We start from the raw sequence: 452203 nt of genomic DNA on the forward strand, positions 1-452203 counted from the left end.
CCAGCGCGCCTGGATCGATCACCAGGAAGGCCTGGCCGATGCGTGGCCGGTTGCCCTCATCGGTGAAGAACGAATCCGCTTCGAAGCCGAACTGCGCGCCGGTCAGCGCGCACACCAGCAGCTCGACCACCAGGGCCAGCATGGCGCCCTTGACGCCGCCCGCGGGCAGCATGCTGCCCGCCAGGCCGGCCTTGGGATCCGTGGTGGGGTGGCCCTGATCGTCCAACGCCCAGCCTTCCGGAATGGCCTTGCCGTCGCGCGCGGCCACCATCAGCTTGCCGCGCGCCACGGCCGACAGCGACAGGTCGATCAGCAAGGCAGGGCCATCGCGCCGGGGGAAGGCGGCGGCGATCGGGTTGGTGCCGAACAACGCGCGCTTGCCGCCCCAGGCCGGCATGGCCGAGGGCGAGTTGCTGAAGGCCAGGCCCACCATGCCGGCGTCGGCCACGGCTTCGAGATGCAGCCCGGCCGCGCCGAAATGATGGCTGTTGGTGACGCCGGCGAAAGCCACCCCCAGCTTGCGCGCACGCTCGATGGTTTCGTGGACGGCCAGGGCGCAGGCCGGGAACGCCAGCCCGTCGGCGGCGTCGACCAGCAGGGCCGCGCCGCGCTCGTGCGCGACGACGGGTTGCGCCGCGCCGTCGGCGCGGCCATTGCGCAGATGCGCGGCATAGGAAGGCACGCGCGAAACGCCGTGCGAGGCCAGGCCCTGCGCGTCGGCGCGCACCAAGGCGCGCGCCGTGCTGGCGGCCATGCCGGCTTGCGCCCCGCTGGCGGCCAGCGCCTGCGTGGCCAGTTGCTGCAATTCATCGATGGCGATACGTGCCATGGAACACTCCGTCTGCTGTCAGTCTGTGGCGGTCGGGCGGCAGAGCGGTCTCATGGACTCCGGCACTGATTGCCATGTTCATGGTGCCTCGCACACGCCGCGCGCCGTGGAATCAAAGGGTCAGGCCGAGCGCATCCGCCACGCGTTGCGCCACCAGCGTGGACACGCGCACGTTGGCTTCCTGCGTCAGGCCGGCGATGTGCGGGGTGAGCACGGCGTTGGGCGCATCGGCCAGCGGGCTGCCGGCGGGCAGGGGCTCCTGGTCGAACACGTCGATGGCCGCGCCCCGCAACGCGCCGCTGCGCAGCGCGGCGGCCAGGGCAGCCTCGTCCACCACGCCGCCGCGCGCGGTGTTGATGAGAATGGCGCCGGGCTTCATGGTGCCCAGGCGCGCCGCGTCGAACAGGCCTGCCGTCTGCGGCGTCAGCGGCAGGTGCAACGTGACGGCGTCGCTGTGGGCCAGCAGCGCGTCCAGCGGCATGGGACGCACACCGGTTTCCTGCCAGACCGGCGCGTCGTCGGCCAGCATGGGATCGTGCGCCACGACCGTCATGTCCAGTCCCCGCGCCAGGCGTGCCGTCAGCCGGCCGATGCCGCCGAAACCGACGATGCCCAGTGTGCGATGTTCGGCCTCCAGGCCATTGGACAGCGCGTTGCGCGGCCACTTGCCGCCGGCCACGTCGGCGCTTTGCACATACGCGCCGCGCAGCAGCAGCAACAGTGTGCCGACGACGTATTCGGCGACGGCGCGGGCGTTGGCGCCGGTGGCGGGCAGCACCTGGACGTCGCGCGCGGCGCAGCCAGGCAGGTCGATGTTGTCCAGCCCCACGCCCAGCCGGCCCACCGCGCGCAATCGCGGCGCGGCCGCCAGCACCGCCGCGTCGACCTGCGTGCGGTTGCGTACGATCAGCGCGTCCGCGTCGGCACAGGCGGCGAGCAGATCGTCGCGCCGGTCGACCAGGTCGGGTTCGTAGCGGACGGTGCAGCGGGCGGACAGCGCGCGGACGGCGGCTTCATCCATGAATTCCGAGATGACGATGAGCATGTGAAAGATTCCTGGGATAGGCGGGGCGGTGCATTCAAGCGGTCTGAATGCCGGCTTCCTTGATGATTTTGCCCCAACGCTGCACTTCCGCGCTGAGGTACGTGCCGAATTCGGCGGGACCGCGCGGCTGCGGGATGAAGCCGAGCTTGATCATGCCCTGCTGCATGGCGGGCTTGCGCATCTCGGCCGCGATGGCTTCGCCGGCCTGCTGGACGACCTCGGGTGGCAGGCCCCTGGGCGCCATCACGCCGGTGAAGTTCTCGACGATCAGCTCGGGCATGCCGGCCTCGCTCACCGTGGGTACGTCGGGCAGGTCGGGGCTGCGCTGCCGGGTGGTCACCGCCAACGCCCGCAGCGAGCCGGCCTGCACGTGGGCCAGCGATTCGGGATAGTTGGAGAAGATCACGTCGACGTGGCCGCCCATCAGGTCCGTCAGCGACGGGGCGCCGCCCTTGTAGGGCACGTGCATGAGCTTGGCGCCGGTCAGCTTCTGGTACAGCGCCAGCGTCAGGTGCGGCGGCGTGCCGTTGCCGCTGGAGGCCGCCGTGAGCTTGCCGGACTCTGCCGCTTTGCGCAGGTCGGCCATGGTCTTGATCGGGCTCTTGGCGCTGACCACCACCATCATGCTCGACGAGGCCAGGCCGGCCAGGGGCGTCAGGTCCTTCAGCAGGTCATAGCCGGCCTTGCCCGCGAACAGCGTGGCATTGGCGGCGTGCGACAGCGTGATGGCCAGCCAGGTGTAGCCATCGGCCTGCGCGCGCGACACGAAGGCCGCGCCGATGTTGGCGTTGCCGCCGGGCTTGTTCTCGATGATGACATTCCAGCCGCGGGCGTCGTTCAGCGCCTTGGCCACCGTGCGCGCGGCCACGTCGGTCAGGCCGCCGGGCGGAAACGGCACGACGTAGTTGATGGGTTGCGCGGGCCACTTGCCCTGCGCCAGCGCGTTGCCCGTGGGCAGGATGCCCATCAGGCCTGCCGTGGCGCCTGCGCACAGCACCTGGCGCCGCCTGTTGTCGACGGGCGTATCGTTGTTGCGTTGCATGCCTTCCTCCTCCGTGTGTGGGAATGCCCGGACGGTGGCCGGCCTGCTCCGCTGTGCTGCCGCGGGGCGATACCGCGCCCGGGTCTGCTGCCGTGGGCCGCGCGGGGGCGGACGAACGGATCCTGCGGCGCGCGCGGCCGCCGTCCGAAGTCTGCCGCTTCGGTCCGGCGCCGCGCGCGGTGATGCCAGGAGCGCCGGTCAGGCGCTTTCGAACAGGCGTGTCAGCACGAACTCGCGGTGGCCCAGCGCCTCGGCCGAGGTCCAGCGGCCATTGGCCGTGGCCAGCATGCATTCCAGCAGCTTGTCGCCGGCCTGGTCCAGGTCGATCTCGCGCTGCAAGAGTCCCGAGGTGTCCACGTCGATGTGTTCGGACATGGTGCGCACAGTGCGCGGATTGGCGCAGATCTTGATGACCGGCAGGATCGGGTTGCCGATGACGTTGCCCTGCCCGGTGGGAAAGAAGTGCACCGCGTAGCCCGAGGCCGCGCACAACGTGACCATCTCGGCCGCGGCCGACGACGAGTCCATGAACCACAGGCCCTTGTGCGTCGGGATCTCGGCCTTGTCGATGACCCCGTCGACACGGCATTTCTTGCCGATCTTCTGGATGTTGCCCATGGCCTTTTCCTCGATGGTGGTCAGGCCGCCGGCTATGTTCCCCTTGGTGGGCTGGGACTCGGACAGGTCACTGGTCTTCCAGCGGTCGATCATGTGCTGGTAGCGGTCGAACATGAACATGAAGCGCTCGCGCACCGCATCGTTGGCACAGCGCGCGGCCACGATGTGCTCGCCGCCGGTCAGTTCCGAGGTCTCGCCGAAAACCAGCGTGGTGTCCAGGTCGTACAGCTTGTCGAAGGCGTTGCCCACGGTGGGGTTGGCGCCGCAGCCCGACGTGGTGTCGGACTCGCCGCACTTGGTCGATACCCACAGGTCGGAGATGGGGCACTCCACGCGGCGCAGCGCGGTGGCGTAGTGCACGAATTCCTTGGCCTGGCGCGAGGCGCGCATGATGGTGTCGTGGTCGCCGTGCAGCTCGATGCTGAAGCCGGCCACGGGCTTGCCGGTGGCGGCGATGCCGTCGACCACGCGCTTGGTCCAGCCTTCCTCGATGCCGATCACGATGACCGCGGCCACGTTGGGATTGCAGCCCGTGCCGATCAGCGTGCGGAAGTGCAGCTCCAGGTCTTCGCCGAACTGCAGGCGGCCATAAGGATGGGGTAGGGCCAGGGTGCCCTTGATGTTGTTCGCGACGGCCTCGGCCGCGGCGTTGGAGATGTCGTCCACGGGCAGCACGATGACGTGGTTGCGCACGCCGGCGCGGCCGTTGTCGCGGCGGTAGCCGTGGAAGGTGGTGGAGCGGGAGACGATAGCCATGGCGGGAATCCTGTAGTGGGTGGACGAGCGCGCTTCACCAGCGCTTGGTCTTGATGTTGTGCACGTGGGCGTGCTGGCCCGCCTGGATGGGCGCCACCACCTTGCCGATGTCTTCCCCGTACTTGTAGATCGTGTCGCCCACGGCCATGTCGGCCAGCGCCACCTTGTGGCCGATCGGGATGTCCTGGCGGGCGCGGACCTGGATGACGCGGTCCTCGTCCATGATCCAGGCGTTGAGTTCCGTCCCCGCGGTCAGGCCTTCGACCACGACGACGGCCACGGTGTCCTTGGCGTCGTGCAATACGGCGTGAATCATTGTTTCCTCCTGAGGTGTCGCGCGGCCGTCCCGCGGCCGGGCTGGAGCATGCATGTTATGGGCGTGCTTTTTCAAAGTCAACTAGATCATATATATGAATTAGATGACTTGAGGCGTTGTAGGTGCAACCGGTAGAATCATGAGAATCGCAGTCATTCCGTTCACGATGAACCAGATTCTTCTTCCCGAGGCGCCTCCCGGCAGTCCCCTCTACGAGCAGGTCAAGCAGGCCGTGCTGGCCGCCTTGGCGCAGGGCGAGTGGAAGCAGGGCGACGCCATCCCGCCCGAGAAACAGCTGGCCGAACGCTTCGGCGTGTCCATCGGCACGCTGCGCAAGGCCATCGACGACCTTGCCGCCGAGAACATCCTGGTGCGCCAGCAGGGCCGCGGCACCTACGTGGCCGTGCACAGCCGCAACTCGCATTTCTTCAAGTTCTTCCGCATCGTCCGCCAGGACGGCCACAAGTCGTATCCGGTCACGGCGTTGCAGCGTTTCCGGCGCGTGCGCGCCAGCGCCCTGGCGCGCGAGAAGCTGGGGCTGGCCACCGGCGCCAGCGTGTTCGAGTTCTCGAACGTGCTGTCCCTGAACGGGGAGGTGGTGCAGACCGACACCATCTGCCTGCCCGATGCGCGCTTCTCCGGCCTGACCGAACGCATGCTGCACGAGCGCACCGGCACGCTCTACAGCTTCTACCAGGACATGTTCGGCGTGAACGTCATCGCCACCGACGAGCGCCTGCGCACCTGCCTGGCCGACCCGCAGCACGCCGCCTGGCTGGGCGTGGCCGAGGGCGCGCCGCTGCTGGAAGTGCGGCGCGTGGCCTATTCCTACAGCCGCCAGCCGGTGGAGTGGCGCGTGTCGCGGGTCAACACCGAGCACTACGAGTACCTGGGCCAGGACGTCGCGCTGGTCTGAACAGCCACACGGCCAGGTCGGACCCGCCTTGCTGGCGCCGCCAGACCCGGCGGTCCGCGCCAGTGCTAGAATTCACGCTTCGAACGGCGCCGATTTGCCTGATCCGCTTGCGGGCGCCTCTATAAATCCTGCTAAAGAGGTCCGTATGACCCTTCCTGCTCTCGAATCGAGCGAGGCGGTTGCCGCCTCCGCGTCCCAGGCCGATGATCACGGCTCGGTGGGCGTCGTTTCCCCCACTTTCCTGCGCTTCGACGATCCGCTGCCCCTGGCCAGCGGGCAATCGCTGTCGTCCTATGAACTGGCCATCGAGACGTACGGCACGTTGAACGCCGAGCGCAGCAATGCGGTGCTGGTGTGCCACGCGCTGAACGCCTCGCACCACGTGGCCGGCATCGCCGCCGACAACCCCAAGGACATCGGCTGGTGGGACAACATGGTCGGCCCCGGTAAGCCCGTGGACACCAACCGCTTCTTCGTCATCGGCGTCAACAACCTGGGCTCGTGCTTCGGCTCCACCGGGCCCGCCAGCACCGATCCGGTCTCCGGCCAGCCGTGGGGCGCCGCTTTTCCGGTGCTGACGGTCGAGGACTGGGTGCACGCCCAGGCGCGCGTGGCCGACCACTTCGGCATCGAGCGTTTCGCCGCCGTGATGGGCGGTTCGCTGGGCGGCATGCAGGCCCTGAGCTGGGCCATCACCTGCCCCGAACGCGTGGCCCACTGCGTGGTCATCGCCAGCACGCCGCGCCTGTCCGCGCAGAACATCGGCTTCAATGAAGTGGCGCGCCGCGCCATCATCACCGATCCCGATTTCCACGGCGGCGACTACTACGCGCACGACACCGTGCCGCGCCGCGGCCTGTCGGTGGCGCGCATGATCGGCCACATCACGTACCTGTCCGATGACGACATGGCCGAGAAGTTCGGCCGCACGCAACGCGAGCCCGCCGAGAACGGCGCCTACCGCTACGGCTACGACGTCGAGTTCGAGGTCGAGTCGTACCTGCGCTACCAGGGCGAGAAGTTCTCGCGCTATTTCGACGCCAACACCTATCTGCTGATCACGCGCGCGCTGGATTATTTCGATCCGGCCCGCGACACCGGCGGCGACCTGGCGCGCGCGCTGGCGCCGGCCACGTCCGACTTCCTGCTGGTGTCGTTCTCCACCGACTGGCGCTTTCCGCCCGAACGCTCGCGCGAGATCGTGCGTGCGCTGCTCAAGAACGGCAGTCCCGTCACGTACGCCGAGATCGACGCGCCGCACGGCCACGATGCCTTCCTGCTGGAAGACAGCCGCTATCACGCGGTGGTGCGCGGCTACTACGAACGCATCGCGCGCGAGCTCGGCCTGACGGAGCCGGTTGCCGCCCAAGGATGACGCGCCCCATGAATTCTGTATCCACCCGTTCCGATGCCCCCGCGCTGCGCCCCGACCTGGCGCGCATCGCCAGCTGGATCGATCCCGGCAGCCGCGTGCTCGACCTGGGTTGCGGCGACGGCGAACTGCTGGCCTGGCTGCGCGACCACCGCCAGGTGCGCGGCGCTGGCGTCGAGATCGACGACAGCCACGTCATCACCTGCGTGCAGCAGGGCGTGAACGTCATCCAGCAGAACCTGGAAGACGGCCTGGCGCTGTTCGACGACAAGCAGTTCGAAACCGTGGTGCTGTCGCAGACGCTGCAGTCGATGCACCGAACCGAGCACATCCTGCGCGAGATGGCGCGCGTGGCGCGCCACGGCGTGGTGTCGTTTCCCAACTTCGGCTACTGGCCGCATGGCTGGGCGCTGCTGCGCGGCCGCATGCCGGTGACCGGACAGATGCCGTACCAGTGGTACGACACGCCCAACATCCACCTGTGCACGCTGCGCGATTTCGAGGACCTGGCCGCGCGCCTGAAGCTGCGCATCCTGGAACGCGCCACCTTCAACAATGACCGCGAAGTGCGCGTGCTGCCGGGATGGCGCAGCACGCTGGCGGTCTATCGGTTCGCGGCGCCGTAGGTTTCTGCCCAGCGCCCATGCAAAAGCCCGCGCCTGGCGTGCTGGCCTGAAAAGGTGGCCAGTCCGCCGGGCGCGGGCTTCTTGTCGTCCAGGCTGCTCGTTTACAGCTGGATATCCGACACCTTGGGCACCGGCGCGGGGTTTTGGGGCGCGGCGGCGCCGGCCTGCACGCCCGACAGGCTGGGCGACGGGATCGCCAGTTGCAGCGCCTGCGCGGTGTCGCGCCACACGGTGGCCAGCAGTTCGGGATCCTCGTTCAGCTTCTTGCCGTAGCTGGGAATGATCTGGTGCAGCTTGTCCTGCCACGCGGCCGACTTCACCTGCTCCGGGAAGGCGCGCTGCAGCAGCGACAGCATGATCGCCGGCGAGGTCGAGCCGCCGGGCGAGGCGCCCAGCAGGGCCGCGATGGAACGATCCTCGGCCATGACGATCTCGGTGCCCAGCTTCAACTGGCCGCCCTTTTCCGGGTCGTTCTTGATGATCTGCACGCGCTGGCCAGCCTGCCACAGGCGCCAGTCCTCGTCCTTGGCATCGGGCATGTAGCGGCGCAGTTCGTTCATCTGCTCTTCCTTGGACAGGGAGAGCTGCTCGGCCAGGTACTTCACCAGCCCGAACTCGTGCACGCCGACCTGCATCGACGGGATGAGGTTGCTCATCGTCAGCGACGCGGGCAGGTCGAAGTACGAACCTTCCTTCAGGAACTTGCTCGACCAGGTGGCGAACGGGCCGAACAGCAGCACGCGCTTGCCGTCCAGCACCCGCGTATCCAGGTGGGGCACCGACATCGGGGGCGAGCCCGTTTCGGCCATGCCGTACACCTTGGCCAGGTGGCGCTGCGCGATCTCGGGATTTTCGGTGACCAGGAACGCGCCGCCCACGGGGAAGCCGCCGTACTGCTTGCCCTCGGGAATACCGGACTTCTGCAGCAGCGGCAGCGCCGCGCCGCCCGCGCCGATGAACACGAAGCGCGCGTCGACCGTCTGGATCTTCGAGCTGTCCTTCATGTCGAACGCCGAGACGCGCCAGGTGCCGTCCGGGTTGCGCGTGATCGAGCGCACTTCATAGCCGGTCGACAGCTTCAATTTCGACGTGCCGGTCAGGTGGCTGTAGAACTGGCGGGTGATCTCGCCCAGGTTGACGTCGGTGCCCAGCGGCGAGCGCGTGGCGGCCAGCATCTGGCCGCTCTGGCGGCCTTCCATCATGATCGGCACCCACTCGGCGATCCTGGCCGGATCGGTGGTCAGCTCCATGCCGGTGAACAGCGGGCTGGCCTGCAGCGCGGCGACGCGCTTCTTCATGAAGTCGACGTTCTCCTGGCCCCAGACCAGGTTCATGTGCGGCGTCGAGTTGATGAACTCGCGCGGCTTGCCCAGCACGCCGCGGCGCACCTGATGCGACCAGAATTGGCGCGAGATCTGGAACTGCTCGTTGATCTCGATGGCCTTGGCGATCTGGACATTGCCGTTGACGTCCATCGGCGTGTAGTTCAGCTCGCACAGGGCCGAGTGGCCGGTGCCGGCATTGTTCCAGCCGTTCGAGCTTTCCTGCGCCACGCCGTCCAGGCGTTCGAAGATTTCGAGCGACCAGCCGGGTTCGAGTTCGGTCAGGTAGGTGCCCAGCGTCGCGCTCATGATGCCGCCGCCGATCAGCAGCACGTCTACGTTGCGGTCGGCCTTTTCGGCGCGGTACTGGTCGTCGGAGAGGGCGTGATAGCCGATCGCCACGGCGCCAGCGCCCAGCGCGGCGGTGCCCAGGAAATGACGGCGGGTGAAGGAATGCTTGCTGGTGTCGCGGGTCTTCGCGTCAGCGTTGGGTTTCGAGGCCAATTTTATTGGTGCTCCGGGGAGATCACCCTGATGAGGGCGGGGTCTTGAATCCAGCCGGACCACCGGCTGACTGACTTATCTCCCCCAGCGCAACTGCCTTTGCCCATCGTGCGGACTACGTTCAAGGGCGTGCGAGCTGCGGATGCCGGCTTGCTCTGGTGCATGACACCAAAAAATGCGCGATTCTTTTTGTTCAGCAATTAGGGATTCTACCAAAGCCGACGCCATGCTGCCGCCTTTCGGTAATATGCCGGAACCGGGCCAGCCGGGATGCTGGCCCCGATATCGATGGAGAGTGGTCATCGCAGACGCAGAAGCGCCCGCCGCGGGTGCGCCCGCCGCGGGCAAGGTGTATCTCAGCCGCCGGGTGGCGCCCTTGCTGGCGCTGGGTTTCGCCAGCGGACTGCCGCTGGCGCTGACCAGCGGCACGTTGCAGGCATGGGCCACCGTCGAGAACATTTCCCTGCAGCAGATCGGCTTTCTCACCCTGGTGGGCAGCGCCTACACGCTGAAATTCCTGTGGGCGCCGCTGATCGACCGCTATGCCCCGCCGTTCCTGGGCCGCCGCCGTGGCTGGATACTGGTGACGCAGTTGCTGCTGGCCGTCAGCATCATGGGCATGGGCCTCATGTCCCCGTCTTCCGCCCTGATGCCGCTGGCGCTGCTGGCCGTGTTCGTGGCCCTGCTGTCGGCCACGCAGGACATCGCCTTCGACGCCTATTGCACCGACGTGCTGCGCAAGGAAGAGCGTGGCGCGGGAGCGGCGGTCAAGGTGCTGGGCTACCGCGTCGCCATGCTGGTGTCGGCCGGGCTGGCCTTGATCCTGGCCGACAGCTGGCTGGGATGGGGCAATACCTATCTGTTGATGGGTGGGTTGATGCTGGCCTGCGTGCTGGCCACGCTGTGGGCGCCCGAGCCCGAGGCGCCGGTATCGGCGCCCCGCAGCCTGGCCGTCGCGGTGGTCGAGCCGCTGCGGGATTTCTTCGGCCGGCGCGGCGCGATGGGCATGTTGCTGCTGATCGTGCTCTACAAGCTGGGCGATGCCTTCGCGGGCGCCCTGTCCACCACGTTCCTCATTCGCGGCGCCGGGTTCTCGCCGACCGAGGTGGGTGAAATCAACAAGGTCATGGGCCTGGCCGCCACCATCATCGGCGCGCTGGCCGGCGGCAGCCTGATGTCGCGCTGGGGGCTGTACCGCTCGCTGTTGGCCTTCGGGCTGCTGCAGGCCGTGTCCAACCTGGGGTATTGGCTGATCGCGGTCAGTCCGCGCAGCCTGTGGCTGATGGGCGCGGCGGTCGGGGTCGAGAATCTGTGCGGCGGCCTGGGCACCGCGGCGTTCGTCGGTCTGCTGATGGCGATGTGCAAGCAGCAGTTTTCCGCCACGCAGTTCGCGCTGCTGTCGGCGCTGTCCGCGGTGGGACGTACTTACCTGGCCGGTCCGCTGACGCCCTGGCTGGTCAAGAGCATGGGCTGGCCGGGCTTCTTCCTGGTCACCGTGGCGATCGCGCTGCCTGGTCTTGTGCTGTTGCATTTACGCCGCAACGAGATCGCTACTTTAGAGCGAGAAGGGGTGAATTAATCCTCTATTCACGTTTCCGTGAGCCACATCCCGTAACCCGATGGTACTGTTAGCGCCTGCAATACCTTTGCAGCGCTCGTCCCATCCGGGCGGCACACCGAGAAAATGGCGGGCCCAACAGGCTCGAAAAAAGAGGAGAAGGACCCATGAAGCGTTTTGTACCGGCTCTGGTTCTGGCTGGCGTTTGCGCCGGCACGGCCCACGCCGAAACCAGCGTGACCCTCTACGGCATCGCAGACATCAGCATCCGTTACCTCAATCATGGCGAGAACGGCAACAGCCGCATCGGCATGAACAACGGCGCCATCTCGGGCAGCCGTTGGGGCCTGCGCGGCACCGAAGACCTCGGTGGCGGCAATTCGGCCTTCTTCCGCCTGGAAAACGGCTTCAACGTCCAGACCGGCCAACGTTCCGACTCCAACCGCCTGTTCAGCCGCCAAGCCTACGTGGGCCTGGACGGCGGCAGCGCCGGCGCCATCTCGTTCGGCCGCCAGGACACCGCGCTGTTCACGCTGCTGGCCGACACGTTCGATCCCCTGACCGTCGGCAACTACGACCAGAACTCGTGGCTGCCCGTGGCCCTGTCGCGCGCCCGCAGCGACAACGCCATCCGCTACCGCAACAACAAGCTGGGCGGCCTGGACCTGGTGCTGCAGCATTCGTTCAATTCCGACGTCACCGGCGGCGAGAGCTTCAGCAACCGCAAGCTGGGCCAGCAATACGGCGGTACGCTGACCTACACGGCCGGTCCCTTCCAGATCGGCGGCGGCTATCAGCTGTCGCGTTCCTCGGCCAACTCGGACTTCGACCAGCGCGTCTGGAACGTCAACGCCTCGTTCAAGGTCATCGAAGAGGTCAAGCTGTTCGCCGGCTACCTGAATGGCCGTGACGAAACCGGCTGGGTCAACGCCGTCATGGGCAACACCGACGGCGGCGCCGGCCTGCAGCGCAAGGACAGCGGCTACTTCCTGGGCGCCACCTACTCGCCGGGCGTGTGGTCGTTCACCGCCGCCGGTTACTACGACCGCAGCAAGAACGTGGTCGAGGAAGGCGACAAGGGCCGCCGCTGGGCCGTGGTCGGCGTGGCCGAATACGCCCTGTCCAAGCGCACCCAGCTGTACGGCACCGTCGACTTCAACAAGGTCAGCGACGCCGCCAGCAGCGAAATCCCCGGTGGCTCGACCCAACTGGGCGCCGCCGTGGGCATGCGTCACATCTTCTGATCACGCGCCTGGCGCCAGCCAGGCATCGTGTGAACAAAACGGGCGGTATGCCGATGACGGCATACCGCCCGTTTTGCGTGGCGCAAGGCGATTGTCGCAGCCAGGAAAAAGGCGGCCTGTCATCAGGGCCGCCTTTGTCGTGACCGGCCAAGTCGCCCGATCAATCCTCCAGCTTCGACGGATCCAGGTGCGCGTGGTTGCGGTGCACCAGCATGGTGATGCCCCACATCACCACGCCCAGCAGCAGCAGCCAGCCGGCCACCTGATACTGGATGACATCGCGGCCGGTCACGGGCGTCACCAGGAATATGCAGGCGATCGCGCCCAGCCAGGGAAAGAACGTCTGGATGCGGAAATGCTCGTGCTCCACCTTGTCGCGGCGCAGCACCAGCACGGCCACGTTCACGAAGGCGAATACGCCCAGCAGCAGCAGCGCGGTCGTGCCGCCCAGCGAGCGGATGGCCTCGGAGTCCGAGTTCGACACCAGGATGATCAGGCCCAGCCCCAGCGCCGTGGTGAACAGGATGGCGGCCCACGGCGTACGGGTGCGTTCATGCACGCTGGCCAGGAACTTGGGCAACACCCCCTGGCGCGACATGCCGTACAGCAGGCGGCTGGCCATCATCATGTTGATCAGCGCCGAATTGGCCACCGCGAACATCGAGATGATGGGCATGATGGTGCCCATGGGCAGGCCGGGTGCCGCGCGCTGCACCACCAGCACCAGCGGCGTCTTGCTGGCCGCCAGTTCGCCCACCGGAATCAGCGCCACGGCGCAGATCGACACCAGTACGTAGATGACGACCGTGATGCCCAGTCCGGTCAGCATCACCTTGGGGAAGATCTTGTTGGGATTGTGCGTTTCCTCGGCCATGTTCACCGAGTCCTCGAAGCCCACCATGGCGAAGAAGGCCAGCGCGGTGGCCGAGGTGACCGCCAGGAACACGCTCTTGTCCTCGGGCGTATCGAAGGCCACCACCCGCGAGAAATCCGCCTGGCCGCCCGCAATGGCGTAGAAACCCAGGCCGATCACCAGCAGCAGGCCGCCCAGCTCGATCAGCGTCAGCACGACGTTGGCCTTCACGCTTTCGGACACGCCGCGGAAGTTGACGATCATCACCAGCAGCATGAAACCCGCCGCGCCCAGGGTGACCATGCCGGCGTCGGCCTTCATGCCCATCGCCGCGAACAGATTGGCCGCGAAGGCGTTGGAGGCGGTGGCCGCCGAGGTCAGCCCCGAGCACATCACGGCAAAACAGATGATGAAGGTGAGGAAGTGCACGCCGAACGCCTTGTGCACATACAACGCCGCGCCGGCGGCTTTCGGGTACTTGGTGACCAGTTCGAGGTACGAAAAGGCGGTGAGCAACGCCACCGCGAAGGCGACCAGGAAGGGCGCCCAGGCCGCTCCACCCACTTCGGCCGCTACCTGCCCGGTCAGGGCATAGACCCCGGTGCCCAGAATGTCGCCGACGATGAACAGCAACAGCAGCTTCGGACCCATCACTCGTTTCAGTTGGGTGTCCTGACCTGTCGTGGTGGCTTCTGCAGTGGCCATCGTGCTTCTCCGGGAATGTTATTGGGGGATACGGCGTGGTGTGTCCCGATAAATTCTACGCAGGGATGGGGGATGTCACCGTAATTGCGGTGAAACGAAATGTCTAAGTTGTCGGGGAACGTGAGGTCTGCCACAGCGTGGTGGAGGCCCCTTTCCGGGCACATGCCGTGATGCGGCGGCGTCGATAAATCGCTCATTTGCAGGCGGTTTGGCGTAGCATCCCGCCATGTCACGCTCCGCCCGCCTGTTCGATCTGCTGCAAGTGCTGCGCCGCCACCGATTGCCGGTCAGCGGCCGTGCGCTGGCGGCCGAGCTGGGCGTGAGCCTGCGCACGCTGTACCGGGACATCGCCACCCTGCAGGCGCAGGGCGCGCACATCGAGGGCGAGCCGGGCGTGGGCTACGTGCTGCGGCCCGGCTTCATGCTGCCGCCCCTGATGTTCACCGAGGACGAGATCGAGGCGCTGGTGCTGGGGTCGTTGTGGGTGGCCGAGCGCACCGATCACCGCCTGCGCGATGCCGCGCGCAATGCCTTGGCGCGCATCGCCGCGGTGTTGCCCGACGATCTGCGCGCGGGGCTGGACGCCTCGACGCTGATGGTGGCGCCGCCGGCCGAAGCCATTCCACCCGATGGGGTCGAGCTGGCCGTCATCCGCCAGGCCATCCGCGCCGAGCAGAAGCTGGAGATCGGCTATCGGGACGAGGCCGGCGCGGAATCGCGCCGGCTGATCTGGCCGTTCGGCCTGGCCTTTTTCGACCGCGTGCGCATCGTGCTGGGCTGGTGCGAGTTGCGGCAGGGTTACCGCCATTTTCGCGTCGATCGCATCGCCAACGCCGTGCCGCAGGAGATACGCTACCCGCGCCGCCGCCATGCCTTGCTGAAGGAGTGGAAGGTGCGCGAACAGCAGGCGCGATCCCTCGATTGATGCTGCCATAAACTGGCAGCATGGGTGCCTATCATTCCCTCCGGTCATTCAACCCCAGGGAGTCACCCATCATGCAACACCCCAATCAACTCATTCTGTACGTCGACAATCCCGAAGCCAGTGGCCGCTTCTACGCGGGCTTGCTGGATGCCCAGCCGATCGAGGCCAGCCCGGGCTTCGTGCTGTTCGTGCTGAATTCGGGCCTGAAGCTGGGGTTGTGGGCCAGGCCTGCGGTCAAGCCCCGTCCGGTGGCGTCGGCCGGCTGCACGGAACTGGGCTTTCCGATGAAGTACGTGGACCAGGTGGATGCCGTTCACGCCGACTGGACGGCGCGCGGCGTCAGTATCGCGCAACCGCCCACGGATATGGATTTCGGCCGCACGTTCCTGGCATTGGACCCGGACGGGCACCGGCTGCGGGTGTATGCCCTGTTGGCGTAGTGGCGGCTACAACTCCCCGGCGGATAGGCTCAGGCTTTGATGATCGGTTGAATCAAACTGGCGGCAGGGATGCCTAGCCCTTTATGCAAGCTCCAGATCATCTTCAACGTCAGTCCGCGTTTACGATTCAAGACTTCGTAGACGCGGTTCGAGCGCCCGATCATCGGCTCGAGATCCTTCGCGCTGAGGCCTGCCTGTTCCATGCGGAACTTGATGGCTTCGATGGGATCGGGGAGGTCGATCGGATAATGCCTGGCTTCGTAGGCTTGCACCAACGTGGTCAGGACGTCCAACCGATCCCCTTCTGGCGTGCCGCTATCGGGATCACTTTCCATGAGGGACGAGATCGTCTTCAGTGCGGCTTTATAGTCGGCCTCGGTGTGAAGCGGGCGAATTTCCATGGTCACTCCATTTCCACTGTCTCGGCATCTATACGGTCGTATTCAGCGTGCGTGCCGATGAATTTCACGTAGACGATACTTAGACGGTAGGCAACGGCCACTATCAGCCGATAGTCGTTACCTTTGATGTTGAACACGACCCGGCGATTCTTCAGAATGCTGGCGCTGCGATACTGGGCCTTGATAGCCGCCGGTTGCGTCCATTTCGCCTGTACGGCCTCATCCACCCACGATTTGATGGACTGTTCTGCACCTGGGTGCTTTTCCCAGAATTGCCGTAGTGTGCTGACAGCGATGACGCGCATGTCGCCATGTTAGTCCCAAATTGGGACTTTTTCAACGCTGTCAATCTTGCGTGCTTGTCCACCGCTGGATCCTGGGGACACAGGCCGCTGTCTACGCGCTGTTGGCGTAATGACGGCTACAGCGCCGCGCCATCCACCCGCTTGACCGGGATGGCCGCCAGGTCGATGCCTTCCAGGCAGCGCACGTTGATGGCCCAGCCTTCGAAAGGCGTCATGCCCGCCGCGCGTTCGGCCGGCGTGGGCGCGCTGGGCTTGCGAAAGGGCAGGATGCCGCAGACGCCGCAGAAATAGTCACGGCCGGTGCGGCTGCCCCATTCATATACCTGAAGATCCGCCAGCGGCGTCAGCAGGCGCAGCGCCGACGGCGGCACGCGGTGGTTCAGCGCGCCGCGCCGCCGGCAGACCGAGCAATTGCAGCTGCGCACGTGATCCGGTTCGAGTTCGACCTCGAACCGGCAGGCGCCGCAGTGGCATGACCCCTGATAGACCGGCATGGCCTTACAGCGTCCAGTCGTAATCCACCGTCAGCGGCGCGTGGTCGCTGAAGCGTTCGTCCTTGTAGATGGACGTGGCGCGGGCTGTCTTGGCGATGCCAGGGGTGCAGATCTGGTAATCGATACGCCACCCCACGTTCTTGGCCCAGGCCTGGCCGCGGTTGCTCCACCAGGTGTATTGGTCGGCCCGGTCGTCCAGTTGGCGGAACACGTCCACGAAGCCGCGCTTGTCGAACACGTCGGTCAGCCAGGCGCGTTCCTCGGGCAGGAAGCCCGAGTTCTTCAGGTTGCCCTTCCAGTTCTTCAGGTCGATCTCTTTGTGGGCGATGTTCCAGTCGCCGCAGATGACGAACTCGCGGCCCGTGCTGCGATGTTCTTCCATCATGGCGTCCAGCCACGGGCCGAAGCGGTCCAGGAAGCGGTACTTGGCCTGCTGGCGCTCGTCGCCGCTGGAGCCCGAGGGCAGGTAGGCGCTGACGACCGACAATGTCTTCCAGTCGGCGCGGATGATGCGGCCTTCGGGGTCGAACTCTTCGCAGTTCAGGCCCGTGGCGACGTTCTCGGCGGGCTGCTTCAGGTAGATGCCCACGCCGCTGTAGCCCTTTTTCGTGGCATGGCAGAAGTGGCCGTTGTAGCCGGGCGGGTGGCGCAGGTCGTCGGTCAGGTCCTCGTGGGACACCTTGATTTCCTGCAGGCACAGCACGTCGGCGTCGTGGGTGGCCATCCAGGGCTGCAGGCCCTTGCGGAAGGCCGAGCGGATGCCGTTGAGATTGATCGAGGTGATGCGCAGCACGGGAAACTCCTGTCGTTCTGGGCCGGCTTGGTCTGCGCCCGGCGGGGGCGGCAAGCGGGCAGGGCTAACCCACGACTTTAACCGAGCCGGATCGGGCGCTGCCCATGCGATTCGCAGGATCGCCGATAATGGCGGTATTCCCCGAACCGCCCGCAAGCACTTTTTCCGGATCTCCGCATGGCCGCTACTTCCTCCTCCACTTCCGCCGACTTCGTTCGTTTCGCCCTGGACGAGGGCGTGCTGCGTTTCGGCAGCTTCAAGGTCAAGTCGGGCCGCATCAGCCCCTACTTCTTCAACGCCGGCCTGTTCGACAGCGGCCGCTCGGTGGGCAGGCTGGCGCAGTTCTACGCGCAGTCGCTGGTGGAGTCGGGCATTTCGTTCGACATGCTGTTCGGCCCGGCCTACAAGGGCATTCCGCTGGCCACGGCCACCGCGGTGGCGCTGGCCGGCCATCCCGGCATGCAGGGGCGCGACGTGCCTTTCGCCTACAACCGCAAGGAAGCGAAAGACCACGGCGAAGGCGGCACCCTGGTGGGCGCGCCCCTGCAAGGCCGCGTCGTCATCATCGATGACGTCATCACCGCGGGCACCTCGGTGCGCGAGTCGGTGGAAATCATCCGCGCCGCGGGCGCCGAGCCCGCCGCCGTGCTGATCGCGATGGACCGCATGGAACGCGCTGGCGCCGACGACGCGCTGTCGCCGCACTCGGCCGTGCAGGAAGTGGCCCGCGCCTACGGCATGCCGGTGGTCAGCATCGCCAACCTGGGCGACATCCTGGGCCTGCTGCAGCAGGATGCACAGTTCGCCGAGAACCGCGACGCGGTGCTGGCGTACCGGGCGAAGTACGGGGTGGTGTAAGGCGAGCAGGCAACGCCTGCATTGCCCAGGCAAGAAAAAGGCGACCCCGCGGGTCGCCTTTTTGCCGTGCAGAGAAAGCCGCCCCGATCAGGCGTCCAGCTTCTGCTTCAGCAGATCGTTCACCTGCTGCGGATTGGCCTTGCCGCGGGCGGCCTTCATGATCTGGCCGACCAGCGAGTTGAAGGCCTTCTGCTTGCCGGCGCGGTACTCGGCCACGATGGCCGGGTTGGCGGCGAGGACTTCGTCGATCATGGCGCCGATGGCGCCCGTGTCGCTGATCTGCTTCAGTCCGCGCGCTTCGATGATGGCGTCGGGCTGGCCGCCGTGCTCGCCGGCCCACATGTCCGCGAAGACCGTGCGGGCGGCGTTGTTCGAGATGGTGCCGTCCAGGACGCGGCCCAGCAGCGCGGCCAGCGCGGCGGCTTGCACCGGCGCGTCGGCCAGTTCCTTCTCTTCGCGGTTCAGCGTGGCGGCGACTGAGCCCATCACCCAGTTCGCGGCCACCTTGGCCTGGCCCGCGGGCAGGGCGCCGGCCACGGCTTCGAAGTAGGCGGCCATGTCGCGGCTGGCGGTCAGCTGCGCGGCGTCGTACGCGGACAGGCCGTAGTCGGCCTCGAAACGCTGGCGTAGCGCGGCGGGCAGTTCCGGCATGCCGGCGCGCACTTCCTCGACCCATTCACGGGAGATGACCAGCGGGGGCAGGTCGGGATCGGGGAAGTAGCGGTAGTCGTGCGCGTCTTCCTTGCTGCGCATGCTGCGCGTCTCGTCGCGGTCGGCGTCGTACAGGCGGGTTTCCTGCACGACCGTGCCGCCGTCTTCGATCAGTTCGATCTGGCGGCGCGCCTCGAACAGGATGGCGCGTTCGAGGAAGCGGAACGAGTTGACGTTCTTGATCTCGGTGCGCGTGCCGAATTCCTTCTGGCCGCGCGGGCGCACGGACACGTTGGCGTCGCAGCGGAACGAGCCTTCCTGCATGTTGCCGTCGCAGATGCCCAGCCACACCACCAGGCCGTGCAGCGCGCGCGCATAGGCCACGGCTTCGGCGGCGCTGCGCATCTCGGGTTCGGTGACGATTTCCAGCAGCGGCGTGCCGGCGCGGTTCAGGTCGATGCCGCTGGCTGGCCGGCCGTCGGCCAGCGAGTAGGCGTCATGCAGCGACTTGCCGGCGTCTTCTTCCAGGTGGGCGCGCGTCAGGTTGACGGTTTTTTCTTCCTCGCCCACGAAGAACGAGATCGAGCCGCCGATGACCACCGGCAGCTCGTACTGGCTGATCTGGTAGCCCTTGGGCAGGTCGGGGTAGAAGTAGTTCTTGCGCGCGAACACCGAGCGCGGCGCCACGGTGGCGCCCACGGCCAGGCCGAAGCGGATGGCGCGCTCGGCCGCGCCGTGGTTCATCACGGGCAGGCTGCCCGGCAGCGCCAGGTCGACCACGTTGGCCTGCGTGTTGGGCGCGGCGCCGAAGCGGGTGCTGCTGCCCGAGAAGATCTTGGAGTCGGTGGAAAGCTGGGTGTGCGTTTCCAGGCCGATGACGATTTCCCAATCCATTGCTTATGCGTCCTGTGCAGAGGGCGTGCCAGCGGCGCCGGGCCGCCCCAAGGCGCTGGCAGCCCCCTCGGGGGGCAGCGAGTGCAGCGAGCGTGGGGGCACCTGCTTGTGCCAATCGGTGGCTTGTTGATAGCGGTCGGCCAGGGCCAGCAGACGGCCTTCGTCGAAGTAGTTGCCGACAAGTTGCAAGCCGACGGGGCGACGGCCATCGGCGCCGAAACCGCAAGGGATCGACATGGCGGGCAGGCCGGCCAGGCTGACGCCCAGCGTGTAGACGTCGGCCAGCCAGTCGGCGGTGGGATCGTCGCGGTTGTCGCCGATGTTCTTGGCCACCGTGGGCGTGACCGGGCCCATGATGACGTCGCACTGGTCCGCGAAGGCGCGCTGGAAGTCCTGCGCGATCATGCGGCGCAGGCGCTGCGCCTGCAGGTAGTAGGCATCGTAGTAGCCGTGCGACAGCACGTAGGCGCCGATCAGGATGCGGCGTTTGACCTCGTCGCCGAAGCCCTCGGCGCGCGAGCGGCTGATCATCTCGGTCAGGTCGCCGTATTGCGCGGCGCGGTGGCCGTAGCGCACGCCGTCGTAGCGCGACAGGTTGCTGGAGGCTTCGGCCGGCGCGATGACGTAGTAGGCGGGGATGGACAGCTCGGTGCGCGGCAGCGAGATGGCCACGCGCTGCGCGCCCAGGGCCTCGAACTGCTTGAGCGCGGCCTCGATGGCGGCGGCCACGTCGGGCGCCAGGCCGGCGCCGAAGAACTCTTGCGGCACGCCGATGCGCAGGCCCTTCAGGGGCTGGCTGCCGGCGGCGTCGTAGCCCTGCTGCGCGGCGTCGAAGGCATCGCGCACGCGGCCGGGCCGGTTGGCCACGCCGTCGCAGGTTTCGACGCTGGTGGCGTCCTGGGGATCGAAACCGCCCATCACGTCGAGCAGTTCGAGCAGGTCGCGGCTGGATTGCGCCAGCGGACCGGCCTGGTCGAGGCTGGAGCCGAAGGCCACCATGCCGAAGCGCGACACGGTGCCGTAGGTGGGCTTGATACCGCTGACGCCGCACAGCGCGGCGGGCTGGCGCACCGAGCCGCCGGTGTCGGTGCCGGTGGCCGCGGCCACCAGGCGCGCGGCCACGGCCACGGCCGAGCCGCCCGACGAGCCGCCGGGCACGGCGTTGGTGTCCCACGGGTTGCGGACCGCGCCGAAAGCCGAGTTCTCGTTGCCCGAACCCATGGCGAATTCGTCGCAGTTCAGCTTGCCCAGCGAGACGGCGCCGGCCTGGGCCAGGCGCTGCACGACGGTGGCGTCGAAGGGGCTGACGTAGTCGGCCAGCATCTTGCTGGCGGCGGTGGTGCGCCAGCCGCGCGTGACGAACACGTCCTTGTGGGCGATGGGAATGCCGGCCAGCGGGCCGGCGGTGCCGGCGGCCAGGGCCGCGTCGGCCGCGGCGGCCTCGGCCAGCGTGAGTTGGGCATCGATGTGCAGGAACGCGTTGAGGCCGCTGGCGGCATCGGCCGCGGCCAGGGCGCTGCTGGCCAGCTCGACCGCGCTGACGCGGCGCTGCGCCAGCGCGTCGCGCAGGCCGGCGATGCCGTCGAATTCGTTGTGCAATGCAGAGGAGGACATGGCTTACTCGATGACCTTGGGAACCAGGAACAGGCCGGCCTGCGCATCGGGGGCGTTGGCCAGCAGTTCGGCGCGGCGGGCTTCGGACGAGGGCTCGGTGGCGACGTCGTCGCGCAGGCGCAGCACCACGTCTTCGCGGGCCGACAGCGGGTGGGCCAGCGGCTCGACGCCTTGCGTGTCCACCGATTGCAGGCGCTCGATCAGGTGCAGGATGCCATTGAGTTCCTGCTGCGCGCGGCCGCGCTGCTCGGGGGTCAATTCGATTCTGGCCAGCCGGGCGATGCGGGCGACGTCTTGTTCGTTGAGATCCATGGGGCGCGATGGGGGAGAATGTGGGGCGGGGCGGAGGCGCCGCGCGGGCATCAGTATGTACAGGCCGGACCCGTTACAAAGCTTGAATAGCCGGCATTTTGACGCTATTTCCGGCGAAATTATAAGTTATGATTCACGGTTTAATCGCCGAGGCCATTGTACGTCCGGCAAACACGGCGACCGGGCCGGGCGCGCAGCCACACGCGAAGCCCGAGCACGCGACATGACCCTAATTCCTGAATCTCGCTGAGCTCTATGTTCGGATTCCTCCGCAGTTATTTCTCCAGCGACATGGCGATCGACCTCGGTACCGCCAACACGCTGATCTACGTCCGTGGCAAGGGCATCGTTCTGGACGAACCGTCCGTCGTCGCCATCCGCCATGAAGGCGGCCCCAACGGCAAGAAAATCATCCAGGCCGTCGGCAGGGAGGCCAAGCAGATGCTCGGCCGAGTGCCGGGCAACATCGAAGCCATCCGCCCGATGAAGGACGGCGTCATCGCCGACTTCACCGTCACCGAGCAGATGCTCAAGCAGTTCATCCGCATGGTGCACCCCCGCAACATGCTGGCCCCCAGCCCGCGCATCATCGTGTGCGTGCCGTGCGGTTCCACCCAGGTCGAGCGCCGCGCCATCCGCGAATCCGCGCTGGGCGCGGGCGCCTCGCACGTGTACCTCATCGAAGAGCCCATGGCCGCGGCCATCGGTGCCGGCCTGGCGGTTTCCGACGCCAGCGGCTCGATGGTGGTGGACATCGGCGGCGGCACCACCGAGGTGGCGGTCATCTCGCTGGGCGGCATGGTCTACAAGGGTTCGGTGCGCGTGGGCGGCGACAAGTTCGACGAGGCCATCGTCAACTACATCCGCCGCAACTACGGCATGCTGATCGGCGAGCCCACCGCCGAACTCATCAAGAAGGAAATCGGTTCCGCGTTCCCGGGTTCCGAAGTCCGCGAGATCGAGGTCAAGGGCCGCAACCTGGCCGAAGGCGTGCCGCGCAGCTTCACGGTGTCGTCCAACGAGATCCTCGAATCCCTGACCGATCCGCTGAACCAGATCGTGTCGGCCGTGAAGATCGCGCTGGAACAGACCCCGCCCGAACTCGGCGCCGACATCACCGACAAGGGCATTGCCCTGACCGGCGGTGGCGCGCTGCTGCGCGACCTCGACCGTCTGCTGCAGGAAGAGACCGGCCTGCCGGTCGTGGTGGCCGACGATCCGCTCACTTGCGTGGTCCGTGGCTGCGGCGAGGCGCTGGAACACCTTGAAAAACTCGGCGCCATCTTCATCAACGACTGAGTCTGTTCCGCCAGCCGGCGCGCGCCTCGCTCGCGCCGGTAGGCGCAGCGGTTGCGGGCGCCAGGGGCCGGGCTGAATTCCATGCAACGACAAGGGACCACTCCCCCGCTATTCCGGCGCGGCCCGCCGGCCGAGGTTCGCCTGGCCGTGTTGGTGGTGCTGGCGCTGACGCTGCTGATCGTCGACTCGCGCCTGCGCGTGCTGGAACCGGTCCGCAGCGCGGTGGCGATCGCGCTCTATCCGTTCCAGCGCGCCGTCATGGCGCCGCGCGACCTGGTCAGCCAGGTCGACGAGTGGGTCAACGCCGCCAACCTGATCCGTACCGAGAACGAAGCCTTGCAGCGCCAGCGCATCGAGTTGGCGCAGGTCAGTTCGCATGCCGCGCAATTGGGCGCCGAGAACGCGCAACTGCGCCGTCTGCTGGGTGTCACCGACGCATCGCCCGCGCCCGCGGTGGTGGTCGAGGTGCTGTACGAGCCGCCAGACGCCTTCCAGCAGCGTCTGGTGTTCAACAAGGGCAGCCGCGCGGGCCTGGCCGCGGGCATGCCGGTCATCGATGAAGGCGGCGTGGTCGGCCAGATCGTGCGCACCACGCCCATGACGGCGGAAGCGGCCCTGGTCACCGATGAACGTGTCTCCATTCCCGTGCAGGTGCTGCGCAACGGCCTGCGCCTGATCGCCTTCGGCGCCAATACGCCGGGAACGATCGAGGTGCGTTACCTGGCGGCCAACGCCGACATCCGCGAGGGCGACACCATGGTCACCAGCGGCGTGGGCGGCCTGTTTCCGGCCGGCCTGCCGGTGGGGCGCGTCACGGCCGTCCAGCGCGATACGGCGTCGGGATTCGCTCGCGCGTTGGCCGAACCGCTGGCGCATCCCGAACGTTATCGGCACTTCCTGGTCCTACAGGCCGACGTGGCGCAAGCCAGATCCAACCAGCAGGAGGCCGACGGCGATGGACCGCAGTAAACCGCCCGCGCGGCGCCTGGGCACGCCCAGCAACGTGCAGCCCGAACGACTGGTGCATCCGGCGCACGGCGCATTCGTCTGGGGGTCGTTGCTGCTGGTGTGGCTGGTGTCGCTGCTGCCCTGGCGGCAATGGACGGCGGCGCCCGACATCCTGGCGCTGGTCATCGCCTTCTGGTGCGCGCACGAGCCGCGCCGCGTGGGCCTGGTCACCGCTTTCGTTTTCGGCCTGCTGCTGGACGTGCACGACGCGGGCCTGCTGGGCGGGCATGCTCTGGCCTATACTCTGGTGGCATACGGGTCGGTGGCGCTGTATCGCCGCCTGCAGCGCTTCGAGCTCTGGAGCCAGGCGATGCACATGCTTCCCGTGTTCCTGCTGTCCCAGTTCGCCACGCAGATCGTGCTGGCCTGGCTGGCGGGTCGCTGGCCTGGCTGGAACTGGGCCCTGGGTGCGCTGCTGACGGCGGCGATCTGGCCCATGGTGGGTTGGGTGCTGCTGTTGCCCCAGCGCCGCCTCGACGATGTGGAATCTTCCGCTGGCTAGGCGCCAGGCGGCGGGTATAAATGTTCGAATTCAAGAAGACTGGTCAGCAGCAGAAGCAGCGCTTCCGGCTGCGCGCCTGGGTAGGCGCGGCGGTGGCGTTGCTGTGCTTCGGCGTCTTGATCGGACGCTTCTGGTATCTGCAGGTCGACCGCTACGAAGGCCTGTCGCAGCGCGCCGACCGCAACCGCATCGCGGTCGTGCCCATTCCGCCGCGGCGCGGCGAGATCCTCGACCGCAACGGCGAGGTTCTGGCGCGCAACTATCGCACCTATACGCTGGACGTCGTGCCCGCCCGCGCCGGCGACCTGGGCAATCTGTTCGAGCGCCTGTCGCAGGTGGTCTATCTCAGTCCCAACGACCAGCGCAAGTTTCGCCGCCTGGTCGGCGAGTCGGGCCGCTATGCCACGCTGACGCTGCGCAACAACCTGAACGACACCGAGGCGGCCTGGTTCGCCGCGCACGCCTTCGAGTTTCCCGGCGTCGAACTGCGCGCGCGCTGGGTGCGCGAGTATCCGCAGGGCGCCGCCGCCGGCCACGTGGTGGGCTACATCGGCCGCATTGCCGAGAGCGACCTCGACGAACTGGACCGCGCGGGCGAGTCCGGCAACTACCGCGGCACCGACGTCATCGGCAAGAAGGGCATCGAGAAATCCTGGGAAAGCCAACTGCATGGCCGCACCGGGGTGGAGGAAGTCGAAGTCACCGCGGGCGGCCGGCCGGTGCGCACGTTGCGCCGCACGGATCCGGTGCCGGGCTCGGACATCATGCTGTCCATCGACATGGGCCTGCAGCGCGTCGCCGAAGAGGCCTTCGAGGGCCGCCGGGGCGCGTTGGTCGCGATCGATCCGGACACCGGCGAAGTGCTGGCCTTCGTGTCGCAGCCTTCGTTCGATCCGAACCTGTTCGTCGACGGCATCGACGTCGAGAACTGGAAGCTGCTGAACGAGTCCCCCGATCATCCGCTGATCAACCGGCCGCTGTACGGCACCTATCCCATCGGTTCCACCTACAAGCCTTTCGTGGGCCTGGCAGCCCTGGAGTTGGGCAAGCGCAGCGCCACCGAGCGCATTCCGGATCCCGGCTACTACGAATTCGGTGGCCAGCGGTTCCGCAACGCCGGGGGCGCCGCCTACGGCATGACGGACATGCACAAGGCCATCGTGGTGTCGTCCGATACCTATTTCTACTCGCTGGGGCCCGAGATCGGCGTCAACGCATTGCACGATTTCACCAAGCAGTTCGGCTTCGGCCAGATCACCGGCATCGACCTGGACGGCGAGAAGGCCGGCGTGCTGCCGTCCACCGAATGGAAGCGCAAGGCTTACAAGGACCGCGAGCGGCAACGCTGGTATGCCGGCGAGACCATCTCCGTGGCGGTGGGGCAGGGCTACAACGCCTTCACGCTGCTGCAACTGGCGCAGGGCACGTCCACCATGGCCAACAGCGGCCTGTATCGCAAGCCGCATCTGGTGCATGCCGTGCGCGATCCGCGCACGGGCGTGGCCGAGAAGACCAAGTCCGCGCCCGATTACCAGATTCCCCTGAAGCAGCAGAACGTCGACATCATCAAGTCCGCCATGGCCGACGTGGTCAAGTCGGGGACGGCGCGGCGCGCCTTCGCCAATACGGCTTACCAGGCGGCCGGCAAGACGGGCACGGCGCAGGTGTTCAGCCTGCGTGGCTCGCACTACCGTGCCTCGGAAGTGTCCGAACGGCTGCGCGACCATGCCCTGTTCATGGGCTTCGCGCCGGTCGACCATCCGCGCATCGCGGTGGCGCTGATCGTCGAGAACGCGGGGTGGGGCGCCAGCGTCGCCGCGCCGGTGGCGCGCAAGGTGTTCGATTACTGGCTGGTCGAGCGAGGCCGCCAGCCCACGCGCAGCGCCGACGGCAAGGATGGCCAGGCCGGCGCCACGGCCGGCGCGGAGCCGGCCTCTCCGGGGGCCGTGTCGTCCCAGGTGTTCAGCGACGTCGAGGCCCTGCGTCCCGCGCGCCAGGCCGCTGCCGAATCCGCCAGGCCCCGCATGCCCGTCACGCCTGCCTCGCCCGGCCCGCAGCCCACCAGACCCGCCACGCCGCCGCCCGAGGCCGCGTTGCCGGCCCGGCCGAATCCCGGCGCCGTGGTCGCTGCCACCCGATCCGGAGCCGGTGAATGAAGCGTCTGGGTCTGGTGCTGCTGCGCGTGGTGATGGCGTTCGACTGGCCGCTGCTGCTGATCCTGCTGTTGTTCGCGGGCCTGGGGCTGACGGTGATGCATTCGGCCGTGGGCAGTACCGACTGGCGCTTCGCCGACCAGTCGCGCAACTTCCTGGCAGCCTTCGTCGCCATGTGGATCGTGGCCCTGGTGCCGCCCAATATGCTGATGAGGATGGCCCTGCCGTTCTACATCATCGGCGTGGTGCTGCTGCTGGGCGTGGAGTTCTTCGGCGAGACCAGCAAGGGCGCCACGCGCTGGCTGAACCTGGGCATCACGCGCATCCAGCCGTCCGAGATGATGAAGATCGCCGTGCCGATGATGCTGGCCTGGTATTTCCAGCGGCACGAAGGGGCGGTGCGGATCATCGACTTCTTCGTGGCGGCGGCCATGCTGGCCGCGCCGTTCGCCCTGATCGTGCTGCAGCCCGACCTCGGCACGGCCCTGCTGGTGTTCGGCGCCGGCTTCTTCGTCATCTATTTCGCCGGCCTGTCGTTCAAGCTGCTGATCCCGGTGGTGCTGGCCGGCGTGGTAGGGCTGGGCACGCTGGTCTACAACGAAGAATACCTGTGCACGCCCGAAGTCGACTGGGTGGTTCTGCACGACTACCAGAAGCATCGCGTCTGCACGCTGCTCAACCCCAGCTCCGATCCGCTGGGCAAGGGCTTTCATACCATCCAGTCGATGATCGCGGTGGGCTCGGGCGGTCTGTACGGCAAGGGCTACATGCAGGGCACGCAGACCCACCTGGATTTCATCCCGGAACGCACCACCGATTTCGTGTTCGCCGTGTTCGCCGAAGAATTCGGCATGTACGGCGGCGTGGCGCTGCTGGTGCTGTATGCCCTGCTGATCGCCCGGGGCCTGGCCATCGCGCAGAACGGCAGCACGCAGTTCGGCCGCCTGCTGGCGGGCGCGCTGACGATGATGATGTTCATGTACGTGTTCGTGAACGTCGGCATGGTCACGGGCATCCTGCCCGTGGTGGGTGTCCCGCTACCCTTCATGAGCTACGGCGGCACCGCGCTGCTGACCATGGGCATCGCCTGCGGGATCATGATGAGCGTCAGCAGGCACCACAAGCCGCTGAAGAAGTAGGGCAGTCCGTCCGGAACGGGACTGCCCGTCCGGATCACTCCTCCAGCGCGCCGGCGGCCACGCCCAGGTCGGCCGCCAGGGTGCGCAGCGACTGCCGTGTCGCCTCGTCCATCGGAATCGTTTCCGCGTTGCGCCGCCGGTTGTCCGCCTCGAATTCTCCCGGGTACTGCACCCGGTCCGCGCCGGGCTGTGGCGGGCAGGCCAGCAGGTAGTCGATGAAGGCGCTTGCTTCGTGAGTGCGCCACTGGCTGTCGCCCGAGGCGGTCGGATCCAGCACCAGGGCGAACATATTGTTCACCGCCACGCCGTCGGGGTTGCCCCGGCCCTGGATGGTGCCGCCTTCCGACAGCACGCCCGCCAGCAGCTCGGCCACCACGCCCAGGGCGTAGCCCTTGTGCGCGCCGAAGGGGAGCAACGCGCCTGGAGGATCCTGGAACAGTACGCCGGGGTCGTCGGTGGCCTGCCCTTGCGCGTCGATCAATGCCCCGGCCGGCGCCGGTTCGCCGCGCGCTGCCAGCACCCGCGCCTTGTTCGCGGCGATGGCGCTGGTGGCCATGTCCACCAGCAGCGGCGGCCTGCCGGGCAGCGGCACCGCGAAGCACAGGGGATTGGTGGTCAGGCGCGCCTGGGCGCCGCCATATGGCGCCACGACGGGCGGCCGGTTGATGACGTTGACGCAGGCCAGCATCACCAGGCCGGCGCTGGTGGCCATCTCGCCGTAGTAGCCGAGACGGCCCAGGTGATGGCTGTCGCGCAGGGTCACGAGGCAATGCCCTGCCTCTTGCGCGCGCGTGATCGCCTGCCCGAACACGGTCTTGCCCACGTGCTGTCCGAAGCCCCGATGGCCGTCGAAGGCCAGCCGCGTGCCCTCGTCGCGCGCGCATTCGGCGCGGCCGCCGGCATGCAGGTGGCCGCCCAGCAGGGAGCGGCGGTAGGACGGCAGGATAGAGATGCCGTGGCTCGCGTAGCCGACGCGGTCCGACTCAATCAGGTGTTCGGCGACGTCGCGGGCAATGTCCCCGGGGACGCCTTGGGCGAGCAGCAGGTCTTGAGAGAAGGCGAGGAGGCGCGAGGTGTCCAGGGTCGGCATGAAGGCTTCCGGTGATGGTGCGGGACTGTGCGCCGCGGCGGACAGTCCGACTGGTGGCGGTCGGCAGTCTGGCATGGTTGGCACGCGTCCGGTTTGACCAGGATCAAGGCGGAGAGCGGGACATCCACGTAACATTTTTACGTGACTGGACGTTCTTTTGCCAAGGCCGTCTTGCGCCGCGTCGGACATGTGCCAGATAATGCATCTCGACTGTACGACGAACTTCACCGAGGCGGGTGTATTCCCGCTCGAGCCAGGTGTCCAGGCGGCGCTGACACCCGGCACTCCGCACCCTGTCTTCGCAAGGAATTCGTTATGTCCGATCGGCTGAAGGCCATGCTTGCCTATTTCCAGCAAAGCGTGCCGTTTCGTCTGGTTCCCGCGGCCATCACCACGGTCTTCCTGATTGTCATGCTGCTGTTGCCCGTGCCCGACGGGCTGGCGCCCAAGGCCTGGGCTCTGGTGGCCATCTTCCTCACCACCATCCTGGCGATCATCCTGAAGGTGATGCCCATCGGCGTCATGGCGATGATGGCCATGACCATCGTGGCGCTGTCGCAGGTCACGTCCACGTCCTCCAAGGGCGCCATCGCCGACGCGCTGTCCAGCCTGGCCAATCCCCTGATCTGGCTGATCGTCGTGGCGATCATGGTGTCGCGCGGCCTGAAGAAGACCGGCCTGGGCCAGCGCATCGGCCTGATGTTCATTTCGCGCCTGGGGCGCAAGACCGTGGGCATCGGCTACGGCCTGGCGGTGTGCGAACTGGTGCTGGCGCCGTTCACGCCCAGCAACACCGCGCGCGGGGGCGGCATCGTCCACCCCATCATGAGGTCGATCGCCAGCGCCTTCGGCTCCGATCCGGCCCAAGGCACCGAGCGCAAGATGGGCACCTATCTGGCGCTGGTGAACATGCATGCCAACACCATCACCTCGGGCATGTTCATCACCGCCACGGCGCCCAACCCGCTGGTGGTCGATTACGTCGCGCGGATCACCAATCAAAGCCTGCACCTGTCCTGGACCACCTGGGCGCTGTGCATGCTGCTGCCCGGCCTGGTCTGCCTGCTGCTGATGCCGCTGCTGCTGTCGATGCTGGCGCCGCCCGAGGTGAAGGCCACGCCGGACGCGGTGGAGTACGCCCGCAACGAGTTGCAGCGCATGGGGTCGTTGTCGGGCGGCGAGCGGGTGATGATCGGCACCTTCGGCATCCTGCTGGTGCTGTGGGCCAACCTGCCCGCCATGGTGTTCGGCCCGGCCTTCACGCTGGATCCCACGGTGGTCGCCTTCGTCGGCCTGTTCATCCTCATCATCACGGGCACGATCGACTGGGACGACGTACTGTCCGAGAAAAGCGCCTGGGACACGCTGATCTGGTTCGGGGCGCTGGTCATGATGGCCGAGCAACTGAACAAGACAGGCGTGATCGCCTGGTTCTCGAACATGCTCAAGGATGGCATCGTGGCGGCCGGCATGGGCTGGGAGGCGGCGGCCGCACTGCTGGTGCTGCTGTTCGTCTTCTCCCACTATTTCTTCGCCAGCACGACCGCGCACATCAGCGCCATGATGCTGGCCTTCCTGACCGTGGGCGCGGCCCTGGTGCCGCCGGAGTACCTGACGCCGTTCCTGTTGATGATGGTGGCGGGCTCCACCATCATGATGACGCTGACCCACTACGCCACGGGTACCTCGCCCGTCATCTTCGGCAGCGGCTATGTCTCGCTGGGCACATGGTGGCGCGTGGGCTTCATCATGTGCGTGGTCGAACTCGTCATCTATGCCGTACTGGGCGTGATGTGGTGGAAGCTGCTGGGCATGTGGTGACGCGCCGCGAAGGTCGTCCCGCCTGAAAGCCGCAATGGCGCCGCGAGGCGCCATTGCGTATTCCGGGCGCACGGTTCCGTCAGGCGTGGCCCAGTACGATGCGCAACTGCTCGTCCAGGTGCGCCGTCGGCGTGATCCGCCAGCCGCTTTGCGCGTAGCGCAGCCAGCGGCCCATCACGAAGTGCGTCAGCAGGCTGGCGTGCGCCGCGACGTTGGTGTCGGCGGACAGGGCAGACTCGCTGACCGCGGTGCGCAGGCACTGCTTCAGCGTGGCCTCGATGCGGTCGTTGATGTGATTGATGCGCTCCTGCAGCCGGTTGTCCTCGGTGACCAGGGCATCGCCCGTCAGCACGCGCGTCATGCCGCGGTTGCGTTCGGCGAAGGCCAGCAGCATGCCGATGGTCTTGCGCGCCTGCGACAGACCGTCGGGCTCGGTGGCGCCGATCTGGTTGACCAGCGTGAAGATGCTGGTTTCGATGAATTCGATCAGGCCCTCGAACATCTGGGCCTTGCTGGCGAAATGCCGGTACAGCGCGGCTTCGGACACCTGCAGGCGGGCCGCCAGGGCCGCCGTGGTGATGCGCGAAGCGTGCGGCTGTTCCAGCATTTCCGCCAACATCTGCAGGATCTGGTGCTTTCTTTCGCCGGGTTTGCTGGCCATGGGTGGGGCCTGTAATTAGAGTCGGGCGGTGGATGGAAAGCCGGCCGCGCCTATCCGCGCAGGGGACGGCGGCGCAGCAGCAGGTCGCGAATCGAGTTTACTCGTAAGTCGACATAACTTGGACGGCTGCGCGCGGCTTTCGCAAACGGGGTGCCCGGATGGTAAACGTGCACCGTGCGCACGCCGGCCTGCCGCGCGCCGCGCAGGTTGGCCAGGGTGTCTTCCACCAGCACGGTCCGTGACGCCGGCACGCCTTCGCGCGCCACGACGTAGCGCATCAGGGCGACGGACGGTTTGGGCCGGAACTCGCCTTGCAGGCGCATGTGTTCGATGGCCCACAGGCTGTCGAACTGCTGCAGGATGCCCAGGTGGCGCAAGACCGCCCGGGCATAGTGGAAGGGCGCGTTGGTCAGCAGCACCTTGCGGCCGGGCAGGCTGCGCAGGCGCTGCGCCAGGCCGCGCTCGGCGCGGATCAGCGGCGCGACGTCGAAGCTGTGGCTGCGCAGCAGGAATTCGTGGGGGTCGACGCCGTGGTGGCGCACCAGGCCGATGACCGTGGCGCCATAGCGCTTCCAGTATTTCTGGCGCAGCAGGTTGGCTTCGTCGATGTCGACGCCCAGCGCTTCGGACACCGCCTCGGTCATGCCCCGGTCGATGCGCGGGAAGATGGCGTGGGAGGTGTCGTGCAGCGTGTTGTCCAGGTCGAACAGCCACAGGCGCTGCGGGGCGCCCGTGGCCACGCGGCGGCTGCGGCGCTGACGCGCCGCGGGCCGCAGCAAATGCCTGCGTGCCAGCATCAAACGGCGCTGATCATCGTGCCGACGCCCTGGTCGGTCAGGATCTCGAGCAGCAGGCAGTGGGGAACGCGGCCATCGACGATGTGCACGGCGTTCACGCCGTTCTTGGCGGCGTCCAGCGAGGACGAGATCTTGGGCAGCATGCCGCCCGAGATGGTGCCGTCGGCGAACAGTTCGTCGATGGTCTGGGCGGACAGCTTGCGCAGCAGGTTGCCGCTCTTGTCCAGCACGCCCGGGGTGTTGGTCATCATCAGCAGCTTCTCGGCGCCCAGCACCTCGGCCATCTTGCCGGCGACCACGTCGGCGTTGATGTTGTAGGCGGTGCCGTCTTCACCGTAGCCGATGGGCGAGATGACCGGAATGAACTGGTCGTCCTGCAGGGCCTTCACCACGGCCGGCTCGACGCGGGAGATGTCGCCCACGAAGCCGATGTCGATCGGTTCGGCGGGGTTGTCCTTGTTGGCCATCAGCTTCTTCTGGGCCTGGATCAGACCGCCGTCCTTGCCGGTGAGGCCCACGGCCTTGCCGCCGACCTCGTTGATCATCATGACGATGTCCTGCTGGACCTGGCCGCCCAGCACCCACTCGACCACTTCCATAGTCTCGGCGTCGGTGACGCGCATGCCCTGGATGAAGGTGCCCTGCTTGCCGATGCGGCGCAGGGCGTCGTCGATCTGCGGGCCGCCGCCGTGGACCACCACGGGGTTCAGCCCGACCAGCTTGAGCAGCACCACGTCGTGGGCGAAGCTGCGCTGCAGGCGCTCTTCGGTCATGGCGTTGCCGCCGTACTTCACCACGATGGTCTTGCCGTGGAATCGTCGGATATAGGGCAATGCCTCGGAGAGCACGGCAGCCTTGAGGGCAGGTGACGAAGCAGCGGCAGGATCGGGGGTGTCGGTCATGGCACGTAGTACGGAAGAAAGTGAAAGATGGAAAAAATGCCTGCCCCTTGCGGATGGGCACGGGGTCAAGCATAAGGCAGATTGTAGACTTGCCGAAGGGCTTATGCCGCAAATCGATGTCCTTATGCCCGACAATCGGCCGCGGTTCCGGTAAATTTGGCACCCCTGCGCGCCTGCGAGGCGGACATCATCCGGTTACGCAAACGCGCGTCACAATTCGTTCATACCCATAACGAGAGAGGCTACCCATCATGCGTTTCAATTTTCTGCGCGCCCTGGTGCTCGCGTCGTCCGTCGGCCTGGCCTTCGGTGTTTCCGCAACGGCGCAGGCCCAGAAGCTGGTCGTGGGCGCCACCCAGGTGCCGCACGCCGAGATCCTGGAAGTGGTCAAGCCCGTGCTGGTCAAGGAAGGCGTGAACCTGGACATCAAGGTGTTCAGCGACTACGTGCAGCCCAACCTGCAACTGGCCGACAAGGAGCTGGACGCCAACTTCTTCCAGCACAAGCCCTATCTGGACACCTTCAACAAAGACCGCGGCGCCAAGCTGGTGCCGGTGGCGCTGGTTCACGTCGAACCCTTCGGCGCCTACTCCAAGCGCATCAAGGCCGTGTCCGAACTGAAGGAAGGCGCCACCGTGGCCATTCCGAACGATCCGTCCAACAGCGGCCGCGCGCTGCTGCTGCTGCAGAAGCAGGGCCTGATCAAGCTGAAGGATCCGTCGAACATCACGGCCACGTCGCTGGACGTCGCCGAGAATCCGCGCAAGCTGAAGTTCCGCGAACTCGAGGCCGCCATCCTGCCGCGCGCCCTGGGCGACGTCGACCTGGCCCTGATCAACACCAACTACGCCCTGGAGGCCGGCCTGGTGCCCACGCGCGACGCGTTGTTCATCGAGGGGTCGGATTCGCCGTACGCCAACATCGTGGTCACCCGCGAAGACAACAAGGACGCCCCGGCCATCAAGAAACTGGTGCAGGCCCTGCACTCCGAGGCCGTCAAGAAGTTCATCGTCGAGAAGTACAAGGGCGCCGTCGTTCCGGCGTTCTGATTCCCGAGGCGGCCTGGATCAGGCCTCGGACAGGGTGGGCGACAGGTCGCGTCCGCCCTGCAACGAACTGCCGCCATCCACCGGGATGATGGCGCCGGTGACGAAGCCCGCCAGGGCCGAGCCCAGCACCAGGGCCATGTTGGCCACATCGGCCAGCTCGCCGAAGCGCGCGAGGGGGATGCTGGCCAGCATCCTGGCGCGCGCGCCCTCGTCGGGCGCCAGCCGCCGCACCCCTTCCGTATCGCCGATGGGGCCGGGCGCGATGCCGTTGACGCGGATCCCGTCGGCGGCCCATTCCATGGCAAGTACCCGCGTCAGCATGTCCACGCCCGCCTTGGCCGCGCAGGCGTGCGCCTGCAGGGCGGTCGGGTTGCGTGCCTGCGGCGCCGAGATGTTGATCAGGCTGGCCCCCGGGCGGCGCAGGTGGGCATGGCTGGCGCGCAACACGTTGAAGGTGCCGACCAGATCGATGTCCACCACGGTGCGAAAGCCGTTGCTGGACATGCCCAGCGCCGGCGCGATGAAGTTGCCCGCCGCGCCGGACACCAGCACGTCGATCGGCCCGAATGCCTGCGCCGCCGCGGCCAGCGCGGCTTCGGTGGCGGCATAGTCGCGCACGTCGGCGGCATGGCTGCCCACGCGGTGGCCGTGGACACGGACCTGCCCAGCGGCCACGGCCAGCTTGTCCGGCGAACGGCTGAGCAGCGACACGTCGGCGCCATGCGCGGCGTAGGCCCGCGCGATGGCCAGGTTGATGCCGCTGCTGCCCCCCGCCACGAAGACGTGGCGGCCGGTGAAGTCGAACGGCGCAGGGTCGGGGGTATGCATGCGGCGGCCTCCTGTCATTCGGTCTTGATGCCGGCGGCGGTGATGACCTTGGTCCAGATCTCGCGGTCGTTGCGCACTTCGCGGGTGAAGTCGCCCATGCTGTTGCCGCCCGGCAGCAGGCCCATGTCGTTCAGGCGGTTCTGCACGTCTGGCTGCTTGATGATGGCCACGAAGGCCTGCGACAGCTTCTCGGTGATGGCTGGCGGCGTGCGGCCCGGGGCGAACAGGCCGAACCAGCCATAGGGCTCGAAGGAATGGAAACCCTGGCTGGCCAGCGTGGGCGCCTGGGGTGCGAGCGGGGATTTGCGTTCGCCGGTCACCGCCAGCACCTTCAGCTTGCCCGAGCCCAGGTGCGCGACGATGGAGCTGGAGTCGACGAAGGCCGAATCCAGCTGTCCGCCCAGCAGGTCGGTCACCAGCGGGCTGGCGCCGCGGTAGGGCACGTGGTTGAGGTCCAGTCCCGCCTGCGCATTCAGCATCGCGGCATGGATGTGGGAGCTGGTGCCCGCGCCATAGTTGCCGATGCTGTAGGTGCGCGGCTTGGCCTTCACCTGGGCGACGAACTCGGCCAGCGTGTTGGCGGAAGAATTGGCCGGCACCAGCAGCAGATCGGCCGAGCGCGCCACGGCCGTCAACGGGGCGAAGTCCTTGATTGGGTCATAGGGCATCGACGCGACCATGGCCGGGCGCTGGATCAGCGCGGTGATGCCCATCAGCAGGGTGTGGCCGTCGGGTTCGGCCTTGGCCACGAAGTCGTTGCCGATGGTGCCGCTGGCGCCGCTCTTGTTCTCGACGATGACGGTCCGCTTCCAGGCTTCGCCCAGCTTGCCGGCCACCAGGCGCGCCAGGATGTCGGTGCCGCCGCCGGGCGGATACGGCACGATCAGGCGGATGGGTTGGCTGGGATAGGCGGATGCCGCGGCGCGGGCGGCGGGGTGCAGCGCGCCCAGCAGGGTGCCGGCGGCCAGTTTCAGCAGGTCGCGGCGCGACAACGAATGGTGTTGCGGTTGCTTCGGGTGATGCATGCTTGTCTCCTGTCGCACAGGTCTTTGCCCGCGCTCTTTGTGGGTCGCAATGCTTCGGGAACCGTCCGGCGCGTTCGTGCACCGGCAATCGCTATTGTTGCTGGGCCTGTATTTCCCTCCAGAGAATCTTGCCGGTGCTGGACTTGGGCAGGTGGTCGCGGAACTCGACGTGGCGCGGCACCTTGTAGGCCGCCATGCGTTCGCGGCACCACGCCACCAGGCCGTCGGCATCCAGCTCGCTGTCGGGCTTGAGCACCAGCACGGCCTTGATCGATTCGCCCTGCCGGTCGTCGGGCACCGAGACGATGCAGGCTTCGGCGATGGCGGGGTGTTCGTAGATCAGGCTTTCCAGCTCGGCCGGCCAGACCTTGTAGCCGCTGACGTTCACCATGCGCTTGATGCGGTCGCGCATGAAGAAGTAGCCCTCTTCGTCCATGCAGGCCAGGTCGCCCGTGCGGAAGAAACGCTTGCCGTCGTGCTCGAAGAACGACAGCGCGTTGGCCGCGTCGTCCCGCCAATAGCCCAGCATCAGCTGGGGCGCGGCGGTGACCAGTTCGCCGGTCTCGCCCACGGGCAGCTCTTGCAGCGTGCCCGGATCGACGATGCGCGAATCCACGCCGAAGGCGGGAATGCCCAGGCATAGCCGCTTGCCGCGCGCAGGCGGATTGCAGTGCAGGAACGAGGCTGTCTCGGTCATGCCATAGCCTTCGATGTAGTCCTGGTCGTGGCGCTCTTTCAGCGTGCGCGCCACGGCCGGCGGCATGGCCGCGCCGCCGCCGTTCAGCACGGCCAGGCTGGACAGGTCGCGGGTGTGCGCGTCGGGCTGCAGGAAGAAGTCGTTCAGCATGGCCGGCGGCGCGGCCCAGACGCTGACGCGGTAGCGTTCGATCAGGCGAGCGGCGTTGGCGGCATCCCAGCGTGGCTGCACCACGGTGGTCGCGCCCACGGCGATGGGCATCAGCATGGCGTTCTGCATGCCCAGCAGATGGAACATCGGCGCCACGCCCATGATGACGGACTCGGCATGCACGTTGCGCCACAGGCAGGCGCCCACCGTCGCCGCCAGCAGCGTGCGGTGGGTGTGCATGCAGCCCTTGGGGCGGCCGGTGGTGCCCGACGTGTAGGGCAGCAGGCACAGGTCGTCGGGGCCGAAGTCGTGCGGCGGGGGCGGCAGGCCCGCACCGATGGCGTCCGACCAATGCGTCAGGCGGGGATGGTCGAGCGCGGCGCGCGGCGCGGCCACCCAGGCCGGCAGGGCGAGATCGCTGCCGGCATCGATGGCGTCGGAGTAAGTCAGCGCCACGGCATGCGACAGCCGCTCGCGGTCCAGCTCCTGCTGGATCGCGGGAAGCAGGTCCTGCGCGATCAGCGCGACGCGCGCGCCGCTGTCCTGCACGTAGTGCGCCAGCTCCGGCGGCTTGCTCATGACGTTGACGGGCACGACCACCGCGCCGCAGCGCACGATGGCATGGAAGGCCACGATCCATTGTGGACAGTTCTGCGCCATCAGCAGCACGCGGTCGCCGCGCAATACCCCCGCCCGCTCGCGCAGGTATCCGGCCAGCGCATCGGACTGGGCCTGCATCTGTGCGTAGGTCTGCACGCGGTCGAAGAAGACCGTGGCGGCCTTGCCGGGATAGCGTTCGGCCGCCTGGGCCAGGTTGCGGTCCAGGGTGGTTTCCAGCGCGTGCATCCGGCGCGGCAGGCCACGGGGCCAGGCGCGAACCCACGGGGGATCGGGACGATCGGTGGACATCTTGTCTTGTCTCCTGCTCGGGGCCCGCGTCTGCGCGCGTGTCGGCCTGTGTTCGGCGGCGGCCCGCAGGCCTGCCAGGTCTCGTCAAGCCGGCGTCAGGCCGCGCGCGATGATCTCCTTCATCACTTCGTTGGCGCCGCCGTAGATGCGCCCGACACGGGCATCGGCAAACATGCGCGCGATGGGATAGTCATTGATGTAGCCGTAGCCGCCGTGCAGCTGCAGGCATTCGTCGACCACGCGGCACAGCATGTCGGTGGTCCACCATTTGGCCATCGCGGCGGTGGGCACGTCCAGTTCGTTGCGCAACAGGCGGCCGATGCAGTCGTCGACGAAGCTGCGGGCCAATGTGGCATGCGTCTGGCATTCGGCCAGCTTGAAGCGCGTATTCTGCATCGCCATCAGCGGCGCGCCGAATACCTGGCGTTCGTTCACGTAGGCCAGCGTGTCGTCGACGGCGCGCTGCATCGTGGCCGCGGCGCCCACCGCGATCAGCAGGCGCTCGCGCGGCAGTTGTTGCATCAGCTGCGAGAAGCCGCGGCCTTCCTGCGCGCCCAGCAGGTTCTCCACGGGCACGCGCACGTCGTCGAAGAACAGCTCGACGGTGTCCTGGCCATGCTGCCCGATCTTGTCCAGCGGCTTGCCACGCGTGAAGCCGGGCAGGTCGCGCACGTCGATGGCCAGCAGCGACACGCCGCGAGCGGTGGCCTGCGGATCGGTCTTCACCGCCGTCAGCACCAGGTCGGCATTCAGGCCGTTGGTGATGAAGGTCTTGGCGCCACGGACGATGTAGTGATCGCCCTCTCGCAGGGCCGTGGTCTTGATGCGCTGCAGGTCGGTGCCGGCGCCGGGCTCGGTCATGGCGATGGCGGCCACGATGTCGCCCGAGGCCAGGCCAGGCAGCCAGCGATCTTTCTGCGAGGCCGAGGCATAGTCCAGCAGATAGTGCGCCACGATGCCGCTATGCACGTTCAGGCTGAAGCTGTTGACCAGGGCGCGCTGCTGTTCTTCGCAGATCACGGCCTGGTGCAGGAAGTGTCCGCCGCTGCCGCCGTATTCCTCGGGAATGCCCGCGCCCAGCAGGCCGATGGCGCCCGCGCGCCGCCAGATGTCGCGGTCGGCGTGGCGCTGCGCCATCCAGGCCTGCTGGCGCGGCACGCATTCGGTCTCGAAAAAGCGCCGGGCCGTGTCGCGCAGCAGGCTCAGTTCTTCGTTCATCCAGGGGCGGGGCGGCGTGTGGATCGGCATGTCGCGCTCCTCGGGCTCTAGGGCCGGCCGCCGCCGCACACCAGCACCTGGCCGCTGATGTAGTCGGATTCGGGAATGCAGAAGAGGTAGACCGCGCCGGCGGCTTCTTCCGGCGTGCCGCCGCGGCCCAGCGGAATCATCGTCTCGGCGTTCTTCAGGATCTGCGGGCTCACCCCGACCTTGATCTGCCTGCCTTCGATGTCGATGCTGGCGTCGGCCGAGGCATCGGCTTCCGTCAGGCGGGTCTTTATCAGGCCGAAGGCCACGCTGTTCACGTTGACGTTGTAGCGGCCCCATTCCTTGGCCATGGCCTTGGTCAGGCCGTTGATGCCCGCCTTGGCGGCGGCGTAGTTGGCCTGGCCCGCGTTGCCGTACACGCCCGAGGTCGACGAGATGTTCACCACCTTGCGATGCACGGGCCTGCCCGCCTGGATCTCCTGCTTGGCCGACTCGCGGATGAACTCGGCCGCGGCGCGCAGGATGCGGAAAGGGGCCGTCAGGTGTACGGCCAGCATCTCTTCCCACTGCTCGTCGCTCATTTTCTGGATGACGTTGTCCCAGGTGTAGCCTGCGTTGTTCACGATGATGTCCAGGCCGCCGAACCCGGATATGGCGGTGTCGACGAAGCGCGCCGCGAAGTCGGCCTGGGTGACGCTGCCCGTGCAGTGCGTGGCTTGTCCGCCGGCGGCCAGGATGGCTTCGACGGTCTGCCTGGCAGGGGCCTCGTCCAGGTCGTTGACGACCACGCGCGCGCCCGCGCCGGCCAGTTTCAGCGCGATGGCGCGCCCGATGCCACGGCCCGAGCCGGAGACCAGCGCCACTTTGTCTTGCAGGGATTTCATCGTCTTCCTCCTTGATGCGTCAGGGCAGGGCAACCACGGCCTCGCCTTGCAGCGTGGTCTGGCCGTTCTGGTCGGCCACGGACAGCGCGAGCCGCACGCGCCGTTCTCCCTCTGCCTCGAATTTTTCGGTGATGGTGCCGCGGCAGGCCAGCCGCGCGCCGATCGGGGTCAGCGCCACGAAGCGCACGCGCAAGGTGCGCAGGGCTTCCTGCGGCACCCAGCCGGTCAGCAGCCGGCCCAGGTACGCCATGCTCAGCATGCCGTGCGCGAACACGTCGGGCTGGCCGGCCGCGCGCGCGAAATCACTGTCCACGTGGATGGGGTTGTGGTCCCCGGACGCGCCGCAGTACAGGGCCAGCGTCAGGCGCGAGAGGGGAGGCGGATCGATGCCGGGCAGGGCGTCGCCGGGTTGCACGCTGTCGAAACGGATCGGGGTCATGGCATGCGCCTGCTGCAGGAATGTCGCGGTGGGAGCCCGGTGCGGTCCGTCATGGCTTTGCCGCGGCATGCTGCACGACCGTCGTGGTGCCCAGCTCGGCGATGGCCGTTCCCGTCTGGTTGCTGACCCGTGTGCGGCGCACCACGAATTCCAGCGCGCCGTTCTTCCTGTCGTAGATGTCTTCGATGCGTTGCTCGAAGCGCAGGGTGTCGCCCGCGAAGGCCGGCGCCTGATACCTGAAGCGTTGCTCGCCGTGCAGCAGGCTGCGGTAGTCCAGGCCCAGCAGGTTGCGGATGGCGGCGGGGTCGGGCGCTTCCATCTCCAGGCAGAACAGGAACGTCGGCGGCACCAGCAGTCCGGGATAGCCGTGTGCGCGGGCCACGGCGGCATCCGTATAGACGGGATCGGTCTGCCCCGTCGCCTTGGCGAAGAAGCGCAGGCGGCCCGCCTCGATGTCTACGGCAAAGGGTGCGAACACATGGCCGATGTGGCGGCGGTCGATCATCGCCCGCTGCCTCAGGCCGCCTGGTACAGCGTGACCACGCAGGCGCCGCCCAGCCCCAGGTTGTGCTGCAGCGCCAGCCGGGCATCCGGCACCTGCCGCTGGTCGGCCTGGCCGCGCAATTGCCACGTCAGTTCCGCGCATTGCGCCAGCCCGGTGGCGCCCAGCGGATGACCCTTCGACAGCAGCCCGCCCGAGGGATTGGTCACCACGCGGCCGCCATGGGTGTTGTCGCCGTCCAGAATGAACTTCTCGGCCGTGCCTTCAGGCGTCAGGCCCAGGCCTTCGTAGGTGATCAGCTCGTTGGCGGTGAAGCAGTCGTGCAGTTCGACCACGTCGATGTCCTCGGGACCGATGCCCGCCGCCTCGTAGACCTGCTGCGCGGCGGCACGGGTCATGTCGTAGCCCACCAGCTTGCGCATGTCGTGTTCGTCGAAAGTACTGCCGGTGTCGGTCGTCATGGCCTGCGCGGCGATCCGCACCTTGGGGGCGAGTCCGTGGCGGCGGGCGAAGTCTTCCGAGCACAGGATGGCCGCCGCCGCGCCGCAGGTGGGCGGGCAGCATTGCAGCCGGGTCAGTGGCGCGAAGACGGTGGGCGCGGCCATCACTTCCTCCAGCGTCACCGTGTCGCGGAACACCGCCATGGGATTGCGCGCCGCATGCTGGCGCGCCTTCACCGAGATGCGCGCGAAGGTCTCGGGCGCGATGCCGTACTCGTTCATGTACGCGCGGCCCGCGCCGCCGAAGAACTGCGCCGCGCGCGGGGCCGCCTCGTCGTAGCCCTGCACGGCGGTCATGGTTTCGGCAAAGCGCGTCATGGGGGAGGGGCGGTCGTCGTACGCGCCTTTCAGCGCGCCCGGCACCATCTGTTCGAAGCCCAGTGCGATGGCGCACTCCACCGCGCCGCTTTCGATCGCCTGGCGGGCCAGGAACAGTGCGCTCGATCCGCTGGAGCAATTGTTGTTCAGGTTGAAGACCGGGATGCCCGTCAGGCCGACCCGGTAGATCGCCGCCTGCCCCGCGGTGGAGTCGCCGTAGACATAACTGACGTATGCCTGCTGCACCGCGTCGTACGGCACGCCGGCATCTTCGAGCGCCAGTTTGGCCGCGCGTTCGCCCATCAGCATGTAGGGATCGCTCTTGCCGGGCTTGGTGAAGGGAATCATGCCGACGCCGGCAACGAAGACTGTGCGGTGCATCCGGGCCTCCTGGATGGACGGTAGGGGAGTGCCATCCAGTGTGCGGCCGCGTTGCCGCCGCGCCAATGGCCGAACCGGCGCGAGTCATTGGCAGAAAGTGACACCCAGGCCCTATTCCCGAGGACGATGCAGCCGTGTCTGCCGATACTCGCCGGGCGCAATACCCGTCCAGTGCTTGAAGGCGCGATGAAACGTACTGGCCTCGGAAAAGCCCAGCAACGCGGCGATCTCGGGCAACGACAGCTCGGGCCGCGCCAGGTACTCCACCGCCACGTCGCGGCGCAGGTCGTCCTTGATGGCGCGAAAACCCTGGCCTTCCAGCCGCAGGCGGCGCCGCAGCGTCTGCGGCGTCATGGCCAGTTGCCGGCCGATATCGGTAAGCGAGGGGGGCGTGGTGTCCAGGTGGCGGCGCAGGATGCGGCGGATGCGTTCGGTCACGCTGGTCTGGTCGCGGTGCTTCACCAGCAGATTGGCCGGCGCCTGGCGCAGGAACTGTTCCAGGCTCTGTTCGTTCTGCACCACCGGCAGTTCCAGCCAACGCGCCTCGAAGCGCCAGCCGCAGAGAGTGCCGTAGTGCAGCGGCGCCTGGAACAGTACCCCCGCATCGGTGCTGCGGCCTATGGCCGATTGCGGATAATCGACGGCCAGCAGTGGCAGCCGGCGTGCGACCAGCCAGCAGGCCAGGCCATACGCCAGGAAGCTGAACGAGCGTTCGGCATAGGCCAGGCTGGCATCGCGGCTGGCGTGCGGCGCCAGGCAGAAGCGGGCCTCGCCTTGCGTCACGCGCAGATGCGGCGAGAAGTCGCGCAGCAGCAGCCGGTAATAGCGCAGCCCGGCGCGCAGCGCCTCTCCCAGCGTGCGGCAGCCGATCACGATACGGCAGCCCATCTCGAAGCTGCCCAGAGGAAGGGGATGTGGACACAGGCCCCACAGCTCGTCGCGCAGCCGGTAGCGCAGCAACGAGATCAGGGCGGCGCATTGCGCCTGGGTCACGCGGGATTTGGGTGAGGCCAGCAGAGACGGCGGGATGCCCGCCCGCCGCAGCAGGTCGTTGATGTCGAGCTCGCGCCGGCGCGCGCCCAGCAGCATCTGCTCGATCTGTTCGATGGCGACGGTATGGTGGGTCACGCTCGTCATCATGCACGCTTGGGCTGGGCGGTGCCCGACAGGAGGGCTCACGGGCAAGTGCTGGGCATTGTATGACGCATGCCTCAGAGCCGATCGTGCCGGACAGCAGCCTTGCCCGGCGGCCCGGATGCCGTGATCGGCAACGCATGCTGGCCGGTGCCGCGCAGGTGGCCGGCCCGGGCCGCGCGCGGGCGCATGGCGTCGACGAGGATCACCCTATGGCCCCGCTGCGGCGTAGCGCCGCCCGGGCCGCCTCGCCATAGCCCGCCTGGGCCAGTATCTCGTCGCAATGCTGGCCGGGCGAGGGGGCGTCGCGATGGATGGCGAACGCATGCCCCGACATGCGCACCGGACTGCCCAGCTGTACCGGTCCGCCGGGCGTGGCCGGCGGGATCACCATGCCGCGCGCCCGGAAGTGGGGATCCTCCAGCGCCTCGTCCAATCGCACGACCGGCGTGACGCAGCACTGCGTGCCCGCGAAATGCCGCCGCCAGTGGTCGAGCGGCCGGGCGCCGATGAGGCGTTCCACCTCGCCGCGCACCCGGGCGGATTCGGCGGCATCCCGAGGGCGGTGCAGCGGCTTGAGATCGGGCCGGTCCAGCACCTCGCAGAACCGGTCCCAGAACTTGCGTTCCAGCGCACCCACCGCCAGGTGCCGTCCGTCCTGCGTGCGGTACACGGCGTAGCAGGGCAACGCGCCCGTCAGCGTGTCCTGGCCGGCAGGCAGCGTGCGGCCATGCGTGGCCAGCGACACCATCGGCACGATGGCATGGGCCAGCATCGCGTCGGCCATGGCGATGTCCACGTGCCGGCCCTGGCCTGTGCGCTGGGCGTCGAACAGCGCGGCCAGGATGCCCATGGCCGAAGTCACGGCGCCGCCCAGCAGGTCGGCCACGGGTACGTTCGACAGGGACGGCGGCTGGCCGTCGCGGCCGATCTGGTCGGTCACGCCCGTCAGGGCGCAGTAGTTCAGGTCGTGGCCGGGCTCGTCCCGATACGGGCCATCCTGCCCATAACCCGTGATGCTGCAATACACCAGGCGCGGATTGATGGCGGACAGCGCCGCGTAGCCGACCCCCAGCCGTGCGGTGACGCCGGGCCGGAAGCTTTCGACCAGCACGTCCGCCTCGCGCGCCAGGGCATGCAGCACGGCAACCCCCTCGGGCTGCTTCAGATCGATGCGCAGCGCCCGTTTGTTGCGATGCAGCATCTGCCGGCTGGCGGGATTGGCGTAGTCGCCCGCACCGGTATCCTCGATCTTGATGACATCCGCGCCCAGGTCCGCCAGGTGCAGCGTGCACATCGGGCCCGGCAGCAGGCGGGTCAGGTCGAGTACGCGTACGCCCTGCAGGGGCGCGCGAGGGGCGGTCGAGGCATTCTGGACGACGGACATGGGGCGCGAAGGGGGACGAATGAGGCTGCCCCAGTCTAGGTCGGCGCGCGGGCTGTCAGGAATGGCGGTTTGCGTGAAACTGATTGGCAGAAACGTTCATGGCGGCGTCGATCCGGCCAAAAGCAAAAAAGCCTCCACGTCGCGCCTTCGGCTTGCTGCCCCCTGTTTCTTGCCTTGGGACGGCCCGGCGGAAAAAAAGACCCCACAGGGTCTTTTCGCTTCGTGCAACGCCGTTTGAAGCCCGGCAGCTTCAGCCCGCCAGCGCCTTCTCGACGGTGGAATGGAATTCCGCCACGTCGTACTCGCCCAGGTAGCGCTTGATGATGCGCCCCTGCTTGTCGATCAGGAAGGCGGTGGGCGTGAGGCGCACGTCGCCGAAGGCGCGGGCCACGTCGCCCTTGCTGTCCAGCGCCACCGGGAAGGGCAGCTTGCGGCTTTCGGCGAAGTTCAGCACGTAGTTGGCCGGATCGTAGGACATGGCCACCGCCACGGCCTCGTAACCCTTGGGGGCGTACTCGTTGTAGGCCTTGATGGTTTCCGGCATCTGCTTCACGCAGGTGACGCAGCTGGTGGCCCAGAACTTGACCAGCACGACCTTGCCGCGCAGGTCCTGCATGCTGACCTGCTTGCCGTCGATCATGGTGAACGTGACGTCGGGGGCGGTGGGGGCGGGGCGCATGACGAACCAGCCGCCGATACCGGCGGCCACCACCACGGCCAGGGCGAGGATGATCTTTTTCATTTGATGGGCATGGTTTGCATCGAACCGCCAGTATCGACGCTGGTGGCTGACGTGCCGCTGTCTTCGATGGGGGCGACGGGGGCGGAGGGTTCGGCCGAGCCGGATTTGTTCGGTTCGACCTGGTCATTGGCGCCGCCGGACAGGCGCACGGCCTCTTCGCGGCTGATGATGTTGAACAGCTTGACCACCTTGGCCACGCCGCCGACGCCGGACACCGTGGCGGCGGCATAGTCGCCCTCGATCTTGGTGACCTTGCCCATCAGGTAGACCACGCCGCGGTCGGTGGTGACGGTGATGGTGCTGGAAGGCACGTAGCGCGCGTTCAGCAGCGAGGCATGGACCTTGGAGCTGAGCCAGGAGTCGTTGCTGCGCGTACCCAGCGAGGCGGCAGGGCCGACCGTCAATTGGTTGTAGACCGTCTTGACGTGCTCGACGCGCTGCGCAATGGACGTGGCTTCGGCCTTGGCGGCTTCGGAGGGCACGTCGCCGGTCAGCAGGACGCGGCCTTCGTACGAGGTGGCGTTGATGCGGGCCGCGTCGCCCAGCTTCTGCCCGATCTGGTTCTGGGCCTTCAGGGCGATGTTCTGGTCTTCGAGCTGGATGCCCGTGGTGCGCCGGTCGGTGGCGACCACGGCGGTGGTGGCGGCGGCGCCGCCCAGGACCAGCGGCACGCAGCCGGGCAGGGCCACGGCGCAGGCCAGCACGGTGGCCAGCAGGCAAGCACGGGAAGCGGCGGTGGCGTTCGTCATTATTCGGTGTCTCCAAGCAAGAGGGCATCGATGCCGTCGCACAGCGCATGCAGCAACAGTCCGTGGACTTCCTGGATGCGCATGGTGCGGTCATGTGGCACACAGAGATGGACGTCCTGCGGTGTCATCAGTTCCCCGATCACGCCGCCGCCCTTGCCGGTCAGGGCGATGACGTGCATCTCGCGGTCGCGGGCGGCTTCGATGGCGCGCACCACGTTGGGCGAGTTGCCGCTGGTGGACAGGGCCACCAGGATGTCGCCGTGCTGGCCCAGCGCGCTGACCTGGCGCTCGAAGACTTCGTCGAAACCGTAATCGTTGCCTACCGCCGTCAGGATGGAGGTATCGGCGCTGAGCGTGATGCCGGCCAGCGGCAGTCGTTCGCGCTCGAAGCGGCCGACCAGTTCGGCGATGAAATGCTGCGCGTCGGCGGCGGAGCCGCCATTGCCGCAGGCCAAAATCCGGCCATTGTTGGCCAGGGCCGAGAACATGAGGTCGACACCGGCGGAAAGCGGTTCCGCCAGGGTGTGCATGCTTTGTTCGAACAGGCCGATCGCGTCGCGGAAGTGCGACGTCATCCGGGAGGTCATATCCATGGCGCGCATTATCTCACCATCCCGTCGTCGACGCTGAAGGCCGCGCGCACCCATTGGGGTCGCGCGTCGCCATCGAACAGCACGGCATCGAAACGCACGGGCGGGATGCGGCCGTTCCAGTGCCGCTCGGCCAGCCTGGGCAGCAGCAAGGCCGCGGCCCGGGCCAGGCGGCGCTGCTTGGCGCGGTCGATGCTGGCCCCCGCGCCGCCGTAGCGGCCATTGCCGCGCGCCCGCACCTCGACCAGCACCAGCGTGTCGCCGTCGCGCAGCGCCAGGTCGATCTCGCCGGGCGAGGCGCGCAGGTTGCGGGCCAGCGGCTGCAGGCCGTGTCCGGCAAGCAGTTCCAGGGCGTCGTCCTCGAAGGCCAGGCCGCGCCGCTGCGAGGGCGACAGGCGCGGTTCGTTCCCGGCCGCGGCGCGAGGCTTGCGCGAGCCGCTGGGCCGGCGCCGCCGTTTGCCGCGCCGGGCAGCCGCCAGGGTGTAGGCCAGCGTGTCGGGATCGGAGGAGAGCGGGATCTTATCGTCGGCCATGTCCAGGTGCATGCAAGGGAAACAGGACGCCCGCCGCGCGTGCCGGCCAGGCATGAAGGGCTACACTGGCACACTTCCGACTGCCGCGAAGCTTTGCGATGAATCAAGATGTCTCACCCGTGGCGGGCGATGCCTGGCGCCGGGTGGCCGAGCGCGTCGCCGCCCAGCACTGGCCCGAGGCCACGTTGTACGTGGTGGCCACGCCCATCGGCAATCTGGGCGACCTGGGCCTGCGGGCCTGGCAGGCCCTGGCCCGCGCCGACGTGATCGCGGCCGAGGACACCCGCGCCAGCCGCACCCTGCTGGACGCCTGGGGCATTTCCACGCCGCTGATGGCCGCCCACCGCCACAACGAGGCCGCCGCCGCGCAAGCCATCTGCGAGCGCCTGGCGCAAGGCCAGCGCGTGGCGCTGGTGTCCGATGCGGGTGCGCCCGCCGTCAGCGATCCCGGCGCGCGGGTGGTGCGCGCCGCGCGCGAGGCTGGCTACAACGTGGTGCCGATTCCGGGTCCCAGCGCGGTCATCGCCGCCCTGATGGGCAGCGGCGCCACCTCCGACGAAAACCCTGCCTATGCCTTCGCCGGTTTCGCGCCGCCCAAGGCCACGGCGCGGCAACGCTGGCTGCGCAGCTGGTGCGCGTTGCCCGCGCCGGTGCTGATGTTCGAGTCGCCGCACCGGCTGGCCGCCACCCTGGCCGATCTGCTGGAAGTCTGCGGGCCGTCGCGCCGCCTGACCGTGGCGCGCGAACTGACCAAGCGCTTCGAAGAGATCGCGACCGTGCCGCTGGGCGAGGCCGCCGAATGGCTGGCCGCCGATTCCCATCGCGGCCAGGGCGAATTCGTGCTGATCGTCCACGAGGCCGTCGTGACGGCGGTCGATGACGAAGAAGCCGCCGACATGGACCCGCAGACCGACACGCTGCTGGACGCCTTGCTGGAAAGCCTGTCGGTGCGCGATGCCGCCCGCGTGGCCGCGCGCGTCACCGGCCTGCCGCGCGACAAGCTGTACAACCGTGCCCTGGCGCGCAAGGAGCAGCAGGCATGAGGCAGAAGCAGGCCGCCGGCGACGTGCAGGGCCGCTACCGCTACCAGGACATTGCCACGCCGCTGGGCACGCTGCGCCTGGTCAGCAAAGAGGATGCCCTGTGCGAAGCCAGTTTCCTGGCCCGCGACGACGAGCCCGCGCCCGCGCACTGGCAGTGCGAAACTGCGCCGGTGCTGCGCCAGGCCGAAGAGGAACTGGCGCAATGGTTCGCGGGCCAGCGGCAGCGTTTCGACGTGCCCATGCGCCCGATCGGCACCGATTTCCAGCGTCAGGTGTGGCGTGCGCTCATCGAGCTCGAATTCGGCGAGCTGGTCAGCTACGGCGACCTGGCGCGCCGCATCGGCAGGCCCAAGGCCGTGCGGCCGATGGGAGGCGCCGTGGGCCGCAATCCGCTGGTGATCTTCATTCCGTGCCATCGCGTGATCGGCCACGACACGTCGCTCACTGGCTTCAGCAGCGGCCTGGCGCGCAAGCGTGAACTGCTGGCGCACGAGGGGCACCGCTATGCCGGGCCCGATGCCCGCACGCGCCGCACATCGAACGCGCAGGCCGAACTGCCCTGGTAGGTTCTTGCCTGGCGGATCCGAGCGGCCGGCGCACCGCGAGCTGGACCGCCAGCCGAAGGCTCGGTTGGGGGCGTCGTTATTGCGCAGCCAGCGTGGGCAGGATGCCGGTGCGCGAAGATACCTGCTGTACCGCGCCCAGCGCGGCTTCGCGGTTGGGATAAGGGCCGATCTTCACGCGGTACAGCTGGTTGGTCTGCACGATGACGGCGGGCGGCGTACCCGCGTCGAGCTGCGTGTTGATGCGGTTGACCAACGATTGCGCATTGGCCTGCTGGCCAAAGGCGCCCAACTGCAGATAGAACCCACCCGCCGCGGCCGTTACCGCGGGCGCCGCCTGCGGTAACGGCCGCGCAGGCGCAGTGACCGGCAGGCTTGCCGCCACGGGCAGCACCGCCGCCTGCGAGCTGCTGGCTTCGGCGATGGGCGTGGCGACGGGTTCGTTGCCGGCGCCGCCCGAGCCGTTGCGGGCGATCATGGAATTGATCTCTTCGGGCAGGATGCGTTCGACCGTGACCGGACCGCTGCCCGGCCCGATCAGGCCCAGCTTGTAGGCGGCCACATAGGACAGATCCATGATGCGGTCGCTGTGGAAAGGCCCGCGGTCGTTGACGCGCACGATGACGGTGCGGCCATTGACCTTGCTGGTGACGCGCGCGTAGCTGGGGATGGGAAAGGTGGGATGCGCGGCCGTCATCGCGTACATGTCGTACTTTTCGCCGTTGGACGTCGAGTTGCCGTGGAATTTCTTGCCGTACCAGGAGGCGATGCCTTCCTGGTGGTGCACGTCGTCGTCCAGGTCCGGCACGTAGCGTTTGCCGAACACCACGTAGGGGCGGTTGGCGCCGCTGGCCAGCGGTTCGATGCGCGGCACGGCGTCGGGAATGGCGTCGAGGTTGGACGGCGGGTTGCTGCCGGGGCCGTCGTCCTTGTAGTAGCCGCCGCCCCCCGCGCTGCGCCGTTCGCCGGTGGACGAACATCCCGCCATGACAATGGCGAGCATCAGGGTCGCCAGCAGCGCGAAGGAACGGGGCAGCAGGATCATGTGCGGTGGATCATTCGTCCGGCAGTTGGGTGCGATGGCGCACCAGCAGCGGTTCGTGGTCGGCGAAGATGCGGGCCAGTTGCTCGACCACGTAGACCGACCGGTGCTGTCCGCCGGTGCAGCCCACCGCCACCGTCAGGTAGTTGCGGGTGTCCTTCGTGTATTCGGGCAGCCAGCGCCGGATGAAGCCGGCGATGTCGTCGATCATGTTGCCCACCACGTCGAAGCCCGCCAGCCAGTTGGCCACGGGTTCGTCGCGGCCGGTCAGCGGACGCAGCGTGCTGTCGTAGTGCGGGTTCGGCAGGCAGCGTACGTCGAACAGCAGGTCGGCGCTGTTAGGTACGCCGCGCTTGTAGGCAAAGGATTCGAACGTGAGCACCAGCGGCGCGCGGTCGGCCTGGATCAGGTCGCGCATCCAGGCGCGCAGCTGGCCGGGCGTGAGCGCCGTGGTGTCGATGACGTGCGCCTGCTCGCGCAGCGGCGCCAGCATGTCGCGTTCGAGATCGATGCAGCCTTGCAGCGAGGGATTGCGGCCCAGGCGCGCGGCGCGGTCGGTCAGGGGGTGGCGGCGCCGCGATTCGGAATAACGATGCACCAGCGTGTCGGTGTCCGCGTCCAGGAACACCACGCGCAGACTGGTGCCCAGCGACCGCAACGCGGTGATGGCATCGGGAAGTTCTGCCAGCTCGCCCGGCGAACGCACGTCGATGGCGATGGCCACGCGCTGCGTGGTGTCGTTGGCCGACGAGGTGGCGATGAACTCGCTGAGGAACCGCACCGGCAGATTGTCGATGCACGTATAGCCGGTGTCTTCCAGCATGCGCAGGGCGACGGATTTGCCGGAGCCAGAGATGCCGGTGATTAGGACGACGCTCAACATGGCTGTGATTGTGGCATGGTTTGCGGCGGGGAGAACGGTAAAAGGCCTTGGACGCCGTACTTTTCGGCTCATTGCCCCTGCGAGGGGGCAACCACGGCGCACGACGCGGGGGCGCGGCCTGCGCGGCCAGCCGAGGAGGCCGAGGGCCGGAAATCCGATGGGCGACGATGCCGCCGACCTCAGGATGTTACCGCCCTGTCATCGCGTAAATATTTCAACACAAGTCGAAATCGGGCCGAGGGGCGGTGGCCGTCCCCACGGCGTGTCACCGTCTGGTCACTTGCTGTTCTGCAGGATCGCCATGGCCTGGCGCTCCATGAACTCGCCCAGCGTGTCGATGCCACGCAGTTTCAGGATGGTGTTGCGTACGGCGGCCTCGACCAGCACGGCCAGGTTGCGGCCGGCGGCCACCTGCAGCATGACCTTGCGCACCGGCAGGCCCAGCATGTCCTGCGTGATGTCCTGCAGGGGCAGGCGTTCGAACTTGTCCTGTGCGGTGGCGCGCACCAGGTGCACGATCAGTTTCAGGCGCATCTTGCGGCGCACCGAGGTCTCGCCGAAGATGGTGCGGATGTCCAGCAGGCCCAGGCCGCGCACTTCCAGCAGGTTCTGCAGCAACTGCGGGCAATGGCCCTCGATGACGTTGGGGGCGGTGCGCGAGAACTCGACCGCGTCGTCGGCCACCAGACCGTGGCCGCGCGAGATCAGTTCCAGCGCCAGTTCGCTCTTGCCCAGGCCCGATTCGCCGGTGATCAGCACGCCCAGGCCCAGCACGTCCATGAAGACGCCGTGCACCGTGGTGGTGGGCGCCAGCTTCTTGCCCAGGTAGATGCGCAGCAGGTCGATCAACTGCGCGGCGGCCACCGGGGTGGACAGCAGCGGCACCTGATGCTGCTCGCATTGGTCGACGAGGTCTTGCGGCGGCGTCAGGCCGTCGGCCAGCAGGATCGCCGGCACGCCGCCGATCAGCAACTCGTCCATGTGGTGCATGCGGCGGCGCAGGTCGAAGCGCGTGTAGTACGCAAGCTCTTCCTGGCCGAATACCTGCACCCGCGATGGGTGGATCAGGTTGAGGTGGCCCACCAGGTCGGCGGCAGCCATGCCGTCGTCGGGGATGGCGCGGTCTGCGGCGTTCTGACCGGCAATCCAGTGGAACGAGATCGTGTCGGCGTTGTCGTCGACCAGTTCCTGGACGGTAAGCATGGCGGTGTCAGAGTTGTCCGGTAGTGAGCATGCGATGCACCACGGCCGGATCGGCTTCGGTGGCCAGTGCATCGCGCAGGGGCTTGTTCGACATCAATTGGGCCAACTCGGCCAGGATGTCCAGGTGCTGTTGCGTGGCGGTTTCGGGGACCAGCAGGCACAGCAGCATCGATACCGGCTGGCCATCGGGGGCGTCGAACGGAATGGGCTGCGCCAGGCGCAGGAACGCGGCCTGGGCTTGCTGCAGGCCCTTGACGCGGCCATGCGGCACGGCGACGCCCTGGCCCAGCGCCGTGGATCCCAGGCGCTCGCGGGCGAACAGGCTGTCGAACACGACGGAGCGTGCCAGGCCATGAAGGTTCTCGAATAGCAGGCCTGCCTGTTCGAACGCCCGTTTCTTGCTGGTGGCCTGCATGTCGAGCACGACATTGCCGGCGGATAGGATGCGCGACAGATGATTCATGCGAAGCATTATAGGTTTTTATGTCGCAGTGCAAAAAACGATGGGCCGGCCCCGCGCGGCGGGTGGATTGCCCCTGTCTCGGAGGGCGTTTTGGCCTTTGCGCGGGCCGGCGGCGAAATATGCACGGCGAGTCGATGGATAAGCATAGCCGCATGCGGCCGGCGCTGTGAAGAGCGGGCGGGCATGGATGCAACGCTCGGAGGGAAGGTACTTGATGCCGATGTCCCGGCACACGGAAGTCGGGACATCGGTTCGTGGGCGCTATCGGCCCGGTGTGCAGAGCATGCGGCGCGCGTGCGCCGTGGCGCTCATCACAACTGCTGCGTCAGTTCGACAGGTTGCCGCTTGACGGAGTCGGTGGCGTGGCTCTGGACCTTGTCCTTGTACTTGAGGACCTGGCGGTCGATCTTGTCGGCCAGCAGATCGATGGCGGCGTAGAGGTTCTCATCCACGGCTTCGCAATGGATGTCCTTGCCGCGCAAGCGCATGGTGATTTCGGCTCTGTGGCGCAATGGCTCCACTGAGAGCATGACCTGGGTATCGATGACGTGATCGAAATGCCGCAGCACTCGCGCCAGTTTGTTCATGACATATTCCCGGATGGCCGGGGTGACGTCGAGATGACGACCGCTGATGCTCAGGTTCATAAGCTGCTCTCCTAGAAAAAAGAGAAAAAACAGATGCGCGGGATGCGCGTGTGAATCGCTAGGCAGATCCTCCTGTAGTCGTGTAATCAAACTGTCTTTGATTCCTAGTGTATAGACTCTGCCGCCCAAAACAAGCGGCGCGGACCACCAAAATTGTGACCGCGCCGCAGGCAGGATTGGGATTTTCCCGGGGGTGACTGGCGGGGAATGCGCCGACGTCCGGCGTTACATCCGGAAGTGCTCACCGAGATAGACACGGCGCACGGCAGGATCGCCGACGATCTCGTCGGGATGGCCGTCGGTCAGCACCTTGCCTTCGCTGATGATGTAGGCGCGATCGCAGATGCCCAGGGTTTCGCGCACGTTGTGGTCGGTGATCAGCACGCCGATGCCGCGGCCTTTCAGGAAGCGCACGATGCGCTGGATCTCGATCACGGCGATCGGGTCCACCCCGGCGAAGGGTTCATCCAGCAGGATGAAGCGGGGGCGCGTGGCCAGGGCGCGTGCGATTTCGACGCGGCGGCGTTCGCCGCCGGACAGGGAGATGGCCGCATTGGCGCGGATATGGCCGATCTGCAGCTCGTCCAGCAGGGACTCGAGCTCTTCCTTGATCCTGGCGGTCGACAGCGTCTTGCCCTGGGCATCGACCTGCAGTTCCAGCACCGCGCGGATGTTCTGCTCGACGGTCAGGCGGCGGAACACCGAGGCGTCCTGGGGCAGGTACGACAGGCCCATGCGCGCGCGCTTGTGGATCGGCATCGCGGTGATGGGCGAGCCGTCGATCTCGATGCGGCCGGCATCGGCCGGCACCAGCCCGACGATCATGTAGAAGCTGGTGGTCTTGCCCGCGCCGTTGGGCCCGAGCAGTCCCACGACCTCGCCGCCCGCGACGGACAGCGAGACGTCCTGCACCACGGTGCGGCCGTTGTAGGTCTTGCGCAGCCCGGTAGCCTGCAAAGTGCCCTGGCGGGAGCCCGAAGTGGCGGCGGACAGGGCGGGCGAAGTGGGTTCGGTCATCGTGAATGCAAATGCGGTGTGGAGGCGCCTGGCGAAGGACGGAGGATTACTTGGCCTTCTGGGCGTCGGCCGCCGGCTTCTTGCCTTGCTGGGCGCGGCATTGCGCGATGGCCGCCTCGGTCTTGGCGCGGGGTTCGGCCAGCGAGCGCACGCGGCCGCCCGGCGCCGACGAGTTCGGGCCACCTTCGGCTTCGTAGGTGCCCGTCTTGTCGTTGTAGCGCACGCGCTGTCCGCGGATGACGTCGAAGGGCTTGCCACAGATGAAGCGCGTGACCACGGCCTGGCCGATCAGGTCGAACTGGCTGCTGCCGCCGTCATATTCGGCGCGCAGGCCCACGCCCTCGATGGTCTCGAAGGTCTCGGGGCGTTCCTGGCGCAGCGTCACCATCTTGCCCTTGTTGGCCGTGGCCACGCCGTGCTGGTTGCCCTTGGCGTCCTCGTTGACTTCGAGCTTGTCGGCGTTCAGTTTCATCAGGCCGCGCGTCAGCACGACGTTGCCCGTGAAGACGCTCTGGCGCTTGATGTCGTCGTAGTGCAGCGTGTCGGACAGGATCAGCGTGCTGGGATCTTCCTGCTGCGCGGGTTGCGCCGCCTGGGCCTGCGCGCAGGCGGCGGCCAGCAGCAGGGCGCCCAGCAGGCGGGTCGTGGCGGAAGCGATCGGAAGGGTCATGGTTGTTTCTGGTTGGAGTTGTCCGGCGCGCTGTCGCCTTGCTGGCGTTTGCGCGACTCGGACCCGGCGATCTCGACGTCGGAGGACGACGATACCCGCAGTTGCCGGGTCTTGTTGTCATAGTGCATGCCCGTGCCGTTCATGCGTGAATTGCCTTTTAACACTTGGGCAGGCAGATCGGTGAGTACGACGTCCTCATCGGGCAGGATGATCAGTTGCTGGCTGCGCACGTCCAGCGGATCGTTGCGGGCATCGGGCTGGCGGTGTATGTGGGCGTCGCCGTTCATGACGATGCGCTTGCCGCCCGCTTCGATGATCGCGGTCTTCGAGACGCCCACCGTGATGGGATTGCCTTCCTGCTGGCCGATCGCGCGCGGCGAGGTGACGTGGTACGAGTCGTCGTCGGGAAAGTGCTCGGCGTACTCGCCTTCGATGCGGTTGATGGGCTTGCCGTCGGGATCGGTGCGCAGCATGACGAAGCCGCGCGCCCAGCTGTCCATTTCATGCGTGACGCGGCGCGGCGGATCGACTTGCACGGCGCGTTGGGCGTAGTCGGCCGCCCACCATGTGCCAAGGACCAGCGCGGTCAGCAGGAACAGGGCGATGAGGGCGGGAAAGCGTTCTTTCATTGGCAGCCGTTACTGTATGACGTCGCGGTCGAGCAGCGCGGGACCGGCAAGGAAGCCGGCCAACCGGCCGCGGGCGGCCAGCAGCAGGTCGCAGCATTCGCGTACGGCGCCGCTGCCGCCTGGCAAAGTTGCAATCCAGTGGGCGGATTGCGACACGTAGCCGGGGGCGTTGGGCACGCTGGCCGAGAAGCCGGCGCGTTGCATGGCGGGCAGGTCGATGATGTCGTCGCCCATATAGCCCGTCTCGTTCAGTTGGACCGAGTGGCGCTGGGCAAGTTCAGCCAGCGCCGTGCCCTTGTCGCGCACGCCTTGCTGCACGTCGGCGATGCCCAGTTCGGCCGCGCGGCGGGCGACGATGGGACCGGAGCGGCCGGTGATCAGCGCGACCTTCACGCCGCCCTCCATCAGCAATCGCAGGCCGTGGCCGTCCAGCGCATGGAAGCGCTTCATCTGCTCGCCGTTCTCGCCGTAGTAGAGGCTGCCGTCGGTCAGCACGCCGTCGACGTCGAACACCATCAGGCGGACGGCGGCGGCGCGTTCGCGCGCGTTGGGGGCCACGCGGGCCAATACGAGGGCCTCGCCGGGATGGGTGGCGAAAGTCGGGTTCGTCATTTTTTACACTACCTTGGCGGCCATCAGATCGTGAGTATGCACAGCGCCGATCAGCTTGCCTTCGCCGTCGACCACCAGTACCTGATTCAACCGCAATTCGTCCATCTGCTGGGCGGCCTCGGCCGCCAGCGCGTCGGGAGAGATCGTGCGCGGCGCGCGCGTCATGCCTTCGTTGACCGCCAGTCCGCGCACGTCGCCGCACCGTTCGATCAGGCGGCGCAGATCGCCGTCGGTGAAGATGCCGACAGGATAACCGTCGCCATCCACCACCGCCGTCATGCCCATGCCCTTGGCGGAGATTTCCTCCAGGGCGCGGAACAGGGGGGCGTCGACCGGCACGGTGGGCAGGCCGGCGCCGTGGCGCATCACGTCGCGCACGTGGGTCAGCAGGCGGCGGCCCAGCGCGCCACCGGGGTGCGAGCGGGCGAAATCCTCGGTGCCGAAGCCGCGCGCCTCGAGGCAGGCGACCGCCAGCGCATCGCCCAGCGCCAGCGCGGTGGTGGTGCTGGCGGTGGGGGCCAGGTTCAGCGGGCAGGCTTCCTGGGCCACGCTGGCGTCCAGGTGCACGTCGGCCTGCAGGGCCAGTTCGGAGGTGGGGTTGCCGGTGATGGCCACCAGCCCGGCGCCCATGCGGCGCACCACGGGCAGGATGGTCAGCAGTTCCTGGCCGGCTCCCGAATACGAGATGGCGATCAGTACGTCGTCCGCGGTGATCATGCCCAGGTCACCATGCACGGCTTCGCCGGCATGGACAAAAAAGGCAGGGGTTCCCGTGGAGGCGAAGGTGGCGGCGATCTTGCGGGCGATGTGGCCGGTCTTGCCCAGGCCGCTGACGACAACGCGTCCGCGGCATTCCAGCAGCATGTGCACGACGCGGCTGAAACTGTCGTCCAGGCGCGAAGAGAGATCCTGGATGGCCTGGGCTTCGACTTGCAGCGTGCGGCGGGCCGATGCGATGGCGTCGTCCGGCGAGGGGGTGGGATGATCGATCATTCGCGGGATTTTAATCGTACCGGGCGGCGGTTGCCCGCCCTGGTGGCGTGTGGCATGCTGGCGACGCTATCCGGCGCCCGCTATCGAGGCGCTTTTTTCCGCTTTTTCCGTCCCTGATAAACCTGCCATGTCCTCTTTTCCCGCTCCCGTCCTCGGTACTCCGCTGTCGCCGTCCGCCACCCGCGTCATGCTCCTGGGGTCCGGAGAGCTGGGCAAGGAAGTGATCATCGCCTTGCAGCGCCTGGGCGTCGAGGTCATCGCCGTCGACCGCTATGCCGACGCGCCGGGCCACCAGGTGGCGCACCGCGCCCACGTGGTGTCCATGACCGACGCGCAGGCCCTGCGCCAGGTCATCGAGGCCGAAAAGCCGCACGTCATCGTGCCCGAGATCGAGGCCATCGCCACCGACCTGCTGGTCGAGCTCGAGGCCGCCGGCCAGGTGCGCGTCACACCCACCGCCCGCGCCGCCCAGCTCACCATGAACCGCGAGGGCATCCGCCGGCTGGCGGCCGAAACGCTGGGCCTGCCCACCTCGCCGTACCGTTTCGTCGACAGCGAAGCCGAACTGCGCCAGGCCATCGACGGCGGCATCGGCTATCCCTGCGTCATCAAGCCGGTGATGTCCTCGTCCGGCAAGGGCCAGTCGGTCATCCGCGGCGCCGACGACGTGGCCCAGGCCTGGCGTTACGCCCAGGAGGGCGGCCGGGTGGGCGGCGGGCGCGCCATTGTCGAGGGTTTCATCAATTTCGAATACGAGATCACGCTGCTGACGGTGCGCGCCCGTGGCGCCGGCGGCGAGATCGAAACCCGCTTCTGCGAACCCATCGGCCACAAGCAGGTCGACGGCGACTACGTGGAAAGCTGGCAGCCGCATCCCATGTCGCCGACCGCGCTGGCGCGCTCGCGCGACGTGGCGCTGGCGGTCACGTCCGAACTGGGCGGCCTGGGCATCTTCGGTGTCGAGCTGTTCGTGGCGGGCGATCAGGTCTGGTTCTCCGAGGTCAGCCCGCGTCCGCACGACACCGGCATGGTCACCATGATTACGCAGGTGCAGAACGAATTCGAACTGCATGCGCGTGCGCTGCTGGGCCTGCCGGTGGACACCGCGCTCACGCAGCCGGGCGCCAGCAGCGTCATCTACGGCGGGGTCGATGCCAAGGACGTCACGTTCCATGGCGTGGCCCAGGCGCTGGCCGAACCCGGCACCGACGTGCGCCTGTTCGGCAAGCCAGAGTCGTTCGCCAAGCGCCGCATGGGTGTGGGCCTGGCCACCGCGCTGGACGTCACGCAGGCGCGCGCCAAGGCGCGCCGCGTATCGTCGGCCGTGACGGTGCGGAAGGACTGATCGCGATAGCAGCCGCCGGATCGAGCCTTCGTCATCGGCCCCCGTGAGGGGGCTTTTCTTTTTCTGGGCGGTGACGGCGGGCGACGATTCTGGCATCACCGCTCCGTACACGCCGCCTGCGCGTTCGACCGCATGGGCTTGAGCCCGCACCGCGGCCTTCTACCTGCCAGAAATTTGTCCTAGCGCAACAAAACGCGGGGTCGCCCAGTGCTTTGGCAGGGCCGGGGTGGCAAGATGACATCACTGGGAGTAAGGTTTTTGGCGAGTCGGTTGCTTTTGATTTCGCAAAGTTCGATAATTTCAGGAATTACTGAAATCAACGTAACGAAAAATAAACGCCATGCCGCTTTCCCCTCAGACCGAGCGCTTCGTCCTGCATTTCGGCGAAATGGGCAGCCGTTGGGGCGTCAATCGCACTGTCGGCCAGATCTACGCGCTGCTGTTCCTGGCCGAGGATGCCCTGCACGCGGACGACATCGCCGAGAAGCTGGGCTTCTCGCGCTCCAACGTCAGCATGGGCCTGAAAGAACTGCAGTCCTGGCGCCTGGTCAAGCTGGTGCACCAGGTGGGCGACCGCCGCGATTACTTCGAAACGCCCAAGGATGTCTGGGAGATCTTCCGCATCCTGATGGAAGAGAAGCGCAAGCGCGAGATCGATCCCACATTGACCCTGTTGCGCGACACGCTGCTGGATGCCCCCAAGGACTCGTCCGAGGCCCACGCCCAGAAGCGCATGCACGAAATGCTCGAACTCATCGAACTTTCCACCGGCTGGTTCGATGAGATACAGCGCCTTCCCCCCGACACCCTGCAAAGCCTGATGAAGATGGGGTCCCGGGTTCAGAAGGTGCTTGGGTTCGCCGGTAAGTTGCGCGGTCGGGATTGAAGCCAGCCGCGCCCGTTGGAAACACTAAGATGAAGATGCGCATCCGTTCCGTATCGTGGCCCGGCTGTCTGCCACGCCAACCTGCCGCGGGACTTTTCTCCGCTGCCCGGGAGCATGGCCATGATTGATATCGACGTCGTCAACCTGTCGCGCTTCCAGTTCGCCGCGACCGCGCTCTACCACTTCCTGTTCGTGCCGCTCACCCTGGGCCTGTCGTTCATCCTGGCCATCATGGAAAGCGTGTACGTGATGACGGGACGCCAGATCTGGAAGCGCATGACCATGTTCTGGGGCACGCTGTTCGGCATCAACTTCGCCATCGGCGTGGCCACCGGCGTGGTGATGGAGTTCCAGTTCGGCATGAACTGGTCGTACTACAGCCACTACGTGGGCGACATCTTCGGCGCGCCGCTGGCCCTCGAAGGGCTGATGGCCTTCTTCCTGGAAGCCACCTTCGTCGGCTTGTTCTTCTTCGGCTGGAACCGCCTGTCCAAGGTCGGCCACCTGATCGTGACTTGGCTGGTCGCCTTCGGCACCAACTTCTCGGCGCTGTGGATCCTGATCGCCAACGGCTGGATGCAGAACCCGGTGGGCGCGATCTTCAATCCCGACACCATGCGCATGGAAATGACCGACTTCGCCGCGGTGGTGTTCAACCCCGTGGCGCAGGCCAAGTTCGTGCACACGGTCAGCGCGGGCTACGTGGCCGGCGCGATGTTCGTGATGTCGATCAGCGCCTGGTACCTGCTGCGCCGCCGTCACGTCGACCTGGCCAAGCGCTCGATGGCGGTGGCGGCCAGTTTCGGCCTGGCGGCCTCGCTGTCGGTGGTGGTGCTGGGTGACGAAAGCGGCTACCTGACCACCGAACACCAGAAGATGAAGATCGCGGCCATGGAAGCCATGTGGCACACCGAGCCCGCGCCCGCCAGCTTCAACCTGTTCGCCATCCCGAACCAGGAAGAGCGCCGCAACGACTATGCCATCGAGATCCCGTACGTCATGGGCATCATCGGCACGCGCTCGCTGACCACGCCGCTGCTGGGCATCGACGATCTGGTGCTGCGCGCCGAGACGCGCATCCGCGAGGGCATCGTCGCGTACCAGGCCCTGCAGCGCATCCGCGCCAATCCCAAGGACGTCGACGCGCGCATGACCTTCGACAAGACCTGGCCCGACCTGGGCTATGGCCTGCTGGTCAAGCGTTACGAAGAAGACCTGAGCAAGGTGACCGACGCGCAGATCAAGCAGGCCGCGCTGGACACCGTACCCAACGTGGCGCCGCTGTTCATCACGTTCCGCGTCATGGTCGCGGTCGGCATGTACCTCATCCTGTTCTTCGCCGTGGCCTTCTGGCTGGCCTCGCGCGGCAGGCTGGACGCGCGCCCGTGGCTGCTGAAGGTGGCGCTGTGGAGCCTGCCGTTGCCGTGGGTGGCGATCGAGTGCGGCTGGTTCGTGGCCGAGTACGGCCGCCAGCCCTGGGTGATCGAAGGCGTGCTGCCCACGTACTACGCGGCATCCGGCCTCACCTTCGTGGACCTGGCCATCAGCCTGGGCATCTTCCTGGTGCTGTACACGGTGCTGCTGGTCATTGCCGTGAAGGTGATGCTGCATGCCATCAAGGCGGGTCCCAAGTCCGACAAGCCGGCGCCGCGCCGGTCCGCCGATCCCATCCAAGCGGCGATTGAAGCCTGAACGGAGAGCCGACATGGACAGTTTGATTCCTCTTGATTACGGCACCCTGCGTGTCGTGTGGTGGGCGTTGCTGGGCGCGCTCTTGATCGGCTTCGCCGTCATGGATGGCTTCGACCTGGGCGCGGCGGCGATGTTGCCCATCGTCGCCAGGACCGACGCCGAACGGCGCATCGTCATCAACGTGGTCGGCCCGGTCTGGGAAGGCAACCAGGTGTGGTTGATCACGGCCGGCGGCGCCATCTTCGCCGCCTGGCCCCTGCTGTACGCGGCCTCGTTCTCCGGGTTCTACCTGGCGATGATGCTGGTGCTGCTGGCGCTGATCCTGCGTCCGGTGGCCTTCAAGTACCGCAGCAAGTTCGAGAGCCCCGTGTGGCGCAGCCGCTGGGACGCCGTGCTGTGCTTCTGCGGCGTGGTGGCTTCGCTGGTGTTCGGCGTGGCCATGGGCAACGTCATCCTGGGCGTGCCCTCGGGCTTCGAGCCGGCGTCGATGCGGCCCGTGTACGAAGGGCATTTCTTCCAGTTGTTCACGCCGTTCGCGCTGCTGGCCGGCGTGCTCAGCGTGGTGATGCTGGCCATGCACGGTTCCGTGCTGCTGGCCTGGCGCACCGAGGAAGTGGTGGCCGAGCGCGCCCGCAAGTGGGGCTGCATCGCCGCCGCGCTGACCGTGGTGCTGTTCACCGCGGGCGGCTTCTGGGTGTCCAACGGCGTCGACGGCCACGTCATCACCAGCGCCATCGACACGGCCGGCCCGTCCAATCCGCTGGCCAAGACGGTAGACCTGGTGCCGGGCGGCTGGATGGCCAACTACTACAAGTGGCCGTTCATGTGGGTGGCGCCCATCATGGGCGTGGCGGGCGCGCTGGGCGCGGCGCTGCTGATGATCCTGCGCGCGGGTCCGGGCAGCTTCATCGCCTCGTCGGTGTCCATCGCCGGCGTCATCCTCACCGTCGGCTTCTCGCTGTTCCCCTTCATCATGCCCTCGTCCAGCCAGCCCAACGCCGGCCTGACGGTATGGGACAGCTCGTCCAGCCCGATGACGCTGTGGATCATGGTGCTGGCCACCGCGTTCTTCCTGCCCATCATCACCGTGTACACCGCCTGGGTGTACCGCGTGATGCGCGGCAAGGTCACGCACGAAACCGTGGGCGATACGCCCAATTCCTACTGATTGAGGAGCTTCGACCATGTGGTACTTCTCCTGGATCCTGGGCCTGAGCCTGGCTTGCATCTTCGGCATCGTCAACGCGATGTGGTTCGAGCTGCGCGAAGGCCATGCGCATGATCCCCTGAACCTGCCGCCCGAAGAGTAAGACCGTGAGCAGCCCGTCCGGCATCGAGCACGATCCCTCGGCCGCATTGGGCCGGCCCACGCGGGCGCAAACGCGCTGGCTGGGCGGCCTGGCCCGCACCGCACGCGTGCCGTTGGCATTGGCCGCCGGCGCGCCGCTGCTGGGCGGCGTGCTGCTGGTGGCGCAGGCCTGGCTGCTGGCGCGCGTGCTGGACGCGGCCATCGCGCGGGGCGCGCCGCGCGCCGAGCTCATCGGTTCGCTGGCCGCCATTGCCGCGCTGATCCTGGCGCGGGCGGGCCTGGCCTGGCTGGCCGAGCGCGCCGGGGCGCAGGCCGCCGAGCGCATCAAGCGCCAGGTACGCCAGGCCCTGTTCGCCCGCCTGCTGAACGCCGGCCCGCAATGGACGCGCCAGCGCGCGTCCGGCGAGCTGTCCAGCGCGGTGGTCGACCAGGTCGAGGCGCTGGACGGTTTCTTCGCGCGCTATCTGCCTTCGATGGGAGCGGCCGCCGTACTGCCCGTGGCGTTCTCGGTCGTGCTGCTGCCGGTGGACGTGGTGTCCGGCCTGCTGCTGCTGGTCACGGCGCCGCTGATCCCCCTGTTCATGGCGCTGGTGGGGTGGGGCGCGGAAGCCGCCAGCCGCCGCCACATGCGCGCCTTTGCCCGCCTGTCGGGCTTCTTCGCCGACCGTTTGCGCGGCCTGTCCACATTGAAGCTGCACGGCCGTGCCGAGGCGGAAGCCCAGGCCGTGGCCGAAGCCAGCTCGGCGTTGCGCGAACGGACCATGGCGGTGCTGCGCATCGCCTTTCTTTCCTCCGCCGTGCTGGAATTCTTTGCCGCCTTGGGCGTGGCCGGCGTGGCGGTGTATATCGGCCTGACGTATCTGGGGTATCTGGACGTGCGCAGCCAGGCGCTGACGCTGCAGGCCGGTTTCTTCTGTCTGTTGATGGCGCCCGAGGTGTATGCCCCGCTGCGCCTGTTCGCCGCCCACTATCACGACCGCGCCGCCGCGCGCGCTGCCGTCACGCAGATCGAGCAGGCGTTCGACGGCTTGCCGGGCAGCGAGCCCGTGGCTGCCGGTGCGGCCGATGCCCAGGCCGCCACCGAAGCGGCCGGCGCGGTGCAGGCCGTGGCTGCGCGCGCCGGCCCGTCTTGCGCCATGCCGCCGCGCGCGGCCCGCTGTGCCTCGCGGCTGCAGGTGCACGGGCTGACGGTCTCCGTGCCCGGCCGTGGCCAACCCATCTTGAACGAACTGGATCTGGCGCTGGCCCCCGGCGAGCACGTGGCCTTGATGGGCGCCAGCGGCGTGGGCAAGACCACGCTGCTCGAAGCCCTGTGCCGCCTGCGTGAAACCTCCGGCGCCATCGCGCTCGACGGCCTGGCGCTGTCCGAGTGGGACGAGGCCGGGCTGCGCAGCCGCGTGGCGCTGATCGGCCAGAAGCCGTATCTGTTCGAAGGCACCATCGCCGACAACATCCGCCTGGCACGGCCCGATGCCAGCGCGCAGGACGTGGCCGATGCCGCGCACCGTGCCTGCGTGATGGAGTTCGCCCAGGCCATGCCGCGAGGCCTGGACACGCGCCTGGCCAGCCGCGGACGCGGCCTGTCGGGCGGGCAGGCGCAGCGCGTGGCGCTGGCGCGCCTGTTCCTGCGCGATCCGGGCCTGATCCTGCTGGACGAGCCCACGGCGCACCTGGATGCCGGCACGCAGACACGTGTGCTCGATGAACTGCTGGCGTTCGCGCAGGGCCGCACCGTGCTGATGGCCACGCACGCCGAAGCGGTCGCCAGCCGCCTGCCGCGCCGCCTGGTGCTGCGGTCGGGCAAGTGGGTGGAGGTGGCATGAGCCCATCCCCATCGCAACCCGTCACCCGGCGCGGCCGCCTGCGCGCCCTGTACCTGCGCCGCTGGCGCAGCCTGTCCGCCGCCTTGCTGCTGGCCCTGGTCACCGTGGCGGCGGGCACGGGCCTGCTGGGCGTGTCGGGCTGGTTTCTGACCGGCGCGGCGCTGGCCGGTGCAGGTTCCGCGTTCAATCTCTTCGTGCCGTCCGCGATGGTGCGCGGGCTGTCCTTCCTGCGCATCGGCGCGCGCTATGCCGAACGCCTGGTGGGCCATGCGGCCACGCTGCATCTGCTGGCCGACCTGCGCGGCTCGGTGTTCCGTGCGCTGATCCGCCTGTCGCCGCGCCAACTGGCGCGCTACCGCGGCGGCGACCTGATCGCGCGCCTGACGGGCGACGTGGATGCGCTGGACACCATCTTCCTGTTCGTCGCGGCGCCCGTGGCAACCGCCCTGCTGGGCGGCACGGTGCTGTCGCTGGTGGTGGGCTGGTGGTTGCCGGCTGCCGGCCTGGCCGTGGCCCTGGCGCTGTTCACGGCCTGCGTGCTGGTGCCGCTGCTGCTGGTGAGAGCCTCGAAGCGCCCCGGCGCCGCCTTGCAGGAAAGCGCCGCGGGCCTGCGCTCGGCGGTGCTGGATGCGGTCGAAGGCCATGCCGACATCACCGCCATGCACGCCGCGGCGCCCGCGCAGCAGCGTTTCGAGGCCCTGTGCCTGGAAGCCGGGCGGGCGCGCCAACGGCAGGCGCGCATTGCGGCCGCCGGCCAATGGATGCTGCAGGCCGCCGCGGGCGCCGCCATGCTGTCGGTGCTGTGGGTGGGCCTGGGCGGCCTGTCCGACGGGACGATTTCCGGGCCTTTGATGGCCGGCCTGCTGCTGGCCACCATCGGTATCTTCGAGGTGGCGGGCCCGGTGATGCGCGGTGTGTCGCGCCTGGGCGCGGCACGCGCCGCCGCCGCGCGTATCCGCGACATCGTTGCCGCCGAGCCCGATCTGCAGGACGTCGCCTTGCCGCAGCCGCTGCCCGTGACGGGCGACCTGCAGGCGCATGGCCTGCGCTACGCCTATCCCGATGCGGCCCCCGGCGCATGGGTGCTGGATGGCGCCGACCTGCGCGTGGCGCCGGGCGAACGGGTCGCCATCGAGGGCGCCAGCGGATCGGGCAAGTCCACGCTGCTGCATCTGCTGCTGCGCCTGGACGATCCGTTGGATGGACGCATCACCTACGGGGGCTGCGACGTGCGGCAATGCGCCCAGCAGGCGCTGCACCAGCGCATCGCGCTGCTCTCGCAGGATTCCCCCGTTTTCCTGGGCACCATCCGCACCAATCTGCTGGTCGGCGATGCGCAGGCCGGCGATGCCGCGCTGTGGGCGGCGCTGGCCGCCGCGCGGCTGGACGACTTCGTGCGTGGCCTGCCGCAGGGCCTGGACACCTGGGTGGGCGAGACCGGCGCCGGCCTGTCGGCGGGCCAGGCCCGCCGCCTGTGCCTGGCGCGCGTCGTGCTGTCGCCGGCCGCGGTGCTGTTGCTGGACGAGCCCACCGCGGGCCTGGATGCCGCGACCGAGGCCGCCTTCCTGCGCGACCTGGGCCAGGCGGTGCGGGGCCGCACCGTCGTGCTGGCCACCCATGCCGCGTTGCCGGAGGGCGCCGTGCACCGGCGTTTGCGGTTGCATGCGGGACGGCTGGCCGAAGGCCAGCCGGCGTCATTGGCTTGAGCGATCCGCGCGGGTATAGTGCGGGCTGCTTTGCCATTCCGGGGACGTCCACCATGCAGACCGATTACGCCGAAGTTGTACGGCGCACCATACGCAGCGTCCCCGACTGGCCCTCGCCAGGCGTGATGTTCCGCGACATCACGCCCGTGCTGCAGGATCCGCGCACCTTCCGTGCCCTGATCGATCTCTTCGTCTATCGCTACATGCGCCAGCGGCTCGACCTGGTCGCGGGCGTCGATGCGCGCGGCTTCATCCTGGGCAGCGTGCTGGCCTATGAACTGAACCTGGGGTTCGTGCCCGTGCGCAAGAAGGGCAAGCTGCCGTTCCGCACCGTGGCCGAATCCTATTCGCTGGAATACGGCAATGCCACCGTCGAGATGCATACGGATGCGGTGCGCACCGGCCAGCGCGTGCTGCTGGTCGACGACCTGATCGCCACCGGCGGCACCATGTTGGCGGCCATCAAGCTGTTGCAGCGCCTGGGCGCCAATGTGGTCGAGGCGGCTGCCGTCATCGACCTGCCCGAGCTGGGCGGCTCCAGGCAGATCGCCGCCACGGGAACGCCGCTGTACACGGTCTGTCAGTTCGGCGCCGAAGACCCGGTCTGATTGCCGGGCACAGGATGCGCGCGGTTGCCGCGCGCTTTGCCTCTCATGCCTCGTTCAGCCTGGGCTGGATGAAATCCAGGAACGCGCGCGTCTTGGCGGGGATCATGCGGGAAGGCAGCAGCGCGAACAGCGGCAGCGGCGTCAGCGCCCAGTCGGGCAGCACGCGCACCAGGCCGCTCTGCGTGATGGCGCGTTCCATGGCCTCGAACACCAGCAGCGGGGTGATACCCAGCCCCTGGCTGGCCAGGCGTCCCAGCATGCCGACGTTGTTGGCCGCCAGGCGGCCCGAGACCTGCACGCGTTCGACCTTTTCGCCCGAGTGCAGCACCCAGTAGGACATCACGTCCGTCATCGCCGGCCGCAGGCATTCGTGGTGGCTCAGGTCGGACGGCGTGCGCGGCTCGCCGTAGCGTTCCAGGTAGGCGGGCGAGGCGTACAGGTGTTGCGTCATCAGTACGATCTGCCGTGCGATCAGGCTGGAGTCCGGCTGCTGGCCGAAGCGCAGCACCAGATCGTACGGATTGCTGATCGGATCGATGGGCCGCATGCTCAGGTCGAAATCGCACTCGATGTCGGGGTACTGGGCGCGGAATTCGCGGATCACCACCGGCAGGAACAACTGTGCCAGGCTGGTGGGCATCGAGATACGCAGGCGGCCCTTGGGCTGCGCGGCCATGTCCAGCAATTGCTCGTGCGCGACGCGAGCCTCTTCCACGATGTGGCGGCAGCGCTCGAAATACACGGCGCCGGCTTCGGTCAGGTCGATGCGGCGGGTGCTACGGTTCAGCAGGCGCATGCCGATGCCGCGCTCGAGCTCGGTGACGCGGCGCGACAGCGTGGACGTCGGAATGCCCAACGCCTCGGCGGCATGGCTGAAGTTCTTGCGTTTGGCGACTTCGACAAACAGGGCGATGTCGTTTAGCTGGATATCCATCTGGCGACCTTCTTGGTGCAGCGGGCATTGGCGCCTCTTTTGTATGTAATGGATGATATCCCGGCAAATATTTCCACAGATGGAATAAAGTTTGCAAAAGCGAGGGTTTTTACTGGGGCGTCCCGGGCGGTATTCAATCTGTTGTCAATCGGCAACCCTGCTCGGCAGGCGTGCGCCGGTGCGATCGAACGCCGGCCGACCCGCGATACGGGCAAAAGAAAACGGGGCCTTGCGGCCCCGTCGTCGTGTGCTTGCCTTACAGGAACAGCTTGTAGGCAGGGTTGTCGGTCTCGTTCCAGTGCGGATAGCCCAGTTCCGTCACGAAGGTCTTGAACTGCTTCTTGTCGGACGGCGGCACCTGGATGCCGATCAGGATGCGGCCGTAGTCGGCACCCTGGTTGCGGTAGTGGAACAGGCTGATGTTCCAGTCGGGGTTCATCGCGTTGAGGAAACGCATCAACGCGCCAGGGCGCTCGGGGAATTCGAAGCGGTACAGCAGCTCGTTCTCCGCCAGGCGCGAGCGCCCGCCGACCATGTGGCGCAAGTGCGTCTTGGCCATTTCGTCGTGCGTCAGGTCCAGCGTGTCGAAGCCGCTTTTCCGGAAGTGCGTGGCGATCTTGGCGGGCTCGTTGGGCGAGGACACCTGCAGGCCCACGAACACGTGCGCGCGATCGGCATCCGAGATGCGGTAGTTGAATTCGGTGACGCTGCGGTTGCCCACCAGCTCGCAGAAGCGGCGGAAGCTGCCGCGTTGCTCGGGCATGGTCACGGCGAACACGGCCTCGCGCATTTCACCGACCTCGGCGCGTTCGGACACGAAGCGCAGACGGTCGAAGTTCATGTTGGCGCCGCACGCGACGGCGACCAGCGTCTTGCCCTTGAGCTTGTGCTGCGCGGCGTACTGCTTGGCCCCGGCCAGGGCCATGGCGCCCGAGGGTTCCAGCACGCTGCGCGTATCCTGGAAGACGTCCTTGATGGCCGCGCAGATGGCGTCGGTGTTGACCACCACGAAGTCGTCGACGTACTTGCGCGTCAGGCGGAACGTTTCGGCGCCCACCAGCTTGACCGCGGTGCCGTCCGAGAACAGGCCCACGTCGTTCAGTTGCACGCGGCGGCCGGCGCGCACGCTGCGCACCATGGCGTCGGAATCCTCGGTCTGCACGCCGATGATCTTGATCTCGGGACGCAGTTGCTTCACGTAGGCGGCCACGCCGGAGATCAGGCCGCCGCCGCCGATGGCCACGAAGATCGCCTCGATGTCGCCGGGATGCTGGCGCAGGATTTCCATGCCCACCGTACCCTGTCCGGCGATCACGTCGGGATCGTCGAAGGGGTGCACGAAGGTCAGCTTCTCGGTCTTTTCCAGCTGTTTCGCGTGTTCGTAGGCGTCGGTGAAGCTTTCACCGGCCAGCACCGTTTCACCGCCCAGGCGGCGCACCGCCTCGACCTTGACTTCGGGCGTGGTGGTCGGCATGACGATCACCGCACGGCAGCCCAGGCGGCTGGCGGCCAGCGCCACGCCCTGGGCGTGATTGCCCGCCGAGGCGGCGATGACGCCGCGGCCCAGTGCCGCCGGCGTCAGGTGGGCCATCTTGTTGTACGCCCCGCGCAGCTTGAAGCTGAACACCGCCTGCGTATCCTCGCGCTTGAGCATCACCGTGTTCGAAATTCGCTGCGACAACAGCGTGGCGGTTTCGAGGGGGGATTCGATGGCGACGTCGTAGACCTTGGAGGTCAGGATGCGTTTGAGGTAGTCGGTGGACATGGAAGCGCGTTGTGCGGAATAGGCATGAGCCGGCGCCCCGCGCCGACCGGCTCGCCAGAGTAGCACAGCCCGTGACAGGGTCTTTCCGGCAGGCCCGCCCGGCTTGTCGGTGGCCTGCACCCCTGCGGCTACACTGGTCGGCACCATGGAACAGACCCTGCTCGCCGCGATCCACACGGTGCTGGGATGGCTGGCGTTGCCCGAGATCGGGCTGTCCGCCATCTTCTTCGTCAGCTTCGTCTCGGCCACCCTGCTGCCGCTGGGTTCCGAGCCTGCCGTCTATGCCTATGTGAAGGTCTCGCCGGACATGTTCTGGCCGGCCATCCTGATCGCCACCGTCGGCAATACGCTGGGCGGGCTGGTCAACTATGCGATGGGGTGGGGCGCGCATCGCGGCGTGGAACGTTGGCGAGAGCGGCATGGACACGATCCAGCCGAAGGCGTGCCCGAAGACGGCGAACCCAAGGACATGATGAAGGGCCGCTGGCACGCCAAGGCCCGCGCCTGGCTGACGCGCCTGGGTCCCCCCGCGCTGCTGCTGGCCTGGCTGCCCGTGGTGGGCGATCCGATGTGCGCGGTGGCCGGCTGGCTGCGCCTGGCGTTCTGGCCGTGCGTCGTCTACATGGCCATCGGCAAGTTCCTGCGCTACCTCACCATGACGGCCGGCCTGTTGTGGGCCACGTCGGGCGTGCACTTCTAGCCGTGTTGCGGGATGAATGCCGGGAAATCCGTCATCATCCGGAAAAATCCGGCAACGTCAGGCTACGAGCGCTTTCATGGCGCTTAAAGCCCGGTCGTAACAGTTCTCGCCGCGTCTGTTTCCGGTAATGACATAAAATGGGTTTTTAAGGGCCCTCCCCGCTGCTTCCATGAACGCCCCTCTTGCCAGCCAAGTCCTTGCGGCAACCCCCGTGGCCGCCGGCGCGCGCCTGCGCGAAATCCCCTACAACTACACCTCGTTCTCCGATCGCGAAGTGGTCTCGCGGCTACTGGGCGAAGATGCCTGGCAACTGCTGTCAGACCTGCGCGGCGAGCGCCGCACCGGCCGGTCCGCGCGCATGCTCTACGAGGTGTTGGGCGACATCTGGGTCGTGCGCCGCAATCCCTACCTGCAGGACGACCTGCTGGACAACCCCAAGCGCCGCAAGCTGCTGATCGAGGCCCTGCATCATCGCCTGCGCGAGATCGACAAGCGCCGCGCGCCGGGGTCCGGCGAGGCCGGCCACGATGCCAAGGTCGTCGAACTGCTGTCGCGCGGCCGCACCGCGGTGGCCGAGTTCGAACAGCAGTTCGAGCAGACCGAGCACCTGCGCCGCGAAGCGCTGCGCGTGCTGGGCCGCCTCACCGCGCGCGGCAACATCAAGTTCGATGGCCTGTCGCGCGTCTCGCACGTCACCGACGCCACCGACTGGCGCGTGGAATATCCCTTCGTCGTGCTCACGCCCGACCACGAGGAAGAGATCGCGCCGCTGGTGCGCGCCTGTATCGAGCTGAACCTCACCATCGTGCCGCGTGGCGGCGGCACCGGCTACACCGGCGGCGCCATTCCGCTGACGTGGAAATCGGCCGTCATCAACACCGAGAAATTCGATGCGCTGGGCGCGGTCGAGTCCTGTATGCTGCCCGGCCTGACCGAGCCCGTGGGCGTCATCGCCACTGGCGCGGGCGTGGTCACCAAGCGCGTGGCCGAAGCGGCCGAGCAGGCGGGCTACGTGTTCGCCGTCGATCCCACCTCCGCCGAGGCGTCCTGTATCGGCGGCAACATCGCCATGAACGCCGGCGGCAAGAAAGCCCTGCTGTGGGGCACCGCGCTGGACAACCTGGCCTGGTGGCGCATGGTCGATCCCGACGGCAACTGGCTCGAAGTCACGCGCCTGGACCACAACATGGGCAAGATCCATGACGTGGACGTGGCCCGCTTCGAGGTCAAGTGGTTCGACGGCGCCGGCAAGCCCGGCGAGCGCCTGCTGCGCAGCGAAACCCTCGAAATCGAAGGCAGGCGTTTCCGCAAGGTCGGCCTGGGCAAGGACGTCACCGACAAGTTCCTGGCGGGCCTGCCGGGCGTGCAGAAGGAAGGCTGCGACGGCCTCATCACGTCCGCGCGCTGGGTGCTGCACCGCATGCCCAAGTTCACGCGCACCGTCTGTCTGGAGTTCTTCGGCCAGGCACGCGACGCCGTGCCGTCCATCCTGGAAGTGAAGGGCTATCTGGACGGCGAGGGCAAGGCCCGTGGCGCCATCCTGGCCGGCCTGGAGCACCTGGACGAACGCTATCTGCGCGCCGTGGGCTACGCCACCAAGAGCAAGCGTGGCACGCTGCCCAAGATGCTGCTCTTGGGCGACATCGTCGGCGACGACGAGAACGCCGTGGCCGCGGCCGCCAGCGAAGTGGTGCGCCTGGCCAATACGCGTCATGGCGAAGGCTTCATCGCCGTCAGCGCCGAGGCCCGCAAGAAATTCTGGGCCGATCGCGCCCGCACCGCCGCCATCTCGCGCCACACCAACGCCTTCAAGATCAACGAAGACGTGGTGATCCCGCTGGGCCGCATGGGCGAGTACACGGACCATATCGAACGCATCAACATCGAGCTGTCCACCGGTAACAAGCTGCGGCTGCTGGATGCCCTCGAAGCCTATCTGTCCGACCCGCTGCCGCTGGGCAAGCCCGAGGACGACGAGGACGCCGGCATCACCAGCAGCGACGTGCTGGCCGAGCGCACGCGCCAGGCCATCGAGATGCTGCATGCCGCGCGCCAGCGTTGGCAGTGGCTGCTGGACAACCTGGATCTGCCCCTGGCGCAGATGCTGCCCGAACTGCCCCGCTTGGGGCTGGCGCATCTGCAGGGCACGCTGTCCGAGCGCCTGGCGCGCCAGGCGCAGGCCCGCGTGTTCGACGTGGTGCAGGACCGCACCGTGCGCGTCTCGTGGCGCGCCGAAGTGCTGTCCAGCCTGCAGGGCCTGTTCCCCGGCAACGCGGGCAAGCCCATCCTGGATGGCCTGCGCGCCATCCACGCGCGCGTGCTGAAAAGCCGTGTGTTCGTGGCGCTGCACATGCACGCCGGCGACGGCAACGTGCACACCAACATCCCGGTCAACTCCGACGACTACGACATGCTGCAAGAGGCCCACCAGGCCGTCGAGCGCATCATGCAGATCGCGCGCGACCTGGATGGCGTCATCTCGGGCGAACACGGCATCGGGCTGACCAAGTACGAATTCCTGACCGAGGAAGAGCTGGCGCCGTTCCAGGCGTACAAGCGCCGCATCGATCCCAACGGCCACTTCAACGCCGGCAAGCTGATGCCGGGCGCCGACCTGCGCCACGCCTGGACGCCCAGCTTCAACCTGATGGGCCACGAGTCGCTGATCATGCAGCAGAGCGAGATCGGCGCCATCTCGGCCTCGGTGAAAGACTGCCTGCGCTGCGGCAAGTGCAAGCCGGTGTGCGCCACGCACGTGCCGCGCGCCAACCTGCTGTACTCGCCGCGCAACAAGATCCTGGCCACCTCGCTGCTGGTCGAGGCCTTCCTGTACGAAGAGCAGACCCGCCGCGGCGTCAGCCTGAAGCACTGGGAAGAGTTCGAGGACGTGGCCGACCACTGCACGGTCTGCCACAAGTGCTACAACCCGTGCCCGGTCGACATCGACTTCGGCGACGTGTCGATGAACATGCGCGCGCTGCTGCGCCGCATGGGCCGCAAGTCGTTCAATCCCGGCACGTCGGCCGCCATGTTCTTCCTGAACGCGAAAGATCCGGCCACCATCAACGTCACCCGCCAGGCCATGGTGGGCGTGGGCTACAAGGTGCAGCGCGCCGCGCACGACCTGCTGGGCGGCCTGGTGCGCAAGCAGACGGCCAACCCGCCCGCCACGGTGGGCCGCGCGCCGCTGCGCGAGCAGGTGGTGCACTTCGTGAACAAGAAGATGCCCGGCGGCCTGCCCAAGCAGACCGCGCGCAAGCTGTTGGACATCGAAGACGCCAACTACGTGCCGATCATCCGCAACCCCCAGGCCACCACGGCCGAGACGGAAGCGGTGTTCTATTTCCCGGGTTGCGGCTCCGAGCGCCTGTTCTCGCAAGTCGGCCTGGCCACGCAGGCCATGCTGTGGCATGCCGGCGTGCAGACCGTGCTGCCGCCCGGTTACCTGTGCTGCGGCTATCCGCAGCGCGGCAACGGCATGAGCGACAAGGCCGAGCAGATCATCACCGACAACCGCGTGCTGTTCCATCGCATGGCCAACACGCTGAACTACCTCGACATCAAGACGGTGGTGGTCAGCTGCGGCACCTGCTACGACCAGCTGGCGGGGTATGAGTTCGAGAAGATCTTCCCCGGTTGCCGCCTGATCGACATCCACGAATACCTGATGGAGAAGGGCCTGAAGCTCGACGGCGTGCAGGGCGTGCGCTACATGTACCACGACCCCTGCCATACCCCGATGAAGCTGCAGGACCCGATGAAGACCGTGCGTTCGCTGGTGGGCGATGCCACCGTCAAGAGCGATCGCTGCTGCGGCGAGTCGGGCACCCTGGCGGTGACGCGTCCGGATATTTCCACGCAGATCCGTTTCCGCAAGGAAGAGGAACTGCAGAAGAACACTAAAGGGCTGCGTGCGGATGGGTTCAACGGCGACGTGAAAGTGCTGACGTCGTGCCCGTCGTGTTTGCAAGGGCTGTCGCGGTATGAGGGTGATACCGGCGTGGATGCGGATTACATCGTGGTCGAGATGGCGCGTCACGTGCTGGGCGCGACGTGGATGGAAGACTACGTGAAGCGCGCGAACGAAGGCGGGATCGAGCGGGTGCTGGTGTAGGTTGCCGCCTCCGGTTTGATTGCGTGAAAAATACGGCGAGTTTTACTCGCCGTATTTTTTGGGGCTTCGGTTGTGGGGTGTGGTGAGCGAGAGGGGCGTTTTTCGGCGTGGCGGCTGGGAATTTTGTGTTTCGGATTTGTGGCTGAAGTATCGGTAGAAAATTTGGCTCTGGAATTGTTATTTAAAAATAGAGGGTTATGCTAAGAGTGTTCCCCGCGTGTGCGGGGATGAACCGTTCTCCGGCGCGCTCCAGAACACGCCTTACGCGTGTTCCCCGCGTGTGCGGGGATGAACCGTGGGACTGTCCCCTGCTGGCCAGTCTTCGGATGTGTTCCCCGCGTGTGCGGGGATGAACCGACCTGCGCGCCGTAATGCACCACCGACACGCCGTGTTCCCCGCGTGTGCGGGGATGAACCGGAGAAGGCGATCCGCTTGGAAGAGCAGATCAAGTGTTCCCCGCGTGTGCGGGGATGAACCGACGGCAAACTGTACTCGTATGGCCGCCATTTCGTGTTCCCCGCGTGTGCGGGGATGAACCGACGGCCAGTTCACGGACCTGCAATATCACCATGTGTTCCCCGCGTGTGCGGGGATGAACCGCCCCGTTTCCAGTTGGCGCAGGCTTGATCGGTGTGTTCCCCGCGTGTGCGGGGATGAACCGTACTCGCCGATCTGGGTGGTGAACCCGGCCTGCGTGTTCCCCGCGTGTGCGGGGATGAACCGGCAACCAGCGAGGCCGTGACAGACCGGTCACGGTGTTCCCCGCGTGTGCGGGGATGAACCGTCAGTGAAATAGCGGGTTTGCGTGCGCATGATGTGTTCCCCGCGTGTGCGGGGATGAACCGCGGTGGCGTTTCGCCTCATTTATTGCGCGGACGTGTTCCCCGCGTGTGCGGGGATGAACCGTCAGTGAAATAGCGGGTTTGCGTGCGCATGATGTGTTCCCCGCGTGTGCGGGGATGAACCGACACGGTTTAGCAGTGTCAACATAGGTACAAAGTGTTCCCCGCGTGTGCGGGGATGAACCGATACGCTGTCTTCAATGCTTGCTCCCATGGCGGTGTTCCCCGCGTGTGCGGGGATGAACCGCGCATGCAGGCCGACGATTTGACGACCCAAATGTGTTCCCCGCGTGTGCGGGGATGAACCATGGAGCGCGGCATTCAGCGTGCCATGTCCGTCGTGTTCCCCGCGTGTGCGGGGATGAACCGGCCCGCGGCATCTCTGCTCGCGGGCCAGCATTGTGTTCCCCGCGTGTGCGGGGATGAACCGACAAGGCGCCAATTATCAGGGCCATGCGAGAGGTGTTCCCCGCGTGTGCGGGGATGAACCGCCATCGACCAAGAAGCCTTCTATGGCGGCAACGTGTTCCCCGCGTGTGCGGGGATGAACCGCCTGGCGCATTGATCTCCATGCAGCCTGCCGAGTGTTCCCCGCGTGTGCGGGGATGAACCGCACTCCATCATCCACGGCTGAACGCGGGCCTGGGTGTTCCCCGCGTGTGCGGGGATGAACCGTCCATCGGATTTTGCGCCTGCTTTCCATAGCTGTGTTCCCCGCGTGTGCGGGGATGAACCGTAGAAATTCACCGTACCGCTGGCACCGCCCGCGTGTTCCCCGCGTGTGCGGGGATGAACCGCGAGGCCTCGATGGACCATCCTCTGACTGCTGGTGTTCCCCGCGTATGCGGGGATGAACCGGGCGGGCAGCCGCGCAGCCGTGCCACTCGTGCGTGTTCCCCGCGTATGCGGGGATGAACCGGTCGAGATCCTGCGCGGGCTGGAACGACGCTCGTGTTCCCCGCGTATGCGGGGATGAACCGCCGGAGCCAATCTCGCCCTTGCCAGTGGCGATGTGTTCTCCGCGCATGCGGGAATGAACCGATGTACAAGGTGTCGGCCGACTGCGTGACGTGATGTTCCCCGCGCATGCAGGGATGATTCCAGGCGAGTAACAGACCTCTTAGGTTGGGCTCTCCATCACTTGGGTCTGACGCACCACATCCTGAAGCACCTCATCAAGTCCCGTGTAGAGCGCGTTCATCACTTCGTGTGCGTGAAACACACGATGCCGTCGTTGAGCGTTTGCCGGTCGCAGAATATCCAAGTCGACCAAGATTCCCACGGCTGTGTTCGCAGAGGGAAAGCTGACCTGTAGGCGTTGGGCGACCATGCTGACTGTCACGATGGGCTGGCCCAGTAGCAGCTTGAGTAATTCCCACACGGCGGCATCACGTCTTTTAGTTTTGCTGCCCACTGCTTGCTGCCAGTTGCCTTGAATGATGCGCAGCCGTTGGAGCAGTTGTATGGTGTGCCGGCAGGAGGCCACCACACATTCCAGGAATAGCTTTAACCATGGCTCCCAATTCAGGCGCTTCTGGGCTTCGCTCAGCGCGCGATAGTATTCGCGTTGCCGCACCTTCAGGAAGGTTGCAAGATGGATGGGTGGCTCTCCTTCTGCCTTGAACATCAAGGGCAGGAGCAATCGACCTGTGCGACCGTTGCCATCCCTGAACGGATGGATCGCCTCGAACTGTGCATGAACGATTGCTGCACGCATCAGCACAGATACGATGGCGTTGCTCTCAGGCTCGTATTGCAGAAGTTTCTGGAGGTCATCCATCAACCTTGAGAGTTCTTCGGGGGGCGGGGGGACGAAGCTTGCCGTTTCAATAGCAAAACCGCCGATCCAGTTTTGTATGCGGCGCCAGTTGCCGGGATCCGCGCGTTCGTCGCCATCCATCAATTGGGCATGGAGTGCGCGAATCAAATCCTGGTTCAATGCGGACTGGCCTTTCTGGGCAACTGCGTGTGCACCATAGGTGAAGGCACGCACATAGTTCAATGTCGTGTCCGCGTCTCGATCCTGTTTGGCGTCTTCGGTGCCGACATCCAGCTCGTGCATGAGTAGGCCGTCGAAGCTGGTATGCGTGCCTTCAATCTGGCTGCTATCAACGGCCTCTCGGCGGTTCAGCATATGCAGCAGAAGATCAGCATGGTCCTGGTTCTGAGCGATGGATTCACTCAACAGATCCAGGTCTCGCCTTGCCAATACCAACAGGGCATGGCAAGCCGGCAGATCTACAAAGATCGGGACAGGCTTGGGGACGACCGCGAAGCATCCCGATTTGCCGGGAACCGGAAGGCATGTGGCCTGTAGGTGAGGGTGCAGGTCGGATTTCCGCATTGAAAGCTTTGATATAGAGTCTTTATTAAAGTTTATTTATTCTATTCCTTAATTGCGGCGTTGTTGTTCAAACTTCGACTGTGCGGCGGTACAAGCTTGATGCTATTGAGCGTGCTAGCCGTCCCATAGCCTTGAGCCTGGCTCTTTCTTCCTACCTCAAAAACACCCAGCCTGGCCGATCACCACATTCCTATATAATCCGTATACGAATCGTATACGGATTGCATCATGGGCATCGTGAACATCGACGACGACCTGCACGACCAGTTGCGCAAGGCCAGCACCGTCTCCTGCCGTTCCATCAACGCGCAGGCCGCCTTCTGGATGAAGATCGGCATGCTTTGCGAGATGAACCCCACGCAAAGCTTCAACGACATCGTCGGCCGTGAATTGCGGGCGGCCGGGGTGGCCGCGGGATCTCTGGAGCCCGCCACGACATGACCAAGCGGCCCGAAGAAGTCGAACTGATGGCCGTGTCCGGCAAGCTGTTGGCGCAGGTCTTCACCCATCTCGACCGCCTGAACCTGATCGGCATGTCGACCATGCAGGTCAACGATCTGGTCGACCGCTTCATCACCGACGAACTGCAGGCACGGCCCGCCAGCAAGGGGCAGTACGGGTTCAAGTATTCGCTGAATTCGTCGCGCAACAGCGTGGTGTGCCACGGCGTGCCGTCCACCTCCGAGATCCTGCTTTCCGGAGACATCGTCAACCTGGACATCACGCTGGAGAAGAACGGCTACATCGCCGACTCCAGCAAGACGTATCTGGTGGGAGAGGTCGCGCCGGCAGCCAAGCGGCTGGTGAAGGCCACCTACGAGGCCATGTGGAAAGGCATCAAGGCCGTGCGTCCCGGGGCTCGCCTGGGCGACGTCGGCCACGCCATCGAATCGCACGCGCGCAAGAACGGCTACACCGTCGTGCGTGAATACTGTGGACACGGCATCGGTCGTGAAATGCACGAGGCGCCCGAGGTGCTGCATTGGGGCCGGCCAAACACGGGCCTGACGCTGCGCGAAGGCATGGTGTTCACCATCGAGCCGATGATCAACCAGGGCCTGAACGCGGTCGAAACCCGGGACGACGGCTGGACCGTCGTGACGCGCGACGGCAAATTGTCGGCGCAATTCGAGCACACCGTTGCCGTCACCAGGCAGGGCGTTCGGGTGCTGACCTTGCGGCCTGACGAGAAGATGCCCGCTTAAGAGACGCCATAGCGGGGCGTCTGGGCATGGCGTTTGCTCATGCCTCGTTTTCCATCTCCGGAAAACGGCCATGAACAGGAAATCGGGCACCTCTCGCTCCCAGGAAGACAACGGTCACGTGCGCGACGCTCCCCAACATCCCGTCCATCACGCCTTCGACAAATTCGCCAGCGCGGTCTCGCGCTGGACCGGTTCTCCGGCCAGCTTCTGCCTGGCCCTCGTGGTCGTCATCGCCTGGGCCGTCAGTGGCCCGATCTTCGGTTTTACCGACACCTGGCAACTGGTGATCAACACCGGCACCACCATCGTCACCTTCCTGATGGTGTTCCTGATCCAGCAAAGCCAGAACAAGGACAGCAAGGCCTTGCAGATGAAGCTGGACGAACTGCTGTTCGCCATGAAGGGCGCGGACGACGACGTGATCGACGCCGAGGACCTGGACGAAGACAGTCTGGACAAGCTGGCCAGCCGCTATGCCGAGCTGGCGAAACAGGCGCGGTCGAAGCAGGAAGGCACCTCAACCGCCTAGAGTCCTATAGTCGCAAAAGCGAACACATTATCGAAATAATTCCATCGACAGCGTCTCGGGGCGACTCCTACACTCGCCACGAGCCCCAGGGCGTAACGGCGGTCCTCTCCGCCATGCCGCGCGGCCCCGCCGCATCCCGCCCGCGCCCTGGCTGCATTCCCAGGAGACGTGTATGACCACCCCCCGTTACGACAACCTCATCGATGGACAATGGGTCGCTGGCAACAGCTATTCCCAGAACCTGAATCCCTCCAACCTGGCCGACGTGATCGGCGAGTACGCCCAGGGCGATGCCGCGCAGGTCGAGGCCGCCGTGCAGGCCGCCCGCGCCGCTTTCCCCGCCTGGTCCACCGGCAGCGTGCAGGCGCGCGCCGATGCGCTGGAAAAGATCGCCGCCGAAATCCTGGCGCGCCGCGAAGAGCTGGGCGAACTGCTGGCCCGCGAAGAAGGCAAGACGCGCCCCGAAGCCATCGGCGAAGTGGTGCGTGCCGGCCAGATCTTCCGTTTCTTCGCCGGTGAAGTGGTGCGCCAGGCGGGCGAGGTGCTGCCCTCGGTGCGTCCCAACGTCGGTGTCGAGATCACGCGCGAACCCGTGGGTGTGGTCGGCCTGATCACGCCGTGGAACTTCCCCATTGCCATCCCGGCCTGGAAGATCGCGCCCGCGCTGGCCTACGGTAACTGCGTGGTGATCAAGCCGGCTGACCTGGTGCCGGGCTGCGCCTGGGCGCTGGCCGACATCATCAGCCGCAGCGGCATTCCCGCCGGCGTGTTCAACCTGGTGATGGGCCGCGGCAGCGTCATCGGCAACGCGCTGGTCGACCATGCCGAGGTCGACGCGATCAGCTTCACCGGTTCGGAGGGCGTGGGCCGCGGCATCGCCGAGCGCGCTTCGCGCACGCTGAAGAAAGTGCAGCTGGAAATGGGCGGCAAGAATCCGCAGGTGGTGCTGGACGATGCCGACCTGAACGTTGCCGTCGAACTCAGCGCGCAGAGCGCGTTCTACTCGACGGGCCAGCGTTGCACGGCATCGAGCCGCCTGATCGTCACCGACGCCATCCACGACCGGTTCGTGCAGGCGCTGCAGGAACGCATGGCGCGCATCAAGGTGGGCGACGCATTGGCCCAAGGCATCGACATGGGCCCGGTGGCGTCGCGTCCGCAACTGGAGCAGAACCTGAGCTACCTGGCCATCGGCCGCGACGAAGGCGCGCGCCTGGCCGCGGGCGGCGAAGCCGTGAAGGCCGCCACCGAAGGCTATTTCATGTCGCCGGCGCTGTTCGTGGAAAGCACGGCGGGCATGCGCATCAACCGCGAAGAGATCTTCGGGCCGGTGGCCAGCGTGATCCGCGTGAAGGACTACGACGAGGCGCTGGCCGTGGCCAACGATACGATGTTCGGCCTGTCCGCCGGCATCGCCACCACGTCTCTGAAGTACGCCACGCACTTCAAGCGTCATGCGCAGGCCGGCATGGTGATGGTGAACCTGCCGACCGCGGGCGTGGATTATCACGTGCCGTTCGGGGGCCGCAAGGGCAGCAGCCACGGCCCGCGCGAGCAGGGCGCCTATGCGCGTGAGTTCTATACGACGGTGAAGACGGCCTATACGCTGGCCTGATGCCGGGATAGGCTGATGACTGCGGCGGGCCCTACTGCTGGCCCGCCGCCGCACCAGGGAACTGCGCACCATTCGCCGTGCTTGCAGTTCCTTCCCCCGCCGGGTTCGCGGCTTTATTCGGCCTTGATACCGGCTTCGTTGACCACTTGCTTCCACAGCACGGCTTCGTCCTTGATGAGGGACTGGGCCGCGGCGGGTGTCATGCCGGTTTGATTGATGCCAAGGCTATCGAGTTTGGCCTTTACTTCCGGCGAGTTCAGCGCCACGTCGACTTCCTTGCGCCAGCGCGCCTGGATGTCGGCGGGGGTGTCGGCAGGCAACAGCACCGCGAACCAATACGCCACGTCCAGGTTCTTGATGCCGGAATCCTTGAAATTCGGCACGTTGGCAAAACGCGGGTCGCGTTTTTCGCCCGTCTGGCCCAGTACGGTCAGGCGGCCGCCTTCCAGGTACTGCGCCGCCGAGGCAGGGTTCGTGAAGACCATGTCGATATGGCCCGCCAGCAGATCGTTCAACGCCGCCGACGCGCCCTTGTAAGGCACCACCTGCAACTGCACGCCCGACTTGATCTGGAACAGTTCGCTGATCAGGTGGCTGGGCGATCCGTTGCCCGTGCCGATGGTCAGCGACTTCGGTTTTTCCTTGGACCGGTCCAGCACGTCCTGCACGCTGGTCAGCCCGGAATTCTTGCTGGCGAACAACAGGGCCGAGGCCTGGCCGACGAAACCGGCCACGCTGAAATCCTTTACGGCATCGTAAGACAGCTTGCTGTACATGGCCGGCGCGGTGGTTTGCGCGTTATCGGCCAACAAGGCGACATAACCGCCGTGGCCGGGTTGCGCGACATAGGCCGTGCCGATGGTGGCGCCGGCGCCGGGTTTATTTTCGACCACGACCGATTGGCCGAATTGTTCGCTGAGTTTCTGCGCCAGCAGGCGAGCCACCACATCGGAACTGCCGCCGGGCGCATAAGGCACGACCAGGTTTATGGCGTGGTTGGGAAAGGTCTGGGCCACGGCGAAAGGCGTCGCCGTCGCCAATGCAAAAACCAGCGCGGTACGCTGGATAATCGACCGCCTGATTCTGCAAACACCCATTGCCAAGGATTCCTGGTTGTTATGAAGTGAAAACAGCAGCATTAAAAGCCGTATTAGAATACGGGCGCTACCTGCTTTCCGCTATTGAGGATTTGGCGCTGCGCTATGAGGCTATCGAATACCGGCCTGTTGGCGCGCCTGCCTTCGCTCAGATCATTGCTGGTATTCAATGTCGCCGGCAAACATCTGAACCTGGTGCGCGCCTCGGAAGAACTGTTTCAAACCCAGGGCGCCCTCAGCAGGCAGCTCAAGGCGTTGGAAGATCACGTTGGCGTCGCGCTGTTCGAGCGAGGCCCGCGCGGCCTGCGCTTCACGCAGGAAGGTGAGCTGCTCTACGACTTCACCTGCCGCGCCTTCGATCTGCTGGGTACTGGCCTGAACCGGCTGGTGCTGGACGTCGAGCGGCAGACGCTGGTGGTGTCGGCGGCGCGCAGCTTCTCGCTGCGCAACCTGGCGGCCCGCTTGCCCGAGTTCGTCGCCGCGCATCCGTGGATCGACCTGCGCATCGACGTGCATCGTTTCTATGCCGATCTCGAATCGTCCGGGGTGGATATCTCCATCCGCCTGGGCACGGGCGATTGGCCGCACTACCGCGTGCTGCGCCTGACCGACGACGTCATCATTCCGGTATGCACGCCCGCGGTGGCGAGCAGCCTGCAGGCGACGGCAAGCAGCGATGGCATCGACGGCCCGCTGGCGCAGCCGGCTTTCCTGCGCAATACCGAGCGCGATTACCTGGACCTCTGGAACCAGGACGACCGCCACAGGTTGCAGCCCGAGGATGGCCCCTCGCTGAACTTCAACGACTCGGCCACGTTGCTGGGCGTGCTGGAGGCCGGCATGGGGGTGACCCTGATCCGCTCATCGCTGGTGGATGCGGCCTTGCAACGCGGCACGCTGGTGCAGCCCTATCCGGGCGAGGTGCGCGACGGCTTGAATTATCACGCCGTGTGCGCGCCGCGCTCGTCCGACAAGCCTGCCGTGATGCTGTTCCTGCAGTGGCTGCGCCACGTCTACCCGGCGCACGCAATCGTCGGTTGAATCAGCGCGATTGTTGCATCCACTGGGCCGTGGCGCGCACGGCCTGGTCGATGTCGTCCGCGTTGTTGTAGGCGTGAATGGAGAAGCGCAGGGTGCTGCCGCGCACGGCGGCAAACACCTGCCGCGCAACCAGCCATGCCTGCAGTCCCTTTGCCGATTCGGGATGGTCCGGGAACGACACCGAGACGATGTTCGAGCCCAGTGCGCCGGCGGCCCGCACTACGGGCGCGCCGCAATCGGCCAGTCCCGCCGTCAGGCGTTCGCCCAGGTCCAGCGTGTACGCCTGGATGGCCTGCGTGCCGCCGCAGCGCTCCAGCAGCGCCATCGCGTCGTCCACCAGGGCGGCGGCCAGGAAGTTGTAATTGCCCAGGTCGAAGCGCAAGGCGCCGCGGCGGTATTCGATGGGACCCGGATCGTAATCGGCTTCGTGCGTGGCAGAGATCTGCACGCCGAAGCGCGCCAGGGCGCGTGGCGTCAGGCGCTCGGCCAGCTCGCGGCGCACATACAGAAAGCCCATGCCGTACAGCGCGCACAGTCCCTTCTGCGTGCTGACCGCCAGCGCCGCGATGGGCGTTGCCCGCACGTCCAGGTGCATCACGCCGGCCGATTGCGCGCCGTCCACGATCAGCAGCGCGCCAGCCTGTTCGCAGGCGGCGGACAGCGCGTCGAGATCGGTGCGAAAACCCGGGCGGAACGACGTGCTCGGCACCGACACCACGCGGGCGCCGCGCCGGGCCAGGATCTCCAGCGCCTGCGCCATCGGGAACCGGCCGTCGCTGCTGGGCAGGTCATGCACGCGCACGCCCTGGTTCTCCAGGTTGCGCCACGGATAGACGTTGTTGGGGTGTTCGATGGCCGAGCACAGCAGCACCACGTCGCCCGGCTGCCAGTCGATGGCGCCGGCCATGATGTTCAGGCCTTCCGACACGTTCTTGGTGACGGCGATCTCGTCAGGGTGCGCGCCGATCATGCGCGCGAAGCGCTGGCGGGCGGATTCCACGACCTCGAAATACTGCTTCTTGTCGACGCGGCCTTCCATGCGTTCGGCGATGTGCTCGGTGGCGATGGCCATGGCGCTGGCGGGCACCAGGCTGCGGCTGGCGACGTCCAGATAGGCGCGCGTGGCGGTGCCGGGAAAGTGGGAGCGGAAGGCTTGGAAGACGTCGGTGGGACGCAGGGCGGTGGCGGAAGAGGTCGGCAAGAGAGGCACCGTATCGGACGGGAGATGAACCCCGATGGTATCGGCTGTGCCGCCCCAGCCAGCAACGACTTTTTCCGCCGCCCGCTATGCCGTGAACGCATAGCGCGGCATGCTGCGCCGCATTATGCGGACGCGGCCGGCAAGGGATATTGCCGTAGCAGGATATCGATGAAACGCTGGGCGATGGGCGAAGGCTGCGCGCCCACGCGGGTGATTAATCCGAAAGGCTGGCCGCGCGATACCAATGCAATCGGCAATACGCGCAGCATGCCGTATTCACGGAAAAATTCGCATACTTCATCGGGCAATAGCGCGACCAGATCGGAAGCGCGGCGCAATAGTGTCACGGTCGAGAATACCGATGAAGTCTCGATCAAATTCGAGGGCAGCGCCATGCCCGCGTCGGCGAATTCGCGTTCGAGCAGCGCGCGCAGCGGCATGCGGCTGGGATAGACCACCCAGCTATAGTTTTGCAGGTCCTGCAGGCGCACTTTGCGTGCGCGGGCCAGTGGATGGTCGGCGCCCACCGCGATGTTCAGCGGCTCTTCCGACAGATGCCGGTAGTGGTATTGGCCCGGATTGGGGCTGACCGTGGTGCGGCCCAGCATCACGTCGATCTGCCCCTGGTCCAGCATGGCCAGCAGGTGCGCGCTGGTGTCCTCGTGGATCTGGATCGATACGTCGGGTTCGGCTTCGCGCAACGCCGTCACGCCACGGGCCATCACGTTCGGCACCGAGCCCATGATGACGCCCAGCGACAGGCGGCCGCCGTGCCCCAGCTGGATGCGCGCCACTTCCTGGCACATGGCTTCCACGTCGGCGCGCAGCAGCCAGGCGTAGCGGATGACGACACGGCCCAGGTCGGTGGGCATGATGCCGGTGCGGCTGCGCGTGAACAGCGCGCCGCCCATTACGCTTTCGATCTCGGCCAGGGCCTTGCTGGCGGCCGATTGCGTCATCGACAGGTCGGTGGCGGCGCGGCGCAGCGAGCGGTGATGGTCCAGGGCGATCATCAGGCCCAGCTGCTTCAGGCGCAGGCGGGAGAGAACGCTGTCGGTGGAGATGGCCATGGGATCGGAGTGGGGCGTGGCGGGTGCTCGGGACTATACCGCCGGCGCGGCGCGGATTCCGTTGATGCATCGACGACACACGCGCGAGGGGCTTTCTCAAGTAAAGTGCCGCCTCGTTCCCGTTCTCCGCATTCGCGGGGCGGGAAACCTCCCCACAGCGCGCAGAACGCGCCAAGATAAAAGGACGATTTCTGTCATGGGACTGCTGGACTCCTTGATGACCTCCCTGGCCTCCGGTTCGTCCGGTGAAGGCGGCAACGGCCTGTTGCCCGCCGTGCTGAAGCAACTGGGCAAGTATCCGGGCGGCATCGCCGGGCTGATCGACGCTTTTCAGCGCGGCGGCCTGGGTGAAGTGGTGCAGTCGTGGATCGGCAACGGTGCAAACCTGCCGATATCGGCGCAGCAACTGGATTCGGTGTTCGAGCCGGGCGTGATCGACACCATCGCCGCCGATACCGGCCGCGCGCGGCCGGACGTGCTGGAATCGCTGGCCGCCATGTTGCCCGGCCTGGTCGACAAGGCCACGCCCAACGGCACCATCGACGACGTCAAGGACCTGAGCCCGATGGGGATGCTGGGCCTGTTGTCGCGCTTGATGAAGTAAAGGCCTTCGCAGCGGCGCGCCGCGCCGGCTGTTGCGACGCGCCGCCGTCATGCCGCGATCGACCTCGACCGATCACAGCCGCACCACCATCTTGCCCCGGTTATGGCCTTCCTCCAGCCGGTGCAGGGCCTGCTCCATCGCATCGAACGGATACACCTCGGACACGTGCACGCGGATGCGGCCCGAGTCGATCAGCCTGCCGATCAGCGCCAGTTCCGCGCCATCGGGCTGGGCGGTGTAGCGTATCGCGCGTATCCGGCGCGCGGCGGCCTTGTCGGCCGAGGGTTCGGCCACCGTGGACACGAATGCGCCGCCATCCTTGAGCACGGCCCAGGAACGCTCCTGCGTCTCGCCGCCCACCAGGTCGAATACCAGGTCCACGGGCGGCGTCTGCCGCTCGAAGGCTTCCTTGCGGTAGTCGATGACCATGTCCGCGCCCAGCGACCGCACGAATTCACCGGCCTCGCCCGATGCCGTGGCGATCACCTGCGCGCCGCGCGCCTTGGCGAACTGCACGGCGAAATGCCCCACGCCGCCCGAGGCCGCGTGGATCAGCACCGTCTGTCCCGGTTCCAGCCGCCCGTGTTCGAACAGCCCCTGCCAGGCCGTCAGCGCGGCCAGCGGCACGGCCGCCGCCTCGACCAGATCCAGCGACTGCGGCTTGGGCGCCAGCGCCTCGCGCGGCACCAGCGCGAACTCTGCGTAGGCGCCCTGGCCGTGGCCGACGAAGGCGAACACCTCCTGTCCGGGGCGGAAGGGCCCGTGCGTATCTTCCGACTCCTGCACGACGCCCGCGCAGTCCCGGCCCAGCGTGAAAGGCAATTGTGTTTCCTTCACCAGGGGGAATCGGCCGGATCGCGTCTTGACGTCGACGGGGTTCAGGCTGGCGGCCGCGACCTTGACCAATATGTGTTCGGATCGCGGGGACGGAATGGGAACGCGCTCACGATGCAGAACTTCCGGTCCGCCGAAGCTGTCGATGCGAAAAGCGTGCATACGGTTCATGCTTACCTCCTGGGTGCGCGTTGAAAACCCTGGAAAATCAGCAAATCCCATGCCGCAACATGGATTCTCGCGGGCACACCGACCGTGACAATTCATCCACTTTCGCCTCGGCGCGCGCGATGGAATCGGCCAGGCGCTGATCGCCGAACTCGTCGTATTCGATGGCCGCGCCATGCACGTCGGTGATGCCCATGTAGGCGAACGCGGTGCGGACCGAGGTTTCCACATGGTTGAGATGCGCGATGCGTTCGCCGGGGCCATAGCCATGGTCGCCGCGCGAGGACAGCACCACCAGTTGCTTGCCCTGGCCGGCCAGCAGCGGCCAGTAGGGGTCGCCCGCGCGCTGGCGGTCGAAGCCGAAGGTGCGGCCCACGCGCACGATGTTGTCGATGTAGGCCTTGAACTGCGCGGGCGGACCGAAGTTGTACATGGGCACGCCAGCCACGATGACGTCGGCGGCCAGCAGTTCGTCGACCAGTTCGTCGCTCTGCGCCAGCGTCTCGTGCATCCACGCTTCGCGCCGGGCCTCGGGGGTGAACGCCGCGTGGATCCAGTCGCCTGTCACCGGCGCGGGTGGATGGGCGCCGACGTCGCGGCGGATGAGGGTGGCGCCGGGGTGCAACGCAAGCCATTGTTCGACGAAACGCTGCGTCAGGCGACGCGTGTGCGAGCCGTGCGGCTGGGCGCCGGATGCGCCGCTGCGGGCGCTGGCGTCGATGTGCAGGAGGGTGGTCATGGCAAAGGGCTCCGATGGGTCATGAAAATTCATCCGTACCGCCAGTGTCCGCTCCGTCCAGCTACCAGGACAAACGATGCTTTCTCAACCAACGAATGAGATAAATTCATGTATATCGTCTTTGGAAAGCGGGTGCGCCATGTCTTCCCGATTGCCTTCCCTGGTTGCGCTGCATGCCTTCGAGGCGGCCGCGCGTCTGCGCAGCTTCAAGCACGCCGCCGATGAACTGGCGGTGACGGCCACCGCGATCAGCCATCGCATCCGTGTGCTGGAAACCAGCCTGGACTGCCGACTGTTCGTCCGCAAGACCCGAGCCATCGAGCTGACGCCTGCGGGTCAGACGCTGTATGCCTCGGTGCATGAAGGATTCGCCGCGATCGAGGCCGGCGTGCAGCGGTTGCGGCCACGCGAGCGCCCCTCGGCCACGCTGTCGGCCACGCCCGCGTTCGCGGCGCGCTGGCTGGTGCCGCGCCTGGCTGCGTTCCAGGCGGACCATCCCGGCATGGATCTGCGGGTGCATGCCTCGAACGATCCTGTCGATCTGCACGGCGGCACGGCCGACCTGGCGATCCGCTATGGCACGGGCGCATATCCCGGGCTGCGCGCCACGCTGCTGATGCGCGACCGCTACGCGCCGGTCGCCAGTCCGCATCTGAAGATCCGGCAGGCCGCCGACGTGCGGCGGCACGCGTTGATCCATTTCGATTGGCACCGCAAGCTGCCCGTCGATCTGACGTGGGCCGAATGGGCGCGTGTCGCGCGTCAGCCCAGGCTCGATGTGTCGGCGGGTATCCGCTATTCCGATGAAAGCCATGCGATCCAGGGAGCGGTGGCGGGGCAGGGCGTGGCCCTGCTCAGCCTGGCGCTGGTGCAGGAGGAACTGAAGCTGGGCCTGCTGCAGGCGCCGATCGGGCCGGCGCTGGAAGGCATGGCGTATTACGTGGTGCGGCCCGGGCAGGGCCCGAGATCCGAGGCCGCGGGAGCGGTGGAGCGCTGGCTGCTGAAAGAGGCGGCCCCCGTGTAGCGTCTCGTAATGGGGTGGGTGGCGCCTGTCGCCGCCGGGGATTTATCATCGGGCAGGGCCGGATCCGGCGCATCCGCATGCGCGGCCCCGTCCGGCCACCGCCTTGCATCCTTTCGAACAGGAGATTTGTTAGTGGTTCGACTCGCAGCGACAGCATCGACCGTCATCCTTCTTTGGAATCACGCCGCCGGCCTGTGGCGGCACATGCGGGCGCGGCCCTGGTGGGCCGCGGCGATGCTGATGGCGCTGTTGAGTTGCATGTCGGCGCGGGCAATGGCGGCGGAGGTTGCGAATCCTCCGGCGGCGCAGCAACAGGCGCCGGCTGCCGCGTCGGGCCTGACACCGGCGGCGCTGGCCGATCTGCTCGAGAATCCCGACACCAGAAAGACCCTGATCGACCAATTGCGCGCGCAGGTGCCGGGTGGCGGCGCATCGACCGCAACGGGCAACGCGCCTGCGGCCTCCAATGCCGCGACCGGCAACGCCCCATCGGCGGCCAATGCCACTCCCGCCACGCCCGGCGGCACGCCCGTCGCCGGCCAGCCCGCCACCCCAGGCCTGCAAGACCGCATCACCGACGGCGCCCAGCGCTTCCTGTCCGGCGTGGCTGCCGACATGGGCCAGGGCGTGGACGACATGCGCGCGCTGGCCTCGGGCCAAAGCCTGCGCCTGGAAGCCGGCACGGCCAGCCAGGCGCTGCTGCCGCTGGCCCTGGCCATCCTGGTCACCCTGATCGCCTTCGCCATCCTGCGCATGATCGCCATGCGCATCTATGGCCGCATCGACCGCTGGGTCGGCGAACTGGGCCATGAAGGCGTCGCGGTGGCCGAGCCTGGCCATCACGCCAGCCTCAGGGTGCTCTACCGCCGCGCGGGCGCCATCATCGGCGCCTTGGCCATCGACGTGGCCGTGGTGCTGCTGGCTGCCATGGCCGGCAGCAGCGCGGCATTGTGGACCACGCCGGGCCGTGGCACGCTCGACGCCCTGGCGCTGGTCTTCCTGAAGGCCTTCGTGGCCGTGGAAATCGTCAAGGTGCTGATCCGCACCGTGTTCGCCGTGCGCCATCCGCACCTGCGCCTGGTGTCGCTGGCCGATGGCCCCGCCAAATACTGGAACGGCTGGCTGGTGCTGATCGCCGCGGGCGCGGGCTACGGCACCATGCTGGTCGATCCCGTGCTGGCCGCCACGCTGTCGCCCGCGCTGGGCCGCCTGGCCGGCATGATCATCATGCTGATCGTGTACGTGTACGCCGTGCGCGGCATCTGGCAGAACCGCCAGATCGTGCGCGAGCGCCTCGAAAACCGCGCGACCAGCGCCACCACTTTCATGGGATCGCGGCTGCGTTTCCTGTCGCGCATCTGGCACCTGCTGGGCATCGCCTACTTCACGGTACTGCTGGTGGTCAGCCAGATCGATCCGGTCAACGCGCTGCCCTTCATGGCGCACGCAACGGTGCAGACGCTGCTGGCCATCGGGGGCGGCAGCCTGCTGATCCTGCTGATGAACACCTTCCTGGGCAGGCCCATCCAGCTGTCCGACGACCTGCGCCGCCGCCTGCCCATGCTGGAGGCACGCGTCAACTCCTACGTGCCGGCCGGCCTGAAGATCATCGGCTGGATCATCCGTATCGTCGTGCTGCTGCTGATCCTGGACGCCTGGCGCGCCTTCGACCTGTCGTACTGGTTGGCCTCCGACGCGGGCGCCACGGCGATCCGCATGGTGGTGAACGTGGTCATCGTGCTGCTGATCGCGGCACTGGCCTGGACCGTGATCGCCAGCTTCATCGAGCATCGCCTGACGCAGGTCGATGGCCGTCCCATGCCCAGCGCGCGCGAGCGCACGCTGCTGTCGCTGTTCCGCAATGCCGCGCTGATCGTCATCGTCACCATGACGGCGTTGATCATCCTGTCGCAGATCGGCATCAACATCGGCCCGCTGATCGCCGGCGCCGGTGTCGTCGGCCTGGCCATTGGTTTCGGCGCGCAGAAGCTGGTGCAGGACATCATCACCGGTGTCTTCATCCAGCTGGAAAACGGCATGAACGAGAACGACGTCGTGCAGGTCGCGGGCGTGTTCGGTACGGTCGAGAAGATGACCATCCGTTCCGTGGGCATCCGCACGCTGGACGGCGGCTATCACCTGGTGCCGTTCTCGTCGGTGGATGTCGTTGCCAACCACATGCGTGATTTTTCATATCACCTTGGTGAGTACACCATCGCCCACCGCGAAAGCGTGGACGATGCGGTGGAACATCTGCGCAATGCGTTTGCAGAGCTGATGACCGATCCGGTGCTGTCGCCCGAAGTGATCGAGGACATCACCATCCCGGGCGTCACCGCAGTCAACGAGAAGGGGGTCACCATCCGCGTGCTGATCAAGACCACGCCGGGCATGCAGTGGGCCGTGCAGCGCGGCTACAACCGCCTGGTCAAGAAGCACTTCGAGGCCGCCGGCATCGAGCTGCCGTATCCGCACATGGTCGTCTACTTCGGTCAGGACAAGCAGGGCTACGCGCCGCCGGCCAACGTGGCCATGCAGTCGCAGCAGCCTGAAGTGGTGGTGGGCGAGACGGCCCGCGCGGCCGGCCATACGCGGCGTGCGCTGACACGGGATGAGGGCGAGGAAAACCCGGCAGATGTGCTGGGCAACGAGCTGGAGGCGCGCAACGACGCGGAATCCTCCGACGCGAAGGAGACGCGCAGCCCTTGATCGACGGCCCGCCAGCGTCATGCCAATTGAAACCTAATGTGTTTGTCGCCGGGTTTGCGGTGGCGGGCCGCTATGCTAGGGCGCGCTGCTCAGCGCTGAATCCCGAAAGCGCAGCGGCGCAAACGATGTCCAGACCCAGCGGCCAAGTGCCGCCCAACGGAGATATCCATGAGCATCTTCGCTACTATTCTCAACAAGATCTTCCCCTCCGATCATCCCGCCAACAAGGATGCCGCACCGACGGCGCCGGACGCCACCGCCGCTGCCCCCTCTGCCGCGCAGACGCCCGCCGCCGCACCGGTGGACGTCGATGCCGTGCTTCTGGGCATGCAGGCGCAGCATGCCGAGAAGCTGAACTGGAAGACGTCCATCGTCGACCTGCTGAAGCTGCTTGGCCTGGATAGCAGCCTGACCGCGCGCAAGGAACTGGCCTATGAGCTGGGCTATACCGGAAGCACCGACGACTCGGCCGCGATGAACATCTGGCTGCACAAGCAGGTCATGGCCAAGCTGGCCGCCAACGGTGGCAAGCTGCCTGCCGACCTGCAGGCCTGACAAGGCTGGAAACGAGCGCCTGCCACACATCGTGGCCGGCGCGTCCTCTTCTTCCGCATGAAAGGTTCAGCCATGGGACTTCTTGATAGTTTGACGGGCTCGCTCGGCGCGGGTGACGAAAACGGCCTGCTGCCGATCGTTCTGAAGCAACTGGCCCGGTACCCGGGCGGCATCTCGGGGTTGATCGCCGATTTCGAGAAAGGCGGCCTGGGCGGGATCGTCCAGTCCTGGACGGGTGCCGGCGACAATGCGTCCGTCAGCGCGCAGCAGCTCGACGGCGTGCTGGACCGGGGGGTTGTCGACGCCATCGCCCAGGAAAGCGGCCAGCCGCGCGACAGCGTCCTGCAGTCGCTGACAGGCCTGTTGCCGAATCTGGTCGATCAGGCAACCCCCAGCGGAACCGCCGAAGACGCAAAGGGTTTCGACGTCGGGTCGCTGATCGGCGCGCTGTCGCAGTTGCGCCGAGGCTGAGTGTCCGGGCGGCCAGGGGGCCGTCCAACCAATATCGACAGGCCCTAGACGGCGGCCCGGTAGTCGGCCGTTGCCGCAGCGCCGAGGTGGCGTGTCGCCGTCGTATCGCGCTTGGGCGGCACGCCGAACATGCGCGTGTATTCGCGGCTGAACTGCGACGGGCTTTCGTAGCCTACCCGATAGGCCGCGCGCATCACGTTGGCGTCTTCCACCAGCATCAGCCGGCGGGCTTCCAGCAGCCGCAATTGCTTCTGGTATTGCAGCGGCGTCATCGACGTCAACTGCTTGAAGTGCTGGTGGAACGACGACGTGCTCATGTTGGCCGCGGCCGCCAGTTCCTCGATGCGCAGGGCGCGCGTGAACTCGGTGCGCAGCAGGCGGATGGCCTCGCCCACGCGCTGCGCATGGCCGGCGGGCAGCGCCAGCGTACAGAGCCGGCCGCCATTGGGACCGGTGAGCAATCGCGCGCAGATCTCGCGCATCAGCAGCGGGGCCAGCACCGCCAGCATGGCCGGCGTCTCCAGCACGTTCACCAGGCGCAGCATGCAGTCGGCCAGCGCGGCGTCGGTGTCTTCCACGTACAGGCCCAGCCCGGGTTCGGCCGGGGCGGGTTGCGACGGCAACTGCGCCAGCACCTCGCGCAGGATCAGCGGGTCGAACTCCAGCGCGATCGCCAGGTAGGGCCGGTCCGGCGAAGCCTGGGTGATGCGGCCCACGCCGGGCAACTCGACGCTGATCACCAGCGATTGCATCTCGGCGTAATGCAGCACTTGGTCATTGAGCATCACGCACTTGGCGCCCTGCGCCACCAGACACATCGCCGGGCGGTAGATCATGTGATTGAGCATGTCCGTGCGGGTGTTGCGCATCAGCACCAGGCCGTCGATGGCGGTGGCGAAGGCGCCGTCCTCGCCCGGATGGCGGGCATCGAGATAGCGGGCGATGGCGTTTTTCAGCGCGGATTGCGGCATGAGAGAGGGCTCCGGCGGATGGCACGGGAATGTATGCGCCTGGGTAAGGATTCTAGTTCAGGCCCCGCGCGAGCGTATCGCGGTTTGTAGGATCAGGCATGAAATTCGAGAGATCCGATATTTCTGGCGGGCGAGCCCAGGCATAGACTTTCCCCCATGCTCTTCCCATTCATCGCCCTCTGATTTCTGGAAACGCCATGGAAAAGATTGCCATCATCACCGGCGGCAGCCGCGGCCTGGGCCGTAACACCGCTGTCAGCCTGGCCCGCCGCGGCACGGGTTCCATCATCACTTATCGCTCGAATCGCGCCGAGGCCGACGCCGCTGTGGCCGAGATCCAGGCCCTGGGCGCGCGCGCCGTGGCCCTGCAATTGGATACCGGCGACAGCGCCGGCTTTCCCGCCTTCGCCGCCGAGGTCGCCCGCGTGCTGCAGGCCACCTGGGGCCGTGACCGCTTCGATTACCTGGTCAACAACGCCGGCCATGGCGCGGGCGGCCTGATCGCCGAGATGTCCGAAGAGATTTTCGACAGCCTGTACCGGGTGCACTTCAAGGGCGTGTTCTTCCTGACGCAGAAGCTGCTGCCGCTGATCGCCGATGGCGGCCGCATCGTCAATCTTTCCAGCGGGTTGGCGCGCTTCGCCATGCCCGGCTACGCGGCCTATGCGTCGATGAAGGGCGCCATCGAGGTGTTCTCGCGCTACCTGGCCAAGGAGGCGGGCGCGCGCGGCATCGCCGTCAACGCGGTGGCGCCGGGCGCCATCGAGACCGACTTCGGCGGCGGACACGTGCGCGACGATGCCGGCCTGAACAAGCTGGTGGCCAGCAATACCGCCATGGGCCGCGCTGGCGTGCCGGACGACATCGGACCCATGATCGCCGCGCTGCTGGGCGACGAGAACCGCTGGCTGACCGCGCAGCGCATCGAGGTGTCGGGCGGCATGTTCGTGTGATGCGGCGCTTGCCCCGGTGCGCGGGCATCGGGGCAACGCAAGCGGGGGAAACCGCAGGCGCGTGCGCGGTGGCGGTATGGCACACTGCGCGCTGCGTTCAAGCGATTTTCAGGCGTCGGCTTTCCGGTCCGGCGCTTTCCATTTCCCGCATGTACTTTTCGCCCATGACCAGGCTTTTCTCCTTGAAGCGGCTGGCCGCCTTTGCGGCTGCCGCGCTGCTGGCCGCCTGCGCCCAACAACCCACCCAGCCGCTGTCCGGCCCCGACACCGCGCCCACGCGGCAGGCCGCGCAAGCCCGCGAAAGCTATATCGACGGCCTGATGCAGCGCATGACGCTGCAGGAGAAGATCGGCCAGCTGCGCCTGCGCAGCGTGGATGCGGGCCCCGACGCGCACAAGGAAGTGCTGCTGGACGAGATCCGCACGGGCCAGGTCGGGGCCATCTTCAACACCGTCACCCGGCCCGACATCCGCGTGCTGCAGGACGCGGCCATGCAAAGCCGCCTGAAGATCCCGCTGTTCTTCGCGTACGACGTGATCCACGGCCACCGCACCGTGTTTCCCATCGGGCTGGGCCTGGCGTCGTCGTGGGACATGGACGCCATCGCGCGCAGCGGCCGCGTGTCGGCCATCGAGGCCAACGCGGACGGCCTGAACCTGACCTTCTCGCCCATGGTGGACATCTCGCGCGATCCGCGCTGGGGCCGCAACTCCGAGGGGTATGGCGAGGACACGTACCTGACCTCGCGGATCGGCGCCACGCTGGTCAAGGCCTACCAGGGCGACGATCCGTCCGCGCCCGGCACCATCATGGCCTCGGTGAAGCACTTCGCCCTGTACGGCGCCATCGAGGGCGCGCGCGACTACAACACCGTGGACATGAGCCCGCAGCGCATGTACCAGGACTACCTGCCGCCCTACAAGGCCGCCATCGACGCGGGCGCGGCCGGCGTGATGATCGCGCTGAACGCCGTCAACGGCGTGCCCGCCACCGCCGACAAGTGGCTGCTGCAGGACCTGCTGCGCAAGCAGTGGGGCTTCAAGGGCATCACCATCAGCGACCACGGCGCCATTCTCGAGCTGCTGCGCCACGGCGTGGCCGCCGACGGCCGCGATGCCGCACGTCTGGCCATCCAGGCCGGCGCCGATCTCAGCATGAACGACAAGGTCTACGGCCAGGACCTGGAGCCGCTGGTCAAAAGTGGCGAGGTCGCCATTGCCGATATCGATCGCGCGGTGCGCGACGTGCTGCGCGTGAAGTACGACCTGGGTCTGTTCCGCGATGCCTATCGCCACGTGGGCCAGGCGGCGGACGATCCCGCCGACACCGATGCCGAGAGCCGCCTGCACCGCGCCGATGCGCGCGACGTGGCGCGCCGCAGCCTGGTGCTGCTGAAGAACAGCGCCAACACGCTGCCGTTGCGCAAGCAGGGCACGATCGCCGTGATCGGCCCGCTGGCCAGGAGCCAGCGCGACGTCATGGGCAACTGGTCGGCGGCGGGCAAGGCGCGCCAGGCCGTGTCGGTCTATCAAGGCCTGGCCGAAGCCACCGCCGGCCGCGCCACGCTGCGCTATGCCAAGGGCGCCAACGTCATCGACGATGCCCGCATCGTGACGTACCTGAACGAGTTCGAGCAGGACGTCGACGTCGATCCTCGCACGCCGCAGGCCATGATCGACGAGGCCGTGCAGACCGCTCGCGCGTCCGACGTGGTGGTGGCCGTGGTGGGCGAGTCGCAGGGCATGGCGCACGAGGCGTCCAGCCGCACCGACATCGTCATTCCCGACAGCCAGCGCGCCTTGCTGCGTGCGTTGAAAGCCACAGGCAAGCCCCTGGTGATCGTGCTGATGAATGGCCGGCCGCTGGCCCTGGAATGGGAAGACGCCAATGCCGACGCCATGCTGGAAACCTGGTACGCGGGCACCGAGGGCGGCCATGCCATCGCCGACGTGCTGTTCGGCGACTACAACCCGTCGGGCAAGCTGCCGATGACCTTCCCGCGCGTGGTGGGACAGGTGCCGCTGTACTACAACCATCTGAACACTGGCCGGCCCTTCGATCCGGCCAGGCCCAACAAGTACACCTCGCGCTATTTCGATCACGAGAACGGGCCGCTGTATCCGTTCGGCTATGGCTTGAGCTACACGACGTTCGATCTTTCCGGCGTGACGCTGTCCACGGCGCAACTGGCGCGCGGCGGCAAGCTCACGGCCAGCGTCACGGTGCGTAACAGCGGACAGCGCGATGGCGAAACCGTGGTGCAACTGTACGTGCAGGATCCCGTGGCCTCGATCAGCCGTCCGGTGAAAGAGCTGAAGGGTTTTTCGAAGCTGTTCCTGAAGGCGGGCGAATCGCGCGTGGTCAGCTTCGAGATCGGGGATGCGCAACTGGGCTTTTACGATGGGCAGGGGCGTTTCAACGTCGAACCGGGACAGTTCAACGTGTACCTGGGACTGGATTCGCGCGATGCGAACGCCGCCAGTTTCGTGCTGCGATAACGTCACGCCACAGGCTGGAGGTTTCATGGAAGGCATCAAAACGTTGGGTATACGCAAGCTGGAAGCGGATGCCTTTGCCCCGTACGGCTGGATGCTGGGCAAACCCGTGCCCGCCGCGGATGCGGGAACGCCCGTGTTCAGCAATTCCGCCACCGATTTCTGGCAGGAGCACGTGTTCGACACGGGTGCCGGCGGCGAGCCCGAGGTGCTGTGGGTGAATTACCGCAACGCGGACCGCGCCGTCGGCAATCTCGAGGTGCATCTGCTGACGCAGCAGGCGATCGTGCCGTTGACGGGGCCGGTCATCCAGGTGGTGGCGGCCAGCGGGGCCGATGGCTTGCCCGATGCGGCCACCCTGGCGGCGTTCGAGGTGCCGGTGGGCCAGGGCATCTGCATGAAGCCGGGGTGCTGGCATGCGACCCGTATCGCCGCGCCTGGCGAAGTCGCGTGCCTCATGCTGACCCGGCGGTCCACCACCGCCGATCTGATCGCGCATCTGAACGGCCAGCAGGCCGCGGCGGAAAGCGCCATCGTGCCGTTCGAGGGATACACGCTGGCCCCGGCCTGACCCGGCCACGCGATCAGCGGCGTGCGTGAGGCGCAAGGCCTGGCGCAGAAAAGGGCGCTGGCTCAGGTTCGCCTTGAGCCAGGGTCCTGAAATTCCGAATCACGCTCGCATCGGCATTCTTGCCAGAATGCCTGCACCGGACATATCCCGTGTGCGGGCAACCGGAGCCGAACGCTCCGGTTCTTCGAGGAGCCATGCCATGAAGACGCTGTTTCCAACAATGCGGGTTCGTATGAAGCACGCCGCGTTCGGGCTTGCGATGCTCGCGGCGTGTCTTGCCGCGGCGCTTCCCCTGTCCGCGCAGGCGCGTCCCGATGCCAGCGTGACGCTGTCGCCCGCACAGCAGTACGGCATGGCGCTCGAGGCGCAGACCGAAGAGGACTATCCCGCCTTGCTGCGCTGGCTGCGTGCGTCGGCCGGGGCGGGGCATCTGCCCGCGCAGGAAATGCTGGGCGTCGTGCTGCTCGGCGGCCCCTCGCTGTATGGGCAGAAGATCGCCACGGACCCTTGCGAGGCGCGGTACTGGTTGCGCCAGGCGGCCGCCAACGGTGGCTCCGCCAGCTTGCCTCGCGCGTTGGCGGGCCGGCCGCATGGGCAAGGCGGCGTGGTATGCCCGTAGATGAATCCTCTGAGCCTCAAGTCCAGCCTGAACCACGCTCAAGCAAATACCGATACGCCTGCCGGCCCCGGGGCAAGCAGAATAGCCGGCTGTATCGGCATGCCACATAGGAATGGGTAATCGGATGGATCTTGCAGCAATGGCTTCCGGCTTGCCGGCCGGGACATGGGGTTTCGTAGCGGCCGTGTTCATATTGGCGGGCATGGTCAAGGGCGTGGTGGGCCTGGGCCTGCCGACGATTTCCATGGCGTTGCTGGCGCTGTTCATGCCGCCCGCGCAGGCCGCGGCCCTGCTCATCGTGCCGTCGTTCTTCACCAACGTCTGGCAGGCCCGCCCGCTCAATACCCTGGGTCCGCTCTTGCGCCGCATCGGTGGCATGCAGATCGGCGTGTGTGTGGGCACGCTGGGCGGCGCCTGGCTGCTGGGGGCGCCTTCGGGCCATCTGGCCTCGGCCGCGCTCGGCGTGGCGCTGGTGGCCTATGCGCTGTGGGGATTGTTCGGCAAGCCGCCCGCCATCGACCCGGCATCCGAAGGGTGGGCCGGCTTGCTGGTGGGCGCCGTCACCGGCGTGGTCACCGCGGCCACAGGCGTTTTCGTCGTGCCGGCCGTGCCTTATCTGCAGGCATTGGGGCTGGGCAGGGACGGGCTGATCCAGGCAATGGGCGTGTCGTTCACGGTTTCCACCGTGGCGCTGGCGGGTGGCTTGTGGCTGAACGGCGGCTACGCGCCGGGCGCCGCGGGGGCGTCGCTGCTGATGCTGTTGCCCGCGCTGGCCGGCATGTGGGCGGGCACGCGATTGCGCCGCGGCCTGTCGCCGCAGACGTTCCGCGTGTGGTTCATGAACAGCCTGATCCTGCTGGGGCTGTATCAGATCGTCGAGGCGATCCTGTCGTCGATGTAGCCATCGCGGATAACGCGGTGGATGGCTGCAGGGCAATGACGATATTGATCTGAATCAATTGCCGATGGCATTCAGGGCATTCGCCGCGAATGGCCATCGGCTTCAGCCTTACTTGCGCTTCTTGCTGGTGGTGGTGCTGGGATGGCATTCGCCATCATTGAACGTCGGTTTGTCGAAGGGCGTCAGGCCCGGAATCATGAATGCCGTGCAAGAGAAATTGCGACCGCGTGCCGTCGTGGCGTCGTAGCTGACCTTCTGGCCACCCAGCGAATTCTTCTCGCCATATTGCACGTTCGAGATCGTGATTTCATCCGACGAAGCCAGGCCCAGCGTTTTTGCCGTGGCGGTCTGCACTTCGATCATATTCATTTGGGTGGTGCCGCACGCCGTCAATGTCAAACCCGTTGCGACGGTGATAAGGACGTTGCGGAGATGGCGATTCAATTTTCCAGACATGGTCACTTTCCGTTTTGTGTAGTTCTCGACAGGAGCGCATGGCCCGTCATCCCAGATGACGGGCGCAAGTGTATACACGGTGCAGGTTGATGACGTCTGATACGGTCTGAAAATGAGTGAGTAATTGTTGCGTTAATGGGCAATATGTTGCTCGGGAAGTGGATGCGTTCGAAAAAATCCCCGTTTCCGATGCCAATCCGATGAGGCAGTTCCGGCGTGTTTCACGCTTCCGCAGCAACGCGCCGCGCTTTCCATGCCTGCCGCCATGCGGGTACCTGCGCGCCCGGCATCGGACGGCCATACAGATAACCCTGCAATTCATCGCAGCCGATATTGCGCAGCGCCTGCGCTTCCTCCTCGCGTTCCACGCCTTCGGCCACCACCCGCAATCCCAGCTCGTGGCCCAGTTCGATAATGGCCTTCACCACGGCCAGGTCTGCGGGGCCGTGCAGCATGTCGCGCACGAAAGTCTGGTCGACTTTCAGGCGATCCAGCGGAAAACGGTTCAGATAACTCAGGCTCGAATAACCCGTTCCGAAGTCATCCAGCGACAGCGTCACGCCCAATGCGCGAATGCCGCGTATGGCTTCCAGATAACTCTCGGCGTGGCTCATCAATACCGTTTCGGTAATCTCCAGCTCCAGCCACTGCGCGCCGATGCCATGCGCCTGCAGGCTGTGCCGCAGCGTGTCCAGCAGGCCGGGTTCGCGCAACTGGATGGCCGACAGGTTTATGGACGTGCGCACTTCGGGATGTCCCTGCGCACGCCAGGCCGCCATCTGCCGGCAGGCTTCCTCGATCACCCAGGCGCCGATCGGGATGATCAGGCGGGTTTCTTCCGCGATGGGGATGAAGTGCGAGGGCGCGATCGCGCCCAGCGTGGGCGAGGTCCAGCGCAACAGGCCTTCCACGCCCACCAGTTCGCCGGTGTCCGCATCGATGCAGGGCTGGAAGACCAGCGCCAGTTCCTGCTGGGCCACGGCGGTGCGCAGGCCGGCCTCGATGGCCAGCCGCTGGCGCGAACGCTCGGCCATTTCGGGCGAGAACGACTTCACCGTGTTGCGGCCCGCCGCCTTGGCCTGGTACATGGCCGCATCCGCGTTCTGCATCAGCGTATCGATGTCCAGGCCATCGTCCGGATACAGCGCCACGCCCACGCTGCAGGACACCTGCAAGGTCACGCCCGCGATCTCGTGCGGCTGCCGCACCAGCGGAATCAGGCGGTCGGCGATCAACGCCTCCACGTCGGCGCGGTCTGTCACGCCATTCAGGATGACCGTGAACTCGTCGCCGCCCAGCCGGCTGACGGTATCGCCGCTGCGCACCGCCTGCAGCAGGCGGCGCGAGATCGACTTCAACAGGCCGTCGCCGATGTGATGGCCCAGCGAATCGTTGATGTCCTTGAAGCGGTCCAGGTCGATGAACAGCACCGCGCAGCGCCGCGACGCCTGTTCGCCGGCATCCAGGGACGCGGCCAGCCGCTTGGTGAACAGCGCACGGTTGGGCAACTGCGTCAGCACGTCGTGCTCGGCCAGGAAGCGGATGCGCGCCTCACTCTTCTTGCGGTCTGTGATGTCGATCAGCGTGCAGATGTAGTGCGACACGCTGGCGTGCTTGTCGCGCACCGCGCTGATCATCAGCCAGGCCGGATACTCGCGGCCATGCCGGCGCCGGATCTGCGCCTCGCCGCTCCAGGTGCTGGAGCGCTCCACGTAGCCCGCCAGGTTCTTCATCACCGCGCCGTTGCCGGATTCGGCCTGGATGAAGGCGGGCGCCTTGCCCAGCACGTCCGCCGTGCTGAAGCCGGTGGAACGGTAGAAGGCCGCGTTCGCGCTCAGCAGCTTGCATTCTTCGTCCAGGATGAGGATGGATTCCGAAGACGCTTCGAAGACCTTCGCCCACAGCTCCAGCCGCTGCTCCATCAGCTTGATCTGGTTGATCGGCGTGAAGGCGGTCAGGATGGCGTCGCGGCCCTGGAAATCCAGGCGGCGCGCCGACAGCATGGCCCAGGTGGGCTCGTCGCCGGCCTTCCACAATACCTCGAACTCATCGACGGCATCGTGGTCGGACAACTGCTGGAAGAAGCGCGCCCGCACCGACGAGTCCATGCCATGCATCCACGGGTCCGTCGTGCGGCCGCCCAGCCACGACAGCGCGGGCTGGTTGGCGTGCAGCACTTCGTGGCCGGGCACCGAGGTCACCATCATCGGCACCGGCGTGGCCTCGACCAGCGAGTGCTGCGCGGCCGAGGCGCGCGCCGTGGCGGCCAGTTCCTTCTGCAGGTCGCGTTCGCGGTCCAGCTGCTCCAGCATCTCGTTGAAGCCGCGCACCAGCTGGCCGATCTCGTCCTGGCTGCTCCAGGAGGCGCGCTGCGAGTGGTCGCCCGTGCGGCGCACCTTGTCCATCACGCGCGCCAGGTGCCGCAACGGGCTGGAGATCTGCTGCGCCACGAAATACACCATGCACAGGATGCTGAACAGCAGGAAGAGTGCCGTGCCCAGGTGCAGCCACATGCGTGAATACAGCCCGCCGACGCGCTCGTGCAGCAGGGCATCGAGCTGCGTGCCGGTCACGATCCAGGCATCGTTCACGGCCCGCACGACCACGCGTTGCGTCGTGTCCGACCCGGCCAGCGCCTGCGCATCGCGCGTCGAGCCGTCGCCGTCGAGCACCACGTGCACGGAGTCGCGATAGGCGTCGATGGCCGCCAGCAGGTGTTGCATGGAAGACGCCAGCGCCTCGCCCAATTGGCGGTTGGCCGCGCGGGCTTCCGAGAAATCCGAGCGCAGGCCCTGCAACACGGCATCCAGCTGGCCTTCCAGCAGCAGATAGCGCGCGCGCATGGCCTCATGCGATTGCAGGGCGGGGTCCGCGCTGTGCAGCAGATGCCCGATGCTGTTCACCGAATCCAGCAGGGCCGGATACCGCAGGATGGACAGCGACATCGCGTAGTAGCTGTCCAGGTCCGGATCCAGGATCAGGTTGGACTGGTTGCCCACGCGGGTGATCAGCGCGCGGCAGGCATCCAGCGCCTGCGCCAGCGCATCGTGATCGGGATGAGGCAGTTGGGACAGTTGATCCAGCTGGGCGCGCAGGCGCTCGTTCAACTGCGCGCTTTCCATGCGGTCGCCGTAGTGTTCCTCGGCCTGTTTCAACGCGGACTGGGCCTGCGCCAGGGCGTCGGGTGACGGGGGTTGCCCCGTGCTGGCCAACGCGACGTCCACCAGCGTGTCGCGCACGGTGGCGATGTAGGCGCTGCCCAGGATCTCCTTGTCGGAGAAATCGATGGAGATGTACTTCTCGTGGATCAGGATGCCGCTGATGTACACGACCGCGGTCAGGTCCAGCAGATAGATCAACAGCAGCTTGCGGCCGACTCTGAGCCGCGCCAACAGCCGGAAAAAGAAATTGCGCTTCATGCTTCAGACAGACTGAGCCACGGATAATCCTTTACGGACCTCTGCGTCTCTCCCCTTTGGTTATCCGGTCATGGTTATTTTTTGCGCAGTTTGGGTGCGTTTGCGACCGGTTTATACATTTTGTAATCTTCAGGTCTTATAGCGCACTCTGGCGCATGCAGATAGGGGGCGTTTTCCTCTGTGTGGTGGCCGGGCGACGGCCTCGCCTGTCAGGCAGAGGCCCCGGCCACGACGAACCCCTGAATCGGAACGCAATGAAGACCATCGGAATCCTGGGCGGCATGTCCGCGGCCTCGACGCAGACCTACTACCGTACGATGTGCGACATCACCCGCCAGCGGCTGGGCGGGCTGCATTCACCTGAGCTGCTGATTCGCTCACTGGATTTCGCGGGCATCGAAGCCTTGCAGGCCCGCGGCCAGTGGGACGAAGCGGGCCGTATCCTGAACGCAGAGGCCTGCGCGCTGGCGCGCGGCGGGGCCGACGCCATCGTGCTGGCCACCAACACGATGCACAAGCTGGCCGAACAGATGATGGACGACGTGGGCATCCCACTGTTGCACATTGCCGATGCCACCGCGCAGCGGATCACGGCAGCGGGCCTGCGCACGCCCGGCCTGATGGCCACCGCATTCACCATGGAGCAGGCCTTCTACGTCGACCGCCTGAAGGCCGCGGGGTTGCGGCCCGTCATTCCCGGCCAAGCGGATAGGGCGGAGGTGCATCGCATCATCTACGACGAGCTGTGCAAGGACATCGTCAAGGACGACAGCCGTTCGATCTACGAGGCCATCGCTGGCCGGCTGATCGAACAGGGTGCGGATGGCGTGATCCTGGGTTGCACCGAAGTGGGCATGCTGCTCGATACGGGCAATGTCGGCGTTCCCGTCTTCGACACGACCCTGATCCACTGCGAGGTGGCCATCGACTGGGCCCTGCAATAGCAGGCTGTTCTCAGGACGGTAGGTTTTCGGCGTGATGCGTCACCATGGCGATGAAGGCGCGCAATCGCTGAAGCTGCCGCATGTCGCGGTGATAGCCCATCCAGATGTCGCGCGGGGGCGGCTGCGCGGGCAGGTTCAGCCGGCGCAGGCCCGGCATCTGGTTGCCCACGACTTGTGGCAGCACGGCGATGCCGATGCCCATGCCGCACATGCGTCCCTGCACGTTGCGGTTGTTCGACCGCATGACTGTCCTGGCGTTGGGAAACTTCTCCTTCAGCCAATCGATGTCCGGGAACTTGCCCGTCGACGTGTCGTGCGTGATGAGCCGAAAGCCCGCGCCATCGCCATAGATGGGCTCGGGTGAGCCCGCCGCCACGTAGACGCCATAGGGCAACTTGACCAGTCGCCGCTGCACCACGTCTGGCGTGTCGAACGGCACGATCCGGAACGCGATGTCGGCCTCGCGCTGGGCCAGGCTGAACAGGCGCGTGCCCGTCAGCACCTCGACGTCGACGTGGGGATACGCGCGGGTGTAGTCCGCGACCACCGGCGGCAGCACATAGGCGCCGAACCAGTCGGCCGACGAGACGCGCAGGCTGCCTTGCAACTGCTGCTCCTGTCCGGCCAGCCTGCGCTCCAGCGCCAGCGCGCCCTCTTCCATCTGCTGCGCCAGCGCGACGATGCCGGCGCCTTCCTCGGTCGGTACGAAGCCGTCGGCGGTGCGCTGGAACAGCGTGTGGCCGGTGGCGGCTTCCAGCGCCCGCAGGCGGCGCCCGACAGTCGGATGGCTCAGGTGCAGGGCGCGCGCGGCGCCGCCCAGCGTGCCCGACCGGGCGATGGCCAGGAAGATTCTGACGTCGCTCCACTCCATGTTGCTACCCAAAACAAAAATGAACGGCTGAAGTGCAATATTGTCAGTTTTCGAACAAAAGGTGTAGTCCTAAGCTTTCTCGGACTGGCGTCGCCCAGGCGGCGCGGTGCGTTGGACAAGTGTCTGTTTTCTGGCAGATCGGCGCCCGGCGCGCATGTCTATCGCGGCCAAACCCGAATCCCGAGGGGTTCCCATGACCACCATGTACGTGACCTACACCGGCAATGCCGACACACCCTTCAACCGCAAGCATTGGATCGACGTGCATTTCCCGTTGGTGCGCGAGTGCTGGGGGCCTTATGGGCTCAAGCGAGCCCACGGGTTCTTCCCGCCGGACGACGGCGGAGGCGTGCTCGCCGTCGGCATCTGCGTCTTCCGCGACGAGGCAGCCATGCAGGCAGCGCTGGCCTCGCCGGAAACGGCGCGGGTGATGGCCGACGTCGATCTCGTTACCGAACTCAAGCCGCAGCGCAGCCTGGCGGTGCCGCTTTGAACGGTGGCTTTTCGCCAACGCCATCTTTTGCACAGGAGGCCACGATCATGGATATCGGGTTGGGCGCGATGGGTTCGGTCATGGCAAGAAACCTCGCGGCCGCTCATGAGGCCGCGGGCATTGGCTTCGTGCCGGCCATCGGCGCGCGCATCTGGCCCATGCTGGATGCCGCCCATGCCCGCATGGGTGAGGCGGTCGACGCCGGATGGGGCGACCGGGACGGGTCCGCCATGGCGAAGTTCACTAGTGAACGGGGAGGGCGGCCATGAGTACCGCGATCTGTTCCGCGGCGGCGTTGCGGGCCGCCGCGTGCCGCAATGCGGGCTCCACGCCCGAGCCGCGCCGCTGGGCGATGTTCGTCATCCTGCTGGTCGGCGCCTTCCTGCCCCCCTTGGATTTCTTTATCGTCAACGTCGCGCTGCCGTCCATCCAGGGAGACCTGGGCGCCTCGTCCTCGGCCGAGCAGCTCGTCATCTCCTCGTATGCGGCGCTGTATGCCGTGACGCTGGCTACCGGTGGCCGGCTGGGTGACCTGTATGGGCGCGGCCGCATGTTCTTCATCGGCCTGCTCGGCTTTGCCGCGGCCTCGGCCCTGTGCGGTTTCGCGTCGTCTGCGTGGATGCTTGTCGCCGGCCGCGCCTTGCAGGGCGTGACGGCGGCCGTGATGGCGCCGCAAGCGCTGGCCTCGGTGCAGGCCATCTTTCCCGAATCGGAGAAGCCGCTGGCGTTCAGCATCTATGGCGCGGTCTTCGGGCTGGCATCCGTCATTGGGCAGGCCTTGGGCGGTATCTTCATCTCGCTCGACCTGCTGGGCCTGGGATGGCGCGCGATCTTCCTCGTTAATCTGCCGGTGGTGGTGTTGGTCGTGCTGTTCGGCATTTTCCTGCTGAAGGACACTCGCGCGCCCAAGGCTCAGCGGCCAGACCTGGGCGGCATGGTCTTGTCGATGGTGACGCTGGCCGCGCTGATCGTGCCGCTGATCGAGGGACGCGGGGCGGGTTGGCCGTGGTGGTCGTGGGTGTCGCTGGCCGTGGTGCCGGTATTGGCGCGGTTGTTCTGGCGCTACCAGATCCGGTTGTCCAGGGCGGGCGGCGCGCCGTTGCTCGATCCCGTCGCCTTGCGCGCGCCGGGTCTGGGCCGCGCGTTGCTGATCGCACTGCTGTTCTATGCCACGGGCGCTTTCTTCCTGCTGCTCTCGGTCTATCTGCAGGGTGCGCTGCATGCGACCGCGCTGAGCGCCGGTCTCGTGTTCCTTCCGTTCGGGCTGGGATATCTGGTGGGGCCACTGACGGCGCCTTTCTTCAGGCGGATGGTCGGCGCTTACGTCAATCCGGTTGCGCTGGGTTTGGAGGCTGCGGGGATGATTGCGCTGATAGGGCTCATCAGGGCGACGCCGGTGGGTACGGTCCCGGCGACCGCACCGCTTGCCGTCATCCTGTTCGTTGCCGGTTTTGGACAAGGCCTGGGGATGCCGAGCTTGATGCGGATGGTGACGGGGCGGGTTGCCCCTGCGTATTCGGGGATGATCGCCGGGGTGGTGACTTCGACGTTGCAGCTCGGGACCGCGCTGAGCGTCGCGGTGATCGGGGGGATTTTCTATGACCTGATGGGCGGGGTGACGGGGCCTGAAGGGATTACGCATGCGTTTGCCGTAGCTGTGGCTTGCATTGCCGGGTGCTTGGCTGTTGGTGCGGGACTGGGCGTTACGCTGGCGCGGAGGGAGCCATCTTCAGCATGAGGCATATGCCGGGCCTATGTTGCGGTGTGGGTACAGCGACACGCGAGATGGCAGGCGAAGATACGGAGCGTCGTACGGTACGAATGCGGAACGCCTTCCCATGCAGGAAGGCGTTTTCGTTGTAGGTGCTTGATTTATCTATGGTGCCCGAGGCCGGAATCGAACCGGCACGCCTTGCGGCGGGGGATTTTGAGTCGGTAATTTACAGTGTTTCTACAGGGAAATGGGGCGAATTCTAGCGTAGATTGAAATAGGTGAAACTAGTTTCAAATCAGTAGGTTAGCGTATTTTACCTGAATTAATGAAAACTGGTCACTGTACCTGTACTGTACCTAAATTTCGGTACAGCGTTATCCCAATGCACACGAGAACGCATACGCTCATCAGAGCTGCAGGCAGATATCGCGTCTTAAGTCTGCGAATACTGAGGTACTCGATTCGCAGCTATTTATTGTGTCTGTCGTTCCGGTTCTTTTGCACTTCAAGTGCGCTACGGCCGGCCTCTTGCAATGATCGAAAATACGGTGTTCTGTTCTCATTTTCGTCGTAAGGCAACCAATCTGGAATTCCATATGACAGAGCAAGTGGCATAAACATGCGAAGTGCCTGAAGTAGCATCTTTGCTTCGTGATTTTCGACATCATCATGTCGGAGGACTTCAATATACTTGTCGGGGCCTGTTTGCCGTGGAACGGAAATAATGGAATCAAGACACATCGGAGGGCCATGTTTGTCAAATCTATCCAGTACCTCTGGAATGTCAACGAACGGTATTGTTCTCCAGGAGTTCAGAAGTTTCACTTTTATAAAGTAGTTTTCTCGCCAATCGGCGAGCTTGCAAAGTCGCTCTTGAATTTCAGCCACCCCGATAAGGATGTTGAAGAGGTAGTTAATATCGACTACCCGAGTCGCGCCACTTTGATATTTTTTGAGTAGGCAAACTAAGCGTTGCACGTTCGCATAGCCATAAAAGTCTAGCTTGAGTATGTCCACATTATCTGGTTCGGACAGAGGTAGCGGAATTATCACGTCGCTGATCAGGTTCCTTCGGAGGCGCCATGTCAGTGTGAGGTTCTGAGGATCATTTCCATTGAGTTGCCTTCCAATGAGCTCATCACCTAAGGTGTAGAAATTATCAAACGGAATTGCGCTTATTCCTGCTTCCTGGTTGAGCGCTGCACGCACCTCATCATTATCGGAGTCGATCCAAACATCCCGTTCTGCCCATGGATCTGCGACTAGCATTAGACGGACGTAAGGTCTATCCTCTTCTCCCTTCGAGAACTCGGGATCTCGTTCATACCACTCTCTGTGATACTGTTTGATTTCATCTGCGCGACGCCATAGTTGGTCCAAGACGAAGCGATCGTTTTCTGGCTTAGGTTCCGAGGCATCCGAAACGCGACGATAGATCTGTCCAGTTTTGTGAATATGTGGTGCGGAGATACTTTGCGGAACCCATACGCAAATGACTGCATGATCATCGACGAGTCCAGTATCCGAGTCTGGCCCCCATAGCACCTTTGTTTCAAAGTGAGGCGTTGGGTTTAAATGGTCAGTCGCTGACTTTCGCAATCGTTGTAGTGACGAATCAACATCGCGTCGCGGAACCCCGGGAAATTTGCCAGCCACCGGGTTTTCCTTCGATTCCTCTTCTACTCCAATGAAAAGCCAGCCTCCGTATGTATTGGAAAATGCCGAAATAGATTTCGCGATGGCTCCTGCGTTTGGTGGTTCTCTTTTGTATTCGATGTACCAACCTTCACTCGCTTGCTTCAATTCCTTCAGGTCTGCAATCTCAATGTCCCGAATATTTTTATTAAAAGGGGAATAGGGGGACATAAACCGACGCTCCGTATTTTTTAGAAAGAGGTACTGTACCGAGCGATGCACGCGCAAAAAATGGCTGATGTCGCTCCAAAGCTAGAACTGGTTGCCGATCAAAGGGCTTCTGCCACTTTGACGCCTTCAGAGGTTGGGACGAGGAACCACAGACGTGCTGGTATACCGTCATTCTTTAGCTTGCGCATGAAGTAACGGGCTTGAAGGGCGTCATGAGTCGCAATTACGACTTGAAAACCGTGATCGGCAATGTAATCACGAAGCACGTCGAATACAGACGCTGCATGTACCAAATCGTGGTGCTGAGTGGGGTCGTCTAGAAGTAGACCGCGCCACGAGGACCATTCGTGATCCAGAGCCATTGATAGCAGGAAAGTTAGCTGCACATCGGTCAGTTGGGCCTCGCTGGCTATCACTGGAATCGGAACTAACTCTCCGTGCAGCGGAACCGAAACTTCAGCACGCTCCTTTCTATAGGAGCTGAAAAAATCCAGGCTCGTCCCGGTAAAACGCTGTTCTCTGACCACTCGTTTCAAGAGAGCCTGCCACCGCGGCACTACGGCGAGCACGTGCTTTTGAACATTTGCAATTTCAGAGGCAAGGTGCTGATTGAGCGTATCCATTGCGCCGGATAATAGCTGCAGACGTTGTGTATGCGATTGCTCTTTCGCTATCCGCTGGCGAAGATTGGCAATGAATTCGTCCTCCGAGAGCTCGCCTCGACGACGATCCAGGAGACTCTGAGCGACACGCGTATGATCCAAATTTCGCCAAGCACCAATTTCGATTTTAAGAGTCTGTAGCGTTTCTGAATGTCGAGACAACTCGCTGATGGTGGACTGCAATTGAGCCTCACGACTGCTCGCAACCTCCGCAGTTGGATCGCCGGGTAACGACAGCTGGCGCCAAGAGGCTCGGCCCGTAGCAAGCCGAGCCTGTGTATCGGCGAGCTGCACTTCTAGGCTAGCTACCCTTGTAGCGACGTCGTTCAATTGAAGCTGATGCCTATCCAATGCGGCCTGCTCAGCTTTCACCTTAGCGTTCAGATCTGTAATCCGGTTGGCAATTTGGTTTTGTGCCAAAGACAATTCGTCGAGCGTTTGTGCAGGCGGAGCGTCGGCAGTAATTGCAGCCAGTGCGGCAGTCGCTTGCTCGAGCCTGCTGCCGGCTTCTGATCGGGCCTGCCGTGCAGAATCTAACGCACGAACAGCCGAGTCGTTGGCGCTTTTCGTCTGTTCAAAGGCTTCGCGGGCTGGTGGGGCCGCGAGATTCTGCTGTTTCTCGTCGAGCTGGAGCTTAGCGGAGGAATTGGCCTCTTTGCGGCGTCGGAGCGACTCTTTCGCGAGGGATACGGTATCGCCCTCGAGCAGGGTATTCATCCTGATATCGTTGATTTCCGCATCTAGGTCGGCCCTTTGGCGCTCTAGTTCAACAACCCTACCCTTGCATGCCTTTAATTCTGCTTCGGCGTGTGTCACCGCTTCTGTGCATTCACGCAAAGCATCCGTTGCTTTTTTGACGTGTCTTTCAGCGTCGACAATTCTAGGATTGATAGCATCCAAAGCCTTAGCTATACGCTCATGAAGGCCTACTGTTCCGTGCTCTTCACCACATAAGGGGCAGTCACCACGATCGCTTGGCAGGTGGGCCGCGATTGATGCCACGGCTTGCCTTATCAAATCGTCGGTCGACGTCAAGGATTCATGTTGGCTCTTCGCGGCCAGTTCTTGGGCCTCAGCTGACACCCTTGAGGAAATCGCGTTCTGAAGTCGTTCCTGAAGAGAATTCTCTTTTGTCTTTTCTTCCTTGACGGAGTTCGCGTTAGCCGTAACTTGCTGAAGTATCTGTTCCCAGCGTTCTACAAGTTGATGAGCGCTGAGAAGGTCAGCGTCTATTGACAGCAACGCTTTGCGTTGAGTGTCGATAAGTTCGTGTTGGGCGATGAGCTGCTTGTTACCTTCATGTTTGCTACGTAGAGTGGAGGCTAAAGACTCGGCGTCGGTCAGAGCCTTGTCAGCGATCTCCAATATCTGTTTGCGCTGTTCGACCAATTCTTTGGCCTGGGCCTCATTCATAAGTCGATTGAGCTGCTGAACAGTTGCATCACGTTCAGCTTCAGCCTTCACTAACTCTTGTTGGAGTCGCTCATGATTGACGGTGACTAGGGCACGATTCTCTTTTTTTTGTGTAAGGTCCTCCGCAGCGGTGATTAGTTCCTTACCTAACTGTTCTGAACGTTCTTGCTCAGAAATGAATCGGCTTATGAGTCCGTCAACGTCAACCAGCGCCGTGAGTTGAGCACGAAGTTGGTCCAGCTTGGTTTGTACCAATTGCTCCAACGCATCGCGCACTGTTTCCAAGCCATCCTGGCCCAGCGGCGGCACGAGTAGGCCTGTGGGCAATTGATCGAAGCTTTGCGTCTGTCGCGCGACGTCGGAAATGGATTTAGCGATGTCTTCTTTGCTACGAAGGGCGCCCTGAAACTGGGAGGCAGCCAGATCCCGGTCAAGGGTCAAGGTTTGCCACTCACCAAGTTCGGCTTCGAGTGCTTCGAACGTGCTCGTGACCTGCTTCAGTTGCTCCGTGAGTGTGCGGCGAATACTGCCAAGGGCGGAACTGACCTGTGCGCCATCCTTGCCAATTGGCAGCCGTGCCAATTGGGAGCCCGCAATTTTTGCATCTGCCTTTACCAGCCATTCTCCCTCTCGCTGATCGAGTAGATGGGTAAGCCTCAGTAGAAACGGAATATCCTCAGGGTTTATATCTGGAAAAAGCGGGCTGAGGTCGCCTCTTCTTTCAACGTTCCCAACCTTGTTCACCTGAGTTGAGGCCTGCACATCACCGAAATCCAGCCTTACGCCGGCCGTGGTCTGAGTGTCGCGAATGATTGGCGATAGATTCTTGCCCAGTCGGGAAATCTTGCCAGTGAGACCGAACTCGATCGCTTCGAAAATTGCCGTCTTCCCGGTACCATTGGGAGCCAAGAGGATAGTCGCACCTTGGCTAAACTCAATCTTGGTGTCGCTGCCAAATCTTCGGATGTTGGATAACGTAAGGGACTTGAGCTGCTTCATTGGGTTTCCTCATCGCCAAACGCCGCAACCTTCAAGGCTTCAGCAATATCGCCGCCCGATCTTCCAGACAACAGCAATTCTCGCCACGTCTCAACGTGGGGCACGACCCAGGAGTGTGACAGGCTCAGCGAAGCCAGAGCCCCTAGCAGCGGGTCGCTGAGATTATTTGAGCCCCCGGCGGGGGAAAGGCTCGCCAAGAAACTACGGTCTAGAAAGGAGGCGACATCTTCGTGGCCTCTGACCACGATCTTTCTGCAGAAGCGGTCGTCCGCCTCAAGGCGAGCTGCGTCTTCTGACGCAATGCCTTCGATGAGCATGAACATATATAGGTCAGCTGTCTGCGGTTCAGCGAGCATGTCACGGACATCTGCTGCCCACCGAAACGCGCCTTGAATTTTCGTTGAATCGAAGGGAAAAGCTGCGATCAGCACAGTCCGCCACCCTGCACCTTCGTGATTGATCCGTTTGAGTTGCACCGTAGTTGAGTCGATCGCAATTGACGGCGCTGCTAATTCACGCGTATCAGGGAACGAAATTTCGTAGCGACCTTCAGCACGCTTTGAGATGGCTGCAACCATGTCCGGGATTGTTAGCATTTCAGAGTCCTTGCGCGTTCTTCGCGATGGCCGACTCGCGGGCGCGCAGTCGATCTTGCCACTGTTTGGTGAAGTGTTGACGCACAGAGGCTAGACTTCCCCTACGCAGATGGTTAAACACCCCGGATCGGGTGACGAGTAGATGTGGCTGGCGTTCCGCCGCCATACTGGTGGTTGCCTCGGCGTCGTCTGCCATTCCGAAGTTCAATAGATCTGACGGTGAGTTGCTCACGCCGGACAAGATTACGACTGGGGCAGGGGAAGGGCCGATAACCGCCATTAACGGATCGTCAGACAGTTCCCGGACATCTGGAGTGCAGCCAGCAGGGCCAGACCAATACTTAAGCGCGATGCTCTGCACTTGCCCGCAATCCGGGAAGGATGTCCAGTCGTTGCCGCTGCCGCCTACGCCCACTGCGACCAGCAACAGGGTTTCAACCGCGGTGACTAGCAGATCCAAAGTACGAGGGCCAAGGCGAAGCGCATGCTTTGCATTCTTCCCTTCAGTCTCCGGGTACAGAAGCTGTTCGAGAAATTTTCGGCGGCTCTCGGGATGCTCGGCGAATCGTGCCGACCATCCGAGCCAAACCGTCTCCATCGCGTCTGCTAGGGCAGAATCTACAATGGCACCAAGCTTTTCAGAGACACCTTGGACGAGGTGCTGCCACACTACTTCGTCCATGGCGCTTGTAAGTGCATCAGCTTCCGCTCGGGCTGCGCCTTGTGTCTCCAACGCACGATCCGCCGCACACGCAAGACGTTCAGGATTTTCAAACCACGGGAGGTTGTTCAGGTCGCTTCCCGTGCAACCGAGCGTTTGACCGACTTCATGGCCGACGCTACTGCGCCACGTCGGCTCGTCTAGCATCAGACCCTGACTGCCATTGGGCAAATGCAGAGCCATTCGCAGTAATGCTGATGGAAGAGTGAGGTTTGCGCCCACAGGGGGGGTGTATGGGGCGTATATCCTCAGCTTTCGACTCCCAGGTTCAACGCTCCACATGTGAGTGACCACCCCTTGCGCGGGGCGGGAACTCGGCCCTCCTAGATCATGTGTCCCAGCGAACGACCATGGTCTGCCGGCAGGTAGTACTTCGTCACCTAACTGGTACTGAGCCCAGGTTTGGACATCTTTGCGAAGTTCGTCCTTGAGCGCTCGGACCACCGCATGACAGCCAAGAGCGGATACGTCGGATGTCTCGCCTGTGATGTACGTGATCAGCCGTTCGAGCGTCCGTTTTGGATCGGTAAAGTGCCTGCCGAGAGATTCTGCGGAGCGTTGCTCCAACGTCGCATCGTTGCCTACGCATACTATGGTGACCCGACGCAGGGTGTCCCTGATCTGCGCCCAATCTTTGAACCCGCACCAGGTCGTGAGCCATAGATAGGTTCGTTCAGTAGGGCCGTCCTTGCGATTGGCAAGTGCGTCCAAATCAAGCCCCTCCTGGCGACACAACTTGCACAACGCATCCAAATGGTCGACGGTGAGGTCTTTCTTGATCTGCAGGTGTGCGCCTATGAGGGTTAGCTGAAACTGACGATCAGGAAGAGTGTCGAAAGTGCCCAGTCCAGCGTGCTTGGCGAGGCTGGCGAATGCCTTATCAATGACTGAATCGGTGGGCTCAGTGGCGAAAGATCCGTCTTTGGGCGCTTTAGTCTGGTGTTTGGTCTTATCTGGATTCTTCGTGCAGAAATCACTGGCCTGACGTTTGACTTGCAGATGTTCATAGGAGACTGGCGAGTGGAGGATCACCACGTCATCCCACTCTTCGATACCGCCCTGTTCGGCACCGATTGCGATTGGAGCGCGCCGTCCGTCAAGAAACTTATCAAGCATGTCCGACAGGCGCTGAGCAATCACTAGCCTCTCGTAGTGAGACTTCTGCTCCAGCCGGAATCTCCTGATCATTTAAAGCGCTCCTGCTCCATTATTAGTCTTACAACAAATGAGTCACATAGGTAAAACAAAAACCGGCGACAGCCTATCCTGCACTAGCTTCAACCACCTATATTTTCTTCGTCATGACTAAGCTTTTGGGCTTGCCAAGGCACTACGCGGTTGCACAAATTCTTCGAGGTCAATGTCCCCGTCGATGAACCGTTGAGCATGTTCTTCATCTGCTGCACTGAGCGAGAATCCCTCCAAACCGACAGATGCGCGTGCGTAATTGACGGCCGCTACACGTCTGTCGCGCTCGGCACCGGATATCGTTTTACTTAGTTCCGTTTCGTGCGAACCCATCTCAGCCATGGTTGTCCCCCGTGCTTTAGGTAACGCTATTTTACAAGGTGTGGGATTTTTTTGGTGCTTGGTAGAGCAAACAGGCAAAAAGGTTTTACGCAGAAATTGTCTTGTTTTTGTGGTTATCAATAGGTTTTCCCGATTGACGGCGGTATTGGCTGCCATCCGTGATGGACACTTCCCAAAGAGGCTTTGCCTCTCTGGACTCTCCACCCTCGCCGGCGGGACCTCGGGGGCAGGGGTTACGGGCCTATGGCCCTGAACACCTCCCCCGGGCGCAGCGTGTGGGCACTCCTGCCGCGTCAAGGGGCCGTGTCCTCGCCCGTAGGGCTGCGGGCCGCACCAACCCCTTGACCCGTCATCCGCGCTGTCTATGGCGTAATTCGGGATGCGTGTAGTGATTCTGGCCGGAAGAGGTGTCAAGGGCGGGACCGGAGGCCGCAGCCCGGAGCAAAGCGTAGGGAACGGGTGAGGATGCCGGGCGCAGCCTTCACCCTTGACGCATCGGGAGGCCATGGAGCCTGTCGGCAAGGGGTAGGGACAAGGCAAAGCCGCTGGGCCTGCCCCCGCAGCCAGTCCGGCAAGAACGGACGCGGGATGCAACCGAAGAGGTTGCCCAAGCGAAGCGCGGAGAGATGTGCTGCGGCAAATGAAGAGGCCCCGCCGATGGCGAGGCCGATGCAGATGTCAGCGTGGAAGTCATTTGCCGTCGACTGAACCGCCGGATGCCGGTCCCCAGTTCTTACCTATATTCTGCAAGACGTGCTGTCGATAGGCTGGGTTCCACATGGTGTTACCAGCAATCATGTGATTCGTTCGGCCCGCAGTCACCATCATGCCCGACTGCATATCGCGACGTGTTGTCTTTGGGTTCACCACATTGCCGATACCCTGCGCCAGGCTCTTGAATGTCACGGCATCAAACGCAATACCCCCGGCTGCCGCAGGTCGTGAAAGCGGAAGTCCTCAAAGCCCGCTGCACGCTTGGCATCGGTCCACGCTTTATCAAAAAGGTAGGGGCGGCGTATGCCATCACGGCCGGGTTCGCCGAAGAACACCAATTCGGTTTCGGCGGGTCGCACGGGGTTGGCAAGTGCCTCGGTGAACACGCGCGTTGCCTCGGCCGTCAGCGGGACGGTACGGGGCGACGAATTCTTGGTGTGCTCCAGCCGAACGACGCGCCGTTCGATGTCCACTTGCCGTATCCGCAGCGTGGCAATCTCAGACAGCCGCATGCCGGTCTGAACGGCAATACGGACAATCCAGCCGAACATCGGGTTCGAGTGCTTATCCACGGCTTGCAGCAGGCGGTTCTGTTCTTCCGGGGTTAATCGCCGGTTGCGGCCAGAGCCGGGAGCCGGGCGGCGAATGTTGGAAACCGGATTGAAGGGCAGGCCAATGCCCCATTCCTTGATGGCGACGGTAAACAGGTGGCCCAGCAGCGCCAGTTCCAAGCGTACCGTGTTGTTACTTCGGGGTCGTAGCTTGCCGTTTTTGTCCGGGTCGCCTGCCAGTCGCGTGTCGCGGAACTGCGCCACAATCTCGGCGTTCAGGGCGGCCAGCGAATACTTGCCAAGATGCCGGATGATGACCTGTGCTTTCTTGTGCTCGCCTGCTTGGGTCGAGGCCCGCTTGGTTGGCGTGACTTCCTTGAGGTAGCGGGCCAGCGCCGCTTCGACGGTCATGCGCTCGGCGGGCGCCCGCTGGATGTATACGCCGCGTACCATTTCGTCTTCGGTACGGCGCGCCCAGTCTTCGGCGTCCCGCTTGGTGCGGAACGACTTGGCCGTTGACGGCCAGCCTGTCTTGCGGATGAGGGCTTTCCAAGTGCCCGAGGATGTCTTAACAATCGTAGCCATGAGTGCTCCGGTGTGGGGCTAGCGCCGCATCACTGTACCGAAACTGTACCTGACCACTTTCTCAAGAAATCCCCTGGTACGGGGCTTGTGCTGCGAACACTTCCAAGTTGTTGATTTCTTAGAAGTTTTTGAATGGTGCCCGAGGCCGGAATCGAACCGGCACGCCTTGCGGCGGGGGATTTTGAGTCCCCTGCGTCTACCAATTTCACCACTCGGGCAGCGTCGGCAAGGGGATTGCCGAGGCGGGCATCGCTGGGCCCGGAGGGGCGCGGCAGGCAATGCGAAGCCGTAGATTATAAGCAGACTTTTCCCCGGCGTCCCGCTCGGCCGGTACTTTTCTGCCGTTTCGCCCAGGAACCCACCGTCCAGCCCTTGAAAACCCCACCCCCGTCCCCACATCCTCCCCTGCGTCGCCCAGGGCTCGTACCCGTCGGCGACCTTGCATCGCAACACATTCCCAACCCTCCATCGAGACTTTTCCCGGACCGCCATGAGCCAATCCGCCGCCTCTTCCGCATCCGAAACCCTGGGTTTCCAGGCCGAAGTGAAGCAGTTGCTGCACTTGATGATCCACTCGCTGTACAGCAACAAGGAAATCTTCCTGCGCGAGCTGGTCTCCAACGCCTCCGACGCCTGCGACAAGCTGCGCTTCGAGGCCATCGACCATCCCGAACTGTTCGAAGGCGACAGCGAGCTGGCCATCCGTGTCGACTACGACAAGGATGCCCGCACCATCACCATCTCCGACAACGGCATCGGCCTGTCGCGTGAAGAAGCCATCGCCAACCTGGGCACCATCGCCCGCTCGGGCACGCGCGAGTTCTTCAGCCAGCTCACCGGCGACAAGAAGAAAGACGCGCAACTGATCGGCCAGTTCGGCGTGGGCTTCTACTCGTCGTTCATCGTGGCGGACAAGGTCACGGTGGTCAGCCGCCGCGCGGGCGCCGCCAGCGCCATCCGCTGGGAATCCGATGGCCAGGGCGAGTTCACCATCGCCGACGCCGAGCGCGCCAGCCGCGGCACCGACGTCACGCTGCACCTGCGCGAGGACGAAGACGAACTGCTCAACGGCTGGAAGCTGCGCGAGATCCTGCGCCGCTATTCCGACCACATCTCTTTGCCCATCCGCATGGCCAAGGAAGAATGGAACGAAGAGAAGGGCGAACAGGCCAAGACCGAGGAACTCGAGTCCGTCAACAAGGCCAATGCCCTGTGGACGCGCAGCAAGGGCGAGATCGAGGACGAGCAGTACCGCGAGTTCTACAAGACCGTCTCGCACGATTTCGACGACCCGCTGGCCTGGACGCACAACCGCGTCGAAGGCCGCAGCGAGTACACCCAACTGCTGTACGTGCCCAAGCACGCCCCGTTCGACCTGTGGGACCGCGACGCGCGCCGTGGCGTGAAGCTGTACGTCAAGCGCGTCTTCATCATGGACGATGCCGAACAGTTGCTGCCCTCGTACCTGCGCTTCGTGCGCGGGGTGATCGATTCGGCCGACCTGCCGCTGAACGTCTCGCGCGAGATCCTGCAGGAAAGCCGTGACGTGCGTGCCATCCGCGAAGGGTCGGCCAAGCGCATCCTGTCGCTGCTGGAGGACATCGCCGAGAACAAGCCGGAAGACTACGCCGCGTTCTGGGCCGAGTTCGGCCAGGTGCTGAAGGAGGGCGCGGGCGAGGACACCGCCAACCAGGAACGCATCGCCAAGCTGATGCGCTTCTCGTCCACGCACACCGGCGAGGCCACGCAGACCGTGTCGTTTACCGACTACGTGTCGCGCATGAAGGAAGGCCAGGACAAGATCTACTACGTCACGGCCGACGCGTTCTCGGCCGCCGCCAGCAGCCCGCACCTGGAAATCTTCCGCAAGAAGGGCATCGAAGTGCTGCTGATGGCCGACCGCGTGGACGAATGGATGCTGTCCTATCTGCGCGAGTTCGACGGCAAGTCGCTGGTGTCCGTGGCCAAGGGCGGCCTGGACCTGGCCGAGCTGGCCGACGAGGAAGAAAAGAAGCGCCAGTCCGAAGTGGCCGAAGACTTCAAGCCGCTGGTCGAGCGCCTGCAGACGACCCTGGCCGATCAGGTCAAGGAAGTGCGCGTCACGCTGCGCCTGGTGGATTCGCCGGCGTGCGTGGTGGTCGGCCAGAACGAGCTCAGCCCGCACCTGCTGCGCATGCTCAAGGCGGCCGGCCAGGAAGCCCCCGACGTCAAGCCCGTGCTGGAGATCAATCCCGAGCACGCGCTGGTCGCCCGCATCCGCAACGCGTCGGATGACGAGTTCGGCGACTGGGCGCGCCTGTTGCTGGATCAGGCCATGCTGGCCGAAGGCGCGCAGATCGCCGATCCGGCGGCTTTCGTCAAGCGCATGAACGCGCTGCTGCTGAAGGCGTAAGCCTTCTCCAGTGCGGTGACACTTGCGGGCGCCTCGGGGCGCCCGCAAGTCATTGCGTCATGCCATACTGCTGGGCGTTCTCCCCCGGAGGTACGTTCCCATGGTTTTCCCCAGCCTTGCGCGCCGCTGGGCCGCGGCGCTGATGGCCGCGCTGGCTTGCCTGCTCGCCGCCGCCCCGGCCGCCGCGCTGCAGGTTCTGCACACAGAACTATCCGACTACGCGCCCGTGGTGGTCTACGAGACCGACGACGGCCAACGCTGCCTCTCGTTCGGCCAGGCCGACGCAGACGCCCGCCAGACCTGCATCTACACCGATGGCTCGGCGCGCATGCCCTTCGCCTACACGCGCATGATGATGGCGACGCTGCTGGCGCAGCCGGATCCCTCCCGCATCCTGATCATCGGCCTGGGCGGCGGCACGCTGCCCAAGGCCTTGTCCGAGGTGCTGCCGAAGGCCCGGATCGACGTGGTCGAGATCGATCCCGCCGTCGACCGCGTGGCGCAGGACTGGTTCGGCTTTCACCCCTCCGGCCGACTGCGCGTGTACCACCAGGATGGCCGCGCCTACGTCGAGAGTGCGGTGCGTGACGGCAAGCAGTACGACCTGATCCTGATCGACGCCTTCGATGCCGACTACATTCCCCGCCACATGACCACGCTGGAGTTCCTGCAGCAGGTGCGCGCGCTGCTGTCGCCCGACGGCGTGGCGGCGGCCAATACGTTCTCCAACAGCGAGTTCTACGACCGCGAATCGGCCACGTATGCCAGCGCGTTCCCATCGATCTTCAACCTGAAGGCCAACAATCGCGTGATCATCGCCATCAACGGCACGCTGCCCGATGACGCGGCGTTGAAGCGCAACGCCGCGCGCTGGGCCAAACCCCTGGCGCCGTATGGGGTGGATGTGGCCCATGAACTCGAGCGCTTCGACCGCGGCCTGACGTTTCCGGACGGCACACGGCTGCTGCGGGACGGCAGCTAAAAGCTCTTCCAGCACGACGCCCCCGAATCGGGGCAGGCTGCCGCGTGATTGGCCGTTTGGCAATTCTCGCCGGACAGGCGTACGCTGCCCACACCCCAATCCCCTTCTCATTGCCGCAACAGGAGTACCGCCATGAATTGGTCTGTCGAGGAATCCGCGCGCCAGTATGTGAAGTTCGAGCGTGAGCGCACCCGTCCCGTCCGGGACCTGGTGGCGGCGATTCCCGAGCGGGAAGTGCGTATCGCGGTCGACCTGGGGTGTGGGCCGGGCAACTCCACCGAGGTGCTGGCGGAGCGCTTCAAGGACGCGCGCGTCAGCGGCGTGGACAGCGCGCCCGACATGATCGAATCCGCCCGCAAGCGTATGCCGTCGCACACCTTCACGGTGGCCGATATCGCGCAATGGGACGATCCGGGTCCGTACGACGTGATCCTGGCCAACGCCTCGCTGCAATGGGTGCCCGACCACGAGACGCTGTATCCGAGCCTGGTCAACCGGCTGTCGCTGGGCGGTTGCCTGGCGGTGCAGACGCCGGACAATTGGGAAGAGCCCGCGCACCGCCTGATCCGGCAGGTGGCGGACGAAGGGCCGTGGGCAGCCAAGGTATCGAACACCAACCGCAAGCCACGCGCGCCAGCCGATTGGTACTACGCCCTGCTCGAGCCGCATTGCTCCGAACTGGACGTGTGGCGCACGTTCTATTACCACCCGCTGGAGAACGCCGCGGCGGTGGTGGAGTGGTTCAAGGGCAGCGCGCTGCGCCCGTATCTGGCCAAGCTGGACGACGCCGAGAAGGCCGGGTTCCTGGCGCGCTACGAGGCCGAGATCGTGAAGGCCTATCCGGCCTTGCCGGACGGGACCGTGCTGTTGCCGTTTCCGCGCCTGTTCATCATCGCGACGCGATAGCCGTCCGCGCATCCTGAACCGGGGCGCGGATGCGCCATTGGCAGGATCGGGCCGAGGCCTTGGCCTGCCCGCGCCGCCGCGTGCCTTCAGCCGCCGGGTGGCAGCACCCGCCGGGACAGGCCCGTCTCGCGTCCGAAACGCGACCACCGGAACGCCGGGCCCGGATCGGTCTTGCGTCCTGGCGCGATATGTTCGTGTCCGCGTACGTAGGCGATGGGATGGCGTGCGCGCAGCACTCGCGTCAGCTTCGCCAGCGTGGTGTATTGCGCGTCGGTGTAGGGCACGGTGTCCGCCCCTTCCAGTTCGATGCCCACCGAGAAATCGTTGCAGCGCTCGCGGTTGCCGAAGCGGGACGCGCCGGCATGCCAGGCGCGCGCGTCGGTGGAGGCGAACTGGATGACGGAACCATCGCGGCGGATGAAGAAGTGGGCGGATACGCGCAGGCCGCGCAGGCGTTCCAGCCAGGGGTGGGCGCCGTAGTCCAGCCGGTTCAGGAAGAGGTCTGCCACGCAGGGGCCGTCGAAGCGGCCGGGGGGCAGGCTGATGCTGTGCAACACCAGCAATGAGACTTGCGTGCCGGCGGGGCGGCGATCGACGTTCGGAGACGGCAACAGCGTGACGGAGGGCCCGGCCATCAGCCAGCCGTGCCGATCGAGATGCAGATGCATAGGCGACTCGGTAGTGGTCCAGCAGCCATTATGCCGGGCGCGCGCCGGGATGCAAAAAGCCCTGCAAAAAAGGGCTTCGCGGCCTTTCGGGCGTCAGGGCTTGCCCGTATTGCAGAAGGGAATCAGTTCTTCTGCGGCCCCAGGCGGGCATGCTCCTGGCTGCACCACGTGCGGCCGTCGGTCAGCAGGGCTTCCGAACGGGGCAGGTGGATGCCGCAGTGGGCGCAGCGCACCATCGATTCGGCGGGCACGACGGCGCGGCCACCGCCACGCGGCGCGGCGGCAGGCGCGTTCTTCGCGCGCTGTTCGTCGCGCATGCGCGCCGCCGCGCGCGCATTGATGATGCGCCACACGGTCAGCGCCGCCAGCACGATGAGGACCCACAAAAGCAGCTTGCCCACTTCAACCTCTATGCAAAATCACTTCCAGCACGAACCGGCTGCCGGTATAGGCCAGGATCAACAGGGCAAAGCCCGTCAGCGTCCAGCGCAGCGCCACGCGGCCGCGCCAACCGTGGATGTGGCGGCCCAGCAGCAATACGCCGAAGGTCAGCCACGACAACAGGGTGAACACTGTCTTGTGGTCGAAGGGCAGCACGCGGCCGGTCAGCGACAGCGAGGCCAGCGAACCCAGGCAGACCGCCAGCGTCAGCACGGTGAAACCGATCCAGATCACCCTGAACAGTAACTGTTCCTGCACCAGCAGGGGCGGCTGCACGTCGAGGATGCGGCCGACGATGCCGCGCTGCCCGGGCGCCTCTTGGGGGCGGTGCAGATGGCGGTCGAGCAGGGCCATCAGCGTGGCCTGCAGGGCGGCGATGGTGATGAGGCCGTAGGCGGCCAGCGCCACCAGCAGGTGGGCGCGCAGCCAGGCGCTGCCCGCGTGCTGGACGAAGATGCCCTGGGGAAACAGGGCCGCAAGGGCCGAGACCAGCATGCCCGCCGGCACCAGCAGCAGTTGCAGGCCGTCCAGGCGCACGAACAGGCTTTCGAGCCAGAACACGACCAAACCCAGCCAGACCGCCGCCGACAGGGCCAGCGCCCAGCCGACGAACAGCTGTCCGTCGCCCAGCATGGCCTGGTAGAGGCCGATGCCGTGCAGCACCAGGGCGCCCAGCAGCCACAGGCGGGCCGTGCGGCCGGTCTGTTCGACACTGTTCGCACCCTGCCGCAGCCGGCCCGCCAGCACGGCGCCCAGCACCGCGTAGGACAGGGCCGCCCCGGCGTGAAATACAATGCCTGGTGACATAGAAACCATTTTGGATGGAAGCTCGCAGGCATGAGGCCCGCCGATGCTTCGGTTCAGCCGGCTAGTTTAAGCGAAACGCCTCTCACTCATGCTCGATAACCTTACCCAACGACTGTCGCGCGTCGTCAAGACGCTGCGCGGCGAAGCGCGTCTGACCGAAGCCAACACCCAGGAGATGCTGCGCGAAGTGCGCATGGCGCTGCTGGAGGCGGACGTGGCGCTGCCCGTCGTGCGCGAATTCGTCGCACGCGTGAAGGAAAAAGCCCTGGGCGAGGAAGTGGCTTCCAGCCTCAGTCCGGGCCAGGCCCTGGTGGGCGTGGTCCACAAGGAACTGACCAGCCTGATGGGCGGCGACCTGGGCGCAGGCTCGGGCGAACTGTCCCTGTCGGTGCAGCCGCCGGCCATCATCCTCATGGCCGGCCTGCAGGGCGCGGGCAAGACCACCACCACCGGCAAGCTGGCCCGCTGGCTGGCCGAGGGCCAGCACAGCCAGAACGGCCGCAAGACGGGCCGCAAGAAGGTTTTGGTGGTCAGCGCCGACGTCTACCGTCCCGCCGCCATCGAGCAGTTGAAAACCGTCGCGGGCCAGGCCGGCGTCGATTTCCTGCCTTCGGACGCCAGCCAGAAGCCCGAGGACATCGCCCGCAACGCCGTCGAGCACGCGCGCCGCCACCACTACGACGTGCTGATCGTCGACACGGCCGGCCGCCTGGGCATCGACGAAGCCATGATGCGCGAGATCCGCGCGCTGCACGACCTGGTCAAGCCCGTCGAAACCCTGTTCGTGGTCGACGCCATGCAGGGCCAGGACGCGGTCAATACGGCCCGCGCCTTCGCCGAGGCGCTGCCGCTGACCGGCGTGGTGCTGACCAAGCTGGACGGCGATGCCCGAGGCGGCGCGGCCCTGTCGGTGCGCCACGTCACCGGCAAGCCGCTGAAGTTCGTCGGCGTCTCCGAAAAGCTCGAGGGCCTGGAACCCTTCTACCCCGAGCGCATGGCGCAGCGCGTGCTGGGCATGGGCGACATTGTGTCGCTGGTCGAGCAGGCCCAGAAGAACATCGACATCGCCGAGGCGGAAAAGCTGGCGGCGAAGATCAAGTCGGGCAACAAGTTCGACCTGAACGACTTCCGCGAGCAGATCGGCCAGGTGAAGAAGCTGGGCGACATGAATTCGCTGCTGGAGAAGCTGCCCGCGCAGTTCCAGCAGGCGGCGGGCCAATTGCAAGGCGGCCAGGCCGAGAAGCAGATGCGCCGCACCGAAGGCATCCTGAACTCGATGACGCCGCACGAACGCGCCAAGCCCGAGCTCATCAAGGCCTCGCGCAAGCGCCGCATCGCGGCCGGCGCCGGCGTGCCGGTTCAGGAGGTCAACCGCCTGCTGTCCCAGTTCGAGCAGATGCAGGGCATGATGAAGCAGATGAAGAAGGGCGGCATGGCCAAGATGATGCGCGCCATGGGCGGCATGAAGGGCCTGGGGCGCTTCGGCCGCTGAGGCCTCAGCCCTCCGCGTCCGCGGCAGGGGCTGGCAGGCGCCAGTGGCTGCGCAGGTCGCGCCGTCCGAAGTTGCCGCAGCGGCGCAGCCGGGCGCGCAGGCTTTCCCAGAAACCGCCCAGCACCTGCGCCGGTTTCGGCCGGCCGTGGAACTTCACGATCGTCGCGTTGGCCAGGCGGCTGGCCGCCCGGCGGGGATCCTTGCGGCACAGGCGGCGGGTGGCCTTGTAGCTGATGATCTGCCCCTCCGGAAACGTCGCGGTGCGGTCCAGCAGATTTCTCGCCTGCAGGCTGAAATAGATGAACTCCTGATCGCCCTTGACTTGCTGTACATGGCGTTCGCCCGCGCGAAACGCGTCGTACACCATCGAGAGCGCGCCTGTGCGGATGCGCATCACCGACGAGTTGAAGCCCTCCTGGCTCCAATTCCTCACGATGACGAGGTCGGCGGGGGAGCCGAAGGCGAATGCCAGCATCTCGCGCATGTCGGCGCGGATCACCAGGCTGACGTCCAGATACAGGAATTCCGAGGCAGGCAGGCCATCGCGGGCGAACAGGCGCAGCTTCTTGGTGGTCTGCCGCATGTCCGGCCGCTCCAGCTCGTGCCAGTCGCGGGGCTGGTGGACCTGTACGGCAGCCGGCACGTCGCGTGCCCTGTCGGACATGCAGTGCAGCGTGAAGGGAACCGGGCAGTGGCGCCGCAGCATGTTGTACAAGCGGCGGATGTCGATGTCGTCGAAGGCATCGCCGGTGGCGACGCACACGGCGTGGAGATGGTCGGGCAACATGGGGAAGAATCAGCAGTGGAAAGGCGGGGCGCGTGAGCAGGCGTGTCAGCCGCCGCCCACCGCCACCACGATCTCGATCTGGTCGCCGTCGGCCAGCGCGGTCTGTGCGTGCTGGCTCTTGGGGACGATCTCGCCATTGCGTTCGACCGCCACGCGCTTGCCGGCATAGCCCAGGGTTTCAAGCAGGCCGATGACGGTGGTGGAGGCGGGCAGTTGGCGCGCGTCGCCGTTCAGGGTGATGTGCATGTCCGTGGTCCGAGAGCTTCAGTCGCGCGAGTCGGCATAGCCATTGGTGGCTTCCATCAGTCGAGCCAGGGTGCCTGGCTCGTCGAAGGCATGGCCCGCGTCGGGGATGAGGTGAAAGCGCGCCTGCGGCCACGCGCGGTGTAGTTCCCACGCGGTGCGCGCGGGCGTGCACGCGTCGTAGCGGCCTTGCACGATAGTGCCCGGGATGTCGTGCAGCTTGTGCGCGTCGCGCAGCAACTGCCCATCGACTTCCATGAAACCGCCGTGCACGAAGTAATGGTTCTCGATGCGCGCGAAGGCCAGCGCGGCGCGATCCGCCGCATGGCTTTGCTGGTGGCGCGGGCTGGGCAGCAGCGTGATGGTGTTGTCTTCCCAGCGGCTCCAGGCGCGGGCGGCACGCAGTTGCTCCTGCGGATCCGCGCTGGTCAGGCGCTTGCGGTAGGCCGCCACCATGTCGCCGCGCTCTTCGGGCGGGATGGGAGCGAGGTAGTGTTCCCAGTGATCGGGGAACAGCCACGAGGCGCCCTCTTGATAGAACCACTGGATCTCGGCGCGGCGCAGGCCGAAGATGCCGCGCACCACGATCTCGCTGACGTGCCCGGGGTGGCGCTGCGAATAGGCCAGCGCCAGCGTGGAGCCCCACGAGCCGCCGAACACCAGCCAGCGTTCGGCGCCCATGATCTCGGTGCGCAGGCGTTCGATGTCCGCCACCAAATGCCAGGTGGTGTTGTTTTCGAGGCTGGCGTGCGGCTGCGAACGGCCGCAGCCCCGCTGATCGAACAGCAGGACGTTGTAGCGGCGCGGGTCGAACAGCTGGCGATGCACGGGCGAGCAGCCGCTGCCCGGTCCGCCGTGCAGGAACACCGCGGGCTTGCCCGCGGGATTGCCGCACATTTCCCAATAGACCTGGTGGCCGTCCCCGGTGTCCAGCACGCCGTGACGGTAGGGTTCGACTGGCGGATATAACATTTCAGCTTCCGCTTTTCAGGCCCGCTTGAAGATCAGGTCCCACACGCCGTGGCCCAGGCGCAGCCCGCGCGTCTCGAACTTGGTCAGAGGGCGGTAGTCGGGACGCGGCGCGTAGCCTTCCACCGAATTGCGCAGCAGCGGCTCGGCGCCGAGCACTTCGAGCATCTGCACCGCGTAGTCTTCCCAGTCGGTGGCGCAATGCAGGTAGCCGCCCGGCTTGATGCGGCTGGCCAGCAGGGCCACGAACGGCGGCTGCAGCAGGCGGCGCTTGTGATGGCGCTTCTTGGGCCAGGGATCGGGGAAGTACACATGTACGCCGTCCAGCGAATCGGGGGCGATCATGTCGCGCACCACTTCGACGGCGTCGTGCTGGATGATGCGCAGGTTGCCGATGGACGAGTCTTCGATACGGCGCAGCAGCGAACCCACGCCCGCGTTGAAGACCTCGACGCCCAGGAAGTTGTCGCCGGGACGCGCCAGCGCGATCTTCTCGGTGGTCTCGCCCATGCCGAAGCCGATTTCCAGGATGGTCGGCGCCGCGCGGCCGAAGGCCGCCGCGGGATCGAGCCGGGAGGGCGAATACGGCAGCGACCACTTGTCCATCAGGTTCTCCAGCGCGTCGCGCTGGCCCTGGGTGATGTGGCCGCGTCGATGCACGAAGCTGCGGATGTGCGTGGCGCCAGGGCTGTCCGGGGCGTGCGCGGCGGGCTCGAGGGCGGCCTGCGTGCCGGCCGACAGCGGGGCCGGCGAGTCGTTCTGTTCGGGAATGCGGGTGTTCATGGGCACGATTGTAGTGGGCGGCGAGGGGTCCCGTCCTGCATGGCAGGGACACGAGGCTGCCTGTGCCCGGGCAGCGGTAAAACAGGGTCGTATCGTCGGTGATCCGGCCCGCCTGGAGTAGCATCGCTCCATGAATCTCGCCCGCATCGACCTCACCACGCTCGCGCTGTTCATTGCCGTGGTCCGGCACGGCAGCATTTCCGGCGGGGCGCGCCATTCGCACCTGGCGGTCGGCGCCGCCAGCCGGCGTATTTCCGACCTGGAAAACGCCCTGGGCACGCCGTTGCTGTTCCGCAATGCCAGCGGCGTGGCCCTGACCGATGCCGGACAGGCCTGCCTGGCCCACGCCCGCCGCGTGCTGCAGGAAATCGAGCAGATGGCCGGCACGCTGTCCGACTACGCCCAGGGCGTGCGCGGCCAGGTGCGCATCGCCGCCAATACGTCGTCCATCACGCAGTTCCTGCCCGAAGACCTGACCACGTTCATGGAGGCCTACCCGGCCGTCAACATCGAACTGGAAGAGCAGAACAGCAGCGACGTCGTGGCCGCCCTGGTCGAGAACCGCGCCGATGTCGGCATCGTGGCCGACCGCACCCCGATGCGCGGCCTGCAGACCATGCCCTACCGCCTGGACGAACTGGTGTTGGTCACGCCGCCCGGCCATCCCCTGGCCGGCCGCCGCCGCCTGACCTTCGCCGACACCCTGGACTACGACTACGTCAGCCTGCCCCCCACGACGTCGCTGGCCATGCGGCTGGCCGAGGCCAGCGCGCGCCTGGAGCGGCCGATGCGGCTGCGCATTCAGGTGCGCAGTTTCGATGCCATCTGCCGGATGGTCGCGGCCACCGGCGGGGTGGGGCTGTTGCCGCGCCTGGCGGCCGAGCCGCATGCGCGCTCGATGCGGCTGCGCCTGATTCCGCTGCTGGACGACTGGGCGCATCGCGGGCTGCTGTTGGCGGTGCGCGATATCGAGACGCTGACCGTGGCGGCCCGCCTGTTGGTCACGCACCTGCGCAGCGACGCACGGTAGACGCGGGCGGCCTGCACGGGCACGGCGCGGCTTGCCGGTACGGGGGAAGCGCCGCGGGCTTGCCGCGTCCGCCCGGCCGCGGTTCATTCGACGTCGAATGCCACCCCGTACACGTCGGCGGCGCAGCGCCGCAGCGCCTGCAGCGTCACGCGGGTGGCCGGCGAGGCGGGCCGGTCCCGCCGAGTGATGAGGCCGAAGTCGTCCATGTGGCAGGGCATCTCCAGCGGCAGGATGCGCACGACGCCGTGCGCGGCGTAGTAGCGCGCCACGTCCAATGCCAGCACCGCCAGCATGTCGCTGTCGCGCAGCATGCGCGTGATGAACAGCAGCGCGGCCGTCTCCACCAGATTGCCGGGCACGGGCAGGCCGCGCTCCTGGAACATCAGTTCGAAGCGATGGCGCAGCACGCTGCCGGCGGGCGGCACGATCCAGGTGGCGTCCCGCACGCCGGGCAGCGACAGCGCCTGCCCGCCGCACAAGGGATGGCCGGGCCGCGCCACCGCGCACACTGGCTCCTTCACCAGCGGTTCGTAGCGCAACTGCGATTTGTCGTGCTTGGCAAACAGCCGCGCTACCAGGATATCCAGCCGGCCCTGCGCCAGGTGTTCCAGCAGCACGTCGCTGGATTCGATCTCCAGCGCGATGCGCAGGTCCGGGCGTTCCGCCTTCAGTTCCGCCACCACGCGCGGCAGCAGCGTGATGCCTGGCGAGGTGATGGCGCCGACCGCCACCTGGCCGATGCGGCCGTCTCGCAAGGCCGCCAGCTCTTCGTGCGCCTGCTCCAGGCTGCCTAGCGCGGTGCGGGCGTGACGAAGCATGACGTCTCCGTACCAGGTCGGCCGCACGCCGCGCGGCAGCCGCTCGAACAGCGGCACGCCGAGCATGTCTTCCAGCTCCTTCAATAGTTTGGAGGCGCCGGGCTGGGTCATGTTCAGCACCTCGGCGGCGCGGTGGATGTTGCCTTCGTCGGCCAGTGTGACCAGCAGCAGGAGCTGGCGCGGCTTGAGCCGGCTGCGTAGATACCAAGGGGAGGGCGACGGCATGTCCGGGTTTACCTGAATGTGTGGATGGATATCTTTTTCGTCGAAATCTTCATTGGAAGGATATCAATTTGCTCCCTACACTGCCGCTCATTCCTCTAACGATATCGAGACAACCCTCATCGCCGGCCCGCCCGTCCGTGGCCGCGCCGTCCCGCAGGAACCCATGTCAATTTCCAAGCGCAAGCTCCGCTCGACCGAATGGTTCGGCACCGCCGACAAGAACGGCTTCATGTATCGCAGTTGGATGAAGAACCAGGGCATCCCGTCGCATGCCTTCGACGGGCGTCCCGTCATCGGCATCTGCAACACCTGGTCCGAGCTCACGCCCTGCAATGCTCACTTCCGCAAGATCGCCGACCACGTCAAGCGCGGCGTGTACGAGGCCGGGGGTTTTCCGGTGGAGTTCCCGGTGTTTTCCAACGGGGAATCGAACCTGCGGCCCACCGCCATGCTGACCCGCAATCTGGCCGCGATGGATGTCGAGGAAGCCATCCGGGGCAATCCCATCGACGCCGTGGTGCTGCTGGCGGGCTGCGACAAGACCACGCCGGCCCTGCTGATGGGCGCGGCCAGTTGCGACGTGCCCGCGCTGGTGGTGTCGGGCGGGCCCATGCTCAATGGCAAGCTGGATGGCAGGAACATCGGCTCGGGCACCGCCGTGTGGCAATTGCACGAGTCGCTGAAAGCCGGCGAGATCGACCTGCATCAATTCCTGTCCGCCGAGGCCGGCATGTCGCGCTCGGCCGGCACGTGCAACACCATGGGCACGGCCTCCACCATGGCCTGCATGGCCGAGGCCCTGGGGGTCACGCTGCCGCACAACGCGGCCATTCCCGCCGTGGACGCGCGCCGCTATGTCCTGGCGCATCTGTCCGGCAGCCGCATCGTCGAGATGGCGCATGAAGACCTGCGCCTGTCGCGCATCCTGACCACCCAGGCATTCGAGAACGCCATCCGCGCGAACGCGGCCATCGGGGGCTCCACCAATGCGGTCATCCACCTGAAGGCGATCGCCGGCCGTATCGGCGTGCCTCTGGCGCTTGAGGACTGGACGCGCATCGGGCGCGGCACGCCCACGCTGGTCGACCTGATGCCGTCGGGCCGTTTCCTGATGGAAGAGTTCTATTACGCGGGCGGCCTGCCCGCCGTGCTGCGCCGCCTGGGCGAACACGGCCTGTTGCCGCATCCCGGCGCGCTCACCATCAACGGCAAGACGTTGTGGGACAACGTGCGCGAGGCCCCCTGCCATGACGACGAGGTGATCCGTCCGCTGTCCAGGCCGCTGGTGCCCGACGGCGGCATCTGTGTGCTGCGTGGCAACCTTGCGCCGCGCGGCGCGGTGCTCAAGCCCTCGGCCGCCACGCCGGCGCTGCTCAAGCATCGCGGCCGCGCCGTGGTGTTCGAGACGCTGGAGCACTACAAGGAGCGCATCGCCGACGAATCGCTGGACGTCGACGCCAACTCGGTGCTGGTGCTCAAGCGCTGCGGGCCGCGCGGGTATCCCGGCATGGCCGAGGTCGGCAACATGGGCCTGCCGCCGAAGCTGCTGCGGCAGGGCATCAAGGACATGGTGCGGATCTCCGATGCGCGCATGAGCGGCACGGCCTATGGCACGGTCGTTCTGCACGTCGCGCCCGAGGCCGCGGCCGGCGGCCCGCTGGCCGCCGTGCGCGACGGCGACTGGATCGAGCTGGATTGCGAGGCGGGCCGGCTGCACCTGGACATATCGGACGAGGAACTGGCGGCGCGCCTGGCCGAATGCCCGGCCATGCCGGCGCCGGCCGATGGCGGCTATCGCAAGCTGTACGTGGAACACGTGTTGCAGGCCGATGAGGGCTGCGACCTGGATTTCCTGGTCGGGTGCCGCGGGCACGCCGTGCCGCGGCATTCCCATTGAGCGGTGCCGCGACGGACCGGCCCGGGCTTGCCGCCGGTCCGTCGCGGCAAGGCGCGATGCCAGTCGCGCCATTGCAGATATCAAGAATTTCAACAAAACGCCCCTGAGGAGACAAACATCATGGCCACCCACCATCCCCCGCAACCGTCATCCGCGCCCGGGCAGGGCGCGTCCGAAGAGAAGCGCATCATCGGCCTGCTCGTTCGGAAGCTGCTGCCTTTCCTGGCGCTGATCTACATCGTCGCCTACATCGATCGTTCCGTCGTGGGCTTCGCCAAGCTGCACATGAACGCGGCGGCTGGCATCAGCGATGCGGCCTACGGCCTGGGCGCGGGCCTTTTCTTCGTCGGCTACTTCCTGTGCGAAGTGCCCAGCAACCTGGCGCTGGAACGCTTTGGCGCCCGCCGCTGGTTCGCGCGTATCCTGGTCACCTGGGGCGCCATCACGATGGCCATGGCACTGATCGACAACGCCGCCACGTTCTACGTCCTGCGCTTTCTGCTGGGCGCCGCCGAGGCCGGCCTGTATCCCGGCATCCTGTACTTCCTGACCAAGTGGTTTCCGATGCGGCACCGCGCCAGGATCATCGGCCTGCTGGTGCTGGCCCAGCCGATCGCGCTGATCGTCACCGGGCCTTTCGCCGGGTGGATCCTGTCGGGCGAGGGCCTGTGGGGCATGTCCAACTGGCAGACGCTGTTCGTGCTCAGCGGCCTGCCGGCGGTGCTGCTGTGCGTGCCCGTGCTGCGCATCCTGCCCGATACGCCGGCCAGCGCCGGCTGGCTCCCGGCTCGGGATCGCGCCTGGATCGAGCGCGAACTGGCTGCCGACCAGCAGCGTTATGGCCAGGTCACGCACCACAATCCATTGAAGGCGCTGCTGGACAAGCGGGTGCTGCTGCTGGCCCTGCTGTTCCTGCCGTTTCCGCTGTCGATCTATGGCCTGTCGCTGTGGCTGCCCACCATCATCAAGGCCTTCGGCGTCACCGATTCCATGACGGGCCTGTTGTCGGCGGTTCCGTATCTTTTCGCCGTGGTGGGGCTGCTGGTGGTGCCGCGCAGTTCGGACCGCACCGGCGAACGCTACTGGCACATCGTGGTCGTGTCCCTGGCCGGGGCGTTCAGCCTGGCCGCCAGCGCGTGGTTCCAGGCGCCGCTGGTGCAACTGGCCTGCATCAGCCTGACCGCCTTCTGCATCTACTCGATCCAGGCCGTCGTCTGGACCTTGCCAGGGCAGTTCCTGGTCGGTCCCAGCGCCGCGGTGGGCATCGCCATGATCAACTCCCTGGCCAACCTGGGCGGCTACATCGGGCCGTACGGCGTGGGATTGATAAAAGAAGCCACGGGCAGGCTGTCGTCCGGCCTGTATTTCCTGGCGGCCACCATGCTGTTCGCCGTATTCATGACCTTCGTGGTCCGCGCCGCGCTGGCACCCGCCGTGGCCCGGCCATCCAACCTCGCCACGCCTCACGTCCAATGACCTTCTCCCATCCCGCCCCGCGCTACCGCGGCATCTTTCCGGTCGTGCCGACCACGTTCACCGAATCCGGCGAGCTCGACCTGGCCAGCCAGACGCGCTGCGTCGATTTCATGATCGACAGCGGCGTGGATGGCCTGTGCATCCTGGCCAACTACTCCGAGCAGTTCTCCCTGGCCGACGACGAGCGTGAACGGCTGACGCGCGTGGTGCTCGAACACGTGGCGGGCCGCGTGCCCGTCATCGTCACGACCAGCCATTTCAGCACCGCGCTGTGCGCGGCCCGCAGCCGCCGTGCACAGGAGATGGGCGCCGCCATGGTGATGGTCATGCCGCCTTATCACGGCGCGACCTTCCGGGTCGATACGGCGCAGGTCCGCGAGTTCTACGCGCGCCTGTCCGATGCGTTGGACATTCCCATCATGATCCAGGACGCGCCCGCGGCGGGAACGCCGCTGCCGCCGGCCTTCCTGGCGCAGATGGCGCGCGAGATCGAGCACGTGTCGTACTTCAAGATGGAGACGGCCGGGGCAGCGGGCAAGCTGCGCGAGCTGATCCGCCTGGGAGGCGATGCGGTGGAAGGCCCGTGGGATGGCGAAGAGGGCATCACGCTGCTGGCCGACCTGGACGCGGGCGCCACGGGCGCCATGACCGGCGGCGGCTTCGCCGACGGCATCCGGCCCATCATCGAGGCGCATCGGCGCGGCGATCACGACGCGGCGTTCGCGCAGTATCAGCGTTGGTTGCCGCTCATCAACTACGAGAACCGCCAGGCAGGCTTCCTGGCGGCCAAGGCGTTGATGCGGGCGGGCGGCATCATCGCCTGCGACGCGCCGCGCCACCCCTGGCCCGGCCTGTCTCCCGAGACGCGCGCGGGATTGCTGGCGACGGCGCGCCGCCTGGATCCGCTGGTGCTGCGCTGGGCGCGCTGAACGCGCGGACGGCGTGGCCCCGAGGGCTTTCGCGGACCGCGAAAGCCCTTTTCACGTAATGTCGATTGCCCTGCGTCGGGCCTTGCGGGCAGACTCTGGCCAGTGATACGCAAGCCGACAAGACGGAGGAGACCATGGCAGCGCAGATACTGGCCGGCATACGTGTGCTGGAGCTGGGGCAATTGATTGCCGGCCCTTTCGCGGCCAAGACACTGGCGGATTTCGGCGCGCAGGTCGTCAAGATCGAGCCGCCCGGCCAGGGCGATCCGCTGCGCAAGTGGCGCCTGCTGCACGAGGGCACGTCCGTGTGGTGGGAGGCCCAGTCCCGCAACAAGCAGTCGGTGTGCGTCGACCTTCGGCGGCCCGAGGGGCAGGACGTCGTGCGCATGCTGGCCGCCGAGGCCGACGTGCTGATCGAGAACTTCCGGCCCGGCACGCTGGAGAAGTGGGGCATGTCCTGGGAGGCGCTGCATGCGCTCAATCCCCGGCTCATCATGCTGCGCGTGTCGGGTTATGGGCAGACCGGCCCCAAGGCGCGCGAGCCGGGTTTCGCCGCCATCGGCGAGGCCATGGCGGGCGTGCGGTACCTGAATGGCGAGCCCGGGCGCGCGCCTGTGCGCGGCGGCCTGTCGCTGGGGGACACCATTGCCGGGTTGCACGGCGCCCTGGGCGTGATGATGGCGCTGTATCAGCGCGATGCGCGCGGCGGCGTGGGGCAGGTGATCGATGCCGCCCTGTACGAAAGCCTGTTCAACCTGACAGAAAGCCTGATGCCCGAGTATTCCGTGTTCGGCACGGTGCGGCAGCCGTCCGGCGCCGCGCTGCCGGGTATCGCGCCGTCCAATGCATATCTGTGCCGCGATGGCTACGTGCTGATCGCGGGTAACGGCGATGGCATCTTCACGCGCCTGATGGCGCGCATCGGCCGCGACGACCTCGGGCAGGATCCCGGATTGGCGCGCAACGATGGCCGCGCCGCGCGCGTGCAGGAACTGGACGCCGCCATCGGCGCGTGGACCATCGAGCGCGACATCGACGACGTGCTGCAGGCCATGCGCGAGGCCGACGTGCCGGCCGGCCGCGTGTATTCGGTGGCCGACATCGCCACCGATCCGCACTACCGCGAACGCGGCGCCATCATCGGCATGAAGGCCGCCAGCGGCATCGACGTGCAGATGCCGGCCGTGTTTCCCATCCTGTCGGGCAATCCCGGCGCCGTGCAGCATCGCGCGCCCACGCTGGGCGAACATACCGACGCCGTGCTTCGGGCCGCCGGCCTGGATGCCGAACAGATCGCGCGGCTGCGCGCCCAGGGAGTCATCGCATGAACAACGGTCCTGCCCGTATCGAGATCAATGAAGTCGGACCGCGCGACGGCCTGCAGATCGAGAAGGCCACGGTCGCTACGGACGACAAGGTCGCTTTCGTCGACGCCCTGTCCGCCTGCGGCTTCGCGCGCATCGAGGTCACCAGCTTCACGTCGCCCAAGGCGATTCCGGCGCTGGCGGATGCGCAGGACGTCATGCGCCGCATCCAGCGCAAGCCCGGCGTCATCTACACCGCGCTGGTGCCCAACATCCGCGGGCTGGAGCGCGCGCTCGAATGCGGCACCGACGAGATGAACCTCGTCATGTCGTCCAGCGAGACGCACAACCGCGCCAATCTGCGCATGACGCGCGAACAGTCGCTGGCCGAGCTGACTGCCGTGCTGCGCGCCGCGGGCCAGGCGGGCGCGCCGTGCAACGTGTCCTTGTCCACGGTGTTCGGCTGCCCCTTCGATGGCGACGTGCCGGCCGGCGAGGTGCTGCGCCTGGCGCATGCGCTGGTGGACGCGGGCGCCACGGGCATCACCCTGTGCGACACCACGGGCATGGCGTTTCCCACGCAAGTGGCGGCGCTGTGCGAACGCGCCGCGCGCGAATTGCCCGGCACCGCATTGACCGTGCACCTGCACAACACGCGCGGCATGGCGCTGGCCAATGCCGTGGCGGCCTGGCAGACCGGCATCACGCGGTTCGACGCGGCGGCGGGCGGCCTGGGCGGCTGTCCGTACGCGCCGGGCGCCAGCGGCAACGTCAACACGGAAGAGATCGTGCACATGTTCGCATGCATGGGCGTGGATACGGGCGTGGACCTGCCCGCGCTGATGGAGATCGTGCGCGGCCTGCCATCCCTGGTCGAGCGTGAACTGACCAACCCGCTGCTGGCGGCCGGTCCGCGCCTGGCCACGCACGCGCCGCCGGCCTGGCTGGCCGAGCGTTTCCCGGCCTAGTTTTCCATCGACTGTCGGTTTCTCGCGCTGCCTGTGCACACAGGCAGCGGGGGCGTGCTCGTGCCCGCGTTTTTTCGTCGTGCCGTTCGTCCATGCATGCGCGCCCCGTTTTGCAGCACCGCTTCCCCAATAACATCCAGGAGACTCGAAATGACTTTTCAACTATCCCGCAAACCGTTGCATGCCCTGGTTCTGGGCCTGATGGCAGGCGCCGCCATGCTGACGGCATCCGGCGCGGCGTCGGCCGCCGGCTATCCCGATCGTCCGGTGTCGCTGATCGTGTCTGCCGCGCCGGGCGGCACCACCGACATCGCCGCGCGGCTGATCGCACAGCCGCTGGGCCAGGCACTGGGCCAGAGCGTGGTGGTCGAGAACCGTCCCGGCGGCTCGGGCGGCATTGCCGCGCAGGCCGTGGCGCGCGCCAAGCCCGATGGCTACACCTTGCTGTTGCAGTACTCGGGTTTCCAGGTGATCACGCCCAGCGTGATGAAGGACATCGGCTGGGATCCCATCAAGGATTTCGCGCCCGTGGCCAACGTGCTGTCGGCGCCGCAGGTCATCGTCGTGCGTCCGGCCCTGCCCATCCACAGCCTGAAAGAGCTGGTGAGCTATGCGAAAGCCAACCCAGGCAAGCTGAACTACGCCTCGTCGGGCAACGGCTCGCTGCAGCAGGTGGCCACTGAATTGCTGAATCAACAGGCCGGCATCCAGACGGCGCATATCCCGTACAAGGGCACCGGGCCCGCGTTGAACGACCTGCTGGGCGGGGCGGTGGACATGACCATCACGACACCGCCGCCGCTGCTTGGCCAGATCCATGCCGGCAAGCTGCGGGCGCTGGCCATCACCGGCGAGAGCCGCCTGCCATCGCTGCCCGACGTGCCTACCGCCGCGCAGGCCGGCTATCCCGACCTGCAGGTGTCATCGTGGTTCGCCATGTACGCGCCCGCCGGCACGCCGCCGGAGGTGGTCGACAAGCTGGCGGGCGAGATCGAGAAGATCATGAAGAGCGATGCGTTCCGCCAGAAGGCGGCCGAACAGGGCGCCGAGGCGCGCTTCATGGGCCCGAAGGAGCTGGGCGACTATACGCGCGAGGAACTGGCGCGCTGGAACAAGGTGGTGAAGGCGGCCCATATCACGGCCGAATAAGCCGTCATCGGTCCAGGCACGGCGGTGGTTGCGGCAAGGCAAGCGCCGCCGTGGCGCTCTCGTGGATGCGGTCAGGTCAGCGACAGGCCGAGCACGAGCCCGCCGTTGACCGACGCGCATTTCAGCACCTGCTCGTGCAAGGGCGACCGATGGGGCTGGGCGCCCGCCTTGTAGCGGTCCAGCATCGGGAAGGAGATGCCGCCCAGCAGCGGCTGCCCTGCCGCCGCCCCGCCCAGGGTGGACTGAAGCGCGCCCGCCCGCGCCCTGGCTTCCCTGCGCCGGTCTTCGGGGCGGCCCGATACATTGCCGATCAGGTTGCCCAAGCCGGTGCCGGCGGCCAGGCTGACGGCATAGATGAGCAATCCCTTCACGTAAGTGTTCCAGGGCTGCTTGGCTTTGGTGAGGATGCCCGCGATGACTTCCGCGGACAGTTCCAGCTCGGCCGCGTCGGACGTGACGGGGCCGCGTTCGGGCTCGGCGTGGGCGATCTGGGACAGCACCAGGGCAGCGGGTTGCGCGGCGCCCTGGCTGCCCGGACGGGTTTCGATATAGATGCGCTGGGGGCCGTTGCCGGCGTTGCGCCGCGCGGGCGTCGCCTGGTACTGGCCGGACAGGGGCACGGGTTCGGCGGGATGCGCATAGACCATCCGTTGGGCGCTGCGCCGTTCGATGACCAGTTCACGGCCCAGGCCGATGTCCACGCAGACCGGCATGCCTTCGGTTTCCGATTGGCGCAGGGCCGCCAGCACGTCCTGCTGCCGGCGGGGCGGATGCCCGCTCGCGGCGCTCGCGTGCATCGACTGGATGGCATTGGCCGCATAGGCGTCCAGCTCGCCCAGGATCAGGCCGCCGATGATGGCGACGACCTGCCGGACCGTGCCGTCCTCGGCTGCTTCGCAGGCCGCGTCGAAGCTGATGCTGACCGACGGCGTGCCTTCGGGCGCGAGGTCCAGGCTTTGCGTGTCCGGGTTGATGGCCAGGCGGTAGCGCTCGCGCATCGACAGGACCAGTTTGCCGCCGGCGCTCAGGGTGACCCGGATCTCTTGCGTGTCCACCGTGATCGCGTCGTCGGCAATGCGGAACACCAGTCTGCCGGCCGGAATCTCCGCGTCGAATGTCTCGGCATGCGGATCGGCCAAGGCTTGCGGCGGCACCAGCAGATACTCGCCCGTGGCGTCTCGGCGGTACTTCAGCTTGATCGGGCTGTCGTTGGCGATCTCGCCCGCGTTGCCCTTCGGCTTGAACTTGCCGGACAAGCTCTTGTCCAGCGTGGTGTTGATATGCCGCAGGAAGGTGCTCCGGGTCACGGCGTCGGGGCTGATGATGATGGCGGCATCCAGTCCCGGGTTGGTGGGAATCGCCTGCGCAAGGACGTTGGCCTCGATCGGCCGGGTATCCTCGGATCGGACCAGCACCGCCAGGATGCCGTCGTCCGCATCGGGCAGATCGGCGGTGGCGTATTGATAGTCTTCGGGTTGCAGCCAGGTGACGCCGGCCTTGCGGGCCAGATCCTGGCTCAGCACCGTCGACAGCGGCATGGCATCGAGCAGGGCCGCCAGGTGCCGCTGCAAGGGTGCCTTGACGATGCTGATCAGTTCGCGTTCGATCCCGAATATCTCGAACGAGTTCATGAAGGGCGCGGGAAGCGTCGCCATGTCCAGCGTCAGGCTTTCGATCAGGTCCGCCTGCGCGTCGGATCGGGTCTGGACATGCAAGTGCAGCAGGTCGTCCTGGCCAGCGTCGGCGGTGAACGCCAGCGTGGTCCGCACGACGAGGTCGAAAGAAAACGGTCCGGCAAGCGACGGGCCTCCAACGCGCTGATAGCGATTTGCGTCAACCCGCAGGCGCCACCTGAGCACGGCGCCCGAGCCGCCGGTGGCCAGTTGCACGTTCGTGACGATGGCCTTGTCCACCCGGCCATTGTTGTTGGCGCCCTTCAGGTCGATGTCGCCTCCCTGCGTCCAGGGGGCGGGAGGCCAGGCCGACGCGCTGAGCGCGCGGTTCAGCGTGCTGTACTTGATTGCATATACCGCGTCCCAGCCGAGCGTGGCGTTCGTCAGTGAATCGGGTGTCGGGAAGAGACACGCGCTCGGGTTGATGGGGGAATCCGTCATCACTTTCAGTCGTCCTGTGGTGGCGGACGAGGGCGGACTCGGGTTGTGCGTGGTGAGGACGCAGCAAGGCGAGAAAGCCGGCGAGTCGGATGCCCTCGTCTTGTTACAGACCTTATCAAATACAATTAACCACCCCTGAATCACAGGTTTGCTGGAATGCAGGGGACGTTTGCCGCACGGAAAAATATTTGCAGCCAGCGGGAACTGCCGTGGCTGCGTCACAACGCCCGTACGGTCAGCCATGAAAAAATGCGCGCCATGACAGCCCCTTTTTCTCGCCCAGCCATCGGCCCGTTCTCGGGCCTGCGGGTGCTGGTGGTGGACGACTGTGCCGAAGACCGCATGCTGCTGATGGATTTCCTCAGCGGACAGGGTTGCCGGGTCTACATTGCGGTCGATGGCCATGACGGCTATCGCAAGGCGCAACTGGTGGTGCCCGATCTGGTGCTGATGGACGTCACCATGCCATCCTGCGACGGACTGGCCGCCTGCCGCCTGATCAAGGCCGATCAGGCCACCCGCAACATTCCGCTCATCTTCCTCAGCGCCGCGGTGCTGCCCGCCGAACGCGTCGCGGGCCTGGCGGCCGGGGCGGTCGACTACGTGACCAAGCCCTTCGATTTCGAAGAGGTGCGGTTGCGGCTGCTGGTGCATCTGCGCAATTCACTGCCAATGGCCGCCGCGCCGGCGGTTGCGCCAGACGCCGCCCAGGCCAGCCCGACGCTGGACGGCGTGCTGTTCCGCGCGGCGCGCAGGATGCTGTCCGAACGCCTGGACTACACCCCCGAGCTCGACGAGCTCGCCCACGCGGTGGGCACCAATGCGCGCCGCCTGAACCTGGCGTTCCGGCGCTGCGCCGGCGCCACCGTCTTCGAATTCCTGCGGGAAGAGCGCATGCGCGAGGCGCGCCGGCTGCTGTGCGAGACGGTCCTGGACGTCCAGGCCATCGCCCAGTCGGTCGGGTATGGCAACCGGGGCAACTTCTCCACGGCATTCCGCGAGCGTTTCGGCATGTCGCCCAGCGCCTTGCGCCAGGCGCCGGGCGCGGATGGGTAGTGCCTCTCAAACCCCCCGGGCGCGATCTGCGATGAATAGGTTGGACCTTTCACGGGTACGCGGGCTGTTCCTGCTGCTCGTTCTATGGCTGTGCGGTGTCTTCTGCCTGCAGGGCAACGCCTGGGCGCAGGAGGCCGTGCCGCGTGCGCCCGTCGACCTGGCCAGCGTGGCGGACCGGCTGCCCCTGGCCGATCATCTGTCCAGTTTCCAGGATCGCGACGGCCTGCTGACCGCCGTGCAGGCGTTGCAGCGGGACTGGCCGGCGGCCTCGGCGCAGCGGCTGAATCGCGGGTTCACGGCCTCGGCCATCTGGCTGCGGGGCGAGTTCATCAACAACGGCAATGCCCCCGCGCTGCGCTGGCTGTCCGTCGGCGTGCCGCGCCTGGAGGACGTGCGGTTCTTCGTGTTCCGCTCCGGGGCCGCCGAGCCCCGCCGGACGGTGCTGGCCGGCAACCGCCTGCCCATCAGCGAAGGGCCGGTGCCCTCGGCGCTGTCCGTGCTGGACCTGGCTTTGCAGCCCGGCGAGCGCGCGACCGTGCTGATCCGGGTGCAAAGCCGTTCGGCCGTCACCATCGAGGCGGCCCTGTGGATGCCCGACACCTTTCGCGAGGCGGACGAGCGCGGCGGCGTGATTCTCATGCTGCTGGAGGGCGGCCTGGCCATGATCGCCGTCTATGCGCTGGTGCTGGGCCTGGCGCACCGCGACGTCGTGTTCCTGCTGCTGGGCGTTTCGCTGGTCGCCGAAATCTTCTACAGCCTGTCCTTCCAGGGGTTGCTCTATCGCTACCTGCTGACGGACGGGGGCGAGGCCGTGCTGCGGGCGCCCAGTGTGTTCTCCATCGTGGCCATGTCGCTGTTCAGCCTGATGGCCATGCTGTTCGCCGGCTTGCACCGCATCCGGTATTGGAAATGGATCTACTGCGTGCTGTCCGGCGCGGGGCTGCTCGGGGCCGTATGGGCGGCCTTCGGCGACTACCGGTCCGCCGCCTCGACGCTCACCAGCCTGGTGTTCGTACTCAATCTGGTCTGGATGGTGTCGATGATCGATGGCTGGCGGCGTGGCCAAGCCAATGCCCGCCTGTTCCTGCTGTCCTTCTCCATCTATTGCGCGGCGTTGTTCGTGCGCCTGGCCTTCATCCACGGCTGGCTGCCGGGCCGCTGGGGCGGTGGTCCGGAAATCGCCTGGGACCTGCTGTCCGTGTCGCTGATGATGGCGATGATCCTGTATGGCCGTTCGCGCCAGTTGCGCGAAGCCCGCGAGGCCGCGCAACGCGAGTTGTTCGAGGCACGGGGCCGTGAGCAGGAGCGCCTGGAGCGCGCCGTGACCGAACGCACCCAGGCCCTGCAGGAGGCGCTGATCGCCGCCGACGAGGCCAGCCGGGTCCGCCAGGACTTCCTGGCGCGCATCAGCCACGACCTGCGCACGCCCCTGACCTCGATCATCGGCTTCGCCGACCTGATCCAGGCGGGCGGGCGCGACGATGCGCCGCGCGGCACCATCATCCGGCGCAGCGCGGATCACATGCTGGGCATGGTCAACGACCTGATCGACTATGCGGCCGGCGCGGATGGGCAGGCCGTGCGGCCCGCGCCCGTATACATACATGCCTTGCTGGACACCGTGGCCAAGGAGGCGACCTCGCTGGCCGCGCGCCGCGGCAACCGCTTCGTGCTGGAGGTTGGCGGCGGCTTGCCCGCCGTGCTGGAGATGGACGGCAAGCGGGTGCGGCAGGTGCTGGGCAACCTGATCGACAATGCGGTCAAGTTCACCGCCGACGGCACCGTGTCGCTGCACGTCGCCTATGCGGACGCGATCGAAGGCCAGTCGGGCACCTTGCAACTGGCCATCGTCGACACGGGCTGCGGCATCGCCCCCCAGGACCAGGAGCGCATCTTCGAACCGTTCCAGCGCCTGGATGCCGCGCGCGACCAGCCTGGCGTGGGGCTGGGGCTGTCGATCGTGCAGCAATGGGTGCAGCGCATGCACGGCACGCTGGAGGTGCTCAGCGCCGTGGGAACGGGCACGACCTTCATCTTCACCTTGCCCACGCGCGCCCTGGATGAGTCCCAGGTCGTGCTGCATTACATGCCCGATGCGGCGGCCGTGCTGCCGCCCATCGACGGGCAGGGCCGGCGCATCTGGGTGGCCGAGGATACGCCCGAGATCCGCGATTTCCTGGTCGAAGAGCTGGCGAGCCTGGGTTTCGTGGTGGAAAGCAGCGACGACGGCATGGCCGTGCTGGCCCGCATCGCTTTGCCCGATGCCCAGGCGCCCGACCTGATCCTGACCGATCACGACATGGCGGGCGCCGACGGCATGGCCGTGCTGGCGGCGGCCAAGCAGCGGTGGGGGAACGTGCCGGTCGTGGTGGTGTCGGCGACGCCGCACGTCGCGGCGGGCGAGGCTGAAGCGGATGTGCTGGCCTACGATGCGAGCCTGCTCAAGCCCGTGAACCTGGCGGAGTTGCGCAATACGCTGGCGCGCCTGCTGGCGCTGCCGCGTTCGCAGGCCATGCCCGCCGCCGTCGAGCCGCAGAACGGCGCGCAGCGGCCCGGCGCCGAGGCCCTGGCCGACGGGCGCCGCCTGCTGGATAGCGGCGCGGTGTCGGACCTGGTGGACTGGGCGGATGGCTTGCAGGCGGAGGACGCGCGCCTGGCGGCGTTCTGCGAGGAAGTCAGGCGCCTGGCCCGCATGGGAGACCTGCAGGGGCTACAGGTGCTCTGCGCGGCTTAGGGCGGCCGCGTCGGCCGCGCCGGCCATCGGGTGCTTCAACGATAGGCCAGCGCCATCGGCATGGCGGACGCGTTGCGTTTCTGCTGGGCCTGCACTTGCGGCGCCGATCCGGCATCCAGCACGAAGCCGCCCACCAACTGGGCCAGGTGCGCCGCCTGCTCCTGCAGCGAGTGCGCGGCGGCGGCGGCTTCTTCCACCAGCGCGGCGTTCTGCTGCGTGACGTGATCCATCTGGTTCACCGCCTTGCCCACTTCGCCGATGCCGGTGCTCTGCTCGTGGCTGGCCACGTCGATCTCGCGCACGATCTGCGTGACGCGCTCCACGCTGGCCACCACCTGGTCCATCGTGCCGCCGGCCTGGCGCACCAGCGAGCTGCCGGTGTTGACCTGCGACACCGACGATTCGATCAGCGCCTTGATTTCGCGCGCCGCCGTGGCGCTGCGTTGCGCCAGGCTCCGTACTTCGCTGGCCACCACCGCGAAGCCGCGGCCCTGTTCACCCGCGCGCGCGGCTTCCACCGCGGCGTTCAGCGCCAGGATGTTGGTCTGGAAGGCAATGCCGTCGATCACGCCGATGATGTCCACGATCTTGCGCGATGAGGCCTCGATGCCGTCCATCGTCGCCACCACGCTGCGCACCACCGCGCCGCCTTCGGAGGCGACCTGCGAGGCCTGCCCGGCCAGCGAGGCCGCCTGCGCGGCATTGTCGGCATTGTGCTGCACGGTCGAGGTCAGCTCTTCCATGGCGGCCGCCGTCTGCTGCAGCGAGCTGGCCTGCTGCGACGTGCGGTCGGACAGGTCGTTGTTGCCGCTGGAGATTTCCGAGCTGGCGGCGCGCACCGTCTCGGACACCGTGCGGATCTGCAGCAGGATGGAGGCGATCTTGTCGGCGAACAGATTGAAGGCGATGCTGATGCGCGCCAGTTCGTCCTCGCCCTTGACGGGCAGGCGACGCGTCAGGTCGCCGTGGCCCGAGGCAATGTCTTCCAGCGCGGCCTGCACCTGCGGCAAGCCGCGCAACTGGCGCGTCACCGTGACCGTCAGCAGCGCGATCGCGGCCAGCAGCGCCAGCAGCGTCGTGAACGCGGCCAGCTTGATCAGGTCGGTCACGGGTTGCGTGGCCTGCGCGCGGTCGATGGCGATGACCAGCGTCCAGGGGGTGCCGGCCACCGTGCTGGCATACAGCATCTGCGTGGCGCCGCCGATGGCCTGTTCGCTCTTGCCGCCATCGCGCGCCAGTTTCTGCAATTGCGTCACGTCCAGGCCGGCGTCGATGGCCGTCACCGGCTTGAGCGCCAGTTCGGCGTTGGGGTGCGCGATGATGTTGCCCTTGTCGTCCAGCAGGAAGGCCACGCTGGCGGTCGTGGCGCGGATGTCGGCCACCATCTTCGCCATGCTGTCGATCAGCATGTCGGTGCCCACCACCGCGATCACCTTGCCGTCGCGGCGCACGGCCTCGGCGAACGTCACGCACAGCTTGCCGGTGGTGGCGTCGGTGTAGACCGGGGTGATGACGGCGCCGTTGTTGCCCGCGGCCTGCTGATACCACGGCCGCGACGTGCCGTCGTAGCCGGGCGGGGTGGCGTGGTTGAACAGGGTGCGCTTGTCGGCGTAGGCGATGTAGGCATCGTCGAAGCCGCCGGCATTCTTGGCCGACGCGGCCATCCGCAGGGCTTCGGCTTCGGATTGGTCCACCGCCAGCTTCATCGACCCGGTGACCCGCTGCTTCTCGGCCACCCAGCCGGCCAGGGCGGCGGAGCGGTCTTGCGTCAGTTGGGCGATATGGGCGTCCACCTGATCCAACGTGTCGTTGCGGGCCACCAGGACTGTGGCAACGGACAGCGCGAGCATCGACAGGACCGTGATGGCAACGCAAAGGGCTATCAGGCGATAGCGAAGAGACTTCAGCATGGGAGAAGACACTCCGGCAGCGCGCAGCCCGAAGCGGGTGCGATCCAAGGCAGTGTATGGATGGTTTGTGACAGAACGAAACGCTTCGACACGGGTGTGCGAAGGGTGTTGTTTCGTGGTTTTTTGGTTGGAATTCGGGGATGAAACCGGCTGCAGCGAAGGGCGAAACGCGGCGGGGGGAGGGATCTGGAGTAGAATCGCTGGCTTGCGGCGGGCGGTGTGCAATGCACCGCCAGGGTTGGCGGCTCGTCAAAGAGTCCTGGCAGCGTCGGCAATGCGGGTGTAGTTCAATGGTAGAACGGCGGCTTCCCAAGCCTCAAGCGTGGGTTCGATTCCCATCACCCGCTCCAATCAAGCTCCATATCCATCTTGGCACGTTGGGAAATCGACCCAGGCTTGGCATTTCCCGTGCTCGCGTCTTGGCAAACGGTTACGGATCCTTGGCATGCAGGGTTGCCCCAGGAAGTACCCTTTAGCCTCCTCCCTGCAATATGACGAGTATGCAAGACGATCTTTTCGGAGATGCGCTTCCCCTGCCTCCGGCCAACGCCTTGAGCGAGGCCGCCTCTCGTGCGAAACCGAAGCCGAAAGGGGCCGCCAAGGTGCTACCCGCGTCTGCGGCGCAACAGTGGAGCACGCTCGCGGGGCAACTTCCGGCGCACCTGCGCTTCGGGGTCTCTACGTGGTCGTACCCAGGCTGGGAGGGATTGGTCTGGGATGGCGAATACGATTCGAGCACGCTGTCGAAGCATGGTCTGGCGGCCTACCATCAACATCCGCTTCTACGCACGGTCTGCGTGGACCGCACTTTCTGGCGCCCGTTGTCCGCAAGCCAGTATGCCGTCTATGCAAAGCAGGTCGATGACGACTTTCGTTTCGTCGTCAAATGTCCCGCCATCGTGACCGACGCCCTGGTGCGTGGCGAAGAGGAAGGCAGGACGCGCGAGCCCAATCCGGCTTTTCTCGATCCTGCGCTGGCCATCCAGGAGTTCGTGCGGCCGGCGCTCGACGGGCTGGGCGCCAAGCTCGGCGTGCTGGTTTTTCAGCTGAGTCCGCTGCCTTTGGGATGGCTGAGCCGTCCCGCGGCGCTGCTTGAAAGGCTAGGCCGCATGCTGGCGGCTGTCCGCGAGGCCTTGTCCGCGCATGACGCCGTGATCGTCGCGGTGGAAGTCCGGGACCCGGAACTGCTGGGCCAGGCGCTGGTCGATACGCTCAAGGCGCATGGGGCGACTTTCTGCCTGGGCCTGCATGGCAAGATGCCGCCGATCGAAGCGCAACTGCCGATGCTGCGCGCGCTATGGCCGGGGCCGCTGGTCTGCCGGTGGAACCTGAACCGCATTTTCGGCGCGTATGGGTATGCCAATGCGCAGAAGAAGCACGAGCCGTTCAATGCCATTCTCAGCGAGGATCTACCGACTCGCACGGCGCTGGCGCGTACGATCCGCGGGATCACGGGCGCGGGCCAGCCCGCGTACGTGACGATCAGCAACGATGCCGAAGGCTGCGCGCCGCTGTCCATCCTGAAGCTGGCCCAGGCCATCGAGGCGTAGGATCGGTCTGCTCCGCCTCTATATCCAACGGGTAAAATCCGCCCTCCATGCGCCACGCCGACTTCGACCAACGCCTTGCCGCCCTTGACGCGCTGCCCGTCCATCGCGGCAGGACCCTGCGCGTCTGGCTGAACGGGCAGGCGCTCGGCACCGGCACGAAGCGGCGGGCCAGCGAGCATTTCCTGCCGCTGGCGCTGCGCGAGGCCCTGCCTGCCCTGACGGCGGAGCTGGACGGTCTGGCGCGTATCCGCTCCGAACACCCCGGCCATGACGGCTCGCGCCTGCTGGTCGAGCTAGCCGACGGGCAGATGGTGGAAAGCGTGCTGCTGCCGCGCGACGGGCTCTGTGTGTCCACGCAGGTCGGCTGTGCGGTCGGCTGCCGTTTCTGCATGACGGGCAAGAGCGGCCTCATCCGCCAGGTTTCCAGCATGGAGATCCTGGCCCAGGTGGTGCTGGCGCGGCGTCGGCGCGCGGTGAAAAAGGTCGTGTTCATGGGCATGGGCGAGCCGGCGCACAATCTTGAGAACGTGCTCGAAGCCATCGACCTGCTGGGCACCGAGGGCGGTATCGGCCACAAGAACCTGGTGCTGTCCACCGTGGGCGACCCGCGCGTGTTCGAGGCCTTGCCGCGCCAGCGCGTCAGGCCCGCGCTGGCGTTGTCGCTGCACACGACCAAGGCCGAACTGCGCGAGCACCTGCTGCCGCGCGCGCCGAGAATGACTCCGGAGCAACTAGTCGAACTCGGTGAGCGGTACGCCCGTGATACGGGATACCCGATCCAGTATCAATGGACGCTGCTCAAGGGCGTCAACGATGGCGACGACGAACTGGATGCGGTGGTGCGTCTGCTCAAGGGCAAGTACGGCGTGCTCAACGTCATTCCCTTCAATAGCCTCGAAGGGGACGACTATCAGCGTCCCGATCCCGAGCGCATCCTCGAGATCGTCCGCACCCTGCACCGCCGCGGCGTGCTGACCAAGGTGAGGAACAGCGCCGGGCAGGACGTGGACGGAGGCTGTGGCCAGTTGCGTGCACGTGCCGTGGGCGCGGAGCAGGTCGTCCAGTTACGCCGCAAGCGCATGGCGCAGCCGGAAGCCGTTTATTGAGACCGGAGCAGGGCGGCCGTTGCCTCCATCTGCCCATGTTCAAAGGCATCCGAGAAGTCATCGCGTTCGTTCGCGCGCAGGCCGATATCGATGCCTGCAGCGACGCGCCGCCTCAAACGGCTATTCATGAACCGGCTTCATAGCGACTTGCACGTTTCATCGGGTACTCAACCGGCGCCACATGGATGACCATGTCGCCAGTCCATCGGCATCCGATGGCGCGCCTGGCGGACAGGAGGCCACGCGGCAGTCGCGCTGGCACGGTCATAGGACGGCCAGGCGCATCGCAATGATGAGGAGGAAAACGATCATGCGTCTGTCTCTGACTCCCGTGTTTCTGCTTGGCTGCTGCCAGGCGTCCGTGGCCTTCGCCGGCGAGCCGCAGGCGGCCGATGCCCGGCACCAGCAGATCGTGCGTGCGGGCGAACGGCCCTCCGTCGCCGGCCCGGCCGAGTATTTCACGGGCCGCGTGCGCGTCGATCCCGTCTGGCCCGCCCGCGAGACCATCAATGCCTCGGGCGGCCTCGTCACCTTCGAGCCCGGCGCCCGATCGGCCTGGCATACGCATCCCGCAGGACAGCAACTGGTGGTCACCGCCGGGGTGGGCCTGACCCAGGAATGGGGCAAGCCCGTGCAGGTCATCCGGCCCGGCGACGTCATCTGGTGCCCGCCCGGGGTCAAGCACTGGCATGGCGCGGCGGAGCACACCGCCATGACGCACCTGGCCGTGACCGGCACCGTGGACGGCAAGAATGTCACCTGGATGGAGAAAGTCACCGATGAGCAATACGCAGCCCGATAAGTCCCGTCTGAGGCCCCTGCAGACCAGCGCGCTGGCCATGGCGGTGGGCCTGTTCTCTCCCATGGCCCAGGCGGACGAGTCGCCGCGGGCCAAGCCTGTCTCCCCATCGCACATGACCACATCCGATTCCTCGGCCACCCTGACCGCGCGGCAGCAGGCCATCGTTCCGGTTGCAGCTTTCGCCGCCTCGGGGGATATGCCCAAGCTGAACGCCGCATTGAACCAGGGCCTGGATGCGGGCCTGTCGATCAGCGACGCCAGGGAGATCCTGGTGCAGGTCTACGCCTACGCCGGGTTTCCTCGCAGTCTCAATGCGCTGGGCGAACTGATGAAAGTCACGCAGGCGCGCAAGCAGCGCGGCATCCAGGACGATCCGGGCCGCGAGCCCAGCCGTCCCATCCCGAAGGGGGACGCGCTGCTCGCCGCCGGCACGGCCAACCAGACCAAGCTGTCGGGCGCGCGGGTCGAGGGGGCGCTGTTCGAGTTTGCGCCCACTGCCAACGAATACCTGCGCAGCCATCTGTTCGGAGACATCTTCGAGCGCGACAACCTGGACTGGCAAAGCCGCGAACTGGCCACGGTGGGGATGTTGTCCGCGATGAGCGGCGTGCAGCCGCAACTGCTGGCGCACGTGCGGATCAGCATGAACGTGGGTCTTTCCGAGGGGCAGATGCACCAGGTGGCCGATGTGCTGGCCGAACGCGTGGACGCGGACTCGGCCACCCGTGCGCGCGAGGCGCTGGCACAGCATCTGGCAGTCCTGTCCGGCAAGAAACCCTGAACCTTCGGGCGCGCAGGGGTTCCGCGCGTGGACGCAGCGTGCTGTCGTCGGCATCGCGCTGGGCAGGTATGAAACGGTAATGATTCTGCCGGGGATCCTGTGCGAATATCCGTGACGCATCGAATCCCGGGCTACGGATGGCTTCAGGTGGCCGAATTCCCCTCCATCCGCTGGCCATTTTCCTCGTCCGCGAAAACAGAATCCCCAGCCATGGCTGCCGATCCCTCCACATCCCGCAGCACGGCCAATTTCATGCGTGCGCTGTTGTTCACGCTGGTCGGCCTGTTCCTGGTGGCAAGCACCGGCTACCTCTGCTACGAGCGCGCCCAGTTCATCCGCCATTCGCAGGTCGCCGATGGCCGCGTGGTCAAGCTGAACGCCGGCGGTTCCCATCCCCAGATCGAGTTCGACACCGCCGACAACCAGCGCATCTCCTATCCGCAGGGCGGCATGATCTTCGGCTACGAAGCGGGCCGGCAGGTAAAGGTGCGCTACCTGGCCGAGAACCCGCAGGCCACCGCCGTGCTCGATACCTTCGGCGCCCTGTGGGGCATGGACGCAATGATGGGTGCCGTGGGTTTCATCTTCCTGGCGCTGGGCCTGTCCTCCGTCCTGCGGGGCGGGCAGACAGGACGGTGGTGGTACTGGCGCACCTGACGGCATCGTTCTCTTCGCCGGCGGCATTGCGCCGCTTTTCTTGACGCATGACAAGTATCGGGAAACTGGCACCCCCCAGGCGCTCATCCGCGCCTGTAAAAAACCGATCCAATGCGATAAGGTATTGCGCTGCAATATTCCAGCCGGCAATGCCGCTTGCGCCCGCGTGGCGTGACGATCGCAGGGATGAACATGCTTGCTCTGAACGGAAAGACTGGCCTGGTCGTTGGCATCGCCAATGACAGCAGCATCGCCTGGGCTTGCGCCCAGGCTTTCCAGGCGGCGGGCGCCAGCCTGGCCGCCACCTGGCAGAACGAGCGGGCGCGGCCGCACGTCGAGCCGCTGCTGCGGCAACTGGGCGCCGACATCCAGACGGAACTGGACGTCGGTGACGACCTGCAGATGGCATCCGTATTCGAGCTGATCCGGCAGCGCTGGGGCAAACTCGATTTCCTGCTGCATTCGGTGGCCTTCGCACCCAGGCAGGACCTGCATGGCCGCGTGGTGGACAGTTCCCGTGAAGGTTTTCTGACCGCGATGGACGTCTCCTGCCATTCGCTGATGCGGCTGGCCAGGCATGCCGAACCGCTGATGCCGCGCGGCGGCAGCATCATGACGATGAGCTACCTGGGCGGCCCCGAGGTCGTGCCCGGCTATGGCCTGATGGGCCCCGTGAAAGCCGCGCTCGAGGCCAGCGTGCGCTATCTGTCGCTGGAGCTGGGGGCGTCGGGCATCCGCGTCAACGCGATCTCGCCAGGCGCGATCGCCACCCGCGCGGCATCGGGCCTGCCGGACCTGGATGCACTGATCACCGACAGCCAGCGGCGCATGCCGTTGCAGCAGATGTCCCTGTCCATCGACGACGTCGGCCCGCTCTGCACGTTCCTGGCCAGCGATGGCGCCCGCGCGATCACCGGCACGACGATGTACGTCGATGGCGGCATGCACGTGCTGAACTGACCCTTCGAGACGGACCCACCCATGACCACATCCTCTGCTTCCGATGCCGGCGCGCTTTCGCGCCTGCGCAATCGCACCTTCGACGAGATCGGCATCGGCGACCATGCCGAGATCGAGCGCGTGCTGACCGCCGAAGACATCCAGCTGTTCGCCATCCAGTCCGGCGACATCAATCCCAGCCACGTCGATCCCGATTTCGCTGCCAGGACGCCGATGGGCGGCGTCGTGGCGCATGGCATGTGGGCCGGCTCGCTGATCTCGGCGGTGCTGGGCACGCGATTGCCCGGGCCCGGCACGGTCTACCGCAGGCAGAATCTGCGTTTCCTGGGGCCGATCCGTGTGGGCGACACGCTGACGATCCGCGTGCAGGTCATCGCCAAGCAGGCCGAAGACCAGACGGTCGGCCTGAGCTGCGCCGGCGTCAACCAGCACGGGCAGGCGGTCATCGAAGGCGAGGCGGTGGTCACCGCCCCCACGCAACGCATCGAGCTCGAGCGGGCCAGCCTGCCGCACATCCGCCTGGAGGGCGGATCGGGCGAGGACATGCGCCAGTTGTTGGCCCACGTCGGCAAGATGCCGGCCATCCGCACGGCGGTCGTGCATCCGTGCGATGAAACCAGCCTGGCGGCGGCGCTGGAGTGCCACGCCGAAGGCCTGATCGAGCCGGTGCTGGTGGCGCCGAGGCAGAAGCTCGAGGCGGTTGCCGCGCAAGCGGGACTGGATCTGTCCGGGGTCGAGATCCTCGATGTGCCGCACAGCCATGCCGCCGCCGAGCAGGCTGCCGCGCTGGCCGGGCAGGGCCAGGTGCAGGCCATCATGAAAGGCAGCCTGCATACCGACGAACTGATGTCCGCGGTGGTGGCCGCCAGCGCGGGCCTGCGCACCAAGCGGCGCGTCAGTCATTGCTTCCTGATGCATACGCCCGCGTATCCCCGGCCTTTCATCGTGACCGATGCCGCCATCAACCTGGCGCCCGACCTGGCGCAGAAGGCCGACATCGTGCGCAACGCCGTCGACCTGGCGCACGCCATCGGCGTGGCCCAGCCCAAGGTGGCGATCCTGGCGGCCGTGGAAACGGTGTCGCCGGCCATGCCCGCCACGCTGGATGCGGCGGCGCTGTGCAAGATGGCTGACCGCGGGCAGATCGAGGGCGCGCTGCTGGACGGTCCGCTGGCCTTCGACAATGCCGTGTCGATCGCGGCCGCGCGAACCAAGGGCATCGTCTCGCCCGTGGCCGGCCAGGCCGACATCCTGGTGGTGCCAGACCTGGAAAGCGGCAACATGCTGGTCAAGCAACTGATTCATCTGGGCCAGGCCGCCAGCGCGGGCGTGGTGATGGGCGCCAAGGTGCCCATCATGCTGACCAGCCGCGCCGATGGCCGCGCCAGCCGGCTGGCTTCGTGCGCGGTCGCCGTGCTGCTGGCTCACCACTATCGCCAGGCGCCGCCATGAAAAGCTCCGCCCATCTCGTGTCCGAGGACCGCTACGCATCGCGGGGCGATCTGATCCTGGTGCTGAACTGCGGGTCTTCCAGCATCAAGTTCGCCCTGTTCGATGGCGGCAGCGAGCCCCTGCCGCGCCTGCCGGTGTGGAACGGCAAGGTGCAGGGCATCGGCGGCCCGTCGCCTACGTATGGACAGACGGGCATGGATCCCATACCGGTGCCGCTGGACCCCGATCATCCCTATCGGTCGGCCTTGCAGCGCATCGAGCAGGGCGTGCTCGAACGCCTGGCGGGCCGCCGCCTGCACAGCGTGGCGCATCGCATCGTGCATGGGGGCGCCAAGTATTTCTCGTCGGTGCGGGCCGATGCCGAAGTACTGGCCGACCTGAAGCGCTACATTCCCCTGGCGCCGCTGCATCAGCCTTTTGCCCTGGAAGCCGTCGAGGCGCTGCTGCAGCGGCATCCCGACCTGCCCCAGGTGGTGTGCTTCGACACCGCGTTTCACCACACGGTGCCCAAGGTCGAGCAGATGCTGCCGCTGCCGTACTCCGCATGGGAGCGCGGCCTGCGGCGCTACGGATTCCACGGACTGTCCTATCACTACCAATCGGTGGCGTTGGCCGAGCGCCACGGCCAGTTGGCCAGGGGCCGTACGCTGGTGGCGCACCTGGGCAGCGGCGCGAGCCTGTGCGCGATGCACGAGTTGCGCAGCGTGGCCACCACGATGGGCTTCTCGGCGCTGGACGGCCTGATGATGGGCACCCGCACCGGCGTGCTCGACCCCGGCGCGGTGATCTACTTGATGGAAATCGAGAAGCTCACGCTCGAACAGGTGGGCCACATCCTGTATCACGAGTCCGGCTTGCTGGGCGTGTCCGGGGTGTCGTCCGAGCCGCGCGTCTTGCTGGCGATGGAGACGCAACAGGACGAGACAGGCGCGCGTGCGCGCGATGCGCTGGCGCTTTACGTGCGGCGCATCGTGCGCGAGATCGGTGCGCTGGTGGCGGTGCAGGGCGGACTGGACCTGCTGGTGTTCACGGCGGGCGTGGGCGAGCACAGCGCCGAGATCCGCAAGCGGGTGTGCGACGGACTGGCGTTCCTGGGCGCCCGCCTGGACGCGGCCGCCAACGCCGCCGATGCGCCGGTGATCAGCGCGCCGGACAGCGCCTTCGTGGTGGGCGTGGAGCCGACCAACGAAGAGTGGATCGCGGCGAGCGAGGCGCTGTCGGTGCTGCAAGGATAGGACGCACGGCCAGGGGGCTTCGTACCGGGCGCGCGGGCCTCGCGCCGCGGCACGCGTGGCGGGCCAGGCTTTGGCTGGCCTACAATCTGGCGAGCCGCGCGCATGCGTGGCCCGCTGTCTTCATCTACTGATTCAGGATTGACATGGATACCCCCTCGACGCTGCCCCAGACCCAGACCGCCTTCCACTTCGCGTTCAACGTGCGCGACCTGGATGAATCGCGGCGGTTCTACGGCCAGGTGATGGGTTGCCGAGAAGGCCGCAGCACCGATACGTGGGTGGACTTCGATTTCTTCGGTCACCAGATTTCGCTGCACCTGGGCGAGCCTTTCCCCACGGCGCGCACCGGCAAGGTCGGCAAGCACCTGGTGCCGATGCCGCACTTCGGCCTGGCGATGCTGCTGCCGCAATGGCAGGCGCTGGCCGAGCGCCTGCGCGAACACAACGTCGAGTTCATGCTCGAGCCGCAGGTGCGCTTCGAAGGCGAACCCGGCGAGCAATGGACGATGTTCTTCCTGGATCCGTTCGGCAACCCGATCGAAGTGAAGGGCTTCCGCACGTTCGAAGCGCTGTACGAGATCTGAAGCCGCCAACGGCCCCAGGCGCTGCGCGCGGATGCGCGATCGGCGTCTGGTTCCAATGAGCATGAATGCCCGCTTCGGCGGGCATTCTGCTTTCACGCACGGCCGCGTGCGCACCGGCCCGGCCGTGCCGGGCCTCGAAAAGCCGGCCGGCGCCGGCCACGCGGCCTGGCGTTCTCAACCCGCCTTGGGAAACAGGGCGATGAAGTCCAACAGCTTTTCCCCCAGCAGATTTACATGCCCGCGCATGGCATTGCCGGCGCCTTCCTCGTCGCCGGTGGCCAGCGCGCGCAGCACGGCCGCGTGCTCGGTCAGCGTGTCGGCGCGCCGCGTGGGCTTCTGCGTGACCATCTTGCGGTAGACCCCGATGCGGTTGCGCAGCGTGCGGGTCTGCTCGGCCAGGAACTGGTTCTGCGAGGCTTCGTAGATCAGTTCGTGAAAGTGCCGGTTGATCTCGTAGAACGCTTCCACTTGCTCTGTATCGGCCAGGGCCACCAGTTGCTCTTGGTACTGGCTCAGTTGCGCCAACTGCGCGGCATTGATGCGGCGCGCGGCCAGGCGGGCGCACAGGCCTTCCAGTTCGGCCATGACCTGGAACATCTCGATCAGCCGGGCAGCCGATAGCGCCACCACCAACGCGGGCTGGCGCGTGCGGATCTGGATCAGTCCGGCCGAAGCCAGGTGCCGCAGCGCCTCGCGCACCGGCGTGCGCGACACGTCGAAGCGTTCCGCCAATTCCATTTCATCCAGCCTGGCGCCGGGCGGCAGCGTGCCGGCCAGGATTTCGTTCTCCAGGATGCGATGGATCTGGGCGGAACGGCTGGCGCCGGGCAGCGGGGCGGGCAGGGCGGCGGTGGGAAAGTCGGGCACGGTAAATCTCGGTGAGCAGACACAGTGACGGCATTTTAACTTTTAATGTATGCAAGATCCATAGTCTTGTATGCACAAAAATAAAGCGAAGCCGCACCGTGTTTCGCACAGCATTGGGGCACCCGAAACCCAATATCCATAAGCCTCCTGGGAACTCAACCTGGCACGCATGTTGCTTAAGCCTAACCATCGAGCCTGGCCAGCCCGAGCCGGAACGAGGCATCAGGGGCTATTCCAGGCAAGCTTGACGAAGCACTTGTATACATAGGTCCGGCTGTCCGGACGCTCATCGAGGATACGTAGAGATGGAACTCGGTTTAAACGGCAAGTCGGCGCTGGTCACCGGCGCCTCCAAGGGGATCGGCCTGGCGACGGCGCACAGCTTCGCGCGTGAAGGCGTGGCCACCTTGCACCTGGCCGCCCGTTCGGCGGACGGCCTGGCCGCGGCGAAGGACGCGCTGATGAGCCAGTACGGCGTGACGGTGCATACCTACGCCATGGACCTGTCGGTGAACGCCAACGTGATGGAACTGGCCCGGCTGTGCAGCGAGGTCGACGTGCTGGTCAACAACGCGGCCGACTCCACGCCCGGCCCGATGGATCAACTGTCGGATCAGGTCTGGCGCGACAGCCTGGACATGAAGATCTTCTCGTACGTGACGCTGACGCGCGAGATCTACGCGCACATGAAGCAGCGCGGCCACGGCGTCATCGTCAACGACATCGGCAACTCGGGCGAGAACTGGGACGCCAACTACATCGTGGGCACCACCGGCAACGCGGCGATGATGGCCTTCACGCGCGGCGTGGGCGGCCGCAGCCTGGATGACGGCATCCGCGTCGTGGGCGTGAACCCCGGCCCCGTGGCCACCGACCGCATGGTCAAGCTGATGAAGCGCCGCGCGCTGGACTGGTACGGCGACGAAGGCCGCTGGGAAGAGTTGTTCGACAAGTACCCCGCCAAGCGTCCGGCCAGCCCGGAAGAAGTGGCCGACCTGATCGTATACCTGGCCTCGGAACGCGCGGCCTACATCACCGGCACCATCGTGACCATCGATGGCGGCATCGCCTCGCGCCGGTCCATCATCTGAGGACCGGAACCGCCATGCGCAGCTTCGAACAACGCAACGCCTATTTCGACCGTCTCTGCAATACGCCGGGCCTGATGTGGCTGGGCCAGAACACCAACCACTTCGACCCGCATCCCAGCGTGATCGAGGCCGTGACGCAGGCGCTGACGCGCGGCGACTATCACGCCTACGCGCCGCCGGCCGGCTTCGAGGAACTGCGCCAGCTGATCGTGCGGGATGCAGGCGTGCCGGATGCCTGCGCCTTCGTCACCGACGGCGCGGTCGAGGCCCTGTACAACGTGTGCCGGAACATTTGCGAGCCGGGAAAGGACTTCGTCACCACCGATCCCAGTTGGGCCTGGCCGATGATGTTCGCGCGGCAGGCGGGCGCCAACGTGGTCGAACTGCCCATCTATGACGCGGCGCAGGACTACAAGCTGACGGCCGACCAGTTGCGCGCGGCGGTCGGCCCGGACACCGGCGTGATCTACCTGGTGGATCCGAACAACCCGCTGGGCACCTGCCACACCGAGGCCGAGATCCGCGAGATCGCCGAGATCGCGCGCTCGGTGGGCGCCTACCTGATCCACGACGCCACGTATTCGCAGTTCGCCGACGACTTCACGCCGGCCTGGCGCTTCTATCCCGAGAAGACGGTGATGACCTACAGCTTCTCGAAGTGGCTGGGGCTGGCCGGCATGCGCCTGGGCGCGGTGATCGCCAACCCCGACATCATCGAGCGCCTGGCCAGCGCGCCGCCCAACAACCTGGGCAGCAACGTGCTGTCGCAGCGCGCGGCCATCGCCGGCCTGAAGACCAAGGCGGAATGGTTTCCCGAGATCAAGCAGCGCCTGCGCCGCAACCAGGCGGCGCTGGCCGGGGCCGTGTCGCGCGTCGACGGCCTGCATCTGCCGGTGTATCCGTCGCAGGCCAACCTGCTGATCGTGGAAACGGGCAATGCCGGCGTGCGGCCCGAGGCGCTGGTGGCGGCCTATCAGACCGAGGGCGTGATGATCCGCCAGGGTACCTATCACACCAAGCGCTTCGGCGAGCGCTTCGTGAAGATCAGCCTGAGCGTGCCGGAAGCCTGGGCGGACCGCTGCTGCGAGCTGCTGCCCGCCATGGTGGAGCACGCCCGCAAGCATCCGGAACCGGTCGCGCTGTTCTGACGCACCCTGACAAGGACACACATGCCTTCCATTACCACCCGCGATGGCGTCAGCCTGCATTACGAAGCGTGCGGCAGCGGCACGCCCATCCTGTTCGTGCACGAGTTCGGCGGCGACTGGCGCAGCTGGGAGCCGCAGATGCGCCATTTCGCGCGGCGCTACCGCTGCATCACCTACAGCGCGCGCGGCTACCTGCCATCGGACGTGCCGGCCAGCGTGGACAGCTACTCGCAGCAGATCGCCGTCAATGACATGGCCGACGTGCTGGACGGCCTGGGCATCGAACGCGCGCACGTGGTGGGCCTGTCGATGGGCGGCTTCGCCGCGCTGCATTTCGGGCTGCGCCATCCGGACCGCGCGTTGTCGCTGGTGGTGGCGGGCGCGGGGTACGGCGCCGAGAAGCAGTACGAGGACTACTTCCGCAACGTGTCGCTGGAAGTGGCCAACAAGTTCGAGAGCCTGGGCGCGCCCGCGTTCTCGAAGATCTATTCCACCGCGGCCTCGCGCATCGCCTTTCAGTTGAAGGATCCGCGCGGGTGGGCCGAGTTTGCCGAGCAACTGGGACAGCACGATGCCACGGGCTCGGCGATGACGATGCGCGGCGTGCAGGCGCGCCGGCCGTCGATCTATGACCTGGAGGCAGAACTCAAGCAGATGGCCGTGCCGACCCTGGTGATCGTGGGCGACGAGGACGATCACTGCCTGCAGCCCGGCATCTTCCTCAAGCGCACCGTGCCGGCCAGCGGCCTGCTGGTGCTGCCCAAGGCGGGCCACACGCTGAACATCGAGGAGCCGGGCTTGTTCAACCAGTTCGTCGGCGATTTCCTGGCGACGGTGGAGCAGGGCAGGTGGTTGCCGCGCGATCCGCGCTCGGCGCCTGCCGAGATCATGAAGACGCAGTGATTGCCCGACTCCTTGAATGACGTTGTCACGCCCATGAATACGATGCCCTCCACCCAGGTCAGCCAGGACCGCCTGATGAACCGCCTGATGGCGATGGCCCGTATCGGCGCCACCGCGGCGGGCGGCGTCGATCGCGCGGCTCTGTCGGCCGAGGACGCGGCGGCGCAGGCGCTGATGGCGCAATGGGGCGCGGAGCTGGGCCTGTCGGCCTCGCGGGACGCCGCCGGCAATTTCTTCCTGCGCTGGCAGGCGGGTGAGGGCGCACCGGTGCTGTCGGGGTCGCACCTGGACAGCCAGCCGACGGGCGGGCGCTACGACGGCGTCTATGGCGTGATCGCCGCGCTGGAAGCGGTGCAGGCGATACAACTGGCCGGCGTGGCGCCGCGGCGGCCCATCGAGATCGTGGCCTGGATGAACGAAGAAGGCTCGCGCTTCGCGCCCGGCATGATGGGCGCGGCCGTGTATGGCGGCGCACGCGCGCTGGCCGACGTCCTGCCCGTGCGGGACAGGCAGGGCGTGTCCGTGCAGACTGCGCTGGCGGCCACGTCGGCCGCATTGCGCGGGATCCCCGAGCGGTCGCTCGGGGGCGTGCCGTATGCCTACGTCGAAGCCCACATCGAGCAAGGTCCCGAGTTGGAACGCGAGGGTTGCCCCATCGGCATCGTCAGCGGCATCCAGGGCAAGCACACCTTCCGCGTCACCGTGCGCGGCGAGGCGTCGCACGCCGGTACGTCCACCCGCGCCGAGCGCCGCGATGCGCTGCTGTCGGCGACCGCGATGGTGCAGGCGTTGGCGCAGGCGCTGCACGACGACGCCGACATCGTGAAGTTCACCGTGGGCCGCTTCGACGTCACGCCCAGTGCGCCGTCGGTGGTGGCCAGCCAGGTGGTGTTCTCGATCGACCTGCGGCACCCCGACAGCGAAGAACTGCGCCGCCTGTCCAGCCTGGTGGCGCCGACCTGCCAGGCGCAGGCGGGGCCGTGCGCGGTCGAGGTCGAACGCCTGTCCGCCGCCGATTCGCTGACGTTTCCCAGCGCCCTGCGCGACCGCCTGACGGCCGCCGCGCGGCGTCTGGACCTGCCGTCGCTCGGCCTGATTTCCGCCGCCGGACACGATGCGCGTTATCTGCATCCTCTTTGTCCGTCGGCCATGCTGTTCGTGCCGAGCCGCGACGGCATCACCCACAACGAGGCGGAGTTCACCGAACCCGCCGACCTGCACGCGGGCGCCCGCGTGCTGGCCGACGTCCTGGCCGAGCTTGCCACCCTGGAAGGCCGGCCATGATTCCCACGCTTTCCAACGATCTGGACGCATGCCGGCATCGCGCCGCCACGCGTTCGTCGCGCAAGGAGATTCGATGATGTTCGCTTCATCCCGCCTGGCCACCGCGGAAGCGGCGGGCGCTTCCGCCGCCACGGTGCAGCCCGTGGGCGGCAAGGCCGACTCCCAGGCGCAGGCCGGTGCCGCCGCGCGCGTGCCGGGCGGTTCGCTGCTCAGCCTGTCCGGCATTTCCAAGACCTTCGGCGCCACGCAGGCCCTGAATGGCCTGGGCGTGGATATTGCGCCGGGCGAGTTCGTCACGGTGGTGGGCCCCAGCGGCTGCGGCAAGAGCACGCTGTTCAACATCGTGGCTGGCCTGGAAGAGCCTGATGCCGGCGGCAGCATCCAGTTCCTGGGCAAGCCGTGCCGTGCCTCGGACCTGCTGGGCAAGGTGTCGTTCATGCCGCAGCGCGACCTGCTGCTGCCCTGGCGCACGGTGATCGACAACGCCATCCTGGCCGTCGAGCTGGAAGGCGCGCGCCGCTCGGATGCGCGCCGCATGGCGCTGGACATGCTGCCCGAGTTCGGCCTGGCCGGCTTCGAGAGCCAGTATCCGCACGAACTGTCGGGCGGCATGCGCCAGCGTGTCGCGCTGATGCGCACCTTCATGTTCAAGCGCGACCTGATGCTGCTGGACGAGCCTTTCGGCGCGCTGGACGCGCTGACCCGCAGCATGATGCAGCGCTGGCTGCTGGACGTTTGGCAGAAGCATCGCCGCACCATCCTCTTCATCACCCACGACGTGGACGAGGCCCTGTTCCTGGGAGACCGCGTGCTGGTGATGACGGCGCGCCCCGGATGCGTGAAGCTGGAGCAGAAGGTGGACCTGCCGCGCCCGCGCCGCGCCGACATCGTCACCTCCGCGGAATTCATCGACTTGAAGCGCGTGCTGCTGGACGCCATCGAGGAGGAAAGCATGAAGTCGTTCCGCGCCAGCGGCAACGCGGGAGGCCATTGATGAACGCCGCCTTGAAAGAGTCCGTGTGTCCTGCGGGGATGCCTCCGGAAGAATGGGACGCCCGCGTGTCGCTGGCCGCCTGCTACCGGCTGGTGGCCAACCTGAAGCTGGACGACCTGATCTACAACCACATCTCGTTGCGCGTGCCGGGCACGCACGACCAGTTCCTGATCAATCCGTACGGCCTGCTGTTCGAAGAGATCACGGCATCGAGCCTGGTGCGCATCGACCTGCAGGGCCGCAAGCTCAGCGACAGTCCCTACGAGGTGAATGCCGCCGCCTTCGTGATCCACGGCGCCATCCACCAGGGCAAGCAGGACGCCGCCTGCGTGCTGCATACGCATTCCGACGCCAGCATCGCGGTGTCGGCGCAGCGCGATGGCTTGCTGCCGCTGTCGCAGTTCGCCATGCGCTTCTATCGCCGCCAGGCCTTTCATGACTACGAGGGCGTGGCCATCGACATGGACGAGCAGGCGCGCCTGGTGGCCGACCTGGGCGAGCACCGCGTGATGCTGATGCGCAATCACGGCGTGCTGACGCTGGGCCGCACCGTGGGCGAGGCCTTCATGCTGCTGTACTACTTCGAGCGCGCCGCGCGCATCCAGCTGTCCATGCAGGCCGCCGTGGCCGGCGGCGCGGGTCCGATCGTGCTGCCCAGCCATGACGTCAGCGAGAAGGCGGCCCGCCAGTTCTGGGAGAACAAGGGCGACATCCTGGTGGCCGGCGAACGCGAATGGCCCGCGCTGCTGCGCCAGCTGGACCGCGCCGATCCCTCCTACAGCACCTGAACACCCCGCATCACGCAATCCGCAGCAGTATCGATCCGCGAACCCTACACAGTACGAAGGTGAAAGACATGCTCAAGACGCGCTCCCTCCATCCCGGATTCGGCATCGAGGTGCTGGATCTGGATCTCGCCGATCCCGCCAGCGACGCGGCGATCGACCAACTGGTGCAGGACCTGGACCGCCATTCGCTGATCCTGGTGCGTGGCCAGAAGCTGAGCAACCCGCGCCATGTGGAGGTCAGCCGCCGCTTCGGCTCGCTGATGACGCACGTGCTCAAGCAATTCCTGACCACCGGCCTGCCCGAGATCTACGTGTTGTCGAACGTGTCCGAGAACGGCAAGCCCATCGGCAACCACAAGGAAGGCTGGAACTGGCATTCGGACCTGTCGTACGTCGCCGAGCCCAGCATGGGCTCGCTGCTGTATTCGGTGGAAGTGCCGCCGGAGGGCGCCGACACGCTGTTCGCCAGCATGCACCTGGCCTACGAGGCGTTGCCGCCCGCCACGCAGCAGCGCATCCGCCACATGACCGCCACGCACTCGTATGCGGGCTACTACGGCAAGGCCTTCGCCGACCGCACGCCGCTTTCCGAGGAGCAGAAGGCCCGCACGCCCGACGTGCGGCATCCCGTGGTGCGCACGCATCCCACCACGGGCCGCCTGTCGCTGTACGTGGGCGAGGACATCATCAAGCACATCGACGACCTGCCGCCCGAGGAAAGCGCGGCGCTGCTGGATACGTTGAACAAGCACGCCATCAGCGATGCCTTCACGTACCGCCACCGCTGGCAGCAGGGCGATCTGGTCATCTGGGACAACCGCTGCACCATGCACTGCGCCACGCCCTATGACGACAACAAGTATCGCCGTGTCATGCACCGCACCACGGTGGCTGGCACGCGGCCGTTCTGAATCCCACGCAGCACCCACCACGCACTGAATATTCGACAAGGGGAACCGACATGAACAAACGACGCTTGCTGGCCTTGATGGCCTGGGCCGCCACCTTCGGCGCCGCGATGGCGGCGCTGCCCGCGTCTGCCCTGGCCAAGGACATGGTGAAGGCCACGCTGCGCCTGAAGTGGCTGCCGCAGACGCAGTTCGCGGGCTTCTACTACGCGCAGCAGCAGGGTTACTACAAGGAAGAGGGCATCGACCTGACCATCAATCCCGGCGGCCCCAACCTGCTGACCGAGAACCTGGTGGCCACGGGCGCGGATACCTTCGGCCTGTCCGGCGGCACCGACAGCGTGCTGGCGGCCATCGACAAGGGCATGCCCATCGTGTCGATCGGCGTGGCGCACCAGGTGACGCCTTTCGTCTTCGTGGCGCGCAAGGACGGCCCGGTCAAGACGCTGAAGGACTTCGAAGGCAAGAAGGTGACGGCATGGTTCACCGGCGCGAATTATGTGCTGTTCGGGATGCTGGCCAACCAGCACGTGGATCGTTCCAAGGTGGACATCCAGCCGCAGCAGGTCAGCGTCACGCCCTTCGTGAACGGCGACATCGATGTGGTGACGGCCACCTGGTACAACGAGCTCTACACCATCCGCCAGCGCGTGGGCGAGGACAAGCTGCAGCTGTTCAAGGCCGAGGACTACGGCATCACGTTCCCGCGCGACACGCTGATCGTGTCGCAGAAGACCGCGAAAGAGCAGCCCGAGCTGGTCAAGGGCTTTCTACGCGCATCGATTCGCGGATGGCGCGAGGCGATGAAGCATCCGAAGGACGCCGTGGATGCCGTGATGAAGGTCGCGCCCACGCTGGACCGCACGCATCAGGAATTCATGTTGACCGAGGCCTATCGCCTGATGACCGAAGGCAAGGCCAGGACGGAAGGGCTGTTCTGGATCGATCCGGCCGCCATCCGCGCCGCGCAGGACTTCCTGGTCACCAACAAAGTGGTCAGCAAACCGGTGGACGTGACGCAGGCTTTCGACGCCAGCTTCCTGAAGTCCATTCCCACCGCGGACCGCCTGCCGTGATCCTTCCTTTCTCTCTGGGAGCCAGCGCATGAAGAGCGCCTCGCTTCGATCCGGACCCGCCGCGGCGCTGTTGCGCGGCGTGATGACCCTCGCCGTCATCGCCGTGGCCTGGGAGGGCCTGGTGGTGGTGGCGGGGTTGCCGCCCCATTACCTGCCGCGCCTGTCGGTGATCCTGGATTCGATCGTCTCGCTGCCGGATGCATACCTGGCGGGCTTTCTGCGCACCTTGTCGGAAACCGCGCTGGGCTATGTGGCCGGCGCGCTGGTGGGCGTGGTGAACGGGGTGCTGTTCCATCGCTCGCGCCTGCTGCGCGAACTGATCTTTCCGCTATTCGTGATCTCGCAGACCATTCCCGTCATCGCGTTCGGCGCGGTGGTGGTGCTGTGGTTCGGCAATACCATCCTGGCCAAGGCGTTGATCGCGTTCTACCTGACCTTCTTCCCGGTCACGGTGAACACGTTGAACGGGCTGGAGTCGGTGGACCGCCGCCAGGCCGACCTGCTGCGCAGTTTCGGCGCGACGCGCCTGCAATTGCTGTGGCGTCTGGAGCTGCCGGCCGCACTGCCGCAGATCTTCGTGGCGCTGCGCCTGGCCTGCACACTGAGCCTGTTGGGCGCGATCGCCGGAGAATGGTTCGGCGACACCACAGGGTTGGGCGTGCTGCTGTTGCAAGCCATGTACAACGAGAATTTCGTGGCGCTGTGGGCCGCGATCCTGATGGCGGGTCTGCTGGGCACCTCGTTCTACGGGCTGGTGGCGTGGGTCGAGCACAGAGTCGTTTTCTGGAGAAGCGAGCTATGAAGACGCCGATGAAGTGGTCTTCCCGCGGTACGCGGCGCGCCGTCATCGGATTGCTGGGCGTGGCCGCGCTGTGGGAGGGCGCTGCGCGAGGGCTGGACCTGCCCGCCTACGTGCTGCCCAGCGTGACGCGCATCCTGCAGGCCATCGTCGAGCAACGCGGCATGCTGCTCGGCGCGGCCGGCACCACGGTGATGGAAGCCGTGGTGGGTTTCTTCTCCGGCTCGCTGGCTGGCCTGCTGCTGGCCATCGTGCTGACCATGATGCCCGCCGTGCGCCGCAGCGTGCTGCCCGTGGCCACGGCGCTGAACTCGGTGCCGGTGGTGGCCTACGCGCCGCTGATCCTGCTGTGGTTCGGCATGGGTCCGGAAAGCAAGATCGTGATGGTGGCGCTGGCCGTGGGCTTCACGGTCTTCCTGCATGCCCTGGCCGGGCTGGACCGCGTGGACCCGCGTGCCGTGAACCTGATGCGCAGCTTCGGCGCGGACCGCGCGGCCATCCTGTGGCGCCTGCGGCTGCCCGCGGCCATTCCGCTGACGGCGGCCGGCATGCGCGTGTCGACGGTGCGCGCGATGATCGTGGCCATCGTCACCGAGATGCTGGGCGCGACGGGCGGGTTGGGCTGGACGATTTTCCAGGCGGTGCTGCAGATCGACTTCGTGCAGGTCTGGGCCGCCATCTTCGTGGCCTCGGCAATCAGCCTGGTGTTCTTCGGCGTGGTCAATCTGTTGGAGAAGCGCTATGTGTTCTGGAAGTGACGCGCAAACGACGGGCTGGGGATCGATGGCGGCATTGCCGCCCGGTCGGGCCGCCGCGCCCGCCGGCTGCGCCCAGGCACGGGCGCGCTATTTCAATTCGGCCAACGCGTTCAACATCCATCTGGATCCGGTGCCGGCGCGCATCTTCGCCGATCCGGCGGCGGCGGCCCTGGCGGCCGACGGCGCCACGGGGTTCTATCCGTGCGACCAGCGCGAACAACTGGGCAGCCCCTGGCCGGCCACCACGCCATTCATGCTGGCCCGTTATGCGCGTATCCGGGCGGGCGACACGCTGCATGCCGATTTCGTGGCCAGCGGCGCGATCTGGTATGTGATCGAGGGTAGCGGCAGCGTGCAGTCCGGCGCGGAAACCATGACCTGGTCTCGCGGGGACGTGCTTTACCTGCCCGCGGGCGCGGCAAGTTGGCGGGCTTGCGAAGCGCGGGCCGCCGTGCTGTGGGGCGTGACCGACGAGCCCTTGCTGGCCTATCATGGCCTGCGGGCCGCGCGGCCCGAAGATGGTCCGGTGCATTTCAAGGCGAACGATATCGACGCCGAGATCGACCGCATTCATCGCACGGTGCCGGACGCCGGCACGTCGGGACTGGCGGTCGTTTTTTCCAGCGAGGCCATGCAGGAGCGGCGCAATCTGATGCCCGCGCTGACGCTGTCGATGAATACGCTGCCGCCTGGCTGCGCGCAGTCGCCGCACCGGCACAATTCTGCCGCGCTGACGCTGATCGTGGCCAGCGAACAATGCAAGTCGCGGGTGGACGGACAGGACTGTCCGTGGTCGGACTGGGCCACGCTGGTGACGCCGGCAGGCGCGCCGCATTCGCATCACAACGACGGCGCGCGCCGCGCGGATTTCCTGATCGTGCAGGATGGCGGGCTGTATTACGAGGCCCGGACGATGGGGTTCGAGTTCCTGGGAGAGTGATGCGCCGCGCCGCGATGCCCGCCCTCGTGTCTCAGCGCACCATGCAGGGCCGCTTGTTGTCGAACTTCCAGCCCGGGATCAGGTACTGCATGGCGATCGCGTCGTCGCGCGCGCCCAGGCCGTGCTGCTGGTACAGCGCATGGGCGCGTTCGACGGCGTCCATGTCCAGCTCGATGCCCAGGCCGCCGGTCTGCGGCAGTTCGATGTGGCCGTTGCGGATCTTCAGCGGATCGCGCGTCAGGTGCTGGCCGTCCTGCCAGATCCAGTGCGTGTCGATGGCGGTGACGCGGCCAGGGGCCGCCGCGCCCACGTGCGTGAACATGGCCAGCGAGACGTCGAAGTGGTTGTTGGAGTGCGAGCCCCAGGTCAGGCCGAAGGCCTGGCAGGTCTGTGCCACGCGCACCGAACCCTGCATGGTCCAGAAATGCGGGTCGGCCAGCGGGATGTCCACGGATTGCAGCGACAGCGCGTGGGCCATCTCGCGCCAGTCGGTGGCGACCATGTTGGTGGCGGTGGGCAGGCCGGTGGCGCGGCGGAACTCGGCCATCACCTCGCGGCCCGAGTACACGCCCTCGGCGCCGCAGGGATCCTCGGCATAGGCCATCACGCCATGCAGGTCGCGGCACAGGCGCACCGCGTCCTTCAGCAGCCAGCCGCCGTTGGGATCGAGCGTGATGCGGGCCTGCGGAAAGCGCTCGTGCAGCGCGCGGATGGCTTCGACTTCTTCCTCGCCGCGCAACGCGCCGCCTTTCAGCTTGAAGTCTTCGAAGCCGTAGCGTTCGTAGGTGGCCTCGGCCAGCTTGACGATGGCCTCCGGCGTCAGCGCCTTCTCGTGGCGCAGGCGCAGCCAGTCGTCTTCGGCATCGGGCGCGCTTTGATAGGCCAGGTCGGTCTGCTTGCGGTCGCCCACGTAGAACAGGTAGCCCAGCATCTGCACCGAGGTGCGCTGCACGCCTTCGCCCAGCAGCGCGGCCACCGGTACGCCCAGGTGCTTGCCCAGCAGGTCCAGCAGCGCCGATTCCGCCGCCGTGACCGCGTGGATCGCCACGCGCAGGTCGAAGGTCTGCTGGCCGCGCCCGGCGCTGTCGCGGTCGGCGAAGGTCTGCCGCATGCGGTTCAGCGTGTGGTTGTAGTTGCCGATGGAACTGCCCACGATGAGGTCGCGCGCATCCTCCAGGGTGGTGTGGATCTTCTCGCCGCCGGGCACTTCGCCCACGCCGGTGTTGCCGGCGCTGTCCGTCAGGATGACCAGGTTGCGCGTGAAGTAGGGGGCGTGCGCGCCGCTCAGGTTGAGCAGCATCGAGTCGTGGCCCGCGACGGGCACCACGCGCATCTGCGTGACGACGGGAGCGGAGGACTGCTGGGAGTGAGGCATGATGGCTAGGCCTGTTGTGCCCGGCCGAGATGGCCGGACGGGTTGCTGCGTGACGGCGCTTACTGCACCGAGATGTTGCCAGTCTGGATCACGGTTTTCCAGCGGGCGCTTTCCTGCTGCTGGAACTTGGCGAAGGCCTCGGGCGAGTTGGCCACGACTTCCAGGCCCAGGTCGGTGAAGGGCTTGCTGACGGCGGGATCCTTGATGGCGGCGTTCAGGGCGGCGGACAGCTTCGCCTGCACGTCGGCCGGGATGCCCTTGGGCGCCACGACGGCCTGCCAGGCGTAGACGGTCAGGCCGGACACGCCGGCCTCGGCGAAGGTGGGCACGTCGGGCAGCACGGGCGAGCGTTTGTCGCCGGTGACCGCCAGGGCCTTCAGCTTGCCGGCCTTGATGTGCGGCAGCACGGCGTTGAGGTTCTGGAAGGACATGTCGACCTGGCTGCCCAGCAGATCCTGGATGGCCGGCGCGCCGCCCTTGTACGGCACATGCAGGCCCTTGGTGCCGGTCTTCTGCCAGAACAGTTCGGCGGTCAGATGATCGGACGAGCCGGCGCCCGAGCTGGCGAAGCTGAACTCGCCCGGCTTGGACTTCAGCAGCTTCAGCACGTCCTGCACGTTGTTCACCGTGGGGGCGATCCTGGGGCTGACGACCAGCACGTTGGGCGTCTGCACCGCGACGGTCAGGTAGGTGAAGTCCTGCGCGGGGTCGTAGGTCAGCTTCATCAGGTGCGGGGCCACGACCAGCGGGGCCAGCGAGGTGACCAGCAGCGTGTAGCCGTCCGGCGCGGCACGGGCGACCTGCGAGGCGCCGATGGTGCCGGTGGCGCCGGCCTTGTTCTCGACCACGACGGTCTGCTTCAGTTGTTCACCCATCTTGTTGGCCATGGCGCGCGCCACCGAATCCGTGGCGCCGCCGGGCGGGAAGGGCACGATCATCGTGATGGGCTTGTCGGGCCAGGCCTGGGCCAGGCCGGCGGCCGCCATCAAGGTGGCGCCCACGATCCATTTGAACGCGTTGCGGTGCATGCTGTGTCTCCTCGCTGAGGGATATTTATGCTTTGGTAACGTTACCATCTTGATTGGTAACGTTACCACCCAAGGTATGCCGCAGTGTAGATCAAGCAGGACGACGCGGTATCAGGGGAAACCCCAGGGGCTTTGGCGAGCGGTCGTCGCCGTCACCGGTTAGTCTTGATGACCTCCCACGCACGGGGACTTTTCCGCCTTCGCCGACCGATTCCGCCGCATGCTGTCCGACAAGCCCGCCAGTTCCTCTTCCCGCGCCGCCGCGCGCGCCAGCGTCACGGTGCGCGATGTGGCACGGGCCGCGGGCGTGTCGATGATCACGGTCTCGCGCGTCATCAACACGCCGCAACAGGTATCGCCGGCCACGCTGGAGAAGGTCAACGCCGCGATCCGGACACTGGGCTACGTGCCCAATCTGATGGCGGGCAGCCTGCGGCTGTCGCGCAGCAATCTGGTGATGGTGCTGGTGCCGACGATCGCAAGCTCGCTGTTCGGCGGCATGCTGACCGCGCTGACGCGATCGCTGGAAGCCAAGGGTTTCCAGTTGATGGTGGGCCAGAGCGGCTACGAGGCGCCGCGCGAGGACGCATTGCTGCGCGCCATCATTGGCCGCCGGCCCGACGGCATCGTGCTGACCGGCGTGATGCATTCCGAGCAGGGCCGCGACCTGCTGAAGGCCTCGGGCATTCCCATCGTCGAGACCTGGGACACCACCGAGACCCCCATCGACATGCTGCTGAGCCTGTCGCACGATGCCATCGGCGCGGCGGTCAGCCGGTATCTGTTCGAGGCGGGCAAGACGCGGCAGGCGGTGCTGTGCGGCGACGACGAACGCGCGCATCGCCGCGCGCGCAGCTTCGCGCAGACGGCCTTGCAATTGGGCCTGCCCGAACCCGTCATTCATTACGTGCCCGCCCCCACGACGCACGTGCAGGGCCGCGAAGGCTTGCGCATTCTGCAAAGGGGCCAGGGCATCGATGCGGTGTTCTGCACCTCCGACCTGATGGCCAGCGGCGTCATTACCGAAGCCCTGGCCCAAGGCCTGGGCGTGCCCACGGACCTCTCGGTGGTGGGCTTCGGCGACATGGAGTTCGCCGCGTCGATGGTGCCGTCGATCACGTCGGTGCACGTGGATGGCGCAGCCATCGGCGCGCAAGCGGCCGAGATGATCGCCGCGCGCGTGAACGGTGAGTCGCCTGAGGCGGCGGTGGTGGAGATCGGCTTCGAGATCGTCCGGCGCGACAGCGCCTGAGCGCTGCGTTCAGGCAGGGATGCGGTAGACCACCGCGTCGTACTTGGCGGTATCGCGCCGGCCGACGACGACGCCGCCCAGGCGTTCGGCGATGCACCGGCTCGGGGCGTTCTCCATCGCCACGGGATAGATGAAGGCCGCCCTGCCGAAGGCGGTCGCGGCCCAGTCGGCCACGGCCTTCACGGCCTCGCCGCCATAGCCATGACCGTGTTCGGATTCGCGGATCCAGATGCCCAGCTCGGGTTCGGCGTCTTGCGTGCGGTGCAGGCCCACGAAGCCGACCAGGGCGCCGGTGCCGGTCAGGCGGATGACAAAGGTGATGTCCTCGCCGGTGGATATCTTCGGCAGCCAGGTTCGCCAGACCGACTCGAATTCCGCTTCGGAGCCCGGCGGCTCGAAACGCATGTAGCGCGTCAGCGTGGGCGTGATGCACGGGTAGGCCTCGCCGGCATCGTCCGCACGGAACGGGCGCATGTGCAGCCGTTGCGATGCGATCGACACTTCGTTCCACTGCATCGTTCGATTCTCCTCGGTGAGGTGAAGGGGCACGCAAGACGTGCGGACCCTGTCACCGTAGCACGGCATCGCGAGGCGGCCGGACGATCAGGGTTGCCTGGCGATGCCGCCCCAGCACGCCTCAATGCGCGCTGGCCCTCGCATAGAACCCTTCCTGCTTCAACAGCGCTTCGTGGGTGCCGGCCTGCGCGAGGCTGCCGTGTTCCAGCACCAGGATCAGGTCCGCGTCCTGGATGGTGGACAGACGATGCGCGATGACCAGCGTGGTGCGGTGCTGCATCAGCATGTCCAGGGCAGCGCGCACCTGCAGTTCCGACAGCGTGTCCAGATGCGAGGTGGCTTCGTCCAGGATCAGCAGGGGCGCGTTCTTCAGGAAGGCGCGCGCGATGGAGATGCGCTGGCGCTGCCCGCCCGACAGTTGCATGCCGCGTTCGCCGACGCGGGTGGCCAGGCCGTCGGGCAGGGTGCGCACGAAGTCGGCCAGCGCCGCCTGCTGCAACGCGGCCTGCAGTTCGTCCGGGCGGGCGTCGGGGCGCGCCAGGCGGATGTTGTTTTCCAGCGTGTCGTTGAACAGGTAGGTATCTTGCGTGACCAGAGCCACGCAATCGCGCAGGGCGTCGAGGTTCATCTCGCGCACGTCCACGCCACCGATGCGTATCGTGCCGGCGTGCGGATCCCAGAAGCGCAGCAGCAGGCTGGCCACGGTGCTCTTGCCCGCGCCGGAAGCGCCCACCAATGCGGCGGTGGCGCCCGCGGGCACGGTGAAGGTCAGGTGCTTCAGCGCATCGCCGCGCTGGCCGCCGCGCTGGCCTGGATAGCCGAAGCTGACGTTCTCGAAGGCCACCGACAAGCCCTGCGCGGACTGCGGCGCGGGCAACGGGCCATCGGTGACAGGCTCGGGTTCGTGCGACACCACGTGCAGGCGGCGCGAGGCGGCCACGGTGTCGGCCAGTTGGCGGCTGACCTGCGAGATCTCGGAGACGGGCAGGAAGGTCGCCAGGGCGATCAGGATCAGCAACGGCAGCATGCCGGCGGACAAGGCGCCGGCGGACACCTGCAAGGCGCCGACCACGGCCACGGCCACGCCGCCCAGGCCCATGGCCATCTCGAACCATGCGGTCTGCGCGGACAGGTCGCGCAGCAGCGCCAGGCGGCGCTGGGCGTAGCGTCCGGCCACTTCCAGGAAACGCACGCGGCGGTGGCCGGTGGCCTGGAAGGCAGTGAGTTCGGCCAGGCCCTGGATGGTGTCGGTCATATGGGCGCTCATCTCGCCCAGCGCGCCGCGCGCCTTGTCGCCCAGGGCATCGATGCGGCGGCGGCCGCGGATGGGCGACAGCAGCGCATAGGCCAGGAAGGGCAGCAGGGCCAGCGCCACGGGCCAGCTGAAGGCGGCCAGGAAGCCCAGCACGGTCAGCGGCACCAGCACCGACACGATGGCCGGGCCGATGGTGTGGGCGTAGAAATACTCGATCATCTCGACGTCCTGCGTGGCCAGCGACACCAGGTCGCCGGAGCGCCGTTGCAGCAGGTAGGCCGGGGCCAGCCGTTCGAGCTTGTCATACAGCTTCACGCGCATGTCGCCCAGCAACTGGTAGGCCATGGCGTGCGCCAACCACGATTCCAGCCAGTGGAACAGCGCGGCCAGCGGCGCGGCCACCAGCAGGCCGGCGATCAGCCAGCCCGTGTCGCGGCCATCGCGGATCGCGGCCACCACCAGCGCGCTCAGCACGCCCACGCCGATGTAGGCGGCCACGCGGGCCACGCCCAGCAATATCGTCGCGATCAGCGTGCCGCGCCACGGCCGTACTACGGCCATCAGCGTGGACAACGTCTGCCGCCAGCCCACCTGGTCGGCGTCCTCGTCCAGCGCGCGCGGCGCGGGGCCGGAGGCGGCCGTGGCGCCGGGAGTCGCATTCCGGGCCGTTTCGGCGGGCGCCGCCGCACCATGCGCGGCAGGCGCCGTAGCGCGTTGCCGGGCCGCATCCTGCTCATGCATCAACGTGTAGTACAGGCCACGCTGCTGCATGAGCTCGGCATGCGTGCCTTGCTCGACCACGCGGCCCTGGTCCAGCACCAGGCTGCGGTCGGCGCCGATTACGCTGGCCAGGCGGTGCGCCAGGATCAGCGTGGTGCGCCCCGCCATCAGGCGGTCCAGCGCCTGCTGGATGAGGGCTTCGTTCTCGGTATCGACGGAAGACAGCGCTTCGTCCAGCACCAGGATGGGCGCGTCGCGCAGCAGGGCGCGGGCAATGGCCACGCGCTGGCGCTGCCCGCCGGACAGTTGCAGGCCGCGCTCGCCGATGCGCGTGGCATAGCCCTCGGGCAGGGCCATGATGAAGTCGTCGATGTTGGCGGCGCGCGCGGCGGCGCGCACCTGTTCCTGCGTGGCGTCCGGGCGGCCCAGGCGCAGGTTCTCGTCCAGCGTGCCGTGGAACAGCGTGATGTCCTGGCTGACCACCGCGATGCGCGACAGCAGCGCCTGCGCGTGCAGCTCGCGCACATCGTGCCCGCCCACGCGGACGCTGCCCGACTGGGCCAGGGCCTCCTTCAGCAGCAGCCGCACGATGGTGGACTTGCCGGCGCCGCTGGGGCCGACCACGCCCACGCGCTCGCCCGCGGCAATGCGAAAGCGCAGGCCCTGGTGCGCGGGACGTTCGGGCGTGTAGGCGAAGGCCACGTCGTCGAATTCGATGGTGGGCGTCAGTTGCGCGGGCGACGCGCCCTTGCCCTGGGCGGCCAGTTTCGTGGCCGTCGATTCGGCGTCCATCAGGGCGTGGATGCTGGCGGCGGCCGACTGGCCCAGCATGCCCCGGTGCAGCACGGCGCGCAGATCGCGCAGCGGACGGAAGATCTCGGTGCCGGCCATCAGCACGATCAGCAGGGCCTCGACGCTCATGTCGCCGGTGCCGACGCGCCAGGCGCCCAGCGTCAGCGCCAGGGCGGCGCCCAGCGCCACGCCCAGGTCGCTGATGCCGCGCGTCAGCAGGCTGACCGACAGCACCCACAGGGTGCCTTCGGACAGGCGGCGCGCGCGTTCGGCCAGGCGGCGGCCCCACGACTTGCCCTGGCCGAAGGATTTCAGCGTGGGCAGGCCCTGTACGGCGTCCAGGAACTCCTCGCCGAAGTCTTTCAGGGATTTCGAGCGGGCCAGGCTGGCGCGCCGGTCCAGCATGTGCACGGCCATGGGGCCGAACAGCGCGAACAGCGCGGCGGCCAGCAGCACCAGGGCCGTGGGCACGTCCCAGAACGCAATGACCGCGAAGATGGCGAAGGGGGCGGCTGCCGCGATGGCGACCTGCGGCAGGTACTGGCCGAAGAACGTCTGCAATTGCTCGACGCCGTCGACCACGGTCAGCATCACGCCGCCGGTGCGCTGGTTGGCGAACCATGCGGGGCCGAGCGACACGATGCGGTCGTACAGGCGGCTGCGCAGCACCTGCTGCACGGTGGCCGCGCAACGGTTGGCCTGCACGCCGCGCCAGTGGTCCAGGCCCGCGCGCAGCAGCACCATCGCCGCGGCCCAGGCCGCCGGCACGGCCCATGCCTGCCAGGGCTGGCCGGCGAATACCGCGGCCAGCATCTGCCCCAGGAAGACATAGCGCGCGATGCCGGCGCCCAGCGCCAGCAAGCCGAGCAGCACGCCGCCCGCCATCCGGCCGCGCATGCCCTCGGTGAACTGCCAAAGCCGATAGTCGAAATACATACCCCATCCCTCGATGATTCTTTATGCCGCCATTGTGGCCGTCCTCGCGCGGGCGCGGGGATCGATAGTTTTTCGATCAAGGGTTGAGTTAAATTGCACCCATGTCATTGCCTTCCACCCGAACGCCGCCCCTGGCCGCGCTGCGCGCCTTCGAGGCCGTGGCCCGCCTGGGCAGCCTGAGCCGCGCCGCGGCCGAACTGAACGTGACCAAGAGCGCGGTCAGCCATCAGCTGCGCGCGCTGGAGGCCGACCTGGGCGTGGCGCTGCTGCGCCGTGGCGGCACCACCCGGCGGGCCGAACCCACCGAGGCGGGCGCCGATCTGCTCGCATCCGTGCAACAGGCCTTGACCCTGCTGGCCACCGCCTGCGGCAATGTCCGCGCCGCGGCGCGGGGGCGGCGGCCCAGCCGCCTGAACATCTCGGCCAACCCCTCGCTGGCCGCGCTGTGGCTGGCGCCGCGCATCGGCCGCTTCATCGAGGCGCATCCGGACATCGAGGTACAGGTCTACCTGCACGCCAACCAGGATCCGGCCTGGATCGAGCAGGACATCGATCTGGCCTTTCTGCACATGCGCGCGGAGGGACCCCACCGGCGGCCGGAACCCGGTGACATCCCCCTGATGTCGGAAAGCGTGGTGCCTGTGTGCAGCCCCTCGCTGGTGCCCGAAGGCCTGCGCGCCGACCCCGCTGTCTTCACGCGCCACCGCTGGCTGGAAGAGAAGCACGTGGCCAGCCCCGAGACGCGCTGGCGGACCTGGCACGAGCGGCTGGGGCTGGCCCCGCGCGACTGGCAGGATCCGCTGGTGCTCAGCGGCCTGAGCACGGTGGTGTCGGCCGCCGTGGCGGGCGTGGGCATCGCACTGGGCCGCCTGCCGCTGATCGACGACGAGATCGCGCGCGGCGGGCTGGTGCCGCTGGCGCCCGGCCTGCGCCTGCCGGGATCCTGGGGATACGTGATGCGCATGCGGCCGCATCGCACCCATGACGCCGCGCTGCCCACGCTGGTCGAGTTCCTGCTGGGCGAGGCGCAGGCGCCCTCCTGAGGCATGGGGCCTGGCCCAGGCGGCGGTTCCTGGTTCGTCGACGCGGGTGGGAATAGTCGAGCGGCCGATCGTGCCTAATCGGCCGCCTGCGGAACGGCGGCCGGGCTGAACAGGCGCCGGTGGGATGCGCCCGGGTGCGAATCCAGCAGCCTGTCTCGCCCGAACAGCTTGTTGCGCAATGTGCCGGGCCGGTATTCACGCTTGGCCAGGCCGCGCTTCTGCAGCACCGGCAGCAACTCGGCGTTGAATACTTCGTACGAGCCGGGAATCATCCAGTTGATGACGTTCACGCCGTCGATGCCGGCTGCCTGCCAGACTTCCAGCTGCCCCGCGATCTGTTCGGGCGTGCCCACCAGGCGGGCGTGGCGGCGTGACACCAGCCTGGCCAGGTCGGCCACCGTGGGTTCGCGGCCGGGCGTGGCTTTTCGCAGCCACTCGATGTGGCTGCGGCCGCCGTTGGTGCGGATGTCGGCCAGCAGCATGTCGGGCGGATAAGGCTTGCCGGTGTCCTGCGAGACGCCCACGTTCGAATGCGCCAGGAAACCGTCGATGCTGATGTGCGCATCCAGTTCGGCTTCCCGCCGGCGCGCCTCTTCCTCGGTGCTGCCCAGCACGAACGAGAAGCCCTGGATGAACTTCAGGTCGTTGCCATCGCGGCCATGGCGGCGCGCCAGGTGCCGCGTTTCCTCGATCAGGTCGTGCGCGGCCTGCGGATTGGGCGCGGCGATGAACTGGCCTTCGGCATGCTGCGCGGCGAACGCGCGTCCGGCCGGCGACGAGCCTGCCTGGTACAGCAGCGGCGTGCGTTGCGGCGAAGGCGACGGCAGGTGCGGCCCCTCGACCCGATAACGCTTGCCCACATGATGGATCTTGTGAATCTTGGCCGGATCCGCGAAGACGCCGCGCTTGTCCTTCTTCAGCGCATCCTCTTCCCACGAGCCTTCCCACAGCTTGTAGACCACCTCCAGGTACTCCCGGGCCCATTCGTAGCGTTCGTCGTGCTCGGTCAGCCGGTCGAAGCCGAAGTTGCGCGCGGCGTTCTCCTGCGTGCTGGTGACGATGTTCCAGGCCAGGCGGCCTCGCGTGATGTGGTCCAGCGTCGAGGCGCGCCGCGCGAACTCGAAGGGGTGGGCCTGCAACACGGAACTGGTCAGCGCGAAGCCCAGGTGCTCGGTGTTCACGGCCAGCGCCGACAGCAGCACCGAGGGATCGTTGCTGGGAATCTGCAGGCCTTCCTGCGCGTTCACGGTGTAGTCGCCGTTGACGGGTCCATACAGGCCGACCACGTCGGCGAAGAACATCGCGTCGAACAGGCCGGCTTCCAGGGTCTTGGCCAGGTCTATCCATAGCCGCACGTCGTCGAACTCGGACTGGCGGGCGTCGGGATGGCGCCACAGGCCATGCTGGATGTGCGAGGCCGTGTTCATCACGAAGGCGTTGAAGATCAGTTCTTTCATGTCGTGCCGTCTCCTTCAGGCCGCGCGACGCAGGCGCGGGATGGCCGCCACCAGGCGGCGGGTATAGGAATCGCCGGGGCGCAGGAAGACCTCGTCGACGTCGCCTTGTTCGACGACGCGGCCCTGGCTCATCACCAGTACGCGGTCGCTGACGTGATGCACCACGCCCAGATCATGGGAAATGAACAGGTAGCTCACGCCCAACTGTGTTTTCAGGTCGAGCAGCAGGTCCAGCACCTGGGCCTGGATGGATACGTCCAGCGCCGAGACCGGTTCGTCGCAGACGATGACGCGGGGGCGCGGCGCGATGGCGCGCGCGATGGCCACCCGCTGGCGCTGTCCGCCCGACAGTTCCAGCGGCCGGCGGGTGCGGTTCGACACCGGCAGGCCGGCCAGGTCGAGCAGTTCGCCCACTCTTGCGTGGCGGCGCCGGGCGCGGTCGCCGCCCGTGCCGCCCTCGTCGGGCGGCAGGCTGTCCTCGATGATGCGTTCCACCGTCCAGCGCGGATCGAAGGAACTGAGCGGATCCTGGTAGATGACCGAGATATCGCGCCGGCGCACACGCCGCTGCGCTTCCGTCAGCGAGGTCCAGGGCTGGCCGTGCATCAGTACCTGGCCTTCGCTGGGGGTTTCCAGCGCCAGCACCATGCGCGCCAGGGTGGACTTGCCGGAGCCGGACTCACCGACCACGCCCAGCGTCTGGCCTGCATGCAGGGTGAAAGACACATCGCGCACCACTGTGCGCGTGATCTTGTCGGGGCCGGTGAAGCGCTTGACCAGGCCCTGCGCGTGCAGCAGCGGCGTCGACGGGCTGAACGGTTGCGGTGCCTTGGCCTGCCCGGTCGAGATGGCCGGCGCCAGGCGGGGCGCGCTGGCATCGGCCAGGCGGGCGCCGCGCGAATGCGCCGACGGGACGGCGGCCAGCAGCCGGCGGGTGTATTCGTGGCGCGGATCGCCGAAGATCTGCTCCGCGGGGCCGCGCTCGACGACCTCGCCATGCCGCATCACCAGCACTTCGTCGGCCATGCGCGATACCACGGCCAGATCGTGGCTGATCAGGATGAGGCCCTTGCCGCGGGCGCGGGTCTCGTTGAGCAGGTCCAGGATCTGCGCCTGGATGGTGACGTCCAGCGCGGTGGTGGGTTCGTCCGCCACCAGCAGGGCAGGGTCCAGCGCGAGCGCCGAGGCGATCAGCGCCCGCTGGCGCTGCCCACCGGACAATTCGTGCGGCAGTTGCCGGATCTTCAGGTCGGGCTCGGGCACGCCGACCTGCTTCAGCAACGCGATGGCCTGGGCATCCTGCTCGGCTCGCGTGCGCGCCAGGCCATGCAAGCGCGGACCTTCTGCGATCTCCTGGCCGACGCGACGCAGCGGATCGAGGGAAACCAACGCGTCCTGCAGCACGAAACCGATGCGCGCGCCGCGCAGGCGGCGCCATTGCGCATCGGAAAGGCCTTGCAGCTTCTCGCCTTGCAGCGCCAGGGTATCGGCTTGCACGCGCGCGCCATGGCCGGCCAGGCCCACCAGCGAGCGGGCCGTCACGCTCTTGCCGGATCCCGATTCCCCGACGATCGCCAGGCAACGGCCGGGGAAGACCTCGAACGACACGCCTTTGACCACTGTACGCCGGGCGGCGGCGTGCCCGAAGTCCACGCGCAGGTTCGATACCTGAAGCAGAGGTTTCGTCATGCCAGGCCCGCCTTGCCTTCCAGGCGTTGCTGCAGGTGCCGGCCCACCACGGTCATCGACAGCGCGAACAGCACGATGGCCAGGCCCGGCATCACCTCGAGCCACCACGCGCGGGTGATGTAGTTGCGTCCGGCATCGAGCAGGGCGCCCCATTCCGGCGCGGGCGGCGCTACCCCCAGGCCCAGGAACGCCAGGCCCGAGGCCCAGACGATGGCCTGGCCCACGCCCAGCGTCAGCATGGCCACCAGCGGGCTGAGCGCGTTGGGCAGGATGTGGCGGCGGATCACGCGGGAGTAAGGATGGCCCAGGGCCTTGGCGGCCTCCACGTAGCCCGAGCCGCGCACCGCCAGCACCTGGCCGCGGATCATGCGGGCGTAGCCGGGCGCGGTGCCGATGCCGACCGCCACGATCTGCGTACCGACCGTCGTGCCGAACACCGAGACGAAGAGCAAGGCCAGGAAGAGCGTGGGAAACGCGAACAGCACGTCCAGGAAGCGGCTGATGGCGTTGTCGATCACCCGGTTGGAAAGGCCGGCCGTCACGCCCAGCGCCAGGGCGACCGCCATGCTCAGCGTGGTGGCGCCCAGGCCGATGGCCAGCGATTGCCGGGCGCCCTCGACCACGCGCGAGTACAGGTCTCGCCCCGCCTGGTCGGTGCCCAGCAGGTGTTGCCAGGAAGGCGGTTGCAGCGTGGCCCTCAGGTCGAGCTTGTAGGGACTGTGCGTCTGCAGCAAGGCGGGGTCGATGGCGGCGACCAGGAAGAAGGCGATGACGCCCAGCGCCAGCCATACTCCGGGAGGAATGCCGGCGGGCACGATGCCGCGCCACCGCAGGCGGGTCCAGGGCAGCGGGCGAATGACCAGTGTGGAGTCGTTCATGCCGGCTCCCTGTGTGCGGCCGGGCGGCGCCGGTGCGAAGGCCTGATACGGTGCAGAGGCAAGTACGGTGTCATAGCTTTATCCTGGGATCGACGATCTGGTAGAGACGGTCCACCAGCAGGTTGGCCAGCAGGTAGATGCCAGCGGAGACGAGGATGATTCCGCAGACCAGCGGGATGTCGCGTGCCGCCGTGGCGGTGACCAATACGCCGCCGATGCCTTGGCGCGCGAAGACGGCCTCGATCAGCACGGCGCCCGAGAACAGCTTGCCGATGGCCCAGCCCGACAGCGTCACGCCGGGCAGGGCGGCGTGGCGCAGCACGTGTCTCAGCCGGACCCCCAGGTCGCTCATGCCGCGCATGCGGGCGGAGGTGACGAAGGGCTGTTCCAGCACGCGGGTGTATTCGTCCTGGATGACCTGACCGAGGAATCCGGCCAGCGGCAAGGCCAGCGACAGCGTGGGCAGCACCAGTCCGGCCAGCGTGTTGCGGCCTTCCACGGGGAATATCTGCAACTGGATGGCGAAGACGACCAGCAGGATCGTGCCGATCCAGTAGGGGGGCAGCGTGGCCAGCACCACCTGGAGGTTGCCGCACAGCCGCGCCCAGCCGTTGCGCCTGCCGGCGGCCGAGACGGTCAGCGCGATGGCGATCAGCCAGGCCGTGGCCAGCGCGCTGAACGTCAGCACCAGCGTCGGCACGATCTGCGCGGCGATGATGTCGGCCACCTGCGTATGCTGCTGGAATGACGCACCCAGGTCGCCGCGCGCCAGGTTGCCCAGGTAGCGCAGGTACTGCACCGCCAGCGGCTGGTCGAAGCCGTAGCGGGCGTTGACCGCATCGACCTCGGCCTGCGTGGGATTGGTCAGGTTCCCTGCCGCCAGATTGATGATCAGGCGGGCCTTGTCGCCGGGCAGCAGGCTCTGGATGAGGAAGGTGAAGGTCGCGGCGGCCCACAGCACCGCCACCAGCGTCAGCAGGCGGCGCGCCAGCCATCGCAGTGTCGGCCAGCTTCGCGTCCGCAGGGGGGCGTCAATGAGGACGGTGGTCATTTTTCGAAGTACGCATCGGAGAAGACGGGTTCGCCCACCGCGCCGCGGGCCAGCCACACGTCCTTCAGTTTCGGATTGGAGGCCAGCGTGACCGGCAGCACGGTGAAGCCGACCACGGCCGCGTTGTCCACGATCAACCGCTCGGCCTGCTGGTACAGCTGCGTGCGCCGGGCATCGTCGAAGGTCTGGTCCGCCTGCTCGACCAGTTTCCACAGCGCCGGATCCTGGAAACGCGAGGCGTTGTTGGCGTTGATCCGGTTCGGCTCGTCGGGGCGCCATGACACGCGGAAGATCTCGGCGGTCGAGGCGACCCAGTAGGCCGGCTGGATCTCGTAGTCGTTCGGACCACGGTTCTTGCCCGCATACCATTCCGCTTGCGTGGTGGGCAGAAGCTTCACGTCGAAGCCGGATTCACGCGCCTGCTGCTGGATGATCTGCAGGGCCTGCACGCCATCGGGCGTGACGTGCGACACCGAGTACGCGATGCGGACCACCAGCGGCTTGCCGTCCTTGGTGCGCAGGCCCTGCGCATCGCGCGTCGTCCATCCTGCCTCGTCCAGCAGCTTGTTCGCCTGGGCGCTGTCGTAGGGGTACGAGTCGCCCAAGGCCTTGGTGTATTCGGGCGAGCTCTGCGCCAGCGCGCCGTTGCCCTCGAACGGCACCGAGCCCAGGAACGCCGCCTGCACCGCGCCCTTGCGATCCGAGGCCTGCGCGAAGGCGCGCCGCACGCGCACATCGTCGAAGGGCGGGCGGGCCGTGTTCAGCTGGAAACGCAGCGGCGAGCCGCCGGTGATGTGCTGCTGCACGACGAAGCGCTGATTGGCTTCTTGCCAGTTCACAGCGGGGATGTCGTAGATGACGTCGGATTCGCCGGACAGCAGCGATCCGTAGCGCACGGTCGGCTCTTTCAGGAACTTCCAGACCAGTCCGTCGACGTAGGCCGGTCCCTGGTGCTTCGCATCGGCGGGCGCGGAGTTGTAGTCGGGATTGCGGCGGAACACGACGTCCTGGCCATGATTCCACTTCTCGACGATGAAGGGACCCGAGCCGACCGGCTTCTCGCAGTTCACCTTCAGGCCCTGCTTCAGCGCGGTGGGCGACAGGATGCCGTGCACCGAATGCGACAGCACGTTCAGGAAGGGGTAGTAGGGCTGCTTGAATTCGATGCGCAGGGTCAGCGGTCCGGTCGCGGTCGCCGATTTGAACTGCTCGCCGAAGTACAGGTTGGACGCGTTGTTGCGGCGGTCCGGATCGCTGCTCAGCCAGCCCGTGAAGTTGTCCACGATGGCCTGCGCGTCCAGGGGCGTGCCGTCCGTGAACTTGACCCCGGGCTTGATCTCGAAGGTGTAGACCTTGTGGTCATCGGAGATGGTCCAGGACGTGGCCAGCCAGGGCACGATCTTGCCGTCGGCGGTGCGGGACACCAGGTTGTCGCTGAACTGGCGCTGCAGATACCACTGCTGCACCCAGCCGCCGAACAGGCACGGCGGTTCCTGCAGATGGCCGTATTGGATGATGCCGCCGCGGGCGGGTTCGCCCGCGGCATGGGCGGCTTGCGCGCAGCCCAGCAGGGCAGCAATGACGGCCGCGGTGCGGAGGGGAAAAGCCAACGATGCGAACGAGTCGGCGGGGCGCGACATGGATAACGGTCTCCAGCGGGAAGCGTAGGGGGAGTCAGCCGAGGGTGTCGGCAAGTTCGGGGGCGGGGTGCGGCTGCGGCAGGCCCAAGTGGCCGCGCAGCGTGTCACTGCGGTATTCGGTGCGGAACAGGCCCTGGCGCTGCAGCAGCGGCACGACGTGATCGACGAAGGCCGGCAGGCCATCGGCCAGGGCGTCCGGCATCAGATTGAAGCCATCGACGGCGCCCGCCTCGAACCACGCCGCGATGTCGGCGGCGATCTGCTCGGGCGTGCCGGCCAGCACGCGATGGCCGCCGCCCTGCACGCTGGCCAGTATCTGCCGCACGGTCAGGCCGGCGCGCGCCAGCCGGTCGATGGTGCGGTGATGGCCGATGGAGGACGTCAGGCTTTCGAACGGAGGCAACAGGTGCAGGGGGATGGGGGCGTCCAGCGTCAGCTTCGATGCCGGCACCTGGATGCGGCCCGCCAAGGCGCGCAACGCGTTGTCGGGGTCGAGCAGCTCGTCCAGGCGCGCCTTGCGTGCCAACGCTTCGGCCTCGGTGCCGCCGATGAAGGTGACCAGACCCGGCAGGATGCGTGGCGCGTACTCACGGCCCAGCTCCCGCGCAAGACTGCGCAGCCGGCGGGCCTCGCGCAGGGCGGTATCGAGATCGCCGGCGGCCGAGAACACGGCATCCGCGTTGCGCGCCGCCAATCGCAGGCCTTCGTCCGAGCCGCCTGCCTGCACCAGCACCGGCCGGCCTTGCGGCGAACCGGGATGGGTCAGCACGCCGGTCACGTTGAAGTGTTCGCGGCCTGCCTGCACGGGCCGCAGTCTTTCGGTATCGCAGAACAGGCCCGAGACCGGGTCGGCGATGACCGCCTCGCGAGGCCAGCTGTCCCACAGGCCCAATACGACGTCGACGAACGATTCGGCGCGGGCATAGCGTTGCGCGCGGCCCTGCTCGGCGCCGCCGAAGCTGGCGACCGTCGCGGCGTCCGATGTCGTCACGGCGTTCCATGCGGCTCGGCCCTGGCTGATCACGTCCAGCGACTGGAAGCGGCGTGCCAGGTTGAAGGGTTCGTTGTAAGTGGTCGACGCGGTGCCGATCAGCCCGATGTGCGAGGTTTCGCGGGCGATGACGGTCAGCACCAGTGTGGGCTCCAGGCCGTTGGTGGGGGGCTGGCGCGTGATGTCCCAGGGGATGGCGGGACGGTCCGCCAGGAACACGGCATCGAGCAGGCCGCGTTCGGCGACCCGGGCGCCCTGCACGTAATGTCCGATGTCCTGGAAGGCATTCGGATTGGTGCCCGGCCAGCGCCATGCGGCGGAGTGGCCGCCCGCGCCATGCAGGTTCACGCCCAGATGCAGTTGTCGCTCGTTCGCCGGCATTTCCTCGATCCGTCCCATCTCGTTGGAATCGTCTTGTCCAAGACGCCATGACGGTGCGATGCAAGAAAAAATCGGCTGCCGGACGACGCTTGTTTCGTGTGTCGGGAAATGTTGAATGCACGGCGGCGATTGCTCAATAGCGTGAACAGACCGATGTCTTCTATGGGTATTCCCGGGCGCGTGGATACCCCACGAAAAAGGCGCGAAACACGGGTTTTTCTCCGCGTCTGGCGCCTATGTTTATGCGCGTTTGTTTATGCGCCTATGTTTATGCGTGCGGGCTCAGGTTCCCGGCGCGTCGTCTGGATGGGCCGTGCGCGGCGCCGGCCGCGAGACGACCCACGCCGCACTGGCGGCCATGCCCAGGCCGACGATCACCGCCAGCAGCCACGAGGGATGGGCGCTCCAGAGGAAGATGCCATAGCCTGCCGCCATGCCCGCCGACGCGCACGCCTTGCCCTTGCGGCTGATGGCGCCTTGTTCCCGCCATTGCCGCAGCGATGTGCCGAACCTGGGGTGATTCAGCAGCCAGGCTTCCAGCCTGGGAGACGAGCGCGCGAAGCAGCCCGCCGCCATGATCAGGAAAATGGTCGTGGGCATGACGGGCAGCACCGCGCCGATCACGCCCAGCGCGACCATGATCCAGCCCAGAAGCGCCCACGCCAACCGTCTTATGGCCGGACTCCTGCCGTGCGGCGGCCGATCGCGGCGGCGGTCGCCAGGAATGGAATAGGGGGGATGCGGAAAGCCATGGGCCAGAGCATAAGGCCTGCCGCATCCCAGGTGCGGCTGCGGGATCAGATGCCTTGCCCGCCGGACACTTCGATGCGCTGGGCATTCACCCAGCGGTTGTCCTCGCTCAGCAGGCTGGCGATCATCGGGCCGATGTCGTCCGGCACGCCTACCCGGCCCAGCGCCGTGATGCCGGCGAAGAACTGGTTGAAGTCCGGCGTGTCGCGCACGGCGCCGCCGAAGAAGTCGGTCTCGATGGCGCCGGGCGCCACCGTGTTGACCGCGATGCCCCGGCTGCCCAGCTCCTTGGCCATGTAGACCGACAGCACCTCCACCGCGCCCTTGACGGCCGCATAGGCCGACCAGCCAGGCGCCGACACGCGGGTCAGCCCCGATGACAGGTTGATGATGCGGCCCCCGTCGGCCAGCAGCGGCAGCAGCGATTGCGTCAGGAAGAACACGCCCTTGAAGTGCACGTCGACCAGTTTGTCGAACTGGGCGATGGTGGTGTCGCCGAGGGCGGCATAGTCGCCATGGCCGGCGTTGTTGACCAGGTGGTCGAAAGTCTGGCGTGACCAGGTGTCGCGCAAGGCGGTGCGCAGTTGCCCGGTGAAGGCCGCGAACGCCGTGACGTCGCCCACGTCCAGTTGCAGGGCGACCGCCAGGCGGCCCAGCGCCCGGATTTCGGCCACGACCGCCTGTGCCTCGTCGGCGCGGCTGTGATACGTGATGACCACGTCGCCGCCGCGGCGCGCCACGTTCAGGGCGGTGTTGCGGCCCAGGCCACGGCTGGCGCCGGTAATCAAGGTGATCTTGCTCATGTGCGACTCCTGTTGAAGAGGAGTGCAGTATCTGGCGCAGGGGCAGGGCCGCGTTGCCGGAAACTGGGTGTTCTTTGCCTAAACCTCCACGGCCAGAGAACAGGCAGTTTCAACGCGTGCGCACCAAGAAGCAACGCGGTAGCCTAGCCGGCATGACCGCCGCCCTGCTCGACGCCGTACGCGTCCATTCCCAGTTCCACGCCAACGCCGACGGCGTGTCGCGCACGCCGATTGCCGGGCTGACGACCGTGCGCGCCACGGCGCGCAGCGGCCTGGTGTACGCGATCTCGCGGCCCATGGTGTGCCTGGTCCTGCAGGGCGGCAAGCACGTCACGATGGGGACGCAAGGGTATGCGTTCTCGGCGGGCGATTCACTGTTGATCACGGCCGACGTGCCCACTGTCAGCCAGATCACGCGGGCCAGCGCGGCATCGCCGTATTTCTCGCTGGTGCTGGACCTGGACCTGGCGTTGATCGCCGAACTGGCGGCGCAGATGCAGGCCACGCGCGGCGCGCACGTGCCGGTAGGCGTCGAACCTACCGACGCCGACGTGGCCGATGCCGCGTTGCGCCTGATGCGCCTCATCGACCGTCCGGCCTCGGTGCCCATGCTGCACGCGCAACTGGTGCGCGAACTGCACTACTGGCTGTTGATGGGGCGGCATGGGCCGGCCATACGCCGCCTGGGATGGCCGGGCAGTCATGCGCAACGGGTGGGGCGCGCGGTCGCCCTGCTGCGGGAGCAGTACGCGCAGTCCTTGCCGGTGGAACGGTTGGCCTCGGTGGCCGGCATGAGCGCCTCGTCGTTCCACCAGCACTTCCGGGCGACGACGTCCCTATCGCCGCTGCAGTTCCAGAAGCAGCTGCGCCTGATCGAGGCGCGCCGCCTGATGCTGGCCGAGGGCCTCACCGCCAGCAGCGCCGCGTTCGCCGTCGGTTATGAAAGCGTGCAGCAGTTCACGCGGGAATACGGCCGGCTGTTCGGCCAGCCGCCCGTGCGGGACACGAAGGCGCTGCGCGGCAGGACGCGCGCCGTGGCGGCCTGAGGCGACGGATCAGGTGGCCTTGGCCCGCGCCGGCTTGCGCACCGCGCGCAGCACTCCGCTGGTGGCGCCGCCGCAATAGAAGCGGTCATCGCCCGCTTCCAGCCCGGAGACGGCCATGCCCGCCGGCATCTCGATCACGTCCAGCACCTGGCCACTGCGTGGATCGATGTGGCGCAGTTCGCTGGCATCGTCTTCCCATGTGCCGTGCCACAGGCCGCCATCGGTCCAGGTGATGCCGGTGACATGGCGGTCGCAGCGGATGGTGCGCAGGATCTTGCCCGTTTCCGGATCGACCTGATGGATGCGGCGCGCCGCATATTGTCCGATCCACAGCGAACCTTCCGCCCAGGCCATGCCCGAGTTCTGGCCTTCCGGCGCGGGCAGGTCGGCCAGCGTTTCTCCGGTTTGCGGATCGAGTTTCAGGATGCGGTCGCCGACGAACTGGAACAGGTGCCTGCCGTCGAAGGCCGTGCCCGCCTGGGCCGCCATGGCGAAGGTGCGCACGACTTGTCCGCTTTGCGGATCCAGCGCGCACAGGCTGTGGCCGGTGGCGAACCACACCCGGCTGCCGTCATAGGAGACCCCATGTATGTCTGCCACATCCGGGAAGGGGCCGTACTCGCGGATGATGTCGGCTTTGGTCGTGTTCATGGCTTCCATCCTAGTCCGGCGGCAGCGGCAGAGGGAGTAACAACGGCGTCGCGATGCCGGTGGGCGGCGGCACGCTCCAGCGGCGCGCGGGGCCGCGGCCGAAGGATTGGACCTTGCCCTGCGCAGCCAGGATCTCCAGCGCGCGCTGCACGGTGCGCTGGCTGGCGCCCTGCGCCAGGGCCAACGCCGAACTGGACCATGCCAGCCCGTCGGCCAGGCAGGCCAGCAAGGCCGCGTGCGGTTCTTCCGTGGGGTGGATCAGCACGGCGACTTCGCTGGCCCGTTGCGGCGCCAGGGTGAAGCCTTCCTGCGTGGCGCGGACGTCGGCCATGCCGCGCAAGGCCGTGCGCAGCCGGCCGATCTCCACGCGCAGGCGCGCACGATGCGTGTCATCGAAATAGCGCGTGCGGAAGGCGTGTTCGATCAGGGACTGCCGCGATGCGGCGCGCGGCCAGGCGCAGGCGAGCGTGCGGGCCAACGCGAACAGCACGGGACGCCGCGCCAGTGAGACGACGGCGTCCATCCCGTGGATGCGTTGCTGGCAGGCGTCCACGACAAGCGCCGTCGAACCCATCAGCGTTTCCACCTGGTCCAGCAGCAACGTCCGCGTGGCGCCATGCGAAATCAGGCGGGCCGCGGGAGCAGCCAGCAGCATGCGGGCGCGTTCGACCTCCGCCTGCAGGGCGCCGATGCCGGCGCGCCGAGCGGCCCGGTCCGCGCGATCCAGGGCGGTACGCGCCTGCCGTGCGCGCAGCCGGCGGACGGCGAGGCCCGCCACCGCCAGCTCGTGTGCGGCCTGGATGGCAGGAGGCAATGCGCCGGGATCGAAGCGGGACAGCGCGGTTTGCGCCGCGTCCAGATCGCCCGTCAGCAACAGGTGGCGGATCTCTAGGTGGCGCGCGTAGGCGGCGTTGATGCGGTCTGCGTGCGCGGCCAGCGTGGCGTGGGCTTCGTGCAGGGCACGCGCCGGCCATCCCAGTTCGCGCGAGGCCAGTGCGATCTCGGCCTCGGCCACGGCACAGCGCGCGCATGCCACGGGGTGCCTGGCGCCGAAGGCCCGCGCCGCGGCCCGTATCAGCGCGCGGGCGCGCGCCAGGTCGCCCAGTTGCGCCATGGCGATGCCGCGCAGCGCCAGCGCGTCGGCATCGTCGCGCAGGGCGACGCGGTTCAGTGCGGCAAGCGGATCACCGGCCGACAGCGCACGTGCCGCGGCCGCGATGTCTCGGTCCATGGGAGTCCCGCCACGGTTGTCATTGCGCTGTTCGGCGGCCCAGCCCAATCCAGCACGGCGCATCGCCAGAAAAGAAGAGGCCGGTCCGCGGACCGGCTTCGGCATGCAGCCCGGCGCACGCGGGCGCCGGCATCACGTAGCGATCAATAGACCTTCACGCGCACCGCGGCGCCGGGCTTCGGTTCGAACGCGGGCACGGTGCGGTTCTTCAGCGCCTCGCCCTTGGCGTCCCACACCAGCGTCTCGGTCGGGAAGGATTCGTCGCGCGTCATCTTGTCGATCTGGGCCGCGATGACCTTGCCGGCGCCGTCCACCTCGGGGTTCCAGGTGAAGACGCCATATTGGCCGTACCAGGCGGCGGGCGCATCGGCGTCCAGGCGGCGGTCCGGGCACATGACCAGGCCCTTGTCCAGCAGCACGCGCAGCGCGCCGACGGGCACCAGGTTCACGGTGGGCGTGGTGCGGTCCTTGCTGTGGCCCGGGCACACGTTGGCGCTGCGGGACACGGTGGTTTCGGCGACCTGGCGGTCGGATTGGGCAAGCACGGTGGATGCGGCGCACAAGGCGAAAGCGGCGCCAGTCCAGGCGAACGTGTTACGGCGGGTCATGCGTGGGCCTCCTGGTCGTCCATCATCGGACAGTTCGCGAAAGCAGTGGATCCGGACCCTGGTCGGGCCTGGCGATGAACCAGAAACTCGCGCCGACCAGGCCGCCCAGCAGGCAGGCTGTCAGCGGCACGATGGGATGCGACATGAAGGTATCGGCCAGCATCGTCAGCGTCGTGCGCAGGTCCCAGAAGGGATCGAAGAACGCAGCGCCGAGAAACATCAGCAGCCAGGCCAGCAGGCCCAGCCCCATGAAGGTCAGTACGTAGGTCGTGCGGTCGGTGTGGCCGTGGCGGCGCAATGCCAGGTGCGCCGGCAGACCCAGCAACGCCATGCAGAGGCTGCCGGCCGCCAGGCCGATCACCAGGGCCATGCCGACCCAGGCGGGCCGCTGCCCGTCCGGGCCGAGAAAGTCGGGCGCCTGCCAGATGAAATGGGCGAACACCACCAGGAAGACGGCGGACCAGAAGGGCGCGGCAAGAAAGGCGAGGATGGATCTTGTCATTCTGCGGAGACCAGCATTGCTGCTCATGCCTAGCGTGCGGCAGATGGTATCAGCCACGAAGTTTCGCCGACTGTTACAGGTGCGACAGGACGAATACGTAAAAATCGCTGCCCATTGGGAGGGTTCGGACGTGCGGTTCACTTATCGATACGAGCGGGCCGATTTCGTGCGTGCCTGCATTGCCTTGGCGCGGCCATCGATGCCAAGGCGGCTGGCCTGGTGCATGATCTGGCTCGTGTGCATGGTCGGCTTCATGATGTGGGACCTCGAACCCCACCAGCGCATGCCCGCGCTGCATCTGCTGGCCACGGGGCAGTTCCCCTGGCAAGGCTATGCGACCCTGGGGGCGTGCCTGCTGCTGATCTGGTTCCGCGCCGAGATATTCGGTTGGCTGTTCTGCGCGCCGGCCTACGGGCGCAGCGCGTTGGCTGGCCAGGACGTGGCGCTCGAACTCGACGACGTCGGCATATGGGCCGGCAATGACAAGGTCAACTCGCGCGTCAGCTGGTCCGGCGTGATGCGCATCGTCGACACGCCCAGGCTGGTGCTGTTCGTGGTGTCCAAGCGCGAGGGCGTGCTGTTGCCGCGCCGCGCCATTGCGTCCGACACCCGCCACCAGGAAGTGCTGGCTTTCGCCCGCGCCAGACTGGACGCGGCGCGCGCCGATGCCTCCGTGGCGGCCAACCGCTCGGCCTGAACGGCACGGTGGCCGCGCAACAGGGCCCGGTCCAGCGGACAGCCACGGGCGCCAATTGTGGGACGGAACAAATCAGGGTTTTCCATGAGGTCCCGTGCATCGCACCCGGCGCAAAGCCGCGCCAGCCTTGGCGTTGCGGGCCGCATGGCCTGGGAGGTGGCTTCCTGCAACGGTCTGCGGGCTTCTTGTTTCGGTCGGCTACAAAAGGAGAGTAATATCACCCCTCCCGCAGCCCGGACCTCAGGGCCGGAAGCTGCACGCCACCGCTGCCGCGGCAGGTGAAAAAAATCCGAGACACCCGTTATTCAAAGGACGCTTTCATGAGATCCATGACCAAACTCGCCCTGGCCGTGGCGGCCTTCGGCGCCATGGGCGCCGCGCAGGCGGCCGATATCAAGCTGGGTGTGGCCGAGGCCCTGTCGGGCGGCGCTGCCCAGTACGGCATTTCGATCCGCAACGGCTTCCAGCTGGCCGCTGAAGAGATCAACGCCGCTGGCGGCATCAATGGCGACAAGCTGGTGCTGGTGGTCGAAGACGAACAAGGCAAGAAAGAAGAAGCCATCAACGTCTTCAAGAAGCTGATCTTCCAGGACAAGGTCCTGATGGTGTTCGGCCCCACGCTGTCGAACTCGGCCCAGGCCGCCGATCCCATCGCCCAGGCCGCCAAGACCGTGGCCTTCGGCACGTCCAACACCGCCGACGGCATCACCTCCATCGGCAACTACGTGTTCCGCAACTCGGTCACCGAGGCCGACGTGCTGCCGGCCACCATCGACATGGTCCGCCGCAAGACCGGCATGAAGAATGTGGCGGTGCTCTATGGCAACGACGACGTCTTCACCAAGAGCGGCTACGACAACTTCAAGAAGGCCCTGGAAGACCAGAAGGTGCCGGTGACCACCACCGAGACCTTCGCCAAGGGCGACGTCGACTTCAAGGCCCAACTGACCAAGATCAAGGGCACGAACCCCGACGCCCTGGTGCTGTCGGCGTTGCTGGCCGAAGGCGGCCCGATCATGGTGCAGGCCCGCCAACTGGGCATGAACATCCCGGTCATCGGCGGCAACGGCATGAACTCGGTCAAGATCTTCGACCTGGCGCCTGGCGGCGCGTCGAACAACCTGTGGATCGGCAGCCCGTGGTCGATCGAGAACAAGACCGCCGAGAACACCAAGTTCATCGACGCCTACAGCAAGAAGTACGGCGCCGCGCCCGACCAGTTCTCGGCCCAGGCCTATGACGCCATGTACGTCGTCAGCCAGGGGCTGAAGAAGATCAAGCTGTCCGGCGACCTGCCCAAGGACCGCGCCGCGTTGCGCGATGCGCTGCCCGACGTGAAGTGGACCGGCGCCACCGGCGCCTTCCAGTTCCGCCAGGCGATGGACCGTTCGGGCAAGAAGCCGGCCGGCTACGACGCCCAGCAGGCGCCGATCGTCAGCGTGACCAAGGACGGCAAGTACGCCATCGAGAAGTAAGGCATCACCCCACGACCCCCCGCTGCCGGACGGCGGGGGGCCAATATCTAGGGCGGCAGCAGTGCCGCCCTGCGGCTTTTGACGACACCCTGCCGCGCGATGGCAAAAACACCCTCTCGGGGTGTGGCGCGCCAGATGCGAGGGTTCGGGGCACCGATTCTCAGCCGCTGTTTTTCCTCCGGATTTCCCATGCTCGAACAACAATTCGTCAACGCCCTGTCGCTGGGCTGCGTGTACGCGCTGTTCGCGCTCGGCTTCACGCTGGTCTTCGGCGTGCTGGGCGTCATCAACCTCGCGCACGGCGCGGTCTTCATGGTCGGCGCGTATGCCGCGCTGGCGGTCATCAGCCACGCGGGACTGCCGCTGTGGGCCGGGCTCATCGTGGCCCTGGTGGTGGCCGGCCTGGTCGGCGCCCTGGTCGACTTCCTGGTTTTGAAGCCGCTGCGCAAGCGCAACGCGCCCCACCTGATCCCCATGATCGCCACCATCGGCGTGGCCATCATCCTGAACAACGGCGCGCAAGCCATCTTCGGCGCCAGCAACCTGCGCTTCCCGATGGGCACGGTGCCGGAAGAGGTGCTGGAGATCGCGGGCCTGCACGTGACGGTGATCGAGCTGTGCATCATCGCGCTGTCGGTGGTGCTGATGGCCGCGCTGATGCTCATCATGCGCCGCACGCAGTTCGGCCGCGCCATGCGCGCCGTGGCCGAGTCGCCCAAGGCGGCCTGGCTGCTGGGTATCGACGTCGAGAAGTTGTTCCTGATCACCTCGTTCGCGGCGGCCGGCCTGGGCGGCCTGGCGGGCGTGCTGATCGGCCTGTATTCGAACGCGCTGTTCCCGCTGATGGGCCAGCCGATGCTGCACAAGGGCATCGCGGTCATCATCCTGGGCGGCATGGGCGATATCCGTGGCGCCATGCTGGGCGGCCTGTTCCTGGGCTTCGCCGAAGTGCTGTCGGTGGCCTACATCGGCTCGACGATGCGTGACGCCGTCGCGTTCGGCCTGCTGTTCCTCATCCTGCTGCTGCGCCCGCAAGGCCTGTTCGGCAAAGTCGCGCAACGGAAGGCATAACATGGATGGTTTTGAAAATTTCTGGGCCATCTACGGCAACCTGGTGCTCACGCTGGGCACCAACGCGCTGCTGGCGCTGTCGATCTGGCTGACGCTGACCTGCGGCATGCTGGCCATGGCCAACGCCGCCTTCATGGGCATCGGCGCCTACGCGGCGGCCCTGCTCACCATGAACTACGAGGCGTCGTTCCCGGTGGCGCTGGCCGGCGGCATGCTGGCCCCGGCGCTGGTGGCCGCGTTGATCGGCCTGCCGACCTTGCGCCTGTCCGGGGTGTACCTGGCGATGGCCACGCTGGGCTTCGGCGAGGTCGTGCGCGTCACCATCCTGAACACCGAGTCGCTGACCGGCGGCGCGCTGGGCCTGAACGGCATCCCGCAACTGACTCAGTGGTGGCATGTGGCGCTGGCCGTGGTCATCGTGCTGCTGGTGCTGTGGCGCGTGCGCCGCTCCAAGATCGGCCGGTCCTTCGACGCCATCCGCGGCGACGAGACCGCCGCGCAACTGATGGGCATCGACATCCGTTCCAGCAAGATGCTGGCCTTCGTGGCGGGCGCCGCCATCGCCGGCCTGGCCGGCGCGCTGAACGCGCACCTGACCTTCTTCATCGGCCCCAACGAATACGGCTTCGACCGTGGCGTCGAGATCCTGACCATGGCCATCCTGGGCGGCATCGGTGGCCTGGCCGGTCCGGTCCTGGGGGCCTTCATCATCACCATCCTGCCGGAAATGCTGCGCGGTTTCGCCGATTTCCGCCTGGTGGTCAACGGATTGATCCTGGTGCTGATCGTGCTGTTCCTGCCGCAGGGCATCTGGGACCCGGCGCGCTTCTCGCGCTGGATGCGCAAGGGAGGCCGCAATGCTTGAGCTCAAGAACATCTCCAAGAGCTTCGGCGGCCTGCATGTGCTGCACGACGTCAACCTGAGCGTGCCGCAAGGCGCGATCTTCGGCCTGATCGGTCCCAACGGCGCGGGCAAGACCACGGTGTTCAACCTGATCACCGGCCTGCTCGACCCGACCCGCGGCGACATCACGTTCGAAGGCAGCAACCTGCTGCGCCGCAAGCCGCATGAAATCACGCGCATGGGCATCGCCCGCACGTTCCAGAACATCCGCCTGTTCAAGGAGATGACGCTGCTGGAGAACGTGGTGGTGGGGTCGTATCGCCACATGGACTACGGCTTCGCCAGCCTGCTGCTGGGCCTGCCGAAGTACCGCCAGCACGAAGCCCGCGCCCGCGAGCGCGCGCTGGAACTGCTGTCGTGGATGAAGCTGGACCACAAGGCCAACGATCTGGCCGACAACCTGTCGTACGGCGAACAGCGCCGCCTGGAGCTGGCGCGCGCGCTGGCCACCGAGCCGCGCCTGCTGCTGCTGGACGAGCCGGTGGCGGGCATGAACACCGGCGAACGCGCCGAGCTGATGCGCGAGATCCTGGCGATCCGCGACCGCGGCTACACCATCCTGATGATCGAGCACGACATGCGCTTCGTCATGGGGCTGTGCGAGCGCATCGCGGTGCTGAACTTCGGCAAGATCATTGCCTGCGGCGGTCCGGAAGACATCCGCAACAACGAACAGGTGATCGAGGCCTACCTGGGCCGCGAGGACGACGAGGACGAGGCCGCGCACGCTGCCCAAACGGGAGAAGTGCGATGAGCATGTTGGAAGTCCAAGGGCTGGAAGTCCACTACGGCCACATCGAGGCCGTGCGCGGCATCGACCTGACGCTGGACGCCGGCGGCATCACCGCCCTGGTCGGCGCCAACGGCGCCGGCAAGTCGACCACGCTGCTGGCGCTGTCGGGCCTGTTGCCCAAGCGCGCCGGCCGCATCCGTTTCGAAGGCGAAGACATCACCGGCCTGGCGCCGCACGCCGTCGTGGCGCGTGGCATCGTGCAGGTGCCGGAAGGCCGCGCTATCCTCACCACGATGACGGTGCGCGAAAACCTCGAACTGGGCGCCTACCGGCGTGGCCTGAAGGCCGCCGCCACCGAGCTGGAATACGTGCTGCACCTGTTCCCGCGCCTGAACGAGCGCCTGTCGGGCATCGCCGGCAACCTGTCGGGCGGCGAACAGCAGATGCTGGCGATCGGCCGCGCCCTGATGGCCAAGCCGCGCCTGCTGCTGCTGGACGAGCCCTCGATGGGCCTGGCGCCCATCGTGGTGCAGGAAATCTTCCGTTCGCTGCGCGCGATCAACGCCGACGGCCTGACGCTGTTCCTGGTCGAGCAGAACGTGCGCCAGGCGCTGAAGATCGCGCAGCGCGGCTATGTGCTGGAAAACGGCGCGATGGCGCTGTCGGGCGGCGGCCGCGAGCTGCTGAACCACCCGCGCGTGCTGGAAGCCTATCTGGGCGCGTAAGCGATACCGGCACCATCCAGACGGCCCTGCAAATGCAGGGCCGTCTGTTTTGGACGATCAGTCCCGCGCGCCCTTGCGCGACAGGTTCGCCACCGCGGCCAGCACCAGGCGTCCGTCCGCGTCCTTCACGTCGGCCTTCACCACTGCCGTGGTGCCGCCCTGGTGCGCGATCTCGGCATCGGCGCGCAGCGCCGGACCCGTGCCGGGGCGCACGTACCAGGTCGAGATGCCCACCATGTTCCAGTCCTCGCCCAGCGCGGCCTGCGCGGTCTGCGCCGCCAGTGCGAAGGTCAGGCCGCCTTGCGTGTGGCCGACGCGGTTGCCGACCTGCGGGCCATTCTTCAGGATGCCGGTAGCGCCGCCCTCGCGCGCCTGCGGCTGGATGCCCCAGAACCGCTGCTCGAAGCCCGTTGAGCCGGTTTCCAGCGCCTGGCGCGCATGGTCGTAGATCTCGCGTTCATGTGTAACCAGCAAGTCGGGCGTCAGCGCCTGCGGTTCGGCCGACACGCCGCGCTTGCGCAGCGGAATCGGGGGCAGGTCGTTGCGGTCGTCCAGCATCTGGAAGCTGCCGTGCACCGTGCACAGCGGCTGCCCGCCCGCCGTCAGTTCGGCGCGCGCCAGGCCTTGCTTGCGGGCCAGCCCATCGTGCAGGCCGTCGAAGTGGCTGGTGGCCGCGAGCGGGCCCTGGCGCGGGGCGCCGGTGAACTGCAGCGCCAGCGTGACCGTGGCCATGCGCATCGCATAGCCGGCATGCCCGCGCATGGCGATCGCCAGCGCGACGTCGGCCAGGATGCAGACGGCCGCGATGCTGGCCTGGCCGTCCGGGTCGGTGCAGTGCGGTCCGATTTCCAGCGACAGGCGCGCATCGTGATCGCGCAATTCGTCGAAGGACAGCTCCAGGAAGTTGCCGGGGAAATTCCAGCCGGGTTCGCGATTCAGGGCCAGGCCGCGCAGGACCTGGTTCAGGATGAGGGCACGGGTGTCGGACATGGGGCGCTGCATGAAGGGTTCGAAAAGAGCCCCCGCATTGTCCCACCGTTCCGCCGTGATCGGCCCGGCGAGGGACTTGGTGGTAAAAGTGTCGAGGTGAAACAAATACATGCAATATTTCGACCGGGCCGTACAATCGCCCCCACCGTTCTTTCTCTCGAGCCGTTACGTGCCTGATCCGACCTTCGCGCGGATAGTGTCAGAATTTGGAGCTTCCCTGGGTATCGCCGGCCTGGCGCCGACGGCCGAAGGGATCTGCCAGCTTGTCTTCGACCAGCGTCACGTGGTCCAACTCATCCACATGGGCGCGCGAGGGCAGGTGCTGATCTCGTGTGCGCTTCCCGAGGCCCGCGATGCGGGCGCTTGCGCCGAGCTCATGGCCCGCGCCAATTTCATGCAGGCGGGCAGGGGAGCGGTGGCCTGCCTCGATCCCAAGGGCAAGGCGCACATGCAGGTCGCGCTGCCGCTGGTCGAATGCGGCGCCGCGAGCCTGCTCGGCGCGCTCGAAGCGCTGCTCGACCAGGCCGACGCCTGGGTCGAACGCCTGTCGCGCGAAGCGTCGCGTTCGACGATGCCCTCGGCCTTCCATCCCGCGCTTTTCATGCAATCGGTGTAACGCCACCGCGGGGAATGGAACCCCGCGGCGGCGAGGATCACCGAGAAACGGCCCGGCATTCTGCGTGCCGGGCCATTCTGCATCGCGCCAGGCGCGTCGCGATCAGGACGACTTCTGGATCACGCTCTTGAGCGAGTCCGAGATCGACTTGCTGATCGTGCTCTGCACTTCGACCATCATCGTCCACTGGCTGATCTGCTGCTGCATCGCCAGCATGTCGGCCTGCGACACGTTGCCGTCGGCATCGGTGCTGATGGTGGACAGCGTCTGGCGCAGATTGGTTTCCTGCGTGCGGATGCTTTCGTAGACGGTGCTGTTGACGTTGTTGAAATTCAGGCCGGACGAGCCGGAAAGACCGTTGAGCGCCATGGACGGCTCCTAGCGAGGGTTGAACGTGGAAAACATCGATGCGAACGGCGGCGGGGAGGCCGCTGCCGTTTGCAGGGGATGGGAGGCGAGCACGGCCCGGGCCGCGGTGGCGGCCTCGGCGGCCGCCTGCCAGGCCGCGAACTGGTCGCGCGGCAGGCCGGCGGCGATGGCCGCCCGCAGCCGCGACTCCAGCGTGGCGGCGCGGCTGGCCAGGGCGTCGCGCAGGGCCGCGCCGTCGGGGGCGGCCAGCAGGGCTTCGAGATCGGTCAGGGCGGTGGGCATGGGATCGGCAAGGAGTCAGCGCAGCACGATGGCCGGACGAGGGCCTTCGAAAATCAGGCGCTTCGGTTCTACGGCGGTCAGGCGGTACTGTTTGTGCGTGCCGCCGACCAGTAATTTACTGCCGTCTTCCAGTACCACATAGGGTTGTGGTCCACCCACCACGCTGCGGATGCCGAACGGCACGCTGTCGGCGAACTGGCGGTCGGCGGCGGCGGGCTGGGCCAGCGCCGCCACGTCCAGGTGAGTGGCGTTGAAGCTTTTCACCACGGCCTGCAGACGGGACAGCTGGTCGTCGTCCAGGCCGCCGGCGCCGGTTTCCAGGCGGTCGGTTTTCCAGGTGAGCGCGATGCCGGACAGGCCGGCTTCGGCCAATCGCGCCGACAGGGCATCGGCGACGTCCGGCGCCAGCGCGATGTCGTTGCCCAGCACGGTCATGCCGGGCAACTGGGCGCGCACGGCGTCCAGCGCCGAGGCGCGCTCGCGTGCGCTGGCGGCGATGCCCAGGATGGTCATGCGGCCGTCGCCGTCGTAGCGCGGGGCGTAGCGCACGCTGAAGGCCTTGAGGGTGGAGGCCGCGCTGGCGACGGCGGCGTCCTCGGCGCTGACGCGCAGCGCGGGCATGGGCCAGATCTGCGACAGGGCGGAAGCCACGCTGTCCTGCTCGGCGGCATTGCGGACCCAGCCGCTGACCAGCACGGTGCCGTCGCGCGACATCGCCACGTGCAGGCGCGAGCCCAGGCCCAGGCGTTCGAGCGCGGCGGTGATCTGGCCGATGGAGCGTTCGGCGGCCACGCGGGGATCGGGGCGCTCGACGGGCTTGGGCGTGGAGGGCAGCAGCCAGGCCATGCCGATGGCGACCAGGACGGTCAGCACGACGGCGGCCAGGCCCAGCACGATGGGCCAGTGGTCGCGCTTGCGCGGCGGCGCGGCCGCGGGCACGGCGGGCCGGACGGGGGCAGGGGCCGGCTCCGGCGGCGCGGCTTCAGGGACCGCGGGCCCTGAAGCCGCCACGGCGGCGGCCGTGACCACGGCGGACGCACCGGCATCACCGTCGTTCGCGGCGACCGGCCCGGCCATCCAGGGGTCGGCGCATCTGGCCACCGTGACCCAGACGGGCCCCAGCGGCATGGGCTGGTTGAACGGCGTGGCGGGCTCGGTCTGGCCGGCGGGCGTGTCCTGGTCGGGCGCCAGGTCCCAGCCCTGCGGGCCGATGCGCAGGCGCGCGGCGCGCGCGCCCAGGCCCGTGTCGGCCAGCACCACGTCGCAGGCCGGATCCGATCCCAGCACCGCGCCATCTTCGGCCAGGCAACTGGCCTGGTTGTGCAGGCCGGACAGCACGCGCAGTTCCAGCGCGTCCTGCGCGGGCGCGTTCCGGGCTTGGCTCGGCGGATTCATCGCGCGGCCCTCACAGTTCCACCCGAGCCAGCGGCTGCACGTTGATTTCCTGCGTCAGCTCCTGGTAGGACAGCACGGGCAGCTCGTACAGGTCTTGCTCGATCATCTTGCGTAGATAGCGCCGGATGTCCATCGAGGTCAGCAGCACGGGCTTGCGCGTGGTGCCGGACAGGTCGCCCACGGCGCGCTTGATGTTCTCGACCAGCTTCTTGGTGGCCGAGGGGTCCAGCGCCAGGTAGCTGCCCGCCGAGGTCTGGCGGATGGCGCCCCGCACGGTCTCTTCCACATTGGGCGCCAGCAGGTAGGCCGGCAGGATGTTCTGGCCGCTGGAGTACTTGTAGCTGATGTGGCGCTTGAGCGAGACGCGCACGTATTCGGTCAGCAGCACCGAGTCCTTTTCCTTCTGGCCCCATTCGATCAGCGATTCCAGCACCGCCCGCAGGTTGCGTACCGAGATGTCCTCGGACACCAGGCGCTGCATGATCTCGGCGATCTTCTGCACCGGCATCACGCGCAGCGCTTCCTTCACCAGATCGGGGTAGCGGTCTTCCATGGCCGACAGCAGGAAGCGCGTTTCCTGGATGCCGATGAAGTCCGATGAATACTTCTTCAGCACGAAGGCCAGGTGCCAGGTCAGGATCTGGTGCGCGTCCAGGTAGGGGATGCCCGCGGCCGCCAGCGTGGGCGCCAGCCGGCTTTCGGCCCAGAGGGTGGGCAGGCCGGGCAGGAAGCGCTTGTCGGTTTCGTACGGAACCTGCAAGGCCTGCAGGTTCTGCTCGGTATCGCGCACCAGCACGCTGCCGGGCCGCAGCTTGCCCTGCGAGACGGGCACCTCGGACAGCAGGATGTGATAGCTGTCCTGCGGCAGGGCTTCGTTGAAGCGCAGCTGGATGCCGGGGAAGGGCACGCCCAGGTCGAAATACAGGGCGCGGCGGATCTTCAGCAGTTCTTCGTTGAGCTCGCCCGCGTCGAAGTGCTGCTGCAGGTCTGCCGCCACGTCGATCATCAGCGGCAGGGTGGGGGCGAACTCGGCGCTGCCGTCGGTCCTGGGCTTGGCCGGCGGCTGCCGTCCGTCCGCCTGCAGGGCCGGGATTTCGGTGATCTCGCCGGTTTTCTCGTCCACCACCTTGCGGGTGCCGCGCATCAGCACGAAGCCGATCGAGCCGACCACGGCGGCCAGCGCCACGAACGTCAGCGTGGGCATGCCCGGGATCAGGCCCATGCCGACGGCGATGGCCGCCGCAATGAGCAGGGCGCGCGGCTGGGCGAGGATCTGGGCGCCGATGTCCTTGCCGACGTTGGACGGGCCGTCGCCAGTCTGCACGCGCGTGACGATGATGCCTGCGCAGATGGCGATGAACAGGGCCGGGATCTGCGCGATCAGGCCGTCGCCGATGGTCAGGATGGAATAGACCTGCACCGCCTCGCCCGCGGACAGGCCGCGCTGCATGGTGCCGATCAGGATGCCGCCCAGCAGGTTCACCGCCACGATGATCAGGCCGGCGATGGCATCGCCCTTGACGAACTTCATGGCGCCGTCCATGGCGCCGTACAGCTGGCTTTCCTTCTCGACCACGGTGCGGCGCTTGCGCGCTTCGTCCATGTCGATGGTGCCCGCGCGCAGGTCGGCGTCGATGGACATCTGCTTGCCCGGCATGGCGTCCAGCGAGAAGCGCGCCGCCACTTCGGCCACGCGCTCGGCGCCCTTGGTGATGACCACGAACTGCACGATGGTGAGGATCAGGAACACCACCAGGCCGACGATCAGGTTGCCGCCGACCACGAAGTTGCCGAAGGTCTCGATGATGTGGCCCGCGTCGCCCTGCAGCAGGATCAGGCGGGTGGTGGCGATCGAGATGCCCAGGCGGAACAGCGTGGTGACCAGCAGCACCGACGGAAAGGACGAGAACGCCAGCGGCGAGGGCAGGTACATCGCCACCATCAGCAGCACGGCCGACAGGGTCATGTTGGCGCCGATCAGCACGTCCACCAGCGTGGTGGGCAGCGGCAGGATCATCATGAAGATGATCGCAACGATCAGGACGGCCAGGACGATGTCGTTGCGGCTGGTGACGACGGCGACGGCGCGGTTGAGGGCTTGCATCGATGCCTTCAGCGTGGGGTGTTGGGGGCGGCGGCGTCGGCCGGCTGCCCGGGTTGGGACGCGCGCATGGCGACGTAGGCGCGCATGGCGGCGGCGGCTTCGGCCTGGCGTTCCAGCGCCAGCAGCGCCTGGGCGCGCACCAGATGGAAGGCGGCATCCATGCCGCCGCGCAGCGCCACGCGCTCGAGCGTGGCCAGGGCCGACTCGGGCTTGCCGGCGCGCAATTGGGCCAGCGCCAGCGTGACCAGCTGGCGCGGCTCGGCCAACTCCAGCGCCTCGAGCGCGGCCAGCAGCACGGCCGCCTTCTCGGGACGGTCGTTTTCCAGGTAGATGTAGGCCAGCAGGCCCATCAGTTCGGCGCTGTCGGCGCCGAGGGGGGCGGAGGCGTCGTTCATCCCTGGTACAGCGTGCTTCGGTACATGGCGACCAGTTCGCGCAGGCCGGTTTCTTCCTTCAGCAGGCGCACGGCGCGGTTGAGCGCCTTGCTGCTGTCGTCGCCGTTCTGCTGCGCCTGTTCGGCGGCGGAGGACAGCGCCTGCAGGGCGTCGGACAGGGCCTGCGAGAACCTGGCCGGAATCAGCAGATCGCGGTTGCCGACGAGGGGCTTGAGCACGTCGTCCAGGAAACGGTCGGTGTTGGGCGTTTCCAGCAACTGGCTGAGCTGCGCCTTGACACCATCGGCCGAGGGAGGCAGGTCTTGCCGGTCGGGCAGTTGCCGGGCGCCGTTTTCCTTGCCGGCATAGACGATGTCGTCGATGCCCCGGTCGAAGGTCAGGCCGCTGATGCGCAGGTCGGACATGGTCGTTCTCGTCTGTCGGGTCAGTAGGCGTCGTCGCGCACGGCATCATGCCAGCGCGCCAGGGTGTCCAGCGCCTGGCGCAGGCGCAGCGGCGTGAATTCGTCTTCGGGCAGGCGCACCAGCGCGACCAGGCGGCGCTGGCCGTCCGGCGATTCGCGCAGCGCGCACTGGATGGCCCAGTCTTCCATGCGGCTGTGATGGGCGCGCTTCCAGGCGCGCACCAGCCAGGCGCCGGCATCATAAGCCACTGGCTGCGCCATGTAGACCAGCACCTGGCGGTCATGGGTGCGTTCGACGCCGGTCTGCCGTCCGGATTCGGACTGCAGCAGCGCCTGGCCGCGCGCATCGAAGGACAGGTTGTCGAAACCGGCCTCTTCGCCGAACTGGCGCAGGGTGAGTTCCGGACTGCTCATTGCTGTTCTTCCTCGTCGATGGCAATGTCCAGCGCGGCTTGCGAGGCATTGATGAGGGATTGCCGGGTATCGGCATCCGGGAATATCTGGACCGGCAGTTCGCGCAACATGCCCTTGATGGCGGTATGGAACAGGACGCGGGCCTCGATGGACGTGGCGCCGTGCTGCATGCCCAGGCTGGTGAAGCGCGACTCCGACACCCACTTTTCATTGGTGACGGCGACCAGATCACGCATCAGGCGGGTGGCGTCCAGGCGGCGGCCGGTGGTTTCCTTCAGCTTGTCCGCCAGTTCCTCGCAGTTTTCCAGCACGGTGGCGGCCACTTCCAGATGGTAGAGGTCGCTGACCAGCGCCTGCAGGCGGTTGGCGTCGGTGGACGGGCGGGTGGCGGCCAGGTCGTGGCCCAGCGCCGCGGTCAGTTGCTTCAGGCCGCGGCCGACGTCTTCGCCGCCGAAGCGTTCCAGCGCCAGGTCCAGCGTCTTGGCCAGGGTCTGTTCGCCCAGCACCAGATCGCGGTAGGTGCTCTGGAAGCGCTGTATCTCGGCGGCGTCGTGGCCGAATTCAGAGGCGCTCTTCAGGCTGTTCAGCCCGGCGCGGATCTCGGGACCGCTTTCGATCTCCATGTCGGCCAGCGCGTCGCGGATGGCCTCCAGCAGAGTGGGATCGGCACCCTCTTTTTCGCCTTCGCGCAGCGCGTACTGCAGGCCCAGGTACTGCTGCGAGATGTCGCCGAAGGCCTGGCCGGCCAACTGGCGCGGCGAACCCTCGCCGGAAACGAGTTTCTTGACCAGCTCGTGCAGTTTCTCCTGCACGTCGCCGTCCTGGTTCTGGTCCAGGGCGTCGACGATCTCGCTGGTGTCCATCAGTTCCAGCGGCCGGTCGCCCTTCACCTTGCGGTCGGAGTGGTGCTTGTCCTCGGTCTTCTCGGCCATGTGCAGGCTGAGCTCCTCGGCCGAGTCGGCCAGCGAGAACTCGCCTTCCACCACCTGGGTGGCCTGGCCCATGAGCATGCCCACGTGCGCCTGCGCCTGGCCGGCATTGGCCTGCGAGGTCAGTGAGGAGAATCCGTGGGAGAGCTGTCCGTCGATGCGATTCATGGTCGAAGCGGGCGTGGGGGCGGCGTGCCCGGTCATGCGGTAGTAACGCCCTGGGCGGAATGGTTCCGTCCATCCAGCGAAAAAATCATCCCGATGCGGGAAATCCGGATGGAACTGTTCCCCGAGGGCCGTTACTCAATCGTCGTGCGTGCCGGATCGATCCGCAGGATCCGGCTCCGTGGCGCTTTCTTCTCCCCCGCTTGCATACGAGGATTCGAACATGAACAACTTCGCCGTCGGCGGTGCCGGGCAGGTCGGCAGCACCAGCCTGTCGTCCATGGATCTCGAAACCGCCCTGATGGCCGTGCAGAGCCAGCGCAGCCAGTTGCTGGAAAGCTCGCTGCGGTCCCAGATGGAATCGGTGAATGCGAAGAACCAGCAGATCGCCGATCTTAATAACAAGATCGCGGGAAATCAGACCCAGGCGAACGATCTGGATGCGCAGAACGTGCAGTTGACCGCCGACAACGCCGCCGCGAAAACGCAGATCGGCACGCTGGACGCCCAGTCGGTCTCGCTCGACACCCAGATCGCCGGCCTGAAAGACCTGCAATCGCGGCTGGCCGCCAGCAAATGCCCGGATCCCGAAGGCTATTACGGCCTGTCCTGGGGCCAGGGCGACAACGCGGCCCAGTCGCATCAGACGTTGCAGCAGGTGCGGGACGCCGGCCTGACCGTCGCATCCTCGGGCCCCGACGCGCCCCAGGATGTGGACCGGAACGGCACCATGGACGCCAAGGGGCGCGTGGTGCAGGGCTGGGTGAACGAACTGAACGGCAAGATCAGCGCCCTGGAAAGCCAGAAGGCGGCGGCCGCCAGCCAGGTGGCCACGCTGACGCAGACCATCGCCGGCAACGAAACCACGATCGCCAGCAACACCACCCAGGCCCAGGAGCTGCGCGCGGGCATGGACGACCTGAAGCGCCAGGTCGACGGCATCAGCAATTCCCAGCAGATGGAAATGCTGCGCCTGCAAAGCCTGGCCAACAAGAACAACGAAGCCTTCGAGGTGATGACCAACTTCATCAAGAAGATGCAGGACAGCCGTTCCAGCATCATCGGCAACATGCGCTGATCGCCGTGCGGCTGGCTTGCCTGGCGGGCGCGAAGGCCCGCGGCAAGGGAACCCGAACCGCGCCACCGTTACTTACCAGACAATTCCGGGGCATGCCGCCGCCGGATCCCAGAGCGAGATCGATCATGAGCACCTCCGGCATCGGCAACAACATGATGGTTTCCAACATCGACATTTCGTCGATGGACCTCGAAACCGCCCTGCTGGCCGTACAGGGCGAACGCACCCGCCTGCTGGACGCCCAGCTGGCCGACCAGATCAAGGCGGTGCAGAGCCGCAACGACCAGATCGCCAAGCTGAACAACGTGCTCAGCGGCCTGACCCAGGCGCAGGGCCTGTTCCCCAGCGACGCCAAGGCCACCGACAACCTGGACAGCACCGGCGACGGCGCCTGGCGCAAGGACCAGAGCTGGCCGCTGGAACGCCAGGTCAATACGGCGCTGATCGAGGCCGGCATGACCTCGCCCGGGCTGCAGACGGTCGGACCGGCCCTCACCAACAGCGTCGACGAGAACGGCAACGCCGTCATGCTGGACGGCGGCATCCGTGGTTTCACGACCAAGGGAGACCTGGAGGCGATGATCACCAAGGTCAAGGGCATGATCGACGGCGAAAGCAATTCCCAGCAGATGGACATGCTGCGGCTGCAAAGCATGTCGAACAAGCGCAACGAGGCCTTCGACGTGATGACCAACTTCGTCAAGAAGATGCAGGACAGCCGTTCCAGCATCATCGGCAACATGCGCTGACGGCGGCGGAGCCGGCGTGATGGGCGGCGCCGTGAATCGCATCCGCCGCCCGTAAAAAGTGCGCCGCGCGCAGGGAACCCGAAGCACGCGGTTGTTACTCACCAGACAGTTCCGGGGCGCCGGCCCTGATTCAGCCCAGCCGGCCCCCTTGCAGCCAAGACCCGACCGCGCTCCGAGCGCGACCCAGACCTCACAAGACAGCGAGATCAACTCATGAGCACTTCCGGCATCAACCCCAACATGATGGTTTCCAACATCGATATCTCGAGCATGGATCTCGAGACGGCCCTGATGACGGTGCAAAGTGAGCGCACCCGCCTGCTGGATGCCCAACTGGCAGACCAGATCAAGGCGGTGCAGAACCGCAACGACCAGATCGCCAAGCTGAACAACGTGCTCAGCACGCTGACGAAGGCCCAGTCGCAGTTCAACTCCGACGCCAAGGCCGGCGACACCATCGGCGGCTGGGACAGCGCAAAGATCTCGAGCATCGAGGTTCCCCTGAACGATGCCGTCCAGGAAGCCGGCCTGTCCGACCTGGGCTTCACCAGCCGCACCGGCCAGCGCACCCCCGATGCGGGCGAGACCAAGGACGGCAATGAAGGCAAGCTGATCACGGGCACCGCCGTCTTCGCCGGTGGCACCACCAAGGGCGAGATCGACGCCGCCATCACCAAGATCAAGGGCCTGATCGACGGTGAAAGCAATTCGCAGCAGATGGACATGCTGCGCCTGCAAAGCATGTCGAACAAGCGCAACGAAGCGTTCGACGTGATGACCAACTTCGTCAAGAAGATGCAGGACAGCCGCTCCAGCATCATCGGCAACATGCGCTGAGCCGGCTTTCCGGCCAGATTCGGTTTTCAGATCCCTTATCGATATCCAGGAACATCATGTCGCAGAAAACTCCCGAACAGATCATCAGCGAAGCCGAAGCCCTGGTGGCCGAGGCGCAGCGCAGCCTCGACGCCAGCAACGAGTTCTTCCGTTCGCAAGGCCTCGATCCCGAAAAGGCCCGTGCCGTGCTGGCCGGCCAGGTCGGCCCGAAGGAGGCCGCCGAAGCCGAGGCCCAGTTCCGCAAGGACCTGGAAGACATCGACCGCGAAGTCGGCGAGGAACTGGCCCGCGCCAGCTTCGCGAACGCCGCGCGCAGCGGCGGCGCCGCCCGCCGTCCGCGTCCGATGGTCTGACACGATCCCTATTCCGCAACCGAGTTCGACAAGGCGAAGAACATGACTGCAAGCCAGGATACCGGCGCCGAGCTGACCCCGCAGGAAACGGCCAGGATGGTCGATGAACTGGCCGCCCTGTGGCGCAGCGGCGGTACCTTGGGCCAGGCCATGGACATCACCGACGACGAATGCGAGGCGCTGTACGCGTATGGCCATGCCCTGTATCAGCAGGGCAAGTATGCCGATGCCATGAAGACGTTCGCCCAGGTGACGGCGTACAACCACATGGACGCGCGCTACCAGATGGCGTTCGGCGGCGCGGCCCAGATGCTGGGCCGCTACGAAGACGCGTTGCGGCAGTACGTGATCGTCACGATGATGCGCCTGGATGATCCGGCGCCGGTGTATCACAGCGCCGAGTGCCTGCTGGCGCTGGGCCGCCTGCCCGAGGCGGCCGAATCGCTGGCCATGGCGATCGAGCTGTCCCGGGGCGAGGCGCACGCCGCGACCCGGGTGCGCGCCTCGGCCATGCTGCAGGCCGTCCAGGCCAGGATGCAATAAAGACAAGACCCAGGCAGGCCGGAGATCGCGGCGGACCCGCGGACCGGCCGGCATCACAGGAGCCGATCGATCATGAACATCACCTTCAATCCCAACGCGGGCGGCGTGGCCGGCCTGACGCCTACCCCGGACATGAATCCGGCGCAGGCGTCGGACAAGGCCGGCGCGGCCTACCTGATGCTGGACCCCAGCGAGCAGCGCACCGGTGGCGGCAGCGATGCTCTGGGCCTGCGCGGTCTGAAGCAGCCCGCCAGCAGCTACACGGCGGGCGCCAGCGATGCCTCGCAGGCATTGGGCAAGCTGGACGTCGGAACGCTGGGTACCGACATCTATTCGGTGATGGCCTTGTTCCAGAAGTGCGCGCAAGAGCAGCGCGACGCTGCCCGCCAGGTGCGCGATGCCGATCTGTCCGCGCAGGTGGCCACGCTGAAGAACGCCGCCCAGGAAATCCGCAATGCCGCGCAGGAACGCATGGTCGGCGCCATCGTGCAGGGCGCCTTCCAGATCGCCGCCGGGGCCGTGCAGATGGGGGCGGGCATCGCCTCGGGCATCCAGGGCGTGAAGGCCGCCAGCCAGCAGCACCAGTCCGCGATGATGTCCAAGGAAGCCGTGCTGGACAAGCAGGCGTCGGTCGGCGACGGCCTGACCGATACGCAGCGTACCGCCTACCAGAACTCCGCCGAGGCGTTCACCGCCCGAGGCAAGGAATTCGACGCGCAGGCGGCGGTGCACACGAACCGCTCGCAGGTGCTCAATGCCTCCGGCATGGCCTCGGGCCAGATCCTGGGCGGCATCGGCACCATCGTCAACGCCACCCAGGAACGCAAGGCCGCCGAGCACGACGCCAAGCGCTCGGAGCTGGAGGCGCAGGCCAAGGTGCAGGAAGACAGTTCGCAGAAAGCCAACGAATTGATGCAGCAGATGATGGACGTCATCCGTGACGTGCGCGACAAGCTGAGCTCGATCGACCAGTCGCGTCTCGAGACCAACCGCGGCATCGCCCGCAACATCTGACGCCGGGTCGAGGAGTCTCCATGAGCACCATCCAACCGAATTACGGCGGCATGATGCCGCAGATGCCTGCCGGCACGCAGACCGATGCGCCGCAGCAGGCCGGCCAGATCGACGGGCTGAAGCTGCTGGCCGAGCTGCAGACCATGGTTGCCCAGCTCGAGGGCGGCAAGGCGCCGGCCTCGGGCGAGCGCCTGACGGACGAACGCGGTGCGCCGGCCATCTCCGAGCCGGCCGCCAGCTTCAATGCCGCCGACATGGTCGACCTGCTGCGCAGCTTGAAGGGCAAGAGCCAGGACGCCCAGCTGGCCGCGGCCCAGAAGGGCCTGGAAAGCGCCCGCGTCAAGGCCGAGAAGAATACCGAGGCCCAGCTCGACAAGATCAAGGACTGGATCGACAAGTGCAAGGAGGCCGAAGGCAAGGGTCTCCTGGGCAAGATATTCGGCTGGATCGGCAAGATCTTCGCGGCCATCGCGGCGATCGCGGCGGTCGCCGTCGCGGCCGTCGCCACCGCGGCCACGGGCGGCGCGGCCGCGCCGCTGCTGGCCATGGCGGTCATCGGCGCGGTGGGCGCGACCATTTCGCTGGCCGACCAGATATCGCAGGAGTGCGGCGGTCCCGAGATCAGCATCGGCAACCTGGTGCAGACCATGGTCGGCAAGTTCCTGGAAGCCTGCGGCGTGCCGCCCGAGACGGCCGAACGCATCGGCCGCGTCATGGGCGGCGTGCTGGCCATCGCCGTACCGGTGATGCTGCTGGTCGAACCGCAACTGCTGGGCGGCATGGCGCAGAACATCGCGCTGCTGGCCGGCGCCGACGAACAGACCGCCGGCTACATCGGCATGGCGGTCGGGATCGCGGCGGCCGTCACGGCGGGCATCGCCATGGCCGTGGTCAGCGGCGGCGCGGGCGCCGGCACGGCGGCCACCAAGATCGCCAGTTCGCTGGTGGGCGCGGGCGCCCAGATCGTGCAGGGCGCCACCTCGGTGGCCACCGGGGGCCTGAAGATCTCCGAGGCCATCGACAAACGCGACGCGGAGAACATCATCGCCGACAAGAAGGAACTGGAAGCGGCCATGGTGAAGCTGCAGAAGCAGATGGAAGAGGGCCGCGAGGAACTGAAGAAGGTCATCCAGCAGATCGAGGAAGGCCTGCAGGCCGTGACCAAGATGATCGCGGGCGCCGCCGACAGCATGGCCCAGGTCACGTCCAACATTGGCAAGCGCGCGGCGGTCTGATACCGGCGCCCACAGGAGATACGCATGTCCCAGACCGCTACCGCCCAGCGCAGCGAATTCGGCGAGAAGCTCTACGAAGGCCTGCAGGCGCTGCCCTCCAGCCGGCGTTTCACGGCCGAGCAGCTCGAGGTCATCTACGCCCTGGCCTATGCCCAGGTCACCCAGGGCAAGTACGCCGAGGCGCTGCCGGTGTTCTCCATCCTGTCCACCTACGGTCCCACGCGCAAGCACTACATGATGGGCCTTGCGCTGTGCCTGCAGATGTGCGCCCGTCACGAAGAGGCGGTGCGCATCTATTCCGCCGTGGGCACGCTGTTCCCCGAAGGCCCCGAGGCCTCGCTGGGCGTGGCCGAGTGCCTGCTGGCGATGGGCCTGACGGCCGAAGCCGTGCAGGAACTGAACCTGGTGCTGCGCTACACCGCCGAAGCCGGCTGCTATCCCGAGGCGCAGAAGCGCGCGCAAGCCTTGCTGGAACTGACGCGTGGCGAGGCGGTAACCGGATGATCGCGCTTCATGTCCGATAGCGTCCGACCGGATTTGTCCGCGGTGCCGCCAGCCGTCTCGCAAGGGACGGCTTTTGTGCTTGATGCGGACGAGGCTCGCCTGCTGGCCGAAGTCGGCATGCTGGCCGCCCGCGCGGGCGACGTCGCCCGCGCCGACGCCATCTTCAACGGCCTGCGGGCCGTGCGTCCGGGGCGCGCGTACCCGTACATCGGCCTGGCCCTGGCGCGCATCGCCAGCGGTCGAGCCGCCGAAGCCGTGCAATTGCTCGAGAGCGCCGTGCTGGCCGACGACGCCGAGCGTGCCCAGGCCCAGGCCTGGCGCGGCCTGGCGTTGCAACTGGCCGGCCGTGCCGCCGAAAGCCGCAAGGTGCTGCAGGACGCCGCGGCCCAGCCCAACGAGGGCGGGGCGCTGGCGCGCAGTTTGCTAGGACTGGGCGAAGACGCGGCTAGAATGCCCGCCGGTCTCGTCCCCACTGTGAAGGAATAGGGAAACCATGGAAATCGCCGCGCTTTCCGCCGCCCTGGCGGCGCCGCTGACCACCCCCGCGCCGGCCGTCGCGCCCACGGCGCAGGCCACCGAGCGGTTCAACGCGTTGATGAACGCTCCCGAAGTGAGCGCCACCGCCGCGCCCGAGCTGACCGGCGTGCAGGCAGCCTTGCAGTCCGCCTTCGCCGTCGACGGCGCCGCGCCCAGCCTGCCTTCGTTGGGCAGCCAGATCCTGTCCAGCCTGCAAGGCACCGCCGCCGATTTCTCGCAGCGCTGGCAAGGCATTTCAGCGGGCCTGGACCAGATGGCCGCCGCGCCCAACATCAGCGACATGCTGCGCGTGCAGGGTGAGATGCTGCAGGTATCGGTGCAGTACGAACTTGTGGGCAAGGCGGTGTCGCGCACCACGCAGAACATCGATACGCTGGTCAGGATGTCGTAATGCAGGCCTTGTCGCTTTCCCAACCGGCCGCGGTGTCGTCGTTCCGGCGCATACTGCGCGTCGCGCTCGCCGGTCTTCTGATCGTGTTGCTGGCAGCCTGCGGGTCGCGCGTCACGCTGTTCTCGGCTTCTACCGAGGGCGAGGCCAACGAGCTGCTGTCGGTGCTGCTCGATTCGGGCATTCACGCCGAGAAGACCGCCACCAAAGAGGGCGTGTCGATCTCGGTCGACGGCGCCCAGGTGGCCCGCGCCCTGGACATCCTGCGCGCCCGCGGCCTGCCGCGCGAACGCTTCGACGGCATGGGCCAGATCTTCCGCAAGGAAGGCCTGGTGTCTTCGCCGCTGGAAGAGCGCGCCCGCTACATCTACGCCTTGTCGCAGGAACTCACCAACACGCTGTCGCAGATGGACGGCGTGCTGGCCGCGCGCGTGCACGTGGTGCTGCCCGAGCGCGGCGGCGTGGGCGAGACCACGTCTCCGTCGACCGCCGCGGTGTTCATCAAGCACCAGGCCGGCTACAACCTGGACACGCTGCAGCCGCAGATCCGCAAGCTGGTCACGCACGCCATTCCCGGCCTGACCGAAGACCGCGTGTCGATCGCGCTGGTGTCCGCGCAGCCGCCTTCCCACGTGCAGAACGCGCCCACGCTGTCCAGCGTGCTGGGCCTGCAGGTCGATAGCGGCTCGGCCAACGGCCTGGCCGTGTTGTTGGGCGTGCTGATCCTGCTGATCGTGGTGCTGGCGGCCACGGTGGGCTGGATGGTGTGGCGCGTGGGCCTGCCGTTCGGCGGGCGCGCGGCGGCCAAAGCGCGCCGCGAACCGGGCCGTCCCGAAGGCCAGTCGGCATGAGCCCGCAGGGCCGTCCGCAGGCCGATGCCGCCGTCGTGTTCGGCGCGCGGCTTGTCGAGTTCAACCTGCTGCCCAGCCGTACGCTGCATCCCAGCCGGGATGCGGATTACGATGCGGCCCCGGCCGCGGCCTTGCCGGCGCCCTTGCAGGCCGCTTGGCATCGCCAGCGGTCGGCGCAGATCCTCCGGCGCCTCGACCTGCATGAACGCCCCGTACAGGATGCCGACCGGCCTGAGCTGGCCCTGGCGCTGCTGCCTCCCGACCCGCTGGCGCGCTGTGCGCTGTGGCTGGGGGTGGCGCTGTGCGGCGCACGGCTGCGCCGCGCCATCGCGGGCGCCGAAGTGCGCCGCTTCATCGACGGCCTGGGCGACGCCGCCATGACCTTCGCACGCCAGTCCGCTCCCGGCCTGCACCCCGGCATTGCCGGTTGCGAGGCCTTCAGCGCCGACGAAACCGTGGACGCCGTGCGGCGCCTGGGCCGCGCCACGCTGATGCAGGCCCTGCACGGCGGCGGTGCCGAAATGGCGCTGCGCGCCGAACTGAAACTGTCCGCCGGCCCGGCCGGCGACGCGCCGTTGCCCGCCGCTGCCTCGCTGGCGCTGGCGCTGGGCGTACTAAAGCTGACCGAACCGACATGGCATTCGTCCTTCCCCGCGATTCACTGACGCCGCGCCGCCTGGCGGCCAGCGTCGATCCTGGCGCGCGCGTCCTGCGCGCGCAGGACCACGCCGCGCTGACCGGCGCGCAGGCCCTGCTGGACAACGCCCACGCCCAGGCCGAAGCCATTCTGGCGGGGGCGCAGGCTGCCTTCGAGGCCGAGCAGCGGCGCGGCTACGCAGACGGAAAAGAACAGGCCCTGCTGGACCAGGCCGAGAAGATGATCGAGACCGTCGGCCGCACGGTGGAGTATTTCGCCGGCGTCGAGAACGAGATGGTCGACCTGGTGATGCTGGCGGTGCGCAAGGTGGTCGACGGCTTCGACGACCGCCAGAAGGTGATGATCGTGGTGCGCAACGCGCTGGCCGTGGTGCGCAACCAGAAACAGATGACGCTGCGCCTGCATCCCGAAGAAGTCGAGGACGTGCGCGAGCGCATCAACGACCTGCTGGCCGCCTATCCCGGCGTGGGCTACCTGGACATCCTGGCCGATGGCCGCCTGGGGCGCGGCGCATGCATTCTCGAAAGCGAGATCGGCATGGTCGAAGCCAGCCTGGAAGGCCAGATCGAGGCCCTGCGCCGCGCCTTCCAGCGTACGCTGGGCAGCCGGGTGTAAGCGGGTCATATGCGGCAATTCGACTACATCACCGAAATGATGGAGATGGCACTGCAGGACACGTCGACCCTGCGCATCAAGGGACGCGTCACGCAGGTCATCGGCACCATCATCAAGGCCGTGGTGCCCACCGTGAAGGTGGGCGAGGTCTGCATCCTGCGCAATCCGGGCGAAGACTTCGAGATGAAGGGCGAGGTGGTCGGCTTCGCGCGCGACGCGGCGCTGCTCACGCCCATCGGCGACATGTACGGCATCTCGTCGGCGACCGAGGTCATTCCCACCGGGCGCGCCCATATGGTGCCGGTGGGCAACGGCCTCTTGGGCCGCGTGCTGGATGGGCTGGGCCGTCCGCTGGATGAAGCCGAGCTGGGGCCGCTGGAAGCCAGCAAGTTCTATCCCGTGTTCGCCGAGGCGCCGGACCCGCTGACGCGCCGCATCATCAAGGATCCGCTCGAACTGGGCGTGCGCGCGCTCGACGGCGTGCTGACCTGCGGCGAAGGCCAGCGCATGGGTATCTTCGCGGCGGCCGGCGGCGGCAAGTCCACGCTGATGGGCATGCTGGTCAAGGGCGCCGACGTGGACGTCACCGTGGTGGCGCTGATCGGCGAACGGGGCCGCGAGGTGCGCGAGTTCCTCGAACACGAACTGGGGCCGGAAGGCCGCCGTAAAAGCGTGATCGTCTGCGCCACCAGCGACAAGTCGTCGATGGAGCGCGCCAAGGCGGCCTACGTGGCTACCGCCATCGCCGAGTACTTCCGCGACCAGGGCAAGCGCGTGCTGTTCCTGATGGACTCGGTGACGCGTTTCGCGCGGGCCCAGCGCGAGATCGGCCTGGCGGCCGGCGAGCCGCCCACGCGGCGCGGCTATCCGCCTTCGGTGTTCGCCACGCTGCCCAAACTGATGGAACGCGTGGGCATGAACCAGCACGGTTCCATCACCGCGCTGTACACCGTGCTGGTCGAAGGCGACGACATGACCGAGCCCATCGCCGACGAGACGCGCTCCATCCTGGATGGCCACATCGTGCTGTCGCGCCGCCTGGGCGCGGCCAACCACTATCCCGCCATCGACGTGCTGGCCTCGGCCAGCCGCGTGATGAACGCGGTGATCACGCCCGACCACAAGAAACTGGCCGGCCGTATCCGCGAGCTGATGGCCAAGTACCAGGAGGTCGAGCTGCTGGTGAAGATCGGCGAGTACAAGCGCGGCGGCGACCCCGTCACCGACGAGGCCATCGACAAGATCGACGCCATCAACACCTTCCTGAAGCAACGCACCGACGAGCGCACCTCCTTGCCGCAGGCTCTGGAACGCATGGCCAGCATCGTGGGAGTCAAGTAAGCCATGAGTGTCTTCGACGAACTGCTGGCGATCAAGCGCTTTCGCGAGGGCCAGGCCGAGCTGGCCGTGGCGCGCCAGCGGCAACTGCATGCCCAGGCCGAGGATGCCCAGGTGCAGGCTGAAGACCAGTTGCTGAAATACCAGGACTGGGCCAGGCAGCGCGAGCGCGACATGTACGGCGACCTGTGCAGCCGAACGGTGCGCGTGCGCGAGATCGAAGACGTGCTGGCCGGCGTGGCCGACCTGCGCCAGGGCGAGCAGCGCCAGCACGAGCAGGTGGCGGCGGCGCGCAAGCACGCCGAGCGCGAGGCCGATGCCCTGGCCGCGCGCCGTGTCGACCACCGCACCGCCAGCCGCATGACCGAGAAATTCGTCGAACTGGCCCGGATGCACCTGGAGGCGCACCTGAAGGAACTGGAGCGCAAGGAAGACCTGGAGATGGAAGAGGCCGCCTCGGTGGCGCGCGACCGCGAGGACTGGGAGTCGCACGAGGAGTACGAACCCTCATGAGCCGCTTCCTCCGCCGCGCCGCCCTATCCGCGTCCCTTGACGGGAGGATGACGTCGTGAGCGTCGACCGCCGCATCGACCTGCACACCTCGGTGGCGCAGCAGGATCTTTCCGATCTGGCGCAATCCGATACCGGCCTGCGCCGCAACGCCTCCGATGCCGATCGGCAGGCTTTCGAACGCGCGCTGGCGCAGCCCCAGGACGAGTCCGCCGACGATGCCGACCGCAAGGCCTCGCCCCAGCAGGCCGCAGATGCCATGCCGCGTCCGTTCGGGCTGTTCGCCACGGGCCTGCCGTCTCAGATGCCGGCCGATGCCGCGGCGGCGGGCAGCGATATCGCCGCCGCCCTGGGCCGGGATCTGGCCGAAGCCGCCGACCGCCTGCTGGTGGGCGACGGCAGCAGCGGACGGCGCGAGGTTCGCGTCGAATTGAAGGACGACGTGCTGCCTGGCGTGACGGTGTCCGTCTACCAGGAAGCCGGCCGCGTGGTGGCTGCCTTTGCCTGCGCCAGCGAGGCCTCGCGCGAGAAACTCTGCGCCGCCGCGCCGGGGCTGGCGGCCGAACTGGCCCGGTCGCTGGGCCGCGCCTGCCTGGTGCGCGTGACCACCGACGATCCCGAAGACCCTTGCCTGTTCGAGATCGCGAGCGGCGATCCGTCGGACGGTGGCGCACCGTCGTCGGCCGACGCCGCACCCTGAGGATGACTCTGACACGATGGACCCCATGATTCCCGTTACGGCCCAACCCGCGATCCTGCCGCGCCTGAGCGCGAACGAGGCTCGCGCCCTGACGTTGATCGCGCGCCACGGTGCGGACTTCAGCGTCGAGCTGCCTCCCGCCGACGGCGCCGCGGCCGATGCCGCGCCCGTCTCGTGGCGCGTCGGTTTCACCGCCGGCGCGGTGGACGCGCTGCGGCAGGCGGCTGATTGGCGTACCGGCATCGAATGGGCCGGCGCCACGCTGCGCCTGGCCCTGCCGCGCAATGCGCCCGATGCCTGGCTGGCCGCGCGCTTGCCCACGCTGGCGCCGGGCCCGCTGCCCGCGTCGCTGCGCGCCGCCGCGCTGGAAACCCTGTTGTCCGAGATCGTGGCCGCGCTGACGCGCGTATCGCCGGGCGGCCCCGCCCATGTGCGCCCCGTGCAGGAAAACGATGCCGTCTCGCTGCCGCACGTGTGGACGCTGACGCTGCGCGCCGCCGCCACGGGCGAGGTCTGCCATGTGGTGCTCGAGGCCGATGGCCTGGGCCTGATGCTGCTGGCCAGCCTGATCTCCGGGGCGACGCCGGCCGCCAACGCGCTGGACACCGACGCATTGCCCGTCACCCTGCGCGCCGTGCTGGGCGCGCTGACGCTGCCGGCCGCCGAACTGCGCACGCTGCAGCCACGCGACGTGCTGCTGCTGGACGAATACCTGGTCGGCGCGCAGGGCGAACTCTGGCTCGCCATCCCGCAAGGCCAGGGCCTGCGCGTGCGCGCCGAACAATCCACCTACATCGTCACCCAAGGCTGGACCTCCGTCATGACCCAGACCCCCGCTACCCAGGATGCGGCCGCCGTGCAGGCAGCCGAACCGCTGGATCTCGATTCCATCCCCGTGCGCCTGAGCTTCGACCTGGGCGACCGCACGCTGACGCTGGCCGAACTGCGCCGCCTGCAGCCTGGCGAAACCTTCGACCTGCAGCGTCCGCTGGCCGACGGCCCCGTCATGATCCGCGCCAACGGCGCCCTGCTGGGCACCGGCACGCTGGTCGAGATCGATGGCCGCATCGGCGTCACCATCGCCACGCTCGGCAGGGAACCCGCATGATTTCCGCATCCAAGAGGGCCGCGCCATGACCGGCTTCGATCCCGTCAGCCTGGCCGTCATCCTGGCGATGCTGGCGCTGGTGCCGCTGGCCGCCGTGATGACGACCTCGTTCCTGAAGATCGCCATCGTGCTGTCCCTGGTGCGCAACGCCATCGGCGTGCAGCAGGTGCCGCCCAACATCGCGCTGTACGGCCTGGCGCTGATCCTGTCCGTCTACGTGATGGGCCCGGTGGTCATGGAAGTCGGCGGCGAGCTCAAGGCCGTCAGCCAGCAGCAGCACGCGCCGGACTCGCTCCAGCCCGGCGTGCCGCCGCCCGACCGCATGGGCGCCGTCATCGAGGCTGTCTCGCGTGGCATCGAGCCGCTGCGCAGCTTCATGCAGAAGAACAGCCGCCCCGAGCAGCGCGATTTCTTCCTGCGCACCGCCCGTCACCTGTGGGGCGAGGAACAGGCGCGCGACCTGAAGGACAACGACTTCCTGGTGCTGATACCGGCCTTCCTGGTGTCCGAGCTGTCGGCCGCATTCCAGATCGGCTTCCTGCTGTACCTGCCTTTCGTGGTGATCGACCTGATCGTCTCCAACATCCTGCTGGCCATGGGCATGATGATGGTGTCGCCCGTGACGATCTCGCTGCCGCTCAAGCTGTTCCTGTTCGTCATGGTGGACGGCTGGACCCGGCTGATACAGGGCCTGGTCCTGTCGTACGGGTAGGGGGCGGCATGCAGAACGTCGACGTCGTCTCCTACATGACCCAGGCGCTGTACCTGGTGCTGTGGCTGTCCCTGCCGCCCATCGCGGTGGCCGCCATCGTGGGCACGCTGTTCTCGCTGTTCCAGGCGCTGACGCAGATCCAGGAACAGACGCTGTCCTTCGCCGTCAAGCTGATCGCCGTATTCGCCACCTTGCTGCTGACGGCGCCGTGGATCAGCGGCGAACTCTACAACTACACCATTTCGGTGTTCGACCTCTTTTACAAAATCCACTGAGGCGGACGCGGAACGAAATGATCTCGGGCGTTACCTACGCGGAAGCGAACACTTTCATGGCCACGCTGGCGCTGACGCAGCCGCGCATCCTGGCGATGTGCGCCATGCTGCCGCTGTTCAACCGCCAGTTGCTGCCGGGCATGCTGCGCTACGCGGTGGGCGCCGGGCTCGGCCTGATCCTGGTTCCCGCGCTGGCGCCGGGCTATGCCGCGCTGGACCTGAACTGGCTCGACATCGTGCTGCTGGTGGTGAAAGAAGTGTTCGTGGGGCTGGTGCTGGGCTTTCTGGTGGCCATTCCGTTCTGGATCTTCGAGGCCGTGGGCTTCGTCATCGACAACCAGCGTGGAGCCAGCCTGGGGGCCGTGATCAACCCGGGCACGGGCAACGACTCGTCGCCGCTGGGCATCCTGTTCAACCAGGCGTTCATGGTGTTCTTTCTGGTCGGGGGCGGTTTTTCCTTGATGCTGACGATGCTGTACGACAGCTTCCGCTTGTGGGATCTCTGGCATTGGACGCCCGCGCTGCAGCGCGAGAGCATCCCGCTGTTGCTCGACCAGCTCAGCCGCATGGCGAGACTGGTGCTGCTGTTCGCCGCGCCGGCCATCGTCGCCATGTTCCTGGCCGAGCTGGGTCTGGCCCTGGTCAGCCGTTTCGCGCCGCAGTTGCAGGTGTTCTTCCTGGCCATGCCCATCAAGAGCGCGCTGGCCTTCCTGGTGCTGGTGCTCTACATGAGCCCGCTGTTCGACTACGCCGGCGAGGCTACGCGGGGCATCGGCGGCATCCTGCCGTTCCTCGACAACCAATGGCGGGCGCCATGAGCGGCGAAAAGACCGAACAGCCAACCGCCAAGCGCCTGCGCGAGTCGCGCCAGAAAGGGGACGTCGCGCACAGCAAGGATTTCACCCAGACGCTGCTGGTGCTGGCGCTGTTCGGCTACATGCTGGCCAACGCCAAGAACATCATCGAGTCGCTGGGCCGGCTGATGCTGGTGCCGTCCACGCTGGTCGGCCTGCCGTTCGACGCCGCGCTGAAAACCGCGCTGGATGCGTCGTTGCGCGAAGGCATCGGCCTGGTGCTGCCTTTCCTGCTGATCGTGCTGCTGGTCGGCATGTTCTCCGAGTTCCTGCAGGTGGGCATCGTGCTGGCGTTCGAGAAGCTCAAGCCGTCGGGCAAGAAGCTCGACGTCATGGGCAATCTGAAGAACATGTTCTCGAAGAAGAACCTGGTCGAGTTGCTGAAATCCATCATCAAGATCGCGTTCCTGTCGGTGCTGGTGGTGTTCGTGGTGCGCGATGCGCTGCCCGAGCTGATGTCCGTGCCGCATAGCGGCCTGGCGGGCCTGCAGACCGGCGTGGGCGGCATGCTGCGCACGCTTCTGGTCAACGTGGCCCTGGCCTACGTCATCATTTCGCTGGCCGATTTCGTCTGGCAGCGCATGCAGTACCGCAAGGGGCTGATGATGAGCAAGGAAGAGGTCAAGCAGGAATACAAGGAAAGCGAAGGCGATCCGCACATCAAGCACAAGCGCAAGCACCTGCACCAGGAAATGGTGATGAGCGGCGCCGTCCACAGCGCCCGCAAGGCCTCGGTGGTGGTCACCAACCCGACCCACCTGGCCGTCGCGCTGTATTACGAACCCGACGAGACACCGTTGCCGCTGGTGCTGGCCAAGGGCGAAGGCTACCTGGCCGAGCAGATGATGCAGGCCGCGCGCGAAGCCGGCGTGCCGGTGATGCAGAACATCCCGTTGGCGCGCGCGCTGATGGCCGATGCCCAGGCAGACCAGTACATCCCGAGCGAACTGATCGAACCCGTGGCCGAGGTGTTGCGCCTGGTGCGCAAGCTGGCCGCTTCCGAGGAATGACGCCATGTCAGCCATCCCCCATCCCCTGATCGCGCGCTACCTGGCGCGCCACGCGATTGCCGAGGCGCTGCGTACCGACGGCCGCGCCACGTTGACGATCGACGACAAGTACCGCGTGCACCTGCAAGGCGCGCGCAATGGCTGGCTGGCGATATCCGCGCGGCTGTGCGCCTTGCCGCCCGCGGGCCTCGCGCGCGAGGATTTCATCGCCGGCCTGGGCAAGCAGGCCGGCGGGATGCTCGCCGGCCATGCGTCGGCCTGCGTGATCGATCCGGCCGAAGAGGCCCTGTGGCTGCAGCAGATGGTGCGTCCCGACAGCAGCGAGATCGAGGTGGACGAGGCCGTCGGCCAGTTCGCCAACGCGCTGTCGTTCTGGACCGGTGCGGTCAAGCGGGCGGCCTGAACCAAAGCATGCATTGAGGAGAGTCAGTTGAAGCGGATCATCCTGGCGGGCGCCCTGTCGCTGGCATTGATGGGAGCGGCCGACGCCGCGCCCAACTGGCCCAACGCCCCCTATACCTACTACGCCAAGAGCGAGAGCCTGCAGAGCGTGCTGCGCCAGTTCGCCAGCGGCTTCAGCCTGTCGCTGCAGATGGGGCCGGAGGTCGCGGGCGTGGTCAACGGCAACTTCAACGCCAGCACACCCACCGAGTTCATGGACCGGTTGGGCGGCGTGTACGGTTTCAACTGGTTCGTGTATTCGGGCACGCTGTTCATCAGCCGCACCAGCGACATGAGCACGCGCTCGGTCAGCGCCATGGGCAGTTCCATCAGCGCGCTGCACGCCGCGTTGCTGCAACTGGGCGTGCTGGACCCGCGCTTCGGCTGGGGCGAACTGCCCGACCAGGGCATCGCGCTGGTGTCGGGCCCGCCGGCCTACGTCAACCTGGTCGAACGCACCGTGGCGGCGTTGCCGCTGGGCGCGGGCGGCCAGCAGGTGGCCGTGTTCCGCCTGAAGCACGCCACGGTCAACGATCGCACCGTCAGTTACCGGGACCAGTCGGTGATCACGCCCGGCATGGCCACCGTGCTGCGCAACCTGATCCTGGGCAACGGCGGCGGCAACAACAACGAAACGCTGTCGGCCATTGCCGCGCCGCTGCGCGAGAACCCGCCGGCCTTTCCCGGCACACCCGCCCAGGAAGGCGCGGGCGGCGCCATCGCGGGCGGTCCCGCAGCCGCGGCAGCCGCTGCCGCGAGCGACAGTTCGCGCGGCAGCCGCCGCGGCGCCGGCCTGCGTCTGCGCGAGCCCACGGTGCAGGCCGATCCGCGGCTGAACGCCATCATCGTGCAGGACATTCCCGACCGCATACCGATCTACAAGGCGCTGATCGACCAGCTCGACGTGCCCAGCACGCTGATCGAGATCGAGGCGATGATCGTCGACGTCAACTCGGACCTGGTCAACGAACTGGGCGTGCAATGGGGCGCGCGTGCCGGCAGCACGTCTGCGGGCTACGGCAACCTGGGCCTGTCCACCAGCGGCGGCCTGCCGCTGGATTCGGGCGCTGCCCTCTCGCCGGGCACCATCGGCATCAGCATCGGCAACTCGCTGGCGGCGCGCGTGCGCGCCCTGCAGACGCGCGGCCAGGCCAACATCCTGTCGCAGCCTTCGATCCTGACGGCCGACAACCTGGGTTCGCTGATCGACATCTCGGATACGTTCTATATCCAGACCACGGGCGAGCGCGTGGCCACCGTCACGCCCATCACCGTGGGCACGTCGCTGCGCGTCACGCCGCGCTACATCGAAGGCAGGTCGCGCCGCGAAGTGGAACTGGCCGTCGACATCGAGGACGGCCGCATCCAGGATGAACGCCTGGTGGGTGATCTGCCCACGGTGCGTCGCAGCACCATCAGCACGCTGGCCGTGGTCGGCGACGACCAGACCCTGCTGGTGGGGGGCTACAACGCCACGCAGGACAGCGAACAGGTCGACAAGGTGCCGTTCCTGGGCGACATCCCCGGCCTGGGGGCCCTGTTCTCCAGCCGCAGCAAGACCGTGCAGCGCCGCGAGCGCCTGTTCCTGCTGCGTCCGCGTGTCGTCGCCATCAATGGCGAGACCGTTGCCGCGCCGCGAGGCCAGTCGCGCGCCGGCCGCGCCATGAACGCCACCTGGGCGCAGGCCGGCGAGAAACCGACGGCGGGCCAATACCTGGACCTGATGCAGGGCCAGCAGACGCGCGTGCAGTTCGAGGCCGTGACAGTGCCGTCATCCGGCGGGCCGGTGCGTGCCTCCGACCGCTACATCGAGTCGGTGCCCTTGGGCCCGGGCCAGGCTCAGCCCGTGATGCAGCCTGGCGGTGCGGTGCTGCGCGTGGAGACGCCGAATGCGCCCGGTACGGGCCGTGGCGAACCTTGATGGAAAGGAAGGGCCGCGGCTCAGTCGTTGAGCGTCAGGCCTTTTTGCAGCAGTTTGTCGCGCAGGGCGGTTCGCGCGCGCGACAGGCGGCTGCGGACGGTGCCGATGGGCACGGTCAGCAGTACGGCGGCGTCTTCGTACGACATGTTGTCCAGGCCGATCATCAGCAGGATGCCGCGCATGTTCTCGGGCAATTCGTCGAGCGCCTCCTGCATCAGCCGCACGGTCTGCGCCTGTTCCAGCGCCTGTTCGGGCGTGGATTCGGATGCCGCGTGCGTGGCCAGGCTGTCTTCGCCGACGAAGTCGTAGCGGCGCTCGGGCGCACGCGACAGATAGTTGCGCACCAGGTTCAGCGCGATGCCGTACAGCCAGGTGGACAACTGCGATTCGCCGCGAAACGTCTGGTACGAGCGCGCCGCTTCGACGAACGCCTGCTGGGCGAGGTCTTCGGCTTCGCTGGTATTGCCGATGTGCTTGATGATGAAGCGCTGCAGCCGCCCGCTGTGTTCGTGGATCAGGTCGCGCAGCAAGCGATCGTCTTGCGGGCTCCAGGAGGGACCGCCGCAGCCGGGCTGCGGAGCCGCTTCGAGCGAAGCGCCGGTATGGTCCAGGGAGTCGGGCATGGGAGACAGACGGTAAGAATTGAGCGTAAATCAGCTACAAAGTACTACACAGAATGTGTAATTCGCAATTACTGGAAATACGGTAGCGCCCAGCCAACAGGGTGTGAATTGTCACATTTGGTGCGACACCGCCGGCAATCCCGAGTGTCAGCGCGGCATGGCGGCGCCCAGAAGCTGGTTCAGCCAGGTACGAGCGGTGTCCAGCGAGACCGGGCTCTGGCCAGAAGTGGCCGCCTGGTCGAAGCGTTGCTGCATGTCCGCGTCCAGGGTACGGCGCTGCTGGGCGTCCAGCGACGCGGGATCGATGCCGGCCTGGTTGCAGGCCGCCATGAAGATGGACGAGCCGGCGCTGGCGGAACAGGCCAGGCGGGTGGCGAAGTCGACGCCTTCGAGCGCCTGGCGCGAGGCCTGCGCCATGTCGACGGCCTGCTCGATGGTGCGCGAGGACAGGGGCTTGCCGGGGTTGGCCGCCAGGCCGAGCTCTCGGGAGACCGCGCTGGCGATGCCGTTGCCGTAGGTGTTGGCCAGCGCCTGGGCGAACATCGAGGACGTGTCCACGTCCGGCGCGACCCAGGCCACGCTGCGGCCGCCGGGCGTGGCGCCCGTGCCCAGCACCCGCAGCTGGTCGCCTGCTACGGAGATGAAGACGTCACCGCCGCCCTGTGCCGCCTGCGTGAAGGCGTCGAGTTGGGGATAACCGGGTACTGGACGGGAAACGGAATCGATTGTCATGCGGCAGTTGGGTCCTGCGGCCTTGAGGGAAATCTGCGCCTGATAGAGCGCTTGTCCAGGTACGTAACACCGGGAATGGATTGGTTCCCGGAATTTCGTCAGCCGCGGAAATCGTTTTGCATATTAGATCATCCCGTCGTGGGTCAGTCTGGAGCAAGGAGCAAGCAATCGTGAGCGCAATCGAGCCGGGCGCCAAGCTGGGCCTGGAAATGGAGATGGCGGTGGCGCACCGAGGCAGCGGCCGCAGCCACCCGGTCGGGGGGTACTTCGAGGCGCTGGCCGGCATCAAGCGGGCGCGCGGCGAGGACGCCGCGGTCTATCCGCTGGGAGAACGGGCGGGCGGCGTCTCGGGGCCGGACGGCGACAGCGGCGTCGACAACGGCTACAACCTGCTGGAGACGGCCTTCTCTCCGGTACGGGGGGGCACGGGAGGCCTGGACCGGTTGGGCGAGAAGGTGGCGCGGGAACTGCGCGATGCACGGCAGGCGCTGGCTCGGGAAGACGCCATGTTGCTCAACGTGTCGGAACATCCCGATTGCAGTCTGGACCCGGACTGGTATGCCGCCGTGCGCGCCGACCGTCCCATCTACCGCGAACTGGTCGGCTATCGTGGCTGGCTGCACCGCGCCGGTATCGACGCGAAGGCGCAGAACGGCCCGTGCACCTCGGTCGGCATCGGGCAGGCTGCCCGCGCGCTCAATGCCGTGCTGGCCCTGGCGCCGGCCTGTATCGCGCTGTTTGCGAATAGCCCGTTGCAGGCCGGTCGCGTCACGGGATTGAAAGAGAACCGGCTGACGCTGTGGGACCGCGTGTTCCGCCATGCCCGCTTTGCCGGCGACCACTGGCTGCAGCGCTTGCCGGAACGGCCCTTCGACGATCTGGGCGATTATTTCCGCTGGATGTTCGGCGCTTACACCGCCAGCCGCGCCTTGTCGATGGTGCCCAGCCAGGGGTACAAGTCGGCGGCGTCGGTCTATCTGGCCGGCAATCCGTCATTGCGCCGTTTCCTCGAATCGGCGCAGTGGCCCGGCCGGCGCGCGGATACCGGCGAGCTTGTGATGTTGCGCCCTCACAGCGGCTATTTCGAGTATTCGCAGTTCGCGCATTTCCTGGATGCGCGCTGGCGCTATCGCCTGGCCGGGCCCGTGCCGCTGGATGACTTGCTGGCGGCCTGGATGCGGCCTGGCGGTATCGAGGATCTGCATGGCCGCCACGGCGCCGACGGCTACATCGAGGGCAGGGCCTGCGGCGCGGTGTTCGCGGATGCCCAGTTCCGGGATGAGGCCGGCATCGACGTGGCCTCGACCGCGCCGCTGTCGCCGTCGGCGGTGCAGTTCGGATTGATGCGCAACCTCGACGAGGCCGAGCGGCTGTGGCGTGACTGGGGATGGCTGCGCCTGCGCGGCATGCGTGACGTGGCCATGCGTGAAGCGCTGGATGACGACACGGTGCATGCCCTGGCGCGCGACGTGCTGGACGTGGCCCGCGCGGGGCTGCCCGAGGGCGAGCGGCGTTGGCTGGGTTATGCCGATCATGTGCTGCAGACCCGCCGCACGGGGGCGGACCGGTTGCTGGACCTGTGGCGTGCCGCGCCGGGCAGCCGGGCCGAGAAGCTGGCCTACGTCTGCGCGCGCCGCGAAGTGCTCGACTGAAAAACCGGAAGGGCCGCATTCCTGACGGCATGCGGCCCTTGCATTCATTCAGCCTGCGCGCCTATTGCGCGGATTTCCTGCCCTCATACACTTCGTCCGCCGCCAGCAGGATGTCCACCGGCGGGTCGAAGCCGATGCCGCGCGCCGTGTCCAGGTTCAGCGCGATCTTGGCCGGATCGATCCAGATCTGGCTGAGCTGGCGCGGCTTGGCGCCATTGAAGATGCGGGCGATGGTCTCGGCATGGAACAGGCCCACGTACGAGTAGTCGGCCTGCGCCAGGCTCATCAGCAGGCCGTCGCGCACCTGTTCCGAACCCAGCATGGCGAAGCTGGGCACCTGCGCCGTGCGCAGCACTTCGGCCACTTGTCCCACGGACTGGGGCGTGATGCCGCGGTGCACCGTGACGTACATCGCGTCCACCTGGTTGCTGAGCTTGCGATAGCAATCCACCGCGTTGCGCGTGGCGTCCTCCACCGGGATGCCGTTCGAGGCCGCATTGCACGACTTCACCTGGAAGCCCAGCTCCTTGGCAACCTGTTCGACGGCCGGCACGGCGGCATAGGTGCGGCCCTCGGGGCTGTCCTCGTAGACCAGGCCCAGCGTCTTGAACGGCACGATTTCGTGGAACAGGCGCACCTGCCGCTGGTAGCGTTCGGGTTGCACGCGGGCGTGCAGGTTGTCCAGGCCGCTGTCTTCCACGCTTTTCACGATGCGCGCGCCGACGGCATCGCTGGTCGATGCCACCACGGTGGCCACGGGGGCGCCCAGCATCGCCATGTCCTGGCCGGCCAGCGTGCCCATGGCGATGATCAGGTCGATGTCGTGGCGCTTGGCCAGCCGGTCGGTGATGGCCTGGCGCACGGCCGGGCGGCGGGCGGCGTCGAAGTTGCCCGGTTGCCACCAGGCGTCGTCGACGAACTGCAGCGTGTCGCTCTTGGCGTTCTCGGCCAGGAAGCTCCACATCTGGCGGCCGTTCAGGCCATCGGGAATGGCGGGCACGCTGAGCCAGCCCAGTTGCTGCAGGCCGGCCACGATGACGCGCAGCGTGCGCGGGTATTCGCTGTAGTCGCCGCTTTCGAAGTAGCCCAGGCGCCACTTGCCGCCGCCGGGCTTGGCCTTGGGCGTGGTCGGGAAGACGGCGGCCGTGGCGGGCGCGGTGGCCGCGGGATCTTGCTGGGCCTGCGCGGCCGGGGCCAGCAGGGCAAGCGACAGGAACAGGGAGGAGAGCAGTTTGGTCATGCGCGTCGGACCACGATCAACGTGATGTCATCGGATTGTTCGGCGCCCGCCGCGAATGCCTGCACGTCTTCGAGCAGGCGCTGGCCGATGGCGGTGGCGCTGGAAGGAGGCGCGGCCAGCACGCTGAGCATGCGGGGATCGCCGTATTGTTGGTTCTGGCGGTTGACCGCCTCGGTGACGCCGTCGGTGTAGCCGACCAGCACTTCGCCCGGCTCCAGGCGCGCGTGCAGGGGCTGGTAGACCAGGTCTTCCTGCACGCCGCACGCCGGACCGCTGCGGCCTTCGAGCGTGCGCAGCACGCCGTCGGCGCCGATGACGATGGGCTTGAGGTGGCCGGCGTTGGCCCAGGCCAGTTCGCCGGTGACCAGGTTCAGCACGCCCAGCAGCAGCGTCACGAACATCATGTTCGGATTGTTCTCGGACAGCCGGTTGTTGATCTTCTGCATGATCTGCGCGGGATCGGTCTCGTCCTCGGCGGTGGCGCGGATCAGCGTGCGCGTGACGGCCATGAACAGCGCCGCCGGCACGCCCTTGTCGGACACGTCGCCGATGGCCAGGCACAGCCTGCCGTCCGGCATCATGAAGTAGTCGTACAGGTCGCCGCCGACCTGCTTGGCGGGCAGCATCGTGGCATGCAGGTCGACGTGGGCGCGCACGTCGGAGCCCAGCGGCACGGGCAAGAGGCCCAGCTGGATGGCGCGCGCGATGTTGAGTTCGCTTTCGAAGCGCTCGCGCGTGGAGGTTTCCTGCATCAGGCGCTGCACGTTCTCGGTGAGCTTGCGCTGCATGAACAGGAACGAGGTGGCCAGGCGGCCGACCTCGTCGCGATGGTGCTGCGGCAGCGCGGCGATGTGCGCGGGCACCGGGGAGTCGACGGTCAGGTCCTGCTCGGGCAACTGGCGCGCGTACTGCGTGAGCTTGTCCAGCGGGCGCGCGATGCGGGTGGCGATCAGCCAGGCGGCCACCAGGGCCAGCAGCAGCGTGATGGCGAAGAGGATGGCCAGGCGGTTCATCAGTTGCTTGGCGGGCGCGGTGAGGTCGCTCTCGGGCACCGCCGCCACGACCGTCCAGCCCAGCGGCTTGTTGTGCACCGCCTTGATCTGCCAGGGATCCTTGCCGTTGATGACGCGCAGGGTCTGCGGCTGCGTCCGGTTCGTCCTGGCCAGCAGGTCGCGCAGCGGCTGCCTGGTCGTATCGCCCACGGCTTGCAGCAGGGCGGTCTGGTGGGCGGGCGGCGGCACGACCATGCGGCCGCTGTCGTCGACGATGAACACGAAGCCGGAGTGCGCCAGCGTCAGTTGCGACAGCGTGCTGCGCATCGCCGTCTCCATCTGCGCGCGGCGGCCCTGCACCTGCTCGATGATGTCCTGGGCGCTGTCGGTGACCACGAACACCCAGTCCCATTGCCGGAAATAGCCGAAGTAGGCGTAGCGGGTTTCGGGTTCGCCGGCGGCGCCGGGCAGGGGCCAGCGGTAGATGGCGAAGCCGTAGCCGGTGCGGCGGCTTTCTTCATACAGGGCCTTGGCCAGCTCGCGGCCCTTGATGTCGCGCGCGGGCGACAGGTCGAGGTCGGTCATGGCCATGTTGCCGGCCGCCAGCACCGAGAAACTGGCGTCGTACACGAAGGCGTAGCGGCGATCATCCAGCTTCAGGCGGTTGATCCAGGCGCGCGCCATGCCCTTGGCGGCGCCGGGCGTCATCACGCCGCGGTCGGCCATGTCGGCATAGCCGGCCAGCACCGTGGAAATGGTGTTGCCCACCTGCACCAGCTGGCGGCGGCCCGTGCGCACCGTGCTGATCTTGTCGTCCAGCAGCGCGCTCCAGCGCGCGTCGGTGTCGCGCAGCACCAGGTTCAGGACGTTGTCCACGGCGTGCTGCTCGCCCGCTTCGACCGTGCGGGTGACGTCCTGCTGGGTGACCAGCCGGACGAAGGTGGCCAGCACCAACAGGATCGCAACGACGAGCAGGAAGATCTTGCCGCGTAGGGAGCGCGTGAACATGGGAAATTGGGGGAAGTGTTGCGTAGTTGTCGCGAATCGCCGAGGCCAGCCCGCGGATACGTTCGCAAAATGGAAGCAAATTACATCAATTGTAAAATGTCGGCTACGCTCCCGTGTGAATTCTTGCGGTCTTGATCCGAACATGCGTAACGAACCGATGCAGATGGTGCTGGAAGGGCTGCGGCGCCGTCCCGTCCTGGAAGTCACACTGGCGTGCCTGGCCGTGCTGCTGTTGGCACAGGCCCTCATAGGCGCCCTGAGCCTGTCGGCCCTGAACCGCCTGGTGGCCGATACCACCGCCGACCGGGTCGAGGTCGCCACCCGCCAGGTGGCGGGCAACATCGAGAACGGCCTGCGGTTGGGCAAGCCCCTGGGCCAGTACTTCGGATTGACCAACCTGCTGCGCGACGGGGCCAATGCCGCGCGCGACGTGCAGGGCGCCGTGGTCGTCGTGGCGGATGGCCGGCCCGTGGCGGCTCATGGCGCCGTCGTCGAATCCGCTGAACTGCTGTCGCGCGCGCTGCGCACGCCGCCGGGCACGCCGTTGCCGGATGGCGTCACGCGGCGCGCCAGCGGCGCGCTGGTGGCCCATGGCGGCGATCTGGTCACCGTGGCCGCGCCTCTGGCCGACAGCGCCGGGCAGGTCGTGGGCGCCGTCATGTTGTCGGTCACGCGCGACGTGGCTCTGGGCCGTACGTTGCTGCTGGACAACATCAAGGTGCTGCTGCTGGTCACGCTGGCCGTGGGCCTGGGTCTGGCCGCCGCGTTCAAATACGCCATTCCCCTGACCACGCTGGCCACGGGCGGCCGTGCGCGCTTCCTGGTGCCGCTGGCGGCGCTCATGTTGGCGCAGGGCGTCTATGCCGGCTACACCATCACCACCTTCCGCAATGCCTCGCTGGAAGTGGCGCGCGGCAACATCCTGGCGCTGTCCGAAGGCTTGCAGCGCGACCTGAACCGCGTCATCGGCTACGGCATTCCGCTGGACCGCATGCGCGGCATCGAAAAGCAGTTCGCGCGCCTGGCGGGCACGTTCCCGGCCATCAGCACCATCGACCTGGTGCAGGACGGCCGCGTGCTCAACCGCGCCGACGCCAACGGCGCGCTGCCCGTCAAGGGCATGGGCCCCGCGGCTGAAACCGCCGACGACCTGACGCTGGTGCTGCCGCTGGCCGGACAGTTCCAGCGTTCCACCATCCGCGGCAGCCTGGTCATGCACCTGTCCGACGACGTGATCGCCGCCGGCGTGCGCAGCCGGGTCATCGATGCCGCGACCGTGGTGGCGGTGGCCCTGGTGGCCGCCATCGAGATGCTGCTGTTGTTGTCGCTGCTGATGAACCGCGCCTTCTCCGCGCGCGGCGTCAGTCCCGCCGGCGTGCACGTCGGACCCGACGACGTCTCCGAAGTGGGCCGCATCGCGCGCCCCGTCATGTTCGGCTTCCTGTTCGCCTGGGCCTTGCCGCTGGGTTTCCTGCCGCTGTATGCGCGCAGCCTGCCCACGGGCGGCCTCGACCTGCCGGCCAACCTGCTGCTGGCGTTGCCGATCTCGGTGGAAATGGGCTGCGGCCTGCTGACTGCGCTGCTGGCGGGCGGCCTGACCGATCGCAAGGGCTGGCACGTGCCGGTGCTGGCGGGTCTGGCCGTGTCGTTCCTGGGCCTGGTGGCGTGCGCCGCCGCGCCCAACCTGCCGTGGTTCGCCGCCGCCCGCGGCCTGGTGGGCCTGGGCTACGGCCTGACCTGGATGGGCCTGCAAGGCTTCGTCGTCACCCGCAGCCCCGCGCAGTATCGCGGCCGCAACATGACAGGCGTCATCGCCGGCCTGTTCGCCGGCCATCTGTCGGGCGCCGCGGTCGGCGCCATGCTGATGGAGCAACTGGGCTTCCGCGCGGTGTTCGCCGTGGGCGCCGTGATGCTGGTCATGCCGCTGGTCGGCGTGCTGGTGCTGATGCGCCCCTACATGCAGCGCGCCGCCGCGCAGGCGGCCGCGCACGTGCGCCGCGCGGTCCCCCGGGGCAGCGCGCGGCTGTCCGAAACGCTGCGTCTCTTGTTCACGCGCGACTTCGGCCTGCTGCTGCTGGGCAGCGTCATTCCGTTTTCCATCGCGCAGGTGGGCCTGTTGTCCTTCGCGCTGCCGCTGTACCTCGAGGCCGAAGGCGTGGCCGCCTCCAGCATCGGCCGCGTGCTGATGATCTACGGCGTGTGCGTGATCTACCTGGGGCCGGTGATGGGCCGCCTGGTCGACCGTTCCACCAGCGCCAAAAAATACTGGATCGTCATCGGCGGGGTGCTCGGCAGCGCCGGCATGCTGGGCCTGTATTTCAACAGCGGCCTGGTGGCGGCGTCGTGCGCCGTGTTGATGCTGGCGTTGGCCAGTTGCTTCTCGGGCGCGTCGCAATCGCCGTACATGCTGGCCTTGCCCGACGTGCAGCAATACGGCGCCGCCGGCGCCACCAGCGTGCTGCGCGCCGCCGACAAGCTCGGCCAGATGGCCGGCCCGCTGGTGGTGGGCGCCATGTTCGGCGCGGCCGGCATGGGGGCGGGCCTGGCCATCACCGGCGTGATCTACCTGGTGGCCACGCTGCTGTTCCTGCTGTTCGCGCCGGCGCGGTCCCGGCAGCAGGCGGCCGCCGCGCTGGGCTGACGGGCCGGCCGTCCGGTAAAAAACGTCCGCGTTTTTTGGAAACCTGGCGTTCAGGGCCGCGCCGTGATCGGCACGCGCGCCGTCAGTCCGGTCAACAGTTCCGCAGCAATGGTGCCCGCGGAGGCCGCCACGGTCTCCACCGGCAATTCCGGCGTGCCCCACAGCGTGACCGGCATGCCCGGCGCGGCGTGGTCGACGCCGTCCAGGTCGATCATCATCACGTCCATGGTGACCCGGCCCAGCACGCGCGTCATCACGCCGTCCGCCAGCACGGGCGTGCCCGTGCCGGCATGGCGCGGATAACCGTCGCTGTAGCCGCAACTGACCAGTCCCACGCGCATGTCGTGCGCGGCCACGAAGGCCGAGCGGTAGCCGATGCTGGCGCCTGCCTGCAACGTCTGTACGGCGAACAGGCGGGCCGTCAGCGACATGGCCGGACGTAATCCGAGCGCGGCGCCGTCCACGCCCGCCAGCGGGCTGACGCCGTACAGCGCAATGCCGGGGCGGATCCAGTCGGTGGCGGCCACGTGCGCGGGATGGCGCAGCAGGGCCGCCGAATTGCAGGTGGAGACCGGGCCGGGCAGGCCGGCGATGGCCTGCCGGAAGCTGGCGTCGGCATCGGCCACGCCGTCTTCATCCTCGGCGCGCGCGTAATGGCTGAGGTGGCCGAGGGCGCCGACGCGATGCTGCGCCGCCAGCGCCGCGCACCGTTCATACGCGCGCAGATAGGCCTCGCGGCGGAAGCCCGCCAGGCGGATGTCGCCGTCGTAGCGCAGCCAGATGGCCGGGGCGTCGGGGCGGGGCGGCGTGGCGGACAGCCAGTCCAGTTGCGCTTCGTGAGAGATGACCAGATGCAGGCCGGGCAGGTCGAGCAGGGCCAGGTCGTCTTCGGACAGCAGGCCGCCGTAGACCAGGATGGGGCCTTGCCAGCCGGCCGCGCGGCACGCATGGGCCTCGGGCAACTGCTGCACCGCGATGCCATCGGCATCTTTCAGCCCGGGCATGACCCGCGCCAGGCCGTGGCCGTACGCGTCCGCCTTGGCGGTGGCCCAGATGCGGGGCGCGGGCATGGCGGCGTCGGCGCGAGCGCGGATCACCGCCAGATTGTGCGCGACGGCGCCGGCGTCGACCGAAGCCTGCACGCGTGCGCCCGCAACCAGGGGAGGATGCCAGCGCGCGTTCATCGCGGAACGCGGCGCGCGTGGCGGGTGTTGCCGAGAGAGCTGCGCGAGGGGCGCATGCGGGCTCCGGGAATGGGAAGGGAGGTCGCCATCATACCGAGAACTGTGTCTATTAGTTGCAAATTTCGGCTAATTTGCAACTCAGTGACAGTTGGCGGCGGAAAGTTCCCTCCGATCGTATTCCTGTCGTGAAAATCAGGTTTGCACGATCATGGTCAGGCGATTCCAGTCGCCATCGCGTGCATAGGCCAGGTCTTGCAGGTAGTGGCGCATGAGCCGCGTGCCGTGGCCGCCGATGTCGGCGTCGTCCAGCGACGCGGCCAGGTCGGGCAGTTCGGCCACGGTGGGATCGTAGGGCACGCCGTTGTCGGCGACGTCCAGCAGGATGCGTTGGCCGTCGCGCCGGCAGGCGATGGTGACCGAGGGGGCGGCGCCGTTGGATGGCGGGGTCTTGAATGCATACGAGACGATGTTGGTCAGCGCTTCGTCCAGGCTGAGCGTGAGCCCGAACGTGACCTTGGGCGGCCAGTCTTCGCGCTCGGCAATGCCTTCCAGCCATTGGGTGGCGGCCGTCACGGCATTGGCGTCCGGCGTCAGTTCTAGCGTGTCGGGCTGATGGGGCATAAACCGCCTTGGCGTGCAGGGTCGAAGTGCAGGTAAGAAGTATGCACGAATGCGGGCTTGCGCCTGAACAGTTTTTCGTCATGGCGGCCATGCCTGTCTCGCGTATCATCTTGCCGTCAAGCCGGGCGTTGCCATGGCCGCGCCTGCCGCCTGCATTCCCCCTGTCACCCTTCACCCTGGGAACACACCCCATGAATCTCGCGACCGAACAAATCGGAGAGGTGCTTCTGGTCATGCCGGAAGGTCAGATCAACAGCGCCAACGCCGCCGGCATCGAAGCCGACCTGGTGGCGCAGATCGAGAAGGGCGCCCAGAAGATCGTCCTCGACCTGTCCCGCCTCGACTACATCTCCAGCGCCGGCCTGCGCGTGGTGCTGGTGCTGGCCAAGCGCCTGAAGCAAAGCGCGGGCGCGCTGGTGCTGTGCAGCATCCAGCCGCAGGTGCGCGAAGTGTTCGACATCAGCGGTTTCCTGGCCATCCTGACGGTGACCGACACGCGCGAGCAGGCCTTGCAGAAACTGGGCTGAGTCCAGGCCCCGGCAGGGCGCCGGCGATGGCGCCCTGCCGGCTCGCTACCAGGCGTAGCGCGCCGTCAGCATCGCCGTGCGCGGCTGACCGTAATAGCAGGCATAGGCATAGCACGAGCTCAAGTACGTCTTGTCGAAGACGTTCAGCACGTTCAGCGTGAACTTCCAGCGCTCGATTTCATAGCCCAGCATCGCGTCATACACGGTGTAGCCCGCCGTCTTCACGGCATTGGGGCCATCGTAAGTGCCGCCCACGTACCGCACGCCGCCGCCTACCGTCAGGCCGCGCACCATGTTCTCGGGTAGCTTGTAGTCCAGCCATAGCGACGCCATGCGCGACGGCGTGTCCGGCGGACGCCGCCCGACTTCGCCCGCCACGTTGCTGCGCGTGATCTCGCTGTCGTTGAAGGTCAGCGCCGCACGCATGCGCAGGCTGCGCGTCAGATCCGTGGCCGCTTCCAGTTCGATGCCTTTCGAGCGGATCTCGCCGGTCTGCACGCGTCCGCCCGGATGATTGATCTGGTCCGGGTCGGAGGTCAGCACGTTCTGCTGCCTCAGGTCATAGGCCGCCAGTGTGACCAGCGTGTTGCTGCCGGGCGGCTGCCACTTCACGCCGACTTCGTATTGCTTGCCTTCGGTCGGTACGAAGGGCGTGCCGTCATAGCGCGTGCCGGATACGGGTTCGAACGACTTGGCGAAGCTGACGTAGGGCGCGATGCCATGCGGCGCCAGATATGTCAGCCCCATTCGGCCCGTGAATGCGTCGTCGCGCTGGTCGGCGCGCACGCCGCTGACGCGGCTCAACGCCTTGTTCTCGGCCCAGTCCTGCCGGCCGCCCAGCGTGACGACCCACTGGTCCAGGAACTTGCTCTGTTGTTGCGCATACAGTCCCACCTGCTCGTAGCGCACTCTGTCGCTGTTGCGCAGCGCCAGCGTGGGCGGCAGGTTCGCAATGCCACGCACCGGCTCGTACAGGTCGGTGGCCGCGACGGCGCCGCGGTAGTTCATCGTCGAGGAATGGCTGCGCGCGTAGTCCACGCCGACCAGCGTGGTGTGCTCGCCGCCCAGCGCATTCCAGCGTCCGGTCAGATTGGTGTCCACGGCCAGCGTATCGGTTTCGTCGTGGCGGCGGATGCCCTGTCGCGGCACGGTGCGGTTGTCGGGCAGGTCCAGCGTGGCGATCGCGGGAAACAGATAACCGTATTGCAGGGTAGAGCGGTTGTACCGGGCGCTTTGGCGCAGGGTCAGTGTGTCGTTGAAGCTGTGCTCGAAGATGTAGCCTGCCGACTTGCTGGTCGTGTTCCAGTAGTTGTAGTCGGGGTCTCCCAGGTTGGTGTGGCGGTTGACGCGGCCCAGCGGGTTGTCGCGCACGGTGCCGCTGTAGGGCAACCCCATGTACTGGCTGTTCTTGCTTTTCTGGTAGCTGGTCAGCAGCGTGAAACGGGTGGCCGCGGAGGGTTGCCAGGCCAGCGCGGGCGCGATGAAGATGCGGTCGTCGCGGTTGTCGTCGATGTAGGTGTCGCTTTCGCGGAACAGGCCCGTCAGGCGGTACGACAGCGTGCCGTCCTCGTTCAGCGCGCCGGTATGGTCCGTGGCGATCTGGCGGCGATCGAACGAGCCGCCCGTCACCGCGATCTCGTGATGGCTTTCGGCGCTGGGGCGCTTGGATATCAGGTTCACCACGCCGCTGGGTCCGGATTGCCCGTACAGCGTGGACGACGGTCCCTTCAGCACCTCGACGCGTTCCAGGCCATAGACTTCGGTGGGCGCATCCAGCACGTTGTAATGCAGGCGCAGGCCGTCCAGCAGCAGGCCGCTGTTGCTGATGACGAAGCCGCGCATCGTGAAGACGTCGAAGGCATTGCCGTCCCCGTTGGAGTACGCGGCCGCGCCCACGCCCGCCGTGTAGCGCAGGCCGTTGGCCACGTTCAGCGTGCCCTGGTTCTCCAGGGCATCGTGCGTGACGACCGAGATCGACTGCGGCGTTTCCAGGATGGGCGTATCGGTCTTGGTGCCCGCCCTGGAGCGGCGCGCCACATAGCCGTCGATGGCGTCGTCAGCGGTTTCCGCGCGGGCCGTGACCGTGACGGGCGCCAGCACGGCCACCGTGTCTTCGCGGCGCAGCGTCACATTGTTGCCCTCGCGCGTGTAGCGGATGCCGGTGCCTTGCAGCAGCGCACGCAAGGCCTGCTCGGGCGTCAGGCGGCCGTCGACCGCGGGGGCTTGCACGCCGCTCACCACGTCGGGCGTGAAAAAGATCTGCAGCGAGGTTTGTTCGGCCAGCCGCAGCAGCGCGGCCGACAGCGGCTGCTGCGCAATGGTGATCTGCATGGGCGCGGCCTGCGCGGCGGCGGCGGGCGGGATCATGCCCAGGGCCAGCGGCAATGCCAATGCCAGCGCGCCGCACAGCGCGGACGTCGGGGAAGGAGGTCTGGTCTCGATCGAGGTTCTGCGATTCACGGGGCGTTCCAGGTCGGTCGTTCATCGCCCACGCGGCGTCGGGCCGGCGGACGGGGGCACACGTCGCCGAAGGCCGGCGCGTGGGTTTTCCTATAGAACGAATCAGCCGCCAGAACTCCTGAATGCCTGCCGCGACTATTTTGTAACGGCGCCGCGGTCAGCGAGGTTCGATGAGGGTCGTACCGTCGGCCAAGGTACGCACGCCGACCGGCAATATTTTCGGCAGCGATTGCGCCACCGCGTCCGGGGTGTCCAGGCGGAAAGAGGCGGTGACGCGCAGCGCGTCCAGGCGTGCATCGGCCACGCGCAGAGGGCGGTCCCGATAGCGGTTGATCTCGCGCACCATGTCGGCGAGCGAGGCGTCCTCGAAGACGATACGGCCACCGCGCCAGGCGGTCAGGCTGGCCACGTCGACCCGCCGTACCTCGCCCAGGCGGCCGCCGGCCAGGTCCAGGCCCAATCCCGCCGTCAGGCGCCGGGTGGCGCGGTTCCACCCGCTTGCCGGCGATACGTCGACAATGCCCGATTCCACCGAGACGTTCATGCGGTCTGCGTCGCGGCGAACGTCGAAGCGCGTGCCCACCACGCGCACCCGGCCCACGTCCGCGTCCACGATGAAGGGGCGCGCCGGATCGGGGGAGACGGTGAACATGATTTCGCCGCGCCGCAGCGCGACGACGCGCCGTTCGCCGTACAGCGACACCCGCGCTTCCGTGTCGGTGTTCAGTTCGAGCACCGAGCCATCGGGCAGCGTTTCCGCGCGGCGCTCGCCCTTGCGCGTGGCCAGTGTGGCCGTGTAGTGCGGATCGTCGGCTGGCCAGTAGAGGCCGATGCCCGCGACGGCGGCCGTCGTACACGCCAGCGCCAGGCCTGTGCGCAGCAACTGGCGCCGGCGCACCGTGGGCCGCACCGGGATGCTGCCGCCCAGCAGCGCGCGCACGCGTTCGCGGTCCAGAGAGGCGGCGACGTTGCCCAAGGCCTGGGCCGCCTGGAACTCGCGTTCGTGCTCGGGATCCGCCTGGCGCCACCGGGTCAGGTCGCGTTGGTCCTGACGGCTCATGGCGCCCGAATGCAGGCGCGCGAACCACCACGCCGCCGCATCGCGGGGCGCGCCGGGCACATCGTCAGGCAAGGATGAATGGCGATCGGAAGTCATCGCGTATCGTACCCGTCCAGGCGCTGGCGGACGTGCTGCATGGCACGCATCACGTGGCGTTCGACCATGTTCGTGGACAGGCCCATGCGTTGCGCGATCTCGCGCTGCGACCAGCCCTCGATGCGGTTCAGCACGAAGGCTTCGCGGCATTTCGGGGGAAGTTCCTGCAGTGCGTGGGCCAACGCCTCCGCCAGTTGGCCGGTGGCCAGCGTGGCATCGGCGGGGGCGGCAATGGGATGCGTGTCTTCAGGCAGGCAGTCCCAGGCGACATGAGGCAACCGTTCCTGACGCCGCCAGGCATCGATCGTGCGGTGCTGCGCCGCCTGGAACAGGTATTGCCGCGCTTGCAATGCGCCGGACGCATCCGCCCGCAGCAACTGCTCCACCGCGTCATGCGCGATGTCTTCCGCATCGGCCCGATTGCCGATGCGCCGCACGCAGGCTTCGAGGAACCCGCCGTAATAGGCGAGCCATCCTTGGCGTGGGGGACGGGAGGGCGGCATGGCAGTGGGGAGCGGGAATCGCCGAATAATAAATCATTCTCATTTATAAGTAATCCAGAGGTGGCGTCGGGGGGAAATTCGGCAGACATTCACAAGGACAGCGGCCGTACGTGGGGCAACTGCAACAACCCGTTTTTCGTGGCGGCGCGGGCAACCTGCGAGATGCCATGATGCGTGACATGAATGCGCTGGATGGATCCGGACAAGCCTTTACAAGGCATCATCAACATGACGATCAGAGGTTTCTGAGTATGTCGATCAACATCGAGAAGGCTGTTTCTTTTATCGGTTTGCCCAGCAGCGATCCAGATCTTGATGACTTCCTGCAGCAGTCCGGACAAAAGAGGCGTCTCACCACCAAGGACCGTCCCTTGGCCGCGGTCGGTTTGGACAATGAGTCGGTGTATTTGCGGTTCACCGACTCTTACGAACAAACGCGTGGCGCGCCGCGTGGCGACGGGTTCCTGTTCCTGGAGGTCGTGACGGTTCAGAACGGGAAATACGAAGAGAATGTCGGCAATTTCACGGGCACGCTTCCCTACGGATTGCGCGTGGACATGACGGAAGCTGAGATCATCAGAGTACTGGGCCAGCCTACCAGCCAGAGCGAGTTTCTAGGAGCTTACTTTCTTAATTACGATGCGGTGCTGCCTGGCATAGACCTGATTTTTCGCCTCGACATGAAGACGCGCGAGATCACTTTCATTCGCTTCACTGCGGCGAAAATCCAGTGAGCAATGTGATGCGTCCCATAGACAAGCCTTTGCAAGGCATCATCAACATGACGATCAGAGGTTTCTGAGTATGTCGATCAACATCGAGAGGGCGATTTCCTTCATTGGCCTGCCCAGCAGCGATCCGGATCTGGACGACTTTCTGCAAGCGTCGGGTCAGACGAGACGCCTGACTGGGAAAGACCGCCCGTTGGCTACCGTTGGATTGGACAGCGAATCGGTGCAACTGCAATTCACCGACTCCTATGAAGAAACGCGTGGCGCGCCGCGTGCCGCCGGGTTCCTGTTCCTGGAGGACGTGACGGTCCAGAACGGAAAATACGAAGAGGATGTTGGCGACTTCACGGGTACGCTGCCCTACGGCTTGAGGGTGGATATGACGGAAGCCGAGATCGTCAGGGCACTCGGCCAGCCTGCCAGCCAGGACGAGTTTCTAGGCGCTTATTTCCTGAATTACGATGCGATTCTGCCCGGCATAGACCTGATCTTTCGCCTTGACCTCACGACGCGCGAAATCACGTTCATCCGTTTCGTTGCAGCGGAAGTCCAATGAGTCATTCGACGCATCCCATCGATGCGCAACTGGTGATGTCGGCATTGGGTCGAGGTATACAGGACAAGGACTTGCTCCAGCGCTTCGCGCAGGCAGGCCTGTTCAATTGGCCTGACTCGGATGACGACAGGGAAGGCGCCACCGTCGAAGAATACTGGCGATACGGATTCACGCTGGAGTTCGACGATGCCCAGGCGCAGGAGCGCCTGCTGGGTATATCCGGCATCCAGGGGCCGTTCGCGGCGTCCGCCATCCTGTTCTATAACGCAGGCGTCGGGGGGCACGCCGGTTGGCAGCAGACCTTGCCGTATGGGCTGTCTTTCGGCATGAGCCCGGCCGATCTGGAGCGTGCATTCGGTCCGCCCCGCGCGACGCGAGCTCCCTATGGATTGCCGGTCTCGCAATTCCTGGTCGATGCGTATGTGCTCGATGTCTGCTATGCGCCCGAGGGACAGGGCAATATCGATTTCTTCTCGTTCCGGCTCCAGAACATCTACGAGAAAGGCGAAGCCCCCGTCAGCGACAGGGACTGGAAGCTGCTGGCGCGGATGATAGGCAAGCCCGTCACCGACACGACGCTCTTGCAGCTTGTCGAGGCCAGCGTCGGTGCGCCTGTGACGGCAAGCGACTTGTCCTCCCACGAGAATACGCAGTTCCATCGGCAATGCGGACTGTCGTTCTATGCCTTGCCTGCCGCCGAATTGGGCGGCGCCGGCAAGCAGAAATGCTTTGCGGGCTTCAAGATGTCGCGCGCGGGCCTCTACGGTTCCAAAGGCTATTCAGGAGCATTGCCGTTCGGCCTCGTCTTTGCCGACGGGCCGGATGCCGTACGCGAAAAAATGCCCGCAACGGCCAAGCAGGGTGGTTTCGAGGCAAGCGGGCGGTTCACATTCCGCACCGACAGCTTGCTCATTCACGTGCACTACAGCTTGATCTCCTGGCAGATCATCGCCGTGACGGTATTTCATTTGGCGACGGACCCTAGTGAACAAGTCGGCACCCTCTTCCCCAGCCTATATAAAGATTGCTGCCGGATGCCAGCAGTTCGCTGGCGTTGGCGGTGATATGGCGCCAATTTTCCCAGTGTATTTCTTACATGAAACGTGCGGGAAATTGTGTGTTCATGCAAATTCTGTAAATCGCTCACAGGGAAGCGATGTTACGGAACACATGTAACGAAGCACTCCAGTCACATCTGATTTCTAGGATCGTCTGCGCACGCTGGCGGCTTGTTTTCGGCGCCCCATTCCTTTGGAATCAGATCCCCGCACATGGATATCCCCGCAGCGGCGTCGGCCGCCAACCATACTGTTCGCGTTCAAATCGCCGGCGCGCCCGCCGGTATCCTCTTTCGCGCCATGGAAGGGCAGGAGCAGCTTTCGCAGCTCTTCGAATTCCAGGTCGACGTGCTGTACGAGGGCATGGGCCTGGATCTGCGCAGCTTCCTGGGCAAATCGCTGACCATCGAGATCGACACCGATGAGATCGGCAGCGGCACGCGCTATCTCAATGGCCAGATCACGCGGTTCACGCTGATGGGCAAGGAAACCGCCACGCAGCGGTATTACCTGTACCGCGCCACCGTGCGGCCCTGGCTGTGGTCGGCCTCGCGCCGCGAAGACTTCCGCATCTTCCAGGAAAAGAACATCCCCGACATCGTCGAGGAAGTGCTGAAGCCTTACGGCCACAGCATCGAGCGCAAGCTGGTCGAGTCGTACCGGCCGTGGAACTACTGCGTGCAGTACGGCGAGAGCGACTTCGATTTCGTCAGCCGGCTGATGGAGCACGAGGGCATCCATTACTGGTTCAAGCACGCTAACGGCAAGCACGAGCTGGTGATGGCCGACGACATGTCGGCGCACGAGGCCTCGCCCGGTTGCGATTCGCTGCCGTACTACGGCGCCGAACGCCAGAGCATGCCCGACGAGTCGTACCTGAGCGACCTGCGCGTGGCCGAGGAAGTGCGTTCGGGCGAGTACGTCACCGACGACTACAACTTCGAGAACCCCAAGGCCGCGCTGGCCGCCACGCAGCGCCATCCGGCGCAGCACGACGAAGACGCGCACCAGGTCTATCAATGGCCGGGCGATTACAAGGATGCCGACCACGGCCAGGACTATGCGCGCGTGCGCATGGAAGAACTGCACCAGCAACGCGAACAGGCCGAGCTGCGCAGCAACGTGCGCGGCCTGCAGACCGCATCGATCTTCTCGATGCGCAACTGCCCGCGCGACAGCGAGAACCGCAAGTACCTGGTGGTCGGTACGCGCTACCGCCTGAGCGAAAGCGGCTACTACAGCGGCGGCGTGCCTGGCGCGGGGTTCATGCCCGCGGTATTGAATACTTCGTTGGCCTCGCTGAACGGTTCCGTGCCGCAGCCCGCCGCCGACGCGCAGCAGGGCACGGTGTGCGAGTTCGACCTGACCGTGCAGCCGGCCACGCTGGCCTACCGCCCGCCGCGCGTCACGCGCAAGCCGCGCACGCTGGGCCCGCAGACCGCCGTGGTCACCGGCCCGGCCGGCGAAGAGATCTGGACCGACCAGTACGGCCGCGTCAAAGTGCATTTCCACTGGGACCGCACCGGCCCGCGCGACGAGAACAGCTCGTGCTGGATCCGTGTGTCCAATCCGTGGGCCAGCTCGGGCTTCGGCGGCATCCAGGTGCCGCGCATCGGCGATGAGGTGGTCGTGGACTTCATCAACGGCGACCCCGATGCGCCGTTGATCACGGGCCGCGTGTACAACGCGTCGAACATGCCGCCGTGGGAGTTGCCGGGCAACGCCACGCAGATGGGGCTGATGTCGCGCTCCACGCCGGCGGGCGATCCCAACAATGCCAACGCCATCCGCTTCGAAGACAAGATGGGCGCGGAGCAGTTGTGGATCCACGCCGAGCGCAACCAGGATATCGAGGTCGAAAAGGACGAGACCCACTGGGTGGGTCAGGATCGCAAGAAGACCATCGACCGCGACGAGACGGTGAACGTCAAGCGCGATCGCACCGAGACGGTGGACCGCAACGAGACCATCACCGTACACGGCCAGCGCACCGAGACAGTGGACAAGGATGAGACCATCACCATTCACCAGAACCGCAAGGAAAAGGTGGACCTGAACGAAGACGTCTCGATCGGCATCAACCAGAAGCACAGCGTGGGCTCGAACCGCACCCGCCGCGTCGGCACCAACGAGACCGTGACGGTGGGCGCGAACCGCGTGCAGACCGTGGCGCTTGGCTCGATGCACAACGTCGGCATCGCCGAGGTCACCACCATCGGCGCAGGCTACATGCTGAACGTGGGCGCCGCATGGAACGCCAACATCGGCTTCACCATGTTCGAGAACGTCGGCATGATGAAGAAAGTGAATGTGGGCAAGATGTTCAGCATGGATGCCGGCACCAGCGTGTCGATCAGTGCGGGCAAGGCCATCACCATCTCGACGGGCAAGTCCAGCATCCAGCTGGAGTCGGACGGCACCATCACCATCACCGGTGTGAAGATCAAGATTTCGGGGTCGGAAATCGTCGACCTGGACGGCAAGGTCATCGATCTGAACTGACTCATGTACACGAACCTGACGAAGTACCCTGGATTGGGCTTTCGGCATCACATCCACGGCAATCGGCTGCACCACTGCCTGATTTTGCAGGCCACCTACTTGCTGCAGAAGCGGGCGGGAAAGTGGGTGCTCGACCCCTTGGAGGACCAGCCCGCGTTCGTCATGGCGGACCAGTTCCGTACCGTGCTGGCGTCGCCTGGAACGGGCCGTGCCGGCTCGGATGCGCGGGCGCAGCAGCAGGTCAGCAGCCTGCTGCTGGAGTCCGAGCTGCTGCCCTTCAAGCCGCATGCCGACGTGTTGATCAGCGGTGACGCCATCGCGCCCGAAGGCAGGGCCGCGCAGAACTGGCTGGTGGGCGTGCGCATCGGCGGATGGTCGAAGCTGTTGAAGATATCGGGCCCGCGCAGTTGGGAGCGCGAGCGGCGCGGCAACTGGCGCTTGTCCGCGCCCGAGGCTGCGGAGCGTGTACCGCTGCTGTACGAGCATGCCTATGGCGGTACGGTCTCCACCGGCCGTGACGACGAGACGGCGGCCTACGACCAGAACCCCAGCGGTATCGGTTATCTGGGCGCGCTGACGCAGTTGCCCGCCGACGTGCGGGCGCTGGCCGCGCCCAGCATCGAATACCCCGATGATGAAACGCCCGCCGAGCCCGGTCGTATCCAGCGCGTGGCGGGCTTCGGCCCCATCCCGATGCACTGGCAGCCGCGCGCGCAGCGGCTGGGCACCATCGACGAGGCGCGCATCCGTCGCGATGGCCCGGCCTATCCCGACGATTTCGATCCTGCCTATTGGCAGACGGCGCCCGCCGACCAGTGGCTGCCATACCTGGCGCGCGGTCAGGAAGTGGAACTGTTCAACCTGATCGAGGGCGAGCCCAAGGTGAAATTCGCCTTGCCGCGCTGGCTGGGCTTCGCGGCGGTGCGCTCGGGGGGCAACAACCGATATCCCGACATGCACGTCGACACGCTGGCCATCGATACGGTGAAACGCACGGTGCGCCTGAACTGGCGCCTGGCCGTGGCCAACGACGTCGACCATCCGGACTGGATCGGCATGGAGCTGGCCATTCCGGAAGTGCTTTATCCCGAAGGCGAACCCCTGCCGCAGCCCGAGCCCGACACGCAGGCCGACCGCTGGCGTGCCGCGCTGGCGCGCGACCAGGGCGAGGGGACGCGCGCATGAGTCCGCCTCGTTGTCTTCTTGAGTCCGGTGTGGCGCCCTTTTTGGGTACCGTGGACGCGTTCCCTGTCGTGGTGAGTCGCCTTGAAGGAGGTGCGGCATGAGCACCGAATTCATCGCGGAGAAGCGGGCCAATCACATCGCGGTGGCCGACAAGCCGGACATGTGCAAGGTCGGCAACACGGTCTGCGCGTTCATCTCGTTCTCCACGTTCGACCAGGCCCGGGATCTGCGGGGCAATCCCAATCCCACCAATGGCCAGGACACGCCCGTGTTCCACATGGGCTCGTACGTGCCCAAGAGCCAGGGCAATGCCGGCATCGGCATCCGCAGCGGCGGCCAGAGCGGACCGTTCAATCCGCAAGAGCACAGCAGCACCGTCAAGAGCCAGGGCGAGTTCCAGGTGCACGACGGGCACGTGGGGCAGATCAACGCGGCCACGCCGGGGTCGTTGGCAGGCAACACCACGGCGGTGGTCAATGCGGGCGCCACGGGTGGCGGCGAGGTCGATGTCTGCCTGACCAAGCTGAAGCTGCAACTGGCGAACCTGAAAGAGAAGATCGCGGCGGAGTGGCAGAACAGCCCGACGGATTTCATGTGGGCCACGGCGTCCGGCATGGGCAGCGGAGCGGTGGATGCCGGTTCTGGCATGGCCGAGGGCGTGTGGGGTGCGTTGCAGGGCGCTTGGGGTGTCGTCTCGAATCCTTGGGAGTCGGCCAAGGGGGCGTACAACAGTGTGACGGGCGGCGCCAAGGAGGCGCTGGACCTGGGGCAGGCGATCTACAACGGTGAATTGACGATTGACGATATCGTCGACGGTATCACCGAGGCGTTGATGGATGCGCTGGGGGCGACGGCGTGCTCGGTGGCGGATCAACTGCAGGAGATGCTGAACAAGCCGAACGGCGGCGCGGAGGGGCTGGGGTATCTGCTGGGGCAGGTCGCGGCCAACGTTGCGGTGACGGCTGCGACCGCTGGCGCTGGTGCGGCGGGGCAGGCGGCGTTGAAGGGGACACAGGCCGCCCGGCTGGCTGGCGAGGCCAGTGCTTTTGCCATGCGCAAGGGCGAGAGCATGGCGGCGTTCTTCAAGCGCTTGAAGCATCGACGGCATGAGCGGCGCAATCGGCCGGAGCCCGAAGGTGGCGCGCATGTGAAGGACGGCAGCAGCAACGATGGCAGTCCCCAGAACCCTGGTTGCCGAATACTGTGCGTTGGCGCTGTCGGACATCCCGTTAATCCCATGTACGGCTGTAAATTCCTGGCCGGAGCGGAAGATCTGGATTTCGTATTGCCGGGTCTGCCTTCGATCCAATGGCAACGAAGCTATTTCTCCGATATTTCACGCGTGGGGGGATTCGGCCAAGGCTGGACGTTACCGTTTGACATTTCCATTGTCACCGAGGGGCGTAGCCATACGTTCGTCGATGAACAGGGGCGTCGAGTTCCGTTACCGTCGCTCGTGCCAGGAACTCTAGCTCGCGTGCCGGGCGAAGAAATGTTGTTTGGAGGGTTGCCTGATCAAAGCATCCTGTTGTTGGCTGATTCATCGGGCCGTTTGATGCGTTTTTCGGCTGTGGGTGCCCAACGTTGGCGGTTGAGCAGCATCAGCGATGGATACAGCAACATGTTGCTGGTTCATTGGAATGATGCAGGCTTGCTCGTAGCCATAACTAGCGATTCGCAACGCCGTGTGGAGTTGGATTACGTTCAGACAGGCCACGGGGCACGGATCTCTGCCGTGCACGAAGTTACGGGAAGATCGTCACGTGATCTATTGATGTCCTACCGCTACTCGCACCAAGGTGATCTGTCCCAGGTCTATGACGCTGCAGGTAATCTCGTGCGAGAGTTCGGCTGGCGCAATCACATCATGGTGATGCATCGCCAGCCGGGAGGGATCGAATCTCGATACGAGTACGACCTATACACGGCCACCGGAAAGGTAGTGCGCAACAGCGACTCCTTGGATCGCGAATGGCGCCTTATCTATCGGGATGGCGAGACTCGCGTCGTCGACCATTTGAGGCGCAGTTCCCGGTATCGGTACGACGAGGCGAAGCGGCTGGAGCTTTACGTGGACCCGGAGGGCGGAGAGACGCGTTTCGAGTTGGACGGGGATGGAAACGTCCTACAGGAGCTAGATCCCGCCGGACGCGTAAGGCGCTATGCCCGTAATGCCCAGGGCCTGCCCCTGCTCATAACCGAACCCGACGGCACGCAGACCTTTATCGAATATCACCGTCACTTTCCGTGGTTACCAACCAGCATCACGGATGCGTTGGGTCAGACACGTAGCTATGAATACGATGGCCGGGGTGGGCTCTTGCTGGAGACTGATCCTTCGGGGCAGAGAACCGAATACCATCGCGACAGCCGAGGTCTCGTCGTGGCAATTCGGGATGCGCGCGGCGGCTTGAAACGCTTGTCATACGGTATTGATGGGTTGTGCACAGGCTATGCCGATTGTTCCGGGGCAAAAACTCACTATCGCTACGACGTGCGCGGCAATCTGTCAGAAATCACGGATGCGTCAGGCGCGGCGACGGGATATCAGTACGATCACGTTGGCAGACTCGTATCGGTTCGTCATCCCGATGGTGCGGCGGAACATTTAGCCTATGACCGACTGGGCCGCCTTATCGCATACAGCGATGCGAACGGGGCTATCACACGCTATTACCTGGCCACGGATGGCAAGCCGGTTGCTCGGATAGACCCGCTGGGAAATGCTCTTCATTACCGATATGACGCGGCTCGTAGGGTCTCCTTGCTGATCAACGAGAACGGCGCGAGATATCTATTCGGATACGACCTGCTGAACCGGTTGACCTTTGAACAGGGTTTCGATGGACTCTCCAAGGAATACCGCTACGATGCGTCGGGATGGCTATTCGAAAAAGAGGAGCGAGGTCAGGAGCAGCCGGGAGGCCATGCGGATGTGATCCGAACGCGCTACCAGCGTGATCTGGCTGGACGTATTGTGGAATTCAGCGCGAGCCACGCGCGCACGCGTGAGCACGTCCGCTCGTACTATAGTTACGATGCCCTGGGCAGGTTGGTCTCGGCAAAGAACAATGCTGGATTGTTGGCTTTTGCGTACGATCCGTTGGGACGGCTGATCTCGGAGGTCTCGGCGGTGGCTGGGGTGAGTCTGACCGTGAGGCATGGCTACGACGAGCTGGGCAACAGAGTTCGAACCACACTTCCGGACGGCCGTGAACTTAACTGGCTGTACTACGGCAGTGGGCATCTTCATCAGGTCAACGTCGACGGCTACGTTATCTCCGACATGGAGCGAGATTCCGTGCATCGCGAGGTCTTTCGCACGCAAGGACGGTTGCAAAGCACGTTTGGTTATGACGTCCGAAGCCGCTTGATCGAACAGTGCGCCGAGCCGGCGCCCATGAAGGTGGGCCAGACGGAGCACCGAGTGCAGCCCATTGCGAGTACCAAGCTCTCCCATACGGCTGTCTTCGAGGGGGCGGGGCTTCAAGAGAATTCTGTGCAGCGGGCCTATCGGTACGATGCGGTTGGCAACGTGCTTGCGATCGCGGACGTCACCGCTGGCTCGGTCTCCTATGTATACGATGCATTGGGCAGATTGCGGCGGTCGAACGAGCATCGCTTCGATTTCGACCCAGCATCGAACATCGTCGAGATATCCGCTGGAGACCTTGCCAATCAAGCGCCCTCACGGTCTGTGACCTGGCCGATCGGGAGAGACAATCATCCTTTCGACGTGCCTGCAGAACCGGTCAGCAACCAAACGGCACTAAACGACAACAGGGTGCGGTTCTATAAGGGCCACCGCTATGTCTACGATGGGTTCGGCAACGTTGTGGAGCGCCGCATCGGTGAACATACCGTCATGCGTTTCGAGTACGACCCGCTGCATCGGATGGTGACGGCGGAGGTTTCCAGACGAGGCGTGACCAGGCGGCATCGTTATTCGTATGACGCGGCGAACCGTCGCGTAGGCAAACGCGATGAGTTTGGAATGACTCGCTTTGTTTGGGACGGGGATCGCCTCATGGCGGTTACGAGAGCTCGGCGCACCAGCGTTTTCGTATACGCGGAGTCGCCGTATGTTCCCCTCGCCCGAATCGATTCGACAATCAAGGACGGCCAGCCGGCCGACGAGGTGTTTCATTACCACGTGGATCAGATCGGCACCCCCCGTGAAGTGACGACTGCCAGCGGCGAGGTCATCTGGAGGGCGAAGTATCTTGCGTGGGGCGAGGTGGAGGTTAAAGAAGGGGGTGATGCCCGCGAGGTCGGAGAGAATGCCGCCTCGTGGCCCCAGCCGCTGCGCTTTCAAGGCCAATATTATGACGATGAGACCGGGCTGCACTACAACCGGCATCGCTACTACGATCCGCATATAGGGCGCTTCATCAGCCAGGACGTGGTTGGCCTCAACGGCGGCATCAATGCCTACCAGTACGCACCCAATCCACTCGTATGGGCGGATCCCCTGGGTTTGACGCGCTGTCGATGCGATTGTGCGCAAGTCTTGGCTAACATGCGAGCAAGTGGACGAGAGTACGGTTCTAAGTCGTCTACGCCTGCCGACGGGCATCACATCATCCAACATGCGTCAGTGCCGCAGGGTACGGCCGGTTACTCCTACGGCGGGGCGCCTAGCGTTCAACTCCAAGGTCCGTCTACGCAGATCGGATCGGAGCATTATCTGGCGACTCAGGTGCAGCGGCAGGCTGGTGGTGGCAGCTATGCCGCTGAACGGCGCATCGGTTACAAGGCGCTTCGGTACGCCGGCCTTTCGCCTGAGGAGGCGAGATGTCTCTTCGAAGCGCATGTCGATCCGTATTTCGGTAATCTTGGATTCACTGGAAACTCGCCGATGCGCACTGTGGGGAATAGAAGATAGGAGTTCTATTGTGCAAAGTAAATTGATCGATCATCCCGCCTGCATGACGCAGGTACGCCATATCTACGAAGAGATGGTGCAAGACAGGTTCGAAAGCCTGGTTGCGCAAGGGCTTGCGGGTCCGAGTTCCGCATCGGAGTATCGGGCCGCTCTGGCCGAATGCCTTGCGGGGCAGAAGATGGCAACGATTTCCGATGCCGACTTGGCAGAGGGCTTCGTTTTCGTTATCCCGGGAAATTCTCAAGATAAGCTATCCATCGAGGTGCCGATTTTTTCGCATCACGGCTGCTCGGATGCTTTCGCGGTATTCCGCTTGAGGTCAGATGAGTCTGCTCGTGTGCCCGTCTATCTGTACGACATACTGGTGCCCTGATTTCGGATGACCTGGATGGATGCTTCTGTCGAGTTTGAGGTGTATGCGTTGATCTCCTGCTACGTGCGGGCCTTGAACGACGAGGATCGGATCATGCTGCAAGCGCGGTTCGGTGTTGGTGAGCCCATCGTTCAAGAGATCACCGAATCATTGGACGGTTATTTTGGACGTAGGCCAGACATCGGGCTGGCGCCGTCCGATGTGGCGTTTTCCGGCAAACGAGGCTCCCAGCCCTTCATCGATCTGTACGAGACGAACGAACCCGGTTTCTGGGGAGCCGACTGCGTGATCTGGGTCGACGGTAAGCCGCAAGAGCCGACCCTGCATGTCGAACTGAGCAAGCCCGACGGCGAGCTTCGGCTACGGCACAAGTACATCGGCTCATAAGCCGATTCGGAGCGGGCGGAGGCATCTCCGACCCGTGCCATGGTTCAAAGAAAAAGATACGGAGTGGAGATGGTGCAGCTGGAGATTGGCAAGTTCTATCCCATCGAGGAATTGATTTCCTTGGTACGGGCGGGCGCCGACCGAGAGGTCGTGTACTCGATCTACGCGCATTCCGGCGCCGAGTCGGCCTATGGTGGCATGCTGCTGTTCGTCGGCCACACCGGCGACGTCGAGGATGACGGCGAGATTCCTCCCGAGATCGTCACGCGGGCCGGCCTTACGTATTTCTACAACGCGGATCAGTTTCAGGATGTCGTCGACCTGGCGTACAACCAGAAGCCGGACGCCTCCATGCAGGAAGTCATCAATTGTTTGAATCACTACGCCGAGAAGGACGACTTCTTGGACCTGGTATGAGCAGCCAGTACGCCGTGACCATCATTGGAATGCGTCGATGAGCGCGCGTGACGAATTCCGCAAGGCGTTGATCCTGCTCGATCACGGCAAGCTGGGTTGCGGCGAGGATGTGTTGAAGAAGGCCATCGAGATGGCCAAGCAGGAAAGCGACCCGGTGTCGCTGGTGCAGGCGTTGGTGTGCCTGGGCGATCTGTTCTGCGAGACGGGATGCCCTGCAAAGGCGCGGCCGCTGCTGGCCGAGGCCCTGGACGAACAGCAATCCTGCGAAGCGCAGTACGACGACCTGCTGGCCGAGGAGTTCGGTCGGGCCAGGCAATTGTGTGGGGAACAGGGGTGGGCAGTCAGTCGCTGACGATGCCCTGGAGACAGCATGAAGGAACTGGTGCTGGATGAAGATTGCCACGACGCCTCGCAGCCTCGGATCGGTGGCGGGGCGTTGTTGGGTGGCGTGGCTGCCTGGCCCGTCACTGCCTCGGGGCAGGCGTTGCATCTCATTGCTTCCTTTCCCGCGGAATTCCTTGGGTTGCAGGACTTCGACGGCTATGTGTCCGTCTTTTCGGTGTACTCGAAAGAAGACTATTTTCTGGACTGCATTACTTATCACGGAGATGCCCAGGAGATGGAGACGCTCTTGCACGAAAAGACGACTCAGGTCCTCTTCCATGCAAGAGGGAAAGAGGTCTTCGGCACGGAAATGATCCCTTGCAAAAGGGTGCGGATTCGGAACGACGTGCCACTCCCATTCCAGGGCAGCGGCTTCGGAGACCCGGCGGGACTTCTGCAGAATGAAACGCTGGGGCTGGCGCACGGGATGCGATTCGCCCTGCAGTTGTACGGTGGTGATTTTCCTGGCGGGTACAGGGATATCTTCGGGTTGACCGATGCGGTGGGGTACTTGTATCTCGATGGCGAAAGGCGCGAAGGGATGTTCTTCGTACAGGTGTCTTGAACTCAGGAATATCGATGCCGCACGGCGCTTTCGCTGAATCGAGTCGAAGGAGCAAGGCGTGAATCCAATCGACAGGGTCAGGTCTTTTGTCGACGCAATGTTGATGTGGGAGTCCACGTTTCACTCGCAGAAGCGGGATGCTGCCTACAAGGCAGACCCCGTCTTTCGCCAGCACATGAACGCGTCAGCACGCGTGGAGCTCCAGGCGATATACGACACGCATTTGACGAAAGCCGCAGGCAATCGGTTGGGAGCATCGCGATTGGACATCCTGATGACGGGGCGTCCTGCGGAGTATGCGCAGCGAGTGCTGGCGGAGGATACGCAGTCGTCTGGTGGCGCGGCGTATGTTATGGCCGAAACCGAGAAAGGGCTCAAGACGAAGTACCGGTATGAAGTCGCTGTAGAGGATGGCCAGACGAAGATCCGCGACGTCTGCACGTGGCATAGTGCAAGCGGCAAATGGGTGCCGCGTGAAGGGGTCTAGTGTGATCGAGCGGTTGATTCAGGCCATGTCCGTGGCATGGCACGCCAATCCTGCGGCATCATTGGACGTCCTGGATGAAATCTGGCGGGTGACAGGGCTGTTCCTGCCAGCCGACTATCGAGCATTCATGGCTTGGGCCGATGGTGGCGAGGGCAGATTTGCCGACGTCTATCTTTCGTTCTGGTCCGCATCGGACATTCTGGATTTGAATCGGGACTATCAGATAGCCCGCTATCTCGGCGCGCAGGTTCTGGCCATTGGCTCGGATGGCGGGCCCATCTGTTTTCTGCTGGATTACCGCCTCTCTGAGACGCCGATGTTTTGCAGTGTCAACTTCGGTGATCTCGATCCTGCCGATATCAGGATCATCGCTCCGTCGTTCGGCGCGGCGCTGGCAAGGGCGTTGGCCGGCGGGACCGATCCGGATCGCTTGTAGCGTCCCAGATGACGTCTGTGAGATACCTCAAAGGAAAGCCATGTTGGACAGGAAGACTCTCGCCTCGCGCTTCACGCTGAACAGCGCCGCACAGCTCCAGGACATCGCCGACATCCAGTCGAGAATCTCGTTCGTCCTGCCACGAGCCTATATGGACTTCCTGTCGATCTGCAATGGCCTGAGGGCTTCGGGTGGATTGGCCTTGCATGAGATCGGGGCGCTGCTTGGAAGGAACGAAGACTACGACGTGCCGGTTCTCCTGCCGGACCACTTCATGATCGGTGACGACAGCGGCGGCCAGGCCATCCTGATCGACCGCGCAGGACGCCTCTTCGAGGTCGGCATGGGCGTGATGAGCCCCGATGGCCTGGAGCTGTCTGCCGACTCGTTGGAGGACCTGCTGATCGACAAGCAGGGGCTGACCTTGAGCGAACGATCGGACTGACCTCGGGAACTATCCAGGAGCTTTTCATATGCTTTCGCTTATCGAGCAGCTGATTCAACGCAACCTCGCGGAAGGATCGGACATCGCGGTGTCGGCGGGCGTCTCGCAGGACATGATCCAACAGGCCGAGTCCATGCTGGGCGTGCGTTTCCCCGTGTCTTACCGGGCTTTCCTGGCCACGTATGGCGCGATCGAAATCGATTGCCAGTCGTTTGCGGGCTTGACGACCGAGGGCAAGGTCGGAGACGACGGCGATGTGGTGTCGTTCACCCGATACGCCAGGGAGGACTATCGCCTGCCTGACCCGTACGTGGCGCTCGATTTCCAGGACGGCGATTTCTGGCTTTGCCTGGACACCAGCCAGGTGGACCAGCAGGGCGAGTCGCCGGTCGTGCTGGTCAGCCCTGTCGATGGGAAGCGCAGTGGTCCCGCCGTGGCGGAAAGCTGGGCCAGCTTTCTGGCCTCGTACTTGGCCGCCTGATGGCCTGGAGCGCCGAGAGATGACCGATGCGGAGTTCATGGCTTGGAAGCATGCCTTGATGGCGCTTGACCGCTACGAGGATGCCGACGATGTCAAAGTGTTCATCGAGATGGTGCGCGGGGTGCGTGAGCGTCTTGATGCGCGTGTGATCGATGTGCTGTTGAGCACCTTCACGGACCAGGACGACTACGGGGTTCAGCAGGCAGTGGAGTTCGTGCTGGACAGCGCGGATCCCGCACTGTTCGCCGATCGGCTGGCCGCCGGTTTTCCCGATCTCCAACGCCGGGAAGGGGCAATGGAGTGGTCTTTGCTGCTGCCGGGCCGCATCATCAATTCACGCGACCAGGTACGGATTTGGGCCCTGGTGGATGGGGCGGATCGTCAGGAAGGCAGTTTGGGCCGATATTTGCGCAGCGAGGGGTTCCTGGACGAGTATCCCGAGTTGCGTCCGTATCTGGACTCGTACCCGGAGCACCGCTGATGACCCCCATGCTTTCCCCGCAAGTCACGCGCCATCTCGCCACGCAGCCCGGCGATATCCACCGGACCCACAGACACGAGGCCGAGGCGGCGCTGCACAGGCTCGGCGTGGGCCTGGACACGCCGTTCGCCCACTTCTACCTGGCCTACCAGGGCGGCTTCATCTCCCCGCGTCCCGTCGATGAACTCATGGACATCGCAGGCCCGTACGACCCGACGATCCTGTCCTGTCTGGACTACGTGCGTGACCGCTACGGACTGCCCGCGCAGTATCTGCCGCTGACGTCGGACCAGAGCGAAGGCATGTATCTCTACAACGCGGCCGATGGGGCGGTGTACGACATGGATTTCCATAACCTTTCCGATCTGCTGGCGGGCCGCCTGATGCCTCGCTGGCCCGGCTTCGACGAATTCCTCATCTGGTATTTCGAGCTCGGCGAGTCGCCGTCAGGGCCGGGCATGGGTTCGGTGTAAGGTCAGACATACCGCAACCTTGCCTGGAGCACTATCCATGATTCAGCATGTTGCCCCAAGCACCGGCAAGAAAATCGGATTGGGTGTCGTCTTCCTGTGGTTTTTCATCGGCGGCATTGCGCATTTCGCCGCCACCGATATCGAGATGCGGATCGTGCCGCCCTGGGTGCCGTGGCCGCGCGAAGTCGTCCTGCTGACCGGCGTTTTCGAACTGCTCGGGGCGGTGGGCGTGCTGTGGCGGCATCCCGGCGCGCCGCCGGGTGGGGGCTGATCGCGCTGACGATCGCCGTGACGCCGGCCAACGTCTTCATGCTCCAGCACGCTGCCGACTTTCCCGATGTGCCTTACTGGGCGCTGATCGCCCGCCTGCCGCTTCAGGTGGCCTTGCTCGCGCTGATTGCGTGGTGCACGAGGCCGAACTTCGCTCCTCGCGGAGGTTGTGACGCGAAGGCATAAGCCGCCGTGGAATACGGCGTAAACGGTGATATGGACGAGCAGCCACAGGGTGGCGGCCTCCTGACAACCCGCCAACCCTGACGCATCCGCGCACGTGAGCGTGCCTTTTTGGTATTCTCCGCCTGCATGGAACCCCGCACGACCGACATCCACCAGATTTTCAGCGACCTGCGCAGCATGCCCGACGTGGCAGAGCAGACGCTGCCCGAGCCATCCGCCGAGGCCTTGGCCTGGATGCCTTACCACCCGGACCTGAATCTGTGGCGCAAGGCGCTGCGTAACGCCGACCTGTCCATCCCCTGGGTAGCGGAAGACGTCTACTTGTTCAGCCACCCGGCATCCTTGCGGGCCGCGCAGATCGGCTACGCCGTGGATGCCGACGGCAAGCCGCTGGCGGGCTGGCAGGACGACTGGGTCGTGCTGGGCCACGCGCTGGGCGATCCCATCATCGGCCGCCTGGCGCTGGCGCACATCGAGGTGCTGTTCGCCCGGCACGGCGAAGGCAGTTGGAAGCCGCAACTGCTGGCGCTGCGCCTGGAGCACCTGGCCGCCGCGCTGCACGCCTGGGGCGACCTGTTCCTGCGCCAGCACAAGCAGGACGTCTACGACGACACGTATGCCCTGCGACCCGACTTCGTGGAGGCCCTGCGCGCGCGCATCCACGAGATTTTGCCGCCAGAGCAGGCAAACGTTTTCATGCAGATGGTCATGGACTGAGCGCATGGGCCCAGGCCCGCAAGCCGAGCCCGTCCAGCCCGTTCAAGGCCGACGGTCCCCCACCGGGACGCGCTTCGCTGTCAGATGTTATCCAGATCGGATGAATACAATGGGCCATCGAATTTCCGGCCCTGGCTGACCGCATCCTTATCCTGCGGCGCCAGGGGCAACCCCAAGACGGATGATCACCATGGCCCTCGAATCGCAACCTTCCCCTCCGCCGTCCGCGCATCACCAGGCCCTGGCGCGCCATGCCTGGTCCATCATCGGCGGCAAGCCCGTCGTGCGTGCCTATCACCACGACGAGATCGAAGGCCTGTCCATCGACCTGTTGGAAATCCGTGACCAGCCCGAGGAAGGCCTGGTGTCGTACAGCACGCTGGGCCTGTTCGAAAGCGAGCTGCGCCACGACGACGGCGAGCCGATGAAGACGCGCATCGAACTGTGCGCCGACATGCCCGACGACCTTCAGCAATGGGCCAACGTGATGGCCACGGCGGCCTTCACGCTGATGCGCAGCGGCCAGGCCGTGCGGCCCGGCAGCGTGCTGCGCGACTGTGTGGCCGAGTACTACCCGAAGAGCACCACGCCGCATCTGTACCTGTGCGTGCCGTTCTCCTGGAACGACGGCGAGTTCCCGCGCGTCGAGTTCGATGCGTACATGGTGAACTGGCTGCAGGTGTTCCCGATCTCGCAGGCCGAATTCGACTACATCGAGAAGCACGGCGGCGAGGCCTTCGAGGACGAGATGCTGGAACACAACCCCGACATCTACGACCTGACGCGCAAGTCGCTCTGGTAAAACCCCGCGCGTTTCCTAGAACGAATACGCCGCCCCCACGCCTGCCGTCCAGGTGCGGCCCGGCGCGGGTTCGTAGTAGCGGCTGTTGCCTTCGTTGACGATGACCGAGCCCGCGTACTGGCGGTCGAACAGGTTGTCGACGCGGGCGTACGCATCGATGCGCCAGGCCGACACGCGCCACGCATAGCCCGCGCTGGCCGAGGCCACCACGTAGCTGGGCGCGGCTTCGGTGTTGGCATCGTTGGCGTAGATCTTGCTCAGGTATCGGGCATCCACGCCCGCCTGCCAGCCCTCGTGGGGTTGCCACGCCAGGCCGGCGTAGAAGGCATGCCGCGCCGTCCCGGGAATGCGGTTGCCTGCCTGGATGACGTCGGACACCGAGTCGCGATAGCGCGCGTCCAGCCACGAATAGCCCAGTTGCACGCGCGCGTGCCGCGCGAAGTCGTAGCGCCATTCCAGTTCGGCGCCGTTGCGGCGCGTGCGGCCCGCGTTGCGGAAGGTGCTGCGGCCGCCTGTGTTCGAGGCGGGCACGATCTCGTCGTCGGTGTTGGTCTGGAATACGGCGGCGGTCAGCAGGCCGGCGGGCAGTTGCAGCTTGGCGCCCACTTCGACGTTGTTGCTGACGGACGGCGCCAGCCCGAAGTTCAGGCCCGGCTGGCTGTCGGGGCGATAGGACAGCTCGTTGAAGGTCGGCGTCTCGAAGCCGCGGCCATACGACACGTATATGCTGGCGTCCTGGGTGGGCGCGTAGCGCAGCGCCGTCACCGGCAGCAGTTTGCGGTAGCGCGCGCCGCCGCTGTCGTCACCGTTGCCGGTCTCGATGTAGCGGTCGTCGGAGTCGAAGCGCACGGTGCTGTAGCGCAGGCCCGCATCCAGCGTCCACTTCGGCTGGAACTGCCAGGAGGCCTGGGCATAGGGGTCCAGGTTGTAGACGTTGTTGGTCTCGTCGCGGCGCAGCGTGCCGCGCACACCCAGCTGCGTGGGGCTGGTGTAGTTGTTGTAGCCCTGGCGGCGCTCTTCCAGGGTGTCGTAGGACAGGCCGCCGATCAGCGTCAGCGGGCCGCCGGCCAGCGTGCGGCGGCCGGTCCAGCGCAGGTCGGCGCCGCCGTATTCGCGCTCCAGGTCGATCACGCCGCCGGCGTGGGTGGCGGGGCGCTGCACGGCCACCGGAATCGACTGGTACTGCACGGTGTCGCGCTGGCCGTAGTACAGCATGGCGCGCAGCGAGTCGCCGCCGCCGATGTCCCGCTCATAGATCAGGCCACCCTGGGTCTGCCGCACCGTCTTGCGGGTATCGAAGGCCAGGGCCGGGTCGGCCACGCCGCGCGGGTCGCGCTCGAACTGTTCGCGGGTCAGCCCCAGCGGGTCCTGGGCGGACAGGTTCACGCTGTTCATCACCAGGGTCAGCCGGCTGTCTTCATCCAGTTGCAGGCCCAGCTTGGCGTTGCCCAGCGTCTTGCGCGCGGCGCTGTGGTCGCGGTAGCCATCGGTGGTCATGCGGTTGACGCTGACCACGTAGTCCAGCTCGCCGATGCCCGAGCCCGTGGCGCCGTTGGCGCTGGCGCCATAACGGATCGTGCGGTCGCTGCCGGCCGAGAACGTGCCGGACACGCTGGGCGGCCGCGCGCCGTCCTGGGTGAACACCTGCAGCACGCCGCCCGACGAGTTGCCGTACAACGCGGAATACGGGCCACGCAACACTTCCACGCGGTCGATCGAGGCGATGTCGATGTTCGACGTCTGGCCCTGGCCGTCCGGCATGGTGCCGGGGATGCCGTCCACGTACAGCCGCACGCCGCGTACGCCGAAGGTCGAGCGCGCACCGAAGCCGCGGATCGAGATCTGCAGGTCCTGCGCGTAGTTCTGGCGGTTCTGGATCTGCAGGCCCGGCACGCCGGCCAGCCCCTCGGACAGGTTGATGCCCGGCTGGCGGGCGCGCAGCGTGCTGCCTTCGACGATGTCGACGGACGCGGGCGTGTCCATGACCGAGGCGCCGACCCGCGTGCCATTGACGATCACGGGCGCCAGCGTGGCAGTGGGCGTGTCCTGGGCAGCGGCGGACGCACTGGCCAGGGCCAGCGCGATCGCCAGGGAATGGGGAGGGAACCTGCGGGGCAGGGTGGGCCGCATGCGAAAACCTGTGGAGTGAAAGACGGGGAGCGGCGCGAGGCGGGCGGATCTCGCGCGTGGGCACCTTGCTGGCGCCGGATGCGCGCAGGATAGCAGCCCCGCCGCGGTGGGACCGCAGCGTCCACCCCGGCTATCCGGGCATTTTCTTGACTTCCAACCTATCAGTAGATAGTATGAAATTTCGCCTGCAAGACCCTGCCGCCATGTCCGACATTTCCCCCGCCACCCCTGTTGCCAAATCCTCCGGCGCGTCGGGCAACACCCGCGAACAGCTCATCGCGCATGCGCAGACGCTGATCCGCGAGCGCGGCTACAACGGCTTCAGCTACCGCGACCTGGCCGAGCACGTCGGCGTGAAGACGGCCAGCATCCACTATCACTTTCCCCAGAAAGAAGACCTGTTGCTGGCGGCGGTCGACGACTACACCGGCCGCGCTCTGCAGGCCGTGCGCACCGTCGACGAGTCTCTGCCGGCCCGGCAACGCCTGGATCAGTACGCCCGCCTGTTCACCCGCACGGCCGGCGACCAGGTCTGTATGTGCGGCATGCTGACGGCCGACTTCAACTCGGTGCCCGATTCGGTGCGCACCGTCTTGCAGACGTTCTACCGCCTGCACGAGACCTGGCTGGCCAAGGTGTTCGCCGAAGGCGCGCGGGACGGCACGCTGAAGTCGTCGGGGGATCCGCACGCCGACGCGCGCGCGCTGTTCGCCGCCTTGCAAGGCGCATTGCTGGCATCGCGCCTGTTCCAGGCGCCGGACCGTGTGCAGGACGTGTTCGCCTCGGTGCAGCGCGAGCCTCAGCCGGCCTGACGCCCCGGTGCCCATTGCGGGCGCCCAGGGCTCGACCGCTTTCCTTCTTCAGGTTTCTCTCAAGCCGCGGCGACCGCCAGGACCGGCAGGACGTCGCGCAGCCGTTCGCTGTCGCCGAACAGGCGCGAGGCGCAGAGGCTGCCCTGCAGCGCGGCGAAGACGGCGCGGGCGCCCGCCCGGGGATCGACCTGTTCGGGCAGCGAGCCATCGCGCGCACCTTCGGCCAGCACGCCGGCCAGCCAGTCTTCGTTGGCGCGGTAGAACGCCTGCAGGGCCGGGCGCACGGGGGCAGGCAGCGAAGCCAGGTCGGCCGCCAGGGCGCCGCCCAGGCAGACGCGGGCGGTGCCGCCGAATGATCTGGTGTGCAGGGCCAGGTACTGCTGCAGCTTCCCGGCGGCCGGCAGGTCCGGCGCGATCGTCCGTATGGCGGTGCGCCAGTGCGCATGGTAGGCCTCTACGGCGGCGAGCAGCAGGTCTTCCTTCTGGGGGAAGTGATAGTGGATGCTTGCGGTCTTGATGCCCACCAGCGCAGCGAGGTCGCGGTAACTGAAGCCGTTGTAGCCGCGCTCCTGGATCAGGCGCTGGGCGTGGGCGACAAGCTGATTGCGGGTGGTTTCGGTATCCATGATGCAGCTCCGGATGAAATCTAGGGTCGTGCGGCTCCTGTGGGGGCGGCGGGAAAGGGGCAGCGGAACGGACGCCCAGTGCTAGCCTCGCTGGCCGCCCCAGGCCAGCGGAGGCGGGGCGTGCCTGAGGCGGGAGACCGGGCGTCCTGTGCGCGTTGGCGGACCATCAGTTGGCCTGGTAGTCCAGTTCACCGAAGCTGGTCTGGCCGGCGTCGCGGGCCTGGGCCAGTTCCTGGCGAACCTGGGCGCGGGTCAGCGTGGCGGTGTCGACAGCCTGGAAAGGCAGGTCGGCCTCCTGTTGCACGATCAGGCCATTGGCCTTGGCATCGGCCAGTTCGGCCAGCACCTGGGCGCGGGTCTTGCCTGGTTCTTGCTGTCCGTACACGCCCTGGAAAGGAGTGTTGTTGGGTTCGACGTTGCCGGCGGCATAGGCATTGACGCCGAGCATCATCAGCAGGGTGGCGGCGAAGATCTTCATGGTGAGTTCCTTGAGTGTGGCTATTCGAAAAAGTTATCTATCAGTAGATAGGTTCGGGTCGAAATTTTTGAGGCAGAGAATCAGGCGCCGTCCGGGTACCAGGCTTCGGCGCGGTCGTCACGAGCGCGGATGGGTGCGGCCTGCATAGGTGCGGCCTGGACTTGCGCGCGGTCCGGCGTGGCGTCGGCGCCGGTGTAGGGGGGCTGGCCGGCTTCGCCGAAGGTCAGCAGACCCTGAGCGCGGGCATCGGCCAGTTCGGCCTGCACCTGGGCGCGGGTCTTGCCGGCGGGGTCCTGCTGGCCATAGACGCCCTGGAAGGGGGTGTTGTTGGGTTCGACGTTGCCGGCGTAGGCGCTGGCGCCCATCAGGCTGGCGGCGAGGATCAGGGTCGAGGCGATGGTCTTCATGATGGATTCCTTTGAGAAATCAGGGGTCGATGCTGCGAGAGTTTATCTATCAGTAGATAGGTGAACGGGTAAATAAAAAAGCCGGTCTGGCTGGCTGTCTGGGCGTTGCGTCTTGGTGATGCGCCGTCCATGGATCAAATACTACCTACTCATAGATAGGTAAGCAAGCGGAATTTTCGGGTTTACCCTGGATTGGCACCACAAAAATTGCAAGCAAAGGTTTCGTCGACCTGATTTCCGGGGCATATCCGGGAATAGACTGACGCAGCAAGGCTCTAATCCTTCGGGCGCCGCCAGGCGCCGCAGCACGCTTTCCCAGGAGGCCCATGTGAATTTTCCGACCGACCTGACCGCACGGCTGATCGGCGTGCCCACCGATATCGGCGCGGGTGTGCGAGGTGCTTCCATGGGGCCGGAGGCGCTGCGGGTGGCCGGTATCGTGGCCATGCTCGAGCGGCGAGGGGTGCGCACCGAGGATGTGGGCAACCTGCAAGGGCCCACGAACCCCTGGCGGCCGCCCGTGGGCGGCTATCGGCACCTGGACGAGGTGGTGGCCTGGAACACGCTGGTGCGCGACGCCGTGGGGCAGGCCCTGTCCGACGGCTGCCTGCCGGTGATGCTCGGCGGCGACCACAGCCTGGGCATCGGCTCGGTCAGCGCGGTGGCCCGCCATTGCCGGCAGACCGGCCGCAAGTTGCGCGTGCTGTGGCTGGATGCCCACGCCGACTTCAATACCCACCTGCTGACGCCTACGGGCAATCTGCACGGCATGCCGGTGGCCTGCCTGTGCGGCAATGGCCCGGCGGCCCTGACGGGCCTGGCAGGACGCCATCCGGCGATCCAGCCCGCCTGGGTCCGGCAGATCGGTATCCGCAGCGTGGACGAGGGCGAACGCACTTTGGTGCACCAGGCCGGGCTGGAGGTCTACGACATGCGCTACCTGGACGAAGTGGGTATGCGCGCAGTGATGCAGGCGGCTTTGGCGGGGCTCGATGTCGAAACCCATCTTCACGTCAGCTTCGATGTCGACTTCCTGGATCCGGAAATCGCGCCGGGCGTGGGCACTACAGTTGCTGGCGGCCCTACTTACCGCGAAGCGCAGCTTTGCATGGAGATGATCGCCGACACCGGACTGATGCGTTCGCTGGATATCGTCGAATTGAATCCCGCCCTCGACGTGCGCAATAAAACGGCGTCGGTGGCGGTGGAATTGGTGGAGAGTCTGTTCGGGAAATCCACCCTGGTGAGGGCGCCGAAATAGCCGGGACAGCCCGTGCGGAGATTCCGTTCGGATCCCGGAAAAACGCGAAAATGCTTATACCAGATTAATGTGACAATAATGCTGGTTTAAATAAAAAGAAACGTTTGATTTTTTGGTGGGGTGTTATCGAAACGTAAGAAGCGACAGGACATGTTAGATGTCATTGGTGCCCTCAAAGTGCGTGCATAGAATTCGCACGTCTGACGGGGTCGCCAGCGGGCGGGCCCGGTTCTTTTACCGTTGCGCGCCTGATGACGAACATGGAATTCGCCGAATTGCTGAAGACGCTGGAGCCGAACCTGCCCTGCGGAGAGGATCTCGAGTACGACCCCGAGTTCCTTCAACTGCAGCAGGCGACGGTGGGCAAGAGCGAGCAGCAGTTCGGCGCGACGATTATCCCCGCCCAGCCGCCCGACTGGCGCAATGTCGAAAAACTGGCCCTGGCGCTGCTGGAGCGCACGCGCGACTTGCGCGTGATCGCCTTCCTGACGCAGGCTTGGGCCGAGACGCGTGGCGTGCCTGGCTACGCCGAAGGCGTGGCCCTGGCCGCCAGCACGCTGGAACACTACTGGGAAGACGTGCATCCCCGCCTGGACGTGTATGGCGAGGAAGATCCCATGCCGCGCATGAATGCGCTGGCTTCGCTGGGTGACCCGCTGGGCTGCGCCCGCAGCGCGCGTTCCGCCGTCCTGCTGGACGACGTGCACGGCAAGCTGTCGATGCGCGACGCCGAATCGCTGCTGGAAGGCAGCAAGACCGATACCGATTATCCCGGCGGCCGTCCGCGGCTGACCGAAAGCCTGCGCCAGGCCTGGCTGGGCCCCGAGCCTGCGGTCCTGGCCGTCAGCGACGCCGCTGCCGCGTTACGCCGTATCCAGGAACATACGACGAGCCGCCTGGGCGGTTCCTGGAGTCCCGATTTCGCGGGCGTGCTGCGCAGCCTGGACACCATCCGCCGCGTCTGGAGCGACATGGACTCCGGCACGGGCGTGGCGCCCGAAACGCCGCCCGAGGCCTTCGGGGCCGAGCCGACTGGCGCCGGCGCGGTGGCCGCGCCGGCCGCCACGGCGGCCACCGCGCCGGTCGAACAGCGTGCCACCATCGTGCACAACGTCGTGCGGTGGCAGGAAGCCCAGATCACCAGCCGCGAGGAAGCCGCGGCCATGCTGGCCAAGGTCTGCGCCTATTTCGAGGCGCACGAACCCAGCCATCCGGCGCCGGTGTTGATCCGGCGGGTGCAGCAGCTCATTCCCCTCGGTTTCCACGAGATTCTGCGCAACCTGGCGCCGCAGGGTCTCGAACAGTTCGAAGCCTGGATCCCGCGCGACGCGGAAAACCGCACGACTACCGGTTCGTAAGCGTCCCGGCAAAAAACACTTCTTCGGGAGATCTCAAAGATGGCAAATACAACTACCAGTCTGAAAGGCAGCGGACAGAAATTCATCGCCAGAAACCGTGCGCCGCGCGTACAGATCGAATACGACGTGGAAATCTACGGCGCCGAACGCAAGATCCAGCTGCCGTTCGTGATGGGCGTGCTGGCCGATCTGGCGGGCAAGTCCGATACGCCGCAGCCCGAGGTGGGCGAGCGCAAGTTCCTGGACATCGACATCGACAACTTCGACGAGCGCATGAAGTCGGTGCGTCCGCGCGCCGCCTTCCAGGTCGAGAACTCGCTGACGGGCGATGGCCGCCTGAACGTCGACATCACCTTCGAAAGCCTGGACGACTTCTCGCCCGCCAATGTGGCGCGCAAGGTCGGCCCGCTGGATGAGCTGCTGCAGGCACGCACCCAGCTGGCCAACCTGCTGACCTACATGGATGGCAAGAACGGCGCCGAGGAACTGATCGGCAAGGTCTTGAAGAATCCCGCCCTGCTGAACTCGCTGGCCGCCTTGCCGAATGCGGCCACGCCCGCCGCTGAGCACGCCGCCGAATCCGGCGAAGCCACCGCGTCCAAGGACGCCAACTGAATCCGACGGATACGGAGAACGCCATGACAGCAGTGGCCAATCGCGCCAGTAACAACGCAGCAGTCGAGACACTCGAAACCGATGACCTCTCGTCGCTGCTGAAGAAAGAATTCAAGCCCAAGACCGAGCAGGCCCGCGAGGCCGTCGAGCACGCCGTGCGCACCCTGGCGCACCAGGCGCTGCAGAACAGCGGCGTGGGCCTGTCGTCGGACGCCTATCGCACGATCCAGGCCATCATTGCCGAGATCGACCGCAAGATGTCCGAGCAGGTCAACCTGATCATGCACAACGCCGAGTTCCAGCAGTTGGAAGGCGCTTGGCGCGGCCTGCACTACCTGGTCACCAACACCGAGACCGACGAGCTGCTGAAGATCCGCTTCATGTGCATGTCGAAGAAGGACCTGGGCCGCACGCTCAAGCGCTACAAGGGCGTGGGCTGGGACCAGAGCCCGATCTTCAAGCGCGTGTACGAAGAGGAATACGGCCAGTTCGGCGGCGAACCCATCGGCTGCCTGGTGGGCGACTACCACTTCGACCACAGCCCCCCGGACGTGGAGCTGCTGGGCGAGATGGCGCGCATCTCCGCCGCCGCGCACTGCCCCTTCATCACGGGCGCCTCGCCCAACGTGATGCAGATGGATTCGTGGCAGGAGCTGGCCAACCCGCGCGACCTGACCAAGATCTTCACCAACACCGAGTACGCCGCCTGGCGCAGCCTGCGCGAGTCGGAAGACGCGCGCTACCTCGGCCTGGCCATGCCGCGCTTCCTGGCGCGACTGCCCTACGGCGTGCGCACCAATCCGGTGGACGAATTCGATTTCGAGGAAGACACCGACGGCGCGAACCACGACCGCTACACCTGGGCCAACTCGGCCTACGCGATGGCGGCCAACATCAACCGTTCGTTCAAGCTGTACGGCTGGTGCACGTCGATCCGCGGCGTGGAGTCGGGCGGCGCGGTCGAGAACCTGCCGTGCCACACGTTCCCGACCGACGACGGCGGCGTGGACATGAAGTGCCCCACCGAAATCGCCATCAGCGACCGCCGCGAGGCCGAACTGGCCAAGAACGGTTTCATGCCGCTGGTGCATCGCAAGAACTCCGACTTCGCGGCCTTCATCGGCGCGCAGTCGTTGCAAAAGCCGCAGGAGTACCACGACGCCGATGCCAGCGCGAACGCCAAGCTGGCCGCGCGTCTGCCGTATCTGTTTGCCTGCTGCCGTTTCGCGCACTACCTCAAGTGCATCGTGCGAGACAAGATCGGGTCGTTCCGCGAGCGCGACGAAATGGAACGCTGGTTGAACGACTGGATCATGAACTACGTGGATGGCGACCCGGCCAACTCCTCGCAGGAAACCAAGGCGCGCAAGCCGCTGGCCGCCGCCGAGGTGCAGGTCCTGGAGATCGAGGACAACCCCGGGTACTACTCCGCGAAGTTTTTCCTGCGGCCGCACTATCAGCTCGAAGGGCTGACGGTATCGCTGCGACTGGTGTCCAAGTTGCCCTCGCTCAAGCAGAGCGAGGCCTGAGGGCACTTTCACGGGCCGGGCATTCCGCCCGGCATCCATGCGACTTTAAGGGAGAAAGTAAGTGGCTGTTGACATGTTCATGAAGATCGAAGGCGCCAATGGTGAATCCAAGGACGCCAACCACAAGGAATGGACCGACATCGTGTCCTTCTCGTGGGGTGCCACCCAGCCGGCTACGCTGGCTACCGGTGGCGGCCAAGGCGCTGGCAAGGCCAGCTTCAACGACCTGCACGTGGTGGCCCGCATCGACAAGGCGGCTCCGGCTGTCATGAAGCACTGCGCCAGCGGCAAGCACCTGAGCAAGATCGAACTGTCGATCTGCAAGGCCGGCGGCCAGCAAGTCGAATACAGCAAGGTCACGCTGGAAGAAGTGCTGGTGACGTCGGTGCAGGTCGCCGCCGACAACGGCTCGGAAGCCGTGCTGGTGAACTACGCTTTCCAAGCTGCTCGCGTGCGCCAGCAGTACTGGGAGCAGACTGCTTCGGGCGGCAAGGGCGCTGAAAGCCTGGTCGCTTGGGACATCAAGCAGAACAAGGAAGTCGGCTGATCCGCTTGCCAGCGTATTGACCGCTTTCTAGCGTAGCAAACGCGGGGCGCGATCGGGTCTGGAAGGCCCTCGCGACCCCGCCATTTCGTTTCACCCGACGTTTTCCACAGAATTCTTCTTCGAACCGGGATGCCCTCCATGCAGAACTCCGCCTTGTCCTTGCGTGACGGCAATCTGTCGCAGCACATCGAGGCGGTCGAATCGCGCATTCGCCGCGCGCCCGATGACGCCGACCTGCGCGCCCAGCTGTTCCAGCTGGCCGCCGTGCAGGGCGACTGGGCCCGCGCCGCCGATCAGCTGCGCCTGTGTTCGCAATTCAGCATGCAGTCGCGCCCCATGGCCATGATGTATTCGCAGGCCATCGACGGCGAGAAGCAGCGCGAGGCCGTGCTGGCCGGAACGGGCGCCCCGTCGTTCTTTGCCTCGCGCCCCGAGTGGTGCGACCTGTTGGTCCAGGCCCTGGGCGCCGACGCGGCCGATCCGGCAAAAGCCGCCGAGCTGCGCGAGCAGGCGCTGGACGCCGCCCAGGTCTGCGCGGGGGCGCTGACCGGCGCCGCCGAAGAGGCGGACCCTGAACCCTATGCGTGGATCGGCGACGGCGACAGCCGCCTGGGCCCGGTCTGCGAACTGCTGTCCGGCGGCCAGTACGGCTGGGTGCCGTTCGAGGACATCGGCGAGATCGCGCTGCTGGCCCCCGAGGGCCTGTGCGACGTGGTCTGGGCGCGGGCCGAGATCCTGCTCAAGGACGGCCGCACGCTGCCCGGCCTGATTCCCGCGCGGTATCCCGCGGCGCCGGGCCAGCGCATGGCCGACCAGGAAGAACACCTGCGGCTGGGCCGCGTGACGCAGTGGCGCGAGCTGGCCGACGGCACGTTCGCCGGCGCCGGCCAGAAGATGTGGATCACCGATGGCGGTGAATTCGCGCTGCTGGACGTGCGCGGCCTGCGCCAGGAGGCCGCCTGATGGGGCACCGCGATGCCGGCGGCAAGCCGGACCGCCCCCAGATCTCGCGCGACAACCGTGTCGCGCGCGACCGCCTGCAGCCCTCGCTGCTCGATCGCCTGATGGACAATGAGCCGCAGCGCCGTGGCGAGGCGGCCGAGGCGTCCATGCTGACGCACAACGAACTGCGCACCGCCGTGTTGCGCGACCTGCGCTGGCTGCTGAACACCGTCAACCTGGAAACCACCCAGGACCTGTCGGCCTATGACAGCGTGCCGCGCTCCTGCCTGAATTTCGGCGTGCGGGCCATGGCTGGCCGCCGCATGTCGGACATCGACTGGGTCGATGTCGAGTCGTCCATTCGCGATGCCATCGCCACCTTCGAACCGCGCATCCTGGAATCGTCGGTCGAGGTGCGCTGCATCAGCGATACGGGCACCCTGGAGCACCACAACGTGCTCACTCTCGAAATCCGCGGCATGCTCTGGTGCGTGCCGTATCCCATGGAATTCCTGTTCCGCACCGACATCGATCTGGAAAGCGGACACATGGATCTGCGCGACGTCGGAGGTATTGCCTGATGGATGCGCGCCTGCTCGAATACTACAACCGCGAACTCGTCTACATGCGCGAGATGGGCGCGGAATTCGCCAAGCAGTTTCCCAAGGTGGCCGGCCGCCTGGGCATGCACGGCACCGAAGTGGCCGACCCTTATGTCGAGCGCATGCTGGAAGGCTTCAGCTTCCTGGCGGCGCGCATCCACCTGAAGATGGATGCCGAGTTTCCGCGCTTCACGCAGCGGCTGCTCGAAGTGGTGCACCCGCATTACCTGGCGCCCACGCCGTCGATGGCGGTGGTGCAGTTCTCTCCCAGCATGAACGAAGGTTCGCTGGCGGGCGGCTTCACGCTGCCGCGCGGCACCATGCTGCGCGGCCGGCTGGCGCGCAACGAACAGACGCCGTGCGAATTCATGACGGGCCACGAGGTGCGGTTGTGGCCGCTGCGCGTGACCCAGGCCGAGTTCACCGGTCCGCCGCCCGACCTGCCGCTGTCGCGCATGGGGTTGGGCGGGCGCAATGCCGGCGTGGTCAGCGCGCTGCGCATCCGCATCGAAGTGTGCGGCGGCGTCACGCTGGAAGACCTGGACCTCGACCAGCTGATGTTCTATCTGAACGGCCAGGATGTGCCCATGCAGCGCCTGATGGAGCTGGTGATGGGCCATACCGTGGCCGTGCTGGCGCACGACAGCGCGCGGCCGACCGCCTGGATCAACAAGCTGCCCGCCGATGCGCTGCGCCATGAAGGCTTCGCCGACGACCAGGCGCTGCTGCCGACCGAGACGCGTGTGTTCCAGGGCTACCGCCTGCTGCAGGAATACTTCGCCTGCCCGCGCCGTTATCTGTTCTTCAGCGTGAACAACCTGAAGCGCGGCCTGCGCACGGCGCGCGCCGCCAATGCCAAGGCTGGCGGCAAGCCTGAGACGCGCAGCTTCGACCTGACGCTGCTGCTGTCGGCTGCCGCGCCCGAACTGGAAGGCACGATCAGCGCCGAGAACCTGGCGCTGCACTGCTCGCCGGTGATCAACCTGTTCCCGCGCCGCGCCGACCGCGTCGCCGTGACGCCGCGCACATACGAGTACCACGCGGTGGTGGACCGCACCCGTCCGATGGACTTCGAGGTCTACAGCGTGACGAAGGTGCTGGGCCACGTGTCCGCGCAGAAACCCGAGCAGGAGTTCCGGCCGTTCTACGGATCGTTCGGCGCCGACACCGATGACTACGGCGCGTATTACTCCACGCGCCGCGAGCCGCGGCTGGCGTCCGACACCGCGCGCCGCCACGGCACGCGCACCAGCTATACGGGCAGCGAATTGTTCCTGTCGCTGGTCGACCGGCAGGAAGCGCCGTTCTCCGGGGCCTTGCGCCACCTGACGCTGGAGACGCTGTGCACCAACCGCGACCTGCCGATGCTGTTGCCGCTGGGCGGCGAATCGGACTTCACGCTGCGCGTGTCCGCGCCCGTGAAGGCGGTGAAGGTGCTGCATGGTCCGACGCGACCGGCCACCGCGCTGGCGGACAACGCGGCCTCCTGGCAACTGATCAGCCATCTGGGCCTGCATTACCTGAGCCTGACCGACCTGGATTCGGACCAGGGCGCGCAGTCCCTGCGCGAACTGCTGAACCTGTACGGCAACCTGGCCGACCCGGTGGTGCGCAAGCACATCTCGGGCGTGCGCCACGTGCAGGCTTCGCCGGTGCATCACCGCCTGCCGCTGCCCGGACCGATGGTCTATGGGCGCGGCGTGCGTATCGACCTGCAGGTCGATGAAGCCGCATTCTCTGGCATCAGCCCGTTCGTGTTCGGCGCGGTGCTCGAGCAGTTCTTCGCTCGCCACGTTTCCATCAACATGATGTCGGAGCTGGTCCTGTCGACGCTGCAGCGCGGCGAACTGGCCCGATGGCAACCCCGCATGGGCAGCCGGCCCGCGGTATGAGCGAGCCGGGCCGCCCCAAGGTGGGCCGCCCCGGATACAGACACTAGGAAGATCACCATGCAAGCCGCCCAGCGCAGTTATCTCCAATACGATCCGGTCCATCTGATCGGCACCCTGGTGCGCCGCGGCGAGAACGGCGATTACGCCGTGCGCTGCGATGGCCGCGAATGGCTGGCGCGCCGCGCCGCCAGTTGCCTGCTGGCGCCCGAACTGGGCGATACGGTGATGATCAGCGGCCCGGACGCCACGCGCGTCTACCTGATCGCCGTGATCGAGCAGGCCGATCCCGCCAGCGGCACGCTGGAGATGGAGGGCCGCATGCTGCTGCGCTCGCGCACCGCCGACGTGGCGCTGCAGGCCGCGGGCGACGTGCGCATCGCTGGCCGCGAGGGCGTGCGGGTCGAGACCGGCAAGCTGCACGTGCAGGCCAACGAAGCCGGCTGCACCGCCGCGCGCATGCATTACCTGGCGGGCGAGGTGCAGGGCGCCGTGGGCACCATGCGCCTGGTGGGCAAGGTCTATGAGGCCGTGGTGGACCGTCTGTCGCATCTGTCGCGCATGGCGTTCCGCAACGTCAGCGAAGTCGAGCAGGTGCGCGTCGGCACGATGGATTACCAGGCCGAGCAGAGCGCGCGCGTGCATGCGCCCTATACGGTGGTGACCGCCGACGCGCTGGTCAAGGTAGATGCCAAGCAAGTCCACATGGGGTAAGCATGTCGGCATCGACCATGGTTGACCCCGTGCCCGAGGTGGCGGCTTCCGAGCCCGCCGAATCGACGCCGGCCATGCCCCTGCCGCCCCCGCCGGGCGAGGGCGTGCGCGGCGGCGGCGCCCTGCCCGAAGGCTTCTGGGAAGACCTGGAGCGCGAGCCCTACGCGCACGACCTGTTCCACGTGCTGCGCTGGATCGACGCCCGCGCGGGCGCGCGTTCGCCGCTGGGGCGCGACGCCTCGCCGCGCAACGAGCCCGTGCGCCTGCGGCAGGAGCCGTCGATGGCGTTCGCGCCGGCCACGCTGGCGTCCGCGAAGCTGGCGACGGCAAACGGCCCGCCCGAGCTGTCCATCTACAGCTTCGGCCTGTTCGGTCCCAACGGCCCGTTGCCGTTGCACCTGACCGAACACGCGCGCGAGCGCATGTACCACCACGGCGACCCGACGCTCAGCGCGTTTGCCGACCTGTTCCATCATCGCCTGATCCTGCTGTTCTACCGTGCCTGGGCCGATGCGCAGAGCACCGTCAGCCTGGATCGGCGCGAAGAGCGCTTCACGCGCTACGTGGCCAGCCTGATGCACATGGGCGTGCCGTCGATGCAGCGCCGCGACAGCGTGATGGACCACGCCAAGTACTACATGGCCGGCCATCTGCTGCGCCAGACGCGCAACCCCGAGGGCCTGCGCCATATCCTGGAAACCTTCTTCTCGCTGCCGGTGAAGGTGTGCGAGTACGTGCCCCAATGGATCCGCCTGGAGCCGCGCCAGCGGCTGGGACTGGGCGGCCGCCAGGGCCTGGGCCGGGACACCCTGCTGGGCGTGGCCGTGCGCGACGCCCAGCACAAGTTCCGCCTGGAAGTCGGGCCGCTGAGCCGCGAGGACTATGCCTCGTTCCTGCCTGGTGGCAGGCGCGCCAGCCAGGTGACGCATTGGGTGCGGCATTACGTGGGCGTGGAGTTCGCCTGGGATTTCAGACCCGTCATGCGCCGCGCCGAGGTGCGCGGCGTGCGGTTGGGAGAAGCTTCGCCGCTGGGACTGGCGTCCTGGCTGGGGAATCGGCAGGCGCAGCAGGGCGACGCCGGAGAACTGCTGCTGGATTACGAGAGCCGCGAGCGCCAGCGGGGCGCACGCGTCAAACAACCCGAGCAAGAGGAGCTAACAGCATGATCCCTGACATGACGTATGACGGCCAGGTCCTGGCCTGGGGTGGGCACGGCAAGTTCCGCGCGACCAGCGGCATGCCCAAGCACCAGATTCCGAGCGAATCGTGCACGCCCGATGCCGGCCCCGTGCCGCCGGGCCTGTACAAGGTCTTCCTGGCCAACCAGGGCACGGCCAAGGACGATGGCCGCAACCTGTGCAACCTGGCGCCGTCGTGGGGCATCCAGCAGATTCCGCGTGGCGAGGCCGCCGGTAGTTGCGAAGAGTACTGGGCCAACTGGGGCACCTACCGCGCGCGCATGGAAGCAGCCGATACGGCGACCCGCAATCGTTGCTCGGTCGTGCGTGGCGGCTTTTACCTGCACGATTCGATAAAGGGCTTCAGCCACGGCTGCATCGAAGTCGAGCAGCGCATCTTTCCGCTGCTGCTGGGTTTCGCGAAGTCCAGCGGCCGCAGCACCGTGCTGCTGAAGGTGGATTACGTTCCCAACCGCGCCACCAACGGCGGCACCAAGGTCGGGGGTTGATATGGCGGTCGAACGCGTGATGGCCCGCGTGGCCGCTGCGTGCCTGCCGGCGCTGCTGGCGCTGGCGCCGGCCGCCAGCCAGGCCGCGGGGCCCGTGGACGTCAAGAACGATCTGGCCCAGTGCGTGCAGGTGCAGCCGGGCCTGCGCAGCGTCGAGCGCGGCCTGGTGCTGCAGCAGCTGACGCTAGAGGTAGGCAAGTCGATCGGGCAGTGCGGCTGCAAGTCGGCGCTGGCCTCGTACCGTGCCACCGTCAAGCTGGACGGCGGCACGCAAAGCTTCACCCAGTCCGGGGTGTTTCCCATCATGAAGTCGGGCACGCGCGTGTTGCCCCTGGCCAGCGACCCCCAGGTCGTCGGCGACCGCGCCATGGAGGTGACGCTGGGCTGCGCCCCGGCTGATTGATCGCAAGTGCAGGAAGACTGATGCGGTGAAACCATAAATAAAGTCGTTCCATAACCTCTACCCCTTCGACGGAGCATCATGTCCGATATCGGCCGTGCCGACCTGTTCGGCAAACTCGACCCGCTGCTGTACAAGACGCTGGAAAGCGCCACGGCGTTCTGCAAGCTGCGCGGCAATCCCTACGTGGAACTGGTGCATTGGGTCCACACGCTGGCGCAGATGCAGGACAGCGATCTGCATCGCATCGCGCGCGCCTTCGAGATCGACTTCGGCCGTCTGCAACAGGACCTGGCCACGTCGCTGGACCAGCTGCCGCGCGGCGCGGGTTCGGTGTCCGACCTGTCCGAACACGTCGACAGCGCGGTCGAGCGGGCCTGGGTGCTCGCCTCGCTGCGCTACGGCGCCTCGCGCATCCGCAGCGGTCATCTGCTGCTGGCGCTGGCGCGCACCTACAGCCTGCGCAATGTGCTGGCGGGCATGTCGGGGCAGTTCAAGCGCATCGTGCCCGATGTGCTGATGGAGCGTTTCGACGAATTCGTGAAGGGCTCGCCGGAAGAAGCCGAGGCGCCGCCCCTGGCCGACGGCGATGCCCCCGCGGCCGCCAGCGGCCCGGCGGGCGAGGGCGGCTCCGCGTTGGCCCGCTTTGCGGTGGACCTGACGGCGCAGGCGCGTGCCGGCAAGCTCGATCCGGTCTCGGGCCGCGACGAAGAGATCCGCCAGATGGTGGACGTGCTGATGCGCCGCCGCCAGAACAACCCGCTGCTGGCCGGCGAGGCCGGCGTGGGCAAGACGGCGGTGGTGGAAGGCCTGGCCCTGCGCCTGGCCAGCGGCGACGTGCCGGCGCCGCTGCGCGACGTGTCGCTCTACCTGCTGGACATCGGCCTGCTGCAGGCCGGCGCCGGCGTGAAGGGCGAGTTCGAGCAGCGCCTGCGCCAGGTGATCGACGAGGTGCAGTCCAGCGAACGGCCCATCGTGCTGTTCATCGACGAGATCCACACGCTGATCGGCGCCGGCGGCGCGGCGGGCACGGGCGATGCCGCCAACCTGCTGAAGCCGGCCCTGGCGCGCGGACAACTGCGCACCATCGGCGCGACCACCTGGTCGGAATACAAGAAGTACATCGAGAAGGATCCGGCGCTGACCCGCCGCTTCCAGGTCATCCAGATCCATGAGCCGGACGAGGCGCGCGCGGTGCTGATGCTGCGCGGCCTGGCGCAGGCCCTGCAGTCGCACCATCACGTGCTGCTGCTGGACGAGGCCATCGAGGCCGCCGTGCGCCTGTCGCATCGCTACATCCCCGCGCGCCAGTTGCCCGACAAGGCCGTGGCGCTGCTGGACACGGCGTGCGCGCGCGTGGCCGTCAGCCAGCAGGCCGTGCCGGCCGCGCTGGAAGACGCGCGCCGCCGCATCGAGGCGCTGGACGTCGAGCTGGGCATTGCCGGACGCGAATCGCGCCTGGGCATCGGCGGACCGGAGCGTGTGGCGGAGATCCAGGAAAAGCTGTCCGCCCTCCGTACCGAGGAGGCTGACCTGGCTGCGCGCTGGGAACGCGAGGCCGCATTGGCGCGGCGGGTGTTCTCGCTGCGCCAGAAGCTGGATCCCGACGCCGACGTGCCGCCGGATGCGGCCGCGGTGGCGGCCCAGGCCCAGGGCATCGAAGCGGGTGCGGATGCCGCCGTGCCCGATGCGGGCAACGATGTCGCGCCTGCCGCAGACACGCCGGCCGCGGTGGACGAAGCCGCCGCGCACGGCCTGCGCGACGAATTGCGCCAGGCCAATGCCGAGCTGATCAGCAGCCAGGGCGAGAATCCGCTGATCCATCCCGCGGTGGATGCCTCGGCGGTGGCGGCCGTGGTGGCCGACTGGACCGGCATTCCGGTGGGCCGCATGGTGCGCGACGAAGCGCGTGCCGTGCTGGATCTGGCCGATACCCTGGAACGCCGCGTGATCGGCCAGCGCCATGCGCTGGACACCATCGCCCAACGCATCCAGACGGCCCGTGCCCGCCTGACCGATCCGGGCAAGCCCGTGGGCGTGTTCCTGCTGTGCGGCCCCAGCGGCGTGGGCAAGACCGAGACCGCGCTGGCGCTGGCCGAGTCGCTGTACGGCGGCGAGCAGAACCTGATCACCATCAACATGAGCGAGTTCCAGGAGTCGCACACGGTGTCCACGCTGAAGGGCGCGCCGCCCGGATATGTGGGCTACGGCGAGGGCGGCGTGCTGACCGAGGCCGTGCGCCGCCGGCCGCACAGCGTGGTGCTGCTCGACGAGGTGGAGAAGGCGCATGCCGACGTGCACGAGATCTTCTTCCAGGTTTTCGACAAGGGTTGGATGGAGGACGGCGAAGGCCGCTACATCGACTTCCGCAACACGGTCATCATCCTGACGGCCAACGTCGGATCGGAGCTGATCGCGCGCCTGTGTGCCGATCCCTCGCTGATGCCCGAGCCGGATGCGCTGGCCACCGCGCTGCGCGCGCCGCTGCTCGAGGTCTTCCCGGCCGCGCTGCTGGGCCGCCTGGTGGCGGTGCCGTACCTGCCGCTGGCCGACGACGTGCTCAAGCGCATCGTGGCGCTGCAGTTCGGCCGCGTGGCCAGCCGCCTGCAGGAGAACCACGGCATCACGCTGGAAGTGGATCCGTCCGCCGAGGCGCTGGTGGTGGAACGCTGCACGGAAGTCGAATCGGGCGGCCGCATGGTCGATGCGATCCTGACGCACCGTGTGCTGCCGAAGATCAGCCGCGAACTGCTGGGGGCCTCGCTGGGCAGCGATGGCCACGGCTGGACCCGCCTGCGCCTGTCGGCCAAGGACGGCGAGTTCGCCTACGAGTACGCCTGAGCCTTCAATTGACGGCAGGGGTGTAAGAAAGACGGGCCGGCGATATGCCGGCCCGTCGTCATTGCAAGCGCTGGTTTGGCAGGATGGCTATCCTGCGGGGCCTCAGCGTTCGTTGTTGCGGTCGCGGTCGTTGCCGCTGCGGTCGGTGCCCGGCCGTGCGGGCGCGCGCGGCGAGGCGGGGCGCAGGAAAGAGCCGCCCATGGAGGCGTGGTCGCGCGCCGATATCCTGTCGTCGGTGTCGCGCGGCCGCTGCAGCGTGTCGCGTACGGGATCCGAGCGCATCGGCTGCAGAGGGTCATGCGCGGGCAGTGTCGACGGCGTCTGGTCGGCGAAGACGTCATGGCCGCCATGCGGCGCATCGAACATGGCCAGCGGATCGCGCTGGGGGCGCGAGACCGAGGCGTCGCCGCGAGGCAGATGCGACAGCGGATCGGCGGCGTTGCGTGCCTGCGCCGAGTCCATTTCGAAAGGATGGGCCGAGACGTCGGACACCGTGCCCACCGGCAGCGTGCCGGGACCGAACAGGCCGCTGAACACGTCTTCGGGCGGCTGTTGCGGCGCGGGTGCGGGTTCGGCTGCCAGCGGGGCGGCCGGCGCGCCGGCCAGCAGCGGATCGGGATCGCCGGCGGGCGGCTTGCCCAAGGCATCGAAGTCGGACAGGTCGGGGAAGTCGGGCGGCGCCATCGGCATGGGCGCGGCGGCGGCTGCCGGCGGCGTTGCGATGGGCGCTTCCGGTTGCCGGGAAGCCGTTGCCGAGACGGGCTGCGCGGCGACCGGCGCACGCGGTGCTTCGGGGGCGTATGGCGGTTCGGCCGGATGCGGCGATGTCTCCGCTCGCCGGGGCTCGGCCGGGTAGGGCTCGGCCGCGCGCGGTTCGGGCGGACGGGGCGCAGCAGCGGCTGGCGCCGGTGCAGCAACCGGTACGGCCACGGGTGCGGCCACGGGTGCGGCGGCAACCGGTCCCAGGGGCGGCGCCGAACTCGCCTCGGCGGCGGGAGCCGCCGCCGCTTGCGACAGTTCTACCCCCAATACATAGGAGCCGATGCGCAGCGTGTCGCCCGGTGCGATGGACAGCTCCTGCCCGGCGGCCAGCGGCACGTCGTTCACGCTGACCTTGCTCATCGAGCTGAGGTTGCGCAGGCGGCAGGCGTAAGGGTCGACGCGCAGCGCGGCCTGCACGCGGCACAGCATGCCGGACTCGTCCGGCAGCACCAGATGATTCGCAGGGTCGCGGCCCAGCGTACCGCCAGGGGCGCGGAAATCTGCCCGGCGCGGCGCGCCGGAGGCATCGGAATTGCGTTGGATCAGGGTAAGGGTCATGGCCGTCTTCCTGTGTTGCCCGGGCCGGCGGGCGGCGCCACGCAGGACGCCGCCTGGGTGGCCCTGTCTCAGCCGTTCTGCGTTCCCTTCGCCTGGCGGAACACCGGACCCCACTGGGGATGGCCCGCCTCATTGGGAGCCAGCGTGAAGTTGGGGTCGATGGCCAGAATGCGGCGGAAGCCGTCCTCGCAGAGCTGGCGGTAGTCAGTCAGGCAGTAGCTGAACGATTGCAGCTTCAGCGCCTCGATGCGCACTTCGGTGGTGGACTGGTGCAGGACGTCGGAGGTCGCCACCTGGCGGATGACGTCGCCGTAGCGGCCGGCGTTGTACGCGTCGCGGACCTGCTGCATCTGGTCGCGAGCCTCCTGCGTGAGGACGACCGGCGCGGGCGCGGTCTGATTATTGGCGGCACATCCCGCCAGCAGTATCACGGCGGCCAGCAGGCCGGAACGCACTTGCATTCTCATAGTGAGGGGTCGTGAGCGAACAGTGAAAGAAACCCGCGCCGTTCGGCCAGGATGGCCGGTTACAGATGCGGACTTGCAGCGATGATAGCGGCGAGTTGCTCTGGAAATGATTCGGGTGGTAAGCCAAATATTTCCAATCGAGAAGCAGATTCACCACTCCGTAACAGGCGTAACTAACTACATTTCGTCATAAAAAAGCCGTATGCCTGCCTTGAATATACCGGCTTTCGTAACCACGGGAAGCAGGTGGCGCTATGGCGACGCGGGAATCATTTATCGGACAGACACTGCGTATTTTGCGGCTGGCGCCCGTGGTCATACTGTTGGCGGCGGCGGTCGGGTGCTCTTCCACCGCCAGCAAGCGGGCGGTGCCCTATGCCATCGAGCTGTATGCCGACCCGCGCGTGAATCCGGATGCCAATGGCCGGCCGTCGCCCATCCAGGTCACGGTATTCGAATTGCGCTCGTCCAGCGAGTTCGAGGCGCGCGACTATTTCACGCTGCAGGGCGATCCGCAGGCCGCGCTGGGCAAGACGCTGCTTGAAAGCGACCAGGTCATCCTGCAACCCGGAGAGACCAAGAAAGTGACCCACGCGGGCAGTGTCGAGGCGCGCGTGGTCGGCATCGTGGCCGGTTATCGCGACCTGGAAAACAGCCAATGGCGCCTGACCGTGCCGCTGCCCGAAGCGCAGAACACGAATATCTACAAGTTCTGGCAGTTTTCGCCCAACGAGGAAACCGTCCGGGTTTCCGTCGATGGCAAGGGCCTGAAATTCGTCGACCGGGAGAGTTCCTGGTGGCCTTTCTGACGCAGGTCCGCGGCCCAGGGCCGCATTGCACATCATCCCGCCGATCCGGGCCGAGCCGGCCTGGTTTTCCGTCAATCACATAAATCGAATATGGCACTGGACAACAAAGTCGTCTGGTCGGAGGGCATGTTCCTGCGGCCGCAGCATTTCCAGCAATTCGAACGGCACCTGGAGGCGCTGCTGCGCCGGCGTACGCAGGCGTTGCAGGGTTTTTTCTGGGGATTTTCGGCCCTGGAGATCGACCGCGACGCGCTGGCGCTGGGCAAGGTCGCGCTGGCGCAGGCTGCGGGGATCCTGCCCGACGGCACACCGTTCGAATTCGAGCGCGCCCAGGATGCGCCCGCCGCGCTGGACGTCCATCCCGACGCGCGCGACGTGCGCGTGATGCTGGCGCTGCCGCGCCGCCGTCCGGGCGCCTGCGAGGTCATCTACGAAGAAGGCCAGGACACCCTGGCGCGCTTCGAGGTGCATGAAGGCGAGATCGAGGATTCCGGCGCGGTCGGCATGGAGGCCGCCCTGGTGCAGATGGGCCGCCTGCGGCTGCGGCTGATGCTGGAAACCGATCTGGGCGACGAGTGGATCGGCGTGGGGGTGGCCCGCGTGATCGAGCGCCGCGCCGACAACCGCGTGTTGCTGGACGACCGCTACATTCCGCCCTGGCTCGAGGCCGCGCTGCAACCCTCGCTGCGTACCTTCACCAGCGAGCTCTACGGTCTGCTGGAAGCGCGCAGCGAAGTGCTGGCGCAACGCCTGACGCAGCCGGGCCGCGGCGGCGTGTCCGAAGTGGCCGACTTCATGCTGCTGGAGACCGTCAACCGCTACGTGGGCGCGCTCTGGCACGCGCGCCAGGTGCCGAACATGCACCCCGAACGCCTGTTCCACGACTGGCTGATGCTGGCCAGCGACCTGGCCACCTACACCAGCGCGCAGCGCCGGCCCGAAGTGCTGCCGACCTACGAACACGATGATCTGCAGGCCACGTTCGAGCCGCTGATGGCCGAGCTGCGCCGTTCGCTATCCGCCGTGCTGGAGCAGCACGCCATCCAGATTCCGCTGCACGATCGCGGCCAGGGCGTGCGCACCGCGCAGGTTGCCGACGCCGAACTGCTGCGTACCGCCGGCTTTGTGCTGGCGGTGCACGCGGACATGCCGGCCGAGACCGTGCGCTCGCGCTTCCCGGCCCAGGTCAAGATCGGCCCGGTCGATCGCATCCGCGACCTGGTCCACCTGCAACTGCCGGGCGTCACCGTCCGGGCCTTGCCGGTGGCGCCGCGGCAGATTCCCTACAGCGCGGGCTACGTGTACTTCGAGCTCGACAAGAGCGGCGACTTCTGGAAGCAGCTCGAACGCACCGGCGCGATGGCCCTGCACCTGGCAGGCGAGTTCCCCGGCCTGGCCATGGAGTTCTGGGCGGTCCGAGACTAAGCCCGGCAGGAGATTCCACGCATGCATGCATCCGATCCTCCCTTTCCCGGCCTGCTGGACGAAGGCGCCGCGCCTGGCGGCGCGGCCAGCCGGCTGCGTCCGCACGAGTACGTCATCAGCGGATCGAATCCGCTGGTGGCGGCGGCCAATCCGCTGCTGGACCTGATTCCGCAGATCCGCGCAACCAGTTCGCACCCATCGCCCGCGATGCTGCGCGAGCATCTGGTCGACGAGGTGCGCCAGTTCGAACTGCGCGCGCAGCAGGCCGGCATTCCGAACGAGACCATCCTGGGCGCGCGTTATTGCCTGTGCACGGCGCTGGACGAAGCCGCCGCGCTGACGCCCTGGGGCGGCGGCGGGGTGTGGTCCGCGCACAGCCTGCTGGTCACGTTCCACAATGAGACCTGGGGCGGCGAGAAGTTCTTCCAGCTGCTGGCCAAGCTGTCGCAGAATCCGGGCCATCACCTGGACCTGCTCGAACTGCTTTATTACTGCCTGCTGCTGGGCTTCGAGGGCCGGTATCGCGTGGTGGACAACGGCCGCACGCAGCTCGAAACGCTGCGCCAGCGGCTCTTGCGCATCCTGCGCAGCGCGCGCGGCGAGTACGCCCGCGCGCTGTCGCCGCATTGGCGTGACGCGCCGGCGCAGGAAGCGCTGCGCCGCCTGCCGGTGCCGCTGTGGGTGTTCGGCGCGCTGGCCGCGGTGCTGGCCTTGCTGGTGTTCTGGGGCCTGAACTGGAGCCTGGGCGGCCGCTCCGACGTGGTGTTTGCCGCCATCGGGCAGTTGAAGCCGCCCACCATGCAGATCGCGCCGCCGGCCGTGCGCCGCCCGGCGCCGTCGCCGCGCCTGGCCGTGTTCCTCGAACCCGAGATCCGCGAGCAACTGGTGGCCGTGCGCGACGAGGTCGACCGCAGCGTGATCGTGCTGCGCGGCGACGGCCTGTTCGAGTCGGGCGCCGCCGTGGTGCGCGACCGCTACGTGCCCGTGCTGTCGCGCGTGGCCGACGCGTTGCGCCAGACCCAGGGCAACATCCTGATTCGTGGCTACAGCGACAACGTGCCCATCCGCACCGCGCGCTATCCGTCGAACTGGCACCTTTCGCAGGCGCGTGCGGACGTGGTCAAGGACATCCTGGAAGAACGCCTGGACCAGCCAGGACGCGTGCGTGCCGAGGGCCGCGGCGATGCCGACCCCATCGCGCCCAACGATACGCCGGCCGGCCGTTCGGCCAACCGCCGCGTGGAGATCACGCTGATGGTGCCGCCCGTGTCGCCCGAAGCAACGCCGGAAGGAGCCCGACAATGATGTATCGCATCTTCGGCTGGCTCTTCAGCCGTGGCTTGTGGAATTTCTTCGGCATCGTGGCGCTGGCGCTGCTGGTGTGGATCGCCGGCCCGCTGTTGGCCATCGGCGCGCAGCGTCCGTTGGAAAGCGAGACGGCCCGCATCATCGTCATTGCCATCCTCTTCTCGATCTGGCTGCTGCGCCTGGTGTGGCGCAAATGGCGTGAAGGCCGGTTGAACGCACAGCTGCTCGGTCAGTTGCGCCGCCCCAAGAAGAAAGACGAGACCGAGGCGGAGGCCCCGCAATCCGATATCCGAGAGCTGGAAAGCCGCTTCGACGAAGCCGTCGAACTGCTGCGCAAGACCCGTTTCGAAGGCCATAAGCGCCGCTTCTCCTTCGACCGCTATTCGCGCCAGTATCTGTACCAGTTGCCCTGGTACGTGATCATCGGCGCGCCGGGCTCGGGCAAGACCACGGCGCTGGTCAACTCCGGCCTGAACTTCCCGCTGGCCGACCGCTTCGGCAAGGCCGCGCTGCGCGGCGTGGGCGGCACGCGCAACTGCGACTGGTGGTTCACCGACGACGCGGTGCTGCTGGACACGGCCGGCCGCTACACCACCCACGAAAGCGATCCCACTGGCGACGAGGAAGAGTGGAAGGGCTTCCTGGGCCTCTTGTCGCGCTTCCGCGGGCGCCAGCCCATCAACGGCGCGATGCTGACCATCAGCATCGAAGACCTGTTGGCCGCGTCCGAGGCCGAGCGCGCCCAGCATGCCGCGGTGCTGCGCCGCCGCCTGCAGGAACTGCGCGAGCAACTGGGCATCAACTTCCCGGTGTACGTGCTGGTCACCAAGGTCGACCTGCTGCAGGGCTTCGAGCAGTACTTCGCGTCGTTCAGCCGCGAAGACCTGGAGCAGGTGTGGGGCTTCACGCTGCCCTACGCCCGCAGCCAGGAGCAGGATTTCGACCTGTACGAGGCCTTCCACGCCGAGTACCGCCTGCTGCAGCGCCGCCTGGACGACGCGTTGCCGGAAGTGCTGGCCGCCGAGACGGAAGAGTCGCGCCGCGCGCTGGCCTATCTGCTGCCGCAACAGTTCGCAGGCCTGCAATCGGTGCTGGGCCACTTCCTGAGCGACGTGTTCGCCACCTCGCGCTTCGAGGCGCGCCTGATGCCGCGTGGGGTGTATTTCACCAGCGGCACGCAGGGCGGAGAGACCTTCGACCAGGTCACGGGCCACCTGAAGCGCTATCTGCGTATCGAGGGTGGGCTGGCGACCACGACGCCGGACTCCGAAGAAGGCCGCAGCTTCTTCCTGAAGGATCTGCTGCAGAACGTGATCTTCCGCGAGGCCGGCCTGGCGGGCCGCAACCTGCGCTGGGAGCGCCGCTACCGCCGCCTGCACTGGGCGGGCTACGCGGCCATCGCGATCGCCTTCGTGGCGCTGACGGCGGGATGGCTGATCAGTTACGGCAACAACTCGCGCTACCTGGACGAGGTGGATCGCCGCGTGCCCACGGTGGAGAAGCTGGGCCGCGAGATCAAGATCACCAAGGCGGGCGACGTGCTGGGGCTGATGCCGTTCCTGGACAGCCTGTGGTATCTGCCGCGCCATGCCAACTTCGAGATCGATTCGCCTCCCTGGAGCTATCGCTTCGGGCTGTACCAGGGCGAGAAGATGAACTCGGCGGTGCAGGGCGTGTACCGCGATGCGCTGGACACCGTGCTGCTGCCGCAGGTGGCGCGCCGCATCGAGGCCGCGCTGCGCTCGGCCAAGGCGGACGACCTGGAATACAGCTACGAGGCGCTGCGCGCCTATCTGATGCTGTACGAGGCCGACCACTACGACGCCGAGTTCATGCATGCCTGGCTGCTGTCCGACATGCAGAACACGCTGCCCGAGGGCTACACGCGCCGCCAGTACGACCTGCTGTCCCTGCATCTGCGCAACCTGGTGCAGGGCCGCGTGCTGGCCTCGCCGTTCCCGCGTGACGAGGAACTGGTCAAGCAGGCGCGCGAGAAGCTGGCGCGCTATACGCTGGCGCAGCGCGCCTACAGCCGCCTGCGCCGCATGCTGGCCGGCGGTGAAAGCGCGCCCGACACCACGGCGGTCACGCTGGGCGGCCCGCAGGCCAACGCGGTGTTCGCGCGCAAGAGCGGCAAGCCGCTGAACCAGGGCATTGCGTCGCTGTTCACTTATCGGGGCTACTGGGAAGTGTTCAACCCGCGCGTGACGCGCGTGGCGGAACTGCTGCGCCGCGATGATGCCTGGGTGCTGGACATCCCGCCGCCGGGCCTGCTGGACCAGGCCTCTCAGCAGCAATTGATCGTCGACATCAAGCGCCTGTACCTGAACGACTACGTGGCGCAGTGGGATGGCTATCTGAACGACCTGACGCTGGCGCCGCGCACGTCGCTGATGCAGAGCATCCAGGTGGCCCGCACGCTGTCCGCACCGGATTCGCCGCTGGTGCAGCTGGTGAACAGCGTGGCGCGCGAGACCACGCTGCTGCGCGACACCAACAACGAGCGCACGCTGGCCGATGCGGCGCGCGAGCGGGTCAGCAGCACGCGCGATGCGCTGGAGCAGATGTTCGGCCCCACGGGCCCCAACGCCGCCACGCGCGCCGACGCCACCGAGGGCAAGCTGGAACGCATCGTGGACGAGCACTTCGAGCCGTGGCGCCGCCTGGCGCGCAGCGAAGGGCAGGGCCAGCAGGCGCCGATCGCGGCCACGACCAGCCTGTTGAACGAGCTGTACACCTACCTGACCGCCGCCGACGCCGCCCTGCGCAGCGCCAGCCCGGCGCCCGCTTCCGACGTGGTCACCAAGATGCGCGCCGAAGCCGGCCGCATGCCTGGCCCGCTGCGCGGCGTGCTGGACGACCTGTCGACGGGCGCGTCCAACGAGGTCTCGGGCGTGACGCGCGAACGCCTCGGCGAAAACTCCTACGCGACGATCGGCCTGTTCTGCCGGCAAGCCATCGCGGGCCGTTATCCCTTCTCGCCGAATTCGGACAAGGACGTGGCGCCCAACGACATGGCGCGCCTGTTCGCGCCCAACGGCATGATGGACGAGTTCTTCCAGAAGAACCTGATCAGCGAGATCGACGTGTCCGGTTCGCGCTGGCGCTTCAAGCCGGGCATCGACGGCACGCCCGGCAAGAACTCGGCGCTGCTGGACTCGTTCCAGCGCGGCGCGGCCATCCGCGACGCGTACTTCATGGCGGGCAGCCCCACGCCGTCCTACCGGGTCTCGATCCGTCCGATCGAGATGGATCCCGCCATTACCCAATTCCTGATGGACATCGACGGCCAGACCGTGCGCTACACCCATGGCCCGCAAGTGGCCACCACGGTGCAGTGGCCCGGCCCGCGCGGCACCAATCAGGTTCGTATCGAACTGGCGCCGCAAGTCGGCACCGCGGGGCTGGTCAGCAGCGGCCCCTGGGCGCTGAACCGGATGCTGGACAAGGCAACCCTGCAGCGCGGCCCTTCACAGGAGATCACCATGGCCACTTTCAACATCGGAGGGCGCAAGATCGTCCTGGAAATCCGCGCCGGCAGCGTGAAGAGCCCGTTCCACCTTCCCGAGATGCAGGGGTTCTCGTGCCCCGGACGCTCGTGACGGGGGCCCGGACCATGCGCAGCAACGCGGAAAACGGAGACAGCGTAGGCTGGTACGGCAAGATGCCGGCGGCGGGTGATTTCGTGCACCGGCGCCTGCCGCGCGGCCTGATCGCGTGGTGGGACAAGTGGCTGCAGTACGGCCTGGCGGCCTTGCGCAATTCCATCGACGACGGCGCCGAACGTGCCTATCTGACGGCGCCCATCTGGAACTTCGCGATTCCCGCAGGACCGTCGGGTGCCGGCACCGTCCTGCTCGGCAGCATCGCACCCAGCCGCGACCGCGTGGGCCGTGCGTATCCGCTGTGCGCGATATATGCGGTGCAGGCGGATGCCTTCCAGCAGGCCCATCTCGCGCAGGCCGGCGATTTCTACCGCCAGCTGGGCAGCGGCCTGATGAGCGCCACGCGCAACGGCTGCAGCGCCGATCACCTGGACCGTACCCTGCTCGGCGTGGAGATTCCCGCTCGCCTGCCCGATGCCGCACCCGTCACCGCCGCGTCGTCGGCCGCCAGCGACATCCTGGACATCCTGAACGCCGGCATGCCCGCGGCCGCATCGGCGGCGCCCGCCCAGGATACGCGCGCGCTGGCCGCCTGGCCCGATCTGCCTGCCTGCTTCAACCCCAGCTCGCACACCAGCTACTGGTGGACCAACCAGACCGATGGCGCGGCCCTGCAGACCTACGTGCATGGCGGCGCCTTGAATGCCACCCTGTTCCTGCGGCTGTTCTCGTCGCCATCGACGTGGCGCCTGTGAGGTCACTCTGCCCGGAGCCCTTATGAATCAATCCCAAGCCGGCGCCACTGGGCGCGACTTCGACGCGGCGCGCGGCGCGCCGCAACCCCTGAGCAGCCTGCCCGAGTTCACGCACGGCGGGACGCCGGCCGATCGCATCGGCCGCGTGCTGGCCGACCTGATCGCTGAACTGTCGCCGCTGCATGCCGGCTGGCGCGTGCACGGCGGCGTCGCGCTGGGCACGGTGGGCGTGGATCACGATGGCCGCGCGCATCTGCTGACCGGTCCCGCCTCGCCCACGGCCAATGCGGAATCCGCGGCGCGCGCGCCGGGCTACGCCGCCTTCGAACAGTACACCGACGATCCGCAGAATCCCTGCGGGCCCTGGACCGACGTGTATGCGTTGAGCGCGCTGGGCTACGCATTGGCGACCGGCGAGCCGCCGCCGCCGGCCTTGCAGCGCTGTGTGCGCGATGACTACGTGCCGCTGGTGCAGCGTATGCAGGATCCCGCCGCGGCGGGTTTCGCGCAGGCGATCGATGCCGGCCTGGCCTTGGATCATCGTGTCCGGCCGGGAACGCTGGATCAACTGCTGCAACGCCTGGGCGCGCGGGCGACGCCGGTCGCGCCCGTTGCGCCGTTGCCCGCCGGGGCCGCCGCATCGGCGGCTTCGCCCGGGACGCCGCCGCCGATGACCGCGCCAGTTGCCCCCACGGCGCCGACGCCGGTTGCACCTGTGCCTTCGCCTTTTGCCTCTGCCCCGGAACCGGCGCCTGCCGTTCCGACGCCGATTGCCGCGCCGGTCCCGGCGCCGGCTCCTCTGCCGATGGCGCCCGCCGCGCCGCCGCTGGCCGACCGCATTCCGCCTGCTCCCGTGCAGTCTGCTTCTTCGCCAGCCGCCGTTGCGCCCGAACCCGCGCCGCGCGCCATGCCGGATCCTTTCCCGGAGCCGATTCCCGAGCAGTTCCCCGAACCCATTCCGGAACCGATTCCCGAACCCGCGCCCGTGCCGGTTCCGCCCGTCGCTGCTGAATCGCCCGGACACCGTGCGCAGGCGGACGAAGACCGCGGCGCCGCAGACGCTGCGCCGCCCAAGCCGGCGCAGCAGGCCACAAAGCCGCCGTCCCGCGTCTCCTGGGTGATGGTGCTGGTGGTGCTGGTCGTCATCGGTTGCGCCGTGTTCTTCTGGATGCGCATGCAGGGCAGCGATGCGCCGCTGACGGCGGGCAACGGGCCCTCATCCGCGCCCACGCCGGCCAATCCGCCGCGTTCGCTGACCGACACCCCCCCACCGCCGGAACCGCCTCAGCCGCGTGTGTCGCAGCCTTCCTCCGGCGCGGCGCCGCAGGCCGGCGCACCGGGCACAGCCTCTCCGTCGGCCGGTAATCCGCCGCCCACGGGGGGCGCCGCCGCCGATCCGTATGCCGGCAACGGTTCCAGCCTGCCCCAGGGCAACGGTCAGGTTCCGCCGCCGTCCTCCACGGCGACGCCGGGTGCGACGGGCGGCGTGCCGCCGATGACGGCGCAGCCTGGCACGCCGGGCAACGGCGCCAGTTCGGGCGTGACGCCGGGCGCCGCCCAGCCGCCCACGCCGGGCGCGTCCGTGGCCGACGGCGCGCTGTCCTCGCCCAATGCCACCACGGCCCAGCCGGGCGCGGTGGGCGGGGTGCCGGGCACGGTGCAGCCCAGCACCGGCACGGCCACCGGCAGCGCGACCGATCCCTCGGGCGCGGCCACGGCGACGACCGATGCCCTGGCCGCCGCGGCGGCAGAAACGCCGCCCAAGCCGACCACGGGCACCGTCAACCTGAACATCTCGCCGTGGGGCGAGGTGCTGGTGGATGGGCGTTCGCGGGGCGTCAGCCCGCCGCTGCGTTCGCTGACGCTGCCGGCCGGCAAGCACACCATCACGGTGCGCAACCCGGCGGCGTCCGACTATCAGGTATCGATCGATCTGAGCGAAGGCCGCAGCGCCTCGGTGTCGCACAAGTTCGAGTGAGGGCGGCGCGGCGGATGCATGGCGCGTCCGCCGGCTTTTTCATTTCACGATGACTCCCGCACCGCATGTCGCCGGCTGCGCCATTCCCCGCCGGAATGCCATGCCAATGGCTCACTTTGCCGCGAAAGCGTCGATCCCGGTAAGCCGGGCAGAGAGCTAATCCGCCACGCGCTTGGAGTTCGACACATAGCGCGTGCGGCTGATGGGCGATTCGTAGTAGTCCTCGTCCAGAAATCGCAACAGCCGGCGCAATGCCGTCTTGTTCTCCGGCAGCACGATGCGCTGCCGCGCATCCATCTCGACAGGAACGCCGAATTCCTGCGCCGCCGCCGCGATCTGCTGCGTGCTGAAGTTTTCCAGCACACCGGATTGCAGGATCAACGCGATCTTCTTGCGCACCAGCGAGCCGGCCCCTTCCTGGAAGGTGCCCGCATCCTCGACCGCGATCTTGGCGTGCGTGGCGAAACGCTGCACGTCCTCGTTGGTGGCCTCGTTGTACTGCTCGCTGAGGTCGAACACCTGCCGCAGGAAATGGAAGCTCTGGAAGCGCAGCGTGTCGCCGTCCAGCACGGCCAGCAGCTTGGTGTCCAGCGTCAGCCCGGCCTGCTCCATCTTGCGGAACGTATTGCCGGAATAGAAGATGGCCAGGCCGCGGCTGGCGATCAGCCTGCGCCGCTCGAAGCGCTGGATCAGCACGCGCTCGGCCCCGCGTTTGCCCAGCCCGGTGAACACCGCGCGCACGCTGTCCAGGCCATGCCGGTCCGGATCGTAGGCCTCCACCGACACCGGGTTGGCGACGGCGTCGCGCAGCGCACCGGCCTCGTGAAAGCCCCCGATGGCCAGCAGTTCGCCTTCATCCGGCGTATAGCGGCCATCGAAGGCAATGGTGTCGACGATGCCGGCCTCGAAGGCTTCCAGTTGCTCAGCGAACAGATCATGGATCTCCTTTTGCAGGGCGGCCGTCAGCACCAGGCGCACGATGCGGGATTCGGGCAGAGAGGTCAGAGCGAAAAGGCTCATGCTGAGGCTCCGGAAGGGCGGCGGGCTTCGAGGACGCCGTATTCGCCGATCTGGACGACGTGGCCGATGGACTTGAGGTTGGTGATCTCGCGGCGGGTGATCAGCAGGTAGGTGATGCCGCCCTGCGCCTCGGCCTCGTAGAAATGGAAACCCAGCAGGCCGAGCACGGGATTGACCTGCAGCGTGTGCGTGCTCCATAGCACGAACACCAGCAGCAGCATGGCGAACAGCCAGCCGTCCAGGCTGGGCGCGGAAACCGGGTTGCGGAAAATCAGCGGCAGGGCATAGGCGATGAAGAAGGCCAGCACTTCCTTGTCGGCGCTCTTGGCCTTGACGATGGCGATGGGCAGCGGTTCCAGCCGCCTGCTGGCCTGCACGATGATGATCCATGCCAGCCCGCCCAGCGCCAGGCAGCCGGCAAGCGCCAGCGCGGCCCACAGGAACTGCTGCTGCCGGGCGTAAAGATACGCCAGGGGAATGGACAGCGGCGCGACGGCGGTCAGCGCCAGCAGGATGCGGACGAGCCTACCCAGCATGGGCTTGTCCGGGGAGCGGAGGGAAAGCGCGCGGCATGGGGCGTCCAGGTGAATGGGGACCCCGCAATGCTACCGCGCCGCGGTTGCCGCGTAATGTCGCAAGCGTGGGGATGCCGCGTCTTCAATCCCGCAGCAGGGCCGCCACAGCGGGAAAGCCGCCGCCTTCAGGCGATGGGCACTTTCAGGCGTTCAAGCGCTCGTGCGCCTGATGCATCAGCGATTCCAGCGCGCTCATGGGCACGGGCTTGGACAGGGACGACACGCCCTGGGGCAGGCCGCCACGGTCGCGGATGTCCTCGGGCGTCAGCGCCGAGACGACGTAAAGCTCGGCGTCGCGCGATTCGGGGGCTTCCCTCAGCGCGCGGATCATGCGGAAACCATCCAGGCCGGGAAGGTTCAGGTCCGCGATGATGACGTGCGGGCGGAACTGGCCGATGCGCATCAGGCCGCTGAAGCCGTCGCCCGCCATTTTCAGTTCCAGCGGGAAGGGCAGGCTGGTCAGCGTCAGTTCATACAGGGTCTGCAGGTGCACATCGTCCTCGACCACCACCACGCGCAGCGGGCCGCCGTCGCCGGGGGCGGGCCGGCCGGCTTCTTCGGCGCGGCGGCGCAGCAGCTCGTCCACCGAGGCGCGCGCGATGCGCCGGTGTCCGCCTTCCGTCTTCCAGGCCTGCAGCAGACCGGCCTCGACCCATAGCTGGACCGTGCGTACAGATACGCCGATCAACGCCGCGGCGGCTTTGGTAGTCAGGAATTCCGGTTCGTTCACGGACATGTTCCGCTTTGTTGGGGGACGGCGCGCGTCGGAAAAGACAAGCCGGCCTCTTCCAACGCGGAAGACTTCGCTTTTCTGTTGCGGACAGGATATGCACATCTTATCTTTTCTTCGCCTTTTGCAGAATTTATTCGAAAATATGAAACAACACCTAGGCAGAGTGTCGCGCGCTGTCCCTTGCGCGTATCCGAGAGCGCAGGGGGCACGGATACATCCGGTCTCGCCGCGACAAAGCCTGGTAATGCCCCGGGGTTTACAGTGAAGCCTGCTGTCGCAACAGGAGCCTTGATGACCATCGCCATGTACACCCGCGCCGCCGTGCCCGCGCTGCTGGCTGTCGGGGCCGCCGTCCTGCTGGCCGCCTGCGCGGGCAAACCGGCCGCCGTGCCCGCCGAGCCGCCGGTGCAGGCCCGTGCCCAGGGGCCCGGCGCCGCCAATGCCGCCACCAGCGCCGATTCGCTGGCCCAGACGTCCTGGGAGCTGGTGCGCTGGGCGCGGCCCGACGGCCAGGCGCGCGCCATCCCGCCGCGCAGCGCCTCTGGCGAACCCGTGCATCTCACCTTCCTGGCGCAGGGGCGCCAGTACCGCGTGGTGGGCTTCTCGGGCTGCAACCGCTACAGCGGCGCCTATCTGCTGCAGGGCGGCACGCTGACCATCCAGACGCCGGGCTCCACGCGCATGGCCTGCCCGCAGCCGGAGCTGGCCGCGTTTGAAACCGCTTATCTGCAGGCGCTGCCGCAGGTCAAGACCTTCACGCTGGACAGTGGCGGCGCGCCGCGCCGCCTGGCCTTCAACCTGCAAAGCGGCGAGGTGCTCGATTTCGTGCGCCGCGCCGATCCGCCCACGCCATAAGGGGCGGTCTCGCCACGTTGCGGATTCGGCCTCGGGGCGTCGCGCGCCAGGCCGGGCCACGCCGTGGCCCTTGCGCCTGCCGGCCTACAATGCAGGCTGCGCCGGCCGCCGCCTGGCCGGCGCAAGGTTTTTGGAGACCGTCATGCGTCCAACCCCGATCCGCCTGTTGCCGCTCGTCCTGCCCCTTGCCCTGGCCGCCTGCGCCTCGCCGCCGCAGGCTGGCCGCGCCGGCACATATGCCCCGGGCAGCCAGTCCGACGTGCTGGTCCAGACCACCTGGGAACTGGCTCGGTGGACGCGGCCCGGCGCGCCGCTGCGTCCCGTGCCTCATGCCGGTTCCAGCCAGCAGCCCATCACGATCAGCTTCACCCGCGAACAGGGCCAGCCGCGCCTGTCGGGGTTCTCCGGCTGCAACACCTACGCCGGCCAGTATGTGATGGCCAACGGCCTGCTGGTGGTGCCCCATGCGCCCGTCAGCACGCGCATGGCCTGCGCCGACGCCGAGCGCGCACGTCTCGAACAGGATTATCTGGCCGCGCTGACCCGCATCACGTCCAGCCGGCTGGACAGCGACGTGCAGCCCAAGCGCCTGACGCTGGTGCTGGACACCGGCGAGGTGCTGGATTTCGGGCGCCGCACCGATCCCGTCACGGGCACCCAGGCGGGGCCGTCCAAGCTGGTCTACGTGGCGCCGCAGCGCGTGCCGTGCACCAGCGGCGTGATGAAGACCACGTGCTACCAGGTGCGCGATACTCCCTCGCAGCCTTGGCAACTGTGGCATGGCGAGATCCTGGGCTTCGATTTCCAGCCCGGCGTGCAATACCGCCTGCGTGTGGTCGAGGTGCGCGATCCCAATCCGGCGGCCGATGCCGCGGGCCTGCGCTGGGTGCTGGACGCGGTGGTGGAACAGCGGGTGCTGGGCGGTTGAGGCAGGCGGCAGGGATGCAGGCAATGAACATGCAAGAAGAAAAAGGCCGCGTTGCCAACATCGCGGCGTACAAGTTCGTCACGCTGGACGCGTTGCCGGCGTTGCGCGAGCAGATGCTGGCCCGTACGGGCGCCGCCGGGCTCAAGGGCACCGTGCTGCTGACGCCGGAGGGCATCAACCTGTTCCTGGCGGGATCGGACGAGGGCATCCAGAGCTTCCTGGCCTGGCTGCGCGCGGACGCGCGCTTCGCCGACCTCGACGTGAAGTTCAGTTGGTCCGACGACGTGCCGTTCGGCAAGATGCTGGTGAAGATCAAGCGCGAGATCATCCGCATGGATCACCCCGCCATCCGCCCCGAGGCCGGCCGCGCGCCCAGCGTGGACGGGCCGACGCTGGCCCGGTGGCTGGCGCAGGGCCACGACGACGCGGGCCGCGAATTACTGCTGCTGGATACGCGCAATGCGTTCGAGGTGGACGTGGGCACGTTCGAGGGCGCCGTGGATTGGCGCATCGACCGCTTCACGCAGTTTCCCGCGGCGGTGCAGGCGCACCTGGACGACTTGCGCGACAAGACCGTGGTCAGCTTCTGCACGGGCGGCATCCGCTGCGAGAAGGCTGCCATCTACATGGCCGAGGCCGGCGTGCCGCACGTCCTGCAACTGGAGGGCGGCATCCTGAAGTACTTCGAGGAAACGGGCGGCGTGGGTTTCAAGGGCCACTGCTTCGTGTTCGACGAACGCGTGGCGCTGGATCCGGCGCTGGCGCCGCAGGCACAGGAAGCGCAGCAGGCGTAGGCGTGCGCGGTGCTTCGGCGCATCGCCGTGGTTCAGTGGCAGGGCGCGCGGCTCGATGCGCCGCAGGCAAAAATAAACCGCTCGATGAGCGGTTTATTTTTGGGATCATTCGTCAGATGGCAGCCCGGCAAGGCAGGGTTGCCGCCGTTGCCGCACGTTCAGCGCACGCGCATGCCGGGCTGCGCGCCGGGGAAGGGCTCCAGCACGTAGATGCCGGGGTTGGCCTTCTCGTCGGCGTGGCTGCCCGCCAGCACCATGCCTTCGGACACGCCGAACTTCATCTTGCGCGGCGCCAGGTTGGCCACCATCACGGTCAGCTTGCCGATCAGGTCGGCGGGCTGGTAGGCCGACTTGATGCCCGAGAACACGTTGCGGTGACGGCCTTCGCCCACGTCCAGCGTCAGGCGCAGCAGCTTGGTCGAGCCCTCGACTTCCTCGCAGTTCACGATCCTGGCGATGCGCAGGTCGACCTTGGCGAAGTCGTCGATGGTGATGGTGTCGGCCAGCGGCTCGCCGCCCGGCATCGTGGCGGGTTCGGCGGGGGCTTCGGGCGCAGCGGCCTCGGCGGGCGATTCGAACAGGGCGTCCAGCAGCTTGGGATCGACACGCTGCATCAGGTGCTGGAACGGCGCCACGCGTTGCGGCAGCTGGCCGGCATCGGCCCAGGTGAAGCTGTCCGATCCACCGAACAGTTCGCGCGAGACGCGGTCGGACAGGGCCGGCAGCACCGGCGCCAGCATGACCGACAGGGCCTTGAAACCTGCCAGCGCGCGCGAGCAGATGTCCTGCAGCGCCAGCTTGCGGGCGTCGTCGGCGTTCGCCCAATCCTTGGCCAGCACCCACGGCTGGGCGCTGTCGAACGCCTGGTTGATGCGGTCGGCGTGCGCCATGATCTCGCGGATGGCGCGGTTGTATTCGCGGGCCTCGAAGGCGGCGCGGATGGATTCGGCCTGCGCCGCGAACTCGGCCGACAGCGCGGCGGTGTCGCCGGCATAGGCCAGCACGCCATCGAAGTGCTTGGTGATGAAGTTCGCGGCACGGCTGGCGATGTTGACGTACTTGCCCACCAGGTCGCTGTTGACGCGCGCCACGAAGTCTTCGGGATTGAAGTCCATGTCCTCGACGCGGGCGTTCAGCTTGGCGGCCATGTAATAGCGCAGCCATTCGGCGTTCATGCCCAGTTCCAGGTAGCGCAGCGGCGAGATGCCGGTGCCGCGGCTCTTGGACATCTTCTCGCCGCTGACGGTGATGAAGCCGTGCACGTTGATCGCGTCCGGCGTCTTGCGGCCGGCGAACTTCAGCATGGCGGGCCAGAACAGCGCGTGGAAGTAGATGATGTCCTTGCCGATGAAGTGCACCTGTTCGGTGGGGCCGGCCGGATCGAGCAGCGCGTCGAAATCCAGGCCCTTGGCCTGGCAGTACGACTGCAGCGAGGCCAGGTAGCCCACCGGGGCGTCCAGCCACACGTAGAAATACTTGCCCGGCGCGTCGGGGATCTCGATGCCGAAGTACGGCGCATCGCGCGAGATGTCCCAGTCGCCCAGCTTGGCCTCGCCGTCGTCGGCGCCCAGCCACTCGCGCGTCTTGGCCAGCATCTCGGCCTGCAGGTGCGGCGTGCCGGCGGCGTTGCCGCCCGCCGTCCATTCGCGCAGGAATTCGACGCAGCGCGGATCGGACAGCTTGAAGAAGAAGTGGTCGGAGGACTTCACCACCGGCGTGGCGCCGGTCAGCGCCGAATACGGGTTGATGAGGTCGGTGGGCGCGTAGGCGGCGCCGCAGACTTCGCACGAATCGCCGTACTGGTCCTTGGCGTGGCACTTGGGGCACTCGCCCTTGATGTAGCGGTCGGCCAGGAACATGCCCTTGACCGGGTCGTAGAACTGCTCGATGGTGCGCGTCTCGATGAACCCCTGGTCGCGCAGCGCGATGTAGATGCCCTGCGACAGTGCGACGTTTTCGGGCGTGTCGGTCGAGTGCCAGTGGTCGAAGCGGACGTGGAAGCCGTTCAGATAGGTGGGCCGCTCGGCGGCGTAGCGCGCCACCAGTTGCTGCGGCGTGATGCCTTCCTTTTCGGCCTTCAGCATGATCGGCGCGCCGTGCGCGTCGTCGGCACCCACGAAATGCACCGTGTGGCCCGCCATTCGCATCGCCCGCACCCAGATGTCGGCCTGGATGTATTCCATGATGTGGCCGATGTGGAATGAACCGTTGGCGTAGGGCAGGGCGGTGGTGACGAAAAGCGTGCGTGACATGGCGGGTCGGCGTGGTCGGAGAGTCCGGGGCCGGCTATTTTAGGTCTTTCCCGGCGCGAGCACCCGTGACCGGCCGCGCGGGCATCGGCCAGCCAGGGAGAAACGCCACGCGGATGCGTGGCGCGATCCACCCGCAGGCGGCAGGTTCACGCTGCCGCGGGCAATGGGTGGGGCGGCCCGGGGGCCGTGCCGTCAGCGGATTTCGCGGGCTTCGACGTCGATGATCTCGCCGCCGGCCGGCTGCGCGAAGGGCGCGGGGCCGCCGGGGAAAGGACCGGGCCGGGTAGCGCGGCGCTGGCTCCAGTAGGCACGTGCGCCGAAGGGCTTGCCACGCACCTTGGCCACGATGTAGAGGATGCCCACCGCGATGGCGGTGGAGATCATGAATACCAGCGCCATTGCCATGCCGATGAGGCCAATGACGGCGAAAAAGACGGCGCGCACGAAGCGGGAGAGGGTGTCGTTCATGTAGATAGGATGTAAAACACAGCGGAAGGTTCCCGCATATCCGCTATCCTTGAGGGTCAACGGCGGGGCGGATTCCTGCGCTGCCCATGGAACCCTAGTCTTATGAGTATAGCGACGATAGAGCAGATACGTGGCGCGTTGCGCGCCGCGCACGATCCGGTTACCGGCCAGGACCTCGGCACTTTTGTAAAAGATCGTGACATCCGCCTGGAAAACGGCGTCGCCGTGAAAATCGAGCTGGGCTACCCCGCCGGCCCCGTCGCGGCGGAATTGCGCCAGATCGCGCAGGCCGCGCTGGCCCAGGCCGGTTTTGCGCAGGCGCAGGTCGAAGTCACCTGGAATATCGCTACCCATGCCGTGCAGAAGGGCCTCAAGCCGCTGCCGGGCGTGCGCAACATCATTGCCGTCGCCTCGGGCAAGGGCGGCGTGGGCAAGAGCACCACCGCCGTCAACCTGGCGCTGGCCCTGGCCGCGGACGGCGCGCGCGTGGGCGTGCTCGACGCCGACATCTATGGTCCCAGCGTGCCCACCATGCTGGGCATCAAGGGCCGTCCCGAAAGTCCCGACAACAAGTCGATGAATCCGCTGCACGGCCACGGCCTGCAGGCCAATTCCATCGGCTTTCTCATCGATGCCGACTCGCCGGCCATCTGGCGCGGCCCGATGGTCACGCAGGCGCTGGAGCAACTGCTGCGGCAGACCAACTGGGACAACCTGGACTATCTCATCATCGACATGCCCCCGGGCACCGGGGACATCGCCCTGACGCTGTCGCAGAAGGTGCCGGTGGTGGGCGCGGTCATCGTCACCACGCCGCAGGACATCGCGCTGCTGGATGCCCGCAAGGGCCTGCGCATGTTCCAGAAGGTCGAGGTGCCGGTGCTGGGGGTGGTCGAGAACATGGCCATGCACGTGTGCTCGCAGTGCGGTCATACCGAACACATCTTCGGCGAGGGCGGCGGACGCCGCATGGCCGATCAGTACGAGGTGCCGTGGCTGGGCAGCCTGCCGCTGACGCTCGGCATCCGTGAGCAGACCGACGCGGGCAACCCCACCGTGGCGGCCGATCCAACCAGCGAAGCGGCGGGCCTGTACCGCGGCATCGCGCGCAAACTGGCTGCCGGCGTGGCCGCGTTGCCGCGCGACATGGCGGGCAAATTCCCCTCCATCGTCGTGCAGCAGCCTTCCTGAAGCATGCGCGAGGCAGTACGCTCGCTTGCTTTCGGGGTGTTGGCGCTGGCCGCGGGCGCTGCGCGCGCGGCGGTGCCCGAGGTGGTCATCGATCCGGGCGGCGTGCCGCCCGCGGCGCTGCAAAGCATCACCTCCGCGGTCGACGCCATCAAGCGCCTGGCCGCCGACCAGGACGGCGGCGAAGCCAGCCGGTTGCGCCGCCGCGCGCGCGACGCCACGCTGGCCGCGCTGGCCACGCAGGGCTATTTCACGCCCAAGGTTACGCTGGCGCCCGGCACCGACGTGGCGGGCGACACGTGGGACATCGTCATTGAACCCGGTCCACGCGCGCAGATCGATTCCGTCGACCTGCAGTTCACCGGCCGCGTCACGCGTCCCGAATACGCCGAGCGCGTCGAGGGCTGGCGCAAGGGCTGGACGCTGCAGCAGGGCACGCCCTTCGTCAATGCCGATTGGAACAAGGCCAAGTCCGACCTGCTGCAGTCGGTGCAGGATCGCGATTTCCTGCTGGCGCGCCTGTCGGGCTCGTCCGCCGAGGTCGATGCCGAGACGGCGCGCGTGCATCTGAGGGTGTCCATCGACAGCGGGCCGCTGGTGCGGATGGGCGCGCTGAAGGTCGAGGGCCTGGAGCGCGTGCCGGAACGGCTGATCGGCCGTTATGTCGATTACTCGCAAGGGCAGCCGTACCGCCAGGAACAACTGGACCAGTGGCAGCAGGAGCTGCAATCCACCGCATTCTTCCGCGGCGCCTTCGTGTCGCTCGATACCGTGGCGCTGGACGCCACGCCCGAGGAGTTGCGCCGTCCCGCCGACACCAAGGCGGGCGCCGCGGCGCCTGCGGGCGATCCGGCGGTGGCGGGCGGGCCCAAGCCGCTTTCGCAGGGCGGCACGCGTCCGGATTCCGATGGCGAGATCACGCTGCCCGTGCAGGTGCGCGTGGTCGAATCGCCGGCCAAGCGCGCGGCCGCGTCCATCGGTGTGGACGACGAGGCGGGTGTGCGCGTGGAAGGCACCTACCGGCAGAACGTGGTGTTCGGCCAGCCGCTGACCATGGAGACCGGGGCCAGCGTGGACCGCTTGCGCCAGCGCGCCTACGCGGATTTCCTCTTGCCGCCGGATTCGCGCGGCCGCAAGGATTCCGTCGGGGTGCTGGCCGACCGCTCCGACATCGAAGGCCTGCAGGTGACGCGTTTCGCGTTGGGGGCCACGCGCCTGCAGGAGCGCAAGGGCGCTGGCGACAGCCGCGTCGAATACGAGACGCGCTGGGGCGCCCTGCTGGCGCAGGATCACGTGAAGATCGACGGCGGCGACACCTATGACCTGCCCACCGGCACGCTCACGGCGGAATGGCTGCGGCGCGACGTGGACAGCAAATACGACCCGCGCGAGGGCAACCTGATCGCGGTGGGCGGCGGCGTGGGCGTGGTGCTCAATTCCGGCGAGCCCTATACCCGGCTGCGGTTGCGTGGCCAGAAGTGGTGGCCGATGGGCAAGCGCGACGTGCTGACGTTGCGCGGCGAGGTCGGCAAGATCTGGTCCAACGCGGACGTGCGCGTGCCGGACGACTTCGGTTTCCGCGCGGGCGGCGCGCGGTCCATTCGGGGGTATCGCTATCAGAGCATCGGCGAGCGCCGTGACGGCGCCATCGTCGGCGCCGCGACGCTGGCTGTGGCCAGCATCGAATACGACCATTATTTCGACGAGCGCTTCGGCATCGGCTTCTTCGTCGACGCGGGCGATGCCGCCCAGTCGTTCGGCGACATGGACGTTGCGTTGGGCTACGGCGTGGGCGCGCGCGTGCGCACGCCGGCCGGACCGTTGTTCCTGGACGTGGCTTACGGCCAGCGGGAACGCGATCTGCGCCTGCATTTCTCTCTTGGGATCGCGTTTTGAAACGGCGGCTGTACGCACTGCTGCGCTTCTGCCTCGTGTGGCTGCTGCCGAGCACGTTGATGTTGCTGGTGGTGGCGCTGGGCTTTTCGCTATGGCTGCTGGGCACGCCCAGCGGCACGCGTCTGCTGTTGTCCACCGCCGTAGAGCAACTGGACGGCAAGGCCGAGGGGATCGAGGGCAGCCTGCTGGACGATCTGCGCATCGCGCATCTGCACGTCGCCCTGCCGGGTACCGACATCGAGTTGAACACCCTGCGGCTGGACGTGGACTGGCGCGCGTTGTGGCAACGCAAGCTGCACGTGCGCGAGCTGTCGGCTTCCGCCGCGCGCGTGGCGCTGGCGACGCAGCCGGCGGCGGACGAACCGCCCGGCCAACCCTTCACCGAATTGGTGCTGCCTGGCGAGGTCGTGGTCGACCGCCTGGCGGTGGGCGTCTTTTCGCTGACGCAGGACGGCCAGCCGCTGCCGGTGTCGCTGGGCAATCTGGACGCCAGCCTGGACGGCGGCGTCGACGGCGCCCGCGTGCGGATCGCCCGCCTGCGCGTGGGGCACGAACTGGCTGACGCCGACGTGCGCGGCACGGCGACGCTGACGAAGCTGGCGGCGCCGTGGCCGTTCGATGCGCAGTTGGAGGTGCAGGCCTTTGGCGCGGGACCGGACTCCCCCCTTTGCGTCGACGAGATGTGGGCCCGGGGCGGCATGGCGGGCGCGCCCGAGGCGCAGGCGCCGAAGCCGGCCGCCGTGAAAGGCAAGGGCGGCAAGTCTGGCGCGCAGACATCGAAATCAACGGCGAAAAACGCACCGGGGCCTGCCGAGCCCGCTTTGCCGCAGCCGGGGCAAGCCGGTGCACGCCGTACCGGCGCGTCCGGCGAGGCGGCTTCCGGGACGGACGCGGCCGGACTGACGCGCGCCACGTTGCACCCGTTGATCCGGCCGCCCTACACCGCCTGCCCTGTGCAGTTGCGGGCAGAAGCCAATGGCTCGCTGGACGAGATCCATGCCGTGCTGCAAGCCCAGGGCGGCCGCCTGACGCTGCTTGCCCAGGCGCTGCTGGCGCCGTCGGAGGCCTTGCCGGTGCGCAATGCCACCCTCGACATCCAACGCGACGGCAAGCCCGCGCTGGCGGCCACGCTGGATCGCCAGCCCGTCGGGAGCCAGCCCGGCGTGCAGCGCCTGTTGGCCAGCCTGCGGGCCGAGCGGTTCGACCTGGGCGGTCTGCTCGGGCCGGGCATGCCGGGGGCGCTGCTGACCGCGCGCGCATCGGTCGATGCCGAAGTGGCCGACATGAAGATCCTGCGCCGCGCCGACGTCGAACTGAATATCGAGGAAGGCAGCCGCTGGAATGGCCAGCCCCTGTCGGGCAAGGCCAGCGGACATCTGGCGATCGACGCGCAGGCGCAGCAGGCCCTGGCGGCGCAGGTCGCGCAGGCGACAGGGAGTACCGCGCACGCGTCTTCGGACGCGAACAGGCAGGCTGCCGAGCCACTGGCGGCTTCGCCCGCCGCCGAACAGCCCGCCGCACAACCCCCCCGCCTTCCCGCCGGCTGGCGTATCGACGGCGTGGACGTCGACCTGCGCCTGGGACCCAACCGCGTGCAGGCCAAGGGCAGCATGGGCGCCGAGAACGGCAATCTGACGCTGGAGGCCGCCGCGCCGCGCCTGGACGCCTTCTGGCCCGGCGTGCCGGGCGGCGCCAAGCTGCGGGCCAAAGTGGACGGCACCGTCGCGCGCCATCACGCCACGCTGGAAGCCGCCTACACGCCAGCGAACAGCCGGGCCGGGCAACTGGGCCGGGCGCCCGCGCAGGCCAGTCTGGCGCTGGACGGCGGCTGGGGCACGGGGCAAACGGCTTCGGGCCAGAACGCTTCCACCGCCGCTCTCATCGGTTACCGCGGCACGCTGGCGCGCCTGGATGCCTCCAGCGCGGGCTTTGCCGCCGCCATCGAAAAGCCCTTGACGCTGGCCTATCTGCCCGGCGCCGCCGCGCCGGCCTGGCAAACCCAGGTGGGCGCCACGGCGCTGGCGCTTACGTTTCCGGACAAGCAACGCATCGTGCTGGCGCATGGCGGCTCGCGCGTGGGTGCCGGCCGCTGGGAGACGGCTGGCCAGGCCGACAACCTGGTCATCAATGCCGACATGGTCAGGCAACTGCGTCGCGCGCTCGATCCGGCTTCGCTCGAAGCCGACGCCCAGCGCGAAGCCAATCGCGTGAACGCCGCCGTGAAAGGTCCGCGCCGCATCGCGCTGGACGTCGCCTGGGACCTGCGTTTCGCGGGGGCGCTGGGCGGCAAGGTGCATGTCTCGCGCCGCGACGGCGATCTGCGCATTCCCGGCGATCCGCCGATTCCGCTGGGCCTGCGCCAGCTGGTGCTGGACCTGACCGCCACGCCGACCAGCGGCGGCGCCAGCCGCCTGGCGGCCACGCTGGACGTGCGCACCGAGAAAATGGGCACGATCCGTGGCCAGGCCAATGCCATGCTGGCCGGCCTGGGCCTGGACGAGCGTCAGCCGATCCGCGCCAACCTGGACGCCGACATCGACGACCTGGCCTGGGTGGGCCTGTTTACAGGCGATGCGCTGGAGGTCGGCGGCGAAGTCGACGCCCGCCTGCAGGCCCAGGGCACGCTGGCCGGCGGCTGGACCGCCAGCGGCACCGTGCGCGGCCAGAAGCTGCGCGTGGTGCGGGTGGACGACGGCGTGCGGCTGATCGATGGTACGCTGGACGCGCGCCTGGACGGCGACCGTTTCATCCTGAACTCGCTGCGCTTTCCCGCCGCGCTGCGTGTGATGCCGGCCGAGTGGCGCACGCGCGAATGGGTGTCCACCAACGAAGACGCCAAGAATGGCTACATCGACGCCAGCGGCCAGTGGCTGCTGAGCCAGTCGCAGGGCAAGGTCGACGTCAAAGTGCATCGCTTCCCGGTGCTGCAGCGCTCCGACCGCTACGGCATGGTGTCGGGCACGGTGACGCTGGACGCCGCGCTGCCGCGCCTGACGCTGACCGGCGACCTGACGGCCGACGCCGGCTGGGTCAGCCTGGAGATCCTGCAGGGCGTGCCCACGCTGGACGACGACGTACGCGTCGTGCGGGCGGGGGAAGAAAAGCAGGCGGCCAGCAGCCCGATGCAGATCGGCATGGACGTGAAGTTCGACATGGGGCCGCGCTTCTACATCACCGGCATGGGCCTGGACGCAGGCCTGCTGGGCAGTATCCGCATCCAGATGAACGACGGCCGCCTCACCGGCATGGGCGCGCTGCGCACGCGCGGTGGCGGGATCGAGGCCTACGGGCAGAAGCTGCGCCTGAGCCGCGGCGTGCTGACTTTCCAGGGCCGGCTGGAAAACCCGCTGCTGGATATCGAGGCCCTGCGCACCGGCGAGCAGGTCGAGGCGGGCGTGAAGGTCTCGGGCACGGCGCAGCGGCCGCGCATCGATCTGGTGTCCTATCCCGACGTCAGCGACGTCGAGAAACTGTCGTGGCTGGTGCTGGGCCGCGGGCCCGACGAGGGCGGCAACGACACGGCCTTGCTGCTGTCGGTCGGCACCGCGCTGCTGGGCGGCGGCGAGCCGTTCTACAAGCAGTTCGGGCTGGACGACGTCAGTGTGCGCACCGGTTCGCTGGGCAGCTCGGGCAGCCTGCTGCCCGACCGCACGGTGGCGGGCGACGTCAACCGGGACAGCGACAGCGAATTGGCTACCCAGTTCATCGTGGGCAGCAAGCGCTTCTCCAATGGCATCACGCTCAGTGTCGAGCAGGCGCTGGCAGGCAGCGAGACCGTCGGCCGGGTCAGTTACCGGCTGGCGCGCGGGCTGTCGCTGGACCTCAAGGGCGGCGGCGTGAACGGGCTGGCGCTGGTGTACCGGGTATTGTGGGACGATTGAGTCCAGGGGCGATTTCCGGCGAACGGATAAAATACGCCCCATTCATTCGGGATTTTCACCATGAGCATCAAAAGCGACCGCTGGATCCGCCGCGCCTCCGAGGCTGGCATGATCGAACCCTTCGAGGCTGGCCAGGTCCGCATGGCCAACGGCGAGCGCATCGTCAGCTACGGCACCAGCAGCTACGGCTACGACGTGCGTTGCGCCGACGAATTCAAGATCTTCACCAACATCAACTCCACCATCGTCGACCCCAAGGCGTTCGACGAGAAGTCGTTCGTCGACTTCAAGGGCGATGTCTGCATCATCCCGCCGAACTCGTTCGCGCTGGCCCGCACGGTGGAGTACTTCCGCATTCCGCGCAGCGTGCTGACGATCTGCCTGGGCAAGAGTACCTACGCGCGCTGCGGCATCATCGTCAACGTGACACCGCTCGAACCCGAGTGGGAAGGGCACGTCACGCTGGAGTTCTCCAACACTACGCCGCTGCCCGCCAAGATCTATGCCGGCGAGGGCTGCGCCCAGATGCTGTTCCTGGAAAGCGACGAGGTCTGCGAGACTTCGTACCGCGACCGCGGCGGCAAGTACCAGGGCCAGCGCGGCGTCACGTTGCCGCGCACCTAGGCCGGCCGTTTCAGGCGGCGGGCGCCTTGCCTGCCGCCGCCACCGCTTCCCACAGCTTCTCTGCCACGGGCGCCAGCTCGCTGGGTTGCCGGTACAGGCAGATGTCCACCGGGATGTCCCATTGCGGGCCGCCTGCCCGGCACAGGCGCCCCTGCGCCAGATCCTCTTTCACCAGTTCACCCGGCAGCCATGCGATGCCGCGGCCTTGCAGCGCCATCGAGCGCAACAGGGCCGCGTGGTGCGCCACGAAGGTCTCGCGGAACCGGTCGGCGGTCTTGCCCGCCTGCTTCAGGTGATGATCGACGATGCGGCCCAGTCCCGACGCCGGCCCATACGACAGCAGCGGCACGGGGGCGTCGTGGTCCACCAGATGGCGCGCCGAGCCGTCAGTGGCGGGCGCGCCCACCGGCATCAGCACGTCGCCGTCGAGCCGCACCACGGGATAGGCCTGTTCGTCCATGCGGTTGGGCACGCCCGCATGGCGGTGGCACAGCAGGAACTGCACGCGGCGCTGGGCCATCAGGTCGGCGCACGACTGGAAGCTGTCGGACATGGTCTGGATGGGGCCGATGGCGAACAGGGCCTCCAGGCTGACCAGCCAGCGCGGAAAGAACGTCAATGACAGGAAATGCGTGGCGGCGAAGCGCAGGCTGGCTTCCGACTGCGCCTGGGCCGCGCGGGCCTTGATGCGGGCGGCCTCCAGGTCGGCCAGCACCTGCTGCAACAGGGGACGGAACTTGCGGCCGGCGGCGGTCAGTTCGGTGGGGTGGGCGCTGCGGTCGAACAGATCGACGCCGACCCATTCCTCCAGTGCCCGGATGTGCCGGCTGAAGGCCGGCTGGGCGATGGCCCGCGCCTCGGCGGCGCGCGAAAAACTGCCGGTCTCCGCCAAGGCGCAGAAATCCTCCAGCCATTCCATGTCCAAAGGACGGTTTCCGGGCCCCATGCTGTGCTCCGCTATGGAAATAGTTCTATGCGATTGCAGTATTGGACGGTCTTCCACGCCCTGCTCAATCATAGCTTCCAGATCACTGAGGTCCGTTCACGCAGATTTCCCTGCCGCGTGGCCAGGCCCTAACCACACTCGGAGACAAGCATGGCTTCCATCGCGAACTATCGCGGCATCATTCCCGCTATTTCGTGCCCCTTCACCCCGGATCACCGCATCGACGAACCCGCGTTGCGCAAGCTGGCCTCCTGGCTGGCGGGCCACGATGGCGTAGTGGCGGTGATGACCAACGGCCATACCGGCGAAGTGTTCTCGCTGACCCCGGCCGAACGCGCCCAGGTGACCCGCATCGTGGCCGACGAACTGCGGGGCCGCCTGCCGGTGATCTCGTCGCTGGTGTGCGAAGGCATTGCCGACGCCGCCGAGCAGGCCCGCATGGCCCGCGAGGCCGGCGCCGCCGCGCTGGACGTGATGCCGCCCCACCACTGGCTGCGCTTCGGTTTCACGTCGGGCCATGCCCTGCAGTACTTCGAGGCCATCCACCAGGCCGCGCCCGACCTGGACCTGGTCTGCCACGTGTATCCGGCCTGGACGCGCGCGGCGTACTCCTCGCCGTTGCTGGCCGACCTGGCGCGGTTGCCCTACGTGCAGGCCTTCAAGGTGGGCCAGCGCGACATGAACAAATATGCCCGCGACATCCAGGCGATGCGCGAGGCCAACCCCGAGAAGGCCATCCTGACCTGCCACGACGAATACCTGCTGGCCTCGATGGTGCAGGGCGTGGACGGCGCGCTGGTGGGCTTCGCGACGTTCATCCCGCAACTGATCATCGATCTGTGGGAAGCGGTCAAGGCGGGCGACCTGCGCCGCGCGCAGGCCGTGCAGGCCGTGATCACCCCGCTGAAGGACGCGGTGTACGGCGGCGGCGAACCCACTGGCGAGGCGCATGCCCGCATGAAGATGGGCATGTACCTGGCCGGCGTGCTGGACGACGCCACGGTGCGTCCGCCCACCGAGTCTCCCGATGACGAGGAAGTGCAGGCACTGCGTGCCGCATTGCGGCAGGCGGGCTTGCTCAAGCGTTGAGCAGCAGGCAATAAGCAGCACGGAGTAAAGCAGTACGAGTACGGCGAAAAGAGCGGCCGGCGTGGCGCCCCATGCCGTGCCGATCCAGAATAGATAACGGAGACAAATCATGCTGAAGAAATTGCTGTCGTACGCGCTGTGCGCATTGCCCCTGGTGGGGGCGGCCACCGTCCACGCGGCGGGTTATCCCGAACGCCCGATCCGGATGGTGATTCCCTTTCCGCCGGGCGGCACGCTGGACGCGCTGGGTCGCGACGTGGCCAAGCAGATCAGCGACCAGACCGGCCAGAACGTGGTGGTGGAGAACCGCGCGGGCGGCAACGGCACCATCGGCGCCGACGTGGTGGCGCGCTCGAAGGCCGACGGCTACACGCTGCTGTTCAGTGCCTCCACCTTCGTGACCGCGCCCATGACGATGACGTCGGTGCCGTTCAAGGTGGAGAAGGACTTCTTGCCGGTGGCCATGGCCGCCAAGGCGCCGCTGTCGGTGTCGGTGCGCAAAGAGCTGCCCGTGAAAAACCTGGCGGAGTTGCTGAAGTACGCCCGCGCCAATCCGGGCAAGCTGACGTTCGCCGTGGGTTCGATCGGCTCGGCCGGCTACCTGTCCACCGCGCTGCTCAAGCGCCAGGGCGGCATGGATTACATGGTGGTGCCGTACAAGGGCACGGCGCCGGCCTTCCAGGACCTGATCGGCGGCCGGATCGACGGTTTCATCGACCCCGTGCTGGGCGCGATGGAGTACTACCGCAGCGGCATGCTGCGCATCCTGGCGGTGACGTCCGACAAGCGCCTGGGCAGCCTGCCCGATGTGCCGACCGTCAGCGAGACGCTGCCGGGCTATCAGTACTACAGTTGGTACGGCCTGTGGGCGCCGGCCGGCACGCCGCCCGAGATCGTGCAGAAGCTGAACACCGAGGTGAACAAGGCGCTGGGCGGCGACATCCAGGCGAAGTACACCAGGCTGGGCCTGTTGATCACCCCGGGCAGCGTCGAGGATTTCGCGCGCTTCCAGCGCGAGGACATGGCCGCCGCCAAGCGCCTGATCGACGAAGAGGGCATCCGTGTCGAATGATGATTCAGGCAGTCCGGCCGGACCGCGTTCGATCCTGCCTCGCTCGGCTGAACGCGGGCTGGCGGTGGTGACCGGCGCGGCCGGCGGCATCGGCCTGGCCATCGCGCAGCATCTGCTGGCCGACGGCTGGCGGGTGGCGGGGCTGGATCTGGGTGCGTCCGCGCTAGCGCACCCGGCCTATCGGCACATCCCTGTCGACCTGTGCGATGCCGACGCCACCGCCCAGTCGCTGCAAGCGGTGCCGGACGCCCGAGCCTTGGTGCATTGCGCCGGGATTTTGAGAGTCGGCACTTTGCAGGATCTGAATCCGGCGGACGGCATGCGGATGTGGGCCCTGCATGTGGATGCCGCCGTGCGGCTGGCGCAAGGGCTGTTGCCCGTCTTGTCAGGCAGCGGGCAGGGCAGGGTCGTGCTGATCGGCAGCCGGGTGGCGCAGGGCATGCCCGGACGCAGCCTGTACGCGGCCTCGAAGGCGGCGCTGGTGGCCTTGGCGCGCAGTTGGGCGGCCGAGCTGGCGGCAAGCGGGGTCACGGTCAACGTGGTGTCGCCCGCCGCCACGCAGACAGGCATGCTGGCCGATCCGGCGCGGGCGGCCAGCGCGCCCAGGCTGCCCCCTATCGGCCGGCTGATCCAGCCGGATGAGATCGCGGCGACGGTGGCGTTCCTGCTGTCGGACGCGGCGGCCGCGATCACCGGGCAGGACCTTGCGGTGTGCGGCGGATCGTCGCTGCCGCGTTGAAGGTTGTCCACAGGGCGCCGCGTCAGCGCCGGTATTCGTAGTGAATGTCCCACTGTTCTTCGCCCGTCTGGACGAAGCCGCAGCGCAGGTAGAAGGCATTGGATTCGCTGCCGCGCAGGGCGGTCAGGCGCAGCGTCCGGCTCGTCTCGTGCGCCTGGGCGATGGCCCGGTCCACGACCTTCCTGCCCAGGCCCTTGCCCTGCGCATCGGGGTGCAGGTACAGGTGTTTCAGGCGCAAGGCATCTTCCTCGGCCGCCAGCGCGTAGAACCCTACCTGTGCGCCGTCCAGGCTGATCCACCGCGTGTCGGCCGCCACGAACGAGGCGCGCAGCCTTTGGCGTGAGCGTTCGGGGTCGTAGCGGCCCAGCCTTTCCAGGCTGGGCCGCATGGCCAGGGCACGCAGGTCGGCCAGGGCATCGAAATCGGCGTCGGTGACGGCCAGGAACTGCACGGCGGTGGAAGTCGTCATGGGGCCTACGATGCCACGTCCCCCGTGGGCCGGGCAAGGTACGCCCTATGACTGCCAGGGATCGTACGTTCCGAAACTCCACACATGCCCTTCGGGATCGCGGCACGTGAAGCCGCGCCCGCCGTAATCGGCGTCGGCGATCTTGATCAGGATCGTCGCGCCGGCCGCCCTGGCGCGCGCATACACCGCGTCGGCGTCGTCCACGATCACGTAGGCGCTCTGCGTCTCGCGGTGGCCGATTTCGTCGGGTTGCACCATGTTCCGCGCGAAATCGCTGTCCAGCACCGAACCCAGCATTATCATGCCGTTGCCCAGCGTCAGTTGGGCGTGCAGGATGGTGTCTGCCGGGCCGGGCACGACCAGATGCGCCGAGAAACCGAAGGCCTGTTCCAGCCATTCGATGGCGGCGCTGGCGTTGCGGTAGCGCAGGCATGGGACGATGCGGGCGGGTCCGGCGGGGGCTTGGGTCATGGCGTTTCCTTCTGGATGGATGGGGTGGCGACAGCGTCATCGCCGCGCGCGACCCGGCGGGCTTGCACGACAGGTATAGCCGCGCATTCGCGCCACCCGCTCGACGCCGTGCGTGCCGAAGCGGCGTTGCACATGCGCAACGCGACGATGAAACGGGGTGCGCGCGTGTTTTTCTGTTTGTAGGCGCGTCAGGCCCCTGGGGAGTCCCAGTATGGCTCCGGGGGTGGAAATCCTGCAAGACCGCGTGCCGCACCGTCGCGAGCGGGGTGTGCCGTTTTGACCCTGTACTTATAATGGATTCGTCGAGTTGCGTGGTTTTCCGCGCAGGAGCCAGACCCATGTTCGGTTTCCTCAACAAGACCCAGGTCCGATATGTCGACCCGCAGGTGCAGGACGAATTCGTCCAGAAGGTCAGCGCCGCGGCGGACGACTTCCTGCGGGCCATCGAGCCCGCCGAACGGGTCGCCTGCGACTTCAGCTCCGGCAGCGTCATCCGGCTGGATGCCGTGGCGGCCAGGGTGCGCGAGGGTGCCCTGGCGCTCACCCCCCTGCAGCGCGTGGGTATGGCCGCTTACCTGTACGAGGTGGCGCGCCGCCACCACGGCGGCATCTACGAAGTGTGCGACGACGACGATCCCGTCGTGCTGGTCACCGGCGATCCGCAATGCGAGATCTGCCTGTGCGCCATTTCGCGCGTCGAGCGCAACCTGGCCGGCGTCCAGCCGGAACCCCTGTCGGACCTCTACGCCCGATACGTCGACGCCGTCCAGGCCGATCGGCCCGAGCTGGTGCGTTGACGCCGCTGGGCCGCGCCAAGGCAAAAAAGCCCCCCTGGGGGGCAGCAAGCCGAAGGCGCGGCGTGGGGGCCTGTCCCCCGCTGTCAACAGCACGTCCTGTTCTCGCAGTACACTCGCGTCCGCTTTGACCCAAGCCTGCCATGCATCCGCACGGCGGGCCGCCGGCCCATCCTCCCTCGCGTCACGCCTTGCCCTGGAGCGCCCGCATGAAATTCCGCTTCCCCATTTTCATCATCGACGAAGACTACCGCTCCGAGAATGCCTCGGGTCTGGGTATTCGCGCCCTGGCGTCGGCCATCGAGGCCGAGGGCGTCGAAGTGCTCGGCGTGACCAGCTACGGCGATCTCAGCTCGTTCGCCCAGCAGCAGAGCCGCGCCAGCGCGTTCATCCTGTCGATCGACGATGAGGAATTCGACGATTCGTCGCCCGAGGACGTGGCCAGCGCCATCAAGAACCTGCGCTCCTTCATCGGCGAGCTGCGCTTTCGCAACGCCGACATCCCGATCTACCTGTACGGCGAGACGCGCACCTCCGAGCACATCCCGAACGATATCCTGCGCGAGCTGCACGGCTTCATCCACATGTTCGAGGACACCCCCGAATTCGTGGCGCGCCACATCATCCGCGAAGCCCGCAGCTACGTCGACGGCCTGGCGCCGCCGTTCTTCCGCGAACTGGTCGAGTACGCCCAGGAAGGTTCGTACTCGTGGCATTGCCCCGGCCACTCGGGCGGCGTCGCGTTCCTGAAGAGCCCGGTGGGCCAGATGTTCCACCAGTTCTTCGGCGAGAACATGCTGCGCGCCGACGTGTGCAACGCCGTGGATGAACTGGGCCAGCTGCTGGACCACACCGGCCCGGTGGCCGAATCCGAGCTGAACGCCGCCCGCATCTTCCACGCCGACCACTGCTTCTTCGTCACCAACGGCACGTCCACGTCCAACAAGGTCGTTTGGCATGCCAACGTGGCCGCCGGCGATGTGGTCGTGGTCGACCGCAACTGCCACAAGTCGATCCTGCACGCCATCACGATGACGGGCGCGATCCCGGTGTTCCTGCGGCCCACCCGCAACCACCTGGGCATCATCGGCCCGATCCCGCTGGAAGAGTTCGACCCCGAGAACATCCGCAAAAAGATCGAGGCCAACCCCTTCGCCCGCGAAGCGGTGAACAAGAATCCGCGCATCCTGACGCTGACGCAGAGCACCTACGACGGCGTGATCTACAACGTCGAGATGATCAAGGAAAAGCTGGGCGACTACGTCGACACGCTGCACTTCGACGAAGCCTGGCTGCCGCACGCGTCGTTCCACGAGTACTACCAGGACATGCACGCCATCGGCGAGAACCGCCCGCGCCGCAAGGAAGGCATGGTGTTCGCCACGCACTCCACGCACAAGCTGCTGGCCGGCATCTCGCAGGCCTCGCAGATCATCGTGCAGGAGTCCGAGACGCGCAAGCTCGACCGCAACATCTTCAACGAGGCGTACCTGATGCACACCTCGACGTCGCCGCAGTACGCGATCATCGCGTCGTGCGACGTGGCCGCGGCCATGATGGAGCCCCCGGGCGGCACCGCGCTGGTCGAGGAAAGCATCCGAGAAGCCATGGACTTCCGCCGCGCCATGCGCAAGGTGGAATCCGAGTTCGGCAAGAACGACTGGTGGTTCAAGGTCTGGGGCCCGAACCGCCTGCCGCCGGAAGGCATCGGCCATCGCGACGACTGGATCCTGGAGGCCAACGACCACTGGCACGGCTTCGGCGAGATGGCCGAAGGCTTCAACATGCTGGACCCGATCAAGGCCACGGTCATCACTCCGGGCCTGGACATGTCGGGCAGCTTCGGCGAGACCGGCATCCCGGCCGCGCTGGTGTCCAAGTACCTGACCGAGCACGGCGTGGTGGTCGAGAAGACCGGCCTGTATTCGTTCTTCATCCTGTTCACCATCGGCATCACCAAGGGCCGCTGGAACACGCTGCTGACCGCGCTGCAGCAGTTCAAGGACGACTACGACCGCAACCAGCCGCTGTGGCGCATCCTGCCCGAGTTCTGCCGCGATCATCGCCGCTACGAGCGCATGGGCCTGCGCGATCTGTGCCAGCAGATCCACGAAGCCTATCGCGAACGCGACGTGGCCCGCCTGACCACCGAGATGTACCTGAGCGACATGGTGCCGGCGCTCAAGCCGTCCGACGCCTTCGCCCGCATGGCGCACCGCGAGGTCGAACGCGTGGCGATCGACGAACTCGAAGGCCGCGTGACGGGCGTGCTGCTGACGCCGTACCCCCCGGGCATCCCGCTGCTGATCCCGGGCGAGCGCTTCAACCGCACCATCGTCCAGTACCTGCAGTTCGCCCGCGAGTTCAACTCGCGTTTCCCGGGCTTCGAGACCTACATCCACGGCCTGGCCGACGAGACGGCGCCGGACGGCAGCAAGCGTTACTACGTGGACTGCCTGAAGGAAGACTGATCCGCTTGCGCGCCTGCCGGCTGATCCTCACACCAGCCGGCGGGCGCGCATCAGGTTCAGCAGCTTGCGCGGCGCCCCGAACACCACCAGGTTGCCGGCCACCACCAGCGCCAGGCCGAATACGGCCAGGGGCGACCACTCGTAGCCCTCGAACAGCGTGGACGCGGCCAGCGCCACGAACGGGAACAGCACCGTGCAGTACGCGGCGCGTTCCGGCCCGATGCGCGCCACCAGCGTCAGGTAGGCCGTGAAACCGATCACCGATCCCGGAATCGCCAGATACAGCAGGGCGCCCAGGTAGCGGGCGTCGGTGTCCAGGCCCAGGGGCAGGCCGGCCGCCAGACTGCCCACCGCCAGCACCGAAGCCCCCATCAGCATGGCCCACGCGTTGGCCGTCAGCGGATGCAGCCCCATGGCCGACATGCGCGTGGACAGCAGGTTGCCGGTGGAAAAGCACAGCGTGCCCAGCATCGCCAAACCCATGCCCAGCCAGGTGTCCGCGTCGTCCAGATGGCCCGCCATCTGCTGGATCGACAGCGCGCCGATGCCCGCCAACCCCAGCAGGGCGCCGGCGATGACCTGCGGCTGCAGCGGCCGGCCCATGAAGAGACGGCCGTTGATGGCGTTCAACAGCGGCGCCAGCGAGAACACCACGGCGACCAGGCCGCTGGCCACGTAGTGTTCCGAATAATAGAAACACAGGAAATTCAGGCAGAACAGCGCCAGGCCCTGGGCCACGAGGAAGCGCCACGCGCCCGCGGGCGGCAACATCGGGCGGCGCAGCAGCCGCAGCAGGGCGAACAGCACCAGCGCCGCGATGCCGAAGCGCCAGGCGATGGACACCGGCGGCGGCACCACGCCGATCTGCCACTTGATGGCGATCCAGGTCGTACCCCAGATCAGGACGGTCAACAGGTAGAGCGCGAGGTTCATGGCGAAGGCAGAGCAATGGGCTACAAGGATGGCGATTCTGTGCCTGGCTCGGCCTCCGTGATTGTCCAGGCTTGCGGTTTTGTCGCGACAGGCCCGCCCGGCGGGAGGCTGCGTCTCTATACTGTCTGGTATCGCCAGTCCTGCCTGCCATTCCCGTGAACTCCGCCGAATCCATTGCCGCGTCCGCCGACCTGCCGCCTTTTGGCCTGCAGTCGGTCTGTCATGCCCTGGGATCCGCCGACGCCCGGCTGGAACGCTTCGCGTGGCTGGGCGACCAACTGGCCGTGGCCATCTGGACGCGCCAGACCGACGAAACGGAAACCGTCTACGTGAAGCCGGGGCATCACACGCTGTCCTGCTACCTGGATGGCGGCTATCGCACCGAACGCCAACGCGTGCCGGGCCACGGCGCGCCCAGCAAGCTGTGCACGCTGCCGGGCGAGCACGAGTCGCGCTGGTGGGTGCGCGGGTACATGCATTTCATGCACCTGTACTTCCTGCCCGAGCATTTCACGCGCCGGGCGGTGATCGAACTGGACCGCGAGCCGCGCGAACTGACGCTGGCCGACCGCACCTATTTCGAGGACGGGCCATTGACCGAGCTGTGCCGGTCGCTGGCGGGCTTCGATTGGGACGACGCGGACGGCCGCCTGCGGGCCAACCAGACCGCTCACGAGGCGCTCAGCCTGCTTTTGCGTGGCCAGAGCATGACGCGCAAAGGCGCCGCGCCCAAGGGGGGCCTGTCGGTCGCGGTGCGGCGGCGCCTGCGCGACTACATCGACGCGCACCTCACCCAGTCGCTGACGCTGGGCGATCTGGCCGACGTGGCGGCGTTGTCCGAGTTCCATCTGGCGCGCATGTTCCGCGTGTCGTTCGGCCTGCCGCCGCACGCCTGGATCGCGCAGGCGCGCGTGGACCGCGCCCGTGCGCTGTTGAGCGCCACGGCCTTGCCGCTGGCCGACGTGGCCACGCAGTGCGGCTATGCCAACGTGAGCCATTTCAGCCACCGTTTCCGCGCCAGCGTCGGCGCCACGCCGAACGCCTACCGGCTGGCCCTGCGGCCGGGCGCGACCAAGGCGTAGCAGCGGCTGGCGCAGGCATTGTCCTGCGCCTGGCCAGGCGCGCGCCGCCGGGCCGGGCAATCCCGCCTGCCGGTCCTCCCGGGCTGTTTACACTACACTGCCGGCCCATACCCGCAGTGCGAAGCCGCTTCCGTGTGAACCGGCCCGAGACCTATTCATGTACGACGTAGCAATCCTTGGAGCCGGCGCCGCTGGCATGATGTGCGCCGCCGTCGCGGGCCAGCGCGGCCTGCGCGTGGTGCTGATCGACCATGCCGGGAAACTGGCGGAGAAGATCCGCATCTCGGGCGGCGGCCGCTGCAACTTCACCAACATCGGCGCGGGTCCCGCCAATTTCCTGTCCGAGAACCCGCACTTCTGCCGTTCCGCGCTGGCCGGCTACACGCCGCGCGAGTTCCTGGACCTGGTGCGCGCGCACCGCATTGCCTGGCACGAGAAGCATCGCGGCCAGTTGTTCTGCGATGACTCCAGCGAATCCATCATCGACATGCTGCGCGCCGAATGCCAGCAGGGCGGCGTGTCCTGGCGCATGCCATGCAGCGTGCAGGAGATCGGCCGCGAGAACGAGGCCTACGTGCTGCGCACCAGCCAGGGCGAGGTGCGCGCGGCCAAGCTGGTGGTGGCCACCGGCGGCATGGCCATTCCGCAATTGGGCGCCACCGATTTCGGCCTGAAGATCGCCCGCCAGTTCGGGCTGAAGGTGGTCGATCCGCGTCCGGCGCTGGTGCCGCTGACCTTCGATGCCGAGCAGTGGAAGCCGTTCGCCGAACTGTCCGGCGTGGCGCTCGAAGTCGGCCTGGAAACCGGGCAGGGCAAGGCGCGCGGCGAGTTCCTGGAAGACCTGCTGTTCACGCACCGGGGGCTGTCGGGTCCCGCCATCCTGCAGATTTCCAGTTACTGGAAGCCCGGCGAGGCCATCTCGCTGGATCTGGCGCCCGGCCGCGACATGGCCGAGGAACTGCTGGCCGTGAAGGCCGGCAACCGCCAGCAATTGCATACCGTGCTGGGCGGCATGTGGCCCAAGCGCCTGGCCGACCGCTGGCTGCAGGCCGCCGGCCCTGGTGCGCAGGACCTGTCGGCCAGCCGCGTGGCCGATCTGCCCGACCGCGCGTTGCGCGAGCTGGGCGCTCGCATCAATCAGTGGCAACTGGTGCCCACCGGCACCGCCGGCTACAAGAAGGCCGAGGTGATGCGCGGCGGCGTGGATACGCGCGGGCTGGACCAGAAATCCATGCAGGCGCGCACGGTGCCGGGCCTGTACTTCATCGGCGAGACGGTCGACGTGACGGGCTGGCTGGGTGGCTACAACTTCCAGTGGGCCTGGGCGTCGGCAGTGGCCTGCGGGCGGGCGCTGTAGCAGCGCGCCATCGCACGATGGCGCGTCAACAAGGGGGCGGGATGCCGTGTCACGGCGCCGGACCCTTTGCCCCTGCCATCCACGCGGTTGTTGCTTTGAACGTAAATTACTATCATTAACGTTCGTTGTTACAGCTTTCCCAGCCGGCCCTGCCGGAAGGAGTCCGCATGGTCCGCTTGGCACAGCAATACGCGCCCGCGCGCGGCGCGCATTCCCATACCGGTCTGTCGCGCTGGCAGTCCGTCACGCGTGAGGGCAACCAGGCGTTCGAGCAAGGCGACTTCTCCACCGCCCTGAGTCATTACCAGGAAGCGCTGGACCTGGCGCAACGCTTTGCGCCCGAGGCGCCGGACGCCGCGCCGGCGCTGGTTGTCTCGCATCACAACCTGGCCGAACTGCATGAGCGGCAGGGCCAGTCCGACGATGCCGCGCGTCATCTGTGCCGCGCCCATGAAGCCCTGTGCGCTCGCGCCGCCGATGACAGCGGCGAAGAGTCCATCCGCGTCACGGCGTGGCGGCATACCCGCGTCACCTATGCCGCCCTGTTGCGTTTTCTGCAGCGCCATCCCGAGCACGCCGCTGCGCAACGCGCCGCCCGGCTGTCGTCGGGGGATGGGCCGTTCCAGACACTGCCGAACTGAGCCGCGAGGCGCCTGCTGCCCGCCGCCCGTTCGGCCAGATCTCTTTCAAGACCGAAGCTCTCCACCGGAGGGCCCCAACCGGAGTTTCCGCATGGCCTATACCTTGCCGCCCCTGCCTTACGCCTACGATGCGCTCGAACCGCATATCGACACGCAGACGATGGAGATCCACTACACCCGCCATCACCAGACCTACATCAACAACCTGAACGCCGCGCTGGAAGGCGCCGGCCTGCCGACCGACCGTCCGGTGGATGACCTGGTGGCCGATATCGAGACGCTGCCGGAAGCCTTGCGCGGCGCCGTGCGCAACAACGGCGGCGGCCACGCCAACCACAGCCTGTTCTGGACGGTGATGTCGCCCGAGGGCGGCGGCGCGCCCGGCGGCAAGCTCGCCGCGGCCATCGACGCCGAACTGGGCGGACTGGAATCCTTTCGCGACGCGTTCACCAAGGCCGCCCTGTCGCGTTTCGGCAGCGGCTGGGCCTGGCTGAGCGTGACCCCGCAAGGCAAGCTGGTGGTGGAAAGCTCCGCCAACCAGGACAGCCCGCTGATGCACGGCAACACGCCCATCCTGGGTCTGGACGTGTGGGAACACGCCTACTACCTGAAGTACCAGAACCGCCGTCCGGAATACATCGGGGCGTTCTACAACGTGGTGGACTGGCGCGAAGTGGCGCGCCGCTACGAGGCCGCGCTGGCCTGATGCAGCGACAAGACGGGGCGGTCGCGCCGGCGTGCGCGGCCGCCTTGCTTTTGAAAGCGGGAAAGGGCGTCCGGCCGCTATTCGCGGGCGGACGACCCGGGCTGGCGTCCGTCCAGCCCCGCGCGCTCATCCGTGAAGGCCTCGCGCAGGAAGTCGACGAATGCGATGACGCGTCCCGCGTACTGGTGCTGCGGCGAGTACACCGCATAGATGTCCGCCGCGGGCGTCTGGTAGCGCCCCAGCACCTGGCGCAGCCGTCCCGCGGCCAGATGGGCGGCGATGTCCCATTCGGCGCGCAGCAGGATGCCGTGGCCGTCCAGCGCCCAGTTCACCGCGATCTCTCCATCGTTGGTGCTCATGTGCACGCCGACCTTGATGGCGTGCTCGCGCTTGCCTGACCGCAGACGCCATACTCCGTGCGTTTCGCTGCCGTGGCGGATGTCGATGCAGGCGTGCCGGGCGAGGTCTTCAGGCAGCACGGGCTCGCCATGTTTTGCCAGATAGGCCGGCGCGGCGCAAAGCAGCCGGCGGTTGGCCGCGATGGGCCGCGCAATGACGCGGGCCTCGGGCGGCTCACCGAAGCGCACGCAGATGTCGAATGCGTCTTCGGTCAACGGGGGCGGGGCCACCGTCAATTGCAATTGCACATCCACGTCCGGATAGCGCTGGCGAAAGCGTGACAGCAGGGGTGCGACGTGGTTGCGTCCGAAGCCCAGCGTGGCGTTCACGCGCAACAGCCCCGTGGGCTGCTGGCGTGCGCGCGAGACGTGGCGCTCCATGTCCTCGATGTCGGCCAGGATGCGCCGCGCGTGCATCAGGTAGATCTCGCCTTCTTCGGTCAGGTGCATGCGGCGCGTGGTGCGCGTGAGCAGTTGCACGCCCAGCCGCGCCTCCATCTGCGCCAGCCGCTTGGTGACGGCGGGCGGGCTGACGCCCATCTCGCGCGCGGCGGCGGCCAGGCTGCTGCAACGCGCCAGCAGGCTGAAGAACGCCATTTCGGAAGGGGCCAGCGGGGGGCTCATCATTAACCAGATCGAAATGATGGAATAACTTCGGGCTCGTTCGTTGCCATTCTAGCGGGCTTAGAGTGCCTCATTCCCATTGTGGAATGCACGGCAACCGGCGCATCGACGTCCGGCCGCACACCTAAAACAACGAGGAGACATCATGTCATTGCATCGCCTGCCGCGGCATTGCCGCGGCCTGCTGGGCTGCATCACCCTGGGTGCCGCGGCGCTATTGCCGCTGGCCGCCGCCACGGCGCAATCCGCCTTCCCGGGAGACCGGCCCGTATCCATCGTCGTGCCGTACTCGCCCGGCGGCGCCACCGATGCGGTGGCGCGGTTGTTGAGCACCAAACTGACCACGTCGATGAAGGGCACGTTCATCGTCGAGAACCGGCCCGGCGCCAGCGGCACCATCGCCATGTCGTCGGTGGTGCGCGCGCGACCCGACGGGCATACGCTGTTCATGAACGAGATCACCTCCACGGTGGTGTCCGAGCTGGTGCCCAACCTGAGCTTCGACCCCGTCAAGTCGCTGCAGCCGGCCGTGCTGGTGGCCGAGACGCCGTTCGTGCTGGTGATCAACAGCAACGTGCCGGCACGCACCCTGGCCGAGTTCGTGGAATACGCGCGCGCCAACCCCGGCAAGATCACCTATGGCTCGGGTGGGGTGGGCAGCGGGCCGCACCTGGCGGGCGAGCTGTTCAAGCAACTGACGGGGGCGGACATCCTGCACGTGCCGTACCGCGGGTCGGGGCCGGCCTTGCAGGATCTGCTGGGCGGTCAGATCCAGATGCTGATCACGGCGGCGCCGACGGTGGCGCCCTTCGTCAGCGAGGGCCGCCTGCGCGCGCTGGCCGTGGCGCGCGGCGAACGCATCAAGGCCCTGCCCAATGTGCCCACGTCCAAGGAGGCGGGTCTGGCGGGCTTCGAGATCAGCAACTGGTTCGGCCTGGCCGCGCCGCAGGACACGCCGCCGCCCGTGCTCGAGGCCATTGCGCAGGGCGTGAACCAGGCGCTGCGCGACAAGGATTTCCTGGCCAACCTGGAGACTGCCGGCGCGGTGCCGCTGGGCGGCTCGTCGGGTGCCGCGCGTGACCGTGTCGCCAGCGAAACCCAACGCTGGAGCGCGATGCTGCAGGCCAATGCCGGCGGGCAGGGCGCGAAGAAATAGAGCAGGGCGGCGCGTTCATCGACGCGCTTGGGCAAACGCCATATCCATGGCTGCAACAGAGGAAAGCAATGAAGATCAAGCGTATCGTCCCGCTGCACGTGGGCCAGTTCATGTATGCCCGGGTCGAGACCGACTCGGGCCTGGTGGGCGTCGGCGAGGCCGGCACCTGGGGCCACCTGCAGGCCGCCGGCGCCGCCATCGAACGGTTCGCCGAATACCTGGAGGGCAAGCCTGCCTTCGACATCGAGCATCACTGGAACGTGATGCACCGCTTCAGTTATTTCCAGGGCCTGGCGATCAATGCCGCCATCTCGGCCATCGACATCGCGCTGTGGGATATCAAGGGCCAGGCGCTGGGCGTGCCGATCTACGAACTGCTGGGCGGCGCGGTGCGCAAAAAGGCGCGCATCTACGGCCACGTCTACGAAAGCTCCATCGAGAAGATCCTGGTCGAATGCCAGGCCAAGATGGAGGCGGGTTTCAACGCCTTCGGCCATCTGAACCCCTTCCTGGACGAGGGTAACGACCAGGTCTGGTTCAAGACCCACATCAAGAAGATGCGCGACGCCATCGACAACGTGCATCGCATGCGCGAGGTGGTGGGCGACAGGGTGGACCTGTTGATCGAGCTGCATCGGCGCCTGACGCCGCCCGAGGCCATCACGTTCACCAACGCCATCGAGGACACGCATCCGATGTTCGTCGAGGATCCGATCCGTCCCGAGGGGCCGGATGCCATGGCGCGCGTGGCCGAGAAGATCAACGTGCCCATCGCCACCGGCGAGCGCTTCGCCACCATCTACGAATTCCAGGCGCTGCTGGCGCGCAATGCCGTGGAGTTCGCGCGGGTGGACCTGTGCCTGTGCGGCGGCATCACGGGGGCGCGCAAGGTGGCGGCGATGGCCGAGGCGCATCACGTGCAGATCGTGCCACACAATCCGCTGTCGCCGATCGGGCTGGCCGCCTGCCTGCAACTGGCCGCGGCGGTGCCCAACTTCGCCATCCAGGAATACGCCACGGGCTTCGAGGCCGGCATTTTCGAGTCCAGCCCGATCCACCTGGGCAGCGACGTGGTGGACGAGGTGCCGCGTCCGCATCAGGGCTTCGTGGACATCCCGAGCCGCGCCGGGCTGGGCATGGCGCTGCTGCCGGAGGCGCAGAGGATTCGTCCGCCGCTGTCCAAGCCCATTTCGATGCGGCCCCATTTCGATGGATTCGTGGTCGACCAATAAACAGCAGGACGACCCTCGCCAGTTTGTGGGTAATCAGGGGAAACCCTTGATTTGGCCGGTATACCCGCGCCCGCTTGTCGGGCCGAGTCGTTTTCCGAGCGGCCTCATCGATTGGGATCCTTTGTGAGTCAACAAGGTAAAGACCTGTCCATACAGGCGAGGGTATGGCTATTCGTGCTGGGCGCGCAATTCGCCCGACCGGGGCGATTACGTGGTGGCGTACGCGCTGCCGAAGCCGTGATCGGCAGTCAGGCATGATCCATGCGGGGCGCTCTTCGGAGCGCCCCGTTTTTTTGGGGCGCGTGTGTCTTGTGACAGCAATGGTGTTGTGTCATTGAATGAAAATACATATCATTAACAACACAGTGGTTGCATCAGCCCGTCTCGTCCGTCAGGCCGTCATCGGCGGGAACGTGGATATCGCAGACGGCGCTCGCCCATCCCGACAACCAGGCAGCACGCAGGAAACTTTCCGTGAACACCCACAGTCGCCATCGCGTACGTCCCGCCGCCACCAGCGTCAGCCTCTGGACCATGGCGGTATTGGTCTCGTGCCTGGCGATGTATCAGTTGTGGGCCTACCTGTCCGTGCGCACGCCAGCCGTGTCCGACGCGCTGGCGGGCGGCATGGTGGCCGCGGTGGCCACGGCGCTGGGCACCTTGCCCGTGCTGTTCTCGCAGACGCTGTCGGAGAAAGTGCAGGACATCATGTTCGGCTTCGGCGCGGGCGTGATGCTGGCGGCCTGCGCGTTCTCGCTGGTGGTGCCCGGCGTGGCGGCGGGCGAGGCGCTCGGCCATGGCGCCTGGACGGCCTCCGGCATCGTCGGCGCGGCCATCCTGCTGGGCGGCGCGGCACTGCTGCTGATGGACCGCCTGCTGCCGCACGAGCATTTCATCAAGGGCAAGGAGGGCGCCGACGCGCAGAAGCTGCGGCGCACGTGGCTGTTCGTTTTCGCCATCGTCCTGCACAACCTGCCCGAAGGCCTGGCCATCGGCGTGGGCTTCGTGGGCAACGATGCCGTGCGCGGCACGGCGCTGGCCACCGGTATCGCCATCCAGGATGTCCCCGAGGGGCTGGTGGTCGCCGTGGCGCTGGTGGCGGCAGGTTATGGCCGTGCCATGGCGGTGGCCATCGGCATGCTGTCGGGCCTGGTCGAGCCGCTGGGAGCGGTATTGGGCGCGGCGGTGGTCGGCTGGTCCGCCGCCATGCTGCCGTGGGGATTGGGCTTCGCGGCGGGGGCCATGCTGTTCGTGATCAGCCACGAAATCATCCCCGAGTCGCACCGCAAGGGGCACGAGGTGCCGGCGACGGTGGGATTGATGGTGGGATTCGTGCTGATGATGATGCTGGACACGGTGCTGGGGTAGCGGCGTCGCCAAAACTTGACGCCCCGCTGCGCTGTACGCGAACGTCCCATGTGCAGCGCCCGCCAGCGACGGGACGGCGCCGGCCGCCCCGGCCTGACGCCAGGGCGCAGGGCGGGGGCACGAGACCGTCCCCGCTTTTCCCCGCCCCGCTTTCGGAGTATGCTTGCCGCGCTGTCACGCTGGTCGCGGGAGAGAGCCGTTCATTCGGCCGCCGAAGGCGCAATTCGCCCGGAATCGCTCAGGTAACCCATACCGCAACCGCATCGTCCGCCGCGCATCGCGCCGGATGAAACAGCACTCTGGAGAGACCTGGTGTCCGCCGCATGGCGTGGATTACCCAGGCGCCGAAGGTGCAAACCCGCTACGTTGCGGGGCAACTCTCAGGCAAAAGGACAGAGGGGCGGAAGATTCGGCCGATCGCCGGGGCTTTCCGCTTCCGCATCGGCATCGCGCAACCCCTCGCGGCAACACCGCCGCCGGAGCCTTTCCGAATGTCCGCACCTCTGCAACGCACTCCGCTGTTCGACGAACACCTGGCCGCCAACGCCCGCATGGTCGATTTCGGCGGCTGGGAAATGCCGCTGTCCTACGGTTCCCAGATCGAAGAACATCACGCCGTGCGCCGCGCCGCCGGCATGTTCGACGTGTCGCACATGCTGAACGTGGACATCGCCGGCGCCGGTGCCAAGGCTTTCCTGCAGCGCCTGATCGCCAACGACGTGGCCAGGCTGACCGTGCCGGGCAAGGCGCTGTACAGCTGCATGCTGAACCCGCAGGGCGGCGTCATCGATGACCTGATCGTCTATTTCTTCTCCGAAGACAAGTGGCGCGTGGTGGTCAACGCCGGCACCGCCGACAAGGACATCGCCTGGATGCGCCGGGTGGCCGCGTCGGGCAACTTCGATGTGACCATCGCGCCGCGCCGTGACTTGGCCATGGTGGCCGTGCAGGGCCCCGAGGCCCGCGCCAAGGTCTGGGCCGCGCGTCCGGCCTGGCAGGCCGCGTCCGAGCCGCTGGGCGTGTTCTCGGCGGCCCTGCTGGGCGACACGCTGGTGGCCCGCACCGGCTACACCGGCGAAGACGGTTTCGAGATCGTGCTGCCGGCCGCGGAAGCGGCCACCCTTTGGCGCGACCTGACCGCGCAGGGCGTGCAGCCCTGCGGCCTGGGCGCGCGCGACACGTTGCGCCTGGAAGCCGGCATGAACCTGTACGGCCAGGACATGGACGAACTGATTCATCCCAACCAGGCCGGCCTGACCTGGACCGTGTCGCTGAAGGACACCGACCGCCGCTTCATCGGCCGCGACGCCATCGAGCAGTTCGCCACGCCCGCCGCCTTCCTGGGCCTGAAGCTGCAGGAGCGCGGCGTGATGCGCGCCCACATGGCCGTGCGCACCGCGCTGGGCGCGGGCGAGGTCACCAGCGGCACCATGTCGCCCACGCTGGGCGTGTCCGTGGGTTTTGCCCGCCTGCCGGCCGGCGTGCAGCCGGGCGACAGCGCCGAGGTCGAGATCCGCGGCAAGTGGGTGCCGGCGCAGGTCTGCAAACTGCCTTTCGTGCGTCACGGCAAGCCCGTCGAACACTCGTAAACTCGTAGCTTCCGGCCCTCTGCGGCCGGAAGGCGCGCAACCTTTTCCCGTATACCGCAGCACCCCTGCCAGGAGTTCTCCATGAGTCTGCCCACCGATCGCAAGTACACCGCGTCCCACGAATGGGTCAAAGCCGAAGGCGACGTGTTCGCCGTCGGCATCACCGACAACGCCCAGGACCAACTGGGCGACCTGGTCTTCGTGGGCGACGTGAACGTCGGCGCCACGCTGAAGGCCGGTGACACCGCCGGCGTGGTCGAGTCGGTCAAGGCCGCCTCCGACATCTACGCGCCGGTCAACGGCGAGATCGTCGCCTTCAACGAAGCACTGGATGCGAATCCCGCGCTGATCAACGAAGCGCCCTTCGACACCTGGATCTTCAAGATCAAGCCGGCCAACGCCGCCGACGTCGACGGCCTGCTGGACGCCGCCGGCTACGAAGCCGCCCAAGGCTGACCCCGCGGCCGCGTGGGCGCATGAGCGCCGCGCGGCCCACCCGGCGCGCCGCAGCCGCGGCGCGCCACCGTTCTTCGAGATTGCTTCATGTCGCGCGCCCTGGATACCCATACCGATTTCATTCCCCGCCACATCGGCCCGTCCGATGACGACCAGGCCAAGATGCTCGCCGTGGTCGGCAGCAACAGCCTGGACGACCTGATCGCCGAGGTGGTGCCGCCCCGCATCCTCAGCAAGCAGCCGCTGGACCTGCCGGCCTCGCGCGACGAGACCGACGTGCTGGCCGAGCTCAAGCAGATCGCCGGCCGCAACAAGGTCTACCGCAACTACATCGGCCAGGGCTACTACGGCACGCACACGCCCAACGTCGTGCTGCGCAACATTCTCGAGAACCCCGCCTGGTACACGGCCTACACGCCGTACCAGCCGGAAATCTCGCAGGGCCGCCTCGAAGCCCTGCTGAACTACCAGACCATGGTCGCCGACCTGACCGGCCTGGACATCTCCAACGCCTCGCTGCTGGACGAAGGCACCGCCGCCGCCGAAGCGATGACGCTGGCGCGCCGCGGCGCCAAGTCCAGGAGCAACGTGTTCTTCGTGTCGCAGCACTGCCATCCGCAGACCATCGAGGTGGTGCGCACGCGCGCCATCGGCCTGGACATCGAGGTGGTGGTGGGCGACGAAGCACAGGGCCTGCCCGAGTGCTACGGCGTGCTGCTGCAATACCCCAACAGCCTGGGTTCGGTCACCGACTACCGCGCGCTGGCCGAACAGGTGCACGCGCAGGGCGGCGTGGTGGCGTGCGCCACCGACCTGCTGGCGCTGGCGCTGCTGGCGGCGCCGGGCCAGTGGGGCGCCGACATCGCCGTGGGTTCGGCGCAGCGCTTCGGCGTGCCGTTCGGCTTCGGCGGCCCGCACGCCGGCTTCATGGCCTGCAAGGACGCCTTCAAGCGCAACATGGCCGGCCGCCTGGTCGGCGTGTCGAAGGACGCGCAGGGCAACCCCGCGCTGCGCCTGGCGCTGCAGACGCGCGAACAGCACATCCGCCGCGAGAAGGCCACGTCCAACATCTGCACCGCGCAGGTGCTGCTGGCCGTGATGGCCGGCATGTACGCCGTGTGGCACGGCCCGGCCGGCATCGCCCGCATCGCCCACCGCGTGCAGCGCTACACCGCCATCCTGCGCGCCGAGCTGGTCAAGCTGGGCATCAAGGTCGCCAACGACACCTTCTTCGACACGCTGCTGCTGGAGACCGGCCCCGCCACGCCGGCCATTCTCACCGCCGCTACGTGCGAGCACATCAACCTGCGCCGCGTCGATGGCGCGCGCCTGGCCGTGTCGCTGGACGAGACCGTCAGCGCCGCCGACCTGCAGGCGCTGGTCAACGTGTTCGCCGCCGGCCTGGAGCATGACGACGTGGCGCTGGACATCGAGGCGCTGGACGCCCAGGCCTCCGACGGCATTCCCGCCGCGCTGCGCCGCCAGGGGCCGATCCTGTCGCACCCGATCTTCAGCAGCGTGCGCTCCGAAACCGACATGCTGCGCTACCTGCGCAAGCTGGCCGACAAGGACCTGGCGCTGGACCGCACGATGATCCCGCTGGGGTCGTGCACCATGAAGCTGAACGCCACGGCCGAGATGATCCCCATCACCTGGCCCGAATTCGCGCAGTTGCACCCCTATGCGCCGTCGTCGCAGGCCGAGGGCTACCACGACCTGATCGTGCGCCTGTCCGCCGCGCTGTGCGAGATCACGGGCTACGACAACATCAGCCTGCAGCCCAACTCGGGTGCGCAGGGCGAGTACGCCGGCCTGCTGGCCATCCGCGGCTATCACCAGGCCAACGGCCAGGGCCAGCGCAACGTGTGCCTGATCCCCTCGTCGGCCCACGGCACCAACCCCGCGTCGGCCCAGTTGGCCGGCATGGAAGTGGTGGTGGTGGCCTCTGACGACAACGGCAACGTCGACATCGACGACCTGCGCGCCAAGGTGGCGCAGGTGGGCGACACGCTGGCGGCATTGATGATTACCTACCCGTCCACGCACGGCGTGTTCGAGGAAGCCGTCACCGAGATCTGCGACATCGTGCACGCGGCCGGCGGCCAGGTGTACCTGGACGGCGCCAACATGAACGCCATGGTGGGCGTGGCCAAGCCGGGCAAGTTCGGCTCGGACGTGTCGCACCTGAACCTGCACAAGACTTTCTGCATTCCGCACGGCGGCGGCGGCCCGGGCGTGGGCCCGGTCGCGGTGCGCGCGCACCTGGCGCCGTACCTGCCGGGTGTGCTGAACGAGCAGGGCCGCCTGCCCGCCGAAGCGCACGTCGGCCCCGTGTCGGCCGCGCCGTTCGGCTCGGCCGGCATCCTGCCGATCCCGTACGTGTACATCGCGCTGATGGGCGCCGACGGCCTGAAGCGCGCCACCGAAGTGGCCATCCTGAATGCCAACTATGTGGCCACGCGCCTGCGCGGTCACTACCCCGTGCTGTACGCGGGCCGCAACGGCCGCGTGGCGCACGAATGCATCCTGGACGTGCGTCCGCTGAAGGACACCAGCGGCATCTCGGCCGAGGACATCGCCAAGCGCCTGATGGACTACGGCTTCCATGCGCCCACCATGAGCTTCCCGGTGGCGGGCACGCTGATGGTCGAGCCGACGGAATCCGAAGGCATCGCCGAACTGGACCGCTTCGTCGACGCGATGATCGCCATCCGCGAGGAAATCGCCCAGGTCGAACGCGGCGAGCGCGACCGTGAAGACAACGTGCTGAAGAACGCGCCGCACACCGCGCAGATGCTGCTGGCCGAGGAGTGGCACCACGGCTACCCGCGCCAGCAGGCGGCCTATCCCGTGGCGTCGCTGCGCGACGCCAAGTACTGGCCGCCCGTGGCGCGCGTGGACAATGCCTACGGCGACCGCAACCTGATGTGCTCGTGCCTGCCGGTCGAGGCCTACGCGAACTGAGACGTTCCGGTCGCTGACCGGACCGACCCCCGAGGGAAGGGCGCCAGCCTGGAACCCGGGGGTTTGGTTTTGCGCATCCGGCCGCCGCCGGGCCGGCCTCGCGCCTGCGCGGTCAGTCCAGGTCCTTGCCCTGCTCGATGTAGCTCCAGAGGCGGCGCAGCGAATGGCGCCGATCGTCCTTGTGGCGGATGAAGTAGTAGGCCAGCCGCGGCGCGGGCAGCTCGCATTCCACCGGGGTCAGCAAGCCCTGGTCGCACCACACCTTCACGTAGGCCTTGGACATGCAGGCCAGGCCCACGCCGGCCAGCATCAGGCCGACCATGGCGGTCAGGCTGCCGCCTATCAGCGTGCGCTGCGACGGATGTCCGACCTCGCCCGCCACGTTGGCCATCAGGCCCGAGATGCGGCTGTTCTCCGCCTTGACGATGACGATGTACCTGGCCAGTTCGTCGCGGGTGATGTAGCGCGTGCCGTTCAGCAGGGTGGGCGATCCCACCCAGATGAAGTCCAGCTGCACCGCCACGTTGGCATGCAGGTCGGGATCGGAGATGGGGCCGGGCGTCAGCGCGAAATCCAGTTCGCCCTTGGCGACCAGGCGTTGCAACTCATGCATCTCGGCGACGTGCGGCGAGAACTTCAAGCCGGGATGCTCGGCGCCGACGCGCGCGACGAAGCCGGGCAGCCAGGTGATGGACATCATCTCGCTGACCCCGATGCGCATGCCGCCGGTCAGCGGCGCGTCGTGGCGGGGCAGGGTGCTGACGCGGTCGCGCATGGTCAGCATGTCGGTGATGAGCGGCAGCAGTTGCTCGCCGCGCCGGGTCAGCAGGGCGCGCTTGCCGCTGCGGTCGAACAGCAGATTCTCCAGCGAGGCCTCGAGCTCTTCGATCCGCTTGGAGACCGATGACTGCGTCATCTGCAGATGCTGTGCCGCCAGTGAAAAACTGCCCAGGATGGCGGACCAGTAGAACGCCTCCAGCTGTTTCAGTGTCAAGACCTTCTCTCCGCGCAACAGGCCGTGGCAGGCCGGCGCCGGGGAAAATTCCCCCACGCCCGGCTTGAGCATAGAGGCTCATGCTGCGATGCGGAATCCGCTGAAACCCGCACTGCGCCCGGCCTCGGCCCTTATCGGGGCCCGTCGCGCGGGGGGGACAGGTCAGGCCATCTCGGGAATGGGCGTGACGGGCCGGCCCGAGCCGAAATAGGCGTCGATGTTCTTGCGCAGCAACTGGCTGCCCAGTGTCTGCATCTCCGGCGCGAAGGCGGCCACGTGCGGCGTCAGCAGCACGTTGTCCAGTTCGCGCAGGCTGGCGGGGATCTCGGGTTCGGTCTCGAAGACGTCCAGCGCGGCGCCGGCCAGCCCGCCCGACCGCAACGCCGCCACCAGGGCGTCGGTGTCCACGTTGGGACCGCGGCCGATGTTCACCAGGAAGCCCGACGGTCCCAGCGCGCGGAGCACGTCGGCGCCGATCATGCGGAAGGTGGCGCGGCCGCCCGGCGCGGCCATGACCAGGATGTCGCAGCGCTCGGCCAACGCCATCACGGACGGCACGTATTCCCATTGCAGCTCGGGCTTGGGCGTGCGGCTGTGATAGAGCACTTCCATGTCGAAGGCGGCCGCGCGGCGGGCGATGCGCTCGCCGATCTGGCCCATGCCGATGATGCCCAGCGTCTTGCCGCCGGGCATGGGCCGGGGGGCCAGCGTGCCGCGCCACAGGCCCTGTTTGGCGCTGGCGTCGAAGGCGGGGATGTTGCGCATCATCGCCAGCAGCATCGCCATGGCGTGGTCGGCCACGCCGCTGGCGTTGCTGCCCGCGCCGTGCGAGACCACGATGCCGCGCTCGCGCGCCGCGTCCAGGTCGACGTTCTCGTAGCCGGTGCCGATGCACGAGATCATGCCCAGCCGGGGCAGGCGGTCGATCTCGCCGCGCGACAGGCCGACGAAGCCGGAGGTGACCACCACGCGGGCCCGCGCGCATTCCTCGGGCGACAGCGCGTCCAGGTCCTTCACGTCGTAGTCCTCGCGCAGCACGTCGCGATGGGGGGGAGACTCGATCTTGAACGGAATGGGTTCTTTCATGGCGTCATGGGTGTCAGTGGCAACAGGCATCAGGCGGAAACCAGGGTTCTCTGGCGGCGCGAGATGCTGATCGCGGCGGCGGCGACCGCCATCGTCGCGCCGATCAGCAGGGCCGTCGTGGCGCCGGAGGCGCCGTTGAAATTCACCAGCATCAGGATGGCCACCACCGAGCCCAGCGACTGGCCGATCAGCCGCGCGGTGCCCAGCGTGCCGCTGGCCGTGCCCGAGCGGCCAGGAGGAGCGGACGAGATCAGCACCCGGTTGTTGGGCGACTGGAACAGGCCGAAGCCCGCGCCGCACAGCGCCATGCGCAGGGCGATGGAATACGGGTCGCTATGGGCGTCGATCAGGCACAGCGAGGCCAGGCCGGCGGCCAGCATCAGCAGGCCGATGAAACCGACCACCGCGGGCGAATAGGCATCGGCCAGGCGCGCGGCGAAGATCGAGGCGACGATGGTCAGTGCCGGCCAGGGCGTCATCACCAGGCCGATCAGCGCCACGTCGTAGTGGGCGACCAGGGCCAGCGCGAAGGGCAGCACGATGAAGGCCTGCATCTGCGCGCAGAAGGACAGCACCGACACCAGCACCGACAGCCGGAAGACGGGAATGCGGAACAGGTCCACCGGCCACAGCGGATGGGCCTTGCGGCGCTCGTTGCGCACGTGCCAGATACCGATCAGGACGCCCGCGATCAACTGCGGCAGCAGCACCACGGCCGCCTGCTGGTGGGCGTAGCCGTTGGCGGCGGACAGCAGCAGCCCGATGACCAGCGCGCTGCGCAAGGCGGCGCCGAAGTCGTAGCGGCGCGTGTGGCGAGGGGTGTGCGGAATGGCGTAGAGGCCGACCAGCACGGCGAAGATGCCGAAGGGCACGTTGATCGAGAACAGCCCCTGCCAGCCGGCCAGCTTCAGGATCAGCGGCGCGACGGAAGGGCCCGCCGTGGCGGACACCGCGGCGACCACCGCGTTGATGCCGATGCCGCGTCCCAACTGCTTCATGGGATACACGAAGCGCACGATGGCGATGTTGACGCTGAGCACGCCGGCCGCGCCCAGGCCCTGGACCGCCCGCAGCAGGCTGGCCGACAGGATGGAGTCCGAGAACGCCAGCGCGGCCGAGGACAGCGTGAACACCAGCAGGCCGGACAGGTAGACCCTGCGGTAGCCGTAGATCTCGCCCAGCGAGGCCAGCGGCAGCAGCCCCACGGCCATGGCCAGCTGGTAGGCGCTGACGATCCAGATGGATTGCGCCGGACTGGCGTCCAGCTCTTGCGCGATGCTGGGCAGGGCCACGCTGATCATGTTCATGGCCAGGCCCGTCATCGTTACGGCAAGGGCCATGGTGAAAATGGCCCACACGCGCCGCGCTGGTGGAATCCCATCCACCCCGTTGGCGATCGACATCTACATCTCTTGATAGATCAATTAATAACGCGCTCGCATCATACGCCGTCAGGCCGCCTGACGCTCGTCGATGACGTGCGCGCAGCCCGGGTCCCAGGTGGCGACGACCTCGGCGCCCACGACAATGGCCGTCTGCGTCCCGTCATGGGCCCGGTTCGGCCGGCTGGCCAGGAAGGGCTTGCCGCTGGGCAGGCGCAGGTGGAAGTGGGTGGTCTGTCCCCGGTAGACCACCTGTTCCACCTTGGCGCGCAGTCCATTGGGCGGCGTAGCGGCGGCGCTGGCGTCCAGGTCGACCATTTCGGGCCGGATCGACACCACGCATTGCCGGTTGACGGCGGGCGTGTGGTCCACGCGGATGCGCACACCGCCATCCAGTTCCAGCACTGCCGCGTCGCCCTCCTGGCCGACCAGCTTGCCGTCCAGCAGATTGGAGGCGCCCACGAAGCCCGCCACGAAGCGGCTGACCGGTTTGCTGTAGACCTCGCTGGGCGTGCCCACCTGCTCGAGCTTGCCGCCGCGCATGATGACGATGCGGTCGGCCATGGTCATGGCCTCTTCCTGGTCGTGCGTGACCAGCACGGCGGTGGTGCCCAGCCGCTTCTGCAATTGCCGGATCTCGACCTGCATGTCCTCGCGCAGGTTCTTGTCCAGCGCGCCCAGCGGCTCGTCGAGCAGCAGCAGCGACGGCTCGATGACGAAGGCGCGCGCCAGCGCCACGCGCTGCTGCTGGCCGCCCGACAGGGCCGAGGGATAGCGTTCGGCGTAGCCCTCCAGCTGCACCAGCGCCAGCGCCTGCCGCACGCGGGATTGCAGGTCGGCCTGTTTCAGCCCGCGCATGCGCAGGCCGAAGCCCACGTTCTGCGCGATGGTCATGTGCGGGAACAGCGCGTAATTCTGGAACAGCATGCCGATGTTGCGCTTGTGCACCGGGACATGCGTCAGGCGGCTGCCGCCGATCAGCACTTCGCCGTTGGTGGGTTCGATCAGTCCGGCGATCATGCGCAGCGTGGTCGTCTTGCCGCAGCCGCTGGGGCCCAGGAAGGCGATCATCTCGCCCGCGCCGATGCGCAGGGTCACCTCGTCGACCGCCACGGATTTGCCGTAGTGCTTGGTCAGGCCGTTCAGGGCCAGGTCCTGTGGGACGGCTTTCTGCATTGTCATGCTCCGAAAACCTGGTTGAACTTGTCGATGATGCCGCTGCGCAGCGGATTGATGTATGCCCAATCCAGCGAATGCAGGGCGTTGATGCGGTCGGCGGGGTAGGGCACCATCTTGGCCACGTCGGCCTTCAGGTCGATGTCCTTCACCGACGGCGCGGCGTAGATGAACTCGGCCATGCCTTTCTGGAATTCATTGGCCAGGCACATGTCGATGAATGCGGCGCCCAGTTCGGGCTCGGGCGCGTTCTTCACCAGCGTGACGCAGTTGATGCCGGCGAATGCGCCTTCCTTGGGCTGGCTGAACGTCACGGGCGCGCCCTTGAAGATGTAAGGGTAGATAGCCTTGGAGAAGTCCGGCCCCGCCGCGATGGCCTGGCCCTGCGACACCTGCAGCACCGCGTTGCCCGAGGCCTCGTAGATGGTCTGCACGTTGGGCTTGAGCTCGGCCATCTTGGCCCAGCCGGCATCCAGCTCGTACTGGGCCTGGGCGATGGGCTTGCCCGTGGCCAGCGCGGCGGCGGCCACCAGCAGCGTCACGCTCATCGACAACTTGGGCGTGGTCATCATGAACTGGCCGCGCAAGTCCTCGGACCACAGCGTCGCGAAGCTCTCCACGGGCACGCCGGCCGCGGTGCTGTACCAGGGCGCGATGGCCGATACCGAGAAGGCCGTGCCGTAGCGATCATTCAGCACGTAGCGCGGGAACACGTTGGCCAGATTGGGGATCCTGTCCTGCGGCAGTTGTTCGATCAGGTTCTCGGCCTTTGCGATGGGGATGCCCAGGTCATCCATCATCATCACCGAGAACTGCGGATTGGCACGCTGCGTACGCATGACGGCGATGTTGGCCAGCGTGGCGCTCTCGGTCTGCAGCACCTTGCAGCCGAACTGCTTCTCGAAGGCCGGGATGATGAACTTGCGCACGTATTCGGCCTGCGGGCCGGTGTAGGTGCTGACGCGCAGCACCTTGTTCTGCGCCCAGGCATTGCGTACGGCGAAGGCCGGCACGGCCAGCGCGCCGCCCGCCAGCAGCAGGCTGCGGCGGCGCGGCGAGGACGGTTGCGTTTTCGAGACTGCCATGGTGATTCCCCTGTACATCGTTGGTTGGTTGGATACGGCTGACAGCGCGGCTTCCGGCGCGCTGGCGGACCTGCGCGTTCGCCCCGATGGCGCAGCCGCGGTGCCACGGATACGTCGCTCGGGCTACACGCCCATTGCCTTGCGCAGCCCGACCATGCGCTCCAGTGCCAGGACCGCGACCACGCCGGTCACGATCATCAGCGTGGACATGGCGGAGATCGACGGGTCGAACACTTTGCTCATGCTGTGATGCAGGTAGATGGGCAGGGGCACGGTCGCCGAATCGGCCAGCCACATCGAGATCGGAAAATCGTCGAACGAAATCATGAAGGCGAACAGCGCGCCGGCCGCCACGCCGGGCACCACCTGCGGCAGCGTCACGAACAGGAAGACCCGGGCGGGGCTGGCGCCCAGCGTCAGCGCGGCGTCTTCCAGCGAGCGGTTGACCTGTTTCAGGCTGGCCGAGACCGTGCGCACCATGTAGGGCAGCGTGATCATCAGGTGGCCGATGAACAGGTTCACCGCCGAGTCGTACATCTGCATGGTCGAGAAGAACTGCAGCAGCGCCACGCCCGTGATCAGCACCGGCAGCATCATGGGCGACAGCAGCAGCGATTCGATCATCGATGCGAAGGGCACCTTCCAGCGCGACAGCGCGTAGGCGGCCGGCAGGCCCATCAGGATCGCACTGGCGGTGGCGGCCAGCGCCAGCGCCACGCTGGTCATGAAGGCATGGCGGAACTCGCCGTTGCCCAGCACCGACTGGAACCAGCCGAACGTGAAGCCCTTGGGGGGGAACACCGCGAAGCTGGCCTCCGAGATGGACAGCGCCACCACGATGGCCAACGGCAGCACGATGAAGGCCAGGATCAGCGTGCAGAGGGCGTAGACGACCTTGCCGCCCGAACCCGTGAGCTGGTCCGTATTCATTTGGCGGCTCCCGCGGCGGAAGACATGCTGCGCACGCGGCGGTCCACCATGCGGTTGATGGCCACGTTCACCACCAGCGAAATCGACACCATCACCACGGCGATGGCGCCGCCCATCGACCAGTCGTACACGGTGGTCATCTGTTGCTCCAGCAGGTTGCCCAGCATGGCGCCGGTGCGGCCGCCGATCATGGCGGGCGTGATGTAAGACGACGCGGTCAGCGAGAACACGATGGCCAGGCCGGCGGCCAGTCCGGGCAGGCTCAGCGGAAACGTCACCAGCCGGAAGGCGCGCCACGACGATGCGCCCAGGATGCGCGCGGCGTGCGTCAGCGAGGGGTCGATGCGCGACAGCGACGAGGCGATGGGCAGGACCATCAAGGGCAGGAATACGTGCACCGACGCGATGACCACCGCCCACTCGGTGTACAGCAGCTTGATCATCACGCCCTGCACGCCCATGTCGGACAGAAACCAGTTGATCGCGCCCGTCTTGCCGTTGGCCAGCAGCACCTGCCAGCCATAGGTGCGCACCAGCACGCTGACCAGCAGCGGCATCACCACCATCAGGATGACGATGCGGCTGAAGGTGGGATGGCCGTAGGCGATGGCCATGGCCAGCGGGTAGGCCAGCGCCATCGTCAGCGCCGAGGTGATCAGCGCGATGCGCAGCGTGCGCAGGATCACCTGCTGATAGGTCGGATCGGACAGCAGGCGCTCATAGGACGTCAGGTGCAGCGGCAGGCCCATGCCGCCGCCCTGCTGCGGCGTCATCACGCTGTAGGCCAGCAGCACCAGCGAGGGCAGCACCAGGAACACGGCCAGGAACACCACCGCCGGCAGCAGCAGCGCGCCGCCGATGAAGGGGCGCCGGGATCGCGCGGGCCGGGCGGCCTGGTAGGGGATCGTGGTCGTCGCGGTCATCAGCCGGCCTCTTGCAACGCGGTGGAGGGCTCGCATGCCGGATCGGCCGTGGCCGGTTCGCACAGCAGCGAGTCGAGGTAATGAATGCTGACGCCGCCCGCGCGAAAGGCCTCGTCGGCCACGATGCGGCGGTGCAGGGCGGTGTTGACCATCACGCCGTCCACCCGCAGTTCCGCCAGCGCGGCGGCCATGCGGTCCAGGGCCTGCGCGCGGTCTCGGCCGGTGACGATCAGCTTGCCGGTCAGCGAGTCGTAGAACGACGACACGCGGGCGCCGCGGGTCAGGTGGCTGTCGAAGCGGATGCCGGGGCCGCCGGGAACGTGCAGCGCGCTGACGGTGCCCGGCGAGGGCTGGCCCGTGAAGGGCTGTTCGGCATTGATGCGGCACTCGATGGCATGGCCCGAGAAGGCCACGTCCGCCTGCGTGTAGCCCAGCGGCTCGCCGCGCGCCACGCGGATCTGGTCGGCGATCAGATCGCGGCCGGTGATGGCTTCCGTCACGGGATGCTCTACCTGCATGCGCGTGTTCATCTCGATGAAGGCGAAGGTGCCGTCCTCGTACAGGAATTCGAAGGTGCCCAGGCCGCGGTAGTCCATGCCCAGGCAGGCGCGCACGCAGAGTTCTCCCAGTTGCCGGATGGCCGCGCGCGGCACGCCGGGGGCGGGCGCCTCTTCCACCAGCTTCTGGTGGCGGCGCTGCACCGAGCAGTCGCGCTCGCCCAGCCACACCGCCTGGCCGTGCGCGTCGCACAGCACCTGGATCTCGATGTGGCGCGGGTGTTCCAGGAAGCGCTCCATGTACACGTCGGGATTGTTGAACGCCGCGCGCGCTTCCTCGCGCGTGGCGGACAGCAGGTCGGCCAGTTGCGTATGCGAGCGCACCACGCGCATGCCGCGTCCGCCGCCGCCGCCCGCGGCCTTGATGATCAGCGGGTAGCCCACGATCAGGCCCAGTTCGTGGCAGGCGGCCATGTCCTCGGGCAGCGCCATGTCGCTGCCGGGCACGCAGGGCACGCCGTGCGCGCGCATGGCCTGCTTGGCGCGGATCTTGTCGCCCATCATGCGGATGCAGGCGGGCGAGGGGCCGATGAACGTCAGCCCCGCGTCGGCCACGGCTTGCGCGAAGTCCGCGTTCTCGGACAGGAAGCCATAGCCCGGATGGATGGCCTGCGCGCCCGTTGCGCGCGCCGCCAGCAGCAGCGCGCCGCTATCCAGGTAACTTTGGCGGGCCGGTCCCGGTCCGATGCAGACGGCCGTGTCGGCCAGGTCCAGATAGGCCATGCCGCGATCGGCCTCGGCGTACACCGCCACGGTCTTCAGGTTCAGCCTGCGGCACGCGCGGATGATCCGCAGCGCGACTTCTCCGCGATTGGCGATGAGTACGGTGCCGAACGTCATGGCCTGCGCCCTCAGTCCGCCAGCTCGGTGAAGGGCACGATCTGGCCGCCGCCTTTCTCCACGGTCTCGCGCACCATCTTGGCGATGGCCACGGCCCCCGGCGTGTCGCTGTGCACCAGGATGCTCTTGGCGTCGACCTTGATGCGCTTGCCCGACAGCGTGGCGATGGTGCTGTCGTGCATGAACTGCGACACGCGCGCCTGCACTTCCTCCAGGTCGGTGATCAGGGCCTTGGGGTGCTTGCGGGTGATCAGCGTGCCGTCCTCGTCGTAGTTGCGGTCGGCGAAGATCTTGCCCACGGTGCGCATGCCCAGTTTCCTGGCGTGGTCCAGGCCGGGCGAATTCACGGCGCCCGAGAACATCAGCTCCTTGTCGAAGGCGTTGAACACGTCCAGGATCAGGTTGATGTATTCGGGGTTCTCCTTGGCCATGCCGCCCATCGCGCCATGCGTGTTGGCATGGGTCACCTTGTAGCCCGCCACCTTGGCGATGGCGGCCAGTGCGCCCAGTTGGTAGAGCGCATGCTTCTGCATGTCGCGCGGGTTGATGTCCATGGCCACGCGGCCGAAGCCCAGCAGGTCGGGCAGGCCGACGTGCGCGCCGATGGCCACGTTGTTGGCCTTTGCCAGCTCTACCGTGCGGGTCATGATGACCGCGTCGCCGGCATGGAAGCCACACGCCACGTTGGCCGAGGAAATGATCTTCATCAGCTCGGCGTCTTCACCGCCCTTCCAGCGGCCGAAGCCTTCGCCCAGGTCGGAATTCAAGTCGATCTTCATCGTCTGCGTCCTTTCAGTGATTGAGGTGCCAGGTGTTCAGGCGGGAATGAAAGTGAAGAGGGGACGGCCCACGTCGACCAGCGCGCCGGGCTCGGCCAGCAGGCTGCCGATGGCGCCTGGCGCCGGCGCCGTCACGGGCTGGCGGATCAAGCCCACGGCCACGAAGGCGATCACTTCGTCCTTCTCGTAGCGGGCGGCGGCATCGGGCGCGTCACGCAGCAGCAGGCAGCCGACAGCGGGCGATGTCACCGTAAGCGGGGCCGCTGCGGGGGCCGGAGCCTCGCAGGCGCCGGCTTCGCGCTTGAAGTGCCAGCGCAAGCCGTCGGCCCGCAGGAAGACTTCCGAGAGTTGCTGGTCGTCCATCAGCCGGCCGAAGGCCGTCAGCGTCGTCATGTCCATGGCGTTCAACCCTTGATCGGCACGCGGCAATGGGCGGCCGTGTCGCGCAGCCCGGCCAGGTAGCTTTCCAGTTCGGCCTGCGCTGCGCGGGCCTCGTCCAGGCCGCACATCTGGAAGCGCAGCTTCGTGCCCGGCGGCGATTGCGCGATGCGCCACAGGTCGGCGTCGATCACGAAACCGATCTTGGGATAGCCGCCCGCCGAGTTGCCGTCGGCCAGCTGGATGATGGGCTGCCCCGACGGCGGCACCTGCACCACGCCGGGCACGATGGGATGCGAGCGCATCTCGCGCACCGCGGTGCGTTCCAGCACGGGCCCGGACAGGCGGTAGCCCATGCGGTCGCTCTGCGCGCTGACGCGCCAGACGGCGTCCGTGAACGCGGCCTGCGAGGCTGGGGTGAACATGCCGTACTCGGCCGCCCGCATGACGCGCAGCGTCATCACGCCGTCGGCATCTTCGTTGGCCCGAGGCGCCAGGGCCTGCTCGGGTGGGCTCGCGCCGTAGCCGGCAGGCAGCCGGGCGCTGTTGCGCCGCGCGCCGATGGGCAGGCTGTCGCCCTTCTGCAGGGCTCGGCCCCGATGGCCGCCGAAGCCGTAGCGCAAGGCCGTCGACCGCGAGCCCAGCACGGCGGGCACGTCCACGCCGCCTTGCACGGCCACATAGCAGCGCGCGCCCTGGATGGGCGGCGACAACACCAGTTCATCGCCGGCGCGCACGTCGCGCACCCACCATGCGGGCACGGGGACGCCGTTCAGGCGCGCCCGGCAGTCGGCCCCGGTCAGCGCCACCAGCGTGTCCCGCGTGAATCGCAGGGCGGCCGGGTACATCTGGAACTCCAGCACGGCATCGTCCGCGGCATTGCCCAGCAGCGCGTTGGCGCCGGTGGCGGCCAGCGGGTCCAGGGCGCCCGAGCGCGCGATGCCCAGGCCGCGCAGGCCGGGCCTGCCGGTGTCCTGCACGCTGTTCAGGGGCGCGGTCTTGATGATCTCGATCATGACGGTTCGATCCGTGCGATGCGGAAGCGGACGCGGTCGCCCATCGCCAGCAGATTGACGCCTTCCCGCGCCAGGTCGAAGGGTTCGGGCACCTCGGGCGAATGGCCGATGGAATGCCAGCCCGTGGGACCGGCCTTCGGGCCGTCCGCGCGGCGGGGAGCGCCCAGGTTCGACTGCGCACCGCCGATCGACACCAGGCCGCCGATGGCGCGCATTTCGGGTACCTTGCGGCGCGGCGTGAACAGGCGTTGATCCAGCCCGAACAGATACCCGAAACCGGGCCCGGTGCCGGGCGCGAACACTACGTACTCGGGCGCGGCGTGCAGGCGGGCGATCTCCTCGGGCGTCAGGCCGTGGTGGCTGCACACGAACGGCATGTCCACGCCCATTTCGCCGCCATAGATCACCGGCACTTCCAGCACCTTGCCCGCGCGCGGCGTGGCCGGCGTCTCGCGCCAGCGCGCCAGCAGTTCGCGCGGCGCGCGTTCGGGATCCATCGACGCGATGTCGTACATGACCAGCAGGCTGTTCATGCCGGGCTGCACGTCCACCACATCCGACTGGCCGCGCAGGGCGTCCGCCAGCGCCCAGATACGCAACTGCGTCTGCATCGACAGCGCGCCCTCCGCGTCCAGCAGCACGGCGGCGGTGCCGCACAGGCTGGCGCGCGGCTCGTCCAGGATCACCACGCCTTCGCTCATCACGCGGCCTCCGTGCCGGCGGGGGCGATGGTGAACAGGCGGTCGCCGTAGGCGATCTCCTGGCCGCTTTCGACGTGGATGGCGCTGAGGATGCCGGCCAGCGGCGAGGCCATCGGCGAGAACAGCTTCATGGCCTCGATCAGGCACAGTTCCTGGCCTTCCTGCACGGGAACGCCCAGCGTGACGAAGGGCGCGGCGCCCGGCGCGGATTGCAGGTGGACGATGCCGCTCATCTCCGCGGTCACCGTTTGGGCGCGCGGGACCTCGGCGGCGGGCGTCTGCGGCGCGGCGGATGGCGGCGGCTCGGCATGCGTCATCGGGCGCGGGGATGCGGAGGCGGGCTGGGCGCCGCCGGGTTGCGCGCGTTTCAGGCGCACCTGGAAAGCGCCGTCGGCGATCTCGATCTCGTCGAACTGGCAGGCGCGCATCTTCTCGCTCAACGATTCGATCAGCTGCACGTAGCGGGAGTGATCCGGATTCATGGTGTCTGCGGGAGGAGGCGAGGGGGTCAGGCCAGCCGTGCGACGGCGGCGGCGATGCGGTCGGCGGCGGCCATCAGGCGCGATTCCGAGGTCGCCACGGACAGGCGGATGTACGGCGACAGGCCATAGGCGGCGCCATTGACCACGGCGACGCGGGCCGTTTCCAGCAGGAAGTCGGTCACGTCCTTGTCCGATTCCAGCGTCGTGCCGTCCGGCGTTTTCCTGCCGATCAGGCGCTTGCAGTTCACGTACAGGTAGAAGGCGCCCTCGGGCGATTCGCAGCTCAATCCGGCGATGGCGTTGATGCGTTCCAGCATCGCATCGCGGCGCTTCTGGAACACCTGCGAGCGTTCGGCCAGGAAGTCCTGCGTGCCCGTCAGCGCGATCACCGCGCCCGCCTGGGCGAACGAGCAGATGCTGCCGATGGTCTGCGACTGCACCAGGCGCATGGCGTCGATCAGCGGCGCGGGGCCGCCCACGAAGCCGATGCGCCAGCCCGTCATCGCATAGCCCTTCGACACGCCGTTCAGGGTCAGCACGCGCGGCGCCAGATCCGGCGCCACCTTGGCCAGGCTGTGGAACCGCCGGCCATCGAAGATGATGTGCTCGTAGATCTCGTCCATCATGACGAGCACCTGCGGAAACTCGCGCAGGACCTCGGCCAGGCCCAGCAGTTCACTTTCCGAGTACACCGCGCCGCTGGGGTTGTTGGGCGAGTTGACGATCAGCCAGCGCGAACGCGGGGTGATGGCGCGGCGCAGGGCCGCGGGCGTCAGCTTGTACCGGGTTTCCTCGGTGCAGGGGACGACCACGCTGACGCCGCCGGCCAGCCGCGTCATGTCGCTGTACGACACCCAGTGCGGGGCCGGCACGATGACTTCCTCGCCGTCGTCCAGCGTGGCCGCCAGCGCCATGTATACCGCGCTCTTGGCCCCGGGCGTGGCTAGGACTTCGTTCATCGCGAATTCCAGGCCGTTGTCCCGACGGAATTTCTCGATGATCGCCTTCTTCAATTGAAGGGTGCCGCCGACGCCGGTGTAATGCGTCTGGCCATTATTCAATGCGTCGATCGCCGCCTTGATGATGTGTTCCGGCGTGTCGAAATCCGGTTCTCCCGCGGCCAGGCTGATCACGTCGATGCCCTGCGCGATCAGTTCGCGAGCGCGCTGCGAGGCGCGTTCCGACGCCGACGCGCCTACCGATGCCAAACGATCCGATGCGTACTTCATGGCTGGTTCCATTCCCCGTTTTGCTGAAGTCGGTCAGGATCTGAAAACCCGCCCGGGCTGGGCCTTTCGGGCCAGTCGGGAATTCGATCCGTTGCGAAAAAGTCTATAGACGGGGTGTCGGGCGGGATAGCCGAGCGGGGTGCGCCGACGGAGGCCGGACAAGGCTGCGCGGCACCATCGCATGGCCCGCCGCATGCACTGCGGCAAGGCATGCACCCGGTCTTGCACCATCGGGCCGCAAGCAGGAAATCAAGCGGTGCGCGTCAAAAAGCCGTGCGAATCAAAATCGTGCGAGATAATCGATTCGCGTTGTTTTTGAAATAAATTGTAAATACGCACGACCCATAGATTTATGGAATGCGTCGTGCGCGATTCCCGTTTCCGTCAAGGAATAACCGGAAAATCCGGCGCGGCGAATACCCCGCCGGATAATCGGGCAAGGCATGGAATATTGCCGCGCGAAGCGCCATGCATGGGCTCCGCGGGCATGAAAAAGGGCACGCGATCGCGTGCCCTTCCGGGGTAAGCCCGCCGCGATGCGCCGTGCTTACTTGGTTTTGGCCTTGGAGGCGTTCTCCAGCAAGGCGTTCACCTCGGGGACGGTCTCCAGGAAGGTCTGCACGAAGGCTTCCACGCCGTCCTTGCCGATGCCGCCATAGGCATTGATGTCCATCTCCAGCGTGGGCTGGTTGTTGCCGTCCACATACATACGGCCCCAGCGGTTGTTGCTGTTCCAGTCGTTGATGATCTTGTACGGCGGCGGCGAGACCGAATCGAACACCGCCTGCAGCATCACGTTCTCGCACGCGTCGTCCACGTCGCATTCGTTGAAGCGCGCATACAGCTCGCGCGCGCCGCTGGCGCCCGGGGTGATGTTCAGTTCGGGTTCGCCGTGCTGGTCGGTGCGGTGTTCGAGTTCGAAGCCCGCCGATTCGATCAGCGAGCCGATGGTGGCCTGGTCGAGCGAGTGCAGCATCGTGGCATCGGCCTGGGGCGAGCTGTCCGGATCCACGCCGTCGGGCATGTCCGGCTCCGTGTCGCCCGCCGCGCCGACCGCGTCGGCCAGCAGCGCGTCCAGCGGGATTTCCTGGCCGTTCAGCGTGGCCTTGGCGCCGTCGTAGACGAAGTCGGTCACGACATTGTCGCCATCGACGCGCGCGACGTTCATCATCATCGCCATGCCCAGCGCCGACTGCAACTGGTCGTTGGCCTGGGCGGCTGCCTGTTCGGGCGTGGCGCCCGCGGTGGCCACGAACGTGCGGGCCAGCAGGTCCTGGGCCATCGGCTTGTTGATGGCGGCATGCGCCTGCATCGACTTGATCGCCTGGCGCACCAGGTCCTGGACCGGCGCGTCAGTGTCCTTCAGCGGCTGCAACGCCAGCGAATAGGTGATGCGGGCCTCGCCCTTGTCGGTTTTCCACAGGATGGGGTCGATCGCCAGGGTGGGGCTGGCCACCAGCACGTCCCGCACGTCGTTGGCGACGCGCTTCATCAGCGCTTCCGACGTCTTGGGATCGGGGGCGGCCGGCTGCGGCGCGGCCGGCTGCGGGTCGGCCGCGCCGGTGGATTCGGCCATCATCGCGCTGACCAGGTCGCTGTAGGTCTTGGCCAGCTTCTCGGAGGCCTTGCCGTCCAGGTTGGCCAGCTTGATGACGGCCTGGCCGCCGCCCATGTCGGTGGTGCCCAGGCGGAACTTGCCGACGCTGTAGGCAGCCTCGCCGTTCAGCAGCTTGTCGTCTTCGTTGATGACCAGCTTGTAGCCCAGGTCGTCCAGGCTCATCGGATACTGCTTGCCCTGCAGTTCGACGCGCTTGACCTGCATGTTGGTGTTGCCCACGGACATGCCGAACTTGCCCATGTGCGTGTCCAGGTCCATGGACATGCCGCTGATGGCGACCTTGTCGACCTGCTCGTCCTTCGGATTCGTGGCCACCAGCGAATCGGATTTGAACGAGCCTTTGATCGCCTGGCTCTCGCGCTTGTACGCGGCTTGCATCGTGGCGCCGCTGAACTCCAGCGTCAGCCCGTCCTGCGTGCTCTTGATGGGCGCCAGGCCGCCGGTGCCGGTGCTGTCGCCGCTGTAGTGGATGACCGTGTCGCTCCACAGCGGCGCCTTGCCGTTGGTCAGCGCGAAAAAGGGTTTAAGGGCTTCGGTCTGGGCCACTTCGGCATGGACGAAGGCGGCATTGGGCAGGATGTGGCCCCGCGCCAGCGCGCCGCCGGGGAACGGGCCGTGCTGCACGGTGGCGTCGAATTCGAGCATGCCCGGTTCGATGGCGAACGCCTTGTCGCCCGTGATGGCCGCGGGAGCGGACATGACCAGGCCGTAGCGCACCTTGGTGGAGAAGAAGCCGCGCTCGTAGCTGACCTGGCGCAGCTCGACCTTGTAGGGCGCCGGCAGGGCCTTTGCCATCTGGTCGTTGACTTCCTTCACGCGGGCGGGCGCCTCGGCCTCGATCCGCTTGCCGGTGTACCACGTGGCGCCCAGCCAGGCGACTCCACCCACGACGACTACACCAGCGACGATCGCCACACCTTTCTTCATCTTTTTACGCTCGGTCGGTTATTGATGAGACGGCTGCGCGGACGGAGAGTCGGCCGGCGCAGCCTGCGGGCTTTTGAGCCCGCGGCGAGTATACCGGCGGGGTCGTAAGCGAATCTCGCGGCGCCGTTACCAGCATTGTCAAAATGCAAGCGAGGCTTCTTTTAGGGTTAACAGGCCCTACAGGTCATCCAGGGGATAGATCGGGCGGCGCACGTGCTCGTACTTCACCTGACCGTAATCCGAGGTGGTGACGCCCATGCCGGTGCATTCGATCACCTGCGTGGCCATGTCGGCGAAACCGGCGCGCCAGTGCACGCGGCTCTTCAGGGCGACGTAGCGTTTCTGCAGCGGGTCGATGCCCGCCGACAGCAGGCAGTTCACGTCGAAGGGTTCCTGGTGGCGCGACACGATCACGATCTCGACGCGGCCCGTGTCCAGCACCACGGTCAGGCCGGTATCGTTGCGCACGCCGCGGTACATGGGGCCGCGGTTCAGGTACACGCCGTCGAACACCAGCTTGACGCGGCCGGTCAGCGTCAATGGCCGGTTCTGCTGCCGCAGGGCGGGCATGGGCACCTTGCCGCCCAGTTCCAGCGTGATGTCGTGGCCCACGCCGGCGCCGGCCGCCAGCAGCGCCGCCTGCGGATCGCAAATGGCGTAGAAGGCGACGTTCTCCAGTTCCTGGCGCAGGATCTCGGCCAGCACGGCCGTGGTGTCCATGGTGCCGCCCGAACCGGTGTTGTCGTAGTGGTCCAGCAGGATCACCGGGCCGTCGGCCAGCGCCTTGGCGCGCGCGATGGCCGGCTCCAGCGGCTCGGAATGGAACACCCACTGCGCGCGGTGCCGCCAGGCGGTGTCCAGCAGCTCGTCGCGATGGCGCTGCGCCTCGGCCAGGTCGGCATCCGTACAGACCACGGCGGACAGGCCCGCCTCGCGGATGTCCGCGTGCGGAAAGCCGGTGAACACCGATGCGGCGATCACGCCCTGCGCCTCCAGCGCCTTGCAGCGTTCCTGCAGCGACTTGTTGGGGTCGGCATGGGTGCCCTGGCACATGATGTGCGGCAGCATGGGCTTGTTGCCCCAGGCCATCACCGGACGGATCTCGCCGCGCAGCGTGCGTGCGATGGCATCCGCCGCGCGCACGCCGGCTTCGCGGATGTCCACGTGCGGATAGGTATGGAAGCCGGTGATCACCGTGGCGTGGCGCACGATGTCGTCGTACATATTGGCGTGCATGTCCAGCGTCACGCCCACGGGCGTGGCGGGATCGATCCGGCGCAGCCGGGCGAGCAGCGTGCCTTCGGCATCTTCCACGCCCTCGGCCACCATGGCGCCGTGCAGGTCCAGCAGGATGGCGTCGAAGCCGCCGCGCCGCACTTCGTCCAGGATCAGGCCGCACAGGCGCTCGTAGGTGGCGCGGCCGGTGGGCGCGCTGGGCCAGGACTCGGCCGCCACCGGCACGACGATCTCGGCGCCTTCGCGGCGCGCGATCTCGATGTAGCCGCCCAGGCCGCTGTCGGTGCCTTCATAGGCGCGGATGGCGCGCTCGCCGGACAGTATCTCGGGGTTGCCGCGGAAGAACCGTTCCAGCGGGGTGGGCACGGGCGAGAACGTGTTCGTCTCGTGCTTGATCATTGCCAACAGCCAACGCATCGCATGCTCCCTGTCGAATGACGCGAAGAACGGGCACAGGCCCGTCCGCGAGGTGCTTCGTGCTGGATAGCGCCCGAGGTCAGGCGCTATCCGGCGCGCAGCGGCCGGAAATTGCGGAAATCCCAATCGCGCCCCGGAGCAGCCTCGAGCAGGGCGCGGGTGTAGTCATGCCGTGGCGACACCAGCACCGCCTGCGCGGGACCGGTCTCGACCACGCGGCCTTGCAGCATCACGGCGATGGTGTCGCAGACCTGCGCGGCCACGCGCAGGTCGTGCGTGATGAAGAGCACGCTGATGCCGGTGCGCTGGCGCACCGCTTCCAGCAGGTCCAGCACCTGGGCCTGCACGGACACGTCCAGCGCCGAGACGGCCTCGTCGGCCACCAGCACCTGCGGCTCCATCACCAGCGCGCGCGCGATGCACAGGCGCTGGCGCTGGCCGCCCGAGAACTGGTGCGGATAGCGCCGCATGGCGTCCGGCCCGATGCCGACCACGCCCAGCATGTCCGCCGCGCGGGCCTGCGCCTGGCCGCGCGGCATGCCGAAATTCAGCAGCCCTTCGATCAGCGAATCGCCCACGGTGCGGCGCGGATTGAGCGAGCGGTAGGGGTCCTGGAAGACGATCTGCACGCGCTTGCGCATCGGCCGCAGTGCCGCGCCGGACAGGCGGGCCAGGTCGGCGCCGTCCATCAGCAGGCTGCCGTGCGTGGGCTCGATCAGCCGGGCGACGCAGCGCGCCACCGTGGACTTGCCGGAGCCCGATTCGCCGACCAGGCCCAGGATTTCGCCGCGCCGCAGCGTCAGGTCGACGTCCTTGGCGGCCACGACGCGGCGCGCGTTCATCGACAGCAGGCGCGACGAGGAATAAGTGCGGCCCAGGCCGCGCACCTGCAGCACGACCTCGCCCTCCGGGGCGGCGCGCGGCGCGGGCGCCAGGCTGGGCACGGACGACACCAGCCGGCGCGTGTAATGGTGCGCCGGCCGCGCCAGGATGTCGTCGCGCGTGCCGGTCTCGATCATCTGGCCGCGGTTCACCACGGCGATGCGGTCAGCGATCTCGGCCACCACGCCGAAGTCGTGCGTGATGAACAGCACCGCGGTACCGTGCTTGCGCTGCAACTCGCGGATCAGCGCCAGGATATGCCGCTGCGTGGTCACGTCCAGCGCCGTGGTGGGTTCGTCGGCAATCAGGAGCGCGGGCTCCAGGATCAGCGCCATCGCGATGACGATGCGCTGGCGCTGGCCACCCGACAGCTCGTGCGGATAGGCGTCGTAGATGCGTTCGGGATCGGGCAGGTGCACCGAGCGGAACATCTCCAGCACGCGCGCACGCCGTTCGCCACGGGCCATGCGTCGATGCAGCCGCAGCACTTCATCGACCTGCCGGCCGACGCGGTGCACCGGGTTCAAGGCGGTCATGGGTTCCTGGAACACCATGGCCATGCGGGTGGCGCGCCATTCGCGCAGGCGCCGCGGGCTGGCGGCCAGCACATCCTCGTCCTGCAACAGGATGGCGCCGCCTGTCGCGGCCAGCGCGCCCTTGGGCAGCAGCCCCATCACGGCCAGCGCCATGACCGATTTGCCGGAGCCCGACTCGCCGACCACGCAGACCGTTTCGCCCGCGTGCACGTCCAGGCTCAGGTTGCGCACCACCTGCGCGTCTGCGCCGGTGGCCTGCACGGTCAGGCCGCGCAGCGCCAGGACGGGCGCACTCGTCCTGGCGGCGATGGCGTTGCCGGCGTGGCGTGCGGGCGGGGATGGCGCTGACGCCAGGCCGGGGACGCCGCGCGCGGGCAGGCGCCGCGGGTCGAAGGCATCGCGCAGCGCATCGCCCAGGATGTTGATGCTCAGGACCGTCAGCGACAGGAACAGCCCTGGAAACAGGATCAGGCCCGGCAGCAGGCGGAAGAACATGCGGCCTTCGGACATGATGTTGCCCCAGGACGCGATCTCGGGCGGCACGCCCGCGCCCAGGAAACCGAGGATGGCCTCGGTCAGCATGGCCGAGGCGAATACATAGGTGGCCTGCACCGTCAGCGGCGCCACCGTGCCGGGCAGCAGATGCCGCCACACCAACTGCGGCAGCGGCGTGCCCAGCGCCAGCGCGGCTTCGACGTAGGGTTCGCCGCGCACGCTCAGGATCTGGCCGCGCACCAGCCGCACCACGCGGGGAATCTCGGGCAGCGTGATGGCGAACAGCACCGTGCCCAGGCTGGCGCCGGACACCGACACCAGCGCGATGGCCAGCAGGATGCCGGGAATCGCCATCAGGGCGTCCATCACGCGCATGATGGGGCCGTCCAGCCAGCGGAACCAGCCCGCCAGCACACCCAGCGCCAGGCCTGCCGCCGTGCTGGCCAGCGCCGCGCCCAGGCCGGCCGCCAGCGACACGCGGGCGCCGTACGCCACGCGCGACCACACGTCGCGGCCGAAGGCATCGGTGCCGAACAGGAACTCGCCGAACGGCGGTTTCAGGCGCGAGCCCGGTGCGATGGCGGTGGGATCCACCGTGCCCAGCCAGGGCGCGAACAGCGCCATCAGCGCCATCAGCGTCAGCACGGCCAGCGCCAGCAGCACCGGCACGCTGCGCAGTTCGCGGCGTACGCGCCGCCAGGCGCCGGCCTCGGCGGGCAGGGGCGCGGGCAGTGCGGCGGCGGTGTCGTTGGGCGGGGCCATCGCGTCAGTACCGGATGCGGGGATCGAACGCCGCGTAGGCGCAATCGACCACCAGGTTGACCAGCACGTATAGCGCCGCGAAGAACAGCGTCAGGCCCTGGATGACGGGATAGTCGCGCGCCAGCACGGCCTCGACCACCAGCCGACCGAGGCCGGGAATGTTGAACACCGACTCGGTGACCACCACGCCGCTGATCAGCAGCGCGATGCCCAGGCCCACCACCGTGGCGATCGGCACCGCCGCGTTGCGCAGCGCATGGCCCAGCAGCACGCCGGTCTCGCCACGGCCCTTGGCGCGCGCCGTGCGGATGAAGTCTTCGCCCATGACCTCGATGATGCTGGTGCGGGTGATGCGCGCGATCAGCGCGACGTACACGGTGGACAGCGCCAGCGCGGGCAGGATCAGCCGCTGCAGCCAGGGCCACGGGCCGCCCGACAGCGGCGCATAGCCCTGGATGGGCAGCCAGGCCAGCTCGATGGAGAACAGCCAGATCAGCGCGTAGCCGGTGACGAACACCGGCACCGAGAAGCCCAGCACCGACAGGCCCATCACGGCGCGGTCCAGCAGCCGGCCCTGCCGCCAGGCGGCCAGGACGCCCAGCGGAATCGCCACGGCCAGCGTGAAGACCAGCGTGAGCGCGGCCAGGCCCAGGGTGGGTTCGAGCCGGCGGGCGATCAGTTGCGAGACCGGCGTACCCGACATCAGCGAGGCGCCCACGTCGCCTTGCAGCAGGTTGCCGCCCCAGATCAGGAATTGCTCGGCCAAGGGCTTGTCCAGCCCCATGGCCTGGCGGATCTGCGCCACGCGCTCGGGCGTGGCGGCGTCGCCCGCCATGACCACCGCCGGGTCGCCCGGCGCCAGCCGCAGGATGGCGAACACCACCACGGCCACCAATGCCAGCACGGGCAGGATGGCCAGCAGGCGGCGCAGGATGAACAGAAGCATGGCGGTGCGGGGCTGGGCGCGTTCAAGGCGCCCGGCCGACGTTCCAGAACACGAACGCGGGTGCGCGTACCAGGCCGCTGAGCTTGGTGGAGTACACCGTGGGCACGGCCATCTGGCCCAGCGGCACGTACAGGCCTTCGTCGATGCCGATGCGCTGCAGCTCGTCCGCGATGCGCTTTTGCTCGGCGGGATCGGCGCTCAGGGCGAAGCGCGTGCGCAGTTCCTCGACCCGCGGCAGGTCGGGCCAGCCGAACCACGCGTTGTCGCCGTTGGCGGCCGCAGGCGCGGAACGCACCGGATCCATGATGTCGGTGGCGTACCAGTTGGTGTTGTGGATGCTCCAGCCGCCCTGTGCCACCGGGGCCTTCGAGGCCCGGCGCGTGGCCACCGTCTGCCAATCCATCGCCGCCAGGTTGACGTTGAAGCCGGCCGCGCGCAGCGCCTGCGCCATCACCACCGGCTGCGGGCTGAGCGTGCCCAGGTCGGAGGCCTGCATCATGAGCACGGGCGTGTTGTCGTAGCCGGCCTCTTTCAGCAGCGCGCGAGCCTTGTCGGGATTCGCGCGCACGACCATCCCGCTGTCCGCGTCGCTCTCGAAGGGCGTGCCGCAGCCCCACAGCGATCCGCAGGTACGCCAGTATTTGGGGTTGCCCACCAGCGCCTTCATCACGTCTTCCTGGCCGATCGCGTACATGGCGGCCTGGCGGATCTTCTTGTTGTCGAAGGGCGGTTGCTTGAAGTTGAAGCGGTACATCACGTAATAGCTGACCGGGCTGACCGTCTCTTCCTTCAGGTCGGGGTTGCCCTCGACCATGGGCAGCAGGTCGTACGGGAACTGCTCGACGAAGTCGATCTCGCCGCCCAGCAGCGCGTTGGCCGCCGTCAGCGCGTCGGGCATCACGTCCCATTCGACCTTGTCCACCTTGACGACCTTGCCGCCGGCCATGCCGCTGGGCGGCTCCTGGCGCGGCACGTAGTCGGCGTTCTTCACGTACACGGTGCGCACGCCGGGATTGAACTCGGCCATCTTGAACGGTCCCGAGCCCGTGAAGTCGGTGATGGGCTTGCCCAGCGGTGTTTCGGCGATGCGCTTGGGCATCATGAAGGCGGCCGTACCCGTGGGCTTGGACAGGGCGCGCAACGCCAGGTCTGTGGGCGCTTTCATGACGATGCGGAAGGTCTTCTCGTCCACCGCCTCGATGCGGTCGGTGAGCTTCAGCATGGTGCGGCCCATGATGTCGCCGGCGGCCCAGCGCTGGATGGACGCGACGCAATCCTCCGACGTGACGGGCGTGCCGTCGTGCCACTTCAGGCCCGGCCGCAGCGTCATCGTATAGGTCGTCAGGTCTTTCGAGATTTCCCACTTCTGCAGCATCTGCGGCTGGATCTTGTTGTCGGCATCGGTGGCCAGCAACGTGTCGTAGATCATGTAGCCGTGCCACGTCGTGATGTAGGCCGTGGTGGCGTGGGGGTCGGTCAGCCGCAGCGGCGAATTCATGACGGCCTTGATGACCGTCTCGGCGTGCGCGGCGGCCGTGGCCGCGAGCAGCGCGGCGCCCAGCGCGGCGGCTAGCGCCAGCGTGCGTAGGTGCCTCAGCATGGCGTCTCCCCGATGTCGTGGGCCGGCGGGGCGTCTCCCGGCCAGCGTTGCATGATGCTTTTGTCTGTGGTGTGAAAGCGGATGGCGTCCTCGCCCGGCGGCTGTGCGTCGCCGGGCAGGGCGCCCGTCCAGCCGCCGAAGGCATGCCATGTCCGCGCGGCGGGCACGGGTACGTTGATGCCGGCCAGGCCGGTGCGGACCTGCCGCCCGAAAGCGAGCGCCGTGCCGCCGTCCGCGGTGAAGCACGATGCCGCGTTGGCGGATTCGTGGGCGTTGACCAGCGCGATCGCCGCGGCCAGGTCGGGCACGCGCAGGATGTTGAGTACCGGTCCGTAGATTTCTTCGCGATAGATGTTCATGCGAGGCGCCACGTGGTCGAACAGCGTGGCGCCCAGGAAGAAGCCGCGTTCATGGCCAGGCACGGAAAGCCCGCGGCCGTCCACGCGCAGCGTGGCGCCCGAAGCTTCGCCATCCTCGATGTAGCGCATCACGCTCAGGCGATGCTGCGGGGTCGGCAGCGGCCCCATCTGCGCGCCGGGCGACAGGCCGTGGCCGATGGCCAATGCACGCACGCGCGGCGCCAGGCGTTCGGCCAGGGCGTCGCCGATGTCGCCCACCGCCACGGCGATCGCATTGGCCATGCCGCGCAGGCTGGCCGAGCCGAAGGCGCCCGCCATCAACGCGTCGGCGGCGCGGTCCAGGTCCGCATCGGGCATGACCACGATGTGATGCTTCGCGCTGCCCAGCGCCTGCACGCGCTTGCCGTGCCGCGTGGCTTCGGTGTGCACCTCCTGGGCGACCGGCGTGGAGCCGATGAAGGAGACGGCGGCGATGTCGCGATGGGCGATCAGCGTATCGATGGCCTGCTTGTCGCCGAACAGCACATTGAAGGCGCCGTCGGGCAATCCGGCCTGCCGCAGCAGATGGCCCACGCGCAACGCTGCCGACGGCGTGCGCTGCGAAGGCTTGAGGATGAAGACGTTGCCGCACGCCAGCGCCAGCGCGAATTGGGCGCACGGCGCCAGCAGCGGCAGGCTGGACGGCGTGATGCCCAGCACGATGCCCAGCGGGGCGCGGACGCGCCAGTTGTCGATGCCGCTTTCGGCAGACGCCACGCGCCGGGTGTCCAGCCGCCCCGCGATGTCACAGGCGTGCGCCACCGCCTCGATGCCGCGCGCCACCTCGTCCACGGCCTCGGCCAGCACCTTGCCGTGCTCGCGCACGATCAGCTCGGCCAGTTCGTCCTGGTGCTGTTGCAGCAGGCCCTGGAACTCGGCCAGCACCCGTGCGCGTTGCTGGGGGGGCATGGCGGACCAGTCGGGAAAAGCCATGCTCGCGGCGGCCAGCGCGCCATCGATTTCCATGGGGCCGGCCAGGGGAACCGATCGCGTGACCGTGCCCTCGGCGGGATCGAAACCGTCCGCGTAGCGTCCGCTGCGGCCCTCGCAGGCCAGACCGTTGATGTAGAGGCTCAGTTGCTTCATTGTCGTACTGCGATGACGCCTGTCAGGCGATGTCCTTCAATACCTTGCCGATGCGCTCGAAGATCTCGCCGATCTGCGCTTCGTCGATGATCAGCGGCGGGGAAACCGCCAGGATGTCGCCGGTGTAGCGCACCAGCAGGCCCTGGTCGAAGCATTTCTGGAAGGCCTCGGCGGCGCGGGCGCCCGGCGCGCCGTCGCGCGGCGCCAGTTCGATGCCCGCCACCAGCCCCAGGTTGCGCACGTCGATCACGTTCGGCGCGCCCTCGAGCGAATGGGCCGCGGCCTCGAACGCGGGCGACAGCGTGCGCGCGCGTTCGAACAGGCCTTCGCGGCGGTAGATGTCCAGCGTGGCCAGGATGGCCGCGGTGGCCAGCGGATGCGCCGAATAGGTGTAGCCGTGGAAGAACTCGATGCCGCCCTCGACGCTGCCCACGATGGCGTCGTGCACCTCGCGGCGCACCGCGACCGCGCCGGCCGGCACCGCGGCGTTGCTCACACCCTTGGCCATGGCGATCAGGTCGGGCGTGACGCCGAAGAATTCGCTGGCGGTGGCCGCGCCGAGGCGGCCATAGGCGGTGATGACTTCGTCGAAGATCAGCAGGATGCCATGCCGGGCCGTGATCTCGCGCAGCTTCTCCAGGTAGCCCTTGGGCGGAACCAGCACGCCTGTCGAGCCGGCCATCGGCTCGACGATGACGGCCGCGATGGTCGAGGCGTCATGCAGCGTGACCAGGCGTTCCAACTCTTCGGCCAGATGCGCGCCCCAGGCGGGCTGGCCCTTGGACCAGGCGTTCTGCTGCAGATTGTGCGTGTGCGGCAGGTGATCGACCGCGGGCAGCAGCGCGCCCGAGAAGGTCTTGCGGTTGGGCGAAATGCCGCCCACCGAGATGCCGCCGAAACCGACGCCGTGATAGCCGCGCTCGCGGCCGATCAGCCGGGTGCGCTGGCCTTCGCCGCGCGCGCGGTGATAGGCCAGGGCGATCTTCAGGGCGGTGTCGACCGACTCGGAGCCCGAATTGGTGAAGAAGATGCGGTCCAGCCCCTCGGGCATGAAGCCCGCCACGGCGCTGGCGGCTTCGAAGGCCTGGGGGTGCGCCAGCTGGAAGCCGGGCGCGTAGTCCAGCGACGCCGCCTGGCGCGCGATGGCCTGCACGATCTCGGCGCGGGCATGCCCGGCATTCACGCACCACAGGCCCGCCGTGCCGTCCAGGATGCGGCGCCCATCTGCCGACGTGTAGTACATGCCCTCGGCCGAGGCCAGCAGCCGGGGCTTGGCCTTGAACTGCTTGTTGGCGGTGAAGGGCATCCACAGATGGGACAGGTCGGGTTGGCCGGCGGGGGCATTCATGGCGGACTCCGTTGAAGGCGTTTTTTCGGGGAAACGGCAGGCCTGTGATCCGGGCACGGCTGGCCTGGCGGGAATCGTTCGATGCGGATTGGCCCGGTCCGTCTGCGACTATAAATCGATTCGGCGCCACCCGCGCGATGGCGCGGGCCGCCCGACCGTGAGCAGGCCGCCACAGCTTGCGCAGGTGTCTGGAATGCCGGCGGATTCTCCCGGCCTTGCGCGGGCAGCCGCGCCAGGCCCGGCAGAGCCCGTCAGCCCGCCACGCGCCGGTACGTCACGAAGTCGTAGGGGTAGCCGTTCTCGGCCGGCTGCGGCAGGCGTTCGGTTTCTTCCCACCGGCCCGCGGGCAGTTCCGGAAACCACGCGTCGCCATCGATCTGCGCGTGCACTTCGGTGGCGATGATGCGGTCGGCGCGCGGCAACGCCAGCGTGTAGATCTGCGCGCCGCCGATCACGAAGGCTTCCTGGTCGGCGGGGCAGGCGGCCAGGGCGGCATCCAGCGAGGGCACGACCACCGCACCCTGGGCCACGTAGCCGGGATTGCGCGTGATGACGATGTTGGCGCGGCCAGGTAGCGGCCGGCCCAGCGATTCCCAGGTGTTGCGGCCCATCACGATGGGATGGCCCAGCGTGCTGCGCTTGAAGTGAGCGAGGTCGCCCGGCAGTTTCCAGGGCAGGGCGTTGTCGCGGCCGATGACGCGGTTGTCGGCATAGGCCACGATGAGGGAGAGGCGGGACGGCATGGACAGGAAGGGCGTGCGCAGTGTTGATGTGACGGGGGCTCAGACGGCCATGGGGGCGGTCAGCGGCGGATGGTGCCGGTAGCCTTCGAGCTGGAAGTCGGATGGCTCGATGCGCTCCAGCCAGTCGGGCTCGTACCTGCCGGTCTGCGCGTAGTCGGGAATGCGGTCGCTCAGCACCAGCCTGGGCGCCTCGTAGGGCTCGCGGCGCAGTTGCTCCTGCAGCATGTCCACGTGGTTCTCGTAGATGTGCGCATCGCCGATGAAGTACGTGAACCAGCGCGGCGTATAGCCCGTCAGCCGGCCGATCAGGTGCGTCAGGGCCGCGCCTTCCGTCAGGTTGAAGGGCGTGCCCAGGCCCAGGTCGTTGGAGCGGATGTACAGGCACAGCGAGATCTCGCGGCGGGCCTGGTTGACCAGGAACTGGTAGAGCAGGTGGCAGGGCGGCAGCGCCATTTCCTCGAGCTGCGCCCAGTTCCAGCCGTGGAACAGGATGCGGCGGCTGCCAGGATCCTCGATGATGGTGTCCAGGCAGGCGCGCAACTGGTCGATGGCCTTGTACAGCACGACGCTGCCCGCCGCCGACGAGCCTTCGGGCTCGTCCAGCACGCCGACACGGCGATAGCCGCGCGCCAGGGCATCGGCCATCTGCGCCTCGCTGTGCGGCTGGCCCAGCGGGATGGTTTTATAGGCGGGCCATTCGCGCCATTGCACGCCGTAGACCGGACCGAGATCGCCCGCGCCCAACCGGTACGGATTGGCCAGCCATGCCGCGTTCTCGTTGGCGTTCTGGTCCCAGACCTTGCAGCCCAGCGCGTTGAACTCGGCGGCATTGCGGCTGGCACGCATGAAGCCCACCAGTTCGCCGATGGCGGACTTGAACGCCAGCTTCTTGGTGGTGACGGCGGGGAACCCCTGCTGAAGATCGAACTTCATCATCGCGCCGGGCATGCTGAGCGTGCGGACGCCGGTGCGGTTTTCCTGCCAGGTGCCGTTGTCGAAGACGTCCTGGACGAGGGCGAGGTATTGCTTCATGGTGTTCCTTTCATGCCGTGCGGCCGCACGGGTGTTGCGGTTCAGGCCTGGGCCTGGGTGTCGACGATGTCGACGGTGAAGCCCAGTTCGGCCGTCTTGGCCAGCATGGCCGACGCCGAGCAGTACTTCTCGTGCGACAGCTGCACCGCGCGTTCGACCGCCGCGCGAGGCAGGTTGGCGCCGGTGACGGTGAAAGCGAAGTTGATGCGGGTGAAGACCTTGGGATCGGTGTCGGCCCGGTCTGCCTCGAGCTTGACGCTGCAGCCGGTGACGGCATGGCGGCCGCGCTTGAGGATCAGCACCACATCGTACGCCGTGCAGGCGCCGGTGCCGGCCAGCAGCATTTCCATGGGGCGGGGGGCCAGGTTATGGCCGCCGCCATCGACGGCGCCGTCCATCACCGCCACGTGGCCGCTGCCCGTGCTGGCGGTGAACAGCATGCCGGAGGGGCCGCCCCAGTCGATCGTGCATTCCATCTTCAGGTCCTTGGGCGGCCCGCGGGCCGCGTCTAGTCTATATAGAGGTAACCGGGATCCCTCGGCCAGGCGCGCCGGGCACGTGCGTTGCGCAAACGGGATCCAGATCAAAAACCGATGATACCCGGCCCTTACAATCAGGGGATCAGAGTCCCGCCCGCCGTCAGGGGCAGGCCATCGCCCAAGGAGTCCACCATGTCCGCGCCTTTCCTTCCCGCCCCGTTCTTCGTGCGCCGCGCCGGCCCGCTGGACGCGTTGCTGGGCGAGGCCGACCGGGCGCTGCGCGTGCTGTCGCGCGCGGCCACCGCCAGCCGGCCGTATCCCGCCGACGCGCCCGAGGCCGCCGATACGCTGGGCGAACGCGAGCGCCGCCATGCCGCCGGCCTGATGCGCGTCAATCATGTGGGCGAGGTCTGCGCCCAGGCGCTCTACCGCGGCCAGGCCGTGGCGTGCCGCGACGAAGCGGCGCGCAACCTGATGCATTCGGCCGCTGCCGAAGAAGTCGACCATCTGGCCTGGTGCGACCGCCGCCTGCAGGAGCTCGACAGCCGTCCCAGCCTGCTGAACCCGTTGTGGTATGCGGGCTCGTTTGCATTGGGCGTGCTGGCCAGCGCCGCCGGCGCGCCGCGCAACCTGGGTTTCATGGCCGAGACCGAGCGCCAGGTCGAAGAGCACCTGGACAGCCACCTGCGCACCTTGCCGGAACGGGACCAGCGCTCGCGCCAGATCGTGCGTCAGATGCGCGACGAGGAGGCGGCGCATCGCGCCAGCGCCGAACGGGCGGGCGGCGTGGCGCTGCCCGCGCCGGTGCGCGGCGCCATGCGCGCCATGTCCAGGGTGATGACCCGCACGGCGTACTGGATCTGAAAACCCTTCCGCCATCAGGGGATGGTGCGTCGCGCAAAAAAAGGGGTCGCAGGTTGGGCGGCGCCTTTTTTCTAGCACGCGTCCCAGGGCAGTGTCCCTAGGGTTTGCATGTAAGGGTTAGCCCAGCCATTCGCCGGATAAGTCGACAAGAGTTCGACCATCTCCCTGGGAAGCCCAGGGGAGAGGGCCGAAATTCCGTCCAATCCCGATGCAATTTCGCAACACATGGCTTTTCTGCCGCGACGGCCCAAAAAATTCTTGCATTGCACAAATCGTTTGGGTAAGATTCGTACATCGGATGTCGAAACGCAAACGGCGCGGTGCAAAACCCCGGTTGCAATGGTTCTGGCAGTAGCCCAACCCCGACATGCCACGGTTGTCTCCTCCACCCTCCTCCTTTGGTGGATTTAGCCCGAGATCTTACGATCTCGGGCTTTTTTTTAGCCCTTTTTAATGCGTCCCCAATAAGTTTGATTGTTGGGCGGGTTCTCATGGTTTTCCCGAACGTTACAATGCCCTGATTCGCGGCGTTGCCGCGTCATGGGCAGAGCCGCTCGCAACCCCCTGGGCCGCCTTCGGTCTCGTTACGATCTTTACCCAGGGCTTGCACTTCTCTGGTGTCTCGCATACACAAGCGTTACATCAGCCGCCCATAATGGCAACCCTGTCTCGACAGACCATCCAAAGGTGATTCAGTGACCTGGCTGTATATCTGCGTGGTCGCGTTCATGGTGGGGGGACTCATCGTGGCGTCCGAGCGCTGGCACGGCGCTTTCACGGGCGACAGCGACTTCAACAAACCGCAGGCCTCGCATGCGCGAGCCACGCCGCGCGTCGGCGGTCTGGCCGTCCTTGCCGGCTCGCTGGCGGGCCTGCTGGTGCTCGGCCCCAGCAACATGACCCTGACGTGGCTTTGGCCCGCGTTGTTCGTCTCCGCGCTGCCCGTCTTCGTGGCTGGCCTGCTGGAAGACATCACGAAAGACATCGGCGCCAGCCGCCGCCTGCTGGCCGCGTTCGGTTCCGCCGCCATCGCCTGGTGGCTGCTGGGCGGCGTCAGCAAGGTCGGTATCTATTGGGCCGACTGGGTGCTGTCGTTCTGGCCGGTCTCCCTGATCTTCACGATGTTCGCCGTGGGTGGCTGCACGCATGCCCTGAACATCGTCGACGGCATGAACGGCCTGGCCGGGATGGTGGCCACGTTGATGGCCGTGTCCATCAGTCTGGTGGCGCTGCAAGTGGGCGACATGCCCATCTTCATGATCTCCGCCGCGCTGGCTTCGGCCACGCTGGGCTTCCTGGTCTGGAATTTCCCGTTCGGCCGCGTCTTCCTGGGCGATGGCGGGGCGTACTTCCTGGGGTTCATGCTGGCCGAGCTGGCCGTGCTGCTGGTCGTGCGCAATCCGTCGGTCTCGCCGTTCTACGCGCTGGCGGTGCTGTTCTATCCCGTCTTCGAGACCGGTTTCTCCATCTGGCGCCGCCGCTTCAAGCGCGGCGTGCCGGTGGATCAGCCGGACGCGCTGCACCTGCATCAACTGGTCTTCCGCCGCCTGGTGCGCGTCACGTTCAGCCGGGGCCGCCGCCACGCGGTGCCCGCGCTGTGCAACGCCATGGCCTCTCCTTACATGTGGGTGCTGGCCCTGATCGGCCTGGTGCCCGCCACCATCTGGTGGGACAACGCCTGGTTCCTCTGCGGCAGCCTGGTGGTGTTCGCCAGCGTCTACACCTGGCTCTACATGCGCCTGGTGTCGTGGCGGCGCCCCGGTTGGCTGCTGCTTCCGTCGGTGCTTCGCACGCCTTGAAGTTCCCTTTCCGCTCGCGCGGTCACCATTGCGGCCTCATGGCCGCTGGGGCAGTGTTGCCGTCCCACTCGCAGCCTTGCACGGTTTGGATGGCGACCGCGTTGTATTCCCTCTGAAATCTGAATTGCGGTTCCGATCCGCCGAAACAAGGAAGAGTTATGTTGCGTATTCAGGATGTGAAACTGGCCGTCGTCGGTCTCGGTTACGTCGGCTTGCCGCTGGCAGTCGAGTTCGGCAAGAAGCGCTCCGTCATCGGCTTCGATATCAACACGCGTCGTATCGACGCACTGAAGTCCGGCCACGACCACACGCTGGAAGTCGAGGACGAAGAGCTGGCCAGCGCCAAGCACCTGTCGTACTCCGCCCAGCGCGACGACCTGAAGGCCGCCAACGTCTACATCGTCACGGTGCCCACGCCCATCGACGAGTACAAGAACCCTGACCTGACGCCCCTTATCAAGGCCAGCGAAACCATCGGCGCCGTGCTCAAGCGCGGCGACATCGTCATCTACGAGTCCACCGTCTACCCCGGCGCCACCGAGGAAGACTGCGTGCCCGTGCTCGAACGCGTGTCGGGCCTGAAGTTCAACGAAGACTTCTACGCCGGCTACAGTCCCGAGCGCATCAACCCGGGCGACAAGGAACACCGCGTCAGCACCATCAAGAAGGTCACCTCCGGCTCGACGCCCGAGGTCGCCGACCTGGTCGATGCGCTGTACGGCGAGATCATCGTCGCCGGCACCCACAAGGCCTCCAGCATCCGAGTGGCCGAGGCCGCGAAGGTCATCGAGAACACCCAGCGCGACGTCAACATCGCCCTGATCAACGAACTGGCCCTGATCTTCAACAAGATGGGCATCGACACCGAGTCCGTGCTGAAGGCCGCCGGCACCAAGTGGAACTTCCTGCCGTTCCGTCCGGGCCTGGTGGGCGGCCACTGCATCGGCGTGGACCCGTACTACCTGACGCACAAGGCGCAATCGATCGGCTACAACCCGGAAATCATCCTGGCCGGCCGCCGCCTGAACGACTCCATGGGCGGCTACGTGGTGTCGCAACTGGTCAAGTGCATGACCAAGAAGCGCATCCACGTGCAGGGCGCGCGCGTGCTGGTGATGGGCCTGACCTTCAAGGAAAACTGCCCCGACCTGCGCAACACCCGCGTGGTCGACATCGTGAAGGAACTGGGCGAGTACGACGTGGCGGTCGACGTCTACGATCCGTGGGTCGATGCCGAGGAAGCGCAGCACGAATACGGCTTCAAGCCGGTGGCGCAACCCCAGGAAGGCGTTTACGATGCCGTCATCCTGGCCGTGGCACATCACCAGTTCGTCGAAATGGGCGTGCAGGCCATCCGCAAGTTCGGCAAGACGGCCCACGTGCTGTACGACCTGAAGTACGTGCTGGCTCCGCAAGACGCCGACCTGCGCCTGTAACGCCATCACGATCAGAACCGGGAGAGCGAATGAGTACTCGCTACGAACAGATTCTCGCGCAGGTGCGCCAACAGCCCCGCAAGTGGCTGGTGACCGGGTGCGCGGGCTTCATCGGCTCCAATCTGCTGGAGCACTTGCTGGCCCTGGACCAGGAAGTCGTCGGCCTCGACAACTTCGCCACGGGCCACCGCCATAACCTCGACGAAGTGCAGCGCAGCGTCACGCCCGAGCAATGGGCGCGCTTTCACTTCATCGAGGGCGACATCCGGGACCTCGAAACCTGCCAGAAGGCTTCGCAGGGTGTGCAGCATGTGCTGCACCAGGCCGCGCTGGGTTCGGTCCCGCGCTCGCTGAAAGACCCGATCACGACCAATGGCGTGAACATCGGCGGCTTCCTGAACATGCTGGTGGCCGCGCGCGACGCGCAGGTGCAGTCCTTCGTGTACGCCGCGTCCAGCTCAACCTACGGCGACCATCCCGGCCTGCCCAAGGTGGAAGACACCATCGGCAAGCCGTTGTCGCCCTACGCGGTCACCAAGTACGTCAACGAACTGTACGCCGACGTGTTCGCGCGGTCGTACGGCTTCGGCAGCGTGGGCCTGCGTTACTTCAACGTGTTCGGCAAGCGCCAGGATCCCGAAGGCGCCTACGCCGCGGTCATCCCCAAGTGGACGGCCGCGATGATCCGCGGTGAAGACGTCGTCATCAACGGCGATGGCGACACCAGCCGCGATTTCTGCTTCATCGAGAACGCGGTGCAGGCCAACCTGCTGGCGTCGCTGGCGCAGCCCGAAGGCGTCAACCAGGTCTACAACGTGGCCTACAGCGGCCGCACCACGCTGAACCAGCTGTTCGACTTCCTGAAGCAGACGCTGGCGCAGCAGGGTGTGAGCTACGAGAAGCCGGCGAAGTATGCCGACTTCCGGGCGGGCGACGTGCGGCACTCGCAGGCCGACATCGGCAAGGCCGGCAAGCTGCTGGGCTACCAGCCGGCCTACGACATCCTGCGCGGCCTCGAAACCGCCATGCCCTGGTACACGCAGTTCCTGCGCTGAGATGAAAGCCCCCCCCTACGCGCTGTCGCGCACCCCCCAGGGGGCGGCACTGGCGGACCGGCAAAGCCGGATCCGCTGTGCCCTGGCCTGGGCCGGGTTCTTTCATGCGCCGTCGGGGGCGTGTGCCGCACCGTGTACAGCTTGATTTGAAAGCGTTCATCCGTCGCTTCGAAAATGTCCACCCGGACCACCAACGCATCTTCAGGGGTGCGTTCCGGGTGGCGCTCTTCCTGATACTGGGCAAGGCCGCCGGCGCGCTGAAGGAAATGGCGGTGGCATACCGCTACGGCATCAGCGACGCCGTCGATGCCTACCAGTTCACCCTGACCATGGCCAACTGGCTGCCCGTCACGCTGGTGGGCTCGCTGTCGGTCGTCCTGATTCCCGTGCTGGTGAAACTGCGGCGCACGCCGCTGCACGAGCGCGACCGTTTCATTCAAGAACTGCAGGGCATCACGCTGCTGATCGGCATTGCGCTGGCGGTGCTTACCGCCGTGGCGTGGCCCTGGGTGCTGCGCTGGCTGGGACCCGGGCTGTCGCCGACCGTGGCGGGGATGACGCACGAACTGCTGTTCGCCTTCGTGCCGGTGTCCGCCTTGCTGCTGATCGCCGGCATCAGCGCCGCGCGCCTGCGGGCGCACGAGCGTCACGTCAATACCTTGCTGGACAGCGTGCCCGCCGTGGCCACGCTGGCCTGGGTGATGCTGGCCGCCACCACCTCCGACAACGTCGGTCCGCTGCTGTGGGGCACGCTGGTGGGCTACACCATCCAGGTGGCCTGGCTGGCCTGGCTGGCCGCGCGCGCCGATGGCGGCCTGTGGGGCGTGCCGCGGGTGTCGCTGTCGTCGCCGCATTGGCATGGCCTCTTGACCGCGCTGGGCGTGATGACCATCGGCCAGGTGGCCATGAGCTTCGTCGGTCCCATCGATCAATATGCCGCGGCCAACCTGGGCGACAACGCCAATGCCACGCTGGGCTATGCCACGCGGCTGCTGTCCCTGGTGCTGGGCGTGGGCGCGGCCTCGGTCGGCCGCGCGGCGCTGCCCGTGCTGGCCGACGTGCAAAGCCGTGGGGATATCGTGCGCGCGCGCGCCATGGCGCTGAAGTGGTCGGTGCTGATGGTGGGCGCGGGCGTGGCCGCGGTGGTGGTGGGCTGGCTGCTGGCGCCGTGGGGCGTGGCGCTGCTGTTCGAACGGGGCGCCTTCACCGCGCAGAACACCGCGGCGGTGGCCAGCGTGCTGCGCTGGGGCCTGTTGCAACTGCCGTTCTATTTCGGCGTGCTGATCCTGGTGCAACTGCTGGCCAGCCAGGGCCGCTACCGCATCATGGCGTCCATTGCCGTGGCCAATTTCGCCCTGAAGGCGGGCATGACCCTGTACCTGGCGCCGCGCATGGGCGCCGAGGGCATCATGCTGGCCACCAGCCTGATGTACCTGCTGTCCTACGCCTGCTACACGCTGGTGGCGCTGCGCCAGCCGCCCGCCGCGCCGCCCAAGGGAGGCGTGTCCGATACCGCCGCGCCCGTGCAGGCGAAGGGGGCGGCATGACGAGCTTGACGCGTCTGCGTGGAAGCGGAGGTTCCCGTCCGGGGACGATCAATCGACCCCAGGGGGCATCATGAGCAACCAGAACCGCCCCGATGACCGCGCCGCGCATCCCTTGCGCGTGCTGGTCTTCATCCATTCGCTGCAAGGCGGCGGCGCCGAACGCGTCGCGGCCGACCTCAGCGCGGGCTGGGCACAGGCTGGCCATGACGTCATGGTGGTCACGCAGACGGACAGCGCGGGTGACGTCTACTCGCTGGATCCGCGCGTGCAGCGCCGTTCTTTGGGCACCGCCGGGCTGCGGGGCCTGTGGGCCAACGTGCAGCGGGTGCGCGCCCTGCGCGCAGTGCTGCGCGAGTTCTCGCCCGACATCGTGCTGGGCATGATGACCACGGCATCCGTGCTGGCGGTGCTGGCCGCGCGCGGCCTGCCGTGCCGCGTGATTGCCACGGAGCACGCGCATCCGCCGTCTCAGGCCATGTCGGGCCTGTGGCAGCGCCTGCGCCGCTTCGCCTATCCGCGTGCGGCGCGCGTGGTCGCGCTGACCGACGGCACCGCGCGGTGGATCGAACAGCACGTGCCCGGTTCGCGCCTGGCCGTCATCCCCAATGCCGTGCGCTGGCCGCTGCCGCAAGGCGAGCCTCGCCTGGATGCCACGCGGCCCGCCGGCCGCCAGCGCCTGCTGGCCGTGGGCCGGCTGCATGCCGACAAGGGCTTCGACCTGCTTTTGCAGGCCTATGCCCAGGTGGCGCCGCGCCATCCGTCGTGGGACCTGGTCATGCTGGGCGAGGGCGAGCAGCGGCAGGCCTTGCAGCAGCAGATCGATGCCGCGGGGCTGGGCGGACGCGTGGCGCTGCCGGGCCGCGCGGGTAACGTGGGCGACTGGTACGCGCAGTCCGATCTCTACGTGCTCAGTTCGCGTTTCGAAGGCTTGTCGAATACGCTGATCGAGGCCCTGGCCAGCGGCCTGGCGGCGGTCAGCTTCGATTGCGACACGGGCCCGCGGGAAATCGTGCGCGAGGGCGTGGACGGCGTGCTGGTCCGCCCCAATGGCGATCCCGCCGCGCTGGCGGGGGCGCTGGATGCGATGATGGGTGACGATGCCCGCAGGCAGGCCATGGCGGCGCAGGCGACAGAAGCGCGCCAGCGTTTTTCGGCCGAACGCATCCTGGCGATGTGGCAGCAGGTTTTCGACGAGGCGCTGGCGACCGGGAAGCCGCCGCGCGCCTCTACACAATGAATAAAGCGAGTTGAGATCATGTGCGGAATAGCGGGAATCTGGGGCCCTCTGGCCGACAAGCGCGAGGTACTGGCGGAAAGCTGCCGGCGCATCCGCCACCGCGGCCCCGACAGCAACGGCTACTGGGAAGACGCTTCGTCCGGCCTGGCGCTGGCGCACGTGCGCCTGGCCATCCTGGACCTGACCGAAGCCGGACACCAGCCCATGGTGTCGGCTTGCGGCCGCTACGTGCTGGTGCTCAACGGCGAGATCTACAACCACCTGGACATGCGCGCCCGCCTGCAGCAGATGGGCCGCGCGCCCGACTGGCGCGGGCATTCCGACACCGAAACCGTGCTGGCCTGCTTCGCCGAGCTGGGCGTCGAGGCCACGTTGCAGGATGCGGTGGGCATGTATGCCATCGCGCTGTGGGACCGCCAGTCGCGCAAGCTGACGCTGGCGCGCGACCGCATGGGCGAGAAGCCGCTGTACTACGGCTACACCGGCGGCAATCTGGCGTTCGCGTCCGAACTGAAGGCGCTGATGCCGATTCCCGGTTTCGGCGCGAACCTGAACCGCCATGCGCTGGCTTCGTTCATGCGGCACAACTACATCCCGGCGCCGCAGTCGATCTACGAAGGCATCGCCAAGCTGCCGCCGGGCACGTGGCTGGAAATCGACGAAGGCATGGTCAACCGCCGCGAGCTGCCCGAGCCGCGCGTCTACTGGTCGGCGCGCCAGGCGGCCGACCAGGGTCTGGCCAACCCGCTGTCCTTCGGCTCCGACAAGGAGGCCGTCGATGCGCTCGAGCAGGTGCTGGGCCAGGCCGTGCGCGGCCAGATGCTGTCGGACGTCAGCCTGGGCGCTTTCCTGTCGGGCGGCATCGATTCCTCGACCATCGTGGCGCTGATGCAGGCCGGCAGCACGCAGCCCGTGCGCACGTTTTCCATCGGTTTCCACGACAAGGCCTACGACGAGGCCGAGCATGCCAAGGCCGTGGCCGCCCATCTGGGCACGCAGCACACCGAGCTGTACGTCACGCCGGATGACGCGCTGGCCGTGGTGCCGCGGCTGCCCGAAATGTACGACGAGCCCTTCGCGGACTCGTCGCAATTGCCGACCTTCCTGGTCACGCAGATGGCGCGCCGGCACGTCACGGTCGCGCTGTCGGGCGACGGCGGCGACGAGTTGTTCGGCGGCTATTCCCGTTATTTCCGCGTGCGCGACATGTACTCGAAGTTCCAGCGCATTCCTCGGCCATTGCGCCATGCCGCCGGCGGCTTGCTGCGGGCCTCCACGGCGCTGCCGGGCCGCGGCGCGTGGCGCGGCAAGGTCGGCAAGGTGGGCGAACTGCTCAGCGTCGATTACCAGGCCGAGTTCTACCGCCAGTTCGTGTCGTACTGGCCCGACCCCGGCTCGGTGGTCAAGGGCGGCGCCGAGATCCCTTCGCTGTTCCAGCAACCCATGGAAGGCTCGATCTTCGAGGCCATGATGAAGTTGGACACGCAGACGTATCTGCCCGACGACATCCTGGTCAAGGTGGACCGCGCCGCCATGGCCGTCAGCCTGGAGACGCGCGTGCCGATCCTGGATCACCGTGTCTACGAATTCGCCTGGCGCCTGCCGTTCCAGTACAAGGTGCGCGGCGCCACCGGCAAGTGGGCGCTGCGCCAACTGCTGTACCGCCACGTGCCGCAATCGCTGGTCGACCGCCCCAAGCGCGGTTTCGCGGTGCCGCTGGCCGCATGGCTGCGCGGCCCCTTGCGCGACTGGGCCGAGGCATTGCTCGATCCCGTGCGCCTGGGGCAGGACGGCTGGTTCGAACCCGAACCCATCCTGCGCCGGTGGCGCGAGCACAAGTCGGGGCACCGCAACTGGAGCAGCCATCTGTGGGGCGTGCTGATGATGCAGGCCTGGCTGGATTGCCACCGCCGTGAAGGCGCCAACACCGCCACCGACAAGCTCAAGGAGACCCTGGCCCGATGAGGATCATGCTGCTGGTAAGTTCGATGCATGCCGGCGGCGCCGAACGGGTGGCGGCCACCCTGGTCAACGCGTGGGCGGCGCGCGGCGACACGGCCATCCTGGTGCCCACGTATTCATCCAAGGGCACCTGCTTCTATCCCTTGTCCGACGACGTGCAACTGCACTGGCTGGCCGACCGCGCCGGCACGCGCGCCGGCGGCCCGCTGGCCGCCGTGCGCCGCCTGGCGGCCTTGCGCGCCCTGGTGCGCGAGATGAAGCCGGACGTGGTCGTGTCGTTCCTCACCAATGTGAACATCGCGGCGATCCTGGCCACGCGTGGCCAGAAGGCGCCGGTCATCGTGTGCGAGCGCACCAATCCCGTGGTGGCCGCCGCGGCCGGCCGCGGCCTGGCGGCGCTGCGCCGCCTGCTGTACCCGCGCGCGGACATGGTCACGGTGCAGGCCGCCGCCACCGTCGAGCCCTTCGCACGCATGGTGCCGGGCATCCGCCGCCTGGCGGTCATTGCCAATCCCTTGCCAGCCGACCTGGCCGATGCGCCGCTGGTGCCGGTCGACCAGGCCGCCGGACGCAAGCGGCTGGCGGGCATGGGCCGCATGGTGCCCGAGAAACAGTTCGATCACCTGATTGCCGCCTTCGCCGAACTGGCGCCTTCCCATCCCGATTGGGACCTGTGGCTGTGGGGCGATGGCCCGCAGCGCGAGGCCCTGGAAGCCCAGGTGGCGCAGGCCGGCCTGCAGGACCGCGTCTTCATGCCCGGCCGCACCGAAACCCCCTGGGAAGAAATGCGCATGGCGCATGCCTTCGTGATGAGCTCCTCGGTCGAAGGCTTTCCGAACGTATTGCTGGAGGCGATGTCGCTGGGCATGCCCTGCGTCACCTACGACTGCCCCAGCGGCCCCCGCGAAATCACCCGCGACGGCCAGGACGCGCTGCTGGTGCCGTTGGGCGACCGGGCCGGCCTGCGCAATGCCATCCAGACCCTGATGGACGATCCGGCGCTGCGCGTCGACCTGGGCGCGCGCGCCGCGCAGTCGGTGCGCGGCCGCTATTCCCTGCCGGCCGTGCTGGCCGACTGGGACCGCCTGTTCGCCGACGTGCGGAGGCAGGGATGAGCGTCATCGGCCGACCCACCATCCTGCACGTCATCACCGGCCTGGGGCAGGGCGGCGCCGAAGCCGTGCTGTTCCGCCTGGCCGTGCATCCCGTGCAGCCGGTACGCCACGTCGTGGTGTCGCTGACCGACGAAGGTATCTATGGTGCGCGGCTGCGCACGGCGGGCATCGAGGTGCATACGCTGGACATGCCGCGTGGCCGCGTGTCCCTGGCGGGACTGCGGGCCCTGCATGCCCTGATGAAGCAGGTCCGGCCGCAGGTCGTGCAGACCTGGATGTACCACGCCGACCTGATCGGCGGCGTGGTGGCGAGGCTGGCGGGCATCCGTGCCGTGGCCTGGGGGATCCGCAATTCCGGCGCGCACCTCGAGCGCAGCAGCCGGTCGGCGCGGCTGGTGCTGAAACTGTGCGCGCTGCTGTCGGGCCGCGTGCCCAGGGCCATCGTGTGCGCCGCCCAGGATTCCGCCGAGCGCCATCGCGAACTGGGTTATCGGGCCGACCGCCTGATGGTGATCTCCAACGGCTACGACCTGGCCCGCTTCACGCCGGATGCCGAGGCCCGGGAGCGCATGCGCGCACTGTGGCGCGTGGCGCCCGACGTGCCGCTGGCTGGCTGCGTGGCGCGCTGGGATCCGTTGAAAGACCACCGCAACCTGCTGCAGGCGATCGGCCGCCTGGTGCGCGAAAGCCGTGACCGGGGCCTGCAGTGCGTGTTGATCGGGCGTGGCATGGCCACCGGCAATACCGAACTGGCGGACTTGATCGATGCCGAAGGGCTGCGTGGCCGCGTGCTGCTGGCGGGCCCAAGCGACGATGTGCCCGCCGTGATGAACGCGCTGGACATGCACGTGCTGTCCAGCTGCGCCGAAGGATTTCCGAACGTGGTGGCCGAGGCCATGGCCTGCGGTACGCCCTGCGTGGTCACCGACGTGGGTGACGCCGCCTACATCCTGGGCGACACGGGGCCCGTGGCGCCGCCCGAGCAGCCAGCGGCGCTGGCCGACGCCATCGAGGCCGTGCTGGCCCAACTGGCCACGCGTGGCCGTGATGCCCTCGGACAGGCCGGCCGCCAGCGGGTGCTGGAAAAGTTCGACCTGCAGCGCATGGTGGATGCCTACGTCGAGGTCTGGCGCCGTATTTCCGAAGAAGGAGAGGCACGATGAGCACGCCAAGCCCGGATTCCAGGCGGCGGCGCCTGCTGTTCGTCGTGAACAACCCCGCCTTCTTCCTGTCGCACCGGCTGTGGCCCGCCCTGGCCGCGCAGGCCGCCGGCTGGGACGTGCATGTGGCCACTATGGATGGCCCGGCCGTGGCCGGCATCGTGGCGCGGGGCATGACGCATCACGTCATACCGCTGACGCGCAGCGGCAAGCAGCCCTTGCAGGAATTGGGTTCGATGTGGGCGCTGCTTCAGCTGTTCCGCCGCCTGCGGCCCGACGTGGTGCACCTGGTCACCATCAAGCCCGTGCTGTACGGCGGCATTGCCGCGCGTCTGGCGGGCGTGCCCGGCATGGTGGCCGCCATCTCGGGGCTGGGCTTCATCTTTCTGTCGGATGGCTTGAAGGCGAAGCTGGTGCGTGGCGTGGTCGGCGTGATGTACCGCCTGGCGCTGGGCCATCGCAACAGCCGGGTCATTTTCCAGAACCGTGCCGACCGCGACACGCTGCGCCGCCTGGGCGCGCTGCGCGACGGCCAGGACGTGCTGATCCGCGGTTCGGGCGTCGATCTGGCCGATTGGCCGGCCACGCCCGAGCCGCCCAAGCCGGTGGTCGCGCTGATGGTGGCGCGCCTGCTGCGCGACAAGGGCGTTGCCGAATTCGTCGAGGCGGCGCGCCTGCTGCGCGCGCAGGGCCTGGACGTGCGCATGCGGCTGGCGGGCGGCATCGATCCGGGCAATCCCACGTCGGCGACCGAGGCCGACGTGGCGCGCTGGCGCGAGGATGGCGCGATCGAGGTGCTGGGCGAGCGCTCCGACGTGGCCGCGCTGACGGCCGCCAGCCATATCGCGGTGCTGCCTTCCTACCGCGAAGGCCTGCCCAAGTCGTTGCTCGAGGCCGCAGCCTGCGGGCGGGCGGTCATCACCACGGACGTGCCGGGTTGCCGGGACGCGATCACGCCCGACGAAACCGGCCTGCTGGTGCCGGCCAGGGATTCCGCCGCGCTGGCCGCGGCCATCGCGCGGCTGGCGACCGATGATGCGCTGCGCCAGCGCATGGGCTTCGCCGGCCGTGAACTGGCCGAGCGCGAGTTCGATGTGGAAGACGTGAACCGGCGCCATCTCGAGGTGTACGATGCGTTGCTGGCGGCAGGCCCTGGCGACAACCTCCTTTGAAGAACCGCATGTCCATCCCCAAGCTTCTGCTGCGTTTCACGCTGATCTACCTCGGACTGCTGTTCGGCGTCACGATCATTCTGTTGCTGCTGCAACTGGGCAGCATGACGGCCGTCCGCGTGGTGGCCCTGTTGACGGCCGTCATGGCGGCGTGCCAGAGCTTTGCCAAAAAGAATGGCCGGTATTTCACCCACCAGGAAAAACTTCAGGCATTGATCGGCATGACGGCCATCGACGTGGTGTTGCAGGTCGCCGGTTCGTTGCTGGCATTTCAACAGGCGGGAATGGAAGGCGGCACGCTGAACGTAGGCGCCTTCCTGGCCGTGATCGGGTTCCTGACCCTGATCGACGTGGCCGTCATCCTGTTCTTCATGTGGTTCGTCGGCAGGCAGGTCGCCAAGGAACAGGCCAGCAGGCAGGGCGGGCATCCGTTGCCGTAATCCCGTGCGGGCGGCATGCTGGAAACGGCAAGGGCCACGTCAGTGGCCCTTGTTTCATGCAAAGGGAAAGCAGGCTTTCTCGAGCCTGGCGCCCCTTACGTATTCGCCAGCGACCGTATCCAATGCCGCGTCGAGGCATCCTGCCAGCCGTCCGCGCCGCCGTCTTCGGTGTCCAGTTCGCACACGATGCGCTGCGCCAGTTTCTTGCCGAACTCGACGCCCCATTGGTCGAACGGATTGATGCCCCACAGCACGCCCTGCGTGAACACCTTGTGTTCGTACAGCGCCAGCAGCGAGCCCAGCGCGTGCGGCGTCAGGCGCGGCAGCACGATCAGTGTGGAGGGACGGCCGCCGGGATGGACGCGGTGGCTGGCCAGCACGGCGGCCTGCGCCGGATCGGCACCTGTTGCCAGGCTTTCCTGCAGGGCTTCGTCGAACGGCTTGCCGCTGAGCATGGCGGCGCGTTGCGCCAGGCAGTTCGCCACCAGGATGCGATGGTTCTGCGCGTGGTCATGATCGGCATGCAGGCAGACCACGAAGTCCACGGGGGCGCCCTTGGCATCCTGGTGCAGCCACTGGAAGAACGTGTGCTGGCAATCGGTGCCCGTCATGCCCCACACGACCGGGCCGGTGTCCATGCCGACCGGCGTGCCGTCGGCGGTGGCGACCTTGCCCAGCGATTCCATTTCCAGTTGCTGGGCCCACGGCACCAGGTGTGTCAGCCGCGAGTCGTACGGCAGGATGGCCAGTGAACCGTACGCCAGCACGTTGCGGTTGGCGATGCCCGACAGCGCCATCTGCACGGGGGCGTTCTCGGCCAGGGGGGCATTCAGGAAATGCTGGTCCATGGCCTCGGCGCCGGCCAGCAGTTGTTCGATGGCCTCGCAGCCCAGGCCCAGCGCCACGGGCAGGCTGATGGACGACCACAGCGAATAGCGTCCGCCCACCCAGTCCCAGAACGGAAAGATGTGTGCGTCGGCAATGCCCGCCTTGCGGGCGCCCGCCACGTTGGCGGTGATCGCCACGACCTGGCGCATGGGTTCGGCCACGCCCGCGTCGCGCAGCCATTGCACGGCCACGGCCAGGTTGGCCAGCGGTTCCGTGGTGGTGAACGACTTGGACGCGATGATGATGAGCGTCTGCCGTGGATCCAGCGACGCCAGGGTCGATTCGATGTCGTGCGCGTCGACGTTGGAGGCGAAGCGCACGTCGCGCTTCAAGCCGGTATGGCGTAGCGACTGGATGGCCAGGCGCGGGCCCCAGTCGCTGCCGCCGATGCCCAGGTGCAGCACGTGGCGCCATGCCTGGTCGGCATCGGCCTGGGCGATGAAGTCGCGCAGGTGCCGGCGTTCGGCCAGGACGGTCTCGGCCACCGAGGCCGGCGGCTGCGCGGCTCGCAATGCGGTATGCCAGGCCGGGCGGTCTTCGGTCCAGTTGACGTGCGCGCCCGCGAACAGTCCCTGCCGGGCGGTGTCGAAGCCCTGCTGCGCGAGCAGCGCGGCACCCGCCCGGTCGAGCGCGGGCGATTGCGCCTGGGCCGTCAGGTCGACCTGTAGCCCGCCCGCTGGCAGGATGCGCAGGTGGCGTCCGTCGCGCGGCGCGGCATGGACGGCCTGGACGAAGTCCAGCCAGGCCGGGCTGGAGGACAGGGAGGTGGGCATCTTGGCGGTTGACTGGATAGCGTTGGGAATCAGAAGGGCAGGCGGGCTTGCGGAGCGAGCTTGAGCAGCTCGCGGCGGAAGTTTTCCTGGATGCGCGTCAGCGCGGCCTGGTCGTCGGCCTCGAAGCGCAGCACCACCACGGGGGTGGTGTTCGAGGCACGCGCCAGGCCGAAGCCGTCCGGATACTCGGCGCGCACGCCGTCGATGGTAACCACGCGGGTGGTGCCGTCGAACGTGCCCTGTGCCTGCAGCTCGCGGATCAGCGCGTGCGGCTGGCCTTCTTCCATCTCGATCTTCAGTTCCGGCGTGGACAGGGCCTGCGGCAGCGCTTCCAGCTCCTGCGACGGATCGGCGCCGCGCGACACGATCTCCAGCAGGCGCGCGGCGGTGTAGATGCCGTCGTCGAAACCGAACCAGCGTTCCTTGAAGAAGATGTGGCCGCTCATTTCGCCAGCCAGCGGGGCGCCCGTCTCGGCCAGCTTGGCCTTGACCAGCGAGTGGCCGGTCTGCCACATCAGCGGCACGCCGCCGGCGGCCTCGACCGCCAGGCCGACGTGGCGGCTGCACTTCACGTCATAGATGATGGTGCCGCCGGGCACGCGCGCGAGCACGTCGCGCGCCAACAGGATCAACTGGCGGTCGGGCCAGATGATCTGGCCGGACTTGGTGACCACGCCCAGGCGGTCGCCGTCGCCGTCGAAGGCCAGGCCGATCTCGCAGTCGCTGTTGGCGACGTGCTCGATCAGGTCTTCGAGGTTGTGCGGGTCGGCCGGATCGGGATGGTGGTTGGGGAAGTTGCCGTCGACGTCGCAATACAGTTCGTCGATGTCGCAGCCCAGCTGGCGCAGCAGCTGCGGCGCCACCGCGCCGGCCACGCCATTGCCGCAGTCCACCGCGATCTTCATGGGGCGCGCCAGCTTGACGTCCGACACGACGCGCTGCACGTATTCGGGGATCAGGTCCAGCAGGCGATGCGCGCCACGCGTGGCGGCCGGCTGGGCCTGCTGCATCTCGGCGCGCAGGCTTTGCACGTCGTCGCCGTACAGGGCCTTGCCGCCCAGCATCATCTTGAAGCCGTTGTACTTGGGCGGGTTGTGGCTGCCGGTGATGGCCACGCCGGTGCCGGTGCCCTGGGTATAGGCCGCGTAGTACACCAGCGGGGTCGGCACCTGGCCGATGTCCAGCGCGTCGACGCCGCCGGCGCACAGGCCGTCGACCAGCGCCGCGGACAGGGACGGGCTGCTGAGGCGGCCGTCTCGGCCCACCACCACGGCGGCGATGCCGGCCTCGCGGGCGCGGGCGGCCAGGGCCAGGCCCAGGCTGCGGGCGAAGGCCGGATCGATCAGGTCGGGAACAGTGCCCCTGATGTCGTACGCCTTGAATACGGAAGCAGGGAACTGCGCCTGATCGCTCACGGAATGCCTCGTTGCAATGGGGATTGGACGGAATCCGGCCCTCTTGGGCCGTTACAGACGCCGATTATCTACGATTTGGGCGCACAGGATACGGTGCGAAAATTACCGGGTGTTGCGGACAGCCGCCGGGCAGGTCTCCCACAAGCCGTCCGCGGGGCCCGGCGCGTCCCGCCGCACCCCCTACAATAAGCCGCATTCCCATACTTTTGGGCCGCCGGCCCAATGCGAGTGTGCCCGCCATGACGCTGCTCTCCGAACTGCAATCCCTGCTGGGCCCGGATTACGTGCTGCAAGGCGAGGACGCCGCGTCCTATCTGCTGGACTGGCGCCGCCGTTACCAGGGCGCGGCCCTGGCCGTGGTGCGTCCCGGCTCCACCGAGGAGGTGGCCGGCGTGGTGCGCGCCTGCGCCCGGCATGGCGTGCCGCTGGTGCCGCAGGGGGGCAATACCGGCTTGTGCGGCGGCGCCACGCCCGACGAGTCCGGCCGCGCGGTGGTGCTGTCCACGGCTCGCCTGAACCGCGTACGCGCCATCGACACCGACAACGACACCATCACGGTCGAAGCCGGCTGCGTACTGCAGGCCGTGCAAGAGGCGGCCGAGGCCGCCGGGCGGCTGTTCCCGCTCAGCCTGGCGGCGCAGGGCAGTTGCACCATCGGCGGCAACCTGGCCACCAATGCCGGCGGCACCCAGGTGCTGCGCTACGGCAACGCGCGGGAGCTGGCCCTGGGGCTGGAGGTCGTCACCGCCGAAGGCGAAATCTGGAACGGCCTGCGCGGCCTGCGCAAGGACAACACCGGCTACGACCTGCGCGACCTGTACGTGGGCAGTGAAGGCACCCTGGGCGTCATCACCGCCGCCACCCTGAAGCTGTATCCGCGTCCGGTCGCCACCTGCACCGCGCTGCTGACCCTGGCCGGGGTGCCCGAGGCCGTCGAGCTGCTGTCGCGCGCCCGCGCCGGTTTCGGGGCCTCGCTGACGGGTTTCGAGCTGATGGCGGGCGATTGTCTGCAGGGCGTGGTGAAGCTGTTCCCGCAGCAGCGCCTGCCTTTCGATGGCGAATCCGCACAGTCGCCCTGGTTCGCATTGCTGGAGCTGTCCGACAGCGAAAGCGAGGCCCATGCGCGCGAGCGCTTCGAAGCGGTGCTGTCCGCCGCCATCGAGGAGGGCCTGGTCACCGACGCCGCCATCGCCGCCAATCTGACGCAAAGCCATGCCCTGTGGCATCTGCGCGAAAGCATCCCGCTGGCCGAGGCCGAACTGGGCAAGGCCGTGAAGCACGACGTGTCCATCCCGATCTCGGCCATCGCCGGCTTCGTCGCCAAGACCAACGGCCTGCTGCAGGCCCAGTTTCCCCAGGTGCGCAACGTCATCTTCGGCCATCTGGGCGACGGCAACCTGCACTACAACGTGGCGCGCGCGCCGGGCCAGACCGAAGCCGAGCTGCTGGCCTTGCAGCCCCGCATCTACGACGTGGTGCACGCCAGCGTCATGGCGCACGGCGGCTCGATCAGCGCCGAGCATGGGGTGGGGCAGTTGAAGCGCGACGAATTGCCGCGTTACAAGAGCGCGGTCGAACTGGCCTTGATGAAGCGCATCAAGCAGGCGCTCGATCCGCACGGCCTGTTCAATCCGGGCAAGGTCCTGCAATCCTAGGAAACCGCCCATGGCCGATCTGCAAAACCCGAGCTACCGCATCCTGATCGTCGAGGACGATCTCACCATTGCCGGCAACCTGTTCTCGTATCTCGAGGTAAAAGGCTTCATCAGCGATGCCGCCTATGATGGCCGCGCCGCGCTGGCCATGCTGAAACGGCAGACCTTCGATGCCGTGGTGCTGGACGTCGGCCTGCCGGCCATGGACGGCTACGCCGTGCTGCACGCGCTTCGCAACGAGCTGCGCACCGCCGTGCCCGTGCTGATGCTGACGGCTCGCGATACGCTGGACGACAAGCTGGCCGGTTTTGCCCATGGCGTCGACGACTATCTGACCAAGCCCTTCGCGCTGGCGGAGGTCGAGGCGCGCCTGCTGGCCTTGATCCAGCGCTCGCGGGGCGGCATGGTCAATGCCGTGCGCACGTTCGGCCCCCTGCAGATGGATGGCCGCACGCGCGTGGTCAGCGTGCATGGCAAGCCGGTGCACCTGGCCCGCAAGTCGGTGGCCATCGTCGAGATCCTGCTGCGCGATCCCGGCCGGGTCGTGCAGCGCACCGAACTGGAAGACGCCCTGTGGGGCGACGAACCGCCGTCCGCCTATGCCCTGCGCAGCCAGATGCACCTGTTGCGCCGGGCGCTGGCCGAGGCCGGTTTCGACGGCATCGAGACCGTGCATGGCACCGGCTGGCGCCTGAGCGAGGAACCCCGCGACTCATGAGCCCGCTGAGCCCGCCGAGCCGCCTCAAGGGCGAATACCGGAGTGCGCGCAGCACGGAGGTGCACCGATGAACCCGCCGAGCCGCCTCAAGGGCGAATACCCATGAGCCGCGCAACCCTGACGCAGCGCGTGGTGTGGGCGCTGACGGGCACCGTGGCCGTCTTCGTGACGGCCCTTGCCGTGCTGTCGTACCTCACTTTCGACCAGATGGAAGACGATCTGGTCAACGACATCCTCAACAACGAAACCCAGCGCCTGCTGCAGCACATCGCGGCCAATGACGAGGACGTGCCCAGCTACCAGCCCACCGAACTGGGCGCGGCCATGCGGGCCTGGCTGCGCCGTCCCGGCCGGCAGGAAGTCGACGCCGGCGAGAATTTCCCCGAAACCCTGCGTCCGCTGGACGCCGGCCTGCACCTGGTCGAACCGGGACTGGAAACCTGGCACGTCACCGTCAGCGACACGCCTCTGGGCCGGCTGTACGTGGTGTATGACGCCACTGACAACGAAGGCCGCGTGCGCGACTTCGGCCTGTTCGTGCTGGGCGTGGGGGCAATCTGCATCGTGGCCGCCTATGCCATGGCGCGCCGCGTGGCCGGGGGGGCGGTCGGGCCGCTGGTCGAAGTCACGCGCCGGCTCAGCGCCTGGGCGCCCGCGGAAACCGAACTGCCCGCCGCCGCGCGTACCGACGAGCCGGGGCAGTTGATGGAGGCCTTCAACCGGGTGCAAAGCCAGGTCGAGCGCTACATCGCGCGCGAGCGAGAATTCTCGTCCAACCTGAGCCATGAAGTGCGCACGCCGCTGGCCGCCATCCGTTCCGACAGCGAGATGGTGCTGTTGACGCAGAATCTGAACGATGATCCCCGGACGCGGCTGACGCGCATCATGGACAACGTCGACGTGATCGTGGCCACGCTGCAAAGCGCCCGCGCGCTGGCCAGCGACAAGCCGGGCCGGCCGGAAGAGGTGAACCTGGCCTCGTGCATGGAGGACGCCTGGCGCGGGATGGAGGATGCCGCCGAGGTGGCGGGCCTGTCGATGTACAACGACATCGCGCCCACGGCCACGCACACGCTGGACCGCTATGCGCTGCTGATCGTGCTGCGCAACCTGGTGCGCAACGCCATCGAGCACGCCGCGCCCGCCACGCTGCGCGCGGCCCTGGCCGAACCGGGCACGCTCACCCTGCGCGACAACGGCGGTGGCATTCCCGCCGCGGAACTGCCCTTCGTCTTCCTGCGCTACTACAGCGGCCGGTTGCGCGACACCACCGGCGCGGCCGCGGACGAGTTGCCGCGCGGCCTCGGCCTGGCCATCGCCAAGCGCGTGTGCGACATGCAGGGATGGAAGCTGGAAGTGGTGTCCGCCGTGGAAGGGCCCGATCGCGGCACGTGTTTCACGGTGCGGTTTTCGTAAAAGCCCCTCCGGCGCGAGGATTGTCCCGCCGTGGAAAGGCCTGCCCGCCACCGCGAGGCGCGGGAGCGGCTCACTTCAGCAGCACCGAGGGCAGCCACAGCGAGAACGCGGGTACATACGTGACCAGCGCCAGCGCCGCGATCAGGGCGCCGTAGAACGGCCAGATGGTGCGCATGACGGTGCCCACCGACACCTTGCCGATAGCGCAGCCGATGAATTGCGTCGTGCCCACCGGCGGCGTGTTCAGGCCCAGGGCGCAGTTCAGCAGCATCACGACGCCGAACTGGACCGGACCCATACCGTACTGCATGCAGATCGGAAGGAAGATCGGCGTGCAGATCAGGATGGTTGCCGCCATGTCCAGGAAGGTGCCCAGCAGGAACAGCGCCACGTTGACCATAAGGAAGATTGCCCAGGGTTCGGTGGAGATCGTGGCCATCATCTCACCGGTCTTTTCCGCCACGCCGTAGAAACTGATGAGATAGCCGAAGGTGGCCGAGATGCCGATCAGCAGCAGCACGACGCCGGTCGTCTTCACCGCCTTGGCGGCCGCCCGGACGAACTGGTCCAGCGTCAGCGAACGGTAGAGGAATATCGTCAGCGCCAGCGCGTAGAGAACCGCTACGGCGGCGGACTCGGTGGCCGTGAAGATGCCGCTGAGAATGCCGGCGATGATCACCACCACCACGAACAAACCGGGCAGCGCGGCGGCCAGCGAGCGGCCCACGACGGCCCAGCCGGGGAACCGGCCTGCCGGATAGCCGCGCGCCCGGGCCACCAGATAGGCCGCCGCCAGGTTGCACAGGGTGAGGATCACGGCGGGCAGCAGGCCGGCGGCAATCAGGGCCGCGATGGAGACCTTGCCGCCCGCCGCCAGCGTGTAGATGATGATGTTGTGGCTGGTGGGCATCAATGCCCCGACCAGGGCGGCGTGCGTGGTGACGTTGACGGCATAGTCGGCGTGGTAGCCCTCGCGCTTCATCATCGGGATCATCACCGAGCCCATGGCGGACACATCGGCCACCGGCGAACCCGAGACTCCGCCGAACAGCGTGCAGGCCACCACGTTGGACATGCCCAGGCCGCCCCGCACGTGGCCCACCAGCGACTTGGCGAAGTTGACGATGCGGTCGGCGATGCCGCCATACAGCATCAGTTCGCCGGTGAAGATGAAGAACGGAATGGCCAGGAACGAGAACGCGTTCATGCCGGAGGTCATCTGCTGGAAGGCGACCGCCACCGGCAGGTCTTCGTACACGATGGCCGTGACCGAAGCCAGGCCGATGGCGAAGGCCACGGGCACGCCGATGACCAGGAAGACGACGAAGGACAGGGAAAGCAGCGTCAGCGCCATGCCGGTATCACCTTCTGGTTGCGCAACAGAGCCACGATGTGTTCGGCCGAGAACATCGCGATCAGCACGCCGGACACCGTGGCCGGCACGTACTTCCAGGCTTCGGAAATGCCCAGGTTGGGCACCGCGTAGGTGTGCACGGATTCGGCCAGGATGGCGCAGTTCCCGGCCATCAGCACGCCGAACAGCAACACCAGCGCATGGATGAACAGGCGCATGGCGCGTTGCCCGGACGCAGGCAGCAACTCGACCAGCGATTCGAAGCCGATGTGGCCAGCGTCGCGCACGCCGACGGCAGCCCCGAGCATCGTGACGAACAGGACGAGCAACAGGGACAGGCTCTCGGCCCACGTCGGTGTGCTGTTCAGCACGTGCCGGCCAAAGACCTGCAGCGTCACCGCCGCCAGCAGGCAGACCAGGCCGGCGATGCTGAGCCACATGCACAGCCGGGCGAGCCCGGCGCAGCCCCGGGTGAAGACCCCCGGTGCCTGCGCGGGATGGCCGGGGCTGCCGCTGGCCCCGGCGGGCGGGGAGCGGTCGAGGGAAGCGGACATGGCGCGATCCTTATTGAACGGCCTGGATGCGCTTGACCAGATCCTGCATCTGCGGGGTGGTCACGAAACGCTTGTAGACGGGCTGTACGGCGGCCTGGAACGACGCCTTGTCGACCTCCACGACCTGCGCGCCGGCCTTCTCCACCAGGGCGCGCGACTTGTCCTCGCGCTGGTCCCACAGCTTGCGCATGTACGGCACGGATTCCTGGGCGGCCTGCCGCAGCAGCTTCTGGTCGGCCTCGGACAGGCGGTCCCACTGGCGCTTGGAAAACACCAGGATCTCGGGCGTCATGCTGTGTTCGGTCATCGAGAAATACTTGGCCACTTCGTAGTGGTGGGCGCTCTCGTAGCTGGGAAAGTTGTTCTCGGCCGCGTCGACCAGGCCGGTCTTCAAGGCCGTGTAGACCTCGCCGATGGGCATCGGCGTGGCATTGCCCCCGATGGCCTCGACCATGGCCACCGACAGGTCGGATTGCTGCACGCGGATCTTCATGCCCTTGGTGTCGGCCACGGTCTTGACCGGCTTGTTGCGCGTGTACATCGAGCGCGAGCCGCTGTCGTACCAGGCCAGGCCAACGAAACCGGCCTTCTCGCAGGCGCGCAGCATTTCCTGGCCGATCTCGCCGTCCAGCACCTTGTGCAGGTGCTCCTTGGAACGGAAGAGGAACGGCAGCGAGGGCACCCGCGACACTTCGCAGATGTTGTGCATCGCGGCGCTGCTGACGCGCGCCATGGCCAGCGCGCCCAGTTTGACCTGTTCGATCGAGTCGTTCTCATTGCCCAGCGCGCTGCCCGCATAGACCTTGATGGTCAGCTTGCCGCCGCTGCGTTCCTTGACCAGGTCGGCCATGTGGCGCACGGCCATGACGGTGGGGTAATCGTCGGGATGGATGTCCGCCGAGCGTAGTTCGGCGGCTTGTGCCGGCGCGGCCAGGACGGATGCGGCCAGCAGCGCCGCGGCCAGGGCCGGGCGCTGGAAAAGGGGGCGCAGCATGGGTGTCTCCTCGGTGAGGCTTGTTGTGTGCGTGGGGTCTTGCCAGGGCTGCGGCCGCGCGTTTTGCTGCGGGTTGCGGGACCGCGGATCGGCGGCTAGCCGGCGTAAGCGGTTTCCTCCAGGCCGCGCACGCCGGGGCGCAGCGCATAGACCGCGCCGTCCAACGCCTCTGCGGGCGTACCGGGAGCACGGATGCTGGTGACGAATAGGGTGGAGAGGTCGGCCTCGCCGAACGCGCACATGGCGACCCGGGGCACTGGCACGGTCAGTGTGCGGTCCAGGCGGCCCTGCGGGGTGTAGCGATAGACGCGGCCGGCCTCGTTGCCGCAGATCCAGTAGCAGCCATCGGCGTCGATGGCCGCGCCGTCAGGGCGGCCCGCCGGCAGCGCGGGAATGAATACCCGGCGGTTGTGGGGTACGCCCGTACCGATGTCGTAGTCATAGGCCCAGACCACCTGGCGCGAGCCGTGCGAATCGGACAGGTACATGGTCTTGCCATCCGGGCTGAACGCCATGCCGTTGGAGACGATGAGGTCGTCATCCACGGGGCTGTCCAGGCGGCCCGCGGCATAGCGGTACAGGCGGCCATGGGGTTGGGCCAGGGCCATGTCCTGCACCATGGTGCCCGCCCAGAACCGGCCCTGCCGGTCGCAACGGCCGTCGTTGAACCGCATGCCGGCTGCTGCATGCGCGACAGCCGCCACCTGGCGCGGCGCTGGCGCGGGCTGGCCGGCGTGCAGTTCGGGCAATTCGTGGATGCCATTCTCCATGGCCAGCAGCCAACCGTCCTCACGCATGGCGATACAGCCGGCCTGCTGCGGCAGCGACCAGTGTGCGACCCGGGCGTCGGAGGGCCGCCAGCGCCACAGCGTGCGGCCCGGGATGTCGGTCCAATAGAGGGCTTGTTCGGCGGGATGCCAGACAGGGCTTTCGCCCACGCCACAACGCATGTCTCCGATGCGTTCGGCCGGTACTGCGTCAGGGGCAGTGCGGGTCATCGTTGCTCTCTGTGGCGCGCTGCGTCAGGGTAAACGTCAGCGTCTAGTACGTCGTCGTACAACGTGCAGGCAGTATAATGAGAGCGAATTTTTACCGTCAAGCGCCCAGCGCGTCCGGGATATCCCTCGATGACTTCCGTCTCCGCCGCGCCGCGCCGTCCGCGCAATCTCGCCCAGGGTCTGGTCGAGGATTTCTCCGAACGTATCCGTGGCGGCCAGATTTCGCCCGGCCAGAAGTTGCCCACCGAATCCGAGATCATGCGCCAGTTCGGCGTCAGCCGTACGGTGGTGCGCGAGGCCCTCTCGCGCCTGCAGGCCAGCGGCCTGGTCGAGACCCACCACGGCGTGGGATCGTACGCACTGGAGCCCACCGGCGGCGCGGATTTCCGGGTCGACCCGGCCGACATCGCCACCGTGCGTGACGTGCTGGTGCTGCTGGAATTGCGCATCTGTCTGGAAAGCGAGGCCGCTGGCCTGGCCGCGCAAAGACGCAACGACGAGCAACTGGCCGAGATGCGCCGCGCGCTGGACGAGTTTCGCGCCGCCTTGCTGGCCGGCACCGATGCCATCACGCCCGATTTCCGCTTCCACCTGCTCATCGCGCAATCCACCGAGAACCGCTATTTCGCCGACCTGATGTCGCACCTGGGCTCGGCCATCATCCCGCGCACGCGGATCAACTCGGCGCGATTCGCCCAGGAAAACCGCGAGCAATACCTGGCCCGCGTCAACCTCGAGCACGAGGACATCTACGAAGCGATCCGCCGCCAGGATGCCGAAGGCGCGCGGGCGGCCATGCGCACCCACCTGAGCAACAGCCGCGAGCGCCTGCGCCGCGCGGGCGACGAACGCTGATCCCGGCGCGAAGCCCGGGGGAAATGCTCGCTGTACGACGTCATATGATTGGCCGCCGCGCTACGCGGTCAACGGGCGAGGCTCGGCATGCGGGAAAGGCATCGCTTGTTCCTCTTCGGGGAAATAAGTCAAGTTCGTGACTAAATCCTTCACGTGACAAAAATTTGACGAAAATTCGACGCGGCTTTCATTAGGCTTTCCGGCTTTGCATCGAGGGGTCGGATCGGATGTTCCAGGTCGCAGGACAGGCGCGCGCGCATCGCGCATCAGCGCAACAGGCCGGTTTTCAGCGGAGCACGCCATGCGCCGCCTGAGTCTGCGCTTCATTCTCGCCATCCTCGTCCTGTTGACGCTCAGCCGCCTGGCGCTGGCCTTCTGGCTATGGGACCGCGTCGAGGCCGCCGGCGGCCTGGTTCCCCTGATGCTGGGCGGGCTGCGCATCGACATCTGCCTGACGGCCATGGCGGTGGGGTTGCCCGCTGTGCTGTCTCCGTGGTTCGGCCACCGGCCCCTGGGCGCGCGGCTGGCCGCGTGGTGGTTCCGCGTCTGGTGGATGCTGTTCGTGCTGCTGGAGGTATCCACGCCGCAGTTCATCTCCGAGTACGACACGCGTCCCAACCGGCTGTACTTCGAATACCTGGTGCATCCGCGCGAAGTCGGCGCGATGCTGTGGGAAGGCTACAAGGGCGTGCTGCTGGCCGCGGCCATTGTGCTGGCGCTGGCCGCCTGGCTGTCGATCCGGCTGTTTCCCACGGGTGTCAAAGACCCGTTCATGAAATGGTGGAAGCGGCCGCTGGCCACGCTGGCCATCGTGGCGCTGGTGGTGCTGGGCGCGCGCGGCACGCTGCAGCACCGGCCGATCAATCCGTCCACCGTGGCCTACAGCAGCGACGCCATGGTGAACACCCTGGCGTTGAATTCACTGTACAGCGTGTTCGACGCGGCCTATCGCATGCGTGACGAGCGCTCGTCGGCGGCGGTCTATCCCAGGATGGACGATGACGAGGTCAACCGTATCGTGCGCGCCACGGCGGGCTTCGCCGATCCTGCGCTGGATCCGCGCTATCCCAGCCTGCATCACCAGCAGGCCACCGTGCGCCGCGACAAGCCGCTGAACGTGGTGGTCATCCTGCAGGAAAGCCTGGGCGCGCAGTACGTGGGCAGCCTGGGCGGCAGCGGCCTGACGCCCAACATCGACCGTCTGGCCAAGGATGGCTGGATGTTCAATCGCGCCTACGCCACCGGCACGCGTTCGGTGCGCGGCCTGGAGGCCGTGACGGCGGGCTTCCTGCCCACCGTGGCCGAGGCGGTGCTGAAGCTGCCCCGGTCGCAGAGCGGCTTCTTCACGATGGCCGAACTGCTGGGCAGGCATGGTTACCACTCGCGCTTCATCTATGGCGGCGAGGCGCATTTCGACAACATGCGCGGTTTCTTCCTGGGCAACGGCTTCAACGAAGTGGTCGACCGCAAGTCCTTCACCGATCCGGTCTTCGTGGGATCGTGGGGGGCGTCGGACGAGGATATGTTCAACGAGCTGGACAAGCGCCTGCGCACGGACGGCGACAAGCCCACCTACACGCTGGCGTTCTCGGTCAGCAACCACTCGCCGTGGGAATACCCCGCCGGACGCATCACGCCGGTGGGCGAGCCGGCCTCGGTGGACAACACGGTGCGCTATGCCGACTGGGCCATCGGCCAGTTCTTCGACAAGGCCCGCAAAGCGCCCTACTGGGACAACACGGTCTTCCTGCTGATAGCCGACCACGACGCGCGCACCTGGGGCGCCAGCCTGGTGCCGGTGCGGCATTTCCAGATACCCGCGCTGATTCTGGGCGGCGGCGTGGCGCCGCGCAGCGACGACCGCATCGTCAGCCAGATCGACATGCCGCCCACGCTGCTGTCGCTGATGGGCCTGGACAATACCAATCCCATGCTGGGCGCCGATCTGACGCAACGCGATCCGAACCGGGCGATCATGCAGTTCGGGGACAACTACGGTTATCTGAAGGGTGATCGACTGGTGGTGATCGAGCCGCGCAAGCCGCCGCATCAGTACCGCTATACGCGCCGGCCGTACAACCAGGAAGATGGCCTGGACGACGCGCCCACGGTGGATCCGGCGCTGGGCGACGAGGCGCTGGCGCACGCGCTGTGGCCCAGTTGGGCCTATCGTGAAGAGCGTTACAAGCTGCCGGCAGGCGTGAAATAACCGCGTACCCGGCGGCAGGCGGCGATCGCATGCCGCCGGCCGCTACCTGGACTGTGGACGCTGCGCCAGGCACTCGTTGTATATCTTGACGATGAACTGGTCGATGGCGGACTGCCGGCTTTCCGGGCTGTCGAAGACCGGGCTGCTCGCATAGGCCGTCCTGCTGATCTCGATCAGGTTCTGGGCGAACGGGGGCGGGATCTTCGTCGTGTTCTTCGCCACGTAGTCTTCCCACTCCTGCTGCGAACGGCCCGACTGGCGCGCCGTCATGCCCATTTCGGCCATCACGCCGCGTTCCAGGCACTCCTTGTTGTCGGGATCGATGGCCAGCCTGGGCGGCGCCGCCGCCGCATGGGCGGCCATCCACGGCAGGCAGGCTAGCGCAAGGGCAAGGCACGGGCGGCTCGGATAAGGCATGGGGCCGTGGCCTATTTCTGCCTGCCCGCCAGGAACTCGATGATCTCGGGCACCGGCGCCTGGTCGATGCCCGCGCGGCTGGCGGACTCGTAGGTGCGGCGGATGGCCTCGGCCGCCTCATGCGGCGCGCCCGTGTCCTGGGCCATGGCCGTGTAATACCCCATGTCCTTCAAGGCATTCGAGATCGTGAAGCGAAAGCCCGAGGCATCCCCGGATTCGATGTAAGGCCGCATGCGGCCCAGCACCACGCCGTCGCCGCCGCCCTTGGCCAGGATCTCGATCAGCACGGCCGGATCCACCTGCGCGCGTTCGGCGCACGCCGCGGCCTCGGCCAGCACCGCCGAGAAGCCCAGCGACACGTAGTTGTGCAGCAGTTTCAGGCGATGGCCCGCGCCGATGGGGCCGGCATGCACGATGTTCTCGGCATAGCTTTGCAGGATCGGCTTGCAATGCTCGAACAGGTCGCGGTCGCCGCCCACGATCAGGTTCAGGCGGCCCTCGGCGGCCTCCTTCGGCGTGCGCGTCATGGGCGCGTCCAGGAAACGGCCGCCGGCCTTCTGCACGGCTTCGGCCACCTTCAGCGTGGACGCGGGAATGGCGGTGGAGCAATCGATGACGATGGCGCCCGGCTGGAGGCCGGCCAGCACGCCGTCGGCCTTGAGCAGCACGTCCTCGACCTGCGGCGTGCCGGTGACGCACAGGATGATGACGTCGGACTGGCGCGCCACCTCGGCCGGACTGTCGGCCTGCCGCGCGCCCGCGGCCAGCAGGTCGTCCACCGGCTGGTTGCCGGCGTGGCCAAGCAGCGTCAGCGGATAGCCGCCCTTGCGGACGAGATTGATGGCGATGCCGTGGCCCATCAGGCCCACGCCTATCATGCCGATCCGGATCTTGCTCGTGGCAGTCATGCGGTGTCTCCTCTCGTGGTCGGTCGAGGAAGCATAAATCAGGATGTGGGCGAACGCCGGCCCCTGAAGACCGCGCAATGAGAAACGCCCTGCAAGGGCAGGGCGTGGCTGTCCGGCGGGTGCGCTCGGCGACCGATCAGCGCGCCGGCAGCACCGTGCCCACGCACTCGCCGAAACCGATGCGCGGATAGCCCGGCTTGGTGCATTCGGCGCGGATGATGATCTGGTCGCCATCCTGCAGGAAGGTGCGCTGTTCGCCCCAGGGCAGGGACAGCGGCGTCTTGCCGCCGTCGCTGAGCTCCAGCATCGAACCGGCTTCGTCGGGCTTGGGACCCGACAGCGTGCCCGTGCCCAGCATGTCGCCCGGCTGCAGGTTGCAGCCGTTGACGGTGTGGTGCGCGATCAACTGCGCGATGTTCCAGTAGGCGTCGCGGAAGTTGCTGCCCGACAGCTTCGCGGGCGGCGTATTCTTCGCGCGCGACTGCTCGGTGGTCATCAGCACTTCCATCTTCAGGTCGTAGGCGCCCTCGGCGCGCACCTGCGGCGAATCCAGGTAGGCCAGCGGCTGCGGTTCGCCCTCGGCGCGCACCCACGCGGTGCGGAAGGGCTCGAGCGCTTCCATGGTGACCACCCACGGCGAGATCGTCGAGGCGAAGTTCTTCGACAGGAAGGGGCCCAGCGGCTGGTATTCCCAACCCTGGATGTCGCGCGCGGACCAGTCGTTCAGGATGCACAGGCCGAACACGTGGTCGTCGGCATCGGCCAGCGCCACGCGCTCGCCCTGGGCATTGCCCTGGCCGATGAACACCCCCAGTTCCAGTTCGTAGTCCAGCCGCTTGCACGGGCCGAACTGCGGCGCCTCGCCTTCGGCGGCGGGGCGCTGCTGGCCGACCGGGCGCGGGAACTGCTGCGCCACGCCGATGCTGGAGGCGCGGCCGTGATAGCCGATGGGCACCCACTTGTAGTTGGGCAGCAGGGGATTGTCGGGGCGGAACTGGCGGCCGATGGCGGTGGCGTGGTGCACCGAGATGTAGAAGTCGGTGTAGTCGCCGATGTGGGCGGGGGTGACGTACTCGGCGTCGGCCTGCGGCACCAGCAGCGCTTCGAGCCCAGCCTGCAGCGGCGAGCCTTCGCGCAGCGCGCGCGACAGCGCCAGGCGCAGGGCGCTCCAGTGGAGGCGGTCCAGCGCCATCAGGGCGTTCAGGCGCTCGCCCGTGCAGGCCGCCAGCGCCTCGGCCGCGGCGCCCTCGAACGGGCGCAGGGCGGCCAGCGCGGCCAGGTCCAGGATCTGGTCGCCGATGGCCACGCCCGGCCGCGTGGCTTCCCGCGCGCCGCGGCGGCGGAACGCCGCGTACGGCAGGTTCTGCAGCGGAAAGCCGCTGTCGGGCTGGTTGGCGCTGGCGACCCAGCTCTTAAGCGAGGGATCGTGGGTTTCGTTCAACTGGCTCATGAATGCGTTGTCTCGTTGTCGGTTGTCGTGTGCGCGATCAGCGCGGCGGCTAGCGCTGCGCGGGATTGAAATGCTTGGCCAGGCCTTGCCAGCAGCGGTAGTACTCGTGCTGCAGTTGCGGCGCGGCCAGCGCGTGCGCGGTGGGGCGGATCACCCGCCGCGTCTCGAACATGAAGGCCATCGTATCGCGGATGTAGTGCGGCTTGCTCGTGTCGGCGTGGCTGGCCTTCTCGAAGGTTTCCGCGTCGGGGCCGTGGCCGCTCATGCAGTTGTGCAGGCTGGCGCCGCCGGGCATGAAGCCTTCGGCCTTGGCGTCGTAGACACCGTGGATCAGGCCCATGAACTCGCTGGCGACGTTGCGGTGGAACCAGGGCGGACGGAAAGTGTCTTCCATCGCCAGCACGCGCGGCGGGAAGATGGCGAAGTCCATGTTGGCCGTGCCCGGGGTGTCCGAGGGCGAGGTCAGCACCGTGAAGATCGACGGATCGGGATGGTCGTAGCTGATCGAGCCGACGGCATTGAAGCGGCGCAGGTCGTACTTGTACGGCGCATGCGTGCCATGCCAGGCCACCACGTCCAGCGGCGAGTGGTCGATGGCGGCGCGCCAGAATCCGCCCGCGAACTTGGCGACCAGCTCGAAATCGCCTTCGACGTCTTCGTACCAGGCGTGCGGGGTCAGGAAGTCGCGCGCGTTGGCCAGGCAGTTCGAGCCGATCGGGCCCAGTTCGGGCAGGCGCAGCGGAGCGCCGAAGTTCTCCAGCACATAGCCGCTGGCCGTACCGTCCAGCAGTTCGACACGGAAGCGCACGCCGCGCGGAATGACGGCGATTTCCTGCGGCTCCAGGTCGATCAGCCCCAGCTCGGTGGCCAGGCGCAGGCGGCCCTGCTGCGGCACGATCAGCAATTCGCCGTCGGCATCGTAGAAGAAGCGGCCCTGCATCGAGCGGTTGGCGGCATACAGCTGGATGCCCACGCCGCCCTGCTCATCCGGCGATCCATTGCCGCCCCAGGTGTGCATGCCTTCGATGAAGTCGGTGGGGGCCTCGGGCACGGGCAGGGGGCTCCAGCGCATCTGGTTGGGCGGCACGGGCGCCGAGCCGAAATCGCTGACCCAGTGCATGGCGTGTTCGAACGGCGTGAACGGCAGGTGTGTCACGCCGGGGCGGATGCGGTACAGCCAGGAGCGGCGGTTCTCGGCGCGCGGGGCGGTGAACGCGGTGCCCGACAACTGTTCGGCGTACAGGCCGTACGGACATTGCTGCGGCGAATTGCGGCCCTCGGGCAGGGCGCCGGGCAGCGCTTCGGTGGCACAGTCGTTGCCGAAGCCCGATTGGTATTGCAGGGACATGGTCTTGCCTCCGAGGGAAGCGGATCGCGCGATGCGTCCGCCTTTTGCGTGGATGGTTATGGGCCCATTGTCGGCAATCCCATGACATATGGCTACGGGAATGCAAAAATACAGACTATAAATTTCATGAATAATAGGGGCCATCATGCCAGTTGCCGACCCGCGCCGCCTGGACCTGAATCTGCTGGTCGTCTTCCAGCACCTGCTGGAACTGCGCAACCTGTCCGCCGTGGCCCGGCGGCTGGACCTGACGCAGCCCGCCGTCAGCAATGCGCTGCGCCGCCTGCGCGAATCGCTGGGGGACGACCTGTTCGTGCGCACGGGCCAGGGCATGCTGCCCACGCCTTTCGCCGAGCGGCTGGCCGGGCCGGTGGGCGAGGCGCTGGGGCTGCTGACCCGCATGCTGGATGCCGACGAAGTCTTCGATCCCATCTCCAGCACGCGGCGTTTCCGTATTGCCATGTCCGACGTGGGCGAGATCCATTTCATGCCGCGCCTGATGGAGACCTGCGCGCAGCGTGCGCCGGGCGTGCGTATCGATTCGGTGCGCGCCAGCGGCGCCGAGCTGCAGCGCGAACTCGAGCTCGGCCACATCGACCTGGCGGTGGGGGCGTTCGACGACCTGGGCGGCGACGTGGTGCAGCGCATGCTGTTCCGGCAGGGCTACATGACGCTGTTTCGCGATGGCCATCCACAGGCCCATGAAGGCATGAGCCTGAAGGCGTTCCGGGCGCAGAACCACCTGGCGGTGTCGCGCGCCGCGCCGTATGGACAGGTGAACCAGGCGCTGGAAGCCGCCGGCATCTCGCTGCAGGCGCACTTCAGCGTGCCGCATTTCTCGGCGGTGCCGTACATCCTCAGCGCCACCGACCTGCTGGCCACCGTGCCGGCCAAGCTGGCGGCCAGCGCGGCGCCGCGCTTCGGCTTGCGCATGCTGGCGCCGCCCTTGCGCGTGCCGCCGTTGCAGACCAACCTGTACTGGCAGCGGCGCTTCCAGCGGGATGGCGGCAGCCTGTGGCTGCGCGGACTGATCGTGGATCTGTTCGCTGAACCCGCCGGGCAGGCGCCGCGCCGTCAGATCGGCGCCTCGTCCACGTTGTAGGTGAACAGCCACTCGTAGCGTTCGCGCACCCGCGCTTCGCTCCATTCGCGTTCGACGTACTGCGCCGCGCCTTCGGCATGGGCAAGGGCGGGATTGTGAAAGCGCCTGGCGTTCTCGGCCGAGCCGCGCACCACGCGCGCGGTGCGGTCCTTGCGGGCGGCTTCGTAGCGTTGCAGCGCCTCTTGCGGATCGGCGATTTCGTCCAGGGCGCGCGCCAGCATGTAGCCGTCCTCGATGGCCATGGCCGCGCCCGACGCCAACATGGGCAGCGTGGGATGGCAGGCGTCGCCCAGCAGCGTGACCCGGCCCACGGTCCATTGCGGCAGCGGTTCGCGCAGCATCAGCGCCCATTTGTAGGGCTCGTCCAGCGCACCGATCAGGGTCTGCACATCGTCGTGCCAGCCCGCGAAGTCGGCCTGGCATTCGGCCACCGTGCCGCGCTCGGTCCACGATTCCACCTGCCAGTCGTCGCGTTCCAGGATGCCCACGAAATTGACCAGCTCGCCGCGCCGCAGCGGATAGTGAATGACGTGCGCGCCCGGCCCCACCCAGTTCACGGCATAGGGCTCGCGCAGATGCGCCGGAAGCTTTGCCGCAGGGATCACGCCGCGCCAGGCCACCGTGCCGCTGAAAGCGGCGCGGTCCGCGCCGAACAGGGCGTTGCGCACGCACGAATGCACGCCGTCCGCGCCCACCAGCAGGTCCGCGCAATAGGGCGTGCCGTCGGCCAGCCGCACCGTCACGCCGTCGGCATCCTGTTCCACCGCCGCCACGCGCGTGCCCAGCACGATGGCCTGCGGATCCAGCGCGAGCACCGCGTCGGCCAGCGTGCGATGCAGGTCGGCCCGGTAGATCGTGTGATACGGATAGCCATAGCGCTGCAGCGACTGCGCGCCCAGGTCGAACAGCGGCCAGGTCTGGCCCGTGCTCCATAGCCGGATGCGCTTGCCGGAGGTGCTGCCGGCCACCTCGGCCAGCGCATCGCCCAGGCCCAGTTGGTACAGCGCGCGATTGGCGTTGGCGCTGAGCTGGATGCCGGCGCCGATCTCGCGCAGCTCGGCGGCCTGCTCCAGCACGCGCACCGGATAGCCGCGGCGCAGCAGCGCCAGGGCCGCGGTCAGGCCGCCCAGGCCCGCGCCGACGATCAGGATGGAGGGTCTGGGGTGGCCGGTCGAGGCAGGGGCGGTTCCGTTCGTCATGAGAAGCTGCTTATTCGGGTTTGACATTGGCCTGGCGGACGACCTGCGTCCACTTGTCCAGGTCGGTGCGGATCGATTGCGCGAAGGCCTGCGCGGTGCCGCCCACCGGCTCCAGGCCCAGGGATTCCATTTCCTTGGTCACGCCGCCGTCGCGCGCGCCGGCGGCCAGGGCATCGGTCAGTTTCCTGACGGCTTCGTCCGGCGTGCCCGCCGGGGCCATCAGGCCGAACCACGAGTAGGCCTCGAAGGGCTTGCCGGTGACTTCGGCCACGGTCGGCACGTCGGGCAGGCGCGCATAACGCGCGCTGCCGGTGACGGCGTAGGCGCGCAGCTTGCCGGCGGCGATCTGCGGATACAGCAGCGTCACGGTGTCGAACAGCAGTTCCACCTGTCCGCCCATCACGTCCGCCAGGGCAGGCGCGCCGCCGCGATAAGGAATGTGCAGCAGTTGGGTGCCGGTGGTGCTCTTGAGCAGTTCAGCGGTGAGGTGGCCGATGGAGCCCGTGCCGGCGCTGGCGATGGTCATCTCCTTGCCGCGCGCCTGGTCCAGCAGTTCGCCCAGCGTCTTGGCGGTGACCTCGGGACGGCTGACCAGGATCAGCGGCCCGCGCACCGCCATGCCGATGGGCGTGAACGACTTGATGGGGTCGTACTGCAGGTTCGTGTACAGCGCGGGCGCCACGACGATGCTGCTGGTGCCGCCCCACAGCAAGGTGTAGCCATCGGGTTGGGCCCGCGCCACGTAGGCCGTGCCCACGCTGCCGCCCGCCCCGGCGCGGTTCTCGACCACGACGGGCTGGCCCAGCTTGTCGGCCATCACCTTGCCGAACAGGCGGGCGCTGCTGTCCGTGGGGCCGCCCGGCGGGAAGGGCACCACCAGCGTGATCGGCCGGGTGGGAAACCCTTGGGCGGCTGCGGTCGCGCCGACGCCCATCATGGTGCCCAGCATCATCAGGGCGGCCGCGGTGCGCAGGCGTGCGCGGGCGGGGAAGGGGGAACGGGTCATCGTGCTGTCTCCTGCGCCATCGGCGTATGGATGCGCCCTGGCGATATCTCGTTGGAATTAGGGATGCGCACCAAGGCGTCCATGCATTTCAACAAAACCGCATGAACAAGTGAAAGCACGATATCTGATGGATTGATAAGCAACGGTTGTTAATATTCCCGGCATTCCCGCTCCGCACGGCTTGCCCATCATGAACTTCTCCTTCCGTCAGTTGCGCGCCTTTCTCGCGGTGGCCAGCCTCGGCAGTTTCACGCGGGCGGCCGAGCAGATGCACATCACCCAGGCCGGCCTCAGCGCGATGATCCGCGAGTTGGAGGAGCAGGCCGATTGCCGCCTGTTCGAGCGCACCACGCGCGCCGTGCGGCTGACCGAGGCGGGCCTGCGCTTGCTGCCTGTAGCCGAGCGTGCGGTGCGCGAACTGGGCAGCACCTTGGGCGAGCTGGGCACCTTGTCGGCGCCGGCCGGTCGCATAAAAGTTGGGGTGACGCCGTTGATCGCGTGCAGCGTCATGCCGGAAGTGCTGCGCCGTTTTCAATTGCTTCTGCCGGATACGCGTGTGGACGTCGCCGACGTCGACCGTAGCGAGATCCAACTGCGTGTCGAGCGCGGCGAACTGGATGCCGGGTTCGGCGCCTTCTTCTCGCGCGTGTCGGGTATTCGCCGCAGCGCCGTCTTCCCGGCCCGATTGGTGCTGGCCGTGGCTCACGGCCAATGGAAGGGCAAGGCACGGGCACGCTGGGACGACATCGATCCGGCGCGGCTGATTTCACTGCCGGCAGACAACGCCATCCAGAAAATGGTGGATCGCCACGTCGGGCTGGCCGATGCGGGTCTGCGGCGCGAGGCCACTCATCTGGAAACCGTGCTGGCCATGGTCGAAGCCGGATTGGGTCATGCCGTGGTGCCTTCGTTCGCGGCGGTGGCGGGCCGGCGCTGGCGCGTGCGGCTGGTGCCCATCGAACCCGTGGCGCCGCTGGACTACTACTGCATCACGCGGGCGGGACGGCCGGAGTTGGCGCAGGTGGCGCAGTTAAGGGACGAATTCGGCACGGTCGCGTTGGAATACATGCGAGATGACGGCACACTCTGCGCATGAAGGGCTGGATGCGCAACGCGAGGCGGATCAACAAGCATGATTGGGCATATACTTGGACATATACTTGTTTTATGGGGTGCATCCCATGTCCCAGATCACGCTTTATCTCGACGACGCAACCCAGGCCTTGGTCGACGAGGCTGCGCAGGCCAGCGGCATGTCCAAAAGCCGCTGGGTGGCCGAGTTGATCCGTAAATATGCCTCGCAGGAGTGGCCTGCGGATTGCCTGGCGCTGGCCGGGGCGTTCGCCGATTTTCCGTTGCGCGAGGATGTCCCCGAATTGCCCGCGGATGTGCCACGCGCGGGCTTCTGAAGGCCTGTCCTGTGCTGATTCTGGATAGCAATACCATCAGTTATTACTTTCGCGGCGATCCGCAGGTCGTGCCGCGGCTGCAGGCCCTCTCTCCGTCCAATATCGGCGTGCCTGCCATCGTCGAATACGAGTTGCGCTACGGCCTCATGCGTTTGCCGAAAGCAGCGATGACCTCTCGCCTGTCCGCCTTGCAGCAACTGCTCAGGCCCATGAAGTCATTGCCGTTCGACAGCGCGTGTGCAATGCATTGCGCGGAGATCCGGGTAAAGTTGGAGGCGATGGGTACGCCCATCGGCGCGCACGATCTGCTGGTTGCCGCGACGGTGCTGCGTCATCGCGCCACGCTGGTCACGCGCAATGGGCGCGAGTTCTCCCGCGTGCCGGGCCTGACATGGGTGGACTGGCACAGCCAGTAGCCTTACCCGCTACAGCACCGACGCCCGCGCCCGTTCCAGCGCTTCCTTCACGATGGCCGTGTCGCCGATGTGATTGGCCAGCAGCAGCACCAGCGCAGCGTTCATCTCGTGGCTCTGCTCGGGCGACAGATCACGGTGCGCGTCGATCAGCACTTCGTAGAAGTCGTCCGGCGCGGGCAGGTTGGGTTCGATGATCAGGGACATGCGATTCGCTCCGTGCAGGGATCAATGGACCGTGCCGGCCATGACGCCGGTGGCGCGCCGCAGGGCATCGCCCACCACGGCGGGATCGAAGGCGCGCCAGCGGGCCGCCACGTGCTGGTCCGGCCGGATCAGATAGCAGGTGCCGGGCTGCGCGTCATAACGCTGCGCCAGCACGCCTTGCGCATCCTGCACGGCATCCTCCGCATTCGATCCGACCAACACCGTGCGCACCGGCACGGGCGCCCGCGCCAGCCCGTCCAGCGCGGCGCGCATGGCGGCGTCCGGCGCGTCGTCGCCGCAGAACAGCGCCAGCACGAAATCGTTGCCCAGGTGCGGCAGCCACCACCCATCCTGCCCCGCGTGCCGAACGGGCGCATCGGCCGCCACCGCGCCTGGACGCATGCGGCCTGCGAAGACCTCCGTGTCGGGCGTGTTCAACGGCGATTCGGCATACGTCGACGGCACGGACAGCCGGCCGCTGTTGACCAGCGTGCGGGCGAAGGGGTGCGCCTTGGCCAGGTTCAGCACGGCGTTGCGCAGCACGCGGCTGGCTTCGCTCTTGGGGGTGATGAAATCGGTGGAGCGCGACGAATTGCGGATGTTCTCGTCGGCGGCGTACTCGCGTTCCAGGCAATAGCTGTCCAGCAGCGAGGCGGGCGCGTGGCCGGCCAGCACCAGCTTCAGTTTCCAGGCCAGGTTCTCGGCATCCTGCACGCCGCTGTTGGCGCCCCGTGCGCCGAAGGGCGATACGCGATGTGCCGAGTCGCCCGCGAACAACACCCGCCCATGGCGGAACCGGTCCATGCGTTCGCAGGCGAAGGTGTACACGCTGACCCATTCCAGTTCGAACTGGGCATCTTGCCCCAGCAGCGCGCGGATGCGCGGCAGCACGTTCTCGGGTTTCACCGCCTCGACCGGATCGGCGTTCCAGCCCAGCTGGAAATCGATGCGCCAGACGTTGTCCGGCTGCATGTGCAGCAGTACCGACTGCTCGGGATGGAAGGGCGGGTCGAACCAGAACCAGCGTTCGGCCGGGAAGTCGGCCGTCATCTTCACGTCGGCGATCAGGAAGCGGTCGCGGAAGATGCGGCCGTGGCTCTCCAGGCCGAGCTGCTTGCGCACGGGCGAACGCGAACCGTCGCAGGCCACCAGCCAGCCGGTGCGCAGCGTGTAGGGGCCCTCGGGCGTTTCCACCGTCAGGGTGACGCCCGTGTCGTCCTGCGCCACGGCGGCCACCTTGTTCTTCCAGCGCAGCTCGATCAGCGGTTCGGCCCGCGCGCGTTCCAGCAGATAGCCTTCGGCGTAGTACTGCTGCAGGTTGATGAAGGCCGGGCGCTGATGTCCCGCCTCGGGCAGCAGGTCGAATTTCCACACCTGCTGGTCGCGGAAGAAGACCTTGCCCACGTTCCACGACACGCCCTTGTCGACCATGCGCTGGCCGGTGCCCAGCCGATCCCAGATCTCCAGCGTGCGCTTGGAGAAACAGATGGCGCGCGATCCCGTCGACAGCTTGCAGTCGTCGTCCAGCACCACCACGCGCACGCCCTGGTGGGCCAGGTCCAGCGCGGTGCTCAGGCCGACCGGACCGGCGCCCACCACCACGGTGGGATGGTGAGCCGGCGTGGCGCCGTCCTGGTCCGGGCTGCGGGCATAGGCGAACTCCATCGCCTGGTAATCGATGTTTTCCACGTTGTCTCTCTCCCGCTCGTTGGCGGTTTTCTTGCCTTGGGCTGCTCCCAGGCGAAAACGGACCCCGGGGGCAGCAAGCCGAAGCGCGGCGCAGGGGCCTTTTTTCTTTCGATGCCATTGGCTGGCGCATGCCGTGGACGTGCGGCCTCACGCCGCATGCCGCGGCGCCGGGCGCGTTCAGCGTGTGCCAGTCAGGCGCGGCAAGCCGCTGCCGCGCCGGGAAATCAGCCTTCCAGCTGTTTCCACATTTCGATGTCGCGCTTGTCCGTCCAGATGCGCGGATCGTCGTGGCCGGTGGCTTCGTCGTAGGCGCGCGAGACGTTGAACGGCATGCAGTGATCGAAGATGACCCACTCGCTGTAGCGCGGCTTCATGAAGTCGTAGGCCTGGCGATAGATGGCCTTCAGGTCCAGGCCATCGGCCACGCCACGGTTGACGATGGCGTACAGGTCGGTCAGGAAGGCGCGCGTGCCGGCCAGGCCCTGGCGCACTTCCTCGGCGCTTTTCAATGCGGGGCCGCGGCCCGGCACCATCTTTTCGGCGCCAAACGAGGCCAGCGCATCGAGCGTGACGGGCCATTGGCGGAAGTACGCGTCGCCGCAGTAGGGGGTGGACTGGTATTCGACCAGGTCGCCCGCGAACAGGATCTTCTGCCCGGGCAGCCAGGCGATGGTGTCGCCCTTGGTGTGGCCGCGGCCGACCTGCAGCAGCTTCACTTCCAGGTTGCCCAGGTTCACCGTCATCTCGCCCTTGAACGTCATGGTGGGCCACACCAGGCCGGGCGGCACGGTTTCGACGTTGCGGAACAGGCGGGGGAAACGGCCGATTTCGCTGGCCTTGTCCTGCTCGCCGCGTTCCTCGATCAGGTCGCGGGTGTCGCGGCTGGCCAGGATTTCCTGGGCGCCGTAGGCCGACGCGCCGAACACGCGCACGGCGTGGTAGTGCGACAGCAGGATGTACTTGATGGGCTTGTCGGTGACTTCGCGGATGCGGCGGATGACGTCCTGCGCCATGGCCGGGGTGGCCTGGGTGTCGACCACCATGACGGCCTCGTCGCCCACGATGACGCCGGTGTTGGGATCGCCTTCGGCCGTGTAGGCATAGGCGTTGTCGGACAGCTTCTCGAACGAAGCGACCTTGTCTTCCAGGTCGCCGTGCGACGCGAACTGCTTGCTCATGATTGACTCCTTCCACTGTAGTTATAGACGTGCGGGATGGAGGCCAATATAGCTTGGCGTTCGTTTTTGTGCAATACGTTTGCTATTGTCTAATTCAACGCTTTTGGCAGACCGGGCAGAAGTAGGTGGCGCGCTGGCCCTGGACCAGGCGCCGGATGGGCGTGGCGCAGACGCGGCAGGGCTGGCCGTTGCGTTCGTAGACCGCCGCATGGATGGTGAAGTAGCTGCCCGGTTCGCCGCCCGCGCCCACGTAATCGCGCAGCGTGCTGCCGCCCGAGGCCAGGGCGTCGGCCAGCGTGGCGCGGATCATCCGGGCCAGACGTTCACAGCGTGGACGCGAAATGCGCTGGGCCGGCGTGCGCGGATCGATGCCCGCCCGGAACAGGCTTTCCGAGGCGTAAATGTTGCCCACGCCCACCACGGCGGACCCCGCCAGCAGCGCCTGCTTGACCGCGATGCTGCGGCCGCGGAACTGGTCGTGCAGCCACGCGCCGTCGAAGCGGGGATCGAAGGGCTCGATCCCCAGGTTGGCCAGCAGCGGGTGGGTGTCGATGGGGCCCTTGGCGCCGTCATGCCATAGCACCGCCCCGAAACGGCGCGGATCATGCAGCCGCAGCACGGCGTGGTCGAAGATCCAGTCGACGTGATCGTGCTTGCGGGGAGACTCGCCCTCGGGCACCCGGCGCAGCGATCCCGACATGCCCAGGTGCACGATCTGGGTGCCGTGGTCGAAGCGCAGCAGCAGGTATTTGCCCCGGCGGGCGCATTCGAGCACCAGGCGGTCGGCCAGCAGGTCGGGCAGGTCGGGGGGGATGGGCCAGCGCATGCGCGGTTCGCGCACGACCAGGCGGCGTAGCGTCTGGCCCGTCATGACGGCGTCGATTCCTCGGCGCGTGGTTTCGACTTCGGGCAGTTCCGGCATGGGCCAGTGTAAGATCGGACAAACGTAATGGGCGATTGTGCCATCAACCGGATAGGGTGCGTGAAGTTGTCGCATAAACCAATCAAAGTCGGAATCGCCGCGCTGGCCTTGGCGCTGGCCGGGTTGCAGGCCGACATGCCGGCGCAGGCCGCCGAGGTGCGTCCCCGGGACGCCACTGGCCCGAAGCTGTTGCCGCAACGCGGCCCCGAAACCGAAGTCATCCGTCTGCGGCCGGGCCAACTGCCCTATGTGTCGCTCACGGGGGATATCTTGTATCGCCTGATGGCCTCCGAAATCGCCGCCCAGCGCGGCCTGTTCGGCACCGCGGCCACCACGCTGGTCAACCTTTCCCGCGAGACGGGCGATCCGCGCATCGCGCACCGCGCGCTCGAATTCCAGTTGGCCGGCGGCAATCTGCCGGGCGCGCTGGAGGCGGCCCGCACGTGGTCCAACCTGGCGCCGTACGACACCGAGGCCACCTCGACCGAGCTGGCCCTGGCGGCCGCCAACGGCCAGACGCAGGGCCTGTCGCAGGCGCTGCGCAAGCGCATCGACGACGCCAGCGACAAGACCGTGGCCATCGCGCAGACCATGGGCATCCTGGGCCGCCTGGGCGACCGCCGCACGGCGCTGCGCATCCTCGACGATGCGCTCAGCGAAAAGGTCCGCAAGCTGCCCGCCGCGCACATGGCGCTGGCCGACGTGGCGCACGCCGCCGGCGACGAAGCCCGTGCCTACGACGAGGCGCGCGCCGCGCTGGCCGCCGACCCCAAATCCGAGCCCGCCGCGCAGCGCGTGCTCGAATACGGCACCAAGGCCGACCCGGCACGCGCCGAGGCCGATGCGCGCGCTTTCATCCAGCGCAATCCCGACGCCCGCAAGCTGCGCCTGCTGCTGGCCGGCCAACTGGCCGACCGCGGCCAGTACGATGCCGCGCTGACCGAACTGCAGGCCATGTCGCGCCGCTCGCCGGAAGACTTCGACCTGCTGTTCATGCAGGCGCAGCTGTCGTATCGCGCCGGCCATCTCGACCAGGCGCGCACGCTGCTGCAGCAATACCTCGAGGTGCAGGACCAGCGCCAGCAGGCCACCGTGCCCGGCGCCACCGACGCCGGCGCGGCCGCCACCGATGCGCACGTGCTGCTGTCGCGCATCGCCGAGGACCAGGGCCGCTACGACGACGCCGTCAACGAGCTGTCCGGCATCGACGATCCCGCCATGCGCTACGCCGCGCACATGCGCCAGGCCGCGCTGCGCGCCAAGCAGGGCCGCATCGACGACGCGTTGGCGATGGTCGACGCCGCCGATCCGCAAGACGACGAAGAGCGCCTGCAGGGCGTGCTGGCAAAGGCGCAGATCCTGCGCGATGCCGACCGCACCGATCAGGCCATCGCCGTGCTGCAGGCGGCCGACAAGGAAATGCCCGACACGGTCGAGGTCAAATACGAACTGGCCATGCTGAACGAGCGCCGCGGCCGGGTCGACGAACTCGAGCGCCTGCTGCGCGAGGTCATCGAACTCGACCCCGAGCATGCGCACGCCTACAACGCGCTGGGCTATACGCTGGCTGACCGCAACCAGCGGCTGCCCGAAGCGCAGGAACTCATCGAGAAGGCGCTGGCGCTGTCGCCCGACGATCCTTTCATCCTGGACAGCATGGGCTGGCTGCGATTCCGCCAGGGCAAGTCCGACGACGCGGTGAAGTACCTGTCGCGCGCCTACGCGGCACGTCCCGAGGCCGACATCGCCGCCCACCTGGCCGAAGTGCTGTGGACCCAAGGCAAGCAGGACCGCGCCACGGACCTGCTGCGCGCGGCCTATCGCAAGGATGCCAGGAACACCACGGTGCTCGATACCCTGAAGCGCCTGGGAGTCCAGCCTTGACGATGGCGGCGGTTGCTGGCCGTGCCTGGCGCCGCCTGGCCGGCGCAGCGATGCTGCTGGCCTTGGCCGCCTGCGGCACGCTGCCCCAGCCCACCGGCCAGCCCGCGGCCGATGCGTTCTCGCGTGCCGGCCGCTTCGCCATCACGGCCACCGAAACCTCCGACGGCACGCAGCAGGCCGTGCAGGGCGGCTTCGTCTGGCGCGACGACGGCAACCGCTATCAGCTCGACCTGACCACCCCGCTGGGGTCCACCGAGGCCCGCGTGGAGGGGCAGCCCGGCGCCGCCATGCTGACGCGTTCCAACGGCACGCGCATGCAGGCCCCCGATCCCGACTCCCTGGCCGAAGACGCGCTGGGCAGTCCCGTGCCGGTCAGCGGCCTGCGCGACTGGCTGCGCGGCAAACCCGGCGAGCCCGCGCCGCAGGCCCTGCAAAGCGATGCCCAGGGGCATCCCGCGTCATTCACGCAACGCGGCTGGCAGGCCCGTCTGTCGCGCTACGACGCGCAAGGTCCGCAGTTGCTGGTGCTCGAGCGCCTGGAAGGCACCCGCCGCATCGTGGTGCGGCTGGTGGTCGACTCCCCCTGAAAGCCACGGTGATCGCATTGCGTCCGGACCTTGCTGTCCGCAGATCCATCACTTCCTGCCCATCGCCTGGGCCATATCTCCGTGACGCTCTACGACGTTCCCGCGCCGGCCAAGATCAATCTGTTCCTGCACGTCGTGGGCCGCCGCGCCGGCGATGGCTACCACCTGCTGCAGACGGTGTTCCGCTTCGTCGACCTGTGCGACACGCTGCATTTCGACTTGCGCGCCGATGGACAGATCACCCGTGCCTACGACCTGCCTGGCGTGCCGCCGGAGCAAGACCTGACCGTGCGTGCCGCGCGGGCCTTGCAGCAGGCCACCGGCACGCGCGCGGGCGCGCAGATCGGCCTGGAGAAGCGCATTCCGCAGGGGGGCGGGCTGGGGGGAGGGTCCAGCGACGCGGCCACCACGCTGATCGCGCTGAACCGCCTGTGGAACACCGGCCTGTCGCGCGCCGAGCTGATGCAACTGGCTTTGCCGCTGGGCGCTGACGTGCCCGTGTTCGTGTTCGGCCAATCCGCCTTCGCCGAAGGCGTGGGCGAGCAACTGAGCGCCGTGACGCTGCCGCCGGCTGCGTATGTGTTGGCGCAACCCGACGCCAGCGTGCCCACGGTGGAAATTTTTCGCGCCCCTGATTTGACACGCGATTCAAGTTCGATCAGAATAGCGGACTTCCTTGCTGATCCAACTTCTGCTTTCGGCAGAAACGATCTGGAACCCGCAGTCTTCCGGCGCTATCCTCGAATCGAAGAAAGCGCCGGCTGGTTGAAAAGTAGGTTGAAGGTGCAGTTGCAAGATCGGACGTGCGTGAATGTGCGCATGTCAGGGTCGGGCGCATGCCTCTATGCCGAGTTTTCATCGCTGCAGCAGGCCGTTTTGGCAGAAAAGGAAATTACCGCTACAATGCGCGTCGCTGGAAAAACAACCAGCCCAGCGCATCCGGAGTTTCGGTTGATCAAGGCCTCGGCCGGTCTAGTCGAACATCCGTTGCGGTACTGGATTGCAAGATAGTTGGGGAGTCGCCAAGCTGGTTAAGGCACCGGATTTTGATTCCGGCATGCGAAGGTTCGAATCCTTCCTCCCCAGCCAGCCAAATACATAAAAAAGCTGTTGAACTCGGGCTCCGACCTACGGTTCAGCGGCTTTTTTGTTTTATTCGTTTTCGCACGCACGTTTTTTCCGTCGCGTCCCGAAACACCCACGCATTGCGCATCACATCATGGTCATGGCAAACGACAGCTTCATGATTTTCACGGGCACCGCCAACACTCGGCTGGCCGTGGATGTAGTCAACCATCTCGACATGTCCCTCGGCAAGATGACCGTCGGCCGTTTCTCGGATGGTGAAGTGATGGTCGAGATCAACGAGAACGTGCGCGGCAAGGATGTCTTCGTCCTGCAGCCCACGTGTGCGCCGACCAATGACAACCTGATGGAAATCATGGTGATGGTCGATGCCCTGCGCCGCGCGTCGGCCGGCCGCATCACCGCCGCCATGCCGTACTTCGGCTATGCCCGCCAGGACCGCCGCCCGCGTTCGGCGCGCGTGGCCATCTCGGCCAAGATCGTGGCCAACATGCTGCAGGTCGCCGGCGTCGACCGCGTCCTCACCATGGACCTGCACGCCGACCAGATCCAGGGCTTCTTCGACATCCCGGTCGACAACATCTACGCCGGTCCGATCTTGCTGGGCGACATCTGGCGCCGCAATTTCCAGAACCTGGTCGTGGTGTCGCCCGACATCGGCGGCGTGGTCCGCGCCCGCGCGCTGGCCAAGCAGCTCGAAGCCGACCTGGCCATCATCGACAAGCGCCGTCCGCGCGCCAATGTTTCCGAAGTGATGAACATCATCGGTGAGGTCGACGGCCGCACCTGCATCATCATGGACGACATGGTCGACACCGCCGGCACGCTGTGCAAGGCGGCCCAGGCCCTGAAGGAACGCGGCGCCGGCGCCGTGTACGCCTACTGTACGCACCCGGTGCTGTCCGGTGGCGCCATCGAGCGCATCGAGGCCTCCGAGCTGGACGAACTGGTCGTCACCGACACCATCCCGCTGTCCGAGCAAGGCCAGTCGTGCGGCAAGATCCGCCAACTGTCCTGCGCCGCGCTGCTGGGCGAGACCATCCTGCGTATTTCCAACGCGGAATCGGTCAGCTCGCTGTTCGCCGACTAAGCCCGGATAGCCAGTACCCCGAATTTCCTTGTGTGCCGCTGGTCGCGGCGGCACGCAGAAAATGCCAGGCGCATGTCGCGCCGGGCAAATATCAGCCGGCGCAAGCAGTACCGCAACACCGCGCCGTATATATCGTTCCGGAGTTTTCCATGAAATTCACTGCCACTACGCGTAGCGTCCAGGGTTCGAGTGCGAGCCGCCGCCTGCGCCACGCGGGTCGCGTTCCTGCCATCGTTTATGGTGGTACGGCCGCCCCGCTGAACATCGAAGTCGATCACAACGACATCTACCACGCCCTGCGCAAGGAAGAGTTCCACGCTTCCATCCTGCAGATGGAAGTGGACGGCGGCAAGGCCGAGCAAGTCCTGCTGCGTGCCGTGCAATGGCACCCCTACAAGCAGCAAGTCCTGCACATCGACTTCCAGCGCGTCGATGCCAAGCAAGCCCTGCATACCAAGGTGCCGCTGCACTTCCTGAACGCCGAGATCTCGCCTGCCGTGAAGATCAACAGCGCCGTCATCACCCACGTGCTGACCGAACTGGAAATCACCTGCCTGCCGTCCGCGCTGCCCCAGTTCATCGAAGTCGACCTGACCAACCTGCTGGCTGGCGCGTCGGTTCACCTGGCCGACGTCAAGCTGCCCAAGGGCGTGACCTACGTCGCCCACGGCGGCGATGCCAACCCGGTCCTGGCTTCGGCCCTGGTCAAGGGTGGTGGTTCGGCTTCCGCTGAAACGGAAGACGGCGAAGAAACGCCCGCTGCCGAATAAGGCATGCGCCGGGCCTGTCCCGGCACTCGAAAACTCCGCGTGTGCACCGGCACCGCGGAGTTTTTTTATGTCCGCCGTTCCCGAGCGCGGGCTCGCGGCCTCTGCGCTGAACGTCCGCGGGCCATATCGGGCACAATGACGGCGCAACCCACACCCATCCGCTTCTTCATGACTGAGCCCATCCGCCTGATCGTGGGGCTGGGAAATCCCGGACCCGAGTACGAGACCACCCGCCACAACGCCGGTTTCTGGCTGGCCGATCAATTGGCCGGCGACCTGCGCACCTCGTTCTCGTTCGAGAAGTCGTTCTTCGGCGAAGTCGCCAAGACGCGCAAGGACGGCGAGAACATCCTGCTGCTCAAGCCGGCCACCTACATGAACCGTTCCGGCCAGGCCGTGGGCGCGCTGGCGCGCTTCTACAAGCTGGCGCCCGAACAGGTGCTGGTCTTGCACGACGAACTGGATCTGCTGCCGGGCCAGGTCAAGTTGAAACAGGGCGGTGGCCATGCGGGCCACAACGGCCTGAAGGACATCCAGGCTGCATTGGGCAGCCCAAATTTCTGGCGCGTCCGCATCGGCATCGGCCATCCGCGTACCCTCAACCTGGCGCAGCAGGTGGCCGATTTCGTGCTGCATCCGCCGCGCCGCGAGGAAATGCCTTCCATCGAAGCCGTGCTGGACCGTTGCCGTGTCGCGGTGCCCGCCATGCTGGACGGCGATTTCCCCAAGGCCACGCGCCAGTTGCACAACGCCTGACCCATGGCCAGCCACCTGCGATTCAGCGAAGAGCTCGCCGACTTCTGGCAATTCCTGAGACAGCCCACGTTGCGCCGCCTGCCGGTGCGGCGCGCCGTGCACGGCGACCTGGCCGGCGACTGGATGCCCAACATCACGTTCGGCCGCCTGATGGCGTGGGCCGGCGTACTGTGGGCCATCAATCTGTTCGCCTTCGGTCCCATCGCCGTGATGGCGGCGGGGTCGGGCGGCGCGCAGCATCGGCTCGATCCGCAGAACATCCCCTGGCTGACCGCCGTCCTGTGGGCGCCCATCGTCGAAGAGATGCTGTTTCGCTACGGCCTGCGCAGGCCGGTGCAGGCCTTGTGGTTATGCCCGCTGATGCTGGTGCCTCTGCTGTTCGGCCCGCAGGGCTGGACCGCGGCCTGGCTGGCCTGCGTGATGCTGGCGGCCAGCCTGCCGCTGCGCCGTGGACGCGTCAGCATGGCCGGCAAGCGCCTGGGGTGGCGCCGCGAGTATGTGCGGCGCTACGGACTGGTCTTTCATCTGGTGACGCTGACCTTCGCGGCGGTGCACTTGAACAACTTCACGCTGCAAGGCACGCCGTGGTATCTGCTGCCCTTGCTGGTGCTGCCCCAGTGGGTGACCGGCCTGCTGCTGGGCTGGATGCGCACGCGGCGCGGCTTCGGGGCCACCATGCTGCTGCACGGCGTGTTCAATGCCGGGCCGGTGCTGGTGATCCTGACGCTGACGTCGCTGGTGGGATTGCTGCCGGTGGATCTGCCTGCCGCGAAATAAGCGGCGATACGGGCCGGCCACGCGTACCCGGCGGCGCGCCGACTGTGCCCCGGGCAGCATCGAGCGTCCGTATCAGAAATCCGTATACGCCATCGGCTTGAACTTCTCTTCCAGGAACTTGCCGTTGGCCACCACCGCGTCCGCGTCGTGGCGGTAGATGCCTTCCGCGATCTTCACCAGTTGACCGTCCAGCAGTTCCAATTGATGGAAGAACAACTGCTTGGGCGTCTTGCCGTCATGCACCACCGTCATGGCCGCGAAGAAGGGCGGCAGCTTGAGGTAGTGGTTGATGGTTTCCGGCAGGTCGCGGGTGATGGTGCCGGACAGCGACAAGGCCTGCGTCAGCGGTACTTCGCCGCTGAACAGCTTGGGCGCCAGTTCGCGCACCATCTGCAGGATGTGCTCCAGCTTGGCCACGGCCTCTTTGGGCAGTTTCTTGCGCGAACGCTGGAACAGCGACTCCATGGCCTCGATCAGGGCCTCCTGGCTGGCGGCTTCCTTGATGTCCGCCTCGACGGCGGCGGCGCGGCCCGGCGCGATCAGCCAACCCGCGGCGTACAGGCCCAGCACGATGGGCAGCCACCATTGCTCGATGATGCCGGTGAAGAACAGCGCCAGCCCGGCCAGGGCCAGCGCACACCCCACGACGTTGCGTGTGCTGTAGAAGGCCAGCAGCACGCGGGTCTTCAGGGTCATTCCTGCCATTGCGCTTTCCCGGCTGTCGATCGCGGTACGTTTACTGGTAACCCCGCACTTCCTTGAAGATGGCCTGCAGGCCGCCCTTGTCGCCGTCGAACGAACGTCCGCCGGTGGCTTCGGCCAGTTTCGTCATCTCGGAAGACTCACCCCCCGCGAAGTAGATGGTGAAGACGCGGATGCCCTTCTTGTCGGCGGGCAGAGCATCGTACCAGCGCAGGAATGAATTCAGCGACATGCCGGACATGTTGGCGCCGTCAGTCATCACCACGATGCTGTAGAAGCGGTCAGGGTGGCGTTCGCGGCGCGCCAGCGCTTCCTGGTAGGCCGCCTGGGTGGCGTCATAGATGGCCGTGCCGCCGGCGGCGTACAGTTCGCGCACGTAGGAAGCAATGTCGTCCAGCGTCTCCTTCGACTGCGCTTCGCTGCCGCCCATGTCGAACGAATGGGTGACGCCCATCCTGTCGTTGAACGGCTTGATGTGGATCTGCTCGCGGTTGCGAAAGCGCGCGAAACGGCCGCTGATGCTGGAATCCGTGCCGGACAGGCCCAACATGGTCTTCTTCAGCTGGTCCAGGTTATTGCCGTCCATCGAGCCGCTGGTGTCCAGCACGAAGGTGCTGTCGGGCGGCGTTCGCACCTGGTTGTCGAAGGTCAGCAGGATGGCGTCGACCACTTCCTGCCTGGCGGGGAAGGCCAGTTCGCCGATGGCGGCGGCCGGGTTCGGCTGCGCCACGTCGGGGTTGATGGCCTGGCGCAACGTGCGTTGCGCCATCGCCTTCTGGAAGGGCGCGCCGCGCAGATAGGCCACCAGCTTGTCGTAGGCCGCGCGCTTGTCCGCGTTGACCAGCATGAGCGGATAGTCCGATGTGGTCAGGCCGTCCTTGGGATAGATCAGCGTCAGCTTCTCGCGCATCGCCGGATCGCGGTTCAGCGTCAGCAGCACCGACGAGTAGTTGATGATGCCGTCGACCTGGTCCTGGTTCTTCAGGAAGGCATCGGCCAGCCAGCCCGAACTGCCTGCCGTCATCTTCTGCGCCTTGAAGAAGGCGGACAGCGACTTGCTGTCGATGTCCTTCACTTCCAGCGCATCGCCCTTGCCCGACAGCGCGGCGGCCAGGCCCAGCAGGGCCGAGAAGCCCGTGTTGGACGAGGCCGGGCTGGTCATGCCGAAGGTGAACTTGCCGGCCTCGGCGGCCTGCGAGATGTCCTTCCAGGTGGCGCCCGTGTAGCTGCCGCTGCCGTCGTCCCAGCCCAGCGCGCGGGCCTTGCTGGACTTCAGGCCCAGCACCACCGGCGTCAGCATGGTGCGCTCGGAGGCGACGATGCGCTTCTTGGCCTCCGGCACCAGCATGGCGTAGCGGTTGCTGGCGAACCAGGCCAGGTCGGTGGCCTCGCCCGACTGCAGGCGTTCCACGCCATCCAGCGTGCCGACGTACTTCATCTTCAGCTGCACGCCGGTCTCGCGCCGGATGTCCTCCAGCATCGGTTCGATGTCTTTCAGCTCCGAGCCGGCCAGCACGGTCAGCGTGGCGGCTTCGGACGAGCCGCCCGACGCCTTGGCGCCGCCGGCGCCGGTGTTGCTGGAGGAGGTGTCCGACGCCTTGTCGCAGGCGGCCAGCGCAAGGCCCATCCCGGCGATCAGCGCCAGGCGGGTCAGCAGTTTCTTGAGCATGATCGAATTCGCGTAGAAGAGTGGGCGAGCGGTCAGACCTGCACCGGGCCGTCGGGCAGGGCGGGGGCCTGCCGCACGGCTTCGGACGCGGCCTGCTGGCGCGAGCGGTCCAGGTACTGCTCGCTGCGTTCGATCTGCGCCTTCATCAGCGCGTTGTTCTTGCCCATCGTGTCGATGGCCTGCGAGCGGAACGTGTCCATCGCGTCCATCGCCTTGAAGGTGTTGTCCATCATTTCCTGAATGCGCTGCACGCCGATCAGCGGATCCGCGGCGAACTCGCCGGTGCGCTGCACGTGCTGGCCCAGTTGGCGCGAGGTCTCGGTGACCAGGTCGCCGATGGTGTTGGACACGCCCTGCAGCATCTCCATCACCTGGATCTGGTTGCCGGTGGCGCGCGCCACGGTCTGGGCGGTGGCCAGGGCCGACATGCCGGTGGTGGCCACGCGGTTGCAGCCGTTGACCATCTCGCGCGCCGTCTTCTTCAGCACCGTCATCGACAGGTAGCCGTTGACGTTGACGGCCATCTGCGTCTGCATGTCCTGGTAGTTCTGGCGCACGTAGAACAGTACTTCTTGCTCCAGCGCGCGGGCGCGGTCGGGATCGGTGGTCTTCAGGGCGGCGACGCGGCTGGACACCTCGGTGTCCAGTTTTTCGGCGAAGGTGATGGCGCCCTTGAGCTTCTGCATGGCGTCCCACAGCTTGGCCATGGTGACGTCGATCTCGGCCGAGTCGCGCTGCATGTCGTCGCGCGCGCGGTGCAGGTCGGCCATGATGGCCTTCAGGTGGTCGCCGGCGTCCTGGAACTTGCGGAAGTAGTCCTGCAGCTTGTTGCCGAACGGAATCAGGCCCAGCAGCTTCCTGGGCGACAGCAGGTCGCCCTCGCGGCCCGGGTTCAGTTCATCGAGCTGCGAGCGCATCGACTGGATCGCCTTGAACGCGGCCGAGTCCTCGATGCCCACGAAATTGCGCTCCATGAAGCGGCCGGTCATCAGTTCGGAGGCGTTGGAGATCTCGTTGCGGCCCAGGTGAAAGAGGGCGTCGACGCGGCTCTTGAACGTATCACTGTGCACGTCTTCCGTGAACAGCGTGTTCACCACGCTGGCCACTTGTTTGTCGATGGCGGCGGTGGTCTCGTCGGGCAGGGCCACCATGTCGGTGGCCTTCTTCTGTTCGACGGGCTGGATCACCTCGGGCGGGGTCAGCACCATGTCGGGGGGCGTCAAGGTTTGCGTTTGCTGTTCCATATTCTTCATGTCCGATGTCGGATTGGGGATCCGGGTTGCTCGTTCAGGGGGGACAGGCCGGTCGCGCGCCTACTCAATTGAATTTCCGTTCGATGCCTTGGATCAGGTACTCCAGCGTCTCGTAGCTGGGCGGGTCCACCACGTCGACCAGCACGTCGGGCGCGCTGAGTTTCTTGTCGTTGAGGAACGAGACGAACTTGCCGCTGTCCGCGGTGCGGTAGCCGTATTGCACGGCCAGCGCCTGCAGTTCCGGGTCTTGCGACAGCGCCTCGCCCAGCCGCTGGCCCTTTTCGTTGAAGGGCACCAGCGTGTGCTTGGTGTAGAGCGTGGGGCGCGGATATAGCAGCACCATGTCCGTGTTGGGCGTGGGGCGCTTGGACTGGTATTCCAGGTACTGGCTTTCGTAGATCATCACCAGCGGCGCCTTGCCGATGCCCATGGTGGTGTAGTCCTCGAACGGGCCGGCCGAGCTGGACTCTTGAAAACCCTGGCGCAGGAACAGGCTGGACAGCGCGGGCAGCAGGCGGTCGGCGTCGGCCTGCGTGTTCACGATGTTGTTCTTGTTCATCACATAGCTGGCCAGCGCCAGGTACATGGCCGCGCTGTTGGACTTGCGCACGTCGGTCGAGCTGACCAGGATCGACTTGCTGGTGTTGAACACCGTGTTGTTCGGCAGTTCGTTCCAGCGTTTGCCCTGCTCGATCATGGTCATCAGGCGGTCCATGTCGATGATGTAGTGCGTGCCGTTCTCGGTGCGCACCAGGCCGGCGCTCTCCAGCATCGGCACCAGCGTCTTCCACGAGGCGATCGCCATCGGCGTGAAGAAGGGCTGGTAGACCTGGCGCGCGTTGGAAGCCTTCTGCAGCGTGATGGCCGCGGGCGCGCCTGCGGGAAAGCCGAAGTCGTAGCCGTCCCGCTTGCGTGCGCTGATCTCGCGCGAACCGACCTTGTCCACCGCCACGGTGAAGCCCAGTTGCTTCAGGCGGGCCTGCACGCGCGGGTCGAGGAAGTAGGTTTCCTTTTCGGACCCGATCATGCCGCGTACCTGCACGACGGCTTTCGCGGCGGCCTGCGCGGCGTCGGTTTCCAGCTTGCGGGTGGAGGAAACATAGATGGCGCCGCCGATGCCGGCCAGCAGGGCGACTGCCAGGACGGGCGCCAGGATCTTGCGTAGTTGCATAAGCGCTGGTCTCTTTCTGTGGGGGGCTTTCGGGGACATAACCCCGCTTCCGCGCATGAATCGTAGGTAAGCGGCGCGGCGAGGTCAAAGCCCGTTACCAGAAGATAAATGCATGAAATGTCATATTTATGAAGCTTTTCGGCGACGCCGCGGAGGGTCGGCGCGGAGCGGTTAAAATTCGCCCTTTCCCGGACCCGCCGCGCACAGGATTCCTTCTGGATTCCGCCGCTTGGCGCGGCCCCGTCCACGGCTCAAGCGATCCCGGCGGTTTGCACGCATGCGGATCGGGCACCTCGGCCCTGCCACAGGCAGGCCGCCAGTGCACTGATATTTATAGGATTTCCATGGCTCTGCAATGCGGCATCGTCGGCCTGCCCAACGTCGGTAAATCGACCCTTTTCAACGCGCTGACCAAGGCTGGCATCGCCGCCGAGAACTATCCCTTCTGCACCATCGAGCCGAACGTGGGCGTGGTCGAAGTGCCGGATCCGCGCCTGCAGAAGCTGGCCGAGATCGTCAAGCCCGAGCGCATCCTGCCCGCCACCGTCGAGTTCGTGGACATCGCCGGCCTGGTCGCCGGCGCCAGCCAGGGCGAAGGCCTGGGCAACCAGTTCCTCTCGCACATCCGCGAGACCGACGCCATCGTCAACGTGGTGCGCTGCTTCGAGGATCCCAACGTGATCCACGTGGCGAACAAGGTCGACCCTATTGCCGACATCGAAGTCATCGAGACCGAACTGGCCCTGGCCGACCTGCAGACCGCCGAGAAGGCCATGCAGCGCCACACCAAGACCGCGCGCTCGGGCGACAAGGAAGCCCAACGCCTGGTGGCCGTGCTGGAGAAGTGCGTCGCCGTGCTGAACCAGGCCAAGCCGGTGCGTTCGGTGGACCTGAGCGACGAAGAACGCGCGATGATCGCCCCGCTGTGCTTCATCACCGCCAAGCCGGCGATGTATGTGGGCAACGTCAGCGACAGCGGTTTCACGAACAACCCGCTGCTGGACCGCCTGGTCGAATTCGCGAATCAGCGCAACGCGCCGGTGGTGGCGATCTGCGCCGCGATCGAAGCCGAGATCGCCGATCTGCCGGATGAGGATCGCGAGGTGTTTTTGGCGGATATGGGCATGGAAGAGCCGGGGCTGAATCGTTTGATTCGTGCCGCGTTCAAGCTGCTGGGGCTGCAGACGTACTTCACGGCGGGGGTGAAGGAAGTGCGTGCGTGGACGGTGCGTATCGGCGCGACGGGTCCGCAGGCGGCGGGCGTGATTCATACCGACTTCGAGCGCGGGTTCATTCGCGCGCAGACGATCGCGTATGAGGATTACATCGCGTACAAGGGCGAGCAGGGCGCGAAGGAAGCGGGGAAGATGCGGGCGGAAGGGAAGGAATATGTGGTGCAGGATGGGGATGTGATGAACTTCCTGTTCAACGTCTGATCGACGCGTAGCAAGCCGGGTTTTCAACGAGGCTCCGCCAACCGAAAGGTTGGCGGAGCCTTTTAGTTGGTTCGCCAGGTTGGACTTTGCTGGGCGGTGTGCTCGGCGATGCGTGTTCGATACAGCACGCCCTGCATGGCAATGCGCCGAGGGTGTCGTCATCATGAGCGAGTTGGGCGGCTTGGGACTTATCTCTCGCTCAAGAACGCTCTCTTGATGAAACTAATCCAGTGGATTAAATTCGACATAACTGTGCTGCAAGGCATTGTCGAACTGCCCTCTTATGCGCGCCTGGCCGACAAGCTGTTGAGTGCGGGAGAGCGAAGAGAGTTGGTCGACTATCTTGCGCAGTCCCCCAAGTCTGGCGACATCATGGAAGGTACCGGTGGCGTGCGCAAATTGCGATGGCGGCGCGGTGGGAAAGGAAAGAGCGGAGGCGTTCGAGTCATCTACTACTATCACGATGACCTCATGCCCTTGTATCTGCTGACGCTTTTCTCCAAGGGTGACAAAGCCAATCTGACGCAGGCCGAGCGCAATGAGCTGGCCTGCTTGGTCGACATCCTGGTGAGTCTTTGGAAAGAGAGAACGTGATGGGCACGGCATTCAAGAGCATCAAACAGGGGCTGGAAGAGGCCATCGCGCACGCGAAAGGTGAAGCGATGGGTGTGCGCGTGCATCGGCCACGCTCTGTCGATGTGAAGGCCGTGCGGGCCAAGGTCGGCATGACGCAGGAACAGTTCGCCGCGTGTTTCGGTTTTTCCGCGGCGACGCTACGGCATTGGGAACGAGGAGACCGCACCCCACATGGTCCGGCCCTGGTCCTGCTCAACGTGATCGAGCGCAACCCGCAGGCCGTGATTGACGCGTTGGCTTGATACAGACCATTGGGGATGGCCGTAAATCAAAGTGATGTCTTTGCGCGCTCTTCCCGGCGGCGGCCTGTCAGTAATTTCGTGTTCAAGGCATAACATGTATCCAAGGAGTATGTATGCCACGCAACCCGAATTCCAAGCTGGCAGATCTGCCAGCTATTCTCGCCACGCACCAACGACTTCAAATCCAACGTCTCTGCACGCGCCGCGTGAACGAATGAGGCCCCAAGCGCCATTCTTTAGCGTATTGGTTTTGCGATGCCGTGTGTGTGGCAAAGAAGGTAATCCATCAGTAAATGGGGTAATTTTCCTGACGGATGCCCTATTTCTGGCGATGCGAAACCCGCGAGACTGCTCAGTTCGCGTATCGCATCCGAGTCAATGATCGTCATCTATAACTACCTCGACAAGTGCGAAAAAGGCCTGCGTGCAGGACGTTTCCGCAAAAAAAGCCGTCAAACCGTGCATGGCGGCTCGTTCCTGGCGTTACGTCATCAAGCCTGATTGATCTCGTCCTCGCCGATGATCTCGGCCACGAAAACCTTGCCAGGGCCGTCCAGGAAGTATTCCTCGGGGGACGGATCACGCAGGCGCATGTAGGTGGCCTCGCCGATCTGCATGGTGTGTCCGGCAGGTGGCGACCAATTTCGAAGCGCGGCCCCCAGCACAGCGCCGAGGCTCAATGCGCTTCGCGATACGAACGCAGCCAGCCCAATCCTTCCGACGTGCCGGCACGCGGCTTGTACTCGCAGCCGATCCAGCCCTCGTAGCCCAGCTCGCGCAAGGTCTCGAACACGAAGGGATAGTTCAACTCCTCCCCATCGGGCTCATGCCGGCCCGGCACACTGGCGATCTGGATATGTCCGATGCGGTCTTTCAGGGCACGCAGTCGGGTGACGACGTCGCCCTCCATGATCTGGCAGTGATAGCAGTCGAACTGCAGCGCGATGTTGGAAGCGCCGACGGCATCGATCAGGGCGATCGCATCGTCCTGGTAGCTCAGGAAATAGCCTGGCATGTCGCGCTGGTTGATGGGTTCCAGCAGCAGGGTCACGCCTTGTGCGGCGGCCTGCGGCGCCGCCCAGGCCAGGTTTTCCTGGAAGGCGTCTACATAGGCGGCGCGGTCAGCGCCCGGGAGCATGAGACCCGCCATCACATGCAGCAGCCGATTGCCCAGCACGCCGGCATATTCCAGGGCTCGTCCCATCGCGTCGCGAAACTCGGCCTGATGTCCGGGCAGGGCGCCAATGCCGCGCTCGCCCTTCGACCACTGGCCCACTGCGGCGTTGAACAGCACCTGTTGCACACCGTTGTCGTCCAGCCGCTGCCGGATGTCTGGCGCGGAAAACTCCAGGGGTGAGACGTACTCCACGCCCTTGAACCCATCGCGCGCGGCGGCATCGATGCGGTCGAGAAAAGGCAGGTCCTGGTACAGGAAGCTCAGGTTCGCGGCGAATTGCAGGGACATGATGGGCTCTGAGTGAAACGGCGCGCTGGCACGCCCGGGGCAGATGCAGTGTAGTCAACCGCAACAGCGGCTGCGCGGACCTGCCGCAAGGGGCTGCCCTGGCAGGATCCCGCGTCCGCTGTTCGGCCGCCGATCCCCGCACGCCGCTCTCTCAGCCCTTGGCCACCGGCAACGAAAACCGGAACGCCGCGCCGCGCCCCGGCAGATCCAGCAACGCGATCTCCAGGCCATGCAGTTGCAGGATGCGATGCACGATGCGCAATCCCAACCCGCCGCCGCGCCGCGCGCCGCCCACCTCGAAAGGCTTCTGGAACACGGTCTCGCGCAGTTCGGCGGCAATGCCGGGGCCGCTGTCGCTGACAGTGATCTCCACCGTGTCCCGCCGCGGCGTCATTGCGATCTCGATATCGCCCCCCGCCGGCACGTGCCGCAGCGCGTTGTCCAGCAGATTGGTCAGCACGCGTTCGATCAGGCCCAGGTCGGCACGCACGGGCGGCGGTGGCGCGTCGAAGCGCGCGTGCAGTTTCACCTGGCGCGCCTCGGCCGCCAGTTCGAACTTCTGGAAGACGTCCTGCACCAGATCGGCCAGCGCGAAGGGCTCGGTCTCGGGCTGCACGAAGCCATACTCCAGCCGCGCCAGCTCGAACAGCGATTGCGCCAGTCCGCCGATCTTGCGGCTCTGGTCCAGCGCGATGCCCAGGTAGCGGCGGCGCTCCGCGGGCTGCAGCGATTCGTCCTTCAGCGACAGGGTTTCCAGATACCCGTGCAGCGAGGCCAGCGGCGTGCGCAGGTCGTGCGAGATGTTGGCGATCAGTTCGCGCCGTTCCTGGTCTTGCCGCGATAACGTCCGCCATTGTTCGCCCAGCCGGCCCGCCATCTGGCGAAAGGCGCCGTCCAGCACGGCGATCTCGTCGCTGTCCGTGCGGGTGCTGGCTGGGGGCGGGGGCGGGGTGGTGGGCGATCCGTCGATATCGAAGCCACGCACGGCTTCTGTCAGCCTGCGCAAAGGACGCGTGATGATGGCGAAGGCCGCAAGGCCCGCCACCAGGCACAGCAAGGCCATCAGCCCGATGGACCACAGGCCGATGTCCAGCGCGGTGCTGGTGGCATCGCGCGCGGCCAGGCGGTCGTGCGCCTCGCCCAGCAGCACCACGTACACGTAGCCCACATCGCGCCCGCCCATGCGCAGCGGCGCGGCGCTGAAGACCTTGCGCGCATCGGCGCTGCGCGGATCGTCGCCCAGCACGGGCAACCGCGCACCGCCGAGCAAGGCGCGCACGGGGGCCAGGTTCACCCTGTCGCGCTTCAGGCGATCCGCGGGCGCCGCATGGCCGGTGATGTTGCCGTCCAGGTCCAGCAGGTAGACCTCGACGCTGGGATTCACGCCCATCAGCTGGCTGAACAACTGACGCACGGCGTCGGGCTTCAGGCCATTGGCATCCATCAACTGCCCGGTGCGCGCGATATGTTCGGCCAAGTCGCGCGACAGGCCCTGCACGACTTCCAGCTCGTGCATGCGGCTGGCGCGGATCTGCATCCACGCGGACGTACTGCTGCACACCATCAGCAGCAGGGCGAACACCAGCGACAGGCGCTGGGTCAGCGTCAGGCGCCGCCACAAGGCCATCAGGCCTGGCCCTCCGGGGCCGCGAACTTGTAGCCGCGTCCCCACACCGTCAGGATGCGTTCGGGTTGCGCGGGGTCGCTTTCGATTTTGGTGCGCAGGCGGTTGATGTGGGTGTTGACGGTGTGCTCGTAGCCCTCGTGCCGATAGCCCCACACGGCATTGAGCAGGTCCATGCGCGAGAACACCTTGCCGGGCTGGCGCGCGAAGAAGTACAGCAGGTCGAACTCGCGCGGGGTCAGATCCAGGGCCTTGCCGTCCAGCGTGGCCTCGCGCGCCAGCGGATCGATGAACAGGCCGCCGGCCGAGAGGCTGCCCGCGTCCATGCGGGCGTTGCGGGCCAGTGCGTCCACGCGGCGCAGCAGCGCCTTCACGCGCGCCACCAGCTCCAGCACCGAGAACGGCTTGGTCATGTAGTCGTCGGCGCCCAGCTCCAGGCCGAGGATGCGATGCACCTCGCTGGCGCGGGCGCTGAGGATGATGATGGGGGTATAGCGCGTCATGGCGCGGGCGCGGCGGCAGATCTCCAGGCCGTCGATGCCGGGCAGCATCAGGTCGAGGATGAGCGCGTCCCAGTTGCCTTGTTCGAGCTGGCGCAGGCCCTCGTCGCCGGTGGCGGCGTGGGTCACGTCGAAGCCTTCGTCGCGCAGGTTCAGCGCGAGCAGGTCGGCGATATGGTTGTCGTCCTCGACCACGAGGACGCGTCTGGATGAGTCCATCGGCGGGCAGTAAAGAAGGGACGTGTCATTGTGGGCGCAAACCGCCTGCCGAGTGATCACGATTTGTTTAAGTTTACGTGAGGACTCCGGGAGGACGCCGGCACTACGCTGCGTTCATCGAAACCACCGAAGCGCGGAGATCCTCATGGCGACCAGACGACAATTCCTGTATGCGGGCGGCGTGGCCGCATTGGCCGCGGGCGTGCTGCCCCGGCTGTTCGATACGCGCGCGGTGGCTGCGCAGGCCGAGACCGGCCAAGGGGCGTTCGAGGTGACCCATACCGACGCGGAATGGCGCCAGCGCCTGACCCCCGCGCAATACAACGTGCTGCGCCAGGAAGGCACCGAGCGCCCCTACAGCAGCCCGCTGAACGACGAGCACCGCGCCGGCACCTTTGCCTGCGCCGGCTGCGGCCTGCCGCTGTTCTCGTCCAGGACCAAGTTCGAAAGCCACACCGGCTGGCCCAGCTTCTGGGAGCCCCTGGCCGATGCGGTCGGCGAGACCCGCGACACGACCTTCGGCATGCTGCGCACCGCCGTGCATTGCCACCGCTGCGGCGGCCATCTGGGGCACGTGTTCGACGACGGCCCGCGCCCCACGGGCCTGCGCTACTGCATGAACGGCGTGGCCATGACCTTCGCCGCGCAACCGGCCTGAGGCCGCGATCCCCCCTTATTTCCAGGACCGATAACCATGCTGCTCCTCGTTCTCGCCTATCTCGGCGGCGTCCTGACCATCCTCAGCCCGTGCATCCTGCCGGTGCTGCCCTTCGTGTTTTCCAGCGCCGGCCAGTCCTTCACGCGCGGCGCCTTGCCCCTGCTGGCGGGCATGGTGCTGACGTTCGCGCTGGTGGCCTCGCTGGCCGCCGTGGGCGGCGGCTGGGTGGTGGCCGCCAACCAATACGGCCGCTGGCTGGCGCTGGCGCTGGTGGCGCTGTTCGCGCTGGCCCTGCTGTGGCCCAGGCTGGCCGAACGCCTGGCGCATCCGCTGGTGTCCGCCGGCAACCGGCTGACGGAGACGGCGCAGGCCGGCGGCCCCCGGCCGGGCGCTTCTTTCCTGTTGGGGATCGCCACGGGCCTGCTGTGGGCGCCTTGCGCGGGCCCGATCCTGGGCCTGGTGCTGACCGGCGCCGCATTGCAGGGCGCCAGCCTGGGCACGTCGCTGCTGTTGCTGGCGTATGCGGCGGGCGCGGCCACGTCGCTGGCCGTGGCGTTGTTGGTGGGTGGCAAGGTGTTCGCCGCGATGAAGCGCTCGCTGGGCGCGGGCGAATGGGTACGGCGCGGCCTGGGCGGGGCGATGCTGGCGGGCGTGGTGGCCATCGCCTTCGGCCTGGATACGGGCGTGCTGGCGCAGTTGTCGACGGCGTCGACCAGCGGGCTGGAACAGCGCCTGGTGGATAAGCTGGGCGGTTCGCGAGGCGGTGCGGTTTCAGGGGCGCAGGGCGGCGCCATGGCGATGCAGGGCTCGCCCGCGATGCGGGGTTCCGACAGCATGGCGATGCAGGGCTCGGCGGCCATGCAGGGGGCCGACGGCATGTCCATGCAGGCCCTGCCGTCGATGGCCATGCAAGGCGCTGCCGCGATGAGGCCGTCCAACGGCCCCGCCATGATGGCCGCCAGCGGCGCCATGCGTGCGGCGGACGCCGGCACGGCCTCGTCGTTGCCCGTCGAAGGCATGCTGCCTTCGCTGGACGGCGCGGTGCAGTGGCTGAATTCCCCGCCGCTGACGGCGGAGGGCCTGCGCGGCAAGGTGGTGCTGGTCGATTTCTGGACGTACTCGTGCATCAACTGCCTGCGCGCATTGCCGTACGTGAAAGCCTGGGCCGACAAGTACCGCGACCAGGGCCTGGTGGTGATCGGCGTGCATGCGCCCGAGTTCGCCTTCGAGCGCGACGTGGGCAACGTCGCCAAGGCCATCCAGCGTTACCGGCTGGACTACCCGGTGGCCATCGACAACAACTACGCGATCTGGCGCGCCTTCAACAACCAGTATTGGCCGGCGCATTATTTCATCGATGCCCAGGGCCGTATCCGCTACCACCATTTCGGCGAAGGCGACTACGACAAGTCGGAACGCGTCATCCAGGACCTGCTGCGCGAAGCCGGCGCCCAGGTGACGGAGGGGGTCTCGACCGTGTCGGCTCAGGCCGACCAGATGGCCGCCGGCGTGAGCCCGGTGCAATCGCCCGAAACCTATCTGGGCTACGACCGGGCAGAGAACTTCGCCTCGGGCGCCGCCGTGCATGACCAGGCCGGCCGCTATACGGCGCCGGCGAATCCCAAGCTGAACGCGTGGGGGCTGGACGGCAGCTGGAACATCGGTGCCGAGCAGGCCCGGCTGACCAGCCCGTCGGGCCGCATCGTCTACCGATTCCATGCCCGCGACCTGCATCTGGTGCTGGGACCGGGGCCGGACGGCAAGCCCGTGCGCTTCAAGGTCACGGTCGATGGCCAGGCGCCTGGCGACGCGCACGGCGCGGACGTGGCCGCCGACGGCACGGGCACGGTCACCGAGCAGCGGCTGTACCAACTGGTGCGCCAGCCCGGCCCCATCGCCGACCGCACCTTCGGCATCGAATTCCTCGACCCCGGCGTGTCGGCGTATGCCTTCACGTTCGGCTGATCCCGTGGCGTCCGGGGCGGCAGCCGCGGGCGCGAAGGCCTTTTCTCTTCATCGCACCCCTCGCGACAGGAGCCTTGCACCATGACGACGCAATCCCATTCTTCCCCTCCGCGCCGCCGTGCGCTGCTTTCCCTGCTGGCGGGCAGCGCCGCGCTGGCCGCGGGCATTTTCGCCTGGCAATCACCGGCCTGGTCGTTCGGCATGGGCGGCGAGCCCGGCGTGGCCATCGCCGCACCCATGCAGGATGTTCCCGCCAGCTCCGCACGCACCGAAACCGCCGTCTTCGCCGGCGGCTGCTTCTGGGGTGTGCAGGGCGTGTTCCAGCACGTGCAGGGCGTGCAACGCGTGCTGTCGGGTTACGCCGGCGGCGCGGCCGATACGGCACAGTACGAAATGGTGGGTTCCGGCACGACCGGCCATGCCGAGTCGGTGCAAGTCACCTACGATCCCTCCAAGGTCTCGTACGGCGCCTTGCTGCAGATATTCTTCTCGGTGGCCCACAATCCCACCGAATTGAACCGCCAGGGCCCGGACGTGGGCACCCAGTACCGTTCCGCCATCTTCCCCATGGATGCCGAACAGAAGCGGGTGGCGCAGGCCTACATCGCCCAGCTGGACGGCGCGCATGCCTTCTCGCGGCCGATCGCCACGCGTATCGAGGAACAGGCCCATTTCTACCCGGCTGAGGACTACCACCAGGATTTCCTGACCGAGCATCCGTCCCATCCCTACATCGTCATCAACGACCTGCCCAAGATCGGCGAGTTGAAGCGCCTGTTCCCGTCCCGCTACCAGGACAAGCCCGTGCTGGTGCGCCAGGCCTCCGCTTCGTAAGCGCAGGCGCATTCGGCCCGCGCCGGCGATTGCCGCGCGGGCCTTTTTGCCTGTCATTTCTGTCAGGATCTCCCGTCTTCTTGCACCCTGTCACGCCGAGCGTGCCAGGAACACGTCTTGCTACAGAACCCTGTCTCTTTGATTTGTTACGATAGGGCTTCATAGGCTGTTCACGCGCGAGACGAACTTCCCATTGTTCCGAAGGTCTGCCCTTTGATGATTCAGGGTATGCCGCAGGCTTGGCTGCCGCGGCATGCCCCTGGCAATGGCGGTTGCGCGGCGCAGCCTGAATGTCGCGCGCCCATGACGGCGCCCCAATATACGCAGTAACTCTCGCAGCCGAGGTAGTGACGGTGCATCAATGAAGACGTGGTTGAAACGCATCCTGATCGGCTTGGTCGTGGTCGTCGTCGTGGCGGTCGTGGGCCTGGCCATCTTCCTGCTTACGTTCGACCCGAACGCCTACAAGTACAAACTCGAAGAGCTGGTCCAGGAGCGCTATCACCGCAGCCTGGCCATCGATGGCGAGATCGAGCTGTCGCTGTTTCCGCGCATCGGCCTGGCCGTGCAGGGCGTGTCGCTGTCCGAGCCGAACAGCGACGAGACCTTCGCTTCCATCGACAGCATGCGCCTGGCCGTGGCCGTCTGGCCGTTGCTGTCCAACAGCTTCGTGGTCGACCACGTCACCATCAATGGCTTCAAGGCGCGCATCGTGCGCGACAAGCAGGGCAATCTGAATTTCTCCGACCTGATGCGCAACGACACCGCGCCCGCCAGTGCCGAGCCGACGCCCGCCGGCGCCATCGGCGGCGCGGCGCAGGCGCTGGTCAACGGCACGCCCGTCACGCCCAGCAGCATGCAGATCGACATCGCCGGCCTGGACCTGCAATCGGGCGAACTGCAACTGCAGGACGCCATGACGGGCATGGCGGTGGCCGTGACCCAGCTCAATGCCACCACCGGCCGCATGACGTTCAACCAGCCGTTCGACGTGTCGATGTCGGCCCGGATGGAAGGCGGCAACCCGCGCGTGGATGCCGGCCTGACCGGCCAGGCGCAGATCACGCTGGATCCGGTCGGCGGCCGCCTGGCGGCCCAGAAACTCGACGTGCGCATGAACGGCATCCTGCCGGGCGCCCAGGCCAAGAGCCTGGCGGTGCGCGGCAACCTCGCGGTCAATCGCCGTGCATCGTCGCTGGACGTTTCCGGCCTGGAACTCGTCTTTGCCGGCGACATCACCGAGCCCTCCATTGCCATGACTGGCGTCGAGGCCAGCGTGGCGGTGCCCAAGCTGGCGGCCGATCCGAATCAGAGCCAGCTGCTGCTGGAGCGCATGGCCGTGCGTGTCAAGGGTACGCGCGACGGCGGACCGCTGGAGTTCGCGCTGGACGCGCCCACGCTGAACATCAAGCCCGATGCCGCCACCGGCCAGGGCCTGACGGGCCGCGTGCGCACGCAGACGCTGGACACCAGCTTCGGCCTGACCGGCATCAGCGGCAACGCCCGCGAGCTCGACATCCAGCAGGCCAAGATCGACAGCACCCTCAAGCAGGGCGAGCGCGTGGTCAAGGCCGCGTTCACGTCACCCGTGTCGCTGAACCTGCTGCAACGCTCGGGCGGCCTGTCGGCCGTCAAGGGCGACGTCAACATCACCGATCCCGGCCTGCCCAAGGGCAGCCTGCAGATTCCGGTCATCGGCAGCGCCTCGGCCGACCTGTCCAAGGACCAGGCCAGCGCCCGCGTCAATGCGGTGCTCGAAGGCGGCAAGTTCGACCTGTCCACCGACGTCAGCCAACTGACGAAGATCCCCAACGTCAAGTTCGCGCTGGCCGTGGACACGCTGGACCTGGACAAGCTGATGCCCGCCGCGGTCCCGCCCAAGCCGGCCGCGCCCGCGGGCGATGGCAAGCAGGACGCCTCCAAGCCGCCCGCGCCCGCTGCGCCCGCGGCCCCGCCCGCCAACGACGGCAGCTTCGATCTCTCCGGCCTGGTGGGCCCCTCGGCCGTCGGCACGATCAACATCGGCCAACTGGTGGTGCGCAAGGTCAAGGCTTCCGACGTCGCTGTCGCGCTCGAACTGAACAAGGGCAAGCTCGACATCACCTCGATGGTGGCCTCGTTGTACGAGGGCAAGCTGGGCGGCACGATGTCCGTGGATGCCGCCAACGGCAACCAGATGGCCGCCAAGATCACGCTGGCCGACGTGTCGGTGCAGCCGCTGCTGGCCGATGTGGCGGGCCGCGACGCGCTGACCGGCAAGGGCAGCATCGTGGCGGACCTGAAGACGGCCGGCGCCAATACCTATGCCCTGGTCAACGGCCTGGGCGGCACGTCGCAGATCCGCCTGCGCGACGGCGCCATCAAGGGCATCGACGTGGCGCAGGTGCTTGGCGAGGCGAAGTCCCTGTTCGCCGGCGGGATCAAGAACGCGCCGGTGGATTCGGATACGTCGCGCCAGACCGCGTTCACCACGCTGGACGCCGACCTGGCCCTGACCAAAGGCGTGGCGAAGGCCACCCGGCTGGATCTGAACTCGCCGCTGGTGCGTGTCACCCAGGGCGATCCGGCCAACATCGATTTCCCGCGCAGCACGCTGGATTTCGTGGCGCGCGCGCGCGTCAACGCCAATCCTTCCGAAGAGGGCAAGGCGCTGGACTTCCTGAAGGGCGTGTCGGTGCCGGTGCACGTCACCGGGCCGTTCGACAAGCCCGTTTATACGTTGATGTGGCAGAGCATCGCCGGCGACCTGCTCAAGCAGGGCGTGGCGCAGCGCCTGAAGGATGCCCTGGGCGGCCAGGGCACATCGGTGGATGCCGTGAACAAAGCGCTTAAAGGCTTGATCGGAAAATGAGCGACACCCGTTTTCAGCCCGTGGCCGAGTGCGGCCACACCGCACAGCCCGACGCGGCGGCTTACGATCGGCGCTGGCTGGTGGTCAACGATGCCGGGCAATGGATGAACCGCGAGCTGTGTCCGCGCCTGGCCGACGTGTCGGTGGCGCTGCGGCTGGGCTACCTGGTGCTGAAGGCGCCGGGCATGTTGCGGCTGGACATCCCGCTGGACGTGATCGAAGACGACGACAGCGTGCGCTACCAGATTCCGCTGTGCGGGCAGGAGGTCGACGTCATCGACGAAGGCGAACTGGCCGCCGCCTGGATTTCCAATGTGGTGGGCTTCCCGTGCCGCGTGATGAAGGTGCACCCGGACGTGTCCGAGGTGCGCTGGGGCTGACGCGTTCAGCCGGATCGGGTGCGCCGGAATTCCAGCGCCGCATGGGTGGCCAGGCCCGCGGCCAGTCCCCAGAACGCCGATCCGATTCCCCAGAAGCTGGCGCCCGACGCGGTGGCCAGCAGCGTGACCAGCGCGGCCTCGCGGCGCTGCGGATTGGCCATGGCCGAGGCCATGCCGCCCATGATGGGCCCCAACAGCGCCAGGCCCGCCAGCGCCGCGATCAACGCGGGCGGCAAGGCCTGGAAGAACACCGCCACGGCGCCCGCCACGATGCTCAGCAGCACGTACGACACGCCATAGGTGGCGGCGGCCACATAGCGCCTGGCCGGATCGGCATGTGCTTCCGGCCCCGCGCAGATGGCGGCGATGATGGCGCCCAGCGTGACACTGTGCGCGCCGAACGGCGCGGACAGCAACCCCAACAGCCCCGTGGCCGCGACCAGCCGCGATGCGGGCGGCCGGTAGCCCGCGGCCTGCAGGATCGCCAGGCCGGGAAGATTCTGCGAAGCCATCGCCACCACGAACAGCGGCACGCCCAGGCTGATGGCCGCCTGCAGCGTGAAGGCCGGTGTGGTCCACACGAATTCGGTCAGGCTCCAGGCCACGCCATCGAGATGCACCAGGCCCGTGGCGGCCGCCACGATCAGGCCCACGGCCAGCACCGCCAGCACGGCGTAGCGCGGCACCCAGCGCTTGCCCAGCAGATAGGCCGCGCACATGGCCAGCACCAGCGCGGGCTGCGCCCCGATGCTGCGGAAAATGCCCATGCCGAAGTTCAGCAGCACGCCGGCCAGCATGGCGCCCGCGATTTCGGCGGGAATGCGCCGGACGATGGGATCGATCCAGCCGAACACGCCGCACAGCAGCGTCAGCGCTGCCGCCAGCACGAAGGCGCCGATGGCCTGGTCGAACGGCACACCGACCAGGCTGGTGATCAGCAAGGCCGCGCCGGGCGTGGACCAGGCCATGACCACGGGCACGCGGCTGCGCAGGCTGATGACGGCGCCGCCCAGGCCCAGCGCCAGGCAGATCGACCCAAGCCAGGAACCGATGTGAACCGCGTCCAGGCCGCCCGCGTGGCCCGCCTGCACCATCAGCACGGCGGTGCCGCCGAAGCTGACCAGCACGGCGACCAGGCCGGCCACGATGGCGGACAGGGAGAGGTCGTTGGTACGGGAGGGGGGCGGGGCGACGGCGGACGGCGCCCCGGCATCGCGATAGGCGTTGCCGTCCGGACTCATCGGTCGGCTCCTGCCCGCGCGCGGTGGGAAGGCGGTGCGGCGATCATGCCTGGCCGGTCAGGCGGCGGTACTTGGCCATCAGGGCGTCCTGGCCTTCGTGCCATTGGGGATGCAGTTCGATGCACTCCACGGGACAGACCACCTTGCACTGGGGCTCTTCGTGGTGGCCCACGCATTCGGTGCAGCGGTCGGGGTCGATGACGTAGAACTCGTCACCCATGGAAATCGCGTCGTTCGGGCACTGAGGCTCGCAAACGTCGCAATTGATGCATTCGTCGGTGATGAGGAGGGCCATGGGGAAAGCGAGGCAGGGCAATGCGCCATTGTAGCGCCGCCCCCTGGGCCGACCGGAGAGACCGCGCCGTGGACGCGGTCTCGTGTGCAGGCTGGCCTCAGTTGCCCGGCCAGGATTGCTCGCGGCGCTCGCGGGCCTTTTCCTGCAGCCAGCGCTCGACCGACGGGAACACGAACTTGCTGACGTCGCCGCCCAACTGCGCGATTTCGCGCACGATGGTGCCCGAGATGAACTGGTACTGGTCCGACGGCGTCATGAACAGCGTCTCGACGTCGGGCAGCAGGTGGCGGTTCATGCCGGCCATCTGGAATTCGTATTCGAAGTCGGACACCGCGCGCAGGCCGCGCACGATGACCGTGGCGTTCTGTTCGCGCACGAAGTCTTTCAACAGGCCGCCGAAGCTGAGCACTTCCACGTTGGGATAGTGGCCCAGCACTTCGCGGGCGATTTCCACGCGTTCCTCGATGGTGAAGAACGGCTTCTTGTTGCGGCTGTGCGCGATACCCACCACGACTTTGTCGAAAAGCGAGGCTGCCCGGCGCACCAAATCTTCATGTCCGCGCGTCAGCGGGTCGAATGTGCCGGGGTAGACAGCTGTGATCATGCGGGCTCCGTATGTTGTTTGTGGCTTGCACCATCCTCCGAACCCGGATTATTGATCGTTTTCCGCAACGCAGCAAACTGCAGCAGATGGTAGTGAACGGCGCCGGCCTTGCCGTCGCGCAACAGTTCAAAACCTTCGGGGGGATCGCAGGCGTCTTCGGACTCGACGTAGACCAGGCCGTCCTCGGCCAGGATGGCGGGCAGAAGCGGCCACAGGCGCGGCAGCCAGCCCTGGTTGAAGGGCGGATCGAGCAGGATCAGGTCGAAGCGCGAGGCGTCCATGCGCTGCAGCGCTTCCATCGAATCGCCCGCATGGATGCGCACGGTATCGGCGCGCAGCTTGTCGCGCAGCGTCCGTAGCGCGGACACGGCGCCGCGGTCGCGTTCGACCATCTGCACCTGCGCCACGCCGCGCGACGCGGATTCGAAGCCCAGCGCGCCGCTGCCCGCGAACAGGTCCAGCACGCGCTTGTCGCTGAAGTCGCCGCCCCACAGGTGGGCCAGCCAGTTGAACAGGGTTTCCCGCACCCGGTCGGGCGTGGGACGCAGGCCCGGCACATCGGGCACTGCGATCGGGGTGCGCCGGTACTGGCCGGCGACGATACGGATGGAAGAGGTACCCATGGATGAGAATATACTTCCGCCCATGTTCAGCTTCTTCAAGAAAAAGCCCCCCGCGACGCCCGAGCCGCAGCGGCCGGAGGCCTCCCCGCCGGTCGAAGACCGCGCTGCGCCGCCGGTGGCCGTCCCTGTGCCGGTTCCCGATGCTGCGCCCGACGAGCCCGCCGCGCGTCCCGGGACGCCCGTGGCTGCCGCTGCCGTCTCTACGGCCTTGCCCGCCGAGACGATCGCGCCCGCCGCAGCACCGGCGCCCACGGCCATTCCCGTGCCTGCCGCTGCCGCGCCCGTGGCGTCTTCCGCTGCCGCACCCGTAGAAACGTCTGCCGCCGCCGCGGTCCCGCTGGCCGCGCCGCCCGCACCCGCCGCGCCGGCGGCCCCCCCTGCGGCCATCGTTCCCGCCGCGCCGCCGGCTCCCGCCACCGAACCCCCGGTGCGCAAGGCCTCGTGGCTCAGCCGCCTGAAGCAGGGCCTGTCGCGTACCGGCCAGAGCCTGGGCGGGCTGTTCGTCGGGGTCAAGGTCGACGAGAACCTTTTCGATGAGCTGGAATCGGCCCTCATCATGGCCGATGCCGGCATCGAGGCCACCGAGACCCTGATCACCGCGCTGCGCGCACGTGTGAAGAAGCAGCGCATCGAAGACCCGGCCCAGGTCAAGGCCGCGCTGCGCGAGTTGCTGACCGATCACCTGCGCCCGCTGGAACGCAACTTCGACGTCGACAAGGCCAAGCCCCTGGTGGTGATGATCGCGGGCGTCAACGGCGCGGGCAAGACCACCTCCATCGGCAAGCTGGCGCATACCTTCCAGCGCCAGGGCGCCAGCGTGCTGCTGGCCGCCGGCGACACCTTCCGCGCCGCCGCGCGCGAGCAACTGGTGGAGTGGGGCAGCCGCAACAACGTGCAGGTCATCGCGCAGGATGGCGGCGATCCCGCCGCCGTGTCGTTCGACGCGGTCAATGCCGGCCGCGCGCGCGGCGTGGGCGTGGTCATGATCGATACCGCGGGCCGCTTGCCGACCCAGTTGCACCTGATGGAAGAGCTGAAGAAGATCCGCCGCGTCATCGGCAAGGCCGACGCCACCGCGCCGCACGAAGTGCTGCTGGTGGTCGACGGCAACACCGGCCAGAACGCGCTGGCGCAGATCCGCGCCTTCGACGCCGCCATCAACCTCACCGGCCTGGTCGTGACCAAGCTGGACGGCACCGCCAAGGGCGGCACGCTGGCCGCCGTGGCCGCGGGCAGCCAGGGCGTGCGTCCGATTCCGGTCTACTGGATCGGCGTGGGCGAAGGCATGGAAGACCTGCAGCCGTTCGTCGCATCGGAGTTCGCGGGAGCCTTGCTGGCGGATTGATTCCGCTATCCCGGGATGCTCTTGCCGGCGGCGGGATTCACCGCGTGCGGTGTCCTGCAATGGTGAGGCCCCGCCCGGCAACGCAGCAAGACAAAAGGCGCCGTCACGGGCGCCTTTGTCATGTCCAACCGGGGATTTCAGCGGCGCGCTGATGCGCCGCCTGGCATCACTTCCAGAATGCCTTTGCTTGCGCCAATTGATCGAACGCGCGTTGCGCCTCGACGGAGATCGCATCCAGGCGCGCGCCGATCCAGCCCAGCGCGAACCAGGCCTGCGGGTGCTCGCCCACACAGTTTTCGTAGTGCTCGCGCGCGACGGCCAGATCGTTGAACTCGCCCAGCAATTCCTGCACCAGCGCCAGTTGCTTGCGATAGCCCTGCAGGCGCGCGGCGGGCAGCAGCGATTCGGAGAAGGACAGGCCGTAGCGCAGGCGCTTGGCACGCTTGCGCAGGTCGTGGCGAGCCTCGATTTCCAGCGTGGTGAAGCGCTTCCCTTCGGCCACCACTTTCTTGTGCCAGCGATGCAGGCGGCCGGCCAACAGGTCGTGCAGCGGAGGCGGGGCTTCCGGCGGCTCGGGCTGGCGCAGCGGAATGATGGTGGGGATGATGGGCGCGGAAGGCTCATCGGCCGGGTGCGCCGCCGTGGCGCCGTCAGCCGGGGCCGCCTGCGCGGCGGCATTGCCTTCAGCCGAAGCGGCCGCAGGCGCGCCCGTCGCACTGTCGGCGGGAACCGCCGTCGTGGCCAGCGCCGATTGCACCAGCGGCATCGCCGGCACGGCGGGCAGGGGCGCGGGACGGACGTCCAGGCTCCATTCCAGCATGTCCAGCAGCCAGCCCTGGAAGGCGCGGCCCGAGGCGATGGCGGACGAGTCTTCGTCGGGCGCGGCGGGCTTGTGCGGGATCACCGGCATGCCGGCGCGCTGCAGCATCGGGGCGACGGTTTCGTCCAGCACGTCCTGGTCGCGGTTGGCGCCGAAGGCCGCGAAGTGGATGCGCACGCCGTCCAGCAGCGCGTCAGGGATGGGAGCGGTCCAGCCGTCGAACAGGCGCCAGGCGGAGCGCAGGCGGCGCACGCCCACGCGCAACTGGTGCACGTGTTCCGAATGGCCGGCCTGGTACACGCCAGCCGTATCCACTTCGGCCAGCATCGCGGCGTTGTGGATGACCTGTTCCAGGCACTCGGCGGCGATGACGCCCAGGGCCTTGGGCGCGTCCATGTCTGCGGTCAGCTTGATGCCGTTGGCGCCGCGCGTGCCCCAGAAGCCGGCGATCAGCTTGCGGCGGGCCTCGGCGGTGGCTTCGGTGCCGTCTTCCGGTTTGTCGGCCAGGCGCACGGCCAGCGCGGCGAGCGCGTCGCCGCGCTGCGACTTGCTGCGCGTATCAAGGATCAGGCCGTGGCGTTGCTGCCAGGTGCGCGCCACCGCGAAGATCGCGGCGGTGCGGCCGGACAGCAGTTCGAATTCGACTTCGGAGATCGGCAGTTCCAGGTCGCCGGCGCGAATGATGCCGGTGTCGTAGGCGATCTCGACCGAGCCGAAGCGGCTGCGCACCTTGCACAGCACGCGCTGCACGTCGGTTTCGTAGCGCAGCCCGAGTTCGCCGCGCAGGCCGGCCAGCGCTTCTTCGACGGGCGTGCCGGCATAGACCGACAGGTCGAGCACGGGACCGGGGCGGGGATGATTCAGTTCCATGCGCGTGATGGCATCCGCGCCGGGCATCTTCAGCGTCTGGATCCAGTCGCTGCCTTCGCGGCGCAGCCGCAGGGCGATGCGGGCGCGGGCCAGTTCACGTTCGGGGGTGTCGAAATACAGGGCGTGCAGTCGCACGCGCGCAGCGGAGCGCTTGCGCAGTTCCTGTTGGATGGCGGCGCCGGCGGTCGGCGGAACGTGCAACTTCAATTCTTGTTCTGACATGACCCTTGTACGGCGAGAACGGAAAGGCAACCATCTTATAGATAAGAGGCCGAATTTTGATGACGAGTCATTTTTTGGTCATCAAAAATGCGGAGTAACGGTGCATATCAGGCATGCTGCACCGCAAAAAAAGATATTAAACCAGCGAAAGACGCAGATTCGCGAAAGATACGCGCTGTTTCCGCTGCGATACGTCAGACGCGATAGCCCAACTTGCGAGAGATTTCGTGCGCGCAGGCCAGCAAGGGCTTGGCGATCGCGCCGTCCCAGGCCGTGTCGAACAGGCCGTTGGGGCCCAATGCGGTCAGGGCCAGCACGATCGCGCCGGTGTGGTCGAACACCGGCACCGACAAGGCATCCACGCCGGGCAGCGGATTGCCCAGCGCGCGGGCCATGCCGTGCACGCGCACGTCGGCCAGCACGGTGTCCAGGTGTTCGACGGGGCCGGTCTTGCGGGCGCCGGCCAGCGTGGCGATGACGGCGGCGTCGCCTTCCTCGCGGGCAATGTAGTGCTCGGCCACCTTGCGCGGCAGCCAGGCCGCGAACACCAGCCCCGTGGCCGTGTGCAGCATGGACATCACCGTGCCCTTGCGCATGTTCACATGCACCGGATAGCTGGCTTCGGCGATGTGGATCATGGTGGGCCCGTGCGAGCCCAGCACGGCCACGCCCAGCGTATGGCCGATCTCGGCCTGCAGCAGCGCCAGTTCGGGCAGCGCCACGCGCACCGGATCCAGCCGCTGCAGGCTGACCAGCCCCATCTGCAGGGCGAAGGGACCCAGTTCGTACTGGCCCGTGGCCGCATCCTGCTGCACCAGGCCGACCCGCGTGAAGCTGACCAGATAGGGGTGGGCCTTGGCCGAGGTCATGCCGGCGGCGGCGGCCAGGTCGCGCAGCGTCAGCGGGCGCGCGGCGTCGACCAGGGCGGCCAGCAGGGGAAAGCCGACCTCGACCGACTGGATGCTGCGGCGGCCGTCGTTGGCGGGCGCCGAAGGGGTGGCCGTCTTGCTGGCGGGCATGGGGCGTGAGGTCCTGGGTTCGATGAAAATAATCGGGGGCGGGTTCAGCGCGCAGTGTACGCCGGCATTGCCGCGCCAGGGGCGGTAAAATGCCCACTTTCCCCGCCTGCAGCAGTCTGCTGCCTTCCCCAATGTCAGCCCAGATTTCCCCTGTCGCGTCCGGCGTCGAACCGGAAGCCTTCGACATCGCACCGGTGCCAGAGATCATCGCCGAGCTGCGCGCCGGCCGCATCGTCATCCTGGTCGACGAGGAAGACCGCGAGAACGAAGGCGACCTGGTCATGGCCGCCGAATTCGTCACGCCCGAGGCCATCAACTTCATGGTCACGCACGGGCGTGGGCTGGTCTGCCTGACGCTGACCGAAGCGCGCTGCCGGCAGCTCGAACTGCCGCTGATGGCCAGCCGCAACGGCACGCGCTACGGCACCAACTTCACGCAGTCCATCGAGGCCGCCGAAGGCGTCGAAACCGGCATCTCGGCCGCCGACCGCGCCCGCACCATCCAGGTCGCCGTGGCGCGCGACGCCAAGCCGTCCGACCTGGTGCAGCCCGGCCACATCTTCCCGGTGCGCGCAGTCCCCGGCGGCGTGCTGGTGCGCGCGGGCCACACCGAAGCCGGCTGCGATCTCACCGACATGGCCGGCCTGACGCCCGCCGCCGTCATCTGCGAGATCCTGAAGCCCGACGGCACCATGGCCCGCCTGCCCGACCTGGCCGTGTTCGCCCGCGAACATGGCCTGAAGATCGGCACCATCGCCGACCTCATCCAGTACCGCAGCGAGCACGAGTCCATCATCCAGCGCGTGGGCGAACGCCGGATGCGCACGCCGTGGGGCGAGTTCCACAGCATCGCCTATCGCGACGACGCCACCGGCTCGCCGCACATCGCGCTGGTGCACGGCACGATCGACCCCGAACGCGAAACGCTGGTGCGCGTGCACGAGCCGGCCTCGCTGCTCGACGTGCTCGACACGGGCTCCAGCCCGCACAGCTGGTCGGTCGGCCAGGCGCTACGCGCCATCGCTGCTTCGCCCGCTGGCGTGCTGATCCTGATGAATTGCCAGTCTTCCACCGAGCACCTTTTTGGCCAGGTCGACGCCTGGGCGGGTTCCGGCGCGGCCAGCGCCGGCGCCGCTCAGAACGCCGACCGCTTCGGTTTGCGCACCTACGGCATCGGCGCGCAGATCCTGCGCGACCTGCACGTGGGCCAGATGCGGCTGTTGGCCAAGCCGCGCAAGATGCCCAGCATGGCAGGGTTTGCCCTGACCATTACGGGTTACGATTGCGCTCCCCCTGATTCTCCCGCCACCACCTGAAAGGCAGATTCATGAATCCCTACATCCTGACCCCCGACCTGAACGGCGAAGGGCTGCACATCGGCATCGTGCGTGCCCGTTTCAACGAAGAGATCGGCCAGGCCGAGTTGCAGGCCTGCCTGGAAGAGCTGGCCAACCTGGGCGTGGACGAGCGCGACGTCATGGTCGCCACCGTGCCGGGCGCGCTGGAACTGGGCGTTGCCCTGTCCCACATGGCCGAGAGTTTCGAATTCGACGCGTTGATCGCCCTGGGCGCGGTCATTCGCGGCGAAACCTATCACTTTGAAGTGGTCAGCAACGAAATGGCCACCGCAATTTCCCGCATCTCCCTCGAAACCGGCATTCCGGTCGCCAATGGCGTGCTCACCGTCGACACCGACGAGCAAGCCCAGGCGCGTGCCGCCGGCAAGGGCCGCGACTGCGCCCAGGTGGCCGTGGAAATGGCCAATCTGGTGGCCGCGCTCGAGCCCGAGGAAGATGACGACGAGGACGAAGATTTTGACGACGACGAACAAGACGACGACGGCCGCTGATCCCAGCGCCGTCCAGGCCCGCGCCAACGCGCGCAGTGCGCGCCGCCGTGCCCGCGAATTCGCGTTGCAGGGCGTCTACGCCTGGCTGCTGCGTGGTGGCGAAGGCACGCAGGATGCCGGCGAGATCGATGCCCACCTGCGCGATGCCGAGGATTTCTCCGAGGCCGACGCGCAGTGGTTCAAGACCTTGCTGCATGGCGTGTTGCGCGAGGCGCCCACCCTGCGTGAGCGCTTCACGCCCTATGTCGACCGCCCGCTGGCCGAGCTGTCGCCGGTCGAGCACGGCATCCTGCTGATCGGCAGCTACGAGCTGGTGCATCACGTCGAGGTGCCGTACAAGGTCGCCATCAACGAGGCGGTCGAATTGGCCAAATCGTTCGGCGGCACCGACGGCTTCAAGTTCGTCAACGGCGTGCTCGACAAGCTGGCCGCCGACGTGCGCTCGGCCGAGGTCCTGGCCGCGCAGCAGCGCCGCGCGTCGTAAACCCCTCGGACGGTCCGCTTCCCACGACGCCATGCCGTCCGAGTTCGAACTCATCGCCCGCTACTTCAACAGGCCGGTCGCAGCCGGCCTGCTTGGCGTGGGCGACGACTGCGCCTTGTTCCCGGTGCCGGCCGGCCATCACGTGGCCACCAGCACCGACCTGCTGGTCGAAGGGCGCCATTTCTATCCCGATGTCGATCCGCAGGCATTGGGCCACAAGTCGCTGGCCGTCAATCTGTCGGATCTTGCCGCCATGGGCGCGCGCCCGCTGGGCTGCGTGCTGGGCCTGGCCATGCCGCGCGCCGACGACGCCTGGCTGGCGCCGTTCTCGCAAGGCTGGCATGCCCTGGGCGATGCCTGGCGGTGCCCGCTGATCGGCGGTGACACCACCGGCAGCAAGCTGGGCCTGACCATCAGCGTCACCGTGTTCGGCGCGGTGCAGCCGGGCCACGCGCTGCGGCGCGATGCGGCCCGACCCGGCGACGACATCTGGGTGTCCGGCGAACTGGGCGCGGCCGACGTGGCGTACCGCCTGCTCGATGGCCAGTTGCCAGCCGACCCGCAGCGCCTGGCCGCCACGCGCCGTGCGCTCGAATGGCCTCAGCCGCGTGTCGGCCTGGGCCTGGCCCTGGCGGGCCTGGCGCACGCGGCGGTCGACATCTCCGATGGGCTGCTGCAAGACCTGGGCCATATCCTGGCCGCCAGCCGCGCAGGCGCGGAATTGCGCTACGCCGACCTGCCCGTGGCCGCTTCGCTCGATGGCCTGGACGAGGCCGTGCGCCGCCGGGCCGTATTGGGCGGCGGCGACGTCTATGAACTCTGCTTCACCGCCTCGGCGGGTGATCGCACCCGTATCGAGCAAGCCGCGGCGCAGGCTGGCGTGCGCGTCACGCGTATCGGCAGCGTGCGTGCCGAGCCGGGCCTGGTGGTGAGGGATGCCGCCGGCCAGGCCTTGGCCGATCTGCCTGCGGGCTTCGACCATTTCCCCACGGCCGCGCAGCCCTGATGCGCCGCGCGGCCGCCGCTCTTCGCAACCACCAAAGGCGCCGCGCCTCATGATCGATCCCGTCCACGACCCAGACCGCTCCATGCGCGCGCGCGCCCGCGTGGCCTTTCCCAGTTGGCGCTGGGTGCGGTCCGATCCGGGCCGGTTGATGGTGTTCGGTTTCGGCAGCGGCCTGCTGCGGCCGGGCTCGGGCACCTGGGGCACGTTGCTGGCCTGGCCCATCTGGGCGCTGGCGGCGCCGATGGCGCCCGACCTGGCCCTGGGCATATTCCTTGCTATTGCATTTGCGTATGGCTGCTGGGCGTGCACGCGCGTGGGGCACGAACTGGGGGTCGACGATCACGTCGGCATGGTCTGGGACGAGATGGTCGCGTTCTGGCTGGTGCTGTGGCTGACGCCCCAGACGCTGGCCGCGCAGGCGATGGCTTTCGTGCTGTTCCGCTTCTTCGACACCGTCAAGCCGCCGCCGATCCGCTATTTCGATCAGCACATGAAGGGCGGTTTCGGCGTGATGTGGGACGACATCGTCGCGGCAGCCTACACTTTGCTGGTCTTGGCGATTGCCGTACGCACAGGAGTCATAGGATGAACGCGCACGAAGTGCAACATGGGTTGAGCTTGGCCCCGGCGCTGCTGACCGAGGCCACGATACGCGGCCTGGCCGAGATGGTGGGCCAGGCGCTGATGGAAAAGGAATGGATGATGGGCACGGCCGAGTCGTGCACCGGCGGCCTGCTGGCCGGTGCGATCACATCGGTGCCCGGCTCCAGCCAGTGGTTCGAGCGCGGCTACGTCACCTACAGCAATACCGCCAAGACGAGCGATCTGGGGGTGTCGCCCGACACGCTCGATCATCACGGCGCGGTCAGCGAGCCCACGGCCCAGGAAATGGCCAATGGCGTGCTGCTGGCAACGCCCGAGGCCTACGTCGCGGTGTCCACGACCGGCATCGCCGGACCGGATGGCGGCACGCCGGGCAAGCCCGTGGGAATGGTGTGCTTCGGCTTCGCCACGCGCGCGGGGGAAGGTATCGCCACGCGCTCGGCCACGCATGTTTTCTCGGGTGACCGCACGCAGGTGCGGCAGGGCGCAGTCGAATTCGCGCTGCGCACCCTGCTGGACATGCTGGGCGCGTCGGTCAATCGCTATTGAAGCTTGAAGGGCTCGCCCGGCCTGCCGTACGAGGCAGCCGGGCGAAAAGGCAACCGGGTGAAAGGCTTCACGCGCCGGGCGCGGATCAACGCACAGCGTTGATCTCGTCGCGCAGGCCGCGCGCGGCAATCGCCGCGGCGTCGCGCCAATCGTCGCCGCCGCTGGCATACAGGATGGCGCGCGACGAGTTGATCATCATGCCCGCGCCGGCCTTGTTGGCGCCCGCGCGCACGGTGGCCGTGACGTCGCCGCCTTGCGCGCCGATGCCGGGCACCAGCAGGGGCACGGCATCGCCGATGCGCGCGCGCACTGCCGCCAGTTCATTCGGGAAGGTGGCGCCCACCACCAGGCCGCATTGGCCGGCGCTGTTCCACTTGTCAGCCACCAGGCCGGCCACGTGCAGGTACAGAGGCTGGCCGTCTTCCATCTTCAGGAATTGCAGGTCCGATCCGCCGGGATTGGAGGTGCGGCACAGCACGATCACGCCGCGGTCGCTCCAGGCCAGGTAGGGTTCGATCGAGTCCAGGCCCATGTAGGGGCTGACCGTGAGCGCATCGGCGTTGTAGCGCTCGAAGGCTTCGCGCGCGTAGTTTTCGGCGGTGGAGCCGATGTCGCCGCGCTTGGCGTCCATCACGATCGGGCGGTCGGGATAGGTGTCGCGGATGTGGCGGCACAGCGCTTCGAGCTGGTCTTCGGCGCGGTGCGCGGCGAAATAGGCGATCTGCGGCTTGAAGCTGCAGGCGAATTCGGCCGTGGCGTCGACGATGGCGCGGCAGAACTGGAAGATCGCGTCGGGCTGGCCCTGCAGTTCGCGGGGAAAGCGTTGCGGGTCGGGATCCAGGCCCACTTGCAGCAGCGAGCCGCTGGTGGTCCAGGCGTTTTCGAGTCGGTTCAGGAAGGTCATGGCGTGGTCAGTGCAGTTTGACCCGGGGGCGGGTGCGCCGCATCAAGAGGCGCGCCAGGGCCAGAGAGGCGGTACGCGAGATGCCCAGCACCGCGCGGTGGTGCATCAGGTGCAGGCTCATGTACATCAGGCGCGCCAGTGTACCGCTTACGAACAGGCCCCGTCCGGCCAGCTTGCCCATCAGGCTGCCCACGCCGGCATCCTGGCCCAGCGACACCAGCGAGCCGTGATCCTTGTAGTGATAGGGCTCGGCGGATTCGGGGTTGTTGCGGATGCGCGCGGTGATTTTCTTGGCCAGGTAGTCGGCCTGCTGGTGCGCGGCCTGCGCGCGCGCCGGCACGTTGCGGCCCTCCGTCCAGGGCACCGCGCTGCAATCGCCCAGCGCCAGGATGTGCGGATCGGGGCTTTCCAGGCGCTCGTTCAATTGCAACTGGCCCATCTTGTTCAGCGGCAGATCGAGCGTGCCCATGACGGCCGGGCCCTTGATGCCGGCGGCCCACATGCACAGGTTGGCGGCGAACTCGCGGCCATCGGCGGTGCGCACGGAGTGCTCGGTGACTTCGGACACCCGGCAGCCGGTTTCCACGCGCACGCCCAGTTCGACCAGGCGCGCATGCGCCGCGCGCGAGATCTTTTCGGGCAGGGCCGACAGGATGCGCGGCGCGCCTTCGACCAGCGTGATCGCCAGGTCGCGGTCGGCGCGGAAATTGGGCAAGCCATAGGCGCTGACGACGTGGCCGGCCTCGATCAGTTCGACGGCCAGCTCGACGCCGGTGGCGCCGCCGCCCACGATGACCAGGTCCAGGCGGGCGGCGGGATCGCGCACCTTGGCCTGGTCGACCTGGGCCATCGCCTTCAGCATGGTCAGGCGGAACTGCTCGGCGCCTTCGGTGGTGTCCAGCGTGACGGCGTGTTCGGCCGCGCCGGGCGTGCCGAAGAAGTGCGAGATGCTGCCGATGGCCAGCACCAGCGTGTCGTAGAGCATTTCGCGTTCGGGCAACACGGTCTGGCCGCCGCCGTCGTTCACGGCGCCGATGCGGATGGCGCGGCGTTCGCGATCCACTTCCAGCAATTCGCCCTGGGCGAAGGCAAAGCCGCACAGATGCGCCAACATCAGGTAGGACAGGCCTTCCTGATGGATGTCTAGCGTGCCCGCGGCCGCCTCGTGCAGCGAAGGCTTCCAGATATGGAAGGGCCGGCTGTCGACCAGAGTGATGCGGTCACGGCCGTGGATGCGGCCCAGTTGGGCGGCCAGTTCCAGGCCGCCCGCCCCGCCGCCGACGATAACGATACGCCGGGAGGGTTCGGATGTAGAGGTGTGCGCCATGGTCCGAGTATAGAGTCGGGCTTCGCGCTCGGGTAGATGACCGCTTGCCGCACCCAGCGGGTGTCGTGCCCCTGGGGGCGGCCACGGTTACATCAGGAACCGGCTGATGGCTACGGCGACCCACACCGCCACGGTGAAGAACAGCATCAGCATCACGGCGGCGCTGCCCAGGTCCTTGGCGCGGCCCAGCAGCGGGTGCGTCTCGACCGACAGGGCATCGGCCAGCGCCTCGACGGCGGAATTCAGCAGTTCGACCACCAGCACCAGGATGACGGCGGCGATCAGGATGAAGACTTCGTCGGTGGTGCGGCCCAGGAAGAAGGCGGCGGGGACCAGCAGGATGGCCAGGACCAGTTCCTGGCGGAAAGCCGCCTCGTACTTGATCGCGGCCTTCAGGCCCTGGAATGAGTAGCGCAGCGCATTGATGATGCGGCGCAGGCCGCCTGTGCTTTTATAGGGCGATTGCGGCGGAAGGTTGGGCGACATGACGCTCCGGGGGGAAAAGATTGCGACCGAGCCCGGTTTTTACCAGATATGTATGTAACCCGGAGGGTCGTAGGGTCAATAAGACGCGTCAGGCTAACCCTAGGTGTGGTGTGCACCCTACTCGAAGGGGGGCGCGTGGCAACGCTAGCCGGCGAAGCGGGACAGGGCGTCCAAACCGTTCGCCATGGCGGGCAGATACGTCTGATCGATCACCGTCGATCCGATGACCTTGGTTCCTTGGGCGTTATCCGGACAAATCACATAGTCCAGGGTTATCGAGCCCAGCCTCGGATCCACGATCTGCATGTCCAACCGCAGTATGCCTTCTCTTGAATCATAGGACACGGTTTTTCGTTCGGCCCCGTCTCTGATTGCCTGGTATAGCTCGTCTATCAGTTCCCGCAACTGGTTGACCTCGTCCCACATCATTTCCCATTGCACTCGGACGTCGATATGCCTCGTGGCGGCATGCAGATCGACCTTCAGCCAGTCCAGAATCTTTTCTCCACTTTCATCGGGAAGATATTGGAGCGGCTTCAAGGCGAGAGTGAAGTCACCCGCGGGAATTGCGAACATGATCGGGCCTCGGGGTTTGTATTGAAAGTGAACGGCTTTCCAGCCGGCCTCTCGAACCACACTGCCAAGTCTATGGGTTTTCAGTCCGAATCCGTCCAAAGGCATGCACGCCGAAGATCCCATTTCGCATGGGCCTGGCCGGATCGCAGGCGCGCCTTGCCATGTGCGTGTATCTTTGAGGCGGACGGTGGCCCCGTTTTTCCGGATGGCCACCGGATGCGACGATTTCCTCCCCATCAAAGGAACAGCCACCATGAAACTGCTGCGCCATGGCGCCAAGGGCGCGGAGAAGCCCGCCCTGATCGACGCCCAGGGCCGCGTGCGCGACTTGTCGGAAGTGCTGCCGGACATCACCGGCCAGACCCTGGAGCCGCAGGCCCTGCAACGTCTGCGCGACCTGGATGCCTCCAAGCTGCCGCTGGTGCCGCAGCCCGGCCGCCTGGCGCCGCCCTGGGCGGGCATGGGCAAGTTCGTCTGCATCGGCCTGAACTACGCCGATCACGCCGCCGAGGCCAATCTGCCGCTGCCGGCCGAACCCATCCTCTTCATGAAGCCCACGTCTTGCGTGGTGGGCAGCAACGATCCCGTCGTGCTGCCGAAAGATTCGGTCAAGAGCGACTGGGAAGTGGAACTGGGCGTGGTCATCGGCACGAAGGCGCGCTACGTGTCCGAAGACGACGCGCTGTCGTACGTGGCGGGCTATTGCGTGGTCAACGACGTGTCCGAGCGCGAATACCAGATCGAGCGCGGCGGCACCTGGGACAAGGGCAAGGGCTGCGACACTTTCGGTCCCGTGGGGCCGTGGCTGGTCACGGCCGACGAGGTGCCGGATCCGCAGGCGCTGGACCTGTGGCTGGACGTGAACGGCCAGCGTTTCCAGGCGGGCAACACCCGCACCATGGTGTTCGGCGTGGCGCAATTGGTCAGCTACGTCAGCCGCTTCATGACCCTGTATCCGGGCGACCTGATCTGCACGGGCACGCCGCCGGGCGTGGGCATGGGATGCAAGCCGCAGCCGGTGTACCTGAAGCCGGGCGACGAAATGCACCTGTCGGTGGCGGGCCTGGGCGAGCAGCGGCAACGCGTGCATGCCTGGAATCCCGACCTGATCGACCATTGAGGCGCCACGGGATGAGCGCCGTGGGGAACCGGGCAGAGGACGGGCACCGATGAGACGCCTGCATCCGGCCTTGCTGGCCGGCCTGCCCGCCGACGTGCAGCGGCCGGGGTATGACCGCAAGGCCTTGCAGGCAGGCATCGTGCAGTTGGGCATCGATGATGCGCCGCGCGCGTTGCTGGCCGCCGTGACCGACGCGGCCATCGAGGCCAGCGGCGACCTGCGCTGGGGCATCGTCGGCGTGTCTCTGGACCGTGCGCACGGGCATGAGGCCCTGGTGCGGCAGAATGGCCTCTACACCCTGGCGCTGCGCGATACCGAGCCGAACGGCCTGGTGCGCGAACGCCTGCGCGTGATCGGCGCGGTGCTGCGCGTGCTGGATGCACGGCAGAATCCCCAGGCGGTGCTCGATCAGATCGCGCATGAAGACACCCGTGTGGTCAGCGTGAGTCTGGCGGATGACGAGACGACGTGGCACGAGGGCGGTGAGGAGGCCGACGATGACGATCCGGCCTACGCTCTTGCGCCGCGCGGCGCCATCGGCCTGCTGGTGCACGGCCTGAAGCAACGCCGAGGCCAGGGAGGCGCGGCGGTGAGCGTGCTGTCGTGCGACGACAGGCCCGCCAACGGCCGCACGCTTCGCCGCCTGGTGTTGGCCTGCGCTTCACGCGTGGACGAGGATCTGGCGGCGTGGATTGATGGCAACTGCGCCTTTCCCGACAGCATGACGGATCGCATCGTGCTTGCCTCGGACGACGGCGACCGCGCGCGCATTTCCCAGGCGGTTGGGCTGGAGGACGGTTGCCCGGTGCAGGCCGAGCCCTATCTGGACTGGGTGATCGAAGACAGCTTCGTCGCGGGCCGGCCGCCCTGGGAGGCCGCCGCGGGCCCGCATGGCATGGTGCGCCTGGTGCCGGACAGCGCGCCGTTCGCGCGGCTGAAGCAGCGCATGGCCGACGGCCCCCGTGCGGCGCTGGCCTACCTGGGCGCCGTGTCCGGCATGGCGACTACCAGCGGCACTTTTTCGCAACCCCATGTACGCGCTTTCATCGACGCGATGATGCGCGAGGAAATTGCCAGCACGTTGGACGACATGCCAGGGGTGGATCTGGCCGGATATCACGCGCGGCAATTGGCACGCCTGTCCAATCTGGCGCTGTCGCAGGGCACTCACCGAAGCGCGGCCAATGGCTCGCTGACGGTGCCGTCATGCCTGTTGGCGCCTTTGCGCGAACGCGCCCGGGCAGGGCATGCCTATGACCGCCTGGCGCTGGCCGTGGCGGCGTGGCTGCACTACCTGAGAGGGCAGGACGAACTGGGCCTGTCCTATCCAGTACTCGACCCCCAGGCCGATGAGTTCGCGCGCCGCCATGTCGACGCGCAGCACGCGGCTGACGCGGCTGGCGACGATCCAGGGCAGGCGGCCTGGCGGGTCATGGACGCCATGGCATTGCACACCGATATCTTCGGCGACCTGACGCATCAGCCGGACATCGCTCGCGAACTCGCTCGCAAGCTGGCTTTGCTGCGCTGGGCCGGCGTGCGGGGCGCGGTGCTCGACGCGGCATGAACAACGAGAATATTGAGATCAGGAGGCCCGCGTGGATCCGATCACGCAAGGGCCTTTGGCGGCAGCGGCGGACACGGAAGCATCGAGCGCGGCACGCTGCTTGGCCGCGGCGGCAGCTTCGTGCTGCTGCACAGCGGCGCCTGCGTGCTCATGACGGCCCGTGCTCCATCACCGTGTCGTCCTTGTTGTCCTGCGGGGCTTTCGGATCGTTGCGCATGCTGCCGAACCGCAACGCGAACTGCCGGGTGAACACTGCGCCGAAGAAGAAGATCTGCGCCGAGTAATAGATCCACAGCAGCAGCGCGATCAGCGATCCCGCGGCGCCGTACGCCGACACCGCCGCGCCGCGCGCCAGGTACATGCCGATGCCCCACTTGCCCACCAGGAACAGCGCTGCCGTCACGATGGCGCCGGGAATCACGTCCAGCCATGGGATGCGCGTGCTGGGCAGCAGCTTGTACACCACCGCGAACAGCGCGGTGACGACGCAGAACGAGAAAGCCTGCGAGAACCAGTCTGCCAGCACGGCAAAGGTGGATGCCGCCCACATGTTGCCGTAGTACTTTTCCGCGGCCGCCAGCCCGGCGTTCACGGCCAGCGACACCAGCAGGAACAGTCCCAGCACCACCACCAGCCCGAACGACACCAGGCGGCTGCGCGCCATGGCCTTCAGCCCGCCTTTCTCCTTCACTTCCCACAGGTCGTCCAGGCTGGCTTTCAGCTCGGCAAACGCGGTCGTGGCGCTGAAGACCAGCACCCCGATGGAGATCAGCGCCGCGATCCAGCCGCTGCCGGATTCGTGCGCGCTGGCCAATACCGTCTGGATGACTTCCGCGCCGCGTTCGCCGATCAGGTCGCGCATCTGCGCCACCAGCTCGGACCGGACCGCATCCTCGCCGAAGAAGGCGCCCGCCACGGCGATCACCAGGATCAGCATGGGCGCCAGCGAGAACACCATGTACAGCGACAGCGCCGCGCCCTTGCTGGATGCGCGATGAAGCGACCATTCGTTGGCGCAGTCCTTCATCAGGTTGCCGATCTCACGGAGGCGGGGAACGCGAAAACGTGACAGTACTTGCATGCGTCGTCCTGAGAGCGTGGCGAAGATCCCATTGTAGAAAACCGTGCCGGATGCCCAAGCCGCGAATGGCGAGGAAATGTAAAGCTTTGGCGCTGTCCTGAAGGCCGGCCAGCGTTGAGGTCCGTGCTTTTTCTGGAAATTGCACCGTTGTGATGCGTGATTCGCCCCAACAAAGAGCATTTAAGGTAAAAAATGGTGCGATTTTTATTACAACCGCACCACTTTGAGGAAGAGATAGTGAAATACACGAGCGTCCAGCAGTTCCTGGAGGAAGTCGCCGCCCGCAATCCGGGCCAGCCCGAGTTCCTGCAGGCCGTGACCGAAGTGATGGAAAGCCTGTGGCCTTTCATCGAGCGGCATCCCCGCTACGCGGAACACAATCTGCTGGATCGCCTCGTGGAGCCCGAGCGCGTGGTGATGTTCCGCGTGTGCTGGACCGATGACCACGGCCAGGTGCAGGTCAACCGCGGCTACCGCATCCAGCACAGCATGGCCATCGGTCCCTACAAGGGCGGCCTGCGCTTCCATCCGTCGGTGACGCTGTCCGTGCTGAAGTTCCTGGCCTTCGAGCAGACCTTCAAGAACGCGCTGACCACGCTGCCCATGGGCGGCGCCAAGGGCGGCTCCGATTTCGATCCCAAGGGCAGGAGCGACGCCGAGGTGATGCGCTTCTGCCAGGCTTTCGTATCCGAACTCTATCGCCACGTCGGCGCCGACACCGACGTGCCGGCCGGCGATATCGGCGTGGGCGGCCGCGAAGTCGGTTTCATGGCCGGCATGTACAAGAAGCTGTCCAACCGCGCCGACTGCGTCTTCACGGGCAAGGGCCTGAGCTTCGGCGGTTCGCTGATCCGCCCCGAAGCCACCGGCTACGGCACGGTCTACTTCGCCGACGAAATGCTCAAGACGCGCGGCTTGTCGTTCGACGGTCTGCGCGTGTCGGTATCCGGCTCGGGCAATGTGGCCCAGTACGCCGTGGAGAAGGCCATGGCGCTGGGCGCCAAGGTGCTGACCGTCTCCGACTCGTCCGGCACCGTCGTCGACGAAGCGGGCTTCACGCCCGAGAAGCTGGCCATCCTGATGGACATCAAGAACGTGCAGTACGGCCGCATCAGCGAGTACGCCAGGCAGACGGGCTCGCAGTTCCTGGCGGGCGAGCGTCCGTGGCACGTGCCGGTCGACGTCGCGCTGCCGTGCGCCACGCAGAACGAGCTGGACGCCGACGACGCCCTGCTGCTGATGCGCAACGGCGTGAAGTGCGTGGCCGAAGGCGCCAACATGCCTTGCACGCTGGACGCCGCGCACGCCTTCGAGGAGGCCCGCGTGCTGTATGCGCCGGGCAAGGCCAGCAACGCAGGCGGCGTGGCCACCTCGGGCCTGGAAATGAGCCAGAACTCGGTGCGCCTGCAATGGACGCGCGAAGAGGTCGACAGCCGCCTGCTGGAGATCATGCAGAGCATCCATGCCGCGTGCGTGCGCTACGGCAAGCGCGAGGACGGCACCGTCAGCTACATCGACGGCGCCAACATCGCGGGCTTCGTGAAGGTGGCCGAGGCCATGCAGGCGCAGGGCGTGGTGTAGGGCAATACTGATGCCCAAGGGCTACAAAGCATCCAGTTATTGCAATTTTTGTATCTCTTGGGCGACATTTTTGAAGATGTGGTCATTTATCTATTTTGTGTCCCAATGGCTACAAAAATCACTATAATCAAGAAAATTGCTGCCATGAGGCTACAAAATGACCACGCTGTTCGACGTTGCCGATATGCTGAAGACAGCGCGCAAGTCAGCGCGCTTATCGCAGGAAGAGCTGGCCAGTCGCGCTGGCGTCGCGCGCACGACCGTGGCGCGTATGGAGACGCTGGCGCGAGACGACATGAGCGTATCGGCGCTGGTACGATTGCTGGAGGCTGCGGGCTACGACTTGAAAGCCGTCAAGGCAGGGCACACCAGGACGCTGCATGACATCCTGGCCGAGCAGCGCGGCGAGGAGTAGGAGATGGAACTCGACGTTCACGTACGGGGGCGTCATGTTGCCCAGTTGTACAGGAAAGACGACGAGTATGTGCTCCAGTATCGCCACGGCGTTGCGCCGGAGGACTTTGTCAGCCTGGCCATGCCGGTTCAGGATGAGCCCTGGCGCTGGCCGCGCGATCTGCATCCCTTCTTTCGCCAGAATCTGCCTGAAGGCTATCTGCTCGATGTGATCCGTGAAGTGTTCGGCCCATTGATGGACGGCACCGACCTGTCCTTGTTGGCCGTCGTCGGCGCATCGGGCATCGGGCGGGTGGCCGTGACGGCCGAGGGCGGCAAGCCTGGCGTGGCGCTGGACGCGCTGAGCATCGATGAACTGCTGACCACGGAACACAGCACCGAGCAGTTCGGCGACCTGGTCCGGCAGTACGCCAGAAGCGCCATATCGGGTGTCGTGCCGAAGTTCATCGCCCCAGAAGGCAAGGACGAGGCTTCCGGAAAAGCGACGCTGCGTACGCCCAGGCACATCATCAAGGGCTCCGATGGACAGACGCCTTATCTTGGTTTCAACGAGTTCTACAGCCTGCGAGTGCTGGAGCGTCTGAACGTGGTGCCGGTCGCCCGGACACGGATGTCGGAGGACGGCCAGGTGCTGGTGGTCGACCGCTTCGACATCGATGCCCAAGGCAATCCCGCCTATGGGGTCGAGGATGCTTGCAGCCTGCTGGGGCTGCCTCCTCATGAAAAATATTTGCCCACCACCGAGAAAGTCCTGCGTGCGACGGACGCCTATGTGTCCGCGGGCCGACGCCGCGCCCAGCGCATGCACTTTGGGTGGCAACTGCTGATCAATTACGTCGTGCGCAACGCGGACTGCCATGCCAAGAACATCGCGCTTTACTACACCTCGTTCGGCGACGTGGCATATAGCCCGGTGTTCGACGTCGTGACGACGCAGGCTTATCCGCGTTACGCGAACAACGGACCGGGCCTGTCCGTGGGAGGGCACAAGACCTGGACGCCTGGCAAGACACTGCAGCAGTTCTTCCTGAGCCGATTGGGAATACCGAGCCGGGAATACGACAGCATGGTCGAACGGCTATGCGAGTCTGCCGTGGAGGTAGGCAAGGAGATCATCGAGGCGGCCAGGCAGGAGCCGCGCTGGACCTGGATTGCCACGCAGATGCTTCATGCCTGGAACGATGGCATGTGTACGCTGCGCAGCCCCAAGAAACTGCCGCAATACAGAGGATTGGACGCGGCGATGGCCGCCGCAGGGATCGGCCCTGCCGATAACCCTGAAAAAAGAGGCGCGCTCGGGCGATCCGATTTGATGGCCATGGAGAAGGCGCCCTGATGGCGTGAACACTTCGTGCGCGATTGATATCGGCAAAGAAAAACGCCTCGAAGCACAAGCCTCGAGGCGTTTTTTTGGGCACTGCACGCGCCGGCCAGGCCGGCGCGCCTGCGACAAGGACGATTAGAAGTCCATGCCGCCCATGCCGCCCATGCCGCCCGGCATGGCCGGGGCAGCGGGCTTGTCTTCGGCCAGTTCGACCACGGCGGCTTCGGCGGTCAGCAGCAGGCTGGCGACCGAAGCGGCGTTTTGCAGGGCGGTGCGGGTCACCTTGGTGGGATCCAGAACGCCTTGCTCGACCAGGTCGGTGTACTCGCCGGTGGCGGCGTTGTAGCCGTAGTTGCCCTTGCCGGCCAGCACGTTGTTCACCACCACGCTGGCTTCTTCGCCGGCGTTGGTGACGATGGTGCGCAGGGGCTCTTCGACAGCGCGCAGGATCAGCTTGATACCGGCGTTCTGGTCGGGGGTGTCACCCTTCAGGTCGGCGATGGCTTGCTTGGCGCGCAGCAGTGCAACGCCGCCGCCAGCCACCACGCCTTCTTCCACCGCAGCGCGCGTGGCGTGCAGGGCGTCTTCGACGCGGGCCTTCTTTTCCTTCATTTCGACTTCGGTGGCAGCACCGACGCGGATCACGGCAACACCGCCGGCCAGCTTGGCCACGCGCTCTTGCAGCTTTTCACGGTCGTAGTCCGAGGTCGCTTCTTCGATCTGGATGCGGATCTGCTTGACGCGCGCTTCGATCGACTTGCCGTCGCCGGCGCCGTCGATGATCGTCGTGTTTTCCTTGCCCACTTCGATGCGCTTGGCTTGGCCCAGTTCGGCCAGCGTGGCCTTCTCGAGCGACAGGCCGGTCTCTTCCGAGATCACGGTGCCGCCGGTCAGGATGGCGATGTCTTCCAGCATGGCCTTGCGGCGGTCGCCGAAGCCCGGCGCCTTGACGGCGGTGGTCTTCAGGATGCCACGGATGTTGTTCACAACCAGGGTAGCCAGGGCTTCGCCTTCGACGTCTTCCGCGATGATCAGCAGGGGACGGCTCGACTTGGCGACTTGTTCCAGCACGGGCAGCAGGTCACGGATGTTGCTGACCTTCTTGTCGAAGATCAGGACGAACGGATCGTCCAGGGCAGCGACTTGCTTCTCGGGGTTGTTGATGAAGTAGGGCGACAGGTAGCCGCGGTCGAATTGCATGCCTTCGACGACGTCCAGCTCGTTGTCCAGCGACTTGCCGTCTTCGACGGTGATGACGCCTTCCTTGCCGACCTTGTCCATCGCGTCGGCGATGATCTTGCCGATCGACTGGTCGCTGTTGGCCGAGATCGAGCCGACCTGGGCGATTTCCTTGCTGGTCGTGACCGGCTTGGAAGCCTTTTGCAGTTCGGCGACGGCGGCGGCGACAGCCTTGTCGATGCCGCGCTTGAGGTCGATGGGGTTGAAGCCAGCGGCAACGTACTTCAGGCCTTCCTGAACGATGGCCTGGGCCAGCACGGTGGCGGTGGTGGTGCCGTCACCGGCGTTGTCGGAGGTCTTCGAGGCGACGTCCTTGACCAGTTGGGCGCCGATGTTCTCGAACTTGTCCTTCAGTTCGATTTCCTTGGCGACGGACACGCCGTCCTTGGTCACGGTGGGGGCGCCGAACGAGCGCTCCAGCACCACGTTACGGCCCTTGGGGCCCAGGGTCGTCTTGACGGCGTTGGCCAGGACGTTAACGCCACGGACGATGCGCACGCGGGCGTCGTCGGCGAACAGGACTTGCTTGGCAGCCATTGTCAGCTTCCTTGTAGATTCGGGTTGCTATTACTGGATGACGGCGAGGATTTCGTCCTCGCGGATGACGAGCAGCTCTTCGCCATCGACCTTCACGCTTTGGCCGGCATACTTGCCGAACAGCACCTTGTCGCCAGCCTTCAGGTCGACCGGCAGCACTTTGCCGTCTTCGGTCTTCTTGCCGGGGCCGACGGCCACGACTTCACCTTGATCGGGCTTCTCAGCCGCGCTGTCAGGGATAACGATGCCCGAGGCGGTCTTGCGCTCGTTGTCCAGGCGTTTGACGATCACGCGATCGTGCAGGGGACGCAGGGCCATGAGGAACTCCTGTTAGTAGAGAAAAGGCCAGTTGGTAATGGAGGCACAGGGGGCTGAACGGCCGAAGGCTGTTAGCACTCGCCTGTGACGAGTGCTAATTATAGGGGTGGTTCCGGAGGGTTCAAGAGGGGTGTTACATATCCGATAAGGGGCGGTCGGTACGGGTCCCCTGGCAGATGTGTCGATGCCCTATCTATGCGGCTCGCAGCTCGATTTGGTCGATGAGCTTCAAAATTTGGCTTGCAGCGGGCTCTTGAGAGGTGAACTGGTCATGGCGGTCTTTTGGTTCATTCAAGTTGGTTTTTTTGCTCAAAAAGTTCATTCAACTTGGATTTCCGCCCGAAAACTTCATTCAAGTTGGTGGCTAGGCGTGCATTCTTCTCGACTTAGAAGATCAACGCGTCCCTGGAGCCGGCATCTCACATCTTCGCCCGCTTGGTTTGGCAGGAAGTCAGTTGCCTTTGGGTGCAAAGTCGGCCAGTGCCTTGATGTCACGAGCCATGAGTGCGCGTAGAGACTCTCCGTCCGCCGGCTGCACCACCACGCCGGTAGCACCTATTTTTTCCTGAAGTCTGGGCTGGCTCAATACTTCGATCAAGCTCCTGCTCAATATCGCTGCGCGATCTGCTGCGATGCCTGAGGGGCCCCATACCGCCGCCCACACAGGAACGACCGTATTTGGAAAACCGCTCTGCGCACTTGTCGGCACGTCTGGCATGGCTTCCACCCTGCGTGAGCCGAGGATGGCGAGGACCTTGAGGCGATCGCTTTTCAAGTAGCCATCGATGGGCCCCACGCCTACATCGACCCGCCCGGCCTCCACGTCCATTGCCATAGGTACGAGCCCCTTGTAGGGCACATGATTGAAGGAGACCTGCGCCTCTCGTTCCAGCAGTCTGGCGGCCACTTCGTAGATCGTGGCGGGGCCGGTGGTGCCGAACGTTGTTTCGGACGGTCTCTTCCGAGCATAGGCGACCAGATCTTGCAGGCTTGAAACAGGTAGATCCTTGCGGACGAACAGCGCAAACGGCGCATCGCCGACGATGGCAAGCGGCGTGAAGTCCTTCTGCGGATCGTAGGGCGTTTGTGGCAGCATCAAGGGAGCGACGACATGCGTCGATCCGGTGCCGAAGAACAGGGTGTAGCCGTCCGCTGCCGCACGTGCGACGGTTGCGGCTCCTATGGTTCCGGATGCTCCCGGCTTGTTCTCCACGATAACGGCTTGGCCCCACTTTGCGGCCAAACCCTCGGCCAGGATTCTTGCCGTCGTGTCACTCGCACCTCCGGCAGGCGTGGACACCACGATGCGCACCGGCGCGGAAGGGAACTTCGTCTCGGCTTGGCAGACCAGCGACGCCAGCCCGAGCAGCGTTGCGCCCATGAACGATCTTGCAGGCTTCATAACAGTCTCCATCATTTATTCTTTATACGAGAGGCCAAGCCTTTGCTTGGCTATACGATCCGCGTTTCCAATATGCCGATCTGGTCCACTCCCGCATGCACGATATCCCCAGGCTTCAGGAAAAACGGGCGCGGATCGGGCTTGCGATGCAGGGCGACGCCTTCGGGCGTGCCACTGCTGATGATGTCTCCCGCCTGCAGACCGACCCGCGACCAGAACGCAACCAGTTCGTCGAAGCCGAAAATGAGATCGCTGCAGTCGGCCTGCTGGCGAAGCTCTCCATTGACTGTCAGCCACAGGCGCAGTGCGGTCGGATCCGGCACTTCATCCGCAGTCAGAATGCAGGGCCCGACGGGGCCGAAGCCGGGGAAGTTCTTGCCCATCATCACCAGCAGGTTGCGCATCTCGGCCAGTTGCCATTCCCGCGCCGACAGATCGTTCATGATGGTGTAGCCGAAAATGGCCTGCGCCGCCTCGGCCCGAGATACGTTCAGCAGTGGCTTGCCCACCACGAGGGCAACTTCGACTTCGTAATCGAGCTGTTCGACATCGTCCGGGCGTTTCACTTCAGCCCGGTGGCCGACCAGATTGCGCCCAAGCTTGATGAAGCCCGTGGGAAAGTCGATCTGGAACCCGGCTCCCGCGTCCGGATTGCCGCGGATGCTTTCCAGCCGATGCGCGCCGAAGTTCCGGCCTGCGGCAATGCAGGATCGCTCGGGAACGGGCGTCAGCCAGACCACGGAATCGGCCGCATGCTCCCAGCAAGGATCGGGTTGCGCGATGAAGCGCCGTTGCAGGTCGCGCAAGGCGTCCAAGGCCCGCGGGCCGGCTTCGATGGTGCTCATCATGGATCGCAGCATGCCGCGGTCCTGTCCGATCCACGGCAGGGCCGCGACGTCGAGCAGGCTGATGCCTGACCGGGTCTCTTGCACAATGCCCAGCCGTTCTTCTGCGGTGCCGGCCAATTGAAATCGAGCGAGCTTCATGGCTTCACACCGGCTCGAGTTCGCGCGCGGAGCACCAGCGCAGTTCGCGGCGTTGCGTATCGTCGTAAGGCGTTGCCCTGTGCATCGTGCAACTATCGTCCCAGACCAGCAGGTCATAGGGCTGCCATTTGTGGACGTAGCGGAACTGGGGTTGCGTGGCGAAGTCCACCAGTTCCTCCAGCAACTGCCGGCCTTGTTCTTCTTCCATGCCCACGATGTGCGAGGCATGGGCGCCCATGTAGAAATGCTTGCGCCCCGACGCCTGGTGCAAGCGGATCAAGGGATGCTCGGAAGGCGGCAACAGCTTGCGGGTTTCATCGTTGAAGTTGGTGTATCCCACTTTGGCGCGCGAGGCGTATACGCTGTGCACGGCGCGCAGCGATTCGAGTTCCTGTTTGCGGGCCTCGGGCAGCGCTTCCCAGGCGGCGCGCATGTCGGCGAACTCGGTGTCGGGTGGGTCGATCTCGGGCAGCACGCGCGCATTGAGCGCAGTGACCCGCGCCGGAGGCTGGCGCATCGACATGTCGGTGTGCCAGTACAGGTTGGCCAGCAGATACAACCTGCGCTCATTGTCTTCCATCATGATGTCGCCGTTCTCGTCGACGTTGGAGACGTCGTAGAAGTACGGGTTCTTCATTCTGGCGTTGTTCAATTGTTTGGCCAACGCATTGGGCGGGCCGAACCAGCGGATGAATGCCTCCTGTTGAGCTTCGTCCAGCGGCTGGTTGCGGAAGAAGATCACGCCGTGTCTGGCCAATGCTGCTTCTACTTCATCGTAGGTCTGCTGATCCATCGGCGTGCGCAGATCCAGGCCGGTGATTTCCGCGCCGAATCCGGACGGTTGTGGGTGAACGTCGATCGTCATGCTCAGTCTCCTGTTGCCGTGATTGATGAGTGCTACTCGGTTCCGTCCAGCACGCGGATGGGGGTTTGGTCCAACCATGCCTGGATGTCCTGGACCATCTCGGTGTAGAACTGTTGATAGGTGTTGGCCGTGACGTAACCCAGGTGCGGGGTCAGGGTGATATTGGGCAAGGTTCTGTAGGGATGGGCGGGCGGCAAAGGCTCTGTGTCGAAGACATCCAGTCCTGCTCCAGCAATACGGCCGGCACGCAGCGCGTCCAGCAAGGCCTGCTCATCTATCAGGCCGGCGCGAGCGGTATTGATCAGATAGGCGGAGGATTTCATGCGAAGCAAGTCCTGGCGGGTGACCAGGCCACGGGTGCCTGGGCGCAGTTGCATGGCCAATACCAGGAAGTCCGCGTTCTCGAACAGCGAGTGCCTGCTGGCGAATTCCGCGCCACTTTCCGCAGCCCTGTCCGCGGTCAGGTTCGGGCTCCAAGCCAGTACCTTCATGCCGAAAGCACACCCAACTGTCGCCACCCGCTGGCCGATACGACCCAGACCAAGGATGCCCAGCGTGGCCCCGTGCAGATCCCGTCCCACGCCGACCTGCCACCGTCCTTGCCGCAAGCCGGCGCGCTCTTGTTCGAAATTGCGCGCGAAGGCAAGGATGTGTAGCCATACGAGTTCTGGCGTTCCCGTCTGCACGGCGCCCGTGCCGCAGACCATGATGCCCATCTTGCGGGCCTGCACGATGTCCACTGCGGCATTGCGCATCGCGGAAGTCACGATGAGCCTCAGGTTTGGCAACTGGCTCAATGCCGTGGCGTCGAGCTTCGTGCGTTCGCGCATCAGGCAAATGACCTGGTAGGGTTCGAGCCGGCGCAGCAGATCGGTAGGTTCATCCACATGGTCGTGATAGAACGTGATCTTGGTCCGATGCTCCAGTGACGCCCAGTCCGCATACTGGCGTGCCACGCACTGGTAGTCATCGAGCACAGCGACTTTCATCCGGGCGGTTTCCATGTGTTGTTCTCGCCGCTCTCCTGGCGCCAAGGTTCAGGCGACCAGGATGTTCAGCAGATCATCGAGATGCCGGCTGGTATCGAGCGCTGACACGGCCGCGCGCAGCCGTGCATGCCGGTCCGCGCCATCGGGCCAGGGCCACTGCGCCGCCATCGTCGCCAGCAGCGTGTCGGTTTCGTCCCAGGTAAAGGAGAAACGGGATGGGTCGGTCATGGTGTCCTGCACCGTGCGGCCATCCTTCAGGTGCACCGATACCGTGGCTCCCCAATCCGGCAATTGGTCATCCGCGTACACGCGAATGGACTGGCTGAGGGCATGGATGTCGTCTTCGGCATACCGCAGGTCGAAATCGCTCATGCGCAGTGTGCCGTCGCGCAAACCCACCGCCAGCATGAACGGGCAGCTCATGATGGCTCCAGTCGGCGTCTCGAAGGGGCCATGACGGTTGATGCCGGGATACGCTTCGTTCTTGCTGGACAGCACGACGTCGACATGGTCCACCTGGGCCGCATCCAGCCCGTGCTGGCGCCGCAGCGCAAGCAGCATGTACAGCGGCGCCTGGTTGATCAGGCAGCCTGGCAGGGGCTTGAAGATCACGGTGGGTGTCTGCCAGCTCAGCGGCGTGGCATCCCTGGGCGCCATGCCCGCGAATGTCCGGTACAGACCGCTGTCCCCTTCGAGAGACTGCCTCGCCGCCGTATATCCATGGGCGGCCAGCGTGGCGCAGACGATGCCGGCGCGCGACGCCGTGGCCACCTGCAGTCGCCATTCCGGCGAGCCTTCGGTCCAGCACTGCATCGTCCCGGCCGCCTGCTGCGTCGCCAGTGCCAGCGCATGAGCGGTATGGTCGGCATCCAGCCTCAGGACGCGTGCGGCGGCCGCGGTGGCGGCAATCACGCCGAACACCGACGTCGCGCGGAACCGGCGTTGCACGACGGCCGAGGCATACCCGGCGGCAACGCAGGCCAGCGCTTCGTAGCCGGCCGCCATGGCGGAAAACATCTCGCGACCGCTGATGCCGCGCTCCTGTCCGAGCGCCAGCACGACCGGGATGACGATGCAGCCAGGATGGGCATAGATGTCCTGGAAGGTATCGTTCTGGCCTCTGGCGCACATGCGGAATGCATTGGCGTACGCCGCGTCCGCCGCATTGCGCCGCTGTCCGTCGACCAGCAACAGGGCATTACCCGGTGTCTGGCAGACGGCCAGCACGGCGGCATCGAGGATGGGCTGCGCAGGTGCGGTGGCGGACATGGTCAGGCCATACAGCAGGCAGGCCTCCAGCTTCTGCACGACGGAGGGAGGCAGGTCTTCGTATTCGAGCGCCGAGAATCGGGCAGCCAGGGCTTCGGTATGTGTCATTCCGTGCTCCTTGTTCATGGAATGACGATGCCGCGGCTCTGGATCAGCTTGCCGATGTCCGCCTGCTGCTTTTGCAGCAAGGCGGCGAAGTCGGCGGCGCTGCCTCCGGCCAGCGTGATGCCGAATTCATCGGCGCGGCGCTTGACCAGCGGGCTGGACAATGCGGCGTTCAGCCTGGCATTGAGCTCGGACACCGTGGCATCTGGCGTGCTGGAAGGAACCAGTACCCCATACCAAGTCCCCGAGCGAAAGCCGGTCAGTCCGGCCTGGGGCGCGGTCGGCAGCTCTGGCCAGTCGGGGAGGGGGGCATCATTCCCGACCACCAGGGCCTTCAGATAGCCGTCTTTGACCATCGAGCGCGTGGCCGGGGCATCAAACACCGCATCCACATGCCCGCCAGCCAGCGCGGGCACGAAGGCACTGGAGCCCGCCATCGGAACATGCACGATCTTGATTCCCGTCATCGCCGAGAACTGCTCCGCCGCGATGTGCGGGCTGCTGCCGATACCCGATGAGGCGAAGGTCACGCCGTTGGGGGTAGCGCGGGCCCACCTGATGAAGGAGGCCAGGTCATTGGCGGGGATGGATGACCGGATGAACAGGACGGTGGGCTGCCATCCCACGTACATGACCGGCTTGAAGCGGGACTCGTCGAAGGCCGGGCCGCCTTCCTTGAAATGCAGCGTCGTATACGGCATGCCCGTGAAAAGCATCAGCCTGCCGTCTTCGGAGCGATCCTGCCCGACATGGCGGGTGCCGACCAACGTTCCCGCGCCCACCTTGTTCATCGGTGTGACGGACGTGCCCAGGTTGCGGGCGAGGGCTTCGCTGACCGAGCGTGCCATCAGGTCCATGGATCCGCCCGCCGCGATGGGGATGACCATCTCGTAGTGCCGCTGGGCATGCGCCGCTGGCAGCGAAAGGACCAGCAGCAGTGCCCACTTACAGGCGGTCCAGATATGACGACAGGTGTGCCGCGCGGCGCGCGTCGGTGGCCAGGTATGGCGCATGATCTCGTGTCTCCATCCTTGTTTTTCGAACGCGGCGCTCTGGCGTGCCGCTTCATTTATTCTGTAGGGATGGCGCGATCAATTCCAATCACATCGTTGTATCGCGAGCCATAAAAAATCGGTATGCCAGGAAAATAACGACACGGGAGACTCTGATGCGCAGCATCAATCTGGCGAATCTGGAGACAGCATTCTGGATCGCGCGTCTGGGCAGCTTCACGGCCGCCGCCCAGCGGCTGTACACCACGCAGCCCGCCATTTCGGCGCGCATCCGCGAGCTGGAGGCCGCGCTGGGCGTGAAGCTGTTCGTGCGCGTGGGCCGCGGGGTGGAAATGACCATCGAAGGCAGACAGTTTCTGGAAGAGGCCGAGCCGATCTTCCAGCAACTCGACTCGCTGGCGGAGTCCGTGCGTGCCGACAAGGCGTCCGGGGGCACGGTGCGCATAGGCGCCGGCAACATCTCCATGGTCTGGTTTCCCGCTTTGGTACGCGACTTGCAAGCCGCGCGGCCGGACCTGATCTTCGACGTCGAGATCGATATCGCCAGCAAGCTCCTGCAGAAACTGGAAGCCAGGAAGCTGGACGTGGCGTTGGTGGCTGGCAGCGTGCGCAGCGACAAGCTGATCGCCCGCACCTTGGGCTTCGACCGCATGCTGTGGGTCGCCTCACGCGACTATCTGCAGAACAACTGGCGCGGCAATCTCCTCGATTTCCTGAAGCGTTCGCCCATCTGGTGTGTGCAGAAGGACTCGTTCTATTGGACCGATGCCATGCGTACGCTGGTCGAAGGCGGCGCGGACACCCGGCAGTTCAACGGGATCAGCAATATGGCGGCGGCCAGGCAGATCGTGTTGAGCAACTGCGGCATAGGCTGTCTGTCGGAGGCCATGATCCTGCAAGACTTGCAAAGTGGCGTGCTTCAGCCAGTTCCCGATCTGCATCAGGGGGGATGGGTGGAGTTCTTCGTGGTGTGCTGCGCCGATCCGGCCCGGTCCAGACTCGTCGATCAGATCATGGACATTGCGCCCAAGGCCTCCACGCTGCGGCGCACAACAGACTGACGCGGACTTGTTTATGGGCCGCCATAAAAATTCCTGATTTCCGCGCGGCCTGAGCGCGCGATAGAGTGACGTGGCTTTCGTTACCGGGTCTGCCATGTCTTTCGATTCCGCCTACGGCTACAACTTCCATGATCTGCGAGAGCTTGCACGTCGCAGGCTGCCTCGGGGCCTGTTCGAGTTCGTGGACAGAGGTACGGAAGACGACCTGACGATACGGAACAATTTCGATGCCTTTCGTCGGCTTCAACTGGTACCGCGTCCGCTCAACGATGTGTCGGGCCGGTCGCTGGCGACCACGCTGTTTGGCCAGTCATTCCCCATGCCGGTCTGCCTGGCGCCCACCGGCGCGGCGGGGCTGCTCTGGTACGAAGGCGAGGTGGCGGCCGCCAAAGCGGCTGCGAAGTACGGTGTGCCGTACTCCATGTCGACGGGGTCCATCACTTCCCTGGAGACGGTTGCCGAGCGTGCGGGTGGCAACCTGTGGTTTCAGCTCTACCTTTGGCCAGATCCCGCAATGTCGCTCGAGCTGGTCGAGCGTGCTCGAGCGGCGGGCTACACGGCCTTGATCGTCACGGTGGACACCACGGTGACCCCCAACCGTGAGTTCAATTATCGAAATGGCTTCACGGTCCCGATGCGGCTGACGCGGCGCAATGTGCTGGATGGGTTGATGCATCCTCGGTGGTCGGCGGCAGTGATGGGACGCTATCTGTGCAACGGCGGCATGCCGCGCTTTCACAATTTGCCCAAGTGCTTGCAGACGAGCATGTCCGACACGCGAAAAAGCGGCCTCATGCCCAAGAACGACAGTCTTACCTGGAATGACTTGCGCAAGCTGCGAGACCTTTGGCAGGGCCCTCTGATCGTCAAGGGCCTGCTGCATCCCGAAGACGCCGTACGTGCACTGGAGGCAGGCGCCAACGGCATCGTCGTGTCCAACCACGGCGGACGGGTCCTGGACAATGCTCCCGCGTCGATGGATGTGCTGCCGGCGATAAGGCAGGCGGTGGGTCCTGACGCGACGATTCTGCTGGATAGCGGAATCCGGCGTGGCAGCGATGTGATCAAAGCACTTTGCATGGGCGCGGACGCCGTCATGATCGGTCGTGCGGCGATGTGGGGAACGGCCGTTGGCGGGCAGGCCGGGGTCGAGCATGTGCTGGCCATGTTGCGCGACGAGATGAGCCGTGTGCTGGCATTCATCGGGCAGACGGATCTGGCATCGCTCGATCAGGTCCATTGCAGCCAAGCGCCGATACGATGACACCTCCCCACGGTTTTGCCCTATTGGCAGGGCAGGATAGCCATTGTTGACGTTGGGCGCGGACCCGAATGCGGTCGATTCCAGAGGCAGTACGCCCTTGCACGGCGCCGCCTCGGTCGGCAATATCCAGACGGCGCGAACCCTGTTGGAGCACCGCGCGCGAATCGACGCCGTCAACAATCAGGGCGAACCGCCGCTGAGCTACGCGCCTATCCGGACGTATTCGCAAGAGAGCTCGATGGCAATGGCGGCATCAATTGGGACGCCGAGTTCAAGCAGATGACCGATGCCTCGCTGACGCACCTGGGCGCTGGCCAGCCCTTGCCGGCTCCGGAACTGCGGGAAGCCGCCACGCTGGCAGGCGAGGTAAAGCGCAAGAACGGCAATACCCGGCGCCTGCGAACTGGCGGTGCAGTGGGTAGGGTTGAACCCCGCGCCATGAACGTCGGAGTGGCGATATCCCGGGTAAACACCTATGAAGACGGCCGACCCGCATACCGTACCCACCTCATGTGTTCGTACCGAGTAGGAACTGTCGTGGGCAACAGGAATCGCAAGCGCGCGGGTTGGTCAAAATGGATACTGCTGGCCGCCTCTTCGGCCACCTTCACGGCCCACACTTCCGCTCAAGAGGTGTCCGGTACCGGCCAGGTGTTGCCCGGACCGGTCCAGACGCCGGCTTGGACGGTCGGAGGCGATCTCGTCGTCGGCGATACCCTCACCGGGACGTTGAGCATCCTTGACGGGGGCTCCGTCCTGAACGATTGGGCCTACATCGGCAATCTCGGCGGCGGCGTGGGAACCCTGACGGTGTCGGGCCGTGACGGCAGCGGCGCGAAGTCCACATGGACCAGCCTCAGCTCGGTGTATGTCGGAACCGACGCTGGCAGTAATGGCACGCTTCGCATCCTGGACGGAGGCTTGGCGCAAAGCGCATCGGCCACCATCGGCGGCTATGACGGCAGCGTCGGGAGCGTCCTCGTTTCCGGGCCGGAATCCACTTGGAATCTCGACACGGCCCGCTCGTTCGGGATCGGCGGCGGCGGCAGGGGAACGCTGCAGATCGATGACGGCGGCGCCGTGCACAGTGGCCAGGGGGTCATCGGCTGGAGCGCCGGCAGCCAGGGCAGCGTGACGGTATCGGGACGGACATCCGTCTGGGATCCATTCAACAATATCTACGTGGGCCTGGACGGCGTCGGCGACCTGCGCGTCCTGGAAGGCGCCACCGTGAATACCGTCGGATCGTCCGCGCCCGGCGCTGCGGCAACGGTTTACATCGGCAGGAGCGCGGGCAGCGTCGGAACGGTGACCGTGTCCAGCACCACGGCCGATATCTCGACGCTTACCGCGAGCGATCGTATCGAAATCGGTTCGGCAGGCACGGGCACCTTGAACATCGAGAAGGGCGGGCTGGCGGTCGCCGCCAGCGATACGTGGCTGACCATCGACGGCACCGCCACCGGTACGCTGAATCTCGTCGGCGACGCCAGCGGCCGCGGGGTGCTGGAAACGGGCTCGGTCATCAAGGGGGCCGGCGATGGCGCCTTCAATCTGGACGGCGGCGTCCTGCGCGCCAGGCGCGACCAGCCCAACTTCCTGAATGGCTTCTCGACGCAGGCGATCGGAGGCGAAGGGGCCGGGTTCGATACCAACGGCTACGATGTCGGTGTGACGACCGCGTTCTCGGGAACATCCCGCTTCAACAAGCTGGGCGCCGGCATACTCACCTTGTCTGGCGACAGCACCGCCTTCACGGGAACGACCGATGTCCAGGCGGGCACGCTCCAGGTGGACGGCGTCCTGGGCGGGCCGGTGAACGTCTTGCCGGGGAGCCGGCTGACGGGCACGGGGCGCGTCGGCGCGACGGTCAACCAGGGCACCATCGCTCCGGGGCCGCGCAGCGGCTTCGGCATCCTGACGGTCGCCGGCAACTATACGGCGCAGGGCGGCAACCTGGAGATCCGGACCCAGCTCGGCGGCGATGATTCGCCAACCGACAAATTGATCGTCACCGGAGACACCGCGGGCGCGACCCCCGTCACGGTGAAGAACGTGGGCGGCGCGGGCGCGCTGACCCAACGCGGCATACAGATCGTGCAGGTCAATGGGATCTCGGCGGGGCAGTTCGACCTGGCCAACGGCGATTACGTCATCGAGGGGCGTCCGGCCCTGGTGGCCGGCGCCTACGGTTATGTCCTGCAGCAGGATGCGGCAGACGGCGACTGGTATCTGCGGTCCTCCCTGACCGATCCGGGCATTCCCTCGACAGGTCCGGACACGCCACCGGCAGCCGAACCGCCCTTGCTGTATCAGCCCGGCGTGCCGGTCTATGAAGCCTACGCCAACACGCTACTGAACGTGAGCCGGCTGCCTACCCTGCGCCAGCGGGTCGGCAATCGCCTCTATGATTCGGCGGACGTCGGCCGCAATGGCGTATGGACCCGCGTGGAGGGGGTGACGAGCCGGCTCAAACCTTCTTCGTCCACCACGGGCGCACGCCAGGACATCGATACCTGGAAGACGCAGGTTGGTATCGACCGGATCCTGGCCGGTGAAGAAGGGGACCGTCTGGTGGGCGGCATCGCCTTTCACTACGGCAAGGCCGACACCCGCGTGTTCTCGGCATATGGCAACGGCAAGATCGACACGACCGCCTATGGCATGACGCCCACGCTTACCTGGTACGGCAAGAATGGCGTTTACATCGATACGCAGGCGCAGGCGACCTGGTTCGACAGCGACCTGAATTCACGGCTGGCCGGCAGGTTGAAGGGCGGGCGCCAGGCCAGAAGCTACGGGTTGAGTACGGAAGCGGGCAAGGCGATCGAGTTGAATGAGCGGCTGGCCCTGATCCCGCAGGCGCAGTTGGCCTACGTCTCGACCCGCTTCGACAGTTTCAACGACAAATTCGGCGCGCACGTTGAAAGCGGCAAGGGTGACAGCTTGCAGGGCCGTCTCGGTATTGCGCTGGACTACAAGAGAAGTTGGCAAACGGCCGGCGTGAACCATGAATCGAGCATCTATGGCGTCGTCAACGTGAAACACGAGTTCCTTGACGGAACCCTTGTGCGCGTGGCCGGCGTGCCGGCGGCCAGTCGTTCTGCGCGAACCTGGGGCAGCGTGGGAGCGGGGTCCAATTACAGTTGGGGCGACCGCTATGCGATCTACGGGCAGATCGACGCCGATATGGATTTCTCCGGAAGCTCCGTTGTCACCGCTACGGCGGGCTTCAGAATGGCGTTCTAGCCAAAGTGTGATGCGGATGTCCGGTACGCTGCTGGGCTCGCCGGGTTTGGCTGTCAGCGGCGCATGCGCGGGGGCGGCGTCCTCGTGCTAGCCTTCGGCGGGGCAGGCCGTCGAATCACCGACATACAGGGCCTGGGTCATGGACGATCCACGATGCCGGACGCAACCGCATGAAGGGCTACCAGGAAGGCACGCTCAAAAGCTGGAACGACGAACGCGGTTTCGGCTTCATTACGCCGGAGCAGGGCGGCGAGGCGGTCTTCGCCCATATCTCCGTATTCGAATCCGGCCGGCCACAGGCCTCGCAGCGCGTGCGTTTCCTGGCCGAGACGGCTCCCGACAAACGCCTTCGCGCGCGCAAGGTGCAATTGCTCGACATTCCGCCCGTGCACGCGCGCGGCCCGAGCCGTCAATGGAAAGCGACCGGCGTGGGCTTCAAGAGCCAGCTCGTCCTCGCGCTGTTCCTGGGCTACCTGCTGGCCGCGATCTGGATGCAAGGCCTGCCCTGGTGGGTCTTCGTGGTCTATGTCGTGATCAGCATTCTGACGTTCCTGGTCTATGCCAGCGACAAATCCTCCGCGCGCGCCAGCACGAGGCGAATACCCGAGAACACCTTGCACATGCTGTCGTTGGCAGGCGGCTGGCCCGGCGCGCTGGTCGCGCAGCAGGTCTTGCGGCACAAGTCGTCCAAGGCCTCGTTCCAGGTTTGCTACTGGATCACCGTGGTCCTCAACTTTCTGGGGTTGGCCCTGCTGACGCTGCCTGCCTTGCGTGCCTGGCTGTTCGCAATCGTACGAGCGCTGGCGGTTTGACATCACCGCCGCCAGCCGTCCCCGGACACCGGCCGCAATGGCAGCGGCTCGGCCCCGTCGGTAACGCATCGAAATCGGCGGCCGCGTCGCGTAATGGCTCTGTTATGGAGCGGTTTCCCAAAGCTGCATAGAGTGTCTACACATAGACCTCACGCACGCCTGGGTGACGATAATGATCAGAACGATGCTTTCTCTGGCGACAGTCGCCGTGTGCTTTGCGTTACCTGGATGCACCTCGATGGAGGAAGCTCGCCTGACTGCGTACCAGCAGGAGGCGAGCGATCGGGAAGAGGTGCGACAGGCTTGCGAACAGCCTTTCGATCTTCCAGAGATCGCTTTGCTGAAATCGAAGATTCCGCCTCTGACGCGACCTCCCAGCATTGACCAATTGAGCGACAGGACAGCACCCAGCACGCGGCAGAAAGCGGCCGTCAAGGCCCTCGACAGCCTGCTCGAGCATTGCCGCATCAAACAGGGCTGGCTGGAGAATCGGTATTCCTCGGCGACCTATCCTGCCTATGTCGCCAGTTCCGAGCGCACCCGGACATTGTTGTCCCAGTTAGGAAACGGCACGATCACCTTCGGGCAGTACAACACGGGACGCCAGGAAATCATGAGCCTGTACGAGCAGGAGGGAACTGAACTCGAACAGCAAGTTGCGATGGTGCGGGAGCAATGGGCCGCAAGAGATGCCGAGCGTCGCGCGTCTGAAGCTGCCTGGGCCGAATGGGCCGAACGCCGTCCCATCTGCAAGCGGGAAAGAGGAAAACTCTGGTGCAGGGCCGATCGCCTTGCGCCTTGGCAGCGAGACGTCAGCATGCAGTGGCGGCATTGAGCACGCCGACCGTTCGTTCGCTACGTTCTGGCATGCGAAGCGCTTACTGGCGCAACATTCAGTTCTTGTAGTTCTTCTCTTCCTTCTCGCCCGCCCAGCCGCGCAGCGCGCTGATGAACTCGGGGCAGACGTTCCCATCGACCTGCGTGTCGATGATGATGCTGTTCTGCATGCGCATCACGACCTTGCACTCGTAGACCCGCGTGCGATTTTGCATGTAGCCGTGGTTCGTGGTCTGGAAGACCGGCGTGGGCGCCGATGTGTTGGAGCCGGGAATCATGCCCACCACCTGCTGGCTGCTGCCGGTGCTGACCCACTCGGTGTACGGCGCGGTCTGGTAGTCGGACCACTCCAGTTCCATGATGTCGTTGCCCACTGCGCGCGCGCGCGAGGGCTCGCCCATTGCCGTGATGGCATCGTCGATCGAGCGGCCTTTCATGTTGCGCGCCACGTTGACGCTGGGCGACAGCGAGAAGCCGTTGGTCAATGAAGGCAGCATGGAACTGCCGCCCGTCGGGGCGCAACCGGCAAGCGAAACGACCAGGCCGGCGCCGAGCATCAGCAGCCCGTGCCTCAACGCGGTGTTGGCAGAGTGTCGCAGGATCTTCATGGCGCTCCTTCCCGTCGCATCGTGTGAATGGCGGCGC

420 protein-coding genes, 3 tRNA genes, 3 pseudogenes, 1 CRISPR repeat array and 3 riboswitches (1 of these 430 only partly in view) are annotated in these 452203 nt (G+C 66.9%); of the genes and pseudogenes, 233 read left to right on the top strand and 193 right to left on the bottom strand.

Features of this window, described 5'->3' with window-relative positions; translation table 11 throughout:
* The 5 genes from A7W11_RS08965 to A7W11_RS08985 all read right to left on the bottom strand — a co-directional run.
* Positions 1 to 829 carry the 5' portion of an Ldh family oxidoreductase gene (locus A7W11_RS08965; protein WP_066410702.1) on the bottom strand. It extends 179 nt beyond the left edge of the window, so the window shows 829 of its 1008 coding nt (coding positions 1-829); the start codon lies at positions 827 to 829; its stop codon lies off the left edge, out of view.
* Positions 830 to 941: 112 nt separating this feature from the next.
* Positions 942 to 1874 carry a hydroxyacid dehydrogenase gene (locus tag A7W11_RS08970; RefSeq protein WP_066410703.1) on the bottom strand — a complete coding sequence of 311 codons (933 nt, stop codon included), beginning with the start codon at positions 1872 to 1874 and terminating at the stop codon, positions 942 to 944.
* A gap of 34 nt (positions 1875 to 1908) precedes the next feature.
* The gene (locus tag A7W11_RS08975; RefSeq protein ID WP_066410705.1) at positions 1909 to 2916 is read right to left on the bottom strand and encodes a Bug family tripartite tricarboxylate transporter substrate binding protein; all 1008 of its coding nucleotides are present in this window, start codon (positions 2914 to 2916) and stop codon (positions 1909 to 1911) included.
* Positions 2917 to 3114: 198 nt separating this feature from the next.
* Entirely contained in the window at positions 3115 to 4290 is a 1176-nt protein-coding gene (locus A7W11_RS08980; RefSeq protein ID WP_066410706.1) for a UxaA family hydrolase, read from the bottom strand.
* A 34-nt stretch (positions 4291 to 4324) separates the two neighbouring features.
* Positions 4325 to 4606 (bottom strand): UxaA family hydrolase, encoded by a 282-nt coding sequence (locus A7W11_RS08985; protein ID WP_066410709.1) that lies wholly within the window; start codon positions 4604 to 4606, stop codon positions 4325 to 4327.
* A gap of 166 nt (positions 4607 to 4772) precedes the next feature.
* Here A7W11_RS08985 and A7W11_RS08990 point away from each other — a divergent pair, with 166 nt between their 5' ends.
* The 3 genes from A7W11_RS08990 to metW all read left to right on the top strand — a co-directional run bounded on the left by A7W11_RS08990 (position 4773) and on the right by metW (position 7520).
* Positions 4773 to 5522: a GntR family transcriptional regulator gene (locus A7W11_RS08990; protein ID WP_066410711.1), complete on the top strand. Its 750-nt coding sequence runs from the start codon at positions 4773 to 4775 to the stop codon at positions 5520 to 5522.
* 76 nt (positions 5523 to 5598) lie between these two features.
* A riboswitch (SAM riboswitch) is annotated at positions 5599 to 5678 on the top strand.
* Complete coding sequence (gene metX / locus A7W11_RS08995; RefSeq protein ID WP_066410713.1) at positions 5668 to 6897, top strand: homoserine O-succinyltransferase MetX; 1230 nt, start codon at positions 5668 to 5670, stop codon at positions 6895 to 6897. It overlaps the preceding riboswitch by 11 nt.
* An 8-nt stretch (positions 6898 to 6905) precedes the next feature.
* Positions 6906 to 7520: a methionine biosynthesis protein MetW gene (gene metW / locus A7W11_RS09000; RefSeq protein WP_066413712.1), complete on the top strand. Its 615-nt coding sequence runs from the start codon at positions 6906 to 6908 to the stop codon at positions 7518 to 7520.
* Between the two features lie 101 nt (positions 7521 to 7621).
* Here metW and mqo read toward each other — a convergent pair whose 3' ends face one another.
* Entirely contained in the window at positions 7622 to 9244 is a 1623-nt protein-coding gene (gene mqo / locus A7W11_RS09005; RefSeq protein ID WP_066413719.1) for a malate dehydrogenase (quinone), read from the bottom strand.
* 397 nt (positions 9245 to 9641) lie between these two features.
* Here mqo and A7W11_RS09010 point away from each other — a divergent pair, with 397 nt between their 5' ends.
* Together A7W11_RS09010 and A7W11_RS09015 are read left to right on the top strand one after the other, a co-directional pair.
* Positions 9642 to 10925: a muropeptide transporter gene (locus A7W11_RS09010; protein WP_412778712.1), complete on the top strand. Its 1284-nt coding sequence runs from the start codon at positions 9642 to 9644 to the stop codon at positions 10923 to 10925.
* 146 nt (positions 10926 to 11071) lie between these two features.
* A complete protein-coding gene (locus A7W11_RS09015) occupies positions 11072 to 12148 on the top strand; it encodes a porin (protein ID WP_066410715.1) in 1077 nt (358 codons plus the stop codon).
* 160 nt (positions 12149 to 12308) lie between these two features.
* Here A7W11_RS09015 and A7W11_RS09020 read toward each other — a convergent pair whose 3' ends face one another.
* Complete coding sequence (locus A7W11_RS09020; protein ID WP_066410718.1) at positions 12309 to 13706, bottom strand: APC family permease; 1398 nt, start codon at positions 13704 to 13706, stop codon at positions 12309 to 12311.
* Positions 13707 to 13932: 226 nt separating this feature from the next.
* Between A7W11_RS09020 and A7W11_RS09025 the strand changes: the two genes are divergently transcribed.
* Entirely contained in the window at positions 13933 to 14631 is a 699-nt protein-coding gene (locus tag A7W11_RS09025; protein WP_066128929.1) for a helix-turn-helix transcriptional regulator, read from the top strand.
* 71 nt (positions 14632 to 14702) lie between these two features.
* Complete coding sequence (locus A7W11_RS09030; protein ID WP_066410721.1) at positions 14703 to 15071, top strand: VOC family protein; 369 nt, start codon at positions 14703 to 14705, stop codon at positions 15069 to 15071.
* 29 nt (positions 15072 to 15100) lie between these two features.
* Here A7W11_RS09030 and A7W11_RS09035 read toward each other — a convergent pair whose 3' ends face one another.
* The 4 genes from A7W11_RS09035 to A7W11_RS09050 form a co-directional block, all read right to left on the bottom strand.
* On the bottom strand, positions 15101 to 15472 hold the full coding sequence (locus tag A7W11_RS09035; RefSeq protein WP_066410723.1) for a helix-turn-helix domain-containing protein: 372 nt from the start codon (positions 15470 to 15472) through the stop codon (positions 15101 to 15103).
* A gap of 2 nt (positions 15473 to 15474) precedes the next feature.
* Positions 15475 to 15777 (bottom strand): type II toxin-antitoxin system HigB family toxin, encoded by a 303-nt coding sequence (locus tag A7W11_RS09040; protein ID WP_066410725.1) that lies wholly within the window; start codon positions 15775 to 15777, stop codon positions 15475 to 15477.
* 116 nt (positions 15778 to 15893) lie between these two features.
* Positions 15894 to 16271, bottom strand: coding sequence for a GFA family protein (locus A7W11_RS09045; RefSeq protein ID WP_066410729.1), 378 nt, complete (start codon positions 16269 to 16271; stop codon positions 15894 to 15896).
* Positions 16272 to 16275: 4 nt separating this feature from the next.
* Positions 16276 to 17064 (bottom strand): exodeoxyribonuclease III, encoded by a 789-nt coding sequence (locus A7W11_RS09050; RefSeq protein WP_066410733.1) that lies wholly within the window; start codon positions 17062 to 17064, stop codon positions 16276 to 16278.
* A 177-nt stretch (positions 17065 to 17241) separates the two neighbouring features.
* On the opposite strand from A7W11_RS09050, the gene pyrE reads away from it, so the two are divergent.
* The gene (pyrE, locus tag A7W11_RS09055) at positions 17242 to 17922 is read left to right on the top strand and encodes an orotate phosphoribosyltransferase (RefSeq protein WP_066410736.1); all 681 of its coding nucleotides are present in this window, start codon (positions 17242 to 17244) and stop codon (positions 17920 to 17922) included.
* Between the two features lie 87 nt (positions 17923 to 18009).
* Here pyrE and gatB read toward each other — a convergent pair whose 3' ends face one another.
* The 3 genes and pseudogenes from gatB to gatC form a co-directional block, all read right to left on the bottom strand.
* Positions 18010 to 19467 (bottom strand): Asp-tRNA(Asn)/Glu-tRNA(Gln) amidotransferase subunit GatB, encoded by a 1458-nt coding sequence (gatB, locus tag A7W11_RS09060; RefSeq protein WP_066410739.1) that lies wholly within the window; start codon positions 19465 to 19467, stop codon positions 18010 to 18012.
* A gap of 96 nt (positions 19468 to 19563) precedes the next feature.
* Positions 19564 to 21081: pseudogene (gene gatA, locus A7W11_RS09065) on the bottom strand (Asp-tRNA(Asn)/Glu-tRNA(Gln) amidotransferase subunit GatA); the annotation flags it as partial.
* A 3-nt stretch (positions 21082 to 21084) separates the two neighbouring features.
* Positions 21085 to 21393, bottom strand: coding sequence for an Asp-tRNA(Asn)/Glu-tRNA(Gln) amidotransferase subunit GatC (gene gatC / locus A7W11_RS09070; RefSeq protein ID WP_066410741.1), 309 nt, complete (start codon positions 21391 to 21393; stop codon positions 21085 to 21087).
* Between the two features lie 255 nt (positions 21394 to 21648).
* Here gatC and A7W11_RS09075 point away from each other — a divergent pair, with 255 nt between their 5' ends.
* The 5 genes from A7W11_RS09075 (at position 21649) to rodA (ending at position 27494) form a co-directional block, all read left to right on the top strand.
* Positions 21649 to 22692 carry a rod shape-determining protein gene (locus A7W11_RS09075; RefSeq protein ID WP_066128310.1) on the top strand — a complete coding sequence of 348 codons (1044 nt, stop codon included), beginning with the start codon at positions 21649 to 21651 and terminating at the stop codon, positions 22690 to 22692.
* 81 nt (positions 22693 to 22773) lie between these two features.
* Positions 22774 to 23661 carry a rod shape-determining protein MreC gene (mreC, locus tag A7W11_RS09080; protein ID WP_066410742.1) on the top strand — a complete coding sequence of 296 codons (888 nt, stop codon included), beginning with the start codon at positions 22774 to 22776 and terminating at the stop codon, positions 23659 to 23661.
* Positions 23648 to 24202, top strand: coding sequence for a rod shape-determining protein MreD (gene mreD, locus A7W11_RS09085; protein ID WP_066410743.1), 555 nt, complete (start codon positions 23648 to 23650; stop codon positions 24200 to 24202). The genes mreC and mreD overlap by 14 nt, the downstream gene beginning before the upstream one ends.
* Positions 24203 to 24222: 20 nt before the next feature.
* Complete coding sequence (mrdA, locus tag A7W11_RS09090) at positions 24223 to 26358, top strand: penicillin-binding protein 2 (RefSeq protein WP_066410745.1); 2136 nt, start codon at positions 24223 to 24225, stop codon at positions 26356 to 26358.
* Entirely contained in the window at positions 26355 to 27494 is a 1140-nt protein-coding gene (gene rodA, locus A7W11_RS09095; protein ID WP_066410747.1) for a rod shape-determining protein RodA, read from the top strand. The genes mrdA and rodA overlap by 4 nt, the downstream gene beginning before the upstream one ends.
* 34 nt (positions 27495 to 27528) lie before the next feature.
* On the opposite strand, the gene A7W11_RS09100 is transcribed toward rodA, so the two are convergent.
* Entirely contained in the window at positions 27529 to 28584 is a 1056-nt protein-coding gene (locus A7W11_RS09100) for an Ldh family oxidoreductase (RefSeq protein WP_066410749.1), read from the bottom strand.
* Between the two features lie 315 nt (positions 28585 to 28899).
* On the opposite strand from A7W11_RS09100, the gene A7W11_RS09105 reads away from it, so the two are divergent.
* Positions 28900 to 30405, top strand: a complete 1506-nt coding sequence (locus A7W11_RS09105) for a DASS family sodium-coupled anion symporter (protein ID WP_066410751.1) — start codon at positions 28900 to 28902, stop codon at positions 30403 to 30405.
* A 79-nt stretch (positions 30406 to 30484) separates the two neighbouring features.
* Here A7W11_RS09105 and slmA read toward each other — a convergent pair whose 3' ends face one another.
* Genes slmA through argB form a run of 3 tightly spaced genes read right to left on the bottom strand, consistent with a single transcriptional unit; the run spans position 30485 to position 32765 of the window.
* Positions 30485 to 31066 (bottom strand): nucleoid occlusion factor SlmA, encoded by a 582-nt coding sequence (gene slmA / locus A7W11_RS09110; protein ID WP_066410752.1) that lies wholly within the window; start codon positions 31064 to 31066, stop codon positions 30485 to 30487.
* 50 nt (positions 31067 to 31116) lie between these two features.
* A complete protein-coding gene (locus tag A7W11_RS09115; protein WP_066410753.1) occupies positions 31117 to 31863 on the bottom strand; it encodes a pyrimidine 5'-nucleotidase in 747 nt (248 codons plus the stop codon).
* The gene (gene argB, locus A7W11_RS09120) at positions 31863 to 32765 is read right to left on the bottom strand and encodes an acetylglutamate kinase (protein ID WP_066128285.1); all 903 of its coding nucleotides are present in this window, start codon (positions 32763 to 32765) and stop codon (positions 31863 to 31865) included. Before argB ends, A7W11_RS09115 begins: the two co-directional genes overlap by 1 nt.
* 251 nt (positions 32766 to 33016) lie before the next feature.
* Here argB and A7W11_RS09125 point away from each other — a divergent pair, with 251 nt between their 5' ends.
* Positions 33017 to 33814: a MetQ/NlpA family ABC transporter substrate-binding protein gene (locus tag A7W11_RS09125; RefSeq protein ID WP_066410755.1), complete on the top strand. Its 798-nt coding sequence runs from the start codon at positions 33017 to 33019 to the stop codon at positions 33812 to 33814.
* 18 nt (positions 33815 to 33832) lie between these two features.
* On the opposite strand, the gene A7W11_RS09130 is transcribed toward A7W11_RS09125, so the two are convergent.
* From A7W11_RS09130 to A7W11_RS09195, 15 genes are all read right to left on the bottom strand, one after another.
* Entirely contained in the window at positions 33833 to 34642 is an 810-nt protein-coding gene (locus A7W11_RS09130; RefSeq protein WP_066410758.1) for an SDR family oxidoreductase, read from the bottom strand.
* Between the two features lie 14 nt (positions 34643 to 34656).
* On the bottom strand, positions 34657 to 35667 hold the full coding sequence (locus tag A7W11_RS09135; RefSeq protein ID WP_066410760.1) for a Bug family tripartite tricarboxylate transporter substrate binding protein: 1011 nt from the start codon (positions 35665 to 35667) through the stop codon (positions 34657 to 34659).
* A gap of 91 nt (positions 35668 to 35758) precedes the next feature.
* Positions 35759 to 37423 (bottom strand): long-chain-fatty-acid--CoA ligase, encoded by a 1665-nt coding sequence (locus A7W11_RS09140; RefSeq protein ID WP_066410762.1) that lies wholly within the window; start codon positions 37421 to 37423, stop codon positions 35759 to 35761.
* Between the two features lie 84 nt (positions 37424 to 37507).
* Positions 37508 to 38671, bottom strand: coding sequence for an acyl-CoA dehydrogenase family protein (locus A7W11_RS09145; RefSeq protein WP_066410764.1), 1164 nt, complete (start codon positions 38669 to 38671; stop codon positions 37508 to 37510).
* A 17-nt stretch (positions 38672 to 38688) separates the two neighbouring features.
* A complete protein-coding gene (locus A7W11_RS09150) occupies positions 38689 to 39513 on the bottom strand; it encodes an SDR family NAD(P)-dependent oxidoreductase (protein WP_066410765.1) in 825 nt (274 codons plus the stop codon).
* Positions 39514 to 39532: 19 nt separating this feature from the next.
* Entirely contained in the window at positions 39533 to 39952 is a 420-nt protein-coding gene (locus A7W11_RS09155) for a MaoC family dehydratase (protein ID WP_066410767.1), read from the bottom strand.
* Positions 39953 to 40001: 49 nt separating this feature from the next.
* Entirely contained in the window at positions 40002 to 40457 is a 456-nt protein-coding gene (locus A7W11_RS09160) for a MaoC family dehydratase N-terminal domain-containing protein (RefSeq protein ID WP_066410768.1), read from the bottom strand.
* 11 nt (positions 40458 to 40468) lie between these two features.
* Positions 40469 to 41653 carry a lipid-transfer protein gene (locus A7W11_RS09165; protein WP_066410769.1) on the bottom strand — a complete coding sequence of 395 codons (1185 nt, stop codon included), beginning with the start codon at positions 41651 to 41653 and terminating at the stop codon, positions 40469 to 40471.
* Positions 41654 to 41764: 111 nt separating this feature from the next.
* Complete coding sequence (locus tag A7W11_RS09170; protein ID WP_066413728.1) at positions 41765 to 42790, bottom strand: AraC family transcriptional regulator; 1026 nt, start codon at positions 42788 to 42790, stop codon at positions 41765 to 41767.
* Between the two features lie 74 nt (positions 42791 to 42864).
* The gene (locus A7W11_RS28980) at positions 42865 to 42996 is read right to left on the bottom strand and encodes a hypothetical protein (protein WP_268874728.1); all 132 of its coding nucleotides are present in this window, start codon (positions 42994 to 42996) and stop codon (positions 42865 to 42867) included.
* On the bottom strand, positions 42993 to 44174 hold the full coding sequence (locus A7W11_RS09175; RefSeq protein ID WP_066410770.1) for a CaiB/BaiF CoA transferase family protein: 1182 nt from the start codon (positions 44172 to 44174) through the stop codon (positions 42993 to 42995). The genes A7W11_RS28980 and A7W11_RS09175 overlap by 4 nt, the downstream gene beginning before the upstream one ends.
* A gap of 250 nt (positions 44175 to 44424) precedes the next feature.
* Positions 44425 to 44916, bottom strand: coding sequence for a peroxiredoxin family protein (locus A7W11_RS09180; RefSeq protein WP_066128279.1), 492 nt, complete (start codon positions 44914 to 44916; stop codon positions 44425 to 44427).
* Positions 44913 to 45668, bottom strand: coding sequence for a BON domain-containing protein (locus tag A7W11_RS09185; protein ID WP_066413731.1), 756 nt, complete (start codon positions 45666 to 45668; stop codon positions 44913 to 44915). The genes A7W11_RS09180 and A7W11_RS09185 overlap by 4 nt, the downstream gene beginning before the upstream one ends.
* A complete protein-coding gene (locus tag A7W11_RS09190) occupies positions 45665 to 46258 on the bottom strand; it encodes a phosphoheptose isomerase (RefSeq protein ID WP_066128925.1) in 594 nt (197 codons plus the stop codon). The genes A7W11_RS09185 and A7W11_RS09190 overlap by 4 nt, the downstream gene beginning before the upstream one ends.
* Positions 46259 to 46266: 8 nt before the next feature.
* Entirely contained in the window at positions 46267 to 46788 is a 522-nt protein-coding gene (locus A7W11_RS09195) for a YraN family protein (RefSeq protein WP_066413734.1), read from the bottom strand.
* A gap of 98 nt (positions 46789 to 46886) precedes the next feature.
* Here A7W11_RS09195 and rsmI point away from each other — a divergent pair, with 98 nt between their 5' ends.
* Both rsmI and A7W11_RS09205 read left to right on the top strand, forming a co-directional pair.
* A complete protein-coding gene (rsmI, locus tag A7W11_RS09200) occupies positions 46887 to 47831 on the top strand; it encodes a 16S rRNA (cytidine(1402)-2'-O)-methyltransferase (RefSeq protein ID WP_066128276.1) in 945 nt (314 codons plus the stop codon).
* A complete protein-coding gene (locus A7W11_RS09205; RefSeq protein ID WP_066410771.1) occupies positions 47828 to 48397 on the top strand; it encodes a methylated-DNA--[protein]-cysteine S-methyltransferase in 570 nt (189 codons plus the stop codon). The genes rsmI and A7W11_RS09205 overlap by 4 nt, the downstream gene beginning before the upstream one ends.
* Before the next feature lie 76 nt (positions 48398 to 48473).
* On the opposite strand, the gene A7W11_RS09210 is transcribed toward A7W11_RS09205, so the two are convergent.
* The 10 genes from A7W11_RS09210 to A7W11_RS09255 form a co-directional block, all read right to left on the bottom strand.
* Positions 48474 to 49436 carry a septal ring lytic transglycosylase RlpA family protein gene (locus tag A7W11_RS09210; RefSeq protein ID WP_162270275.1) on the bottom strand — a complete coding sequence of 321 codons (963 nt, stop codon included), beginning with the start codon at positions 49434 to 49436 and terminating at the stop codon, positions 48474 to 48476.
* 13 nt (positions 49437 to 49449) lie between these two features.
* A complete protein-coding gene (gene rapZ / locus A7W11_RS09215; RefSeq protein WP_066128267.1) occupies positions 49450 to 50319 on the bottom strand; it encodes an RNase adapter RapZ in 870 nt (289 codons plus the stop codon).
* A 276-nt stretch (positions 50320 to 50595) separates the two neighbouring features.
* On the bottom strand, positions 50596 to 51522 hold the full coding sequence (gene hprK / locus A7W11_RS09220; RefSeq protein ID WP_066128264.1) for an HPr(Ser) kinase/phosphatase: 927 nt from the start codon (positions 51520 to 51522) through the stop codon (positions 50596 to 50598).
* Between the two features lie 7 nt (positions 51523 to 51529).
* Positions 51530 to 51985 (bottom strand): PTS sugar transporter subunit IIA, encoded by a 456-nt coding sequence (locus A7W11_RS09225; RefSeq protein WP_066128922.1) that lies wholly within the window; start codon positions 51983 to 51985, stop codon positions 51530 to 51532.
* Between the two features lie 311 nt (positions 51986 to 52296).
* Positions 52297 to 52632 (bottom strand): ribosome hibernation-promoting factor, HPF/YfiA family, encoded by a 336-nt coding sequence (gene hpf / locus A7W11_RS09230; protein WP_066128261.1) that lies wholly within the window; start codon positions 52630 to 52632, stop codon positions 52297 to 52299.
* Positions 52633 to 52857: 225 nt separating this feature from the next.
* A complete protein-coding gene (gene lptB, locus A7W11_RS09235) occupies positions 52858 to 53649 on the bottom strand; it encodes an LPS export ABC transporter ATP-binding protein (RefSeq protein WP_066128258.1) in 792 nt (263 codons plus the stop codon).
* 46 nt (positions 53650 to 53695) lie between these two features.
* Positions 53696 to 54319, bottom strand: a complete 624-nt coding sequence (gene lptA, locus A7W11_RS09240) for a lipopolysaccharide transport periplasmic protein LptA (protein ID WP_066128255.1) — start codon at positions 54317 to 54319, stop codon at positions 53696 to 53698.
* Positions 54316 to 54948: an LPS export ABC transporter periplasmic protein LptC gene (lptC, locus tag A7W11_RS09245; RefSeq protein ID WP_066128250.1), complete on the bottom strand. Its 633-nt coding sequence runs from the start codon at positions 54946 to 54948 to the stop codon at positions 54316 to 54318. The genes lptA and lptC overlap by 4 nt, the downstream gene beginning before the upstream one ends.
* Positions 54949 to 54957: 9 nt before the next feature.
* Positions 54958 to 55560, bottom strand: a complete 603-nt coding sequence (locus tag A7W11_RS09250) for a KdsC family phosphatase (protein ID WP_066128248.1) — start codon at positions 55558 to 55560, stop codon at positions 54958 to 54960.
* Positions 55561 to 55563: 3 nt separating this feature from the next.
* Complete coding sequence (locus tag A7W11_RS09255; RefSeq protein WP_066128245.1) at positions 55564 to 56553, bottom strand: KpsF/GutQ family sugar-phosphate isomerase; 990 nt, start codon at positions 56551 to 56553, stop codon at positions 55564 to 55566.
* Between the two features lie 127 nt (positions 56554 to 56680).
* On the opposite strand from A7W11_RS09255, the gene purT reads away from it, so the two are divergent.
* The 8 genes from purT to A7W11_RS09295 all read left to right on the top strand — a co-directional run bounded on the left by purT (position 56681) and on the right by A7W11_RS09295 (position 65922).
* Complete coding sequence (gene purT, locus A7W11_RS09260) at positions 56681 to 57898, top strand: formate-dependent phosphoribosylglycinamide formyltransferase (RefSeq protein ID WP_066410772.1); 1218 nt, start codon at positions 56681 to 56683, stop codon at positions 57896 to 57898.
* 340 nt (positions 57899 to 58238) lie between these two features.
* A complete protein-coding gene (locus A7W11_RS09265) occupies positions 58239 to 58784 on the top strand; it encodes a GbsR/MarR family transcriptional regulator (protein ID WP_066410775.1) in 546 nt (181 codons plus the stop codon).
* 120 nt (positions 58785 to 58904) lie between these two features.
* Positions 58905 to 60476 carry a cytochrome ubiquinol oxidase subunit I gene (locus tag A7W11_RS09270; protein WP_066410778.1) on the top strand — a complete coding sequence of 524 codons (1572 nt, stop codon included), beginning with the start codon at positions 58905 to 58907 and terminating at the stop codon, positions 60474 to 60476.
* A gap of 13 nt (positions 60477 to 60489) precedes the next feature.
* Positions 60490 to 61644: a cytochrome d ubiquinol oxidase subunit II gene (gene cydB / locus A7W11_RS09275; RefSeq protein WP_066410780.1), complete on the top strand. Its 1155-nt coding sequence runs from the start codon at positions 60490 to 60492 to the stop codon at positions 61642 to 61644.
* Positions 61645 to 61660: 16 nt separating this feature from the next.
* Positions 61661 to 61786: a cytochrome bd-I oxidase subunit CydX gene (cydX, locus tag A7W11_RS09280; RefSeq protein WP_066128216.1), complete on the top strand. Its 126-nt coding sequence runs from the start codon at positions 61661 to 61663 to the stop codon at positions 61784 to 61786.
* A 4-nt stretch (positions 61787 to 61790) separates the two neighbouring features.
* Positions 61791 to 63608, top strand: coding sequence for a thiol reductant ABC exporter subunit CydD (cydD, locus tag A7W11_RS09285; RefSeq protein WP_066410783.1), 1818 nt, complete (start codon positions 61791 to 61793; stop codon positions 63606 to 63608).
* Complete coding sequence (gene cydC, locus A7W11_RS09290) at positions 63605 to 65314, top strand: thiol reductant ABC exporter subunit CydC (RefSeq protein WP_066410785.1); 1710 nt, start codon at positions 63605 to 63607, stop codon at positions 65312 to 65314. The genes cydD and cydC overlap by 4 nt, the downstream gene beginning before the upstream one ends.
* Positions 65315 to 65367: 53 nt before the next feature.
* Positions 65368 to 65922 carry an adenine phosphoribosyltransferase gene (locus A7W11_RS09295; protein ID WP_066410786.1) on the top strand — a complete coding sequence of 185 codons (555 nt, stop codon included), beginning with the start codon at positions 65368 to 65370 and terminating at the stop codon, positions 65920 to 65922.
* Between the two features lie 43 nt (positions 65923 to 65965).
* On the opposite strand, the gene A7W11_RS09300 is transcribed toward A7W11_RS09295, so the two are convergent.
* Both A7W11_RS09300 and ilvA read right to left on the bottom strand, forming a co-directional pair.
* A complete protein-coding gene (locus A7W11_RS09300; protein WP_066410787.1) occupies positions 65966 to 66856 on the bottom strand; it encodes a LysR family transcriptional regulator in 891 nt (296 codons plus the stop codon).
* Between the two features lie 256 nt (positions 66857 to 67112).
* A complete protein-coding gene (ilvA, locus tag A7W11_RS09305) occupies positions 67113 to 68687 on the bottom strand; it encodes a threonine ammonia-lyase, biosynthetic (protein WP_268874733.1) in 1575 nt (524 codons plus the stop codon).
* A 79-nt stretch (positions 68688 to 68766) separates the two neighbouring features.
* Here ilvA and A7W11_RS09310 point away from each other — a divergent pair, with 79 nt between their 5' ends.
* On the top strand, positions 68767 to 69321 hold the full coding sequence (locus tag A7W11_RS09310; RefSeq protein ID WP_066410790.1) for a YqaA family protein: 555 nt from the start codon (positions 68767 to 68769) through the stop codon (positions 69319 to 69321).
* A gap of 169 nt (positions 69322 to 69490) precedes the next feature.
* Complete coding sequence (locus A7W11_RS09315; protein ID WP_066410792.1) at positions 69491 to 73435, top strand: DUF3683 domain-containing protein; 3945 nt, start codon at positions 69491 to 69493, stop codon at positions 73433 to 73435.
* 206 nt (positions 73436 to 73641) lie between these two features.
* Positions 73642 to 75319: direct repeats of the CRISPR family, unit length 29 nt; unit sequence GTGTTCCCCGCGTGTGCGGGGATGAACCG.
* A 79-nt stretch (positions 75320 to 75398) separates the two neighbouring features.
* On the opposite strand, the gene A7W11_RS09320 is transcribed toward A7W11_RS09315, so the two are convergent.
* Positions 75399 to 76622: a Fic family protein gene (locus tag A7W11_RS09320; RefSeq protein ID WP_082887166.1), complete on the bottom strand. Its 1224-nt coding sequence runs from the start codon at positions 76620 to 76622 to the stop codon at positions 75399 to 75401.
* 228 nt (positions 76623 to 76850) lie between these two features.
* Here A7W11_RS09320 and A7W11_RS09330 point away from each other — a divergent pair, with 228 nt between their 5' ends.
* From A7W11_RS09330 to A7W11_RS09345, 4 genes are all read left to right on the top strand, one after another.
* Positions 76851 to 77063, top strand: a complete 213-nt coding sequence (locus A7W11_RS09330; RefSeq protein ID WP_066410798.1) for a ParD-like family protein — start codon at positions 76851 to 76853, stop codon at positions 77061 to 77063.
* The gene (map, locus tag A7W11_RS09335; RefSeq protein ID WP_066410806.1) at positions 77060 to 77827 is read left to right on the top strand and encodes a type I methionyl aminopeptidase; all 768 of its coding nucleotides are present in this window, start codon (positions 77060 to 77062) and stop codon (positions 77825 to 77827) included. Before A7W11_RS09330 ends, map begins: the two co-directional genes overlap by 4 nt.
* 70 nt (positions 77828 to 77897) lie before the next feature.
* On the top strand, positions 77898 to 78356 hold the full coding sequence (locus A7W11_RS09340; RefSeq protein ID WP_066410807.1) for a low affinity iron permease family protein: 459 nt from the start codon (positions 77898 to 77900) through the stop codon (positions 78354 to 78356).
* A 172-nt stretch (positions 78357 to 78528) separates the two neighbouring features.
* On the top strand, positions 78529 to 79971 hold the full coding sequence (locus A7W11_RS09345) for an aldehyde dehydrogenase family protein (protein WP_066410809.1): 1443 nt from the start codon (positions 78529 to 78531) through the stop codon (positions 79969 to 79971).
* A 113-nt stretch (positions 79972 to 80084) separates the two neighbouring features.
* On the opposite strand, the gene A7W11_RS09350 is transcribed toward A7W11_RS09345, so the two are convergent.
* Complete coding sequence (locus tag A7W11_RS09350) at positions 80085 to 80987, bottom strand: Bug family tripartite tricarboxylate transporter substrate binding protein (RefSeq protein ID WP_162270256.1); 903 nt, start codon at positions 80985 to 80987, stop codon at positions 80085 to 80087.
* 186 nt (positions 80988 to 81173) lie between these two features.
* Between A7W11_RS09350 and A7W11_RS09355 the strand changes: the two genes are divergently transcribed.
* Positions 81174 to 82109 (top strand): LysR substrate-binding domain-containing protein, encoded by a 936-nt coding sequence (locus tag A7W11_RS09355; RefSeq protein WP_066410813.1) that lies wholly within the window; start codon positions 81174 to 81176, stop codon positions 82107 to 82109.
* Position 82110: 1 nt separating this feature from the next.
* Here the strand turns inward: A7W11_RS09355 and A7W11_RS09360 are convergent, their stop codons facing one another.
* Together A7W11_RS09360 and A7W11_RS09365 are read right to left on the bottom strand one after the other, a co-directional pair.
* A complete protein-coding gene (locus A7W11_RS09360) occupies positions 82111 to 83310 on the bottom strand; it encodes an aminotransferase class V-fold PLP-dependent enzyme (protein WP_066410814.1) in 1200 nt (399 codons plus the stop codon).
* A 122-nt stretch (positions 83311 to 83432) separates the two neighbouring features.
* Positions 83433 to 84380, bottom strand: coding sequence for a LysR family transcriptional regulator (locus A7W11_RS09365; protein ID WP_066410816.1), 948 nt, complete (start codon positions 84378 to 84380; stop codon positions 83433 to 83435).
* Positions 84381 to 84444: 64 nt separating this feature from the next.
* Here A7W11_RS09365 and A7W11_RS09370 point away from each other — a divergent pair, with 64 nt between their 5' ends.
* Positions 84445 to 84984, top strand: coding sequence for a YidB family protein (locus A7W11_RS09370; protein WP_412778722.1), 540 nt, complete (start codon positions 84445 to 84447; stop codon positions 84982 to 84984).
* Positions 84985 to 85056: 72 nt separating this feature from the next.
* Here A7W11_RS09370 and A7W11_RS09375 read toward each other — a convergent pair whose 3' ends face one another.
* A complete protein-coding gene (locus tag A7W11_RS09375) occupies positions 85057 to 85989 on the bottom strand; it encodes an NADP-dependent oxidoreductase (RefSeq protein WP_066410820.1) in 933 nt (310 codons plus the stop codon).
* 37 nt (positions 85990 to 86026) lie between these two features.
* On the bottom strand, positions 86027 to 86725 hold the full coding sequence (locus A7W11_RS09380) for an FMN-dependent NADH-azoreductase (protein ID WP_066410822.1): 699 nt from the start codon (positions 86723 to 86725) through the stop codon (positions 86027 to 86029).
* Positions 86726 to 86864: 139 nt separating this feature from the next.
* On the opposite strand from A7W11_RS09380, the gene A7W11_RS09385 reads away from it, so the two are divergent.
* The 4 genes from A7W11_RS09385 to A7W11_RS09400 all read left to right on the top strand — a co-directional run bounded on the left by A7W11_RS09385 (position 86865) and on the right by A7W11_RS09400 (position 91484).
* Positions 86865 to 87749 carry a LysR substrate-binding domain-containing protein gene (locus tag A7W11_RS09385; RefSeq protein WP_066410825.1) on the top strand — a complete coding sequence of 295 codons (885 nt, stop codon included), beginning with the start codon at positions 86865 to 86867 and terminating at the stop codon, positions 87747 to 87749.
* A gap of 234 nt (positions 87750 to 87983) precedes the next feature.
* Positions 87984 to 90458, top strand: coding sequence for a mechanosensitive ion channel domain-containing protein (locus A7W11_RS09390; RefSeq protein WP_412778723.1), 2475 nt, complete (start codon positions 87984 to 87986; stop codon positions 90456 to 90458).
* A gap of 168 nt (positions 90459 to 90626) precedes the next feature.
* The gene (locus A7W11_RS09395; RefSeq protein ID WP_066410829.1) at positions 90627 to 91013 is read left to right on the top strand and encodes a DUF3597 domain-containing protein; all 387 of its coding nucleotides are present in this window, start codon (positions 90627 to 90629) and stop codon (positions 91011 to 91013) included.
* A 72-nt stretch (positions 91014 to 91085) separates the two neighbouring features.
* Positions 91086 to 91484 carry a YidB family protein gene (locus tag A7W11_RS09400; RefSeq protein ID WP_066410832.1) on the top strand — a complete coding sequence of 133 codons (399 nt, stop codon included), beginning with the start codon at positions 91086 to 91088 and terminating at the stop codon, positions 91482 to 91484.
* Positions 91485 to 91528: 44 nt separating this feature from the next.
* On the opposite strand, the gene A7W11_RS09405 is transcribed toward A7W11_RS09400, so the two are convergent.
* Complete coding sequence (locus A7W11_RS09405; RefSeq protein ID WP_066410834.1) at positions 91529 to 92455, bottom strand: AraC family transcriptional regulator; 927 nt, start codon at positions 92453 to 92455, stop codon at positions 91529 to 91531.
* A 197-nt stretch (positions 92456 to 92652) separates the two neighbouring features.
* On the opposite strand from A7W11_RS09405, the gene A7W11_RS09410 reads away from it, so the two are divergent.
* The 5 genes from A7W11_RS09410 to A7W11_RS09430 all read left to right on the top strand — a co-directional run bounded on the left by A7W11_RS09410 (position 92653) and on the right by A7W11_RS09430 (position 97994).
* On the top strand, positions 92653 to 93408 hold the full coding sequence (locus A7W11_RS09410; RefSeq protein ID WP_066410837.1) for an SDR family NAD(P)-dependent oxidoreductase: 756 nt from the start codon (positions 92653 to 92655) through the stop codon (positions 93406 to 93408).
* 164 nt (positions 93409 to 93572) lie between these two features.
* Positions 93573 to 95906 carry a beta-glucosidase BglX gene (bglX, locus tag A7W11_RS09415; protein WP_066413736.1) on the top strand — a complete coding sequence of 778 codons (2334 nt, stop codon included), beginning with the start codon at positions 93573 to 93575 and terminating at the stop codon, positions 95904 to 95906.
* A 25-nt stretch (positions 95907 to 95931) separates the two neighbouring features.
* The gene (locus tag A7W11_RS09420; RefSeq protein WP_066410839.1) at positions 95932 to 96474 is read left to right on the top strand and encodes an ureidoglycolate lyase; all 543 of its coding nucleotides are present in this window, start codon (positions 95932 to 95934) and stop codon (positions 96472 to 96474) included.
* 199 nt (positions 96475 to 96673) lie between these two features.
* Positions 96674 to 97093: an SEL1-like repeat protein gene (locus A7W11_RS09425; protein WP_235816833.1), complete on the top strand. Its 420-nt coding sequence runs from the start codon at positions 96674 to 96676 to the stop codon at positions 97091 to 97093.
* A 139-nt stretch (positions 97094 to 97232) separates the two neighbouring features.
* Complete coding sequence (locus A7W11_RS09430) at positions 97233 to 97994, top strand: sulfite exporter TauE/SafE family protein (protein WP_235816834.1); 762 nt, start codon at positions 97233 to 97235, stop codon at positions 97992 to 97994.
* A 108-nt stretch (positions 97995 to 98102) separates the two neighbouring features.
* Here A7W11_RS09430 and A7W11_RS09435 read toward each other — a convergent pair whose 3' ends face one another.
* The gene (locus A7W11_RS09435; RefSeq protein WP_066410846.1) at positions 98103 to 98450 is read right to left on the bottom strand and encodes a hypothetical protein; all 348 of its coding nucleotides are present in this window, start codon (positions 98448 to 98450) and stop codon (positions 98103 to 98105) included.
* 221 nt (positions 98451 to 98671) lie between these two features.
* Positions 98672 to 101869: an EAL domain-containing protein gene (locus A7W11_RS09440; RefSeq protein ID WP_066410848.1), complete on the bottom strand. Its 3198-nt coding sequence runs from the start codon at positions 101867 to 101869 to the stop codon at positions 98672 to 98674.
* A 254-nt stretch (positions 101870 to 102123) separates the two neighbouring features.
* Between A7W11_RS09440 and A7W11_RS09445 the strand changes: the two genes are divergently transcribed.
* Positions 102124 to 102813: an aspartate/glutamate racemase family protein gene (locus A7W11_RS09445; RefSeq protein WP_066410851.1), complete on the top strand. Its 690-nt coding sequence runs from the start codon at positions 102124 to 102126 to the stop codon at positions 102811 to 102813.
* Positions 102814 to 102823: 10 nt separating this feature from the next.
* Here the strand turns inward: A7W11_RS09445 and A7W11_RS09450 are convergent, their stop codons facing one another.
* On the bottom strand, positions 102824 to 103684 hold the full coding sequence (locus tag A7W11_RS09450) for a LysR family transcriptional regulator (protein ID WP_066410853.1): 861 nt from the start codon (positions 103682 to 103684) through the stop codon (positions 102824 to 102826).
* 193 nt (positions 103685 to 103877) lie between these two features.
* Between A7W11_RS09450 and A7W11_RS09455 the strand changes: the two genes are divergently transcribed.
* The 3 genes from A7W11_RS09455 (at position 103878) to A7W11_RS09465 (ending at position 105915) form a co-directional block, all read left to right on the top strand.
* Positions 103878 to 104177: an EthD family reductase gene (locus tag A7W11_RS09455; RefSeq protein WP_066410854.1), complete on the top strand. Its 300-nt coding sequence runs from the start codon at positions 103878 to 103880 to the stop codon at positions 104175 to 104177.
* A 47-nt stretch (positions 104178 to 104224) separates the two neighbouring features.
* Complete coding sequence (locus A7W11_RS09460; protein ID WP_066410855.1) at positions 104225 to 104446, top strand: hypothetical protein; 222 nt, start codon at positions 104225 to 104227, stop codon at positions 104444 to 104446.
* A gap of 83 nt (positions 104447 to 104529) precedes the next feature.
* Positions 104530 to 105915, top strand: coding sequence for an MFS transporter (locus A7W11_RS09465; RefSeq protein ID WP_066413739.1), 1386 nt, complete (start codon positions 104530 to 104532; stop codon positions 105913 to 105915).
* Positions 105916 to 106359: 444 nt separating this feature from the next.
* Here A7W11_RS09465 and A7W11_RS27375 read toward each other — a convergent pair whose 3' ends face one another.
* The 7 genes from A7W11_RS27375 to A7W11_RS09490 all read right to left on the bottom strand — a co-directional run bounded on the left by A7W11_RS27375 (position 106360) and on the right by A7W11_RS09490 (position 115746).
* Entirely contained in the window at positions 106360 to 107757 is a 1398-nt protein-coding gene (locus A7W11_RS27375) for an AlbA family DNA-binding domain-containing protein (RefSeq protein WP_082887168.1), read from the bottom strand.
* 98 nt (positions 107758 to 107855) lie between these two features.
* Positions 107856 to 110831 carry an AAA family ATPase gene (locus A7W11_RS27380; RefSeq protein ID WP_156523036.1) on the bottom strand — a complete coding sequence of 992 codons (2976 nt, stop codon included), beginning with the start codon at positions 110829 to 110831 and terminating at the stop codon, positions 107856 to 107858.
* Positions 110828 to 111409 (bottom strand): ABC-three component system middle component 1, encoded by a 582-nt coding sequence (locus A7W11_RS09475; protein ID WP_218188582.1) that lies wholly within the window; start codon positions 111407 to 111409, stop codon positions 110828 to 110830. The genes A7W11_RS27380 and A7W11_RS09475 overlap by 4 nt, the downstream gene beginning before the upstream one ends.
* A gap of 19 nt (positions 111410 to 111428) precedes the next feature.
* Entirely contained in the window at positions 111429 to 113336 is a 1908-nt protein-coding gene (locus tag A7W11_RS27385) for an ABC-three component system protein (RefSeq protein ID WP_082887169.1), read from the bottom strand.
* Positions 113337 to 113453: 117 nt separating this feature from the next.
* Positions 113454 to 113834: an antitoxin VbhA family protein gene (locus tag A7W11_RS29110; protein ID WP_235816835.1), complete on the bottom strand. Its 381-nt coding sequence runs from the start codon at positions 113832 to 113834 to the stop codon at positions 113454 to 113456.
* A gap of 746 nt (positions 113835 to 114580) precedes the next feature.
* A complete protein-coding gene (locus tag A7W11_RS09485; RefSeq protein ID WP_082887171.1) occupies positions 114581 to 115528 on the bottom strand; it encodes a tyrosine-type recombinase/integrase in 948 nt (315 codons plus the stop codon).
* A 133-nt stretch (positions 115529 to 115661) separates the two neighbouring features.
* Positions 115662 to 115746: transfer RNA gene (locus A7W11_RS09490), tRNA-Leu, on the bottom strand.
* Between the two features lie 272 nt (positions 115747 to 116018).
* On the opposite strand from A7W11_RS09490, the gene htpG reads away from it, so the two are divergent.
* The 3 genes from htpG to tam all read left to right on the top strand — a co-directional run bounded on the left by htpG (position 116019) and on the right by tam (position 119808).
* Positions 116019 to 117920, top strand: coding sequence for a molecular chaperone HtpG (gene htpG / locus A7W11_RS09495; protein WP_066410861.1), 1902 nt, complete (start codon positions 116019 to 116021; stop codon positions 117918 to 117920).
* A 100-nt stretch (positions 117921 to 118020) separates the two neighbouring features.
* Complete coding sequence (locus tag A7W11_RS09500; protein WP_066410863.1) at positions 118021 to 118902, top strand: spermidine synthase; 882 nt, start codon at positions 118021 to 118023, stop codon at positions 118900 to 118902.
* A gap of 132 nt (positions 118903 to 119034) precedes the next feature.
* Positions 119035 to 119808, top strand: coding sequence for a trans-aconitate 2-methyltransferase (tam, locus tag A7W11_RS09505; protein WP_066410865.1), 774 nt, complete (start codon positions 119035 to 119037; stop codon positions 119806 to 119808).
* An 86-nt stretch (positions 119809 to 119894) separates the two neighbouring features.
* Here the strand turns inward: tam and ampD are convergent, their stop codons facing one another.
* The 3 genes from ampD to A7W11_RS09520 all read right to left on the bottom strand — a co-directional run bounded on the left by ampD (position 119895) and on the right by A7W11_RS09520 (position 121724).
* Positions 119895 to 120476, bottom strand: coding sequence for a 1,6-anhydro-N-acetylmuramyl-L-alanine amidase AmpD (ampD, locus tag A7W11_RS09510; RefSeq protein WP_066410866.1), 582 nt, complete (start codon positions 120474 to 120476; stop codon positions 119895 to 119897).
* Positions 120477 to 120598: 122 nt separating this feature from the next.
* The gene (locus A7W11_RS09515) at positions 120599 to 120877 is read right to left on the bottom strand and encodes a PP0621 family protein (protein ID WP_066410867.1); all 279 of its coding nucleotides are present in this window, start codon (positions 120875 to 120877) and stop codon (positions 120599 to 120601) included.
* 1 nt (position 120878) lies between these two features.
* On the bottom strand, positions 120879 to 121724 hold the full coding sequence (locus A7W11_RS09520) for a cytochrome C assembly family protein (RefSeq protein WP_066410868.1): 846 nt from the start codon (positions 121722 to 121724) through the stop codon (positions 120879 to 120881).
* Between the two features lie 88 nt (positions 121725 to 121812).
* Here A7W11_RS09520 and ffh point away from each other — a divergent pair, with 88 nt between their 5' ends.
* Positions 121813 to 123216 carry a signal recognition particle protein gene (ffh, locus tag A7W11_RS09525; protein WP_066410873.1) on the top strand — a complete coding sequence of 468 codons (1404 nt, stop codon included), beginning with the start codon at positions 121813 to 121815 and terminating at the stop codon, positions 123214 to 123216.
* A 4-nt stretch (positions 123217 to 123220) separates the two neighbouring features.
* Here ffh and A7W11_RS09530 read toward each other — a convergent pair whose 3' ends face one another.
* From A7W11_RS09530 to trmB, 4 genes are read right to left on the bottom strand one after another with little or no spacing between them, the layout of a single operon-like run.
* A complete protein-coding gene (locus tag A7W11_RS09530) occupies positions 123221 to 124003 on the bottom strand; it encodes a hypothetical protein (RefSeq protein ID WP_066410874.1) in 783 nt (260 codons plus the stop codon).
* Positions 124004 to 124048: 45 nt separating this feature from the next.
* The gene (gene thiS / locus A7W11_RS09535) at positions 124049 to 124249 is read right to left on the bottom strand and encodes a sulfur carrier protein ThiS (protein ID WP_066410875.1); all 201 of its coding nucleotides are present in this window, start codon (positions 124247 to 124249) and stop codon (positions 124049 to 124051) included.
* A gap of 18 nt (positions 124250 to 124267) precedes the next feature.
* Positions 124268 to 125218, bottom strand: a complete 951-nt coding sequence (pip, locus tag A7W11_RS09540; RefSeq protein ID WP_066410877.1) for a prolyl aminopeptidase — start codon at positions 125216 to 125218, stop codon at positions 124268 to 124270.
* A gap of 15 nt (positions 125219 to 125233) precedes the next feature.
* Entirely contained in the window at positions 125234 to 125998 is a 765-nt protein-coding gene (trmB, locus tag A7W11_RS09545; RefSeq protein ID WP_066410878.1) for a tRNA (guanosine(46)-N7)-methyltransferase TrmB, read from the bottom strand.
* A 130-nt stretch (positions 125999 to 126128) separates the two neighbouring features.
* Between trmB and A7W11_RS09550 the strand changes: the two genes are divergently transcribed.
* Entirely contained in the window at positions 126129 to 127028 is a 900-nt protein-coding gene (locus A7W11_RS09550) for a LysR family transcriptional regulator (protein WP_066410879.1), read from the top strand.
* A gap of 83 nt (positions 127029 to 127111) precedes the next feature.
* Here the strand turns inward: A7W11_RS09550 and A7W11_RS09555 are convergent, their stop codons facing one another.
* Positions 127112 to 128071, bottom strand: coding sequence for a LysR substrate-binding domain-containing protein (locus tag A7W11_RS09555; RefSeq protein WP_066410880.1), 960 nt, complete (start codon positions 128069 to 128071; stop codon positions 127112 to 127114).
* 163 nt (positions 128072 to 128234) lie between these two features.
* Between A7W11_RS09555 and A7W11_RS09560 the strand changes: the two genes are divergently transcribed.
* The 6 genes from A7W11_RS09560 to A7W11_RS09585 all read left to right on the top strand — a co-directional run bounded on the left by A7W11_RS09560 (position 128235) and on the right by A7W11_RS09585 (position 135794).
* Entirely contained in the window at positions 128235 to 129968 is a 1734-nt protein-coding gene (locus A7W11_RS09560; protein WP_066410881.1) for an IlvD/Edd family dehydratase, read from the top strand.
* A gap of 120 nt (positions 129969 to 130088) precedes the next feature.
* Complete coding sequence (locus A7W11_RS09565) at positions 130089 to 131444, top strand: MFS transporter (RefSeq protein WP_066410883.1); 1356 nt, start codon at positions 130089 to 130091, stop codon at positions 131442 to 131444.
* Entirely contained in the window at positions 131441 to 132373 is a 933-nt protein-coding gene (locus A7W11_RS09570) for a dihydrodipicolinate synthase family protein (protein WP_066410885.1), read from the top strand. Before A7W11_RS09565 ends, A7W11_RS09570 begins: the two co-directional genes overlap by 4 nt.
* A 134-nt stretch (positions 132374 to 132507) precedes the next feature.
* Positions 132508 to 133701 (top strand): CaiB/BaiF CoA transferase family protein, encoded by a 1194-nt coding sequence (locus A7W11_RS09575; RefSeq protein ID WP_066410886.1) that lies wholly within the window; start codon positions 132508 to 132510, stop codon positions 133699 to 133701.
* The gene (locus tag A7W11_RS09580; RefSeq protein ID WP_066410892.1) at positions 133698 to 134645 is read left to right on the top strand and encodes a hydroxymethylglutaryl-CoA lyase; all 948 of its coding nucleotides are present in this window, start codon (positions 133698 to 133700) and stop codon (positions 134643 to 134645) included. The genes A7W11_RS09575 and A7W11_RS09580 overlap by 4 nt, the downstream gene beginning before the upstream one ends.
* 150 nt (positions 134646 to 134795) lie before the next feature.
* Positions 134796 to 135794, top strand: a complete 999-nt coding sequence (locus tag A7W11_RS09585) for a Bug family tripartite tricarboxylate transporter substrate binding protein (protein WP_412778714.1) — start codon at positions 134796 to 134798, stop codon at positions 135792 to 135794.
* A 71-nt stretch (positions 135795 to 135865) separates the two neighbouring features.
* Here the strand turns inward: A7W11_RS09585 and A7W11_RS09590 are convergent, their stop codons facing one another.
* Entirely contained in the window at positions 135866 to 137908 is a 2043-nt protein-coding gene (locus tag A7W11_RS09590) for a TULIP family P47-like protein (protein WP_066410896.1), read from the bottom strand.
* 249 nt (positions 137909 to 138157) lie between these two features.
* On the opposite strand from A7W11_RS09590, the gene A7W11_RS09595 reads away from it, so the two are divergent.
* Both A7W11_RS09595 and A7W11_RS09600 read left to right on the top strand, forming a co-directional pair.
* Complete coding sequence (locus tag A7W11_RS09595) at positions 138158 to 138964, top strand: response regulator transcription factor (RefSeq protein ID WP_082887173.1); 807 nt, start codon at positions 138158 to 138160, stop codon at positions 138962 to 138964.
* A gap of 31 nt (positions 138965 to 138995) precedes the next feature.
* Positions 138996 to 141698 (top strand): hybrid sensor histidine kinase/response regulator, encoded by a 2703-nt coding sequence (locus tag A7W11_RS09600; protein WP_066410898.1) that lies wholly within the window; start codon positions 138996 to 138998, stop codon positions 141696 to 141698.
* 35 nt (positions 141699 to 141733) lie between these two features.
* Here A7W11_RS09600 and A7W11_RS09605 read toward each other — a convergent pair whose 3' ends face one another.
* A complete protein-coding gene (locus tag A7W11_RS09605) occupies positions 141734 to 143608 on the bottom strand; it encodes a methyl-accepting chemotaxis protein (protein WP_066410899.1) in 1875 nt (624 codons plus the stop codon).
* 276 nt (positions 143609 to 143884) lie between these two features.
* Here A7W11_RS09605 and A7W11_RS09610 point away from each other — a divergent pair.
* From A7W11_RS09610 to A7W11_RS09620, 3 genes are all read left to right on the top strand, one after another.
* A tRNA-Gly gene (locus A7W11_RS09610) sits at positions 143885 to 143958 on the top strand.
* 150 nt (positions 143959 to 144108) lie between these two features.
* Positions 144109 to 145158 (top strand): DUF72 domain-containing protein, encoded by a 1050-nt coding sequence (locus tag A7W11_RS09615; RefSeq protein WP_066410901.1) that lies wholly within the window; start codon positions 144109 to 144111, stop codon positions 145156 to 145158.
* 47 nt (positions 145159 to 145205) lie between these two features.
* Positions 145206 to 146264, top strand: a complete 1059-nt coding sequence (locus A7W11_RS09620) for an RNA methyltransferase (RefSeq protein ID WP_066410903.1) — start codon at positions 145206 to 145208, stop codon at positions 146262 to 146264.
* On the opposite strand, the gene A7W11_RS28985 is transcribed toward A7W11_RS09620, so the two are convergent.
* Positions 146258 to 146392, bottom strand: a complete 135-nt coding sequence (locus tag A7W11_RS28985; protein ID WP_268874730.1) for a hypothetical protein — start codon at positions 146390 to 146392, stop codon at positions 146258 to 146260. The two genes, A7W11_RS09620 and A7W11_RS28985, sit on opposite strands and share 7 nt — an antisense overlap.
* 182 nt (positions 146393 to 146574) lie before the next feature.
* Between A7W11_RS28985 and A7W11_RS09625 the strand changes: the two genes are divergently transcribed.
* From A7W11_RS09625 to A7W11_RS09655, 7 genes are all read left to right on the top strand, one after another.
* A complete protein-coding gene (locus A7W11_RS09625) occupies positions 146575 to 147066 on the top strand; it encodes a (R)-mandelonitrile lyase (protein WP_082887174.1) in 492 nt (163 codons plus the stop codon).
* Positions 147044 to 147847 (top strand): carboxymuconolactone decarboxylase family protein, encoded by an 804-nt coding sequence (locus A7W11_RS09630; protein ID WP_066410904.1) that lies wholly within the window; start codon positions 147044 to 147046, stop codon positions 147845 to 147847. Before A7W11_RS09625 ends, A7W11_RS09630 begins: the two co-directional genes overlap by 23 nt.
* A gap of 210 nt (positions 147848 to 148057) precedes the next feature.
* The gene (locus tag A7W11_RS09635; protein WP_156523038.1) at positions 148058 to 148504 is read left to right on the top strand and encodes a DUF3592 domain-containing protein; all 447 of its coding nucleotides are present in this window, start codon (positions 148058 to 148060) and stop codon (positions 148502 to 148504) included.
* 192 nt (positions 148505 to 148696) lie between these two features.
* Positions 148697 to 149464: an enoyl-ACP reductase FabI gene (gene fabI, locus A7W11_RS09640; protein WP_082887239.1), complete on the top strand. Its 768-nt coding sequence runs from the start codon at positions 148697 to 148699 to the stop codon at positions 149462 to 149464.
* A 21-nt stretch (positions 149465 to 149485) separates the two neighbouring features.
* The gene (locus A7W11_RS09645) at positions 149486 to 150916 is read left to right on the top strand and encodes a bifunctional enoyl-CoA hydratase/phosphate acetyltransferase (RefSeq protein WP_066410906.1); all 1431 of its coding nucleotides are present in this window, start codon (positions 149486 to 149488) and stop codon (positions 150914 to 150916) included.
* Positions 150913 to 152151: an acetate/propionate family kinase gene (locus A7W11_RS09650; protein WP_066410907.1), complete on the top strand. Its 1239-nt coding sequence runs from the start codon at positions 150913 to 150915 to the stop codon at positions 152149 to 152151. The genes A7W11_RS09645 and A7W11_RS09650 overlap by 4 nt, the downstream gene beginning before the upstream one ends.
* Before the next feature lie 143 nt (positions 152152 to 152294).
* A complete protein-coding gene (locus A7W11_RS09655; protein ID WP_066410910.1) occupies positions 152295 to 152735 on the top strand; it encodes a VOC family protein in 441 nt (146 codons plus the stop codon).
* 174 nt (positions 152736 to 152909) lie between these two features.
* Here the strand turns inward: A7W11_RS09655 and A7W11_RS09660 are convergent, their stop codons facing one another.
* Entirely contained in the window at positions 152910 to 153602 is a 693-nt protein-coding gene (locus A7W11_RS09660; protein WP_082887175.1) for a GntR family transcriptional regulator, read from the bottom strand.
* Positions 153603 to 153907: 305 nt separating this feature from the next.
* Between A7W11_RS09660 and A7W11_RS09665 the strand changes: the two genes are divergently transcribed.
* From A7W11_RS09665 to A7W11_RS09715, 11 genes are all read left to right on the top strand, one after another.
* Positions 153908 to 154693 carry an SDR family oxidoreductase gene (locus A7W11_RS09665; RefSeq protein ID WP_066410911.1) on the top strand — a complete coding sequence of 262 codons (786 nt, stop codon included), beginning with the start codon at positions 153908 to 153910 and terminating at the stop codon, positions 154691 to 154693.
* A gap of 14 nt (positions 154694 to 154707) precedes the next feature.
* Positions 154708 to 155841 (top strand): pyridoxal phosphate-dependent aminotransferase, encoded by a 1134-nt coding sequence (locus tag A7W11_RS09670; RefSeq protein WP_066410913.1) that lies wholly within the window; start codon positions 154708 to 154710, stop codon positions 155839 to 155841.
* Positions 155842 to 155862: 21 nt separating this feature from the next.
* Entirely contained in the window at positions 155863 to 156744 is an 882-nt protein-coding gene (locus A7W11_RS09675) for an alpha/beta fold hydrolase (protein ID WP_066410915.1), read from the top strand.
* Between the two features lie 33 nt (positions 156745 to 156777).
* A complete protein-coding gene (locus tag A7W11_RS09680; protein WP_066410918.1) occupies positions 156778 to 158028 on the top strand; it encodes a hydantoinase/carbamoylase family amidase in 1251 nt (416 codons plus the stop codon).
* 73 nt (positions 158029 to 158101) lie between these two features.
* A complete protein-coding gene (locus A7W11_RS09685) occupies positions 158102 to 159022 on the top strand; it encodes an ABC transporter ATP-binding protein (protein ID WP_235816836.1) in 921 nt (306 codons plus the stop codon).
* Complete coding sequence (locus A7W11_RS09690) at positions 159022 to 159810, top strand: class II aldolase/adducin family protein (protein WP_082887176.1); 789 nt, start codon at positions 159022 to 159024, stop codon at positions 159808 to 159810. Before A7W11_RS09685 ends, A7W11_RS09690 begins: the two co-directional genes overlap by 1 nt.
* A gap of 68 nt (positions 159811 to 159878) precedes the next feature.
* Positions 159879 to 160721 carry a TauD/TfdA dioxygenase family protein gene (locus A7W11_RS09695; protein WP_066410926.1) on the top strand — a complete coding sequence of 281 codons (843 nt, stop codon included), beginning with the start codon at positions 159879 to 159881 and terminating at the stop codon, positions 160719 to 160721.
* 50 nt (positions 160722 to 160771) lie between these two features.
* Positions 160772 to 161794 carry an ABC transporter substrate-binding protein gene (locus A7W11_RS09700; RefSeq protein ID WP_066410929.1) on the top strand — a complete coding sequence of 341 codons (1023 nt, stop codon included), beginning with the start codon at positions 160772 to 160774 and terminating at the stop codon, positions 161792 to 161794.
* A gap of 28 nt (positions 161795 to 161822) precedes the next feature.
* Entirely contained in the window at positions 161823 to 162596 is a 774-nt protein-coding gene (locus A7W11_RS09705) for an ABC transporter permease (protein ID WP_066410933.1), read from the top strand.
* An 8-nt stretch (positions 162597 to 162604) separates the two neighbouring features.
* Positions 162605 to 163351: an ABC transporter permease gene (locus A7W11_RS09710; RefSeq protein WP_218188583.1), complete on the top strand. Its 747-nt coding sequence runs from the start codon at positions 162605 to 162607 to the stop codon at positions 163349 to 163351.
* Positions 163335 to 164291, top strand: a complete 957-nt coding sequence (locus A7W11_RS09715) for a cupin domain-containing protein (RefSeq protein ID WP_156523039.1) — start codon at positions 163335 to 163337, stop codon at positions 164289 to 164291. Before A7W11_RS09710 ends, A7W11_RS09715 begins: the two co-directional genes overlap by 17 nt.
* A gap of 31 nt (positions 164292 to 164322) precedes the next feature.
* Here A7W11_RS09715 and gudD read toward each other — a convergent pair whose 3' ends face one another.
* Both gudD and A7W11_RS09725 read right to left on the bottom strand, forming a co-directional pair.
* Positions 164323 to 165666 carry a glucarate dehydratase gene (gudD, locus tag A7W11_RS09720; protein ID WP_066410942.1) on the bottom strand — a complete coding sequence of 448 codons (1344 nt, stop codon included), beginning with the start codon at positions 165664 to 165666 and terminating at the stop codon, positions 164323 to 164325.
* A 59-nt stretch (positions 165667 to 165725) separates the two neighbouring features.
* On the bottom strand, positions 165726 to 166694 hold the full coding sequence (locus tag A7W11_RS09725) for a Bug family tripartite tricarboxylate transporter substrate binding protein (RefSeq protein ID WP_082887177.1): 969 nt from the start codon (positions 166692 to 166694) through the stop codon (positions 165726 to 165728).
* A gap of 220 nt (positions 166695 to 166914) precedes the next feature.
* Here A7W11_RS09725 and A7W11_RS09730 point away from each other — a divergent pair, with 220 nt between their 5' ends.
* Entirely contained in the window at positions 166915 to 167946 is a 1032-nt protein-coding gene (locus A7W11_RS09730; protein WP_066410944.1) for a LacI family DNA-binding transcriptional regulator, read from the top strand.
* A gap of 9 nt (positions 167947 to 167955) precedes the next feature.
* Here the strand turns inward: A7W11_RS09730 and A7W11_RS09735 are convergent, their stop codons facing one another.
* Entirely contained in the window at positions 167956 to 168462 is a 507-nt protein-coding gene (locus A7W11_RS09735; RefSeq protein ID WP_066410946.1) for a GNAT family N-acetyltransferase, read from the bottom strand.
* A gap of 121 nt (positions 168463 to 168583) precedes the next feature.
* The gene (locus tag A7W11_RS09740; RefSeq protein WP_066410948.1) at positions 168584 to 172165 is read right to left on the bottom strand and encodes an ABC transporter ATP-binding protein/permease; all 3582 of its coding nucleotides are present in this window, start codon (positions 172163 to 172165) and stop codon (positions 168584 to 168586) included.
* Positions 172166 to 172266: 101 nt separating this feature from the next.
* Here A7W11_RS09740 and A7W11_RS09745 point away from each other — a divergent pair, with 101 nt between their 5' ends.
* The gene (locus tag A7W11_RS09745) at positions 172267 to 173208 is read left to right on the top strand and encodes a LysR substrate-binding domain-containing protein (RefSeq protein WP_066410951.1); all 942 of its coding nucleotides are present in this window, start codon (positions 172267 to 172269) and stop codon (positions 173206 to 173208) included.
* Between the two features lie 74 nt (positions 173209 to 173282).
* Here the strand turns inward: A7W11_RS09745 and A7W11_RS09750 are convergent, their stop codons facing one another.
* The 8 genes from A7W11_RS09750 to A7W11_RS09785 all read right to left on the bottom strand — a co-directional run bounded on the left by A7W11_RS09750 (position 173283) and on the right by A7W11_RS09785 (position 182848).
* Positions 173283 to 174665: an NtaA/DmoA family FMN-dependent monooxygenase gene (locus A7W11_RS09750; protein WP_066410953.1), complete on the bottom strand. Its 1383-nt coding sequence runs from the start codon at positions 174663 to 174665 to the stop codon at positions 173283 to 173285.
* A 15-nt stretch (positions 174666 to 174680) separates the two neighbouring features.
* On the bottom strand, positions 174681 to 176354 hold the full coding sequence (locus tag A7W11_RS09755) for a dipeptide ABC transporter ATP-binding protein (protein WP_066410955.1): 1674 nt from the start codon (positions 176352 to 176354) through the stop codon (positions 174681 to 174683).
* Positions 176351 to 177232 carry an ABC transporter permease gene (locus A7W11_RS28495; RefSeq protein WP_082887178.1) on the bottom strand — a complete coding sequence of 294 codons (882 nt, stop codon included), beginning with the start codon at positions 177230 to 177232 and terminating at the stop codon, positions 176351 to 176353. The genes A7W11_RS09755 and A7W11_RS28495 overlap by 4 nt, the downstream gene beginning before the upstream one ends.
* 70 nt (positions 177233 to 177302) lie before the next feature.
* Positions 177303 to 178283 carry an ABC transporter permease gene (locus A7W11_RS09765; protein WP_156523041.1) on the bottom strand — a complete coding sequence of 327 codons (981 nt, stop codon included), beginning with the start codon at positions 178281 to 178283 and terminating at the stop codon, positions 177303 to 177305.
* Positions 178280 to 179923 carry an ABC transporter substrate-binding protein gene (locus A7W11_RS09770; protein WP_066410956.1) on the bottom strand — a complete coding sequence of 548 codons (1644 nt, stop codon included), beginning with the start codon at positions 179921 to 179923 and terminating at the stop codon, positions 178280 to 178282. Before A7W11_RS09770 ends, A7W11_RS09765 begins: the two co-directional genes overlap by 4 nt.
* Before the next feature lie 34 nt (positions 179924 to 179957).
* Positions 179958 to 181295, bottom strand: coding sequence for an NtaA/DmoA family FMN-dependent monooxygenase (locus A7W11_RS09775; protein ID WP_066410958.1), 1338 nt, complete (start codon positions 181293 to 181295; stop codon positions 179958 to 179960).
* 282 nt (positions 181296 to 181577) lie between these two features.
* Positions 181578 to 181934: a YbaN family protein gene (locus tag A7W11_RS09780; protein ID WP_066413770.1), complete on the bottom strand. Its 357-nt coding sequence runs from the start codon at positions 181932 to 181934 to the stop codon at positions 181578 to 181580.
* A gap of 158 nt (positions 181935 to 182092) precedes the next feature.
* Positions 182093 to 182848 (bottom strand): SDR family NAD(P)-dependent oxidoreductase, encoded by a 756-nt coding sequence (locus A7W11_RS09785; protein ID WP_066410959.1) that lies wholly within the window; start codon positions 182846 to 182848, stop codon positions 182093 to 182095.
* Between the two features lie 152 nt (positions 182849 to 183000).
* On the opposite strand from A7W11_RS09785, the gene A7W11_RS09790 reads away from it, so the two are divergent.
* Complete coding sequence (locus A7W11_RS09790) at positions 183001 to 183894, top strand: AraC family transcriptional regulator (protein ID WP_066410960.1); 894 nt, start codon at positions 183001 to 183003, stop codon at positions 183892 to 183894.
* A gap of 9 nt (positions 183895 to 183903) precedes the next feature.
* On the opposite strand, the gene A7W11_RS09795 is transcribed toward A7W11_RS09790, so the two are convergent.
* The 4 genes from A7W11_RS09795 to A7W11_RS09810 all read right to left on the bottom strand — a co-directional run bounded on the left by A7W11_RS09795 (position 183904) and on the right by A7W11_RS09810 (position 186886).
* Positions 183904 to 184545: a Vgb family protein gene (locus A7W11_RS09795; protein WP_066413773.1), complete on the bottom strand. Its 642-nt coding sequence runs from the start codon at positions 184543 to 184545 to the stop codon at positions 183904 to 183906.
* Between the two features lie 10 nt (positions 184546 to 184555).
* Entirely contained in the window at positions 184556 to 185776 is a 1221-nt protein-coding gene (locus A7W11_RS09800; protein WP_066413776.1) for a DNA-binding protein, read from the bottom strand.
* A gap of 143 nt (positions 185777 to 185919) precedes the next feature.
* Positions 185920 to 186384 carry a hypothetical protein gene (locus A7W11_RS09805; protein WP_066410961.1) on the bottom strand — a complete coding sequence of 155 codons (465 nt, stop codon included), beginning with the start codon at positions 186382 to 186384 and terminating at the stop codon, positions 185920 to 185922.
* A gap of 22 nt (positions 186385 to 186406) precedes the next feature.
* Positions 186407 to 186886 (bottom strand): hypothetical protein, encoded by a 480-nt coding sequence (locus tag A7W11_RS09810; RefSeq protein ID WP_066410963.1) that lies wholly within the window; start codon positions 186884 to 186886, stop codon positions 186407 to 186409.
* A 223-nt stretch (positions 186887 to 187109) separates the two neighbouring features.
* Here A7W11_RS09810 and A7W11_RS28265 point away from each other — a divergent pair, with 223 nt between their 5' ends.
* The 6 genes from A7W11_RS28265 (at position 187110) to A7W11_RS09840 (ending at position 192491) form a co-directional block, all read left to right on the top strand.
* Positions 187110 to 187583 (top strand): YcxB family protein, encoded by a 474-nt coding sequence (locus A7W11_RS28265; protein WP_162270257.1) that lies wholly within the window; start codon positions 187110 to 187112, stop codon positions 187581 to 187583.
* A gap of 329 nt (positions 187584 to 187912) precedes the next feature.
* Positions 187913 to 189058: an ABC transporter substrate-binding protein gene (locus tag A7W11_RS09820; RefSeq protein WP_412778715.1), complete on the top strand. Its 1146-nt coding sequence runs from the start codon at positions 187913 to 187915 to the stop codon at positions 189056 to 189058.
* A 189-nt stretch (positions 189059 to 189247) separates the two neighbouring features.
* Complete coding sequence (locus tag A7W11_RS09825) at positions 189248 to 190129, top strand: branched-chain amino acid ABC transporter permease (RefSeq protein WP_066410970.1); 882 nt, start codon at positions 189248 to 189250, stop codon at positions 190127 to 190129.
* 1 nt (position 190130) lies between these two features.
* Positions 190131 to 190994 carry a branched-chain amino acid ABC transporter permease gene (locus tag A7W11_RS09830; protein ID WP_066410973.1) on the top strand — a complete coding sequence of 288 codons (864 nt, stop codon included), beginning with the start codon at positions 190131 to 190133 and terminating at the stop codon, positions 190992 to 190994.
* Entirely contained in the window at positions 190987 to 191787 is an 801-nt protein-coding gene (locus A7W11_RS09835) for an ABC transporter ATP-binding protein (RefSeq protein ID WP_066410974.1), read from the top strand. Before A7W11_RS09830 ends, A7W11_RS09835 begins: the two co-directional genes overlap by 8 nt.
* The gene (locus A7W11_RS09840; protein WP_066410976.1) at positions 191784 to 192491 is read left to right on the top strand and encodes an ABC transporter ATP-binding protein; all 708 of its coding nucleotides are present in this window, start codon (positions 191784 to 191786) and stop codon (positions 192489 to 192491) included. The genes A7W11_RS09835 and A7W11_RS09840 overlap by 4 nt, the downstream gene beginning before the upstream one ends.
* Before the next feature lie 57 nt (positions 192492 to 192548).
* On the opposite strand, the gene A7W11_RS09845 is transcribed toward A7W11_RS09840, so the two are convergent.
* Positions 192549 to 193481, bottom strand: a complete 933-nt coding sequence (locus tag A7W11_RS09845) for a hotdog domain-containing protein (RefSeq protein WP_162270258.1) — start codon at positions 193479 to 193481, stop codon at positions 192549 to 192551.
* 109 nt (positions 193482 to 193590) lie between these two features.
* Between A7W11_RS09845 and A7W11_RS09850 the strand changes: the two genes are divergently transcribed.
* Positions 193591 to 194097: a type III secretion system chaperone gene (locus A7W11_RS09850; protein WP_082887181.1), complete on the top strand. Its 507-nt coding sequence runs from the start codon at positions 193591 to 193593 to the stop codon at positions 194095 to 194097.
* Between the two features lie 102 nt (positions 194098 to 194199).
* On the opposite strand, the gene A7W11_RS09855 is transcribed toward A7W11_RS09850, so the two are convergent.
* The 8 genes from A7W11_RS09855 to sctW are packed head-to-tail and all read right to left on the bottom strand — an operon-like array spanning position 194200 to position 200556.
* Positions 194200 to 194466 (bottom strand): EscF/YscF/HrpA family type III secretion system needle major subunit, encoded by a 267-nt coding sequence (locus tag A7W11_RS09855; RefSeq protein WP_066128012.1) that lies wholly within the window; start codon positions 194464 to 194466, stop codon positions 194200 to 194202.
* 9 nt (positions 194467 to 194475) lie between these two features.
* Complete coding sequence (locus A7W11_RS09860; protein ID WP_066410981.1) at positions 194476 to 194748, bottom strand: hypothetical protein; 273 nt, start codon at positions 194746 to 194748, stop codon at positions 194476 to 194478.
* A 15-nt stretch (positions 194749 to 194763) separates the two neighbouring features.
* Complete coding sequence (gene sctD / locus A7W11_RS09865) at positions 194764 to 196143, bottom strand: type III secretion system inner membrane ring subunit SctD (RefSeq protein WP_066410983.1); 1380 nt, start codon at positions 196141 to 196143, stop codon at positions 194764 to 194766.
* Between the two features lie 10 nt (positions 196144 to 196153).
* A complete protein-coding gene (sctV, locus tag A7W11_RS09870) occupies positions 196154 to 198247 on the bottom strand; it encodes a type III secretion system export apparatus subunit SctV (protein ID WP_066410985.1) in 2094 nt (697 codons plus the stop codon).
* 8 nt (positions 198248 to 198255) lie between these two features.
* Positions 198256 to 198642 (bottom strand): type III secretion apparatus assembly chaperone SctY, encoded by a 387-nt coding sequence (sctY, locus tag A7W11_RS09875; RefSeq protein WP_066410991.1) that lies wholly within the window; start codon positions 198640 to 198642, stop codon positions 198256 to 198258.
* Positions 198639 to 199046: a type III secretion apparatus assembly protein SctX gene (gene sctX / locus A7W11_RS09880; RefSeq protein WP_066410992.1), complete on the bottom strand. Its 408-nt coding sequence runs from the start codon at positions 199044 to 199046 to the stop codon at positions 198639 to 198641. Before sctX ends, sctY begins: the two co-directional genes overlap by 4 nt.
* A 20-nt stretch (positions 199047 to 199066) precedes the next feature.
* Positions 199067 to 199459, bottom strand: a complete 393-nt coding sequence (locus tag A7W11_RS09885; RefSeq protein WP_066410999.1) for a type III secretion system chaperone family protein — start codon at positions 199457 to 199459, stop codon at positions 199067 to 199069.
* Positions 199456 to 200556, bottom strand: coding sequence for a type III secretion system gatekeeper subunit SctW (gene sctW / locus A7W11_RS09890; RefSeq protein WP_066413788.1), 1101 nt, complete (start codon positions 200554 to 200556; stop codon positions 199456 to 199458). Before sctW ends, A7W11_RS09885 begins: the two co-directional genes overlap by 4 nt.
* Before the next feature lie 220 nt (positions 200557 to 200776).
* On the opposite strand from sctW, the gene A7W11_RS09895 reads away from it, so the two are divergent.
* The 23 genes from A7W11_RS09895 to sctC all read left to right on the top strand — a co-directional run bounded on the left by A7W11_RS09895 (position 200777) and on the right by sctC (position 218784).
* The gene (locus A7W11_RS09895) at positions 200777 to 201631 is read left to right on the top strand and encodes a coiled-coil domain-containing protein (protein ID WP_066411001.1); all 855 of its coding nucleotides are present in this window, start codon (positions 200777 to 200779) and stop codon (positions 201629 to 201631) included.
* A 125-nt stretch (positions 201632 to 201756) separates the two neighbouring features.
* Complete coding sequence (locus tag A7W11_RS09900) at positions 201757 to 202380, top strand: hypothetical protein (RefSeq protein WP_066411003.1); 624 nt, start codon at positions 201757 to 201759, stop codon at positions 202378 to 202380.
* 213 nt (positions 202381 to 202593) lie between these two features.
* Positions 202594 to 203217 carry a hypothetical protein gene (locus A7W11_RS09905; protein ID WP_066411005.1) on the top strand — a complete coding sequence of 208 codons (624 nt, stop codon included), beginning with the start codon at positions 202594 to 202596 and terminating at the stop codon, positions 203215 to 203217.
* Between the two features lie 56 nt (positions 203218 to 203273).
* On the top strand, positions 203274 to 203570 hold the full coding sequence (gene btc22, locus A7W11_RS09910) for a Btc22 family type III secretion system chaperone (RefSeq protein ID WP_066411012.1): 297 nt from the start codon (positions 203274 to 203276) through the stop codon (positions 203568 to 203570).
* A gap of 42 nt (positions 203571 to 203612) precedes the next feature.
* Complete coding sequence (locus A7W11_RS09915; protein WP_082887182.1) at positions 203613 to 204113, top strand: SycD/LcrH family type III secretion system chaperone; 501 nt, start codon at positions 203613 to 203615, stop codon at positions 204111 to 204113.
* A gap of 72 nt (positions 204114 to 204185) precedes the next feature.
* Complete coding sequence (gene sctB, locus A7W11_RS09920) at positions 204186 to 205127, top strand: type III secretion system translocon subunit SctB (protein ID WP_066411014.1); 942 nt, start codon at positions 204186 to 204188, stop codon at positions 205125 to 205127.
* Between the two features lie 20 nt (positions 205128 to 205147).
* Complete coding sequence (sctE, locus tag A7W11_RS09925; RefSeq protein WP_082887183.1) at positions 205148 to 206362, top strand: type III secretion system translocon subunit SctE; 1215 nt, start codon at positions 205148 to 205150, stop codon at positions 206360 to 206362.
* A gap of 24 nt (positions 206363 to 206386) precedes the next feature.
* Positions 206387 to 206866: a SycD/LcrH family type III secretion system chaperone gene (locus tag A7W11_RS09930; protein ID WP_066411017.1), complete on the top strand. Its 480-nt coding sequence runs from the start codon at positions 206387 to 206389 to the stop codon at positions 206864 to 206866.
* 9 nt (positions 206867 to 206875) lie between these two features.
* Entirely contained in the window at positions 206876 to 207352 is a 477-nt protein-coding gene (locus tag A7W11_RS09935; RefSeq protein ID WP_066411023.1) for a tetratricopeptide repeat protein, read from the top strand.
* 7 nt (positions 207353 to 207359) lie between these two features.
* Positions 207360 to 207794, top strand: coding sequence for a type III secretion system inner rod subunit SctI (sctI, locus tag A7W11_RS09940; RefSeq protein WP_066411024.1), 435 nt, complete (start codon positions 207360 to 207362; stop codon positions 207792 to 207794).
* Positions 207794 to 208642, top strand: coding sequence for a type III secretion system inner membrane ring lipoprotein SctJ (gene sctJ, locus A7W11_RS09945; protein ID WP_066411025.1), 849 nt, complete (start codon positions 207794 to 207796; stop codon positions 208640 to 208642). Before sctI ends, sctJ begins: the two co-directional genes overlap by 1 nt.
* Positions 208639 to 209307, top strand: coding sequence for a SctK family type III secretion system sorting platform protein (locus tag A7W11_RS09950; RefSeq protein WP_066411032.1), 669 nt, complete (start codon positions 208639 to 208641; stop codon positions 209305 to 209307). Before sctJ ends, A7W11_RS09950 begins: the two co-directional genes overlap by 4 nt.
* Complete coding sequence (locus A7W11_RS09955; RefSeq protein ID WP_066411033.1) at positions 209277 to 209915, top strand: HrpE/YscL family type III secretion apparatus protein; 639 nt, start codon at positions 209277 to 209279, stop codon at positions 209913 to 209915. The genes A7W11_RS09950 and A7W11_RS09955 overlap by 31 nt, the downstream gene beginning before the upstream one ends.
* A 9-nt stretch (positions 209916 to 209924) precedes the next feature.
* Positions 209925 to 211256 (top strand): type III secretion system ATPase SctN, encoded by a 1332-nt coding sequence (gene sctN / locus A7W11_RS09960; protein WP_066411034.1) that lies wholly within the window; start codon positions 209925 to 209927, stop codon positions 211254 to 211256.
* A gap of 3 nt (positions 211257 to 211259) precedes the next feature.
* A complete protein-coding gene (locus A7W11_RS09965) occupies positions 211260 to 211766 on the top strand; it encodes a type III secretion protein (protein ID WP_066411036.1) in 507 nt (168 codons plus the stop codon).
* Between the two features lie 55 nt (positions 211767 to 211821).
* Entirely contained in the window at positions 211822 to 212463 is a 642-nt protein-coding gene (locus A7W11_RS09970; RefSeq protein ID WP_066411041.1) for a hypothetical protein, read from the top strand.
* Between the two features lie 25 nt (positions 212464 to 212488).
* Positions 212489 to 213571 (top strand): type III secretion system cytoplasmic ring protein SctQ, encoded by a 1083-nt coding sequence (gene sctQ / locus A7W11_RS09975; protein WP_235816837.1) that lies wholly within the window; start codon positions 212489 to 212491, stop codon positions 213569 to 213571.
* A gap of 25 nt (positions 213572 to 213596) precedes the next feature.
* Positions 213597 to 214283 carry a type III secretion system export apparatus subunit SctR gene (gene sctR, locus A7W11_RS09980; RefSeq protein ID WP_066411045.1) on the top strand — a complete coding sequence of 229 codons (687 nt, stop codon included), beginning with the start codon at positions 213597 to 213599 and terminating at the stop codon, positions 214281 to 214283.
* Positions 214284 to 214291: 8 nt separating this feature from the next.
* Positions 214292 to 214558 carry a type III secretion system export apparatus subunit SctS gene (gene sctS / locus A7W11_RS09985; protein WP_066411047.1) on the top strand — a complete coding sequence of 89 codons (267 nt, stop codon included), beginning with the start codon at positions 214292 to 214294 and terminating at the stop codon, positions 214556 to 214558.
* A gap of 17 nt (positions 214559 to 214575) precedes the next feature.
* Positions 214576 to 215376, top strand: coding sequence for a type III secretion system export apparatus subunit SctT (gene sctT, locus A7W11_RS09990; RefSeq protein ID WP_066411049.1), 801 nt, complete (start codon positions 214576 to 214578; stop codon positions 215374 to 215376).
* Positions 215373 to 216422, top strand: coding sequence for a type III secretion system export apparatus subunit SctU (gene sctU / locus A7W11_RS09995; RefSeq protein WP_066413796.1), 1050 nt, complete (start codon positions 215373 to 215375; stop codon positions 216420 to 216422). The genes sctT and sctU overlap by 4 nt, the downstream gene beginning before the upstream one ends.
* A 4-nt stretch (positions 216423 to 216426) precedes the next feature.
* On the top strand, positions 216427 to 216825 hold the full coding sequence (locus A7W11_RS10000) for a type III secretion system chaperone family protein (protein ID WP_066411051.1): 399 nt from the start codon (positions 216427 to 216429) through the stop codon (positions 216823 to 216825).
* Positions 216826 to 216894: 69 nt separating this feature from the next.
* Positions 216895 to 218784 (top strand): type III secretion system outer membrane ring subunit SctC, encoded by a 1890-nt coding sequence (sctC, locus tag A7W11_RS10005; RefSeq protein WP_082887242.1) that lies wholly within the window; start codon positions 216895 to 216897, stop codon positions 218782 to 218784.
* A 20-nt stretch (positions 218785 to 218804) separates the two neighbouring features.
* Here the strand turns inward: sctC and A7W11_RS10010 are convergent, their stop codons facing one another.
* On the bottom strand, positions 218805 to 219407 hold the full coding sequence (locus A7W11_RS10010; RefSeq protein ID WP_066411059.1) for an RNA polymerase sigma factor: 603 nt from the start codon (positions 219405 to 219407) through the stop codon (positions 218805 to 218807).
* A 147-nt stretch (positions 219408 to 219554) separates the two neighbouring features.
* Positions 219555 to 220139: a BspR family type III secretion system anti-sigma factor gene (locus A7W11_RS10015; RefSeq protein WP_066411060.1), complete on the bottom strand. Its 585-nt coding sequence runs from the start codon at positions 220137 to 220139 to the stop codon at positions 219555 to 219557.
* 209 nt (positions 220140 to 220348) lie between these two features.
* Here A7W11_RS10015 and A7W11_RS10020 point away from each other — a divergent pair, with 209 nt between their 5' ends.
* Positions 220349 to 221791 carry a glutamate-cysteine ligase family protein gene (locus tag A7W11_RS10020; RefSeq protein ID WP_156523086.1) on the top strand — a complete coding sequence of 481 codons (1443 nt, stop codon included), beginning with the start codon at positions 220349 to 220351 and terminating at the stop codon, positions 221789 to 221791.
* Positions 221792 to 221852: 61 nt separating this feature from the next.
* On the opposite strand, the gene A7W11_RS10025 is transcribed toward A7W11_RS10020, so the two are convergent.
* A complete protein-coding gene (locus A7W11_RS10025; RefSeq protein WP_066411061.1) occupies positions 221853 to 223031 on the bottom strand; it encodes an ABC transporter substrate-binding protein in 1179 nt (392 codons plus the stop codon).
* Positions 223028 to 225031, bottom strand: coding sequence for a SpoIIE family protein phosphatase (locus tag A7W11_RS10030; RefSeq protein WP_066411064.1), 2004 nt, complete (start codon positions 225029 to 225031; stop codon positions 223028 to 223030). Before A7W11_RS10030 ends, A7W11_RS10025 begins: the two co-directional genes overlap by 4 nt.
* Positions 225032 to 225173: 142 nt before the next feature.
* On the opposite strand from A7W11_RS10030, the gene A7W11_RS10035 reads away from it, so the two are divergent.
* Positions 225174 to 227672, top strand: coding sequence for an MFS transporter (locus A7W11_RS10035; protein WP_066411066.1), 2499 nt, complete (start codon positions 225174 to 225176; stop codon positions 227670 to 227672).
* A gap of 50 nt (positions 227673 to 227722) precedes the next feature.
* Here A7W11_RS10035 and alr read toward each other — a convergent pair whose 3' ends face one another.
* Complete coding sequence (gene alr, locus A7W11_RS10040) at positions 227723 to 228856, bottom strand: alanine racemase (protein WP_066411072.1); 1134 nt, start codon at positions 228854 to 228856, stop codon at positions 227723 to 227725.
* A 192-nt stretch (positions 228857 to 229048) separates the two neighbouring features.
* Entirely contained in the window at positions 229049 to 229477 is a 429-nt protein-coding gene (locus tag A7W11_RS10045; protein ID WP_066411075.1) for an ATP-binding protein, read from the bottom strand.
* A 191-nt stretch (positions 229478 to 229668) separates the two neighbouring features.
* On the opposite strand from A7W11_RS10045, the gene A7W11_RS10050 reads away from it, so the two are divergent.
* Positions 229669 to 230004: an STAS domain-containing protein gene (locus tag A7W11_RS10050; protein WP_066411078.1), complete on the top strand. Its 336-nt coding sequence runs from the start codon at positions 229669 to 229671 to the stop codon at positions 230002 to 230004.
* 45 nt (positions 230005 to 230049) lie between these two features.
* Here the strand turns inward: A7W11_RS10050 and A7W11_RS10055 are convergent, their stop codons facing one another.
* The 3 genes from A7W11_RS10055 to A7W11_RS10065 form a co-directional block, all read right to left on the bottom strand.
* Positions 230050 to 232464 carry a TonB-dependent siderophore receptor gene (locus A7W11_RS10055; RefSeq protein ID WP_156523044.1) on the bottom strand — a complete coding sequence of 805 codons (2415 nt, stop codon included), beginning with the start codon at positions 232462 to 232464 and terminating at the stop codon, positions 230050 to 230052.
* A gap of 157 nt (positions 232465 to 232621) precedes the next feature.
* The gene (locus A7W11_RS10060) at positions 232622 to 233620 is read right to left on the bottom strand and encodes a FecR family protein (RefSeq protein ID WP_066411079.1); all 999 of its coding nucleotides are present in this window, start codon (positions 233618 to 233620) and stop codon (positions 232622 to 232624) included.
* Entirely contained in the window at positions 233617 to 234123 is a 507-nt protein-coding gene (locus A7W11_RS10065) for an RNA polymerase sigma factor (RefSeq protein WP_066411080.1), read from the bottom strand. The genes A7W11_RS10060 and A7W11_RS10065 overlap by 4 nt, the downstream gene beginning before the upstream one ends.
* Before the next feature lie 110 nt (positions 234124 to 234233).
* Here A7W11_RS10065 and A7W11_RS10070 point away from each other — a divergent pair, with 110 nt between their 5' ends.
* From A7W11_RS10070 to A7W11_RS10160, 20 genes are all read left to right on the top strand, one after another.
* Complete coding sequence (locus A7W11_RS10070; RefSeq protein ID WP_156523045.1) at positions 234234 to 234857, top strand: hypothetical protein; 624 nt, start codon at positions 234234 to 234236, stop codon at positions 234855 to 234857.
* Between the two features lie 70 nt (positions 234858 to 234927).
* The gene (locus A7W11_RS10075; RefSeq protein ID WP_066411083.1) at positions 234928 to 235410 is read left to right on the top strand and encodes a hypothetical protein; all 483 of its coding nucleotides are present in this window, start codon (positions 234928 to 234930) and stop codon (positions 235408 to 235410) included.
* Complete coding sequence (locus A7W11_RS10080; protein ID WP_066411084.1) at positions 235407 to 236474, top strand: hypothetical protein; 1068 nt, start codon at positions 235407 to 235409, stop codon at positions 236472 to 236474. Before A7W11_RS10075 ends, A7W11_RS10080 begins: the two co-directional genes overlap by 4 nt.
* Before the next feature lie 207 nt (positions 236475 to 236681).
* Entirely contained in the window at positions 236682 to 238970 is a 2289-nt protein-coding gene (locus A7W11_RS10085; protein WP_066411085.1) for a type VI secretion system Vgr family protein, read from the top strand.
* A 3-nt stretch (positions 238971 to 238973) separates the two neighbouring features.
* Positions 238974 to 240155 carry a DUF2169 family type VI secretion system accessory protein gene (locus A7W11_RS10090; protein WP_066411092.1) on the top strand — a complete coding sequence of 394 codons (1182 nt, stop codon included), beginning with the start codon at positions 238974 to 238976 and terminating at the stop codon, positions 240153 to 240155.
* 97 nt (positions 240156 to 240252) lie between these two features.
* Complete coding sequence (locus tag A7W11_RS10095; RefSeq protein WP_066411093.1) at positions 240253 to 245040, top strand: RHS repeat-associated core domain-containing protein; 4788 nt, start codon at positions 240253 to 240255, stop codon at positions 245038 to 245040.
* 10 nt (positions 245041 to 245050) lie between these two features.
* Positions 245051 to 245413 carry a hypothetical protein gene (locus A7W11_RS10100; protein WP_162270259.1) on the top strand — a complete coding sequence of 121 codons (363 nt, stop codon included), beginning with the start codon at positions 245051 to 245053 and terminating at the stop codon, positions 245411 to 245413.
* A gap of 15 nt (positions 245414 to 245428) precedes the next feature.
* Positions 245429 to 245800, top strand: a complete 372-nt coding sequence (locus tag A7W11_RS10105; protein ID WP_156523046.1) for a hypothetical protein — start codon at positions 245429 to 245431, stop codon at positions 245798 to 245800.
* Positions 245801 to 245869: 69 nt separating this feature from the next.
* Positions 245870 to 246217 (top strand): DUF7716 domain-containing protein, encoded by a 348-nt coding sequence (locus A7W11_RS10110; RefSeq protein WP_066411102.1) that lies wholly within the window; start codon positions 245870 to 245872, stop codon positions 246215 to 246217.
* Between the two features lie 37 nt (positions 246218 to 246254).
* Positions 246255 to 246569, top strand: a complete 315-nt coding sequence (locus A7W11_RS10115) for a hypothetical protein (RefSeq protein ID WP_066411104.1) — start codon at positions 246255 to 246257, stop codon at positions 246567 to 246569.
* Between the two features lie 18 nt (positions 246570 to 246587).
* The gene (locus A7W11_RS10120; protein WP_066411106.1) at positions 246588 to 247166 is read left to right on the top strand and encodes a hypothetical protein; all 579 of its coding nucleotides are present in this window, start codon (positions 246588 to 246590) and stop codon (positions 247164 to 247166) included.
* A 58-nt stretch (positions 247167 to 247224) separates the two neighbouring features.
* A complete protein-coding gene (locus A7W11_RS27405) occupies positions 247225 to 247653 on the top strand; it encodes an NTF2 fold immunity protein (protein WP_082887185.1) in 429 nt (142 codons plus the stop codon).
* 1 nt (position 247654) lies between these two features.
* A complete protein-coding gene (locus tag A7W11_RS10125) occupies positions 247655 to 248089 on the top strand; it encodes an SMI1/KNR4 family protein (RefSeq protein WP_082887186.1) in 435 nt (144 codons plus the stop codon).
* A gap of 40 nt (positions 248090 to 248129) precedes the next feature.
* A complete protein-coding gene (locus A7W11_RS10130; protein ID WP_082887187.1) occupies positions 248130 to 248534 on the top strand; it encodes an SMI1/KNR4 family protein in 405 nt (134 codons plus the stop codon).
* A 28-nt stretch (positions 248535 to 248562) separates the two neighbouring features.
* Positions 248563 to 249015, top strand: a complete 453-nt coding sequence (locus A7W11_RS10135) for an SMI1/KNR4 family protein (RefSeq protein ID WP_066411109.1) — start codon at positions 248563 to 248565, stop codon at positions 249013 to 249015.
* 19 nt (positions 249016 to 249034) lie between these two features.
* Entirely contained in the window at positions 249035 to 249496 is a 462-nt protein-coding gene (locus tag A7W11_RS10140; RefSeq protein WP_066411111.1) for a hypothetical protein, read from the top strand.
* Positions 249496 to 249969, top strand: a complete 474-nt coding sequence (locus tag A7W11_RS28725) for an SMI1/KNR4 family protein (RefSeq protein ID WP_235816838.1) — start codon at positions 249496 to 249498, stop codon at positions 249967 to 249969. Before A7W11_RS10140 ends, A7W11_RS28725 begins: the two co-directional genes overlap by 1 nt.
* Before the next feature lie 37 nt (positions 249970 to 250006).
* Complete coding sequence (locus tag A7W11_RS28730; protein WP_235816839.1) at positions 250007 to 250240, top strand: DoxX family protein; 234 nt, start codon at positions 250007 to 250009, stop codon at positions 250238 to 250240.
* A 311-nt stretch (positions 250241 to 250551) separates the two neighbouring features.
* Complete coding sequence (locus A7W11_RS10155; protein ID WP_066411113.1) at positions 250552 to 251142, top strand: hypothetical protein; 591 nt, start codon at positions 250552 to 250554, stop codon at positions 251140 to 251142.
* Between the two features lie 190 nt (positions 251143 to 251332).
* Complete coding sequence (locus tag A7W11_RS10160) at positions 251333 to 251944, top strand: suppressor of fused domain protein (protein ID WP_235816840.1); 612 nt, start codon at positions 251333 to 251335, stop codon at positions 251942 to 251944.
* A 15-nt stretch (positions 251945 to 251959) separates the two neighbouring features.
* On the opposite strand, the gene A7W11_RS10165 is transcribed toward A7W11_RS10160, so the two are convergent.
* The gene (locus A7W11_RS10165) at positions 251960 to 254074 is read right to left on the bottom strand and encodes a TonB-dependent receptor family protein (RefSeq protein WP_082887188.1); all 2115 of its coding nucleotides are present in this window, start codon (positions 254072 to 254074) and stop codon (positions 251960 to 251962) included.
* A gap of 203 nt (positions 254075 to 254277) precedes the next feature.
* Here A7W11_RS10165 and A7W11_RS10170 point away from each other — a divergent pair, with 203 nt between their 5' ends.
* Complete coding sequence (locus A7W11_RS10170) at positions 254278 to 254886, top strand: TetR/AcrR family transcriptional regulator (RefSeq protein ID WP_066411115.1); 609 nt, start codon at positions 254278 to 254280, stop codon at positions 254884 to 254886.
* 59 nt (positions 254887 to 254945) lie between these two features.
* Here A7W11_RS10170 and A7W11_RS10175 read toward each other — a convergent pair whose 3' ends face one another.
* The 3 genes from A7W11_RS10175 to A7W11_RS10185 form a co-directional block, all read right to left on the bottom strand.
* Positions 254946 to 255512 carry a TetR/AcrR family transcriptional regulator gene (locus A7W11_RS10175; RefSeq protein WP_066411117.1) on the bottom strand — a complete coding sequence of 189 codons (567 nt, stop codon included), beginning with the start codon at positions 255510 to 255512 and terminating at the stop codon, positions 254946 to 254948.
* A 166-nt stretch (positions 255513 to 255678) separates the two neighbouring features.
* Positions 255679 to 255990, bottom strand: a complete 312-nt coding sequence (locus A7W11_RS10180) for a DUF4148 domain-containing protein (protein WP_066411118.1) — start codon at positions 255988 to 255990, stop codon at positions 255679 to 255681.
* Positions 255991 to 256070: 80 nt separating this feature from the next.
* Positions 256071 to 256397: a DUF4148 domain-containing protein gene (locus tag A7W11_RS10185; protein ID WP_066411120.1), complete on the bottom strand. Its 327-nt coding sequence runs from the start codon at positions 256395 to 256397 to the stop codon at positions 256071 to 256073.
* Between the two features lie 328 nt (positions 256398 to 256725).
* Here A7W11_RS10185 and rocF point away from each other — a divergent pair, with 328 nt between their 5' ends.
* The 13 genes from rocF to tssH all read left to right on the top strand — a co-directional run bounded on the left by rocF (position 256726) and on the right by tssH (position 270782).
* A complete protein-coding gene (rocF, locus tag A7W11_RS10190; RefSeq protein ID WP_066411122.1) occupies positions 256726 to 257658 on the top strand; it encodes an arginase in 933 nt (310 codons plus the stop codon).
* A 260-nt stretch (positions 257659 to 257918) separates the two neighbouring features.
* Positions 257919 to 259016 carry a type VI secretion system protein TssA gene (gene tssA / locus A7W11_RS10195; RefSeq protein WP_082887243.1) on the top strand — a complete coding sequence of 366 codons (1098 nt, stop codon included), beginning with the start codon at positions 257919 to 257921 and terminating at the stop codon, positions 259014 to 259016.
* Between the two features lie 39 nt (positions 259017 to 259055).
* The gene (gene tssB / locus A7W11_RS10200) at positions 259056 to 259631 is read left to right on the top strand and encodes a type VI secretion system contractile sheath small subunit (protein ID WP_066411126.1); all 576 of its coding nucleotides are present in this window, start codon (positions 259056 to 259058) and stop codon (positions 259629 to 259631) included.
* Positions 259632 to 259654: 23 nt separating this feature from the next.
* Entirely contained in the window at positions 259655 to 261160 is a 1506-nt protein-coding gene (tssC, locus tag A7W11_RS10205; RefSeq protein WP_066411134.1) for a type VI secretion system contractile sheath large subunit, read from the top strand.
* Positions 261161 to 261239: 79 nt separating this feature from the next.
* Positions 261240 to 261707: an Hcp family type VI secretion system effector gene (locus tag A7W11_RS10210; RefSeq protein ID WP_144630624.1), complete on the top strand. Its 468-nt coding sequence runs from the start codon at positions 261240 to 261242 to the stop codon at positions 261705 to 261707.
* Between the two features lie 138 nt (positions 261708 to 261845).
* The gene (locus tag A7W11_RS10215; protein ID WP_066413820.1) at positions 261846 to 262670 is read left to right on the top strand and encodes a type VI secretion system accessory protein TagJ; all 825 of its coding nucleotides are present in this window, start codon (positions 261846 to 261848) and stop codon (positions 262668 to 262670) included.
* The gene (gene tssE / locus A7W11_RS10220; protein WP_066411151.1) at positions 262670 to 263230 is read left to right on the top strand and encodes a type VI secretion system baseplate subunit TssE; all 561 of its coding nucleotides are present in this window, start codon (positions 262670 to 262672) and stop codon (positions 263228 to 263230) included. Before A7W11_RS10215 ends, tssE begins: the two co-directional genes overlap by 1 nt.
* Positions 263230 to 265143 carry a type VI secretion system baseplate subunit TssF gene (tssF, locus tag A7W11_RS10225; protein ID WP_066411154.1) on the top strand — a complete coding sequence of 638 codons (1914 nt, stop codon included), beginning with the start codon at positions 263230 to 263232 and terminating at the stop codon, positions 265141 to 265143. Before tssE ends, tssF begins: the two co-directional genes overlap by 1 nt.
* Before the next feature lie 57 nt (positions 265144 to 265200).
* Entirely contained in the window at positions 265201 to 265854 is a 654-nt protein-coding gene (locus A7W11_RS10230; protein WP_066411161.1) for a DUF3540 domain-containing protein, read from the top strand.
* Positions 265855 to 265928: 74 nt separating this feature from the next.
* The gene (gene tssG, locus A7W11_RS10235) at positions 265929 to 267020 is read left to right on the top strand and encodes a type VI secretion system baseplate subunit TssG (RefSeq protein ID WP_066413823.1); all 1092 of its coding nucleotides are present in this window, start codon (positions 265929 to 265931) and stop codon (positions 267018 to 267020) included.
* Positions 267017 to 267541, top strand: a complete 525-nt coding sequence (locus A7W11_RS10240; protein ID WP_066411170.1) for a tlde1 domain-containing protein — start codon at positions 267017 to 267019, stop codon at positions 267539 to 267541. The genes tssG and A7W11_RS10240 overlap by 4 nt, the downstream gene beginning before the upstream one ends.
* A 1-nt stretch (position 267542) precedes the next feature.
* Positions 267543 to 267944 carry a DUF2195 family protein gene (locus A7W11_RS10245; RefSeq protein ID WP_066411175.1) on the top strand — a complete coding sequence of 134 codons (402 nt, stop codon included), beginning with the start codon at positions 267543 to 267545 and terminating at the stop codon, positions 267942 to 267944.
* Positions 267945 to 268022: 78 nt separating this feature from the next.
* A complete protein-coding gene (gene tssH / locus A7W11_RS10250; RefSeq protein WP_066411178.1) occupies positions 268023 to 270782 on the top strand; it encodes a type VI secretion system ATPase TssH in 2760 nt (919 codons plus the stop codon).
* A 102-nt stretch (positions 270783 to 270884) separates the two neighbouring features.
* Here the strand turns inward: tssH and A7W11_RS10255 are convergent, their stop codons facing one another.
* Both A7W11_RS10255 and A7W11_RS10260 read right to left on the bottom strand, forming a co-directional pair.
* A complete protein-coding gene (locus tag A7W11_RS10255; RefSeq protein WP_066411181.1) occupies positions 270885 to 272102 on the bottom strand; it encodes an FHA domain-containing protein in 1218 nt (405 codons plus the stop codon).
* Positions 272103 to 272170: 68 nt separating this feature from the next.
* Complete coding sequence (locus A7W11_RS10260) at positions 272171 to 272569, bottom strand: TssQ family T6SS-associated lipoprotein (RefSeq protein ID WP_066411183.1); 399 nt, start codon at positions 272567 to 272569, stop codon at positions 272171 to 272173.
* 254 nt (positions 272570 to 272823) lie between these two features.
* Between A7W11_RS10260 and tssJ the strand changes: the two genes are divergently transcribed.
* The 6 genes from tssJ (at position 272824) to A7W11_RS10290 (ending at position 282449) form a co-directional block, all read left to right on the top strand.
* The gene (gene tssJ / locus A7W11_RS10265) at positions 272824 to 273378 is read left to right on the top strand and encodes a type VI secretion system lipoprotein TssJ (protein WP_066411186.1); all 555 of its coding nucleotides are present in this window, start codon (positions 272824 to 272826) and stop codon (positions 273376 to 273378) included.
* 90 nt (positions 273379 to 273468) lie between these two features.
* A complete protein-coding gene (tssK, locus tag A7W11_RS10270; RefSeq protein WP_066411189.1) occupies positions 273469 to 274803 on the top strand; it encodes a type VI secretion system baseplate subunit TssK in 1335 nt (444 codons plus the stop codon).
* A 21-nt stretch (positions 274804 to 274824) separates the two neighbouring features.
* Positions 274825 to 276108 carry a DotU family type VI secretion system protein gene (locus tag A7W11_RS10275; protein WP_066411192.1) on the top strand — a complete coding sequence of 428 codons (1284 nt, stop codon included), beginning with the start codon at positions 274825 to 274827 and terminating at the stop codon, positions 276106 to 276108.
* Positions 276105 to 279713 carry a type VI secretion system membrane subunit TssM gene (gene tssM / locus A7W11_RS10280; RefSeq protein ID WP_066411195.1) on the top strand — a complete coding sequence of 1203 codons (3609 nt, stop codon included), beginning with the start codon at positions 276105 to 276107 and terminating at the stop codon, positions 279711 to 279713. The genes A7W11_RS10275 and tssM overlap by 4 nt, the downstream gene beginning before the upstream one ends.
* Positions 279714 to 279727: 14 nt before the next feature.
* Positions 279728 to 280471 (top strand): type VI secretion system-associated protein TagF, encoded by a 744-nt coding sequence (gene tagF, locus A7W11_RS10285; protein WP_066411197.1) that lies wholly within the window; start codon positions 279728 to 279730, stop codon positions 280469 to 280471.
* Between the two features lie 22 nt (positions 280472 to 280493).
* Positions 280494 to 282449, top strand: coding sequence for a protein kinase family protein (locus tag A7W11_RS10290; protein ID WP_066411199.1), 1956 nt, complete (start codon positions 280494 to 280496; stop codon positions 282447 to 282449).
* 156 nt (positions 282450 to 282605) lie between these two features.
* On the opposite strand, the gene A7W11_RS10295 is transcribed toward A7W11_RS10290, so the two are convergent.
* The 3 genes from A7W11_RS10295 to A7W11_RS10305 form a co-directional block, all read right to left on the bottom strand.
* Positions 282606 to 283469, bottom strand: a complete 864-nt coding sequence (locus tag A7W11_RS10295; RefSeq protein WP_066411215.1) for a Kiwa anti-phage protein KwaB-like domain-containing protein — start codon at positions 283467 to 283469, stop codon at positions 282606 to 282608.
* Positions 283466 to 284005 (bottom strand): hypothetical protein, encoded by a 540-nt coding sequence (locus A7W11_RS28270; protein ID WP_066411227.1) that lies wholly within the window; start codon positions 284003 to 284005, stop codon positions 283466 to 283468. Before A7W11_RS28270 ends, A7W11_RS10295 begins: the two co-directional genes overlap by 4 nt.
* Positions 284006 to 284186: 181 nt before the next feature.
* Positions 284187 to 284780 (bottom strand): helix-turn-helix domain-containing protein, encoded by a 594-nt coding sequence (locus A7W11_RS10305; RefSeq protein ID WP_412778716.1) that lies wholly within the window; start codon positions 284778 to 284780, stop codon positions 284187 to 284189.
* Positions 284781 to 285068: 288 nt separating this feature from the next.
* Between A7W11_RS10305 and A7W11_RS10310 the strand changes: the two genes are divergently transcribed.
* The 3 genes from A7W11_RS10310 (at position 285069) to A7W11_RS10320 (ending at position 287354) form a co-directional block, all read left to right on the top strand.
* Positions 285069 to 285632 carry an META domain-containing protein gene (locus A7W11_RS10310; RefSeq protein ID WP_066411229.1) on the top strand — a complete coding sequence of 188 codons (564 nt, stop codon included), beginning with the start codon at positions 285069 to 285071 and terminating at the stop codon, positions 285630 to 285632.
* Positions 285633 to 285774: 142 nt separating this feature from the next.
* Positions 285775 to 286560 (top strand): META and DUF4377 domain-containing protein, encoded by a 786-nt coding sequence (locus A7W11_RS10315; protein WP_066411231.1) that lies wholly within the window; start codon positions 285775 to 285777, stop codon positions 286558 to 286560.
* 29 nt (positions 286561 to 286589) lie between these two features.
* Positions 286590 to 287354: a sulfurtransferase gene (locus A7W11_RS10320; protein ID WP_082887244.1), complete on the top strand. Its 765-nt coding sequence runs from the start codon at positions 286590 to 286592 to the stop codon at positions 287352 to 287354.
* Positions 287355 to 287512: 158 nt separating this feature from the next.
* On the opposite strand, the gene metG is transcribed toward A7W11_RS10320, so the two are convergent.
* Entirely contained in the window at positions 287513 to 289606 is a 2094-nt protein-coding gene (metG, locus tag A7W11_RS10325; RefSeq protein ID WP_066411247.1) for a methionine--tRNA ligase, read from the bottom strand.
* Positions 289607 to 289798: 192 nt separating this feature from the next.
* Complete coding sequence (locus tag A7W11_RS10330) at positions 289799 to 290074, bottom strand: hypothetical protein (RefSeq protein WP_066411251.1); 276 nt, start codon at positions 290072 to 290074, stop codon at positions 289799 to 289801.
* A gap of 102 nt (positions 290075 to 290176) precedes the next feature.
* On the opposite strand from A7W11_RS10330, the gene apbC reads away from it, so the two are divergent.
* Genes apbC through dcd form a run of 4 tightly spaced genes read left to right on the top strand, consistent with a single transcriptional unit; the run spans position 290177 to position 297663 of the window.
* The gene (apbC, locus tag A7W11_RS10335) at positions 290177 to 291265 is read left to right on the top strand and encodes an iron-sulfur cluster carrier protein ApbC (protein WP_066411253.1); all 1089 of its coding nucleotides are present in this window, start codon (positions 290177 to 290179) and stop codon (positions 291263 to 291265) included.
* 3 nt (positions 291266 to 291268) lie between these two features.
* Entirely contained in the window at positions 291269 to 293158 is a 1890-nt protein-coding gene (locus tag A7W11_RS10340) for an autotransporter assembly complex protein TamA (RefSeq protein WP_066411256.1), read from the top strand.
* A 59-nt stretch (positions 293159 to 293217) separates the two neighbouring features.
* Positions 293218 to 297039, top strand: coding sequence for a translocation/assembly module TamB domain-containing protein (locus tag A7W11_RS10345; RefSeq protein ID WP_066413836.1), 3822 nt, complete (start codon positions 293218 to 293220; stop codon positions 297037 to 297039).
* Positions 297040 to 297099: 60 nt separating this feature from the next.
* Positions 297100 to 297663 (top strand): dCTP deaminase, encoded by a 564-nt coding sequence (gene dcd / locus A7W11_RS10350; RefSeq protein ID WP_066411258.1) that lies wholly within the window; start codon positions 297100 to 297102, stop codon positions 297661 to 297663.
* A gap of 10 nt (positions 297664 to 297673) precedes the next feature.
* On the opposite strand, the gene A7W11_RS10355 is transcribed toward dcd, so the two are convergent.
* Positions 297674 to 298609 carry a LysR family transcriptional regulator gene (locus A7W11_RS10355; protein ID WP_066411261.1) on the bottom strand — a complete coding sequence of 312 codons (936 nt, stop codon included), beginning with the start codon at positions 298607 to 298609 and terminating at the stop codon, positions 297674 to 297676.
* A 150-nt stretch (positions 298610 to 298759) separates the two neighbouring features.
* On the opposite strand from A7W11_RS10355, the gene A7W11_RS10360 reads away from it, so the two are divergent.
* The 3 genes from A7W11_RS10360 (at position 298760) to A7W11_RS10370 (ending at position 301509) form a co-directional block, all read left to right on the top strand.
* A complete protein-coding gene (locus A7W11_RS10360) occupies positions 298760 to 299698 on the top strand; it encodes a dihydrodipicolinate synthase family protein (RefSeq protein ID WP_066411265.1) in 939 nt (312 codons plus the stop codon).
* Positions 299699 to 299807: 109 nt separating this feature from the next.
* On the top strand, positions 299808 to 300770 hold the full coding sequence (locus A7W11_RS10365) for a Bug family tripartite tricarboxylate transporter substrate binding protein (RefSeq protein ID WP_066411269.1): 963 nt from the start codon (positions 299808 to 299810) through the stop codon (positions 300768 to 300770).
* Positions 300771 to 300804: 34 nt separating this feature from the next.
* On the top strand, positions 300805 to 301509 hold the full coding sequence (locus A7W11_RS10370) for an SDR family NAD(P)-dependent oxidoreductase (protein ID WP_066413839.1): 705 nt from the start codon (positions 300805 to 300807) through the stop codon (positions 301507 to 301509).
* 22 nt (positions 301510 to 301531) lie between these two features.
* Here A7W11_RS10370 and A7W11_RS10375 read toward each other — a convergent pair whose 3' ends face one another.
* Both A7W11_RS10375 and A7W11_RS10380 read right to left on the bottom strand, forming a co-directional pair.
* Positions 301532 to 301978, bottom strand: coding sequence for a GNAT family N-acetyltransferase (locus tag A7W11_RS10375; protein ID WP_066411273.1), 447 nt, complete (start codon positions 301976 to 301978; stop codon positions 301532 to 301534).
* A 45-nt stretch (positions 301979 to 302023) separates the two neighbouring features.
* Positions 302024 to 302449 carry a VOC family protein gene (locus A7W11_RS10380; RefSeq protein WP_066411277.1) on the bottom strand — a complete coding sequence of 142 codons (426 nt, stop codon included), beginning with the start codon at positions 302447 to 302449 and terminating at the stop codon, positions 302024 to 302026.
* Between the two features lie 338 nt (positions 302450 to 302787).
* Here A7W11_RS10380 and A7W11_RS10385 point away from each other — a divergent pair, with 338 nt between their 5' ends.
* Entirely contained in the window at positions 302788 to 303246 is a 459-nt protein-coding gene (locus A7W11_RS10385) for a hypothetical protein (RefSeq protein WP_066411280.1), read from the top strand.
* Positions 303247 to 303452: 206 nt separating this feature from the next.
* Positions 303453 to 305714: an arginine/lysine/ornithine decarboxylase gene (locus A7W11_RS10390; protein WP_066411285.1), complete on the top strand. Its 2262-nt coding sequence runs from the start codon at positions 303453 to 303455 to the stop codon at positions 305712 to 305714.
* 27 nt (positions 305715 to 305741) lie between these two features.
* Here the strand turns inward: A7W11_RS10390 and A7W11_RS10395 are convergent, their stop codons facing one another.
* Complete coding sequence (locus tag A7W11_RS10395) at positions 305742 to 306647, bottom strand: DMT family transporter (protein ID WP_066411289.1); 906 nt, start codon at positions 306645 to 306647, stop codon at positions 305742 to 305744.
* 149 nt (positions 306648 to 306796) lie between these two features.
* Between A7W11_RS10395 and A7W11_RS10400 the strand changes: the two genes are divergently transcribed.
* The 4 genes from A7W11_RS10400 to A7W11_RS10415 all read left to right on the top strand — a co-directional run bounded on the left by A7W11_RS10400 (position 306797) and on the right by A7W11_RS10415 (position 310433).
* Entirely contained in the window at positions 306797 to 307729 is a 933-nt protein-coding gene (locus tag A7W11_RS10400; protein WP_412778724.1) for an AraC family transcriptional regulator, read from the top strand.
* Positions 307730 to 307886: 157 nt separating this feature from the next.
* The gene (locus A7W11_RS10405) at positions 307887 to 309086 is read left to right on the top strand and encodes a BaiN/RdsA family NAD(P)/FAD-dependent oxidoreductase (protein WP_066411293.1); all 1200 of its coding nucleotides are present in this window, start codon (positions 307887 to 307889) and stop codon (positions 309084 to 309086) included.
* Positions 309087 to 309253: 167 nt separating this feature from the next.
* Complete coding sequence (locus A7W11_RS10410) at positions 309254 to 309727, top strand: DUF2753 family protein (protein WP_066411306.1); 474 nt, start codon at positions 309254 to 309256, stop codon at positions 309725 to 309727.
* A gap of 91 nt (positions 309728 to 309818) precedes the next feature.
* Positions 309819 to 310433 carry a superoxide dismutase gene (locus tag A7W11_RS10415; protein ID WP_066411309.1) on the top strand — a complete coding sequence of 205 codons (615 nt, stop codon included), beginning with the start codon at positions 309819 to 309821 and terminating at the stop codon, positions 310431 to 310433.
* A 77-nt stretch (positions 310434 to 310510) separates the two neighbouring features.
* On the opposite strand, the gene A7W11_RS10420 is transcribed toward A7W11_RS10415, so the two are convergent.
* Complete coding sequence (locus A7W11_RS10420; RefSeq protein ID WP_066411311.1) at positions 310511 to 311458, bottom strand: LysR family transcriptional regulator; 948 nt, start codon at positions 311456 to 311458, stop codon at positions 310511 to 310513.
* 142 nt (positions 311459 to 311600) lie between these two features.
* Here A7W11_RS10420 and A7W11_RS10425 point away from each other — a divergent pair, with 142 nt between their 5' ends.
* The 6 genes from A7W11_RS10425 to gcvP all read left to right on the top strand — a co-directional run bounded on the left by A7W11_RS10425 (position 311601) and on the right by gcvP (position 320220).
* Positions 311601 to 312611, top strand: coding sequence for a Bug family tripartite tricarboxylate transporter substrate binding protein (locus A7W11_RS10425; protein WP_066411313.1), 1011 nt, complete (start codon positions 311601 to 311603; stop codon positions 312609 to 312611).
* Positions 312612 to 312679: 68 nt separating this feature from the next.
* Positions 312680 to 313843 (top strand): mandelate racemase/muconate lactonizing enzyme family protein, encoded by a 1164-nt coding sequence (locus tag A7W11_RS10430; RefSeq protein ID WP_066411317.1) that lies wholly within the window; start codon positions 312680 to 312682, stop codon positions 313841 to 313843.
* Positions 313844 to 314317: 474 nt separating this feature from the next.
* Positions 314318 to 315211, top strand: coding sequence for a ZIP family metal transporter (locus A7W11_RS10435; protein WP_066411320.1), 894 nt, complete (start codon positions 314318 to 314320; stop codon positions 315209 to 315211).
* A 176-nt stretch (positions 315212 to 315387) separates the two neighbouring features.
* Positions 315388 to 315476, top strand: a riboswitch (glycine riboswitch).
* A 24-nt stretch (positions 315477 to 315500) separates the two neighbouring features.
* A riboswitch (glycine riboswitch) is annotated at positions 315501 to 315617 on the top strand.
* Between the two features lie 85 nt (positions 315618 to 315702).
* Positions 315703 to 316800 carry a glycine cleavage system aminomethyltransferase GcvT gene (gene gcvT, locus A7W11_RS10440; RefSeq protein WP_066411324.1) on the top strand — a complete coding sequence of 366 codons (1098 nt, stop codon included), beginning with the start codon at positions 315703 to 315705 and terminating at the stop codon, positions 316798 to 316800.
* An 81-nt stretch (positions 316801 to 316881) separates the two neighbouring features.
* Positions 316882 to 317256 (top strand): glycine cleavage system protein GcvH, encoded by a 375-nt coding sequence (gene gcvH / locus A7W11_RS10445; protein ID WP_066411332.1) that lies wholly within the window; start codon positions 316882 to 316884, stop codon positions 317254 to 317256.
* A gap of 87 nt (positions 317257 to 317343) precedes the next feature.
* Positions 317344 to 320220 (top strand): aminomethyl-transferring glycine dehydrogenase, encoded by a 2877-nt coding sequence (gcvP, locus tag A7W11_RS10450; RefSeq protein WP_066411334.1) that lies wholly within the window; start codon positions 317344 to 317346, stop codon positions 320218 to 320220.
* 112 nt (positions 320221 to 320332) lie between these two features.
* Here gcvP and A7W11_RS10455 read toward each other — a convergent pair whose 3' ends face one another.
* The 25 genes and pseudogenes from A7W11_RS10455 to A7W11_RS10570 all read right to left on the bottom strand — a co-directional run bounded on the left by A7W11_RS10455 (position 320333) and on the right by A7W11_RS10570 (position 348280).
* Positions 320333 to 321214: a LysR family transcriptional regulator gene (locus A7W11_RS10455; RefSeq protein WP_162270260.1), complete on the bottom strand. Its 882-nt coding sequence runs from the start codon at positions 321212 to 321214 to the stop codon at positions 320333 to 320335.
* Positions 321215 to 321376: 162 nt separating this feature from the next.
* Entirely contained in the window at positions 321377 to 322330 is a 954-nt protein-coding gene (locus A7W11_RS10460) for a 2-hydroxyacid dehydrogenase (protein WP_082887192.1), read from the bottom strand.
* The gene (locus tag A7W11_RS10465) at positions 322330 to 323703 is read right to left on the bottom strand and encodes an MFS transporter (protein WP_066411345.1); all 1374 of its coding nucleotides are present in this window, start codon (positions 323701 to 323703) and stop codon (positions 322330 to 322332) included. The genes A7W11_RS10460 and A7W11_RS10465 overlap by 1 nt, the downstream gene beginning before the upstream one ends.
* Positions 323704 to 323751: 48 nt before the next feature.
* Entirely contained in the window at positions 323752 to 324858 is a 1107-nt protein-coding gene (locus A7W11_RS10470) for an ABC transporter ATP-binding protein (RefSeq protein WP_066411351.1), read from the bottom strand.
* Positions 324859 to 324860: 2 nt separating this feature from the next.
* Positions 324861 to 325943: an extracellular solute-binding protein gene (locus tag A7W11_RS10475; RefSeq protein WP_162270261.1), complete on the bottom strand. Its 1083-nt coding sequence runs from the start codon at positions 325941 to 325943 to the stop codon at positions 324861 to 324863.
* A gap of 123 nt (positions 325944 to 326066) precedes the next feature.
* A complete protein-coding gene (locus tag A7W11_RS10480) occupies positions 326067 to 326873 on the bottom strand; it encodes an ABC transporter permease (RefSeq protein ID WP_066411353.1) in 807 nt (268 codons plus the stop codon).
* Positions 326870 to 327796: an ABC transporter permease gene (locus tag A7W11_RS10485; RefSeq protein ID WP_066411356.1), complete on the bottom strand. Its 927-nt coding sequence runs from the start codon at positions 327794 to 327796 to the stop codon at positions 326870 to 326872. Before A7W11_RS10485 ends, A7W11_RS10480 begins: the two co-directional genes overlap by 4 nt.
* Positions 327796 to 329193, bottom strand: coding sequence for an acetyl-CoA carboxylase biotin carboxylase subunit (locus A7W11_RS10490; RefSeq protein ID WP_066411366.1), 1398 nt, complete (start codon positions 329191 to 329193; stop codon positions 327796 to 327798). Before A7W11_RS10490 ends, A7W11_RS10485 begins: the two co-directional genes overlap by 1 nt.
* Before the next feature lie 11 nt (positions 329194 to 329204).
* Positions 329205 to 329972 (bottom strand): LamB/YcsF family protein, encoded by a 768-nt coding sequence (locus tag A7W11_RS10495; RefSeq protein WP_066411368.1) that lies wholly within the window; start codon positions 329970 to 329972, stop codon positions 329205 to 329207.
* A gap of 36 nt (positions 329973 to 330008) precedes the next feature.
* A complete protein-coding gene (locus A7W11_RS10500; protein ID WP_066411371.1) occupies positions 330009 to 330371 on the bottom strand; it encodes a dihydrolipoyllysine-residue succinyltransferase component of 2-oxoglutarate dehydrogenase complex in 363 nt (120 codons plus the stop codon).
* A gap of 5 nt (positions 330372 to 330376) precedes the next feature.
* Entirely contained in the window at positions 330377 to 331366 is a 990-nt protein-coding gene (locus tag A7W11_RS10505; RefSeq protein ID WP_066411374.1) for a 5-oxoprolinase subunit C family protein, read from the bottom strand.
* On the bottom strand, positions 331363 to 332067 hold the full coding sequence (locus A7W11_RS10510; RefSeq protein ID WP_066411377.1) for a 5-oxoprolinase subunit B family protein: 705 nt from the start codon (positions 332065 to 332067) through the stop codon (positions 331363 to 331365). Before A7W11_RS10510 ends, A7W11_RS10505 begins: the two co-directional genes overlap by 4 nt.
* Entirely contained in the window at positions 332067 to 332549 is a 483-nt protein-coding gene (locus tag A7W11_RS10515) for an acetyl-CoA carboxylase biotin carboxyl carrier protein (RefSeq protein WP_066411379.1), read from the bottom strand. Before A7W11_RS10515 ends, A7W11_RS10510 begins: the two co-directional genes overlap by 1 nt.
* Positions 332550 to 332575: 26 nt before the next feature.
* Positions 332576 to 333778 (bottom strand): pyridoxal phosphate-dependent aminotransferase, encoded by a 1203-nt coding sequence (locus tag A7W11_RS10520; protein WP_066411381.1) that lies wholly within the window; start codon positions 333776 to 333778, stop codon positions 332576 to 332578.
* A gap of 547 nt (positions 333779 to 334325) precedes the next feature.
* Positions 334326 to 336323 carry a DUF945 family protein gene (locus tag A7W11_RS10525; RefSeq protein WP_066411383.1) on the bottom strand — a complete coding sequence of 666 codons (1998 nt, stop codon included), beginning with the start codon at positions 336321 to 336323 and terminating at the stop codon, positions 334326 to 334328.
* Positions 336324 to 336500: 177 nt separating this feature from the next.
* The gene (locus tag A7W11_RS10530) at positions 336501 to 337976 is read right to left on the bottom strand and encodes a M81 family metallopeptidase (RefSeq protein ID WP_066411386.1); all 1476 of its coding nucleotides are present in this window, start codon (positions 337974 to 337976) and stop codon (positions 336501 to 336503) included.
* Between the two features lie 86 nt (positions 337977 to 338062).
* The gene (locus tag A7W11_RS10535; protein WP_412778725.1) at positions 338063 to 339748 is read right to left on the bottom strand and encodes an ABC transporter ATP-binding protein; all 1686 of its coding nucleotides are present in this window, start codon (positions 339746 to 339748) and stop codon (positions 338063 to 338065) included.
* A gap of 36 nt (positions 339749 to 339784) precedes the next feature.
* Positions 339785 to 340651 (bottom strand): annotated as a pseudogene (locus tag A7W11_RS28990) (ABC transporter permease); the annotation flags it as partial.
* A 4-nt stretch (positions 340652 to 340655) separates the two neighbouring features.
* Positions 340656 to 341597 carry an ABC transporter permease gene (locus A7W11_RS10540; protein WP_066411389.1) on the bottom strand — a complete coding sequence of 314 codons (942 nt, stop codon included), beginning with the start codon at positions 341595 to 341597 and terminating at the stop codon, positions 340656 to 340658.
* 22 nt (positions 341598 to 341619) lie between these two features.
* A complete protein-coding gene (locus A7W11_RS10545) occupies positions 341620 to 343197 on the bottom strand; it encodes an ABC transporter substrate-binding protein (RefSeq protein ID WP_066411392.1) in 1578 nt (525 codons plus the stop codon).
* Complete coding sequence (gene mmsA / locus A7W11_RS10550) at positions 343191 to 344681, bottom strand: CoA-acylating methylmalonate-semialdehyde dehydrogenase (protein ID WP_066411394.1); 1491 nt, start codon at positions 344679 to 344681, stop codon at positions 343191 to 343193. The genes A7W11_RS10545 and mmsA overlap by 7 nt, the downstream gene beginning before the upstream one ends.
* A gap of 22 nt (positions 344682 to 344703) precedes the next feature.
* A complete protein-coding gene (gene aptA, locus A7W11_RS10555; protein WP_066411397.1) occupies positions 344704 to 346029 on the bottom strand; it encodes an omega-aminotransferase AptA in 1326 nt (441 codons plus the stop codon).
* Between the two features lie 251 nt (positions 346030 to 346280).
* Complete coding sequence (locus A7W11_RS10560; protein WP_066411406.1) at positions 346281 to 346772, bottom strand: dihydrofolate reductase; 492 nt, start codon at positions 346770 to 346772, stop codon at positions 346281 to 346283.
* A gap of 39 nt (positions 346773 to 346811) precedes the next feature.
* Positions 346812 to 347804 (bottom strand): thymidylate synthase, encoded by a 993-nt coding sequence (locus A7W11_RS10565; RefSeq protein ID WP_066411416.1) that lies wholly within the window; start codon positions 347802 to 347804, stop codon positions 346812 to 346814.
* 41 nt (positions 347805 to 347845) lie between these two features.
* Positions 347846 to 348280: an OsmC family protein gene (locus A7W11_RS10570; protein WP_066411418.1), complete on the bottom strand. Its 435-nt coding sequence runs from the start codon at positions 348278 to 348280 to the stop codon at positions 347846 to 347848.
* A 195-nt stretch (positions 348281 to 348475) separates the two neighbouring features.
* Here A7W11_RS10570 and coq7 point away from each other — a divergent pair, with 195 nt between their 5' ends.
* The 11 genes from coq7 to A7W11_RS10625 all read left to right on the top strand — a co-directional run bounded on the left by coq7 (position 348476) and on the right by A7W11_RS10625 (position 362070).
* Positions 348476 to 349147, top strand: a complete 672-nt coding sequence (coq7, locus tag A7W11_RS10575; protein WP_066411423.1) for a 2-polyprenyl-3-methyl-6-methoxy-1,4-benzoquinone monooxygenase — start codon at positions 348476 to 348478, stop codon at positions 349145 to 349147.
* 695 nt (positions 349148 to 349842) lie between these two features.
* Positions 349843 to 350946 carry an MraY family glycosyltransferase gene (locus A7W11_RS10580; protein ID WP_066411426.1) on the top strand — a complete coding sequence of 368 codons (1104 nt, stop codon included), beginning with the start codon at positions 349843 to 349845 and terminating at the stop codon, positions 350944 to 350946.
* Positions 350947 to 351104: 158 nt separating this feature from the next.
* Positions 351105 to 352382, top strand: coding sequence for a Vi polysaccharide biosynthesis UDP-N-acetylglucosamine C-6 dehydrogenase TviB (tviB, locus tag A7W11_RS10585; RefSeq protein ID WP_156523048.1), 1278 nt, complete (start codon positions 351105 to 351107; stop codon positions 352380 to 352382).
* Positions 352383 to 352411: 29 nt separating this feature from the next.
* The gene (locus A7W11_RS10590; protein ID WP_066411429.1) at positions 352412 to 353437 is read left to right on the top strand and encodes an SDR family oxidoreductase; all 1026 of its coding nucleotides are present in this window, start codon (positions 352412 to 352414) and stop codon (positions 353435 to 353437) included.
* Between the two features lie 146 nt (positions 353438 to 353583).
* Positions 353584 to 354984: a murein biosynthesis integral membrane protein MurJ gene (gene murJ / locus A7W11_RS10595; RefSeq protein WP_066411433.1), complete on the top strand. Its 1401-nt coding sequence runs from the start codon at positions 353584 to 353586 to the stop codon at positions 354982 to 354984.
* Positions 354985 to 355054: 70 nt separating this feature from the next.
* Entirely contained in the window at positions 355055 to 356221 is a 1167-nt protein-coding gene (locus tag A7W11_RS10600) for a glycosyltransferase family 4 protein (protein WP_066411437.1), read from the top strand.
* Positions 356222 to 356239: 18 nt separating this feature from the next.
* Complete coding sequence (asnB, locus tag A7W11_RS10605) at positions 356240 to 358186, top strand: asparagine synthase (glutamine-hydrolyzing) (protein ID WP_066411440.1); 1947 nt, start codon at positions 356240 to 356242, stop codon at positions 358184 to 358186.
* On the top strand, positions 358183 to 359298 hold the full coding sequence (locus A7W11_RS10610; protein ID WP_066411451.1) for a glycosyltransferase family 4 protein: 1116 nt from the start codon (positions 358183 to 358185) through the stop codon (positions 359296 to 359298). The genes asnB and A7W11_RS10610 overlap by 4 nt, the downstream gene beginning before the upstream one ends.
* Positions 359295 to 360461, top strand: coding sequence for a glycosyltransferase family 4 protein (locus A7W11_RS10615; protein WP_066411454.1), 1167 nt, complete (start codon positions 359295 to 359297; stop codon positions 360459 to 360461). The genes A7W11_RS10610 and A7W11_RS10615 overlap by 4 nt, the downstream gene beginning before the upstream one ends.
* Positions 360458 to 361630, top strand: a complete 1173-nt coding sequence (locus tag A7W11_RS10620; protein ID WP_066411457.1) for a glycosyltransferase family 4 protein — start codon at positions 360458 to 360460, stop codon at positions 361628 to 361630. Before A7W11_RS10615 ends, A7W11_RS10620 begins: the two co-directional genes overlap by 4 nt.
* 8 nt (positions 361631 to 361638) lie before the next feature.
* Positions 361639 to 362070: an ABZJ_00895 family protein gene (locus tag A7W11_RS10625; protein ID WP_066413863.1), complete on the top strand. Its 432-nt coding sequence runs from the start codon at positions 361639 to 361641 to the stop codon at positions 362068 to 362070.
* 95 nt (positions 362071 to 362165) lie between these two features.
* On the opposite strand, the gene pgi is transcribed toward A7W11_RS10625, so the two are convergent.
* Together pgi and A7W11_RS10635 are read right to left on the bottom strand one after the other, a co-directional pair.
* Positions 362166 to 363731: a glucose-6-phosphate isomerase gene (gene pgi / locus A7W11_RS10630; protein WP_066411460.1), complete on the bottom strand. Its 1566-nt coding sequence runs from the start codon at positions 363729 to 363731 to the stop codon at positions 362166 to 362168.
* Positions 363732 to 363760: 29 nt separating this feature from the next.
* On the bottom strand, positions 363761 to 365146 hold the full coding sequence (locus A7W11_RS10635) for a phosphomannomutase/phosphoglucomutase (protein ID WP_066411463.1): 1386 nt from the start codon (positions 365144 to 365146) through the stop codon (positions 363761 to 363763).
* Between the two features lie 239 nt (positions 365147 to 365385).
* On the opposite strand from A7W11_RS10635, the gene A7W11_RS10640 reads away from it, so the two are divergent.
* The 3 genes from A7W11_RS10640 to A7W11_RS10650 all read left to right on the top strand — a co-directional run bounded on the left by A7W11_RS10640 (position 365386) and on the right by A7W11_RS10650 (position 368935).
* On the top strand, positions 365386 to 366801 hold the full coding sequence (locus A7W11_RS10640) for an FAD-binding oxidoreductase (RefSeq protein WP_066411466.1): 1416 nt from the start codon (positions 365386 to 365388) through the stop codon (positions 366799 to 366801).
* Positions 366802 to 366811: 10 nt separating this feature from the next.
* Entirely contained in the window at positions 366812 to 367519 is a 708-nt protein-coding gene (locus A7W11_RS10645) for a response regulator transcription factor (RefSeq protein ID WP_066411471.1), read from the top strand.
* Positions 367520 to 367621: 102 nt separating this feature from the next.
* The gene (locus A7W11_RS10650) at positions 367622 to 368935 is read left to right on the top strand and encodes a sensor histidine kinase (protein WP_066411474.1); all 1314 of its coding nucleotides are present in this window, start codon (positions 367622 to 367624) and stop codon (positions 368933 to 368935) included.
* Between the two features lie 70 nt (positions 368936 to 369005).
* Here A7W11_RS10650 and A7W11_RS10655 read toward each other — a convergent pair whose 3' ends face one another.
* From A7W11_RS10655 to A7W11_RS10670, 4 genes are all read right to left on the bottom strand, one after another.
* Positions 369006 to 370289 (bottom strand): TRAP transporter large permease, encoded by a 1284-nt coding sequence (locus tag A7W11_RS10655; RefSeq protein ID WP_066411478.1) that lies wholly within the window; start codon positions 370287 to 370289, stop codon positions 369006 to 369008.
* Entirely contained in the window at positions 370280 to 370729 is a 450-nt protein-coding gene (locus tag A7W11_RS10660; protein ID WP_066411481.1) for a TRAP transporter small permease, read from the bottom strand. Before A7W11_RS10660 ends, A7W11_RS10655 begins: the two co-directional genes overlap by 10 nt.
* Before the next feature lie 124 nt (positions 370730 to 370853).
* Positions 370854 to 371837 (bottom strand): TRAP transporter substrate-binding protein, encoded by a 984-nt coding sequence (locus tag A7W11_RS10665; protein ID WP_066411485.1) that lies wholly within the window; start codon positions 371835 to 371837, stop codon positions 370854 to 370856.
* Positions 371838 to 371932: 95 nt separating this feature from the next.
* The gene (locus tag A7W11_RS10670) at positions 371933 to 372835 is read right to left on the bottom strand and encodes an SMP-30/gluconolactonase/LRE family protein (RefSeq protein ID WP_235816842.1); all 903 of its coding nucleotides are present in this window, start codon (positions 372833 to 372835) and stop codon (positions 371933 to 371935) included.
* Between the two features lie 129 nt (positions 372836 to 372964).
* On the opposite strand from A7W11_RS10670, the gene A7W11_RS10675 reads away from it, so the two are divergent.
* Both A7W11_RS10675 and A7W11_RS10680 read left to right on the top strand, forming a co-directional pair.
* On the top strand, positions 372965 to 373690 hold the full coding sequence (locus A7W11_RS10675; protein ID WP_066411491.1) for a FadR/GntR family transcriptional regulator: 726 nt from the start codon (positions 372965 to 372967) through the stop codon (positions 373688 to 373690).
* A gap of 301 nt (positions 373691 to 373991) precedes the next feature.
* Positions 373992 to 375899 (top strand): LTA synthase family protein, encoded by a 1908-nt coding sequence (locus A7W11_RS10680; protein WP_066411494.1) that lies wholly within the window; start codon positions 373992 to 373994, stop codon positions 375897 to 375899.
* A 42-nt stretch (positions 375900 to 375941) separates the two neighbouring features.
* Here the strand turns inward: A7W11_RS10680 and A7W11_RS10685 are convergent, their stop codons facing one another.
* From A7W11_RS10685 to hmgA, 4 genes are read right to left on the bottom strand one after another with little or no spacing between them, the layout of a single operon-like run.
* The gene (locus tag A7W11_RS10685; RefSeq protein ID WP_156523049.1) at positions 375942 to 376316 is read right to left on the bottom strand and encodes a hypothetical protein; all 375 of its coding nucleotides are present in this window, start codon (positions 376314 to 376316) and stop codon (positions 375942 to 375944) included.
* 11 nt (positions 376317 to 376327) lie between these two features.
* Positions 376328 to 377458: an NAD(P)-dependent oxidoreductase gene (locus A7W11_RS10690; RefSeq protein ID WP_328587201.1), complete on the bottom strand. Its 1131-nt coding sequence runs from the start codon at positions 377456 to 377458 to the stop codon at positions 376328 to 376330.
* Positions 377361 to 378674: a fumarylacetoacetase gene (gene fahA / locus A7W11_RS10695; protein ID WP_066411502.1), complete on the bottom strand. Its 1314-nt coding sequence runs from the start codon at positions 378672 to 378674 to the stop codon at positions 377361 to 377363. The genes A7W11_RS10690 and fahA overlap by 98 nt, the downstream gene beginning before the upstream one ends.
* Positions 378675 to 378723: 49 nt before the next feature.
* Complete coding sequence (hmgA, locus tag A7W11_RS10700; protein WP_066411505.1) at positions 378724 to 380022, bottom strand: homogentisate 1,2-dioxygenase; 1299 nt, start codon at positions 380020 to 380022, stop codon at positions 378724 to 378726.
* Positions 380023 to 380167: 145 nt separating this feature from the next.
* On the opposite strand from hmgA, the gene A7W11_RS10705 reads away from it, so the two are divergent.
* Complete coding sequence (locus A7W11_RS10705; RefSeq protein WP_066411508.1) at positions 380168 to 381124, top strand: LysR family transcriptional regulator; 957 nt, start codon at positions 380168 to 380170, stop codon at positions 381122 to 381124.
* Here the strand turns inward: A7W11_RS10705 and A7W11_RS10710 are convergent.
* Both A7W11_RS10710 and A7W11_RS10715 read right to left on the bottom strand, forming a co-directional pair.
* A complete protein-coding gene (locus A7W11_RS10710) occupies positions 381097 to 382323 on the bottom strand; it encodes an FAD-dependent monooxygenase (RefSeq protein WP_066411510.1) in 1227 nt (408 codons plus the stop codon). The genes A7W11_RS10705 and A7W11_RS10710 overlap by 28 nt on opposite strands.
* A 10-nt stretch (positions 382324 to 382333) precedes the next feature.
* Positions 382334 to 383329, bottom strand: coding sequence for a Bug family tripartite tricarboxylate transporter substrate binding protein (locus A7W11_RS10715; protein WP_066411513.1), 996 nt, complete (start codon positions 383327 to 383329; stop codon positions 382334 to 382336).
* Between the two features lie 190 nt (positions 383330 to 383519).
* Between A7W11_RS10715 and A7W11_RS10720 the strand changes: the two genes are divergently transcribed.
* The 3 genes from A7W11_RS10720 (at position 383520) to A7W11_RS10730 (ending at position 385154) form a co-directional block, all read left to right on the top strand.
* Positions 383520 to 384425, top strand: coding sequence for a LysR family transcriptional regulator (locus A7W11_RS10720; RefSeq protein WP_066413866.1), 906 nt, complete (start codon positions 383520 to 383522; stop codon positions 384423 to 384425).
* A gap of 85 nt (positions 384426 to 384510) precedes the next feature.
* On the top strand, positions 384511 to 384738 hold the full coding sequence (locus tag A7W11_RS10725; protein ID WP_066128846.1) for a ribbon-helix-helix domain-containing protein: 228 nt from the start codon (positions 384511 to 384513) through the stop codon (positions 384736 to 384738).
* 11 nt (positions 384739 to 384749) lie between these two features.
* Positions 384750 to 385154 (top strand): type II toxin-antitoxin system VapC family toxin, encoded by a 405-nt coding sequence (locus A7W11_RS10730; protein WP_066411516.1) that lies wholly within the window; start codon positions 384750 to 384752, stop codon positions 385152 to 385154.
* A gap of 9 nt (positions 385155 to 385163) precedes the next feature.
* Here A7W11_RS10730 and A7W11_RS10735 read toward each other — a convergent pair whose 3' ends face one another.
* The 4 genes from A7W11_RS10735 to mutM all read right to left on the bottom strand — a co-directional run bounded on the left by A7W11_RS10735 (position 385164) and on the right by mutM (position 389147).
* Complete coding sequence (locus tag A7W11_RS10735; RefSeq protein WP_066127735.1) at positions 385164 to 385358, bottom strand: DUF2783 domain-containing protein; 195 nt, start codon at positions 385356 to 385358, stop codon at positions 385164 to 385166.
* Positions 385359 to 385379: 21 nt separating this feature from the next.
* Complete coding sequence (locus A7W11_RS10740) at positions 385380 to 387023, bottom strand: FAD-dependent oxidoreductase (protein ID WP_412778726.1); 1644 nt, start codon at positions 387021 to 387023, stop codon at positions 385380 to 385382.
* A gap of 248 nt (positions 387024 to 387271) precedes the next feature.
* Positions 387272 to 388225 (bottom strand): MBL fold metallo-hydrolase, encoded by a 954-nt coding sequence (locus A7W11_RS10745; RefSeq protein WP_066411523.1) that lies wholly within the window; start codon positions 388223 to 388225, stop codon positions 387272 to 387274.
* 94 nt (positions 388226 to 388319) lie between these two features.
* Positions 388320 to 389147, bottom strand: a complete 828-nt coding sequence (mutM, locus tag A7W11_RS10750) for a bifunctional DNA-formamidopyrimidine glycosylase/DNA-(apurinic or apyrimidinic site) lyase (protein WP_066411527.1) — start codon at positions 389145 to 389147, stop codon at positions 388320 to 388322.
* Between mutM and A7W11_RS10755 the strand changes: the two are divergent.
* The 8 genes and pseudogenes from A7W11_RS10755 (at position 389146) to A7W11_RS10790 (ending at position 396097) form a co-directional block, all read left to right on the top strand.
* Positions 389146 to 391031 (top strand): annotated as a pseudogene (locus A7W11_RS10755) (tetratricopeptide repeat protein). The gene mutM and the pseudogene A7W11_RS10755 overlap by 2 nt on opposite strands.
* A gap of 2 nt (positions 391032 to 391033) precedes the next feature.
* Positions 391034 to 391618 carry a lipoprotein insertase outer membrane protein LolB gene (lolB, locus tag A7W11_RS10760; RefSeq protein WP_066411533.1) on the top strand — a complete coding sequence of 195 codons (585 nt, stop codon included), beginning with the start codon at positions 391034 to 391036 and terminating at the stop codon, positions 391616 to 391618.
* Positions 391619 to 391699: 81 nt separating this feature from the next.
* Complete coding sequence (gene ispE / locus A7W11_RS10765) at positions 391700 to 392629, top strand: 4-(cytidine 5'-diphospho)-2-C-methyl-D-erythritol kinase (RefSeq protein WP_066413874.1); 930 nt, start codon at positions 391700 to 391702, stop codon at positions 392627 to 392629.
* A gap of 1 nt (position 392630) precedes the next feature.
* Positions 392631 to 392707 (top strand) — tRNA-Gln (locus tag A7W11_RS10770).
* 136 nt (positions 392708 to 392843) lie between these two features.
* On the top strand, positions 392844 to 393794 hold the full coding sequence (locus tag A7W11_RS10775; RefSeq protein WP_066128841.1) for a ribose-phosphate pyrophosphokinase: 951 nt from the start codon (positions 392844 to 392846) through the stop codon (positions 393792 to 393794).
* 149 nt (positions 393795 to 393943) lie between these two features.
* The gene (locus tag A7W11_RS10780) at positions 393944 to 394564 is read left to right on the top strand and encodes a 50S ribosomal protein L25/general stress protein Ctc (RefSeq protein ID WP_066411535.1); all 621 of its coding nucleotides are present in this window, start codon (positions 393944 to 393946) and stop codon (positions 394562 to 394564) included.
* Between the two features lie 168 nt (positions 394565 to 394732).
* A complete protein-coding gene (gene pth / locus A7W11_RS10785; RefSeq protein ID WP_066413881.1) occupies positions 394733 to 395320 on the top strand; it encodes an aminoacyl-tRNA hydrolase in 588 nt (195 codons plus the stop codon).
* Between the two features lie 3 nt (positions 395321 to 395323).
* Positions 395324 to 396097 carry a CPBP family glutamic-type intramembrane protease gene (locus tag A7W11_RS10790; RefSeq protein ID WP_066411537.1) on the top strand — a complete coding sequence of 258 codons (774 nt, stop codon included), beginning with the start codon at positions 395324 to 395326 and terminating at the stop codon, positions 396095 to 396097.
* 72 nt (positions 396098 to 396169) lie between these two features.
* On the opposite strand, the gene A7W11_RS10795 is transcribed toward A7W11_RS10790, so the two are convergent.
* From A7W11_RS10795 to A7W11_RS10810, 4 genes are all read right to left on the bottom strand, one after another.
* Positions 396170 to 396802 (bottom strand): hypothetical protein, encoded by a 633-nt coding sequence (locus A7W11_RS10795; protein ID WP_162270262.1) that lies wholly within the window; start codon positions 396800 to 396802, stop codon positions 396170 to 396172.
* A gap of 31 nt (positions 396803 to 396833) precedes the next feature.
* Positions 396834 to 398468, bottom strand: coding sequence for a vWA domain-containing protein (locus A7W11_RS10800; protein WP_066411544.1), 1635 nt, complete (start codon positions 398466 to 398468; stop codon positions 396834 to 396836).
* A 32-nt stretch (positions 398469 to 398500) separates the two neighbouring features.
* On the bottom strand, positions 398501 to 399721 hold the full coding sequence (locus tag A7W11_RS10805; RefSeq protein ID WP_235816843.1) for a toxic anion resistance protein: 1221 nt from the start codon (positions 399719 to 399721) through the stop codon (positions 398501 to 398503).
* Between the two features lie 64 nt (positions 399722 to 399785).
* Positions 399786 to 400892 carry a hypothetical protein gene (locus A7W11_RS10810; protein ID WP_066411548.1) on the bottom strand — a complete coding sequence of 369 codons (1107 nt, stop codon included), beginning with the start codon at positions 400890 to 400892 and terminating at the stop codon, positions 399786 to 399788.
* A 344-nt stretch (positions 400893 to 401236) separates the two neighbouring features.
* On the opposite strand from A7W11_RS10810, the gene ychF reads away from it, so the two are divergent.
* From ychF to A7W11_RS28995, 4 genes are all read left to right on the top strand, one after another.
* Positions 401237 to 402328: a redox-regulated ATPase YchF gene (ychF, locus tag A7W11_RS10815; protein ID WP_066411558.1), complete on the top strand. Its 1092-nt coding sequence runs from the start codon at positions 401237 to 401239 to the stop codon at positions 402326 to 402328.
* A gap of 216 nt (positions 402329 to 402544) precedes the next feature.
* Complete coding sequence (locus A7W11_RS10820; protein ID WP_066413899.1) at positions 402545 to 402922, top strand: type II toxin-antitoxin system RelE/ParE family toxin; 378 nt, start codon at positions 402545 to 402547, stop codon at positions 402920 to 402922.
* Positions 402922 to 403206 (top strand): helix-turn-helix domain-containing protein, encoded by a 285-nt coding sequence (locus tag A7W11_RS10825; RefSeq protein ID WP_066411561.1) that lies wholly within the window; start codon positions 402922 to 402924, stop codon positions 403204 to 403206. The genes A7W11_RS10820 and A7W11_RS10825 overlap by 1 nt, the downstream gene beginning before the upstream one ends.
* A 378-nt stretch (positions 403207 to 403584) precedes the next feature.
* Entirely contained in the window at positions 403585 to 403707 is a 123-nt protein-coding gene (locus tag A7W11_RS28995) for a hypothetical protein (RefSeq protein WP_268874731.1), read from the top strand.
* Here A7W11_RS28995 and A7W11_RS29000 read toward each other — a convergent pair.
* From A7W11_RS29000 to A7W11_RS10840, 4 genes are all read right to left on the bottom strand, one after another.
* Positions 403698 to 403823: a hypothetical protein gene (locus A7W11_RS29000; protein ID WP_268874732.1), complete on the bottom strand. Its 126-nt coding sequence runs from the start codon at positions 403821 to 403823 to the stop codon at positions 403698 to 403700. The genes A7W11_RS28995 and A7W11_RS29000 overlap by 10 nt on opposite strands.
* 59 nt (positions 403824 to 403882) lie before the next feature.
* Complete coding sequence (gene otnI, locus A7W11_RS10830) at positions 403883 to 404671, bottom strand: 2-oxo-tetronate isomerase (protein WP_066411562.1); 789 nt, start codon at positions 404669 to 404671, stop codon at positions 403883 to 403885.
* Positions 404672 to 404822: 151 nt separating this feature from the next.
* Positions 404823 to 406298: a sensor histidine kinase gene (locus A7W11_RS10835; RefSeq protein ID WP_066411564.1), complete on the bottom strand. Its 1476-nt coding sequence runs from the start codon at positions 406296 to 406298 to the stop codon at positions 404823 to 404825.
* On the bottom strand, positions 406298 to 407014 hold the full coding sequence (locus tag A7W11_RS10840) for a response regulator transcription factor (RefSeq protein ID WP_066411567.1): 717 nt from the start codon (positions 407012 to 407014) through the stop codon (positions 406298 to 406300). The genes A7W11_RS10835 and A7W11_RS10840 overlap by 1 nt, the downstream gene beginning before the upstream one ends.
* A gap of 145 nt (positions 407015 to 407159) precedes the next feature.
* On the opposite strand from A7W11_RS10840, the gene msrB reads away from it, so the two are divergent.
* From msrB to A7W11_RS10865, 5 genes are all read left to right on the top strand, one after another.
* The gene (gene msrB / locus A7W11_RS10845) at positions 407160 to 407672 is read left to right on the top strand and encodes a peptide-methionine (R)-S-oxide reductase MsrB (protein WP_066411570.1); all 513 of its coding nucleotides are present in this window, start codon (positions 407160 to 407162) and stop codon (positions 407670 to 407672) included.
* A 36-nt stretch (positions 407673 to 407708) separates the two neighbouring features.
* A complete protein-coding gene (locus A7W11_RS10850) occupies positions 407709 to 409637 on the top strand; it encodes a cytochrome c biogenesis protein DipZ (RefSeq protein ID WP_066411572.1) in 1929 nt (642 codons plus the stop codon).
* A gap of 81 nt (positions 409638 to 409718) precedes the next feature.
* Positions 409719 to 410471: a peptide-methionine (S)-S-oxide reductase MsrA gene (msrA, locus tag A7W11_RS10855; RefSeq protein WP_066411575.1), complete on the top strand. Its 753-nt coding sequence runs from the start codon at positions 409719 to 409721 to the stop codon at positions 410469 to 410471.
* Between the two features lie 361 nt (positions 410472 to 410832).
* Positions 410833 to 413322, top strand: coding sequence for an AsmA family protein (locus tag A7W11_RS10860; RefSeq protein WP_066411579.1), 2490 nt, complete (start codon positions 410833 to 410835; stop codon positions 413320 to 413322).
* Positions 413319 to 413702, top strand: a complete 384-nt coding sequence (locus A7W11_RS10865; RefSeq protein ID WP_066411582.1) for an MOSC N-terminal beta barrel domain-containing protein — start codon at positions 413319 to 413321, stop codon at positions 413700 to 413702. Before A7W11_RS10860 ends, A7W11_RS10865 begins: the two co-directional genes overlap by 4 nt.
* A 5-nt stretch (positions 413703 to 413707) precedes the next feature.
* Here the strand turns inward: A7W11_RS10865 and A7W11_RS10870 are convergent, their stop codons facing one another.
* The 4 genes from A7W11_RS10870 to rsmD form a co-directional block, all read right to left on the bottom strand.
* Positions 413708 to 414859, bottom strand: a complete 1152-nt coding sequence (locus A7W11_RS10870; RefSeq protein ID WP_235816879.1) for a benzoate/H(+) symporter BenE family transporter — start codon at positions 414857 to 414859, stop codon at positions 413708 to 413710.
* A 127-nt stretch (positions 414860 to 414986) separates the two neighbouring features.
* Entirely contained in the window at positions 414987 to 415238 is a 252-nt protein-coding gene (locus A7W11_RS10875) for a YfhL family 4Fe-4S dicluster ferredoxin (protein ID WP_066411588.1), read from the bottom strand.
* Between the two features lie 97 nt (positions 415239 to 415335).
* Positions 415336 to 415842: a pantetheine-phosphate adenylyltransferase gene (coaD, locus tag A7W11_RS10880; RefSeq protein WP_066411591.1), complete on the bottom strand. Its 507-nt coding sequence runs from the start codon at positions 415840 to 415842 to the stop codon at positions 415336 to 415338.
* Positions 415839 to 416465, bottom strand: a complete 627-nt coding sequence (gene rsmD / locus A7W11_RS10885; RefSeq protein ID WP_066411595.1) for a 16S rRNA (guanine(966)-N(2))-methyltransferase RsmD — start codon at positions 416463 to 416465, stop codon at positions 415839 to 415841. The genes coaD and rsmD overlap by 4 nt, the downstream gene beginning before the upstream one ends.
* A gap of 22 nt (positions 416466 to 416487) precedes the next feature.
* Here rsmD and ftsY point away from each other — a divergent pair, with 22 nt between their 5' ends.
* On the top strand, positions 416488 to 417810 hold the full coding sequence (gene ftsY / locus A7W11_RS10890) for a signal recognition particle-docking protein FtsY (protein WP_066411599.1): 1323 nt from the start codon (positions 416488 to 416490) through the stop codon (positions 417808 to 417810).
* Between the two features lie 166 nt (positions 417811 to 417976).
* Here the strand turns inward: ftsY and A7W11_RS10895 are convergent, their stop codons facing one another.
* Positions 417977 to 419722 (bottom strand): CYTH and CHAD domain-containing protein, encoded by a 1746-nt coding sequence (locus tag A7W11_RS10895; protein ID WP_066411603.1) that lies wholly within the window; start codon positions 419720 to 419722, stop codon positions 417977 to 417979.
* 194 nt (positions 419723 to 419916) lie between these two features.
* Positions 419917 to 420741: an IclR family transcriptional regulator gene (locus A7W11_RS10900; RefSeq protein WP_066411607.1), complete on the bottom strand. Its 825-nt coding sequence runs from the start codon at positions 420739 to 420741 to the stop codon at positions 419917 to 419919.
* A gap of 131 nt (positions 420742 to 420872) precedes the next feature.
* On the opposite strand from A7W11_RS10900, the gene ribBA reads away from it, so the two are divergent.
* From ribBA to A7W11_RS10930, 6 genes are all read left to right on the top strand, one after another.
* Positions 420873 to 422057: a bifunctional 3,4-dihydroxy-2-butanone-4-phosphate synthase/GTP cyclohydrolase II gene (gene ribBA / locus A7W11_RS10905; RefSeq protein WP_066411611.1), complete on the top strand. Its 1185-nt coding sequence runs from the start codon at positions 420873 to 420875 to the stop codon at positions 422055 to 422057.
* A gap of 11 nt (positions 422058 to 422068) precedes the next feature.
* A complete protein-coding gene (gene ribH, locus A7W11_RS10910) occupies positions 422069 to 422590 on the top strand; it encodes a 6,7-dimethyl-8-ribityllumazine synthase (protein ID WP_066411614.1) in 522 nt (173 codons plus the stop codon).
* On the top strand, positions 422556 to 423074 hold the full coding sequence (gene nusB / locus A7W11_RS10915; protein WP_156523050.1) for a transcription antitermination factor NusB: 519 nt from the start codon (positions 422556 to 422558) through the stop codon (positions 423072 to 423074). The genes ribH and nusB overlap by 35 nt, the downstream gene beginning before the upstream one ends.
* 31 nt (positions 423075 to 423105) lie before the next feature.
* The gene (thiL, locus tag A7W11_RS10920; RefSeq protein WP_066411620.1) at positions 423106 to 424080 is read left to right on the top strand and encodes a thiamine-phosphate kinase; all 975 of its coding nucleotides are present in this window, start codon (positions 423106 to 423108) and stop codon (positions 424078 to 424080) included.
* 82 nt (positions 424081 to 424162) lie between these two features.
* Positions 424163 to 424669 carry a phosphatidylglycerophosphatase A family protein gene (locus tag A7W11_RS10925; protein WP_066413906.1) on the top strand — a complete coding sequence of 169 codons (507 nt, stop codon included), beginning with the start codon at positions 424163 to 424165 and terminating at the stop codon, positions 424667 to 424669.
* On the top strand, positions 424666 to 425232 hold the full coding sequence (locus tag A7W11_RS10930; protein ID WP_066411622.1) for a CinA family protein: 567 nt from the start codon (positions 424666 to 424668) through the stop codon (positions 425230 to 425232). Before A7W11_RS10925 ends, A7W11_RS10930 begins: the two co-directional genes overlap by 4 nt.
* A gap of 85 nt (positions 425233 to 425317) precedes the next feature.
* Here the strand turns inward: A7W11_RS10930 and pyrF are convergent, their stop codons facing one another.
* The 4 genes from pyrF to A7W11_RS10950 all read right to left on the bottom strand — a co-directional run bounded on the left by pyrF (position 425318) and on the right by A7W11_RS10950 (position 428525).
* A complete protein-coding gene (gene pyrF / locus A7W11_RS10935; protein ID WP_066411624.1) occupies positions 425318 to 426136 on the bottom strand; it encodes an orotidine-5'-phosphate decarboxylase in 819 nt (272 codons plus the stop codon).
* Between the two features lie 7 nt (positions 426137 to 426143).
* Positions 426144 to 427463, bottom strand: a complete 1320-nt coding sequence (locus A7W11_RS10940) for an NAD(P)/FAD-dependent oxidoreductase (RefSeq protein WP_066411628.1) — start codon at positions 427461 to 427463, stop codon at positions 426144 to 426146.
* An 87-nt stretch (positions 427464 to 427550) separates the two neighbouring features.
* Positions 427551 to 427949: a diacylglycerol kinase gene (locus A7W11_RS10945; protein ID WP_066411630.1), complete on the bottom strand. Its 399-nt coding sequence runs from the start codon at positions 427947 to 427949 to the stop codon at positions 427551 to 427553.
* A gap of 144 nt (positions 427950 to 428093) precedes the next feature.
* Positions 428094 to 428525, bottom strand: a complete 432-nt coding sequence (locus tag A7W11_RS10950; protein WP_066411641.1) for a WapI family immunity protein — start codon at positions 428523 to 428525, stop codon at positions 428094 to 428096.
* A 253-nt stretch (positions 428526 to 428778) separates the two neighbouring features.
* Here A7W11_RS10950 and A7W11_RS10955 point away from each other — a divergent pair, with 253 nt between their 5' ends.
* Both A7W11_RS10955 and A7W11_RS10960 read left to right on the top strand, forming a co-directional pair.
* On the top strand, positions 428779 to 429645 hold the full coding sequence (locus tag A7W11_RS10955) for a fumarylacetoacetate hydrolase family protein (protein ID WP_066411643.1): 867 nt from the start codon (positions 428779 to 428781) through the stop codon (positions 429643 to 429645).
* 49 nt (positions 429646 to 429694) lie between these two features.
* A complete protein-coding gene (locus A7W11_RS10960; protein ID WP_066411646.1) occupies positions 429695 to 431212 on the top strand; it encodes a mannitol dehydrogenase family protein in 1518 nt (505 codons plus the stop codon).
* Between the two features lie 148 nt (positions 431213 to 431360).
* On the opposite strand, the gene A7W11_RS10965 is transcribed toward A7W11_RS10960, so the two are convergent.
* The gene (locus tag A7W11_RS10965) at positions 431361 to 432293 is read right to left on the bottom strand and encodes a YihY/virulence factor BrkB family protein (RefSeq protein ID WP_066411651.1); all 933 of its coding nucleotides are present in this window, start codon (positions 432291 to 432293) and stop codon (positions 431361 to 431363) included.
* A gap of 237 nt (positions 432294 to 432530) precedes the next feature.
* On the opposite strand from A7W11_RS10965, the gene gdhA reads away from it, so the two are divergent.
* The 3 genes from gdhA to A7W11_RS10980 all read left to right on the top strand — a co-directional run bounded on the left by gdhA (position 432531) and on the right by A7W11_RS10980 (position 435624).
* Positions 432531 to 433874, top strand: a complete 1344-nt coding sequence (gene gdhA, locus A7W11_RS10970; RefSeq protein WP_066411655.1) for an NADP-specific glutamate dehydrogenase — start codon at positions 432531 to 432533, stop codon at positions 433872 to 433874.
* A 157-nt stretch (positions 433875 to 434031) separates the two neighbouring features.
* The gene (locus A7W11_RS10975; RefSeq protein ID WP_066411657.1) at positions 434032 to 434289 is read left to right on the top strand and encodes a helix-turn-helix domain-containing protein; all 258 of its coding nucleotides are present in this window, start codon (positions 434032 to 434034) and stop codon (positions 434287 to 434289) included.
* 3 nt (positions 434290 to 434292) lie between these two features.
* On the top strand, positions 434293 to 435624 hold the full coding sequence (locus A7W11_RS10980) for a type II toxin-antitoxin system HipA family toxin (RefSeq protein WP_066411660.1): 1332 nt from the start codon (positions 434293 to 434295) through the stop codon (positions 435622 to 435624).
* 123 nt (positions 435625 to 435747) lie between these two features.
* Here A7W11_RS10980 and groL read toward each other — a convergent pair whose 3' ends face one another.
* The 8 genes from groL to A7W11_RS11020 all read right to left on the bottom strand — a co-directional run bounded on the left by groL (position 435748) and on the right by A7W11_RS11020 (position 444335).
* Positions 435748 to 437388: a chaperonin GroEL gene (gene groL, locus A7W11_RS10985; RefSeq protein ID WP_066411663.1), complete on the bottom strand. Its 1641-nt coding sequence runs from the start codon at positions 437386 to 437388 to the stop codon at positions 435748 to 435750.
* A gap of 30 nt (positions 437389 to 437418) precedes the next feature.
* Positions 437419 to 437706, bottom strand: coding sequence for a co-chaperone GroES (groES, locus tag A7W11_RS10990; RefSeq protein ID WP_066127625.1), 288 nt, complete (start codon positions 437704 to 437706; stop codon positions 437419 to 437421).
* Positions 437707 to 438157: 451 nt separating this feature from the next.
* Positions 438158 to 439123 carry a Bug family tripartite tricarboxylate transporter substrate binding protein gene (locus A7W11_RS10995; protein WP_082887197.1) on the bottom strand — a complete coding sequence of 322 codons (966 nt, stop codon included), beginning with the start codon at positions 439121 to 439123 and terminating at the stop codon, positions 438158 to 438160.
* Between the two features lie 35 nt (positions 439124 to 439158).
* Positions 439159 to 440094, bottom strand: a complete 936-nt coding sequence (locus A7W11_RS11000; protein ID WP_173678814.1) for a fumarylacetoacetate hydrolase family protein — start codon at positions 440092 to 440094, stop codon at positions 439159 to 439161.
* A 4-nt stretch (positions 440095 to 440098) separates the two neighbouring features.
* Complete coding sequence (locus tag A7W11_RS11005; RefSeq protein ID WP_066411668.1) at positions 440099 to 440959, bottom strand: TauD/TfdA dioxygenase family protein; 861 nt, start codon at positions 440957 to 440959, stop codon at positions 440099 to 440101.
* A 32-nt stretch (positions 440960 to 440991) separates the two neighbouring features.
* Positions 440992 to 441963 (bottom strand): D-2-hydroxyacid dehydrogenase family protein, encoded by a 972-nt coding sequence (locus A7W11_RS11010; protein ID WP_218188584.1) that lies wholly within the window; start codon positions 441961 to 441963, stop codon positions 440992 to 440994.
* A gap of 33 nt (positions 441964 to 441996) precedes the next feature.
* The gene (locus A7W11_RS11015) at positions 441997 to 443325 is read right to left on the bottom strand and encodes an MmgE/PrpD family protein (RefSeq protein WP_066411670.1); all 1329 of its coding nucleotides are present in this window, start codon (positions 443323 to 443325) and stop codon (positions 441997 to 441999) included.
* Between the two features lie 14 nt (positions 443326 to 443339).
* Positions 443340 to 444335 carry a Bug family tripartite tricarboxylate transporter substrate binding protein gene (locus A7W11_RS11020; RefSeq protein WP_066411672.1) on the bottom strand — a complete coding sequence of 332 codons (996 nt, stop codon included), beginning with the start codon at positions 444333 to 444335 and terminating at the stop codon, positions 443340 to 443342.
* 155 nt (positions 444336 to 444490) lie between these two features.
* Here A7W11_RS11020 and A7W11_RS11025 point away from each other — a divergent pair, with 155 nt between their 5' ends.
* The 6 genes from A7W11_RS11025 to A7W11_RS11045 all read left to right on the top strand — a co-directional run bounded on the left by A7W11_RS11025 (position 444491) and on the right by A7W11_RS11045 (position 451556).
* Positions 444491 to 445396, top strand: coding sequence for a LysR family transcriptional regulator (locus A7W11_RS11025; protein ID WP_066411674.1), 906 nt, complete (start codon positions 444491 to 444493; stop codon positions 445394 to 445396).
* A gap of 94 nt (positions 445397 to 445490) precedes the next feature.
* Positions 445491 to 446660 carry an alpha-hydroxy acid oxidase gene (locus tag A7W11_RS11030; protein ID WP_066411676.1) on the top strand — a complete coding sequence of 390 codons (1170 nt, stop codon included), beginning with the start codon at positions 445491 to 445493 and terminating at the stop codon, positions 446658 to 446660.
* 52 nt (positions 446661 to 446712) lie between these two features.
* The gene (locus A7W11_RS29115) at positions 446713 to 446943 is read left to right on the top strand and encodes an ankyrin repeat domain-containing protein (protein WP_412778727.1); all 231 of its coding nucleotides are present in this window, start codon (positions 446713 to 446715) and stop codon (positions 446941 to 446943) included.
* A gap of 227 nt (positions 446944 to 447170) precedes the next feature.
* On the top strand, positions 447171 to 449909 hold the full coding sequence (locus A7W11_RS11035) for an autotransporter family protein (RefSeq protein WP_066411678.1): 2739 nt from the start codon (positions 447171 to 447173) through the stop codon (positions 449907 to 449909).
* Between the two features lie 170 nt (positions 449910 to 450079).
* Positions 450080 to 450721, top strand: a complete 642-nt coding sequence (locus A7W11_RS11040; protein WP_066411680.1) for a DUF1294 domain-containing protein — start codon at positions 450080 to 450082, stop codon at positions 450719 to 450721.
* A gap of 238 nt (positions 450722 to 450959) precedes the next feature.
* The gene (locus A7W11_RS11045; protein ID WP_066411688.1) at positions 450960 to 451556 is read left to right on the top strand and encodes a hypothetical protein; all 597 of its coding nucleotides are present in this window, start codon (positions 450960 to 450962) and stop codon (positions 451554 to 451556) included.
* Between the two features lie 58 nt (positions 451557 to 451614).
* Here the strand turns inward: A7W11_RS11045 and A7W11_RS11050 are convergent, their stop codons facing one another.
* The gene (locus A7W11_RS11050; RefSeq protein ID WP_412778717.1) at positions 451615 to 452166 is read right to left on the bottom strand and encodes a hypothetical protein; all 552 of its coding nucleotides are present in this window, start codon (positions 452164 to 452166) and stop codon (positions 451615 to 451617) included.
* Positions 452167 to 452203 lie beyond the last annotated feature (37 nt).

The organism is Bordetella ansorpii, assembly GCF_900078315.1.
Classification (GTDB): domain Bacteria; phylum Pseudomonadota; class Gammaproteobacteria; order Burkholderiales; family Burkholderiaceae_B; genus Bordetella; species Bordetella ansorpii.

Coding starts and splice junctions, on each gene's coding strand:
- lolB (WP_066411533.1), top strand. CDS start 391,034: ATGGCGGCGGTTGCTGGCCGTGCCTGGCGCCGCCTGGCCGGCGCAGCG.
- A7W11_RS10095 (WP_066411093.1), top strand. CDS start 240,253: ATGAGCACCGAATTCATCGCGGAGAAGCGGGCCAATCACATCGCGGTG.
- A7W11_RS10105 (WP_156523046.1), top strand. CDS start 245,429: ATGGATGCTTCTGTCGAGTTTGAGGTGTATGCGTTGATCTCCTGCTAC.
- A7W11_RS09965 (WP_066411036.1), top strand. CDS start 211,260: ATGAGTGTCTTCGACGAACTGCTGGCGATCAAGCGCTTTCGCGAGGGC.
- A7W11_RS09195 (WP_066413734.1), bottom strand. CDS start 46,788: ATGGCCGACGATAAGATCCCGCTCTCCTCCGATCCCGACACGCTGGCC.
- A7W11_RS09575 (WP_066410886.1), top strand. CDS start 132,508: ATGGCAGCGCAGATACTGGCCGGCATACGTGTGCTGGAGCTGGGGCAA.
- A7W11_RS09655 (WP_066410910.1), top strand. CDS start 152,295: ATGGATACCCCCTCGACGCTGCCCCAGACCCAGACCGCCTTCCACTTC.
- pyrF (WP_066411624.1), bottom strand. CDS start 426,136: ATGACCTTCCTGAACCGACTCGAAAACGCCTGGACCACCAGCGGCTCG.
- A7W11_RS10385 (WP_066411280.1), top strand. CDS start 302,788: ATGTTCGGTTTCCTCAACAAGACCCAGGTCCGATATGTCGACCCGCAG.
- A7W11_RS09030 (WP_066410721.1), top strand. CDS start 14,703: ATGCAACACCCCAATCAACTCATTCTGTACGTCGACAATCCCGAAGCC.
- A7W11_RS08980 (WP_066410706.1), bottom strand. CDS start 4,290: ATGGCTATCGTCTCCCGCTCCACCACCTTCCACGGCTACCGCCGCGAC.
- A7W11_RS10565 (WP_066411416.1), bottom strand. CDS start 347,804: ATGAAGCAATACCTCGCCCTCGTCCAGGACGTCTTCGACAACGGCACC.
- A7W11_RS11020 (WP_066411672.1), bottom strand. CDS start 444,335: ATGCGCCATACCTGGCCACCGACGCGCGCCGCGCGGCACACCTGTCGT.
- A7W11_RS10315 (WP_066411231.1), top strand. CDS start 285,775: ATGCGTCCAACCCCGATCCGCCTGTTGCCGCTCGTCCTGCCCCTTGCC.
- A7W11_RS09190 (WP_066128925.1), bottom strand. CDS start 46,258: ATGGATATGACCTCCCGGATGACGTCGCACTTCCGCGACGCGATCGGC.
- dcd (WP_066411258.1), top strand. CDS start 297,100: ATGAGCATCAAAAGCGACCGCTGGATCCGCCGCGCCTCCGAGGCTGGC.
- A7W11_RS10720 (WP_066413866.1), top strand. CDS start 383,520: ATGAACTTCTCCTTCCGTCAGTTGCGCGCCTTTCTCGCGGTGGCCAGC.
- A7W11_RS10610 (WP_066411451.1), top strand. CDS start 358,183: ATGAGGATCATGCTGCTGGTAAGTTCGATGCATGCCGGCGGCGCCGAA.
- A7W11_RS10485 (WP_066411356.1), bottom strand. CDS start 327,796: ATGACCGCGACGACCACGATCCCCTACCAGGCCGCCCGGCCCGCGCGA.
- A7W11_RS09130 (WP_066410758.1), bottom strand. CDS start 34,642: ATGCATACCCCCGACCCTGCGCCGTTCGACTTCACCGGCCGCCACGTC.
- sctV (WP_066410985.1), bottom strand. CDS start 198,247: ATGCAAGCCCTCAACCGCGCCGTCGCCGTCGTCACCAGCCGCAACGAC.
- A7W11_RS09630 (WP_066410904.1), top strand. CDS start 147,044: ATGAGCAATACGCAGCCCGATAAGTCCCGTCTGAGGCCCCTGCAGACC.
- A7W11_RS09035 (WP_066410723.1), bottom strand. CDS start 15,472: ATGGAAATTCGCCCGCTTCACACCGAGGCCGACTATAAAGCCGCACTG.
- A7W11_RS09785 (WP_066410959.1), bottom strand. CDS start 182,848: ATGAGCAAGATCACCTTGATTACCGGCGCCAGCCGTGGCCTGGGCCGC.
- A7W11_RS09040 (WP_066410725.1), bottom strand. CDS start 15,777: ATGCGCGTCATCGCTGTCAGCACACTACGGCAATTCTGGGAAAAGCAC.
- gatC (WP_066410741.1), bottom strand. CDS start 21,393: ATGGATCTCAACGAACAAGACGTCGCCCGCATCGCCCGGCTGGCCAGA.
- A7W11_RS27380 (WP_156523036.1), bottom strand. CDS start 110,831: ATGAAGCAGCTCAAGTCCCTTACGTTATCCAACATCCGAAGATTTGGC.
- A7W11_RS09420 (WP_066410839.1), top strand. CDS start 95,932: ATGGAAGGCATCAAAACGTTGGGTATACGCAAGCTGGAAGCGGATGCC.
- alr (WP_066411072.1), bottom strand. CDS start 228,856: ATGAACGCGCGCTGGCATCCTCCCCTGGTTGCGGGCGCACGCGTGCAG.
- A7W11_RS09675 (WP_066410915.1), top strand. CDS start 155,863: ATGCCTTCCATTACCACCCGCGATGGCGTCAGCCTGCATTACGAAGCG.
- rsmD (WP_066411595.1), bottom strand. CDS start 416,465: ATGGGTACCTCTTCCATCCGTATCGTCGCCGGCCAGTACCGGCGCACC.
- A7W11_RS09780 (WP_066413770.1), bottom strand. CDS start 181,934: ATGGTCGCGCTGGGCGTGATCGGCGCGGTGCTGCCCGTCATGCCCACG.
- metX (WP_066410713.1), top strand. CDS start 5,668: ATGACCCTTCCTGCTCTCGAATCGAGCGAGGCGGTTGCCGCCTCCGCG.
- A7W11_RS11005 (WP_066411668.1), bottom strand. CDS start 440,959: ATGACGATCGACGTTCACCCACAACCGTCCGGATTCGGCGCGGAAATC.
- A7W11_RS10215 (WP_066413820.1), top strand. CDS start 261,846: ATGCAGAACTCCGCCTTGTCCTTGCGTGACGGCAATCTGTCGCAGCAC.
- A7W11_RS11040 (WP_066411680.1), top strand. CDS start 450,080: ATGAAGGGCTACCAGGAAGGCACGCTCAAAAGCTGGAACGACGAACGC.
- sctX (WP_066410992.1), bottom strand. CDS start 199,046: ATGTCCGACCTGCGCATCAGCGGCCTGACCTTCGACCGGGGCATCGAC.
- A7W11_RS09825 (WP_066410970.1), top strand. CDS start 189,248: ATGCTCGAACAACAATTCGTCAACGCCCTGTCGCTGGGCTGCGTGTAC.
- hmgA (WP_066411505.1), bottom strand. CDS start 380,022: ATGTCCCTGCAATACCAATCGGGCTTCGGCAACGACTGTGCCACCGAA.
- A7W11_RS09835 (WP_066410974.1), top strand. CDS start 190,987: ATGCTTGAGCTCAAGAACATCTCCAAGAGCTTCGGCGGCCTGCATGTG.
- A7W11_RS09445 (WP_066410851.1), top strand. CDS start 102,124: ATGAAGACCATCGGAATCCTGGGCGGCATGTCCGCGGCCTCGACGCAG.
- mmsA (WP_066411394.1), bottom strand. CDS start 344,681: ATGAAGCAACTGAGCCTCTACATCAACGGTCTGGCCTGCGAGGGCCGC.
- A7W11_RS09590 (WP_066410896.1), bottom strand. CDS start 137,908: ATGACGGATTCCCCCATCAACCCGAGCGCGTGTCTCTTCCCGACACCC.
- A7W11_RS09100 (WP_066410749.1), bottom strand. CDS start 28,584: ATGCCGACCCTGGACACCTCGCGCCTCCTCGCCTTCTCTCAAGACCTG.
- A7W11_RS27375 (WP_082887168.1), bottom strand. CDS start 107,757: ATGTCCCCCTATTCCCCTTTTAATAAAAATATTCGGGACATTGAGATT.
- asnB (WP_066411440.1), top strand. CDS start 356,240: ATGTGCGGAATAGCGGGAATCTGGGGCCCTCTGGCCGACAAGCGCGAG.
- A7W11_RS10060 (WP_066411079.1), bottom strand. CDS start 233,620: ATGACTTCCGATCGCCATTCATCCTTGCCTGACGATGTGCCCGGCGCG.
- A7W11_RS10740 (WP_412778726.1), bottom strand. CDS start 387,023: ATGGAGTTCGCCTATGCCCGCAGCCCGGACCAGGACGGCGCCACGCCG.
- fabI (WP_082887239.1), top strand. CDS start 148,697: ATGCTTGCTCTGAACGGAAAGACTGGCCTGGTCGTTGGCATCGCCAAT.
- sctI (WP_066411024.1), top strand. CDS start 207,360: ATGGAAATCGCCGCGCTTTCCGCCGCCCTGGCGGCGCCGCTGACCACC.
- mreC (WP_066410742.1), top strand. CDS start 22,774: ATGCAACGACAAGGGACCACTCCCCCGCTATTCCGGCGCGGCCCGCCG.
- aptA (WP_066411397.1), bottom strand. CDS start 346,029: ATGAATGCCCCCGCCGGCCAACCCGACCTGTCCCATCTGTGGATGCCC.
- A7W11_RS11025 (WP_066411674.1), top strand. CDS start 444,491: ATGCGCAGCATCAATCTGGCGAATCTGGAGACAGCATTCTGGATCGCG.
- A7W11_RS11000 (WP_173678814.1), bottom strand. CDS start 440,094: ATGAAGCTCGCTCGATTTCAATTGGCCGGCACCGCAGAAGAACGGCTG.
- A7W11_RS11015 (WP_066411670.1), bottom strand. CDS start 443,325: ATGACACATACCGAAGCCCTGGCTGCCCGATTCTCGGCGCTCGAATAC.
- pip (WP_066410877.1), bottom strand. CDS start 125,218: ATGTTATATCCGCCAGTCGAACCCTACCGTCACGGCGTGCTGGACACC.
- A7W11_RS09950 (WP_066411032.1), top strand. CDS start 208,639: ATGAGCCCGCAGGGCCGTCCGCAGGCCGATGCCGCCGTCGTGTTCGGC.
- A7W11_RS10180 (WP_066411118.1), bottom strand. CDS start 255,990: ATGAAGATCTTCGCCGCCACCCTGCTGATGATGCTCGGCGTCAATGCC.
- A7W11_RS10480 (WP_066411353.1), bottom strand. CDS start 326,873: ATGAATACGGACCAGCTCACGGGTTCGGGCGGCAAGGTCGTCTACGCC.
- A7W11_RS10165 (WP_082887188.1), bottom strand. CDS start 254,074: ATGCGGCCCACCCTGCCCCGCAGGTTCCCTCCCCATTCCCTGGCGATC.
- A7W11_RS10375 (WP_066411273.1), bottom strand. CDS start 301,978: ATGACGACTTCCACCGCCGTGCAGTTCCTGGCCGTCACCGACGCCGAT.
- tagF (WP_066411197.1), top strand. CDS start 279,728: ATGCGCAGCAACGCGGAAAACGGAGACAGCGTAGGCTGGTACGGCAAG.
- A7W11_RS09330 (WP_066410798.1), top strand. CDS start 76,851: ATGGGCATCGTGAACATCGACGACGACCTGCACGACCAGTTGCGCAAG.
- A7W11_RS09620 (WP_066410903.1), top strand. CDS start 145,206: ATGCGCCACGCCGACTTCGACCAACGCCTTGCCGCCCTTGACGCGCTG.
- A7W11_RS10940 (WP_066411628.1), bottom strand. CDS start 427,463: ATGGCGCACACCTCTACATCCGAACCCTCCCGGCGTATCGTTATCGTC.
- A7W11_RS09475 (WP_218188582.1), bottom strand. CDS start 111,409: ATGGTTGCAGCCATCTCAAAGCGTGCTGAAGGTCGCTACGAAATTTCG.
- A7W11_RS10900 (WP_066411607.1), bottom strand. CDS start 420,741: ATGCCCGCCAGCAAGACGGCCACCCCTTCGGCGCCCGCCAACGACGGC.
- pyrE (WP_066410736.1), top strand. CDS start 17,242: ATGGCCGCTACTTCCTCCTCCACTTCCGCCGACTTCGTTCGTTTCGCC.
- A7W11_RS10600 (WP_066411437.1), top strand. CDS start 355,055: ATGAGCAACCAGAACCGCCCCGATGACCGCGCCGCGCATCCCTTGCGC.
- A7W11_RS09125 (WP_066410755.1), top strand. CDS start 33,017: ATGCGTTTCAATTTTCTGCGCGCCCTGGTGCTCGCGTCGTCCGTCGGC.
- sctB (WP_066411014.1), top strand. CDS start 204,186: ATGAACATCACCTTCAATCCCAACGCGGGCGGCGTGGCCGGCCTGACG.
- A7W11_RS09710 (WP_218188583.1), top strand. CDS start 162,605: ATGAAGTGGTCTTCCCGCGGTACGCGGCGCGCCGTCATCGGATTGCTG.
- A7W11_RS09205 (WP_066410771.1), top strand. CDS start 47,828: ATGAGGCAGAAGCAGGCCGCCGGCGACGTGCAGGGCCGCTACCGCTAC.
- A7W11_RS10140 (WP_066411111.1), top strand. CDS start 249,035: ATGACCGATGCGGAGTTCATGGCTTGGAAGCATGCCTTGATGGCGCTT.
- A7W11_RS10110 (WP_066411102.1), top strand. CDS start 245,870: ATGGTGCAGCTGGAGATTGGCAAGTTCTATCCCATCGAGGAATTGATT.
- A7W11_RS09355 (WP_066410813.1), top strand. CDS start 81,174: ATGAGGCTATCGAATACCGGCCTGTTGGCGCGCCTGCCTTCGCTCAGA.
- A7W11_RS10660 (WP_066411481.1), bottom strand. CDS start 370,729: ATGTGGCTCAGCATCGCCGGCCTGGTCTGCCTGCTGGCGGCGGTGACG.
- A7W11_RS09300 (WP_066410787.1), bottom strand. CDS start 66,856: ATGGATATCCAGCTAAACGACATCGCCCTGTTTGTCGAAGTCGCCAAA.
- A7W11_RS10620 (WP_066411457.1), top strand. CDS start 360,458: ATGAGCACGCCAAGCCCGGATTCCAGGCGGCGGCGCCTGCTGTTCGTC.
- ribBA (WP_066411611.1), top strand. CDS start 420,873: ATGTCAGCCCAGATTTCCCCTGTCGCGTCCGGCGTCGAACCGGAAGCC.
- A7W11_RS10560 (WP_066411406.1), bottom strand. CDS start 346,772: ATGCCGTCCCGCCTCTCCCTCATCGTGGCCTATGCCGACAACCGCGTC.
- A7W11_RS28270 (WP_066411227.1), bottom strand. CDS start 284,005: ATGCTGGGTAGGCTCGTCCGCATCCTGCTGGCGCTGACCGCCGTCGCG.
- A7W11_RS11010 (WP_218188584.1), bottom strand. CDS start 441,963: ATGGAAACCGCCCGGATGAAAGTCGCTGTGCTCGATGACTACCAGTGC.
- sctN (WP_066411034.1), top strand. CDS start 209,925: ATGCGGCAATTCGACTACATCACCGAAATGATGGAGATGGCACTGCAG.
- A7W11_RS09705 (WP_066410933.1), top strand. CDS start 161,823: ATGAAGAGCGCCTCGCTTCGATCCGGACCCGCCGCGGCGCTGTTGCGC.
- A7W11_RS10655 (WP_066411478.1), bottom strand. CDS start 370,289: ATGGCGCTGACGCTGCTTTCCCTGTCCTTCGTCGTCTTCCTGGTCATC.
- sctS (WP_066411047.1), top strand. CDS start 214,292: ATGCAGAACGTCGACGTCGTCTCCTACATGACCCAGGCGCTGTACCTG.
- A7W11_RS10120 (WP_066411106.1), top strand. CDS start 246,588: ATGAAGGAACTGGTGCTGGATGAAGATTGCCACGACGCCTCGCAGCCT.
- tssM (WP_066411195.1), top strand. CDS start 276,105: ATGATGTATCGCATCTTCGGCTGGCTCTTCAGCCGTGGCTTGTGGAAT.
- A7W11_RS09740 (WP_066410948.1), bottom strand. CDS start 172,165: ATGTATTTCGACTATCGGCTTTGGCAGTTCACCGAGGGCATGCGCGGC.
- A7W11_RS09650 (WP_066410907.1), top strand. CDS start 150,913: ATGAAAAGCTCCGCCCATCTCGTGTCCGAGGACCGCTACGCATCGCGG.
- A7W11_RS09935 (WP_066411023.1), top strand. CDS start 206,876: ATGTCCGATAGCGTCCGACCGGATTTGTCCGCGGTGCCGCCAGCCGTC.
- A7W11_RS10860 (WP_066411579.1), top strand. CDS start 410,833: ATGAAGACGTGGTTGAAACGCATCCTGATCGGCTTGGTCGTGGTCGTC.
- A7W11_RS09435 (WP_066410846.1), bottom strand. CDS start 98,450: ATGTCTGGAAAATTGAATCGCCATCTCCGCAACGTCCTTATCACCGTC.
- A7W11_RS27385 (WP_082887169.1), bottom strand. CDS start 113,336: ATGATCAGGAGATTCCGGCTGGAGCAGAAGTCTCACTACGAGAGGCTA.
- A7W11_RS09700 (WP_066410929.1), top strand. CDS start 160,772: ATGAACAAACGACGCTTGCTGGCCTTGATGGCCTGGGCCGCCACCTTC.
- A7W11_RS08975 (WP_066410705.1), bottom strand. CDS start 2,916: ATGCAACGCAACAACGATACGCCCGTCGACAACAGGCGGCGCCAGGTG.
- A7W11_RS10405 (WP_066411293.1), top strand. CDS start 307,887: ATGTACGACGTAGCAATCCTTGGAGCCGGCGCCGCTGGCATGATGTGC.
- A7W11_RS09390 (WP_412778723.1), top strand. CDS start 87,984: ATGCTGATGGCGCTGTTGAGTTGCATGTCGGCGCGGGCAATGGCGGCG.
- A7W11_RS09735 (WP_066410946.1), bottom strand. CDS start 168,462: ATGCAGTGGAACGAAGTGTCGATCGCATCGCAACGGCTGCACATGCGC.
- A7W11_RS10710 (WP_066411510.1), bottom strand. CDS start 382,323: ATGACGAACGGAACCGCCCCTGCCTCGACCGGCCACCCCAGACCCTCC.
- A7W11_RS10390 (WP_066411285.1), top strand. CDS start 303,453: ATGAAATTCCGCTTCCCCATTTTCATCATCGACGAAGACTACCGCTCC.
- A7W11_RS10645 (WP_066411471.1), top strand. CDS start 366,812: ATGGCCGATCTGCAAAACCCGAGCTACCGCATCCTGATCGTCGAGGAC.
- A7W11_RS10470 (WP_066411351.1), bottom strand. CDS start 324,858: ATGCAGAAAGCCGTCCCACAGGACCTGGCCCTGAACGGCCTGACCAAG.
- gcvH (WP_066411332.1), top strand. CDS start 316,882: ATGAGTCTGCCCACCGATCGCAAGTACACCGCGTCCCACGAATGGGTC.
- A7W11_RS10725 (WP_066128846.1), top strand. CDS start 384,511: ATGTCCCAGATCACGCTTTATCTCGACGACGCAACCCAGGCCTTGGTC.
- A7W11_RS10590 (WP_066411429.1), top strand. CDS start 352,412: ATGAGTACTCGCTACGAACAGATTCTCGCGCAGGTGCGCCAACAGCCC.
- A7W11_RS10240 (WP_066411170.1), top strand. CDS start 267,017: ATGATCCCTGACATGACGTATGACGGCCAGGTCCTGGCCTGGGGTGGG.
- A7W11_RS10525 (WP_066411383.1), bottom strand. CDS start 336,323: ATGAAGAAAGGTGTGGCGATCGTCGCTGGTGTAGTCGTCGTGGGTGGA.
- A7W11_RS10255 (WP_066411181.1), bottom strand. CDS start 272,102: ATGACCCTTACCCTGATCCAACGCAATTCCGATGCCTCCGGCGCGCCG.
- tssK (WP_066411189.1), top strand. CDS start 273,469: ATGGCACTGGACAACAAAGTCGTCTGGTCGGAGGGCATGTTCCTGCGG.
- A7W11_RS09075 (WP_066128310.1), top strand. CDS start 21,649: ATGTTCGGATTCCTCCGCAGTTATTTCTCCAGCGACATGGCGATCGAC.
- A7W11_RS10380 (WP_066411277.1), bottom strand. CDS start 302,449: ATGACCCAAGCCCCCGCCGGACCCGCCCGCATCGTCCCATGCCTGCGC.
- A7W11_RS08985 (WP_066410709.1), bottom strand. CDS start 4,606: ATGATTCACGCCGTATTGCACGACGCCAAGGACACCGTGGCCGTCGTC.
- A7W11_RS09680 (WP_066410918.1), top strand. CDS start 156,778: ATGAATACGATGCCCTCCACCCAGGTCAGCCAGGACCGCCTGATGAAC.
- A7W11_RS10735 (WP_066127735.1), bottom strand. CDS start 385,358: ATGTCCCTGATCATCGAACCCAACCTGCCCGCGCCGGACGACTTCTAC.
- A7W11_RS09775 (WP_066410958.1), bottom strand. CDS start 181,295: ATGCCGGCGAACGAGCGACAACTGCATCTGGGCGTGAACCTGCATGGC.
- A7W11_RS09400 (WP_066410832.1), top strand. CDS start 91,086: ATGGGACTTCTTGATAGTTTGACGGGCTCGCTCGGCGCGGGTGACGAA.
- A7W11_RS10495 (WP_066411368.1), bottom strand. CDS start 329,972: ATGAAGATCGACTTGAATTCCGACCTGGGCGAAGGCTTCGGCCGCTGG.
- A7W11_RS10170 (WP_066411115.1), top strand. CDS start 254,278: ATGTCCGACATTTCCCCCGCCACCCCTGTTGCCAAATCCTCCGGCGCG.
- A7W11_RS10510 (WP_066411377.1), bottom strand. CDS start 332,067: ATGAGCGAAGGCGTGGTGATCCTGGACGAGCCGCGCGCCAGCCTGTGC.
- A7W11_RS09900 (WP_066411003.1), top strand. CDS start 201,757: ATGAGCACCTCCGGCATCGGCAACAACATGATGGTTTCCAACATCGAC.
- A7W11_RS10995 (WP_082887197.1), bottom strand. CDS start 439,123: ATGATGGAGACTGTTATGAAGCCTGCAAGATCGTTCATGGGCGCAACG.
- tssE (WP_066411151.1), top strand. CDS start 262,670: ATGGGGCACCGCGATGCCGGCGGCAAGCCGGACCGCCCCCAGATCTCG.
- thiL (WP_066411620.1), top strand. CDS start 423,106: ATGCCGTCCGAGTTCGAACTCATCGCCCGCTACTTCAACAGGCCGGTC.
- ftsY (WP_066411599.1), top strand. CDS start 416,488: ATGTTCAGCTTCTTCAAGAAAAAGCCCCCCGCGACGCCCGAGCCGCAG.
- A7W11_RS10135 (WP_066411109.1), top strand. CDS start 248,563: ATGCTTTCGCTTATCGAGCAGCTGATTCAACGCAACCTCGCGGAAGGA.
- A7W11_RS09895 (WP_066411001.1), top strand. CDS start 200,777: ATGAACAACTTCGCCGTCGGCGGTGCCGGGCAGGTCGGCAGCACCAGC.
- slmA (WP_066410752.1), bottom strand. CDS start 31,066: ATGGCCAGCAAACCCGGCGAAAGAAAGCACCAGATCCTGCAGATGTTG.
- A7W11_RS09800 (WP_066413776.1), bottom strand. CDS start 185,776: ATGGACCGAGACATCGCGGCCGCGGCACGTGCGCTGTCGGCCGGTGAT.
- A7W11_RS10950 (WP_066411641.1), bottom strand. CDS start 428,525: ATGTTCGCAATTCCCGCGGGTGACTTCACTCTCGCCTTGAAGCCGCTC.
- A7W11_RS10295 (WP_066411215.1), bottom strand. CDS start 283,469: ATGAGCCTTTTCGCTCTGACCTCTCTGCCCGAATCCCGCATCGTGCGC.
- A7W11_RS10045 (WP_066411075.1), bottom strand. CDS start 229,477: ATGCCCCATCAGCCCGACACGCTAGAACTGACGCCGGACGCCAATGCC.
- bglX (WP_066413736.1), top strand. CDS start 93,573: ATGACCAGGCTTTTCTCCTTGAAGCGGCTGGCCGCCTTTGCGGCTGCC.
- A7W11_RS10340 (WP_066411256.1), top strand. CDS start 291,269: ATGCGCGAGGCAGTACGCTCGCTTGCTTTCGGGGTGTTGGCGCTGGCC.
- sctQ (WP_235816837.1), top strand. CDS start 212,489: ATGATTCCCGTTACGGCCCAACCCGCGATCCTGCCGCGCCTGAGCGCG.
- A7W11_RS10310 (WP_066411229.1), top strand. CDS start 285,069: ATGACCATCGCCATGTACACCCGCGCCGCCGTGCCCGCGCTGCTGGCT.
- sctW (WP_066413788.1), bottom strand. CDS start 200,556: ATGAATCGCATCGACGGACAGCTCTCCCACGGATTCTCCTCACTGACC.
- tssG (WP_066413823.1), top strand. CDS start 265,929: ATGCCCCTGCCGCCCCCGCCGGGCGAGGGCGTGCGCGGCGGCGGCGCC.
- A7W11_RS28995 (WP_268874731.1), top strand. CDS start 403,585: ATGATCGTCATCTATAACTACCTCGACAAGTGCGAAAAAGGCCTGCGT.
- A7W11_RS09365 (WP_066410816.1), bottom strand. CDS start 84,380: ATGGCCATCTCCACCGACAGCGTTCTCTCCCGCCTGCGCCTGAAGCAG.
- A7W11_RS10670 (WP_235816842.1), bottom strand. CDS start 372,835: ATGACCCGCACTGCCCCTGACGCAGTACCGGCCGAACGCATCGGAGAC.
- pgi (WP_066411460.1), bottom strand. CDS start 363,731: ATGCCCACCTCCCTGTCCTCCAGCCCGGCCTGGCTGGACTTCGTCCAG.
- A7W11_RS10275 (WP_066411192.1), top strand. CDS start 274,825: ATGCATGCATCCGATCCTCCCTTTCCCGGCCTGCTGGACGAAGGCGCC.
- A7W11_RS09255 (WP_066128245.1), bottom strand. CDS start 56,553: ATGATCGATCATCCCACCCCCTCGCCGGACGACGCCATCGCATCGGCC.
- map (WP_066410806.1), top strand. CDS start 77,060: ATGACCAAGCGGCCCGAAGAAGTCGAACTGATGGCCGTGTCCGGCAAG.
- A7W11_RS09645 (WP_066410906.1), top strand. CDS start 149,486: ATGACCACATCCTCTGCTTCCGATGCCGGCGCGCTTTCGCGCCTGCGC.
- A7W11_RS09380 (WP_066410822.1), bottom strand. CDS start 86,725: ATGACCACCCTCCTGCACATCGACGCCAGCGCCCGCAGCGGCGCATCC.
- coq7 (WP_066411423.1), top strand. CDS start 348,476: ATGTCCGCGCCTTTCCTTCCCGCCCCGTTCTTCGTGCGCCGCGCCGGC.
- A7W11_RS10330 (WP_066411251.1), bottom strand. CDS start 290,074: ATGAACGACACCCTCTCCCGCTTCGTGCGCGCCGTCTTTTTCGCCGTC.
- A7W11_RS09550 (WP_066410879.1), top strand. CDS start 126,129: ATGAATCTCGCCCGCATCGACCTCACCACGCTCGCGCTGTTCATTGCC.
- A7W11_RS09820 (WP_412778715.1), top strand. CDS start 187,913: ATGACCAAACTCGCCCTGGCCGTGGCGGCCTTCGGCGCCATGGGCGCC.
- A7W11_RS09840 (WP_066410976.1), top strand. CDS start 191,784: ATGAGCATGTTGGAAGTCCAAGGGCTGGAAGTCCACTACGGCCACATC.
- A7W11_RS10155 (WP_066411113.1), top strand. CDS start 250,552: ATGGAACCCCGCACGACCGACATCCACCAGATTTTCAGCGACCTGCGC.
- A7W11_RS09955 (WP_066411033.1), top strand. CDS start 209,277: ATGGCATTCGTCCTTCCCCGCGATTCACTGACGCCGCGCCGCCTGGCG.
- groES (WP_066127625.1), bottom strand. CDS start 437,706: ATGGCCCTGCGTCCCCTGCACGATCGCGTGATCGTCAAACGCCTGGAC.
- argB (WP_066128285.1), bottom strand. CDS start 32,765: ATGACCGACACCCCCGATCCTGCCGCTGCTTCGTCACCTGCCCTCAAG.
- A7W11_RS09605 (WP_066410899.1), bottom strand. CDS start 143,608: ATGCTGAAGTCTCTTCGCTATCGCCTGATAGCCCTTTGCGTTGCCATC.
- sctT (WP_066411049.1), top strand. CDS start 214,576: ATGATCTCGGGCGTTACCTACGCGGAAGCGAACACTTTCATGGCCACG.
- A7W11_RS09025 (WP_066128929.1), top strand. CDS start 13,933: ATGTCACGCTCCGCCCGCCTGTTCGATCTGCTGCAAGTGCTGCGCCGC.
- A7W11_RS10835 (WP_066411564.1), bottom strand. CDS start 406,298: ATGGCCTTGTGGCGGCGCCTGACGCTGACCCAGCGCCTGTCGCTGGTG.
- A7W11_RS09270 (WP_066410778.1), top strand. CDS start 58,905: ATGATTGATATCGACGTCGTCAACCTGTCGCGCTTCCAGTTCGCCGCG.
- A7W11_RS09580 (WP_066410892.1), top strand. CDS start 133,698: ATGAACAACGGTCCTGCCCGTATCGAGATCAATGAAGTCGGACCGCGC.
- lptC (WP_066128250.1), bottom strand. CDS start 54,948: ATGAAAGAACGCTTTCCCGCCCTCATCGCCCTGTTCCTGCTGACCGCG.
- A7W11_RS10305 (WP_412778716.1), bottom strand. CDS start 284,780: ATGTCCGTGAACGAACCGGAATTCCTGACTACCAAAGCCGCCGCGGCG.
- A7W11_RS28985 (WP_268874730.1), bottom strand. CDS start 146,392: ATGAATAGCCGTTTGAGGCGGCGCGTCGCTGCAGGCATCGATATCGGC.
- A7W11_RS09225 (WP_066128922.1), bottom strand. CDS start 51,985: ATGAATCATCTGTCGCGCATCCTATCCGCCGGCAATGTCGTGCTCGAC.
- A7W11_RS10805 (WP_235816843.1), bottom strand. CDS start 399,721: ATGAAGAATATGGAACAGCAAACGCAAACCTTGACGCCCCCCGACATG.
- A7W11_RS09145 (WP_066410764.1), bottom strand. CDS start 38,671: ATGCCGATCCACACGCCGCCCCGCCCCTGGATGAACGAAGAACTGAGC.
- A7W11_RS09425 (WP_235816833.1), top strand. CDS start 96,674: ATGAAGACGCTGTTTCCAACAATGCGGGTTCGTATGAAGCACGCCGCG.
- A7W11_RS10780 (WP_066411535.1), top strand. CDS start 393,944: ATGAAATTCACTGCCACTACGCGTAGCGTCCAGGGTTCGAGTGCGAGC.
- metW (WP_066413712.1), top strand. CDS start 6,906: ATGAATTCTGTATCCACCCGTTCCGATGCCCCCGCGCTGCGCCCCGAC.
- A7W11_RS10465 (WP_066411345.1), bottom strand. CDS start 323,703: ATGTCGATCGCCAACGGGGTGGATGGGATTCCACCAGCGCGGCGCGTG.
- A7W11_RS10000 (WP_066411051.1), top strand. CDS start 216,427: ATGTCAGCCATCCCCCATCCCCTGATCGCGCGCTACCTGGCGCGCCAC.
- cydB (WP_066410780.1), top strand. CDS start 60,490: ATGGACAGTTTGATTCCTCTTGATTACGGCACCCTGCGTGTCGTGTGG.
- A7W11_RS09585 (WP_412778714.1), top strand. CDS start 134,796: ATGACTTTTCAACTATCCCGCAAACCGTTGCATGCCCTGGTTCTGGGC.
- A7W11_RS09160 (WP_066410768.1), bottom strand. CDS start 40,457: ATGATCGACCGCCGCCACATCGGCCATGTGTTCGCACCCTTTGCCGTA.
- A7W11_RS29110 (WP_235816835.1), bottom strand. CDS start 113,834: ATGGCAGCCAATACCGCCGTCAATCGGGAAAACCTATTGATAACCACA.
- groL (WP_066411663.1), bottom strand. CDS start 437,388: ATGGCTGCCAAGCAAGTCCTGTTCGCCGACGACGCCCGCGTGCGCATC.
- A7W11_RS10800 (WP_066411544.1), bottom strand. CDS start 398,468: ATGCTCAAGAAACTGCTGACCCGCCTGGCGCTGATCGCCGGGATGGGC.
- A7W11_RS10160 (WP_235816840.1), top strand. CDS start 251,333: ATGGCCCTCGAATCGCAACCTTCCCCTCCGCCGTCCGCGCATCACCAG.
- A7W11_RS10365 (WP_066411269.1), top strand. CDS start 299,808: ATGCTGAAGAAATTGCTGTCGTACGCGCTGTGCGCATTGCCCCTGGTG.
- rodA (WP_066410747.1), top strand. CDS start 26,355: ATGAAGCGTCTGGGTCTGGTGCTGCTGCGCGTGGTGATGGCGTTCGAC.
- A7W11_RS09175 (WP_066410770.1), bottom strand. CDS start 44,174: ATGTCCGTCGTCCAGAATGCCTCGACCGCCCCTCGCGCGCCCCTGCAG.
- A7W11_RS09625 (WP_082887174.1), top strand. CDS start 146,575: ATGCGTCTGTCTCTGACTCCCGTGTTTCTGCTTGGCTGCTGCCAGGCG.
- A7W11_RS09565 (WP_066410883.1), top strand. CDS start 130,089: ATGGCCACCCACCATCCCCCGCAACCGTCATCCGCGCCCGGGCAGGGC.
- trmB (WP_066410878.1), bottom strand. CDS start 125,998: ATGAACACCCGCATTCCCGAACAGAACGACTCGCCGGCCCCGCTGTCG.
- A7W11_RS10820 (WP_066413899.1), top strand. CDS start 402,545: ATGAAACTAATCCAGTGGATTAAATTCGACATAACTGTGCTGCAAGGC.
- A7W11_RS09105 (WP_066410751.1), top strand. CDS start 28,900: ATGTCCGATCGGCTGAAGGCCATGCTTGCCTATTTCCAGCAAAGCGTG.
- A7W11_RS10945 (WP_066411630.1), bottom strand. CDS start 427,949: ATGTCGCCCAACCTTCCGCCGCAATCGCCCTATAAAAGCACAGGCGGC.
- A7W11_RS10050 (WP_066411078.1), top strand. CDS start 229,669: ATGAATCTCGCGACCGAACAAATCGGAGAGGTGCTTCTGGTCATGCCG.
- A7W11_RS09460 (WP_066410855.1), top strand. CDS start 104,225: ATGGATATCGGGTTGGGCGCGATGGGTTCGGTCATGGCAAGAAACCTC.
- A7W11_RS09020 (WP_066410718.1), bottom strand. CDS start 13,706: ATGGCCACTGCAGAAGCCACCACGACAGGTCAGGACACCCAACTGAAA.
- A7W11_RS10065 (WP_066411080.1), bottom strand. CDS start 234,123: ATGCCGCCCTCCCGTCCCCCACGCCAAGGATGGCTCGCCTATTACGGC.
- A7W11_RS10530 (WP_066411386.1), bottom strand. CDS start 337,976: ATGCGTTGGCTGTTGGCAATGATCAAGCACGAGACGAACACGTTCTCG.
- A7W11_RS10675 (WP_066411491.1), top strand. CDS start 372,965: ATGACTTCCGTCTCCGCCGCGCCGCGCCGTCCGCGCAATCTCGCCCAG.
- A7W11_RS09730 (WP_066410944.1), top strand. CDS start 166,915: ATGCTGTCCGACAAGCCCGCCAGTTCCTCTTCCCGCGCCGCCGCGCGC.
- ribH (WP_066411614.1), top strand. CDS start 422,069: ATGAATCCCTACATCCTGACCCCCGACCTGAACGGCGAAGGGCTGCAC.
- A7W11_RS10425 (WP_066411313.1), top strand. CDS start 311,601: ATGTCATTGCATCGCCTGCCGCGGCATTGCCGCGGCCTGCTGGGCTGC.
- A7W11_RS10430 (WP_066411317.1), top strand. CDS start 312,680: ATGAAGATCAAGCGTATCGTCCCGCTGCACGTGGGCCAGTTCATGTAT.
- A7W11_RS10775 (WP_066128841.1), top strand. CDS start 392,844: ATGGCAAACGACAGCTTCATGATTTTCACGGGCACCGCCAACACTCGG.
- A7W11_RS10980 (WP_066411660.1), top strand. CDS start 434,293: ATGGAACTCGACGTTCACGTACGGGGGCGTCATGTTGCCCAGTTGTAC.
- tssH (WP_066411178.1), top strand. CDS start 268,023: ATGTCCGATATCGGCCGTGCCGACCTGTTCGGCAAACTCGACCCGCTG.
- A7W11_RS10130 (WP_082887187.1), top strand. CDS start 248,130: ATGTTGGACAGGAAGACTCTCGCCTCGCGCTTCACGCTGAACAGCGCC.
- A7W11_RS10680 (WP_066411494.1), top strand. CDS start 373,992: ATGCGCCGCCTGAGTCTGCGCTTCATTCTCGCCATCCTCGTCCTGTTG.
- apbC (WP_066411253.1), top strand. CDS start 290,177: ATGAGTATAGCGACGATAGAGCAGATACGTGGCGCGTTGCGCGCCGCG.
- purT (WP_066410772.1), top strand. CDS start 56,681: ATGTCCTCTTTTCCCGCTCCCGTCCTCGGTACTCCGCTGTCGCCGTCC.
- sctC (WP_082887242.1), top strand. CDS start 216,895: ATGGGAGCGGCCGACGCCGCGCCCAACTGGCCCAACGCCCCCTATACC.
- A7W11_RS10230 (WP_066411161.1), top strand. CDS start 265,201: ATGCAAGCCGCCCAGCGCAGTTATCTCCAATACGATCCGGTCCATCTG.
- gudD (WP_066410942.1), bottom strand. CDS start 165,666: ATGCCTCACTCCCAGCAGTCCTCCGCTCCCGTCGTCACGCAGATGCGC.
- A7W11_RS09395 (WP_066410829.1), top strand. CDS start 90,627: ATGAGCATCTTCGCTACTATTCTCAACAAGATCTTCCCCTCCGATCAT.
- A7W11_RS10715 (WP_066411513.1), bottom strand. CDS start 383,329: ATGACCCGTTCCCCCTTCCCCGCCCGCGCACGCCTGCGCACCGCGGCC.
- A7W11_RS11030 (WP_066411676.1), top strand. CDS start 445,491: ATGTCTTTCGATTCCGCCTACGGCTACAACTTCCATGATCTGCGAGAG.
- A7W11_RS09115 (WP_066410753.1), bottom strand. CDS start 31,863: ATGCTGGCACGCAGGCATTTGCTGCGGCCCGCGGCGCGTCAGCGCCGC.
- A7W11_RS10895 (WP_066411603.1), bottom strand. CDS start 419,722: ATGTCAGAACAAGAATTGAAGTTGCACGTTCCGCCGACCGCCGGCGCC.
- A7W11_RS10665 (WP_066411485.1), bottom strand. CDS start 371,837: ATGCTGCGCCCCCTTTTCCAGCGCCCGGCCCTGGCCGCGGCGCTGCTG.
- A7W11_RS09180 (WP_066128279.1), bottom strand. CDS start 44,916: ATGAAAAAGATCATCCTCGCCCTGGCCGTGGTGGTGGCCGCCGGTATC.
- A7W11_RS10690 (WP_328587201.1), bottom strand. CDS start 377,458: ATGGCGACCAGATCATCATCCGCGCCGAATGCACCAAGCCGGGCTATC.
- pth (WP_066413881.1), top strand. CDS start 394,733: ATGACTGAGCCCATCCGCCTGATCGTGGGGCTGGGAAATCCCGGACCC.
- A7W11_RS09315 (WP_066410792.1), top strand. CDS start 69,491: ATGAACGCCCCTCTTGCCAGCCAAGTCCTTGCGGCAACCCCCGTGGCC.
- A7W11_RS10500 (WP_066411371.1), bottom strand. CDS start 330,371: ATGGACATGACGACGCTGACGGCCTTCGGCCGGCTGATGGACGACCAG.
- lptB (WP_066128258.1), bottom strand. CDS start 53,649: ATGACCGAACCCACTTCGCCCGCCCTGTCCGCCGCCACTTCGGGCTCC.
- A7W11_RS10085 (WP_066411085.1), top strand. CDS start 236,682: ATGGATATCCCCGCAGCGGCGTCGGCCGCCAACCATACTGTTCGCGTT.
- A7W11_RS10090 (WP_066411092.1), top strand. CDS start 238,974: ATGTACACGAACCTGACGAAGTACCCTGGATTGGGCTTTCGGCATCAC.
- otnI (WP_066411562.1), bottom strand. CDS start 404,671: ATGTCCCTGCAATTCGCCGCGAACCTGAGCTTCCTGTACCAGGACCTG.
- A7W11_RS09715 (WP_156523039.1), top strand. CDS start 163,335: ATGTGTTCTGGAAGTGACGCGCAAACGACGGGCTGGGGATCGATGGCG.
- tssJ (WP_066411186.1), top strand. CDS start 272,824: ATGGCGACGCGGGAATCATTTATCGGACAGACACTGCGTATTTTGCGG.
- A7W11_RS09320 (WP_082887166.1), bottom strand. CDS start 76,622: ATGCGGAAATCCGACCTGCACCCTCACCTACAGGCCACATGCCTTCCG.
- A7W11_RS10795 (WP_162270262.1), bottom strand. CDS start 396,802: ATGGCAGGAATGACCCTGAAGACCCGCGTGCTGCTGGCCTTCTACAGC.
- mreD (WP_066410743.1), top strand. CDS start 23,648: ATGGACCGCAGTAAACCGCCCGCGCGGCGCCTGGGCACGCCCAGCAAC.
- A7W11_RS10840 (WP_066411567.1), bottom strand. CDS start 407,014: ATGGACTCATCCAGACGCGTCCTCGTGGTCGAGGACGACAACCATATC.
- A7W11_RS09795 (WP_066413773.1), bottom strand. CDS start 184,545: ATGAACACGACCAAAGCCGACATCATCCGCGAGTACGGCCCCTTCCCG.
- A7W11_RS09810 (WP_066410963.1), bottom strand. CDS start 186,886: ATGACAAGATCCATCCTCGCCTTTCTTGCCGCGCCCTTCTGGTCCGCC.
- rapZ (WP_066128267.1), bottom strand. CDS start 50,319: ATGTTGAGCGTCGTCCTAATCACCGGCATCTCTGGCTCCGGCAAATCC.
- A7W11_RS10320 (WP_082887244.1), top strand. CDS start 286,590: ATGCAAGAAGAAAAAGGCCGCGTTGCCAACATCGCGGCGTACAAGTTC.
- A7W11_RS09385 (WP_066410825.1), top strand. CDS start 86,865: ATGTCTTCCCGATTGCCTTCCCTGGTTGCGCTGCATGCCTTCGAGGCG.
- A7W11_RS10210 (WP_144630624.1), top strand. CDS start 261,240: ATGAAGATCGAAGGCGCCAATGGTGAATCCAAGGACGCCAACCACAAG.
- A7W11_RS10825 (WP_066411561.1), top strand. CDS start 402,922: ATGGGCACGGCATTCAAGAGCATCAAACAGGGGCTGGAAGAGGCCATC.
- A7W11_RS10975 (WP_066411657.1), top strand. CDS start 434,032: ATGACCACGCTGTTCGACGTTGCCGATATGCTGAAGACAGCGCGCAAG.
- A7W11_RS10490 (WP_066411366.1), bottom strand. CDS start 329,193: ATGACGTTCGGCACCGTACTCATCGCCAATCGCGGAGAAGTCGCGCTG.
- A7W11_RS11035 (WP_066411678.1), top strand. CDS start 447,171: ATGTGTTCGTACCGAGTAGGAACTGTCGTGGGCAACAGGAATCGCAAG.
- A7W11_RS11045 (WP_066411688.1), top strand. CDS start 450,960: ATGGAGGAAGCTCGCCTGACTGCGTACCAGCAGGAGGCGAGCGATCGG.
- A7W11_RS09915 (WP_082887182.1), top strand. CDS start 203,613: ATGACTGCAAGCCAGGATACCGGCGCCGAGCTGACCCCGCAGGAAACG.
- A7W11_RS10415 (WP_066411309.1), top strand. CDS start 309,819: ATGGCCTATACCTTGCCGCCCCTGCCTTACGCCTACGATGCGCTCGAA.
- A7W11_RS09045 (WP_066410729.1), bottom strand. CDS start 16,271: ATGCCGGTCTATCAGGGGTCATGCCACTGCGGCGCCTGCCGGTTCGAG.
- A7W11_RS10570 (WP_066411418.1), bottom strand. CDS start 348,280: ATGGAATGCACGATCGACTGGGGCGGCCCCTCCGGCATGCTGTTCACC.
- A7W11_RS09170 (WP_066413728.1), bottom strand. CDS start 42,790: ATGACGAGCGTGACCCACCATACCGTCGCCATCGAACAGATCGAGCAG.
- A7W11_RS09265 (WP_066410775.1), top strand. CDS start 58,239: ATGCCGCTTTCCCCTCAGACCGAGCGCTTCGTCCTGCATTTCGGCGAA.
- A7W11_RS09635 (WP_156523038.1), top strand. CDS start 148,058: ATGGCTGCCGATCCCTCCACATCCCGCAGCACGGCCAATTTCATGCGT.
- A7W11_RS09570 (WP_066410885.1), top strand. CDS start 131,441: ATGACCTTCTCCCATCCCGCCCCGCGCTACCGCGGCATCTTTCCGGTC.
- A7W11_RS10850 (WP_066411572.1), top strand. CDS start 407,709: ATGCTGCTCCTCGTTCTCGCCTATCTCGGCGGCGTCCTGACCATCCTC.
- A7W11_RS09405 (WP_066410834.1), bottom strand. CDS start 92,455: ATGCCGCAATCCGCGCTGAAAAACGCCATCGCCCGCTATCTCGATGCC.
- A7W11_RS10020 (WP_156523086.1), top strand. CDS start 220,349: ATGGAGATGGCGGTGGCGCACCGAGGCAGCGGCCGCAGCCACCCGGTC.
- A7W11_RS10505 (WP_066411374.1), bottom strand. CDS start 331,366: ATGATCGAGATCATCAAGACCGCGCCCCTGAACAGCGTGCAGGACACC.
- A7W11_RS09595 (WP_082887173.1), top strand. CDS start 138,158: ATGCGCGCCATGACAGCCCCTTTTTCTCGCCCAGCCATCGGCCCGTTC.
- A7W11_RS09455 (WP_066410854.1), top strand. CDS start 103,878: ATGACCACCATGTACGTGACCTACACCGGCAATGCCGACACACCCTTC.
- A7W11_RS09725 (WP_082887177.1), bottom strand. CDS start 166,694: ATGCACCGCAACGCGTTCAAATGGATCGTGGGCGCCACCTTGATGGCG.
- A7W11_RS10260 (WP_066411183.1), bottom strand. CDS start 272,569: ATGAGAATGCAAGTGCGTTCCGGCCTGCTGGCCGCCGTGATACTGCTG.
- A7W11_RS09905 (WP_066411005.1), top strand. CDS start 202,594: ATGAGCACTTCCGGCATCAACCCCAACATGATGGTTTCCAACATCGAT.
- A7W11_RS10025 (WP_066411061.1), bottom strand. CDS start 223,031: ATGACCAAACTGCTCTCCTCCCTGTTCCTGTCGCTTGCCCTGCTGGCC.
- gcvP (WP_066411334.1), top strand. CDS start 317,344: ATGTCGCGCGCCCTGGATACCCATACCGATTTCATTCCCCGCCACATC.
- A7W11_RS10080 (WP_066411084.1), top strand. CDS start 235,407: ATGAGTCATTCGACGCATCCCATCGATGCGCAACTGGTGATGTCGGCA.
- A7W11_RS10650 (WP_066411474.1), top strand. CDS start 367,622: ATGAGCCGCGCAACCCTGACGCAGCGCGTGGTGTGGGCGCTGACGGGC.
- A7W11_RS10475 (WP_162270261.1), bottom strand. CDS start 325,943: ATGGCAGTCTCGAAAACGCAACCGTCCTCGCCGCGCCGCCGCAGCCTG.
- A7W11_RS09770 (WP_066410956.1), bottom strand. CDS start 179,923: ATGTCGCGCCCCGCCGACTCGTTCGCATCGTTGGCTTTTCCCCTCCGC.
- A7W11_RS09250 (WP_066128248.1), bottom strand. CDS start 55,560: ATGACGAACCCGACTTTCGCCACCCATCCCGGCGAGGCCCTCGTATTG.
- A7W11_RS09750 (WP_066410953.1), bottom strand. CDS start 174,665: ATGAAAGAACTGATCTTCAACGCCTTCGTGATGAACACGGCCTCGCAC.
- A7W11_RS09295 (WP_066410786.1), top strand. CDS start 65,368: ATGCAGACCGATTACGCCGAAGTTGTACGGCGCACCATACGCAGCGTC.
- tviB (WP_156523048.1), top strand. CDS start 351,105: ATGTTGCGTATTCAGGATGTGAAACTGGCCGTCGTCGGTCTCGGTTAC.
- A7W11_RS10625 (WP_066413863.1), top strand. CDS start 361,639: ATGTCCATCCCCAAGCTTCTGCTGCGTTTCACGCTGATCTACCTCGGA.
- fahA (WP_066411502.1), bottom strand. CDS start 378,674: ATGAGCCAGTTGAACGAAACCCACGATCCCTCGCTTAAGAGCTGGGTC.
- gatB (WP_066410739.1), bottom strand. CDS start 19,467: ATGGATTGGGAAATCGTCATCGGCCTGGAAACGCACACCCAGCTTTCC.
- A7W11_RS09755 (WP_066410955.1), bottom strand. CDS start 176,354: ATGACGAAACCTCTGCTTCAGGTATCGAACCTGCGCGTGGACTTCGGG.
- A7W11_RS10015 (WP_066411060.1), bottom strand. CDS start 220,139: ATGACAATCGATTCCGTTTCCCGTCCAGTACCCGGTTATCCCCAACTC.
- A7W11_RS09555 (WP_066410880.1), bottom strand. CDS start 128,071: ATGCCGTCGCCCTCCCCTTGGTATCTACGCAGCCGGCTCAAGCCGCGC.
- A7W11_RS09140 (WP_066410762.1), bottom strand. CDS start 37,423: ATGTCCACCGATCGTCCCGATCCCCCGTGGGTTCGCGCCTGGCCCCGT.
- tssC (WP_066411134.1), top strand. CDS start 259,655: ATGACAGCAGTGGCCAATCGCGCCAGTAACAACGCAGCAGTCGAGACA.
- A7W11_RS09860 (WP_066410981.1), bottom strand. CDS start 194,748: ATGCCCACCGCCCTGACCGATCTCGAAGCCCTGCTGGCCGCCCCCGAC.
- A7W11_RS10515 (WP_066411379.1), bottom strand. CDS start 332,549: ATGAATCCGGATCACTCCCGCTACGTGCAGCTGATCGAATCGTTGAGC.
- coaD (WP_066411591.1), bottom strand. CDS start 415,842: ATGATCACAGCTGTCTACCCCGGCACATTCGACCCGCTGACGCGCGGA.
- A7W11_RS09015 (WP_066410715.1), top strand. CDS start 11,072: ATGAAGCGTTTTGTACCGGCTCTGGTTCTGGCTGGCGTTTGCGCCGGC.
- A7W11_RS09520 (WP_066410868.1), bottom strand. CDS start 121,724: ATGTCACCAGGCATTGTATTTCACGCCGGGGCGGCCCTGTCCTACGCG.
- A7W11_RS09370 (WP_412778722.1), top strand. CDS start 84,445: ATGCATCGACGACACACGCGCGAGGGGCTTTCTCAAGTAAAGTGCCGC.
- A7W11_RS10790 (WP_066411537.1), top strand. CDS start 395,324: ATGGCCAGCCACCTGCGATTCAGCGAAGAGCTCGCCGACTTCTGGCAA.
- A7W11_RS28730 (WP_235816839.1), top strand. CDS start 250,007: ATGATTCAGCATGTTGCCCCAAGCACCGGCAAGAAAATCGGATTGGGT.
- A7W11_RS29000 (WP_268874732.1), bottom strand. CDS start 403,823: ATGCAGATCGGCGAGGCCACCTACATGCGCCTGCGTGATCCGTCCCCC.
- sctR (WP_066411045.1), top strand. CDS start 213,597: ATGACCGGCTTCGATCCCGTCAGCCTGGCCGTCATCCTGGCGATGCTG.
- A7W11_RS10685 (WP_156523049.1), bottom strand. CDS start 376,316: ATGCCTTATCCGAGCCGCCCGTGCCTTGCCCTTGCGCTAGCCTGCCTG.
- A7W11_RS10420 (WP_066411311.1), bottom strand. CDS start 311,458: ATGATGAGCCCCCCGCTGGCCCCTTCCGAAATGGCGTTCTTCAGCCTG.
- A7W11_RS09695 (WP_066410926.1), top strand. CDS start 159,879: ATGCTCAAGACGCGCTCCCTCCATCCCGGATTCGGCATCGAGGTGCTG.
- A7W11_RS09745 (WP_066410951.1), top strand. CDS start 172,267: ATGTCATTGCCTTCCACCCGAACGCCGCCCCTGGCCGCGCTGCGCGCC.
- A7W11_RS10115 (WP_066411104.1), top strand. CDS start 246,255: ATGAGCGCGCGTGACGAATTCCGCAAGGCGTTGATCCTGCTCGATCAC.
- A7W11_RS09560 (WP_066410881.1), top strand. CDS start 128,235: ATGTCAATTTCCAAGCGCAAGCTCCGCTCGACCGAATGGTTCGGCACC.
- ffh (WP_066410873.1), top strand. CDS start 121,813: ATGCTCGATAACCTTACCCAACGACTGTCGCGCGTCGTCAAGACGCTG.
- rsmI (WP_066128276.1), top strand. CDS start 46,887: ATGAATCAAGATGTCTCACCCGTGGCGGGCGATGCCTGGCGCCGGGTG.
- A7W11_RS09845 (WP_162270258.1), bottom strand. CDS start 193,481: ATGTCCGACACCCGTGCCCTCATCCTGAACCAGGTCCTGCGCGGCCTG.
- ychF (WP_066411558.1), top strand. CDS start 401,237: ATGGCTCTGCAATGCGGCATCGTCGGCCTGCCCAACGTCGGTAAATCG.
- A7W11_RS09600 (WP_066410898.1), top strand. CDS start 138,996: ATGAATAGGTTGGACCTTTCACGGGTACGCGGGCTGTTCCTGCTGCTC.
- A7W11_RS10035 (WP_066411066.1), top strand. CDS start 225,174: ATGCGTAACGAACCGATGCAGATGGTGCTGGAAGGGCTGCGGCGCCGT.
- A7W11_RS10875 (WP_066411588.1), bottom strand. CDS start 415,238: ATGGCCCTCCTCATCACCGACGAATGCATCAATTGCGACGTTTGCGAG.
- A7W11_RS08970 (WP_066410703.1), bottom strand. CDS start 1,874: ATGCTCATCGTCATCTCGGAATTCATGGATGAAGCCGCCGTCCGCGCG.
- hprK (WP_066128264.1), bottom strand. CDS start 51,522: ATGCTTACCGTCCAGGAACTGGTCGACGACAACGCCGACACGATCTCG.
- A7W11_RS10175 (WP_066411117.1), bottom strand. CDS start 255,512: ATGGATACCGAAACCACCCGCAATCAGCTTGTCGCCCACGCCCAGCGC.
- hpf (WP_066128261.1), bottom strand. CDS start 52,632: ATGAACCTGAGCATCAGCGGTCGTCATCTCGACGTCACCCCGGCCATC.
- sctJ (WP_066411025.1), top strand. CDS start 207,794: ATGCAGGCCTTGTCGCTTTCCCAACCGGCCGCGGTGTCGTCGTTCCGG.
- A7W11_RS10865 (WP_066411582.1), top strand. CDS start 413,319: ATGAGCGACACCCGTTTTCAGCCCGTGGCCGAGTGCGGCCACACCGCA.
- A7W11_RS09165 (WP_066410769.1), bottom strand. CDS start 41,653: ATGCACCGCACAGTCTTCGTTGCCGGCGTCGGCATGATTCCCTTCACC.
- A7W11_RS09805 (WP_066410961.1), bottom strand. CDS start 186,384: ATGACCCGCCGTAACACGTTCGCCTGGACTGGCGCCGCTTTCGCCTTG.
- A7W11_RS09450 (WP_066410853.1), bottom strand. CDS start 103,684: ATGGAGTGGAGCGACGTCAGAATCTTCCTGGCCATCGCCCGGTCGGGC.
- ampD (WP_066410866.1), bottom strand. CDS start 120,476: ATGCATCTGCATCTCGATCGGCACGGCTGGCTGATGGCCGGGCCCTCC.
- A7W11_RS09685 (WP_235816836.1), top strand. CDS start 158,102: ATGATGTTCGCTTCATCCCGCCTGGCCACCGCGGAAGCGGCGGGCGCT.
- A7W11_RS09500 (WP_066410863.1), top strand. CDS start 118,021: ATGGTTTTCCCCAGCCTTGCGCGCCGCTGGGCCGCGGCGCTGATGGCC.
- mutM (WP_066411527.1), bottom strand. CDS start 389,147: ATGCCGGAACTGCCCGAAGTCGAAACCACGCGCCGAGGAATCGACGCC.
- A7W11_RS09340 (WP_066410807.1), top strand. CDS start 77,898: ATGAACAGGAAATCGGGCACCTCTCGCTCCCAGGAAGACAACGGTCAC.
- A7W11_RS10965 (WP_066411651.1), bottom strand. CDS start 432,293: ATGCAAGTACTGTCACGTTTTCGCGTTCCCCGCCTCCGTGAGATCGGC.
- A7W11_RS09465 (WP_066413739.1), top strand. CDS start 104,530: ATGTTCGTCATCCTGCTGGTCGGCGCCTTCCTGCCCCCCTTGGATTTC.
- A7W11_RS10960 (WP_066411646.1), top strand. CDS start 429,695: ATGAGACGCCTGCATCCGGCCTTGCTGGCCGGCCTGCCCGCCGACGTG.
- A7W11_RS09830 (WP_066410973.1), top strand. CDS start 190,131: ATGGATGGTTTTGAAAATTTCTGGGCCATCTACGGCAACCTGGTGCTC.
- A7W11_RS10925 (WP_066413906.1), top strand. CDS start 424,163: ATGCGCGCGCGCGCCCGCGTGGCCTTTCCCAGTTGGCGCTGGGTGCGG.
- A7W11_RS10705 (WP_066411508.1), top strand. CDS start 380,168: ATGCCAGTTGCCGACCCGCGCCGCCTGGACCTGAATCTGCTGGTCGTC.
- gcvT (WP_066411324.1), top strand. CDS start 315,703: ATGTCCGCACCTCTGCAACGCACTCCGCTGTTCGACGAACACCTGGCC.
- A7W11_RS10745 (WP_066411523.1), bottom strand. CDS start 388,225: ATGAGCAAGCAGTTCGCGTCGCACGGCGACCTGGAAGACAAGGTCGCT.
- A7W11_RS09930 (WP_066411017.1), top strand. CDS start 206,387: ATGTCCCAGACCGCTACCGCCCAGCGCAGCGAATTCGGCGAGAAGCTC.
- tam (WP_066410865.1), top strand. CDS start 119,035: ATGAATTGGTCTGTCGAGGAATCCGCGCGCCAGTATGTGAAGTTCGAG.
- A7W11_RS09765 (WP_156523041.1), bottom strand. CDS start 178,283: ATGACCACCGTCCTCATTGACGCCCCCCTGCGGACGCGAAGCTGGCCG.
- A7W11_RS28725 (WP_235816838.1), top strand. CDS start 249,496: ATGACCCCCATGCTTTCCCCGCAAGTCACGCGCCATCTCGCCACGCAG.
- A7W11_RS10245 (WP_066411175.1), top strand. CDS start 267,543: ATGGCGGTCGAACGCGTGATGGCCCGCGTGGCCGCTGCGTGCCTGCCG.
- A7W11_RS10615 (WP_066411454.1), top strand. CDS start 359,295: ATGAGCGTCATCGGCCGACCCACCATCCTGCACGTCATCACCGGCCTG.
- sctY (WP_066410991.1), bottom strand. CDS start 198,642: ATGAACGACGCCTCCGCCCCCCTCGGCGCCGACAGCGCCGAACTGATG.
- A7W11_RS09885 (WP_066410999.1), bottom strand. CDS start 199,459: ATGAGCAGTCCGGAACTCACCCTGCGCCAGTTCGGCGAAGAGGCCGGT.
- cydX (WP_066128216.1), top strand. CDS start 61,661: ATGTGGTACTTCTCCTGGATCCTGGGCCTGAGCCTGGCTTGCATCTTC.
- A7W11_RS10930 (WP_066411622.1), top strand. CDS start 424,666: ATGAACGCGCACGAAGTGCAACATGGGTTGAGCTTGGCCCCGGCGCTG.
- A7W11_RS09135 (WP_066410760.1), bottom strand. CDS start 35,667: ATGCATCACCCGAAGCAACCGCAACACCATTCGTTGTCGCGCCGCGAC.
- A7W11_RS10520 (WP_066411381.1), bottom strand. CDS start 333,778: ATGAAGTACGCATCGGATCGTTTGGCATCGGTAGGCGCGTCGGCGTCG.
- A7W11_RS09670 (WP_066410913.1), top strand. CDS start 154,708: ATGCGCAGCTTCGAACAACGCAACGCCTATTTCGACCGTCTCTGCAAT.
- cydC (WP_066410785.1), top strand. CDS start 63,605: ATGAGCCCATCCCCATCGCAACCCGTCACCCGGCGCGGCCGCCTGCGC.
- metG (WP_066411247.1), bottom strand. CDS start 289,606: ATGTCACGCACGCTTTTCGTCACCACCGCCCTGCCCTACGCCAACGGT.
- A7W11_RS11050 (WP_412778717.1), bottom strand. CDS start 452,166: ATGAAGATCCTGCGACACTCTGCCAACACCGCGTTGAGGCACGGGCTG.
- A7W11_RS09485 (WP_082887171.1), bottom strand. CDS start 115,528: ATGGCTACGATTGTTAAGACATCCTCGGGCACTTGGAAAGCCCTCATC.
- A7W11_RS09790 (WP_066410960.1), top strand. CDS start 183,001: ATGACCGCCGCCCTGCTCGACGCCGTACGCGTCCATTCCCAGTTCCAC.
- A7W11_RS10540 (WP_066411389.1), bottom strand. CDS start 341,597: ATGCTTCTGTTCATCCTGCGCCGCCTGCTGGCCATCCTGCCCGTGCTG.
- tssB (WP_066411126.1), top strand. CDS start 259,056: ATGGCAAATACAACTACCAGTCTGAAAGGCAGCGGACAGAAATTCATC.
- A7W11_RS28265 (WP_162270257.1), top strand. CDS start 187,110: ATGATCTGGCTCGTGTGCATGGTCGGCTTCATGATGTGGGACCTCGAA.
- A7W11_RS10360 (WP_066411265.1), top strand. CDS start 298,760: ATGGCTTCCATCGCGAACTATCGCGGCATCATTCCCGCTATTTCGTGC.
- tssF (WP_066411154.1), top strand. CDS start 263,230: ATGGATGCGCGCCTGCTCGAATACTACAACCGCGAACTCGTCTACATG.
- A7W11_RS28495 (WP_082887178.1), bottom strand. CDS start 177,232: ATGAACGACTCCACACTGGTCATTCGCCCGCTGCCCTGGACCCGCCTG.
- msrB (WP_066411570.1), top strand. CDS start 407,160: ATGGCGACCAGACGACAATTCCTGTATGCGGGCGGCGTGGCCGCATTG.
- A7W11_RS10075 (WP_066411083.1), top strand. CDS start 234,928: ATGTCGATCAACATCGAGAGGGCGATTTCCTTCATTGGCCTGCCCAGC.
- A7W11_RS10460 (WP_082887192.1), bottom strand. CDS start 322,330: ATGCCTGTTGCCACTGACACCCATGACGCCATGAAAGAACCCATTCCG.
- A7W11_RS10545 (WP_066411392.1), bottom strand. CDS start 343,197: ATGCTGAGGCACCTACGCACGCTGGCGCTAGCCGCCGCGCTGGGCGCC.
- A7W11_RS09855 (WP_066128012.1), bottom strand. CDS start 194,466: ATGGCGCTCAACGGTCTTTCCGGCTCGTCCGGCCTGAATTTCAACAAC.
- thiS (WP_066410875.1), bottom strand. CDS start 124,249: ATGCACATCACCCTGAACGGCGACGCGCGCCAACTGCCCGCCTCCACC.
- A7W11_RS09440 (WP_066410848.1), bottom strand. CDS start 101,869: ATGAAGCGCAATTTCTTTTTCCGGCTGTTGGCGCGGCTCAGAGTCGGC.
- sctE (WP_082887183.1), top strand. CDS start 205,148: ATGAGCACCATCCAACCGAATTACGGCGGCATGATGCCGCAGATGCCT.
- A7W11_RS09310 (WP_066410790.1), top strand. CDS start 68,767: ATGGAACAGACCCTGCTCGCCGCGATCCACACGGTGCTGGGATGGCTG.
- A7W11_RS09850 (WP_082887181.1), top strand. CDS start 193,591: ATGCAATATTTCGACCGGGCCGTACAATCGCCCCCACCGTTCTTTCTC.
- A7W11_RS09615 (WP_066410901.1), top strand. CDS start 144,109: ATGCAAGACGATCTTTTCGGAGATGCGCTTCCCCTGCCTCCGGCCAAC.
- mrdA (WP_066410745.1), top strand. CDS start 24,223: ATGTTCGAATTCAAGAAGACTGGTCAGCAGCAGAAGCAGCGCTTCCGG.
- A7W11_RS09375 (WP_066410820.1), bottom strand. CDS start 85,989: ATGAACCGTATGCACGCTTTTCGCATCGACAGCTTCGGCGGACCGGAA.
- htpG (WP_066410861.1), top strand. CDS start 116,019: ATGAGCCAATCCGCCGCCTCTTCCGCATCCGAAACCCTGGGTTTCCAG.
- msrA (WP_066411575.1), top strand. CDS start 409,719: ATGACGACGCAATCCCATTCTTCCCCTCCGCGCCGCCGTGCGCTGCTT.
- lptA (WP_066128255.1), bottom strand. CDS start 54,319: ATGACCCTTCCGATCGCTTCCGCCACGACCCGCCTGCTGGGCGCCCTG.
- sctD (WP_066410983.1), bottom strand. CDS start 196,143: ATGAATCCGCCGAGCCAAGCCCGGAACGCGCCCGCGCAGGACGCGCTG.
- A7W11_RS09150 (WP_066410765.1), bottom strand. CDS start 39,513: ATGAAATCCCTGCAAGACAAAGTGGCGCTGGTCTCCGGCTCGGGCCGT.
- tssA (WP_082887243.1), top strand. CDS start 257,919: ATGGAATTCGCCGAATTGCTGAAGACGCTGGAGCCGAACCTGCCCTGC.
- A7W11_RS09665 (WP_066410911.1), top strand. CDS start 153,908: ATGGAACTCGGTTTAAACGGCAAGTCGGCGCTGGTCACCGGCGCCTCC.
- A7W11_RS10345 (WP_066413836.1), top strand. CDS start 293,218: ATGTTGCTGGTGGTGGCGCTGGGCTTTTCGCTATGGCTGCTGGGCACG.
- A7W11_RS10030 (WP_066411064.1), bottom strand. CDS start 225,031: ATGTTCACGCGCTCCCTACGCGGCAAGATCTTCCTGCTCGTCGTTGCG.
- A7W11_RS10395 (WP_066411289.1), bottom strand. CDS start 306,647: ATGAACCTCGCGCTCTACCTGTTGACCGTCCTGATCTGGGGTACGACC.
- A7W11_RS10185 (WP_066411120.1), bottom strand. CDS start 256,397: ATGAAGACCATCGCCTCGACCCTGATCCTCGCCGCCAGCCTGATGGGC.
- A7W11_RS10410 (WP_066411306.1), top strand. CDS start 309,254: ATGGTCCGCTTGGCACAGCAATACGCGCCCGCGCGCGGCGCGCATTCC.
- A7W11_RS09430 (WP_235816834.1), top strand. CDS start 97,233: ATGGCTTCCGGCTTGCCGGCCGGGACATGGGGTTTCGTAGCGGCCGTG.
- sctU (WP_066413796.1), top strand. CDS start 215,373: ATGAGCGGCGAAAAGACCGAACAGCCAACCGCCAAGCGCCTGCGCGAG.
- A7W11_RS08990 (WP_066410711.1), top strand. CDS start 4,773: ATGAACCAGATTCTTCTTCCCGAGGCGCCTCCCGGCAGTCCCCTCTAC.
- A7W11_RS10355 (WP_066411261.1), bottom strand. CDS start 298,609: ATGGGGCCCGGAAACCGTCCTTTGGACATGGAATGGCTGGAGGATTTC.
- A7W11_RS10640 (WP_066411466.1), top strand. CDS start 365,386: ATGACGCTGCTCTCCGAACTGCAATCCCTGCTGGGCCCGGATTACGTG.
- A7W11_RS10010 (WP_066411059.1), bottom strand. CDS start 219,407: ATGCCCGACTCCCTGGACCATACCGGCGCTTCGCTCGAAGCGGCTCCG.
- btc22 (WP_066411012.1), top strand. CDS start 203,274: ATGTCGCAGAAAACTCCCGAACAGATCATCAGCGAAGCCGAAGCCCTG.
- A7W11_RS09155 (WP_066410767.1), bottom strand. CDS start 39,952: ATGACCCCGATCCGTTTCGACAGCGTGCAACCCGGCGACGCCCTGCCC.
- A7W11_RS10810 (WP_066411548.1), bottom strand. CDS start 400,892: ATGCAACTACGCAAGATCCTGGCGCCCGTCCTGGCAGTCGCCCTGCTG.
- A7W11_RS10290 (WP_066411199.1), top strand. CDS start 280,494: ATGAATCAATCCCAAGCCGGCGCCACTGGGCGCGACTTCGACGCGGCG.
- A7W11_RS09690 (WP_082887176.1), top strand. CDS start 159,022: ATGAACGCCGCCTTGAAAGAGTCCGTGTGTCCTGCGGGGATGCCTCCG.
- A7W11_RS09530 (WP_066410874.1), bottom strand. CDS start 124,003: ATGTTGCCCGACCATCTCCACGCCGTGTGCGTCGCCACCGGCGATGCC.
- A7W11_RS09345 (WP_066410809.1), top strand. CDS start 78,529: ATGACCACCCCCCGTTACGACAACCTCATCGATGGACAATGGGTCGCT.
- A7W11_RS09410 (WP_066410837.1), top strand. CDS start 92,653: ATGGAAAAGATTGCCATCATCACCGGCGGCAGCCGCGGCCTGGGCCGT.
- A7W11_RS10955 (WP_066411643.1), top strand. CDS start 428,779: ATGAAACTGCTGCGCCATGGCGCCAAGGGCGCGGAGAAGCCCGCCCTG.